This is a genomic window from Sphingomonas sp. SP3, assembly GCF_058514305.1.
On the sequence record NZ_JBZSOE010000001.1, the window covers coordinates 160,806 to 605,293 of the forward strand.

Below are 444,488 nucleotides of genomic sequence, written 5' to 3' on the forward strand. Positions count from 1 at the left end.
CAATGACGAATGCGGATCGACGCATCCGCGTACCCTGCAGGAAACGGTCGTCGCCACTGGTGCCCACATCGGCCTAGCCCTGGATGGCGATGCCGACCGATTGATTGTGACCGACGAGAAGGGCGAGCTGGTCGATGGCGACCAGCTGATGGCGCTGATTGCGCTCGGCCTGAAACGGCGCGGCCAGCTCAAAGGCGGGTCGGTGATTGCGACGGTCATGTCCAACCTGGGCCTCGAGCGGAAGCTCAAGGAGCATGACGTCCAGCTAGTCCGGACGGCGGTCGGTGACCGCTACGTACTCGAGGAAATGCGCAAGAGCGGATGCAACGTCGGCGGCGAGCAGTCAGGGCACATCATCCTGGCCGATCATTCGACGACCGGAGACGGGCTGGTTGCGGGACTGCAAGTACTCGCCGCATTGGTCGAATCCGACGCGCCGGCGAGCGAGCTGCTGCGTCAGTTCGAGCCGCTGCCGCAGCTCCTCAAGAATGTCCGTTTCAACGGCGGCAGCGAGCCGCTGGAGGCGGACAGCGTGCGCAAGCATATCGCCGCGGCCGAGGCTGAGCTCGAAGGCCGCGGGCGGCTGGTCATTCGCAAATCCGGCACTGAGCCACTGATCCGCGTGATGGCCGAGGGCGAGGACATGGCGGTGGTGAAACGCCTCGTGGATAACATCTGCGAGGCCGTGCAGTCGGCCGCGTGAACCATTTCTTGGTAATTGTCGGCCAAACGACGATTCGTGCACATGGAAAACTTCGCCGCGAAAAGCGGGTCGAAGGCGAGTAGCGTGACGTCGACGGCCCGGATTCTGATCATCGCCGGTTCGGACTCGGGCGGCGGCGCCGGGATTCAGGCCGACATCAAGACGATTACGATGCTCGGCGGGCATGCGATGACGGCTGTCACCGCCGTGACCGCCCAAAACACTGTCGGCGTCACCGCGGTACATCCCGTCCCGGCCGAGCTAATTCTTGCCCAAATCGATGCCGTCGTGAGCGATATCGGCATCGATGCGGTGAAGATCGGCATGGTCGGCGGTGCATTTGCAGCCGAGCAGATCGCTGCCCGGCTCGAGCGCCTCAAGGCCGAGCAGCCGGGGCTACCGATCGTGTTCGATCCCGTGATGGTCTCGACCAGCGGATCGGCGCTCGCCGACGACGCGACGATTGCCGCGTTTGGCCGCCTGATGAACATCGCGACCATCGCCACGCCCAACATGCCCGAGCTGAAACGCCTTACGAACGAGGAGGACCCGGTCGCGGCCGCGCTCCACCTGGTCGGCGAGCATGGCTGTGCGGTGCTCATCAAGGGCGGTCACGAAGAGGGCGACGCACTCGCGGACGCACTGATCGAAACTGACAATATGACCAGTTGGCAGGGCCAGCGTATCGACACCACGAGCACGCACGGCACGGGGTGCACCCTGGCGAGCGCCATTGCTTTGTTCCTGGCGGAAGGTTGCTCGCTCACGGATTCGGTGGCGCGGGCGCGCGAATTCGTTCGCATCGCGCTCCACGAAGCCCCGGGCCTTGGTCAGGGCGGCGGTCCGATCGGGCAGGCAAATGTACGGCTCGACGTTGGCGCGGGGCCGCGTCTCAACCAGGTCACCGTGACCGGCACCAATTACGAGCGTTCGGTCGCCTTCTATAAGTCGATCGGCCTCAAGCAGATTGTCGACAATCCGCCCGATTATGCACGGTTCGAAACCGCTGGCGGCGTGACCTTCTCGGTCCAGATTGACCCTGAAGAAAAGATCGAAGCGACGACGGCGGTCTATTTCGAATGCGATGACCTCGACGAGCGCGTCGAGCAATTGGCGCGCAGCGGAATTCCCTTCGAGCATGGTCCTCGCAACCAGCCGTGGATGTGGCGAGAGGCGCGGCTGCGCGATCCCGACGGCAACATCGTCTTCTTCTACAAGGCTGGCGAAAACCGGCGCTTTCCGCCTTGGCGCGTCGACTAATCCACAAAATTTTCAGTTAGCTACTGGCGACTCAGGGTCGCGCTCCATAGGCTTGGAGGCAATGCCGCGGCGCTGCTCCTTCAAGCTCGAGCTCGATTATCCGCAGCCGCTTGCCGGCGTGGATGAGGCCGGATGTGCGCCGCTCGCAGGGCCGGTCGTTGCCGCCGCCTGCATTCTCGACCGCGATAAATTCCCGCGGGGGATCGACGACAGCAAGAATTTGCCGCTGCCGAAGCGGGAAGCGCTCTATTCCAAGCTGACCAAATGCGCGGCATGGGGTGTTGGGATCGCGACCGTCGAGGAAATCGACACCATCAACATCTATTGGGCGCGGATGCTGGCGATGACGCGCGCCGTAGAGGCGCTGGGGCTGGAGCCCGCCTGGGTGCTGGTCGACGGGAATGCCTGCCCGCGGTGGGAGCGGCCGTCCAAGGCCATCGTCGATGGCGATGCGAAGTGCCGCTCGATCGCGGCGGCGTCGATCATCGCCAAGGTCACGCGCGACCGCATGATGGTCGAATATGCGTCCGAATATCCGGGCTACGGATGGGACCATAACCGTGGCTATCCGACCCCCGATCACCGCCGGGCGATCAACGAGCTCGGGCTGACCCCGCATCACCGTCGGAGCTTCGGCCTGGTGCGCGAGATTGAGGCGCGGAAGGCGCAGCCGGAGCTCGTTTTCGAAGAAATTGGGTCGAGCGAGTCCTTTGAGTCACACCACCAGCCGTTGAGTCCGCCACCGGTCGCCTGACTCAATATCTTGTGCCGACGGGCGATAAAGCCCTCCAGACTTTGGGATCTGCCGGCGGACGTTAACCCTTGAGCGCTTGACCGCGAGTCCCTGCTGACTCACCCTTTGTGGCCAAGGCTTAAGGGGGTCTCAGTTTCATGAACTTCAACGCCCGCGTTGCGGAGCAGCCGGTATCGTTTCGCCCGGCGGCGCGATCCAAGCGCGAACTCTCGCTCGACCAGATCCTCATCGGCGATTGCATCGCTGAGATGGCTCGCCTTCCGGACAAGTCGGTCGACATGATCTTCGCCGACCCGCCCTACAATTTGCAGCTGGGCGGCGACCTGTTCCGTCCCGAAGGCGGCCGCGTGGACGCGGTCGACGACGAGTGGGACAAGTTCGAGAGCCTTACGGCATATGACAATTTCACGCGTGAATGGCTCGAGCAGGCGCGGCGCATTCTCAAGGATGACGGCACGATCTGGGTGATCGGCAGCTACCACAACATCTATCGCGTCGGCTCGCTGCTCCAGGACGAGGGCTTTTGGATCCTCAACGACATCGTCTGGCGCAAGACCAATCCGATGCCGAACTTCCGCGGCACGCGCTTCACCAACGCGCATGAGACTTTGCTGTGGTGCGCCAAGGACGAGAAAGCGCGCTACACCTTTAATTACCGTGCAATGAAGGCGTTGAACGACGATCTTCAGATGCGGTCTGACTGGCTGCTGCCAATCTGTGCGGGCGCCGAGCGGGTTAAGGGAGAGGACGGGGCCAAAGCTCATCCGACCCAAAAGCCCGAGTCTTTGCTCTACCGGATCCTGCTCGCCTGCACGAAGCCGGGCGACGTGGTGCTCGACCCATTCTTCGGGACGGGAACGACGGGCGCAGTTGCGCGTCGGCTCGGCCGCAAGTGGATCGGAATCGAGCGCGAGCAGACTTATGTGAAGGTGGCGAGCGCGCGCATCGCGTCCACACTGCCGCTTGACGAAAGCGCGATGCAGACCGTGACAGACAAGCGCGAGCAGCCCCGGGTTGCGTTCGGCCTGTTGGTCGAAAGCGGGATGGTCCCGCCCGGCACCCGCCTCACAGACGCGAAGCGCCGTTGGACGGCCGAAGTCCGCGCGGACGGCTCGATTAGCTGCGACGCGCACTCGGGCTCGATCCACAAAGTCGGAGCCGCGCTCCAGGGTGCGCCAAGCTGCAACGGTTGGACCTTCTGGCACGTCGCCGCCAACGTGCTCGAGCCGCTCGACAGCTTGCGCCAACGGCACCTGGCCGCGCTATAGCGCGGACCCATGCGCACGCTTCTCCGCCCCACGGGCTTCGTCGATTCTCCCTTTGGCTTTGACGGAAAGGTCGCGCGGCTGGCCGGCGGCCTCAACTGGTTTTCCGCAGTCGAGCTGATCCGGACAGATGGCAAGCGCCGTTCATCGACCGAGCTGCTGCCCGTAGAGGCGATCGAAGATCGATTCGACGACGAGATGGCGGCGCAATGGCAGGTGCTGACCGCCCCGCGCTCTCCACTGCAGCTTGGCGCTCGCACGATCCGCCTCGACCAGCCGCAGGTCATGGGCATCGTCAATGTCACGCCCGACAGCTTTTCCGACGGCGGGCAGTTCGCGGATGCGTCGGCCGCGGCTGCCGCGGGCGCGGACATGGCGGGGGAAGGCGCGGCGATCATCGACGTCGGCGGCGAATCCACGCGGCCGGGAGCCAAGGCGGTCTGGGAAGGCGATGAGATCGAGCGCATCGTGCCGGTCATTCGCCAGCTTGCGGCTGGCGGCGCGGCCGTTTCCGTCGACACGCGCAAGTCTGACGTCATGACGGCAGCGGTCGAGGCGGGCGCAAGGCTCATCAACGACGTGTCCGCGCTGACCTTTGACCAGCGCTCGGCCGAGGTCGCGGCATCGCTCAACGTTCCGGTCGTGCTGATGCATCATCAGGGCGATCCGCAAACGATGCAGGACGATCCGCGCTACGATGATGTGCTCGTCGAAGTGTATCTGTGGCTTGAGGAACGGGTGGCCGCCGCGGAGGCGGCGGGGATCAAGCGCGAGCGCATCCTGGTCGATCCGGGCTTCGGCTTCGGCAAGAATGTTGGGCATAATCTGGAGCTGATGAACGGCCTTGCGCTGTTCCACTCCTTGGGCTGCCCGCTCGTCGTCGGCGCAAGCCGCAAGCGAACGATCGGTGCACTCTCTGGCGAAGCACCTGCCGACAAGCGTCTCGGCGGAAGCATCGCCTTTGCGATGAAGGCAGCGGAGCAGGGCGTACAGCTGCTTCGCGTCCACGACGTGTTCGAGACGGTTCAGGCGCTGAAGGTGTGGCGCGGGCTTCGCGACCAGGCGCTCACGCCGCGCGTCTGACTAATCGGCTTCGGCTAATGGCAGCTTTGGGTGGAAAGCTGACGTTAGATGGTCGTGGTCACGGGATTCCGAACAAGCGGTCGAGCGACAGCTTGCCGCCGCCGAGCGCGATCAGCGGAAGCATCAGCCCGGCCCAGCTCAGATGGGTTGGCCACGCATCCGGATAGACGAAGATTTCGATGACCGACGTCATCAACAGCAGCGCGCAGGCCGAGATCCGAGTGAAGAGTCCCAACACGAGCAGGATAGGGAACAGATGTTCGCTGTAGGTCGCGGCGTAAGCTGCGACTTCAGGCTTCACGAACGGCAACGCATAGTCCGAGCGGAAGAGCTCGAATGCACTGTCGTTGATCGTCAGCCAGCCGTCTACCTTGGTTCGGCCGGACATGAAGAACACCGCCGCGATACCGAGCCGCTGGACCAGCAGCAGCAGCGAAGTCGGCAGCACAGTCCGGGCGGTGGACGCCAGCAGTTCGAACGGTGCGCGCCAGTGAAGCGCCTTGGCATCAGTGGTCATTGGACATCCTTTCGGTGGGCGCTGCGAACGCGCCGAGGTTGACGAGTGAGGTGAAGAGCGCTCCGCAATCTTCGGCGGCGTAGAGCTGCGAGGCCGCAGCGATGGCCTCGCCGACGTTTTCGCCGAGACGAATGCCGAACAATATCCGGTGAGCGGCCGGGCCGATCCGCGGCGAATGCATGACGTTCCACGAAGGTCGCGAGAACAAGGCCCCTTCCGCTTTCCAGTCGGGCGTGATTTCGGCAGCGATCGGGCGCTGATGGGCGAGCCAGATGCTCATTGCCGGAGTGGACAACCAGGTGAAGCGGAGCGCCGGGTGAAGCTTGAGCTTCAGCAGGCGAGGGTCCTCCCGCGCAATGTCTGCGGCGCTGGCCGGGACAGCGTCGGCGGCCATCAGGCTTTCGATGCACAGCCGCTCGACCCGCGCGACGTCGGCGAGATAGGCGATGTCGCTTATCCATGGCTGGCGCTCGAGCCAGTCGGCGAAGCGCTCGCCGTAGAGCGCAAGGACCGGCCGGCGCGGCGGACATTCGGTCGCGAAGTCGACCGCGACGGCCTCGAACATCTCCGCACCCACGATCTGCTCGATGACGCGGTAATTGGCACGCAACGCCTCCACTGAGCCGTGGATGACCGTGTTGCGATAGACGGCCATCGCGCCCTGTGCGGGGGCATCGAGGGCAGCAGCGAACTCGCGCTGGAAATCGAGCATGTCAGGCTGCAAGAGCGAGGCTCCCGTGCAGGACGGACTGGGCGCGGCTGCGCTCGGTGAGCAGCTCGGCGAAGGGTGGAACATTGCCGTCGCGCTCGATCAGGGTCGGGCGCGGGCCGATGCGGGACACGAAGCCCTCGTAAAGCTGCCAGACGTGCTCGCTGACCGGCTCGTCATGGCTGTCGATAAGGAGCGTACCCTCGGCGTCAAGCGAATGGCCGGCGAGGTGGATTTCGTGCACGTGATCGCCGGAGATTTCGGCAAGCCATGCGGCGGGATCGTGACCGAGGTTATGCGCGGCCACCGCGACATTGTTGACGTCGATCAGCAGGCCACATCCGGTGCGCCGGGCAAGCTCGGCGAGGAAGCTGGTTTCGCTCCAGGCGTGATCGCGAAGGGCGAGATAATGGGTCGGGTTCTCGATTAGGATCTGGCGGCCGAGCGTATCCTGCACGCGTCCGATATTGGCGGCGAGGCGGCTCAGCACCTGGTTGGTGCGCGGGACCGGAAGAAGGTCCGGGAAGCTGCGCCCGTCGAGCAGCGACCAGGCGAGATGCTCCGACACCAGCTCGGGCTGAAATCGATCGACCAACCGCTTCAGCGCGGCGAGATGATCTGGGTCAGGGTCGCTCGCGCTCGCAAGCGACATGCCGACGCCGTGAAGCGAGAGCGGCCGGTCGCGCCGAAGCGCTTCGAGCATGGCCAGCCGTGGACCACCCGCGACCATGTAATTTTCGGCATGGACTTCGAACCATAAATCCGCCGCCGGCGCCGCGAGAGCGTCCGCGAGATGCTCGGCCTTGAAGCCGACGCCGGCGGCGGGATTCATGGCTTAGCGGCCCTTGATCGGTGCCAGCGAACCGTGACCCTTGGGCGTGTTGATCGCGGTGCAGGTGCCCTTGGCGACATACTTCCACGCATTGCCGGCATAGTCCTTCTTGGACGTACCCGCGCAGGTGGTTCCGGCACCCGCGGCGCAGTCGTTCTTGCCGGCTAGCGACACGCCGAAGCATTTGTCCTTGCCCGGTTGCGGCGCGGCTGGCGCGGCAACGGCAGTGCTCGAGACGAGCGCGGCTGCGGCACCGACGATGGCGATATTGGCGATTTTCATAATCAGGGGTCTCCTCGACTGTCGTGCGGCCCTCTGGCCGACCCTGGTTATTCGTCATTCGAGAGATTCGGTCACAGTCCGAGAGCGCATCGGTTCGATACGCAACGAGTATCGGCGGAGTGCTGGAAGCGATCGTTGCGACGATGTAATTAGGATCAGCCGCAAAAGCTTTGCGGGGGGACCGTTTATGGAAATGCAGCACGTCCGCTATTTCGTTGCGCTCGCGGGGACGCTGAACTTCACGCGCGCCGCGGAGCAATGCAACGTAAGCCAGCCGGCGCTGACCCGCGCGATCCAGCAGCTCGAGCATGAGCTTGGCGGTCCGCTGTTCCACCGCGAGCGCGGCAACACGCATTTGTCCGAGCTCGGGCGGATGATGTTGCCCTATTTGAAAACGGTGGAGGAAAGCTGCCGCGCTGCGCGTGACCAGGCTCGCGCCGTCAAGCGGCTCGAACGGGCGACGCTGACCATTGGCACAATGTGCACGATCGGGCCGCAACTGATCTCCCAGCTCCTTGTGCAGTTCCGCACGGAACATCCCGATGTCGAGGTGCAGGTCGTCGATGCCGGTGGGCCGCAGATGGTCGAGATGCTTGAGAAGGGCGACCTCGAAGTCGCGATCGTCGGCGTACCCGGCGAGCTTCCGGAATCGCTGCACCAGGTGCCGATCTTCGAAGAACGGTTCGTGATCCTCCTTCCGCCCAACCACCGGCTTGCGGCAATGGACGAAATCCCGGCCTCGGAGCTTGATCAAGAGCCCTATGTCAGTCGCTCAAACTGCGAAGTTTTTGAGCCGGTGCGCAAGGAGCTCAACGGCCGCGGAGTGTTCCTGCGCCAGGTGTTCAGCTCGCCGCGCGACGATTGGGTGCAGGGGATGATCAAGGCCGGCCTCGGCCTTGGCTTCTTCCCCGAGTTCAGCGTCACGGATTCAGATCTGGTGGTGAGGCCCTTGGTGAATCCGGGTTTCAACCGCACGATCTACCTGACGACCGTGCGCGGACGACCGCATTCGCCGGCGGTCGGAGCATTCGTGCAGGAGGCTCGGCGTTACACCTGGCCGACGACCCGGCTACCGACAGGTACCAGTGAGACAATCACGGTCGGTCAGCAGGTCATGGCAGCCGCTTAGAGCGTTCAGCGCGGCGGGGAAGCCCGCGTAGAGCGCCGTTTGCATCAGCACTTCGATAATCTCTTCGCGAGTGATGCCGATCTCCATCGCGGTTCCGACGTGGCCGCGCAACTGGACGCGCGCGTCGCCACGCGTAGCGAGTGCGGCGATCGCGATCAGCTCTCGGCTGCGAAGGTCGAGCGCGCTGCGGGAATAGAGGTCTCCGAACGCGAACTCGATGGTCATTCGGGCAAAGTCCGGGGCGACTTCGGCAATTCCGCCGGACAGGAAGTCGTCTAGCTTCTTGGACGCTACTTTGCCGGCGACATCGAGGCCTCGGCGATAACGATCACTCATTGCGACTCCTCTTGGCGCAGTCCGAGCCCCAGAACGGCTGCAATCGATAGTGACACGAACACTCCGCCGACGGCCGCGGCCCAGCCGTAACTGTCGAACAGGATCCCGATGACCGCGGCGCCGGCGAGGCCGCCGCAGTAATAAGATGAGAGATAAAGGCCGCTCGCCGCAGCCTTGTGGCCCTTGGCGATGCGGCCGACGTGACCGGTTGCAACGGCCTGGGCGAAGAAGGTGCCGACGCCGACCAGCGTCATCCCGGCGATGACCGAGAACAGGCTAGGCACCAGCAGCAGGACGAGGCCGAGCAGGGCGATGGCGAGGCTGATCGTGGAGGCCGGCCCAGGCCCTGTGCTTCGCGTGACGGTGCCGGCAAGCGGCGTCGTCACCATCGACGGAAGGAAGACGAGGAAGACGAGGCCGAGCGCAGTCATTGATAGCGCGTGCGGGGGCCGCATCAGCACGAACCCGACGTAAGTGAACACGCCGATGAAGCCGAACAAGATCAGGAAGCCGATCGCGAATGTGCGCCGAAGCGCAGGATCGGCGAGCTGCTCCAGCCATGGGGCCCAGAAGCGGCCCATGCGGTCCATCGGCTCGGGCGCATTGCGGTGGAGCGTCATGGTAACCAGCGCCGCCCCGGCGAGGTTGAGGATGGCGAAGAACAGAAAGCTTTGCTCGGCCCCGACGAGGCTTGCGACATATGCTGCGGTCAGCCGGCCGATGAGGTTGCTCGCAACCACGCCCGTTACGTAGGCGGCAAGCGCGTTTGCGGTTCTAACCTCGCAACGTTCTGCGAGATGCGCGAGCGTGAGAGTGAAGGCCGCGGCCATGAACAGCCCCTGCGTCACGCGAAGGATCGCGAACACCGTCAGGTTTGGAGCGAAGGCGAGGGAGGCCGTCGGAAAGGACAAAAGGAACAGGCTGAGGGCAATGGCTCGCTTGCGTTCCAGGGCGCCGCTGACGACGCCCATCAAAAGGCCCGAGATGGCCATGCCGAGCGTGCTCGCATTGGCGGCGAGGCCGATCTTCGCGGGGGCAACGCCATAGGCCTTTGCGAGGCTCGGCAGGATCGCCTGGGTCGCGAACAGGTCGACGAGCGTGAGGAAGCCGATGACCGCGATCAGCAGCCATTGCGGCAAAGTGAGTCCGGGCGGTCGAGCGATCTCAGCGGGATGTGCGAGTTCAGTCATGGCCGCTCCGTAGAGAGGATGGCGTCCCGCCTGGGCGGGGCGGGACGCCTGGTGTGCCGGCGGAGGGGAGTTGGAGCGCCGGCTCGGGGATCAGTTGGCGTGGAATACGTCCGACGAAAGAAGGACGGCGGGGACCTTGCCGTGGTTGATCCAATAGTGGCTCAAGCCATCGGCCTCGCGGCTGATGTCGCCGGCCTTGTGCTCGATCGGAACCGAGCAGGTTGAGCTATATTCGGTGATCGCGCCGCTGACCGTGTAGATCAGGGCCGGGCGATCCTTGTGGCTGTGCAGCGGGACGATACCGCCGGGCTGAACGACCAGTCGGCGCGTGCGCAGCAGGCGGCCGTCGACGCCGATTTCACCGGCGAGATCGATCGACCCGATCACGGTGTCCGTGACACCCTTGGGCATCGTCGGGGCATTGGCGAGCGCATTGGCGCCCGGTGCCGAACAGTCGGCGAGGGCCGGCGTCGCGGCGCTGAACGCGGCGAAGGCAATGGCCGCCGTCGCGATCTTGGTCTTGAAGTTGAACATTGCCGTCTCCTTGAACGAATAGAATCTGGTCGCCGCGAGACCGGACTGCAGGATGCGAGGGTCATGCCTTGCTCGTCCCGTGCGTCATCGGCTGAGGAGCCGGTCATCGCGACGCCCCATCAAAATGGCCGAGCTGCGTTCCGCGCGGAAATCCCAAGGCGTCATGGAGTCGATGCACGAAACGCATTTCAGCCATTCCGCGTGAACCGGCATCCTAAGCGCTCAATCGAATTCCAGGAGCGTGAGGATGGACATGCAGGTCCAAAAACAAGTCGACGCCGCCCGGCCGCTTGCCGGCAAGGTCGCGGTCGTCACCGGATCCACCAGCGGCATCGGCCTCGGCATTGCGCGGTCGTTCGCCCAGGCGGGTGCGGACGTTGTCATTAACGGCCTCGGCAAACCCGACGATATCGAACGCGTGTTGTCCGAGCTCGAGTGGGACAATCCCGGGTCGCGCATCGTCTACAACGGCGCCAATTTGATGAAGGGCGAGGACGCCGCGATGCTGGTCCAGCAGGCGCTCGAGGGCTTTGGGCGCGTCGACATCCTCGTCAACAATGCCGGGATCCAGCACGTCAGCCCGATCGAGCATTTTCCGCCCGAGAAGTATGAAGCGATTATCGCGCTAAACCTGTCGGCCGCCTGGTACACGACCCGCGCCGCCTTCGAGTCCATGAAGCAGAACGGCTTCGGGCGGATCATCAACGTCGCCTCCGCGCACGGCCTGATCGCCTCGCCGTTCAAGAGTGCCTATGTCGCGGCCAAGCACGGCATCGTCGGCCTGACCAAGACGGTCGCGCTCGAAGGCGCCGAGCACAATATCACCTGCAACGCGATCTGCCCCGGCTATGTGTGGACGCCGCTCGTCGAGAACCAGATCGACGACACCGCCAAGGCGCGCGGCCTGACCCGCGAGGAAGTCGTCCGCGACGTCCTGCTTGCCGCGCAACCCAACAAGCGCTTCGCCGATGTCGAAGAGCTCGGCGCGCTCGCGGTATTCCTGTGCGGTTCGGGCGGACGCTCGATCACCGGAACTGCGCTGCCGGTCGACGGCGGCTGGACTGCGCACTGAGGCATTTCGCGATGCGCAGGGTGAGCAAGCGACCGCACGTCGTCATCGTCGGCGCGGGGTTTGGCGGACTGGCCGCGGCCAAGCGGCTCGCCAACCGCGACGTCGACGTGACCCTGGTCGATCGCCGAAACCACCATGTGTTCCAGCCTCTGCTTTATCAGGTTGCGACGGCTGCCTTGTCGCCAGCCGATATTGCGGGCCCGATCCGCTCAATTTTCTCGAACGCGCGCAACGTGCGCGTCCTTCTCGACGAGGTCACCGGAGTCGATACGCTGCGCAATGGCGTACAACTGAAGGGCGGGAATGAACTCCGCTACGACTGGCTGATCGTCGCGACTGGCGCCCGCCACAGCTATTTCGGTCATGACGAATGGTCGGCGAACGCGCCCGGCCTCAAGTCGATCGACGATGCGCTCGCGATCCGCCGCAAGGTGCTGCTCGCGCTCGAGCGTGCCGAGACGGAAAGTGATCCGCGCCGCCGGCAGGCGCTGCTGACATTTGTTGTCATTGGAGCCGGCCCGACCGGGGTGGAAATGGCGGGCGCCATCGCCGAGCTTGCTCGCCGCTCGGTGTCCCGCGACTTCCGCAGCATTACGCCGGCTTGCTCGCGTGTGATTTTGGTCGAGGCCGGTGAGCGCGTGCTCGCGACCTTTCCTGCCAAGCTATCGGAGGCGGCCGAACGTTCGCTTGAGGAGCTCGGCGTCGAAGTCCGCCTCGATGCGCCAGTGGGCGACATCGGCGACGGCTACGTCCAGTGCGGCAGCGACTTGATCTTCGCGAAGACCGTCATCTGGGCCGCGGGCATCAAGGCGTCGCCGGCGGCCGAATGGCTTGGTGCGGACAAGGACAAAGCGGGCCGCGTCTTCGTCGAGACCAACCTCAAGGTGCTTGGCTCCCCAAACATTTTCGCGATCGGCGACACGGCGTCAGCGCCCGCGCGCGTGGGGCATGCGCTCCCCGCCGTCGCGCCGGTTGCCAAGCAGCAGGGACGCTTCGTCGCTGACCTCATCCTCGGCCGCCGGCTCCGCGATTTCACCTATCGCGACTTCGGCAACCTCGCGACGATCGGCCGGAGCCGCGCCGTCATCGACATGGGCTCGCTCGAACTCAGCGGCTTCATCGCCTGGCTGATCTGGTCGTTCGCGCACATCTGGTTCCTGATCGGCTTCCGCAGCCGCGCGGCCGTCACGATCAACTGGCTGTGGAACTACCTCACTTTTCAGCGCGGTGCGCGCCTCATCACCGGCGAGACCATGTCCCCCGAAACGGCCGCCGCGCGCCCAGCAATCCTCGAAAGGAAATGTGCATGAACTCGCTTGCGAAGGAGGTCGCCGGCCTCGGCCAGACGGTGCTGGTCTTGCAGGGCGGCGGCGCGCTCGGCGCTTACCAGGTCGGAGTCTACGAAGCGCTGCATGAAGCCGGGATCGCGCCGCAATGGGTGATCGGAACCTCGATTGGCGCAATCAACGCGGCGATCATCGCCGGCAGCAAGCCGGCGGACCGGGTCGAGAAGCTGTGCGAATTCTGGTCGCGCGTGCAAAACGATCAGTTCGTCCCTGGCGGGCTTCCGACGTGGCTGGCAACGGCGGCGCGCAACAGTCTCGCCATCACCAACGGCGTGCCCTCTTTCTTCAGTCCCAATCCGCTCGCCTTCACCAGTCCGCACTATCGCCTGGGCTCGGAATCCGCGGGTTATTATTCGGTGTCTCCGTTGCGCCGGACGCTCGATGACCTGGTCGACCTGAAGCAGCTCAACAGCGGGGAGACCCGCATCACGGTCGGCGCATCGAGCGTGCGCACCGCCGAGATGCGTTACTTCGATTCGCGCGACATGCCGTTGTCGCTCGACCACGTGCTGGCGTCGGGCGCATTGCCGCCCGGCTTCCCGCCGGTGCGGATCGACGGCGAGCTCTACTGGGACGGTGGGATCCTCTCGAACACGCCGGTCGAGGTTGTGTTCGACGATAATCCTCGCCGGGACAGCTTGGTCTTCGCAGTGCACATCTGGAACCCGAACGGTCCCGAGCCCGAGACAATTTGGGAGGTCATGAACCGCCAGAAGGACATTCAATATTCGAGCCGCGCCGCATCGCACATCAAGCGCCAGCGCCAGCTCCACCGCATGCGCCACATCATCGCGGAGCTGACCAAGCAGCTTCCCGAGGAAGCGCGCAAGAACAACAAGATCGGTGAGCTTGCATCCTACGGCTGCCTGACCCGGATGCACGTCGTGCGCCTGCTCGCGCCGGCGCTCGACTATGAGGATCACAGCAAGGACATCGACTTTTCCGCGCACGGCATCGCCCGACGCCGCGAGGCTGGTTACGCGGACACGATGAAGACGCTGGAAAAGGCGCCGTGGCGCAATCCGGTGGACGAGATCGAAGGTTTCATCCTGCATGAAGCGAGCGGCGGCCAGATGGTCGAGACCGCAGCCGCGAGCTGACCATGCTGCAGGCGGCAACGACCAAGCGATCGATCGCGGTGCTGCTCGGATCGGTGAGGCGCGACCGCATGGGTAGCCGCGCGGCCAAGCTCGTAGTCGATGAGCTCGAGCGCCGCGGGCACGAAGTCCATGTCGTCGACCCGTGCGAGGTGCGCCTGCCGCTGCTCGACCGCATGTATAAAGAGCATGCGACGGGCGAGGCGCCGGAAGAGATGGAACGGCTCGCCGACCTCTATCGCAAAGTCGATGGGTTCATCGTCATCAGCGGTGAGTATAATCACGGGATTCCGCCCGCGCTGAAGAACTTGCTCGACCATTTCCTGGAAGAGTATTTCTGGCGGCCGTCGGGCATCGTTTGCTACTCGGTCGGCGGCTTCGGCGGCGTTCGCGCGGCGATGCAGCTGCGCATGACCCTGTCCGAGCTCGGCATGCCGAGCGTTCCGAGCATTTTCCCGATCCCGCGCATTGCCGACGCGATCAGCGAAGACGGCGTGGCGAAGGAGCCGATCACCGAGCGGTCGATGAACCGCTTCCTCGACGAGTTCCTGTGGTACGCCGGCGCGCTTACCGAGGCCCGCCGCGAAGGCACTCCTTACTGAGCGATACGCGCGGCGCATGAACATCATGCCCAATCGCGATTTTTCTACGCGGCCTCCAAGCACGACAATGTGCCGGTCATTCAAAAGGAGGCCGGCAATGCGCCGCACATCAAAGCTGGATTCGAAGTTCCTCGCCCTGTTGATGATCGCCGGTCCGGCGACCGTCGTGTCCCCGATCCTGGCGCCCGCGCACGGTGCTGTGCCGGTGTCCGCGGCCCCCGCCGACGGCGTCATCAAGCAGAAGAGCGACTATGCGTTCGACGAGACGATCGCGCGGCTGAAAGGCGACATCGCCACCAAGGGCATCCGCTTTTTCGACGAGATCGACCAGACCAAGCTCGGCGAAGGCGCCAAGCTTCCCATCAACAGGTCGACCCTGATCCTGTTCGGCAATCCGCCGCTCGGGGTCCAGTTCCTGCAGTCGAACCCGGTCGCGGGGCTCGACTGGCCGGTGCGCATGCTGATCACCCAGGACGACGATGGCACCGTGTGGATCAGCTGGACCGACTTCCGGTTCGTCGCGAACCGCTACCAGCTCAAGGACCGCGACGCCCAGATCGCCATGGCGACTGAAGTCGCCGCGTCGATCGCCTCAGCAGCAAGGAAATCGCAATGAAAAACGCTCACGCCGAACCGCTTCCGCGCCGGGACATCGTCGCGATCTGCGCCTTCCTCAATCGTGACCACGGCATCAAGTCCGTCGATGCCTGCGTCAGCAAGCCGGGCACGTTCCTCGACAAGCTGGCAGCAGCCGCACGCATGCAATGACCGCGGTGCCCGCCGCGGCAATGCTTGAGACCCGCCTTGCGCCGCTACGCGCAAGGTGGGTCTCGGCGTATCGAGCGGCATGGGCGGTGCTGGCGATTGCTGCGTTTGCGCTGCTCGCGCAGCCGTTGATTCATCCGACCACGACGCCGGCCGCGATCATCGTGCTGCGGCTGGTCAAGGCCATTGTCCTGATCAGCGTCAGCGCGATCCTGCTTCGCCGCCGCGCCAAGGATCCAGTGGCCGCGCTACTATCGCTCGCTTTCCTGACCTGGACGATCACGAGCAGCTTCGATTTTGCGTCGAGCGATCCACTCCCGTTGCTGCTGGATCGCGCGCGCTTCCTGCTGTTTGTGCTCGCCTTGCTGCTATTCCCGGACGGGCGTTGGCGGCCCGCTTGGACACGTCCCCTCGCCGCATGCAGCGCCGCCGTGTTCCTCCTTGGAATTGCGGAATCGCTTCAGCTGAGCCCGACGCGAGCCTTCCTGCCGCTCGCGATCCTGTGCGTGCTTGGGGCGATTGGCTCGCTTATCTCCCGCTTCCGGGCATCGGCGAATTATGCGCTCAAACAGCAACTCAAATGGGTCGCGCTGGGGCTGGTGGCAGGCGTTGGCCTGATACTTGCTGCGCGAGCGGGGTCGGCGTTGTCCGCGAGCCCGTCGCACATGATGTCGATCCTGTGGGAGGCCTTGTTCCAGCTCGGAATCATCATCGTCGCGCTCGGGTTTCTCGTCTCGCTCCTTCGCTTCCGGCTGTTCGATGCGGAAACGGTCATCAGCCGCTCGGCGGCCTATGCGGCGCTGACTATCGCGCTGGTGGCGACCTTCGGCGGCACCGAAGCACTGATCCAAAACCTGGGCCAGAGCTATCTCGGCATGAACATCGGCGGCATTTCGGGCGGCATGGCCGCAGCGGTCGCGGCCGTTCTGCTCAATCCCTTTCACAGCCGAATAAGCGATTGGGCCGAACACCGCTTCCAGCATGACCTCGTGCTCCTCAAACGGCAGCTTCCGGAAATGCTTGAGGACCTGGCCGCGACCGCGACACCGAGCGAAATCGGCGCCGCCATCCTGCCACGGATCAACGAGGCAGTGCACGCGACGCGCTCGGCATTAATTGGTCCGGGGCCGACGGTGATCTCCGCCCACGGCATATCGCGCAGGGAGGTGTCGTCTATGTTGCCCGAGGTAACGGGCGGCGGCGTGTCTTCGTTTCCGATCTGCCTGGCACTCGTCTGCCCGTATTCAATCGAGTTCGGATGGCTGCTCCTGGGACCCCGGCCTGACGGCAGCCTTTATGGCAAAGAGGACATGCGCGCGCTTGACTCCGTACGGCAGGATATCCGGCGCGCGCTGGTCCGGGCGGCAGCGCGGGGAGCCTCGCGCGCGGCATCGCGGGGACAATTGCGGGCGCTGCGCAAGGACCTGGCCGACCTTCGCGGCCGCTTCGCGGTCATGGAGGCGCGGGTCGCGGCTACCAAGACTGGGTAATGTCTGCTTTGGGTGGAAAGCAGACGTTAGGTTACTCTGGCCTGGGAGGAAGCTTTCGAACCCGCCTCCGCTCATTTTGCGTGGAGTAGTAGGCCAGCCGAAGATGAGAGGGTACCTCGCGGTGTATCACCAGCTTCGCGCCTCTTTCCCGAAGGAAGCGCCGAAAGCGGGCCGCATTCTTATTGCCCCACACTCCCACGTAGTTTGTACGCAGCCACCGCAAGAGCCACGATCTGCGCGCATCCCATCGTCGGTAGGTGGCGCAGCCGCTGAAGGCATGCGCCACTTCCTCCTTGCTCATAAACCGCTCTAGACGCCGTTGCCGTGCGATGCACACCACTGTGTCACCGGAGGGGGCAAAGTGGGGGTCGCGGAAAACATAAACGTCGAGAGCGGCCTTCATGCCACCACTACAGCCCGATCTGCGAACGTCCGCAATGGGTGGAAAGCGGACATCGCGCCGATGAGTTGGCACACGCTTCCTTTTAGGAGAGAATGGGAAGCAAGGGGGCTGCCATGAAACTCGCCTTACTGCCAGTTACGCTGGCCATCTCCGCAACGCTGCAAGGGAGCGCCGCCGGTGCTGAGGCATCAGTTTGCCCTGCTCCGAAACTCGTCACTCAACAGGATGTCGAACGCTACATCGTTGAAAGTGAGGATGCGTGGGCCAAATCCGTCGCAACGAACGATGCATCGGTTGTGAAGCGGATCCTTGCGGACGACTTCATCTGGGTCCTGGATGGAAAAGTTGTCGATAAGAAGACGGCAGTGAAGTGGGCGGCGGCAGGTCCCGGCGAGTTCCTCAGCAACGAGCCCGAGTACGTCCACGTTCGTTTCTTTGGCGATACCGCCGTAGCTCAGGGCAGTGAAACCTGGACGAAGAAGGGTCCAAAGCGCGGCAAGTTCGTCTGGACCGATACGTGGGTGAAGCGTGCGGGCTGCTGGCAGATCGTGAACGCTCAGGACACCGTGGTGCCGCTTCCGATTGAATAAAACGCGCACCGACCGAAAGCGCAGTCAATCTGCGCAACGTCCGTTCGGTGGAAAGCTCCCACTAGCTTCGGCATAGCCGGCAAAGCTGCCGTAAGGCGCTGACGCCCAGGATTTAAGCGGCGGTGTCGATCCCAAGGTCGCCGAGCTTGCGGTAGAGCGTCGAGCGGCCGATCCCGAGGCGCCGGGCGACTTCGGTCATGCGCCCGCGATAATGGCCGATCGCGAGCCGAATGATGTCCGCCTCGATCTCTTCCAGCGGGCGCAGATGCCCGTCGGCGGTATAAACCGAGACGCTCGGGGCGCCGGCGATCGCCTCATCGCTCTTCGACTTGGTCAGGTTCGGCGAGAAATCGGTGCGGCGGCCGGTGTAGCGGGCCTGGATCGCGATGTGCGGGAAATGCTCTGCGGTGAGCGCGGTGCCGTCGCACAGCAAAGCGGCGCGGAACAGCACACCCGTCAACTGGCGGACGTTGCCGGGCCAGCCATAGCGCATCAGCACGGCAAGCGCGTCATTGCCGATCGACAGCGGTTTGAGACCGGTTTGTTCGGCGAGGCGGTTGAGCAGGTGGCGGGTAAGCGCGGGAATGTCGCCGCTACGCTCGCGCAGGGGCGGCAAGGTGACCGTCACGCTGCCCAGCCGCTCTGCGAGGCCGGCGTCAAAATCATCAGGAAGCGCGCGGCTGTTGGTCGCGATGACGCGCACATCGACCGAATGGCTGCCATTGAGGCCGACCGGGCGGACCTCGCCGGTTGCAAGGACGCGGTCGAGCAACTGCTGGGTTGCAACTGGGAGCGCCGAAATCTCGTCGAGGACCAGCGTACCGCCATCTGCCTGAACGAGCTTGCCGGTCTTGGATGCGAAGGCCCCTGGGAAGGCGCCCTTCTCGTGACCGAACAGCTCGCTGTCGATGATGTTGGCGGGCACAGCCTTGCAATCGAGCGTCAGCAACGGCCCCTTCGCGCGCAAGCTGGCGCTGTGGATTCCCCGTGCAACCGTTTCCTTGCCGGTTCCCGCTTCGCCGACGATCAAGACCGGCAGGCGGTTGCGAGCGGATTTGGCAGCGACTGCAAGCGCGGTGCGAAATTCCGGCGCCGCGCCGATCAATTGTTCGAGCGCGAGCGGCGGCGCGAGCTTTTCCGAGACCGGCGCGAGTTCACCCGCCGCGCGGCGGCGATCGGCGTTGGCGGCAAGTGCTTCCAGCAGCCGCTCGGACGCGACCGGGCGTACCAGGAAGTCCGAGGCGCCGGCGCGCATGGCCTCAACCGCGACGGAAACCGTGTCGCCATGCGACAGCACGATTACCGGCAGGTTCGATCGATGAGCGCGCAGCGCCGCGATCAGGCCCGGACCTTGCTCGCCGTCCCAACCACCGAGCAATGCTGCTTGCACCTCGCGGCCGTGAGGCCCCTGAAGCAGTGCAACCGCCATTTCCTCGTCGGCGGCGCCGACCACGCTCCAGCCGGCGCGCGCAGCAATTGCGGACACAAGTCGGCGCTCGTCCGGGTTCGAATCGAGCAGCAACAGCGAACGTTTGGGTTCTTCGCGCATTTTCCGCCTTTCGCGCGACAGCCTACCCCTAAGGGGTAAAGCGGTGCTTAAGGCCGCCAACGCGGGGCTTGGGGTGTTGAGCGCGGCTTGTTATGGACGTGGGCAATCGCCGTTTTTCCGAAGGGGTTATCGATGGCCGATGAAGACTCGTTGCTGGTCAGTCCACCGACGCAGGATGCTGCAGTGCACGTCCGCGACTACTTGCGCTTCACCCAAATGTTCAAATGGGGCGCAATCGTCTGCTTCCTCATCGGCTTCATCGTCCTCCTCATCCTGAAATAAAAGGCCGGCCCAACCCATGAAGATCGCGGTCCTCAAGGAAGCCGCCGGCGAGACGCGCTGCGCCGCGATTCCCGAAACCGTGAAGAAATTCATTGCGCTTGGCGCGGAAGTGGCAGTCGAGAAGGGGGCCGGACAAGGCGCATCGATCTCCGATGCCGACTTCGAGGGCGCGGGCGCCAAGGTCGGATCGCGCAAGGACGTTCTCAAAGGGGCAGGAATTATCCTCGGCGTGGACGGCCCGGAGCCCGACAGCCTCAAGGATGCCGATAAGGGCGCGCTGCTGATCGGAGCGCTCGATCCGCTACGGCGCCGGTCGGCCATCGATGCTTACGTTTCGGCCGGGCTCGACGCGTTTGCGATGGAATGGATGCCGCGCATCACTCGTGCGCAATCGATGGACATCTTGTCGTCGCAGTCGAACCTCGCCGGCTACAAAGCCGTGGTCGAGGCGGCCGACACTTACGGCCGGGCCTTCCCGATGATGATGACGGCGGCGGGGACGGTCAGTCCCGCGAAGGTGTTCGTGATGGGCGTCGGCGTCGCCGGCCTCCAGGCCATCGCGACGGCAAAGCGCTTGGGTGCCCAAGTCAGCGCCACCGACGTTCGTTCGGCAACCAGGGAGCAGATCCTGTCGCTGGGCGCCAAGCCGATCTTCGTCGAGAATGTCGCGGGGATCGAGGGCGAGGGCTCTGGTGGCTATGCAACTGAAATGTCTACGGAATATCAGAAGGCGCAGGCAGAGCTCGTGTCCGGGCATATCGCCAAGCAGGACATCGTCATCACGACCGCGCTGATTCCGGGCAAGCCCGCGCCGCGGCTGATCAGCGATGCGCAGATCGCGACGATGCGGCGCGGCAGCGTGATCGTCGATATGGCGGCCGAGGCCGGCGGGAATGTCGAGGGTACGGATATCGGGAAGAAGGTTGAGAAGCATGGCGTGACCATCATCGGTGCGTCGAACCTCGCGCGAAGCCTGGCGGCGGACTCGTCGGCGCTATTCGCCCGCAATCTCTATAATTTCCTCGCCGCCTTCTGGGACAAGGATCAGGGCAAGCCGGTGCTTCCCGATGACGATGAGATCGTCAAAGGCATTCGCCTGACCCAGGGCGGCAAGATCGTGAACGAGCGGCTAAGCGCCGCCTGAGCGACGTGAGTAACGCGGACATCCTGGTCATTGGCGGCGGCATTGCCGGCCTGTCGGCCGCCGCGGTGCTTTCCAAACATGCTCGCGTCACGGTCCTCGAAGCCGAGGAGCAGATCGGCTTCCACTCGTCCGGCCGAAGCGCGACCATGCTCCATTACGCGCTCGGCGACCGGCTTGTTCGCGCCCTGACTTTGGCGAGCAGGCCGTTTTTCGACGCGCCGCCGGAGGAGTTCGGTTCAGTCGGCCATCGCATGCCGGTGCTTATTCCCGCCCGAGAGGACGAGCGCGCCGACCTCGATGCGCTGGAAGCGGCGATCTCTCCATTTGCGAAGCTCGAGCGGCTTGATGCTGCCGGCGTTCACGAACTCTGCCCGCTCCTGAAGAATGATGCGCTTTATGGCCTCGCCGACCGCGACGGCATTCGCATCGATCCGCACGTGCTGCTCCAGGGCAATTTGCGACAGCTCAAGGCCAATGGCGGGACGCTCAGTACCGGCCAGCGCATCCAGGCGATCGACCGCTCGGGCGGGGTATGGGCGGTGACGAGCGACGCGGGTGCGCATTTTTCCGCACCGATCATGGTCAATGCCGCGGGGTCCTGGGCGGACCAAGTCGCGATCCTGGCCGGGGTCCTGCCGCTCGGGCTTCAGCCCATGCGGCGGACGATCATTACCTTCGACGCGCCGGCGGGCATCGACATCAGCGGCATTCCGTTCACCAAGACGATTGGCGATGAGCTCTATTTTGCGCCCGAAAGCGGCCGCTTGTTCGCTTCGCCGATGGACGAAGTAGCGAGCGATCCGTGCGACGCGCAGCCCGACGAATATGAAGTCGCCTTGGCCGCGTATCGAATGGAAGAGCGGACGATCGTGAAGGTAGAGCGCGTCCACAGCCGGTGGGCTGGCTTGCGCACCTTCACGCCGGATCGGCATCCGGCGTTGGGCTTCGCGCAGGAGGCAGAGGGCTTCTTCTGGCTAGCGGGGCAGGGCGGCTTCGGCTTGCAAACCTCGCCGGCGATGGCGGCCATTACCGCATCGCTGATCGCGAACGAACCCTGGCCAGTTGCCGACGTAACGCCTGAAGACCTAAGCCCCGGCCGCTTCGGGAAGATTGCATAGGTCGACCCAACGCTCGCCGACCAGCTCGAACAGGCGCGCAGTCGGCACCCGCACCGATGTGTTGAGCGAGCCTCCCGCCGGATAGACGGTCTCGAACGCCCGTAACGAGACGTCGAGGTAGACCGGCAGGCCAGCGGGCAAATCGAACGGGCAAACGCCGCCAACCGGATGCCCCGTGATCTCGAGCGTCTCCTCGGCGCCGAGCATGCGTGGCCGCGCGCCCAGCACATCCTTGCACTTGCGATTGTCGAGCCGCGAGTTGCCGCGCGTCACCAGCAGGAAGAGCTGATCGCCCGCCCGAACCGCAAGCGACTTAGCGATTTGGCCCGGCTCGACGCCGAGCGTTCTCGCGGCGTCATTGACCGTCGCGGTCGTGTCGTGCGCATCGATGATTTCCAGGTCGGGCGCGTGCTCCGCCAGCCACGCGCGTACGGATGCGGCACTCATTCGCCCACCAGATGGAGCGCGATCTCCCGCTGCTGCGGGTCGAGGCGATGCTCGAACAGGAAAATGCCCTGCCAGGTGCCGAGCAAAGGTGCGCCATTTTGCACGGGGATGGAAAGGTGCGTCTGCGTAAGTGCGGCTCGGAGGTGGGCCGGCATGTCGTCCGGCCCTTCGTCGTCATGCTCATAATCGGCGCCTTCTGGGGCGATGCGCGCGAAATAGGCTTCAAGGTCGCGGCGAGCAGCGAGCGCCGCATTCTCCTGGATTAGCAGCGACGCTGACGTGTGCCTGCAGAAGATTGTCAGAAGGCCGTCGGAAATGCCGCTTTGAGCGACGAAATCGACAACTTCATCGGTGAATTCGTGAAGGCCAGGCCGCCTGGCGCGAATCGAGAGTAGGTTGCTTGCTTGCTTCTGCATGGGGGCGGGCTAGCTCGCATCAGGCATGGCGGCCAGTGTCGCCGCACCCACCTATCGTGAGCCCCGGAAACAGGAACGCCCGCCTTTCGGCGGGCGCTCGTAACTCTTTGAATCCGCAGTTCTAATCGAACTGAGGACGGTTTTTAGCCGTTGCCGCCAGCTCCGCTCCAACCCGAGCCCATGAGCCAGCTCCAAAAGCCGCGGCCAGCTTTGTTGTTCTTCATTTCTGTCACGCCCCTTGTCTGAACTGCGATTCGGCAGCTGACACAGATGTTAACCTTAATCGATATGGTTAGCAAACGATTCACCATGTTTGCGGCGCGGGCGCGCGGAAACTGTTCCGTTTTGTGACAATGGGTTGGATGACGCGCTTACGGCTGAGCGGCGCTCAGGATCAGCAGTTCAGGAGATCAAGCTGCGCTGCGCTTGCGGTCCGAGCTCAGGCGCTTGGTCAGCGCTTCGAGGCTCATGGGGCGGCCGACCGCATAGCCTTGGGCAATGTCGCAGCCCATGGTGATCAGCACGTCTAGGATGTCGTGATGCTCGACGCCTTCGGCGACAACTTTGCGGTCGAGCGAGTGGGCAAGGCCGATGGTCGACTGGACCATGACGCGGTCGCTGCGGTTGTCGACGATCCCTTTGACGAAGCTCTGGTCGATCTTGATCTCGTTGGCCGGGATCTTCTTCAGATAGTCCAAAGTCGACAGCCCGGTGCCGTAATCGTCGATGGCGATCCGCACGCCAATGTCGCGAAGCCGGGTGATCATCTCCAGCCCGTCGCCGCTTCCCGCGAGGGCCGCCGTTTCCGTCAGCTCGAGGGTCAGATGCTGTGGCGACAGGCCGTGGCGAGCGAGCAGCGCCGAGAGCCGCAGGGTGAAGCCCTTGTCGGTCAGGAGCCGCGCCGAGAGATTGACCGCGACATCGAATTCACCCCCGCGCTTATTGATCTGCGCCGCCGCCTTCACCGCTTTTTCAAGCACATAATCGGTGAGCTTGCCGATGCGGTTGTGCTGCTCGGCCGCTGCAACGAATTCGGTCGCGGCGATCGGGCCCTTCTCCGGGTGCGTCCAACGAGCCAGCGCTTCGGCGCCGATAATGCGCCGGGTCGCGAGGTCGAGCTTGGGCTGGTAGGCGACCCAAACTTCCCCGCGATCGATCGCCTCGTCGAGCTGGCTCAGCATCGATAGCTTCCACGACGCGTCCTCGAGCGTGCCCGGATCGAAATATTTCCACTTGAGCCCGTCGTGGGCTGCTTCCTCGGCGCCGACGAGGGCGCTCGCCAGTCGGCTTGCGAGCGAGCGTCCGCTGCCCACCTCGACGCCGAAGGCGATCGTGAGGTCCAGCGACAGGCCCGCGACGCGCGCCGGCGTGCGGAACAGCGCGTAGAGCGCTTCCAGGTGATTGCCGAAGGCGCGCTTGGGGTCGTCGAACCAGGCGAAGATGCCGCCGTCACCCTGGTAGAGTGTCCGCTCGGGCGATCCGACCTTCAGTCGGGCCACGATCTGATCGACCAGCTGCCGCTCGCTGTTGGGCGGCAGGGTCGCGAGGATTTCCTCGTAATTCATCACGCGCGCCGCAATCAGGGCCTGATTCTTCGCTCCTCGGTGAGCGCGCAGCGCATTGAGGTTGGGCAGGTTTGAAATCGCATTGACCAGGCCGCGCCGGCGGTATCGGCGCCAGAACAGCGCGCTCCCAACAACCGCAAGCACGAACAAGGCCGGGGTGATGTCGAGGTAGACTAGACGAGCCTCAAGCGCGGCGGGGGCCAGAAGCAAGGTGACCGCTCCAGCACCCAGCATCGCTCCCTGTTGGCTTGGGCTTCTGCGCCGCAAGCAGGCCGCGGCGAGTGCCATCGCTGCAACGAACAGGGGCAGCCAGCCCAGGTACAGCGGTTTGCCCGACTTGAGCGTTTCGCCGCCGATGACGTGCACGACCGCGCCGCCCATCTTCCCGGTTCCCGGGATGAAATATTGATCCCCGACCGCCTCGGCCGTGCCGCCGATCACCACGTCCTTCCCGCGAACGGCCCGCGGGTCGAATTGCTTCCCGATGACTTCAGCAGCGGGAATCGTCGGAATTGTCGACGGATCGAGCGAATAGTCGGGCATGAACACCGTCCCCGATTGGCCCTTCCGCTTAGCGAGCTCAGCCGAAAATGAGTCGATCGCGCCGCCAGGCGCCGGCAGTGCGAACGGCAAGTGCCAGGCCGCATTCTGGTAATTGTAGTTGACGCTGATGGTGCCGAGCCGCGCATGCTTGGCCAGAATAGGCAGCGGCGTTCCCTCGAGTTCCGCGCCCTGCTGGGGTCCCGATAGGGTCCTGGTGGCAAGGTAGACACGACCCGAGCGCTCGATCGCCTTGGCGAAAGCGTCATCCTCAACGGCGTCGGTGGGACCGACAAAGGTGAGATCGAAGAAGATCCGGTTCGCGCCGGCTTTGTCCAGCTCGTCCGTCAGGCGGGCATAATTGCTCCGCGGCCAAGGCCAACGGCCGATTTCCCGAAGCGACTGGTCGTCGATTTTGACGAGCACGATGTCGCCGCTGGCCTTGTGCCAGTGAAGGCGATTGCGGGCCACGCGGAGGAAATCTTCGGCGATCTCGCCGAAACCGATCAGGCCGAAAATCAGGCCAGCCACCGCCGTCCACAGAAGCAGCTTCCATGGGGATGCGTCGACGGTCCTGTCCGCGCGCTTGATCACAGCGGCGCTTTTCCTTCTCAGTTGGTGCGTTTCGCCTTGCCACCGAAAGGTTAGGAAATTGGAAACCGGATCAAAGTTTACGGCGTCGTGGGCGCCCCTCTCGACAGGCCGTAAGCGACCCGCCACAACATGACCCAAGCTCAGCCGGAGGGGTCATGGATTTCATCTCCATCCTGTCGATTTTCGTGCTCGCCTGCTTCGTCGGCTATTACGTGGTGTGGTCGGTGACCCCGGCGCTTCACACGCCGCTGATGAGCGTCACCAACGCCATTTCCTCGGTCATCGTCGTCGGCGCTTTGATCGCCTCCGCCGCCGCCGGAAGCCCCTCGTCGAAATGGCTCGGTCTTCTCGCTGTCGCGCTGGCCAGCGTGAACATCTTCGGCGGCTTTGCGGTCACCGCGCGAATGCTGGCGATGTACAAGAAGAAAGAGCGCCCGGCTCCGCAGGAAGACAAGACCCATGCATGAGGCCGCGCCGGTCCCGGCCTGGGTGCTTCTCGCCTATCTTATCTCCGGGGTCTGCTTCATCCTTGCGCTGAGGGGCCTTTCAAGTCCCGAGAGCAGCCGCCGCGGCAACTATACCGGCATGGTCGGCATGGCGATTGCCGTCGCAACCACGCTCGCCGTCCACCAAATCGCGTCGATCGCAGAGATCGCTGGCGCGATGATCGTCGGCGGTGGCATCGGGCTCGTCACCGCTCGCAAGATCCAGATGACGGCGATGCCGCAGCTGGTCGCTGCATTCCACAGCCTGGTCGGCATGGCCGCGGTGCTGGTCGGCGCGGCGGCCTTTCTCAATCCGTCCGCGTTCGGAATTACCGATGCCGCCGGGCACATCCTGCAGGTCAGCCGGATCGAGATGGGCCTCGGTGTCGCCATCGGCGCGATCACTTTCTCCGGGTCGGTGATCGCTTTCCTGAAATTGAACGGCAACATGAGCGGCAAGCCGATCCTGCTGCCGCTGCGCCACGTCATCAACCTTGGCACGTTGGTCGCGATCCTCGGGCTGATCGCTTACTTCACCCAGGACCAGGCGCCGTGGGTGTTCTTCACCGTGATGGGGTTGAGCTTCGCCATCGGTTTCCTGCTGATCATCCCGATCGGCGGCGCCGACATGCCGGTCGTGATCTCGATGCTCAACAGCTATTCGGGGTGGGCCGCGGCGGCGATGGGCTTCACGCTCCACAATAGCGCGATGATCATCACCGGCGCGCTGGTCGGAAGCTCGGGCGCGATCCTCAGCTACATCATGTGCCGGGCGATGAACCGCAGCTTCATTTCGGTCATCGCCGGCGGATTCGGCGGCGATTCCGCCGCGGCCGGGACCTCTGCCGCGATCGACCGGCCGTACAAGCGCGGATCGGCCGAGGATGCCGCTTTCCTGATGAAGCAGGCCGACCAGGTGATCATCGTCCCCGGCTACGGCATGGCGGTCAGCCAGGCGCAGCATGCGCTCAAGGAAATGGCCGACAAGCTGAAAGCGGAAGGGGTGCGCGTCAAATATGCGATCCACCCGGTCGCGGGGCGAATGCCCGGGCACATGAACGTGCTGCTGGCCGAAGCGAACGTGCCTTACGACGAGGTGTTCGAGCTCGAGGACATCAACAGCGAGTTTGCGCAGACCGACGTTGCCTTCGTGATCGGCGCCAATGACGTCACCAATCCCGCCGCCAAGACCGACAAGAGCTCCCCGATCTTCGGGATGCCGGTGCTCGACGTCGAAAAGGCGCGCACCGTGCTGTTCGTGAAAAGATCGATGGGCGGCGTCGGCTATGCCGGCGTCGATAACGAGCTGTTCTACCGCGACAACACCATGATGCTGCTCGCCGACGCCAAGAAAATGGTCGAGGAGATCGTCAAAGCGCTCGGCTAGCGCCGCGCAACATTTCGCCGGCCCACCGGCCCGTATCGCGTTCCAACAAACGGGGGAGTATGCGATGAGCCAGCACCATAAGCTCAAGATATTGCTCAGCGGCGCCGTCCTGCTCGCCGCTTGCGGAAGCAAGGCGCCGACCAACCAGGACAAGGCGGCCAACGAGGGGACGGCGAACGTCGCCGCTCTTGCGGCGCCCGTGGGGAATGAGACCGCCGCAGCGGCGCCGGCCACTGGCGCCCTTGCCGCTGACTTCATGGTAGGGAAGTGGAGCGCCATCGACGAGGATTGTTCGGCCACGCTGGAGTTCCGCAAGGACGGTACGACGGAAACCCCGATCGGCGAGGCGAAATGGACGGTTGCGGGCGATAAATTGTCGATCGACTACCATGATGGATCCCAGCCGACCGTGTCGACGATCAAGGTCCTCGATCCCAACCGCATCGAAATCACCCATGCGTCGGGGACGAAGGAGACCGAAAAGCGCTGCTGACCGGCTAACGCCGGGGCAAATGAATATCGGCGATCATGCAGCGGACGCTTCCGCCGCCCACTGTCTCGATCGTCGGGATGTCCGCATTGACGAGCTCGCCGAAGCTTTCCAGCTGCCGCAGTTGGTCGGGTCTGAAGGATCGAAGCGCGGTAGAGGATAGCGCGATGAGCGGGGCGCCGTCGCGGCCCTTAAGCTCGAGGATGTTGCACGCGAACTGCCGCATCTGGTCGTAATCGACATCGATCAGCTTCCGGTCTGTTCGGTCGATCTCGCCGAGCAGCACCTCGCGATATTCTGGCGTCACAGTCTCGGTGCACACGACCGCGAAGCGGGTTCCGAGACTGAGCAGCACGTTGGTATGGTAGATCGGTTTGCCGGACCGATCGCGAGCGTCGAATATGAAAGTCGAATAGTCGAGCCGGTCGTCGAATTCGGCAATGACAGCCGCATCGGTACGCGGGCTCAGGTTGGCATAGGCACGGCGTCGTGGCCGATCGAGGATCAGGCTCCCGGTGCCTTCGAGATAATGGCCGTGCCGCTCATGGAAGCTGAGGTCGACGACCTGGCGCACCTCGAAGCCTGACGCCGACAGCAGCGCTTTCAGGCCGTCGACATCCCGCTCCAACCGGCGCGCCTCTGTCGCCATCGGGTAAAGCGCCATCGTCCCGTCAGCATGGAACGAGACCCAATTGTTCGGGAAGACGGCATCTGGTTTCGCTGGATCAGGCGAGTCCTGGAGGACGATCACTTCCACGCCTGCGTCTTCGAGCCGTCGCGCGAGACCGTCGAATTCCCCGGCGGCCCTGCCAACCAGATCAGAGTCACCGGACGCATTTGCAAAAGCGTTCGACTGCGCCGCGTCGGCATGGAAGCCGAAGCTTGCGGGCCGCACGAGAAGAACCGCATTGCTCGTTTGAGGATCGCCGCTCACGGCACGTATTTGCGCCGCCAAGCCAAGCAATTGCAACGGTTCGGCGCAATTCGATTCAAAATGCGCTAACCGTGCCGTTACCAGCTTGCTCCGCCCCATGACTTGTCCGAAATTGGCACGATTGGGGTCGTGCGGGCGGCTCAGATCATATTCCAGGACGGGGAAGGGGCCTCAAAGTTGCGCAAGCTGGGGATTGTCGGGGGGATGAGCTGGTCATCGACCGCGCTCTATTACGAACATATCAATCGTGGCGTGTCGCAGCGCCTTGGCGGGCTCCATAGCGCCCAGCTTGCGATCGAAAGCGTCGACTTCGCCAATATCGCAGAAATGGAGTTCGCGGGAAATTGGGACGGCATCGCGGAGATGGTCCGGGACGCCGCGAAGCGGCTTGAAAAGAGCGGCGCCGAAGGCATCGTCATCGCCTGCAACACCGTTCACAAGGGCTATGACACGGTTGCCGCGGGCGTGCGAGTACCGGTTCTTCATATCGGCGACGCCGCCGGCGATCGCCTGGTTGCCGATGGCCGCACGCGCGTCGCCTTGCTCGGGTCTCGATTCACCATGACGGAGCCGTTCATCCGCTCGCGTCTCGAGAGCCGTGGTATCAGCTTGGTCCCGATTGCCCCGGTGTGGATGGACGAAGTCGATCGGATCATCTTCGAAGAGCTCGCCGCTGGCCGCGTGGTGCGTGATAGCCAGCGCAAGCTGAAGACGCTGATCACCGAACTCGCGAAGCAGAAAGTCCAGGCGGTTGTGCTCGGGTGCACCGAGCTGGTCATGGCCGTGGACGTCCGCGCCAACGTGCTGCCGGTCTATGACACGACCGCGATCCACGCGCGCGCCGCCGTCGACTGGATGCTCGCCGACGAAGAGCTGGCGCGGGCCGCCGCCTGAGCACTCGCGCTAGGACGGCCTAGCGCTTATCTCTGCCTGGTGAGCAAGGCCGACCGTCCCGATCAACCTGGCGCTGCCGACCGTTTCAACGAGGACCAGGCGACCTATGCCGTGCGCGGCGAGGGCGTGCCCGATCTTGAAGCGGGCGTGGCAGCGATCCGCGAGGTGTGGAAGACCCTTCCGTCCCGCCCGGGCGTCTACCGGATGCACGACGCGCGGGGCGACGTGCTGTACGTCGGCAAGGCGCGCACGCTCAAAACCCGGGTGAGCAACTACACCCAGGTCGCCCGGCTGCCGAAGCGGCTGCAGCGGATGGTCTCGCAGACGCGCTCGATGACCATCGTCACGACGCGCACGGAGGCCGAGGCGCTGCTGCTCGAAGCCCAGCTGATCAAACGCTTCCGCCCGGCCTACAACGTGCTGCTGAGGGACGACAAAAGCTTTCCCTTCATCATGCTGCGCGAGGATCATGAATTCCCGCGCATCCAGAAGCACCGCGGCGCACGGCGGGTCAAAAAGGCGCATTATTACGGGCCGTTCGCAAGCGCTGGCTCGGTCACTCGAACACTTAACGCGCTTCAGAAGCTATTCCTGCTAAGAAGCTGTTCGGATAGCTTTTTCGCAAACCGTTCACGGCCGTGCCTACTTTACCAGATCAAGCGCTGTTCGGCCCCCTGCGTGGGGCGGATCGGCGAGGAGGAATATGCCGAGCTGGTCGAGGAGGCGAAGGAATTCCTGGCCGGCAAGTCGACCGGCGTCCAGTCGCGTCTGTCGCGGCTGATGGCCGATGCCGCCGCGCGGCAGGATTTCGAGCTTGCCGCGGTTTATCGCGACCGGCTGCGCGCCTTGACCTACATCCAGGGCAGCCAGACGGTCCATGCCGAGGGACTCGGCGATGCCGACGTGTTCGCGCTCGCCTACAAAGGCGGGGCGGTATCGATCCAGGCTTTTTTCATCCGCGGCGGGCAAAATTGGGGGCATCGCGCCTTCTTTCCGGCGCATACCAACGATGTGCCGGAAGCTGAGGTTTTATCGAGCTTTCTTGTCCAGTTCTATGAAGACATGCCGCCACCCAGGCGGATCCTAGTCGACCGTGAGATTGCCGATCGGGAGTTGCTCGAGGAGGCCCTCTCCGAACGCGCCGAGCGCAAGGTGGTGATCGAGCAGCCCCAGCGCGGTGCCAGGCGCAGGCTGCTTGAACAGGCTCAGCGCAACGCCGAAGAGGCGCTCGACCGACGCCTCGCCGAGACCACCACCCAGGGCAAGATCCTTCGCGAGTTGGCCGACATGTTCGAGCTAACGGACGTGCCCAAGCGCATCGAAGTGTACGACAACAGCCACATCATGGGGACCAATGCGACCGGCGCGATGATCGTCGCGGGGCCCGAGGGCTTCCGCAAGAACAACTATCGCAAGTTCAACATCAAGCGTCCGGAGACCCAGCCGGGCGACGACTTCGCGATGATGCGCGAGGTGCTCGAGCGGCGCTTTGCGCGGCTCGAAAAGGAAGACCCGGACCGGCAAAGCGGCGAGTGGCCCGACCTCGTGCTGATCGACGGCGGCAAGGGCCAGCTGTCGGCGGTATGCGAGGTGATGGAGGACATGGGTGTCCATGATGTGCCCGTGGTCGGCGTCGCGAAGGGGCCGCATCACGGGCGAGAGGGCCGCGAGGTGTTTCATCTCCCTGGCGGACGCGAAATCACCCTTCCGCCCAACTCGGCCTTGCTGTTTTACGTCCAGCGGCTGCGCGACGAGGCACACCGGTTCGCGATCGGCACGCATCGGGCAAAGCGGGCAAAGAGTCTGACGACGTCCACGCTGGACGAGGTTCCAGGGATCGGGCCGAGCCGCAAGCGCGCGCTGCTGATGCATTTCGGCACGGCGCGTGCGGTGAAAGGTGCCGCGCTCGAGGACCTAGAGAAAGCGCCGGGGATCAGCAGCGCAATGGCGCGCCAGCTCTACGACTATTTCCACCCGCGCGGATGAGGTCGACCGCCACGGCCATCGTCTGCGCACTGCGAGGCCATGGCGAGCATGGCGCGATTGTACGGCTGATGACGGTCGAGCAGGGGCTAATTGCTGCTTACGTGCGCGGCGCTCGCGGGCGCCGGATGCGGCCGGTCCTGATCGCAGGGAACGTTGTGCAGGTCGAGCTTAGCGCGCGAACCGAATCGCAGCTGCCGCAAGCGACCGTCGAGCTGATCCACAGCCGTGGGCCGCTCCTGTCAGAGCCATTGCCGGCTGCTGGGATCGAGTGGGCGACGGTGCTTACCGCAACGGTCTTGCCCGAGGGGCAGCCCTATCCGCGGCTCTACGAAGCACTCGAGGGCCTTCTCGACGCCATTGAAGCGGCGCCCTCCGCGATCGGCTGGGCAGCGGCGACGGTTCGCTACGAAGTACTGCTCCTCGCGGAGCTGGGCTTTGGCCTCGACCTCGATCAATGCGTCGTCACCGGCTCCAACGACAATCTCGTCGCCGTCAGCCCAAAATCGGGCCGTGCGGTCAGCGCGGCGGAAGCGAAGCCCTATCAGGACAAGCTGCTCCCCCTGCCACGCTTTATTCGCGAAGGCGGCCGGGCTTCTTGGGAGGAAATCGCCGACGGTTTCGATCTTAGCGGCCATTTCCTGATGCGCGATTTGCTCACCGATCGATCAAGGCCGGTGCTGGAAGCACGCAATCGGCTCGTCGACCGGTTGCGCCGCGCGGGTGGTCTCGCCTAGGCTCGCGCCGTGACCGCCGATACGCTTGCCATGCTGTTTCCCAATGTCGCGCTGACCCGCGGGATCGCGGTTCGCGTTGCCGTCAGCTTTCTCGCCGAACAATCCGACCCATCGACCGACCGCTGGTTCTGGTCCTATCACGTAAGGATTGAAAACGGCTCCGACGTCGCGGTGCAGCTGCTCTCGCGCAGCTGGACGATCGTCGACGGGCGCGGAACGGTGCATGAGGTAGTGGGCGAGGGCGTAGTCGGCGAAATGCCACTGATCGCGCCGGGCGCCAGCTTCGATTATGTGTCAGGATGCCCGCTTGACACGCCGAGCGGGTCGATGAGCGGGACCTATCGCATGGTCGACGAGGACGGCAGCGCGTTCGACGTCGAAATTCCCCGCTTTCAGCTGCAGAGCGCCTGACAAAGGCAAGCCGTGGCTCTGAAGAAGGCATCCAGGGCGCCGGCCAAACCGCGGCCGTTGATTGCGCTTGCGGTCAACGACGCCTGGAATATCGTCAATTATCGCTCACGCCTCGTGAGGGCGCTCGACGAGGCCGGTTATCGCGTCGCCGTGCTGGCGCCCGAGGGGCCGAAGGTGGCCGACTTGCAGGCTTTTGGCGCGGATTTCCAAGTCGTTCCGATGTCTCCGCGCGGTACATCGCCGATCGGAGATATGCGGACATTGCTCGCCTACCGGCGGGTCCTGGGCGCGCTTCGGCCCGCTGCCTTTCTCGGCTTCACTTCAAAGCCCAACATTTATGGGTCGCTCGCCGCCCACGGTCTCGGCATACCCGTGATCAACAACATTAGCGGGCTCGGGGCGGTCTTCGCCAAACAGACTTGGCTAACCCGGGTCGTCGCGGGGTTGTACGGGACCGCGCTTAAGCGCTCGGCCGTCGTCTTCTTCCAGAACAGAGACGATCAGCAACTGTTCGAAGATCGCGGAATCGTGCAGCGCGGCCAAGCGGCTCTGCTTCCTGGCTCAGGCATCGATCTGGATCACTTCGCGCCGGTCAAGCGAAGCGGGCGGCGAGCGGTGCCAACCTTCCTATTCGCTGCGCGGCTCCTGTGGGACAAGGGCATGCGCGAATATGTCGAAGCCGCGCGACAGGTTCGTGACCGTTTTCCGCACGCGCGTTTTCAGATTCTGGGGATCGTCGAGCCAAGCGGACCGACCGCAGTCCCCGAAAGCGACCTTCGCGCTTGGGACAGCGAGGGGGTCATCGATTATCTGGGCGCAGCGACCGATGTGCGCCAGGCCTTCGCCGACACGGATTGCGTCGTACTCCCGTCTTACTATCGCGAGGGAGTGCCGAGGGTGCTTCTCGAGGCATCATCGATGGCGATACCCATCGTCACCACGGACGCGCCGGGGTGCCGCGAGGCGGTCGACGATAGTGTCACCGGTTTCCTTTGTGAACCGCGCAGCGTCGCTTCACTGGTTGCGGCGATTGAACGCATGATCACCCTCCCGGCCACCAAGAGAAAGGCAATGGGATCAGCTGCGCGCGCAAAGATGGAGCGGCAGTTTCGCGACGAAATCGTTCATCGTGCGTATCTGACTGCATTGGCAAAGCTTGGAATCTCAGGACGATAGAAGCCGATGCTAGGATTCTCATCCCGCGACCCTCGCTCGCCTAACGGAGCCAGAGGCCATCGCGCCTACGTCGTGGGCGACATCCACGGCCGCCTCGATCTCCTTGATGAGCTGCTCGGTAGCATAGAAGGCGACCTCGCAGCTCGCCCTGCGCGCAAGGCGCTGCTGGTTTTCGTCGGCGACCTGATCGACCGCGGCCCGCAATCCGCCGAGGTGGTCGAAAGGCTGCGGACTTACCGCCGGTCGGGTGTGCGAACGGTCTTCTTGCTCGGTAATCACGAAGAGGTGCTCCTGCGAATCCTGCGGGGCGATGCAGGACTCGTTCGCAAATGGTGCACCTTTGGCGGTGCCGAGTGCCTCAAAAGCTACGGCGTGGATTCGAAGAGTCTGGCGCGCCTTCCCGGCACAGAGGCCGTGGAGGTGATCCGCGAGGCAATTCCCAAGGAGCATGTCGCGTTTCTTGAAAGCTTCGACGATACCTGCCGCTTTGGCGACTATCTCTTCGTTCACGCCGGCATCCGACCCGGAATCGAGCTCGAGCGTCAGAGTCAGACGGATCTGCGCTGGATTCGCGAGCCCTTTCTCCTCGACGATACGGACCACGGCTTCACCGTCGTCCACGGCCACACCATTACGACCGACGTCGAGGAGCGCGGCAACCGGATCGGGATTGATACCGGCGCCTATAGAACGGGGGTGTTGACGGCCCTGGTCATCGATGGGCCGGACCGTCGGCTGCTCGTCACGGGCGCCACCACCGCGGTTGAAGCAGGGAGGCCAGTGCATTGATTCGGGACGGTTTGAAGATTAGGCGTCCACAAAGCCAAAAATTTCCAATAGGGGAACCGCGCTTTTCGCGAGGAACGATCGTGTCTGTTGATCTTGCCCCACGTCATTTCTTTATCGCCGTTCTCGCGCTCGCAGCCGGTCTCATTGCGGGTTGTGCAGAGAGCCAGGGCGGGCCGATTCCGTACAATCGGCCGCTTGCCGCACCCGATGAACCCACGGTTGCCTCGCTGGGCGAGGGCTACAAGATCGCGCCGATGGATGAACTGACCATCAAGGTCTTCAATTCCAAGGATTTAAGCGACGATTATGCCGTCGACCTAGCAGGCCACATCTCTTTGCCGCTGATCGGCGAGGTCGAAGCTGCGAACCTGACCACGGCCCAGCTGGACGACGAGCTCACCAAAAAGCTGGGTGAGAAGTATTTCGAGCACCCCGACGTCGCGGTTGGGGTCAAGAAAGCCGTCGGCCGCCTGGTCACGGTTGACGGGGCGGTGAAGGACGCCGGGTCGTTCCCGGCGCTAAGCAATCTATCGCTAATGCAAGCGATCGCGCTCGCTAAGGGCACGTCGGACGACGCTAACCCGCGCCGTGTCGCGGTATTCCGGACGGTTGGCGGGCAGCGGCAGGCCGCGGCGTTCGACCTGGTCGAGATTCGTCGTGGCCAGGCGCCCGACCCGCAAATCTATCCCGGCGATATCGTTGTGGTCGATGGATCTTCGATCAAGGCACTGCAAAAGCAGATTTTCCAGACCGTGCCGCTGTTAGGAATATTCCGGCCATGGTAATCATCGGACGAGGCAAAATAGCGTGAACAATAGCCTGGCGGTACCCAATCAAGGGCCGTGGCCAGTCGGCCAATATGCCCCGGAGCCGCAGCTCGGGCCGGGCCAGCGGACTTATTCGGCCACTAACATCCTCGACTTTCCGACTCTCATGCGGATCATCCACCATTGGCGGTGGCTGGTTCTCGGCGCGATCGCGCTCGGTCTTGCAGGCTCCGTCCTTGCGACTTTGCTGACCAAGCCGGTTTATCGCGCCTGGGTTACGCTCGAAGCCAATCCTCCGACGGTGTCCGTGAGTGACGAGCAATCGCGCGAGCGCGACGCGACCATGATGAACAGTTACGACTTCGTCGCGACGCAGGTCGGCTTGCTTAAGAGTAAGAGTGTCTCGCAGCGAACCGCCCAGGAGCTCAACCTTGCGAACAACCCGGACATTGTTTCGCAGGACGTCGACGCGTCCAAGCGGCTGCGGGTCGCGACTTCGGTAGTTAAGAACGGCCTCAAGGTCGTCGAGAGTGAGGAAGGTCAGCTGATTAACTTCAGCTATGATTCCACCTCTCCGCAACTCGCGGCGATGGTCGCTAACGGCCTGGCCGACAGTTTCATCAATACTGCTCTGCAGCGGCGGTACGAAGCATCAGCCTACGCGCGCAATTTCCTCGAGCGGCAGATCAACAAGACGCGCGGGGATCTGGAACGGTCGGAACGGGCGCAGGTCGCCTACGCGCAGGCGCAGGGGATCATCAACACTGGGACTGCCGGCCCAGACGGCCGATCCAGCACCAACGATGTGGGGTCGCTCCAAGGCGATTCACTCGTGAAGCTCAATGAAGCGCTGGCGGCGGCGACGGCCCGGCGCGTTGCGGCCGAAGGAGCGTACCGCCAGTCGCTTGCAACCGGCCCGACGCTTGAGGTGACTACGAGCACGTTGCCTCTCCGGCAACAGCGCGCGCAGCTCGAGGCCGACTATCAACAGAAGCGTCAATCCTTGAAGCCTGAGCATCCGGATATGCTAAGTCTTCGCGCGCAGATCACGGAGCTCGATCGCCAGATCTCCAAGGAATCTGGACAGATTTCTTCGGGGCGCAATAATACGCTGCTGGCCGATTATCGTGGTGCGGCTGCGGCCGAACGGGCCTTGCAGGCGCGGGTGTCGGCCTTGAAGGGCGACGTGCTCAACCTTCGCGGGCGCAGCATCCAATACAACATCCTGCAGCGCGAGGTTGATACCAACCGCAGCCTCTACGACGCGCTCCTGCAGCGGTATAAGGAAATCGGCGTCGCGGGCGGCATCGGCGTGGCGCCGGTATCGATCGTCGACCGGGCTGACCCGCCCAGCCTACCGTTTAAGCCGAACCTGTTCCTGAACCTGATCACCGGGCTTGGCCTGGGCCTGCTCGCGGGACTCGCTGGCGCGGTCGGCCTCGAATTCCTCAATGACACGATCAAGAGCCGCGAGGACGTTCGGAAGAAGCTTGGCCTGCCTTGCCTTGGCATCGTCCCGAGGACGCCGGCGAAGGACACGTTCATCGAAGACCTGCGCAATCCTGCATCGATGGTATCGGAAGCTTATTCTGCCATCGTTGCCGCGCTTCGCTTCAGTACCGAGGCGGGCATGCCCAAGGTCTTGCTGGTAACCAGCACCCGCTCAGGCGAAGGCAAGTCGTCGTCCGCTTTGGCGCTGGCGCAGAATTTCGCCCGGCGCGAGCGGAAAGTCCTGCTGATCGACAGCGACCTTCGCAAGCCGGCGTTCAAGGCGGCGTCCGACAAGGTCGGGTTGAGCAAAATGCTCACCACCGACGACAAGCTGACCGATCATCTGGTCGAAACGCAGCATCCGAACCTTTCGCTTCTACCGAGCGGGCCGGTCCCGCCGAACCCGGCCGACCTGTTGTCCACCGGCCGGATTCGGAAAATCATCGCGGAAGCCAGCGACCAGTTCGACTTGGTCGTGATTGACGGTCCGCCGACATTGGGCCTTGCCGACTCTCCGCTGCTCGCTTCGGCGGCCGGCAACGTGTTGTTCGTGATCGAAAGCGGTCGGACTCGCACCCGGGTCGCGATCGAGGCGCTGAACCGGCTTGAAGCGACGGGCACGCACATCCTCGGCGCCACACTGACCAAGTCCGGCGACAACAGCGGTGGCTACGGATACGGCCGCTACGGTTATGGCTACGGCTATGGTTATGGCTACGGCTATGGATACGGCTACGGGAAGGGCAAGGTGAAGCGCACCGAGATCCTGATGATCCCGGGCGCCGCGGATGACTCACCGGAAGACACCGACGCGCCTCAAGGCGCGGATGCCTGACGGCCGGGCTCAATCCTGATCGGTGGGTAGCGGGGGTCGCATTGTCGTTGTCGCCGCCGCAGCTGTGCTGCTGGCGGTTGCGGTAATCCGAAATGCTGCGGTCGATGCGCTTTTTGGGGTGAAGCCGGCCGCGGCTGCTTCGTTCTGGCCCGGTCACCCCGATGCCCAAATCAGTGTTGGGATGACCGATATCGCGCAGGCTGCGCGGACGCGCAGCGCCGTGTCGCCGGGGGCCTTCGCGCTCATGGAGAACGCCGCCCGTAAGGCGCCGCTAGAGCCCGAACCGTTCCTCGTTCGGGGGGTACAGGCACAGCTGGCAGGGAATCTCGGCGCGGCCGAACATGCCTTCGTTGCTGCGGAATGGCGTGATCCGCGCTCGCTTCCGGCGCACTATTTCCTCGCGGAGCATTATTTCCGTCAGCACGATGCGGCACGGGGCCTGCGCGAGGTCGTGAGCCTCGCCAACCTCTCGCCGAACGGCGCCGCGGGGTCGGCGCCCTATCTCGCGGCTTTCGCCCGCGATCCCGCGAATTGGAAGCAGATGCGAGCCATCTTCAAGGCCTATCCGTGGATCGAGCATGCTACGTTGAACGAGCTTTCCCATGATCCGGACAACGCCCGTGTCATCCTGGCGATTGCCCAACCCGATCAGCTGACACCGTCGAGCGAGTGGTTGCCCAGCCTGTTGAACAGCCTGACCAAGGCAGGTGAATATCGGCAGGCCCAAGCGATTTGGGCATCGGTTTCGCGGGTTCCGGCTGGGAATCGCGGATTGATCTTCGACGCGGGCTTCAACAACCCCGTTCCGCCGCCGCCGTTCAACTGGGCCATGACCTCGTCCAGTGTTGGGCTCGCGGAGCGGCAAGCGGGCGGGCGACTCCATGCCATCTTTTATGGCCAGGACGATGGTGCGCTGGCGCGCCAGCTCGTCGTTCTCCCCGCGGGCCGATATCGCTTGTCCATGCGCTTGCTGCCCGGTGCCTCGCAACCGCAGGCCCTGAGCTGGGCGGTCACATGCGTAGGCTCGCAGACGGCACTCGCTCGCGCCGCCCTGAATGTGGCCGCGACGAACGGCCTTGTCTTTGACGTGCCGGCAAATTGCCCTGCGCAATATGTGGACCTTGCGGGAACATCGGCCGATCTACCGCAGCAGTCGGACGTTACGATCACGGCCCTCAGGCTAATGGCGGTGCCGAATGGTTGATCGCACCCGCCAGATCGTTGCGCCGCTCTACCTGTTCCTGTGCCTGATCCTAGGCGGGAGCGCACAGGGCGTCTGGGGCAATATGGTCCTCCAGCTTGTCGGCATAGCGATGATCGGTTGGGCGGCGCTGGCGCCGGCCGAGGAGCCGCTGGTCCAGCCTGCGCGGCAACTGCTCTGGATCACCCTCCTCGGCTTGGTCATCGTCGCGCTGCAACTAGTGCCATTGCCGGCGTCCCTTTGGACCGAGCTTGGCGGCCGCCAGCAGATCGCCGATGGCTATCGCATTCTTGGGATTGCTCTGCCCGCGCTTCCAATTTCGCTGACGCCGTACAAGTCGCTCGATACCTTGCTCGGCATCATTCCCGGTCTGGCCATTTTCTGCGCGATCGTGCGGCTGAAGGCCTATCGCGGTAGCTTTATGGCACTGGCGTTGCTTGCGGGAGCCGTCGCCGGGATCCTGCTCGGCACTTTGCAGGTGACGAGCGCGGTGCCAGCCGAATCACCATGGTATCTCTACACCGAGACCAACGTCGGGGCGGCCGTCGGCTTCTTCGCTAACGCCAACCACATGGCGAGCCTGCTACTCATTACGCTCCCGTTCCTCGCAGCGTTGGCGGCGGCGGCCAGGGGAGCGAACATTCAGCGCTACTCGGCCTTCATCGCGCTGACGGCAGGAACTGGCCTGGTCATTCTCGTGGGCATCGCGCTCAATGGGTCGCTCGCCGCATTTGGCCTGGCCCTGCCTGTCCTGCTTGCAAGCATCTTGATTGTGATCCGAGTTCCCCGAACCCTGAAAGCCGGCACCCTGATCCTTGCGGTTATCCTGCTGGCTGCCGCAATCATTGGCCTGGGAAGAAGTTCGATCGGAAGCACTACTTTGAGCCAGGATGCGCAAAGCTCCGCTCAGTCGCGCCAGGAAATCGTCAAAACCAGCTTCACGTCGATCAGGGATTATTCCCCATGGGGCTCGGGGCTGGGATCGTTCCGGCAGGTCTACGCCATGCACGAGGATCTGTCCGGGATCACGCCGACATACGTCATCCATGCGCACAACGATTATGTTGAGCTCATTCTTGAGCTCGGGCTGGCCGGTATAGTCCTGATTGTGCTGTTCCTGATGTGGTGGGTGGTTACGGTGAGGCGGACATGGCTGACGACGGAGTCTGGCCCGTTCGCGAGAGCCGCGTCGATCGCATCGGCAGCGGTGCTTGCGCATAGCCTGGTCGATTTTCCGCTCCGGACCGCGGCGGTGAGCGCTGCGTTCGGGATGTGCCTGGCGTTGCTTGCGGACCGCCGACCACCTCAGGCCGCGGACGCGACCGACATCCGTCCCACGCGCCATCTGGTCATCCGATAAGCGCCTAGCTGTGCACGATCTCTGGACTGCTTTGATCGACGCGATGGGTGCGTGGCACCAAGGCAAGCTGTTTTTTGAGCATTCGTTCGCGATCGATCATGACGCCCTGCATGTCATTGTCGGTGTGCTCGTTTGGCTCGTGGCCGCCCTGGTGCTTCGACGACCAATTTCATCCTGGCTTCCCTTCCTCTGGTGCTTTGCGGTCATCCTGTGGAACGAGACGGTCGACCTGTGGGTCGAGCAATGGCCGGACCCCGGCATGCAATATGGTGAGGGTGCAAAGGACCTGGTGCTGACCATCCTCGTGCCCGCTTTGCTCATGGTCAGCGCACGGCTCCGGCCGGACCTTTTTCGCGCCGGGGCCAGGCGAAAGCGCCGTCGCTAGGCGAAGGCCGCACGCCCCTGTCGCATGAATTCGGATAGCTTGAACCTAGTCCCGGGCAGCAGCAGGAATTGAGAATAATGGATCGCCGCCGTGCCTAGCGGATGTGCCGTTGGTTCGACTGGCTCCATGCGTCCGCCGACTTGCTGAAGGGCAATACTTGCCAGCCAGCGCGCGCCGCGATCACTTTCGAGCTTCTGCTTGAGGGCGGGGGCTTCGCCAAGCGAACCGTATAGCACGTCGGCAAGCAGCAGCGCCTGGGCAGAGGCCCGGCCGGCTCGCAGCTCCTGCGAACGTCCGTAAAGACGCGTCAGCTCCGATGGATCCTTGCCGCTGATGAAAGCGGCGAAGTCCGTGATCCATTTGAGCCGGAACCAGGCGCTCGAGGCGCCGTGAACCGCGAGGTAAGCGAATAGTTCGTCATCCGCGAGCGTGGTGAGGGAGATCCCGGAGGAGATCGCTACCGTCTGGCGCGGTGAATTAAGACCGATGCCCGGAATGAGCCGCGGATTGTCGGCGAGGCGCGTGTGCAGGTCGACCTGGAAACCTGTTTCCGCGTGAACCCAGGTCGATTCCTTGCGAAGGCGATGCCAGATGGCGAGGCGCTGCGAGTTTGCTGAGGTAGGCGCTGCGATCCGATATCCATTGCCGCGGAGCAGCTGGGCCGCGGCTTCGAGATCGTCCGGGTCGATAAGCAGGTCGATGTCGACCCCGGCCTTGGTGGCGATCGTGCCGTAAGCGATCGCGCCCAGCGTAAGGCCCTTGAAGAACAGCACGGCAATTCCGCCGCGTGCAAATGCCGTCTGCAGGCGCTGGCATTCGGCCGCGAGCCGCAGGTTCGAGGCAACGATTGCTGTTGCGTCGGAGGCCAATTCATCGCGGACCTCCGGCGGGACGAGATCGCCAAGCGTGCCGAGGGCAGTCCAGGCCAAACCCTGCACGCGATGGAAACGTGCAACCCGCAGGAACAGTGGCCAGTCCAGCGACGGAACTGTCGGACGTTCGCCGACGTCAAATGCGCCGCGGCAGCATTCGACGAGAAACTGGAATTCCGGCGATGCTTTCACGCTACACTCGTAGACTTAGTGGTGGCCGGAGTGCAGTCTCAAAAAAGTTAGCAACGGTCGAAACCCAGTCACCAGAGAGACAAAGGGCAAATGTTCGGGTTCAGGAAGCATTTGGCTGGTCTGCTGTTCGATCGACGTCACAACATCGAGACGAATCGTAACGTTGTGCGCGATGACCTGACCGGCATGCCCTCGCGCATCCGCCAGCATGCCGGCGACTATTCGCCGACGAACCCGGCTCTGTTCGCGCGCATCGTGGGCGAATCTGGTGCAGATCCCCGCGATTTCAGCTTCGTCGACCTTGGGAGCGGCAAGGGCCGGGTAGTAATCGCGGCCGCTTCCTATGGTTTTCAAAGGATAGTCGGCATCGAAGCCGACAGCGTGCTTCACGAGATTGCCGAGAACAACATCGCGCGCGCCGGGCTCAAACGGAGTGCCAACGTGTCGTTGGTCCACGGCGACGCCCGTACGGCAGAACTGCCGGCCGGAAATCTCTTCATCTTCATGTACAGCCCCTTTCGAGGGCCGGTATTCAAAGCGGTCGCAAAACGTCTTGCGGTGCTGGCGAGCGAGCCGCAGCGGGCGATGATCATTGCTTATTCGGGGGATTGGGAAGCCGACGCGCTCGAACGGACCGGTAAATTCATCCGGAGACGCATGCGGCGGCGCCAGTTCTGGGCCAGATCCACGGTTTCCTTGTTCTACAACGAAGCTGCAGGGCGAATCGGGCAGGGTTCAGCCTGCTAGCGCTGCTCGGTCGCGACGAGACCCTTTTCGACCAACTCCTCAAGGAGTGTGCCAAGCTCCGCGGAACATTCCTCCGCGCTGATGTCATATTCGGAAACGAGCTGGTCCCTTAATTCCTCGAAGGTCCGGGGCGTGGCCAGCGCCGTCCAAATGGTTGCCGCCACTTCGTTGAACCCGAAACAGTCGCCAGTTTTGACGTCGAGAGTCACTAGTTCGCTGCCGATTGCGGCTTCAAGTATCTCCGAGGAGCGTTTGTAGACTCGATCGGGCATGCTGCCTCAGCCTAGATCTAATGGGGAGGGAGTGTTTCGACCCTCGACATAGTTGATGAACCGCGCGGTCAGCAAAGCGGCTGGCAGCGCTGCTTGCGGGGCGTGGGAGACCTGGTGGTTGGTAACGGTCGTCTCGGGCCAATCCTCAAGCCCGGCACGGAGTCTCGGGAAGTCGAACATTCCAGCAAATCTCTCATCTTTTTCCAGTTGGTTGAGCTCCTCCAGGAACTCCTTGCGTCGCCGACCAATACGAATGTGCCAGTCGGCGTCCCAACAACCCTCGAGCACATTAAGGCGCTGCGCCTCGGGCATGATTCCCTTTGCCAGTTCGCGCGCGAGCCAGCGCACCTGGCCATCACGCATGAACATCCTTGTCGGAAGGCCAAGGCAATATTCGACGAACGGCCGGTACGCAGTCGGATCGCGCATGGGTACGCCGTACATCTGTTCAAAGCCTTGGTAGACGTCAGCGGGCCAATCCTCGTTGTTGAAGGCGACCTTCCGCCCATGGCGGCGCGTCCAAGGCTGGCCGCGCTCCGGACAGTGACCCGCTCGCTTTATGCGCCCGGTCGTGCCGGTTGCAGCGAGAAACTTCGTCGAGAACGGCTGCATCAGCGGTACCAGAAGCGAACGTCCCGTCACCAACGGTCGAAGCCTTGCCCATACCGAATTGGGCAGGAAGGCCGAAAGGGTACGGACGATAAACCGCTGCGCGATCCCGCCTTTGTGGATCGCAGGCCGAGTCAGCGCCAACCAAAGTTGCCGCCAGCGGCCCTTCAGCAGATATTCGACAAAGCCGTTGAGGCCCTTGTCGCTAAAGGTCACGTTTCCGAGTTCCGCCGTGAGCAGCAGGTCGCACTTTTCTGCCGAGGCCGCCGCCAGAATGCCGTGAAACACGTACATTGTGCCAAGATATGGCGGGACGGATCCGATCAGGTGGAACAGCTCGTTGGTCCTAAAGAGCGGGTCCGCGCCTTCGTTGCATGTGAAATGCGGTTCGATGCCTGGATGAAGCGCCGCGAATGCTTCGACCATCGGCCTTTCATCCGGATTCATAAACGGCGGCGCGCTGCCGTCGAATCCCGGCTCCGGGTGAAACGTGAAGGTTGGCAGCTTTTGGCCGGGTGGCAGTTGGGCAAGAGCTCGAACCGCGACTTGAGGCGAATCAAGGCCGCTTGAAAGTGTTGCTCCGGGCTTCTTAAAACCGCGCAGGCAGGCTTTCACACCCTCGTCGAGCAAGGCCGAAACCGTTTCCAGGACCTCCTGATCGCTGGAAACTTTCTGCTTGGGCACGGCCATGACATCGTACGTTTGCCGAACTACCCGCGCCTTCCCTCGCTCCAATTCGACCGCGGAGCTGACGGGTACTCTGAAGACGTCGCGGAAGCAGCTTGCTTCCGGGTCCGCAAAGTAAAACCACGCCATATCCGCGTAATTTGCTTCGCTGAGATCTTGCCGAGCGCCCGCCGCGAAGAGGGTACGAGGGACCGAAGCGGCCCCGGTTAGCCCATCCCCATGAACGTAGTAGAGTGGCGGCGCGCGAATTGGACTTCGCGCCAGCCGCATGGATGACCTTTCTGGGTCGGTAATGACCGTGCAATAGTGGCCGACGATGCGCCGCTCGGCCTCATCGCCCCACCGTTCGATGGCTAGACCGTAAAGCTCCGCGGGGTCTGTGCTGTCGACGTCTAGCTGGGCGGCAATGTCGGCGGGATTATCGAAATAGCCGTTAAAGACGACTGATCGACCGCTCGGCAGCGATGCCGGTTTCCAAGCCCGGGCCTGGGGGAGTGTTGAGTTGATTGCACGGTAAGCGAAGGAGACGCCCTCGCGTTCAGCTTCCCCTGCATGTCCGCCGATACCGGAGCAGAGCGAAGCGCCGAGGCGCCTCGGAAGATCCTGTCGATTGAATCGGTCGCCCGTCACCCAAGGCCAAGCGACCGCCAGCATCTTGAGATCGGGAGGTTAACGAGCTGGTCTGAAGCCCGACTGGTAGTGGGTCAGGACATTGCCGCGTTGGACGTCGTACCGGTGTTGCCTGCGCGCACGTCCTTCAACTCGCCAAGGCGCGTCACCTGGGGCTTAGTCCAGGCCTTGGCTGTCTTGCGATTCTTCGTCATCGTAGGCTCCCATAACTCATAAGGGCACAAGCCGAACCGCCCCTTGTCAAAGACAATAGTCGCCAGCCAGCGCTGTTGCAACTCAACCCAAAGTTAATTCAAGTGCCCAGTCAAGGCTCGCCGAGACGAAGCGTTTGAAGCCACGGTCCAGGCAAGTCGCCAATCAAGATCTTGTTGTCGATTTCTACCCAGGCGTGGAGCGGGTCGTCGGACTTCCGAAGCTCGGCTGGCCGCACCCCAAACACGACCGCGTGCGAAATTCCCTTTGCGCGCAAGAGCCAGCTCAGCGCCATCGCACGAGGTAAGCATTTGACCGGGAATGGTGACCGTTGGGCGGCCCATTCGACCTGACTGGCGAGGCGCTCGGCGTCAGCGAATGCCTTCTTGCCGAAGGCAAGCCCGAGTGAGTGGCTCCAGCGCTTAAACGGGACCAGCGCGACGGTTAGGCGAGCAAGGCCGAGAAGACCGATTGCGCGGGCGGTCCGCGTCCGACCGGCCCAGAGATCAGGCTTCGACAAGGATGCCCGACGCTTTCAGCTGGCCCAGGAACTCATCCAGGTCCTTTTCAAGTTGTCCATCGGCAGATGCGTATTCCACGGAGAGCGCGGCAATGAGATCGGCTCTGGTGCGTTCGCCGTCAATCAGGTGCCAGGCCGCCGCGGCCGTCCCGGCCAAAGAGAAGAATTGCCCGGTGTCGAGGCGCATGATGACTACCTCGCCATCGCTCGGCGTCTCGGTGAATCGTTCGTTTCGCTTCGCCAGCGCCATCGCTATCCTGTTCTGCCCTCAAGATAGCGGGCCACGAGTTCGACATCGTCGCCAAACCGGCCCTCGTCGCGGGGCCGAACGAACGAAGCCATTTCGATGCGTTTGGCCAGGCCAATAAGATGTTCGAACTTTTCCTGGCGATCGAAGTCCCGCGCTCCGGCGTAGAGGTGAGCCGTGTAATGATCGTCCTGCATTCGCTCGAACCGTTCGAAGCCCGAAATCGGTCTCACGGAGGACTCCGGACCCTCTTCGAGGAAAATCAGCTCAATCATCGGCATTGCCGCGCTGGCCTCTCCGGCCGGCGGTGCGCAATAGAACTTGTCCACGTTCCGGGACACTTTTTCTCCCGGCTTCGCGCCCGTAAGCGCAACCGCGTCCGGCGTTAATTTCAAACGCTTGTGGCCCGGAAGGCAGATGATCGCCTCCGGATCCGCGAGATCGAGCACCAAGGTGTCATCGCAAAACATCGGAAAACCGAGCTTACCCAAAGCCGCGACCAGGGTCGATTTTCCGGCGCCCGGCGGCCCGGCGAATGCGACAACACCGCCGCAGGCCACAACGGCGGACGCGTGGATCGGAAGGAGCCCGTTGATGCTCGCGACGGCCGCATAAACGCTGCCATTCAGCCACAGCACCTCGTCAGCGATGTTCGCGTCGGGCCCGCGGTGCACTCGGATGCCTTCGCCGCGCCGGTAGAAGAAGAAATGCTCGCCCGAGCCGCGCAGGAGGAACTCGTCCCCCCTCATGGCCCAGCTCATCTCGCCGAGAGGGTGGTCGAGCAGCCGCTTGGGTACCTCGCCGAACGAGACCCGCGTCTCGCGCTCCATCAAGAGCTCAGCGGAAGTTTTCGCCATCACTCCTCGACACGCCTCGCATTCCCGCCGCTGAGGCTGGTGAGCCCAGCTGGATTCGAACCAGCGACCTACTGATTAAAAGTCAGTTGCTCTACCGACTGAGCTATGGGCCCACCGAAGTCCGCGCGTTAGCGACGCAGGCGGCGCGCGGCAAGGCGACGCTTGTCCCCGCGCGCCTCTTTCGGCAGCACTGGCCGAGTGGACATCAAAGGCGCAATGAAACGCGGGCGAAAGCGGGGCGCATGGTGGGCGAGCGCCTTCGATCTCGTGCGGCCTGCGTTCAGCGCCGAGGGCCGAAGCCAGATTTGGACGCGGGTGCGGCACGGGAGCGAGATCCACCAAACCACCGCACACACCGAACAGGATCGCTATCCGGAGATCATGGCGCTCGCCGCTACGCTGCATCCTAGCCCGTCGCGCATCCTTTCGTTCGGCTGCTCGACAGGAGAAGAGCTGGCGACGCTCAGGCGCTATTTCCCGAAGGCCGAGATTGTCGGTGCCGAGATCAACGCGCGTAGCAGGAGGGTCGCGGCGCAGAGGGTCAAAGGGGATCGCGGCGTATCGGTGGTGTCACCCCACAAAGTGAGCGGCTTATTCGAGATGATATTCGCGCTCGCGGTGTTTCAGCGCGAGCCTCACAAGATTCTTGAACGGGAGGTCGAAAACCTCGCCGGCCACTATCCTTATGAGCGGTTCGACCGCGGCCTCACGAGTCTGGTTGATCGCTTGGAAGAGGGCGGCCTGCTATGCGTGATGCACGCCCATTATCCAGTCGAGCTTGCATCGGCATCCGTAATGCTGGAGCCGATCGCGAACTCGCCACTAATGGAGCCTCCCTTATTCGGCGCCGACGGGCGGAGGTTGACAAACCCCGTCGCGCGCTCGGTGTTTCGGAAGAGCGCCTAGCGCCGGGCGAGCAGCCGACGCGCGTAACTGACCGTCCCGATCGCCAGGACCAGCTTGAGCGCGTCCCCGGCAAGGAACGGGAGGACGCCGACCGCAGCGGCTTTCTGCACCCCCAAACCGAGGGCGAGCCACGCCCAACCAAGGCCGAGGATCGTCAGCTCACCGGCCAAGAGCACTGTCGCCGTTCCGAGCTTGGTGCGGGTCCACCCCCGCTCGACCAGCAGCCCGATCACAACCACTGCCGCGAGATAGCCGGCCAAATAGCCGCCGGTGGCTCCGGTCATGTAGGCAAGGCCGATCCCGGTCGCGGGCGTGCCCGCGAATGCCGGAAAGCCCATGGCGCCCTCCGCCAGATAAGCAATCAAGGTCGCCGCGCCGAGGCGCCAGCCCGCCAACACCGCGAGCGTAAGCACGACGTAGGTCTGCATGGTCATCGGGACTGGCCAGAACGGCACCTGAGCCTTCGCTGACGCCCACAGCAAAAGGTTGCCGAAAAGGATTAGAGCAATCCGCCGAACCCAGATGTTCGTGGGCTTGAGAGTGAGGGCAGCAGCAGTGGCGGGCATGAGGAACCTTCCGTGGTGGATGTCGGGCCTTATGGACGTGTGTACAGGGTGACAATGGTGAGGTTCTTGCGCGGCCCCACGATCGTCCAGTCTGATTGCCAATGATTTTCGTCGAGTGCGGTGAAACGACCCTCGTATCGATCCGGCTCGCACGGATGCCGTACGATTGTTTCACCCGCCGATAGATCCAGTTCGTGGAACGGGCGGCCGTCGCGAAAGCGAACCAGGGCACGGCCGTCGCTAGAGGAAAAATCGTAGGAGTAGGTTTGCTCGGCCAGGCCCTCGTGCGCGCCGAAGCTCAGGGTTCCTCGCTCCTCATTGATCAGGGAATTTCCGTAAGCATTGAATTGCGCTGCGCCATGCATCGTACCAGTGCTTGAGAGAAGATGGTCGACTATGGCGCGGTCGAGCCGCCAGGATCCCGACAAATAGGTTCTCAAGTTCTCAACCGGCCACATCTTGGCGCTCGTTAGCGAGAGCTGGAGAGTCGATAGGCGAGGTGGCGCACGGTAAGTGGGCCCTGCACCCGCCAACTCGGCGCAACCGAGGCCAGTGGCGAGAGGACGAAGCTACGCCTCTCGATCTCTGGGTGGGGGATCCTGAGGCGCGGCGCCTGGTATCGCCCGCTGCTCCACAGTGCGATATCGAGGTCCAGCACCCGCGGCCCCCAGCGCTTGCCGGACCGGCGTCCAAACTCACGCTCGAGCGCTTTGAGTTGCTTGAGCATGGCCTGAGGCTCCAGGTCGCTTTCGACCAGTGCAATCGCGTTGGCGAAGTCTCGGCCAGCACCGCCGCTCGCGGCGTTGAGAATTATTGGCGAGGCATCGAACAAGCCGAAATCCCGGTCGAGCCTTGCGATCGCGGCTTCAACGACCCCTGCAGGCCGGCCATGACGGCCGTGTGGCCGGTTCGACCCGATCGCAATGGCATAGAGGTGGGACACAGGCGGGTCCTGTCATTGAAGCGCCGGGGACGCAATCCGCGTGGCCCATTGCTTCGCGCGAGTTTCTTCGCAATTCGCCGGTCATGATCGACGTTCGAGCCAGCGAGCCCACGGATGCTGCCAAGCTGCTTCGAATCTGGTGCGATTCCGTCGATGCCACGCATCACTTTCTTTCAGCCGAGGACCGGGCCTCGATCGAGCCGCTGGTGGCGGATTACGTCCGAGAAGCGCCGTTGTGGGTTGCTTTGAAGAACGGGGAGCCAGTCGGCTTCATGGGGGTCACGGGCCAAAACATCGATTCACTGTTTCTGGCGCCGGACGCTCACGGACTTGGGATCGGTCGCTTGCTCACCGAGCGTGTGCCGCGCCCTACCACCGTCGAGGTGAACGAGCAGAATGAGGCGGCCGTCGCCTTTTACCAGCGCATGGGTTTCGAAGAGACAGGCCGATCGCCAACGGACGGCGACGGCCGACCCTATCCGTTGCTACATATGCGGCGGGATTAGATGTCCTCGGTCAGCCGGCCGTAAAGTTCAGGTCGGCGATCGCGGAAGAAACCGAACGCCGCGCGATGCTTTTTGGCCTGCGCCAGATCGAGCGTTGCCGTGATCACGCCTGTCTCGTCGGCACCGAACTCCGCGAGAATGTCGCCGCGCTCGTCGCAGATGAAGCTGTGACCGTAGAATCGTTGCCCGTGCTCCGTTCCGATCCGGTTGGCCGCGACGACCGGAACGACGTTGCTGACGGCGTGGCCGATCATAGCTCGCCGCCACAGGCGGGACGTGTCGAGGTCGGGGTCGTGCGGCTCGGTGCCGATCGCGGTCGGATAAAAGAGGATGTCGGCGCCCATCAGCATCATCGCGCGCGCCGCTTCCGGGTACCATTGGTCCCAGCAGACGCCGACGCCCAGGGTCGAGCGGTGCGGGCCGTTCCACACCTTGAAGCCGGTGTTGCCCGGCCGAAAGTAGAACTTCTCCTCATAGCCCGGGCCGTCGGGGATGTGGCTCTTGCGGTAGACGCCGGCGATCTTTCCGTTCGGGCCGATCATCGCGAGGCTGTTGTAATGATGGGGACCGTCGAGCTCGAAGAAGCTCGTCGGGATCCAGATCTTCAGTTCCTCCGCGAGCTTCTGCATCGCAAGGACGGAAGGATGCTCGGCGGTGGGCCGGGCAGTAGCGAACAGGCTCTCGTCCTCGATCCGGCAAAAATAAGGGCCTTCGAACAACTCGGGCGGAAGCACGACTTCGGCGCCCTTGCCGGCAGCTTCGCGAACGAGCTCGCTCACCGCGCGGATGTTCGCGTCGGTGTCGTCCGTAAAAGCGAGCTGCAGCGCAGCGACGTTGAGCTTCGTCATGCGGGAACCTGTTGGCTGATACAGTGGAAGCTGCCGCCTCCTGTCAGGATGTGGTCCGCACGCAGGCCGATTGCAACGCGGTCGGAGAACAACGCCTGGACCACCTCGACCGCCGCGCGATCGTTCGCCGCGCCATATTGAGGGACGACCACCACCGCGTTGCCAATGTAGAAGTTCATGTAGCTGGCCGGGACGATGTCGCCGTCCTCGCCGGTAATTCGGCCAGGCGAGGGCAGGGTGACGACGTCGAGGCGCGCGTCGGCCAGCCGCCGCGCCGCGTCCTTGTAGACCGCTTCGTTCGGATCGTCCTTGGCGACCGTGGGGATTGCGACCCGACCAGGGGCCACAAAGCGCGCCAGATTGTCGACATGGCCGTCGGTATGGTCGTTCATCAGGCCCGAGCCGAGCCAGACCACGCGGTCGAAGCCGAGGTCGTGAAGCAGCTTTTGCTCCGTTTCCTCTCGGCCCAGCGTCTTGCGGTTGGGATTGAGCAGGCACTGTTCGGTCGTGATCACCGTGCCCGACCCGTCGCCATCGATCGCGCCGCCTTCCAGGATCCAGTCGGCCTTAGCGAAGGGAAGGCCAGCGTCGCGCGCGAGGCGCTCGCCGATGTCCTGGTCGCCATCGAGGTCGTACTTGCCGCCCCAGCCGTTGAAGCCGAAGCCGCGCGCCTGTCTTCCGCCGCCACTGCCAAGAACGATCGGACCCGTGTCGCGCAGCCAGATGTCGCCGAACTGCTCGACGATCACCTTGGCGAAGGGCGCGAGCTTCCGCGCGCTTTCCGCTGCACCGTCGTGCGCCGCGACGAGCCAGACCTCCTCGCCTTTTGCGTCTGCGTGGATGGCTCGCGCAAACTCCGCGATCTCCTGCTCGGCCGGTTTCAAATCGCCAAGCCACAGCTCAGGGTCGCTCGGAAAACCGATCCACACCGCCTGATGAGGCGCCCATTCTGGAAGGGGCGGGGAAACCATGGAGCGCGCCTAGCAACGCCTTGCGCATGCGCCAAGGCAGGTACTTGTATTGTAATCCGCTTCTGCCAAGTTCGTGATCGTGCCGGACGTTCGGGCGGGGGAGTGATTTTCGTGAATTCTTGGTTGTTGACCGCGGCTGCCGCAGCCGCGTTGAGCGTTTCTGCGCATGCTGAAACGACGCATAGCCTTGCTGACGACGCTGCTGCGTTCGGCGCACGTCAATCGGTTACGCAGCCGGCACTTTCGCCGGACGGCACCGAAATACTTTACCTGACGCCAGGTCCGGGCCGTTCGACTGTAGCCTTGGTTGCGAACCTCGCCACCGGAGCCACGCGCGGGGTGACCAAATCGGAGGCCCCGGACCAGTTGCAATGGTGCAAGTATGTGTCCGTCACGCGCGCCGTCTGCCGGGTCTCCGCGCTCACCAACGACGGAACGATCATCATGGGCTCGACGCGTTTGGTCGCGGTCGACGTCGACGGCAAGAACTTGAAGCTGTTGGGCCAGAGCACCAGCCCATACGACGCTTATTCGCGTCAGTATGACGGGGAGGTGATCGATTGGATGGACGGGAAGAGCGGCGCGGTCCTCATGACCCGCCAGTACATTCCCGAAGAATATAAGATGAATACCCGCCTAGTCCGCGACAAGATCGGGCTTGGCGTCGACAAGATCGATACGGCAAGCCTTCGCACAACCGCCGTCGAATCTGCCAATGCCAAGGCTTCCGGCTTCATGGGCGATGGGCTTGGAAACGTCAGGTTGATGTGGGCCGCTGCCGTAACCGCGACTGGATATCTGAGCGGCGAGCTCGCTTATTACTACCGCACGCCGACATCGAAGGATTGGCACCAGCTTGCGGTTGCAGCGGATGGCGATTGGGAGCCGCTGGCGATCGACGCCGCCTCCAACCAGCTCTATGTATTGAAAAGCTACAATGGGCGACACGCGCTGTTCGCTATCACGCTGAGCGATTCACCCTCCGAGCAACTGATTGCCCAAAACAGTTATGTCGACATCGATAATGTCGTGCGGGCGGGGAGGGCGCGGAAGGTCATAGGGTACACCTTTGCCGAAGACACGCGCCGCGCGATCTATTTCGATCCGGACTTCAAGACCCTCTCCGCGTCTCTTTCTAAGGCGATTCCGAACCTGCCAATCGTCGACTTCGTCGACGCGAGCACGGATGGGAACAAGCTTCTCATCTTCGCTGGCAGCGACCAGGATCCAGGTCGCTATTTTGTTTTCGATCGGTCAACGAAGTCTCTGAACGAGGCACTTCTTGCGCGGCCGAAGCTCGACGGACGCCCGCTCGCGAAACAGCAGTCGGTGGTCGTTCCAGCCGCCGATGGTGCGGGCATCCCCGCTTACCTAACCCTGCCCCCCAATAGCTCCGGCAAGAACTTGCCTGCGGTCGTCCTTCCCCACGGCGGGCCGAGCGCGCGGGACGAATGGGGCTTCGACTGGCTGCCGCAGTTTCTCGCCGCCCGCGGATACGCCGTGCTGCAGCCAGAGTATCGCGGTTCGGCAGGTTTTGGCGACGCATGGCTCAACAAGAATGGCTTCAAAAACTGGAGAACCTCGATCGGCGATGTGACTGCCTCCGCCAAATGGCTGGCATCGAAAGGCATCGCGGACCCGAAGCAGACGGCTATCGTTGGCTGGTCCTACGGCGGATACGCCGCGCTTCAGTCCGCCGCGACCGAGCCCGGACTTTATAAGGCCGTTGTCGCGATCGCCCCGGTGACGGATCTTGCCATGCTGAAAGAAGATTTTCGCGACTTCACCAACTACAAACTCGTCGCGGAAGAGGTCGGATCGGGGCCGCACGTAGCAGATGGTTCGCCGCTTCGGCATGCTGCCGACATCGACGTGCCTGTCTTGCTGGTCCACGGGACGTTGGATGCCAACGTGAGCTACCGACATTCGCAAAAGATGGAGGAAGCGCTCAAAGGCGCTGGAAAACGCAGTGAGCTCATCACCTTTGATGGGCTCGACCATCAACTGAACGATTCAGCCGCGAGAACTCAAATGCTGACCAGGATCGGCGATTTCTGGATTCAGCCATCGGGCACTAGCCAGAAAAAAGGCGGCTGGGATCTTCCCCGCCGCCTTATTTCTTCCGATCGTTGACGGATTAGCGCGAGTAGAACTCGATCACGAGGTTTGGCTCCATCCGCACTGGGTAGGGCACTTCGTCGAGCTTAGGCACGCGGGTATAGGTCACCTTGTTGGTGCCGTCCGGAACGACGTAGTCAGGGATATCGCGCTCGGCGAGACCCTGGGCTTCGATCACCAGCGCCATCTCCTGCGCCTTGGGGCCGAGCTCGACGACGTCGCCGACGTCGACGCGGCGGCTGGCGATGTTGCACTTCACGCCATTGACGCGAATGTGGCCGTGGCTGACCAGCTGGCGGGCAGCCCAGATCGTCGGTGCAAACTTGGCGCGGTAGACGACCATGTCGAGACGGCGCTCAAGGAGGCCGATGAGGTTCTGCGAGGCGTCGCCCTTCATCTTGCTGGCGTCGAAATAGTTCTTCTTGAACTGCTTTTCGGTGATGTCGCCGTAATAGCCCTTCAGCTTCTGCTTGGCGCGAAGCTGAATGCCGAAATCGCTGAGCTTGCCCTTGCGGCGCTGACCGTGCTGGCCGGGGCCGTATTCACGGCGGTTCACCGGGCTCTTCGGACGACCGAAGACGTTCTCGCCCATGCGGCGGTCGAGCTTGTATTTGGCGCTGGTGCGCTTGGTCATGTTCAATCCTTCAACTGCGTTATCGTCGTTTTCCGGAGCCGCGCTGCTTATCTCCCGAAGGATCGGGGAGGGCAGGGCCACCGCTTCACCGGAAGTGCGGGGCCAATTGCGAAGGGCGCAGCTAGGGAATGACGATCAATGCGTCAAGTTTTTGAGGATAATCCAGTTCTCGCCGCCCACACTTAAAGTGCGGGGGGCGGGCGGAATCCCGGGCGGCGCCATAAGGCATTGGGGGGCTCCTCAGGATCGGGCCTGGCGAACCGAAGGTAGCCGAAATGAGATGCGATCGACCGCTCCTCTTCATCGACGATGGCAGTACGGCCATGCATGAACCGCGTATTGTCGAGCATCAGCAGATCCCCTTCGCGCCATGCGACCTCGGATATCAGTTCGCCACTGACGCGCTGGATTTCCTCGGCCCAAGAGTCCGGAACCGGGGTCCGATCATCAAGCAAGGGGAAGCCGGTCACGCCCCCGTGGCGTGCGAACAGCAGGAAATTGCCGAATGCCACTCCTTCGCTGAACATCGGGTGGTGAAGGAATGGCCGGGAAAACAGCCTGGCGACTTCGCTCCCCACCCGCTCGAAACTGTACGGGCAACCGTCGGGCGGGTTTGCCAATTCGAGGTCGCTCGGATCGGGGTTCCCGAACCAATATTCCAGCACGGCCGGTCTCGCCCGCTGGATGTAGACCAACCTTCGTTCGGCCATCTTCGATCTGAGACCGGCGGGAAGAAGCTCCGCGATCTTTACTCCATCGCAGATCGTCGTCCTTCCGCCGGTCGATGGCGGCTGAACGCAATAAAATAGGCAGACATCCGGCTTCCACGGCTCGCGGGAAAGCTCTGGATGGAGTGGAAAGGCTCCGCGTCCCCGGTCCACCGATTGGATATTCCGGGACGTGTCGAGAATTGCGCGGTTGCGGCTGTCGTTCTGAACCGAGGTTGCGCAGAAGCGATCCGCAAAGGCCGCGAACGCGTCGAGATCGCGCTCGAAGCCGCGGAACAGCAGGGCGCCATGAGCCTTATAGAGCTCGATTATGTCGTCGTCTTTGAGCGACCCAAGCTGCTCACCGGGATCGGCTTCGATCAAAGCGTAAGGAAGGTCCGACGGACGCGTGACGGTGGGCACCGGCCGGCGAATAGCAAGCGGCCCGGGGCCACGCTATACCGAACCATGGACCTCGACGTTGCGGGACTGTTCTCAAGCCCTGAACAGCATTTCCTCACGATGGATGGCCGGGACGCGGTCTTTCTCTCGATGAACCGCCAATCCTATCATCGGTCGATCTTCCTCGATGCGCGTGCGGCTCCCGTGGATCCGAACCCGCACCGGCGCGACCTCCTGCCGCTGCTAGATGCGGCCTCCGGCCTCCCGCCATCGCCGAGATTGGCATGGATTTTCCACATCGCTCACTGCGGCTCGACCCTGCTTTCGCGGGCGCTCGACTTGCCGGGCGCCAATTTGGTTCTTCGGGAGCCTCCGCCGCTTCGCCAGCTTGCGATAGAATCCGCGAGCAGTCGTCGGTCGGCGCGCTGGTCGGAGAAGCTGGCGCTTGCGCACCGGCTGGCGGCGCGCCGATTCGCGGAAGGCGAACCGGCAATCGTCAAAGCCAATGTGCCAGTGAACTTCATCCTGAATGAGTTACTCGAGCTTGACCCCCACGCGCCGGCAATCTTCCTTCACATGGCGCTCGAATCTTACCTGTTGGCAATCTTGCGGGACGGCGCACATCGGAAATGGGTTGATCGGGTCACCGATCAACTGGGGCCCGCTTTGTTCAAACGGATTGGCACCCTTGATGCCCGCACCACTGCGGAACGTGCTGCGGCGCTTTGGCTGGCGCAAACCCTGATCTTTTCAGATGCGCTCGAGGTGCAGTCTTCGGCACGTGGCCTGGACGCGGAAACTCTATTCTCGGAACCGTCGCGGATTGTCGATGCAGCGCTCGCCCATCTCGGCGTTGCCGCCCGGCCCCGCGAAAGCGAACTCGGCGAGATTCTGTCCCATTATTCCAAGAACCCCGGCCAGCAGTTCAGCGAAGCGGATCGGCGTGAGCGCCAGGCGAATGACCGCGTCCGGCTGGCCGATGAGATTCTCGAAGGGCGGCGCTGGATAGAACGAGCGCCCGCGGCAACAAATCTGCCGCAGGCGCTCCATCGGCCTCTCGTCGGAGAGGCCATTCGATTATTTTAGCGACGCCGCTTGGAAGCGGTCCGCTCAGGGCGCTTAGTGGCTGCCGCCACCGCCAGCTGGCTGATTGCTCAGATAGTTCTGACGCTGCTGCGTGCCCTGCGAGCTCATGTCCGACACGCCCGGGCCGAGGTCGAGCCGGCCGCTCGCATCGCGGCAAACGCGCTTCCGCGCACGGCTGCCAGTCACTTCGACCATCTCGCAGATCTGCTGCGGCTTTTTCTTCTGAGCAGCCGGAGCGCCCGTGTCTGCCGGGACGGCTTGTTGGACGGCAAGCAACATCGCCGCGATCAAAATCGACATGGTGACCCTCGCTACAAGATTCTGATTGAGGCGCCGTCTCTGCCAGACCGCGCCAAGGATTACAATCAGTTATGATGGCGCGTGGGACCAATTAATGCGCGAATGATGCCCCGTACCGCCTTGATTTCGCGGGAGGACCAGCCGGTCTTGGTGAAGATGGTGCGGATGGTGTTCTTGGTTGCCTGGGTGCGCGACGGGGGATGATAGTAACCCTTCGCGGTCAGCGCTTCCTCAAGCTGTCCGATCAGGCCCTCGGTTTCCACGAGCGGTGCGACCGGTTCCAACTCCTTGACCGGCGGTTGTGCGAGCGCGCTCCGCTTTGACCATTCGTAGGCAAGGAGGATAACCGCCTGGGCGAGGTTCAGCGATCCGAACTCTGGGTTGATCGGGACAGTCACGATCGCGTTGGCGAGCGCGACGTCTTCGGTCTCGAGGCCGGACCGCTCGGGGCCGAACAGGATGGCGCACCGCCCGGCGGATCGACTGATGGTGTCGGCCATTTGCTCCGGTCCGACGACCGGCATCACCAGATCCCGGCGACGTACTGTAGACGCGAATACCGTCGAGCAGTCGCCGATTGCTTCGGGCACCGTGGCGAAGACCCGGGCCTGCTCGAGCACGGCGTCCGCTCCGCTCGCTGAAGGGCCTGCGTCGGGGTTGGGCCAGCCATCGCGGGGTTCGACTAGCCGCATTTCGGTCAGCCCGAAATTGAGCATGGCGCGCGCGGCCTTGCCAATATTCTGGCCAAGCTGCGGACGAACGAGAACGATGACCGGCTTGTTGAGCTCGCTCACAGCAGCTTTTCGTGCCCCGGAGGGGTGGCTTCCTTCTCGACCCGCTCGGCGATTTCGGCGAAGTCGCCGGGGTCGCTGAAGTCCTTGTAAATGCTGGCGAAGCGAATGTAGGCGACGTGGTCGAGCGCCTTGAGCCCGGCCATCACTGCTTCGCCAATCGCGCTGGTCGACACTTCGTCGCCGCGGGTCTCGAGCTGGCGCTGAACGCCGCTCACCAGTTGCTCGATCTTGGAAACGGGGATGTCCCGTTTGCGCGTTGCATGGCCGATCGCCCGCTCGAGCTTTGAGCGGTCGAACTGCTCGCGCTTGCCATCTTTCTTGACCACGGTCAGGTCGCGCAGATGAACGCGCTCGAATGTCGTGAAGCGCGCGCCGCAGGCTTCGCACTGGCGCCGGCGCCGGATGGCCGCGCCATCCTCGCTCGGCCGGCTATCTTTGACCTGGCTGTCTTCGTGCGCGCAGAATGGGCAGCGCATCTCGTGCTCTGGCCTATCCCTGGTAAATCGGGAAGCGAGCACACAGCTCGCGGACGCGTTCGTTCACCGTTTTCTCGACCGACCCGTTGTTCTCGAGACCCTTGTCCTTGAGACCGTCCAGGACGTCCGCGACCATGTCAGCCACTTGGCGGAACTCGGCGATGCCGAAACCGCGCGTAGTTGCGGCCGGCGACCCGACCCGGATGCCGCTCGTCTTGACCGGAGGCAGCGGGTCGAACGGAACGCCGTTCTTGTTGCAGGTGATCCCGGCGCGTTCGAGGCTCTCGTCTGCATCCTTGCCGGTGAGGCCAAGCGGGCGAAGATCCACCAGCGCAAGATGCGTGTCGGTGCCGCCCGCGACGAGATCGGCTCCACGCTCCTTCAACCGTCCTGCCAACGTCTTGGCGTTGGCAATCACTGCCTTCGCATAATCCTTGAACTCGGGCTGCAACGCCTCGCCGAACGCGACGGCCTTGGCGGCGATGACGTGCATGAGCGGGCCGCCCTGCAGTCCCGGGAAGACCGCGGAGTTCACCTTCTTGGCGATGTCTTCGTCGTCAGTGAGGACCATGCCGCCGCGCGGTCCGCGAAGAGTCTTGTGGGTGGTGGTGGTGACGACATGCGCATGGCCGAACGGGGTCGGATGCTCGCCCGCAGCGACTAGGCCGGCAAAGTGCGCCATGTCGACGAACAGTAGCGCTCCAACCTCATCGCAGATGGCGCGAAAGCGGGCGAAGTCGAGGTGTCGCGGATAAGCGGAGCCGCCTGCGATGATCATCTTTGGCTGATGCTCTTTGGCCAGCCGCTCAACCTCGTCGAAGTCGACCAGATGGTCGTCCTGGCGAACGCCATACTGAATCGCGTTAAACCATTTGCCCGACTGCGCCGGCGGCGCCCCGTGGGTCAGGTGCCCGCCCGCGGCTAGGCTCATCCCCATGATCGTGTCGCCGGGCTTCAGCAGCGCCATCATGACCGCGCCATTGGCCTGGGCGCCCGAGTGAGGCTGGACGTTCGCGAAACCGCAGCCAAACAGCTTCTTGGCCCGCTCGATCGCCAAGGTCTCGACGGCGTCGGACGGCGCGCAACCCTGGTAATAGCGGCGGCCCGGATAACCTTCGGCATATTTGTTGGTGAGGACCGAGCCCTGCGCTTCGAGCACCGCCTTGCTGACGACATTCTCCGAGGCAATCAGCTCGATCTGGGTCTGCTCGCGGCGAAGCTCGTCGTGGATGGCGTCCTCGACGGCCGAGTCCTTGGCGCTCAACCCGCTCGTGAAGAAGCCGGCGGGGACGCGATAGTTCTCAGACAATTTCTCGATATCGGCGGCGGTGGCCATCAGGCATTTTCCCGTTGCGAAGAGGGGTCGGCGAGCTGATCGACGCGCCGTTGATGGCGTCCGCCGAGGAAATCCGACGTCAAAAAGGCGGTTACGCACGCTTTCGCCATCTCGGAACCGATCAAACGGGCACCAAGTGCGATGGCATTGGCGTCGTTGTGCTGCCGCGCAAGCGAGGCGGACAGCGGCTCGGCGACCTGCGCGCACCGACATGCGGGGTTGCGGTTCGCGGCGATGGCGACCCCGATGCCCGAGCCGCAGACGGTGATCCCGCGTTCGGCGCGTCCATCGGCCAAAGCCTCGGCCATCATCGCGCCGAAGCGCGGATAATCGACGCTTTCATGGCCGTGGGTGCCGAGGTCGAGAACCTCATGGCCTTGGTCTGAGAGCCAGCCGGAAAGCTCGTCCTTGAGCTCGACACCGGCATGGTCCGCGGTGAGTACGATGCGCATGGCCCTTGCTAAGCCAGGCGCGCGGGATTCGCCAGCCTCAGGCGGCGATTCTGATCTCGTCGCGGCTAAGAATCTCGATCAGCGCACCGACCAACTCATCCATCATCTCGGCGTTGTGGTGCGGACCGGGTGTGAAGCGCAGCCGCTCGGTGCCGCGCGGCACGGTCGGGAAATTAATGGGCTGAACGTAGAGGCCGTATTCGGCGAGCAGGATGTCGCTGATCCGCTTGGTCTTGACCGGGCAGCCGACGAGCAGCGGCACGATGTGAGTCACGCTCGGCATCAGCGGTAGGCCGGCAGCAGTGAACTTTGCCTTGAGCATCGCGGCAGATTCCTGCTGCGCGATCCGCTCGGCGTTCGAAGCCTTGAGATGGCGGACGCTGGCAAGCGCACCGGCAACCAGGACCGGCGACAGCGACGTGGTGAAAATGAAGCCCGGCGCGTAGCTCCGGATGCAGTCGATGATCGTCTTGTCCGCCGCGATATAGCCGCCCATCACGCCGAAGGCCTTGCCGAGCGTTCCTTCGACGATGGTCAGCCGGTCGGCGACCGAATCGCGGTCGCTGATGCCGCCGCCCTGCTCGCCGTACATGCCGACGGCGTGGACCTCATCGAGGTAGGTCAGCGCATTATATTTATCGGCGAGGTCGCAGATTGCGCCGATGGGGGCGATGTCGCCGTCCATCGAATAGACGCTCTCGAACGCGATCAACTTGGGCGCGTCGGCATCCTCGGTCGCGAGGAGTTCTTCGAGATGCTCGAGATCGTTGTGGCGGAACACGCGCTTTTCGCAGCCGCTGTTCTTGATCCCCGCGATCATCGAGGCGTGATTCAACTCGTCGGAAAAGATGACGCAGCCGGGGAGAAGCTTGCCCAAGGTCGAGAGCGCCGCCTCATTCGAGACATAGCCCGACGTGAAGAGTAGCGCGCCTTCCTTGCCGTGAAGCGAGGCCAGCTCGGCTTCCAGCTCGGTATGGTAATGCGTGTTGCCGCTGATGTTGCGGGTGCCGCCCGAGCCCGCGCCGACTTGGCGGAGTGCGGTCTCCATCGCTTCCACGACGGCCGGATGCTGGCCCATGCAAAGATAGTCGTTCGAGCACCAGACGGTGATCGGCTTGGGCCCGTTGCCGCCGAAGCAATGGGCGTTCGGGAAGCTGCCCTTGGTGCGCAGAATGTCGACGAACACGCGGTAGCGGCCCTCGTCATGAAGGCGCTCGATCGCCGATCTGAAAATGCGGTCGTAGTCCAACAGTAACCCTCGTTTGCGGGCGCCTTTAGCCGCCACCCTTTCGCAACGCCATAGCCAACTAGAGCGTGTGCACCTCGTCCAGGCCGTAAGTGGCAAGCGACCTTAGCAAAGGTTCACGGACCGTGCTCGTGAACAATGCGATTCCGGGAGGCCGCTCGGCCGGCCAGGGTTGCTCGCGGGTCAGATAAGCGATTCGCCGTGCGATCCCGGGACCGCCATCGACATAGTCGACACCGGGGAAGGCCATGCGAAGCTCATCCTCGAGCAGTGGGAAGTGCGTGCAGGCGAGGACCACCGTGTCGATCCGATCCCCACCGGGCTGGCCAAACATCGGCTCGGCCGCGGCGCGGACCGCGTCGACGGTAACCTCTTCCCCGGCAAGTTTCGCCTCGGCCAGCTCAACGAGCTCGGGCGAGCCGTGGCGGAAAATGGTACAGTCGGGCGCAAATTTTGCGGCGAGGTCGTCGACATAGGGCTGGCGCACCGTCGCTTCGGTACCGAGCACGCCGATCACGCGGCTCTTCGACATCTCCGCCGCCGGCTTGATTGCCGGGACGGTGCCGACGATCGGCACATCAAGCGCCGAGCGCGCATGGTCGAGCGCGATGGTCGATGCGGTGTTGCAAGCGATGATCGCGAGGCGCGGGCGGAAACGCTCGACCAGCCGGCCGAGCAAGGCGGGAACGCGGCTGGCAAGCTCCGCATCGCTTTTCTTGCCGTAAGGAAAGCCCGCACTGTCGGCGACGTAGACGATCGGCGCCGTCGGAAGGAGGGCGCGCGTCGGCCCCAGCACCGACAGGCCGCCGACCCCGGAATCGAAGAAGAGGAGGGGAGCGTTCGGATCCACCCGCGCTCTGTGGCGCGGAGACTGGACAGCCGCAAGCCGCGCGCCCTACCACCCCCGCGATGGACCGTTCGATCATCCTGGCCCTGGCGCTTGGCTATTTACTCGGTTCAATCCCATTCGGGCTCGTGCTGACCCGAATGTTCGGCAAGGGCGACCTGCGTCAGATCGGCTCGGGCAATATCGGGGCGACCAACGTCCTGCGGACCGGAAGCAAGTGGCTGGCGGCGCTGACGCTGATCCTCGATTGCCTCAAGGCCACGGCCGCCGTGATCCTCGCTCAAAGGTTCGTCGGCTGGGGGATGGGGCCTATTGCTGGCGCCGGCGCCTTCATCGGCCATCTCTATCCCGTGTGGTTGAAGTTCAGGGGCGGGAAGGGCGTCGCAACCCTTCTCGGTGTGCTCATCCCAATGCTGTGGCCAGCAGCCGTCGTTTACGCCTTTGTCTGGCTAATCCTGCTTCGGACGACCCGAATCTCGTCGGTGGCAGGAATGACCGCGGCGGTTAGCGCCCCGATCACCGCTGCTGTCGTTCATTCATCTCTCTTACCCATGCTGCTCGGTTTCGCTGTGCTGATCCTCTGGAAGCATCGCGAAAATATCCTCCGCCTCTTGAAAGGAACCGAGCCACGCATAGGATCGAAGAAGACCTCGTCGACCGCCTGAGGCTTGTCCGGACCCCGGGTGTCGGGCCGGTTACCTATCGCCAGCTGGTCGCTCGCTTCGGAAGCGCCGGGAAGGCGCTCGAGGCGGTTCCCGACCTGGCCCGGCGTGGCGGGGGCAGGGCGCCGCCGATCGCCACGCGCGACGCGGCAGAGCGGGAAATTGCCCGGGTCGACAAGCTTGGCGCGCGGTTCGTTGCGGTGGGGCAAGGACTTTATCCGAGGTTGCTCGCAGAGCTCGAGGACGCCCCGCCGCTGCTGATTGCGAAGGGGCAGCTTGGCCTGCTCGACAGAACCGCTGTCGGCATGGTCGGCGCGCGCAATGCCTCGGCGGCTGCGTGCCGCTTCGCCCGGGGCCTCGCGCATGAGCTCGGACAACGCGAACTGGTCGTGGTGTCGGGGTTGGCCCGCGGAATCGACAGCGCCGCGCACGACGGCGCGATTGAGAGCGGCACGATTGGCGTCGTCGCCGGTGGCATCGACATCTTCTATCCGCCGGAAAATGAAGCGCGACAGACCGCAATGTTCGAGCGCGGGCTGGTGATCGCCGAAATGCCGCCTGGCACCGAGCCGAGGGCAAGGCACTTCCCCTATCGCAACCGCATCATCGCCGGGCTTGGCGCGGGGACGGTGGTGGTCGAAGCGGCGCCGAGATCGGGGTCGCTGATCACCGCACGACTGGCAGCGGAGGCGGGGCGCGAGGTGATGGCGGTGCCGGGATCGCCGCTCGATCCGCGCGCGCAGGGCTGCAACCAGCTGATCCGCGACGGCGCGACCCTGGTGCAGAACGCCGACGACGTGGTCGAGGCGATCCGGCTGCCAGCGAGCAGCGTGTGCGCGGCTGTTACGCCTTATGAGCCAGCAGAGGAGCTGAACGGCGACGACGCGCTTGGAGTGGTGGGGGAGCTTCTCGGCCCGTCGCCGGTCCCGGTCGACGAAATCATCCGTCTGTCGGGCGCGCCGAGCGGGGCGGTGCAAATGGCGTTGCTGGAACTGGACTTAGCGGGAAGATTAGATCGCCACGCCGGGAATAGAGTAAGTTTGAGGGGGCAATGATGGAAGCGAGATTCGAAGTTGGTTCGTTGCTCAGCGAGACCGTTTCGCTACTTGCGAGAAATTCATGGAGAGCGCTTGTTGCAAGCCTGGTTCTCGCGACCGTTGGCGTACTGCTCGACCTAAGAACTGATCAGCGTTCGGGAAGCCTGCTGTTCTCATTCGTGAGCATCGGTTTTCAGTGGTGGATTACCGCCTCGCTGCTTGCGAAATTTGGCAAGCGTGACTCCGACGCGCGTGGCTCGGGAACCATCATCGGCGTCAACGTTCTGAGCGGACTGGGCATTTTGCTCGGGCTTTTGCTGCTCGTGATTCCGGGCATCATCCTGTGGGTTCGTTGGTCGATGGCCAGTCCTATTGTCCTTGCGGAACGCAATGGGGCCGCGGCGGCACTTCGGAAGAGTTGGGATCGTACCGCGGGCCACTTCTGGCCCATCCTTGGCCTTCTCCTGGTCGTCTATGTTCCTCTGTTCGGGCTCTCTGTGACACTGGGAGCTGTACTCGCGTCAGCGATGCCGATCGCAATGAGTATCGTAGTCAACACGGGTGTGAGCTTCGCGCTCGTCGTGGGTTGGCATGCCGCCATCGCCTTGTTCCTCGTATCCAATCCGCCAATGCAGTCGCTAGGAGAGGTGTTTGCATAAGGGGGCTGAGCGACGCCCGCTTGACGCGGTGATTCTGCCGTCCCCACCTTACGCGTATGCGTGAGGGGTTATTTTGAAGCTCGTAGTCGTCGAATCGCCGGCCAAGGCGAAAACCATCGAAAAGTATCTGGGGAGCGGGCACCGCGTGCTCGCGTCCTTCGGTCACGTGCGCGACCTGCCGCCGAAGGACGGCTCCGTCGATCCGGAGCATGGGTTCGACATGCAGTGGCAGGTCTCGCCCGACCGGTCGAAGCAGATGAAGGCGATCGCCGACGAGGCGAAGAACGCCGATACCTTGATCCTCGCCACCGACCCTGACCGCGAGGGCGAGGCGATCAGCTGGCATGTGCAGGAGGTGCTCCGAGGCAAGAAGGCGCTCCCGGCGAACGTCCAGCGCGTGACGTTCAATGCGATCACCAGCTCGGCGGTGACCGAGGCGATGAAGCGCCCACGCGGGCTCGACGAGGATCTGATCGACGCCTACCGGGCGCGCCGGGCGCTCGACTATCTGGTCGGCTTCACCCTGTCGCCGATCCTGTGGCGCAAGCTTCCGGGCGCGAAGTCGGCGGGACGGGTGCAGTCGGTGGCGCTGCGGCTGATCGTCGACCGCGAGCGCGAGATCGAGGTTTTCAAGCCGCAGGAATATTGGCAGGTCAGCGCGAGCTTCGAGGCCGACGGGCAGCGCTTCGTGGGCCGGCTCGCACAGTTCGACGGCAAGAAGATCGACCGGCTGACGATCGGCAACAAGAGCGAGGCGGATGCCGCGAAGGCAGCGGTCGAGGCGGGGCATTTCACCGTCTCGTCGGTCGAGACCAAGCCCTTTGCCAAGAACCCGCCGCCGCCGTTCACGACGTCGACCTTGCAGCAGGAAGCGGCGCGCAAGCTCGGCTTTTCGGCGAGCCACACGATGCGGGTCGCGCAAAGCCTCTACGAGGATGGGCTCATCACCTACATGCGGACCGATGGCGTCGACATGGCGCCGGAGGCCATCAGCGCGGCGCGTAAGGCGATCGCGAACCGCTATGACGCCGGCTACGTGCCCGACCGCCCGCGGCAATATCAGAGCAAGATCAAGAACGCGCAGGAAGCGCACGAAGCGATCCGGCCGACCGACTTCGAGCGGCGCCAGGCCGCGTCAGGCGATCATGCCCGCCTTTACGAACTGGTCTTCAACCGGGCGCTGGCGAGCCAGATGGCCTCGGCCAGGCTCGAGCGGACGACGGTCGAGCTGACCGACGGCGCGGGGCGGGTCACGCTGCGGGCGAGCGGGCAGGTGGTGCTCTTCCCGGGATTCATGGCGCTCTACGACGAAGGCCGCGACGACGTGGCGGACGAGGAAACGGCGCGGATGCCCGCGCTTCGCGAAGGCGATGCGCCGGCGAAGACCGGGGTGGATGCGACCCAATCCTTCACCCAGCCGCCGCCGCGCTATTCGGAAGCGAGCCTGGTCAAACGGCTCGAGGAACTGGGGATCGGGCGGCCGTCGACCTATGCGTCGATCTTGCAGACCTTGAAGGACCGCGAATATGTCCGCATCGACAAGGGCCGCTTCATTCCCGAGGAGAGCGGGCGGCTGGTGACTGCGTTCCTCGAGCGCTTCTTCGAGAAATACGTCAGCTACGACTATACCGCGGAGCTGGAGGAAGAGCTCGACGACGTGTCGGGCGGGCGGCTTGACTGGCAGAAACTGCTCGATGCCTTTTGGCGCGACTTCAAGCCCAAGGCGGGCGAGGTCATGGACCAGAAGCCGAGCGAGATCACCCAGGCGCTCGACGAATTCCTCAGCCCTTGGCTCTATCCGCCGCGCGCCGACGGCAGCGACCCGCGCATCTGCCCGCAGTGCGGCAACGGTCGGTTGAGCCTGCGTGGCGGCAAGTTCGGCGCGTTCGTGGCCTGCTCCAACTATCCCGACTGCAAATATACGCAGAAGTTCGGGCAGGGCGGCGACCAGGCGCAGAGCGACGGCCCTCAGGACCTCGGCGATGGGATTTCGCTCAAGAGCGGGCGGTTCGGGCCGTATGTCGAGCGCGGCGAGGGCGCCGACGCCAAGCGCGCCTCAATTCCCAAGGACATTCCGCTTTCGGATGTGGACCAGGGGGTAGCCGAGCGGCTGCTGTCGCTGCCCCGCGAAATCGGCGCGCATCCCGAGACCGGCAAGCCGATCACGGCGTCGATCGGTCGTTACGGGCCATACCTCGCGCACGACGGCAAATATGCGAAGCTGAGCTCGACCGCCGAAGTGTTTGAAACGGGCATGAACGCCGCGGTTTCGAAGCTCGCGGATGCGGCGTCGGGGGCAGGCCGCAAGAGCGGCGCCTCCCGGGAGCCGATCGCGGTGCTCGGCAAGCACCCGAACGGCAAGGACGTAAAGGTAATGGAGGGCCGTTATGGGCCTTACGTCAGCGACGGGGTGACGCACGCAACCTTGCCCAAAGGCGCAGACCCCAAGGCCGTGACACTGGACGAAGCCGTGCGCTTGATCGATGAGCGCGCCGCCAAGGGTCCGGCCAAGAAGGGTGGCCGGAAGCCCGCCCGGAAGAAGAGCAAATGATCGAAATTCAACTACAACGGTTGCCGCATGGCAATAGTTTACCTGCGCCAAGTTATGCCACCGACGGCGCGGCCGGCCTCGACGTGGTCGCTGCCGAGGATCTGACCTTGGCCCCTGGCCAGCGGTATGCCGTTGCGACCGGTTTCGCGATCGCCATCCCGCCGGGATATGAAGTGCAGGTCCGCCCGCGGTCCGGTCTCGCGCTTAAGCACGGCATCACCTGCCTCAACACGCCCGGCACGATCGATGAGGACTATCGCGGCGAGGTGAAGGTCATTCTCGCCAACCTTGGCACTGAGCCGTTCGAGGTCCGCCGCGGCGAGCGGATTGCGCAATTGGTGCCGGCCCCTGTGACCAAGGCGCATTTCACCGAGGTGGCGGAGCTAAGCGGTACCAGCAGGGGAGCCGGGGGCTTCGGTTCGACAGGCCAATGACTGGCGGGCAGTGACCCTCCGCGACGACGAGCTTGAGCGTTACGCGCGGCACATCGTGTTGCCGCAGGTTGGCGGTGTGGGCCAACGCAAGCTCAAGGAAACGAAGGTCGCGGTCATTGGCGCGGGCGGCATTGGCAGCGCAGTCATTCCGGCGCTCGCAGGAGCCGGCGTCGGCCAGCTGACGATCATCGACGACGACGTCGTGGAGCTTGCCAACCTGCACCGCCAGCCACTGTTTCGCGAGCGGGATGCCGGCTATTCTAAGGCAGACCTCGCACTCCAGTTCATTCAGCGACTCAACCGCTTCGTCGATGCGAAACCGATCCAGGAGCGGATCGATTCCGCTAACGCGGCCCACCTGTTGTCCGGGCACGGCCTGGTGATCGACGGCAGCGATAATTTCGCCACGCGGCTGGCGGTAAGCGACGCCTGCGTGGCGCTTGGCATTCCGCTCATTTCCGCCGCCGCGGTCCAGTTCCAGGGGCAGGTCGGGCTGTTTCGCTCAAAGCCCTGCTATCGCTGCTTCGTCGGGGACGCCTTCGATGCCGAAGATTGCGACAATTGCGCCGAGCTCGGCGTGCTTGGCGCGCTGACCGCAACCGTCGGAAGTTTCGCCGCCATGCTCGCGATCAACACGGCCGTCGGCGTTGGCGAAGACCAGGCCGGCAAGGTTCATTTATTCGACGGCGAGAAGCTCAGCTGGCGGGCTATCGCCATTCCCGCGGCGCCCCGTTGCAGGGCTTGCGCCTAGTTCATTCGAACCCGAAGGCGAACTCTCCGCGATACCAGCCGTCGTGGGTGCTTTTCCCCGTCGGTCGATAGTCGCCCGCCTCGATCATTGCGAGCAGTGCCCCGCCAATGATTCCTTCGGCTTCGGGGCAATTGAGCTTCGGGATGACAATTCGCCGCACTGATCCGCTGGGATCGAATTGCGCCGCGAACGACATGTCGAAGTGAAGGCCGTCGCGGTCATAGCCAGACAGGCTGCACTGGCCGTTTTTGGCGATCTGATACAGGCGCGCCATCACCTTCGTGTCGAGGTGCTCGTAGCCGTTCTGGTTGAGCAACTGGAGCCTGCTCCAGTCGCCCGTTGCACTTTCAACCGCAACTGGCGGATTCGAAGCCCCGAGCAAGGCCAGACAGAAGGTCAAAGCAAGAAAGCGTTTCATCCCGCCCTCCGTTCTTCGCCCCTGATTTTATTCCTTCCGCCGGGTGGAGTCGACCAGGCCGCCTAGCGCAGCGCCCCGTCGATCCGTGCGACAAGCTTTCGCGCGACTTCTTCTTTCGACCCTTCCGGCCAGTCTTCAACGCCATCGGCGGTGACGAGGTGCACCCGGTTGCGATGCCCACCCATGACGTCGCCCGAGACGTCGTTGGCGACGATCCAGTCGGCGTCCTTCCCTTCGCGCTTAGCAATCGCCCGCTCGACGACCCGCTCGGTTTCGGCAGCAAATCCGACCAGCAATTGGGGGCGCTGAGAGCTTGCGCCGAGTTCCGCCAATATGTCGCGCGTCGCTGTGAACCTCAGCTTTGGCGGGCCGTCGCTCTTCTTGAGCTTCGTGGTTGATTGCTCAACCCGCCAGTCCGCGACCGCGGCAACGAGGATGGCAGCGTCAGCGGGCAAAGCAGCGAAAACCGCTTGAGCCATTTCTTCCGCTGCTTCGACGTCGATCCGCGTGACTCCTGGCGGAGTCTCGAGTGTGACTGGTCCGGCGATCAGGGTGACGCGCGCTCCGGCTTCGGCTGCAGCCGCGGCGACTGCAAAGCCCTGCCGCCCCGATGAGCGATTGGCGATGACTCGCACCGGATCAATGGGCTCGTGCGTCGGGCCGGCGGTGACCAGAATGTGCTTGTTCGCTAGGCTCACTTCAGCAGGTCGGCGAGCTGGTCCATGATGTCCTGCGGCTCGGGAAGGCGCCCCGGCCCGAACTCGCCGCACGCCATCTCTCCCTCGGCGGGCTCGATCACGCGGACGCCGTCGTCCACCAGCTGCTGGATGTTGCGCGCAGTTGCCGGGTGCAGCCACATGCGGACGTTCATCGCCGGAGCGACGACCACCGGCTTGTCAGTCGCAAGCAGCAGTGTGGTCGCAAGGTCGTCGGCGATACCCGCCGCCATCTTCGCGAGGAGATCGGCGGTCGCCGGGCAGACAAGCACGAAATCGGCCGCGCGGCTCAACTGGATGTGACCGATCTCGACCTCGTCCTTCAATTCCCACAGCGAGCTATGGACCTGGCTTTCGGCTAAAGTGCCAAGGCTCATGGCGGTGACGAAGTGCTCGCCGCCCTTGGTCAGGACCGGCGTGACCTGGTGCCCCGCTTTTTTGAGGAGCCGCACAAGCTCGAGCGACTTGTAGGCCGCGATGCCGCCGCCGACGATGAGGAGAACGCGTGCCATGGCCGCGATTTACCGCGCCGCGGGCATTTCCGCTATCTCGTCCTCGATGATCGTCGGCGGGACGATGCCAGAGGCCCAGATCGAGGCGAAGATGGCGCGATTGTCATACGGTCGCTTTTCAAGCTCGGCGCGATGCGATGCGAGCGCGAGCAGATGGTCGAGATCCATCTTACCGACGATGTAGCTCGGCCCATAACCGGGCTGGCGAAGGTAGAGCAGCTGCTCGAACCCTACCAGCTTGCTCGTGGCGTCGGACCAGCCCCGCGGAGTCCAGCCCGCATGAAACTTGCCGGCTTCGTCGAGGCCGATCTCGTTGGCTTGCACCCGGAGCGAGGCGAGGCCGCGGGCGGCGCGATTGGCAAGCATGATCCACACCAGCTCTCGGCCATGTGGAATGTCGTCATACAGCCCAGCCTGCACCACGATCTCTTCCATCGCGGTGGCAAAACCTTCGGACCGGTCCGCGTAGATGTTGAATAGGGGCGGGGTGTCGCGGATGGGGCTTGGGTGCGGTTCATGGCGAAGTCGCGCGAGCTCGATCCAGTGAAACTGGTGGCTCGACAGCGGTAGCGGATCGAGCGCGGTCACGTGGGTGAAGAAGTTGCGTTCTGCGGGCGGAGTATAATCGCCGGTCTGCCCGGCAAGCGCCGCGCGGTAATAGGGCTGGTCGGTGATAATGCCCGTGTCGGCCAGCAGGCGGTAAAGCTTTTCGGTGTGCTGGTCGGCCATGCGGCGATAAGCCGCCGGATCGCTGATCTCCGCAATCGGCGGAGCGGCGCGGTTGCGCACTTCCTCCAGCCGCAGCGACGCAAGCGACCGATCGAGCTCACGCTGCAGGAGCACCTGCTGCTGGTCAAAGTCATAGGGGCTCAACAGGACGTGCTTCAGGTACCAATTGTAATTGGCCTTGCCGACCCCCGAAGGTCCCTTGCGCTTTGGTGCCTGCTCGCGAACCCAAGCGGCGAATTGCTCGGTCGCAACGCGCGCGTTGGCGACCGCGGTCCGGAGGGCCGGTGAGGCGCCTTGCAATGATGCCGGACGCTTTCCACCGAGGTCGTTCATGACGAGCGTGCCCGCCTCGAGCTTAGCCAACACCTCCGCCTGCTCGTTGAAGGCGCGGTCGCCATAGGCCCACAGATCGTGCGCCTGGCTGCCGGCGAGATTGACCTTGGCGTCGGCCAGCATCGCCGGCACGGCGCCGATCATCTCAGTCAGTTTTGCATCATCGGCGGGCGATAGCGGGTAAGTGAAATTGTGGAGGTCGATATTGGGTTCGGCGGACGGTCCTTCGTGCGCCGGCACGTCGCTCATCTCGGCGAAGATCGTCTGGTAGTAGCCCGGATCGCGCGCCCAGGGCTTCAGCACACGCAAGAAGAAGTCGAGCCCGTTCATCTCGGCTTCGACGAGGCGATAGTCGCCTCGGTCAGACGCGCTCCAACCCGTGGTGTTGATCGCGGCCAAGCGACGCTTGAATGCGGGCAAGCGACGAGCCTTTGTCGCCATCGCGGCTGCTGAATAATCGGGCGTCCCGCGGACGATCCGCGGGTGGTTGAAAGCGCGCCAGTCGGCGAACAGGCTGACAAGCTGGCTGTGTTCCGTCGCGGCTGGCGCGGTGGCAGCAGCAGGGCTGGCGACGGCCACGATCAGGGGCGCGGCAAGCGCCAGCGCGATCGAAAATCTCAGCATATGTCCCCCCTTAGAAAATCAGCATTAATGCAGCAGCGGCCGCGGCTCCTAGCAAGCCGGCGAAGGCATAGCCCCACCAGTTCTTTTGTTCGATGACCGCGATTTCCGGAAGCGGCGGAGGTGGTGGTGCGGCGCCGCGCGGCGGATAATATTCGTCGAGCCGATTGATCAGGTCCGGCACCTTTTTCAGGGCGCGGACAAACTCGATGATCCGGTCGGCGTAATAAACTTCGGGGCCGAGTTCGGACCGAATCCATTCGCTGATGAATGGCTCGGCCGTCTCCCACATGTTGATGTCCGGATCGAGCGTCGAGGCGACTCCTTCGTTCATCACCATTGTCTTCTGGAGAAGCAGCAGATGCGGCTGCACCTGCATGTCGAAATCGCGCGTGATCGAGAACAGGCTGTCGAGCATTCGCCCGATGCTGATTTCCTTGACCGGAAGGCCGCGGATCGGCTCACCGGCGGCGCGAAGCGCTGTCGCGAACTCCTGCACATTATGGTGCGCCGGGACATATTGGGCGTCGAAATGGATCTGGGCGACGCGCTCGTAATTGCCGGTGATCAGGCCGTAGAGGATTTCAGCAAGCCACACCCGCGCGCGGCGGTCAATCCGGCCCATGATACCGAAGTCGATCGCGGCAATCCGGCCGTCCTTCAGCGCGAACAGGTTTCCGTGGTGAAGGTCGGCGTGAAAGAAGCCGTCGACGACCGCCTGGCGGAGAAACGCCTTGACCAGCGTGGCCGCGAGCGCGGGGCAGTCTTGGCCATCCGCCGCCAGCGCCTCGCGATCGTTGAGCTTGATTCCGTCAAGCCATTCTAGCGTGAGGACCTTTCGCGCGGTGCGGCGCCAGTCGATCTCGGGGACGTAATAGCCTGGTTCGGCGATCATGTTCTCGCGAAGCTCGGACGCCGACGCTCCCTCGCGCTGGAGGTCGAGCTCCCGCGCTGTCCATTGCCGGAACTGAGCGACGACTAGACGCGGACGCAGTCGCTCGGCTTCGCCGCCGTAGCGCTCGACATGAGCCGCAGCCCATTCATAGGTTTCGAGCGCCTCGGCGAATTCTTCCTCGATGCCGGGGCGAAGAACTTTCACCGCGACCTCGCGGCCCTCGGTGGTCACCGCCCGGTGGACCTGCGCGATCGAGGCGGCGCCGACCGGAACTTCATCGAACTCGGAATAAAGGCTTTCGAGGGGCGCGCCGAAGCTTTGCTCGATGGTCTTCTTGATCAGTGCGAAGGGGGCGGGCGGAAGGTTGTCCTGAAGTTGCGACAGGTTCGCTGCGGCCCTTGCGCCGACCAGGTCAGGCCTGGTTGACAGCGCCTGGCCGAGCTTGATCGCGGCAGGGCCGATGGCGACCAGCGCGGCGGCATATTCGGGCGTCTTCGGCTCGCGCGCGCCGAAGCGAGCGATGCGCGCCAGCCGACGCACTGGAGGCGGGGTATTCGGGTCGGCCTCGATGCCGCGAAGCGCGCCGTGCCTCGCCAGGGTCCGGCCCCATTTTAGCAAACGCCACAGGTGGGTGACCGAAGTGGTCAAATCTTCCAGCCCGAGTGGATGGTCACCAGCCCGCCGAGCATGGGCTCAGCACTGGCGCGAACGAAGCCGGCCTGGGCGACCATGGCCTTGAAGGCATCGGGCCGCGGGAATCGGCGGATGCTCTCCACCAGGTAGCGATAGCTCGCCTCGTCGTTGGCGACGGCCTTGCCGATCTTCGGGATCACGTTCGACGCGAAGGCTTCGTAGATGGTCGAGAAGCCCGGCCAGTCGCTCGACGAAAACTCCATGCAATAGAAACGCCCGCCGCGCTTCAAGACGCGATAGGCTTCGCGCAGCGCCGCTGGAATGTCGGTCACGTTCCGGATGCCGAACACGATCGTGTAGGCGTCGAAGCTGCCGTCGGCGAAGCTCAGCGTCTCCGCATTCTCGACCTGCCAGCTGAGACCCGTCAGCTTCCGCTGCTCGGACCGCCGCTGGCCAACCTGAAGCATGTCCGGATTGATATCCGACACGGTCACCAGCGCGCCGCGCTTCGCCATGCGGAAGGCGACATCGCCGGTACCGCCAGCCATGTCGAGAATATGCTCGCCCGGCCGCGGCTTCACCCGAGCGACGAAGCGATCCTTCCACAGCCGGTGCATCCCGCCTGACATGAGGTCGTTCATCATGTCGTAGCGCCGCGCGACGGAGCTGAAGACCGCGCCGACGCGCCGCGTCTTCTCTTCGGGGCTGACGAGCTCGTCGCCGAAATTGACCTTATCGCTCATAGGGTGGCTGCCTCTAGCGGGCTTGTCGCGGCTCCGCCATATCGCGGGCCATGCCGGAGCTTCCCGAAGTCGAGACAACGGTGCGCGGGCTAGAGCGAGTCCTGCTCGGCCACCGCATCAGCCAGGTCGAGGCCCGCCGCCCCGACCTTCGCCGAGCATTGCCGCAAGATCTGGGGCAGCGGCTCACCGGCGCGCGCGTTACCGGGCTGAGGCGCCGCGCGAAATATGGACTTATCGACACCGACCGGGGCGACACGCTAGTCTTCCACCTCGGCATGTCCGGCCACTGGCGCGTCGACCCGACCGAGACGCTCAAGCACGACCATTTCATCATCACCACGGACGGGGGGAGGCGGGTCGCGCTCAATGACGCGCGGCGCTTCGGCTCGCTCGACCTGGTGCCGACCGCAGAGCTTGGCGACTGGCCGGCGATCAAAGCGCTGGGGCCCGAACCGTTCGACCTTACCGCAAAGGAGCTTCATCGGCGGCTCGCGGGCCGGAGCGCGGCGATCAAGCTGCTGCTGCTCGACCAAAGGATCGTCGCCGGCCTTGGCAATATATATGTGTGCGAGGCGCTGTATCGGGCGGGCATCCACCCGACGCGCGCGGGCGGCTCGATCTCTCTGGAGCGGCTGAAGCGCCTGGTGCCGGCGATCCACGACGTCCTTGCCGAAGCGATCGCTGCCGGTGGCTCGACCCTGCGCGATTTCGCCAGCCCCGACGGCGAGCTCGGTTATTTCTCCAAGAGCTTCTCAGTCTACGATCGCGAAGGCAAAGCATGCTCGTGCGGGGGCACCGTCCGGCGGATCGTGCAAGGAGGGCGGTCGACCTTCTATTGCCCTCGCTGTCAGCGTTGACCTGAAGAGCACATCCCGCTAGGGGAGCCGCCACGCCGGTGCGAGCCTTGGGCCGCGCCGTTTTCATTAGACCCGACCTTTTTAGACCCACGAGGAATTCATGGCGAACACGCCGCAGGCCAAAAAGCGCATCCGTCGCAACGCGACGCGCGAGACGATCAACCACTCGCGAATCAGCCGCATCCGGACCTTCATTAAGGCCGTCGAGTCGGCACTCGATTCGGGCAAGAAGGCCGAAGCCGCCGAAGCGCTGAAGAAGGTCCAGCCGGAAATGGCTCGTGGCGTCGCTCGCGGCGTTATCCACAAGAACACGGCCTCGCGGAAGTTTTCGCGGCTGACCAAGCGGGTCGCCTCGCTGGGCTAAAAAGTCCCGTTTAAAAACGCTTTTGGCGGGTCGTCGGGCAACCGGCGGCCCGTCTCGTTTTTGGACCGTCAAAAAAATGCAGCAATTCCCGCGATTCGCGTGGCCGTTAACATTAAGCTAACCATAAAAATGGCTGTTTTCGGCCAATTTCGCGAACTATCGGCCTGTTTCCTATGTCAAGCCACTTTATTTCACTTTCGTGAAAAATCGCGCTTGAAAGCTGCCCGCGACAATCTCAGAAAGGTCTTTCCGGGTGCGAATCCGCGCCGGGGGCAAGAGAGAAAAGAACCCTTGGGTGCGCGACTCGGATCGCGCGCGACGGGATCCTTTTGTCTTTCTGTTGGGGGTCAAAAGAGGGAGGCGCGAGCCAGTGCAAGGCGGAGGGGCAAATTCGTCTGTCGAGTTAGCGACGGCGCCGCACGCCGCGCCGCTCGACGCAGCCTGGGAATCGATTCGGTCGGGTCTCCGCCGCGACCTTGGTGCCCGCACTTTCGACGGCTGGCTGAAGCCGGCCGAGATCGGCGCGTTCGATCCTGACAATGGGTCGCTCGACATTGTCATGCCGAGCCAGTTCATGGCCGATTGGGTCCGCTCCCATTTCGGCGAGCGACTGGTCCTGGCGTGGAAGACGGTCCTTCCCGTGGTTCGGGATGTCCGGATCATTGCGGCCGCCGATGCACCGCGTCCAGCGCCGCTGCTGATCCTCGAGGAAGCGCCGCTTCCTTCAGAGCGCGATCCCAACGCGCCCAATTTCGACCCGCGCTATCGCTTCGAGACATTCGTCGTCGGCAAGGCCAATGAAGTGGCCGCAACGGCCGCGCGGACGCTAGCGACCTCACAGGTCGTGGGCTTCAACCCGCTATTCATTCATGGCGGCACCGGGCGAGGCAAGACGCACCTTCTGCATGCCCTCGGCCACACTTTCCTGCAGCATCACCGCGGCGCGCGCGTCGTGTCGATGTCGGCCGAGAAGTTCATGGTCGAGTTCATTCGCGCGCTCAAAGAGAACGACACGATCGGTTTCAAGCAGCGGCTGCGCAGCGCCGACCTGCTGCTGATCGACGACGTCCAGTTCATCGCCGGCAAGGATTCGACCCAGGAAGAATTCTTCCACACGATGAACGAAATCATCACTGCCGGGCGGCGGTTGGTGATCACGTCCGACCGGGCGCCGCAGGATTTGGACGGGATCGCACCGCGCATCCTGTCGCGCCTGTCGTGGGGCCTCGTCGCCGACATCAACGCGGCGGATTACGAGCTTCGCTTCAATATCATCGTTGCCAAGCTTGAAGTGCTGCCCGGTGTCGAAATGTCGCGCCCGGTGATTGACTTCCTCGCTCGCCGCGTGACCTCGTCGGTGCGCGAGCTGGAAGGCGCGCTCAACCGCATCGGCGCTTATGCCATGATGACCGGCCGGACCATCGACGTTGCATTCGTCGAGGAAGTGCTGGCCAACGTTCTTCGCGCCAACCAGCGCCGCATTTCGATCGACGAAATCCAGACTCAGGTCGCCGAGCATTACCGTATCCGCAAGGCCGAGATGACCTCTGCGCGCCGGGCGCGCGAGGTTGCTCGACCGCGCCAGGTTGCGATGTACCTGTCGAAGCAGCTGACGCCGAAGTCGCTGCCGGACATCGGCCGGAGGTTTGGCGGGCGCGATCACACGACGGTAATCCACGCCGTTCGCCAGATCGAGAAATTGCGCGCCAGCGATGCGGAGCTCGACGCCGACATCCGGCTGCTTACGCGGCAGCTCGAAGGGTAACCCATAGGGGGAGGGGTTTTCGGCTGTCTCCGCGGCCGAGAAGAAGGGCCCGCCGGATTGCTCCGGCGGGCCCTCTCTTTTGCCCCCGACGAAAGCTGGGCGATCTTACGAGGCGGCAGGCCGCGTCGGGATCGTGATCTTTACCGTTTCGCCGCTGCGACCCGGGAAGCCGGTGAACATGGCATCCACGAGGCTCGGAATGACGACGTCGAGGCGGTTGGTCTGCGACCGCGCCTGGGCGCGACCGTCGAAAAGCGGAGCATTGGTGCCCGCCTGACGGATATGGAGGTCGATCTGGCTGTGATATTCGACATAGCTGTCGACGCCGCCGCCGTACCAGAAGGGATCATCCCAACCCATGGAATAGCCCCAGCCGCGGCCGAAGCGCGGGCTATAGAAGGGACTGTAGAACGGGTCGTAGAAACCACCGTAGCCGTAGCGGCTGCGATAGAAGGGGTCCTGGACGATCCGGGTCTGGCCAGAGTCCACGCCGTAGCCGAGCTGCACCAGCATGGTCGCCTTCGACGGGCTTTCCGCCGGCGCATAGCCACGAGCCTGAAGCTGCTGGGCAACGATCCCGGCATAGCGCTGGAATTCGAGGCCGCCATTGGCTGCCATGCCTTCGCCCGCGACGACGAAGAATGTCTGTCCCTGCGGCGCAGGCATCGCCTGGTAGCGCGAAACGACCGTGTTGAGGGACTCGGCGCATGCCGAAAGTCCGAGAGCTGAAATGCCGAGCGCGAGCGCTGCAGCGACTTGTCTGATACGCATGTTACACCCCTTCGAATCGGGAAAATCGCCTATATCCCGATGGTTATAGCATGTCGCGGGGTGAACCGTCGATGAAGCGTTTGACTAGCGCGTTAAACCGACGGCCCGGTACGCGGCTGCAAGCGTAGGTGCGGCGAGCTCGCTCGCCCGTTCAGCGCCGGCCGCGAGGATCCGGTCGAGCTCCGCCGGATCGGCGCGGAATTGTTCGAGGCGCGTGCGAAGCGGCGCCAGTAATGCGATCAAGGCATCCGCCAGGGCTGGCTTGAACGATCCGAATCCCTGACCGGCGAACTGGGCAAGAACTTGCTCCACGCTCTGGTCGGTGACCGCACCGTATATGCCGACCAAATTCTTCGCTTCGGGCCGGGAATCCAGTCCGGCAGGGTCGGCCGGCAGCGGTTCGGGATCGGTCTTAGCCTTGCGGACCTTCTGCGCGATTTCATCGTCGCTGTCGGTCAGGTTGATCCGGCTCATGTCCGACGGGTCCGTCTTGGACATTTTCGAGCTTCCGTCCCGAAGGCTCATCACCCGCGCCGCCGTGCCGCCGCCGATGAACGGTTCGGGCGGCACGAACAGATCGACGTCATAGTCGGTGTTGAACTTCAGCGCGATGTCGCGGGTCAGCTCAACGTGTTGCTTCTGGTCCTCGCCGACGGGCACGTGCGTCGCGTTGTAGAGCAGGATGTCGGCCGCCTGGAGCACCGGGTAGCTGAACAGGCCGACCGACGCGCCTTCGCGGTTCTTGCCTGCCTTGTCCTTCCACTGAGTCATCCGGTTGAGCCAGCCCATGCGGGCGGTGCAGCCGAGGATCCAGGCGAGTTCAGGATGTGCGGGGACGGCACTGTGCGCGAAGACCGTGGACTTGGCGGGATCGATACCGCTGGCGATCAGCGCCGCTGCCATCTCGCGCACGTTTGAGCGAAGCTCGTCCGGATCGACGTCGACCGTCAGCGCGTGCAAGTCGGCGAGGAAGAACAAGCATTCAGCCTCGTCCTGCATCCGTACCCAGCGCAGGATCGCGCCCAGCAGATTGCCCAAATGGAGCCCGCCGGTCGGCTGAATTCCGGAAACGACGCGCATCGCCTGTTTGTCAGCCGGCATCGGTGTAGGACCTCTTCCGCTTGAGCAGGTTCTTCAGCTCTTCCTTGTCCGTCCCGCCGAGGATCCAGACCAGCGGAAAATAGACGAGCATCCCGCCGCCCACGATCGCCACGACGCCCGCCAGGCGATGAGTAAGCGAGCCCACGAACCAACCCGAAAGCGCGGTGCGGATCGCGAACAATGCGACAGCCATCGCCAAGCCGGCGAGCAACTGCCGAAGGAGGCGTGAGGCAAGCCACTTCTCGATCCGGAAATGGCCGCGGCGATGAAGCAGCACGTAGAGGATCGTGCAGTTGAGCCACGAGCTGATCGCCACGGCAGCGGCAAGGCCACCGATGCCAAACGGCGGGATCAGGGCGAAGTTGAGTATGATGTTCGCGAGGAGCACGACCAGCGCGACCTTGACCGGGGTCGCGGTATCACGGCGGGCGTAGAAGCCCGGGGTCAGCACCTTCACGAGTACGTAAGCAGGGAGGCCAAGCGCGATCAGCGACAAGGTCAGCGCCGTATAATGGGCGTCATTGGCGTTGAACCGGCCCGCCTCGAAAATCGCGGAAACGAGGGGGAGGGCGCTGACCGCCAATGCCAGCGCCGCCGGCAGGCAGAGGAGCATCGCAAGCTCGGCCGCCTGGCCCTGAACCCGCGCGGCCTTGTCGGCCTCGCCGATGTCGACGTGGCGGCTGACCTGCGGGAGGATGGCAGTGCCAATCGCGGCGCCGATCACGCCCAGCGGGAGCTGGTTGAGGCGGTCGGCATAGTTGAACCAGCTGACCGCGCCGGTGCCGATACGCGTGAGGAAGAAGGTGTCGATGAACACGCTCACCTGGTAGACGCCCGCGCCGAGGGTCGCGGGGATGACGACGCGGACGAATTGGCGGACGCCGGGCGTGAGCTGGGGCTTGCGCACCTTGAGGACAATTCCAGCGCGCTTGCACGCGCCGATCAGCAGCGCGAGCTGGAGCACGCCGCCGATCGTCACTGCGGCCGCCACTGCGGTGGCGGTAATGACACCGCCTTGCCGGAAGATCAGCAAGGCCGCCAACATCGCGAGGTTGAGCAGGGCCGGCGCGAACGCCGCCGCAGTGAAGCGCGCAATGCTGTTGAGGATGCCGGAGAAGAGCGAAACCAGGCTGATCAGCAGCAAGTAGGGAAAGGTGATTCGCGTCAGGAACGTGCCGAACGCCAGCTGATCACCATGCCAACCGGTGATTGCCCAGATGAACAGGGGCATGATGATTTCGAACGCGAGGGTGAACAGGATCAGGGTCGGCAGGAATACCGCCAGCACCTCTTCAGAGAATTTGCGCGCCTCGCCGTCGCCGCCCGACTGAAGACGCTGGCTGTAGAGCGGCACGAAGCCCGCCGAGAATGCGCCCTCGCCGAACAGGCGGCGGAAGGTGTTGGGAAGCCGGAAGGCGACGTAGAAAGCATCGGTGTAGACGCCCGCACCAAGGATGCGGGACATCAGCATCTCGCGCGCGAAACCGGCGATGCGGCTGACCATCGTCAGCCCGCCGATCGTCCCGGTCGACTTGATGAGGTTCATTGAGTTCGCCAGCCGCTCGCGGCGTCAGGCGTCGGACGGCGCCGGTTCGCCGCCGCCATTATCGCCGCCTTCTGCGGGGGCAGCCTGGCTCTGCGCCTCGGCCTGGGCAAGATAGGCGGACGCGAAGTCGATCGGGTCGAGCAGCAGCGGCGGGAAGCCGAGGTTGGTCACTGCTTCGGCGACGATCTGCCGCGCGAACGGGAAGAGCAGGCGCGGAGCCTCGATCAGCAAGAAGGGCGGAAGCGCTTCGTCAGGCACGTTGCGGAGCCCGAACAGGCAAGCGTAGCTGAGGTCGACGACGAAATGGACGCCGTTCTCCGAGCGCGCCGCGACTTCGATCTTCAGCGTGACTTCGTGGACGTCGTCCGCGGCCTTTTCGACGTTGATGTTGAACTGGACATCGAGGTTCGGCTGGACCTGCCACTGAAAAACCTGAGGCGCGCTCGGATTCTCGACCGAGAGATCCTTCACATATTGAGCGAGAACCGAGACCTGGGCCTCATTCTCGACATTGCCCGAGCCATTGCCGTTCGCGGCCGGTTCCTGATCCGCCATTTATGCTGTCCTTGCAATCTGTTGAGCTGTCTGGGGGCCGCTCGCGAGGAGCGGCGCGTTGCGGCGTGGCGACTAGCAGGCGCAATATTGGGGCGCAATGGCGCCTTCGTGCGTTGCGAGTGTTGGAATATTTACCGCCGTAGCACTATGTTGGGCGCGAACTGGTTAGGACTCAAAGTTGGCCGTTATCGTAATTCTCGCGCTCGTTGCCTTGTTCATCGGACTGCGCCTCTACAGCGTGCTCGGTGAGCGTACCGGCCATGAGCAGCAACCCATTTTGAAGCCCGCCGATCCGGACGCACGGGTCGAACCGCGGATGAGCCAGCCGTCGGCGCCGCAGCCGATCTCCGCTGACAGCGGCGACATGGCCTTCCTGCCGACCGCGGGCCCCGGTGTTCGCGCGCTTCTTGCCGCTGACTCCACGTTCGACGTTGCCCGCTTCCTCGAAGGCGCGAAGGCCGCATATCGGATGATCCTCGAATCCTTCTGGAAGGGTGAGCTGGACGCGGTGCGCGGCCATGTCGACGACCATGTGTTCGAGACCTTCTCGTCGGCCGTCGAGCAGCGGAAGAAGGACGGGCTGACGCTCGACAACCGGCTGGTCGCGATCGACCAGGCGGTGATCTCCGAGGCTTCCGTCGATCGTGCGGTCGCTATCGTCACGGTGCGCTTCGAAGCGGATATCGCCGCCGTGACCCGCAATGCCGAAGGCCAGGTCGTCGCCGGATCGCTCAGCGATGCAGTCCAGACGCGTGATCTGTGGAGCTTCCGCCGCGACATCAGCTCGCGCGACCCGAACTGGGTTCTGATCGAAACCGACGAGGAAGAGTGAGGCGGCTCGGCCGGGCGGCACTCGCCGTCACCTTCGCGCTTCTCGCCGCCTGCGCCAGCCAGCCGGCTCCCCAACCTGAAATTCCCGCGCCAGCGCCGGCTCCCATCCCTGCGCCGGTGCCGATCCCCGTGCCACGGCCGCCTTCACCGGTCGGGCGCAATGCGGTCGAGACCGGCCTCAAGCTCGAGGCCCCGCGCGTGCTCAAGGCCGACGAGGCGCAGCGCGCGCTCGGGGCATTCCGCACGAGCTGCGGCGCGCTGATGCGGCGTGCCGACGCGTCCGGTCTCACCCGGGCAGGCGACTGGAACGGCCTGTGCACCCAGGCGAGCTCGCTCTCTCCCGATTATGCGCCGGGCTTCTTCTATTATGGCTTCGACTGGGTGAAGGTCGGCGACGGGCGCGCCTTCGCGACCGGCTATTACGAACCGGAGATCGAAGGGTCGAGGGTGCAGCTACCGGGCTACGTGCCCATCTATCGCGTGCCGCCAGACCTCATCCGCTGCACCCAACCCAATGGATCTGCAGGGCGCCGGATCGACCAGAACGGCGCCTGCACGCTGTACTACACCCGCGCGGAAATCGAGGACGGCGCGCTCGCCGGAAGAGGGCTCGAGATCGCTTGGGCCAAGGACAATATCGACCTGTTCTTCGCCGAGATTCAGGGCTCCGCGATGGTCAGGTTCTCCGACGGATCGACGATCCAGATCGGCTATGCCGGGCAGAATGGACGCGAATATACCGCGATCGGCCGCCTCTTGCGCGATCGCGGGATCCTGCCGCCGGGCGGCGCAAGCATGCAGTCGATCAAGGACTGGATCCGCGCCAATCCTGACCAGGGCCGCGAGCTGATGCGTGAGAACATGTCCTATGTGTTCTTCAAGGAGCTTGGCGGATCGGGACCGATCGGCGCGCTCGGCGTTCCGGTCACGCCGCGAGGCACCGTTGCCGCAGACCCCAAATATGTGCCGCTCGGGGCGCCAATCTACCTCCATAAGGCGGACCGGCACGAACTCGACGGCCTTTGGGTCGCGCAGGACGTCGGCGGCGCGATCAAGGGCCCCAACCGGTTCGATACCTTCTGGGGCGCCGGACCCGAAGCGACGGCGACCGCGGGCGGCATGTCGGCTTCCGGCGAAGCGCTGATCCTGGTTCCCAAGGGCGTCGCCGCGCGTGCGCTCGCTCAGCCCTGACGAGGAACGGTTGTGGGGCCGGGTAACGGCCTCGATCCGTCCGTTATCCCGCGCTAAGAACGAAGCACAAGAGACTGAACCGCAACGGAAACCTGTGGCCGTGCGGCCGACACCAAAGCCAATCGAACGACCGCTCGCCGCGCCGCCGGCGAAGATTGCCAACACGCTCGATTCAAGCTGGGACCGGCGCTTGCGCTCGGGCGACGTCCAGCCTGATCGCGTACTCGACCTCCACGGCCTCACCCTCGACAATGCGTGGCAGGCGATCGATCGCGGGCTGGAGCAGGCGATTGCGCGCGGCGATCGCGTGGTGTTGCTGATTACCGGTCATCATCGCCCGGGCGATCCGCCGGTAAAGCGGGGCAAGATCCGTGCGGCGGTTCACGACTGGCTTGCGGCATCGCGCCACGCGGGCTCGATCGCGGCCGTTCGCGGGGCCCACCGGCGCCACGGCGGCGGGGGCAGTCTTTACCTTATTCTGAGGCGGCGATGACGCTTTCTTAACCTCCATTCTTTAACGCGGGTACGTCTGGCGGAACGACCGCCGCGCGAGGCGCACCAAGGGATGAAAGCAGGCACGGCCCAGAAGATCAGCAACGCGATCCTGTCGTGTGCCGCTGGCTTTGCGTCCTTTCTCTTCTCGCTAACCGCGCTCCTCTACCTGACGGAGTTCGACGAGAAGATCCTGGCCGCGCTGATCGCCGGCGCCTTCTGCCTGCTTGTCAGTTACATCGCGTCGGAAAGGCCCAACAGCGAGAGCGCGCGGGCCCTGTCGGCGTTGAGCGATCGCTTGATGGCGGTCGAGGACGGCGATCTGGTGTCGCCTGCACCCGAGGCCGTCAAACGCAACATGCCCAAGCTCGCCGCAGCGGTGGACAGCCTGTTCTCCGAGGTCCGCGCCTCGATCGAGAATGCCCATGCGCTCGGCATGTACGATCCCGTCACATCGCTTCCAAACCGTCTCCATTTCCGGTCCGAAGCCGACAAGCTGCTTAGCGAAGCGCTCGAAGGCAGCATGTCGGCGATGTTGTTCGTTGACCTCGACCGCTTCAAAATGGTCAACGACAGCCTCGGCCACGCTCGCGGCGACCAGTTGCTGATCATGGTCGCCAACCGCCTTCGGGTGGTCGTCAACGCCGAGTTCACCGGCAGCGCCCGGGTTCGCCCGCTGCTCGCCCGCCTGGCCGGCGACGAATTCACCATGTTCTTCCCGGAGATCGAATCCGTCGCCGAGATCGAGCGGATCGCTCGCCGCGTCGTGCTGGCCATTTCCGAGCCGTTCGAGCTCAGCTCGCACAGCATCGATATCGGCGCGTCGATCGGCGTCGCTTTGACCCCCGACCATGGGACCAGCATCGAATCTTTGATGCGCGCCGCGGACATCGCCATGTATCGCGCCAAGTCGAGCGGGGGCGGCCAGCATTGCTTGTTCAGCGCCGACCTTGCCGCCGAGCACCAGCAGAAGATCGATACCGAGAAGGCGCTGACCGAAGCCGTCCAGCGCGGTGATTTCGTGCTCGCCTACCAGCCGCAGATGAGCCTGGTCACCGGCCAGGTGGTCGGCGCCGAGGCGCTACTGCGCTGGAGCCATCCGCGCGACGGTATGCGCCTGCCCGGAACCTTCATCCCCATCGCGGAGCGGACCGGCGTTATCGCCGAGATCGGCGACTGGGTCCTGACCGAGGTCGCCAACGTGCTCGGCACCTGGCACCGCAATGGCTTCGACAGCCGCCTGTCCTTCAACATCAGCCCGCGCCAGGTCGATCGGGTCGATTTCTTCCCGCGCCTTCGCCAGGCCTTCACCGACGCAGGCGTGCCGCTGTCGCTGATCGAGCTCGAGTTCACCGAGAGCGCGGCGATGGAAGTCAGCGAGGCCGTGCTCGACGAGATTGCCGCGCTTCGCGCCGACGGGGCCCGCATCGCGATCGACGATTTCGGCACCGGCTATTCGAATATCGCCCGGTTGCGCGCCATGCCGCTCGACCGCGTGAAGCTCGACCCCTCGCTCATCTCGGACATCGAGGAATGCGAGACCGCGCGCGTCGTCGTCCAGGCGGTGATCCAGCTGATCAAGGGTGTTGGCTGCGAGGTCGTTGCCGAGGCGGTCGAGACCGTCGGCCAGGCCGACATCCTGCGCGCCATGGGCTGCGACATCGTCCAGGGCTTCGTGTTCGCCCAGCCGATGTTCGAGGAAGAGTTCCTGGCGTGGATTGGTAATGCCGACCGCGGCGCCAAGTCGGTGGCTTAGCTCACGTCAGCTTTCGACCCATTTGCGGACATTAGCGTCGGCCCTGATGGCGGCTCAGTGTGGGCGTCCAAAATCCCACCAGGTCAACGTCTCCAAATCGTGCTCGCTCGTCCACACGCCGTTGCCCGCATATCGGATCGCCCCGCTTCCGCTGGCGTTTGCAACACGGGCGGTGATCGCGAGCGTGCGAGGGTCGATGATGGCGTATGTTTGATCATCGGTGGTGCGAAGCCAGACCCGGCCACCGCCTGTGTCAATGTCGCCCCACTTGAGGCTGTTCCCAACTTTGACGCGGCCGGTCACCTTACCCGTCCCAGGATCGATTCGGGCCACCGTCCCATCGATCTGCTCCTGAACCCAAACGGCGCCTTCGCCGGTGGCCAAAAAGCCGGGTCCTCGGCCAAGTGAGATGCGTCGGACGACCGTGTTGGTCTTGGGATTTATTTGCTGCAGCGACTGCTTTGAGCTGCTGACGGCCCATAAGGAATCCATGCCGAAAGCAAGGTAATGCGTACCAGGATCGACCGATACTGAAGCAATCACCCGATGGCTTGATGGATTTATTCGCGCAATCCTCCCGGACGTGTCGCTCGGCACCCAAATGGACCCGCCGCCGGCAACAACGTTGGTCTCGCCATCCGGGCTGGCAAGCCCGGTATGTACAACCGCTACTGTTTCCGCAGTTCTTACATCGATCTTGTAGACAGCTTTTTCTTTGCAATCGGCGACCCAGACAAATTTAGAGTGCACCACCATCGCTCCGCACGGTTCGGCCAGTTGGACGGACGCCAGCCGGCCTTTCGTTGACCAATGCTCGAGCCGGCTTTGGTTTGTGGCCCACACAGTAGCGCCATCCACGGCCAAGAAGTCCAAGTGACCCGGTGCCTTGAGCACGAGCGGCTCCGTTGGAAGGTGCCGCAGCGCCAAAGGCGCGCAGCTTGCTGCCGCCACGGCAGCTAAAGCGATCACCAATCTCATAATAAGTCCCCGTTCGCTGCCCTTGGTAGCATAGGCGACCCGCTGGCCCGAATGTCCGCTTTCCGTGCAAAGCTGCCGTCTGCTTTCGACCATTTCTGCCATTACCCGGAAGTCCGGCCAATCGCCCGGGAGGGATCTATCGCGGTGAACCTTCAGCCATCGGGGCTGTCGAGAACGAGAGATGCAACGTCCGTGATTTCCTCGCCAGTTTCGACATTCTTCAACGTGACCACATCGAAGCCAGCGGCCCTGAGCTCGCAAACCTTGGTGTATGCTTCAAGCCCGCTCAACGGATGATCTATCCCCATTGACGCCGTAGATTCGGGAACGTGGACTGTATACTGGGCCATCTCGCCCTCCAGGCTTTGCGCTAAGCACACATCAGGCTTCCGACAGATACGAGGGCCTAGCGCGGCGCTTCGACTTGTTCTGCTTCGATCTTTCGAGCCTCCTCGGCCAACTCTTCGGCGATCTCCTCCAGCATCGTCCGGTCATCTTGATTGTGAGCGGCCTTGGCTAGGTTCCGACAATCGATCGCGCGGTCGCGGAAGCGTTTGGCGTCATCGGGCATGCGGCTCTAACGGATAGGCAATGAGCCCGTTGCTTTTGTTGCGCGGCCGGAGAAGCAGGGCTCGTACACAGTTCAGGTAGCCAAGCGCCGTTAAAGGAGGAGCCGGCAGGTACCGGCCCCTCGGTTCATCAGCGGGACCAAACCAGTTCTTGAAGCAGCATATCGCCGCGCTGCTTGCGATAGGTGGCGCGATGCCCACTTCCCGCCGCAGATTGTCGCGTAGTCTGCGCCATGAAAGCGTTGAGCTCCTTCTCTCGCTGGATATCTTCGGCAGGAGTCGTCTGGTGGTCAAAAATAGTAACGAGGTACAGGTCGGGTTCCCCGTCCCTCGGGTTCACGTTTGACATGATGTGATAGCCCTTGATCCAGCCCCTGGACTTGGCGAAATCATTCCTTTTGCGAAACTCGCCCGCGAGAAAGTCCACATAATCCGGAAAGTGGCCATCATCGACGGAGATGGCTCCGACGTCCCAAAATTCCCCTGACTTGACGGGAAGCTCTTGCGCGATGGCTGGTACAGACATCGCTATCGCTGCCGCGCAAAGCGCGGCCCGAATGATCGTTCGCATGTGATTGCTCCTCGATGCGTGAGCATAATTGCTCCGCAAAGCGAGGGTCGGCGTCGCCAGATCGGCAGAAGTGCCAGCAAGTGCGGCATCGCCCCCGCCCACGGCTTAGCCGAGGTGAGCAGGTTTACCTAATTCACTTGGGTCGGTTAGCGCCGCGATGTCAGCTTTCGACCCATTGCAGACATTAGAACGGTGCACCAAAACACGGCGATGTTTGTGCGCATGGTCATGCTTGCAGTGGCAGTGGCAATTGCCGTCTTTGCCATCCGTTATGGGGTTCCACACCTGCTCGGCACCGCCAACGACGTGACCATCGTCGATGCGACCGTTCGAGCCTTGTTCGTTCTGACGGCGCTTGTCGGGCTTCGCTGGTGGGCTTCACGACAGCGTTTCGGGTAGTGCCGATGGCAGCTTTCCACCCAAAGCAGACGCTAGCTGACTACCTTCCGCACGATCCGCTCGTAAATCCGCGACAGCGCCTGGATATCCTCCACCGCCGCGCACTCGTTGAGCTTGTGCATGGTCGCGTTGGGCAGGCCGAAATCGACCACGGGGCATAGCTGAATGAGGAAGCGGCCGTCCGACGTGCCGCCGCTGGTCGATAGCTCGGGCTTCTGGCCCGTCTCTTCCTCGATCGCCTCGACGATCACGTCGTAGAGCTGGCCCGGCGGCGTCAGGAATGCTTCGCCCGAAATCCGCGCCGTAACCTTGGACCCCGGCGCCTCGCGCTCGGCAATCTCCTCGACCATTTTCACCAGGTCGGCGCCCTTCTGCAGATTGTTGAAGCGGATGTTGAGCTGCGCCGTCGCCGAGCCGGGGATGACATTGCTCGCGGTCGTCGGAGTCGAGATCGCCGTGAACTCGAGGTTCGACGGCGGGAATTGCTCCGTGCCGTCGTCGAGATGGACGGCCTCGAGCGCTTCAATCACGCGGGCGAGGGGAGGGACCGGGTTGGTCGCGCGGTGCGGGTAGGCGACGTGGCCCTGAACGCCGGGGACCTCGATCCACATGTTGACCGAGCCGCGCCGCCCGATCTTCACCGTGTCGCCAAGCCGGTCGACCGAGGTCGGCTCGCCGATGAGGATCATGTCGGGGCGAATCTGGCGCTCGTTCAGCCAGTCGATGATGCGCGGCGTGCCGTAAACCGCATAGCCTTCCTCATCGCCGGTAATGAGCAACGACAAGGTGCCGCGAGTGTCGCCGAGGCGCGAGAGGGCCGCGACGTAGGCCGCGATTGCGCTCTTCATGTCGTTAGCGCCGCGCCCGACCAGCACGCCGTCTTCAATCGCCGCGCCGAACGGGTCGCCCCTCCAGCCGTCGCCCGGCGGGACGACGTCGAGGTGGCCGGCGAACCCGAAATGCGGCGCTCCTGACCCACGAATCGCCACCATGTTCTCGGTCGGCCCGTCGGGCGCTTCGCCCATCACCCAGCGATGACATTCGAAGCCGAGCGGCGTCAGCGCATTCTCGAGCAGGTCGAAGACTTCGCCGCTCGCCGGCGTGACGCTGGGGCAGGAGATGAGGTCAGCCGCGAGGGCTACGGGGTCGATCGAGGCCATTGATCGCCCGTAGCAATCCTCCTCGACCACGCAACCCAACTGTGTGTTGCTGTGTTACTACACCACCATTTGTCGATTGGTCGAAAAAGGGGTTGCGGATGCGCTACAAATGTAGCACGCTACAAATGTAGCACGAACCGACCGTGCCGCTCGAGACAGGGAGTTCGTGATGTTGGTGCTGCGTGTTTTGTTGCTTTGTGGAACCGCGGTCCTGGCCGCAACCCCGGCCCATGGGAAGCAGGGCCCCGCACCCGCGACGACAGCAGCAAAGCTCGTCTACACCCCCGCCGATTTTGCGCGGTTCGCGCCCAAGACAGCTTATGACATGCTGGTCCAGGTGCCCGGCTTCAGCATCAAGTCACCGTCGGCATCCGAACTCGATCGCGGCCTTGGCCAGGCGAGCGAGAACGTCCTCATCAACGGCCAGCGAATCGCCAACAAATCCGGCGGCGCGGTCGATCAGCTGAAGCGCACCTCGGCGACCACGGTCGACCATATCGAAATTGTCGACGCCGCCAGCCTCGGCATCGCGGGACTCGCCGGGCAGGTCGCGAATGTCGTCCTTAAGGCGCAGGCCGCATCGTCGGGCCAGTTCGAATGGAACCCCAACTTCCGCGCGCATTATGCGAAGCCAGAGCTGCTCGCCGGCTCGATCAGCTACTCGGGGAAGAAGGGGCCGATCGACTATACTTTTTCGGCCCAGAATGGCTCAGGGCGCGGCGGGCTTGGCGGGCCGGTCAAGATCTACGACCGCAACGGGGTCCTGACCGAGAGCCGGCACGAGGTATACCATTCCGAATATGAGGAGGCGAACCTCCAGGCGAAATTCGGCATCGACGGGGCCGGCTCATCGGTCGGCAACCTGACGCTTGGCTACACGCCTTATTGGAACCCGGAGCACGTTCGCGACCGCCGCAACTTCGTCGACGGCGAGGTCCGCAGCCGCTCGACCATCACCAAGCTCGACGGCTACAAGGGTGACATCAACGGCGATTATGAGTTCGCGCTCGGCCCGGGCCGTCTCAAGCTGATCGGGCTTCGCCATTGGGAGCATGAGCCGCTCGTCACGACGCAAATCCTTCATTTCGACACGAGCGGGGCGCCCGATGAGGGCACCCGGTTCAGCCGCGACACCCATATCGGCGAGACCATCGGCCGCGGCGAATATCATTGGAAAACGGGTCAGAACGACTGGCAGCTGTCGCTCGAGCGCGCGTTCAACTCGCTCGACCAGAAGGGCCGGCTGTTCGAGCTCGACCCCGACGGCCACTTCGTCGAGCAGGATTTCCCGCAAGGCTCAGGCAAGGTTGTCGAGACCCGCTACGAAAGCGTCCTGACCTTCAGCCGGCCGCTATCTTCAAACCTCGACCTGCAAGTGGCCGCGGGTGCCGAAATCTCGAAGCTCGACCGGACCGACGACGACCAGTCTGCACGCAAGTTCTTCCGGCCGAAGGGCAGCATCGTCCTCGGCTGGCGCCCGTCCAAAGGCTGGGACGTCAGCCTGAAGCTTCGCCGGCGGGTCGGCCAGATCAGCTTCTATGATTTCCTCGCCCAGCCCAAGCTCAGCCAGGACCGCGAGAATGCCGGCAATCCCAACCTCGTCCCGCCGCAAAGCTGGGAGGTCGAGACCGAATTTTCACGCGATCTCGGCGCATGGGGCAAGACCCGGCTCAACCTCCATTATTATCGCGTGTCGGACATCGTCGATGTCGTCCCCATCGGCGACAACCAGGAAGGCATCGGCAACCTGCCGCGCGCCGACCGCATCGGTGCGGAGAGCGTCAGCACGATCAACTTCGATCCGATCGGCTGGAAGGGCGCCAAGCTGGACCTGACGATCGGCGGCGAGTGGACGTCGGTTAAGGACCCGCTGACCGGCGAAAAGCGGCCGATCACCAATATCCAGGATCACTGGGGCTCCGCCGAGATCCGCCACGATATCCCGGGAACGGACTGGGCGTGGGACGCCTATATCCAGCACCGCCACTACACCAAGAATTACTTCCTGACCGAAGTCTTCCGGGAGCTCGACATCCCGTGGATGGTCGGCTTCTACATTGAACATAAGAATGTGCTCGGGATGACCGTCCGCGCTTCCGTCGACAACATCCTCGATGGCCGTCACACGCTCAACCGTGTCGTCTACGAGGGCTACCGCGACCGCACGCCCGTTGCTTACTTCGACAAGCGCAATGAGCTGGTCGGCCCGATCTTCAGCCTATCCGTAAAAGGCACCTTCTAGGCCGGCTTTCGTCTTGCTACGGGCCTCGCGAAAGCGGGAGCAAAGCCATGCCGAAGGTCAACCTGGACGAGATCGAGAAGGTCAACCGGACGGGCTATCCGCCGCCTCACGACGAGCAGGTTCGCGGCCGTTGGGCCCAGCGCCTCGCGGCGCCGTTCGGCCTCACCGACTTCGGCGCCAACGTCGCGACGCTGGAGCCAGGCGCCTGGTCGAGTCAGCGGCACTGGCATGAGGGCGAGGACGAGCTCGTCGTCATGCTCGAGGGCGAAGCGGTGCTGATCGAGGACGAGGGCGAGAGCGTGATGCGGCCGGGCGACATCGCGGTTTTTCCGAAGGGCGTCGCCAACGGCCACCATTTCGTCAACCGGACCGACAAGCCGTGCCGGCTGATCGCGATCGGCCGAGCGCCCGCGGAGCCCTGCTATTATTCAGACATCGACATGATGGTCGATCCGTCGCGCGACGATAATATGTACACGCACAAGGACGGAACGCCCTTCTAGGCGGCTTCCTCGACCTCGTATTTTTCGATCACCCACGGCTCGTCCTGGGCCTTGTCGATCCATTCGGCGACATGCGGGTGCGACAGCACCGCCTTCATATAGACCCCGGCGAAGTTGGGCATCGGAACGCCATAGGTGATGAAGCGGGTCACCACCGGGGCATACATCATGTCGGCCGCGCACCAGTCGCCGAACAGGAAGTCGCCGGTCCCGCCGAAGCGCGCGCGGGCTTGCGCCCACAGCTGGAGAATGCGGTCGATCTCCTCGCGCACATCGTCGCTGAGCTCGGCCGGCGGGTAACTCTTGCGGACATTCATCGGCAGCTCGCGGCGAAGGTTGGCGAAGCCCGAATGCATTTCCGCGGCCATCGACCGCGCCATGCCGCGCGCGCCGGCGTCTTCCGGCCAATATTTCTCGCGTCCGACCCGGTCGGCGAGGAATTCGACGATGGCGAGGCTATCCCACACGACGCAGTCGCCGTCCCACAGGATGGGCACCTTGCCGAGGGACGGGGCGAACTCGTCGCCTTCGCGGCGCTGGTCCCATTCGTCGTCGAACATCGGGACGACCAGTTCCTCGAACTCTTCGCCCGATTGCTTGGCCGCGAGCCATCCGCGCATCGACCAGCTCGAATAAGCGCGATTGCCGATGATCAGCTTGAACAAGCTATTCTCCTGTTACGTCGTGGCAGCGTCGAGGATTGCAGTTCGTAACTCGGCGATCCCGCTACCGGTTTCGCTCGACGTGGTGAAGATGGTCGGATGCGCGGCGGGATGTTTGGCGGCTTCCACCAGAGTCGCCTCATAGAGCGCGCCGAGCGCCGAAGGCTTCACCTTGTCGCTCTTGGTGAGGACGAGGTGATAGCTGACCGCCGCCTCGTCGAGCATCTTGAGGACATCGCGGTCGACCTCCTTCAGGCCGTGGCGCGAATCAACCAGCACCAGCGCCCGCTTCAGAACCTGACGGCCGCGCAGGTAATCGTTGATCAGGAAGCGCCAGCGCTTGACCATGTCCTTCGGAGCCTCGGCGAAGCCATAACCGGGCATGTCGACCAGCCGCATTTGCAACGGATCGCCGACGTCGAAGAAGTTGAGCTCCTGCGTCCGTCCTGGCGTGTTCGACGTCCGCGCCAGCTTGCTGCGGTTGGTCAGCGCGTTGAGCAGTGAGCTCTTGCCCACGTTCGACCGGCCCGCGAAAGCAATCTCCGGCACCACCGCATCCGGCAGGAACCTGAGCTCGGGCGCTGACTTCAGGAACTCGATCGGGCCCGCGAAGAGCTTGCGCGCCTGTTCGGCAATGTCGTCATCGCGCCCCGAAATCATGTGTGGACCGGGTGCGTGTCGCTGAAGTGGAGGCCGTACTTGCGGTAAAGCCACCATTGTTGGGCCATCGTCAGCACGTTGTTGGTGATCCAGTAGAGCTGCAGGCCCGCGGCGAAGGGCGCCATGATGAAGACCAGGAACCAGGGCATGATCGCGAAGATCTGGGCCTGCGCCGGGTCCATGGGCTGCGGGTTCAGCTTCATCGACATATATTGGGTCGCCCCGACCAGGATCGGCAGGATGCCGATCGCCAGGAACGCGGGCGGCGTGAAGTGCAGCAGCCCGAACAGGTTGACCGGAGTCAGCGGGTCGGCGGCCGACAGGTCCTTAATCCACAGCACGAACGGCTGGTGGCGCATTTCGACGCTCACCAGCAGCACCTTGTAGAGCGCATAGAAGACCGGGATCTGGAGCAGGATGGGGAGGCAGCCGGCGGCGGGGTTGATCTTCTCGGCCTGGTAAAGCTTCAGGATCTCCTGCTGCTGCTTCGCCTTGTCGTCCTTGAACCGCTCCTGGATCGCCTTGAGCTTTGGCTGGACCTTGCGCATCGCGGCCATCGACTGGAACTGCTTCTGGGCGATCGGGAACATGATCCCGCGCACGATCAGGGTGAGGCAGATGATCGCCACGCCGAAATTGCCCACCGTGTGGAACAGGAGCATTAGAAGGTCGAAGATCGGCCGCATGAAGAATTCGAACCAGCCCCAGTCGATCGACTTTGAGAGCTTCGTGATGCCCGCATCCTCGTAGCGGTCGAGCCAGGTTTTCTCCTTGGCGCCGGCGAATAGGCGAACCTGATTCCCAACCGTCTGACCCGGAGCGACTACAACCGGCGCCAGCGCGTAATCCGCCTGGTAGCCACCGCTCGGGGACCGGCGGAAATCGGCGCTCATCGGCGCGTTCCCGGGGACCAGCGCGGTCAGCCAATATTTATCGGTGAAGCCGAGCCAGCCGGTGACGTCGTTGAAAGCTGACGCCGATCCTTCGTCGAGCGTATTGTAATCCACGTCATAGTCGGCCTTGCCGCCAAATACGCTGATCGGACCGACATGGTTGGTCCAGCTATCGGGGTCGTGCGACTTTAGCGCGCGGCTGACGAGGCCGATCGGTCGAACCGTTAGCGGCTGCGCCGATGCGTTGAGGACCCGCTGGTCGACGGTGAAAAGGTAGCCGTCATCGACCGCGACCTTGATCTGGTAGCGCGTTCCGTCCGGCATCTGGGTGCTGAGCGTCACCGGATGTCCGGGGGCCAGCATCTGGCTGTCCGCGGTCCACACTGTGTCGAGCGAGGGCACGCCCTGGCCGGTCCAGCCGAACGCAGCGATGTAGGAACCCGGCGCGCCGAGCGGTGACAGCAGGCGGACCGGCGGCGAATTCTTGGCGATCGTCTCACGTTGGCGAACCAGGGTCAGGTCGTCGATCTGCGCGCCTTTGAGGTTGATCGACCCCTGAAGCGACGGGGTCTGGATTTTCACCCGGGGGCTCGATCCGAGCACCGCCGCGCGGGTTTGAAGCGACTTGGCGGCGGGAACCGCGGTGGGCTGCGCCTGCGGCTGGGGCAGGGGCTCCTGCTTGCCGTTCTCGACCTTGGTCGACGGCGGATTGGCGGTCGGGAAATATTTGTTCGCAGCCCAGGTCCAGCCGAGCAGCACGAGCGCGCTCAGCACCACTGCGAGGATCAGGTTCTTACTGTCGTTCACTTGGCTTTGATCCTCTTTACGGAACCGGGTCGGGGCCCTGGCCGCCCCACGGATGGCAGCGAAGGATTCGCTTCAACGCCAGCCAGCTGCCCCGCGCGGCCCCATAGCGTTGAAGCGCGGTGATCGCATAGGCCGAGCAGCTCGGCTGATAGCGGCAGCTCGGCGGCAGGATTTGGGAAGGTCCCTTCTGCCAGGCCTTGGCGACCAGGATGAGGGCTTTGGCAATCATTGGGCGCGAAGCCGGTCGAGGGCGCTCGCCAGCTCCGAGCGGAGCATGCCGAAGTCGCGCTCAACGCCCTTGGCGCGGCCGATCATCACATGGTCGGCACCGGGGATGCCGTTCGTAGGAACAAGCTCGCGGGCGAGCGCACGGAAGCGCCGCTTCATGCGGTTACGGACGACGGCGCCGCCGATCTTCTTGGTGACGGTAAAGCCCACCCGCATCGCGGGATCCTGGTCCTCGCGGTCCCTGACCAGGAGGATGAAGCCGGGCATGGACGCGCGTTTGCCGCTGTTGGCGGCAAGGAAGTCGGCGCGTTTCCGAATGTTGGTTAGGCGCTGAGCTTCTTGCGGCCGCGCGCGCGGCGGGCGTTCAGCACCTTGCGGCCGCCGACGGTTGCCATGCGGCTGCGGAACCCGTGACGCCGCTTGCGGACCAGGTTGCTCGGCTGAAAGGTGCGCTTCATCGCTCATGCCTCAAAATCTAAAAGAAAAAGGGCCGCCCAAGAGGCAGCCACTGTCGTGCGCGCCGATAGTGGAGAGGGACCGGCAAGTCAATTCCCGGCATCGGATTCCAGTGCCCTTTGCTCTTCCTTGGCCGCCTTGCGGATCGCTTCTCGGCGCTGGGCGCTCGGCCGGCGGAGCGCCCAGTCCATCCAGCGGCCGGCCTTGGGCTGCCAACGCTTGACCCGGACATAGTGCCGCTTGGCCCACATGCTGCTCCTCAGCACCAGCGCCAGGCCGGGGGCGAGGAAGAAGATACCGCCGGGTCCAGGGAGCGGAGCGACGATGAAACCGATGATGATCAGCAGCACGCCGAGGGCAAACATGCCCCACTCGACGGTCGGCTTGTCGAAAAACTCGCGCCATTGCTTGCGTGTCATCATCGGCAAGCATTTGGTCATGCCCGCGGCATCGCGCAAGCCGCTTGCGGAAGTCAGCATGGCCGCGCTAGCGTCTTCGCGCCGAGCTAGGGGGATTTCCTGACCAGTGCAGCGTGTTTGGGGGGCGGGGCCTGATGGCCGCGACCGTCGCCACTGTCGCTTACCTCGGGCTCGAGGCTCGCGCGGTCGAAGTCCAGGTCCAGCTTTCGTCTGGCCTTCCGGCTTTCATTATCGTTGGCCTGCCCGACAACGCCGTTCGCGAGAGCCGCGAGCGGGTGCGCGCCGCCTTGTCATCGATCGGGTTGGCTCTCCCGCCCAAGCGGATCACGATCAACCTCTCCCCCGCCGATTTGCCCAAGGAAGGGTCGCACTTCGACCTTCCCATCGCTTTGTGCCTGCTCGCGGCGATCGGCGCGACCGATGCCGAGACGCTCGCCGACTATGTGGCGGTAGGGGAACTTAGCCTCGACGGGCGAATCGCTGCCTCGCCCGGCGTGCTTCTCGCCGCGCTTCATGCCTCATCGCTCGACAAGGGACTGATCTGTCCAGCCGCGCAGGGCAGCGAAGCCAGCTGGGCCGGGCAGCTCGACGTGGTCGCGGCGCCCGACCTGCTGGCGCTTCTCGCGCATCTCAAGGGCACGGCACTGGTCGGCGCGCCGGCTGCGGCGGAGGTGGAGCCGCCGGATGCCGGCCCCGACCTCGCGCAGGTGAAAGGGCAGGAAGTCGCCAAGCGCGCGCTCGAAATTGCGGCCGCCGGCGGGCACAATCTGTTGATGAGCGGGCCGCCGGGGGCGGGCAAATCGCTGCTCGCCGCCTGTCTTCCGGGCATTCTTCCGCCGTTACAGCCGTCCGAAGCGCTCGAAGTATCCATGGTCGCCTCGGTCGCGGGCGAGCTCAGCGGCGGCAAGATCAAGCGGCGGCGGCCATTCCGCGCGCCGCACCATAGCGCCTCGATGCCCGCGCTGGTGGGCGGCGGCCTTCGCGTCCGCCCGGGCGAGATCAGCCTCGCCCATCTCGGCGTTTTGTTCCTCGACGAGCTGCCCGAGTTCCAGCGCCAGGTGCTCGATTCGCTCCGCCAGCCGCTCGAAACCGGCAATGTCAGCGTCGCTCGCGCCAATACCCACGTAACCTTTCCGGCGCGGGTTCAGCTGATCGCGGCGATGAACCCATGCCGCTGCGGCCATCTCGGTGATCCGGCGCTCGCCTGCAGCCGCGCGCCGCGCTGTGCGGCCGACTACCAGGCGCGGGTCTCGGGACCGCTGCTCGACCGTATCGATCTTCATGTCGAAGTGCCGGGCGTCTCGGCTGCCGACCTCACCTTGCCGCCGCCGGCCGAAGGCAGCGCGGACGTCGCTCGCCGCGTCGCGGCTGCGCGTCAGGTTCAGGCTGATCGCTACAATGGTCATGGTCCGCGCACCAATGCTGAAGCGGACGGCGAATTGCTCGATGATGTTGCGACGCCGGACGAGCCGGGGCGCAAGCTCCTCGCCGATGCGGCTGCGGCGATGCGGTTGTCAGCCCGGGGCTTTCATCGCGTTCTGCGAGTTGCGCGAACAATTGCCGACCTCGCGGGCGCAGAGGAAGTCGGCCGGATCCACGTGGCGGAGGCGCTCAGTTATCGCCGCCACGCGCCGCGCAATTGAGGGATTGAATGAACTCGGTAGGTCAGCTTCAAGGCGTCAAGGGGAGTGGTCAGTGAATAATCTCAATCCGATCCAATGGGCGCTTCGCCCGCTCAAGAATTATGCAAAATTCTCCGGCCGTGCGTCGCGCGCCGAATTCTGGTGGTTCTTCCTGTTCGCGATGGTGATCTATCTTGTGATGGCGTTTGCGTTCGGGTTCGGCGCTACGGGCCTGGCGGCCATGGGCGATCCGACCGGGTTCGGTTCGTTTGGGGTAATGGCAATCCTTATCGTTCTCTATTGGCTGGCGCTCCTGGTACCGACGATTGCAGTCCAAATCCGGCGTCTCCACGACATCAACCGTTCGGGTTGGTGGATCGGTGGTTTTTACCTTTTGTACGTCATCTATATGGTTTCCCTGTTTGGGGTCATGTCTCCTGCCATCCGTGCGGGAGCGGCCGGTGTTGCGCCCCCGCCCAGCCCCGTTTTGGCCGTTGGTGTGGGTATTTTGGCCCTGGTCATGTTCGCCTACGGAATCGCTTTACTCGTGTTCTTCTGCCTGCGCGGCACGCCGGGGCCGAATCGCTATGGCGAGGATCCCTACGGCGCTAACGTCGAAGAGGTGTTCGCATGAACGGCGGCGACCTGAGCCCCATTCAATGGGCAATCACGCCCCTGAAGAAGTTCGCGACTTTCAGCGGTCGGGCACCGCGCGCCGAATATTGGTGGTTCTACCTTGGCACGATCATCGTAAGTATTCCGTTTCGGATTATCGACGCAGCCGCGGGGACCGACCAGGCTTTGAATGGCGTTCTTTCTCTCGTCCTGCTGGTGCCATGGATCGCGGTGACGGTCCGCAGGCTCCACGACACAGATCGCAGCGCATGGTGGCTTCTGGGCTTCGTTGCCGCGCTGGGGGCGATCGGTGTTTTGGCTGTCATGAAGGACTTCAAAGGAGCATCGAACTACCTCTCGTACACTCTAATGATCGTACTGATCCTGGCGATAATTGGCATGTCGATCACCTCGCTGGTGTTTATGGCGCAGGCTGGCACTGATGGCCCTAACCGCTATGGCGCCGATCCTTATGGCGGGGACGAACTCGAGGAAGTTTTCGCCTGACGCGGCGTAACCGAAAATAAAGCAGCATTGGTGATCATCCCCCTGCGCTGCGGCGCGTGTAGTGAGGGGGCACCATGTTTATCTTCCAATCTGCCGTTGAGACGCTGAAGAAATATGCCGACTTCAAAAGCCGCGCGTCGCGCGAGGAATTTTGGTGCTTTCTGGCGTTCGTCATCATCGCGAACGCGGTCTGTGGCTTCCTGGGCCTGCTGTTCGGAATTGGTCCGGCGCTTTCAGGCCTAGTTGCCTTGCTGCTCATCATTCCACAGATCGCGGTCGCCGTCCGCCGCCTCCACGATCTCAATAAGAGCGGCCGCGAGCTGGTCGTACCCTGCGCCATGTTCGCCGCGTTGCCGCTGGCGTTCGCCTTCCGCGGCTTTCTTCCCAAGATAATCGCGCTCGGCTTCCTCGCCATTACGTTGCTGGCATTCGCCAACCTGCTGACCCTCCTTTTGAAGAGGGGCTCATCGGTGCCCAACCGCTATGGTGCCGCGCCCACCGCATTCTCTTACGCGCGGTGAGGTTGCCCCGCCCGGGCTCCTCGCCTAGCTAAGCGGCGCTGCGGGGGCCCCTGTGGCGGAATGGTAGACGCGCTCGACTCAAAATCGAGTTCCTTCACCGGAGTGTCCGTTCGAGTCGGACCAGGGGCACCAAACGCGCTAGCGATGTGCAGTGACGGGCGATAAGGTGCGGCCATGGACGCGCGTACCCGTAAGCACCATCATGTCGATGACGATACTGCCGACGAAGCGGCGGTCCTCGCGGAATCGATCACTGCGAAGCGCGATCGGCTGCTCGCGTCACTGACCCTGATTGCGGGGATTGGGGTGATCATCGTGATCCCCTTCGCGCTCCGTGCCGGGGCTGAATTCTTCATGCCGGTGACTGCCGCGCTGGTTGTCGCGATCGCGCTGGTGCCCTTGCTCGAATGGTTCGAGCGGCGCGGCGTGCCGGCCAAGCTATCGGCGGGCCTGTGCGTGATCATCTTCCTGCTGATGTTCATCTTCGCGATCGGGTCGATCGTCGTTCCGGCCTCCGACTGGGTCGCGCAGGTACCTAGCAAGATCGGCAAGGTCCGGTCGGCGCTCGAACCGATCTTCGACCTCTACAAGAACCTCGACAAGTTTATCGACCGCACGGTCTCGCAGGTCGAGATCAACCAGGCAGCGAGCCAGGCGCGGGCGGTCCGGATAGAAACGCCCAATTCGATGTCGAGCCTGCTCATCAGCTCGGCACCGCACCTGTTGATCCAACTATTTTTCGCATTGCTCGTGATCTTCTTCTTCCTCGCCGGCTGGACCACCATGCGGAAGAAGACGATCGTCAGCCGCGGCAGCTTCGAAGGCGCGCTGACGACTGCGCGGGTCATCCAGGAGGTCGTCGACGCGACGTCGACCTATCTCGGCACGATCACCCTCATTAACATCGGCCTTGGCACGCTGACCGCGCTCGTCTTGTGGTGGCTCGGAATGCCCTCGCCGGTCATGTGGGGCGGCATTGTCGCGGTGGCCAATTACGTTCCCTACCTCGGGCCGATCGTCTGCGCGCTGCTCTTGTTTCTCGGCGGCCTGATGACATACCCAGACGCGTGGACGGCTCTCGCGCCACCGGCCGTTTTCATCGGTTTCCACCTGGTCGAAGCCAATTTCTTCACGCCGATGGTTGTCGGCCACCGTCTCACCATCAGCCCGCTGTCGATCCTCGTCTCGCTGTCCTTCTGGGCGTGGATTTGGGGCACGACCGGCGCGCTGCTCGCAGTTCCGCTGCTGATTATCATGAAGACGATCTTCTCCGCCGCGGGCACGCCAGACATCGCGGGATTCCTGTTCGAGCATGGCACATTGACCCACGCCGGTGAGCACGACGAAGACGAAATCGAGGAAAGGCAGGAAATGGAGCCTGCCATGGTTGACACCCCGAAGGCTGCCACCTAGGTCGCCGCCACGCCAAAAACGCGGGTGTAGCTCAGTTGGTTAGAGCGCCGGCCTGTCACGCCGGAGGTCGCGGGTTCGAGCCCCGTCACTCGCGCCACTGTTCATGCGCCATGAGAGTAGGTTAGACCGTCCACAAGATGGGCGGGGATGCATCTGCTTATGCCGCGCTCGGGCTCGATCCCGGGGCCGACGACGCGTCGGTCGACCGCGCCTATCGAAAGCTCATGAAGGAACACCATCCCGACCGCGAGGGCGGGGATGCCAGCCGCGCATCGGAGATTAACCGCGCCTATCGCGAGATTCGGGGGCCGCGCGCCAAAGACGCGCTCGAATTTCATGACCACCCCGATGAGTATCCGCGCCGCCAGGGCTGGATGATCGCCGTTGGAGCGCTGGCGGTCGGCGTGGTTGCGGGCCTGATGCTCGCTCGGCCGGTAGGTCAGGCGTTGCCGTCTGCGGCGCCGAAACTGCAACTGGTGAATGGGGCGATTGCGGCCAGTGCGCCGAACGTTATGAACCAGCCGTTGAATCTCCCCCTGATCGATGGCGCGGCACGCGAAGCCGTGCGGATGTCCCGATTGTCAGACGAGATGGCGCTCGCCTCGGTCAGCCGGAATTGCCACCACAAGCTGCGGACCGACCCCAGCATCGCCCAACTCGACCGTTGCGCGGCGTTCGATGATGCGGTCGTCCAGCTCCAGGATCGCGATCCGTTGCGCGACCAGGGTCCGTTCGGCGAGCTGGCGGTGACCGGCCGGCTGTGGAGCGGCGCGTCGTCGCTATCCGACGATTATCTGGCGATCGATGGGCGGCTAGACCGGATCCGTCTCCGGGTGGAGCTCCAGCTCGCGCCGAACGAGCCCGCGACCGATTAGGGCTGGGTCGCCGCGTTGCCTGCCGGGGCGGGCGTGGCCTGGCTGGTTTTGCCGAGCGGCTTTTCGTCAGCCGAGGTGGTTTCGCTCGACAGCGTCCACTTGAGGTTGTCCGACGCCTCGAATTTCTTGACGTAATCCTCGTGCGCGACCTCGTCGGAGGCCTTGCGCGCGGTCAGGTTGAAGCGAACCGCGACGCGCTTGTCGCCGCGCATCGACGGCGCAAGCTTGATCTCCTCGGCGCCCGGAAGCTTGTCGATCGCCTCGGCGACGGTCTGGTTCTGGCCGGCAGTGGCGGCTTCGGCGGCCAGCGCTGCATTGCGCAGGCCGAGCGCATTGGGCTCGCGCGAGGCATAACCCTGGCTGAAGCTCGCAGGCTGGCCCCATCCGCCGGCCCAGCGGTAGAAGATGTGCGCCCCGACCACAGCGCTCTTCGCGAGCGTCGAGGCCCAGTAGGGCACCACGTAATTGGCATGATAGTGGGTCGCCCAGCCGACCGGGGCATAGACGTAGCCGCCGAGCGCGGCCTCCGCGATCTTATATGCGCGGCGCCATCCGACCGCGTCCGGCTGGCGGTAAAGCGAACCGTCGCAAGTGAAGGTGAACTGGCAGCCGGTGGCTCGCGTCGAGCCTTCATAGACGACGCCGCAAACGGTCGACGGGAAGGCTGGGTGACGAACGCGGTTGAGAACCACCTGCGCAACCGCCCGCTCGCCGTCGTCATCCTGGCTGCCGGCCTCATAATAGACGGCGCTGGCAAGGCAGTTCAGCGCCTCGCCGCGCGTTGCCGCATTGCCTTTGAAGTTGAAGGCCGAGGCTGCCGGGTTAGGACCCGCAGTCACCGGAATCTCGGCATTGACCTGCACGGCCTGCGTCGGCGCGATGTCGCGCATCAGCAGGGGCGGGGGAGCCGGAGGCGCAGCCTGCGCGCCATTGTTCATCCCGGGCGCAAAGGCCGTCCCAATCGCGACCGCTGCAACGAAACCGAACACGCCAGCGCCGATCGTCTCCCGCGGATAGGCGCGCGACAGCTCAACCGCGCGCAGTTTCAACTGCGTCGCCGTGCGGCCAAGCTCCGCCCAGGGGCGGGAAAGGGACAATGATTGCGCCATGGATAGTGATATAGTCTTCTAATACAGCAACTTCAACGATTCACTCGTGAGGTTCCCTGAGCCGCCCGCTCTCGCTCCATCTAATCAACGGTTTCAAGGGGATAATCCACGCTATTCCCATAATGAGATAGTATGGAGCCTGAACGAGAACAGGCCATTTGCCGACGATCGGAGCAAGGCTTGCGACGAGCGTCGCCCAGACCACGATCATCAGCAGAATCAGTGCGATTCCGACGCCTTTTCGTGCCGACGGTTGGGTGATTCGGTTCACGCGTGGCCGTTTACACCGCGCGAACCTTCGGCGCGACCGAGAACCTGGAACGAATAGGGAAGCACTATGCTTGTGTTGAAATCCGTTGTTCAGGTGCGCCAAGCGAGATTGGTAGGAACGCGAAGGAGAGTCGATATGCGGCAGAAGCTAGTCATCGTATCCCTGATGCTGGGTTCCTGCGCGGCACCGCCGGCACCGGTCGCGCAGCGGCCCCTGACCGAGTTGACCGGCAGGACAGCGGGCGCACCCAAGGATTGCCTGCCGCTTCGGCCGACCGAGGGAATGCATTTCGCCAATGATCGCACGACGCTGATCTATGGCAGCGGCAAGACGATCTGGGTGAACGCGCTTGGCCCAAGTTGCCCGTTCGGACTCAATGACATTCCGGTCTTCGAGCCGACAGTTTCCGCATACTGCCGCGGCGACATCGTCCGCTCGGTCGACCGCGACAGCCACATTCCGGGGCCGTCGTGTGTGCTCGGTGAGTTCATCCCCTACACCCGGCCCTGAGTGATCGTTCACAAGGGCGGTTGCCCATCGGTTGAAAGCCATTACACCGGGCGCTGACAACCAGGGGAGAGCTGATGGTCATCGCAACGCAACCGACTGAAGGTGAAGCCAATACCTCTACGGTAGACCTGCCCGACGGCGGCGTTGACGCCCCGAACCTGCGCTACTTCGTGATGGCGCTTTTCTTCATCTTCGGCGGCATCACCAGCCTCAACGACGTCATCATCCCCAAGCTGAAAGAGCTGTTCACGCTCAACTACACGCAGGCGATGCTGATCCAGTTCTGCTTCTTCACCGCTTACCTGGTGATCGGTATTCCGGGCGCTCAGCTCGTAAAGAAAATCGGTTACATGCGCGGCGCGGTGGCAGGCCTGCTGACGATGATGGTCGGTTGCCTGCTGTTCATTCCTGCCAGCCGCACGGCCACTTATGGCCTGTTCCTCTTCGCGCTCTTCATCCTCGCCAGCGGCGTGGTGATCGTCCAGGTCGTCTCCAACCCGCTAATCAGCCTCCTGGGCGCGCCCAAGACGGTGCATAGCCGCCTCACATTCGCCCAGGCCTTCAACAGTCTCGGCACCACCATCTTTCCGCCGATCGGATCGGCGTTGATCCTCGGCGGCCTTGCCGGCGTTACCGCTTCACAGCTCTCGGGCGCGGCGCTGGACCGGTATCGAACCGACGAAACCCACGCGATCGTGACGACCTACATCGGCCTTGCCGTCGCGCTGGCGGTGATCGCAGCGGTCGTCTGGGCATTCCGCAACAAGCTTCCGGGCGAGAAGCACGACCACAGCTCGCCGCTCGCCGGTTTCTCGCTCCTCCAGCGCCCGCGCTTCGGGTTCGGCGCTCTGTGCATCTTCCTTTACGTTGGTGGCGAGGTTTCAATCGGGTCGCTGATCGTGAATTATCTGACGCAGCCGGACGTGCTTGGGGGCACCGCTTTGACGGCCGGCAAGATGGTCGCCTTCTATTGGGGCGGGGCGATGGTCGGCCGCTTCATCGGATCCTACTTCCTGCGCATCCTCAGCCCGGGCAAGATCCTCGCGACCTTGGCGACGGGCGCGATCCTGCTGATCCTCATCTCGGCCAACACCACGGGAACAACCTCGGCTTACAGCCTGCTCGCCATCGGCCTGATGAACTCGATCATGTTCCCGACGATCTTCAGCCTCGCCTGCGAGAAGCTGGGACCGCGCGCCGCAGACGGATCGGGCATCATCAACATCGCCATCTTCGGCGGCGCGGTGGTTCCGGTCATGACCGGCATGCTGGCGGACAAGTCGGGAAGCCTGCACTTCGCACTTCTGCTGCCCGCACTCTGCTACGCGGTCATTTGCGCCTTCGGCATCTACGCCCGGCGACCAGCGGAAGGGCCGGTGATGAAGGCGCTGACCGCCTAAGTCAGCGCTTGAAGATTTCGACGCCGTCGGGCGAAGCGAAGGCGTCGAGCGGCACGTCCCAATCGTCGGCGGGGATGGTCTCCGTCAGCCGCTGAAGCGTCCAGCCGACGCCGACCAGCCGCGCCTTGCTCTTGCGTAGGCGGGTCAGCGCCCGGTCGTAATGGCCCTTGCCACGCCCGAGGCGGGTGCCGCTGCCGTCAATCGCGATCAGCGGGACGAGGACGAGATCGGGCTCGACCGTAGGGTGCCGCTTTGCGGGCTGCATGATGCCGAACGGACCTGGTTCGAGCGGGTCGCCGGCCAGGAATTTGAACGGCTTGGCGGGGTTGGAGAAGCAGGGGAAGGCGACGATCGCGCCGACTGCGCGGGCTTCCTCCATTGCGGGCAAGGGGCTGATCTCGGAGCCGAGCGGATGATAACCGGCGACGACCGAGACGCCTGCAAACAGGGAGGTCAGGTGCTGGGCGAGCTTCTGCTCGAGCCGCGCGCGGTCCGCATCGCTCAGGGTCCGGACGAAGGCCTTGCGCGCATCCAACGCGGCGCGGCGCAGCGACTCCTTCGAGAGCGGGCCCATCTCAGGCAGGGGACTGTCCAAAAAGGGAGGTGACGGGACCATCATGGCCGTTTGCCGGAAATCCTCTGACGCCACAAACGTCAGGTGGGGGTCATGTGATCCGGACCAAGATCCGGGCAGGGACAACTCCCTAGGATGAAGAATAGCCTCAGGGATTTTGTTGGCTACGTACCTGGCAGTACCCGTCGCCGGACTATCTAGGGGTTGGCGCCCTCGCGCTCAAGGGCTTCTGCGAGCGATTCGAGGCGCGATGCGAGCGCTTCGGCGCGCGCAGCAAGCGCGGGGTCTGGCCCAGCGGGAATTGCTGCCTCGGGGCGCTTGTCGATGAGCTGATCGGCGAGCAGCAGCGAGGCAAACAGGAATTGGCGTGCTTCGGACAGGGTCCCGAGACCCGACAGCGCCTCGCGGCTCTTGCCATCGACCAGGCGGGCGGCCGTGCGCAAATTCTCTTCTTCCCCTTCGCGGCACGCGACCTGGTAGGTGCGCCCGGCGATATTGAGGTCGACCAGCGCGGACATCAGGCGGCCGCGCTCCGAATGAGTTCGTCGAGCTCTTCGACGACCTCCCGCACCTTGGCGCGGAGCTCCTCATCGCGATTCTCTGCGGGCTGGCGATTGGCGAGCGCACGCTCGACCCGCTGCAAGGCGCGCTCCGCGCGATCCAGCGCCGATCCAAGGGCTCCATCGTCCATTTTCAATTCGCTACGCACTTTGGCGATTCCGGGCAAGCGTTGACGCGGAACGGCTCACCGGACAAAGGAACCGCGCCGCCGCCATGAGTCCTTGAGGCGGCATGAACCCCATTGCCGGAGCCTCGATGCAGCCGACCGATCGCCGCCTCGCCAACGCCATTCGCGCACTCGCGATGGATGCCGTCGAGGCCGCCAACAGCGGCCATCCGGGAATGCCTATGGGCATGGCCGACGCGGCGACCTCCTTGTTCACGCGGCATCTGAAGTTCGACGCATCCGACCCGCATTGGCCCGATCGAGACCGGTTCATCCTGTCCGCCGGTCACGGGTCGATGCTGATTTATGCGCTGCTCTATCTCGCCGGTTACGACCGCCCGACGATCGAGGACATCAAGCGCTTTCGCCAGCTCGGATCGCCGACCGCCGGACATCCTGAGAATTTCGAGCTAGCCGGCGTTGAAGTCACTACCGGCCCGCTAGGGCAGGGCGTCGCGATGGCGGTCGGCATGGCCGTGGCCGAGCGCCATTTGAATGCGGTCTATGGCGACGATCTCGTCGATCACCACACCTTCGTCATCGCCGGCGACGGTTGCTTGATGGAAGGCGTCAACCATGAGGCGATCGGCCTTGCCGGCCATCTCAAGCTCGGGCGCCTGATCGTCCTCTGGGACGACAATGACATCACCATCGATGGCGCCGCCGAACTGTCGCGCAACGAGGACGTCGTCGCGCGCCACCAGGCCGCGCAGTGGCACACTTGCGAATGCGATGGGCTCGACACCAACGACGTCGACCGCGCGATCAAGGAAGCACTTGCGGATCCGCGCCCGAGCCTGATCCGCTGCAAGACCATCATCGGCTATGGGGCGCCGAACAAGCAGGGCACCGCCGCGACCCACGGTGCCGCGCTCGGCGCCGAAGAGATTGCCGCGGCCCGCGTCGAGCTTGGCTGGGACCTGCCGCCGTTCGAGGTTCCCGACGACGTGCTGACCGCCTGGCGTACCGTCGGCAAGCGCGGCGCGGTCGATCATGCGGCGTGGAAGGACCGGCTCGACGCCAGCGATTGCAAGGTCGAATTCCTGAGCCGAATCAACGGCAAGGTCAGCGACAACTGGCTGAAGCCATATCTCGACAAGCTGCTCGCCGATTTGAAGCCGGTCGCGACGCGCAAGGCGTCGGAGATGGCTCTGGAGGCGATCAACGTCGCGCTTCCCGCCACGATCGGGGGCTCGGCCGACCTCACCGGATCGAACAATACCAAGACGAAGGCGCTCGAGCCGCTGACGGCCGACAATTACGGCGGCCGCTATATCTATTACGGCATTCGCGAGTTCGGCATGGCTGCGGCGATGAACGGCATGGCGCTGCACGGCGGCGTGATCCCGTATGGCGGCACCTTCCTGGTGTTCACCGACTATGCCCGCCCCGCGATCCGCCTGAGCGCACTCCAGAATGCACGGGTGATCTACGTCATGACCCACGATTCGATCGGGCTTGGCGAAGACGGCCCGACCCACCAGCCGATCGAGCATCTGCAGAGCCTGCGCGCGATGCCGCAGCTCGAAGTTTATCGCCCCGCCGACGCGGTGGAGACCGCCGAATGCTGGGCGCTCGCGCTCCAGAGCGACGGCCCGTCTGTGCTCGCGCTGACCCGGCAAAATGTGAAGCCCGTCCGCACGGCCAAGTCGGACGAAAACCTCTGCGCGCGTGGCGCCTATCGGCTGAAGTCGGCCGAAAATCCTCGCAAGGTGATCATCCTTGCGACGGGGTCGGAGGTGGAGATTGCGCTCGCCGTTGCCGAGCAATTGGACGGGCAGGGGATCGGCACCGACGTCGTCTCCATGCCGTGCACCGAGCGGTTCGATGCGCAGCCGTGGGATTACCGCGAGGAAATCCTGCCCGACGTCAGCAACCGCCAGATCCTGCGCGTCTCGATCGAGGCGGGGACGACGTTCGGGTGGGAGCGCTACACCGGGCTTCATGGCTTGAGGATCGGGATCGACCGGTTCGGCGTCTCCGCGCCGGCGCCGGACGCTTACAAATATTTCGGGCTCACCCCAGATGCGATCGTGGGCCGGGTGCTGGAGCAGATGAAACAAAGGGAAATTGCATGACCAAAGTTGCAATCAACGGCTTCGGCCGCATCGGCCGGCTGGTCGCTCGGGCGATCCTCGAGCGGCCCGATTGCGGGCTGGAGCTGGTGAGCGTCAACGACCTGGCCGATGCCAAGTCGAACGCCTGGCTGTTCAAGCACGACAGCGTGCACGGGAAATTCCCGGGCGAAGTGACGACCGACGGCAATGATATCGTCGTCAACGGCAAGCGCATCCAGGTGACGGCGGAGCGCGACCCCGCCAACCTCCCGCACAAGGCGAACGGCGTCGACATCGCGCTCGAATGCACCGGCTTCTTCACCGACCGCGAGAGCGCGCAAAAGCATATCGACGCGGGTGCGAAGAAGGTCCTCATCTCGGCTCCGGCCAAGGGCGTCGACCTGACCGTCGTCTACGGCGTCAATGACGACAAGCTCACCGCAGAGCACAAGATCGTCTCCAACGCCTCGTGCACGACCAATTGCCTCGCGCCGATTGCCAAGGTGTTGAACGATGCGCTCGGCATCGAGCGGGGGCTGATGACCACGGTCCACGCCTACACCAACGACCAGAAGATCCTCGACCAGATCCACTCCGACCTGCGGCGGGCGCGCGCTGCGGCTATGTCGATGATCCCGACCACCACCGGTGCCGCCCGTGCGGTTGGCGAGGTTCTACCCGAGCTGAAAGGCAAGCTCGATGGCTCGGCGATCCGCGTGCCGACGCCGGACGTCAGCCTGGTCGACCTGACCTTCACGCCGAAGCGCGACACGACACGTGATGAAGTGAACCAGATCCTCAAGGCCGCGTCGGAAACGGAGCGGCTCAAGGGCATTCTCGAGTACACCGACGAACCTTTGGTCTCGATCGACCTCCAGCACACCAGCGCGAGCTCGACCATCGACAGCCTCGAAACCGCGGTGATCGACGGCAAGCTGGTTCGCGTCGTCAGCTGGTACGATAATGAATGGGGCTTCTCGAACCGCATGCTCGACACGGCGGCGGCGATGGGCAAGCTCTAAGGCGACAGTGGCCGGCTTCAAGACACTCGACGACCTGCCAGAGGATCTGGCCGGCAAGCGCGTGCTCGTTCGCGTCGACCTCAACGTGCCGATGGATGGCGCGAAGGTGACCGACGACACGCGCTTGCGGGCAATGCTTCCGACGGTGCTGGAATTGAGCGACCGGGGCGCGATCGTGCTTTTGCTATCGCATTTTGGCCGGCCCAAGGGCGAAGTTCGCCCTGACATGTCGACCGCGCAGCTCGTGCTGCCCATTCACCGGCTTGCCGCCAGGTCAGTGCGGTTCATTGAAGATTGCCAGGGACCCGAGGCGGCGCGCGCGATCGCGACCATGCTTCCGGGCAATATCGGCGTGCTGGAGAATACGCGCTTCCATGCGGGTGAGGAAAAGAACGACCCCGAGTTGGCGAAGGCGATGGCGGCGCTCGGCGACTATTATGTCGACGATTCTTTCTCGACCGCGCACCGAGCGCATGCATCGACGGAAGGGATCACCCATTACCTGCCGAGCTTCGCAGGCCGCGCAATGCAGGCGGAGCTCAACGCGCTCGAACGGGCGCTTGGCAACCCCGAACGACCGGTTGCCGCGGTCGTGGGCGGCGCCAAGGTCTCGACCAAGCTTGCCGTGCTCGGCCACCTGGTGGGGAAGGTCGACCATTTGATCATCGGCGGCGGTATGGCCAACACCTTCCTCGCTGCGCGCGGGGTGAATGTCGGCAAGAGTCTGTGCGAGCATGATTTGACCGGTGAGGCCGAGGCGATCTTCGAGCGAGCCGAGGCCGCCGGCTGCACCATTCACCTGCCCTACGATGTGGTCGTCGCGAAGGAATTCGCCGCCAACCCGCCAAGCATGCGCACCTGCAACGTGCACGAGGTCGAGCCGGACGAGATGATCCTCGACGTAGGCCCGGCCGCGGTTGAGGCGCTTGGCGACGTGTTGAAGAACTGTCGCACGCTGGTGTGGAACGGGCCCTTGGGCGCCTTTGAAACGCCGCCGTTCGATACTGCCACGGTGGCGCTTGCGAAGACCGTCGCCGCGCTCACAAAGGAAGCGTCGCTCGTATCTGTCGCGGGCGGCGGCGACACCGTCGCCGCGCTCAACCACGCGGGTGTGGCCGATGATATCAGCTTCGTTTCCACCGCGGGCGGGGCGTTTCTTGAATGGATGGAAGGGCGTACGCTTCCGGGCGTCGCTGCACTGGAACAGGGATCGAAATGAATCACTCGGACATGATGGCGAAGATCGAACGTGGCGACGGCTTCATTGCCGCGCTCGACCAGTCGGGCGGGTCCACGCCCAAGGCGCTCAAAGGCTATGGCGTCGAAGAAGGCACATGGAGCGGCGACGAGGAAATGTTCGGACTGATCCACGAGATGCGCTCGCGGATCATCAAGTCGCCGTGCTTCGGTAGCGGCAAGGTGATCGGCGCGATCCTGTTCGAGCGGACGATGGATGGCACGGTCGACGGCAAGCCGACGCCGCAGGCGCTGATCGACCTTGGCGTCGTGCCCTTCATCAAAATCGACAAGGGCCTGGAGGACGAGGAAAACGGCGTTCAAATGATGAAGCCGATGCCGGACCTCGATGCCTTGCTCGAACGAGCGAAGTCGCTCGGCGTGTTCGGCACGAAGGAGCGTTCGGTGATCAATTCGGCGAACACTGCTGGTGTTGCCGTGCTCGTGGCGCAGCAATTCCAGGTTGCGCGGCAGGTACTCGCCCACGGCCTGGTCCCGATCATCGAGCCCGAAGTGAACATCAAGAGCCCGGAGCGCGCCGAGTGCGATGACCTGCTGCTCACGGCCATCCTCGAAGAGCTCGACGAGTTGGCCGAAGGCCAGCGCGTCATGCTGAAGCTCTCGATCCCGGCCGAAGCGGGCAAATTTGAGAGCTTGGTTATGCACCCCAAGGTCCTGAAGGTGGTTGCGCTATCCGGCGGCTTTAGCCGTGCGGAGGCGTGCGCCGAGCTTGCCAAGAATCCCGGCATGATCGCCAGCTTCAGCCGAGCACTGCTTTCCGACCTTCGCGTGCAACAGAGCGACGAGGAATTCGATCGCACGCTCGGCGGCGCGATCAATGAAATCTACGACGCGTCGACCACGAAGGTTCCGGCCTGATCTTGGACGAGGTTGCCCGAGATTTCGCGGAGGCATTCGCGCCTACCGAGCGCGGCTCTTGCCAGCTTTACCTGGTCAGCCCGCCTGAAGTGACTGGTGCGTTTCCGGACCGGCTGAAAGCGGCGCTCGAGCCTGGAATCGCCACCGCCTTCCAGTTGCGCGTCAAGGACATGGAGGAGCATAAGCTCGCGCGCTTAGCCGAGCCGCTCCAGCGGATATGCGCCGACGCGAACGTCGCCTTCATCGTCAATGACAGCATGGCGCTAGCCAAGCGGCTCGGAGCCGACGGCGTCCATCTGGGGCAGAGCGATGGTGACGTGCGCGAGGCCCGTGCTTTGCTCGGGCCATCTGCGCAGATCGGCAAGACCTGCCACGACAGTCGTCACTTCGCGATGGAGGCGGGCGAGGCCGGGGCTGACTACGTCGCCTTCGGCGCTTTCTATCCGACCACGACCAAGCCCTCGAACTATCGTCCCGACCCGTCGATCCTGACCTGGTGGTCGACCCTGTTCGAAATCCCCTGCGTCGCGATCGGGGGCATCACACCCGACAACGCCAAGCCGCTGGTCGATGCCGGCGCGGACTTCCTCGCCGTGGTCCAGGCGGTGTGGGGGAAGGACGATCCGGCAGCCGCGGTTCTGGCATTCAAGGACGTTCTCGGCTGATCCGCCTCGGGGCGTAGAGCGCGGGGCGGAAACTCTCGCCCCTTTCATCGTTGCAGCTGGACAACGTTCACCACACGAGAGTTGCCGAGCATGACGAAGATCGTCGCCACCGCATTCCTGACGGCGGTCGCCACAAGCTTTTTCTGGATCTGGTTCTACGGGACTGTTCCGCAGTCCCGGCCAGAGGTTGAGCGCAGCGGCAATGTCGTCGCCGTGAAGCCGGAAAATGCGCCGCCGGTCGTCGTTGCGCAGCAGGTCGAGGTCAGCCCGACCGGGCTCGCGATTCCGGTGGTCGGCATCAAGGCCGGGCAGCTCTCCGATACCTATGACGATGCGCGCGGGCAGGGGCGGCGGCACGACGCGATCGACATTATGGCGGGTGAGGGGACACCGGTCATCGCCGCAGCGGACGGCAGGATCGAGAAGTTGTTCAACAGCGTTCGCGGCGGGATCACCATCTACGAGCGCTCAGCCGACCAGAACTGGATTTACTATTACGCCCACCTGTCAGCCTACGCGCCTGGCCTTGCCGAGGGGCAGGAGGTGAAACGGGGGCAAGTGATCGCCCGCGTCGGCCATACCGGCGACGCCAATGCTGCTGGCCCACACCTTCACTTCGCCATCAACCGCATGGCGGCAGGTGAGCGCTGGTGGAATGGAACGCCGATCAATCCCTATCCGCTGCTTGCCGGAAAATAGGGTTGGCGCTAGGGGCTGCCGCGGCTCTTTCCATTCAGTCTAAGCAGGTAAGCGATCCCATGAAGATCAGCGGCGTGGACATCCGTCCCGGCAACATCATCGAATATGAAGGCGGCATTTGGCGCGCCGTGAAGATCCAGCACACCCAGCCCGGCAAGGGCGGCGCTTACATGCAGGTCGAGATGAAGAACCTCATCGACGGCCGTAAGACCAACGTTCGCTTCCGCTCCGCCGAAACGGTCGAGCGCGTCCGCCTCGACACTAAGGACTTCCAATACCTGTACCATGACGGCGACATGCTCGTGTTCATGGACAAGGATACCTACGAGCAGGTTTCCCTGCCCGAGGATCTGCTCGGCGAGCCGGCCGCCTTCCTTCAGGACGGCATGGACGTGGTGATGGAGCTCTACAACGAGCGGCCGATTAGCGTTCAGCTGCCCGACCAGGTCGAAGCGACGATCGTCGAAGCCGACGCGGTCGTGAAGGGCCAGACAGCGAGCTCTTCCTACAAGCCCGCAGTGCTCGACAACGGGGTAAAAGTGCTCGTCCCGCCACACATCACGAGCGGAACGAAGATCGTCGTCGACGTCTACGAGCGCACCTACGTCCGCCGCGCGGACTAATCCATGGTCTCGCACTCCGGCCTGATCACCGTCATGCAGCGCGCCGCGCGCAAGGCGGCGCCGCGCCTGCGCCGCGATTTTGGTGAGGTCGAGCAGCTCCAGGTCAGCCGCAAGGGGCCGGCCGACTTCGTATCGATGGCCGACAAGAGGGCCGAGCAAACGCTGGTCGAGGAGCTTCGCAACGCGCGTCCCGACTGGGGCATGCTGCTCGAAGAGGGCGGGGCAATCGAGGGTAACCCGGACAAGCCGCGATGGATCGTCGATCCGCTCGATGGCACGACCAACTTCCTGCACGGCGTTCCCCACTTCGCTATCTCGATTGCAGTCGAGGAGAAGAAACCGGGTGGCGGGACGGAAATCACGCAGGCACTCGTATACCAGCCCCTGACCGACGACAGCTATTGGGCGGAGAAGGGCCGTGGCGCGTGGCTTCAGGATGCGCGGCTTCGCGTGTCAGCTCGCCGCGATCTCTTCGAAAGCCTGATCGGTACGGGAATTCCCCACCTTGGCCGTGGCGATGCCGAAAGCTGGTCGAAGATCTACAATGCCGTCGCGCCGCAGGTGTCCGGCGTGCGCCGCTTCGGCGCTGCGTCGCTCGATCTTGCCTGGGTCGCTGCGGGCCGGATGGACGGCTTCTGGGAAGACGACCTCGATGTGTGGGACACGGCCGCGGGCATCCTCCTCGTGAAGGAAGCCGGAGGCTTCGTAACCGATTACCGCGGTGGCGACCGTTCATTCGAGCGGCGCGAATATGTCGCGGGATCGGGCTACATCCACAACAAGCTTCAAAAGCTGGTTGCCGGAGCGCTCAGGTGATCCTCGCCGCCCTGCTCGCAGCTGCCGCGACGGCGCAGCCTGTGACGGTGCTGACGATCGACCCCAAGCATCGTCTCGTGGAAGGCGTTGCAAGCGACGGCACGACCATCTGGGTGTCGAGCATCCTCGATCGGCAAATCCTAGCCTGCAAGAAGAGTTGCAGGACGCTGGCGACTCTTCCGGCGCCTCTCCATCCGTTCGCAGTTGCGTGGGACTCCACGCGCAAGCGCCTGTGGGTCGCGGCCGATTGCCCGCCGGGCGTTCCGGCGATCACGGCGTGCGACCGCGGCGCGCTCATCGCGCTCAACGCAAGCGGAAAGGTGATGACCCGCATCGCGCCGGCCAGCGGCAGCTTCCACCCTGGCGACGTGTCCGCGTCCGACGCGGGGGTTTTCGTCAGCGATAGCCAGAATGGCGCGGTCTATCGCCTGAGCACCGACGGCTACAGCCTTTCGCCGGTGATCGAGCCTGGGGTCGGCAAGAGCGGGCAGGGCACCACAATGGACACTGACGGCAAGCAGTTGATGGTTGCCGACTACAGCCAGGGCATCGGTGTCGTGGACCTCGACAGCGGGACGCGGACCCTGCTTCCGCGCCAGGACCGAAAGCCGCTCCGCGGAATCGATGGCCTAACCCGCTGCGGTGCCACTTATTATGGCATCTACAATGGCGCGGCGCCCGGCCTGCTGGTGTCGATCGCCCGGACCACGACCGGCATCGAGTTCGGCCAGCCGTTGGGCGATTACACGCTGCCCGATCCGACCCAGATCGCCTTCGACGGAAAGCGGTTGCTCATCGTCGCGGATTCGGGCTGGGCGACTCTCGACAAGGCGGATTTCAAGCGCACGACGGGCACACCGATCATTGCGGTGCCGCTGAAAGACGATTGCACCCCCGAATAAGCCGCAAATGGGCCGGTTTTCCTTCGCCACCGGTGTTGCGGCCTGCGGGTCGCTGTCCTAAAGCCCCCGCCAAGTTTCAGACCTTCGGAGTTTCCCCTTGGCTAGCGTCGCCGCAGGCTACCTGCCGATCCTGCTGTTCCTGATCGTGGCCCTCGGCCTGTCGACGGGCTTTGTCGTGCTGCCCATGCTGGTCGCGCGTCTGACGGGAACGCATCGGCCCGACCCGGCCAAGCTCAGCGAATATGAGTGCGGATTTCCCGCCTTTGAGGATGCGCGCGCGGAGTTCGATGTGCGCTTTTACCTCGTCGCCATCCTGTTCATCGTCTTCGACCTCGAAGCGGCTTTCCTGTTTCCGTGGGCGGTCAGCCTCGATTTCACGCGCATTTCGGGTTGGGCAGCGATGATGCTGTTCCTCGCCGAGCTTGCCCTGGGGCTCGCTTATGCGTGGAAGAAAGGGGCGCTCGAATGGGAGTAATGCTGAGCCCCAACGAAGACCGGATGCCGACCGAGGAAGAACTCGCGCGGATCGCCGGCCTCGTCCCCGGAGAAGTCGACCAGAAGAAACTCGAAGAGCTTCGCCAGTCCTTGAACGAGAAGGGGTTCATGGTCACCACGGCCGAGGATCTGTTCACCTGGGCGCGCACCGGATCCCTGTGGTGGATGACGTTCGGTCTGGCGTGCTGCGCGGTCGAGATGATCCACGTGAATATGCCGCGCTACGATCTCGAGCGGTTCGGCGCCGCGCCTCGCGCGAGCCCGCGCCAGTCCGATGTGATGATCGTCGCCGGGACCCTCTGCAACAAGATGGCTCCCGCGCTTCGCCGCGTCTACGACCAGATGAGCGAGCCGCGTTACGTGATCTCGATGGGCAGCTGCGCCAACGGTGGCGGCTATTACCATTACAGCTATTCGGTGGTGCGCGGCTGCGACCGCATCGTGCCGGTCGACATCTACGTGCCCGGCTGTCCGCCGACTGCTGAGGCTTTACTCTACGGCATCATGCAATTGCAGCGGAAGATCCGCCGCGAAGGGACGATCACCCGCTGATGGCATCCGCAGCGCCCCTTTATGCCGACGCCCCCGCGTCGCTCGCCAAGCTCGCCAAGGCAAAGCCGCGCCCCGGGTTGGAGACGGCGTTCGACGTGGCGCGCGACGACCTGATCGGGGTGATGAAGTCGCTTCGTGATAGCCACGAATACCAGCAGCTGATGGAGATCGCCGGCGTCGACTATCCCGACCGCGCGGAGCGGTTCGAGGTCGTTTACTGCCTGCTGTCGCTGACGAAGAATCATCGCGTTCGGGTTCATGTCGCAACCGACGAAGCGACCCCTGTGCCCAGCGTGACCTCGCTGTGGCCGGTCGCCGGATGGCTCGAGCGCGAAGTGTTCGACATGTACGGTGTCACCTTCGCCGGCAATTCGGATCTCCGCCGGATCCTCACCGACTATGGGTTCGAGGGCTATCCGCAGCGGAAGGACTTCCCGCTGACCGGCCATGTCGAGCTGCGCTACTCGGAGGCGGAAAAGCGCGTGGTCTACGAGCCAGTCTCGCTTCCGCAGGACTTCCGGGGTTTCGACTTCCTCATGCCGTGGGAAGGCGCGCAATATGTGCTCCCCGGTGACGAGAAAGCCGTTGGCGAAGCGCCCGGCGCGCCGTCTCCGGCGCCGGCGCCGACCGCGACAACGCCTCAGAACGTGAAAACTCCAGCGGCGACCCCGAAAACGACCGACACGCCGGCGCAGACCGGTGGTGGCGCTCCTGCAAACGCTCAGGCGACAAAGGAAGCGCGCAAGCCGCGAGCGGCCAAGGCCGCGAGCGAGGTCAGCAAGAAGCCGCGGGGTCGTAAGTCATGACCGACACCCGCACTCGCCCAAAGACTCGCAAGGTCGAAGTGAATGTCGGCGGCGCGTCGGAAGGCGAACCGATCGGCCATGCGCGCACGGCCGGCGACGACAAAATTTCCAACTACACGATCAACTTCGGGCCCCAGCACCCGGCAGCGCACGGCGTGCTCCGGCTGATCATGGAGCTGGACGGCGAAATCGTCGAGCGCGTCGATCCGCATATCGGGCTGCTCCACCGCGGCACCGAGAAGCTGATCGAGTACAAGACGTACGCGCAGGCGCTGCCCTACTTCGACCGGCTCGATTACTGCTCGCCGATGTGCATGGAGCATAGCTTCGTGCTTGCGATCGAGAAGCTGATGGGCCTCGAGATCCCGCTTCGCGCCCAATATATCCGGGTGCTGATGGCGGAGCTGACCCGCATCTCCAATCATATGCTCAACCTCGGCAGCCACATCATGGACGTCGGCGCGATGACGCCGAACCTGTGGTTGTTCGAAATCCGCGAAGACACGCTCCAGTTCTACGAGCGGGCGTCGGGCGCGCGGATGCACGCCAATTACTTCCGCGTCGGCGGCGTTCGGTATGACCTGACCGAGAAGATGCTGGTCGATCTGCAGGACTGGCTCGACAACCGCTTCCAGCTTTTCGAGGACGCGATCAGCCTTGTCGCCGACAACCGCATCTTCAAGCAGCGCAACGTCGACATCGGCACCGTCAGCAAGGAAGATTCGATCGCCTGGGGCTTCTCCGGTCCGATGATCCGCGCCGCCGGCATCCCATGGGATATCCGCCGGTCGCAGCCCTACGAAGTCTACGACCGGATGGACTTCGAGATCCCGGTCGGCACGCGCGGCGACTGCTACGACCGCTTCATGGTTCGCGTGGAGGAAGTGCGCCAATCGGCGAAGATCATGCGCCAGTGCCTCAAGGAAATGCCGTCAGGGCCGGTCGCGACCGACGACCGCAAGGTGTTCCCGCCGAGCCGCGCCGAGATGAAGACGTCGATGGAAGCGCTGATCCATCACTTCAAGCTCTACACCGAGGGCTATCACGTGCCCGCGGGCGAGGTTTATGTCGCGACCGAAAGCCCCAAGGGCGAGTTCGGCGTCTACCTCGTCGCCGACGGCACCAATAAGCCCTATCGCTGCAAGATCCGCCCGACTGGGTTCAGCCATCTCCAGGCGATGGATTTCATGATGAAGGGCCACATGCTCGCGGACACGACCGCGGTTCTCTCTGCGATCGACGTCGTGTTTGGGGAGGTGGACCGGTGATTGGGGCACTGCTTGCCATTGCGGTTTCAGTGGCCGTTCCGGATGGACCGTCGAAGCTTGTCTTGGCTCGTCAGTTCGTGGAAGCATTCATAAAGGAGCCTGCAAGCGCCAGGCGTCTCGTAACGAAGGATGCGGTGGTCGTTTCTGGAGACATGGGCTTCCACATGACGGAAGCTCTGGATCCAAAGGAACCGAACCCCTTTGCCGCCTGCACCTTGGATACCCTTGCGTACAGTCCCGAAGCGACTGCAGCCATTCGAAAAGAGACAAATGCTGCTTTAGAGAAGGCTCAGGGAGTTCCGTCTGCCTTTGACGGGACGATGCACTGCATAGCATCTGGTCAAATTCACGATTCGAAATTTCGTGTGATGTTGCTCGACGATAAGGTCGCGCTCTTCCAGCTGCTAGGGGCGCATTAATGGCTGGCCAAGGCTCCTTTATCGACGACGCGGCCGAGCGCGCGCGCTGGGAAGGCTTCGCCTGGACCGACGCCAATGCGAAGGCCGCGAAGGAAATCATCGCGCGCTATCCGGCGGGTCGTCAGCAGTCGGCGGTGCTTCCGCTGCTCGACCTTGCCCAGCGCCAGGTCGGCGCGGAAACCAACACGCAGGGCTGGCTGCCGATTCCGGTGATGGAATATGTCGGGAAAGAACTCGACATGCCCTACGTCCGCGTGCTCGAGGTCGCGACCTTCTACACCATGTTCAACATGCACCCGGTCGGCCGCTTCCACGTCCAGGTGTGCGGAACGACGCCGTGCATGCTGCGGGGGTCGGACGACGTCTTCACCGCGTGCAAGAAGCGTGGGCTGAAGGAGGGCAAGACGACCAACGACGGCCTGTTCACCCTGACCGAGGTCGAGTGCCTGGGCGCCTGCGCCAACGCGCCGATGGTCCAGATCAACGACGACAATTACGAGGACCTGACGGAAGAGAGCATGGGCGCGATCCTCGATGCGCTGATGCGCGGCGAGACGCCCAAGCCCGGACCGCAGATCGACCGCAAGACCAGCTGTCCCGAAGGCGGCCCGACCGTCCTCAAGAAGATGGCCGAGCGCAATTACGATTACCGCCCGCAATGGACGGCGACACCGGGAGAGGGCGCATGATCGGCGTCATCATCGCCGTGATCCTGGTGATCCTGCTCGGCGGCATCCTGCTGCACCTGCTCAAGATCGCGATCATTCTCGCGCTCGCCGTGGGCATCGTGATGTTCGCCCAGAACAAGCTCGGGAATAAGCGGATCAAATGACGATCGTCGCCATCCTCGTCGCGGTCGTGCTCGCGTTCCTCGCCTTCCGGTTCGTTACCGGGATGATCAAGTTCGGCGTCATCGCGATCATCGCGGTCGTCGTGATCTACCTGCTCGCCAAGGGCGGAGGGCTCGGCTGATGGGCTATACCGGACCGCTTAGCGACAAGGACCGCATCTTCACCAACGTCTACGGGTTCCAGAGTCCGGACCTGAAGGCGGCGCAGGCGCGTGGCGACTGGGACAATACCAAAGGGCTGATGAAGATCGGCCAGGACGCGATCATCGACGCGGTGAAGGCGTCCGGACTTCGCGGTCGCGGCGGCGCCGGCTTCCCCACCGGGATGAAGTGGAGCTTCATGCCCAAGGAGCCCAAGCCCGGCAAACCCAATTTCCTGGTCATCAACGCTGACGAATCCGAGCCTGGAAGCTGCAAGGACCGGGAGATCCTTCGCCATGACCCGCACAAGCTGGTCGAAGGCGCGCTCATTGCGGGTTTCGCCATGCGTTGCCGCGCCGCCTACATCTACGTGCGCGGCGAATTCATCCGTGAAACCGAAGCGTTACGGCGTGCTGTTGCTGAAGCCTATGAAGCCGGATTGCTCGGCAAGAATGCGGCCGGATCGGGCTTCGACTTCGACGTTTTCGTCCATCGCGGCGCAGGCGCGTACATCTGCGGCGAAGAGATGGCGATGCTCGAAAGCCTCGAGGGCAAGCAGGGCAAACCGCGGCTGAAGCCGCCGTTCCCGGCCGGCGCCGGCCTCTACGGATGCCCGACCACCGTCAACAATGTCGAATCCATCGCGGTGGTCCCGACCATCCTGCGGCGCAGCCCGGAGTGGTTCGCGAGCTTCGGCAACCCGAAGAACGAAGGCACCAAGCTGTTCCAGATCTCGGGTCATGTGAATTGCCCGTGCGTCGTCGAGGAATCGATGGGGATCAGCTTCCGCGAGCTGATCGACCGGCATGCCGGCGGGATTCGCGGCGGGTGGGACAACCTCCTCGCGGTGATCCCGGGCGGGTCGTCGGTCCCGCTGGTGCCCGCAGCCGAGATCATGGACGCGCCGATGGACTTCGACGGCCTCAAGGCGCTTGGCTCCGGCCTCGGCACCGCGGCCGTTATCGTCATGGACAAGTCGACCGACATCGTCCGCGCGATCAGCCGCATCAGCTATTTCTACAAGCACGAGAGCTGCGGCCAGTGCACGCCGTGCCGCGAGGGTACCGGCTGGATGTGGCGCATGATGGAGCGCCTCCGCGAAGGCGACGCCGAAGTCGCGGACATCGACAAGTTGCTCGACGTCACCAAGCAGGTTGAAGGCCATACCATCTGCGCGCTTGGCGACGCCGCGGCCTGGCCGATCCAGGGCCTCGTCCGCCATTTCCGCCCCGAGCTTGAGCGCCGCATCGCCGAGCGCACCGGCAAGCGCCTCCTGGAGGCGGCGGAATGAGCACGACGACGATCATCGTCATTCTCATCGTCGTCGCGATCGTCGCGCTGTTGGCGGTGCGGTCGAGCCGCCCGAGCATTACGACGATCGAGCGTGTCCGCGTCGAGCGCGAGAAAGAGATTGGGGATCGCGACGATGCCTAAAGTCACCGTCGACGGCGTTGAGCTGGAGGTCCCGCAGGGCGCGACCGTGCTGCAGGCGTGCGAGCTTGCCGGCAAGGAGATCCCGCGCTTCTGCTATCACGAGCGGCTTTCGATCGCCGGCAACTGCCGCATGTGCCTGGTCGAGGTGGCGCCTGGCCCGCCCAAGCCTCAGGCGAGCTGCGCACTACCTGCCGCTGACGGCCAGGCGATCCGTACCGACACGCCGATGGTCAAGAAGGCGCGCGAGGGGGTGATGGAGTTCCTGCTCATCAACCACCCGCTCGACTGCCCGATCTGCGACCAGGGTGGCGAATGCGACCTCCAGGACCAGGCGATGGCCTATGGCCGGAGCTACACCCGCTACGAAGAGAACAAGCGGGCAATCGACGACAAACATATGGGCCCGGTCATCAAGACCGCGATGACCCGCTGCATCCAGTGCACGCGCTGTATCCGCTTCTCGAGCGAAGTCGCCGGCGTCGACGATATCGGCATGCTGTACCGGGGTGAGGACAGCCAGATCACGACGTACCTCGAGCACGCAGTGACGGGCGAACTGTCAGGCAATTTGGCCGACGTATGCCCGGTCGGCGCGCTGCTGCAGAAGCCGCAGATCTTCGAAATGCGGCCGTGGGAGCTGCGCAAGGTGCCCGCCATCGACGTGATGGACGCGGTCGGATCGAACATCCGGCTCGACGTTCGCCAGCGGCAGGTCATGCGTGTGCTTCCGCGCATCAACGAAGACGTCAATGAGGAGTGGATCAGCGACAAGACCCGGCACCATGTCGACGCGCTGGTTCGCAACCGATTAGACCGGCCGTGGGTGCGTGAAGCCGACAAGCTGCGCGAGGCGAGCTGGGCGGAGGCGCTGCAGATCTTTGGCGACCGCTTGAAGAAGGCGAAATCGAAAGTCGCCGCGGTTGCGGGCGACTTGCTCGATGCCGAGACCATGTATGCGGCGAAGAAGCTGCTTGCCGGGCTTGGATCGACCCTGATCGAGGGCCGCCAGACGGGCATGACCTACGATACGTCGAGCCTGAGCGCGGTTGCTTTCAACTCAACCATCGCCGGCATCGAGAATGCCGACGTCATACTCCTCGTCGGCACCAACATCCGCTGGGAAGCGCCGCTCATCGCCAGCCGCGTCCGCAAGGTCGCGCGCAAGGGCGGCAAGGTGTTTGGCGTCGGGCCCGAAATCGACCTTGCGATGAAGGTCGAATGGCTGGGCGACGACCTGAAGCTGCTCGGCAAGCTGCCGAAGGCCGTGAAGGATGCGTTTGCTTCAGCCGAGCGCCCGGCGGTAATCGTCGGCGGTGGCGCACTTGCGGCGGGCGGGCAGGGCGCGAGCCTCGCGCTTGTCGATAGCCTCGGCCTGATCAAGGACGGTTGGAACGGCTACAACGTTCTGCATTTCTCGGCGTCGCGGATGGCCGGGCTGGTGCTCGGTTATGCGCAGCCTGGTGGTCTCGCGGACCTCGAAGCAGCGAAGCCGGAAGTGGTGCTTCTGCTGGGCGCGGACGAAATGCCCGCCGATCGGTTCGAGGGCGCGTTCAAGGTCTATATCGGCCACCACGGCGACAAGGGGGCCAAACAGGCCGATCTTGTGCTTCCGGGCGCGGCCTATGCGGAAAAGCACGGCACCTACGTCAACACCGAAGGTCGAGTTCAGCGCAGCGAGAAGGCCGCTTTCGCGCCGGGCGAGGCCCGCGAAGATTGGGCGATCCTGCGCGCGGTCAGCGAGCTTGCCGGCAAGAAGCTGCCGTTCGACAGTTTCGACCAGCTCCGCGCTGCGATGGTCAAGGAATATCCGCAGCTCGGCCGCGACGTGTTGATCGACTTGCCGTGGTCGGCGCCCAAGCTCGATGCCAAGGCGAGCGGTCCGATTCGCTACCCGATCTCCGATTTCTTCCTGACCAACGCCATCTGCCGCGCGAGCCCGACCATGCACCGCTGCTCCGAAGAGCTGGTGCGGGGCGTTAGCTTCCAGGAGGCCGCTGAGTGACCGACTTCTTCGTCAACAGCTGGCACATGCAATATGGCTGGGCGTGGTTCCTCGCCACGATCATTGGCATCCTGGTGATCGCGCTGCCGCTGATGCTCGCGGTGGCGATGATCATTTATGCCGAACGCAAGATCTGGGCCGCCATCGCGCTTCGCCGCGGTCCGAACGTGGTCGGCCCCTGGGGTCTGCTGCAAAGCTTCGCGGACGGGCTGAAGGTTTTCCTCAAGGAAACGATCATCCCGACGAGCGCGAACAAGGGCCTGTTCCTGATCGCGCCGATCGTGACCTTCACCGTGGCGTTGATCGTGTGGGCAGTGATCCCGTTCCAGGCCGGCGTCGTGCTTGCCGACATCAACGTCGGGCTGCTCTACGTCCTCGCGGCAAGTTCGCTTGGCGTCTACGGCGTGATCGTCGCCGGCTGGGCCTCCAACTCCAAATATCCGTTCTTCTCGGCGCTCCGCGCGGCCGCGCAGATGGTGAGCTACGAAGTCTCGATCGGCTTCGTGCTGATCAGCGTCGTGCTCTACGCCAACAGCTTCAACCTCTCGACGATCGTGCTGGAGCAGAAGGGGTTCGGGCTCGGCATCGTCAATGCCTATGGGTTCAATCTGCTGCTGTTCCCGATGTGGGTGGTGTTCTTTATCAGTTCGATGGCCGAGACCTTCCGCACGCCGTTCGACCTGGTCGAAGCAGAAAGCGAGCTCGTCGCCGGGCACCAGACCGAATATTCGTCGATGAGCTTCGCGCTCTTCTGGCTCGGCGAATATGCCAACGTCATCCTGATGTGCGCGCTGAACGCCATCCTGTTCTGGGGCGGCTGGCTGCCCCCGGTCGACTGGGCGCCGCTGTACCTCATCCCCGGCATCCTGTGGCTCTTCGCCAAGATGTGCTTCTTCTTCTTCTGCTTCGGCTGGGTGAAGGCGACCGTGCCGCGCTATCGCTACGACCAGCTGATGCGTCTTGGCTGGAAGATCTTCCTGCCGCTGTCGCTGCTGTTCGTCGTGCTGGTCTCTGGCTGGCTGATGCTGACGCGTTATGGGGGCGCACTATGATTTCGCGCACCATCAAGGCCTTCACGCTTTGGGAATTCGTCAAGGCGCACGCGCTGACCTTGAAGTATTTCTTCAAGCCCAAGGCCACGATCAATTATCCGTACGAGAAGACGCCGACGTCGCCGCGCTTCCGCGGCGAGCACGCGTTGCGCCGCTATCCCAACGGTGAGGAACGCTGCATCGCGTGCAAGCTGTGCGAGGCGGTCTGCCCGGCGCTGGCGATTACGATCGAGGCTGAGCCGCGCGAGGACGGCAGCCGCCGGACCACCCGCTACGACATCGACATGGTCAAATGCATCTACTGCGGGCTTTGCGCCGAAGCGTGCCCGGTGGATGCCATCGTCGAGGGCCCCAACCTAGAATTCGCGACCGAAACGCGGGAGGAATTGCTCTACGACAAGGCGAAGTTGCTGGCCAACGGCGACAAGTGGGAACAGGCGATCGCGGCTAACCTTGCCGCTGATGCGCCCTACCGATAAGCGCGCCGCACCTTGATCGCTTCCATCGCCTTCTACCTGTTCGCGACGCTAACGATTGCCTCGGCAATTGCGGTGATTTTCGCGCGCAATCCGGTCCACAGCGTGCTGTGGCTGATCGTTGCCTTCTTCAACGCGGCGGGCCTGATGCTGCTGGTCGGCGCGGAGTTCATCGCGATGCTGGTAGTGATCGTCTACGTCGGTGCGGTCGCGGTCCTGTTCCTGTTCGTCGTGATGATGCTCGATGTCGACTTCGCATCGCTGCGATCGGGCTTCACGCGCAACCTGCCGTTCGGCCTGATCATCGCCTTGGTCCTGCTTGCGGAGATCATCGTCGCGGTCAGCGCGTGGAAGGCGGGGCCAACGCTCAGCGGCCACGCAATTCCGACCGCCGCTACGCCGAACATCGTCGCGCTCGGGCAGCTGCTCTACAGCCGCTACCTGTTCCCGTTCGAAATCGCGGGCCTGATCCTGCTGGTGGCGATGATCGGCGCGATCGTGCTGACTCATCGTAGCCGCGGCGACACGCGTTCGCAGAAGGTTTGGAAGCAGGTCGATCGGAAGCCCGGCGAGGCCGTGAAGCTGGCCGATCCGGGCGTAGGCGAGGGGATGTCGCTGTGATCAGCCTCGCCCATTACCTGACTGTCGCCGCGATCCTGTTCACGATCGGCGTACTCGGCATCTTCCTCAACCGCCGCAACGTCATCCTGATGCTGATGGCGATCGAGCTCATCCTGCTTGCGGTGAACATCAACCTCGTCGCTTTCTCGGCCTACCTCGGTGACCTGACCGGGCAGGTGCTGGCGATGTTCGTGCTGACCGTCGCCGCGGCGGAAGCGGCCATCGGCCTTGCCATCCTCGTCATCTTCTTCCGTCGCCGCGGCTCGATCGCCGTCGACGACGTCAACCGGATGAGGGGCTGATGCATCCGGTCATCTTCATCGTCTTCCTGCCGCTGATTGCGGCGATCGTCGCGGGCCTCGGCCACCACTGGATCGGCAAGACCGCGGCGAAGGTCGTGACCACCGGCGCGCTGTTCGCCGGTGCGTTGCTCAGCTGGCCGATCTTCCTTCAGTATATCGCGGGCGAGGCCGGGCCGACCGTCGTCCCGGTGCTGAAGTGGATCGAATCCGGCGGCCTGAATGTGGACTGGGCGCTTCGCGTCGACAGCCTGACCGCGGTGATGCTGGTGGTGGTGACAACGGTCTCCAGCCTCGTCCACCTCTACAGCTGGGGCTATATGGAAGAAGACCCGGCCCAGCCGCGATTCTTCGCTTACCTATCGCTCTTCAGCTTCGCGATGCTGATGCTCGTGACCGCCGACAGCCTGGTGCAGATGTTCTTCGGCTGGGAAGGCGTCGGTCTCGCTTCCTACCTGCTGATCGGCTTCTGGTATCACAAGCCATCGGCCAATGCGGCGGCATTGAAGGCATTCGTCGTCAACCGCGTCGGCGATTTCGGCTTCAGCCTCGGCATCTTCGGCACCTTCCTGGTGTTCGGCACGGTGTCGATCCCGGCGATCCTTCACGCCGCGCCGGGCATGGCGGGGTCGACGATCGGCTTTGCCGGCATGCACGTCGACACGATGACCCTGCTCTGCCTGCTGCTGTTCGTCGGGGCGATGGGCAAGTCGGCGCAACTTCCGCTCCACACCTGGCTTCCGGACGCGATGGAAGGCCCGACTCCGGTCAGCGCCCTCATCCACGCGGCAACGATGGTCACCGCCGGCGTGTTCATGGTCTGCCGCCTGTCGCCAATGTTCGAGACGTCGCAGACGGCGATGCACGTCGTCACTTACATCGGCGCCGCGACCTGCATTTTCGCGGCGACCGTCGGTTGCGCGCAAAACGACATCAAGCGTGTGATCGCTTATTCAACCTGCTCGCAGCTCGGCTACATGTTCTTCGCGGCTGGCGTCGGCGCTTACGGCGCGGCGATGTTCCACCTGTTCACGCACGCCTTCTTCAAGGCCTTGCTGTTCCTTGGCGCGGGCTCGGTCATCCATGCGATGCACCACGAACAGGACATGCGTTACTATGGCGCTCTCCGTAAGGAGATCCCGATCACCTTCTGGGTGATGGTCGTCGGCACGCTGGCGATCACCGGGGTTGGCGTCGAAGGGTTTGGCTTTGCCGGTTTCTGGTCGAAGGACGCGATCCTCGAGAGCGCCTGGGCCAGTGGCTCGGTGTCTGGCACGATCGCCTTCTGGATCGGTGCGCTGGCGGCGCTTCTGACCAGCTTCTACTCGTGGCGCCTGATCTTCATGACCTTCTTCGGGGAGCCGCGCTGGGCAGCCTCAGAGCATATCCAGCACGCGATCCACGGCGATCATCACGATCACCCGGACGAGGAGCATGGCGACAGCGCCCATAGCGCGCATCACGTCTCGACCGGCACCGACGGCTATCATCCGCATGAAAGCCCGCTGACCATTCTCGTCCCGATCGCGCTCCTTGCGGTTGGTGCGGCGCTTGCCGGGCAGCTGTTCCACGGCGTGTTCGTCGATCCCGAGCGCGCGGCGGAATATTGGAACCAGACGATTGCCTTCAGCCACGAGCTCGCCGAGCACGCGCATCACGTCGATGCGTGGGTGAAGCTGACCCCGACGATCGTCATGCTCGTCGGCCTGTGTATCGCCTACAATGGTTACATCCGCGACCGAGGCGCGCCCGCCCGTTTCGTTGCGACCTTCCCCTCGATCTACCGCTTCGTCAGCAACAAATGGTATTTCGACGAGCTCTACGACGTCATCTTCGTGCGCCCCGCGCTGTGGCTCGGGCGATTGTTCTGGAAGCGCGGTGACGAGGGCACGATCGACCGGTTCGGCCCGCATGGCGCGGCTTATGCGGTCGGCATCGGCAACCGGATCACCGCCAGGTTCCAGTCCGGCTATCTTTATTCCTACGCGCTGGTGATGCTGCTCGGCCTGATCGGCGCGGCTAGCTGGGCGATCTGGTGGGCAGCCAAGTGACCGGCGTTCCCTGGCTCAGCCTGCTGATCGTGGTGCCGCTGCTTGCCGGCATCATTTGCCTGTTCGTGAAGGACAATGGAGCGCGCTGGACCGCGCTCATCGCGACGCTGATCGACTTCGCGTTGAGCATCTACCTATGGACGCAGTACGATCCCGATGGCGCACAGTGGCAGTTCGTCGAGAAGATGCCGTTTGGCGGCCTCGTGAACTGGGCGCTCGGGATCGACGGCATCGCCTTGCTGCTGATCGTCCTGACTGCTTTCCTGATGCCGATCTGCATCGGCGCCAGCTGGCGCTCGATCGAGAAGCGTGTGCCCGAATATATGGCCTACTTCCTGCTGATGGAGGCGCTCATCATGGGCTCCTTCGCGGCGCAGGATTTGCTGCTGTTCTACATCTTCTTCGAAGGCGGCCTCATCCCGATGTACCTGATCATCGGCGTGTGGGGCGGGGCCGAGCGCATCAAGGCCAGCTACAAGTTCTTCCTCTACACCTTGCTCGGATCGGTGCTGATGCTGATCGCAATGCTGTACATGGCGTCGACGGCGCACACGACGTCGATCCCGGCGCTGATGGCCTACGACTTTCCGGTCGACGCGCAGCGCCTGTTGTTCCTCGCCTTCCTCGCCAGCTTTGCGGTCAAGCTGCCAATGTGGCCGGTCCACACATGGTTGCCAGACGCGCACGTGCAGGCACCGACCGCCGGCTCTGTGATCCTTGCCGGCGTCCTGCTGAAGCTTGGCGGTTACGGCTTCATCCGCTTCTCGCTGCCGATGTTCCCGGAGGGATCGGCCGAATTCATTCCGCTGATGTTCGTCCTCTCGGGTGTGGCGGCGATCTACACCTCGCTGGTCGCGCTGGTGCAGAAGGACATGAAGAAGCTCATCGCTTATTCGTCCGTCGCCCACATGGCCTTTGTGACCTTCGGCCTGTTCGCAATGAACCGGCAGGGGATCGAGGGCGCGATGCTGGTCATGCTCGGCCACGGCCTCGTCTCGGGCGCGCTCTTCTTGTGCGTTGGCGTCGTCTACGACCGCCTGCACACGCGGGACATCGATCGCTACGGCGGGCTCAGCAACAATATGCCCGGCTATGCCCTGCTATTCATGGTCTTCACCATGGCCAGCATCGGACTTCCTGGGACCAGTAACTTCCCCGGCGAGTTCCTGAGTATGGTCGGCACCTATCGCGCGTCGAGCTGGGCGGCCGTCGCAGCCTGCTTCAGCACGATCCTGGCGGCGGCCTACATGCTCTATCTTTACTGGCGGATCTGCTTCGGCACGTCGCGCAACAAGGACGCGGCGACGATGCAGGATCTGTCCGCTCGTGAATGGTGGCTCCTCGCACCGATCGTGGCCGGGGTGTTCTGGATGGGTATTTATCCGGAAAGCTTTCTGAAGCCGATGCGCAACGACATTGGACGCGTGCTCACCCGGATGGAGCGCGTCGCGCCGGCGGGAGACTCGCATTTGACGGTGCCGACGATGGCCAACGGAATGCACCAAGATCACGGGGCGACACACTGATGGTCCGCTTCGCTCCGCTTCTGCCCGAGATCATCCTGTCGACCGCCGGGATCGTCCTGATGATGGTCGCCGCCTTCACTGGCCGCCGCGGTTCGGCCGCGGTTAGCTGGCTCGCCGTGCTGTCGCTGGTCGGGGCAACCGCGGCGTTGGTCGGCGCGCCCTCGCATGCTGGCCCGATTTTCGACGGCCTGGTCAGCGCGGATTTGTTCGCCAGCTTCGGCAAGGCGATCATCTTCCCGGCGGCCGCGGTGGCGATCATCGCCGCCCATGGCTGGTTCGAGCGCGGTACCGAGCATGCGAGCGAATATGCGGTCCTGATCCTGTTTAGCGCGGTGGGCATGAGCGTCATGGTCTCCGCGACGAGCCTGATCTCGCTTTACGTCGGCCTCGAGCTGCAAAGCCTCGCCGCTTACGTACTCGCATCCTATCGCCGCACCGACGAACGTTCGGCAGAGGCAGGCCTCAAATATTTCGTGCTCGGAGCGCTGGCGAGCGGCATCCTGCTCTACGGCATCTCGCTTCTTTACGGCTTCGCTGGAACGGCGAACTTCAGCGGCCTGGCGGCGACCTTCGCCCGCGGCGCGCCGTCGCTCGGTCTGTTATTCGGCCTGGTGTTCGTGCTCGCCGGTCTTGCCTTCAAGATCAGCGCCGTGCCGTTCCACATGTGGACGCCCGACGTTTACGAAGGGGCGCCGACGCCGGTGACCGCTTTCTTCGCCTCGGCACCGAAGGCTGCAGCGGTGCTGCTTGCAACGCGCGTCTGCATCGAGGCGCTCGGTCCGGCGACCGACGCCTGGCGCCAGATCGTTATTTGCGCGGCGCTCGCGTCGATCTTCCTCGGTGCGGTGGCGGCGTATGGCCAGACCAACATCAAGCGGCTGCTCGCCTATTCGTCGATCAACAATGTCGGCTTCGCGCTCGTCGGCTTGGCGGCAGCCGGACCGCAAGGCACGTCGTCGGTGCTCTTCTACATGGCCGTCTATGTCGTAATGACGCTTGGCGCCTTCCTCTGCGTCCTGTGGATGCACGACGAGAAGGGCCGGCCGGTCGAAAGCATCGCCAGCCTTTCGGGACTTGCGCAGACGCGACCTGCCTTCGCGGCAGCCTTCGCGATGTTCATGTTCAGCCTTGCCGGCATCCCGCCCTTGTTCGGATTCTGGCCCAAGTTGCTGGTGTTCAACGCTGCCGTTGCCAGCGGCTATGTCGCGCTCGCGGTCGCCGCGATCCTCGGCACCGTGATCGGCGCCTATTATTACCTGCGCATCATCAAGGTGATGTACATGGATGAGCCGGCGGCGCCCTATGGCCGTGCGCGCGAGCCGCTCCAGGGCCTGCTCATCCTGCTGGCCGCGATCGTCATTTCCCCGCTTGGCTACTTGCTGATCGGCCCGCTCGGCTCGCTCACCGACCGCGCGGCGGGGTCGCTCTTCTGAGCCGCATCCGGATCGTCGAGCGCACCGGCTCGACCAACGCCGACCTGATTGCCGACCCTTCCGCCGTCGAAGGCGATTGGCTCGTCGCAATGGCCCAAGATGCTGGAAAGGGCCGACAGGGCCGCTCGTGGGCGGCCGAGGACGGCAATTTCTTCGGCAGCACGTTGATCGAACTTAGGCCGGGCGATCCCGCCGCTCAGACCCTATCGCTGGCCGCGGGGTTGGCGCTTGCCGAAGCAGTCGATGCGGCGATCCCGGGCCAGCCGCTGATGCTGAAGTGGCCCAATGACGTCATGCTCTTGGGCAAGAAGCTCGCGGGCATCCTGTTGGAGCGCAGCGGCGAGCGCATTATCGCAGGGTTCGGGGTCAACCTGGCATCGGCGCCGGATATTCCAGGCCGCCGCACGGCATCGCTTGGCGCCGCGATAACCCCACAAGCCTTCGCGCCGCTGCTTGCCGGCTCATTCGCTCGGTTGCTCGGCCTGTGGCGGCAGAATGACGCTCGCGTGGTCGTCCAGGCATGGCTCGCGCGCGCTCACCTGATCGGCACGCGCATCACCGTCCATGCGGGCGCGGAGGATAGCATCTCCGGCCGCTTCGACGGGCTGGAAGCGGACGGCGCGCTCCGCCTTCGCCGCGATGATGGTTCGCTTGAGATCGTCCGCGCCGGAGACGTCGAGTTGTGATGATGCGGCGGCAAGGCTAGGCAAGCGGCCATGCTGCTCGCCATCGACGCCGGCAATACTAACCTCGTGTTCGCGCTCGTCGGCAACGGCGAGATCCGCGCGCGCTGGCGCATCGCCACCGATCCGCGGCGGACGGCGGACGAATATTCGGTCTGGCTTCACCAGCTTCTCGAACTCGAAGGTCTGTCGCGAGGTGATGTAGATGCCGTGATCATCGGCACGGTTGTGCCGCGCGCGCTTCACAACCTTGAAGTTCTCTCGAGCAAATATTTCGGAGTCGAACCGTTTATCGCGGGACAAGGATCGGCCGCGTGGCCGTTGAAGCTTGACGTCGATGAACCCCAAAACGTGGGTGCCGACCGGGCGCTCAACGCCATTGCGGCACACGCCAAGCACAAGGGCGATCTAATCGTCATCGACTTCGGAACGGCGACGACATTCGATGTTGTCGACTCTTCCGGCGCTTATACCGGCGGGATCATCGCGCCGGGCATCAACCTGTCGCTCGATGCACTGGTCAGTGCCGCCGCCAAGCTGCCGCGCATCGCGATCGAGGCGCCAGTGAAGGACAGCGTCATTGGGCGTACGACCCAGGACCAGATGCTGGTCGGAATCTACTGGGGCTACATCGCGATGCTCGAAGGGCTGGTCCAGCGGATGAAGCGCGAGCTCGATCGACCCGTCACGGTGATCGCCACCGGCGGTCTCGCCAACCTGTTCGACAAGCACACCGAGGTATTCGACGTGATCGAGCCCGACCTCACCATCCACGGGTTGAGCCTGCTGCACGACATGGCGGCCAAGAAGTGATTCCCGGTGAAGAGCTGATTTTCGTCGCGCTCGGCGGATCGGGCGAGATCGGCATGAACGTCAATCTATACGGCTGCCGTGGCCAGTGGATCATGGTCGATCTCGGCCTGACCTTTGCCGACTTCGAATTTCCGGGGATCGACCTCATCCTGCCCGACCTCGAATTCATCGAAGAGCAGCAGGAGCGGCTCGCGGGCATCGTGCTGACCCACGGCCACGAAGACCATATCGGCGCGCTGCCCTATCTCGCCGAGGAACTGAAAAGCCCGCTCTACGCGACGCCGTTCACTGCAGGGCTGATTGCCGGCAAGCTGGAGGAAGAAGGGCTCACCGGCGCGGTAAAGCTCAACATCGTCGAGCGCGGTGGCACGGTCGAACTTGGGCCCTTCAAAATCAGCTTCGTGGCCTTGTCCCACTCAATCCCCGAGGGCAACGGCTTGCTCATCGAAACACCGTTCGGCAACATCTTCCACACCGGCGACTGGAAGATCGACGAGACGCCGGTGATCGGGGAGGGCGGCGATTCGCACCTCCTGTCCGAGATCGGCGACCGCGGTGTGCTCGCGCTCGTGTGCGATTCCACCAACGTCTTCCAGGACAAGCCGTCGGGGTCGGAGGAAAGCGTCCACCCAGGCCTTCGCGCTCAGGTCGAAAAGGCCAAGGGGCGGGTGGTCGTTACCACCTTCGCGTCCAATGCCGCGCGGCTGGAGACGATCGGTCGCGTCGCCCGCGAAACCGGCCGCCAATTATGCATCGCGGGCCGTTCGCTGGAGCGCATCCTGCGCGTCGCCCAGGCAACCGGCTACCTGAAGGACTTCCCGCCGCCGATCTCGTTCGACGAGGCAATGCGGCTTCCGAAGAAGGAAGTGTTGATCATCGCGACGGGCGGGCAGGGGGAACCACGCGCCGCGCTCGGGCGGATCGCGAGCGGCACGCATGACCTCAAAGTCAGCCAGGGCGACACGGTCATTTTCTCGTCGCGGATCATTCCGGGGAACGAGATTTCGATCGGGCGGATCATGAACCAACTGTCCGATCTCGGCGTGAACATCGTTACCGAAAAGCAGGCTCACGTGCACGTATCGGGCCATCCGGGCCGACCGGAGCTGATCGAGATGTACCAGTGGGTGCGCCCGGATATCGTGGTGCCGGTCCATGGCGAAGCGCGCCACATGGCCGAGCAGGCGCGGCTGGCCCTTGGGCACGGCGTCCCTCACGCCGTCGTTCAGAAAAACGGTGACGTCATTCGTCTCGCGCCGGGCGATCCGAAGAAGATCGATGAAGTGCGCGTCGGGCGACTCGTCTTGGACGGCGACGTGATCCTTCCGGCCGACGGCTCAACCGTGAGCGAGCGCCGGCGCATCGGTTATAGCGGTTTGATCACAGTCGCGGTGCCGGTCGGCGCCAATGGTCGGCTAGCGGGGACGCCATTCGTCCGCCCGTTCGGCGTACCAGTCGAGGAAGACCGTGATGATTTCATCGCCGATGCGACGGACGCCGCGACGAAGGCCTACAGCCCGGGCGCCGACGTCGACAAGGTCCGCGAGGCGGTGCGCCTGGCCGTCCGCCGTTGTGCGACAGTCTGGACCGGCAAGAAGCCGCTGGTTGAGGTCATGTTGCTCAAGGTCGCGCAATAAGCATGGCGCTATCATCGATTATCGCGATCTATTTCCTGTTCTTTGCCGCGAGCGCGTTCTTCCTGCTCCCGTTCGGCGTGCGCACGGATGAAGAGGCGGGGACCCCAAAGGTCCGCGGCCAGGCCGATAGCGCGCCGCACCGCTTCGATCTCAAGCGACACTTGCTGAAGGCAGCGGTTGTCGGCGCAATCCTGTTCGCCATCTATTATGCGAACTGGTCGTTCGGCTGGATCACGCCCGACGACCTGGATTTCTATACCCCGCACGCAGAGCGGAACGAGCCCTAGCGGCGGTTTCCGATGGCCTGGGCGAGGGCAGCGTAGAGCTTGCCCATGTCCGACGACATCAGGGTCACGGCGATCACGCCGCCATCGCGCTCTGCCAATACGCGCCGGAGCATCGCCTCGAAGTCATGGACGTAGCGATTTACCGACCGCTGGAATTCGAGGTCGCTCTCGTAATGCGCCTTAAGAGCGCGCGTCTCGCTGCCACCTATTAGGCGCACGGCACGGCTCGTGAAGACGCCGCGATTACCCTTGAGGTACGCACCCCACGCCTTGTCGTCGATCTCGTCGGACAGGATCTTGCCGACGTCGATCGCGGCTGAATGCATCGAATCGATCAGCAGGGACACCCGGCGCGCGAACGCCTCGCTGTCCTTCTCGCGCTGCGACTTGCTGGTCTCCTCGATATGCGCCTCGAGCGCCGCCGCACTCTGGCCAAGGGTCAGCATCTGCTGGGTCAGGCGATCCGAGGCCGCTTTGGCCGAATCGACCGCACGAGCCGCGACCGTTTCTACTTCGCGCAGCCGTTCCTCGACGCTCTCGCGAATGACCTTCTCGAGTGCTTCGCGAGTCTTGGCCGAGAGCTTGCCCGCGGTTTCCGGGATGACCTTCTCGATCGCTTCGCGCGCACGCTCGGCGGCATGCGCTGCGGCGTCTTTGACTTGCACGAGCGCGGCAACCAGGGACGGGCCGGTCTCTGCGCTAAGATTGGTGGCCTCGCGCTCGACCTGCGCCAGCATGGACGCCAGCTCGGCGAGCTTCGATTGCGCGCCGCCAACACCATCATCGACGCTTGCCAGCAGCGCCGCGAAGCGGTCCTGCTGCTCAGCGATCTGCGATCCTGCGCTCGACAGCCGCTCACCGGCTTCCGTTGCCGCATCGCGGATCCAGCCGATCTCGGGCTTTAGCGTGCCCGCAATCTCACTGAGACGATCCGCGCCGCCTTGCGCTTCGCCGATTGCGACGCCCACGCCTTCTCGGACTTCGGCCGTTAGCCGGTCGATGCTCTCGCGCAGAGCGGTAGTACGATCGGCCAGGGACCCGATGGCGTCATCCTGCGAGCTAGCTTGCGCGGCCAGCGTGTCCAGCTCGGTTCGCGCCCGCGTAAGCGAGTTGAGGAAGTGATTGGCGCGCTCGTCGCCATTCGAAGCCAGTTCGGTGAAGCGCTGGTCAATCATCGCGAGGCCGCGATCGATCTCCGCAATCATGCGCTGCGACGCACGCTCTTGTTCTGCGACCCGATCGGCCATCCCTTCGAGCGACGAATTGGCGAGGCCGAGGTTGGACGCGAGGGCTTCCGACGTGTCAGCGCCGACCTTGCCGATGCTTGCCGACGCCTGTTCGACGAGTGCCGCGACGGCGCTCGACTGCACGTCGATGCCGGACCGGATCTCGGTCAGGGTCGCCGAGGTGCGCTCGAGCAGTGCATCGAGCGAGCCGGCCAGGCCCGTTTGGGCTTCGTTGACACTGGCGGACGCTGCCGCGCCCGCATTCTCGATCTCGGCAAGCCGCGCGGCAAGCCGGTCAGTCGCATCAGCGATCAACTGGTCGGCTACGCGAGTCTTCTCGGTAAGCTCTCCAACTTGCTGCTGGAACTGGGCGGCCTTGCCCGTCGATTCGCTGCCCGCTGCACGCAATTGATCGGCCAGCTGCCGCGCGGCTTGCTCGGCCCGCGGGAGATCTTCGAGAAGGACGCCAATATCGTTGCGCGCAGCTTCGGCGGCGCGATCGAGGGCTTCACCGTGGCGGCGCAGCTTCTCGCTGCTGCTATCGAATTCGCGCGTGATTCCGCCGAGCTTCCCGGTCGCATCGTCGCCGAGCTGCATCAGGTGTTGGGAAATCATCGTGAGCTCGCCGCGGCTGTCGCTGATTCGCTGCGACAAGACCTCGAGCAACGCTTCGAGCGACTGGCTCTCCGCCCGCATCGCAATGACCGACCGGGTGAAGCGCTCAGCTTCCTTGCGGCGGGTCCGGCCGAACATGAGCCAGACGAGGCCGAGAAGGGCGAGCGGGCCTGCAGCGACGGCGATCCATTGCGCGACCGCGGGCGAGGTTAGGGGTTGGCCCGCAAGCGTCCGCCCCGCGGACCAGGCGGTGTACGCAAGCCACAGCGCGGCAAGCACCGACAGCGACCAGCCGAGAACCTGGCGCCCACCGGCACCCCGTTCCTCGGCCCGGCTTTCCGCCCATTGGCCCTGGTCGAACTCCGGTTCGACGGCAATCTGCTCGGTCGTGAGTTCGAGCGGCTCGGCCGGCTCCCCTGCTTGCTGCAAGGCATCGGCGCGCTGAGGATGCGGTGTCATGACAGATGCAGTTTACCATCTTTGACGAGCCACGAAAGCGATTAGAGAGGGTGCATGGCACGCGGGGGAAAGAGCGGATGGCGCCGGGCGCGCTGATCGGCGCATATCAGCAGGACGATGAGGGCGGACTTCGCGCCTTGCTGCCACTCGCGGGGCGCACTTTGCTTGAATATCAGGTTCGCTGCGTCGCGGCCGCGGGTGCCGCGCCGATCGTCGTCGTCGTCGAGCGCGTTCCTCAGGCACTCCAGGACGTTTTCGAACGATTGAGACTGGATGGCCTCCGCATCCTGCCGGTGAGCGCGATTGATGAAGCCATCAGTCGCTTCGAAGCGGGGTCGATGGTCGTCCTCGTCGGCGATGGCGTCGTCGCATCGGCCGAGCTGGTGGCAACGCTCGCCGAGCAGGAAGAGGCCGCGGTGGCGACAGTCCCCGACGACGAGGTCCACCAAGCCTTCGAGCGGATCGACGCCGAATCCCGCTGGGCCGGCGTCGCCCTGGTCGATTCGCATTTGCTCGGGTCGACAGCGGCGATGCTGGGCGATTGGGACCTTCAATCGACCCTGTTGCGCCGAACCCTTCAGGAGGGAGCGCTTCGGTTACGGGCGGACGAGATCGGCGGAGAACCCCTGCTCGCGGAGCGACCCGAGCAGATCGAGGCATTCCAGCGCAATCTCGTCGCGGGCTCGCGCGGATCGCGCTCTGATTGGGCAAGCCGGTTCATCCTTCCTCCAGTCGAGGAGATGGCGACCGAGCAGCTCATGGAAACATCGGTCAGGCCGGCCTGGCTGATCTGGGCAGCCCTGGCGCTGACGCTTGCGGGTGCAGTGTGCTTCGCGCGCGGCTGGCTCGGGGCAGGGCTAGGGCTGCTCATCGTCTCAACGCCGCTTGATATCGTGGCGGGCCGCCTCGCGAGCATTCGCTTGCGGCCTCTGCCCGCACGGATGCTCAGCCGGGTTGCGCTTTGGCCTGCTGCGGGCCTGGCCCTACTGGCGATTGGGTGGTGGGAAGCGCGCCATGGCACCGGCTGGGGCTCGATGGTTACGGCCGCAGCAGCTGCCGCCTTCGCCGAAGCTGCCCGGATTGAGCGATCGGCACTCCCGGCAGGCGACATTTGGCTGTTTTCGAGGCGAAATGCGATTTTTGCCGCCATTCCCTTTGCTATAGCGGGCAGCTGGACAGCCTATCTTCTCGCCATGCTCGCCTATGCCGCAGCGTCTTTCTTCATCGTCCAGCACGTCCGGCATCACGCGCCGAGTTGACGCGAAGTTAACGGAAATTCGATAAGCCGGCGCTGATGATGCCGGAAGAATGGCCGATCGCTGCTTCGGTAGCCGACCAGAACGCGCCCGCGCGCCCCGCGGGTGGCGACCGGCTGTCCACGGTTCGCATCGACTTTTTCCTCGATCCTGCCCAGCGCCTGACCGAGCAGGAGCGGGCCCTGATGACCGCGATGCTTCATTGCCTCGTCGGCGACATCGCTGATGCGCTTCGAGCGGCGCTGCCGCCAGGTGTCGCAGCGGCCAACGATGATGACAATCGGACTCTGGTGGAAAGGCTGAGCGCGGCGCGCCTCGTGGACGAGCCCGGACTGATGGCGATGCTACTCCGCCGGGCCGACGAAGAACGCATCGCAACAGCCGCTACGGGACGCACTGGACGCCACGAAGCCCGTGTACTTCAAGGGCTTGTAAGTCATTCCAGCGGTCCCGTCTCAGCTGCCGCCATGGCCTTGATCCTGGCGCGCGGACGGCGCCGCGACCGATTCGGCCAGTGTCTTATCGCCTTCGACGATCTTCCGGCCGAGACCGCCGAGCTGTTGACGCAGCGCATCGCCGCGGCCTTGCGTGTCGGGCTCGAGGGGCGATCCGATGCCGATCTTGCTAGCGCGATGCTGGCGGTTCTCGCTCAGCGCGACAGCGCCAGAAGCAGTGACGCCCTGACCGCCGATCTCGTTGCGCTACTCGATCGGGATGGCGCGCTCTCCGATGAGCTCATCCTCGCGGCCGCACATGAAGGTGAGGTGGCGTTCCTCGCCCATATCCTCGCTCGACGCGCCGGGATCCCGGCGGCATCCGCAGTGGGCGAGATGCTCTGTGCAAACCCGCACCGGATCATTGCCCTCTTGCACGCATCGGTGGCCACCCGCTCCTTGAGCGCCGGATTGCTGGCCAGCATCGGCGACCTGCTCGGAATCGACGACCCGGCAGCCGCAATTAGCATTTTTGACACGATGACCGACGAGCAAGTGTCGGCAGCGCGGAGCTGGCTGTCGACGTCGCCCGCCTATCGGGCCGCGCTTGGCGCCCTTGGTGATCGGCATGGCTAGCGCGCCGTCTGAGCCCAGGGCCGTACTCGGCCGCCTCGACAATGTCGGCAGGCTGATTGCCGCCGATCCCGAGCTGGAGGCTCTCCAGAGGGAGGCCGGCGCGGCGATCGGGCAAATACTTGCTCTACCGCAGATTTTGGCCGTGGCTCAGCTTGCCCGGGAGCTTGGAACGCCCGTTTCGCGCCCGGCAATCGCAGCGTCGGCCGATCAGGACATCGATCTTTGGGTTCACGCGACGCCGGATGGCGATGAGGTCGGATTGTCGTTGGAACGCTGGACCGTCCGGCCCCCGGCGGGACCGCGTCTCGGGTCTCCGTTTGCTGGTGAGGCCGATCCTCAGCCAGGAGCCGTCCACCACGAATGGGAAGCCGACGAAGAGTTGCGCCTCATTTCGGTGTCCGGCGACCTTGCCGAACTCCTTGGCTTCGACGTCGCCGAATGCGCCGGGCTGCCGCTGACAAAGGTCTTCCGCCTCGAGGAGAATGACGAGGGCGACATGCCTTTGGTTGCGGCGCTTGCGGCGCGGCACGGCTTTTCCGGCCAGCGGGCGCGCAGCCGCGCTGACGAGAGCCAGTCCATCGCCCTTGCAGGCGAAGTCGTGACGAGCGCCGACGGAGGCTTCGCGGGGTTCCGCGGAACCGCGGAAGTCGAAGGCGGATCGCCGCCCGCTCGCGCGAATCAGATTGCCTATTTCGACGAGGCGCTCGACGAGGTGCTCCGGGCTCCCCTCGACCGGATTATCGACAGCGCCGAACGCATCGTGGAGCGTGCCGACGGGCCGCTCCGCAGCGATTATGCGAGCTACGGCAACGACATCGCGGCCGCCGCCCGGCACCTACTCTCCGTTGTGCGCGGGATGGGGGACGACGCAGTCCAAGACCAGCAGGCGATCGACCTCACCGCACTCAGCGCCGAGGCGGTGGTGATGCTGGAGGCGACCGCCGAAGAGCGGGGCGTCGAGATCGAGATGGAGTCCAGCCAGCCGTTGATGGGCACCGGGCAGGAACGCGCGGTCATCCAGATCATCGTGAACCTGGTCGGGAACGCGATCCGCTATTCCCCGCAGGGAAAGACGGTGCAGCTATCGTTCGGGCGGACGCAGGGGACGGCTTCCGTTACCGTCACCGACGAAGGCCCGGGTATCGCGGTCGCAGACCAGCAGCGGATCTTCGAGCGTTTCGAGCGCGCCGAGCCGCGCGAAGAGGGTGCGGGGCTTGGTCTTGCCATTTCCCGCCGGCTCGCCCGTTCGATGGGCGGCGATGTGACGCTCGACAGCTCCCCTGGCAAAGGCGCGCGTTTTACGCTGACCCTGCCGCGCGCCTAGCGCTTCTCGACCGGAATATAATTTCGCTGTGCGGCGCCGGTGTAGAGCTGGCGCGGGCGGCCGATCTTCTGGTCGGGATCGGCAATCATCTCGTTCCACTGCGCGACCCAGCCGACGGTGCGGGCGAGAGCGAATAGCGCGGTGAACATATCGGTCGGGAAGCCGATCGCGTTGAGGATCACGCCCGAATAGAAATCAACGTTCGGATAGAGCTTCTTCTCGATGAAATAGTCGTCGTTGAGCGCGATATGCTCGAGCTCTTTTGCGACATCGAGCACCGGGTCCTTGATGTTGAGCTCTTTCAACACCTCGTCCGCAGTCGCCTTCATCACCTTCGCGCGCGGGTCGAAGTTTTTGTAGACGCGATGCCCGAAGCCCATCAGCCGGAACGGGTCGTTCTTGTCCTTGGCCCGGGCGATATATTCCGGGATCCGCTTCACGTCGCCGATCTCGCGCAGCATGTTGAGCGCCGCTTCGTTGGCGCCGCCGTGAGCGGGCCCCCAAAGGCAAGCGATGCCCGCCGCGATGCAGGCGAACGGGTTCGCACCCGACGAGCCCGCTAGTCGCACGGTCGAGGTCGACGCATTCTGCTCATGGTCGGCGTGAAGGATGAAGATGCGCCGCATCGCGCGCTCGATCACCGGATTGACCTGGTAGTGTTCGGCCGGAACTCCGAATGTCATGCGCAGGAAGTTGCCGGTGTAGCTAAGGCTGTTGTCGGGGTAGAGGAACGGCTGCCCGATCGAATATTTGTACGCCATGGCCGCGATCGTCGGCATCTTCGCGATCAGCCGGTGGGTCGCGATCATTCGCTGCTCGGGATCGGTGATGTCGGTGCTGTCGTGGTAGAAGGCGCTCAGCGCGCCGACGACGCCGCACATGATCGCCATCGGATGGGCGTCGCGGCGAAACCCGCGGTAGAAGGTCGCCAGCTGCTCGTGGAGCATCGTGTGGCGGCTAATCGTGTAGGAGAAGTCGCTCAGCTCTTCCTTCTTCGGAAGCTCGCCGTGGACCAGCAGGTAGGCCACTTCCATGAAGGTCGAATTTTCGGCCAGCTGGTCGATCGGGTAGCCGCGGTGGAGTAGGATTCCCTTCTCGCCATCGATGTAGGTGATCGCGCTCTGACAGCTCGCGGTCGAGGTGAAGCCCGGGTCATAGGTGAACATGCCCGTTTCGCCGTAGAACTTGCGGATATCGACCACTTCCGGGCCGACCGAGCCGTCGAGCACCGGATAGGTGAAGTTGGACCCGTTGACGCCCAGGGTCGCGGTCTTGTCGCTCATTAGTTCGGCTCCACCATTTGGTCGGCGATGCGGGCGAGGCTTTCTTGCCGCCCCAACAACGCAAGCACATCAAAAATTCCCGGTGACGTCGTGCTCCCCGTGAGGGCAGCGCGTAGCGGCTGGGCGAGTTTGCCGAGCTTCACGCCATTGCCCTCCGCGACCTCGCGGATGGCCGCCTCTACCGATGCAGCATCCCACTCGGCAAGTGCCGCAAGTTTCTCATGCGCCGAGGCAAGGAGGCTGTGCGCATCGTCAGCGAGCAGCGCCTCGGCAGCCGGCTCCATGCTCAACGGGCGCTTGGCGAACAGGAATCGCGCGCCATCGGCAAGCTGATGCACCGTGTGAGCGCGGGCCTTGAGCTCCGGCATCGCCTTGATCAGCAGGTCGCGATCGTCCCCGGAGACGCCGAGGCCGGGTGCGATCAGCTCGGCGAGCCGCGTATCGTCGGCCTCGCGCAGGTAATGCCCGTTCAAATTCTCGAGCTTCTTGAAGTCGAAGCGTGACGGCGATTTGCCCACATGATCGAGGTCGAACCATTCGATTGCCTGCTCGCGGCTGATGATTTCATCGTCGCCATGGCCCCAGCCAAGCCGAAGCAGGTAGTTGGACACCGCCTCTGGGAGCATGCCGAGCTCATCGCGATAGGCGTCGACGCCCAGCGCACCGTGGCGCTTGCTAAGCTTTGCGCCGTCCGGACCATGGATCAGGGGCACGTGCGCATAGACCGGTTCCGGCCAGCCCATCGCGCGGATGATTGCCAGCTGCCGGAAAGCATTGTTCAGATGGTCGTCGCCGCGGATCACATGGGTCACGCCCATGTCATGGTCGTCGACCACCACCGCCAGCATGTAGGTCGGGGTCCCGTCGGAACGGAGCAGGACGAAATCGTCCAGCTCGACATTCTGGACCGTGACCCGGCCCTGAACCTTGTCATCGATGACCGTCTCGCCTTCGCGTGCGGCCTTGAGGCGGATGACGAAAGGCGTGTCGCCCTGCCTTTCGGTGACGTCGCGCCATGGGCTGGCGATGCGGAAGGGCTTGCGTTCCTTGGCTGCGGCCTCGCGCTGCGCGGCGAGCTCCTCTTGCGTCATGTAGCAGCGGTAAGCGTGCCCGCGCTCGAGCATCTTGTGCGCGACCTCGGCGTGCCGGGCCCAGAATTGCGACTGGTAATATTCGTGCCCGTCCCAATCGAGCGCCAGCCAGCGCATCCCGTCGAGGATCGCGTCGATCGCTTCCTTGGTCGACCGGGCCTTGTCGGTGTCCTCAATGCGCAGGAGGAACTTGCCGCCGTGGTGGCGGGCGAACAGCCAGTTGAAGAGAGCGGTACGGGCGCCGCCGATGTGCAGGAATCCAGTCGGGGACGGTGCAAATCGGGTAACGACGGGCTTATCACTTGCGCTCAAGCGCACTTTCCTCTTCTCTTCATGCTGCAATGCAATGGACGAGCGCCCCTAACATAGGGGAAGCGCCTCTTCCACAGCGTGCTCGGAAGCTTTGGAAGGCGCGGTTTTCCGCGGCTCACGAGGAGATCGAGAAGATCCTCGAGGCGGAGCGCGCGCAGCTCCCGCCCTGGTTCGTTGTCGGCCTCGGCAGCGGGATTGCGGCCTGGTTCGTGCTGGGCTCGCGAAGCCAGTGGTCCGCCTTCCTCTGCCTCAGCTCCGCGCTCTCGCTAATCGGGTTCGCCATGGGCGCGGGCAGGGCCGGGCGCGCGCTCGGCTGGTTCGCGCTCGCGGCATTTGTCGGTTGCGCCCTTGTTTGGGGTCGGTCGGCCCGGGTTGCGCAGCCGCGCCTCGATCGACCGGTCGTCACCGATGTGTCCGGACGTGTGGAAAGCGTCGACTATCTCGCGGCCAAGCAGGCCGTGCGCCTTACGCTGGCGCCTCAGGGCGGTCAATTGCCGCCCCGCGTCCGCGTGTCGGTCGACGACGACAAGCTGCCGGCGGGGATTGCCGCGGGCGCGCTCATCAGCGTGAAGGCGAGGCTCGCGCCGCCGCCGCCAATGGCGCTGCCCGGAACTTATGACTTCGCACGGGACGCCTGGCTCAAGGGCATCGGTGGAGTTGGCAAGGCCATGGGACCAGTGACAGTCGTCCGGGCCTCCAATCCGCATGGGCTCGATCGCGCCCGCGATGGCCTTAGGCGGCATATCGCGGCGCAGCTTCCGCCGAGTTCTGCGGGAATTGCCATTGCGCTGGCCACCGGCGACCAGAATGCGGTGAGCGCCGATGATGCCGAGGCGATGCGGCGGAGCGGCCTGACGCACCTCCTCTCGGTCAGCGGTCTTCACATCGCGGCAGTCGTCGCCTTCGTCATGTTCCTGACCTTGAAGCTCTTGGCCCTGAGCGAGCGATTGGCGCTGCGCTTCAACCTCGTGTTGGTCGCTGCCGCTGCCGCTGCCGCGGCTGGCATCGGCTACACCTTGCTGACCGGCGCGCAGGTGCCGACGGTCCGAAGTTGCGTCGCCGCGCTCCTGATCCTCGGCGGTATCGCGCTTGGCCGCGACGCCCTGAGCATAAGGCTGATCGCAGCCGGTGCCCTCGTGGTCCTGCTGTTCCGGCCTGAAGCGCTGGCCGGCCCAAGCTTCCAAATGAGCTTTGCGGCGGTGACAGCGATCGTCGCACTCCATTCGACCGCATTGTCCCGCCGTTGGTTTCAGCGCCGGGAAGAGGGGCTCCCGGCTCGGCTCCTACGCGATCTAGCGGCGATGGTTGCGACCGGCCTTGTGGTCGAATTCGCGCTAATCCCCATGGCGCTGTTCCACTTCCACCGGGCCGGTCTCTACGGCGTGGGCGCCAACATCATCGCTATCCCGTTGACGACCTTCGTCATCATGCCGCTGGAAGCCGGGGCGCTGCTGCTGGACGTGGCGGGGTGGGGACGGCCTTTGTGGTGGCTTTGCGGCGCCTCGATCAATGGCCTGCTCCACCTGGCTCATGCCGTATCGTCTGCAAGTGGCGCCGTCGCGCTCCTGCCGGCAATGCCCGGCTGGTCCTATGGGCTGATGGTCGCGGGCGGCTTGTGGTTGTGCCTGTGGAACAGCCGGCTGAGGCTTTTGGGATTCGCACCTGTGCTTGTGGGTATTGCGGGAGCGGCGGCGTCGCCCTCACCTCAATTGCTCATCACTGGCGATGGCAAGCATGTCGCTGTCGTCGAGGGGAAAACACCGTTCATCCTCCGAGACCGCGCGGGCGACTATGTCCGTTCCCTGCTTGCTGAAGCCTCCGGCTTTGATGGCGATCCCGCGGCGCTCGACGAGCGCCCGTTTAGCGATTGCTCGAACGATGCCTGTGTGGCCGTGCTTCGCAAGGACGGGCGGGAATGGCGGCTCCTTGCAACGCGGTCCGCGACGTGGATCGACTGGGTGCCATTTACCAGGGCGTGTGCCCAAGCGGATATCATCGTCTCGGACCGCCGCCTGCCCAGGGGATGCACCCCGCGCTGGCTGAAACTAGACCGCTCAGGACTGGCTCGGACCGGGGGCGTTGCGGTCTATCTTGGGGCGAAACCCCGCCTCGATACGGTGAACTCCCGCACCGGCCATCACCCTTGGACTCAACTAGCGCCTTAGCGATCACTCCACACGGCGAGCTCGTTGCCCGAAGGATCGATGAACTGGAATCGCCGCCCGCCCGGGAAGCTGAAAATCGGCTTGGCGATGACTCCGCCAGCCTTGGCAACCGCGTCGAACGCAGCTTCGAGGTCGTCCACCCTGACGACCGGCAGGGGCGCTGACAGTGCATCTGCCGGATCGCCCTGGAGGCCGACGTCCGTCGTGCCGTTGGTCGTCGCCGAATAAGTCGGGCCGTAGTCGGTGAAGTCCCAGCCGAACGCTTTGCTGTAAAACGCGCGAGTCAGCTCATGCGCGGTTGCGCTCGGCAACTCAACATAGTCGATACGTGCCACTTCAGTAGCGCCGGATCAGGCCAGCCAGCTTACCCTGGATTTGCACCCGCCGCGGGTCGTAGCGCTGAGGCTCGTACTGCCGGTTTGCGGGATCCAGGCGGACCATGCTGCCCTCGCGACGGAAGGTCTTCAGGGTCGCTTCTTCGTTGTCGATCAGGGCGACCACGATCTCGCCGTCGCGGGCCGTGTCGACCTTGCGGATCAGCGCGAAATCGCCATCGAGAATGCCCTCGTCGACCATCGAATCGCCGGAAACTTCCAGCGCATAATGTTCGCCCGGCCCGAGCAGCGCGGCCGGGACCGAGAAATTCTCCGTACCTTGAAGCGCCTCGATTGGCGTACCCGCGGCAATCCGGCCGTGGAGCGGGATTTCCATCGTGTCATTCGCCGCCGCAGGGGCAGCGGGCCGCAGCTGGGTCACGGACGCGGTCGGCTTGACCTCGGGATGCTTCAGCACTTCGAGCGCGCGGGCCCGATTGGGGAGGCGGCGAATGAAGCCGCGCTCCTCGAGCGCCGAAATGAGGCGGTGCACCCCGGACTTGGATTTGAGGTCGAGCGCTTCGCGCATCTCGTCGAAGCTCGGACTAATCCCGCTGTCTTTCAGGCGGTCGTCGATGAACAGCAGCAATTCACGCTGTTTCGCGGTGAGCATCGGTCATCACTCCCGTCGTAAAGAACGAACGGGGAACGTGTATTGAACAAACGGGCGCGGGTCAAGCCCGCCGCCAATGCTCGATCAGCCACCGCTCGAGGTGAGGCGCGTCTTCACGTCCTGGATCGCTTTTTCGTTGCGCTCGACCTTCAGCGCTTCGCGGAGGGCGGCCACGAATTCGCGCGCATAATCGTCGGCCGCGCTCTGCTGGAGCTCGGTTTGCATCTGGCTGATGAGGCCCGGCTGAAGCAACGCGTTGCCCGGCGTGACCTTATTCACCTTGACGATGAACAGCCCGCGGCCCTGCGGGTCCGGTGCAACCTTGGCCGCGCCCTGGGTGATCGTGAACATCGTTTGCAGCGCGGGCGGCACCGGCTCCTTCGAATTGGCGATCTGGATCCGGCGCGCTGCGATCGGGCGAACCGGCGGAAGGGGAGAGTTGGACTCCTTCACCGCCTGAGCGAGCGGCATGCCACGACCGGCCTTCGCGGCGATCGCGTCGGCTACGGCCTTCACACGTTGCGCCGCGCGGTTGGCGACCCAGTCGCTCACCACGCGGTCGCGAATGCTCGCCAGCGGGGCCGGAGCCGCGGGCTGGATCTGCGCCGGGTGGACCATCGCATAACCCTGGTCGTTCGGCAGCGAGACGATCTCGGGCGGGTCGTTGGCGGCAATGTCGAACCCGGTCTTGATCGCCGGCGCGAGCTCGGCGGAGGGCTTGAACGACGGATCCGCGCGTGACGTGCCGGCCGCGGTGATCAGCGGCGTGCTCGTCACCGGCGCCTTTGCTGCCGCTGCCGCTTCGACGAAGTTGCTGCCGTCGTCGACCGCGTTCTGCAGCTTGTCGGCCATGTCCTCGATCGCCTGCTTGCGCTTGTCGACATTGAGCTTGGCCGCGATCTCGCCCTTGGCCTGCTCGAGCGATTTGCCGCTGACCGACTTCACGGATTCGACCTTGGCGACAACCCAGCCGAAATCGGACTGGACCGGCCCGACCACTGCGCCCTGCGATGCAGCGAAGACGGCTGCGGCCGCCCTGTTTCCGGCAACGCCCGCATAAGCGTCGCGCGTCTGGTCGCTAAGCGAGGTAACGGCTGCTCCGCCGCTTGCGGCCTGGATCGTCGCGCCCGCTTTGGCTTTTGCCGCGATGGCGCTGGCCGCTGCCTGGTTCTGGACCACCGCCTGGCTGATCGTGCGCGTGTCCTTGGCAGCGTAGGTCGCCTTGTTGGCGTTATAGTAAGTCGCGATCTCCTGGTCGGATGCAGTCACGCCGGCGACCTGCTCGGGACCGACCCGGGCGATGCGGAGCACGCGCTGTTCGGGGATCATGTAGCGCGCACGGTTGGTCTGGTAGAAGCTCTGAAGGTCGGCGTCGGTCGGGTTGAGCCCCGCCTTGAACGCGTCGAGCGGTACCATCGCCACTTCGCCCTCACGCGATTCCAGCATCATCGAGGCGTAGGGCGTTGCCATTCCGACCGATACGCGGGCGTTGGTCGCGACCGGGGTCAGCAGCAGGCGCTGGAGGAGGCCGCCGGTCAGAACCTGGCGCACTTGGGTGTCGGTGAGGCGCTGCTGGCCCAGGAATTGTTGATAGGCCTGCTGGCTGAACTGGCCGTTCAGTCCCTTCGTGCCGGGGATTTGCGCGATCTCCGCATCGACGAGCCGCTTCGACAAATGGAAATCGAACTTGTTGGCGAAGGCGATCAAGGTCCGCTGGTCGATGAGCGCATTGAGGATCGTCTCGAAGTCCCCGGCGATGGTCGCATAATCGGCCTCGGGTTTTTCGCGACGCACGTCTTGCAGCCGGCGCTGCATCGCCTCGCTCATTTCGGTTTCGCCGATCTGCTGGTCGCCGACTTCGGCGACCGTCGTGCTGCCCATGCCGAAGCCGATATTGCCGGACCCAAAGTTGGAAATGTCGCTGATCGCGAAACCTGCGAGGATCGCGATCAGGATTGAAGCCATGATCCAGGTGCCGACTTTGGACTTGGAAACGCGACGGAAAAAGGAAGACATGTCAATCCAGCTCTGAAGGGGATGGCGCGTGCTTTAGGGGGCAGGGTAGCGCGCATCAAGCGGCCCAGCTACTCGGGGCGCCGATTGGGGGTCATGAATGGCGTTGAAGAAGCTCGTTGCCGGCAATTGGAAGATGCACGGCCTGGCGTCTGACCTTGCTGAGGTCCGCCTGATCGCCGAGGCCGCGCGCGGCTATTCCGGCGTCGACGTCGCGCTTTGCGTCCCTGCGATCCTGATCGAGCGAGCGGCGCGCGCGGTTCCGGACTTCGCCATTGGTGGCCAGGACGTGCATCACGAACCCAAGGGGGCGCATACCGGCTGCACGTCGGCGCAAATGCTGCTCGACGCGGGCGCGGTCCTGACCATCGTCGGGCACAGTGAACGACGCGAGGCGCAGCGCGAAAGCGATGCCGAGGTCCAGTCCAAGGCTCACGCCGCGCTTGAATGCGGACTCAACGTCATCCTGTGCGTCGGCGAGAGCTTGGAAGTCCGCGAAAGCGGCAGAGCGGTCGATACCGTGCTTGCCCAGCTCGACGGCTCGATCCCGCACGAGCCGACCGAGGAGGCCGAGCTCGCGATCGCCTATGAGCCGATCTGGGCCATCGGCACCGGCAAGATCCCGACGGTCGAGGAGATTGCCGAGATGCATGCCGCGATTCGCGGGCTGCTCCATGAGCGCTACGGCGCGGCCGGCAGTGGTGTTCGCATTCTATACGGAGGCTCGGTCAAAGCCTCGAACGCGGACGAAATATTCGCGATTGCGGACGTCGATGGTGCGCTGGTTGGCGGCGCAAGCCTGAAGGCCAACGATTTCATCCCCATCGTTGCCGCTGCGGCGACGGTTGAAGGCTGAACGTCGATCGCCTAGATCGCCGCCAACCCAATTCCCGGAAAGTCCGTCATGTTCGCATTCCTCCTGATCGTTCAATCGCTTGTCGCCATTTCGCTCGTCGGGGTCATCCTGATGCAGCGCTCGGAAGGCGGCGGCCTTGGCGTCGGCGGAAGCTCCTCGGGGTTCATGACGGCGCGCGGCGCGGCCGACTTCCTCACCCGCTCGACCTCGATCCTCGGCGGAATCTTCATCGTCCTGTCGATCGTCATGGCGGCGATTGCCGGCGCGACCCGCGTGCCGACCAAGATCGACACGTCGCTGGCCAATAGCGCCGCCCCGATCGAACAGTCGAAGCCGGCCCAACCGGTCCCGGCCGCACCCGCGACCCAGCAGCAGCCGGCGGTACCGCTCGCCCAATAACCGGCCGCTGAAAAACTTTTTTCGCGTCCCGGCCTTGCGTCGGGTGCGCTTATCCCCCTAAGCCTCAACTCCCATGGCGCGGTTCATATTTGTCACCGGCGGCGTGGTTTCATCGCTTGGGAAAGGCTTGCTTTCAGCGTCCCTCGGGGCGCTTCTCCAGGCGCGTGGCTACAAGGTCCGAATCCGAAAGTTCGACCCCTATCTGAACGTCGATCCGGGGACGATGTCCCCTTATCAGCATGGCGAAGTCTATGTGACCGACGACGGGGCGGAGACCGACCTCGACCTTGGCCATTACGAACGCTTCACCGGCGTTTCCTCGAAGCAATCGGACAATGTCACGACGGGCCGCATCTACCGCGACATCATCGCGAAGGAACGGCGCGGCGATTATCTCGGCGCGACGGTCCAGGTCATTCCCCACGTCACCAACGCGATCAAGGAATTCGCGCTTACTGATATCGACGGGCTCGACTTCGTCATTTGCGAGATCGGTGGGACGGTCGGCGATATCGAGAGCCTGCCGTTCATCGAATCGATCCGCCAGCTGAGGAACGATCTTGGCCGCGGCAACAGCGTCAGCGTCCACACGACCCTGGTCCCGTGGATCAACGCTGCCGGCGAGCTCAAGACGAAGCCGACGCAACAGTCGGTGCGGGAGCTTTCAAGCCTCGGCGTCCAACCCGAAGTGCTGCTGTGCCGCTGCGACCGGCCGTTGCCCGAGGGGGAACGCGAGAAGATCGCCTTGTTCTGCAACGTGCCCAAGTCGGCGGTCATCGAGGCGCTCGATGCACGCAACATCTACGATGTGCCGCTTCAATATCATGCAGCCGGCCTCGATGATGAGGTCCTCCGTGCTTTCGGTATCGAGGATGCGCCGCAACCGGATGTCGCGCGCTGGCACGAGATCATGGACCGGATCGACCATTACGACAGCGAGGTCACGATCGGCGTTGTCGGCAAATATGTCGGATTGCCGGACGCCTATAAGAGCCTGCGCGAAGCCTTGGTTCACGGCGGCATCGCCAATCGAGCCAAGGTCAACATCGAATGGATCGACGCCGAGCTGTTCGAGCATCCCGATTCTGAAATTGCCGCCGAGCTCGAGCCGTTGCACGGTATCCTCGTGCCTGGGGGGTTCGGCGAGCGCGGCAGTGAAGGGAAGATCGCAAGCGTGAAGTTCGCCCGCGAGCGCGAAATTCCCTTCTTCGGCATCTGCCTCGGCATGCAGATGGCGTGCATCGAGGCAGCGCGGAACCAGGCCGGGATCAGCGAAGCGTCAACGACCGAGTTCGGCGAAACCTCGGAGCCCGTGGTGGGCATGATTACCGAGTGGATGAGCGACGAAGGCCTGCAGCAGCGCGCTGCCGGCGGCGACCTTGGCGGCACCATGCGGCTGGGTGCCTATCCGGCCAAGCTCGACGGCAATAGCGTCGTTCGGGCGCTCTACGGATCGGATGAGATCAGCGAGCGCCACCGTCACCGTTATGAGGTCAACGTCCATTACCGCGACGCGCTGGAAGGGGCGGGGCTCATCTTCTCCGGCATGTCTCCGGACGATCAGCTCCCGGAGATCGTCGAGCGGCCCGACCATCCCTGGTTCATCGGCGTCCAGTTCCACCCCGAACTGAAGAGCCGGCCGTTTGAGCCCCATCCACTGTTCGCGGGCTTCATCGAGGCGGCGGTCAAGCAGAGCCGGCTGGTTTAATCTTCCAACCGGAACGGGCTTGTAACTTGTCCGTTACGGCCCGCGAACCACGGAAGGAATGCACCATGCTTCTGACGCTCGCGATCATCCTGCTCGTCCTTTGGGCGCTGGGCCTCCTGGTCCATATTGGCGGCAGCCTGATTCATATTTTGCTCGTTGTCGGAATCATCGTTCTTATCTGGAACTTCATCGTTGGGCGCCGCGCCGTCTGACCAACGGGACGTTGCGGGGGCGTCAAACCGCCCCTAAATCGACGCCATGACTAACAGTATTTCGACGCGGGTGGCTGTTCTTGGCTCCGGTCCCGCCGGGTGGACCGCGGCCATTTACGCGGCGCGTGCGGGCCTCAGCCCGATCGTCATTCAGGGGATTCAGCCGGGCGGCCAGCTAACGACCACCACCGACGTCGAAAACTACCCGGGTTTCCGCGAGGTGATCCAGGGCCCGTGGCTGATGGAAGAGATGCAGGCCCAGGCTGAGCATGTCGGGACCAAGGTGGTGTGGGATCACATTGCTTCGGTGGACCTGTCGCGGCGTCCGTTTCGCCTGACCGGCGACAGCGGCGCGCAATATTTCGCCGATGCATTGGTGATTGCGACAGGCGCCCAGGCACGCTGGCTCGGCCTTCCGTCCGAAGAGCATATGAAGGGCAGGGGTGCTTCGGCCTGCGCGACTTGCGACGGCTTCTTCTATCGCGGCAAGAAAGTCGCTGTGATCGGCGGTGGCAACACCGCGGTCGAGGAAGCGCTCTACCTCACCAATCACAGCCATGACGTCACCCTGATCCATCGCCGCGACAGCCTTCGCGCCGAAAAGATCCTCCAGGACCGGCTATTCGCGAACGAGAAGATCAACGTCATCTGGGACAGCGAAGTCGTTGAGTTCGTCGGTGGCGGCGATCCCGAGGCGCTCGTCGGGCTCGATATCAAGAATAAGCGCACCGGTGACGTCAGCCGCGTCGAAGTCGAAGGCGCGTTCGTTGCGATCGGCCACCAGCCCGCGACCGAGCTCTTCGTCGGCCAGCTGGAACTCGACGAGGACGGCTATATCAAGGTCGAAACCGGCACCACGCGCACCAGCGTCGAGGGCGTGTTCGCCTGCGGCGACGTGATGGACAAGATCTATCGCCAGGCGGTCACCGCGGCGGGGACGGGTTGCATGGCGGCGCTCGATGCCGAAAAGTATCTCGCAGCACAGGAATATGAGGCGATCGCCGCCGAATAAGGCGGGCTAAACGGGGGGCAGGGATCGAATGAAGCCGTCAGGACCGATCCCGCCATATTTCTCGGCCGATTCGAACGGCCAACTGCTGATTGGCAATATCCCCGCGGAGGAATGCGTCGCCGAAGCGGGCGGGACCCCGCTTTTCGTCTACGACAACAACATCGTCGGCGCGCAAATCGCCCGGTTGCGGGCAGCGATGCCAGACGGGTTGGCGGTATATTATTCCGTCACTGCAAATCCTTATGAGCCGTTGCTCAACTTCATTGGGAGGTATGTTGACGGCTTCCGCATCGTCTCGAAGGGTGAGCTCGACCGGCTGAAACGCGCGGAGCTTGCAGGCATCCCGATGACGTTTGCCGGGCCGGGTAAGCTCGACGAGGAGCTGGAGGCCGGTGTCGCCGCCGGCGCGACGATCAGCGTCGAGAGCGAGGCCGAGGCGCGGCGCGCGATCCTTGCCGGCGAAAAGCTCGGGATTCGTCCGAAATTGGCAGTTCGCGTGAACCCGCCGTTTTCGATCAGCGAGGGCCGCATCACCATGGGCGCCCGGCCAAGCCCGTTCGGGGTCGACGCGGATCGCGCCCCCGGCCTGGTTCAGGGGCTGCTCGAAGCGGAAGTGGACTGGCGCGGCCTGCACATCTTTGCTGGTGTTCAGTGCCTCGACGATGCCGCCGTGATCGAAGCGCACAAGGCCATTGTTTCCTGCGCCGGCGACATCGCCAATGTGCTCGACATGCCGATCCCCGAGTTAAACCTCGGCGGCGGCTTCGACGTACCTTGCTTCGATGGTGAGCAGCACCTCGACGTTTATCGTCTTGCGAGTGCGCTTCACGAAACCCTGTGCGCAGCGCCCGAACTGCTCGCGACCACCCGCCTGTCGCTTGAGCTTGGCCGCTGGCTGGTTGCCGAAGCCGGCGTCTATCTCTCCCGCGTGATCGACCGCACCGAGAGTTGCGGCCAGACCTTCCTGACCACCGACGGCGGCGGTCATCACCTGCTCCGCGCCACCGGCTGCCTGCTCGAACGCGGCCATGGCAATTTCCCGATCGCCGTTGCTAATCGCTTCGATACGCCGCGGGATGAGCAGGTGACCGTGACCGGCTGCCTCGCGACCCCGAACGACGTGTTTGGCGACGAGGTGATGCTTCCGCACGCGGAACCGGGCGACCTGATCGCCATGTTCACCGCCGGCGCCTATGCGCTGAGCGCGAGCCCGCAGGCGTGGGAAAGCCGGCCGATGGCCCGCGAGCTCCTCGTCTAGGGGTAGACCGCCTCGACGAAGTACAAGCCGTCGGGCGGGGCATTGAACCCGAGCGCGGCACGATCCTTAGCCTCCAGCGCCTTCTTCATGTCGTCGGGCTGCCACTGCCCGCGGCCGACCATCGCCAGGCAGCCGACCATGGACCGTACCTGGTGATGAAGGAAGCTCCGCGCCGCGGCCCGCACGTGGATTTCGTCCCCGTTCCGCGCGACATCCAGCGCGTCCAAGGTCTTCACCGGGCTATCCGACTGGCATTGCGCCGAGCGGAAGGTCGTGAAGTCATGACGTCCAATCAGGTGCTGCGCGCCCTCCCGCATGGCATCCACGTCGAGCGGCACCGCAATGTGCCAGACCTTGCCTACGTCCAGGGCAGGGGGCGCGCGCCGGTTGCGGATCCGGTAGAGGTAGCGGCGGCCGACACAGTTGAACCGCGCGTGCCAGTCATCCGTCACTTGCTCGACCTCCAGCACCGAGACGGGGTGGGGGCGCAACAGGGCATTGAGGCCTTCGCGCAGCCGGTGCGGGGTCAGGTCGCGCTTGATGTCGACATGCGCGCTCATCGCCAGCGCGTGGACGCCGGCGTCGGTGCGCCCGGCAGCAATGAACTGGCCGTCCTCGCCCGTCATCTTGTGAAGCGCTTCCTCAAGCGCCTGCTGGACCGAGGGGCCATGGTCCTGGCGCTGCCATCCCATGAAGGGTCCGCCGTCATATTCGATGGTGAGCCGCCAGCGGGTCACTTGAGCATAGTGCCTTCAGCGATCGGAAAGCCCCGCAACAATTCCTCTATTCCCATCGCGCCCTTTCCGGCGCGCTGGACGGTGCGGGCATGGATGGCATCCTCACCGCAGGCGATTACGAGCGGCGCTCCAATCACGCTCCCCGGCGGGCCGTCGCCATCGACATGCTCGGCGTCGAGCAGCTTCACCCGCTCACCATTGGCCTCGAACCAGGCGCCGGGAGAGGGGGCGAAGGAGCGAACCTGGCGTTCGATCTCTTCCGCGGACTTGCTCCAGTCGATCCGCGCCTCGGCCTTGTCGACCTTGGAGGCGTAGGTGGCGCCTTCGGGCTGCACTTCGGGCGGCGTCGGATGGCCAAGCCATTCGATCAGCGCATCCGCACCAAGTTGCGCCAATTCGTCAGTTACTTGTCCGGCATTCTTGCTGCGTATGTTGAGTTCGCGTTTCAGCAACATCGGCCCGGTATCAAGCCCTTCGTCCATCTTCATGATAGTCACGCCGCTGGTCTCATCCCCGGCGAGGATCGCGCGCTGGATCGGGGCCGCGCCGCGCCAGCGCGGCAGGAGCGAGGCGTGGACGTTGATGCAACCGCCCTTGGGTGCCTCCAGGATCGGCTTGGGCAGGATCAGCCCGTAAGCCGCCACCACAGCCAGGTCGGCGTCAAGGGCCCTGAACCGCGCCTGCTCCTCCTCGTCGCGTAAGGTCCGGGGCGTACGGACTTCGATGCCGAGATCTTCGGCCCGCTTTTGCACGGCAGTCTTCCGGTCGCTCTTCCCCCGGCCCGCCGGCCGCGGCGGCTGTGCGTAGGCCGCAACGACCTCGTGCCCGGCATCGACCAGGGCGTTGAGGCTCGGCACCGCGAAGTCCGGCGATCCCATGAAGACGATGCGCATGGGCGTGCCTATGGCGAATGGCGGCGGAATTGCCTACCTCGCCCATGTGGCAAGTCAGGAAATCGAAACATTGTCCCAAGCGCTGGCGCGGCTTCCCGGCCTCGGCCCGCGTTCGGCGCGGCGGGCGGTGCTGCACCTGATGAAGAAGCGCGAGACCGCCCTCCAGCCGCTCCTCGCCGCACTGACCAATGTCTCGGAGAAGCTGTCGACCTGTTCGGTCTGCGGCAATGTCGACACGTCGGACCCGTGCAGCATCTGCAAGGATCCGCGTCGCGACGACAAGAGCCTGTGTGTGGTGGAGGAGGTCGCCGACCTGTGGGCGCTAGATCGCTCGCGGCTGTTCCCGGGCCGCTATCACGTTCTTGGCGGCCGCTTGTCGGCCCTTGAGGGCGTACGGCCCGAGGACCTCAGCATCGACAAGCTGGTGAAGCGCGTCGCGGCGGGCGGAATCGACGAAGTGGTGCTGGCCATGAATGCCACCCTGGAAGGTCAGACCACGGCCCATTATCTCGCCGAGCGTCTCGAAGGATTCCCGATCCGGATCAGCCAGTTGGCACACGGCCTTCCGGTCGGCGGAGAGCTCGACTATCTCGACGAAGGCACGCTCGCTCAAGCACTGCGCGCCCGCCGCCCCATCGCTTGAACCCCCTCATCTGAAAGACTAAATCGCCGCCATGGCCATTCGCCGCATCTATGAAACCCCCGAGCCCGTCCTCCGGCAGATTTCGAAGCCGGTGGAGACGTTCGACAAGGAGCTGAAGACACTCGTCGCCGACATGTTCGAGACGATGTACGACGCGCCCGGCATCGGCCTTGCGGCGGTGCAGGTCGGCGTCCCCATTCGCCTGCTGGTGATCGACCTTCAGGAGCCGGCGGACCCTGAGGATCCCGAGAGCAAGCCAGTCCGCGATCCGAGGACCTTTATCAACCCCGAGATCCTGTGGCACTCCGACAGCGAGGTGCCGTACACCGAAGGCTGCCTGTCGGTGCCCGAGCAATATGCCGAGGTCATGCGGCCCGACAAAATCCGCGCCAAGTGGCAGGACGTCGACGGCAAGACCTACGAGGAAGAGATCGACGGGCTGCTCGCGGTATGCCTGCAGCATGAGATGGACCATTTGAACGGCGTGCTGTTCATCGACCATTTGTCACGCCTGAAGCGCGACATGGTGCTCAAGAAGCTCGCCAAATGGCGCAAGGAGCAGCAGCAAAAAGCTGCCTGAGGGGAGGGATTAAGTGAGCGACGCTCCCTACCACGCCCATATCTATTACGTGGACGAGGATCGCCCGGCCGCCGAACGGCTGCGGGACGCATTCAAGAACAATGATGACATCCTGTTTGTCGGGCAGATGACCGATCGCGGCGTCGGTCCGCATCCGCTTCCCCAGTATGAGATTCACTTTCTCGAGGCGGCGCGCGCCGAAGTTATCGCGCTGATCGAGGAATCAGGGCTTCGCGCGCTGGTCCACCCCCTGACCGACGACGACCTCGCCGACCATACCAGCCTCGGCCATTGGATCGCCGAGCCCCTTGAGCTCGATCTCAGCGTGCTTGATCCGGCGGGAGTGAATCAGGGCGTTCCCCGCTTCGGAAAGTCGGACTTTTAGAGCGATTCGGCGGCGACGCGGCAATCGGCGGCGCATTCCCGGCACATGATCGCGCACAGCTTGCAATGTTCGTGGTCGTGCTTCTCGCACTCCGCCGCGCATTCCTCGCACATCCGGGCGCACAGCTCGAGCATCTCGGTTAGCATCTGATTGTTGGACCCGGTCCGCCGGAGGCCCAGGTTCGCTGTCGCATCGCAGATGTCGGCGCAGTCCAGGCACATGCGGATGCACTGCCGCATGTCCATCTCTTCCGCGGCGCATGCATCGGCGCAGCTCAGGCACATCTTCGCGCAATACATGGCGTGATGGACGGCATCGCCGAGCGGCTGATTAACGTGGCCGGCGGCGCCCGGGTGGAGGCCGATCATCTTGCGAATGGACATATTTTCTCCTCGATCATCTTCAAACCTGTGGACAGCCTCGCCCGTTCCGCTTGAGCGGCGCGCGCTTTGGCCTATACTGTTCCCATTCTGTTCCGCTGGGGAATCGAATGGAAACGGTTGCGTTCATCCTCTTGGGCCTGTTGGTCGGCGGAGTCATCGGTTGGCTCTACGCCGCACGCGAATCTGCGGGCGCAAAACAGACTGTCGAGAACCTCCGGCTTCAGCTCAATGAGGTGATTAAGGAGCGGGAAGCAGGTCGCGACGCCGTAAGGGATCTGGCCGCGCTGAAGGCGGGGCAGGAGGAGCGCGAAAAGAGCTTCCAGCAGCAGATTGCCGCGCTCAAGGACGCGAAGGAGAGCCTGTCGGCGCAGTTCCACGAGATCGCCAACAAGCTCCTTGGCGACGCGCGCAAGTCATTTCTCGATCAGGCTGGGGAGAAGTTCACCCAGGCGGTGAGCCCGGTCGAAACGTTGCTCAAGGCTTATCAGGACAAGCTCCAGACGATCGAGAAGGAGCGCGTCGACCATTATGCGGGCATCCGCGAGGTCGTCGAGCAAGTGAAGATGGGGCAGGGACAGGTCCGCGACGAGACCCGGCATCTGGTGAACGCGCTCCGCGCTTCGCCCAAGGCGCGCGGCCGCTGGGGCGAGCAGAGCCTCAAGAACGTGCTCGAGCAGGCGGGGCTCAGCCCGTTCGCTGATTTCCTGACCGAGGTGTCGGTCGAGACGGGCGACGGGCGGCTGCGGCCCGACGTCATAGTTCGGCTACCTGGCGGCCGAAAGCTGGTGATCGACGCAAAGTGCTCGCTCAATGCCTATCTTGACGCCTGCGACGAGGTCGATGACGAGAAGCGCCAGGCTTGCTTCAAGGCTCACGTGGCGTCGATGCGCAACCACGTCCAGCAGCTGGGGTCCAAGGCCTATTGGGCGCAGTTCGGCGACGCCGCCGATTATGTGATCATGTACATCCCGGGCGAGCAGTTCCTCGCCGCCGCGCTCGAGCAGGACCCGACCCTGTGGGACTGGGCGTTCGAGCGGCGTGTGCTGCTCGCCACGCCAACCAACCTCGTCGCTATCGCCAAGACAGTCGCGAGCATCTGGCGGCAGGAGCGATTGGCCGAAGCGGCGCAGGAAATCGCAAATCTTGGCAAGGAGTTACACTCGCGTCTTGCGACGATGAATGAACATATGACACGGGTCGGCAAGAACCTCTCGACCGCCAACAGCGCCTACAACCAGATGGTCGGCAGTTTCGAAAGCCAGGTGCTGACTCAGGCGAAAAGGTTCGAGAATCTCGGTGCGGGGAGCGCCAAGTCGCTTGATGCCCCGCCCATGGTCGAGATTGCGCCGCGACCCCTGACAAAGCTTGCGGCTCCCCGGCCGGACAATGACGAGCCGCCGCAGGTCGCGGCGGAATAAGGGTTAAAGCCCGCCGCAGCCGTGGAACTGGCGGCCGTCGACCGTCACCTGAACCTTGTCCGGATAGACGCGGTCACTCATCCCATCGCTGCACCGGGCGTGGACGACGTTCACGTTGATCCGCGGCGTCTGGTAGATTTCGCCGGCAAAGCCGATGATCACCTTGGGGGTCGGCTGCAGGATCGGCGCCGCATCCGGTTGGGTGAACGTCAAATTGTGCTCGTCGATCAGCAGGTTCCAGAATGGCTCGGTCCCGACTGCATGATAAGGGGGCGGGGGGGGAGGCGGCGCGGTCAGGCATCCGCTGGTGAGCGCTAGGAGCGGGATCGCGAGATATCTTTTCATGGGCGGAACAACCTAGTTCGTTCGCGCGGGTTCCGTCAGCGCCAGCTGGCCTTGACCGCGAACGCCATTACGGCGGCGGCGATTGCGGCGTTCAGGCTATCGGCTCGACCGGCCATCGGGATTTTGACCAGCAGGTCGCACTCCGCTTCGTAATCGGCCGGCAAGCCCTGCTGCTCGTTGCCGATGAGCAGGAAGCAAGGCTTGCGATATTCCGCTTCGAGATAGTCGTCGCTCTCTTTCAGGCTGGTCCCGACCAATTGCCCTTCACCGGAGCGCAGCCACGCCACGAACTCCGGCCAGCGCGCTTGCGCGACCTGTTGGGTGAAGATCGCACCCATCGACGCCCGCACCGCTTCAACCGAATAAGGGTCGGCACTGTCGTCGACGAGGATCAGGCCGCCGGCGCCGACGGCATCGCCGGTCCTCAGGATCGTGCCGATATTGCCGGGGTCGCGCAGTGCCTGCGCGACGATCCAAAGCGACGCCCGGCTCCTGTCGATCGCCGCCAGCTCAGTCTCCGGCACCTTGTAGGCGCCGAGCAGCATCTGCGGATTATCCTTGCCGCTCATCTTGGAAAGAATGTCGGGCGAAGTCTCGATCGCATCGCCGCCGGCTGCTTCGGTGGCTTCGATGATCTTCGCCGCTAGCGGATGCTTCGCCCCTTCGGCGGAGAAAGCGACGATCTCCGGCAGGCGGCCGCTGTCCCGCGCTTCGGTCAGGATTCGCAGGCCTTCGGCGAGGAACATGCCTTCGGCCCTTCGGCCCTTCTTCTCTCGAAGCGAGCGGAGCCGTTTGACGGTTTCGTTGGAAAATGCGGTGACCTGGCGAGGCATCACTTATTCCTCGCCGAAGCGTTCCTCGACCAGCGTGACCATCTTCTCGAGCGCCGCTTCGGCATGCGGGCCGCTGGCATGAATGACGATCGTGTCGCCCATCGCCGCGCCGAGCATCATCAGGCCCATGATCGACGTGCCGCAGACGCGGTGCCCATCCTTTTCCACCTCGATGGTCGAATCGATTTCGCTGGCGAGATTGACGAACTTGGCGCTGGCGCGGGCGTGGAGCCCCCGGACATTGCCAATGCGGACTTCGCGGCTGACAGCGCCGCTCAAGCCGCGGCTTCCCCGAGGATCTCTGACGCGACGGAAATATACTTGCGGCCCGCCTCTCGCGCGGCCGCGACCGCGGCGTGGACCGGCATGACCTTGCGGGCGCCCTCGAGGCGGATCAGCATCGGTAGGTTGACCCCGGCGATCACCTCGACGTTTTCGCCCTTCATCAGGCTGATGGCGAGATTGGACGGCGTACCGCCGAACAGGTCGGTAAGAATGATGACGCCCTGGCCCTGATCGACCTTGGCAATCGCCTCCGCGATATCCTTGCGACGGCCTTCCATGTCGTCCTCGGGACCAATGCAGATCGCTTCGATCGCGTCCTGCGGTCCGACTACATGCTCCATCGCTGTGACGAACTCCGCCGCGAGGCGGCCGTGAGTCACCAGCACCAATCCGATCATTCGTTCAACTCGCCTGCCTCACTGTGGCGTCCGGAATGCCGCTCGATCGTGTCACTCGGCGGCGAGGTCAGGTCGCGGTGACGCACATTCGGAGCAAATCCGGAGCGCTGTAGCCGTTCCGCCAACTCGGTCGCCGCGGCCACCGAGCGATGGCGCCCTCCTGTGCACCCGAACGCGACGGTCACGTAACTTTTGCCGGCCGCCCAGTAGCGGGGAATCCAGTCCATGAGAAGCGCCTCGATGCGCTCCATCGTCTCGCCCCAGGCCGGGTCCTTCGCAAGATAGTCGCGGACCGGCTGGTCACGGCCGGTCAGGGGGCGAAGCTCGTCCACCCAGTGGGGGTTGGGCAGGAACCTCAGGTCGAAGACCAGGTCGGCGGTACGAGAAATGCCCCGCGCGAAGGCGAAGGACGCGATGGTCAGCACCGGCGCGTCGCTGTCTCCGCCATAGCGGCGGCGAAGCTCGTCCCGAAGCTCGACCGGCTTCAGGTCGGTCGTATCGAGCACGCTGTCGGCTGCGCTGCGCAGCGGCGCGGTAAAATCGCGCTCCCGCGCGATGCCGTCCTCGGCCGGCCGGTCCGGCGCCAGCGGATGCAGCCTGCGCGTTTCGTCGTAGCGGCGGATGAGTTCGGACCCGGCGCTGTCGAGGTAGAGGATCTCGGACTCGACGCCGGGGATCGAGCGGATGAGCTCGGGGAGCGTGTGCGGGTCGAAGCCGCGGCTGCGCGAATCCATGCCGATCGCGACCGAGGCGGTGCGGCATTGACGGCCGCCGTGAACGAAATCGCTGACCAGATCGGCAGGGAGATTGTCGACGACGTCCCAGCCCATGTCCTCAAGGGCATCGAGCACCGTCGACTTGCCGGCGCCGGACATGCCGGTGACCAGCAACAGCCGCGGTGTTCGCGGCCCACCCATCAGAGCTTGCGGCCCATCCGGTCGAGCGCCAGCGCGACCTTTGACGGGGCCGACGCCGTCATCGCGTCGATCGCGACGATTGGCAGCGACACGCCGAGGATCGGACGTTCGCGGCTGTCGTCCGGCATGCGCTGGATCTCGTTCATCGTCAGCTCGACGATCAGGGCAATCGGCACGCCAGTGAGGTTATCCATGTCGACGATGCCAATCCCGCGAACCTCGAGCTTACCGGCGATGTTCGCGGGCGGGGACGCGAGCAGGCGGTCTCCATCGCGCTTGACCGTCGTCTGGTCGTCGCTGACGAGTGTGAATCCGCGGTCAAGCAAACGAAGCGCGAGATCCGATTTGCCCGAGCCCGAGGGTCCGGTGATCAGGACCGCTCGGCCCTCGGTCGCGACCGTGCTGGCATGGAGTGTTTCGGCCGATAGGCGCGGCCCGGGGGTCGGTTGCTGGTTCATTCGCGGTCTGCCGCCGGAAGGCGAATGGTGAAGCGCGCTCCCGAAGGCGCGTCGTCGCGGTCCTGCACGTCGATCTCCCCGTCATGGCCTCTGACGATAGCCTGGGCGATGGCGAGGCCTAGCCCGGAATGGCGCCCGAAATTCTCACCCTCCGGCCTTACTGAATGGAACCGGTTAAAGATCGCTTCGCGGGCTTCGGGAGGGACGCCGGGGCCCTCGTCATCGATACGGATGCGGACTTCGTCGCCAACGCGCGCTGCTGCGATTTCGACCAGCCCGCCGGGCGGGGAGAAGCTCACCGCATTGTCGATGATCGCGTTGATCGCGCGGGCGAGGCGGTCGGGCTTGCCCATGACCACCGCGGTATCCATGCGCGGCCGGGCAAAGGCGATGCGAGCGTCTCCGGTCTCGCGCCGTGCCTCCCAGCTATGCACCAGCTGCTCGATCAGCGGCCCGAGGTCGACCCGTTCGAAGCGCGCGCGCAGCAGCTCGGCATCGGTGCGAGCCGCTTCGCTGATGTCGTTGATCAGCCGGTCGAGCCGCGACACGTCGTCCCGCGCGATGCTCATCAGCTTGTGGCGAAGCTCGGGTTCCTCGACGCGGTCGAGCCCTTCGACCGCCGAGCGCAGCGACGCCAGCGGGTTCTTGAGCTCGTGAGTCACGTCGGCGGCGAACGCCTCGATATTGTCGATCCGCTGGCGCAGCGATTGGCTCATGTCCGACACCGCCCGCGCGAGCAGCCCAATCTCGTCGCTGCGCGATGGCAGGCGGGGCACGTTGACCTCGCGCGAGCGGCCGAGCCGCACGCGATGTGCGGCGACTGCCAGCCGGCGAAGCGGACGTACGATTGTCCGCGCCAGGAACAGTGACAGGAAAACCGAGATCGCGATCAATACCGCCATCACGCTGGCGATGAGCGCGCGCTGGCTGCGCACGGTGCGCGTGAACGTGCGATCATTATCCGTTGCTAGCAGCACGCCATTTCCGGCAGGCACCGCCGCCGAAATCACGGGCGTCAGGTCCGGCGCGTTGCGAACTGCGGTAACGGATTTGCCGGTGGCCTTCGCCTTGAGGGCTTCGGGCCACGCCTGGAGACGGTCGACCGCCGGCTCTGCGAATTCGTCGAGCGAGACGGCCCCAACCAGGAAGTTGAACCCGCGATCGAGGGCACGCGCGGCGTCCTTGTCCCACCCTTGCGTGCTGGGGTCTTTTAGCTGGTAGGTCGGGCCGGTCACGCGCCAGCTGTCCGCGAGCAATTTCCCGTCGGGTCCGAACAGCCGCAGCCGGCTTCCGGTCGATTTGGAGATTGTCGCCATGATCGGCTCGCGATCCTCTGGACCGGCGGCGAGGATCGCCTGGGCTGTCGCCGTGGCCTCGATCCGCGTTTGGCGCGCCCGCTCCTTGCTCAGCCGATTACGGAAAACATCGAGATAGAGCGTGCTGAGCGCAATCAGCAGGATGGTGAGAACGTTGACGGCGAGGATCCGCCAGCCAAGCGTCCACCGCCCTGACCAGCTCAGTCGAAGATCGCTGTCTTCACTGTTCGTCAAATCTATATCCGACGCCATAGAGGGTCTCGACTGCATCAAAATCCGGATCTGCCACGCGAAATTTGCGCCGAATGCGTTTGATGTGGCTGTCGATGGTGCGGTCGTCCACATAGACGTCATCGCTATAGGCCGTATCGAGCAGCTGGTTACGGGTTTTGACGACCCCGGGCCGCTGGGCGAGCGCTTCCAGAATCAGGAATTCGGTTACAGTCAGGCTCACCTCCTTGCCGTCCCACAGCACCTTGTGACGCGCCGAATCCATGACCAGCCTGCCGCGTTCGAGCAGTGGCGGTTCCGGCTCATCGCTGGTCGAGACGGCTTCCCCGCGAGCAAGCTCCTGACGGCGGAGCAGGGCCCGGATGCGCGCGATCAGCAGGCGCTGAGAGAAGGGTTTGGAGATGTAATCGTCCGCGCCCATGGCGAGGCCGAGCGCCTCGTCGAGCTCGTCATCCTTTGAAGTCAGGAAAATGACGGGCATCGAGCTGAATTCGCGCACCCGCCGGAGCAGCTCCATGCCGTCCATGCCCGGCATCTTGATGTCGAACACGCCGAGGTCGGGCGGATTATCGCCGACGGCTTTGAGCGCGGCGGTCGGGTCCGAATAGACGCGGGTGACGAAGCCTTCCTGCTGGAGGGCGATCGACACCGAGGTCAGGATGTTGCGGTCGTCGTCGACCAGCGCGATCACTTGGCTCATCCGCGGCTTTCTAGGGCTGCCCCGGACGGGGCTTAGCCAGCGCCCAGATGCGTTACAAGGCGCGCCGAGCCGTTTTGACCCCGCAACTTTTCCGGTTTATCGGGGCCCGAGAAACGCATGCGGCGGCAGGCCACCCGGCCGCCGCCGCTTTTGACATGTACAGGAAGGGAACGTTCACAAGTGACGGATCGGGTTCCGCGTAGCGGTCTGGACGCACAGGGCATTGTCACTGGTGCGAAGATCTTCTGGAATCTTACGACCGCGCCGCTGGTCGAGCACGCCGTGCGCCGTGGCGAAGGTGAGCTGACCAAGGATGGCGCGCTGCTCGTCGATACCGGCAAGTTCACCGGGCGCAGCGTCAAGGACAAGTTCGTCGTCCGCGATGCCACGACGGAAGAGACGATCAACTGGGGCAAGATCAATCAGCCGATGACGCCCGAGCATTGGGCCAATCTCAAGGCTGACTTCCTGACCGCGCTGAACGGCCAGGACGAACTCTACGTCGCCGACCTCTATGGCGGCAGCCAGCCCGAATATCGTGTGACCGTGCGCGTCGTCACGCAGCTCGCGTGGCACAACCTGTTCGTTCGCACTTTGCTGGTGCGCCCGGCGGCAGAAGAGCTGGCCGGTTTCGAGCCGGAATATACGATTCTCAATCTGCCGAGCTTCAAGGCCGATCCGGAACGCCATGGCTGCCGCAGCGACACTGTGATCGCAGTCAACTTCACCGAGAAGATGATCCTCATCGGCAACACCGAATATTCGGGCGAGATGAAGAAGGGCGTGTTCGGCCTGCTGAACTATTTGCTTCCGGCCGAGGGCGTGATGCCGATGCATTGCTCGGCCAACATCGGCGCGGACGGCAAGAGCGCGATCTTTTTCGGCCTGTCGGGCACCGGCAAGACGACCCTATCCGCCGATGCCAGCCGCACCCTTATCGGTGACGACGAGCATGGTTGGTCGGATACGGCGGTCTTCAATTTCGAGGGTGGCTGCTACGCCAAGATGATCAACCTCTCGGCCGAAGGCGAGCCGGAGATTTACGCAACGACGAAGATGTTCGGCACGATTCTCGAGAACGTGGCGATGGACGAGGTGACTCGCGAGCTCGACTTCACCGATGCGAGCAAGACCGAGAACACGCGCGGCGCCTATCCGATCGACTTCATCCCGAACACGTCGGAGAAGAACCTCGGCCCTCCGCCGTCGACGATCATCTTCCTGACCGCCGACGCCTTCGGCGTGTTGCCGCCGATTTCGCGGCTGACGCCGGACCAGGCGATGTATCACTTCCTCTCGGGCTACACGGCAAAGGTCGCAGGCACCGAGATCGGCGTGACCGAGCCGGAAGCAACCTTCTCGACCTGCTTCGGCGCCGCGTTCATGCCGCGTCGGCCGACCGTCTACGGCAATTTGCTCAAGGAGCGCATTGCCAGGAGCGGTGCCGGTTGCTGGCTGGTCAACACCGGCTGGACCGGCGGCAAGTACGGCGTCGGCAAGCGCATGCCGATCAAGGAAACCCGCGCGCTGCTGAATGCCGCGCTCGACGGCAGCCTGAACAATGTAGAGTTCCGTAAGGACCCGAACTTCGGCTTTGAAGTGCCGGTCTCGGTTCCGCGCGTCGACAGCAAGCTGCTCGACCCGCGCGGCACGTGGAGTGATCCGGCCGAATATGATGCGACAGCGGCAAAGCTGGTCGACTTGTTTGTCGAGAATTTCGCGCAATTTGCGGACCAAGTGGACGAGGGCGTGCGCCAAGCTGCCCCGAAGGCTGAGCGACAACAAGCGCAACAAAGCCAGACCACCGCAACACCCGCTTAATGGCCCGGTCACTGATCGGGCCTTCCACAAGGATCCGATCAATGACCGAATTTCGACCCCGCTTTTTCACGACCGACGCCGAGATCGAGCATCTCGGCGAAGGCCTCCTCGCCTGCACGCTTCGCAAGGAAGAATGGACCCACGAGGCGCACCTCGCTGCGACGACCTATCTGTTGCTGCGCCGCCCCGACATCGACCTCGATAAGGAGCTGCCGGGCGTCATCCGCCGCTTCAACGAGAGCGTCGGCGGCGTGAACAGCGACACTGAAGGCTACCATGAGACGATTACGCGCACCTTCCTTCATGGCGTTCGCCTGTTCCTGATGGAAGCCGACCCGAAGGCCCCGCTTCACGAGCTGATCAACGAGCTTTTGATGTCGCCGATGGGCCGGCGCGACTGGCCGCTCCGCTTTTACTCACGGGAGCGGCTGTTCTCAGTCGAGGCACGGCGAGAGTTCATCAAGCCGGACGTGGCGGCCTTTCCATAATCGCGTAAGGCGACGCTCGTGGCTGCCGCGCAACAGATCGAGGACGGGCTCCCGGTCCCGCAACGCTATTGGTCGGCGACAGCCATTTGGCTGGCGCTGGCCATGGCGGTCCTCGACGGCGCGATCGCCAACGTTGCACTCCCGACCATCGCCAGGGACCTTGGCGCATCGGCCGCAAAGTCGGTGTGGATCGTCAATTCCTATCAGCTGACGATCACGATCCTGTTGTTGCCGCTGGCCGCGCTCGGCGACCGCCTCGGCTACCGCCGGGTCTATATCCCCGGGCTGGCCTTGTTCACTGTGGGATCCGTGGCGTGCGCGCTCGCGCATAGCCTGGTGGGGCTGATCCTGGCGCGCGTATTCCAGGGCGCGGGCGCAGCGTGCATCATGAGCATGAATCCGGCATTGGTCCGCGCGACCTATCCATCGAAAATCCTTGGCCGAGGCATGGGCTACAATGCGCTGGTCCTGTCGATTTCCGCGGCTGCCGGACCGACTCTTGCCGCGATCATCCTCAGCGTCGCGTCCTGGCCCTGGCTATTCCTCATCAACCTGCCCGTCGGCATCGCCGCGGTGATCGTCAGCATCCGCTCGACCCCGCACGCCGGCGGCCACGGCCATCCGGTCGACTGGTTCTCCGCGCTGCTCAGCATGGCGATGATGGGCTGCACGATCTTCGGGATTGAAACAGCAACCGGAAGACACGCTGCGCTCGGCGGAGCCTTGATTGTCATAGGGTTAGCCGCCGGATTCATGCTGGTGCGCCGCGAATGGGGCGATTCCGCGCCGCTATTTCCGGTCGATCTTCTGAAAATCCGCATCTTTCGCATGTCGATCGCGACATCGACGGTGTCGTTCGCCGCGCAAATGCTCGCCTTCGTGACCTTGCCTTTCCTGTTCCAGTACTCGCTCGGCCACTCCGCTTTCGAGACAGGGCTGCTGATGACACCATGGCCGCTCGCGCTCGGCGTCGTCGCACCCTTCGCCGGCCGGCTGGCCGACAAGGTCCGTGCGGGCCTCATCGGCGGGGTTGGGCTGGCGATATTCGCCGCCGGCCTGTTCGCGCTGGCAACACTAGGTCACGCGCCGCAGACCATCGACATCGCCTGGCGCATGGCGCTGTGCGGGATCGGCTTCGGCCTGTTTCAGTCGCCCAACAATCGCACCATCATCAGCTCGGCGCCCCGGCAACGTTCGGGCGCCGCGGGCGGAATGCTGGCGACCGCGCGACTGCTCGGGCAGACGACGGGCGCGGTGGTCGTCGGTGTGGGCTTTCATCTTTTCGGGGTTGAGGCGACACCCGCGTTGCTGACTGCGGCGGGAGTAGCGGCACTGATCGCGGCGGCCCTCAGCCTGTTGCGGCTTCGCTCGCCCAAGACTGTGCCCGTGCCCGAAGCCGGATCGACCATCCTCGATTGAGCGATTGCCTCCCGCGCGCCCGGCGCTAGTTCTTCGCCATGCGCAGATTGCTTCTCTCAGCCGCAGCCTTGCTGTCGATCGTTTTGCCAACAGTTTCCGCTCAGGCGGTGCCTTCCGCCCACCATCGCGCGACAGCCGATTCCAGGCTCAGGGCCCTGTACGACGCCTATGCCGATTGGGACGCCAAGGAGACTGCGCAATATTGGGATGAGAAGGGCGCGCTCCAGCCGGCGGACCATTTAGCGCGCGTGGACGAGGCCTCGCAGCTTCGCCGCAAAAGTCACGTCGAGGGGGTTTTGAGGCAACTTAACGCCGTACCGCTGAGTCAATTATCCGCCGATCAAAAGGTCAACGCAGAGGTCTTTCGCACCGTTCTGGAAAATGCGCTGACCGAGCTCCGCTTCCGGACCTGGGAGATGCCCTTCAACAGCGACAGCTCCTTCTGGACCTATCTCGATTCAGACTCGCTCGGGAGTGAAGCGGAATACCGCCGCTACATCGGCCGGATGCGCGATATTCCGCGCTTCTTCGACGAGGAAATCGCCAACATGCGCGCCGGGCTGGCACGCGGCTTCAGCGTTCCGCGCGCGACCCTCGATGGCCGCGATGCGTCGATCACCCCTTTCACCGAACGCGACGTGACGAAGAACCCGTTCTTCGCCACGTTCCAGAAAATGCCTGCGATCATTCCGGGGGCGGAGCAGATGGCACTCCGCGACGAAGGCGTGGCGGCGATCAAGCAGCAGGTTATTCCCGCATACCAGAAGCTGCTTGCTTTCTATCGCGATGAATATCTCCCGAAGACCCGGACAAACGTTTCGGCCCATGATTTACCCGACGGCGACGCTTTCTACCGCTCGCAGATCCGGGAATTTACGACGACGGAGATGACACCCGAGGAGATCCACAAGCTGGGTCTCAGCGAGGTCACGCGGATCGATGCCGATATGCACAAGACGATGGCGGAGGCGGGGTTCAAGGGTTCGTTCCCCGACTTCCTGAAGTTCCTGAAGACCGACCCGCAATTCTACGCGAAAACGCCGGACGAGCTCATGGGGGTCTCGGCCTACGCCCTGAAACGCGTCGACGGGAAGATCGGCACGATCATCGGAAAGCTCCCGCAGCGCCGCTTCGGGCTTTATCCCGTGGCGGACTCGATCGCGCCCTTTTACACGTCAGGTCGCGGCGCCGTCGGGCCGAACCTCGATTGCACGATGAACACCTACAATCTGCCGACGCGCCCGCTGTACAATATTCCGGCGCTGACGCTTCACGAATGCGCGCCGGGCCACAGCCTCCAACTAGGCATCCAGGCAGAGCAGAAGGCGCTGCCGCGCTTCCGCCGCAACGCCTATTTCTCAAGCACCGGAGAGGGCTGGGGGCTCTACAGCGAATGGCTCGGTTACGAGCTCGGCATTTACCGTACGCCTTATGAGCGGTTCGGCGCTCAAAGCTATGAGATGTGGCGCGCAGCAAGGCTCGTCATCGACACCGGCCTGCACCGCTACGGCTGGTCGCGCCAGCAGGCTATCGACTATCTCGCGGCGCATACGGCGCTGTCGCAGCACGAGGTCGAAACCGAGGTCGATCGCTACATCAGCTGGCCGGGCCAGGCGCTCGCCTACAAGATCGGTGAGCTGACCATCCGCCGGCTCCGCTCGGAAGCGGAAGCCAAGCTCGGGCCCAAGTTCGACGAACGCGGCTTCCACGACACGATACTGGCATTGGGATCGGTGCCGCTGAACGTGCTCGAAGACCGTATCCACGCGTGGATCGCCAGGGAGGCAGCGAAGCCCGCGAAGACGAGCTAGGCTTTCGCCCGCGCGATATAGTCGTCGACGTTCTTGGCGAGCACGTCCATCGGCACGTTGCCGCCAAGGACAACCGCGTCGTCGAATGACTTGAGGTCGTAGCGGGCGCCCAGCGTCACCTTGGCCCGATCGCGCTGACGATTGATCTCCTGATGGCCCATTTCATAGCCGCAGGCCTGGCCCGGCCAGCTGCAATAGCGGTCGACTTCGCTCGCATTGGGATCACCGGCTTGTTCGTCGAAGAACTGCCGCGCCTGTTCGCGCGTCCAGCGCTTGGCGTGAAGGCCGGTGTCGACCACCAGCCGGATTGCGCGGAACGCGATGTCGTCGAGATATCCGAGCCGCCCGACTTCATCGCCCTCGTACGAGCCCAGTTCGTCGGCGAGTTGCTCCGCGTAGAGCGCCCAGCCTTCCGAATAGGCGTTGAAGGAGAGTAGCGTGCGGATGAGCGGCAGCTTGTTCGCGTATTCGCCCTGCCACACGTGGCCCGGGATCGCCTCGTGATGGGCGAGCGTCGGCAGATTGTAGCGGCGATGCTCGAACCCTGGCTTGAGGTTGATCCAGAACTTGCCCGGGACACTACCGTCGATCGACCCCGCCCCTCCGTAGGCCCCGGCCGCACCCGGCTCTTCTTCAAGCGGTAGTCGCTTCACTTCAACATTGCCGCGAACCAGAGTGTTGAATGCTTGCGGCATCTTGGCACGGATCATCTCGATCCGCTGGCGGGCAAAGGCGATGACCTGCGCCCGCCCTTCGTCATTGTCCGGAAATTTGTAGCGGGGGTCCTTCGACAGCGCCTTCATCCGCTCGCCCACGGTTCCCTTGGTGTAGCCAATGCGCTTGAGGATCGCGTCCATCTGCGCGTGCAGCAATTTCAGGGTGTCGAGGCCGATCTGGTGCACCTCGTCCGGCGACTTGCTGGTCGTCGTTTGCGCACGGAGCGCCCATTGGTAATATTCCTCGCCATTGGGCCGCGCCCACATCCCGGCCTCGTTGGTCGCGAGGCCGCGCTGGAGCTTAAGCTCGGCCAGCTGACGGTCGAGCGCCGGCGCAACATCCTTCTCGGCGATGGCGCGGGCGCGCTCCGCCCAGTTGCCGGCGATCTTCTTCTCGCGCGTCCGCCGCTCGATCGATTCGACCAGCCCGCCACCGCGCCGCGCGCCGTCGGCGGATTGCTTCAGCGTGCCGAGCGCGGTGTCGATCAGGAATGCCGGCGGGATCAGCCCCTTGTAGCGATAGGCGATGACCCGCCCGAGCTCATTGTCGAGTTGCTTAGGATAATCTGCAAGGCGGGCGAGATAGGCTTCGGCGTCCGCTGCGGTCTCGATCACATGATCGCTGTCGAGGAACTTCGGTACATCGAGATAGGCGCCGGTATTCTGGAGCACGACGTACGGCGTCTTGCGCCAGCTGTCTCCGGTCACCGGTGCATCGCCATAGGGCAGCATGAAGCCTTCGAGCGCGCTTGTGTACGCCGAACGCACGACTTCGATGCTGGTCTTGGTCGAGTGCGAAAGCGGCGTGACGTCGACCGCATTCACGCGGGCGAGGTCGGCGCGGACGGTTTGCGCAATCCGCTGGATGCCGATGCCCGATCGGTCGGTCAGCTGCGATTTCAAAGCCGTGCGGTCGCCCTTGTCGATGCCGAGCTGCGTCGCCTGCTCGGGGTACAGGCGAAGCAAATTCTCGGCGACCGAATCGAGCAGCGCCTTTGCCTGCGCTTCCGCGGCGGTGTCGGCCGCCTGGGCCAGCGCCGGGCTGGAAAGAAGCGGCAGGGCGCCTGCAGCGGCAATGCCGCCAAGCGCCTGCCGGCGGCTGAGCTCGGGATTGATCACGCGATACCTCGATTAGGGCTGGGGAAGGGTGTGGGGCGGTTCGACCTTCAGGCAATTGCCGTCAATATCGACCACGCGGACGCGGTCGCCGACGGCCGCAGGGCCGCCACGGGCCGACCACTCGCTGTCGCCGACCTTGACCCGTCCGCCATGGGCGTCGACCGGTGCGACGACCACGACGATCTTGCCGAGCAGGCGGCCGGCGCGATCATTGAGTAACGGATCGGACGTGTAGTCGTATCGTGCCGCATAAAAGCGGCGTCCACCGACCCGGACCGCTAAAAGCGCAAGCACCGCGAACAGCGCGAGCTGAAACGGTACCGAAAGACCCAGCGCCACTGCGATCAGGCCCGTGGCGATGCCCGCCGCGCCGATGAACATGAGGCTGAAGCCGGGCGCGATGACCTCGGCGATCAGCAGCAGCACGCCGCCGATCAGCCACAGCCAGGCGGGATCGACATCGATTCCGCTCATGCCTTGCTTTCCGAAACGCTCGGCACGCCTTTGCCCTTGATCTGCGGGACCGGCTTGTCGGCCAGGAATTCTTTCGCGATCTCGCCAATTCCGCCCAGCGTCCCGATCAATTGGGTCGCTTCGATCGGGAACAGGATCGTCTTGGCGTTCGGGGAGCGCGCGAATTGCGCAATCGCCTCGACATATTTCTGCGCGACGAAATAGTTGATCGCCTGGGCGCTGCCCGATTCAATCGCGTCGCTGACCGCCTTGGTGGCGGTCGCTTCGGCCTGGGCGGAGCGCTCGCGCGCTTCGGCTTCACGGAACGCAGCTTCGCGTCCACCTTCCGCCTCGAGGATCGCCGACTGCTTCTCGCCTTCCGCCTTGAGGATTGCGGACTGACGCATGCCCTCCGCCTCCAGGATGACGGCGCGCTTCTCGCGCTCGGCCTTCATCTGCCTCGTCATGGCGTTGACGATGTCCTGCGGCGGGCGAATGTCGCGAAGCTCGACGCGCGTGATCTTCACGCCCCAATTCTCGGTCGCGTTGTCGACCACTGCCAGCAGCCGGGTGTTGATCTCGTCGCGCTTCGACAGGGTCTCATCCAAGTCCATCGACCCCATCACGGTGCGCAGGTTGGTCGTCGAGAGCGCCATGATCGCGGTGTAGAGATCGCTCACTTCATAAGCCGCCTTGGCCGCGTCGAGCACCTGGAAGAAGACGACGCCGTCCACGGCGACCATCGCATTGTCCTTGGTGATGATCTCCTGGCCGGGAATGTCGAGAACCTGCTCCATCATGTTGATGCGGCGGCCGACGCGGTAAAAGAACGGCGTCACATAGTTGAAGCCGGGGCCCGCCACGCGGACAAAGCGGCCGAAATGCTCGATCGTATATTGATAGCCCTGGCGGACGATCTTCACGCCCATCAGCACAATGAACAATACCAGGACCGCGACCGCGGTCATGAAACTCATCAGCATATGTCTTCCCCGATGTGCACTTTCCGGGGCATGATGCGACGGCCATGGCCATAGCGGAAGCGAAAACCGACAAGGACTTCGACCTGTTCGCCGTACGGTCGGTGCTGTTCCTGCCCGCGTCCAATCCGCGGGCCATCGCGAAGGCGCGTGGCTCGGCGGCGGACTTGGTCGTGCTCGACCTCGAAGATGCGGTGAAGCCTGACGACAAAGCCGAAGCGCGGAGTGCAGCTGTCGAGGCGACCGCGGAGGCGTGGCGGATGCCGGTCGCGATCCGCGTGAACTCGGTAGGGTCGGAGTGGCATTCGCTCGACCTCGACGCCGTCGCCCGCTCGAGTGCGAACTTTGTGGTCATCCCGCGGGCCGTGTCAGCACACCTGGTCCGCGGCGTTCGTGAGGCTGCCGGCAAGCCGGTGCTGGCGATGATCGAGACCGCCGCGGGCGTGATTGGCGCGCCGGAAATCGCCAGGGAAGCGGCGGCGCTGATCGCCGGCACCAACGACCTTCGCGCCGACCTTCATCTACCGCTCGACGCGACGCGGGAGCCGATTTCGGCCTCGCTGCAATGGATCGTTCTGTCGGCCCGCGCCGCCGGGGTCGCCGCGTTCGATGGCGTATTCAACAGCCTCGACGAAGCAGACGGGTTCAGCGCCGAAGCCGCGGATGGCCGACGCTTGGGCTTCGATGGCAAAAGCCTCATCCACCCCAATCAGATCGACTCCTGCCACCGGGCGTTCGCCCCAAGCGATGCCGAGATCGAGCGCGCGCAGCGCCTGGTCGAAGCCTTCGATGGCGGGGCCGAGCGCTTCGACAACGAGATGATCGAGCGGATGCACTTCGAAGCGGCGCAGCGGGTGCTTGCGCGGGCGGCGCGCTAGTCGCCCCCTTGGCAAAGCGCGCCTCGGCTGTCATGGGCCGATATGGCCCAACTCAACGCTACCACTGACATTCCGCTTGGACTGACGTTCGACGACGTCCTGCTGCAGCCGCTCGAATCGAGCGTGCTCCCGAGCCAGGCTGAAACCAAGACCTTCCTGACGCGCGAAATCCCGCTGAACATCCCGATCCTGTCATCGGCGATGGACACGGTGACCGAAGCCGACATGGCGATTGCGCTCGCGCAACTCGGCGGCATCGGGGTGCTCCACCGCAATCTTGGCATCGAAGAGCAGGCAACGGCTATTCGCCAGGTCAAGCGCTTCGAGAGCGGCATGGTGGTCAACCCGATCACCATGGCGCCCGACCAGACGCTGGCCGAAGCGCTCGAGTTGATGAAGAGCAATCGCATCAGCGGCATTCCGATCGTCGAGAGGTCGGGCAAGCTCGCCGGCATCCTCACCAATCGTGACGTGCGGTTCGCCGAAAGCCCGAACCAGAAGGTCAGCGAGCTGATGACCCGCGACAATCTCGCCACCGTCCCCATCGGCACCAGCCAGGAAGAGGCACGACGGATCCTTCACCAGCGGCGGATCGAGAAATTGCTGGTCGTCGACGAATCCCACCATTGCGTCGGCCTGATCACCGTCAAGGATATCGAGAAATCCGTCGCCGCGCCGTTCGCTACCAAGGATTCGGAAGGCCGCCTTCGCGTCGCCGCTGCCACCACCGTGGGCGACAAGGGGTTTGAGCGTTCCGAGGCGCTGATCGAGGCGGGCTGCGACTGCATCGTCATCGACACCGCCCACGGCCACAACATCGACGTGGCCAAGGCGGTCGAACGGGTGAAAAGCCTGTCCAACTCGGTCCAGGTTGTCGCCGGAAACGTCGCGACTGCCGACGCCGCCAAGGCGCTGGTCGACGCGGGCGCGGACGCGATCAAGGTCGGCATTGGCCCGGGGTCGATCTGCACCACGCGCATTGTCGCGGGCGTGGGCGTGCCACAGCTCACCGCGGTGATGGACGCCGCGCGCGCGGCCAATGGCGTACCGATCATTGCCGACGGCGGCATTCGCACCAGCGGCGACATCGCCAAGGCACTGGCCGCCGGCGCATCGACGGTGATGGTCGGGTCGCTGCTCGCCGGCACCGAGGAAGCGCCTGGCGAAATCTTCCTCTACCAGGGGCGAAGCTACAAATCGTACCGCGGCATGGGCTCGGTTGGCGCCATGGCGCGCGGCTCGGCTGATCGCTACTTCCAGCAGGACATCAAGGACCATCTGAAGCTCGTTCCCGAAGGTATCGAAGGCCAGGTGCCCTACAAGGGCCCGGTCCGCGACATCATCCACCAGCTGGTTGGCGGGGTGAAGGCGGCGATGGGCTATACGGGCTCGTCGAGCATCGCCGACCTGCAGAAGCGGGCCCGGTTCGTCCGGATCACCAATGCCGGGCTGTCGGAAAGCCATGTGCACGACGTCACCATCACCCGTGAGGCGCCAAATTATCCGACGCGCTAGGCCATGACCCCCGCCGCCCGCCTGCAAGCGGCTCTTGAAGTGCTGGACGAGGTAATTGCGTCGGCCAGGAACGATGGGCCCCCCGCGGACGCAATCGTCACCCGCTACTTTAAGACACGCCGTTACGCCGGATCCAAGGATCGTCGCGCGGTCCGGGAGCTGGTGTTCCGCGCCATTCGTCGATCGGCTGAAATGCCTTCGAGCGGGCGCGCCGCCATGTTGGGCGTGATCGAGGACGAGCCTAGCTCTCGCGACTTGCTTGGACAGCCCCGGGGCCCTGAAGCGATGTCCGAAGGCGAACCAATCGCAACGGCCGGCGCCGTTCCGGATTGGCTAATGCCGGAGCTTTCGCCGCTCGTGGTAGCTGACGAGTGGCCAGCTTTGCTGGAGCGTGCCCCGCTCGACCTCAGGGTCAATGCGGCGCGCACGAGCCGTGACGAGATCATCGAGCAGTTTCCCGAAGCGACACCGACTCCGCACAGTCCGTGGGGGCTTCGGCTTCCGCCCGATAGCAAGGTCGATGACCATCCTGCCTTTCTCGACGGCCGGGTGGAGATCCAGGACGAGGGCAGCCAGCTGATTGCGACCGCCTGCACGCCGACGGATGGTGAAGGCCTCCTCGACCTGTGCGCGGGGGCAGGGGGCAAGGCGCTTGCACTCGCGGCAGCCGCGCCGGGCGCCAGAATCCTTGCGACGGATAGCAATCGGGCTCGCCTTTCCAAGCTTGCGCCGCGTGCCGAGCGCGCCCGAGCCACGATTGAGACACGCCTCCTCAACCCACCCAATGAACTCGCCCAGCTGGAAGATTGGCGTGGGAAGGCGGATCTCGTGCTGGTGGACGCGCCTTGTTCGGGCAGCGGAACATGGCGGCGCAATCCCGAAGGGCGTTGGCGGCTGACGCCCAGGCTTCTCGACCGCCTCATTATGCAGCAACGGCGCCTGCTCTACATTGCAGCCGAGTTGGTTCAGCCCGGTGGGCGCCTCGTTTACGCGGTCTGCTCCCTCCTGTCCCGTGAAGGGGCAGGGCAGATGGCGGACTTTCTCTCATCCCGTTCATCGTGGATTATGGACGAAACGGCCATGCCCGCTGGACGTTTGGATGGTGCCGGCCGGCTACTGACGCCCGGCCACGACGGCACCGATGGCTTTTTCGTCGCGCGACTTCAGCGTCCATGCTAGTCGGCCGACAGGAAGTGGAGAGATTGATGCGTTCCTTGCCCCGTCTCGTGCTAATCGGTTTTGCGAGCTTTGCATTGGCCGCACCGCTCGCGGCCCAACGCGCCGACGACCAGATTGCGCCCAAATCGGTCGACCTCCAGCGCCAGGGCAAAGCGTTGCTCGGTGCCGGCAAGCTCGACCAGGCCGAGGACGCGCTGGAAACCTCGCTGGCGGTCGATCCCCGCAACCGCTGGGCATTCGTCGATTTGGCGCGCGTCGCGGAGAAGCAGCATTTGTTCGGCAAGGCCATCCGCATGACCAACAAGGCGCTGATGCTTGAGCCTAACGACCCTGACGCGATTGCCGTCCAGGGCGAGGCCATGGTCGAGATGGGCGCCACCGCCCGCGCGCAGGCAAACCTCCAGAAGCTACAGTCGATCTGCACCAAGGGTTGCCCGCAGATTGCGCAGCTGTCGGCGGCGATCACGCGCGGCCCGACTGTTGCTACGGCGGCGACCAAGCCGGACGACACCAAGAAAAACTAACTCAGCGCTAGCTCAGCCGTTTGGCGAGCTTAATCCATTCTTCTACGGCGAGCGTCTCAGCACGCCTCTCCGAATCGATGCCCAGCGCCGATGCAGCGTCGAGCGCGCCGGGCACCTGCTTCAGGCTCGAGCGCAGCATCTTGCGGCGTTGACCGAAAGCGGCTTCGGTCAATTTCTCCAGTACCCGCGGACTGACGCCGCCGGGCTGCTCCGCTGGCACAATGTGCACCACCGCCGATGTCACTTTCGGCGGTGGAACGAATGCCGAGCGGTTGACCGTCATCGCAATCTTTGGGTCGGACCGCCACTGGGCGGCGACGGACAGGCGGCCGTAAGCGTCGCTGCCCGGAGAGGCGACGATGCGCTCCGCGACCTCTTTCTGGAACATCAGGGTCAGTGACTTCCACCACGGCGTCCAATCGGTCCCCAACCATCTGAGCAGCAGCACGGTACCAATGTTGTACGGCAGGTTGGCGACGACATGCGCCCCCGCGCCGACCAGCGAAGGCTCGTCGATCTTCAGCGCGTCGGCCTCCATGACTTCCAGCCGGCCTGAATATTCTTGCTGGAGCTCGGCCAGCGCCGGGATGCAGCGGCGGTCCCGCTCGACCGCGGTGACGGTTGCGCCAGCCTCGAGTAGCGCTCGCGTCAGGCCGCCGGGACCCGGCCCGACCTCGTAGACTCGCTCACCATGGAGATCGCCGGGGATTGTAGCGACCCGTGCGAGCAATTGCCGGTCGAGGATGAAGTTCTGGCCAAGCGACTTGCTGGCGCTAAGGCCATGCCGCGCGATAACCTCGCGCAGCGGTTCAGGCGGCGGCGTCGGCACGCATAACTGCATTTTCGGCCGCCATCTTCAACGCGGCAGCCATCGGGCGAGGGTCCGCGCGGTCCTGGCCGGCGATGTCGAACGCGGTGCCATGGTCCGGCGCAGTTCGGACGATCGGCAGGCCGAGCGTCACATTGACCGCATCCTCGAAGTGCAGGGCCTTGATCGGGATGAGTGCCTGGTCGTGATACATGCACAGCGCTGCATCGTAATTGGCGCGCGCGCGGTCGTGGAACATGGTGTCGGCGGGGTGGGGACCCGTGACCCGCCAGCCTTCGGCAGCGAGCGCAGCGATCGCCGGTTCGATGATCTCCAGTTCCTCGCGCCCCATCTCGCCGCTTTCGCCGGCGTGTGGGTTAAGCCCGGACACCGCGAGCCTCGGCTCGGCAATCCCGAACTGGCGCTGAAGGCCGCGCAGCGCCGCCCGTCCGCGCGATTCGATCAGCGCGCTGGTCAACGCTTCCGAAACGCGGCGAAGCGGGAGGTGCGTGGTCACCGGAATGGTCCGCAAACTCGGGCCGGCGAGCATCATCGCGACATTGCCGGGCGATACCCCGCAGCGCTCGGCCACGAATTCAGTCTGGCCAGGATGCTGGAAGCCGATTCCGTAGAGCTGCTCCTTCGACACCGGACCGGTGACGACCGCGGCCGCCGAACCCGACCGCGCAAGGCCCACCGCAAGCTCGAGCGCGTCGAGCGAACAATGCGCGCCGGCGACGCTGGGGTGGCCCGGCAAGTCCGGGCTTGCGGACGGGACCTGGATTAGCGGGAGCGCGTAATCGAAGGCGGCATCGGCCTGGCTAGGGTCGTCGACGACCTCGATCGGTCCATCCCAAATCGCCGCGATCGATTGGCCGTCGCCGATCGCCACGAACGGGGGAAGGCCAAACTCGACGCGATTGTCCCAGCATTTGGCGATCACTTCCGGGCCGATTCCGGCCGGATCGCCAAGCGAAACCGCTAGCGGGGAGGGGGGAGCGCCTGCCACGATCGCCGCCCTTAACCGATAAAGGCGACTAGCGGTATTCGATCACCGCGTCGCGACGAAGGTCGCGAAGGTAGCGCCGGGCGCGGGTGTTGACCCGCTCCTCGTTGAGCGAATTGTAGATGTCGTCGAAGCTCGGCTGGTCGCTGCTCGCCTCATCGCGGCCGCAGATCACCAGCACGCGGACGCCTTCTTCGAGCGAACCGAAGGGCTGGGTCGCCTGACCGACCTGCATCGGCATCATCATTTGCTGGAGGGCCGGCGGCAGGTCGCGCATCTTCACCTGGTCGCTGGTCACGACCTCGCCATGGAACTCCGCCGCAATCTTCTCGGCCCCGCCGCAGCCGCCGATGCTGCGCGCCGCCGTCCCGAACTGCGAAACGATCGGCTCCGCGGCCTGCTTGCTGGTGCCCTTGGGGAAGGCAATCGATACCTGCTTGAGGTTCAGAACGGCATCACGCGGATCGGCCGTCAGGATCTTGCGCGTGTCCTGGACCGCGATGATCGAAACTCCGCCCGGAACCTCGATCGGGGTGCTCACCGTCCCCGGTGCCATGCCGCGAAGCGTGGTTGCGAGTGCGGCCGGCAGTTGCTCGGGACGCACCCAGCCAAGGTCGCCGCCAACTGCCGCCGTCGAGGCCTCGGAATATTGGCGCGCGTAACCCTGGAAGGACGCGCCGTTGCGGAGCGCTTCGAGGATCTTGTTGGCGTTATCGAGGGTCTGGGACTGGGTTGCCGGCGTGGATGAGAGGTAGATTTCGCCGACGCGATATTCCTCCGTGCCCTTGGACGCGCTCATCTTGTCCATCACCGCCTTGACCTCGTCGTCGCCGACGCTGACGCCGCTTTCGATCTTGGCATGCTGGAGACGCTGCCAGGCGATTTCGCCCTCGATCTGCCGACGCATCGTCTTGATCGAGCTGCCGTTGGCGGCGAGGTACGCGGCCATCTGCTCTGGCGTCTGCTTGGCGCTTTGCGCGACACGGGCGACGGTCTTGTCGATATCTGATTGCTTGATCGTGATCTCTTCGGTCTTGGCCGCCTGGATCTCGAGCGTCTCATCGATAAGGTTGCGAAGCACCTGCTGGCGAAGCCGATCGACCTCATCCTTGGGAACATCGTTGCCGTTAGCGATCGCGAGCCAGGCAAGGCGCTGGTCGACATCGGTCTGCGTGATCACATCGCCGTTAACGATGGCCGTTGCTTTCACCACCGACGGAATGGCCTCGCCGAATACCTGCGGATTTTCGGGCAGGCGGAGCGAGTGGGCGGTATCGAGATTGTCGTTAGGCGAATCCGCGTCTTGCGCGAGCGCAGCGCTTCCGGCCGTTGCCGCCAGTGCCGCCGCGATCATCCACACACGCGCTGAATTCAGTCGAAAAGCTGCCACGATCCGATTTTCCCTTGAAACCCCAACTCAATATCGCTGACTGCCGTTTATTCAGGCCCGCTGAACGCAGCCTTAGCGGCCGAGTCCTTTCAGTGCCAAATGAAGGGCAAAGGTGCTTCCCTTGCGGAAGGCGCCGATCTGCTCATAGTCGCGGCGCCACGTCAGGCCAAGCTCTAGGCAATCGTCTTCATATTCGATGCCGATCCGGTGCCGCACGGGCTCGTAGCCGTCGGCCAGGGACAGCGGGTCCTCGCTCTTGTCGGTGAGGTCGATGATCGTGCTCCCGAAGATCGACCAATAGCGATTGAACAGGACTCGACCCGCGACCCGCAATTCTTCCTTGTCGCGCAAATCCTCGATGGTCGGATCGATGTCGCGATTGAACCTCAAATAACCGATTTGGGCATAGGTCTGGTCGGAACCGATTGTCAGGTCGAGCTCGTTGCGGCGAACCGCGAGGTTGCTTTTGTCCAGGCGATAGCGGTGGGTGATATCGATCAGCCGCCCGTAGCGCACCCTCGTTCTTCCCACGATATCTGAGACACGGTCCGCAAGTCCCGTACCTTCAGGAAAAATATCATTAGCTTTGTTGAACCTGTAGCTCTGCCCGATGGTGCTCGTGATCGACAGGTTCGGGCGCTCGAATGACCAATCGAGACCGTAGGTGAGCCGCGACGAATCTTCCCAGCGGTCGTAGCCGGGGAAGCGATTCAGCGCGAACAGATTGCTGTCTTCAAGGTCGATGGCGCGCGCGTCTTCATTCGGAATGTCGAGGTTCGGCGTCGGCGGGGTCAGCACCAGCTGCACCCTTGGGGTGACCCGCTGCACGCCGCCAAACAGGGGCCCGACGAACGGCCATTTAATGTCCGCGGCGAGCGCACCGATCACCCGCGAGTGCCATCCGTCGATCCCGCGGTAGATGGGCACAACGGTGCTTTCGGCATCGTCGGTGTGATAGACATCGGCACGGCCATACGCAGTCAGCAGGACTTCCTGGCCCCAGGGTGTCAGCCGCCTTATGTCCCAACGCGCGCTGGCAAAGGCCCGCTGGGTGTCCTGGCCCTCGATCCGGATGATCGACAGGCTGTTTGCTTCGAGCTCGACCTTGCCGCCCGCGATATCTTCGAGACGGAAGCGGGCATCGATTGCTGGAAGCGCGATCGGAATTTGCTTCTGAACATCGTCGACCCGCAGGCCCTGGAACGCCCAGCCGGCGATGGAGATGTAAGAATCGTCATCGATCCGCTCGACATTGACGACGCTACGCAGCCTGTCGTCGCTGGTGATGTCGTAGCGGCGGGTGACGGTCTTGTCGCTCGCGGCGCGGAGCGAGGCGGTGATGCTCCACACCGGGTCGAGCTGGAACTTGCCGTTGGCCTCGCCGTAGGCACGGAAGCCCTTGCGGGTCGACGTCGCCAGCGGATTGACGTTCTCGATCGTTCCGTAGGTCAGGAATCCGCCGATCTGGAACGCGCCGATGCTGTTCAGTTCGCGATACTTCCCTTCGATCGCCGGCAGCACGCCGGTGTACAGGTGCGGCGTGATTGTGGCGTCGCGATTGGGCCCGAGTTGCCAATGGTAAGGCAGGGCGAGTTCGAAACCCTTCTTCGTCGAAACGCTGATGTCGGGCACCAGCCATCCGGTCGCGCCGCCCCCGCCGCGATTAATGTTGAAGACGGGAAGGAGGGGCAGGTTAATTCCGAACAACTGCAGGCGGCCGCCTTCGAAATGGACGCGGCCGTGCGCCGGGTCGTCAATGACGCGCGCGGCAGTGATCGCCCAGCTCGGCTTCTTGGGGCAGCCTGACGAACTGACGACCGCGCAAGGCGAATAGACGGCATTATCGAGTGTGGTGACGTTGCCGTTGCGAACGCCGCGGCTTGCCGCGATCCGCCCGCCGCTTTCGAGCACGACCAGCAAATTGTCGATCGTGCCGTCGCGAAGCGTGTCGGTCAGCGCGACATCTTGGCCAAGGAGCTTGTCGCCTTCCGGAGTGAGGACGATCACATCCCCCTTGGCGTGGACTTGCCCGCTCTTGCGATCCCACACGACTTCCTGAGCAGCCAGGAAATTGCCGTCGCGGTTCATGCGCACTTCGCCGGTGGCGGTAACGACGTCGCTGTCGCTGTCGTATGTCACCTGGTCGGCGCTGAATCCGATGACCGATTGCGGCTCGGCCTGGGCCAAAAGTGGGGCGGGGATACCGAGCAGGAGCGGCAGCGCAGTCCACCAGACAAATCTCGTCCGCAACGTTCTGGGGTATCCTGCCGCTCGATTGGTCCCTTGTCGGCTCTGCCTATCGTCTGTTGGCGCCACTTTGCCAAGGCGCTGCTTGCATCCTAAAGGGCCAGGCAATCGTTCGCCGTTTCCAAGGAAAGACTAAATGCAAATTCGCTTCGCCGACAGCCGGCCCGCGGGAGACTATGCGCTCGTTCTGCCTGTCGCCGGCAAGGACCGGAGCAGCCTGGCATCGCTGGGTGCCCCGCAGCAGGCGCTGACCAATGCGCTCGATCGGCAACGGTTCGAGGGCGAGGCATCGAGCGCGTCGGAGCATTTCTACGATGATGGCGGCACGACCCGCCGGGTCGTGGTTGTCGGGACTGGCACGGGCGAGCCGGCCGATTCCGCTGAGAAGCTTGGCGGCACGGCCGTCGCGCGGCTCCTTACGTCCGGCGAGAAGAAGGCGGTGATCGACATTAGCGGCCGCGGCTACGACGCCGCTGCCGCGGCACGTGTCGGGCTTGCCGCCGCGCTTCGTTCCTGGCGCTACGACCGCTATCGGACGAAGCTCAAGGACAACCAGAAGCCGACGCTACAGGAAGTGGTAATTGTTGGCGGCGGCGCTGGCGCGGGCGATGCTTACGCCAAGCGCTGGGCTCCCGTTGTCGAGGGCGTGTCGCTGACCCGCGAGCTGGTCACCGAGCCGGCCAACATCATTTACCCAGAAAGCTTCGTTGAGCGCGTGACCAAGTCGCTCGAAGGCTCCGGCGTTCAGATCGAGGTGCTCGACCGAAAGGCGATGGAGAAACTTGGGATGGGAGCGCTCCTTGGCGTGGCCCAGGGTTCGGTTCGCGAGGCAAGGCTTCTGATCCTTAAGTGGAATGGCGGTGCCAAGGATAGCCAGCCGGTTGCCTTCGTTGGCAAGGGCGTGACCTTCGATACCGGCGGCATCTCCATCAAAGGCGCTGCCGGCATGGAGGCCATGAAGTGGGACATGGGCGGTGCCGGCGCTGTCGTCGGCGCGATGAAAGCGATCGGCTTGCGGAAGGCCAAGGCCAATATCGTGGGCATCTGCGGGCTGGTCGAGAACATGCCCGACGGCAATGCCCAGCGTCCGGGCGACGTGGTTACGACCATGTCCGGCCAGACGGTCGAAGTGATCAACACCGACGCCGAAGGGCGCCTAGTGCTGGCTGATGCGGTCACCTACGTGCAGCGCAACTTCAAGCCCTCGACGATTATCGACCTTGCAACGCTCACCGGCGCGATCCTGATCAGCCTTGGTCACGAATGGGCCGGCCTGTTTTCGAACAGCGACGAGCTTGCCGGCAAGCTCCAGCGCGCCGCCGACGAAAGCGGCGACAAATTGTGGCGCATGCCGCTTGCGGAGCCGTTCGACCGGCTGATCGATTCGCCGATCGCCGACATGAAGAACGTCGGACCACGCGAAGGTGGATCAATCACCGCCGCGCAGTTCATCCAGCGCTTCATCGAAAATGGGGTGAAGTGGGCGCACATCGACATGGCCGGCAAGGCGTGGGCGGACAAGCCGGGCGCAACCTACGACAAGGGCGCGACGGGATTTGGCGTGCGCTTGCTCGACGAATATGTCGCGGACGTGCTCGAAGCCTGAGCAGGCCCTGGCGTGCAGGTCGATTTCTATCAGCTCGCAGGATCGCCGCCCGAACAGGTAATTGCCAGCATTGCCGAGAAGGTTCTCGACAGTGACGGGCGTTTGCTGATCGTCGCGGGCGACGAAGCGTACCTGGCGAAGCTTGACCGGATCTTGTGGGATCAGAGGCCCGACAGCTTCATGCCTCATGGCATTGCGGGTGGAACCGACGATTCCCGCCAGCCGATCCTGCTCTCAACCAGCCCCGATGCGCCGAATCTCGCCCGCAATATGCTGATCGCCGACGGCGAGTGGCGCGATGCGGCACTCACCTATGATCGGAGCTTCTACCTGTTCGACGACGCCACGCTCGAAGGCGCCCGTCTCGCCTGGAAGCTGCTGTCCGGCCGCGAAGGGGTCGATCGGCGCTATTGGGCGCAGGTCGACGGGAAGTGGAAACAACAGGCGTGAGGCTTGTCGAGCGCGCCCCGCGCGGCTAGGCGGCGCATCAATTCCAACAGCCAATTTACAGGAGATCGCCCGGTCATGGCCGTGACGCGCACCTTTTCGATCATCAAGCCCGATGCCACCCGCCGCAACCTCACCGGTGCTGTCACCAAGATGCTGGAGGAAGCGGGCCTGCGCGTCGTCGCTTCGAAGCGCATCCACATGACCCGCGACCAGGCCGAGGGCTTCTATGCGGTCCACAAGGAGCGGCCGTTCTACAACGATTTGTGCACCTTCATGACGTCAGGTCCGGTCGTAGTTCAGGTGCTCGAGGGCGAGGACGCCGTGAAGCGCAACCGCGACGTGATGGGCGCGACCAACCCGGCCGACGCCGCGGAGGGAACGATCCGCAAGGCGCTCGCCGAATCGATCGAGGCCAATTCGGTCCATGGTTCGGACAGCGACGAGAATGCGGCGACCGAAATCGCCTTCTTCTTCAAGCCGGTAGAAATCGTCGGCTGATTAATGCTCCGGGGAGCCAGCGGTTCTCCGGTAACTCCAGCGATGGGGCTTGCTGCCGTCGGCAAGCGAGACTTCGGCATCGAGTCCCGTGTCGGTTAGCCGGTACGCGACGCGCTGCGGATAATCGTGGCTGGCGTTGACGAAGGTGATCGACTTGTCGTCGCTCGCGGCGACCTTGAATGGCACCGCCGCGGCGCCCTTTGGCGAGCCCCAGAACTGTACGGTCCCGTCGGCCGCGCGCTCGATCCGCATCCATTCCCAATTGCGGACCTTGTTGCCCTTTCCGTCGCGTCCCGCGCCAAGCATCAGGTCGCCGCGCGTGTCGGTCCAGCACTCCTCGGTCCAAGCCTCGTCCGCGCGCCGTTCTTCCCAGCAGCCGCCGAGAAAGCTGGGCATCGCGGTCGCCTGCGCTGCCGCTATGAGCAAAGCTGCGAGCATGGCCTCTCCCCCCTGATCGGTCCCGCGCGATTTACATCGAACGAAGAACAGTCGCTAGCGGCCGAACCCGGTCAGCTTGAGCGAGCGGCCGCCGAACAGGCCACCACCCTCCCAGCGGTAGCGCAGGATGTAGGTCCCGCCGCCGGTGCGGTCCTTGCCCATTTCGACGTAGCGCGCGCTGAGCCGCACGGGCACGCTGTGAGCGCCCTTGTCCTCGTCTCGCGCCTTGAGCGCGGTCTCGACGTCGCTGGCGCTAAGCTCCCCGTCGCTGCCGACTTGGATCGGCGAGGCGCCCTTGATCGTCACAGTCAGTGATTCGAGCGCATGGCTCGCCTCAACCGGTTCGATCGACAGCGCTCGACCGTCGCTGACCGCCTTGCCGCGCAGCGTGAGCGGGATCGCCTGCTTCTGCTCGACCACCTTGGTGGTCTTGTCCTCGTTGTTGCTCTTCCAAGTGAGCCACAGGCCGGCCGCGGACACGACGAGCGCGAGTAGCGCGATAATTTCGCCCAGGGTCACCCAGCGGCGGCGGTTTTCAGAATCGCTCATCGACCCCCAGCTTCGAGCAAGCGTGCCGGCGCTGCAAGCTCCCAGCTTGCCGCAATGCGATCCGCGACATGGCCCCAGTCTACGTCATCTCCCGCGATGGTGATCGATAGCCACGTCGGCAAATAGGCCGGCTTCGAATAAGTCTCCGGATCGGCATCGAGCAGCATCGCCTGCTCGTCGAGGCTGCTGACCCGCACGCACACCACCGTCTTCGCGTCGCCATGATGGTTGTCGCGGAACTGAGCGAACTGCTTGCCGGCGACGAAGAAGGTCGGCTGCCCGTGCGAAACGCGCTCCTCGGTCTCGGGCAATTCCAGCGCCGCTGCGCGAACCTGGTCGAGGGCGTGGCTCATCGTTTCACGAACTCGCTCAAAATCTTCGGGTACAGATCATGTTCCGCGGCGAGCACGCGTTGCTCGAGGCTGTCGGGCGTGTCATCCGGTTTCAGCGGGACTTCCGCCTGGCCCAGCACGTCGCCGGCATCGAGCTCTTCCGTCACCACGTGGACCGAGCAGCCGCTGACCGTGTCGCCCGCCGCGATCGCCCGCGCATGGGTGTCGAGCCCGCGATATTTGGGTAGCAGCGATGGGTGGATGTTGACGATCCGACCGGCCCAATCGGAAACGAAACGTGGCGAGAGGATGCGCATGAACCCCGCGAGCGCGATCGTGCCGACGCCATGCTCTTGGAGTACGCCGCTCAGCACCCGGTCGAACTCCTCCTTCGCCATCTCCTTGCTGTCCAGAGCCCAGGTAGGGAGGTTGCGGTCGCGCGCCCACTCCAGTCCAGCGGCCTGCGGTTTGTTCGACGCGATGAGGACCACCTCATAGTCGCGGGCCTGATCGACGAGCGCCCGCATGTTGCTGCCGCGCCCGGAAATCAGGATCGCAACGCGGCGCGGGTCCCTTTGGGGGTCACGCATGATGCGTTACGGACCAATCCTCGGAGCTGCCCCAGGTTCCCGTCTGGCCACCGACGGTGCAGCCGTGTTGGCCCGCCTCGATCCGCCCGATCTCGAACACCGTTTCGCCCGCGCCTTCGAGGACGGACGAGACTTCCGGCGCCTCTTCCGGTGCAACGATCACGGCCATGCCGACACCGCAGTTGAACGTCCGCGCTAATTCGTCAGGCGCAAGGCGCCCGCCTTGCTGGAGCAGGCCGAAGATCGCGGGCAGGTCCCAGCGATTCGCTTCGACCTTCGCATGGCAGTTGTCCGGGAGCACGCGCGGGATATTCTCGAGCAGCCCGCCGCCGGTGATATGCGCCAGCCCCTTGATCTTGCCTTGCTGCACGAGTGGCAGCAGCGCGCGGACGTAGATCCGCGTCGGCTCCAGTAATGCGTCGCCGAGCGTCTTGCCGAGGCTCGGGAAGTCTTGCCCAAGGTCCCAGCCTTCCTGCTCGACGATCCGCCGCACGAGGCTGAAGCCGTTACTGTGAACGCCCGAGCTAGCCAGCCCGAGAATGAAGTCGCCCGGCGCGATGTCCTCGCCCGTCAGCACCTTGTCGCGGTCGACCGCGCCGACGCAGAAACCCGCGAGGTCATAGTCGCCGCCCGTATACATGCCGGGCATTTCCGCGGTTTCGCCGCCGATCAGCGCGCAGCCGGCCTGGCGGCATCCCTCGGCGATGGAGGCGACCACCGCCGATGCGACTGCCGGCTCGAGCTTCCCGGTCGCATAATAATCCAGGAAGAACAGCGGCTCCGCGCCCTGCACGACGAGGTCATTGGCGCACATCGCGACGAGGTCGATGCCGACGCCGTCGTGCCGCCCGGTGTCGATCGCCAGCTTGAGCTTGGTCCCGACGCCATCGTTGGCCGCGACAAGCAACGGATCCAAGTAGCCCGCGGCTTTGAGGTCGAAGAAGCCGCCGAACCCGCCGAGCTCCGCATCGGCACCGGGGCGCGCGGTCGAGCGGGCGAGGGGGCCAATGGCTTTCACCAGCGCATTGCCGGCATCGATCGAGACGCCGGCTCCGGCATAGGTCAGCGGTTTTTGGCTCATTGGAAGCGGCCACTAGAGACAAGCCGCTTGGATTTCCACGCCGTTGTCGCCAAAAGGCCGAGCGAATGCTTCGCGCCCGCTTCATCGTCCCCGTCCTGCTTCTGCTCGCCGTGCTCGGTGTATCGGGCGGGCTCTACGCGCAGATGGAAACGGGCGACCGCGGGATCCTCCCGCTGGACAGCTCCGGCACGCTGGATATCGGCGGCATCCATGTCGACGTCGGTGGGGCGGATGCGCAATCGGCACGCTTCGCCGGATGGCGCATCGCCCAGCGCCAGGGCTTCCGCGCTTTGTGGGCGAAGATGCACAATGCGCCGATCGAGCAAGCGCCGAACCTGCCGGACGGAACGCTCGACCAGATCGTCAGCTCGATCAACGTCGAGCGCGAGCAGATCGGACCCAACCGGTACATCGCCGACCTTGGCGTGCTGTTCGACCGCGCCCGCGCCGCGGCGTTCCTTGGCGTCGAAGGCGGGGAGATCAGCCGGTCGCAGCCGATGCTGCTCATCCCAATCACCATCACCGCGGGCACCGAGACGAGCGTCGAGCTCAGGAACCTGTGGCAGCGTGCATGGGCGCAGTTCCGCACCTCGCAAAGCCCGATCGATTATGTGCGGGTGAGCGGCATGGGTGCCGACCCGATGCTGATCAATGCGGCGCAGACGGTTCGCCCCGGTCGTGGGTGGTGGCGCAACCTGATCGACCTGTACGGGGCCGCAGACATCCTCGTCGCGGAGGTCCAGATACAGCGCGCTTATCCTGGTGGCCCCGCCGTCGCGCGATTCATCGGGCGCCATGGCCCGGACAATGAGATTGTCGGCGGATTCACGCTGACTGCAGCCAACAGCGACGCGATCCCGGCGATGATGGCACAAGGCGCGGTACGAATGGATCAATTGTTCGCGCAAGCGCTCGCGGCCGGCCAACTCCAGCGCGACAGCTCGCTGAACCTCCCGCCGCCACCGATTCAGGAGCTTCCGGCCGAAGCGCCGGTCGTCACCAATGCGGCGACCAATGCTTACCAGGTGCAGATAAGCGGCAAGGACGTAACCGTTTATAATTTCGCCATGGCGCACTTGCGCACTTTGCCGGGGATCCAGTCGGCGACACCGCAGCAGATCAATCCGGCAGGCACCAGCTACGTACTCGTGCAGTTCAAGGGCGACATCAGCCAGCTTGCCGCCGCACTGAGCGCGCGGGGCTGGATCGTCGGGACGTCCGGGACGGTGGTCACGATGAAGTCTTCATCGGAGAAGCCGCCGGCGCTCCCGCCGCCGCCGCAACCGGCCGCAACACCGCCGCAACAGCCCCAACCCCAGCCGCAGCCAAGCCAGCCGCCCGGGAAGAAATGAAGCAGGGCTCCGACCAGATCGCGCTGCCGCTCGACTGGCCGCAGACCGAAGGCGATGCGAGGTTCATCGTCACCGACGCCAATCGCGAGGCGTTCGAACATTTCGCGCGCTGGAGCATGTGGCCGGTTAAGGCGACCATCTTGACGGGCCCGAGGCGGTCGGGGCGCACCTTGCTTGGGCGAAGCTTCATCGAGCGCGTTGGCGGCCGCCTATTCGACGAAGCTGAAAGCCGCGACGAGGAGGAGCTGTTCCACGCCTGGAACCAGGCACAGGACAGCGGCCGCCCGCTGGTCATGATCGCGGATGAGGCACCGCCTGCCTGGGCGCCGCGGCTACCCGACCTCAAGACCCGGCTCGCGGTCACCCCCGTGACCAGGATCGGCCATCCGGACGACGCCTTGTTCGCGGCGCTGATCCAGCTGTTCTTCGCCGACCGCGGCCTTCACATTCCTCCTGAGGCGCTTCGCTTCATGGCCGAGCGCCTCCACCGCGATTACTGGACCGTCGAACGGGCGGTCGAGGCGGTTGATCGGTTCGCTATTGCCGAGCGGGCGCGGCTGTCCTTGCCGACGATCCGGCGAGCGCTGATCGAAGCGCGAATGATTGGCGAGGCTGCCTAAACACCTAACCGCAGTTGATCGTGTTGATCTTTCCGTCGGGTCCGATGCGCACGGTGACCCGGCTCGGGCTGAATTCCATGGTCACCATCATTCCCGGCCGTACCCACCGAAGGTTGGCCGAATGAGTCGCGCGCATGATCGCGGCGCCGGTTTCTTGGGTGGCCGCCTGACCGGTATATTGATCCGTGCCGGCAGCATCGCAGGTGTAGCCGGGGACCTCTCCGTGGATCGGCGTTTGCGCGGGCGCAGCGGCGCAGGCCGCGAGCAGGAGAGGGGTAAACAGGCCGAAATTACGCATCGACGGTCTCCTCTGCCGGCTGCATCAACCGGCTCATTTTAAGCTTGCCGTTTTCGATCGCGAAGGCGAGGCGGCCTTCGACCAGGTCGAGGGCATCCTTGCCAAACTGTTCGTAGCGCCAGCCCGAAAGGATATTGAGGTTCTTGCGCACGCCGGCGGCAAGTGCCTCGAGGTCATCCGAACGAGCGATCAACCGCGCTGCCACGCCGGTCTCCTTGGCACGGATCTTCAGCAGCAGCTTCAGCAGGTCGCTGACCAGGGCAGCATCCTTGGTCAGGCCCGGGCGGCGCGGTTCCCGATCGGGCATTTCGCCAGCCTCCAGCGGCTTCGCATTATTGACCGCGGCAATCAGGCGAGCGCCAATGTCGTTGTTCCGCCATCCCGCAGAGAGCCCGCGGACACGGCCCAGATCGTCCTGGTTCTTGGGCGGATGAAGGACGATTTCGTTCAGCGTATCGTCCTTGATGATTCGGCCGCGCGGTAGGTTCTTGGTTCGCGCTTCGGTCTCGCGCCACGCGGCGAGGGCCTTCAGTCGTCCCAGCACGGCCGGGTTGCGGCTCGGCAGTTTTAGGCGCTTCCACGCGTCTTCCGGAGGGAAAGCGAAGCTGGACGAATCGGCCAGCCGTTCCATTTCTTCATCGAGCCAATCGCCGCGGCCGGTCTTTTTCAATTTCTCGACCATGCGTGGGAAGATCGTCGCGAGGTGGGTGACGTCCGCGATCGCATAATCGATCTGGCGCTTGTCGAGGGGACGGCGGCCCCAGTCCGTGAAGCGCGCGCCCTTGTCGAGGCTATGGCCAAGCAGGCTCTCGATTAGGTTCGAATAGCCGATTTGCTCGCCGTGCCCGAGCGCCATCGCCGCGATCTGCGTGTCGAACAAAGGATGGGGGACCGTACCGGTCAGATTGTGAATGATTTCGAGGTCCTGCCCGCCGGCATGGAAGATCTTGAGCACATCCTCATTCTTCACAAACAGCTCGAGCAACGGCTTGAGGTCGATGCCCTCGGCCTTTGGATCGATGGCAGCGGCTTCTTCGCTGCTCGCCACCTGGATCAGGCAGAGATCCGGCCAATAGGTGTTCTCGCGCATGAACTCCGTGTCCACGGCGATGAACGGGTGTTTCTTGAGGCGGTCGACCAGTGCTTTCAGGTCGTCCGACTTGGTAATCAACGGATGGATACGCATGTCTGCAAGGCCCATAGCTCCGCCCTCGCGGGTTGACAAAAGGCTTTGCCGCCTTGAAGCGCGGCGCGCGCTTTTCCACCCATATTCGAAGCAGAAAGCTGACGTTCCACATGCACGCCTATCGTACCCATACCTGTGCCGCGCCGCGCCTGAGCGACGTTGGCAAAACGGTCCGCCTTTCGGGTTGGGTCCACCGCAAGCGTGACCACGGCCACCTGCTGTTCGTCGATCTCCGCGACCATTACGGGATCACGCAGATCGTTACCGACACAGAATCGGCGGCCTTCAAGACGCTCGATCGGATCAGGGTCGAGTCGGTCGTTACGATCGAGGGCGAAGTGGTTGCCCGCTCCGCCGAGACCGTGAACGCGAATTTACCGACCGGCGAGATCGAAGTGCGCGCAGGCGAAGTGACGGTCCAGTCGACTGCGGCCGAACTGCCGATGCCGGTTTTCGGCGAACAGGATTATCCGGAGGAGATTCGGCTTAAGTACCGCTATCTCGACCTCCGCCGGGAGCAGGTCCATGCCAACATCATGCTGCGTTCGGCGGTCATCGCGTCGATTCGCCGCCGGATGATCGACCAGGGCTTCACCGAATTTCAGACTCCGATCCTGACCGCGAGCAGCCCCGAAGGCGCACGCGATTATCTCGTTCCGAGCCGCGTCCATCCGGGCAAATTCTACGCGCTCCCGCAGGCGCCGCAGATGTTCAAGCAGCTGATCATGGTCGCGGGCTTCGACCGCTATTTCCAGATCGCGCCCTGCTTCCGCGACGAAGATGCTCGCGCCGATCGTTCGCCCGGCGAGTTCTATCAGCTCGACTTCGAAATGAGCTTTGTCACGCAGGACGACGTGTTCAACGCGATCGAGCCGGTGCTTTCGGGCGTGTTCGAGGAATTCGCGAACGGCAAGTCTGTCACTCCCGCCGGCGAATATCCGCGCATCCCGTACAAGGAAGCGCTGCTCAAGTACGGGTCAGACAAGCCGGACCTGCGCAACCCGCTGCTGATCGGCGACGTTGGCGACCATTTCAAAGGCTCGGGGTTCGGGCTGTTCGCCGGCTTGGTGGAAAAAGGCGCGGTTGTCCGCGCCGTGCCCGCACCCGGCACCGCCGAGAAGAGCCGCAAGTTCTTCGACGATATGAACGAGTGGGCGCGGAGCGAAGGGTTTGCCGGCCTCGGCTATGCGACTCGCAAGGGCGGCGAATGGGGCGGCCCGATCGCCAAGAACCATGGCGAAGAGGGAATGAACCGGATCGCCGACGAGATGGGCCTGGGCCCGGACGACGGCATCTTCTTCGCCGCAGGCAAGGAAGAGGAAGCCGCCAAACTTGCGGGTGCGGCCCGGACGCGCGTCGCCGAGCAGCTTGACCTCATCGAGCAGGGAACCTTCCGCTTCTGCTGGATCGTCGACTTCCCGATGTTCGAATATAATGACGAGCAGAAGAAGGTCGACTTCAGCCACAACCCGTTTTCGATGCCGCAGGGCGGAATGGAGGCGCTGGAGTCCAAGGACCCGCTCGAGATCCTCGCCTGGCAATATGACATCGTCTGCAACGGCGTTGAGCTAAGCTCGGGAGCGATCCGGAACCACCGCCCCGACATCATGTACAAGGCGTTCGAAATCGCCGGCTATTCGCAGCAGGAAGTGGACACCAACTTCGCGGGCATGATCAACGCCTTCAAGTTCGGCGCGCCGCCGCACGGCGGATCGGCGCCGGGCATCGACCGCATCGTCATGCTGCTCGCCGACGAACCCAACATCCGCGAGGTCATCCTCTTCCCGATGAACCAGAAGGCGGAGGACCTGATGATGAATGCGCCGTCCGAAGTGATGGACAAGCAGTTGAAGGAACTGCACATCCGGATCGTCCAGCCGAGCTAAAACCGGCTCAAAACGGGACGAAATTGCTCCGTTCGACGCTCCAGTTGGATTGTCGCGACCTCGGCCGCCCTCTAGTTTCCGCTCCGTGGGGAACGACGCGTATCAGGAAAAAGGGTCTGCCCTTGCCGCGCTGCGCGATCATCTCGCGGAGTTGCAGCTTGCGCAGATTGCGCACCACCGCCGAGCGATAATTCTGCTGGAGGGTCCCGAAGGGTCCGGCAAGAAATATGCGTTGCGTCAGCTCGCGGCGGCCTTCGACCCGTGTCACGTAGCGGTACATTCGATCGGCTTCGACCGCCGCGAAGCCTCAGATGGCCACTGGCTCGCCCGCTTCTGGCGCTCGCTTCCGAGCGCAAGCAACACCGCCATCTTCTATCGCAGCTGGTATTTGCGCGTGCTCGATGACCGGATTTCGAGCCGCATCGACCAGGACATGGTCGCCCGCTCATTCGACGAGATCAACGAGTTCGAGGCTCAGCAGCGTGACTATGGAACGTTGATCGTGAAGCTGTATTTCGAAGTCAGTGCCGAAGTTCAGCAGCAGCGGATCGAGCAGCGCGCGCTGAGCCCGTGGGCACGTGCGAGCCGCGAAGAACCAATCAGGATCGACAACCCCGCGTATGCTCGGGCCTTTGAGGCCCTTAAGGCCAATTCGGACACCCGCTGGTCGCCTTGGATCATGATCGACGGCAATGACGAACAAGCTGCGGCGATTGCTGCGCTAAGCGCCATCTCGGATGCCTGGTCTGAAGCGATGCCGGCCGAACTACCTCACCTCGTGGCCGCGCCTGTGCGCGCCTAAGCCGGGTATCTGATCTTCATCACCTCATAGGACTTTTCGCCCGCAGGAAGACGAACGATTCGCTCTTCGCCGACCTTCGCGCCGACCAGGGCGCGGGCAAGGGGTGCGCTCCAGCCAATGCGGCCCTGCGTGGCGTCCGCTTCGTCATCGCCGACGACGGTCAGGGTGCGGCGCTGGTCATCTTCATCCGCCAGTTCCACGGTCGCGCCGAAGCGCACTTGGGCCCGGTCCTGCTGCTTGGAAGGATCGACGACCTTTGCAGATTTCATGATGCGCGCGAGATGTGACAGGCGGCGGTCGATCTCCCGCAGCCTTTTCTTCCCGTAGAGACAGTCGGCATTTTCCGAGCGGTCGCCGAGCGAAGCGGCCCAAGACACAATCTCGACGACCTCCGGCCGCTCCACGCCGAACAGCTCCTCATATTCGGCGCGAATGCGGGCGAACCCTTCGGGCGTAATGTAGCGGTCAGCCATTGCGGGCGATTATCAGCCCGGGCGGTTCTTACCCAGATAGCGCGACACGTGCATCGCGGTTTGCGGCGACTGGCCGCCGCGCATGGAATCATAGACCACGCTGTTTTCGATAACCCGCTGCACGTAGGACCGCGTCTCCGTGAAGGGGATCGCCTCGATCCACTTCAGGACGTCCACGCGGCCGCGCGGGTCACCATATTGCCGCACCCACTTGCTGACGTTTCCCGACCCCGCGTTGTAGCTGGCAACGGCGAGCGGGATGTTGCCATCCCAGATGTTCAGCATGCGCTGGAAGTATGCCGACCCAAGCATCACGTTGTAGCTGGGGTCGCTGATCAGCCGGTAGCTGTCGTAGGATACGTTCATCTTGCCGGCCTGCTCGCGCGCCGTGCCGGTCATGAGCTGCATCATCCCCCGAGCGCCCGCATGGCTAACCGCATAGGGGTCGAATGAGCTTTCCTGACGGCTGATCCCGTGGGCAAGCGACCACAGATTCGATGACACCGTCGCCGGAAGAGTGGGATAGGCCTGGCGGACGTAGAACATCGATCCCTTCACCCGAGCCATGCGCGCTGTCCACACCGCAAGGTCCTGCCGGCGAATTTGCTGGCCAAGCTCGACCGCCAGGTTGCGGTCGGCGTCAGTGTCGAGCGATTCCGCGAGCGCCTTCACAAACAGGGCCTGTTCAGTCGAGCTGTTCTGGAGCGCGCGCACCGCCTGGACCAGGCGGCGATTGTAGAAGGCGCTGCGTTGGGCCGCGGTGGTCACATATTGCGTCGTGGCTTGCGGTGGCGCGGTCACCGAGCGCCCCAGTCGCTCAAGCGCAAGCTGGCCGTAAAATAGCTCCGGGTAAGCGGCGGCGCGCTGGAAGTAGGCATTCGCTTCCTGGAAGTGGCCACCCGCAAGCGCAGCCCGCCCGGCCCAGTAGTTGCCCTTTGTTTGGACCTGCAGCGATTTGCCGCCCTGACCATAAGCGTCGAACAAAGCGACCGCGCCTTCGGGTCGGTTCAAGCGGTCGAGCGCTGTCGTGCCGCCGAGCCAAGCAAGGCTGGTGTAAGTGTCGCGGAGATCCAAGGGCAGGGTGTTTATGTCGGTGCCCGCGGGCAGGGCATCGCGCAGGTGACGCGTGATGTTGTAGGTGATGGCCCACTGACGGTCCTGCGCCGCATCACTCGCGAGGATTAGCAGCATCTCATAGAATCGATCGGCGTCGGCGGCAGGATAAGCGAAATGATGCTCCCTGGCCGCGAGGTCGCGCGCAGCTTGGTCATAGCCCTTGGCGCGAAGGTAGCGGGCGCGGTCCATCATCAGCCCGGGGTCGGTCGTCACCTGGCTCATCGCGGCCTGGTAGAGCGCGTCGGCATCGGCAGCCTTGCGCTGCATCGCGATCCTCGCGGCGAACGCAGCGCGACGCGCAATGCCGGTCATCGAATAGAACCGCGCTGCGTCGTCCGGGTCCTTGGCGAACAGCAGCGCGTCGACCCGGCGATCGTGATCGGCGGTGGTGAAGCTGCCGCCGTACCGGCTCCAGATCGCCTGCTCATCCGTGCTGGTGAGGTCACGAGACGCCCAAGCCTCCCGGGCTGCGGCTAGCGCATCGGTCATACGTCCGCTGGCAGCATAGGCATCCGTCAGCCGGGCCCAGCCATTCCCACTTTGCGGCTTTGCGTTGGCGTAGAATGCGAACACAACTCCCGCATTCTCGCCAGGCTGCATGGCTTCTTCGGCCCAGCGCCGCATCTTTGCGTCATCGGGCCACCCAGGGTTGGCATTCAGGAAGCGGGCATAATCGGCGAAGCGATAATTGCTGTTCGCCCGCAAGGTTCGCCAGTCGCTGATCGACGAGGTAATGCTGGGAGCGGCCGTGGCCGGATAAGCGGTCGCGGCCTGATATTGCGCCGAGCTCGACGAAGCAGCGCCCAGCAGCACTGGAAGAATTACAGCAACACGCCACATGCTGGACATCGTGCGTCCCCGCTCCTTATCAGGCCCTGAACACGCGGGCCGTAAAGTACACCCGAAACTCCCATTTACGGAGACAAGTTCATGTTTTTCGGCTCGATTCCGGCGCTTGTGACACCCTTTTCGGGCGGGCGTGTCGCGGAAGACACATTTGCTGACTTCGTCGAATGGCAGATCGCCGAAGGTAGCAATGCGCTGGTCCCGTGCGGAACGACGGGCGAAGGCGCGACCTTGTCAGACGATGAGCATCGCAGAGTGATTGAGATCGCAGTCGAGGTTTCTGCTGGCCGGGTGCCGGTCATCGCCGGCTGCGGGTCGAACAATACGGCCCATGCCATTGCGCTGACCCGCAATGCGAAAGAAGCAGGGGCTGACGCCGCCCTGCATGTGCCGCCCTACTACAACCGTCCGAACCAGGACGGGATTTACGCTCATTTGTTAGCGGTTGCGGATCAGGGAATCCCGGTCGTGCTCTACAACGTGCCGTCGCGCACCATCACCGACATCGCCGTCGAAACGATGGGCCGGCTGGCGAAACTGCCGAATGTCATCGCGGTCAAGGACGCCACGGGCAATCTTGCGCGCGTGTCAGCGCAGCGCTTGGCCTGCGGCGCCGACTTCATCCAGCTGAGCGGTAACGACGACATGGCCCTGGGCTTCAATGCGATGGGTGGAACGGGGTGCATTTCGGTTACCGCCAACGTCGCGCCGAAATTGTGCTCGGACTTCCAGAAAGCGACCAAGGAAGGCCGTTGGGAAGACGCCCTCAAGCTGCAGGACCAGCTTTATCCGCTCCATGCAGCGCTGTTCAGTGACGCGTCCCCGGGGCCGGTGAAATATGCCGTGGCCAAGGTAAGGCCCAATTTCCCGGCCGAGCTGCGGCCGCCGATGACTCCGCCGTCCGAAGCTTCGCGAAAAGCCGTCGATGCTGCGCTCCAGCACGCGGGGCTGATCTAGGTCCAAATGGCGAAGCCGCTCGCAGCCCCTTTCGACAAGCAAAAGGTCGTGGCCGAAAACCGCCGCGCGCGCTTCGACTATTTCGTCGAGGAGCGGTTCGAGGCGGGCATTCAGCTTGCCGGCACCGAAGTTAAGTCGCTGCGTCACGGGGAAGGATCGATCGCCGAGAGCTACGCGACCGTCGAGGGCGACGAGATCTGGCTGATCAACAGCCATATTCCGGAATATAGTCACGGCAATCGCCTCAACCACGAGCCGCGGCGCCCCCGGAAGTTGTTGCTCAAGAACCGGGAAATCGCCAAGCTCCACGGGGCGGTGGCACGGGAGGGCCTGACCCTCGTTCCCCTGTCCATTTATTTTAATGGCAGGGGTCGAGCGAAGGTCGAGCTGGCGCTGGCGAAGGGCAAGAAGGTGCACGACAAGCGCGAGACCATCAAGGAACGCGACTGGAAGCGGGAGCAACAGCGGCTCCTGCGGCATAATGGCTGAGGCCGGTCAGGCAGTGCGCATGAAGTGGCTGACGCGCCATATCCCGACCCGCGATACGGTTCATCATTACCGGCTGCTTCGTCCCTTCGCGCCGCACCTAAAGCACCCATCTTTGTGGCGGATGACTCACCGTTCGGTGCCAAGGGGTGTGGCGCTCGGACTGTTCGTCGCCGTCATCATCCCGGTGATGCACACGGCGATTGCGGCACTGCTAGCGATTCCGGCCCGCGCCAATGTAGCCGTCGCCGCAATATTCACCCTCGTGGTCAATCCGCTGACCATCCCTTTCATGTACGTGGCCGCCTATCGCATCGGGTCATGGGAGCTTCACCATGACAAGATCGTCAATCCCGCGGACGCCGAGCGCTTCTCGAGCGAGCTCAGCAGGCTGCTGTTCTGGATCCACCAAGCGTCTGGATCGATCGCGCTCGGGATTTTGACCATCGCGATCGCGTCAGCCGGGATTGGTTACTTTGCGTCCTCGATCGCCTGGCGTTCATGGCTTACCAGCAGGTGGCGGCAACGGCGGATGGCGCGCAGCTAACCGTTTGCCCGTTCGCAGCGAGGAAAGGAGCGGTCGTCGATTGCGGATGGCCAGCCTCGCCACCCACGCGCAACGCCCCACCAATAGGTTTTGAGGGGAAATTTCATGGGTCGAGTTTTGTCGTTCGCACTGGTCACCACCGCGCTCGCGGGATGCGTTTCGCGACCACTGCCGCCGCCGCCGATCGCGGAAGTGCCGGTTGCTGTCGTCGCGCCGCCCGAGGCAGCGCCGGCTCCGAAGGCCCAGATCGGAACGTACGGCTTCGACACCGGCGGAATGGACACGAGCATTCGGCCGGGTGACGATTTCTACGGGTTTGCCAATGGCACCTGGGCGAAGAACACGCCTATCCCGGCGGACAAGTCGAATTACGGCTCCTTCACCGCGCTGCAGGACACCAGTCAGCAGCGGGTTCGCGACATTCTCGATGCAGCGAAAGCCGATCCAAACAGCCGGATCGGCACCGCATTCTCAAGCTTCCTCGACGAAGCCTCGGTCGAAGCCAAGGGCCTGACCCCAATTCAGCCTTGGCTCGACGAGATCCGCGGCCTCAAGAGCCGGTCTGGATATGCGGTACTTGCGGCGCACGCTGCCCGGAATGGCGTCGGCGGTTTGTTCAGCGGCGGCGTCGGCCAAGATGACCGCCACAGCGATGTCTATATCACCGGGCTGAGCCAGGCGGGCCTCGGCATGCCGGATCGCGACATGTATTTGCTGCCTGATGCGAACTTCGTTTCCATTCGCGCGGCATATGTCGATCACCTGACCAATACGCTCACCCTGGCGGGCGAGAGCAATGCGGCGGCGCGCGCCAAAGCAATCATGGCCTTTGAAACGAGCATCGCGAAGGTTTCCTGGACCCGCGAGGACGTCAGCGACGCGACCAAGACCTACAACCGGATGACTTTGGCTCAGCTCAAGAAGCTCGCGCCGGGTTTTGACTGGGCAGCCTACCTCACCACGCGAGGAGCCAACGTCGATGAGTTGCTCGTCGCAGAGCCGAGCGCGTTCAAGAGCATCGCTGCGCTGTCCGCCAAGGTTCCGCTCCAGGTTCTGAAGGACCAGCTGATCGTAAATTCGCTGGATGCCTATTCGGACGTCTTGCCCAAGGCAGTAACCGAGGAGAGCTTCGCTTTCTACGGCACCAAGCTAAACGGCACGCCCCAGCTGCAGCCGCGCTGGAAGCGCGCGGTCGATTTTACGACCAACATCCTCACCGACGACGTCTCGAAAGTTTACGTGGCCAAGTGGTTTCCGCCCGAATCGAAGGCGGCGATGCAGGAGCTCGTCGGCAACATCATCACGGCGATGGGTCATCGCATCGATAATTTGAGTTGGATGGCGCCTGAGACCAAGGTGAAGGCGAAGGCAAAGCTAGCGGCCTTCACGCCCCGCATTGGCTATCCGGACCAGTGGCACGATTACACGTTCGACGTGCGGGCAGATGATTTGTTCGGTAATGCTATGCGGGCCAATCAATGGGGCCACGACTGGAACATCGGTAAGCTCGGCAAGCCCGTGATGCGGTGGGAATGGGGCCTCGATCCAATGACGGTCAACGCCCAGGCGAATTTCAGCCTGGTCGCAATCACCTTCCCGGCCGCGATCCTTCAGCCGCCATTTTTCGATCCCAATGCGGATCCGGCGGTCAACTACGGTAGTATCGGATCCGTCATTGGCCACGAGATGAGCCACCATTTCGACGACCAGGGCTCCAAGTATGACGCCAGCGGCAATCTGGTTGACTGGTGGACACCCAAAGATGTGGCCAGTTTCAAACGCTTGTCAGAGAATCTTGTGAATCAATATGATGCTTATGAGGTGTTTCCGGGTGCACATGTGAAGGGCGAATTCACGCTCGGTGAGAACATCGGCGACCTAGCCGGCGTACTTAGCGCGTATGATGCCTACCACGCGTCGCTCGGCGGTAAGGAAGCACCGGTCATCGACGGGACGACGGGGGACCAGCGTTTCTACCTCGCCTGGGCGCAAGGTTGGCGCCGCAACTATCGCGAAGCGAATCTGCGCTCGCGGCTCCTCACTGATCCGCACGCGCCCAGCGAATTCCGCTCCGACATCGTTCGCAATTTCGACCCCTGGTACCAAGCGTTCGGCGTGACACCGGGGCAAAAACTGTACCTGACGCCGGAGCAACGCGTCCGCATCTGGTAGGACGCGGCATTGCTGGTAGGATACTGCCAGCATGCTGCACCAAAGGCTGCCCGCATTAGGTTCTTCCCGGCTCGATGGCTGGGGGAGATGGCTCGCGCCCGCGCTAATTGGGGCCGCAGCCCTCAGCTTGGCCGCCCTCTTACTGCTGCTCGATCGCATGCCGCTCGCCGCGATCGCAGCGCTGGCGGGGCTTGCCGGCGCGGTCTGGGCCTATGCAAGGACGCCGCGGCTAAGCATTCCCAGTGAACCACTCATGGTCGGGCCGGACTTTTCGCTTCTTGGATCGGCGCTGTCGCTCAGCCGTGAACCGACTGCGCTGACCAACAGCGAAGCATCGGTGCTGATCGTCAACGCGGCTTACCGCGAGCGTTTTGGCGACAATCGGGCGCCGCTGTCCTTGGCGTCTGACGACGAAGCGCGCGAGGGGCTGGAGCTCGCGCGGACCATGGCCTGGCGAGACGGCGCCGGCTGCGTAGCGCGGATTGCAACGGCTGCCGGGACGAGCCCGGTCGAGGTCGAGCGGGTTGGCGCGCAGGGTGAACTGCTGCTGTGGCGCTTTCCCGAGCCGCCGACGCCGGATCCGCTGACGGCGGCCATCAACCGAGTACAGGGCCTTGCCGGCGAGCGATTTGCGGAAGCCGGGGTCATGGCTGCCGTCATCGATGAAAAAAGCCGCATTCTGGGCGCTAACCGCTTGTTCGTTGAGCGGACGGGAATTCAGGACAATGACGCGCAAGGCGCGCGCCTCAAGGCGCTGATCCAGTCGGGCGAGGGCGGCGAAGCGCGGGTGATCGCGGATGGGGAGGGCGCTATCTCCTTGCGTGCGGTTCACGTCCCCGTGGATCCGGCCGTATCGAGCGGTGCGGGTACGCTGTTGCTCTTCGACAGCAGCTCGGGTCCGTCGGTAGCTAATTCGGCTAACCTGCAGACGCTCCTCGACGTCCTTCCTGTCGGGCTCGCCCTGGTCGACCGAGACGGGCGGTTCCTCACGATGAACCAGACCTTCCGCAAAGCGGCGGGCCTGAAAGGCACAACGATGCCCTCCTATCCCGGCGACCTCGTGGTCAAGGAGGACAAAGCCGCGGTCGCAGATGCGGTACGACGCAATGCGCGGGGTCCAGCCATGTCAGGCGATCTCGCCGTCCGGCTCATTCACCAGCCGGGCGAACCCGTCGCGCTCACGATCGCCGGGTTGCGCGGTATCGGCGATGCGCCGGTGCTGCTGCTGCTCAAGGACAATAGCGAGGAAGCCAAGCTCAAGCGGCAGGTCGCCCAGGCCACCAAGATGCAGGTGGTCGGGCAGCTGGCGGGCGGCGTCGCGCACGACTTCAACAACATCCTGACCGCGATCATCGGCCACTGCGACCTCATGCTGATGCGGCACACGCCAGGCGACAGCGACTATGACGACATCCAGCAGATCAAGTCGAACTCTAATCGAGCGGCCGGCCTGACGCGACAATTGCTTGCTTTCTCCCGCCAGCAAACGCTGCGCCCGCAGGTGCTGCAGCTGCCCGATGTGGTGTCGGAGGTCTCGCATCTCCTCAAGCGCCTGCTCGGTGAGACGGTGGAGCTCGTGGTAAAACACGGCCGCAACCTCGGACCGGTGCGGGCCGACCCCGGCCAGCTCGAACAGGTGATCGTCAACCTGGCCGTCAACGCGCGCGACGCGATGGCCGAGAAGGGGGGCGGCGCGCTCACCATCCAGACCTATTCGGTCAAGGCCAACCAGGTGGCGGAGCTCGGCTCCGACATCCTGCCGATCGCCGATTACAGCGCGCTGTCGGTTACGGACACGGGCGTCGGTATTCCGGCAACCATCCTCGGCAAGGTGTTCGAGCCCTTTTTCACGACCAAGGAGGTGGGCAAAGGCACCGGCCTGGGTCTCTCGACCGTCTACGGCATCGTGAAGCAGTCGGGCGGGTTCATCTTCGCCGATTCAAAGGTCGGGGAGGGCACGCGCTTCGTCATCTACCTCCCCGTCCACCACGAAGAAGCGGCCGCGACCCGATCGCGCAAGGTGGACAGGGGGAAAAAGGACGAGCTATGGGGCAGCGGGACCGTCCTGTTGGTCGAGGACGAACCGATGGTTCGCGCCGTTGCCGAGCGTGCGCTCACCCGCCACGGTTACCAGGTGATCACGGCGGACAATGGCGAAGAAGCGCTCGAGCACCTCGCCAAAGGCGAGAACATCGACCTGCTGATCAGCGACGTGGTGATGCCGGGTATGGACGGGCCGACCGTTGTCCGGGAAGCGCGTAAGAGCCGGCCGGACATCAAGATCCTCTTCATGTCGGGCTATGCCGAAGAGCAGTTGAGGAACTCGATCGATATTGAGAACGTCAATTTCCTGCCCAAGCCCTTCTCCGTAACCGACCTCGCGGAGGCGGCGCGCCGGGCGATGGGCACCAAATAAGCTATTTGCGCTTTTCCCCGCGCCCTCTATGCGAGCGCGACATGGGTGCGCGTTCCATATTGATCGTCGAAGACGAGCCGCTGATCGCGATGATGCTCGAGGATTTTCTCGATTCCCTTGGCCATAAGGTGCGTGGAACCTGCGACACGGTGCAGTGCGCACTCACCGAGGTTGAGAAGGGCGGGTTCGATCTCGCCATCCTCGACGTCAATCTGAAGGGCGAGAATGTGTGGCCGGTCGCCACCAAGCTGCGCGAGAAGAACGTGCCGTTTGTGATCGCTACGGGTGGCCACGTCGATCCGCCGCCGCCCGAGTTCAATGACGCGCCGGTGATCGAGAAGCCGTACACCGTCGATCGGGTCACCCCGGCGATCGAAGCAGCCTTCGCGGCCTAAGGCTTTCGGGCGAATATCGCCCATCGCACCCATGTTCGAATTCCAGTCCCACCTGATCTTCCCGACGCATGCCGTGCCGCGGGCAGGACCAATGCCGAAGGGCGCCGACCAGCTTTTCCTGGACACGCCAGACGGCAAGAAGCTCGTCGGCATTCACATTCCGGCGGACGAACCAAAAGGCGAGCGAACCCTCATCCTCGGCTTCGGGGGTAACGCTTGGAACGGGCAGGACGTCGCCGAATATCTGCATCAGCTCTTTCCAAACGATGAGGTCGTGGCGTTTCACTATCGTGGATATGCGCCGTCGACCGGGTCACCGTCTGCCGAAGGGCTGATCGCCGATGCGCCGCTGGTCCTCGATTTGGCGGACGAGCGGCTGAAGCCGGCGCGGATCATCGCAGTCGGATTCAGCATCGGCAGCGGCATCGCCGCGGAGCTTGCCACGAAGCGCAAGGTCGACGGCTTGATCCTGGTGACGCCGTTCGATTCACTGAAGGCGGTGGCCCAGTCGATGTACCCGTGGCTGCCGATCGGCCCGTTTTTCGATCACGAAATCGACGCGGCAAGCGCAATCGTCGGTATCGACGTGCCGGTTGCGGTCATTGCCGCCGATCGCGACGAGATCGTTCTCGCCGCGCGCACGGACGCCTTGCGCGAGCGAATCAAGCGGCTGAAGTTCGACCGCACCATCGCCCGCGCCGGGCATAACGACATCTACGCCAGGTCTGATTTCCAGGCCGCCATGCGCGAAGCGCTGGACACGCTTAGCCGTTAGGCGACTGATTGCGGGCGCAGGCGGTGTCGTACTGGGACACCGAATGGTCGTTCTTGTCGTTGATACCGGGCTGCTCACCCGCATAGACCGAACCCGATACACCGTCCGGATTGAACGCGGATCCCGGTGCCGTCACGGAGTTGCCCGGCTGAAATGGATCGTCCTCGCAAGACTGGTCGGGCTGACCAGTGTGATCGAAGGGCGAAGAGGTTGGGGCCGTGGGAGCCGATTGTTGCGTGGGTGGCTTCGCCAAAGCCATATCAGGTGCAATTGCAATGACCGTCGCGGCCAAGAATGTGATTAGCTTTTTCATGGAGTTTCTCCTCAATCGAGCCCGCCCCACTGCATAGGAGTCCGGCCTGCGGACGCTGAGGTTCACATTAAATTTCCTGATTACGGCGAAGTGTGAGGCGCTCGCGATCTCTGGCGCGATTGCGAGCGCCTCTTCGCCTGCGTGATGGGGCACTGGGCTGACGCGCAGGCGAATTCTTTCGATCGGTCGGTGTTAAATTGAACGGAAAGGGTTCAACGGGCCTCCCAATGGCTATGGCCGGCCCGCAGTGTCTCAATCTGTGACATCTTCCCCTTGCGAGGGGGAGGCGCTCTATCCATATTCTTGATATCAAAGGAGCAATCGACTGGCGGGGGACGTTAACAATCCAGCAGAGTTGATTGTGGCATAAAGCGGGCTAGCATGCCCATCAGAGGACGGCCGCTCGTGGCCGCAATAACAAGGACGGGAATGACCAAGCTTTCAGGCGGCGACAGCAAGAGCACCCTCTACTGCTCATTCTGCGGCAAGTCGCAGCACGAGGTCAGGAAGCTGATCGCCGGGCCGACGGTGTTCATCTGCGATGAGTGCGTCGAACTGTGCAACGACATCATCCGCGAGGAATCGAAGTCGGCGCTGGTCAAGACCCGCGACGGCGTCCCGACGCCGGCCGAGATCTGCAAGGTCCTAGACGATTATGTGATCGGCCAGGATCGTGCGAAGCGCGTTCTCTCCGTCGCCGTTCACAACCATTACAAGCGCCTGTCGCATGGCTCGAAGGGCAGCAATGAGGTTGAGCTCGCGAAGTCCAACATCCTGCTGATTGGCCCGACGGGCTGCGGCAAGACCCTGCTCGCACAGACCCTGGCACGCATCCTCGATGTACCTTTCACGATGGCCGACGCGACGACGCTGACCGAAGCCGGCTACGTCGGCGAAGACGTCGAGAACATCATCCTCAAGCTGCTTCAGGCGTCCGATTACAACGTCGAGAAGGCGCAACGCGGCATCGTCTACATCGACGAAATCGACAAGATCAGCCGCAAGTCGGACAATCCTTCGATTACCCGCGACGTGTCGGGCGAAGGCGTCCAGCAAGCGCTTCTCAAGCTGATGGAAGGCACGACCGCCAGCGTTCCGCCGCAGGGCGGGCGCAAGCACCCGCAGCAGGAGTTCCTGCAGGTCGACACGACCAACATCCTGTTTATCTGCGGCGGCGCCTTCGCGGGCCTGGAAAAGCTGATTTCCGACCGGATGCAGGGCAAGTCGATGGGCTTCGGCGCGCATGTCGCCGCACCGGACGAACGCAAGACCGGCGAAGTCCTCCAGCATTGCGAACCGGAGGACCTGCTCAAATTCGGCCTGATCCCCGAGTTCGTCGGCCGTTTGCCGGTGATCGCGACGCTCATGGACCTGGACGAGACGGCGTTGGTGAAGATCCTGGTCGAACCGAAGAACGCCTTGATCAAGCAATATGCCAAGCTGTTCGACATGGAAGACGTCCAGCTCGAATTCACCGACGACGCACTTCACTCAATCGCAGTCAAGGCGATCGAGCGGAAGACCGGGGCTCGTGGCCTGCGTTCGATTCTGGAAGGCATCCTGCTCGACACGATGTTCGACCTGCCATCGATGGACGGCGTCGACGAAGTTCATGTCGATGGCGATGTGGTCGAAGGCCGCAAGGACCCGGTGCGGGTCTATGCGACCAAGGATAAGGAAGCCGACGACGCCGCCTGAGCGGGCCGCCCGTTCTAAGCTAGAACTCGCCGCGAACTGCAGCCATCAGCTGCGAACTGAAGCGCTCCATCAAATGCTCGTCCCGGCCATAGTGATCGGTCAGGAACTGCACACCATTCGCCGTGGGCTGCACGGTTAGGTAGGTCATGTAGACCGGCACTGGCTTCGGCAGGTCGACTTCCTCCTCGACCTTTGGATCCTTGCCCTTGGGTACGTAGCCGCCGAACAACCAGTTGGCGAAACGCTTGTAATCCTCGACCCGGACGCAGCCGTTGCTGATCCACAATTCATTCTTCGTGAAGTGATCTTTCTCCGGTGAATCATGGAGATAGATGCCGAAGTAGTTAGGCAGCATGAACTTCATCATGCCCATTGAATTGGCGGGACTGGGGAGGCGGCGAAGCCGGACTTCCTGGCGCCCGTCGACGACCGCCTGCCAATCGACCGTGTGCGGATCGATGGTCTGAGCGTCTTCGCCGTAGCTCGTCAGCACCTGATATTCGCGGTCGGTCAGGTAGCTAACGCCCTGCGTCGCAACGCGGGGGCCGATCAGGCTTTTCACCAGCTCTGGCGGCACGTTCCAATAAGGGTTTACGCTCGCGTACTTGATGTAGGCGGCCATCATCGGCGTCGCCGTTTCGGCCTTGCCAACCACCACCTTCATCTCATCAACCTTGCGTCCGTTTTCCCACAGCGACAGCCGCGCATCGCCGGCGTCGACGATGGCATATTTGGCCTGTTCCTCGGGGGCCGGGAGACGTTTTGCGCGTTCCATGTTGATGATGATCAACTGCTCATAATATTGAGCGCCGCGGTTCAGCGCGTCGATAGTGCCCGCACCGGCGACGCCATCATTTTTGAGCCCGTGAACCGCTTGGAATTCCTTCACCTGGGCAGCAAGCGCAGCGTCGAATTTATCGCCGCCGCCAAGCCCAAGGCGAGTCCGGAGCGCGGAGACTCGGTCTCCGGTGGACCCGAGCTTCAAAGTCGGCCCCGATGGGATCGCAATCTGCGGTAGGTCGCCCCATCGCTGGCGATATTTCACCAATCCGCGGCGGAGGTCGGTGTAGATCGGATTGACGGAGCTGAAGAGGTCGACCGGCGCGCCCGTCCACGCGGCAAAGTTCATGCTGCCCATTGGGCCATTGTCGTGGACTGCGCGGGGCACGAGCTCTTCGTCGATATAGATCATGTCGACGCCCTGCTCGATGGCAGGCGGCAGATCGATCGGCTCTAGGGCAGGAGCCTTGTTCCCTTCGGCGATCGGCGATTGCCATGGTTGACCCGGCGGCGGAGGCTGCGCCATCCACGGCTCCGCGACGGGCGCGCGCGGCACTTGCGTCTGCATCGGCGGTGCCGCCGGCATGGGCGCGGGATACGGTGCCCCGTATTGCGCTGATGCGGCGGCGGGGATGGTTAGGGCGCTGAGCGCCAGCAGGGAAAAGCGAATGTTCACGGCACCATAGATAGTGAACGAAACTGAACGATTACAGAATCCACTGTTCACTTCCGGCGCGATTCATTCACCTTCCAGCGGTAAAGTGTCTCGCTCAGCGGTCGGAGCGTGAAGCTTCCTCGCAACCCTCTCGACTTCTTCGTCTGTCGGCGCATCGAGAAGCTGCTCACCCGGTGCGAGCGCGTCGTCCGCGATTCCGGGGCCCGTGCCGGCGATGGTCTCGTTGATCGCCTCCTTATTCGGGCCATTTCTGAGCTTTTCGCGATCGTCCGCCATGGGTCGTTCCCTCCTTTGCCGCAGGATGGGATCAGCGCGCGGCGGCGGGTGAATGTTCCTCTCCGTTGCACGCAGGGGATGCTCCGCCCATATACCGGCCTATGACTCGTTCTCTCCCGATTTTGCCACTTCGCGACATCGTCGTTTTCCCGCACCGGATCGTCCCGCTGTTTGTCGGACGCGAGAAATCGGTAGCGGCCCTCGAGGCGGCGATGGCGGCGGACAAGGAACTGTTCCTGGTCGCCCAGCTCGACCCGAGCGAGGACGACCCCGATCGCGACGCGCTCTACGATCTCGGCGTGATTGCGACCGCGATGCAGCTGCTGAAGCTGCCCGACGGCACCGTCCGGGTGCTGGTCGAAGGCGTAAAGCGCGCCCGGCTCGTCGACCTGATCCCACGCGACGGTTTTACCGCTGCGGAGGTCGAGGAAGTCAACGAGGACGCGGCCGACGGCCCTGAAGCGCAGGCCCTGATGCGTTCGGTCATCGACCAATTCGAAAATTACGCGAAGCTCAACAAACGGCTCCCCCCAGAAACGGGTATTCAGCTAAGCGAGATCGAGGATCCCTCCACCTTGGCGGATGCGGTCGCCTCCAATCTTTCGATCAAGGTCGCTGACAAGCAGGCTTTGCTCGGTGAGCTTAACGCCGCGCGCCGGCTCGAAATGGTGTTCGCCTTCATGGAGGGTGAGCTTGGCGTGCTTCAGGTCGAGAAGAAGATCCGCAGCCGCGTGAAGCGCCAGATGGAGAAGACGCAGCGCGAATATTATTTGAACGAGCAGCTAAAGGCCATTCAGCGCGAACTCGGCAATGAAGGCGAAGAAGGCGGCGACGAGCTTCAGGAGCTCGCTGAAAAGATTCGCAAGACGAGGCTCAGCAAGGAGGCGCGAACCAGGGCCAATGCCGAACTGAAGAAGCTGCGCGCGATGGCGCCGATGTCGGCCGAGGCCACCGTGGCGCGCAATTATCTTGACGTGTTGCTCGGCTTGCCGTGGGGCAAGAAGTCGCGGCTGAAGAAGGACATTGCCGAAGCGCAAGCTGTGCTCGACGAGGACCATTACGGGCTTGAGAAGGTCAAGGACCGGATCGTCGAATATCTGGCAGTGCAGGCGCGTACCAACAAGCTGAAGGGCCCGATCCTGTGCCTCGTCGGTCCGCCCGGCGTCGGCAAGACCTCGCTCGGGCGCTCGATTGCGCGCGCGACCGGCCGCGAATTCGTCCGCCAGTCATTGGGCGGGGTACGCGACGAGGCCGAGATCCGCGGTCACCGCCGGACCTACATCGGCTCGCTCCCAGGCAAAATCATCTCGAACATCAAGAAGGCGGGAACATCGAACCCGCTGTTCCTGCTCGATGAGATCGACAAGCTCGGCCAGGACTTCCGCGGCGACCCGAGCTCGGCGCTGCTCGAGGTCCTCGACCCCGAGCAGAACAGCAAGTTCCAGGACCATTATCTGGAGCTTGATTACGATCTTTCGGACGTCATGTTCGTCACCACCGCGAACTCGCTCGACATGCCCCAGCCGCTACTCGACCGAATGGAGATCATCCGTCTCGAGGGTTACACCGAGGACGAAAAGGTCGAGATCGCCAAGCGCCACCTCATTCCGAAGCAAATGGACGCGCACGGGTTGAAGGCCACAGAGCTGGTTTTCACCGACGACGCGCTCCGCGGAATGATTCGTCACTATACCCGGGAGGCGGGCGTCCGCACGCTAGAGCGCGAGCTTGCCAAGGTCGCGCGCAAGTCGCTCCGCCAGATCCTCGAGGGCAAGGTCGAGAAAGTCGAGCTGACGCCGGCGAACCTCGGCGAATTTCTTGGCGTTCGAAAATTCCGTTACGGGATGGGCGAGGAAGAGGACCAGATTGGCGCCGTCACTGGCCTGGCCTGGACCGAAGTCGGTGGCGAATTGTTGACCATTGAAGCGGTGACGGTGCCCGGCAAGGGCCAAATCAAGACCACCGGCAAGCTTGGCGAGGTGATGCAGGAGTCGATCCAGGCGGCAATGAGCTTCGTCAAGGCGCGCGCTCCGGCGTACGGGGTCAAGCCGTCGATCTTCGCCCGCAAGGACATCCATGTGCACTTGCCCGAGGGCGCCGTGCCCAAAGACGGGCCGTCTGCGGGCGTCGGCATGGTCACCGCAATAATCTCGACGCTGTCGGGCATCGCGGTCCGGCGCGACGTCGCGATGACCGGCGAGGTCACGCTCCGCGGCCGTGTCCTACCCATCGGTGGCCTCAAGGAGAAGTTACTCGCGGCGCTTCGCGGCGGAATCCGGACCGTGCTGATTCCCGCGGAGAATGAGAAGGACCTCGAGGAGCTTCCGGCGACGTTGAAGGAAGGCCTCGAGATCATTCCCGTCAGCCACGTTGATGAAGTGCTGAGCCGGACCTTGGTTGCGCCGCTTCAGGCCATCGAATGGAGCGAGGATGACGAACATGCGGCGGAACCACCCGCCGCTGCGCCCGGTGCCGAGCCAGGTGCAACGGTTCGTCACTAGACCACTAGACAGCCAAGCGGAGTCTTGCCTTAAGGACCGACGCTCCGCGCGCGCGAGTCTTTGGCGAGCGGTTCAGGGAGAGCTGGGGCAATGAACAAGCAGGAACTGATTGGCCATGTCGCAGATCGCTCGGGGCTCAGTCGCACCGATGCGATGCGTGCCGTCGAGACCATGCTTGAGGTAATCACCTCGACTCTGAAGCGTGGCGATGAAGTTCGGCTGGTCGGTTTCGGCAATTTCTCGGTGACTCGGCGCAAGGCCTCGACCGGGCGCAACCCGCGGACCGGCGAGCCGATGCAGATCAAGGCCAGCTCGCAGCCGAAGTTCAGGCCGGGCAAAGTCCTGAAAGACGCGGTTCAGTAGCCACGCTGGACAGGCCGCTTTCGGCCACTATATCCGCGCATTCCCGACGGCGTGGGCGCGTAGCTCAGCGGTAGAGCACACCCTTCACACGGGTGGGGTCACAGGTTCAATCCCTGTCGCGCCCACCACGCTTCGGGCGCCAGCGTCCTATTCCAGATAGCTTGGTTGGAAGCTCGCGACGCGGCGCATCTCGCCCATGTCGACGAACTCGATCTCGCGACCCTTGCGGCGGATCAAGCCCTGCCGCTCCATGTCGGCAAGGACACGGTTCACGTTGACCGATGTCTGCCCGGTGATGTCGGCAATTTGCTGCTGCGTGAATGGGTTGGTCAGATGGCGGTCGGCGGCATGCATCCGGACCGCTGTCTCACACAGCAGGTGAGCGACCCGGGCAATTGAATCCCGGCGACCGCAATTGACGAGCCATTCGTAGCCGATGGCTTCGTTGCGCTGGATCAGCCGCCAGAAGAATCGCTGCATTTCGGGATGGGCGTCGACAATCGGGTCGAAGTCTCCGGCGCGGCCGACCATGACCTCGCTGCGGACTATGGCCTGAATGCCATATTCCGCGCGGCCTTCGCGCGGCAGGATGCCTTCGCCCGGGAAACGCAATGCGACGATCTGCCGGCGCCCTGAGGAATCGGTTTTGAACTTGGACAGGATTCCAGAGCGAACGAACATCACTTCGTTCCGCATGACGCCTGGCTCACGGAATGGACGCCGTGGTTCGACCTGGACGGTGCGTTGCGGCATTTGGTCGAGTAAATCGGCGAGGTGCGGCTCAAGGCCCGCGGAAACGAGGGTCTCCCGCAGCGATACACCCAGGCTAGGCGACTTGGCTCGCCGACTCGCCATCCGGCTTCTCCCCGATAGGTGAATTGTGCGCCTGGTTATTAATCGGCGCAAGCAGTTATGGAACCGTTACTATATGTCGCTTATCGAAATCTTGACGATATTTCGCTCGCAAGTTCAGCAGTTTGCCCCGCATTTAGAGCGATTGCACTGGCCAGTTGAGGAGGGCCGGGCCAGCCCGCGTCGTTGAACTCGATTCCCCCCCACAGGCGCGCGGACGAATAGCGCGGGACGACGTGAAAATGGACGTTCGGATCGACCATCATCAACATCAAGTAATTGATCCGCTCATAGCCCGCGAAGTCGGACAGAGCTCGTTCGATCAGGCGAACCGCCTCCGCTTGTTCACTGAACGCGTCGGCCGGTAGGAGCGAATAGGCTGTCGCGTCGCTCTTTGCGGCAAGCACGAGCGAGCCGAGCGTGACTTGCGCGGGGCGCAACAGGATTAGCCAGTGCTGAAGTTCGTGGATCAGTGTCGCCGGGTAGCCGAATTTCTCGATCGTTTGGTTCATCCAGGTACGGCCTCGCTTGCGTTCGTGAGGCTCCAACCCTAAGTGGCCGGCGCGGGCAAGGGAACCGCTCCCAAACGCACCCGTGGCGATCGTAGCTCAGCTGGTTAGAGCATCGGTTTGTGGTACCGAGGGTCGCGGGTTCAAGTCCCGTCGATCGCCCCATTTTTTGACCAACGCAACATCGGACATTCGCGCACATGAACACGCCCTGGGGCTTGCCCGACTTTGACGCGCATGAAGAAATTCACTTCATCACCAACGACGAATGCGGCCTTCGCGCGATTATCGCCGTCCATTCCACACATCTTGGCCCGGCCGCCGGTGGATGCCGCGTTTGGCATTACGCCCAAGAGGGCGAGGCGCTGACCGATGCGCTGCGACTGTCGCGGGGCATGAGCTACAAGAATGCGATGGCAGGGCTTCCGCTCGGTGGTGGCAAGGCCGTGATCCTTGCTGGCAAGGACCGCCACAAGACGCCGGAGATGCTTCACGCATTCGGCAAGGCGGTCGAGCATCTGGGCGGTCGCTATATCACCGCCGAAGACGTCGGCATGAGCGTCACCGACATGATCGAGGTTCACCGGACCACAAAGTTCGTCGCGGGACTTCCTAACTCCACCGGCGATGTCGGCGGCGATCCCGGCCCGCACACTTCGCTCGGCGTATTCCTCGGGCTGAAGGCCGCAGTGAAGCGGGGCCTTGGCAAGGAAACGCTCGACGGTCTCCATATCGCCATGCAGGGAGCTGGCAGCGTTGCGACTGGCGTCGCCCTACACGCTTGCACTGAGGGCGCTCGCATTTCGATCGCCGACGTTGACCAGGCGAAGGCGCAGAAGCTCGCCGATTCGGTGGGCGGAACGGTAGTAGCGCCGGAAGAGATACTGACGCTCGAGGCCGACGTGTTGAGCCCCAACGCGCTTGGCGCGATCCTGACCGAGCAATCGATCGCGGACCTTCACGTTCCTGTCGTGGCCGGGGGCGCCAACAACCAGCTCGCGACTCCCGAAGACGGCCAGCGGCTGCACCAGCGCGGGATCCTCTATGCGCCGGATTATGTGATCAACGCCGGCGGCATCATCAACGTCTGCACCGAATACCTTGCGGATGGCGACGCGAACCTTGTCCGCGAGCGCATCGAGGGAATTCCAGTCCGGCTTGAACAAATTTGGTCGGAGAGCGAACAGACGGGTCGCGACCCGGCTTCTGTTGCAGACGCCATGGCGCAGCGGCTCATCGGAAGGGCATAACCACTCGCGCCATGCACGCGCTCGCAAATCCCGCGCGTTTCCTGCGCTTCGCCAGGCCTGCAACCACGTGGTTGCTCGTCGCGGGCCTGCTGTTCGCGATTTGCGGAGCGTTTGCCGGCCTGACCCTCACGCCGCCCGACTACCTTCAGGGCGAAACGGTGCGCATCCTTTACATCCACGTGCCGTCGGCCTGGTTGGGAATGGCGGGCTGGGCAGGGATCGCCGCCGCGTCCGTCAGCCAGCTGGTGTGGCGACACCCTTTGGCCGCCATTGCCGGTCGTGCCACCGCCCCAGCAGGCGCGACCTTCGCCGCAATCTGCCTCATCACCGGATCGATCTGGGGCCGTCCGACCTGGGGAACCTGGTGGGAATGGGATGGCCGTCTAACATCGATGCTGGTCCTGTTCTTTCTCTACCTCGGTTACATTGCGCTGGCTTCGGCAGAGCGCGACCGCGGTGGCGAGGGCAAGATTACCGCGATCTACGGCCTGGTTGGGGCAATCAACCTTCCCATCATCCATTATTCGGTGCTCTGGTGGCGCACGCTCCATCAGGGCCAGAGCATCTCGATTTCCGGCTCGACCATCGACAAGTCGCTGCTGTGGCCATTGCCGCTGACCATGGTTGGCTTCACCTGCCTGTTCGGCGGGGCGGTCCTGATGCGTATCCGGGCGGATCTGGCAGAGACGAAGGTCGAAGCGCGCATGCGGAGGCTCGGCGCATGAACCCGTGGCCCTTCGTCGTAGCGGCTTACTCGGTAGCGATTGCGTTGACCGCCACGCTGCTGATCGCATCGTTCGCGTCGATGCGCCGCGCGGAAGCGGCGGCTGAAAGCCTGAAACGCAAATGAAGCCGAAGAACCAGCGGCTCGTGCTGGTCATTGCCGCGGTCACAGCCCTGCTGGTTGCGGTGATGCTCGCCATGTGGGGCCTTAGGAACCAGGCCTCGTTCTTTTTTACGCCCGCCGACATTGCCTCAGGGAAAGCCAGCGACGGACAAGCGGTCAGGCTGGGCGGCATGGTCGAAAAGGGCTCGATCCAACGCCTGCCGGACGGGGTCACGATCCGCTTCACCGTCATCGACGGGCATGCGCAAACGCCGGTGACCTATCGCGGCATCGTACCGAACCTGTTCCGCGAAGGGTCGGGGATGGTCGCCGAAGGACGGATGGAGCGCGGCACGTTCGTCGCCGACACGATCCTGGCCAAGCACGACGAACGCTACATGCCGCCCGAACTCGGCAACCTTGCGGCGGAGCACAAAGCGGGCAAGACGCTCAAGCAGTGATTGCGGAAACCGGCCTTGCCGCGCTGTGGCTCGCCGCTGGCCTTGCGGCGTACCAGCTGTTCCTGATGACCATGGCGTTGCGCAGCCGGGTCGAAGTTGCGCGAGCGATGCGTGCGGTTGCCGTCGTCCAGGGCGCGCTCACGCTCATCGCTTTTGCTGCTCTGTTGCTCGTCTTTGCACGAACCGACCTGTCCGTCGCGCTGGTGTTTGAGAACAGCCACAGCGCGAAGCCCTTCATCTACAAAGTCGCAGGAGCCTGGGGGAACCACGAAGGCTCCATGCTTATGTGGGTGATGATCCTGTCGGTAGCCGGCGCGTTCCTCGCGCTGTTCTCGCGCCGGACGAGTGAGCGAACGTTGATCGCCGCGCTTGGGAGCCAGGCTGCGCTCGCACTCGGTTTCTACGCCTTCCTACTGATCGCCTCCAACCCGTTCGCAAGGCTCAATCCGGCGCCGCTGGAGGGGAGAGGGCTCAACCCCCTGCTCCAGGATCCGGGCTTGGCCTTCCATCCGCCGACGCTGTACTTCGGTTATGTTGGCCTCTCGATCGCATTCAGCCTCGCGGTCGGGGCGATGTTCACCAACGAGGTCGACGCCAAGCTCGCCCGGGCGATGCGCCCGTGGGTCCTGGGAGCGTGGATTTTCCTGACGCTCGGGATCACCGCCGGCAGCTACTGGGCCTATTACGAGCTGGGCTGGGGCGGTTACTGGTTTTGGGACCCCGTCGAGAATGCATCGCTGATGCCGTGGCTGGCGGCGACAGCCTTGCTGCATTCGATCAATGTGCTGGCGGCGCGCGGCGCGCTCAAAGCGTGGACGATGATGCTCGCTGTCATCGCTTTTTCGATGTCGATGGTCGGGACGTTCCTAGTGCGGTCGGGGATCCTCACGTCGGTGCATGCTTTCGCGATCGACCCGGAACGCGGCACTTTCCTGCTCGCCCTTCTTGGGATTTATGTCAGCGCGGCCTTCACCCTGTTCGCGCTGCGCGGAGCGACGTTGAAGGAAGGCGCGCCGTTCGAACTGGTCAGTCGCGAGACGGGACTCGTCATCAATAACCTGATCCTGAGCGTGGTGCTCGGCACGGTCTTTGTCGGAACGCTTTACCCGTTGTTCGTCGAGGCCGTGAGCGGAGAAAAGCTTTCGGTTGGTGCGCCTTATTTTAATGCCGTCGCGGGACCCCTTGCCCTGATCCTCGCGCTGCTTGTCGGCATCGGGCCTTTGCTTGCCTGGCGCCGGGAGCGGAGGCCCGTCCTCAAGCTGCTGACCGTTCCGGCGCTTCTTGGCGCCAGCGCGCTGGCGATTACCATCATCGTTGTGCCATCCATCGGAATCCTCCCGCGCCTCGGCTTAACTGTCGGCGCCTACCTTGCGGCGGCAAGCATCCTCCCGCTGGTCGGCCGCAATCCGTTTCGAGCACCGCTCGCGACGTGGGGCTTGGTCGTTTCCCATTTCGGCATTGCGGTCGCACTGGTCGGGATGGCGGCCAATACTGCTTTCACGAGCGAGCGCTTGGCCGTCGCCAAGCCAGGCGAGGTGCTGAGCGTCGGACCGTGGCTGGTGCAGCTTGAGGATGTCACGCCGATGGCGGGCAAGAACTGGACCGCGCTCGAGGCGCAGTTGCGGGCGACGCGAGGCTCTGGCCCCATCATCCTCAAACCGCAGACGCGTTATTTCTCCGACCCGCCGACCGAGACCAATGAAGCGGCGATTCAAACGTTCTGGAACGGCCAGCTCTACACCATCGTAGGCAAAGCCGATGACACGGGGGGGTGGCAGCTCCGCCTGTGGTGGAAGCCGTTCGTCACCCTGATCTGGCTCGGCGGCGCATTAATTGCGCTGGGCGGCGCGTTGGCATTGGTCGGGCGCTTGCTGCGCGGTCGCCTTCGTCGCGTTGCACGCGGCGGTTGGCGCAGGGAGCGCTACGCATGAGCCGCGCCGTTCGCTTCGCTCCGCTGGCGGTGTTCCTTGTGATCGTGATTGCGCTGATTTGGCGCCTGGCCACTCCGACCAGTACGTCTGTTCCTTCACGTCTCGAAGGCAAACCCCTGCCGGCGTTCGACCTGGGTCCCGGCGTGGACACCAAGCCGGCGCTCAGCACTCGCGACTTCGCCGATGGGCAGCCCCACATCCTCAACATCTTCGCCAGCTGGTGCGTGCCCTGCGTTAGCGAAGTGAAGGTGCTCCAGGAGCTGAAGGCGCGCGGCGCTGTGATCGAGGGGATTGCCATTCGGGACACGCCGGAAGAAGTGGCGGCGTTTCTCGCACGCAATGGCGATCCCTACGATCGGATCGGCAGCGATCCGCAAAGCGCGCTGCAAATCGCCCTGGGCTCGTCCGGAGTGCCGGAGAGCTTCATCATCGATGGCAGGGGCGTCATCCGATACCAGCATATCGGCCCGATCGAGCGCAGTGACATCGGCATGATCGAGCACAAACTGGAGCAGGCGCGGTGAAACGGCTTCTTCTCCTGATTGCGCTGATGATCGCACATCCCTTGTTTGCCGACAGCAATTTGCCGCCCGCTTATTGGTCCGACCGCCAGTTGCCCGACCCGAAGCAGGAGGCGCAGGCGAGGGGGCTGATGGAGCAAATCCGCTGCCTCGTTTGCCAAGGCCAGTCGATCGCCGATTCCGACGCGGAGATTGCGGGCGATATGCGCGATCTCGTCCGCCGCCGGATCGCGGCGGGCGAAGCGCCAAGCTCGATCCGAGCCTGGCTGATCCAACGCTACGGGACGTGGATCACCTTCAGGCCGACGGCCGAGCCTGCCGCCTGGCCGCTGTGGGCGCTGCCTCTCGTTCTCCTTCTGGTGGCGGGTTATCTGGTGCGCCGGAGGATCAAGCGATGATGGGCTGGGTCACTTTGCTCGCGCTCTTTGTCGTCAGCCTTGGCCTGCTGTGGGTGATCGGTGTCCGGCGCGGCATGCTCACCGCCGCTGCCGCTGCACTGATGCTTGGTGCGACAGGCTATGCATTGCAGGGCAGCCCCGCCGAACCGGCGGCGCCCGCCGTTGGCGAACAGGTGGGCGATATCCAAGTTTTGACCGGAGCACGGCATGCCTTTTTCGGCAACTTCAGCCCGGCGGAATCCTGGATGCTGATTTCGGAAGCGCTGGCCCGCTCGGGCAATACGGAGGATGCAGTTGGGATTCTGCAGAATGCCGCGCGGCGCTACCCCGGCGACGTCCAGATCTGGATCGGCCTTGGCAACGCGCTGGTCGACCACGGCCACGGGCTCACCCCGCCGGCCGAATATGCCTACCGCCGCGCCGCCGAATTAGCGCCGGGCCATCCGGCGCCGCGTTTCTTCTATGATCTCGCCCTTATCCGGTCGGGAAATCCCCAAGCTGCAGTGCGAGACCTGATCGCGCTAATGCGCCAGTATCCCAATGCCAGCTGGCGGCCGATGGTCGGGTCGCTGGTGCTTACGGTCATCAACAACGGCGAGCCCAAGCCCACCCGTTAGGCGGCTACCGGTTCGTATTTGAGGCCGAGCGCTTCGGCCACGGCCTCGTGCCGGATCTTGCCGTCCGAGACGTTGAGGCCTGCGGCGAGGTTCGGATCTTCCTTCATTGCCTTTTCGGCGCCGAGATTGGCGATTTTGATGGCGAAGGGCAGCGTCGCGTTGTTCAGCGCAAAGGCGCTGGTCCGCGCGACCGCGCCGGGCATGTTGGCGACGCAATAATGGATGATGCCGTCGACTTCATAGACTGGGTCCGCGTGGGTCGTGGCATGGCTGGTTTCGAAGCAGCCTCCCTGGTCGATCGCGATGTCGACCAGCACCGAGCCGCGCTTCATCGTTTTCAGCATTTCGCGGGTGACGAGCTTGGGCGCCGCGGCACCCGGCACCAGCACCGCACCGATCACCAGCTCTGATTCGGCAACCGCGTGGGCGATTGCCGCGCGGCTCGCGTAAGCCGTCTTGATCTGGCTGGAAAAGAACATGTCCAGTTCGGCCAGGCGGTCGTTGTTGATGTCATAAATGGTGACATCGGCGCGCATGCCCGTCGCCATCTGAGCCGCGTTCACGCCCGACACACCGCCACCGAGGATCGCGACCTTGGCCGGAGCAACGCCGGGGACACCGCCGAGCAGCACGCCGCGGCCGCCTTGTTCCTTCTCAAGGTAATGGGCACCAACCTGGACCGACATGCGGCCCGCGACTTCGCTCATCGGCTTCAGGAGCGGAAGCGAGCCATTGCGGCCTGTGACGGTCTCGTAAGCGATGCAGGTCGCGCCGGACTTCATCAGCCCCTCGGCTTGCGGCTTATCGGCAGCAAGATGGAGATAAGTGAAAAGGATGTGCCGCGGTTCGAGCAGCGCAATCTCGGGCTGCTGTGGTTCCTTCACCTTCACAATCATGTCGGCCGACTTGAACACCGAAGCAGCGTCGGGAAGGATAGTCGCACCGGCCTTTTCATAGGCTTTGTCCGGACAGTCGATACCGTTCCCGGCCTTGGTTTCGACGAACAGCTCATGGCCGTGGGCGACGAGCTCGGCCACGGAGGCCGGCGTCAGCCCGACGCGATATTCATGAACCTTGATTTCCTTGGGCACCCCGATGCGCATTTATTCGTTCGCTCCGATTGATGATTGCGCGCGCCTATAAACAGGAGATCGGGCGTTGTCCCCCCGATTTGCGTCTCGAATTGCGGCGTCTTTCAGCGAGTGCTAGTTCGGCGCGCCGGCGCATAGGCGGCACGGGGGCAATAGGAATGGTCGTTGGCCGTCTGTCGGGAATGAATTTCATCGCATGAGCATCACCCCGACGGGAGGAGCGGAGGCCGCGCCACCGCATGACGCGGCGCATGGCCATGCCCAAGGGCCTCTCTACAAACTGGCGATTGGCGCGATCGGAATCGTGTTCGGCGACATCGGTACGTCGCCGATTTATTCATTCCGGGAAACATTCGCCGGCCACCACCCGCTGAGCCCCGACCAGTTCCACATCCACGCCGTTCTCTCGATGATTTTCTGGTCGATGATGATCGTCGTGACGCTGAAATATGTGATGATCATCATGCGGGCAGACAACAAAGGCGAGGGCGGAAGCCTCGCCTTGCTGGCCCTCATCAACCGGACGATCGGCGGCAAAAAGAAGTGGGCGAGCGGCATCGTCATGCTCGGCGTGTTCGCCACCGCGCTATTCTATGGCGATTCGATGATCACGCCGGCGATTTCGGTGCTCTCGGCGGTCGAAGGTCTCACCACCGTTAACGCCAGCCTTGGACCGTTCGTCGTTCCAATCGCCATCGGCATCCTCGTCGGATTGTTCGCGATTCAAGCACGCGGCACGGCCAAGGTCGGGCTGTTGTTTGGCCCGGTCATGCTGGTCTACTTCGCGACGCTCGCGGTGCTTGGTTTGATCCACATCATGGATCGCCCAGGCGTGGTGCTGGCCATGATCAATCCGCTCAATGCGGCCTCCTTTTTCGTCGAGGAACCACTCCGCGCGTTTCTTGCAATGGGATCGGTCGTCCTGGCGCTGACCGGGGCAGAGGCACTTTACGCGGACATGGGCCATTTCGGACGGCGCCCGATCAAGATCGCTTGGCTGTCCTTCGCCCTGCCCGCGCTGCTGCTCAACTACATGGGGCAGGGTGCGATGCTTCTTACCCTGCCTGCCGCGCAGGTCGGCGTAGTGGTCAAGGATCCGTTCTTTTACCTCGCTTCCGAAGGGATGCGGCTACCGCTCGTCTTGATGGCTACGGCCGCGACGATCATCGCCAGCCAGGCGGTGATCAGCGGTGCCTTTTCCGTGACTCAACAGGCCATCCAGCTTGGCTTTGTCCCGCGGCTTCGCATCACGCACACCAGTGAAAGCGCCGCGGGCCAGATCTACATTCCGATGGTCAACTGGGCGCTGATGGTAATGGTGCTGATACTGGTGCTCACGTTCCGCACCTCCTCGAACCTTGCCGCGGCCTACGGGATCGCCGTCACGGGCGCGATGCTGATCGATACCGTGCTGATCGCGGTCGTCTTCACCACCATGTGGAAGTGGAACCGGTTCGTCGTCGGCGGACTGCTCGCGCTCTTCTTCCTGGTCGATCTGGGCTACTTCAGCTCCAACCTCACCAAGATCCCCGCCGGGGGCTGGTTCCCGCTGCTGGTAGGCGCGATCGCCTTCACCTTCCTGACGACCTGGGCAAAGGGCCGCCAGCTGATGATCAGCCGGATGAACGAAGCCAGCCTGCCGATGGAGATTTTCATCAAGTCGGCGGCGCCGAGCGCTGCGCGGGTTCCGGGAACGGCAGTGTTCATGACCAGCTCGGCGAGCGGCGTGCCCCACGCGCTGCTCCACAATTTGAAGCACAACAAGGTGCTTCACGAGCGCGTTATCCTGCTCACCGTTCGGATCGAAGACGTGCCCTACGTCCCGCTCGAAAAGAGGCTCGACACCCACGATTATACCGCCGGATTCTTCCGGGTGATCCTGCGCTATGGCTTCATGGAGGAAATCGACGTGCCGTCGGCGCTTGCGCAGCTCAAGGACATCGGTCCGCAGTGCAAGATGATGGACACCAGCTTCTTCCTTGCGCGGCAGACATTGCTTGCCTCGTCGCGGCCGGGAATGGCCATCTGGCGCGAGAAGCTGTTCGCCTGGATGCTTCGCAACGCGGAAAGCGCGATGGAATTCTTCAAGCTGCCGACCAACCGCGTGGTGGAGCTCGGCAGCCAGGTCGAGATCTGAACCTTCGCGCTGTCCCACGCATTCCCGTCGACATGGCTGACAGCATTTCATGGGTCGCGACCATTGCGACTATCATTGCCGCGTCGATGACCGCGGCAAACGTCGGGTCCCGCATCACTGGCTACGGCTTTGCGGTCTTTCTCGTGGGCTCGCTGTGCTGGCTCGCGACCGGTCTCATGACCAATCAGCCAGCCCTGACCTGGACCAACTTCGTCCTGACAATTCTCAACATCTTCGGCATCTGGCGCTGGCTCGGGCGCCAGGCGAAGGTGGAGGAGGGGGCGCGTACGGCTGCAAAGGCAAGCGAAGGGACGCCGGGGGAAGCGTTATTTCCAATATCGCTCCTCACTCACATGGAGGTGAGAGTGGCCGGCAAGCCGGTGGGACGCTGCGTTGATGCAATGGCCGGCTGCCAAAGTGGCCGGCTAAATTATGTCGTCGTATCTGAAGGAGGCGTCGGCGGCGTCGGGGAGACCCTGCGGCGAATGCCGTGGAGCACGGCGCACGCGAAGGATGGCGAGATTATCGGCAATCTACCAGCCCCGGGCCTTGCAGCGCTCGAGGAGCTCGACCGGGATCAATGGCCGGCGCGCTAATAGTCACTGCCGAGATCGCCCAGCGCGATTTCTCCTGGTTAGAAGGCTTGCGCCGAACCCATTATCCCGTGGAGCGCAATCAGGTGCCGGCCCACCTAACTATGTTTCACGCCTTGCCGCCCTCGGCCGAAGCCGAGGCGAAGTCTCGTCTTTCCGCATTCGCCAAGCACGCGCCGCCATATGCCGTCATCGAGGGACTAATGAACCTTGGCGGCGGCGTTGCGTTTCGCGTCGTCTCGCCCGACCTCGATCGCATCCGCGAGGAGCTCGCTGACGGCATGCATGGAATGCTCGGCGCGCAGGACGCGGCCGGTTGGCGACCTCACATCACAATTCAAAACAAGGTTGCGCCGAAGGTTGCGCGGGCGCTGCTGCCGTCGCTCGAGCGGGATTTTACCGGCCGCCCGCTCGCCATCTCTGGGCTTGGGTTGCACCGATACCTCGACGGCCCGTGGGAGAAGGTCGCGATCTATCCCTTTAGAGGTTAGCTGAGGTCGCCGATGCCGTCGCAGCTGAGATCGAAGGCCGCGAGTCCGGATTCGAGGACAGACGCAAGCATCGGCTGGTCCATCAACTCGGCCACCGCGCTGTCGCTGCCTTCGCCGACTAGCGACTGGGCCTCTTCCATTGCTTCGTCCCAATCGGCCGCCTCGTAGGTCCCCTGGCCAACCCAACAGAATGCCAGCACCTCCGCCAACTGGTCCTCGCCAAGATCCTCAAAAGCCGCCTTGAGCTCTTCTTCGACGCTGTCGTTGATGGTGTCGTCGAGGACGGACAGCGTCCCCTCGTCCTCATCATCCACGGTGTCGGCGGTCTCGTTGCCGTCATAATCGGTCGCGGTCTGCGCTTCATATTCGCGCGCCCGAAGGATGATGCGGCAAAGGGTGTCGAGCGGGGTAAGCGGGTCCATGCGTTCCTCTCTGTTGCTCGGCTCAACGAGAGCAAAGGAAAGCGGTTCCTCGCGTTGACCCACTCGAAACGCGCACTTATATCGCCGGCCGTCCAGAGCCCCTTGAACGGGCGTTTCCAGGCCGATGGGGCGGAGTAGCTCAGCTGGTTAGAGCAGCGGAATCATAATCCGCGTGTCGGGGGTTCAAGTCCCTCCTCCGCTACCACCCGTTTACAGCCTCGAAAGCGAGTTCGCGAGGTCGGCGATGAGGTCGTCGGGATCTTCTAGGCCGATGTGGAGGCGGACGAGGTTGGGGGCCGGCGGCTTGGCGAGCGTCCGGTATGGATCGACGGGGCTGGCGAGGCTCTCGTAGCCGCCCCAGCTGAACCCTATTCCGAACAGCTCCAGCCGGTCGACAAACGCGTCGCGCGCGGCATCGTCGATGTCCTTCAGCTCAAATGAGAACAGACCCGAAGCGCCCTTGAAATCGCGCTTCCAAAATTCGTGCCCGGGACAGTCGGGTAGGGCGGGGTGGAGAACTCGGCCGACCTGGGGCTGCTGCTTCAGCCATTCCGCCACCTGAATGCCGCCTTCGTGATGCTGCTTCAGTCGGATCGCCATCGTCCTCAATCCCCGCGACCCGAGCCAGGCGTCGTCCGGCGACACGCTATGGCCGAGGTCCCACCCGGTATGCTCGATGCGCGGATAATATTGTTCGGTCGCGGTTACCGCGCCCAGCATCACGTCGGCGTGACCGCCGACATATTTGGTGGCGGCGATAATCGAAATGTCGACGCCTGCCGCAATTGCGGGGAAAAACAGCGGCGTGGCCCAGGTATTGTCGATCAATGTGACGATGGCTCGTTGGCGCGCCATCGCGCAGATCGCCGGCACGTCCTGGACTTCCATCGTCATGGAGCCCGGGCTCTCCAGCAGGATAGCTTTGGTCTTGTCGCTAACGTCCGGAATTGTCAGGGGGTCGTAATAGCGCCTCGCTACTCCGAATCTTTTCAGGATCGTGTCGCAAAACTTCCGCGTCGGCCCGTAGACATTGTCGGGAAGAAGCAGCTCGTCGCCGGGAGAAAGCACCGCGAACAGGGCCGTCGTAATGGCCGCGAGGCCGGACGAATAAAGCGCAGTTCCAGCCGCGCCGGGTTCGAGTTCGGTCAGCGCCTCAGCGAGCGCCCACTGGGTTGCAGTGCCTTGCAATCCGTAGCGATGGACGCCGTGCGCCGCCTTGCTCGCCTTCATGTCGGCGACGCTGTCGAACAACACGGTCGACACCCGCTCGACCGGCGGATTGACGAGGCGGCCGCGCCACTCCTTGCGGCGGCCACCCTCGACAAGCTGGGTGGCTTTACCTCTGCGTCGCTCGGTCATTCACGTTTAGCCCCACACTCAGGGCAAAAGGGTCAGAGTCCGGACCTATCGTCCGTGCTCGAATAAGGCTGTTCCTGGATGCTCGTGTCGATGTCGGCGAGCTTGTAGACCAGGCAGCGCGCCAAAAGCCCCGTGATCAGGAGATAGGCGGCAAGCACCCACAGGACGATCGTCCCGGCGCCCGGAAGAACATTAAGATAAGCAAGCAACGCGAGCACCAGCCCGACGACAATCCGAATGATGCGATCTTCCCGTCCGACGTTCTTCATGGTCGCTTTCCCCTTTGCGCACAGCGCGAACAGGAGGCGCTGATCCCACCACAGAGGGGCGGCGTCAACTGACATCGTGGAAAAAGCAAACGCCCGGATCGACATGCGATCCGGGCGCCCTGCGTGACGATTGCTCGTCAGCCCCCTTGGATGTGTCGCGTCGATGTCCCCAGTCATCGGCCGCCACCCGAACTCGACCCAAGAGTCATGTGTTCGGACAAAGGGGGACTAGGACCGCCTATTTTTGCTGTCACCGGCAAAACGACTGTTGCGACTGATTATCAGCCGATGCTGTGTCGATCAGGCCACATTGCTGTCGCGGTTGCCAGCGTCACATGCGCCCCGTAGAGCGCGGCGCCATGCGTTGGTCCCGAGCGTTTCTCCCCGTCCTCAAGGAAAGTCCCGCCGACGCGCAGATCGTCAGCCACAAGCTGATGCTTCGTGCAGGCCTCGTGCGGCAGACCGCCGCCGGCATTTACGCGTGGCTGCCGATGGGTTTGCGCGTGCTGCAGAACATTGAGGAGATCGTTCGCCAGGAGCAGGACCGCGCTGGCGCTCAAGAGGTGCTGATGCCGACCTTGCAATCTGCCGACCTGTGGCGGGAGAGCGGGCGGTACGACGCATACGGACCAGAGATGCTGCGCATTCGCGACCGCCATGATCGCGAGATCCTTTACGGCCCGACCAATGAGGAAATGATCACGGTGCTCTTCCGCGACGACGTGAAGAGCTACCGCGACCTTCCGCGCACGCTCTATCATATCCAGTGGAAGTTCCGGGACGAGGTTCGCCCGCGCTTCGGCGTGATGCGCGGCCGCGAGTTCCTGATGAAGGATGCGTATAGCTTCGACATCGACGAGGCCGGCGCACGCCAGAGCTATTACCGCCAGATGCTGGCGTATCTGCGCACCTTCCAGCGGATGGGGATCCAGGCGGTGCCGATGAAAGCGGCGTCAGGGCCGATCGGCGGCGACCTCAGCCACGAATTCATCGTGCTCGCGCCGACCGGTGAAAGCGAAGTCTTCTACGATGCCGCTTACGAGACTTTCGACTGGCACCAGTCAGACCTCCATTACGACGACGAGGCCGGGCTTCAGGGCCTGTTCGACAGGGTCAACTCGACCTACGCGGCGACCGACGAGACCCATGATGAGGCTCGTTGGAGCGAAGTGCCGGAGAACAAGCGGCGCACGGGGCGCGGTATCGAAGTCGGTCACATCTTCTATTTCGGCGACAAATATTCGGCCTCGATGGGGCTGAAAGTGTCCGGCCAGGACGGGACGCCGGTCACGCCCATGATGGGCAGCTATGGCGTCGGCGTGTCGCGTCTAGTCGGAGCTATTATCGAGGCGAGCCATGACGAAGCGGGGATCATCTGGCCCGATGCCGTTGCGCCGTGGCTCATCGGCCTCGTCAATATGCGCCATGACGACCCGACGTGCGTTGCAGTTGCCGATGAACTTTACGCAAAGCTCCAGCAATTCGGCGACATCGCCCTTTACGACGACCGTGACGAGCGGGGCGGCGTCAAGCTCGGCTCGATGGATGTCATGGGCCTGCCCTGGCAATTCATCGTCGGACCCAAATCGGTCGCTGAAGGCATGATCGAAACTAAGAATCGGCGCAGCGGCCAGCGGGAGCTGATCACCATCGATCGTGCGGTGGACGTCATCGCATCGATCCTGCCAAGCCAGGCCAGTGGAGCGACTGCGCTGGATCCGCGCCTATGATGCTCAATCGCGCCGAGCGCATGCTCGCCCGCCGCTACCTGCTGCCCGGTAAGGGCGAGGGGTTCATCTTCCTCGTCGCGAGCATCAGCCTCGTCGCAGTCGCGCTGGGCGTTGCCGCGCTCATCATCGTGATGAGCGTGATGAACGGCTTCCGCGCCGAACTGTTCGATAAGATCGTGGGTCTCAACGGCCACGCCATTGTTCAGGGCTATGACGGCCGCCTGCCGGGCTGGGAGCGTATCGCGGATACGGCCAAGAAGACGCCGGGCGTGACATCCGCGCTTCCACTCATCGAGCAACCACTGATGGCGACGGCCAACGGCCGCTTCGAGGGCGCGCTCGTCCGAGGCATGCGGGTCGAAGACATTCGCGAAAACCGCACGCTCACTTCGAACATCGTTGCGGGCGACATCCGCTCTATCGTTCCCGGCAGCAACCGCGTCGCGGTAGGCTCCCGGCTGGCTGAGACGCTTGGCCTTTATCCAGGCGGTCAGATCACGTTGTGGAATCCCGAAGGGCGCTCGACCGTCGTCGGCACCGTCCCGCGCGAGGTCACCTACACCGTCGGCGCAATCTTCGAGATCGGCGTGTTCGATTATGACAAGGCGTTCGTGGTCATGCCGATGCAGGACGCGCAGAGCCTTCTGCTGATGGGCGATCAGGTCGGGATGATCGAAATCCAGACGAGCGACCCGGACAAGGTTCAGGATATCGTGAAACCGCTCCAGCCGCTCGCGCAGGGACGCGGGGTAATCATCGACTGGAGGCAGATGAACTCCGCCCTGTTCCAGGCGCTCGAGATCGAGCGCGTGGCTATGTTCGTGGTGCTCTCGCTGATCGTGCTCGTCGCGGTGTTCAACATCCTCTCATCATTGATCATGCTGGTGCGGGCCAAGACGCGGGACATTGCGATCCTGCGCACAATGGGGGCGAGCAGGCGCGGGATGATGAAGGTCTTCGTGACCGTCGGCGTGACGATCGGGACGCTCGGAATCCTGCTGGGCATCATCCTTGGCGCGGTGTTCCTGTTTTTCCGCCAGGACGTCGTGAATGCGATCCAGGCGCTGACCGGCGCGAACATGTGGGATCCTTCGGTCCGCGTGCTGACTGACCTTCCGGCAAAGACCGACCCGGTCGAAGTCGCGGCGATCATTATCACCGCGCTGATCCTGTCGTTCCTGGCGACGCTCTATCCTGCCTTTAAGGCCGCGAGCACCGACCCTGTGCAGGTACTCCGCTATGAGTGAGCCGGTTCTCTCGACCAAGGACCTCAGGCGCAGCTTCACGCAGGGTGAGGTGACGATCGACGTTCTTCGCGGCGTGGACCTGCAGGTGCAGCCGGGCGAGATCGTTGCGCTGCTCGGTCCGTCGGGCTCGGGAAAATCAACGCTCCTGCAGGCAGTCGGGCTTCTCGAGGGGGGCTTCGAGGGCTCGATCCGCCTGCAGGGTGAGGAAGCCGCCGAGCTTGACGACGACGGACGCACGCGGCTCAGGCGCGACCTCCTCGGGTTCGTCTATCAGTTCCATCACCTGCTTCCCGAGTTCAACGCGGTCGAGAATGTGGTCCTGCCGCAGCTTGTAAGTGGGGCCGAGCCCCAGGCGGCGAGAGCGCGGGCGGAGCAATTGCTGGGCACGCTCGGCCTTGCGAAGCGCCTCGACCATCGCCCGGCCAAGCTGTCGGGTGGCGAGCAGCAGCGTGTGGCCGTCGCCCGTGCGCTGGCGAACAAGCCACCTTTGGTCCTCGCTGACGAGCCTACGGGCAACCTCGACGAGCATACAGCGGACATTGTCTTCGCGGAGTTTCTCGGCCTCGTGAGAGGTGAGGGGAGCGCCGCGCTCGTCGCGACGCATAACGAACGGATCGCAGGCAAGATGGACCGCGTTGTCCGCCTGCACGAAGGACGCCTCGAATAGTGCCAGACGACGACAGGAGCGAGCGGGCGGCTCGCCAGCCGAACTGGACGACCATCGCGCTGATCGCCGGGTTGGTTTTGGTGCTCCTGATCGTTGCGTACTTCGCTACCAATCGAAACTCAGACCAGGACAAGCTCACGGGCAACGAGATCGCTCAAATTTCGGGCGCGCCCTCGTCGGACAAGTCCTGCTCAAGCAGGGTGACATTCGACCTGATCAAGGCTGAACTGTTTCGCCGTGCGGCCGAAGTCCGGGGCAGCGATCAAGCTGCGTTCGAGCAACTTTCTCATGCTGCCGTGGTCCGGATGGAAAACGCAGTCATGGAGAGCGAAGACGGGTCGACAGGCGGCAGTAATTGCTCCGGATCGCTTTCACTCGATTTACCGCCAGGGATCGCCGCGACTAGCGGTCGTCGCACGCTGATGTCGGATATCGACTACACGGTTGACCCTGCGGGCAGCGTGACCCTGCGCAACGCCGATTCAATTATTTCTGAGCTCGCTACCCTGTCGCGAACGGCCCAACCCGCGCAAACCACGGCGCCGGTAGACGCAAACGAGGCAGTTCCGGAAAGCAGCGAAACCACGGTTGGAGCTGCCGAGTCGGCGGCCAAACCCGCTGGACCGGCAGGCACCTATCCCGGGCGCCCCAGTTTCGACTGCGGAAAGGCGCGGTCCAAAGGCGAAATCACAGTCTGTTCGGACAGCGGCCTCTCGGCGCTCGATACAAATATGGCGGCCCAATATCGCCGCGCGCTCAACTCGGCCTCGCCGCAGCAGCAAGCCATCCTCCAAAGCACGCGCGATCGCTTCCTCGCCTATCGGGACCGCTGTCCCAATCGCCAGTGCATCGGCGATGCTTACGTCGGGCGGATGCGCGAAATCCGTGACATCATGGAAGGCCGCTGGTCGCCAAATCGATAGGTGGGGATAAGTCGTTGGCGACGCTTTGCAGCCCGACGCCGGGGCATCATATTCCGCTCGTGACTCAGCCGTATATCCCGCTTCGGAATTTCTCCTCCTTCACCATGCTCGAAGGGGCGATGGAACCGAAAACCATCGCCGAGCGGGCGGCGAAGCTCGGCTTCCCCGCGGTCGCGATGACTGATCGCAACGGACTCTACGGGGTCATGCCGTTCAGTGATGCGTGCATCGCCAAGGGTGTGCAGCCGATCATCGGTGCGATGGTCGCGCTGGCGCGTCCGCCTGAAATCGGTGGAGAGGCGCGGGTCGACTGGCTGGCGCTGCTTGCCAAGGACGACCAGGGCTATGCAAATCTTTGCAAGCTGGTGTCTCTGGCGCACCTCGATCGCCCGGTTGAAGAGGAGCCGCACATTGCATTCGCGGCGCTGCAGGGGCTGAGCGACGGACTGATCGCAATGACCGCGGGCGGAGAGGGCGCCGTCGCCCGGCTGCTCGCCGACGGCCAGCGGGACAAAGCGGAAGCCTATCTCGACCGGTTGCAGGCGCTGTTCCCGGAGCGCCTCTACGTCGAGATCATCCGCCGGGGCGGCGTGGCCGAAGAAGCGGCGGAAGAGGCGCTTATCGACCTCGCTTATGCCCGCGACCTGCCGCTCGTCGCAACCAACCCTGCATCCTACACAGACCCGGGCTTCCACGCCGCGCACGACGCGATGCTGTGCATAGCCGGCTCGGCCTATGTCGAAAGTGCCGACCGGGCGACCTCTTCGCCCGATGCCTGGCTCAAGGACGGCACGGCAATGGCCGAGCTGTTCGCCGACCTGCCCGAAGCGCTCGCCAATACCGCTGTGATTGCCCAGCGTTGCGCAGTCGCCGCGCCCCAGCGGCGGCCTATCCTGCCGCGGCTCGGCGAGGACGAAGATGAGCAGCTGCGCCGCGATGCACGCGAGGGCCTTGAAGCGCGCCTCAAGGGACGGTCGGCGGAAGAACTGAAGCCCTATCTCGAGCGGCTGGAGTTCGAGCTCGACGTTATCACCGGGATGGGCTTTGCCGGTTACTTCCTGATCGTCGCCGACTTCATCAAATGGGCCAAGGCCAACGACATTCCTGTCGGGCCGGGCCGCGGTTCGGGGGCTGGCTCGGTCGTTGCCTGGTCGCTGACCATCACCGACCTCGACCCGATCGCACTGAACCTGCTGTTCGAGCGCTTTTTGAACCCCGAGCGCGTGTCGATGCCCGACTTCGACATCGATTTCTGCGAAACCCATCGCGACAAGGTCATCACCTACGTCCAGGGCAAATATGGACGCGACAAGGTCGCGCAAATCATCACTTTCGGGCGCCTGAAGGCACGCGCGGTGCTCAAGGATACGGGCCGCGTGTTGCAGATGCCATATGGCCAGGTAGACCGGCTGGCGAAGCTGATCCCCAACCATCCGACGGACCCGTGGACCCTAGAGCGTTCGCTGAACGGCGTGTCCGAGCTCGCGGCGGAATATAGGAGCGACAAGGACGTCAAGCGGCTGTTCGATCTGGCGATGAAGCTAGAGGGGCTTCCGCGCCATGCCTCGACTCACGCTGCTGGCGTGGTGATCGGCGACCGACCGCTCGACGAGCTGGTTCCGCTCTACCGCGACCCGCGTTCGGACATGCCAGTCACCCAGTTCGACATGAAATATGTCGAGGCCGCGGGCCTTGTGAAGTTCGACTTCCTTGGCCTCAAGACCCTGTCGGTCCTGAAGGAAGGCCAGCGCCTGCTCGCCGAGCAGGGCATCGAAGTCGATTTCGCGAGCCTGCCGTGGGACGACGCGGCGGTCTATGACTTGCTCCAGCGCGGCGACACGGTCGGCGTGTTCCAGCTGGAATCGGAAGGCATGCGGCGGACGCTCGCCGGCGTCAGGCCGACCGGCTTCGGCGACATCATCGCGCTCGTCGCGCTCTATCGCCCCGGGCCGATGGATAACATTCCGATGTTCGGCGACCGCAAGAATGGCCGGGCGCCGATCGAATATCCGCACCCGCTGCTCGAAGGTATCCTGGCCGAGACTTACGGTATCTTCGTCTACCAGGAACAGGTGATGCAGGCGGCGCAGATACTCGCTGGCTATTCGCTCGGCGAAGCGGATTTGTTGCGCCGGGCGATGGGCAAGAAGATCCAAGCCGAGATGGACGCGCAGCGCGCCCGCTTCGTCGAAGGCTGCGCAACGCACAACCAGATCTCGGCGGCGAAGGCGAACGAGCTGTTCGACACGATCGACAAGTTCGCCGGTTACGGTTTCAACAAGAGCCACGCCGCGGCTTATGCGCTCGTTGCCTATCACACGGCCTGGCTAAAGGCGCACCACCGGCCCGAATTCTACGCCGCATCGATGAGCTTCGACATGGCGCTTACCGACAAGCTCGCGATCTTTGTCGAGGATATGCGGCGGGGCGAGGTCGAGTGCCTGCCCCCCGGCATCAACGCCAGCGACGCTTTCTTTACGGTCGAGGAGGGCGCGGTCCGCTACGCGCTCGGGGCCCTCAAGGGTGTCGGCGAGAAAGCGATGGAAGCCCTGGTCGAAGAGCGCACGAGCGCCGGGCCCTTCGCGAGCCTCGAGGACTTCGCTGCCCGGATCGACCCACGGCTGCTCAACCGCAGGCAGCTCGAAAGCCTCGCCGGCGCGGGTGCTTTCGACGCGATCAAGCCCGACCGGCCCGCGATCTTCGGTGCGGCGGAGACGATCCTTGCGCACGCCGCCAGCGCCCAAGAGCACCGCACCAGCGGCCAGGCCGGCCTGTTCGGGGTGAATTCCGCCGAAGCGGCGCCGATCCGCCTGCCGCGTGATGCGTCTTGGACGCAGGCGCAGCGGATGGCTGCCGAGCGCGACGCTTTTGGCTTTTACTTCTCGGCTCACCCGGTCGACGCCGCGCGTCACCTGCTTGCGGCACACAAGGTTCGCACCTTCGCGGAGCTCGCCGAGCTCAACATTCCCGAAGGCGAGCGGGCCAGTGCAACCATGGCGGCGCTGGCCGAGGCGGTGCGCTGGCGCGTGTCGGCCAAGGGTCGGCGCTACATGATCGCGAGCCTATCGGACCGATCAGGTCAGTTCGAAGCCACGGTATTCGACGATGAGCCCGCAACGGCGCTTGAAGGTGCGGCTAAGGCGGGCGCCTGTGGGCTGCTCACGGTCGAGCTGGACCGGCGCTCCGGTGACGATGTGCCACGAGTAACGATCAAGCGCTTCCAGCCGCTGGCCGACCTCGCCAAACGGACTCGGCTGCAGTTGGTGGCGCGAGTGCCCGATGGCGCAACCGCGGAGAGACTCCTGCGTGAGCTCAGCAACGCACGCGGCGGCAATGGCGTACTGCGCTTGATCATACCGTTGACCACGGGCGGCGAGGCCGTGGTCGTGGCCGGACGCGATTACGCGCTCGACGGTGAGCTCGCCTCACGCATCGAGCGTATTACGGGAGAAGGCAGTGTTGAGCTCTCGGCGCAGGAGCCGCCGAAGCTCGCCCTGGTCGGCTAAACGCCGTTTGCCGGCTCCGGCACGGGCTCTGAGGAGGCCGGCGGAGAAGCCGCGTTGGACTCCTCGCTTGGCGGTGCTTCGGCAGGAGGCTGTTCCTCGACTGTAGTCTCGGCGGGCGGGGGCGGCGGCGTCGCCGTCTCATATTCCTCGCCCGGCAATGGCCGCGGCTTCTTGCTGACAGCCGGGGGCGCCTTGTTCACCGGCGCGACCACGTCCTTGTAAACGCAGCCGTCGAGCCCGTCGCGGCCGACTACGCCGAGGCGCGCGGCGATGGTGTTGCCATAGCGGCGGGTGAAGCCTTTCGGTGCGATTGCTCCACGCTTCTTGGGCAGGGGAAGAATGGCGGCAATGCGCGCCGCTTCCGTTGCGCTCATTGCGCTTGCGTCATGCCCGAAATAACGCTGCGAACCGGCGTTCACACCGTATGTCCCAATACCGGTCTCGGCATTGTTGAGGTAAACCTCCATGATCCGGCGCTTGCCCCACAGATGCTCGATCAGGAAGGTGAACCAGGCTTCGACGCCCTTGCGGGCATAGCCCCCGCCGTTCCACAGGAAGGTAGTCTTGGCGGTCTGCTGGCTGATGGTCGATCCGCCCCGGATCCGGCCACCCGAAGCGTTGCGCTTCATCGCGTCCTCGATCGCCTCGAAGTCGAACCCATTGTGCGAGCAGAACTTGCTGTCCTCGGCGGCGATCGCGGCGCGTACCATGTCGCGGTCGATCTTGCTGATCGGCATCCAGTCCTTGTGCAATCCCCGCCCGGCGATGACATCGCCGATCATCGTCACCGTGATCGGCGGCGGGACGAAGCGGTAGATGACGACCCACAGGATCGAGATGGCGAAGAAGGCGATGACCAGCTTGACGACCCAGCCCAACAGCCGCCCGATGAAAGAGCGTTCGCGCCGGCGCTTATAGGTCGGAATGGTAGAGCGTCGCTTGGCCATGCAACCGCCTAACGAGCAGCGCTCCGCGTCTCAAGCGCCGACAGCAAGGCAAGCGTGCCCGGATCGCGTGGCCGATACTTGAGCGCGGCCTGAGCTTCGCGCCTGGCGCCCGCCACGTCCCCTTCTTCGAGGAGCGCAGCGGCAAGGTCGCGCCGAACCGGATAATGCCAGGCAGGCGGATCCGATACCGAACTGAAGTCGTCGCTTTCCTGGAGTTCGGCGGCCTGAGCGAAGGCAGCCGCGGCTTCCTGCGGCCGATGCTCCAACATGGCGGCGCGGCCCACGAGCACGTTGCGCGCGATATAGGTCATGGTTTGCGCCTGCAGGGACCCATCATCCTTGCTGAGTTCGCCGGTGATGCCGTGGATCGCCGCGGCTTCTTTTCGGACGTTGGCGAGATCGTTCCTCCGCGCGAAAGCTTCGCCGCGCGCATAATGCCAGGCAGCCTCGAGGAATGGCGATTTGGGCTGGGGAAGCGCCAGCACCTCTGCGGGATCGGCGAACCTCGCCATCGCATAATAGCCATTCGCGGCGATCATCTGCGAATAGGCCGGCGCGCCGGCCTTTACTTGCGACCGTTCGACGAGCGGCCGCCCGAGCTTCAACGCAATGTCCGCGTCGCCCGCTTCAAGCGCGCCGCCGAGACCGAAGGTGACATTGTGCGAGTGGTAGGGCAGGCCCCACACGCCGTCGGGCGGGCCTAAGCCCAGGCGCTTGGCGTTTTCGATGCCGAGCTCGACCGCGCGCATGTTCGCCTTAGCGGCGTCTTCGTAGCGGCCGACCCAGTAGTAAGTGTGGCTCGGCATATGGACGAGGTGGCTCGCCCTCGGCGCGAGCCGGGCAAGCTTGTCGGCATAGGGCTCGGCCTTTTCTGGGACGCCCGCAATTTCCGTCGCATGGATGTAGAAATGGATCGCTGGCGTGTCGTTGGGATCGCGTTTGAGCACGCCTTCAAGCAGCGGCATCGCGAGGTTGGCGTTAAGCTTCCATTCCTCTGCCGTGTCGGCCTTGGTCATCAGCCAGGCGTCGGCCGCCATCACGGCGATTTCCTTGTCGTCGGGATATTGGCTGGCGAGGCCAGCCATCGCCTTGGCGAAGTTCATATCCCCTGGCTTTCCGCCGCCGCCATCATGATAGCGGAGCTGGAGCGCGTGGATCAGCGCCCGTTCGCGGTCGTTACCGTTGGTCTTGGCGAGGTCGGCCGCCTTGTCCGCCATTTCGGAGAGCTTCGCGACCTCGTCCTCGCTCTTTCCGAAGTTGATCGTCGGGCCTGATGTCCAGGCCTGGCCCCAAAGGCACATGGCGCACTGCGGGTCGAGCCGAACCGCTTCCTCCATCGCCTCAATCGCGGCCTTGTGCGCGAACGCGTGGGCGAGCTGCATGCCGTTGTCGAAGAAGGCCTGTGCGCGTGGATTGGCGGTCGTGATCTTGAACCCGCCGCTGCCATAGCCGTCGAGGATCATCGGCGTCTTTGGCGCCGCCGTGTCCGCATGGCTCATATGCTGCATGTCCTGAGCGCCAAGCGGTGAAGCGACGAGTGCCGCTGCCGCGGCAAGCCAGATCCGTTTCATGAAGGCCCCCTGATGCCCGGACCGATGCTAGCATCGCGCGGGTTCACCGCAACCGTTCGCCTTGCCGCAGCGCAGCATGGCATTTACATCGCGGCCATGAGCTCCACGAACGACATCCGCCGCGGCTTCCTCGAATATTTCGAGAAGAACGGGCACGCGCGGGTGCAATCGGCCCCTCTGGTGCCGCACAACGACCCGACCTTGATGTTCGTCAACGCCGGCATGGTGCCGTTCAAGAACGTCTTCACGGGCCTTGAAAGGCGCCCCTACAGCACCGCCAGCAGCTCACAGAAGTGCGTCCGCGCCGGAGGCAAGCACAACGACCTCGACAATGTCGGCTACACCGCACGCCACCACACCTTCTTCGAGATGCTCGGCAACTTCTCTTTCGGCGATTATTTCAAGGATCGGGCGATCGAGCTCGCCTGGAACCTAATCACCAAGGAATGGGGGCTGAGCCCCGAACGGCTAACCGCGACGGTCTACCACACCGACGACGAAGCCTTTGACCTGTGGAAGAAGATCTCGGGCTTGCCGGAGAGCCGGATCATCCGCATCCCGACCAAGGACAATTTCTGGGCAATGGGCGACGATGGCCCGTGCGGACCCTGTTCAGAGATTTTCTATGATCACGGCGACCATATTCCAGGCGGCCCGCCGGGGAGTCCGGATGAGGACGGCGACCGCTTCGTCGAGATCTGGAACCTGGTGTTCATGCAATATGAGCAGGCGGCGGGCGAAATCGTCTCCGAGCTCCCGAAGAAGAGCATCGACACCGGAATGGGACTCGAGCGCGTCTCGGCCGTGCTCCAGGGGGTCCACGACAATTACGACATCGACCTATTTCGCGCGCTGATTGCCGCCAGCGAAGAACTGACCCGGACCAAGGCCGAGGGCGAGAACCAGGCGAGCCACCGCGTCATCGCCGACCACCTTCGCGCCAGCGGCTTCCTCGTTGCCGACGGCGTACTGCCGGCCAACGAGGGCAGGGGCTATGTCCTGCGCCGCATCATGCGCCGTGCGATGCGCCACGCCCACCTGCTCGGTGCTAAGGAACCACTCATGTACCGGCTCGTGCCGGCGCTGGTCGCGGAGATGGGTGCAGCCTTCCCCGAGCTGGTGCGCGCGCAGCCGCTGATCGAGGCGACGTTGCAGCAGGAGGAAATCCGCTTCCGCCAGACCCTAGTGACTGGGCTCAAGCTGCTCGACGAGGCGACCGAAGACCTGGCGCAGGGAGGCACCCTGGCAGGTGAGACCGCGTTTAAGCTCTACGATACCTACGGCTTCCCCTACGACCTGACCGAGGACGCGCTTCGGGCGCGTGGCCTTAAGGTTGACCGTGGCGGCTTCGACAAGGCCATGGGTGAGCAGAAGGCCAAGGCGCGCGCGGCCTGGAAAGGCTCGGGCGCGAAAGCCGGCGAGGATATTTGGTTCGACCTTGCCGAGGAGCATGGAGCGACCGAGTTCACCGGCTATTCCGGCGACGAAGGCGAGGGCGTCGTCCTGGCCCTGGTGCTCGAAGGCAAGCGCGTCGAGCAGGCCGAGATCGGGCAAACGATCGACGTCCTGCTCAATCAGACGCCCTTTTACGGCGAGAGCGGCGGACAAATCGGCGACACCGGAAAACTGACTACGCTCAAAGGCTTCCAGGGCGAGGTTGAGGATACATCGAAACCATTAGGCAAGCTCCACGTGCTTCGTACCAAGGTGGTAGCCGGTGAGCTCAGCGTCGGCGAGACGGTGCAACAGCGGGTGGATTCCGAGCGGCGCGACAGGGTCCGCGCGAACCATAGCGCCACGCACCTGCTTCATGCGGCGCTCCGCCGACACCTGGGCACGCATGTCACCCAGAAGGGCAGCCTGGTCGCTCCGGACTATTTCCGGTTCGACTTCTCGCATCCCAAGGCCATGACCCGCGAGGAAATCGAAGTGGTCGAGGCCGAAGTGAATGCTCAGATCCGTTCAAACGAGCCCGTGACCACGCGGCTGATGACGCCCGACGACGCGATCGAAGCGGGCGCGATGGCGCTGTTCGGCGAAAAATATGGCGATGAGGTCCGCGTGCTGTCGATGGGGCGGCTGACCGAGAATGATTATTCGGTCGAGCTTTGCGGCGGCACGCACGTCCGCGCCCTCGGCGACATCCAGCTGCTGAAGATCATTTCCGAGAGCGCCGTATCGTCCGGCGTGCGACGGATCGAGGCGCTGACTGGGGAAGCGGCCCGGCAGTGGCTCGGCGAGCGCGACCACAAGCTGCGCGAAGCTGCCGCGACGTTGAAGAGCTCGCCCGATGAGGTGCCGGCGCGGATCGCCGCGCTCGTGGAAGACCGACGCCGGCTCGAGCGTGAGCTGGCGGATGCCAAGAAGGCACTGGCAATGGGCGGAGGGACGGCGAAAGCCGATGCCGCTGCGCCCGAGGAGGTGAACGGCCACAGGTTCCTCGGTCAGGTCGTGGAAGGCCTTGATCCCAAGGACTTGAGGTCGACCGTGGACACGATGAAGCAACGCGTCGGCTCCGGCATTGCGGCCCTGGTCGCGGTCAATGACGGCCGCGCCAGCGTCGCCGTCGGCGTGACCGATGATCTCTCCGGCCAGGTGAGCGCGGTCGAGCTGGTCAAGGCCGCGGTGGCGGCCCTTGGCGGCCAGGGTGGTGGCGGCCGCCCGGATATGGCCCAGGGCGGGGGCCCGGATGGCTCTAAGGCCAATGATGCGCTCACCGCGGTTCGCGACGCGCTGGAGAAGGTCGCAGCGTGACCGACGTGATGTCGGCCGACCCCGTCACCCTCAACGGCGCCTGTCATTGCGGCGCGGTGAAGTTCACCGCCGAGTTGCCCAAAGGGCTCGCCTCTGCGCGGCGGTGCACTTGCTCGATCTGCCGCATGCGCGGGGCAATTGCAGTCACGGGGAGCATCGATGGCTTCATCGTTCACGAGGGCGCCGACAAGCTAGCGACGTACCGCTTCAACACGATGAGCGCCGAGCACCATTTCTGCACCCAGTGCGGCATCTACACCCATCACCAGCGCCGCTCGAACCCCAACGAGCTCGGGGTCAACGTCGCTTGCCTTGAGGGCCTTTCGCCGTTCGATTTCAGCGAGGTCGTGGTTTACGACGGCCAGCGCCATCCCGCCGACAATGCAACCCACACGACCTATACCGCCGGGGTGCTCCGGTTCGAGCCGGCCGAGGGCTGAGCGTCCCTTAGCCTGCGCCCGCCAAGGCGCGGCGCGACATCCAGGTCGGCCTCCGCCTTGATCCTGGCCCGAAGCTCGTCGCGCTTTTCATGGATCGAGGCGATGACCGGGCCCATGGCGACGCCAAGATCGACCAGCACCGCCTCGGAGAGTTGGAGAGAGGCCTCCAGCGCCTCGGGCACCGCATCGGTCACGCCGGCCCTGTACAGCTCACTCGCATGTTCGGTATCGCGAGCCCGGGCGACGATCGGCAGGTCCGGGAAAACGGCGCGCAGGTGCCGCGCCAGGCGCTTCACCAGCACCGGATTGTCCATCGTCAGGATCAGCGCGACCGGCTCACGCTCCTTCAAACGCTCGATAAGCTCGGGCCGGGCAACGTCGCCGAACAGCACGTCATAGCCTTCCTTGCGGGCGGCGGAGACGCCGTCGGAATCGCTGTCGATGGCGAGATAGTCCTTGCCGTGCGCCTCCAGCATGTCGGCGACCATCCGCCCGACGCGGCCGAAGCCGAGCACGACCACCTGACCCAGCGCTGCGCTGTCGAGCGAGGCGTCCATCTTGTCCGCGAGTTCGTGCCCGGCGACGCGGCTGCCGGCCAGCCTGCCCAGCCTCGCGAGCAGCGGGGTGACGGTCAGGCCAATGGCCGTGACGATCTGCCAGAAAGCGGCCGTATCGCGGCTGATGAGCTGCGCCGCCGTCGCCGACCCGAGCACGATCAATGTGGTTTCCGATGGCGAGGACATCAGCACGCCCGTTTCAGCCGCGACTGCTGACTGTGCCCCGCTCATGCGAAGCAGAATCCCGGTCACAACGGCCTTTACTGCGAGCACGGATGCAAGGCCGATCAGCAGGCTTTGCCAGTCTGCGAGCACGACTCTGATATCGACGCTCATGCCGACCGTGATCAGGAAGATACCTAGACCTAACCCACGGAACGGGGCGGTCATTACTTCGACCTCGCCGCGATATTCCGTCTCGGCGATGACCATTCCGGCGATCAGCGCGCCAAGGATCGCCGAGAATCCGATCGCGGTCGTGACTAGGCTGGCGACGATCACCACCAGCAGGCAGGCCGAGAGCAGCAGCTCCGGGCTCTTGGTCCGCGCAGCCTGGGCAAAGAGTGGCGGAAGGAGCCGCCGTCCGAGGAACAGCATGGCGACCGCGGTGACGCCGCCGATTAGCATGGTGCCGAGAAGCGAGCCTACTGCGGACCCGCCGGCAGCCGGCGCCATCGCACCGAGCAGGAAGACGATCGGCACCAGCGCGAGGTCCTCGAACAGCAGCATAGCCAGCGCCGAGCGTCCGACGGGCCCGTGCGTCCCGACCAGCGGGAGCACGATCGCGGTGGATGACAAAGCGAGGGCGAGGCCGAGCGCGACTGCGCCAGAGCTGCTCTCGCCGCTGAAATAGAGGCCGGCACCGATCAGCACAGCCGATCCCAGCAATTGGGCTGCCCCCGTGCCGAACACCAGGCTGCGCATGCCCCAAAGCCGTCGAAACGATAGCTCGAGCCCGATCGAGAAGAGCAGCAGGACGATCCCGAGCTCTGCGAACGGTTCGATGCCTTCCGCGTTCGAGATGGTGACGTAGTGGAGCCAGCCGATCTCGCGGGTCAGTGCGCCGAGGCCGAACGGCCCGACGATCATGCCGACGAGAATGAACCCGATGACCGGCGAAATCCTGAGGCGCGCGAACGCGGGAATGACGATCCCGGCGGCGCCAAGGATAACCAGTGCGTCGCTGAACCCCGATGTCGCAAAGTCGCCGTGCATGAACACCCTTTGCCCTTTTCGGGGGAAGGGCGGTAGAGGCGACGCCATGACGCCAGATGCAAGCAGGGATCATGACCTGATCATCGTCGGCGGCGGTCCGGCAGGGATGATGGCCGGGCTGCTGTTTGCCCGAGCAGGCTGCGATGTCCTGGTGCTGGAGAAGCACGCCGACTTCTTCCGCGATTTCCGGGGCGACACCGTCCATCCGTCGACCATGCAGATCCTCGACGAGCTCGGGATGCTGCAGCGCTTCCTGAAACGGCCCCACAACCGCATCGACCATGCCGAGATCAGCTGGAACGGGCGGATGATGGAGATCGGCGATCTCAGGCACCTCAACATGCCAGCGCCCTTCATCGCCATGATGCCGCAATGGGACTTCCTGGATTTCCTTCGCGACGAAGCGGCGGCGGCATTCCCGTCCTTTCACCTGCGGATGGAAGCGCCGGTCGTAGAATATATCCGCAAGGGCGACCGCGTGGTCGGCGTCCGGCTGGCCGACGGAGAGGAGCTGCGCGCCCCGCTCACCATCGCCGCCGATGGCCGGGATTCCAGGGTACGGACGCTGCTACCGCTCGAAAACCTGGGCGCTCCCATCGATGTATTTTGGATCCCGGTGCCAAAAACGACGAGTGGAAGCGCGTTGCGCGGCGCAGTGGAGGGTTACCGCCTGATTGTGATGATCGACCGCGGCGATTACTGGCAGTGCGCCTTCGTGATCGCCAAGGGCGGGGCGGACAAGGTCAAGGCGCGCGGAATCGAGGCGTTCCGCGACGACCTCCGCGCTGCTGCGCCCGATCTCCCGAACCTCGACGCAGCCTTGCCGAACTTCGACCACGTCCGCCTGTTGTCAGTGTCGCTCGACCGGCTCACGCGCTGGTGGATGCCCGGGCTCCTCGCCATCGGCGATTCCGCGCATGCGATGAGCCCCGTCGGCGGGATCGGGATCAACCTCGCGGTTCAGGATGCTGTTTGCGCCGCAAACGTCCTCGCCGGGCCGCTTGCCCGAGGCGAGCACGTGGATGGATTGCTGGCCAAGGTGCAAGAACGCCGGATGTTGCCAACGCGCGCCATCCAGGGTGCGCAGCGCTTCGTGCACGAACGGCTGCTGCGGCCGCTGATCGAAGGGAGGCGCCAGCTCACCGGCAAGCCCCCCTTGCTGATGCGCCTGCTCAACAGCGTTCCAGTGCTACGCCGGATCCCGGGCTATTTCATCGGCCACGGCATACGGCAGGAGCATGTCCGCTCACCCGCGGCTGGAAGCAAATAAGGCGTCGACCAAGCCGCCGTTGCGTTTGAGCTCGGCCGCGACCCGTTTCTGACCCTGCCAATAGACGAGCGCCGGATGCTGCTCATGCCTGGCGATGAGCTTTGCCGCTTCTGCGTCCGTAAGGCTGGTGCCGCCGCCGACATAGTCACAATAGCCCTCACGCACCCAGGTCGGATATTTCCAGTCCGCAGTGAGGCCGAAGTGCTCGCGGATCGCGCCGTGGGTCATTTCGTGGGCGAGGACGCGGGTGAGCGAAGTTTCGCCCGCAATGTCGCGCTTGGTGAAGACGAGGTCGCGCGCAGCATCGGATCGGTTGACAACGATCGCCTCAGTCACTGGGCGGGTGATCGCGAAAGCGCCCCCGACCTGCGCGGTAAGCCACGTCCAGCGCCACCCTCCTTGAGTGAGGAAAATCGGCTGATTTCGCTTCGCCTGCGCGATCGGGGATGCCGCGGCCCGGCGGTCTGCCTCCGCGACGAGCGCGTTGAGCCGGGCCGGGATAGGCGTTGCGGAATAGACCCGATGGCCCTCGATTTCCGCTGAATAAGGGAAAGCAAGAAGCCGAGGAGCGAATGCCGGGCTGACCGCAGCAAGGATCAGGAGGACGTAGAAGCCCTGCCGTTTCCAGTTCAAGCGGCGACGCCTTCCTGGGCCATTGCCGCCTCAAGGTTCTTCACGATCGCTTCGAAGAACTGCTCGGTCGTCATCCAGGCCTGTTCAGGGCCGACCAGGATCGCGAGATCCTTCGTCATCTGTCCCTGCTCGACCGTTTCGACACACACACGCTCCAGCGTTTCGGCGAACTTCACCACCTCGGGCGTATCGTCGAACTTTCCGCGATACTTGAGGCCGCCGGTCCAGGCGAAGATCGACGCGATCGGGTTAGTTGAGGTCGCCTTACCCTGCTGATGCATGCGATAGTGGCGAGTGACGGTGCCGTGCGCGGCCTCCGCCTCAACCGTCTTGCCGTCGGGGGAGGTGAGCACGGAGGTCATCAGCCCGAGCGAGCCGAAGCCCTGCGCGACCTGGTCCGACTGGACGTCGCCGTCGTAATTCTTGCACGCCCAGATGAACTTGCCGCTCCACTTCAGGGCGGAGGCGACCATGTCATCGATCAGGCGATGCTGATATTCGATACCCGCACTTTCGAACTTCGCCTTGTAATCCTTGTCATATATCTCCTGGAACAGATCCTTGAAGCGACCGTCGTAGGCCTTCAGGATCGTATTCTTGGTGGAGAGATAGACCGGCCATTTGCGATTGAGGCCGTAGTTGAAACAGGCGTGGGCGAAATCGCGGATCGACTGATCGAGGTTGTACATGCCCATGGCCACGCCGGCGTCGGGGAAGTCGAACACCTCATGCTCGATTTCCTCGCCGTTCTCCCCGACCCATTTAATGGTAAGCTTGCCCTTGCCGGGAACGCGGAAATCGGTCGCCTTATACTGGTCGCCGAAGGCGTGGCGGCCGACGACGATCGGGTCGGTCCAGCCGGGGATCAGCCGCGGCACGTTCGAAATGACGATCGGTTCGCGGAAAACGACGCCGCCGAGGATGTTGCGGATGGTGCCGTTGGGCGACTTCCACATTTTCTTGAGCTTGAATTCCTCCACGCGGGCTTCGTCGGGCGTGATCGTCGCGCATTTGACGCCGACGCCATGCTGCTTGATCGCGTTGGCGGCATCGATGGTGATTTGATCGTCGGTCGCGTCTCGGCTTTCTACGCCAAGGTCGAAATAAATGAGGTCGATATCGAGGTAGGGCTGGATCAGCCGTTCGCGAATCCACTGCCAGATGATCCGCGTCATCTCGTCGCCGTCGAGCTCGACGACCGGGTTCTTCACCTTGATCTTGGCCATGTTTTACCCTGCGTTTTCTGGATTTGGCCGGGCCTTAGGATGTGGCGTTGTGCGCGGCAAGCCGCGCCAGTAAGACCACCGCCATGCCCGAGCTAGACAAGCGCGACAGCCCGCTTCCCACCACCACCGTGAAGTGGCGCTTCCCATCAATCCACCCGGAAGGCCGCAAATATGTCGTCGTCGCGGCCTTCGTCACTTTGCTGGTCTATCTTGCGGTCAGCCATTTCGTCGGCTGGCTGCTCGTCCTGGTCACAATCTGGGTCGCAACTTTCTTCCGTGATCCGGTGAGGACGACGCCGCGCGCCGACAAGTTGATCGTCGCGCCCGCGGACGGACTGATCACGATGATTGCCAGGGTGCCGCCGCCGCCAGAGCTGCGCGGGCCCGAGGGTCTCGCCGACGGCGATTATACTCGGGTGTCGATTTTCATGAGCGTGTTCGACGTGCACATCAATCGAGCCCCGATCACGGGCCGCGTGAAGCGCATCGCTTACGTGCCAGGCAAGTTCGTCAACGCCGACCTCGACAAGGCGAGCGAGGACAATGAGCGGCAGCATTTCCTGGTCGAGAACTCGGACGGTGTGAGGATCGGCTTCACTCAGATCGCAGGGCTCGTGGCGCGGCGGATCATGGCTTTCGTCCGAGAAGGCGATGTGGTCGAGGCGGGCCAGCGCATCGGTCTCATTCGGTTCGGCAGCCGGGTCGACGTCTATCTGCCCGCCGGGACAGCGCCGAAGGTCCTGCTCGGCCAGCGCTCGATCGCCGGCGAGACGATCATCGGTGAAATCGGCGTCGATGCAGCCCTGACCGGGATTAGCCAGTGACCGACGACGGGCCGCGCGGAATTTCCTTTCGCGCGATGATCCCCAACGCGATCACAGCGCTCGCTCTATGCTTCGGTCTCACCGGAATTCGCTTTGCGATGACCGCGCCGCCAGGCGAGACGGAACATTGGCAGCTCGCGCTGGCCTGCATCGTTCTCGCGGGCGTTCTGGATGGCATGGACGGGCGCATTGCCCGGCTGCTGCGCGCCCAGAGTAAGTTCGGGGCGGAGCTCGATTCGCTGTCCGACAATATCGCGTTCGGCACTGCGCCTGCGTTGATCCTGTTCCTCTGGTCGCTTCAGACCGCGCCGCGCTTCGGCTGGATCGCGGCGCTAGCGCTCGCGGTGTGCTGCGCATTGCGGCTTGCTCGGTTCAACGCCCGGATCGATGCCGCCGAGCAACCGCACAAGTCGGCGGGCTTCAACACGGGTGTACCGGCGCCGGCAGGCGCAGGAGCCGCATTCATTCCGATTTACCTATGGCTGATTACCGGCAACGACCAATTCCGGATGTGGCAGCCCGTCATGGCGTGGACCTTGTTCATCGCTGCGCTGATGATTTCCAGCCTTCCGACCTACAGCTGGTCGAGCATCCGCATCCGTCAGGGGTGGCGGCTATTCGCGCTGGCCGGAATTGCCTTGCTTGGAGCGGCGCTGATCGTCGCGCCTTGGATCACCTTGCTCGCGGTTGCGGGCATTTACCTGGCGATGATCCCGGTTGCGTTGATGAGCTACGCGAAGGTCAAGCGGCGGCGCGGCCAGCCGAGACGTACGTCGCGCTGACGCGCATCGGGCGTTGCACGCGAGGACGGGCGCGGACCCTTACAGCCACCGAAACGACGGACGAACGCTGCGGCCTGCCCTTGAGGGCAGCGGCGATCTTTGCGCCGCTCTCCTCAAGAATTGCCGCACCCACGACGACCAGCAACCACAGCGTGGTCAGAAAGACGAGGGTGCCCAAAGCTGCAATCATCGCGTCCATCCTTGTTGGAGCGCCTAACCAAACCGGACATGATTTGTTCCGGATTGAGCATGCGACGCTCGGTGAGGCTGGATAATGTTCTCTGTTTGTTCCGTCTTGTCAACTGCATTTCTGCCACGGAGCCAAGAGCTTGAAACCATGAACTTCTTCGGCTAGGGGCCGCGGCATTCCACAGATGGATCCGACATACCGGTGCCAGCCGCGAGGCTGGTGACATGGCTCCATCGAGGTAAAACCGGAAGGAGAAAACCTATGGCGACTACTGTCGTCACCATGCAGCAATTGCTCGAGGCCGGAGCGCATTTCGGCCACCAGACCCATCGTTGGAACCCCAAGATGAAGCCGTACATCTTCGGCGATCGCAACGGGGTGCACATCATCGACCTGTCGCAGACTGTTCCGCTGTTCGCGCGCGCGCTGGATTTCGTCCAGCAGACCGCGGCTCGTGGCGGGAAGGTCCTGTTCGTCGGCACCAAGCGCCAGGCCCAGGACGCGATTGCTGAGGCAGCGCAGACGGCCGGCCAGCATTACGTCAACCACCGCTGGCTCGGCGGGATGCTGACTAACTGGAAGACCATCTCCAACTCGATCAAGCGCCTCAAGAGCCTTGAAGAGCAGCTGTCGGGCGACACCGCGGGCCTGACCAAGAAGGAAGTCCTTCAGCTCACCCGCGAACGCGACAAGCTCGAGAAGAGCCTTGGCGGCATTCGCGACATGGGCGGGCTTCCCGATGTCATGTTCGTGGTCGACACCAACAAGGAAGAGCTCGCGATCAAGGAAGCCAACGTCCTTGGCATCCCGGTCATCGCGATCCTCGATTCGAACAGCGACCCGAGCGGTATCGCGTTCCCAGTTCCGGGCAACGACGACGCCAGCCGCGCGATCCGCCTCTACACCGATGCGGTTGCCCAGTCGGTCGGCGAAGGCCGTGTCGGCAATGCCGCGCAGCGGGGCGAGGACATCGGTTCGATGGCCGAACCGCCGGCCGAAGCCGCGCTGGAAGCCTGAACCGACAATACCCATCTTTGAGATGGGCCGGGGAGACCCGGAATTTCATTCAAAAGGAACTGCGATATGGCTGAGATCACGGCCGGATCAGTGAAGGAACTGCGCGAGCGCACCGGCGCCGGCATGATGGACTGCAAGAAGGCGCTGGCCGAAAACAATGGCGAAATGGAAGCGGCAATCGACTGGCTTCGCGCCAAGGGTCTGGCCGCGGCCGCGAAGAAGGCCGGCCGTACCGCTGCGGAAGGCCTCGTCGGCGTTGCCGTCGAAGGTCATCGCGGCGCCGTGGTCGAGGTCAATTCCGAGACCGACTTCGTCGCCAAGAACGAGATCTTCCAGGACTTCGTTCGCAACGTCGCCAAGCTCGCGCTCGAGAACGGTACCGACGTCGAAGCGCTCGGCAACGTCGCTTACCCCGACGGGGGCACCGTGTCGGAAAAGCTGACCGACAACATCGCCAAGATCGGCGAGAACCAGTCGCTCCGCCGCGCCGCGGTTCTCGAGGTGGCGAAGGGCGCCGTTGTGTCCTACGTCCACAATGCAGTGACACCGGGCCTCGGCAAGATCGGCGTTCTCGTGGCGCTCGAGAGCGAAGCGCCGGCCGATGTGCTGAACGCGCTTGGCAAGCAGATCGCGATGCATGTCGCTGCTGCGCACCCGCTCGCGCTGTCCGCTGAAGAGCTGCCGGAAGAGCTGGTCGAGCGTGAGCGTTCGATCGCGATGGAAAAGGCCAAGGAAAGCGGCAAGCCGCAGAACATCATCGAGAAGATGGTTGAAGGCGGCCTCGGCAAGTTCCGGAAGGACAATGCCCTGCTGTCGCAGCTGTTCGTGATGGACGGCAAGACGCCCGTCGCGGACGTCATCGCGTCGGCCGGCAAGGACGCCGGCTCGCCAGTGACCCTGAAGGGTTTCGTGCGCTTCCAGCTCGGCGAAGGCATCGAGAAGAAGGAAAGCGATTTCGCTGCCGAAGTCGCGGCCGCTGCCGGGACGTCGAAGGCGGAACCGGTCGCCTAAGGGCGTTCAGCCAAGAAGAGGATAGGGAAGGTCCCAATCGACCCCGGTCGATTCGGCGACCTTCCTTGTCCACTCCACGACGGGTTCAATCTCTTCGCGATGAACCCTTAGCCTTTCGGCGGTGCGCTCGCTCCGCTGCCGTGCGTTGAACGGCTCACCGGTCTTGGCGTGCCGGTCAAAGATTCCGCTTAGCAAGCGCTGCTCAACGTCAAGCTCCACCCCGAAATGGCCAGCAGCGGCAGCCAATGTTTCGCGCGGCGTTTCGAACAGCTGCCGACTTGTGACCGTGCCGACCCGCGTCGTGCCAAGCTTGGCCGACGCTTCAACCATCATCTTGCGCATCGACAACCAGGATAGGGCCGCGAGTTGGAGGTCGATGAACTCGGGGTATTTCTCCTCGGGGAAGGCGACCGCAAGCATGTGCGAGTTCTTTATCCCGATGTGGAGCTTGCGCGCTGCTCGGCGTCCCTCAGCACCGTAGGCGGCATAGGACGACAACATCTCTTCGAGCGGCGTATCAAGGCACAGGATTTTAGAAGCCGGGTGGACCTGCGCCATCGGAACGCTGAGCCCGTTGCCGATGTGACTTACCTTACACAGCGCGACGTTGTCGCCGGGATAAGGTCGGCTGAGAAGCCTTGTGACGTTACCCAGCAGCTTCCGTGTTTCTTCGGACGACTTGCTCAAGCCATAGGCGATCACGTCGGTCAGGATCGGCGGCTCTTGCAGCGGAGTGACGACGCCGGGTTCACCCAATGCTTTCGTGAGAAGGGTCGATCCGCCCTGACTTGAGTGCAGGAGCAGGTTTAGCGGACGCGCATCGATCACCGCGTTCGCGATGTCAGAACAGGCAATTACCCTCGATCTGAGTTTTTGCAGCTCTATCGAGCGTATGAACGGACTGCTTCGAAGTGTGTCGTCCGGTATAAATACGAAGTAAAAACATTCATGATCGGCATCAAATCTTAGTGGAAACCATCGTGCGTCGGAAATGACCTCATCGATTTCGGCGCCGCCACATCGCTCACTTTCACTTTGCTCGACTCTTCGATCCATACAGACCTCCAGGTCGGCCGCTGACCTTCATTAAGTCGTTCATTGCTTGGGAAGCGATCCGCCTTCGACTAACCGACGAGCGGGTGACCACTTGTTGTTCAATTTCTACGAACAGCCGATGGCCATGCCGGACCAGCCAACTTAGTCACTGAAATGAGCACACTCTTGATTGAGGTTGGCAATGAAGCGGCTGCGCCATAAAGGCGTGGCGCCCTTGATCATTTCGAAGGACGGCAGCAGCGAATGACCCGACCGCGCTTCAACCGGATCCTGCTCAAGCTTTCGGGCGAGGCGCTTATGGGGCAGGGGCAGTTCGGGATCGACCCCGAGGCCGTCGACACTCTGGCCAAAGAGGTGCTCGCCGCGCGGGAATTTTGCCCCCAGCTGTGCCTGGTGGTTGGCGGCGGCAACATCTTTCGCGGCATGGCGGCGGCGGCAAAGGGTTTCGACCGCGCCAGCGCCGATTACATGGGCATGCTGGCGACCGTCATGAATGCGATTGCGCTCCAGGGCGCGCTCGAAAAGCTCGGCGCCGAGACTCGCGTGCAATCGGCGATCCCGATGTCGAGCGTTAGCGAGCCGTACATCCGCCGCCGTGCGCTCCGTCACATCGAGAAGGGGCGCATCGTCCTGTTCGCGGCCGGCACCGGCAATCCCTATTTCACCACCGATACCGCTGCGGCCCTCCGCGCCGCGGAAATGGGATGCGACGCCTTGTTCAAAGGCACCAGCGTTGACGGCATTTACGACGCCGACCCAAAGAAAAAGCAGGGCGCCAAGCGCTATGACGAGCTGACCTTCGGCAAGGTATTGAGCGACGACCTCAAGATCATGGACGCGGCCGCCGTCGCCTTGTGCCGCGACAATAATATTCCGATCGTGGTCTTCAATGTCCGCCAGCCCGGCAACCTCGCTGAGGTGCTCTCGGGGCGGGGCACGGCCACGATCGTCCAGGATGGGGAGTAAGCAATGACGACCAGCGTTCGGACCGACGATCTCAAGCGACGTATGCACGGGGCGGTCGAGGCGTTGAGACATGATCTGACCGGCTTGCGGACGGGCCGCGCGTCCACCGCGCTCGTCGACCCCGTTCAGGTCGAAGTTTACGGCGCGAACATGCCGCTCAACCAATTGGCGACGGTGTCGGTCCCGGAACCGCGGTTGCTGTCGGTGCAGGTCTGGGACCGGTCCAACGTTCAGCCGGTCGAGAAGGCTATCCGCAACGCCGGCCTTGGCATCAACCCAATCGTCGACGGGCAGGTCATCCGCCTGCCGATCCCCGAGCTGACCGAGGAACGCCGCAAGGAGCTGGCCAAGCTTTGCGGCCAATATGCCGAGAAGGCGCGCATCGCCGTGCGCAACGTTCGCCGCGACGGCATGGATCATCTGAAGCAGGACGAGAAGAAGCACGAGATCAGCGAGGACGAGCGCAAGCGCCTCGAACATGAGGTGCAGAAGCTCACCGACGACACGATCAAGGAAATCGACGACGCCGCGGCGAACAAGGAAAAGGAAATCCTCGGCAGGTGAGCCCCGAATCCGCCCCTCAGGGCGCAACGGGACTTGCAGGGGGCGCCGAGGTTCCGCGCGCGATACCTAAGCACGTTGCCATCATCATGGATGGCAATGGCCGTTGGGCCAAGCAACGTGGACTGCCGCGCATCGCCGGGCACAAGGCCGGTGCCGAAGCGGTCCGCCGCGCAATCCAGTCCGCCGCTGACCATGGCGTTGAGGCCCTCACCATTTATGCCTTCTCGTCGGAAAACTGGCGGCGCAGCGCAGAGGAGATTGCCGATCTCACCGGCCTCATGCGTTTCTACCTCGAGCGCGAGCTCGCGACGCTCGCCAAGGAGGGCGTGCGGCTCAAGCTGATCGGCGATTATTCGGCATTCGGCCCGGACCTCATGTCCCGTCTCGAGCGGGCCGTTGTCCGCACGGCGGATAATCGCCGGCTGACCCTCGTGATCGCGCTGAACTATGGATCGCGCGCCGAAATCGCAATCGCCACGCGCGCCCTCGCGGCCCGGGCCGCAAAGGGTGAAATCGACCCGCAGGCCATCGATGAAGAGGCGATCGAGGCCGAACTGCAGACGCATGATCTTCCGCCCCTCGACCTGCTCATCCGCACGTCGGGTGAGGTGCGCCTCTCTAACTTCCTCCTGTGGCAGGCTGCTTACGCCGAGCTGCTCTTCCTCGACACGCTGTGGCCCGACTTCGACGAGCAGGCCTTCGCGGATGCCATCTCGCAATATTCAGCGCGAGAGCGGCGCTTCGGCGGTCGGGAGGAGAGCGCGTGAACGAGCTTCTTGTTCGAAGTGTCACAGGGCTTGTCCTGATCGCGGCGGCGCTGCTTGCAGCGGTTCAGGGCGGAATGCTGTTCGCGGTCGTGGTCGCTGCGATTGCTACTGCGATGTTCTACGAATGGACCAGGATCGTGCGCGGCTGGGGACTGGCCTGGTACGGAGCGGGCTTTTTCTACGCGCTTTTGCCGGCGCTTGCCCTGCTTTGGATCCGCGAACGCGACCTGAACGGGCTTTACCTCCTCATCTGGGTATTCATTGTCACCTGGTCGACCGACATCGGCGCTTATTTCACCGGCAGGGCGATCGGTAAGCGCAAGCTCGCGCCGTCGATCAGCCCCAAAAAGACGGTGGAGGGGCTGTACGGCGGCATTGCCGCGGCAACGCTGCTCGGCGGCGCCTGGGCCTTGGCGATGGGGCTCGGAACGACGTTGCTTGTGCTCGCGCCGCTGTCCGCGATCGCGGCGCAGGCCGGTGACCTATTCGAGAGCTGGATGAAGCGGAGGGCAGGGGTCAAGGATTCAGGCACATGGCTGCCAGGCCATGGCGGAGTGCTCGACAGGGTCGACGGACTTGTGCCGGTGGCTGTGCTGACCGCGCTTGTCCAGCTATTGGGCCTCGCGTGACACGCAAGATCGCCATCCTTGGAGCAACCGGTTCGATCGGAAAGTCGACGCTCGACCTCGTCGAACGCTCGCCGGAGCGCTTCGAGGTAACTGCCGTGACGGCGGCGACCAACGTTGAGACGCTGGCGCAGATCGCCCGGCGTACCGGTGCCGAGCTCGCGGTCATCGCGGATGCGAGCAAGCTTCAACAGCTTCAGGACTTGCTTCAGGGTACCGACTGTAGGGCGGCCGCCGGCAGCGAAGGAATGATCGAGGCGGCCGCCGGCGAGGCCGAGCTGGTCATCGCGGCGATCGTCGGCTGCGCCGGCTTGCGCCCAACCATGGCCGCTGTCGAAGCAGGGCGGACGGTAGCTCTCGCGAACAAGGAGGCCCTAGTCACGGCCGGCGAGCTGATGACCAACGCCGCGAAGGCAAATGGTGCGACTTTGCTGCCCATCGACAGCGAGCATAACGCTATTTTCCAATGCCTTGTGGGCAGTCGCGACGAAGATGTATCAAGGATTATCCTGACCGCCAGCGGCGGGCCTTTCCGAACGGCGACCGCGGAGGCGATGGGTGCAGCGACGCCAGCCCAAGCGGTAGCGCATCCGAACTGGTCGATGGGCGCCAAAATCTCGGTCGATTCCGCGACCTTGATGAACAAGGGGCTCGAGCTGATCGAGGCACACTATCTGTTCGGCCTGCCGTCGAACCGCCTCAACATCCTCATTCACCCGCAATCGGTGATCCATTCGATGGTCGAATATGTCGACGGATCGGTGCTCGCGCAGCTTGGATCGCCCGACATGCGCATCCCAATTGCTTATGCGCTCGCCTGGCCGGAGCGGATGCAAACGCCGGCGCAGCGGCTCGACCTCGCCGCCATCTCCCGTCTCGACTTCGAAGAGCCCGACATGACTCGTTTCCCCGCGCTCAGGCTCGCCCGGCAGGCCCTCGAAGCCGGGGGCTCGGCGCCGATCGTGCTCAACGCTGCGAACGAGGTGGCCGTCGCCCGCTTTCTTTCGGGCGAGATTCGCTTCCCTGACATTGTCAGCGCGGTCGGCGAGGCGCTTAGCAGATCCCGCCATGACCATCCGACATCGATCGACGAGGTCTTGCAGATCGACCGGGCGACGCGGGCGGAGGTTGAGGATTATATGAAAGCGGGGGCCTGCTGATGCTTTCGCAGCCGCCTGTCTGGCTGGTGCTGATCGCGTTCGTCTGCGCCCTAGGTCCGCTCGTCTTCTTCCACGAGCTCGGCCATTACCTGGTCGCGCGACTATTCAAGATTCCAGCCGAGACCTTCTCGATCGGATTCGGCCACGAAGTTGTTGGCTGGACCGACAAGCAGGAAACCCGGTGGAAGGTCGGGTGGATACCCCTTGGCGGCTACGTGAAGTTCATCGGCGACATGTCTCCGGCGAGCACCCCCGTGGATGAAAACGCCATCCCGCCCGAAGATCGGGATCGGGCGTTCCAGCTGCGCCCCGTGTGGCAGCGCTTCCTCGTGGTGCTCGCCGGCCCGGCAGCCAATTTCGTGCTCGCAATCCTGATCTTCGCAGCGCTGTTCGCGATCATCGGCAAACCGCACAGCCCCAACATCGTCGAAACGGTCCGGGCCGGAAGCCCGGCCGAGCGCGCGGGCCTCAAGCCCGGCGACCGGATCGATGCCATCGCAGGCGAAGAAGTTTCGAGTTTCGAAGACCTCCAGCGCATCGTCACCTTGCGCCCAGGCATGCCGGTTACGATCGATGTAGTTCGCGATGGCCGCCATCTAGCAATGTCGACAACGCTCGAGACTCGCATGGGGCGCGACCGCTTCGGCCAGTCCTATCGGATAGGGATGCTCGGCATTCTCCAAACCAACCTGGTCGTGGAACCCGTCCCGCCGCTCCAGTTGCTGCCGACGGCGACGGGCTACACGTTCACCGTCCTTGGTTCGATGCTCGACGGGCTAGGCCAGATAATCACGGGCCGCCGCGGTACCGAGGATGTCGGCGGACCAATCAAGATCGCGCAGATCGCCGGCCAACAAGCGACCCTGGGCGCAATTCCCTTCTTTGGGCTGCTCGCGTTGTTCTCAATTAATCTCGGATTCATCAACCTGTTGCCAGTCCCGATGCTGGATGGAGGGCATCTGTTTTTCTACGCCATCGAGGCCGTTCGGCGCCGCCCGCTCAGCGCCAAGGCGCTCGACTGGGCGTTCCGGGGCGGTCTGGCCCTCATTCTCGCACTGGTTTTATTCACCACCATCAATGATTTGGGCTCAATCGGTCTGTGGGACCGGCTTCAACGCTTGATTGGCTAGGAGGCTTGGGGCAGGGCAATAACCGGGGCTTGGCGGCGAAGCGCGCCGCGGCTTCATTCTCATAAGGCGGGGACGCGTGATTTCAGGTTCGAAGAGTTTTAAGCGCGCCGGTGCGCTGCTGTTGGTTGGAACGGTCCTTGGCGGTTCCGCCGCGCCGCTGTTTGCCCAGACCGCGCCTCCCGCGCCCGAACCCGCCGCGGTAGCCGCAGCACCCGCTGTTGCCCCAGCGCCCACGGAACGGACGATCCGGTCGATCGCGGTTCGCGGCAACCAGCGCCTTGAGCCGGAGACGATCCGCGCTTACGCCAATCTCGCGCCCGGCCAGACCTACACCGCAGTCACGCTCGACCAGGCACTGAAGGATCTCTACGCGACCCAGCTGTTCGCCGACGTCACGATCAACGGCGGCGATACCGGCGACCTGGTGATCAACGTACGCGAGAACCCGGTCATCAACCGCATCATCCTTGAGGGCAACAAGCGCCTGAAAGACGACAAGATCACGCCGGAGATCAAGCTCTCTCCGCGCACGATCTTCACCCGCTCGGCGGTTCGCGCCGACGTCGAGCGGATCCTTGAACTCTATCGCCGCCAGGGCCGCTTCGCCGCGCGAGTCGAACCAAAGATCGTTCAGCTCGACCAGAACCGCGTCGACGTGGTGTTCGAGATTTACGAGGGCGACCTCGCTAAGGTCCGGGCGATCAACATCCTCGGCAACACCAATTTCGCCGACGAGCGCCTGCGCAAGGAAATGTATACGCGCCAGGCCGGCGGGCTGCTCGGCTTCATCAAGTCGAACGACACCTACGATCCCGATCGCCTCGCGGCCGACCAGCAGAAGCTCCGCGCCTTCTACCTGACCGAAGGTTATGCCGACTTCCGCGTCGTGTCGGCGCTTGCAGAGCTCACGCCCGACCGGCGTGACTTCGTGATCACCTACGTCGTCGAGGAAGGCCCGCGCTACCACTTCGGGACCGTTGAAGCGGACAGCGCCCTTCGCGATTTCCCGAACGATAAGGTGATGACTCACGTCAAGACGGTGAAACAGGGCGCCTGGTTTAACGCCAAGAGCGTCGAAGACACGGTGACCGACCTCAACGAAGCAGCCGGAAACCTCGGCTATGCCTTCGCCGACATCAATCCTGCGTACAACCGTGACTCCGAAAAGCACCTCATGAACGTGACGTTCAAGGTGAACGAAACGCCGCGCGTCTATGTCGAGCGGATCGACATCACGGGCAATACGAGCACTCGGGACAAGGTTATCCGGCGGGAGTTCCGCCTGAACGAAGGCGACGCGTTCAACGCCGCCAAGGTCAAGCGTAGCCAAGACCGCATCCAGAGCCTGGGCTATTTCCAGGACAAGTTCGAGATTAAGCAGACCGAGGGTTCGGCCCCTGATCGGGTCGTGCTCGGCGCCAACGTTGAAGAAAAGCCGACTGGCCAGCTCTCCCTCTCGGGTGGTTATTCGAGCCTCGAACGCTTCGTTATCCAGCTCGCGGTCAGCCAGAACAACTTCATGGGCAAGGGCCAGCAGCTCGATGCTTCGGTCAACTGGTCGCGCTATTCGAAGTCGGTCGAGGCAGGGTGGGCGGACCCGTACTTCCTCGACAAGCCGATCCTGCTCGGTTTCCAGGCCTACCGGCGCGACTACAGCAGCTTCAATTATATCGGGAACAGCCGGAACACGACCTACAAACAGGTCAGCACCGGCGGCGGCCTCAGGACCGGCTTCCCGCTCACGGAATATTGGAACTTCGGCGGACGCTACAGCCTGGTCAAGGACCGCGTCGAGCTCGACAAGAGCACGTTCTACACCGACCCTGATGGCACCGGACCGCTTCCGGCAGTCTGCGACCCGCTGCGCGCCGGCCGGTACCTCTGCGACGAAATCGGTTCACGGCTGACGTCATCGGTCGGTTATTCGACCCTCTACGACGATACCGACGGCATCCGCCCCACGCGGGGTCAACGCATAACGTTCAGCCAGGATTTCGCGGGGCTGGGCGGGGACGTCCGGTATCTCCGCACGACCGCATTTGCGACCAAATATCTTGGTTTTGGCAGTGGCTGGGTCTTCTCGGTGCACGGCGAGGGCGGCCTCATCAAGTCGCTGCAGAAATCGCCTGGCATTGGCCGCGACCCGATCCGCCTCACCGATCGCTTCTTCGGCCCCCAGCTTCGCGGTTTTGACATCCGCGGTATCGGCCCGCGCATTCAGCGCGTACCCTACAACGCCGATGGAACGCTCGCGAACGACCAGGCCAGGATTACCGACGCATTGGGCGGCAAGGCCTATTACATGGGCCGCCTTGAGCTCGAGCTTCCGACCAGCGCGGGGCTGAAGAGCGTTGGTCTGAGGCCGTCGGTCTATGTGGACGCCGGGTCATTGTGGAGCATCACCAAGCCCCAGCTGACCGACGTGGTTGCCTCGTGCATCCCCAAGTCGGGAACGACCGGGCTTGGCGCCTTCACCAGCCCCAACCCCAATTGCAGCATCGACTATAACGGCAATGCGCACGACTCGACGAAGTTCGATTCGACCCCGGGCTTTAAGGAATTGTTCCTCGGCAATTCGCCGAAGCCCCGCCTGTCGATCGGTATCGGCGTGAACTGGGTTTCCCCCTTTGGCCCGCTGCGGCTCGACCTCGCCAAGGCCCTGCTCAAGCAAAAAGGCGACGACACCAAACTCTTCCAATTCAACGTAGGAACATCATTCTAATGAAGAACATGCTCGTGATTGCCGCGTCCGCGGCTGCTCTCATTGCGCCGGCAGCGGCCAGCGCTCAGGCCGTTCCGGGGGCCGTGATCGCCGTGGTCGACCTCGACCGCGTCACCGCGACTTGCACGGCCTGCAAGACTGCCCTTGCTGCACTCAACAGCAAGAAGGCCTCGCTGGAGGCGCGTGCCAAGGCGCTGACGACACCGCTCGAGACTGAGCAAAAGTCGATTCAGACCGCGTTCGACGCGCTCAAGGGCGCTGAGCCCGATGCGGCGCTACAGGCCCGTGCCAAGGCGTGGGACACGAAACGCCAGTCAGCGGCGCAGGAAATGTCGCGCGCCCAAGAACAGGCGCAGCGCGATCAGGCCTACATCCAGAAGCAGATCGGCGACAAGCTTGGCCCGGTCTACTCGCAGGTGATGCAGAAGCGTGGCGCGAACGTCATGCTTGAAGTTGGGTCGACCCTGGCGACGGCGCAAAGCGTCGACGTGACCGCCGACGTGCTCGCCGGCCTCAATGCCGCGCTTCCGACCATCGTAACGACCGCGCCGGCAGCTCCGGCGCAGCAGCAACCGCAGGGTCGCTAAGCCTTTGACCGACCAGCCGGTAAGCTCCGCCATCGGCCCGCTTGACGTGACGCGGGTGATGGCGGCGCTGCCGCATCGGTATCCGATGCTGCTGGTCGACAGGGTCGAAAGCCTCGACCCGGAAAAAGGCATCGTCGCGATCAAGGCGGTGTCGATGAACGAGGAATTCTTCCAGGGGCATTTCCCCGGAAGGCCGATCATGCCCGGCGTCCTCCAGGTCGAAGCTTTGGCGCAGGCGGCGGGCGTGCTCGCCGTCGAAGCGCTCGGTCTCGCCGGATCGGGCAAGCTTGTTTACTTCATGTCGATCGACAACGTGAAGTTTCGGAAGCCGGTCGAGCCCGGCGTCCTCCTTCGCCTCGAAGTCGAGTTCCTCCAGAAACGCGCGCGCGTCTGCAAGTTCAGCGGGCGGGCCTTGCTCGACGGAGAAGTCGCAACCGAGTGCGAATTCACCGCGATGATCGCGGACCCGCCCGCCTGAACCCTTAGCGGCCGGCCAGCCTGATGCCGGCAAAAAGCCCGCGCCCCTCGGTTCGATAACCGACCGAATTCTCAAATTTGGCGTCGAACAAGTTGGATCCGCGCGCATAGAGCTCGATCCCTGGGCTCACCGCGTAAGCAACACGAGCGCCGGCCAGCCAGTAAGAGTCGAGCCGAACAACGTCGAATGGGAAGTTGTCGCGCGTGTCGAGCTGCGACCCAACGTAGGCGATCGACCCTCCATAGCTCCACCTGCCGACCGCGCCGTCCGCAGCAATCGCGCCACTATGTTTTGGCCGACGGCGCTCGGTGACCGGTCTCCCGCTCACCGCATCGGGCTCGGTCGCATGCAGATAGGCGTAATTGGCGGAGAGCCGGAGCTTATCGGCAATCCGCCAACTGACTTCGGCCTCGAGCCCGGATCGGCGACTGGAGTCGTCGCGGTTGATCGTCGTCTGAAGGAAGGTGACGGGGTCGCCCACATCGATGATCTCATCGTATAGCCGCTGACGATAGCCGGTGAGCGAGGCGGCAAATGTCCCGCGCCGGTAACGCACTCCGGCTTCGAATCCGCGCGAGCTTTCCGCTTTGAGCGACGGATTGCCGACGAAGTTGCCCGGGAAGAACCCAAAGAGATCGAAGAACGTCGGTTGCGCGATCCCTTCCGCATAAGCGGCGGTCAGCTGGAAACCGCCGCCGACATCGCCAAGCAACGAGGCGCGGAATGACGTCGCATCGCGGAAGCGGTTGAACACGTCACGGCGGACCGCAAGGTCGGCATGGATCGCTTTCGCCGAAGCCCGCCACTCCGCGGTGATCGCCTGGTGGCTCCGGCTGCGGTCCTGGTTGGTGAAGCCGCCGTAGATCGTGTCGCGGGCGTGGAACGTCTCACGCTCGGCCTCTGCGGCGACGATCAGCCGATGATCCACAACCCCCGTCGAAAAGGTCCGCTCGAGCTGCGCGTCCAGCGTTCGCCGTGTCCCGCGTGTCCGATTGATCGGATCATCGGCCAGATAATTGCGGTTGCTCGAGCCAAGGAGCGATGCCGAGACGCGGCCGATCCACGCCGATTGCCCAGTCCCGAATTCGGCCCACAGTCGGCCGGCAGTCAGTCGATTGCGGCTGCTGTCGAGGGTGTCGGTATGGTCGAACGGGAAGGTGAGGCGGTACCCGTCGAACTCACTTCGGCCAGTTAGAGCCAAAGCCGAGGCCCCAAGCCGTACGTCCGACCCCAATGCGTAGGTACCACGTACCCGTCCGGACAGGTTGCGATAGCCATCCTTGTCACCCCCCGGAGCGCCGAAGCTGTCGATCCCGGTCGCGCGCTGCCACCCGACTGCGCCCGACAGGCTGGTCGGGCCCATGACCAGCGACCCTGAAGCACTCGCGCGGCGAAATCCGAACGATCCGGCTTCGGCGCTGGCCGCGTATCCAGGCGCGTCGTCGAGGCCATTGACGGCGATTACACCGCCGATCGCGTCGGATCCCCACAGGGCCGACTGAGGACCACGGACGATTTCGATGCGCGAGGCGAGGTCGGCATTAAGCAACTCGAAGCGCGGCGCATCGCCGGAGGCGGGGTCGTTGATCTTGATCCCGTCGACGAAGAACAAGGTGTGGTTCGCCTCCGACCCGCGGATGCGCACCTCGGTCAGCGAACCCGATGGGCCTATCGTGGTGACCGACGTCGAAGGAGTCAGCCGAAGCAGTCCCAGGACCAGTGGCTCGCCGAGCCGCTCTATGCGATCGCGGTCGAAAATCGTGACGCTGGCGGGAGATTGCGCTTCGGGCTCGGGCGAGCGCGACGCGGTGATGACGATTTGGCTGGCGTCGATTGGTAAAACGGGCATGAGAATCCTCCTGTTGACGAACCTGTCGTCACAGAGGGATGCGCCGCGGAATTGCGGCAGCGGTGCCCACGCCCCCGCGGCTGGACCCGGCCGGGGAAACGGACGACCGATCAAGGCAGGTTCCTGACTTCGCCGAATAATTCGGCTTCACAGTTGCGGGCACAGCGCCGGAATTTCGCCGGCTTCCCTTTGAACCGCCCCCGCCCGGTAAGAACCGGTGGGCGGCACCCTAATCGCGCGGCCAGCTAGAGCGCCAATCGGCGGGCTGTCAAATTGGCTGAGTCCGCATTATTCAGGCGCGCATGACCAGCAATCACGCCCGTTTGATCGCGCTTCTTTCGGCCATTGCCGCGGCTGCCGCGCTGCGCCTGGTGCCTCACCCGCCCAATTTCTCGCCGATTGATGCGATGGCTTTGTTCAGCGGCGCTTACCTCGGCCGGCGCTGGCTGGCGTTCGCGGCACCGCTTGCGGCATTGTTGCTGAGTGACATGGTGCTGGGCTTCTATCAGGGCTTCTGGATCCAGTATGTCGCGGTCGCGCTCGTCGTGCTGCTGGGCTCGGTTACCCTCAACCGCGTTTCGGCGCCTCGCGTCGGGGCTACTGCCATCGCAAGCGCCATTCTGTTCTTCGTCGTGACCAACTTTGGCGTGTGGACGCTTGGGACCATGTATCCGATGACTGCTGCCGGCCTTGCCGACTGCTACGTCGCTGCCATTCCATTCTTCCAGAATACGGTTGCGGGCGACCTGTTCTACGCAACCTTGCTGTTTGGCGGCTTTGCGCTCGTCGAGCGCTTGCTCCCTGCGGTGCGGCTATCAGGACAGCCGCGCACCGCCTGAGGTTGCACTTTTTACCCTCGGCCTGTAGGGCGCGCGCTCTTGTTATCGGCTGCTGGTCGGAAACCAGCGGCTAACCCAAGGAAATTTAAGATGAAGTCCGAAGGCCATCCCGAATATCACATGATCACCGTCGAAATGACCGACGGGACCAAGTTCCAGACGCGTTCGACCTGGGGCAAGGAAGGTGACACGCTTCACCTCGACATCGATCCCAAGGTTCACCCGGCTTGGACCGGCGGCAACCAGAAGCTGCTCGACACGGGCGGCCAGGTGGCGCGCTTCAACAAGCGCTTCGGCGGCCTCAGCCTCGGCAAAAAATAAGCTTGTTCCGCGAAGCACCGCGGATCGAAACCGAACGGCTCGTCCTTCGCCATTGGCGAAAGGACGATTTCGGCCCGTACCATGCAATCCTTTGCCAGCCCGAAGTGCATCGGCACTTCGGTCCTACGCCGGCATCGAAGGAGGATTGCTGGCGTCGTCTGCTAGCGGCCGTCGGCAATTGGCAGTTCAACGGCTTCGGCACCTGGGCTGTCGAGCGGAAATCCGACAGCAAGCTGATCGGCAATGTGGGGCTGTTCACGGCCTGGCGAGACATCGACCCGGAGTTCGGTGAACAGCCCGAAATGGGCTGGATCATGGACACCGAGACGCACGGGCAGGGGATGGCCTCTGAAGCCTGTCTAACGGTGCTCGACTGGGCCAAGGCAAACCTTGAGCCGTCGCCTTTCTGGGCGATCATTGCTCCCGAGAACGGACCTTCGATGAAGCTCGCCGAAAAGCTGGGCTTCGAGTGTGTTTCAGAGGTCGTGTATCACGAGAGCGCGACCGTGGTGCTGAAGCGCCCCGCCTGGGCCTAGCTACCAGCCACCGCCACCCCCGCCGCCGCCGCCGCCCCCGGACGAACCGCCGCCGCCCGAGCCGCTGCTCGAGCCGGGCGCGGTCGAGGCCGAGCTGATGGTGCTCGACAGAGACGAGCCAACCGTGTCGGCGAAGCTCGTCGGATTGCTCCACGGGCTGCTCGAGCCCGAATACCAGCCAAAGCCCTGTTGTCCCTGCGTCGCCGCAGCCGCAAGCACGCCGGCAAAGCGCTCGGCCCAGCGGTTCTCGACCCCAAGCGCGATCGCGTAGGGGAGAAAGCGCTCGAAGATCTCGGGCGTATCCTTGGGCGGGATCATTCGGTCGAGCCGCTCGCCCTCAGTGATCGAGAGATATTGCTTGAAGCCGGCGATATGATCGAGGGCCGTCCGACCCTCTGCGGTTGGCGCGGAAATCCACCAGAAACACGAAATTGCCAGAGGCAGCGCCAGCACCGGGAAGAGCAGCGGCAGGTACCAGCCGCTGGAAAGCGCGATGCCGAGGATCGGCATACCCAAGCTGAAGGCAATGGCCAGCGCGACGAAGCTGATCAGGGTCAGCAGGCATTTGCCCACCGTCGATTCGTGAAACAGCAGCCACAGGACGCCCGAAAGTGCGAGCGAGCCAGCAACGACGCCGATCTGCCAGATTTCCGCACCATCCAGCGCTAGCACAACCGCCGAGGCCGTAAGCCAGATTGCGGCGATGAACAGGAGCAGTCCTGCCGCCGCCCAGCCATAGTTTCGCTTGAACGATTTTCCTTCGTACTTTGTCTTCAGAACACCTTCCAATGCGCTCTTTGCAGAGGAAAAACTCGAATGGTTCTTCTGCTCCATGACGATTTGTTCGCCGGGTTGGCACAGGCAATCGAGCGCGGCTTCCTCTTCCGCTGACAACGGCGTGGACCCGGTGAGCCGCTCGATCCGCGTTTTCTTGCTCGAGAAGATCCAGCCGCCTTCTTCCTCGACCAGCCGAACGTGGCCCTTGACGCCCATGTCGACCAGCGCGGCCGCGAAGGCCCGGTTGTCTGCGCCCATTTTGGTCACGTACCGCATGCCGGCGGGCGAAAGCTCGTCAGGCGGCGCGAAGATCGGAACGACCGTTCCGGCGCGTGGGTCGCGACCAGCGCGTTGCCAAGCGACATAATAAAAGCCGATCAGCCCAAGCAGCGTGAGAAGACCCAGGGCAGGGGGGCCGTAATCGGCTAGCCACCACGCAGCACGTTGGCCGCTATCCACCTCGGCGACGATCCCCTTGGGAAAGGCAACGGCGACTGTCAGCCCCTCATAGGCCCCGAGCGGCTGCGTCGTGCGGAACTCGATCTCGCCGGGCTGCTCGTTGCTGACCTCGGCATTGCTGTCCGTCGAACCCGCTGGACCGGTGTAAGCCGCGTGCTGGCCGAACGGGACCGCCATGGGCAGGCGGATGCGCGCCTCGGCGACGTCGATTGGGAACAGCCAGCCATTGCCGGTCGCGTTCCAGTAGAGCTCGTCATAGTCCTTAAAACGGCCAATCTGCCGCGTTGCGCGATAGCGGAGGACGTAGCTGTGATCCCCGACCGAGACGTAGGTGTCGGGATCGCCGACCTTGATGCGAACGCCATTGCCGTACGGCGAGGTGCTGGCCGGGACAGGCTGTCCGTCCAGCGTCGCCCCTTCAAAGGTGAAGCCGATGCGCACCTGCCCGCCGTTGCGCCCACGGTAATGGGTCGGGAAATCGCGGTAGATGCCGTGGTTGATCTGTTGATCTTCCGCGCGAAGCTCGATCGTCTCCGTGACGTCGAGCGCCCCATCCTGACGGATCTGGACGTCGCTTAGGTAGCGATGAATGCGTTCCTCGGCCTGCGCGGGCGTGGCGCCTGCAAGCAGCAATAAGGCGATAGCGCCTGAAGCGCGCAGCATGTCAGGCCGCCGGCTTGGGGAAGGATACCTTTGGAGCGCTTTGGATGGCCGGATCGTCGTCCTGGTAGAAAGGCTCCTCGGTGAAGCCCATCGGCCGCGCGATCAGCACCGGAGGGAAGCTCTGGATGGTCGAATTCAGGTCGCGGACGGTCGCGTTGTAATAGCGCCGCGCGCTCTGCAGCTCGCCTTCGATATTGGAGAGCTGATCCTGCAACTGAAGGAAGTTGGTATTGGCCTTGAGCTCGGGATAGGCCTCCGCCACCGCGAATAGCCGGCCGAGGAGGCCGCTCATCTGCATATCTGCCTGCGCCGTGGCCTCGACGCTCCCGGCGCTTAGCGCCTTGGAGCGGTTGGCGCTGACCTGCTCGAACACCTCGCGCTCGTGCGTCGCATAGCCCTGCACGGTCTCGACCAGGTTGGGGATAAGGTCGGCGCGGCGCCTCAGTTGGACGGTGATCCCGCTGAAGCCTTCCTTCACCAGCGCGCGCAACCGCACCAGCCGGTTGTAAATGCCCATGACGTAAAGCAGCACCAGGACGACGACGCCCAGGATGATCCAACCCGTAAGACTCATGTGAACGCCCCCGCTCGACCAAGCGGCGAGCATAGGCCGGAAGGCTATCGTCGCAAGCGGCGATTGCGTCGGTGGCGGCCAAGCTCAGCGCGCGCGGGCCTATGGATTGACCAGATAGCCTTGCTCGTGGAGCATCGCATGCGTTGTCATTCCGGAAAGTGCCATTTTGACGCCCGGTAAGAGGTCGCTCTTCGCAACGTCGTATTTTACCGCGGACTGACCGCACACGTAGATTTGGACGCCCTTGGCGATCAGCTGCTCCACGAGCGCAATATTCGGATTGGTCGCGCCGCCATATTCCTGTTCGTACCGAGACTGCTTGGTCACATCCATCATGCCGGCGTTCCACACGACCACAGCCGCGTGAATCCTCGACATCGGCACACCGTCGGCGACCAACATGTTGATGAAGCGAGCAACGCTATCGAGGTCGCCATTGACCTTTTCGGGAGTGCCTTTGCCGATGTCGAAGGCGAGCTTGTAATCGATGCGCTTCGAGAGGGGCAGGTCGGAGTCCACCTTGGCAATCGCACCGAAATTGGTGATTGCGGGACCGTAAGCGAACTGATCCATGCCCGCCCACGCCGGCGTCGACGTTGCCAGAAGCGCCCCGAGAAAACACAGCCGGAATTTCATAATTGCCCTCCACAATCAAACCGAGCGGTCGATCGGTCGGATTGTAGCGGGCGGCGTCGCCAAGGCTATGTGAAACTGACGCGCCGAGAGTGGCGCAAGACCTAAAAGGCCGACAGACCTGTAATCGCGCGGCCCATGATCAGCGCATGGACGTCGTGCGTGCCCTCATAGGTGTTGACCGTCTCGAGGTTCGCAGCGTGGCGCATGACCTGGAATTCGGCGCTGATTCCGTTGCCGCCGTGCATGTCGCGGGAGATCCGCGCGATGTCGAGCGCCTTGCCGCAATTGTTGCGCTTGATCAGGCTGATCGTCTCCGGGATCAGCTCGCCATCCTCAAGCCGGCGGCCGACGCGGAGCGCCGCTTGCAGCCCTAGTGTGATCTCGGTGACCATGTTGGCGAGCTTGAGCTGGACCAGCTGATTGGAGGCAAGGGGGCGCCCAAACTGCTTGCGATCGAGCGTGTACTGGCGCGCCGCCTGGTAGCAGGCCTCGGCGGCGCCCATCGAGCCCCAGGCGATGCCGTAGCGAGCGCGATTGAGGCAGCCGAACGGACCCTTGAGCCCTTCGACGTTGGGGAGGAGCGCATCCTCGCCGACCTCGACCTGATCCATGACGATCTCGCCGGTAATCGAGGCGCGAAGCGACAGCTTTTCCTTGATCTTCGGCGCGGTCAGGCCCTTGGCGCCCTTTTCGAGAACGAAGCCGCGGATCTTGCCGTCGTGCGCGTCCGATTTTGCCCACACGACGAACACGTCGGCGATGGGCGAGTTGGTGATCCACATCTTGGTGCCGGAGAGGACGTAGCCGCCCTGAACCTTCTGCGCGCGGGTCCGCATGCTGCCGGGGTCGGAGCCGGCATCAGGTTCGGTGAGGCCGAAGCAGCCGATCCATTCGCCGGTCGCGAGCTTGGGCAGGAACTTCCGCTTCTGCTCCTCGCTGCCGTAGGCGTTGATCGGGTGCATCACGAGCGAGCTCTGCACCGACATGGCCGAGCGATAGCCGCTGTCCACCCGCTCGACCGCGCGCGCGATCAAGCCGTAGCTGACATAGCCGAGGCCGGCACCGCCATATTCCGGGTCGACGGTTGCGCCCAGCATGCCGAGCTCACCAAGCTCATTCATGATCTCGCGGTCGAAGCGCTCGTCGAGGTAGGCCGACGTCACGCGCGGCAGGAGCTTTTCCTGCGCGTAACCCTCGGCCGTGTCGCGGACCAGCCGCTCCTCGTCCGACAGCTGGTGATTGAGATCGAACGGATCCTGCCAATCGAACGGCAGAATGGCTGGCTCGGCCACTGCTAAAACCCCGCGTTGAATGAAGTTGCGGGGCCTTTAGCCGCGTTCCCGCTACTTCGCCACCCCGCCACCGCCGCCAAAGCTTTGCTTCAGGGTCAGCCCCACCGAGATATGGTTGTTGCGGACGCGCTGCTCCCTCGTGATCGAAGTGGGGTCGACGCGGTTCGGGTCATAAATGAGGCGGTCGAGACTGGCAGTCGTGTTCAGCGCGTTGTCGACGTTGAGCGTGACCGACGTCCGGGGCAGCGGCCGGTATTCGACGAACGCAGTTCCGTAGATCCCGCCGTTAAAGCTCGTGTCCAATCCGTCGGTGCGGAAGGTCGTCCAGCGCTGGCTGTCAGTAAGCTCGAACCCGTACGAGAAGGCGCCGTGATCGCGGCGGACGGCAAGGTCCCACTGCCAGTCGGGCCAGAAATTGCTCCAACGACGCATCTTGTGGTCGACCGGATCCTCGACGTGGGTTTTCTGGTAGGTGCCGGTCAGTTTCGCGCGCAGCCCCGACCACAGCCGGTCGAGCGGCGCGTCCACCGTCAGCGAGGCGAAATAGCGCTTGCCGGTGCCAAGGTTGCCCGGCGCGTCGAAGCAATATTTCGCGTCATTCGGGTGCGTGGGGTCGCAGATCAGTATGCGGTCCTGGAGCATGCTGACCAGGTCATGCCCAAGATCGAGCTTGAACAGGCCGTCGCCGAGCAGGGGGTGTTCCGCGGTCAGCCGGAACTCCCAGCTGCGCTGCGGCTGCAGATTCTCGTTTCCGCCGCTGACCTGGTTGGTCGACAGGTTCGCCGCGCTCATGAAATCATAGAAGTCGAGCTGAGCGACCGTCCGGCGGACTGACGCCTGGGTGTGCCAACCGCCGCCCGGCTTCCAGTCAACCGTCAGGTTCGGCTTCAAGAATTTGAGAGTCCGGTCGGCGAGAGCGTCGCCCCCCACCTTGAGATTCGAGAATTCGTAATTGACGCCGCCATCGATACGCAGCGCGGGCGACAGGTTCTTGCCTACGCTGACATAGACCTCGCCGCGCTTCTCCTTGACCGTCGCATCCTCGATCGGAAGCGGGATCGGGACCTGCTGGCCATCCTCATCGGTCAGAGACAAGGCGAGATGATAATCGAGCGTGTTGTAGGCGGCCTCGGCGCCCGCCTCGAACGACAGACCGAGCAAGTCCGCGCGAGTCCAGCTCAGCCGCCCGATGGTCTCGTTGCGCTGCGCCTTGGTGACTTGCTCGAAGCCGCCGTCGACCGTCGCATTGTCCTCGATCAACCCATTGCGCTGAACGATGGTATCGACGTCGTCGCGCTTCCGGCGGGTCGCGAGCCCGACCAGCTTGATCGCGCCGCCGGCAAGCGGGCGCGTTACGTCACCGCCGAGCTCGATGACCGGACGGCGATAATGCTGGAACAGGTTGTCGTCGTGCGGTGCACCATCGGCCGGCGTCACGCGATTGTTCTGGAACAGGTCGAACTTGCTCGGCTGCCAGCGGACGTTGAAGCGATAGGCATCGTCCGACCCGCGCTCGAGCGCCCAGCTCGCCGACAGGTAAGGATCCTTGTTGAAATAGCTGTTGAACTTCTTTCGACGTTCGATCGGCTGGCCGGTGAGGACATCCGTGACGAGGTCGGGGCCTTCCTGGAGCTGGCGATTGCGGCCTGTTCCACCCGCGACGTTGATGGTCGACGCGCCGTGGCGGAACGATGCCGAGCCGGAAATGTCGGTGTTCACATAGCCGGTGAACCAGCGCACTGCGGACGCGGTCACGTTCGCATCGAACCCACCGTTAGCCGACATGACGATGTTCAGTACCTGGCTCTTGCCGGCATAGTCCGAGCCGTAGAGGTCGCCCGGACCGACCTCGACCCGCAGCACCTGCTGGGCAGGTAGCTTGGCCAGCGTGACATCCAGCGTTTCGGCCTTGGAGCTTGGGCGGGCGCCGTTGATCACGACGTTGCCGGCAGTACCAGCAAAGCCGCGCACGTCGACCTGGCCTTGGTTCGTCTGCGTCGCACCGAGATCGAGCGTGAATCCGGGGACGCGTTTCACGATGTCGAGCGCGGTGCGCGGCGCATATTGGGCGAAGAAGGCGGCCTGGTAGACCGTCAGGCGACCTTCCTGTGCGACCAGCGCAGCGCTGGCGGCCGCTGTTGCGGGCTCCTGCTCTGCGGCAAGCGCGGGTGCAGCAAGGACTGCCGCGACGGACGCCGTCGCGAGATACGCAAAGTTGATCATTCCTGGTTCCCTGGGGTGGAGCCTCGACCCCCGCTACGCGGGGCTCACATTAGGCTCCATTCAAGTTCGACCGTTCGACCAACGGTTCGACGGAAGACGCCTTCGGCCTCGACGAAGTGGCGAAGGGGCGAAACGAATGGTTAGCGAACCCGCCCGAACATCTTCATCTGAACCAGCTCGTCGACCGAGGGCAGAGGGCGTCGCGAAGCGGCCGCGGTGCGAGCAAATTCCGGCGTCACGTTGAGCGCCTTGAGCTGCACCAGCTCGTCAACCGGCAGGCGGCCATAACCGATGCTGTTGAAGCCGCTGATATAGTCCGCGCCGATATTGAGCGCCTTCAGCTGCACGAGATCGTCTGCCGGAATGTTGGCGTAGCCGATGCTGGCCAGCCCGCCGATCCATTGCGGCGTGATCTCCAGCGCCTTGAATTGGACCAGCGAGTCGATCGACTTCGGCCGGTAGCCCGCGCTCGCCAGCTCGCTGATATAGGCTGGAGTGACGCCAATCGCGGTCATCGAGATGAGATCGTCGATCGTCGGGGTCGGGTAACGAGCCGTGGTAACCGCATCGATCAGCGCTCGGTGCACATCCAGCGCGACCAGCCCGAAGATCTGTTCGCGGCTGGGCGTGCCGATGCCCCGATCCGCAAGTAGCTTCAGGAACCCGGCATCGGCCGAGAAATTGCAATTGCCGCCCATGTGCGACGAGCCGCCATTGCCTGCACAATCGAGCCGCCCGGCCTCGCGCACCACGGCAAAGCGAAGCGGCCTCGACCCGGCCAAATAAAATCCGCCGACGTCGAGACCGATCAGCTCGGAGGGCTTGAAACCACCGGACCACTCATTGTCGTCATTGCCGCGCCGTTCATCGCGGAACGTCGCTCGAATCTCGCCCTGGTCGCGCTGACCGCGGAGGTCGAAGCTAACCCAGTCCGATGGCGCAGCCATGCACGCCGAGGACACGCTTACGAAGGCAAAGAGCAACGCACACATCATTGCGAAACACCGGTTCATTGGTCGTCTCCTTTCAATCTGCTCTGGGCAAAGTCCGCCCGTTCGCCCGAGGAGGGCGTTCAAAAATTCGCTGTCGTGAGGTCGTCGGTTAGGCTTGGGCCGAAGGATCAGCCGTCGTCGGGATCGCTATCCCAGCCGCCAGGCGGCGCCGGCGCTCGCGGCGCCTTAGGTGGCCGCGGAGGTGCCGGGCTTCCGCTCAGCGCATGCAGTTGGACCAGCTCGTCAGGATCGGAGATGTTGACGCCTGCCTTCCGGGCTCGTGCAACAAAGCTCGGATCGATACCCATCGCCCGCATCTGGACGAAGTCGTCGAGGTCTCCGCGGACTCCTGCGCCGCGCAGCGCCTGGACGTAAGGACCGGTCAGGCCGATCGCGCGCGCTTCGACCAGCCCATCGGAATCGATTGACGGGAAAGCTGCGATCATGCCGCGGGCATAGTCCGGCGTAACGCCGACAGCCCGCATGCTCGCAAACTCGTCCATGTCGAGGCGTGCAAGACGCGGTGAAATCGCGCGCATTGCGCCGATATATTCGGGGGTCAGTTCACCATCGCCGATAACGATGGACCGTGAACCTGGGCCATGAACCATTCTGACTTCCCGACCCGCGTCGGCAATAGCTATGCGGGCTTGCTTGAGCGCATCGCGACGCGCTTCCGCAGCGCTCTCGAGCGCCTGTTCGATTGCCGCCGAGCGAACGTCCTGCTCGGCTTCGATGCGGGCAGGAACGGCTGCCGCGACCGCGGCGTGGACCGATGTCGACACTCCGTCAGCGATGATGCTGCCAAGGTCGGTCGGAACCTCTGGGTCGCTTGTGGCATCGTAATAGCTCGTCTGGGGCGACGTCTTGGTGCTGACCGCAGCCGCGGCCTTCTGCTTCTCCTTGGTTCCGGCGGGCGCAAGGGTAAGGGCTGCAAGGGGGGCTGCAACCAGGACCGCGCCGACGAACACACCCATCGCGAAGGAGCGCGCCGCGGGTCCGCGCACCGACTGGCCGTCGAGCACTCGGGCAACGCGCCGGGCGAGCGAGCTCTTCGACGGCGCGACACCATGCGCGCCGAGCAGCAGCCCGGGACATTCGTGACGCGCCACGCCGACCAGCAGCTGGGCATAATCGGTGTCGCTGATGTCCGCCGCGAGCACTGCGTCGTCGGCGGTTTCCTCGCGCAGCTGGTGAGCTTCGCGGGCAAGTACCCAGACCAGCGGGTTGAACCAGAACAGCGCGGTAGCGACGCGGGCGAGCAGCAGCTTGACCCAGTCCATGCGGGCGACGTGCGCCAGCTCGTGGGCAATGATCGCCTCGGCTTCACCCGAAGCTTCGACAGCGCGCGAATTGAGTAGGATGACCGGGCGCATCAGGCCCCAGCTGATTGGCGAGGCAAGCTCGTCGCTCGTCAGCAGCGCGGTGCCATGCTTGAAGCCCATCCGGCGCTGGGCGCGGGCGAGGGCGCTTAGCCAATGACCGTCGACGAGCACATCGGCGCGGGCGCGCAGCGCGATCAATCGTGCAAGCGCGACAAAGGTGATGAACAGCAGGATCGCCGCAGGCAAAGCATAAAGGGCCATGGTCGTGGCGGTCGGGCTAAGCGAGAACCGGCTCTGCGCTGGCGTTACCGCAGGCGTTACCGCCGGGGTCGCCGTACCGACCGACGGCGGGACCGTCGCGGGCTTGGCAACCTCGGCCGGCTGGGAATCGAACATGGCCGGCGTCTCAACCGTCCAATTGGGCAGGACAAGCGGCGCGAACGCGAGCAGGACAAGCGCGATAAGGCCGATATGCGCGACCCACGACCGCTCTGCCGCCGAGCGCTTCTTCATGAGCTCGAGCAGCCCGAGCGTCAGCCCGGCAATCAACAGCGACTTGAGCGCGATGCCGAGGAGAACGTGCATTATTTGTCTCCCTTGGTCTTGCGGGCTTTAGCAATCATTTGCTCCAGGGCGTCCAGGTCCTTTTCCTTAAGCTTATCGGACATGCCGAGCAGCGCGCTTGCCGCGCTCGCCGGCGACCCATTGAAGAAGACGCGAACGATTTCGCTCAGCGCCGACTTCTTGGCCGCATTCTCGGACAGGACGGGGCTGTAAAGGAAGCCGCGGTCCGATTCGTTGCGCTGGACGTATCCCTTGTCCTCGAGTCGCTTGAGCATCGCGCGAACCGCCGAACCGCTCAACTGATCTGGTAGGGCGTCACAGATGTCGGCGACGGGAAGCGCGCCGCGCTCGTAGAGGATGTCGACGATTTGCCGTTCGCGGGGCGGAAGCTTGCTCAGCATTTTGAATCCTTTCACGACCGAATCGTCGCGCTACATTTGTAGTGTGCTACATTTGTAGCGTGAATGCAAGATGAATGTTTTCCCCGCGCTTGCTGCAAGTGGCGGAGAGGGTGGGATTCGAACCCACGGTGAGCTTGCACCCACGGCGGTTTTCAAGACCGCTGCCTTAAACCACTCGGCCACCTCTCCGCTGGCCTTTTGCTATCGCCCGACAGGACAAGCTGTGCAAGGCGCGCGCTGAACCAAGCTGGCCTTGAACGGGTTATCCCCTCTAGCCTGTTGTCGCGTGAGGAGGGCGTGTTGAGCATGAACGGCTGGGGGTTTGTGGGGTTATCGGCCGTTTCGCTCGGCTCTGCGGCTGCGCCGGTGGCCGTTCACAATAATGCGGTGCCTGCAAACGTCCAGCTGGCGCAGACCTATGCCACCCCGACCTATGGCTATGCCCAGCCGACGCGCTCGGCCTGGGACACCTACAAGCTTCGGCTGTCCATCCTCGCGCGGCAGCAAGGCGTCCGCCAAGCGACGATCGATGCCAACGTGCCCAACCTGACCCTGAATCAGCGCGTGATCTCGATGGAAGCAAGTGAGCCAGTCGCGAGGAGCAGCGGGGGCGTGGTCGGAACCCTCGCACCTTACCTACGCACCCATGTGACCTCCTCACTCGTGCGGCGCGGACAGGCCAATTATTCCGAGCACTACAATTCGCTGCGCTCGCTCGAGGTGCGTTACGGCGTCGATCCGGCGATCCTGATGGCGATCTGGGGTCACGAGACGAGCTACGGCACGGTGACAGGAAACACCGACTTGCTCCAGGCGCTCGCGAGCCTTGGCTATTACGGTCGCCGGCGCGATTTCTTTGAAGGCGAGTTCGTCGCCGCGCTGAAGTTGATGGACCAGGGCGTCCCGCGCTGGCGTCTCAAGGGCAGCTGGGCGGGCGCGACCGGCTATCCGCAATTCATGCCTTCGGTCGCGCTTCGCCTCCGCGCCGACGGTGACGGTGACGGCTATGCCGATATCTGGTCGAACGAGTTGGATGGCCTCGCATCCATCGCCCAGTACCTGCGCGATGCCGGGTGGAAGCCGAATGTCACCTGGGGGATCGCGGTGCGGACCCCGCCGAACCTCAACCGCCAGGCGATCGTCAGCCTGGTCACCGCGCCTCGCTGCCCACAGGTCTACCGCCGGCACAGCCGCTGGCTCAGCATGCGCCAATGGCGGGCGATGGGCGTGACTCCGATCGGGCGCACGATTCCTGATAATGAAATGGCTGCGCTGATCGAGCCCGATGGTTACGACGCCCGGGCCTTCCTGCTCACCACCAACTATCACGCCATTCTCGATTACAATTGCTCGAATTTTTACGCGCTTTCGGTCGGAGTTCTGGCGGACGCGATTGCGCGGCGATAGGAGGAGCAAACACCCAATTTGAATCGGGGAAATCGTCCTTGTCGCGCACAATCCTTCTCGTCACCGCCGCCTCCCTGCTCTTCGCCAGCGCTGCCCCCGCGGCCGCCCCGACCTTCGATACGCCGGCCAAGGTCGCCTTCCTGATCGACCTGTCATCGGGCGCGGTGCTGTATGAAAAGAACGCCGACGTGCGGATGCCGCCGGCCTCGATGGCCAAGATGATGACCACCGACGTCGCCTTCGAGCTGATCGACAGCGGCAAGCTGCCACTGGGCAAAATGTGCACCGTGCGCCCGGAAACCTGGCAGAAGTGGCATGGGCCTGCCGCCGGCTCCACCATGTTCCTCTCGCCGGGCGAGCAGGTCAGCGTCGAGAATTTGCTGAAAGGAATCGTAACCCTGTCCGGCAATGACGCGTCCGTCGTTCTTGCCGAGTGCATCGCTGGGACCGAGCAGGCCTTCGCCGGCCAGATGAACGAACTCGCGAAGAAGATCGGGCTCACCAACAGCCACTTTGGCACCGCCAACGGCTGGCCGGACAATGGCGTGACCTATGTCAGCGCACGCGACCTTGCGACGCTCGCCCGCTACGAGATCGAAAACCATTACAAGCTCTATAAGCAATTCTATTCGTTGCCGTCGTTCACCTGGGGCAAGACGCTGGGGTCGGGCGCCGACATCACGCAGGCGAACCGCAACCCGATCCTCGGCAAGGTGCCAGGCGCCGACGGCCTCAAGACCGGCCACACCGATGAGGCAGGCTATGGCTTCACTGGCTCCGCCGAGCAGAACGGCCGCCGCCTGATCGAGGTCGTTGCCGGCCTCGACAGCTGGAATGCGCGCGTCCAGGAGTCGACGCGGCTGATTACCTGGGGCTTTGGCGCCTGGACCGCAAAACCGTTGTTCAGCCAAGGCGCGAAGGTCGGTACCGCGCAAGTCCAGATGGGGTCGAGCAGTTCGGTGGATCTCGTGGCGCCTCACAACCTTGCGGTTACCATTCCCGCCGGGCTGGCCACGGGCGCGACCTCGATGAAGGTGCGTTACCAAGGCCCACTGGTGGCTCCGATCACCAAGGGACAGCAAGTTGCCGAACTCATCATCACGACCGGCGACACGCCGCCGCAGGTTGTGCCGCTGGTCGCCGCCAATGACGTCGGCCGCGCCGGCTTCTTCGGCCGCATCTGGCTCGGCCTCAAATCCTTGTTCGGGATGGCGTGACGACACGCGGGCGGTTCATTACCCTCGAAGGCGGGGAGGGGGCCGGTAAGTCGACCCAGGTCGGCGCGCTGGCCGAAGCGCTGAATGAGCGGGGCATCCAAGTGTTAGTGACCCGCGAGCCCGGGGGAAGCGATGGCGCCGAAAAGATCAGAGAAATCTTATTGTCGGGAAGCGATGACCGGTGGGGAGCAAGGGCCGAGGCCCTGCTATTTTCCGCCGCGCGAGCGGACCACCTCGAAAAATCTATTCTACCTGCTCTGGAAAGTGGCCGCTGGGTGATCAGTGACCGCTTCGTCGACAGCTCGCTCGCTTACCAGGGCGGCGCGGGCGGGCTCGGCATCGAAGCGGTGCGCGCGATAAATGCCTTCGCCATGGGCGATTGCTTTCCCGACCGCACCTTGGTGCTGACGCTCGACGACGGCGCCGAGCGTGCCGACGCGCGGGATGGGGGCAAAAGCGACCGGATCGGCGGGCGCGGTGTGGATTATCACCACAAGGTCGACTTGGCCTTTCGCCTGATCGCCGCGGAGGAGCCTGATCGGGTGCGGCTGGTCGATGCCTCCGGATCGCCGGCAGAAGTCACGCAGCGACTGCTGAGTGAGATCGAGGACCTTCTGCCATGATCATCGGTCAGGACCGCGCGGTCGAGCAGTTTGCCAGTGCCTGGGCCTCGCGCAAGCTTCACCACGCCTGGCTGCTCGCCGGGCCCAAGGGCGTGGGTAAGGCAAGTTTCGCCAAAGCCGCAGCCCGCCGGGTGCTGGCCGATGCCGCCGGGCCGCCGGTCAAGCTTCCCAGGATCGAAGCGCCCGACGATCACCCCATCGTTCGATTGGTGGACGCCGGGAGTCACCCTGACATGCGCTGGCTGGAGCGCCTGCCGAGGGAAAAGGGTGACGGGCTCGCGCGCGACATCACGATCAAGCAGGTCCGCGAGCTCGGCGACTTCATGGGCATGACCGCCGCTCTGTCGCCGTGGCGGGTCGCGGTTATCGACAGCATGGACGAACTCAACAAGGAAGCGGCGAACGCGCTACTAAAGATCTTGGAGGAGCCACCCGCCAACACCCTGTTCTTACTCGTCAGCCACGCGCCGGGACGGCTTCTCCCGACCATCCGCTCGCGCTGCCGCCGTCTGGACTTCGGCGGCTTGGACGATGACGCCATGACGTCGATCCTCGAGAGGGAGACGCAGCTGGGTGAAACCGAGCGCAAGCAGGTCGTGTCGATGTCGTTCGGGTCGGCGGGAAGGGCGCTCGCCTTTGCCGAGCTTGACCTTGCCAAACTCGAGAATGCCGCGGTCGCGATCCTTCGCCAGGGCGACCCCACCAACGCGCGCCGCTCAGACTTGGCGTCCGAACTCGGCAAGAAAACGGCGGCCGATCGCTATGCGGCATTCCTCGACCTCGCGCCGTCGATGATTGCGCGTGAGGCGAAGCGCCTCGAAGGCGGCGCGCGCGAGCGGGCATTGGACGCCTACGCCAAGGCGCGGGACCTCGCGGTGATGGCGCCGCGCCTGTCGCTCGATCCCGCGGCGACCGTGTTCCAGATTGGCGGAATCCTAGCCGGGGTCGCCGAACCCGCTTCCTTGAAGCGCTAAACTCCGGCGGCTAGGGCGTTCGCCGAATGTCCGAACCTTATCTCATCACCACCGCAATCAGCTATCCGAACGGCCCGCCGCACATCGGTCACGCCTACGAAGCGATCGCTGGCGACGCCATCGCCCGCTTCCAGCGCGCCCAAGGGCGCGACGTGCGCTTCGTGGGCGGAACCGACGAGCATGGGCTCAAGATGGTCCAGACGGCGCGCGCGCAGGACCGAGAAACGATCGATCTTGCAGACGAAATGTCTGGCTATTTCCGTGAGATGGTCGATCTTTTTAACCTGTCATATGACGAATTTGTCAGGACCACCGAGCCGCGTCACCACAAAGCGAGCATCGCTTTGTGGAACGCGATGGAAGAGGCGGGGGATCTGTACCTCGACCGCTATGAGGGCTGGTATTCGGTCCGCGACGAGGCCTTTTACGACGAGGGCGAGCTGGTTCCGGGCGAGGGCGGCGAGAAGCTGTCGCCCCAGGGCACGCCGGTCGAGTGGACCGCCGAGGAAACCTGGTTCTTCCGCCTGTCCAAATATCAGGAGCCGCTGTTAAAGCTCTATCGGGACAATCCCGACTTCATCCGCCCGGAAAGCCGCCGCAACGAGGTGCTGCGCTTCGTGGAGGCGGGACTCAAGGATTTGAGCGTCTCGCGGACCAGCTTCGACTGGGGCGTGCCGGTGCCCAATTCACCTGGGCATGTGATGTACGTCTGGGTCGACGCGCTGACGACGTACATGACTGGTGTCGGTTATCCCGACGATCGCGCCGAATACGACCGCTTTTGGCCTGCTGACGTGCACCTGATCGGCAAGGACATCGTCCGCTTCCACGCGGTCTACTGGCCGGCGTTCCTGATGTCCGCCAAGCTACCGCTGCCGAAACAGGTGTTCGGCCACGGTTTCCTGCTCAGCCGCGGCGAAAAGATGTCAAAGAGCGTCGGCAACGTCATCGACCCGATGGAACTCGCCGAACGCTTTGGAGTCGATCCGGTGCGTTACTTCTTCCTCCGTGAGGTGCCGTTCGGGCAGGATGGCAGCTACAGCGCCGAAGCTATCGTCAACCGGGCCAATGCCGAGCTTGCGAACAGCTTCGGCAACCTTGCTCAGCGCACTTTGTCGATGATTTTCAAGAATCTGGACGGCGTCATCGCAGCGGAAGGTGACGCGGCCGAAGACCGAGAATTGCTCGATCTGGTCCGCAAGGCGACCAACGAGGAAGTGCCGGACGCCTTCGAGCGGTTGTCATTCTCGGTCGGGATCGAAGCGTGGTTGCGCGCGGTCTTCGCCTGCAACGCTTATGTCGACACTCAGGCGCCCTGGGCGCTGCGCAAGACCGACCCTGAGCGCATGGCGGCCGTGCTCGGTACCTTGGTGGTGGCCGTACGGGAGCTTGCGCAGGCGATTGCGCCGGTAATCCCGGCGTCGGCCGAGAAGCTGCTCGCGGCCATCGCTGCCGGCGATGGCGGTGCGCCGATCCCGCAGCCGACGCCGCTCTTTCCGCGCCTCGAGCTGGAGGAAGAGGAGGCGGCCGAGGGCGCCAAATGAGGCTGATCGATAGCCACTGCCACCTCAATTACGAAGGGCTGGTCGAACGCCAGGGCGAAGTGCTTGAAAACGCACGAGCGCGTGGCGTCTCCGGTTTCCTCAACATCTCGACCCGCCAACGCGAGTGGGATGCGATCATCGGCGTTGCCGAGCGCGAGCCTGATGTGTGGGCCAGCGTCGGCGTCCATCCGCATGAGGCCGATGCCCATCCGGACCTTGGCGCGAAGGCCTTGGTGGACGCCTCATCACATTCCCGTGTGATCGCCATCGGTGAGTGCGGGCTCGATTATTACTACGACAAGTCCGACCGGCAGGCGCAGCGCGAGCGATTCCAGGCGCATATCGACGCTGCCCGCGAGACCGGGCTGCCCTTGGTCGTCCACACTCGCGAGGCGGAAGACGATACCGCCGAGATGCTTGGCGCTGCGGTCAGGGAAGGGGGCGTTACCGGCGTCCTCCATTGCTTCACCGGCTCGGCGGAGCTGGCGCGCAAGGGGCTCGACCTCGGCTTCTACATCTCGCTGTCGGGCATCGTGACCTTCAAAAACGCCGCGGACCTTCAGGAAACGGCGAAGTGGCTGCCCAAGGACCAGATGCTGGTGGAGACGGATTCGCCCTTCCTCGCTCCCGTCCCGCACCGCGGCCACAAGTGCGAACCGGCCTTCGTCGCCGACACCGCCGCTTTTGTGGCCGGCATTCGCGACGAGCATCCAGAAGATCTCGCCGAGCAAACCACGGCCAACTTCTTCAAATTGTTCGCCAAAGCCCAGGAATAATCGGTTGAAGATCAGGATCCTGGGCTGCGGAACCTCGACCGGCGTCCCCAAGATTGGAAACGAGTGGGGCCAGTGCGACCCCAACGAACCGCGCAACCGGCGCCTGAGAACTTCGATCCTCGTCGAAAGCGCGGACCAGCGGATGCTGGTCGATTGCGGGCCGGATCTTCGCCAACAATTGCTTAGCGCTGACGTCAGCCGGCTGGACGGCGTGATCGTAACCCACGCGCACGGCGATCACTGCCACGGCATCGACGAGCTTCGCCCGGTCGCCGCGGCCGTCGGCGGCTCGATCCCGCTCTACAGCCGACGGGACGTTCTGGACGAGCTCGAGCATCGCTTCGGCTACGCCTTCGAGCAGTCCGATTTCTATCGCCCGATCGTAGAGGCGCGAGAGATCGGGGAAAAGGTGAGTTTCGGCGATGTGGTGACCCGCTTCGTCGATCAGCCGCACGGCGGGCCGATTTCGCTCGGAATGCGCTTTGATGAAGGTGGTCGTTCCGCCGCTTATGCTGTCGATTTCAGTGCGTTAACTGACGACATGGCGGCTCTCTATGAAGGAGTTGACGTTTGGATCGCGGATTGCCTGACGCGAACACCGCACCCGACTCACATGCACCTCGATGGCGTCCTTGCGGCTGCGCGCGAGCTCAAGGTCGGCGCGGTTTACCTGGTCCATATGGGTAACGGCTTCGATTACCGAACCCTCGTCAACGAATTGCCCGATTGGGCGGCGCCGGCCCATGACGGGCTTGAGATCGCGCTATGACCAACAACAACATGCTCGGCGGCGTCTACATCCTGTTGGCGATGATGCTCGTCCTCGGCGGGCTGATGGCGCGGCGAGAGCCGGGCCTGAAGCTCGCCAAGATGGCTCTGGCTTGGATCCTGATCTTCGCGGCCGGCTTCGTCCTGTTCGCTTTTCGGGACGATTTCGGCTGGGTTGCTCAACGCCTGAAAGCCGAAGCAGTCGGAACGCCGGTCCAGGATGGCTTCGAAACCCGCATACCCATGGCGATCGACGGGCATTTCTGGGTCGACGCGAGCCTCAACGGCAAGCCTGTGAAGTTCCTGGTGGACAGCGGCGCGACGATGACGACGGTCGGCCGGAACACGGCATTGAGTGCGGGCGTGGAGATTTCGCCGCAGCGGGACCAGTATGTTCGAACTGGAAACGGGATCGTGCGCATGTCGACCGGCCGCGCCGCGGACCTCGAGGTTGGCGGAATTCGCCGGAGCGACGTCGGGCTCCAGATCGCGGACAACGAAGATTTGAACGTCCTCGGCATGAATTATCTGTCCTCCTTGAGCCGGTGGGGCGTTGAGGGGCGATGGTTGGTTTTGGTCTCCTGATCGTAGAGATACTTTACATAATGCATATTATCATACTTACAGAATATGGAGGAAACAGGGCTCGCGATGCCGTCTGAGCCTCGCCAGCGCCCGATCGATCGCCTGGTCGCGATCATGCGCCGGCTGCGTGATCCGATCACCGGCTGCGAATGGGATCGTGAGCAAAGCTTTGCGACCATCGCGCCTTACACGATCGAAGAAGCCTATGAGGTCGCGGACGCGATCGCCCGCGACGATATGGATGGCCTCGCCGACGAGCTCGGCGATCTCCAGCTCCAGGTCGTGTTTCACGCGCAAATGGCCGAGGAATCCGGCCACTTCGCATTGGATGACGTCATTTCCCGCATCTGCGACAAGCTAGAGCGTCGTCATCCGCACATCTTCGGCGACGCGACCCACAGTCCTGGCTGGGAGAATATCAAGGCCGCGGAGCGCCAGAAATCGCCAGATGACAGCGCTTTAGCCGGCGTTGCACTGGCACTTCCGGCATTAGAACGCGCCGCAAAACTGCAACGACGGGCTGCGCGGACGGGTTTCGACTGGCCCGATGCGGCGGGTCCGCGCGCCAAGATCGACGAAGAACTGGCCGAGCTCGACGCCGAACGCGAACATCCGCGCATGTTCGAGGAGCTCGGCGACCTGCTGTTCGCCGTCGTAAACCTCGCACGCCATCTTAACATTGAACCGGAAGCTGCGCTTCGTGAAGCGAATAGCAAATTCGAGAAGCGATTCCGCGAGATCGAGAAAACGCCGGGCTTCGAGGGCCTTTCCCTGGATGAGAAAGAGGCGCTGTGGGTCGCCGTAAAGGCGGCTCAGGCCGACTCAAGCGCTTGAAATCGCGCCCAATTATCTGGCGATAACCTCACTGACAGCCTGATTTCGCTGTCGTCCAGCTGCTGCTCGAGTACTTCGCCCCTGGCATGCAGCCAGGCAATCTTGCCTCCTTCGCTTGCCGCGACGCGGATGTCGTGGATCTGTTCGCCGCTCCTCAACCGCCCCGATAGCCGGTCCCGGAGTCGGTCTAGTCCCTCGCCGGTGATCGCTGAGATGGGCACCACGTCCTCGCGTCGTTTGGCTTCCTCCATCAGACGCTCGCGCTCCTGTCCGCCGAGGAGGTCGACCTTGTTCCACGCCTCGATCCGCGGCGGCGCCCCCTCTTCCGACAGGCCTAGCGAGGTCAGTACGTCGTCCACGTCTTCCCGCTGCGCCTCGCGGTCCGGATGCGCCATGTTGCGGACGTGGACGAGGAGGTCTGCAGACGCCACCTCCTCAAGTGTCGCGCGGAACGCGGCGATCAGCTCGGTCGGAAGGTCGGACACGAAGCCGACCGTGTCAGACAGGATGACCTTGTCAAAACCCGGCAGTTTGATGTCGCGCATGGTCGGATCGAGCGTCGCGAAGAGCAGATTTTCCGCGAATACCGCTTCGCCGGTCAGTCGATTGAAAAGCGTGGATTTCCCCGCGTTGGTATAGCCGACCAGGGCAATTACCGGCCACGGCGCGCGCTGCCTGCGCCCCCGATGCAAGGTCCGCGTCCGTTTCACCTGGTCGAGCTCACGGCGAATCTTCGCCATTCGATCGCGGATCAATCGCCTGTCTGCCTCGATCTGGGTTTCGCCAGGCCCGCCGAGGAAGCCGAAGCCGCCGCGCTGGCGCTCAAGGTGGGTCCAACTGCGGACCAGGCGGCCTGCCTGGTAGTCGAGATGCGCCAGCTCGACCTGGAGCCGGCCCTCCGCGGTTGCGGCGCGCTCACCGAAGATTTCCAGGATCAGCCCAGTCCGGTCGATGACTTTGGTCCCGGCTTCATCCTCGAGGTTTTTCTGCTGGATCGGGGTGAGTGCTGAATCGACGATCAGCAAATGCGCATCTTGCGCCTTCGCCAGCTCCGCGATCTCCTCGACCTGGCCCTTCCCCAGTAACGTCGCGGGGCGAACAGAGCGGACGCGGAACGGCTTCGCCACCACGACGTCAATCCCGATCGCCTCAGCGAGGCCCGATGCCTCTTCGACACGCGCGTCTGAGGACCGCCGCGAGCCTTCGCGCGGCAGCTCAGGCACGGCGATGACCGCGCGTTCGCCCCTGGCGACCTCGATCGCGCCATTGCCGTCGAAATTATTCAGCGTCGCCCCCCTCCTCGCCGCCCGGCTCAAGGTTCAGCGCATGGGCCGGCTGCAAGGTGGAGATTGCATGCTTGTAGACGAGCTGGATCTGGCCTCCGCGTTCGAGGACCAGGCTGAACTGGTCAAAGCCAGTGACCGAGCCCTGGAGCATGACACCATTGATCAGGAACAGGGTCATGCGTTCGGAGTCGCGCGAGGCCGCAGCGAGGAACAGGTCTTGCAGCCCCGCCTTCCCGTCGGTCGAGGGCTGCGTCGCGACGAAGTCCGCCGGAGGCTCGGCCGGCATGATGGTCGAGATCGAATGTTTGTAGACCAGCTGCGAAGCACCCTCCCGGCGCAAGAGCAGGGAAAAGGCGTCGAACCACGTGATCACGCCCTGAAGCTTGACGCCCTTCACCAGAAAGATGGTGACGGGCAGCTTGGCGCGCCTGACGCTGTTCAGGAAATGATCCTGCAGGCTCAGCGATCGCGCGGCCATGACGCCAACTCCTTACCCGCCTCCTCTACTCCTCGTCTTCCCGCTTGTCGCCGATCCCCAGGGCTTTCAGCTTACGGTGAAGGGCCGAGCGCTCCATGCCGATGAACGTCGCGGTGCGCGAGATGTTGCCGGAAAAGCGCCGGATCTGAATGCGCAAATATTCCCGCTCGAACGATTCTCTCGCTTCGCGCAACGGACTGCCCATGATCGCCATCGCGGTGTTGCCGCTGCCCGATGCCGTCTGACCCTCCAGGATTTCCCCCGGCAGCAGATCGACCTCGATACACGACGCGCGGTCGCCTGGCGCCAGGATGAGGGTCCGTTCGATGATGTTCCGCAGCTGGCGGACGTTCCCTGGCCAGTCATGCGCCTGGAGCGCCGCCATCGCTTCCTCAGAGATGCGGGGCGGCGACATGCGCCGCTCGGCCGCAAAACGTGCAAGGAAGGTGCTCACGAGCTCCGGAATATCCTCACGGCGCTCGCGAAGCGCCGGGAGCCGCACCGGCACGACGTTCAGGCGATAAAACAGGTCTTCGCGAAAGCGCCCCGCCGCAATCTCTTCCGACAAGTTCCGGGATGTTGCCGAAAGCACGCGGACGTCCACCTTGACTGGTCGCTGACCGCCGATCCGATGATAGCTCTGGTCGGTCAGGACGCGCAGAATCTTGGCCTGCGTGGTCAGTGGCATGTCAGCGATTTCGTCGAGAAAAAGGGTTCCGCCGTGGGCATGCTCGAGCAGGCCGGGACGCATCGCGCCGTCGACCTCGCTGCCGAACAGCTCTTCCTCGACCCGCTCGGGGCTCATCATCGCGGCTGAAAGGACGATGAAGGGCGCTTTGGCACGCGGGCTCCATTGATGGATCATCCGCGCGGCGATTTCCTTGCCGACACCCGGCGGCCCCGAAATCAAAACCCGGCTTCCGGTTGGCGCGACACGCTTCAGGGTTGCGCGCACAGTATTGATCGCGACCGATGACCCGTGGAGCTGGTCCTCTTGTCCCACCTGCTTGCGCAACGTCTCATTCTCGCGCCGCAAGCGCTCGGTCTCGGTGGCGCGGTCGACGAGATAGATCAGCCGCTCCGCCTCGAACGGCTTCTCGATGAAGTCGATGGCCCCTTCCCTCACCGCCGCCACGGCGGTGTCTAGGTTCCCGTGGCCGGAGATCATCAAGACCGGGATTGTCGGGTCGCGCCGCTTCACTTCCTGAAGCAACTGGAGGCCGTCGAGGCGCGATCCTTGGAGCCAGACGTCGAGCAGGACCATGGACGGGCGCCGTTCCTCGATGGCCTCCAGGGTTGCATTGCTGTCGGCCGCCGTCCGTACGGTATAGCCTTCGTCCTCAAGGACACCGCTCACCAGCTCCCGAATATCGGCCTCGTCGTCCACAACCAGCACTTCAAGCGCCATCAGGCTTCCTCGCCTTCTTGTTCATTGTTTTCATCGTCGTCGGTTTGGGGCTCATCGATCGCGAGATGCGCAAGCTTTGCAGTGTCGAATGCGATCCGGACATGAGTGCCGCCGCCCGGTCGGTCGAGGAAGGCGATCTCGCCCATATGCTCCTCGACGATCTTCTTGACGATCGCGAGGCCGAGGCCGGTGCCGCGCACCCGCGTCGTCATGTAGGGCTCGGTCAGCCGCTCGCGGTCTTCGGGAAGGCCAACGCCAGTGTCGAGCACGTCGAGGACGAGATGCCCCTCTTCGTCGTGCAGGCGCAGCTCGACGCGATCGCCCGCGAGGCTATGCTCGCCCCTCGCCCGCCTGCCTTCAATGGCTTCAACGCTATTCTTCACAACATTTGTGAGTGCCTGAGCAAGCTGGCGACGGTCACAAACCATCGGGAAATTGCCCTGCGCCGGATCCAGCACGAAGGTGATCGCCGGATGCGCGACTTCGTGAAGAAACAGAGCCTGGCGCGCGATCTCGAACACATTCTCGTCGCGAAACACGGGTTTGGGCATGCGGGCGAAGTTGGAGAATTCGTCGACCATCCGACGGAGATCGCCAACCTGGCGAACGATCGTGCCGGTCAGTCGCTCGAATGTATCAGCGTCCGACGTTACTTCTCCGCCAAAGCGGCGCTGGAGCCGCTCGGCGGCTAGCTGGATCGGCGTCAACGGATTCTTGATCTCGTGCGCGATACGGCGCGCAATATCCGACCAGGCGGCGCGTCGCTGGTCCGACAGCTGGTCGGTGATGTCGTCAAAGGTCAGCACCGACCCGTCCTGGTAGCGCACGCGCTTCACCGCCAACGTGCGTTGGCCGGCGTCCGCGGCTAGGAGCACATCGGCTTCGGACTGCTCACCGCGCACGAACTCGTGGAGCTCGGGCGAAAGCTTGCTGAGTTGCTTGCCCTCGGACTCTTCCCCACCCTTCTGCAGCAGAGTAGCCGCCGAGCGATTGAGCAGAAGGATTCGGTTCTTCATATCGACCGCCACGACACCCGCGGTCACGCTCGACAGCACCGCTTCCATGAAGGCACGGCGAGTTTCGAGCTGGGTGTTGGCGGTGCGCAATGCGTTCGTCTGCTCCTCAAGCCGTCCCGTCATCCGGTTGAACGCGGTCGCCAGCGTCTGCACCTCGTCCTCGGTCTTGGTCACGGGCACGCGGGCGGAGAAATCGCCGGCTTCGATCCGGCCAGCAGCCGCGACCAGCTCTCCAACGGGGCGGACGAGCCGGTCGGCAAGCCTGAGCGCGGTGAAGATCGCCAGCCCAACGATGACTAGAGCGCCCAGCAGAAGCGCCGCGTTGAAGCGCAGCTGGTTGATCCGCGACTTGGCCAGCAGCCCCTGGTAATCGCGCATTACCGCGTTCGCACGATTGATCTGGCTCGCGACCTCATGATCGAGCTGGCGCCCGACATAGAGGTAAGTGTCGGTCCCCGGGCTAAGCCGGGTAACAACTGAAATCCGATTGGGTGCACCGGCGTCGACGCTGGCGTTGTCCGGAAGCCTGCGGAGCTTGGCGATCGCCAGCGCGATCCGCTTGTTGTCGATCATCCCGACATAGCCGTTCGCGACCGCGAGCGTCTGGATGTCTCCCTTCGAGCCGACCCGCAGGATAGCCGCCTCGCTCAACGCCCGCTGGTAGGTTTGAAATGCAAGGCCGGTCTCGAACCGCCGATCGTCAATCGTTACCTTTTGGAGATACCCGGTGAGGTCCCCAGCCATGGTCGTCGCTTCGTTCCCGACGCGCCCTAACTCGTAGCGATAGGTGGCGTCGGCCACCGCGACCGTGTTCTCGAGCATGTTCCGAGCCCGGTCGGAGAACCAGAATTCGAGCCCGCTCTGGAACAGCAGCGAGGCGAAGATCGCGACCAGCACCGTCGGAACCGCGGCGATGACCGAGAACAGCGCGACCAAGCGCGTGTGAAGGCGGCCGCTGCCCAGACCCCCCTGCTCCGCCCGGCGCATCGCAACCTTTCGCGAGAACAGCACCATGAGGGCGATGGCCGGAAGCAGGATCGCAATCAGCAGGAGCGCGATTAGCGGAGGAGACAAGAGCGTGCCGGGCTCGGCCCCCCGCCTCAGCACCCATACCGCTACCGTGAGCGCACCGACCAGGAAGGCGCCGATGAGCACGGCAAGACGATCGTAGAACCGGCCGCTCGCACGCTCGCGCTTGAGCCAGCTTTCCTGCCGAGATGTCACCGGTGATTCGGCCGTAAGCGCATCCATTCGCTCAGCGCCCTAGCAGGCACTCACGGCCGTTGCATCAAAAACACACCTGTGTCCGGAACAATTAATTCAAGCGGCGGATCGGGTCAGCCACGGTGCATAAAAATCACGCAGCATTTTGGTCACAACCGCCGGGTCGTCCTGCTGGTTGACCTTGTTGCGGAGCTCTGCCGAGCCCGGCAGGCCCTTGGTGTACCAACCGATATGCTTGCGGGCGAGGTTCACGCCCGTGTGCGTGCCGTAGAGCGCGAGCATGTCGCTATATTGTTCGAGCATGGTTTCGAGCTGCTCGTCGAGGCTCGGATCGGGCCGATGCCCTCCTCCGCCCAGCTCGCTCATCACCTGCGCGATCAGCCACGGACGTCCGTACGCGCCGCGGCCGATCATCACACCGTCCGCGCCGGACTGCGCCAGCGCTGTCCGGGAATCCTCGATCGAGCAGATATCGCCGTTGACGATGACTGGCACCGATACCGCCTCTTTCACGCGGCGCACAAAAGCCCAATCCGCCTCGCCCTTGTAGAGCTGGCAGCGGGTCCGCCCATGGATGGTGATCATCTGGACGCCGAGGTCTTCGGCGATCCGAGCAAGTTCGGGCGCATTGAGGCTCGAATGGTCCCAGCCCATCCGCGTCTTCAAGGTCACCGGCACCTTCACGGCCTTGACCGTTGCGTCGATTAGCTTCGCCGCCAGCGGCAGGTCGCGCATCAAGGCAGAGCCGGCGTCACCGTTGACGACCTTCTTGACCGGGCAGCCCATATTGATGTCGATGATGGCGGCACCGCGCTGCTCGTTGAGCTTCGCCGCCTCGGCCATCAAATGTGGCTCGCAGCCCGCGAGCTGGAGCGAGACCGGTTCTTCCGCCGGATCCCAAAGCGACTTCTGCAGCGACTGCCGGGTTTCGCGGATCATCGCCTGGCTGGCGATCATCTCGCTCACCGTCAGGCCCGCACCATAGCGCTTTACGACCCGCCGGAACGGCAGGTCGGTGACGCCCGTCATCGGCGCCAGGATGACTGGCGATCCGACCTCGATCGGGCCGATCTTGATGGGCTTCAGCGCGCTCATGGAAGCCGCGCAGATAATGGAGAAGCCCTTGGCGGACAAGGCGCGGACGCCTAACGCCCGCGCGCAATGACCGTCACCGCCCTCATCGTCGCCGCTGGGTCCGGCTCCCGCATGGGCGGAGACGTGCCCAAGCAATTCCGCTTGCTCGGCGGCAAGCCCGTGCTTCGCTGGGCAGTCGAGGCGCTGGCGGGACACCCCGCCGTCCAAGCCACCCGGGTGGTGATCGGCGATGGCCAGGAGCCGCTCGCGTCGGCCGCGCTCCAGGGCCTCGACGTCGGCACGCTGATCGAAGGCGGCAGTGAGCGCGCGGACTCGGTCCGTGCCGGCCTCAGCCAGATCGAAGGCGATGCGGTCCTGGTCCATGATGCGGCCCGGCCCTTTTGTCCCCCGACGGTAATCGACCGGTTGGTGGCGAGCCTCGAATTCTTCGACGGCGCAGCGCCGGTGCTGTCGGTCGGCGACACGCTTGCCCGCGCAAGCGACAGCCTAGACGAGACCTTGAACCGCTCCGGGCTGGTCCGCGTTCAGACTCCCCAGGCGTTCCGCTTGGACGCGCTTCGCCAAGCATATGCCCAGTTCAACGGTTCGCCGACCGACGAAACAACCGTCCTCCGCGCTGCGGGCATGAAGGTGGCCGCAGTCGAAGGCGACCCTGCGCTCGATAAGCTCACCACCGCCGCCGATTTCGACTGCGCGACCCAATGGCTGGCTGGGAGTCTCTCGCCGCGGACCGGCATGGGGTTCGACGTCCATGCCTTTGCGGGGGAGGGACCGCTCATGCTCGGCGGTGTCGAAATCCCCCATCCGCGGGGGCTCGCCGGTCATAGCGACGCCGACGTCGTGCTCCATGCGATCACCGACGCAGTGCTCGGCGCAGCGGGTCTTGGCGACATCGGCGAGCATTTCCCGCCGAGCGACCCGCAGTGGAAAGGCGCGAATTCGTCCCTATTTCTGGAACATGCGGTCGGTCTGCTGCGCTCGAAGGGCGCGATGATCGACCATCTGGACTGCACCGTGATTGCCGAAGAACCCAAGGTTGGGCCCTATCGGGCCGCGATGCGCGCCCGGATCGCCGGGATTGCCGGGCTTTCGATCGATCAGGTCAGCATCAAGGCGACCACGACCGAAGGCCTCGGCTTCACCGGCCGGCGTGAAGGCATTGCCGCCCAAGCGGTCGCAAGCATTCGAATGGGATATTTTAAGTGAAAGACTCTCTTCTTCCCGATCTTCTGGTCGACAAGGCACGCGAAGTGGTCGAGGCCAATCGCAAGGCCGGCCGGCGCGTCGCTGTCGCCGAAAGCTGCACCGGCGGCCTCGTCAGCGCCGCGCTCACCGAAATCCCCGGCTCGTCCGAAATGTTCGAGGCCGGCTATGTGACCTACTCGAACGCCGCCAAGATCTGCGAGCTCAAGGTGTCGGAAGACGTGGTCGACACGTTCGGCGCGGTAAGCGTCGCCACCGCCTGGGCGATGGCCCGCGGCGCCCTTGCCGCTTCCGACGCAGATATCGCCGTGGCGATTACCGGTGTCGCCGGCCCGGGCGGGGGTACCCCGGCCAAGCCGGTGGGCACGGTCGTCTTTGCGCGTGCGGAACGCGATGCCGATCCCGCGAAGATCGTCGCCGACCAGAAATTCTTCGACGAAAAGACGCGCTCGGGCGTGCGGCTTCAGGCGGCGCTTTGCGCGCTCGAATTGCTGATGCCGTAAAGCGCCGCCGCGCGCTGCTCGAATGCCGAAGTCATGCGCCGAAGCGCCCGGTCGAACATCGATCCCGCCAAGGTTTCGAAGATGCGCGACTTGAACGCGAAATCGACCGAGAAATGCACGTTGGTGCCGCCATCGCTGGCCGGCTCGAACGTCCATTCGTTGTGCAGATATTTGAGCGGGCCTTCGACATAATCGACGCAGATCCGTCTCGGAGGGTCTTTGACGACGCGGCTGGTGAACCGCTCCTTGAAAGCGTTGAAGCCGACGACAAGGTCGGCGACCGTTTCCTTCTCGCTCGCCGATCGGAGGCGTACCGCGACCACCCAGGGTAGGAATTCGTCGTAACGGGCAACGTCGGCGACCATGTCGAACAGTTGCTCGGGCGTGTAGGGAAGATGCCGCGTTTCGCTATGCCGCGGCATTCGCGCCTTCTCGCTTGAGCTGCTCGGCACGGTTTTGCTGCATCTTCTTGAAGTCGTCGCCGGCATGGTAGCTCGACCGCGTCAGCGGCGAAGCGGCGACCAGCAGGAAGCCCTTGGCCCGGGCGATGGCCGCATAAGCATCGAACGCCTGCGGCGTGACGAACTCTTCGACCTTCGCATGGCGCGGGGTTGGCTGGAGATACTGGCCCATGGTCAGGAAATCGACGCCGGCAGAGCGCATGTCGTCCATCACCTGGTGAACTTCGAGGCGCTGCTCGCCCAGACCGACCATCACGCCTGACTTGGTGAAGATATGCGGCGCCTTGCGCTTCACGCTTTCGAGCAGGCGTAGCGACGCATAATAGCGCGCGCCCGGCCTGATCGTCGGATAGAGCCGCGGCACGGTCTCGAGATTGTGATTGTAGACGTCGGGCCCGGCAGCGACGATCGCATCGATCGCCGCCTCGCTCTTGTTACGGAAATCGGGCGTCAGGATCTCGATCGTCGTGTTGGGCGTGTTGCGGCGCAGCGCCTCGATCACCTTCACGAATTGCGATGCGCCGCCATCGGGCAGGTCGTCGCGATCCACCGAGGTGACGACGATATGCTCAAGGCCGAGTTCGGCCGCAGCGGTCGCAACATGCTCCGGCTCAAGCGGATCGACCGCGCGCGGCATGCCGGTCTTGACGTTGCAGAAGGCGCAGGCGCGCGTGCAGGTGTCTCCAAGGATCATCACCGTCGCGTGCTTCTTGGTCCAGCACTCGCCGATGTTCGGGCACGCCGCTTCTTCGCAAACGGTCGCAAGGTTGAGATCGCGCATTAGCCTGCGCGTCGCATGATAGCCTTCGCTGACCGGGGCTTTGACGCGGATCCAGTCGGGCTTGCGCTGCTTTGGAGGTACGGCTGCCGGAGCGTTCATGGCGGCCAGATAGCGATTGAGAGGCGCCCTTGCCACCCCCGCCCCCGTGCCGCTAGCGCGATAGGCCATGCCCTACCTGACCCAATTGATCGAAGGCTACCGCCGTTTCCGCGAGAACGACTGGCATCATGAGCGCGAGCGGTGGTCGGAACTCGCTGAGGGCCAGAGCCCCAAGGTCATGATACTGTCCTGCGCCGATAGCCGCGTCGACCCGGCGCAAATCTTCGATGCGCGGCCGGGCGAAATGTTCGTGGTTCGAAATATTGCTGGGCTCGCCCCGCCGTACGAAACGAGCCGCGGCTTCCACGGCGTCTCGGCAGCCCTGGAATTCGCCGTCAGCCAGTTGGAGGTCGGCGAGATCCTGGTCATGGGGCATGGCTTATGCGGCGGCTGCGCCGCTGCGCTCACCGGCCAGTTCGACGATACCGATCCCGGCGAAGGCCATTTCATCGCGGACTGGGTGAGAATGCTGCACGACGCCGCGGACCGCATCCGCGCCGATCACCCCAACCTCGATCGCGCAGCCTTCACGGCAATGGAACGCGAGGCGGTTAAAGTCAGCCTCGCCAACTTGCGCACCTTCCCCTGGATTACGGAGCGCGAAACGAGCGGAAAGCTGAAGCTGCACGGTGCCCACTTCTCGGTCGCGGAAGGGCGCTTGTACGTGCTCGACGAGGCGGAAGAAGACTTCCGCCCCGTCTAGCAGCAACTCAATTAGAGTGTCGGCTGACTAGCAGCGCGTGTTGTAGTCGTAGTGCGGCTGGCCGTACTGGTCGACGTAGTAGCAATAGCCGCGGGTATCGCGATAATATTGCCGCCCGTTGATCGTAGCACCAAGAACACCGCCAAGGACCGCGCCGGCAAGCGCGCCCGTGCCAGTGCTGACGCCCGGGATCACCGCACCGGCGATCGCGCCGCCCACGGCGCCGATAGCAGCGCCGGTGGCCGCACGGCCGACCTGCGTGTTTCCGTAGCCAGGCTGATAATAGCCGTTATTCCCATAATACGGATCGTAACCGTACTGGTTGGGAGTAGTAGCGCAGCCCGACACCGCAACAGTGGCGGCCAGGGCTGCGGCAAGACCAAATTTCCTCATCGTAATATCCCTTCTCACACGCGCCCCTTCGCTTCGAAACCCTAAAGCGGTTCAGAAGGCGTTTCGTTCCCGCATCGATCATCCGCCGTTCATCTGGCAAATAGGGTCGCGGCAAGCGGTGGTCATTCCGCGACGCGACGCTAGAGAAGCGATGAAAGACTCGGCCAAAAGGGACAAGGATGCGCGACCGCCAGAACGAGCAGGAAGCAAACATCGCCTTGCTCATCGATGCCGACAACGCCTCGCCCGAACACCTGGACGACGTTCTCCTTGTCCTCGGTGAGTTGGGCACGATCAATATTCGCCGCGCCTACGGCAATTGGGCCAAGGCCAGCCTCAAAGGCTGGGGCCAGTTGACCGGCCTTCACTCGATCATACCAATGCAGCAGTTCGACGTCGTCAAAGGCAAAAGCGCGACGGACATGCGCATGACCATCGACGCGATGGACCTTCTCTACCGCGGCAATGTCGACGGCTTCGGCATTATGTCCTCGGACAGCGACTTCCTGCCGCTCGCCCAGCGAATCCGTGAGGATGGGCTCCCAGTGTATGGCTTCGGAACTGCCAAGACGCCCCTCTCCTTCCAGCAAGCCTGCACGCGCTTCTTCGACGTCGGCGCCTTGGCCCTGGATGACGAGGAGCAACTCGAGCAGCCCGCCGCGGGCAAGGGGCAACGGCCGGTCGATACCGAGCTGCTCCAGGTGCTCGGCTCGGCTTACAAGGCGTCCAAGCGCGATGACGAGGGCTACACGCCTCTCTCGGAACTCGGCCAGCGGGCCAAAGCCGTGTCGAGCTTCGCCGCCCGCAACTACGGATTCACCCGCCTCTCCGACCTCATCAAGGCCGTGCCGAACTTTGAGGTGAAAAACGGCGAGGACGGCCGGTTGTTGGTGAAGCGCCTACGCTAGGTTGTGGATCGTTGATCCACAGATAAATTTCGCCTGCGAATCGAACAGGCTGTTGTCCGATTGCCACAGCGCTTTAGTTTTTGGGGAGAGGCGGAACCGCCCCTCTGATGGCCGGTTCTGCTTGTAACATAAGTTACATCCAGACGGGGCGGGTGCAGGACCGATGGATCCAGAACAGATTGTCGAGCACGCATTAGTTGCGCTTTCGACCGATCAAGATTGGCAAAGCGCGTTGGATCGGCTTCCCGCACCTGTTTACACCACAGATGCAGAAGGTGCTGTAACCTATTGGAATCAAGCATGTGTCGAGTTCGCCGGCCGTGAGCCGCGGCTTGGCCGAGACCGCTGGTGCGTCAGCTGGCAGCTCTACACGACGATCGGCGAGCCGATGAAACACGAAGACTGCCCGATGGCGCAGGCGATCAAGCAGCGGGAGCCGATTCGTAATTCGATCGCCATTGCCGAACGGCCGGACGGCACGAGACGGGCCTTCAAACCATACCCCACCCCGCTCTTTGATTCAGATGGCACCCTGAAGGGCGCGGTCAACGTGCTGATCGATGTCACCGACGAGCAGGCGGATTCGCTGCATGAGCAGGCAGAGCGCTGCCGACGCCTCGCCGACGCACTCTACAGCCGTGAAAGCACGATCGTCCTGCAGCAAATGGCGAGCCGTTTCGACGAAACCGCCGACAATCTCGCCGCCAGGCGGAAAGCCTAGCTCAAAGCAATTCGAGCTCGACGGTCACTTCATCACCCGTGCCGATCTCGGCTTTTTTCCGGATTTCAGCCTTCACCGGCAGCAGGTAGCCGCCGCTGTTGAGCGGAAACACCGACGTCCGCCAGGTTACGTCGCCAATCCGCGCTTCAACCTTGACCGAACCGAACCCGCGCGGACTTCCCAAGGCATGCGCCCGGATCTCATCCGATTCCTCGTCCGGCACGGTGATGAAGTACCAGCGCCCCGCCGCGTCCGATCCTTTCCAGATCCACAGCAGCGAGGTGATGGTGATCATCGGGTCCTACCGCGTCAGCTTGCGGTAGCTCGTCCGGTGCGGGCGCGTGGCTTCCTCGCCGAGGCGACGGACCTTGTCTTCCTCATAGGCCTGGAAATTGCCCTCGAACCATTCGACGTGGCTGTCGCCCTCGAACGCCAGGATATGGGTCGCGAGCCGGTCAAGGAAGAAGCGGTCGTGGCTGATGACCACCGCGCAGCCGGCGAAATTCTCGATCGCTTCCTCGAGCGCGCCCAAGGTCTCGACGTCGAGATCGTTGGTCGGCTCGTCGAGCAGCAGCACGTTGCCGCCGCGCTTCAACATCTTGGCGATGTTGACGCGGTTGCGCTCACCGCCGGACAGCTTGCCGACGTTCTTCTGCTGGTCCTGGCCCTTGAAGTTGAACGCGCCAACGTAGGCGCGCGTCGATTGGTCGTGGCCGTTGACCTTCATGTAATCGAGACCGTCAGAAATCTCTTCCCAAACGTTCTTCGAATTATCGAGGTGGTCGCGGCTCTGGTCGACATAGCCGAGGTGTACCGTCGGGCCGATTTCGATCTCGCCTGAGTCCGGCTTTTCCTGCCCGGTGATGATCTTGAACAAGGTCGACTTGCCGGCGCCGTTCGGGCCGATCACGCCAACGATCCCTCCCGGCGGGAGCGTGAAGGACAGATCGTCGAACAATAGCTTGTCGCCGTAGGCCTTGCTGACGTTGTTCACCTCGATGACCTTGCCGCCCAGGCGCTCGGGCACCTGGATCAGGATCTCGGCCTTTCCGGGCACATATTTTTCCTGAGCGGCGACGAGCTGGTCGAACTTCGCGATGCGCGCCTTCGACTTCGTCTGGCGGGCCTTGGCGCCTTGCCGAATCCACTCGAGCTCGTGACGGATGGCCGTCTGGCGGCCGCTCTCCTCGCGCTCCTCCTGCTCAAGCCGCTTGGCCTTCTTCTCGAGGTAGGTCGAATAATTGCCTTCGTAGGGGAAGTATTTCCCGCGATCGAGCTCGAGGATCCAGCTCACCACATTGTCGAGGAAGTAGCGGTCGTGCGTGATCATCAGCACCGCGCCCTCATATTCCTTGAGGTGGTTTTCCAGCCATTGGACGCTCTCGGCGTCGAGGTGGTTGGTGGGCTCGTCGAGCAGCAGGATCGACGGCTTCTGGATCAGCAGCCGCGTGAGAGCGATGCGGCGCTTTTCACCGCCGGAAAGGTTCTCGACCGACAAGTCCGAGGGCGGACAGCGGAGTGCTTCCATCGCGACCTCGAGCTGGTTGTCGAGCGTCCACCCGTCGACCGCGTCGATCTTGCCCTGGAGGTCGCCCATCTCCTCCATGAGCTTGTCGAAGTCGGTATCCTCCCTGGGATCGCCCATTTCGGCCGAGATCGCGTTGAAGCGGTCGACCATGTCGGCGACATCGCGCGCGCCGTCCTTGACGTTCTCGAGCACATTCTTGCTTGGGTCGAGCTGCGGCTCCTGCGGAAGGTAGCCGACGGTGATATTCTCGCCCGGCCAGGCCTCTCCCTGGAAGTCCTTGTCGATGCCGGCCATGATTTTCATCAGGGTCGACTTGCCGGCACCGTTGGGGCCGACGATGCCGATCTTGGCGCCCTGGTAGAATTGCAGGTTGATGTGGTTGAGCACCGGCTTCTGGGCGCCGGGGAAGGACTTGGTCATGTCCTTCATGACAAAAGCATATTGGGCGGCCATGGGGTCGCGAATTCCTCTGATAAACGGGGGTTTCGCGCCAGTTAGGACACCGGCGCTCCGATTTCTACCCTAGAACGGCAGCTTGAACCCCGGCGGCAGCGGCAAGCCGGACGACATTTTCTGCATTTCGGCATTGGCGACCTGGTCGGCCTTGGTGCGCGCATCGTTGATCGCCGCGATGATCAGGTCCTCGACCATGCTCTTTTCCGACGGCTGGAGGAGGCTGTCGTCGATCTCGACGCCAAGGATGCGCCCCTTAGCGGTCGCCTTGATCTTGACCATGCCGCCGCCAGCCGCGCCTTCGACCTCGATGTGGTCGAGGCTGTCCTGGGCCTTTTGCAGCTCGCTCTGCGCGTTCTGGGCCATTTTCATGATCTCTTCGAAGTCGGGTAGTTCGGGCATGTCAGGCGCCTTTGGTTGAGAAGGATTCGAGCTCAGCCTCCGGAAATGCGTCCATCACCGAGCGGAGGTTGGGATCGGCGAGGACATCTGCGCGAACGCGCTCCTCGGCGATTTTCTCTTGGTCGAGCAGCGAGGGCTCGCCGGCTTCGTCCGACAGCGCCACCTGCCAGTTGGTGCCGGTCAGCGACTTGAGCGCTGCGCCGAGATCGCGAGTCCAGTCGCCGCCAAGCGGGCGCATCGGCTTCAGCACCAGCTCCGGCGGCGCGTAGCGGACCACACCGACCTGGTCGTGGAGTTGGACTGCGAGATTGTGCTTGCCGGCCTTTTCAAACGCGCCAACCAAAGCCGCGAAATCCGCCGGCAGCTGGGCTACGGGGGCTGACGCCTTGGCCGCAGGAGCGGCTGACGGAGCGCTCCCGGCGCCCTCGCCGGTCATCCGCGCGATCAGCGCCGCCGGATCGGGAAGGTCGGCAGCGTGGATTAGCCGCAGCAGCGCCATTTCGGCCGCCTCCCGGGGTTCGGGGGCCGCATCCACGTCCTGAAGGCCCTTCAGCAGCATCTGCCACAGGCGATGGATCGTGCCCCACCCTAGCGCCGCTGCCATGCTTTCGGCACTCTCGCGCTCTTCGGCGGATTGCAGGGCATCGGCGACCGCCCCTGCCTTGGCGCGGGTCGCCGCATGCAAGCTTTCCATCAGGCCGCGCAGCAGCTGTGTGGGGTCGATCCCGAGATCGTGCGCCTGGTCGAGCTCCGCCAGCGCCTCCTTGGCGTCGCCTGACAGGATCAGCTGCAGCAAGCGCCGGATTCGGCCGCGGTCGGCTAGCCCAAGCATCTCGCGGACTTGCTCCGCGGTGACAGCGCCCGCGCCATGGGCGATCGCCTGGTCGAGCATCGACAGACCATCGCGCGCCGATCCCTCTGCGGCGCGCGCGATCATGTTCAGCGCTTCTGCGTCGATTTCGACCTCTTCGGCCTTGGCTACTTCGGCAAAATGATGGGCCAGTTTTTCTGCGGGGATGCGCCTGAGGTCGAACCGCTGGCACCGCGACAGAACCGTCACCGGTACTTTCTGCACTTCCGTTGTTGCAAGGAAGAACTTCACATGCTCAGGCGGTTCCTCAAGAGTCTTCAATAAGCCATTGAAAGCCGGCTTCGAAAGCATGTGAACTTCGTCGATGATGTAGATCTTGTAGCGCGCACTGACCGACGCGTAGCGGACCGCGTCGATGATCTCGCGGACGTCGTCGATGCCGGTGTGGCTCGCCGCGTCCATTTCAATCACGTCGATGTGCCGGCCTTCTGCAATGGCGCGGCATGGCTCGCATACATTGCAAGGGTTGATCGTCGGACCACCCTGCCCGTCCGGGCCGATGCAGTTCAACGCCTTGGCGATGAGCCGCGCAGTCGAGGTCTTGCCGACCCCGCGGACCCCGGTGAGCAGGAAGGCATGCGCAATGCGGCCCCGCTCGATCGCGTTGCCGAGCGTTTTGACCATCGCATCCTGGCCGACCAGCTGATCGAAGGTCTGCGGGCGGTATTTGCGGGCAAGGACTCGATAGGCGCTGCCGCTTGGAGCGCTCGGCGGCTTCGCCAGCGCGGCTTCGGCGGCGGCAACCTGCGCCGTTGGCGCCGGCGGCGGCTGCTTGGGGACATCGCCGAACATGGCCGCTTGCCCTTCCGCCTCGAGTTCGGCCGAAGTCGGTGTCTCTTTGTCGTCGTCGGGTTGTTTGGGAGAATCGGCCATCGCCATTCTTATCTAGGTGTCGGCGACGAACTTGTCGAAGGCGCGGTGCGCAAGCTGATGCCGACTTCGTGCCCCCATCGCGAGCTCTGCCCAAGGTCGAAATCACTGAACAGCATCACGCCGATCAAGACGGTGAAGAGAATGATGTCGGCGCGCCGCGAACGGGTGAACAGCAGGACGGCCAGAGGAATGTAATAGGGAAGCTGGTAAAACCAGAACCAGTAATCGTCCAAGGCCGGCACTGCCCGCGTCAGCTGCCAGGCCATTGTCGCGCCTTCGACCAGCAGCACTCCTCCGATCACGAGCCGTTTGCGCGCCCAATAATGCTCGTCCAGATTCTTCCACTCACCCTCGCTGCGCGGGAAAATCATGGATGCCGCGAAATAATAGATCATCGAGACCGTGAGGCCGATGAAGACAATTCGCCATCGGACCGTCAGCAAATCGCGCAAAGACCAAGTGAACAGCCAGTAGCTGGCCACATCGATCAGGACGAAACAGGCGAGGAGTGGCGTCAGCACGCCCAATGGGCGTCGCCGATGAGCATCGATCGCATCGGCGAATTTGACCGCGATCTCGACGAGGGTCAGGCCGATCAGAAGTCCGAAGACGGAGAAAAGGAACTCGAAATCGGACATTGGTCACCCCCCGGTGCAATCGGCGGTTGTGGCAGTCCCTGGACCGGTTCGAAAGCGAGAAGTGCGTCATTGCGAGCGCAGCGAAGCAATCCAGCCTGGATTGCCGCGTCGCTTACGCTCCTCGCAATGACGAGAGGGTGGAAGCCGACGACCCGGCACGAAATCGTTGTGGCTGCTTCCTTCCGGACCTGACCAGGTTGGCGACAGCGCCGTCCGCCGACTTCCGGACGCGCATATGGGCAAGGCTCGACATGGACGCAAGTTAATGTGTCGGGCGGACGGAATTTCATTAGCCGTTCACGCGCAGAATTCGAATTTCGCCCCCTCCTTGCAAAGGCGCCGACCAATGCCTCTCGCCGCTATCCTGTTATCACTAGCCGCCCAAGCGACCGCTGCTCCCCTCCCGCAAGCGGTCATCCAGCCGACGCATCGCCATCGCCGGCCGTTCGTCAGCCCGATGGGCGAGCCGTTCCGGGGCGACGGGCCCAGCGGCGACGGGCTGGTCGATTGGTTCACCCAGGCCGACACCAATCATGATGGCCTGCTCACCGCGAGCGAACTTCAGGCAGATGCCCAGCGCTTCTTCGCCATCCTCGATACCGATCATGATGGCGAACTCGATCCCGACGAGGTCACGCATTACGAGACCGTGATCGCACCCGAGGTTCATGGCGAACCGCATTCGATGTACGCGCCCAAGCCGGACGGCAACGCAAACGCCGGCGGCATCGTGCCAGACGCGGGCGATGATGGCAGCGATATCCCGCTCACCGCTTCGCACGGTCCCGAGGGGGCCGGCCAGTTTGGCCTGCTCAATATTCCCGAGCCAGTTGCCGGCGCCGACACGGACCTAAGCCGCAGCATCACGCTCGTCGAATTTCGCAAGGCCGCCTACGATCGCTTCGGATTGCTCGACACAGGCCATGCCGGCCGCCTCACGGTGGCACAGTTGCAGGCCATGCGGCCGTCAGCGCCGCTTGGCGGCTTCGGCCGTCACGGCGGCCACCACCGCAACGGTGGCTGGGGCGGCCACCACCAAGGCTAGCTTCATTCGCCGTTCACGCGCAGGGAACGAGGTCTGTCGAGTCCGCTGGAGACTTTCATGCTTCTCTCCATCCCGCTTGCGACCTTGCTCCTCGCGAGCGCCGCCGCGCCCTCTTCCGCCTCTTCTGCCTCTTCCGCGCCGATCACCGTCACCGGTCATGCCTGGGCGCCGTTCATCAGCCCTATGGGCGAGCCGTTTCGCGCGCGCTCGGTGACCGACGACACGCTGGCTCGCTGGTTTGCCGGAGCCGACCGGAACCATGACAATGTACTGACCGTCGATGAGATGAAGGCCGACGCCGAGCGTTTCTTCGCGACGCTCGACCTCGATCACAATGGCGAGCTCGATCCCGAGGAAATCGCCAATTACGAATATGAGATCGCGCCGGACGTTCAGGTGATGTCGCGGACCAGAGCGGCACCGGGCACTTCGCTCCCCACCCACAAGAGCGAGCGCGGGCGGCGGCGAGCCGCCGACGAGATGGGGGATGCGGCGCTCGGGTTTCGCGGCGGATTGCAAGGCGCGGCCCGCTACGGCCTGCTCAACATGCCGGAGCCGGTCGCAGCCGCCGATACGGACTTCGACCGCGGTGTGACCCTTGCCGAATTCAGGCAGGCCGCGATTGCCAGGTTCGTCCTGCTCGACCGAACGCACTCGAACAGGATCAGCCTGGCGCAGCTTGAAGCGATGCGTCCGGTCATCACGGCCGATGGACGCCGCAAGCGTCCGAAAGATGCGCCCGACGAACGCGTTGGCAATCCACTGCCCTATCCGGGCAACTAGCGCCCCATCCAGTTGGTCGCGCCGGCGGGAATGCGAACCGTCAGGCTCTTCATCTGCTCGGTCAGGATGATTTGGCAGGCGAGCCGCGACGTCCGCCCGGCATGAGCCGCGAGGTCCAGCAGATCTTCTTCCTCCTCGCTGGCCGCCGGGAGCGTCTCGAAATCTTCGGGCTCGACGATGACGTGGCAGGTCGAGCAGGCCATGACGCCTTCGCACGCACCTTCCAGCGGTTCGCGCGCCGCCCAGGCAACGTCGAGGAGCCGCTCGCCCGGCGCTCCTTCAACTTCCTTATCGAGGGTCCCGTCAGCCTTAAGAAACCGCACTAGGGTCACGCGTCGAGCTTCTCCTGCGCGTGGGCTGCTGCGGCTATCCGCTTGCAGGCATCAACCAGCTCCTGCTGCTTGGTGTAACGCCCAAACCCGAGCCGGATCGAGCTGCGGCTCTCGCGATAATCGAGGCCAAGCGCGCGAAGCACATGACTCGGTCGCCCAGACCCACTGGCGCATGCTGACCCAAGCGAGAAGGCAATGTCACGCAAATCAGCTAAAAGCCTTGCTGCATCAACACCTTCGCGGCGGATGTTGAGATTGCCTTTGTAACGGTGGGCGGTGCTTCCATTGATCGTCCAGCCCGGGCCAAGCGCGTTAACGGCGGCGACCCACAGCTTCTCGACATGGTCGTAATCGCGGTTCGCGCGCTCTTCGGCCAGCTTGGCGGCGGCGCCGAAGCCAACACAGAGCTCGGGCGATAAGGTTCCGGATCGAAGCCCCCGCTCCTGCCCACCGCCATGGATCAGCGTGGCCGGCTCGGCACCCTTGCGCATCCACAGGGCGCCGATCCCCTTCGGGCCATGGATCTTGTGCGCCGAGATCGCAACGAGGTCCGGGCCACCGCACAGGTCGATCCGTCCAAAAGCCTGGACGGCGTCGCACATCATCAGCGCGCCTGCGCCGTGCGCGATGTGAGCGATCTCGGAGATCGGCTGGGTGACGCCAATCTCGTTGTTCACCTGCATCACCGCGACTAACAGCACGCGGCTGTCGAGCTCGCGGCGAAGAAGGTCGAGGTCGAGCCGCCCATCCGGCTCGACCGGCAATATCGTGAGGTCGACGCCTTTCTCGGCAAGCCACTCGCAGCTGTCGAGCACCGCGGCATGCTCGGTGGCCACCGTTATGATGCGGTTGCGGTCCTTATCCGCTTTCTCGACCGTCCCCTTGAGCGCCCAGTTGATCGCTTCGGTGGCGCTCCCGGTGAAGGCGATGCTACCGCCCTTCAGCCCCGTCGCCTGTTCGATGTTCTTCCGCGCGACTTCGATCGCGGCCTCTGCCTCCCGCCCCCAGCGCGAGGGAGAATGGGGGTTGGCGAACCGATCCTCGATCCAAGGATGCATCGCCTTGGCCACCTCTGGCGCAACCGGAGTGGTCGCCTGATAATCAAGGTAGATCATGCGGCCTTGGCCTTGCCACGGTTCTTGATACGGCGCCACTCGCCCAGGAAGCGGCCGACATCGGCCTCACTGGTCGACGGCCCGAAACTGACCCGGATAACGGTCGCGGCGATTTCGGGTGGTAATCCCATCGCCGCGAGCACTCTGCTCGGCTTCATGCTTCCGGAAGAGCAGGCGCTGCCCGCCGAGACCGAAATGCCGGCGAGGTCGAGCTGGACGACTTGGCTCGTGCTGGCAACGCCCGGCATGGCGTAGGCGCCGATTGTCGCGATGCGCGGGGCATTAGCCGCGATCACGACGCCGCCACTTTCGACGATTTCGGTCTCGAGCCGCTGACGCAGTGACGCCAGCTGCGGCATCGCGCTGGCAAAGGCGCGGCTCTCAAGCGCAGCCGCCATGCCGATGATCCCACTCAGGTTCTCGGTGCCCCGTCGATACCCCCGCTCTTGGCCGCCACTCGCCTGGAGGGTCGAGAGGTCTTTCACGAGAAGCGCCCCCGTTCCTGTGGCACCCCCAAATTTCTGGCTGGTAATCGGGACGAAATCGGCGTCGGGGAGGGTGATCTTGCCGGCGCCTTGGGCGGCATCGGTTACAAGCAGCGAGCCATTACCACCCACCATCGCGCCAATCCGATCGAGCGGTTGAATGACGCCCGTCTCGTTATTGACCAGCTGGATCGCGACCAAAGCCGGACCCGCCGCGAGTGCTTCCTCGAGCGCGCCAAGATCGACGATCCCATTGTTATCCACGGGAACGACGATGGCATCCGCTCCCATCGAGCCTACCACCGCCTCGTGCTCTGTCGGGCCAATGATACGGCGCTCTAGCTTGGTGCGGCTGGCGGCGATTTCGATGGCCTCGCTGCCGCCCGAATTGAAGACGACGTCATGGCGCCACTCGAGCGCCTCGGCGATCGTCCGCCGCGCCTGCTCCAGCGCTGCCCTCGCCGCGCGACCGTCGGCGTGCGGCGAGCTCGGGTTGCCGATCTGCGCGAGCGCGCGGCCAATAGCTTCGCGCGCTTCGGGTAGAACGGGCGTGATCGCCGCATGGTCGAGGTAGAGGCGGTCGGGAGTGCTCAAAAGGCGTGGATTCCTGCCGATTGCCACATTAACGGGCGCCCCTATATAGGACCCGACGCCGCGGTGCACCCGTCGGCAAACCATATTTCCCAAGCGCGAGCATCAAACCGCCCATGCCCGAAGTCATTTTTCCCGGCCCGGAGGGACGCCTCGAAGGGCGTTTCCATCCCGGTACTCGGCCCCGCGCGCCGGTCGCGCTGATCCTCCATTCCCACCCGCAGGCCGGCGGGACGATGAACAACAAGATCGTCCAGCTGCTCTATCAAACCTTCGTCAAGCGCGGCTTTGCGACGCTTCGTTTCAACTTCCGCGGAGTCGGCAAGAGCCAGGGCGTGTTTGACAACGGCATCGGCGAATTGTCGGACGCCGCGTCAGCGCTCGATTGGGTGCAGAGCATCCACCCGGAAGCCGAAACAACCTGGGTTGCGGGGGTCAGCTTCGGCGCCTGGATCGGGATGCAGCTGCTCATGCGCCGCCCAGAGATCCGCGGCTTCATCTCGATCGCCCCGCCGGCGAACATGTACGATTTCAGCTTCCTCGCGCCCTGTCCTTCGTCGGGCATCATCATCCAGGGCGAGGCGGACGAGGTGGTCACGCCGAGCGCGGTCCAGAAGCTCGTCGACAAGCTCCGTACGCAGCGGCACATCACGATCCATCACGATACGATCCCGGGCGCGAACCACTTTTTCGCCAACGAGCTCGAGCTGATGATGAAGTCGGTCGACGATTATCTCGACATGCGGCTCGCCACAGACCCAATCAAGCCGGCTATACCGTCCAGATCATCACGTTCATGACGAGCACGGCCGCGGCGACCATCATCAGGATGCCGCGGCCCCTCGTCTGACGGTCGAATGCCAACTTCGCTCCGCCAATCAGGAGCAGGAGCGCGGTAACCATGGCGATGGCCATCGCCACCGAAGAAAAATTCGTCATTTGCAGCGTCCGGTTTCACCAAGGTTTAACCAACTTCGGTGCAAATAGCGCAACATGCCGCATACCGAGCAGCAAGATCGCCTGAACGAGGCCTTTGAACGGATCGAGGAAACGATCCTGCCGTGCATCGCCATGATGCTCGAAACGCTGATCGATGCGTCGGAATCGGTTGCGGAGAATGAGCGCCGTTTCCTGGCCGCCGAGCTAAAGACGCTTGCCGCAGAGCTCGAGGAGCTCACCAAGGCCGTCGAGCTGTCGAGCCCGATGCACCTCGAGCCGGGCGAATATAAGACCCGCAACGTCGCCTAATCATCCGCGACGATCCGCGCATGAAGCGCCGGATCCACATTCCCACCCGACAGGATAACGACCGTATCATCTAGCGGCGTCACTTTGCCCGAGAGCAAGGCCGCCAACGCTACCGCGCCACCCGGCTCCACAGTCAGTCCGTGACGCTCCCAGGCGAAGCGGATCGCTTCTGCCGCTTCGTCGTCGCTTACGGATAATGATTTGGCACCGCGTTCCTGAAGAATGCCGAAGGTGATCGGCGACACACGCGGCGTTTGCAGCGCATCGCACGTCGTGGCTGGCGCATCGGCCGGGACCGGGACAATCTCGCCTAACTCCAGCGATCGGCCCATGTCGTCCCACCCTTCGGGCTCGACGATCACGATCTCCGTGTTCGGCAGCGCCAGCGCAATGCCCGAAGCCAATCCTCCACCGCCGCAAGGAATGACGATGCGCGGCGGCGAGCGCCCCAGCTGCTCGACGATTTCGAGACCTGCCGTGCCTTGTCCGGCGACGATCATTGGATCATCGAAGCTCGGCACTACCGTCGCGCCGGTCTCATCGGAAATTTTTGCCGCAATGGCTTCGCGGCTCTCTCCCCGCCGGTCGTAAAAGATGATTTCCGCGCCCTCGCTCCGCGTGCCTTCGACCTTCACCTGAGGCGCGTCGGCGGGCATCACGATCACTGCCGGGATTCCAAGGCGCCTGGCGGCTATCCCGACACCCCTCGCGTGGTTCCCCGACGAGAAAGCGACGACGCCGCGCTTCCGCTCCTCGTCCGAGAGCTGCAGCAAACGGTTGGTCGCACCCCTCAATTTGAACGCGCCGCCAGTCTGCAGGCATTCGCACTTCAGCCAGATTCGGACGCCGTGGATCCCGCTTTCGATGAGCGGCGTGTGCTCGACCAGGCCGGTTATCCGCTTGCCCGCGTCGACAACGTCGTCATGAGTGACTTGGGGATAGTTCGCTAAGCGGTTGATATTTCACCCTTTCGATTAGCCGTTGCAGATCAGCGACATAGCGTTTGCGAATTCCAAAACGGGGTCCAAAAAATCTTTACAGGCCGGAACCCCGTACATATATCGCGCTCCGCTGCCCCATGGGACTTCCAACCGCAAGGCAGCTTTGTCTCGAAACTACCCAGTTGGAGGTCCCTTGAGTTGCACAAGCATCATCGCGCGCTGGGGCTAGCCGCCGCCCCAACCGGCATCCGGGGGGGTGCCGCTATCGCCATGAGCCGCCCGGTCCAACCGGTTACGCTTCTGCGTCCGCATGCCGCGCACCGCGCTGCCCGCTTCTTCATCGAGAAGTTTCCGGGCCGCTCGCTGTATGCCGTGAAGGCGAACCCGTCCCCGGATCTGCTCAAGGTCCTCTGGGAGGCCGGCATCACGCATTATGACGTGGCGTCGATCGGTGAAGTCCGCCTCGTTAGCGAAACGCTCCCCGAGGCAGTTCAGTGCTTCATGCACCCCGTAAAGGCCGAGGAGGCCATCGCCGAGGCCTATTTCCAGCACGGTGTGAAGACCTTCAGCCTCGATTCGATCGAGGAGCTGGACAAGATCGTCCGCGCCACTGCCACCGATGGCGTTGCTGCGACCGATCTCAACCTGCTCGTCCGCATCCGCGTCAGCTCAGATCACTCCGAATACAGCCTCGCCTCGAAATTCGGCGCCGAGCCGGGCGAAGTGAAGGCGTTGCTGATGGCGACCCGCCAAGCGGCCGATGCGCTTGGCATCTGCTTCCATGTCGGAAGCCAGGCCATGAGCCCCCTCGCCTATAGCGAGGCGATGGAGCGTGTGCGCTCGGCCATTCTCGAAGCCTCGGTGACGGTCGATATCGTCGATGTCGGCGGCGGCTTCCCGTCGGTTTACCCGGGGATGGAGCCGCCGGCGCTCGAGAATTATTTCTCGGTCATCCACGCCGCCTTCGAAGCGCTGCCGATCAGCTATTCGGCGGAGCTTTGGTGCGAGCCGGGTCGCGCGCTGTGCGCCGAATATGCGTCACTGGTCGTCCGCGTCGAAAAGCGCCGCGGGTCGGAGCTGTACATCAACGACGGTGCTTACGGCGCGCTGTTCGACGCGGCGCACGTCGGCTGGCGCTATCCGGTCAGCCTGCTTCGCGAGAAACCGTCGAACACGCGTTCGGCCGAGTTCAGCTTTTTCGGTCCCACCTGTGACGATATCGACCAGATGGCGGGCCCGTTCGAGCTGCCGGCGGACGTTGCGACCGGCGATTATATCGAGATCGGCATGCTCGGCGCTTACGGCTCGGCCATGCGGACCCAGTTCAACGGGTTCGGCGTGACGGAGTCCGCGATCGTCGACGATGAGCCGATGGCCAGCCTTTACACTAGCGAGGCGGAGCCGAAGCGCTCGAACGTCGTTAAATTGTAGCCATTCCCCACTTCCGTTGATGCGGGAGTGGAGCTAACCGCACCGCGGTTTTCGGGGTGAGGCTGTCCCCCGCTAGGAAACGACATGCCCTTTTCGCCTGCTGGCCGTTCAAGCCGGCACAAACGGAGCATGAGATGGAAACCGATACGCTGAATAAGGTTCAGGACGCCGAGCGGATTAACGACACCCGCAAAGCCGAGCTGCTATCGACCGCGATCGAGCACATCGACATCACCAAGTTCGATGCTCGCCCGATCATCGATTCGATGGGCAAGATGAGCTTCACCAGCCGCGATCTTGCGCGTGCGACCGGCATCTACAACCAGATGCTGGAGGACAAGGACTGTTCGATCATTCTGGTGATCGCGGGCTCGACCTCGGCTGGCGGCTGCATGGACCTCTATGCCGAGCTGGTGAAGTCGAACATGGTCGATGCGATCGTCGCCACCGGTGCCACGATCGTCGATATGGATTTCTTCGAAGCGCTTGGCCACAAACACTACCAAGCCAATGAAATTCCTGATGATGATACGCTGCGCTCGCTCTACATCGACCGCATCTACGACACTTATATCGACGAGGTGGCGCTGCAGGATTGCGACCATACGATCGGCCTGATCGCCGACAGCCTGGAGCCGCGTGCTTATTCGAGCCGCGCCTTCATCCGCGAGATGGGCAAATGGCTTTCCGAGGGCAACGCAAAGAAGCAGGGCAGCCTAGTCCAGCTTGCTTACGAGCATGACGTCCCGATCTTCTGCCCGGCGTTCGTCGACAGCTCGGCCGGCTTCGGCCTCGTCAAGCACCAGGTCGACGCGATGAAGCGCGGCGGCCACTACATGGTGCTCGATGCGATCGCGGACTTCCGCGAGCTGACCGACATCAAGATCAAGGCCGGCACCACCGGCCTCCTGATGATCGGCGGCGGCGTTCCGAAGAACTTCACGCAGGACACGGTCGTCTGCGCCGAAATCCTCGGCCACGACGATGTCGAGGTTCACAAATATGCGGTGCAGATTACCGTCGCCGACGTCCGCGACGGCGCCTGCTCCTCCTCGACGCTCCAGGAAGCGGCGTCGTGGGGCAAAGTGTCGACGGCGATGGAGCAGATGGTGTTCGCGGAAGCGACCAGCGTCCTCCCGCTCCTCGCCAGCGACGCCTACCATCGCGGCGCGTGGAAGAACCGCGAGAAGCGGCGCTTCGCCCAACTCTTCGACTAGGGCACTCCTCGCCTCGTCGATTGCCAATCACAACGAACTGAAGCACCCTCCCCGGGCTCAAAACTCGGGGAAGGTTTTTCATGTCCTACAGCCCAATTCTAGTGCCGGTGGTGGCGTTGGTCGCCTGGACGCTGATCGTCATGTTCTGGATGCTGGTCGCGCGCTTCATGGAATTTCGCCGGTTGGGCATCACGCCCGAGAAGATCCCGGACGGTGCGAGGGGATGCGACCTCGAAGGCAAGGCGCTGCCCGCCGCGCAGTGGAAATCCCACAATTACAACCATTTGATGGAACAGCCGACGATCTTCTATGCGATCGCCCTGGCCCTCGCGTTGATGAATTTCGGCGGTGGGATCAACTACTGGCTGGCTTGGGGCTATGTCGGCCTGCGCATCGTCCACAGCCTGATCCAGTGCACCACTAACGTCGTCCGTTTTCGCCTGGTCGTGTTCGCATTGGCGTCATTCTGCCTGCTTGGCCTGACCGTGCATGCCGGGGCCCGCATCCTCCATGACTGCCTCGGCTGGCATCTAATGATGCACTAACGGGCGAAGGCGGCGGCGAGCTCGACGTGGGTTGACCAGCGGAACTGGCCGACGGGCCGCACCCACGACAGCGTGAACCCGCCGTCCTCGAGCGCTTTGGCATCGCGGGCAAAGGTGGCCGGGTTGCAGCTCACGTAGGCTACGCGCTGGACCGAGGAAGCAGCCAGCCGCGCCACCTGCTCCTCCGCCCCCGCCCGCGGTGGGTCGAGAATGATGGAATCGAACGGCTTCAGCTCGGCCTCGTCGAGCGGGCGGCGGTAGAGGTCGCGATGCTCGACCTGCATATTCGGCGCAGCGCGCTTGAGCGCCGCCGCGGCATCGCGCGAAGCCTCCGCCGCATAAGTTGCGCCGGTCGCCAGCGCGAAAGTGCCGAGCCCCGAGAACAAGTCCGCGACGCGCCCTTGCGCGGCCTCGCGAACGGCCTCGATCAGCGCCGCCTCGCCATCCTCGGTCGCTTGGAGGAATGATCCAACTGGAAAGATCACCGGCACGCCGGAAAGGCTGACGGTCGCGGGCTGCGGCTCGTAGAATGTCTCCGGCCCCAGCCCCTGATCGATGCTGAGCCGGGCAAGGCCGTGAGTTTCGCAAAATGCAGTGACCGCTTCGATTGCCGCCAGGCCTTCCGGCTCGACCCCCTTGAGCAGCGCGTCGGGGCCTTGGTCGACCATGGTCAGCTGCACTTCGCCCATGCGCTTGGGCTGCAGCAACGTGGCGAGCAACTCCCGCAACGGCGCGACCAGCGTAAATAGTTCGGGCCGAAGGATATGGCACTCGCGCATATCGACGATCTGATGCGATCTCGCGGCGTTGAAGCCGATGACCGCGCCCTTCCCCACCTTCAGCGCGCGGAGTGTGGCTCGCCGTCGGCTGTTGGGCGGCGACATATGCGGATCGCGGATCTCGGTTTGCAATCCGTGCTGGGCGAGCGCGCCCTCCACCCTGCTGATGAGGTAGTCACGATACGCTTCGTCGTCCGCATGCTGCAGCTGGCACCCGCCGCATTCGGGATAGTGACGGCATGGCGGCACTTGATGGTGCGGACCGGGCGCCAGCGCGCCATCGTCGAGCAGTGCGTCGCCCGGAACGCCGAAAGCGACGTGGCGCCCACTTGCCGTGACTCCATCGCCCCGCGCGGCGATGCGGACGATCGCTTCGTTCATTCGGCGAAAGCGCGGGGAATGGCGTCGGCGAGATCGTCCGCAATCATCCCCGGCCCGGCAATCTCAGCCGCACGGCCGTGGAGCCATACGCCGGCACAAGCCGCTTCGAAGGCAGCCATGCCCCGCGCTCGAAGGGCGGCGATCATGCCCGCGAGCACGTCGCCGGTACCTGCGCTCGCCAGCCACGCCGGGGCAGGCGGTGCAAAGCCGACACGTCCGTCGGGTGCCGCGACCAAAGTATCCGGGCCTTTATAAACGACCACCGCTCCAGACCTCTTCGCGGCTTCTGCGGCGCGCATCGCCTTCGATCCCTCCAGCTCGCCAAACAGCTTTACGAATTCGCCGTGGTGCGGCGTGATGATGGCATCCTGCCCCTTGAGCCGCGCAGGGTCGCCAAGCTGCGTGATGGCGTCGGCGTCGATTACCTTGGGCGCTTGCGAAGTGAGCGCGAGCGTCAGGATCGGCGGTACGTCTCCCATGCCGGGGCCAACCAGCAGGCAACCGATGCGTTCGTCGTTGATCGCGGCGGTGTCGACCTGGACTACGGCGGAGGGGAGACCACTTAGCGGGATCGACGTGCTGACCCGTACATAGCCCGCTCCCGCATGTGCGGCCGCCTTCGCGGCCAGCGCGATCGCGCCGGGCATCTTGCCCGCAAGGGCGTGCACCAGCCCGCGGTCATATTTGTGCCCGCCGGGTTTCAGCCCAGGAAGGTCGGGGCGTCCAATCTCATGCCAGTCGGTGCGTGCCTCAATACCGATTTCGCCAAGCGCCACCCGGCCGCATTTGTGCATCGCCGGGAACAGGCGATGGGCGGGCTTCAGCGCGCCGAGCGTCACCGTCAGGTCGAACCTCGGCGACTCACTCAGCTCTTCGCCGCTGTCGCTGTCGATGCCGCTGGGAACGTCGCAGGCGATCGCGACCGTTGCGTTTTCGCACAATCGCCCAAGCTGGACGGCGGTCTTCCCCTCGAGCCCGCGCTTGAGACCTGTTCCGAACAAGGCGTCGATGACCAGCGGGGCGGGTTTGGTCCTGGCGGAAAGGGTTTCGACCTTCGCGTCCCACTCCCCGCGCGCCCACTTTGCGAGGGCACTCTTCGGCTCAGCGAGTGCCGCAATACGCACATCGACGCCCAGCGCTTTCAAGTGCCTGGCCGCGACGTAGCCGTCGCCACCGTTATTGCCCGGCCCGCACAGGATGAGCGTCGGCAGCGGTCCCGCGAAGCGATAGGCGGCTTCGCCGAGTGCCTGCCCTGCCCGCTCCATCAGCTCCTGCGCGCCGGCCTCCGCCGCTTCTTCCGCTGCGCGCATGGCTTCGACGGTGAGGATCGGGCGGGTCATCGCCCGCGCCCTTAGCGCAGGCTGGTCGCCAGGCGCCACCATTCACGCGGGACGCTGTCGGCAGCGAGATCGCGCGCTTCGTCGCTGTCGAAGATGGCGAAGCAGGTTGCGCCGGAACCGGACATGCGGATGAAACTGGCTCCCGGTCGAGTGCCGAGCCACGCCAGCACTGTCTCAATCTGCGGAACAAGGCTGGTCGCGGCCTGCTGGAGGCCGTTGAAACCGTCCCGCCATTCGCTCAGCGGGCCTTGGTCCTCGCCGTCCCAGCGTGCGAACACCTCGCCTGTCGACAGCGGGACGCGCGGGTTCACCAACAGGACCGCCGCCCCGGATAGCTCGGGCAGATCGATGGACGTGAGCTGATCACCTGCTCCGGCTCCCCGCGCCGGCACGCTGAGGAGGCAGGCCGGCACATCGCTGCCAAGGGTGGGCGCAAGCTGCTGCGCATAGTTGGGGTCGATTTGCCACAATGACGTCAGGAGTCGCAGCGCCGCCGCAGCATCCGCCGAGCCGCCGCCGATGCCGGATGCCACAGGCAGCTTCTTTTCGAGCGTGATTGCGGCGCCCTTCTCGACGCCAGCTGCCTCGGCGAGCGACCTTGCCGCCGTGAGCACCAGATTATCTCCGCCAATGTCCGCTGCGAACGGGCCGACAACCTCTAGTGTCAATTTGTCGGCTACTTCCGCGGTTAGCCGGTCGCCATCGGTGCAGAAGGCGAAGATTGTCTCGATCGCATGGCGCTCGTCGGGCAGCTCTCCCCGGACATGAAGCGCTAGATTGAGCTTCGCGGGTGCTATCTCGCGGGCGGGAATCAAGGCGCGGCGTTGGCCGGCGTCAGACCGCTCGCAAGCTTAGCCTTTACGCGCTGAGCCGTCTCATCTTCACCCGTGATCAGTGCCGCGCTCCATGCAAAGCGCGCTTCATAGCGCCGGCCCGATTTGTACAGCGCATCTCCAAGATGCTCCTGGATTTCGGCCTGGTCGGGATCCTTGGCCGCCGCGTCCTGGAGGGTCGCAATCGCTTCGTCGATCTTGCCGCGTTTGAACTGCGCCCAGCCGAGTGAATCGGTGATCGACGCATTATCGGGCGAAAGCTCGCTCGCCTTGCGGATCATCGCCTCGGCCGCCTCGACATCCTCGCCGCGCTCAAGTTTCGCGTAGCCGAGGAAATTGAGCAACAGCGGCTGGTCCGGGGCGATCGCTAGCCCCTCCTCGAGCGCCGTCTTCGCCTCCGGCCAGCGATTGGCATCCTCAAGAGCGCTCGCCCGCAATAGGTCGAGCGTCCACAAATCGTCTTTCTGTCCCGCCGCCTTGGCCAGGGTCAGCGCGCGTCCATAAGCGTCTGCTGCTTGGCTGCTCCGCTTCATCGCCTGGTAAAGGTCACCGAGCCGCGAATAGTCGCCGACACTTGCCGTCGAACCGGCGACCGCCGCGCCGGCGATCTGATAGGCTTCGTTGAACCTCTTCTGGTCCGCCAGGATCCGCACCTGGATGTCGCGCACTTGCGACGCAAGCGCATCGTTCGCCGGGATCGCGTTCAGCAACGCTAGCGCTTCGTTGGACCGGTCCTGCCCGTCGAGCAGCACCGCGAGCAGCGCCGTCGCGCTGCTGTTTTCGGGATTGGCGTAGCGTGCGACCTGGACGAGGCCGATCGGAGGCGCCGCCCGCTGGATCCGCGCGAGGTCGGCGGCGAACGCCGTCAGCACCTCGCTCAACGCTTTGGCCGAGCTATCGATCGCCTGGCCGTTCGTCTTGCCCGCCGCGATCCGCTGTTGCGCGATCGCCCCGTCGCCGCCCATTCCGTCGAGCATCATCAGCGCTCGCGCACGGTCGCCCGCGGCGAGGAAACCGTCGGCGAAAGCGAGCCGCAGCCGGTCTTCGCGCGGGCCGGCGGTTCCGATGGCCCGTCGGGCATAAGGCTCTGCGTCCGCGGTGCGCCGGTACTTTAGAAGGATCAGCGCCTGCTCCTCCGCCCGCAGCGGGGCAAGCAGGCTGCCATTTGGCATCTGCGCGAGAGTCGACAGCGCCTGGTCTAAGTTGCCGCGATCGGCGGCATCCCAGGCGGTGACGAGCGGCGCGAGGAAAGACAGGTCGCCATTGCCCGCGGAAGCGACGAGCCACGGCAACGCCTTGTCGGCGCGCCGGCGCTTGATTTCGTCGACCACGAGGAGGAGCCGCGCATCAATCGGCAGGTTGGCCGCTGGAATGGTCCGCGCGAGGTTGAGGGCGAGATCCATGCGCCCCGCGCCCATCGCTTCGCTGAGCGCTTTCTTGGCGATGTCGACGTCCGGCTGGCTGCTGGCCAGGGTTGCGAGCAATTGCGCCGCTTCGGCATGATTGCCGTTCATCGCCGCGGTGCGCGCCTGCACATACGTTCGCGCAAGGTCGTCGGAGCTAAGGCGGGCCGAGGCCTGAACTGGCGCCGTCGCTAGCGCCGCCAGGCCCGCACCGGCCAGCCATTTACATGTTCGGGTAATTGGGGCCTCCGCCGCCTTCTGGAGTGACCCAGTTGATGTTCTGGGTCGGGTCCTTGATGTCGCACGTCTTGCAGTGGACGCAATTCTGGGCGTTGATCTGGAGTCGCTGTTCACCGCTGCCGTCATCCACGAATTCGTAAACGCCCGCCGGGCAATAACGCTGCTCTGGACCAGCGTACACCGGCAGGTTGATGACCGTCGGTATGTCTGCGTCCTTGAGCGTCAGATGAACCGGCTGGTCTTCTTCGTGGTTCGTGTTGGAGATGAACACCGAAGACAGCCGGTCGAAGGTGAGCACACCGTCGGGCTTTGGATAGTCGATCGGCTTGTACTTGGCCTTGGGCTTTAGCGCTTCATGGTCGGGCTTGTGCTTCAGGGTCCAGGGAAGGCCCACGCCTAGCTGGCCGAGCCACATGTCGAACCCCGCGTAGACGGTGCCCATCCTGCCGCCCCAATGGCCGACTGCGGGCTGGGCATTCCTGACGAGCTTCAGCTCCTTGATGATCCAGCTCTTCTGAACTGCATCCTCGTAGCTTTCGAGCACGTCGGCCTGGCGGTCCTTGCTAATTGCTTCGAACGCCGCTTCCGCCGCGAGCATCGCCGACTTCATTGCCGTGTGTGTGCCCTTGATGCGGGGCACGTTGAGGAAGCCCGCCGAACAGCCGATCAACGCTCCGCCCGGGAAGGCCAGCTTCGGAATGGCCTGCAGACCGCCCTCGTTAATGGCCCGCGCACCGTAGGACAGCCGGCGCCCGCCTTCGATCTCCCTGCGGATCGCGGGATGGGTCTTCCACCGCTGCATTTCCTCAAACGGCGAGAGGTACGGGTTCGCGTAATCGAGCGCGACCACGAACCCCAACGCGACCTGACCATTCTCCTGGTGGTAAAGGAACCCGCCGCCCCAGGCGTCCGTCAGGGGCCAGCCTTGGGTGTGGATCACTCGGCCGGGCTTATGCTTCTCGGGAGGAACTTCCCACAGTTCTTTGATTCCAATGCCGAAAATCTGCGGTCCGCTTTCATCGCGAAGGCCAAACACTTCGGTCAGCCGCTTCGTCAGATGGCCTCGGGCGCCCTCTGCGAAGAAGGTGTAGCGGCCGTGAAGCTCCATGCCCGGCTGATAGTCCGCCCGGTGACTTCCATCACGTGCGATGCCCAGGTCTCCGGTGGCCACGCCTTTGACCGCGCCTTCCTCGTCGAACAGGATTTCCGAGGCCGGAAATCCGGGGAAGATCTCGACGCCCAGCTCTTCCGCTTGTCCTGCCAGCCAGCGGCAGAAATTGCCGAGGCTCAGCGTATAGGTCCCCTTGTTGTTCATGAAGGTCGGAAGCAGGCGGTGCGGCATCGCCAGCTTGCGCTTCTTGCCCAGCACCCAGTGATGGTTTTCAGTCACGGGCACGGTGAGCGGCGAATTCTTGTCCTTCCAGTCGGGAATGAGCTCGTTGAGGGCAATCGGATCGAGCACCGCGCCGGACAGGATGTGGGCCCCGACCTCGCTGCCCTTTTCCAATATGCAAACGGAAAGCTCGCGCCCGGCGGCATTGGCGAGCTGCTTGAGGCGGATCGCAGCGCTCAGCCCAGCTGGGCCTGCGCCGACGATGACCACGTCATAATTCATGGATTCGCGCTGCATATTCTCCCCACCCTCACGTCCGGGGTGCCGCAAAACCTCTCGTCGCGTAACTGACTCGTTCTGCCTACGCCAACCCTGCCAATTCCTTGACCGCGCCGTCAATGGCGGTGAGTGAGGACATGTGGGCGGGGAACTTCAATCTATCGGCATTGCCGAGGCGCGCAGCGCGTTGGCCTGGTGGCTCGAGGCCGGCGTCGATGTGGCTGTCCAGGAAGAGGCGCGAGACTGGCTCGCCCCTCCTGCACCCAAGGCCAGGGCCGACGCACCGGCGCCCGCCGCTAACGTGGTCGCGCCGAGCCATGAGACGCTCGCCGAGCTTCAACAATGGCTGGCAAGCAGCGCCCAGCTCCCGCTCGCATCCGCGACCGCCCGCCGAATTCTTCCCCATGGGCCGGAAAACGCCGCGGTGATGCTGCTGTCGGACGCTCCATCACTTGAGGATCTTGGCGCGGCGCAACCGATCGGCGGCCCGGCATGGGAGCTTGCCAAACGCATGCTCGCAGCAATCGGGATCGCGCCCGAGGATGCCTACAGCGCGTCGCTATCCTGCTTCAACTCGCCCGGCGTCCGCATGAGCAAGGCGGATCGCGAGGCGTGCGCAGAGATCGCGCGCAAGCATATCGCGCTCGCCAAACCCAAGCGTCTGCTGCTCTTCGGAGACGGTCCTGCCCAGGCGCTTCTCGGGAAACCGCTCGCCCAGGCCCGTGGTCATGTTCACAAGATCGAGGGTGTTCGGGCAGTCGCAACGTTCCATCCCCGCCAGTTGATTCAGAATAATGCAAACAAATCCTATGCATGGAAGGATTTGCTGCTGTTGATGGAGGACGAAGCTTGAAGGCCGGGTTGCTTGCTTCTGGAACGTTGCTCTTCGCTGCGCCCGCCTTCGCGCAGGGCTCGGACCCGCTCGCCCCGCTACCGACAGCGCCGGCGACGGTCTCGGCCGCCCCGGCGCCGCAGCCCGTCAAAATTTACCAGCTGCCGCCCCCGACCCTTCAGCCGCATGAAAATGCGCCAGTGGCGAGGGCTCAGCCTCGACCGGCAGCTCAGCCGTCGGCCGCCGCCCAGCCGGTCACGCCGCCTGCCGCCCCTCCACCCGCTGTGACCGTGTCCGTCCCGAAAGACTGGCGCGGCGTGTTCGACGCGATCGACGCGGGCAATTGGGCCTCCGCCCAAGCAGGCATCAATGCCCTGCCGCGAAGCGTGCTGACCCCAGTCGCCAAGGCTGAACTCTATACCGCCAGAGGATCGCCCACAGTCGACCTTGCTTCGCTTCAGGCATTGATCGCCGAAGCGCCCGAGCTTCCGCAAGCCAACCAGCTTGCGATGATGGCGATCAGGCGCGGCGCGACCGCGACGCCCGCCATCATTCCGGAACGCGCCACGGTAAACCTTGGCTCTGCGCCCGGCCGCTATAAGGCCAAGCCGGTGCAGGGCGAGCCCGCCGCCGATCAGCTTCGCTCGGCTCTCGATCCGCTGGTGAAGGCCGATGACGCAGCCGGCGCCGAAGCACAATTGCTGACCTACGCACCGCAGCTATCGGTGGAAGCCCGTGCCGAAGCCGCCAACCGCGTTGCATTCATCTACTACGTGCTCGGGCTCGACCTCGACTCGCGGCGGGTTGCCGACACCTGGCGCCAGGGCGCGACCGGGGAATGGGCCTCGCAGGCGGCGTGGGTCTCCGGCCTCGCCTCGTGGCGGCTCGGCGATTACAACGCGGCGTCGACCGCCTTCCAGCAGGTCGCGCAACTGGCCACGCAGCGAGAGCTTCGCGCCGGCGGCTTTTACTGGGCCGCGCGCGCCGAGCAGGCCGCAGGCCGTCCACGGTCGGTTGAAGCCCTGCTGCGCAATGCCGCAACCTCATCGGAGAGCTTCTACGGGCTCGTCGCGCGCGAAAGCCTGGGCCTCAGCACCGCGCTTCCGGCCGAGCCCTATGCCGGTTTCGATCCGTCGGTCGACCAGTTCCCGAACGTCAGGCGCGCGACGGAACTCGCCAAGATCGGCGAAGCGGGCCTCGCAGAGGAAATGCTTCGCCACCAGGCCAAGATCGGCCAGCCGGGCGAGCATCACGCGTTGATTCAGGTCGCGAAGAAGCTCGATCTCGCCGCCGCGCAATTGTGGCTGGCGAACAATGGCCTGCCCGGCGCGCGTTCGGATGCCTCCGATCGCTATCCCAACCCGCGGTGGAGCCCGCTCAACGGCTGGCGTGTCGATCCAGCCCTGGCCTACGGCCACATCGTCCAGGAATCGTCGTTCCGCCGGACCGCCGTTAGCGGTGCGGGCGCGGTCGGCCTGATGCAGGTACTGCCTGACACTGCCGCGCTGGTGTCGCGCAATCGCGGCGTTCCCTACTCGCGTGCCGCACTCACGGACCCGACTTACAATCTCGAATATGGGCAAAGCTTCATCGAGATGATGCGCAAATCGTCCGCGACCTCCGGCCAGTTGCCGCGGGTTATCGCGTCGTACAACGCAGGCCCCCTCCCCGTCGCGCGCTGGGCGGCGATCAATGACAAGGGCGACCCGCTCTTGTGGATCGAATCCATCCCTTATTGGGAGACGCGCTACTACGTGCCCGCGGTGCTTCGTAACATGTGGGTCTATCAGGGCCTGAACGACGAAGGCACGCCGACCTTGAAGGCGATGGCGGAGCATCACTGGCCGAGCTTCCCGACCGGGATGACCCGCCTCAATCACTAAAAAACTCCCGGGCCGCGAGTCTCGGCCCGGGAGTCCGTTTCACGCTCCGGGGGACAAATAGAGCGTGAGGGAATATTAGCGGCCGCGCTCGCCCGTGCTTGCCGGCGGCGGCGGCGGTGGGGGCGGAGGCGGTGGCGCTGGGCACGCCGATGTCGCGAGGATCACCGAGCCATCAGCGCAGGTCTGGGTTGCCGGAGCTGCGGGCGGCGGCGGTGGTGGCGCGGCAGCGGGAACCGGCGCCGCCGCCGGTTCAGACGAGTTGAAGTTGTAGACCAGGCTCGCAAGCACGCTGTTGGAAGCGTAGTTCCCCTTCGCCTCGGTGGTGAAGTTCGTCCCGTTCAAGGTGAAGCCATCGTTGAAACCGAGCTTCCCGGTGCGGAAGTAGCGATACTTCAGGCCGACATCGACGTTCGGGCTCACCGCATAGCGAAGGCCCGCGATACCCTGGTAGGCCCAGGCATTGTCGCTGTCGCCGCCAAGGTCGGCCCACGCACGTCCGGCGCCGCCGCCGATGTACCCGCCGAACCCGCCGCCGAAATCGCCGTCCAGCAAGGCGTTGGCCATCAAGGTCTTGATGCCGATGTGGCTGCCAACGTCGAAGTTGGCGGCCGTCGCGGTCGTTCCCGCTGCCGTTCCAACGTCGGTGATCAGCGGCGTCGAGACGCCCAAGCTCTTCACCTTCGCGCGTTTGTAACCCGCCTCGCCTTCAAGCCGGACCGGACCGAACTTGTATCCGAGGATGGCGTCGACGTCGTAACCGGTATCGTACTTGACGCGATAGCCATTGCTGTAATCGGTCGTCGTGGTGCCGTGGTTCAGGATGATGTCGAGATCCGTCGAATTCGGCATGGTCGCTCCGCCCTCAATGCCGACATAGGGGCCGTCGGCCGCCGCGAAGGCTGGTGTGGCGACAGCCGCCAACACGGTCGCTGCCAGCAATAATTTACGCATAAGAATTTCCCTTTTGGCTTCGTGACGCCCTGTTGCGCGTGATCTGGTCCCCGGAAGTTGGCTGCCCGGTGAATGAAGAATTACATTTCAATGGACGGATTATGTCCGCCGCCCGACACAGGCCATCCGCGAAACTTGTTCATATGTTCTTGTTATGTTCTACCACTCGAATTAGGGTAGCGGCATGCCAGTCGAGTCGAGCGACGGACGCGGGGCAACCCGCAATGCGACCCCTACGCGCTTCAACCTGAAAGAGCGGATTGAGGACGGCGAATGGCTCGACGAGGTCGAGGCGCTCGACGGCCTACCGAAGCGCCGAACCACCGTCACGATTGAACATCCGAAGTCGATCCTGACCCGCAACAGCTCGCCCGACATCGGGTTTGATCGGTCGGTCAACGCCTTCCGTGGCTGCGAGCACGGCTGCATTTACTGCTTCGCCCGGCCGACCCACGCCTATCACGACCTTTCGCCTGGCATCGACTTTGAATCGCGGCTGTTCGTAAAGCCCAAGGCAGCGCAACTTCTCCACGCCGCGTTGTCGCGCCCGGGTTACGAATGCCGGCCGATTGCGATGGGCACAAACACCGATCCCTATCAGCCGATCGAGGAAAAGTGGCGGATCACGCGCTCAATCGTCGAACTGCTGGTGGAGACGCGCCACCCCTTCACGATTACGACAAAATCGGATCGGGTTTTGCGCGATATCGACCTCCTGAAGCAGGCTGCGGATCTCAGGATCGTGTCGGTTGCGTTGTCTGTCACCTCGCTCGATCCCAAGGTTGCTCGAACGCTGGAGCCCCGCGCACCTCAGCCGCGCAAGCGCCTCGCCGCGGTAAAGGCGCTGAATGACGCCGGCATTCCCTGCTACGTTGGCATCGCGCCGGTGATTCCACAGATTACCGATCATGAGCTCGAGCATATCGTCGAGGCTGCGGTGGAAGCCGGCGCGCCTGGCGGTTTCTATCTTCCGGTGCGTCTGCCGCATGAAGTGGCGCCGCTCTTCCGCGCCTGGCTCGAAACCCATTATCCAGACCGCGCGTCAAAGGTTATGGCGACGATCAACTCGCTTCGCGGCGGCCGGGACAACGATCCCAATTTCTTCAGCAGGATGCGTGGACAAGGCCCATGGGCCGAGCTGCTGAAGACCCGTTTCGAGATCGCCGCCAAGAAATACGGCCTGCGTCAGGCGAAATTCGCCCTCCGTACCGACCTGTTCCTCCCTCCTGAGGGCGACCAGATGCGGCTGCTCTGATCGACCGGCGTGCGAATTTTATCGACCGAGGCCCGTGACGAACTCCCCTTCCCTGCTTAGGCAAAGCACATGAAATCATCCCTTCTTGCAGCCCTGCTCATCTCCGCCACTCCGGCCCTCGCCCAGCAATCGGTCGCATCGCTCCCGCCGCCGGTCGTGACCGACCCGCGGATTGCGGCGCTCCGCGATAATGCGCGCGACAATGACCGTTACGCATGGGACGTCGTCGAAGGATTGACGACCGAGGTCGGCCAGCGGCTTGCCGCCACCGAGGCCGAAGCCCGCGCCCGCGACTGGGCGGTGAAGAAGCTGACGGCGATGGGCTTCGCGAATGTTCGTGTCGAGCCGTTCGACATGCCGGTCTGGGTGCGCGGCGCCGAAAGCGCCGAGATCGTCTCGCCTTTCCCGCAAAAGATCGCCGTGGCCGCGCTTGGCTATAGCGGGTCGACCCCGCCTGAAGGAATTACGGGCCAGCTCGTCTATTTCGACAGCGTCGACGCGCTTCGAGCCGCTCCGGACAGCGCTGTCGCCGGCAAGATCGTCTTCATCGATCACCACATGATCCCGACCCAGGACGGGATCGGTTATGGCCAGTTTGGCGCCCCGCGTCGGCAAGGGCCGACGATCGCCTCGCTAAAGGGCGCGATCGGAGTTGTCGTGCGATCGATCGGCACCGACCACCACCGCAATCCGCATACGGGCGTCCAATATTTTACGGACGGTGCGAAGCCGATTCCCGCCGGTGCCCTCCCTGTGCCCGATGCGGAGCAACTAGTCCGCATCCTGAAGCGCGGACAGCCGGTAACGATGCACCTGACCCTGGCCAGCCAGAAGAGCGAGGGCGGCCATTCAGGCAATGTCATCGCCGAAGTGCCCGGCCGCGACCCTAATGCGCCAATCCTGCTCATCGGCGGGCACCTCGATAGCTGGGACCTTGCGACCGGCGCGATCGACGACGGCGCCGGCGTCGCAATCACTACGGCGGCCGCCAAGCACATCATGGATGCCGGGCGCCCGCTCCGGACAATCCGCGTCGTCTGGTTCGGTGCCGAGGAGCCCGGTGGTTTTGGCGGCAATGCCTATGCCAAGGCGCATGGTGCTGAGAAATATGCGATCGCGGGCGAGAGCGATTTCGGCGCCGACAACATCTGGCGCTTCGCGACCAAGCTCTCGACGACCGATCCGACGATCTACGAAGCGCTCGCTGCGGCGCTTGCTCCGCTCGGCATCGCCAAGAACGACAAGGGCGAAGCCGACGGCACCGACGTCGGCCCTACGATCGAGGCGGGCGCTCCGTGGATCTCATTGAATCAGGACGGCACCCGCTACTTCGATGTCCACCACACGCCCGACGATACGCTCGACAAGATCGACCCAATGCAGTTGCGGCAGAATGTCGCGGCGTGGACGACGGTGCTTGCGATTCTTTCGGGCGGGATTGAGTCGGGACCGAAACAGCCCAAGCGGCGTTGAAGCCCGCGCAAAAGGGAGAATAGCATGCGCATTGCACTCGCCATTCCGCTGCTGCTGCTCGGCGCCTGCCAGGTCAGCAAGGACGACAGCAACGGCACCACCAGCGTCACCTACAACAGCGATGTTGCGGAAAATGCTGCTGCTGATGTCGGCAACACCGCCCAGAACATCGCCGCGGACATCGGCAACGACGTCAAGGCGACCGGCGACAAGATCGAGAACAAGGTCGGAAACAAGGACGTCGACGTTAACGCCGACGTAAAGACCGAAAACAAGTCGCAGTAATCTGACTGCGGCGTTGGTCGGGGAGACAGGATTCGAACCTGCGACCCTCTGCTCCCAAAGCAGATGCGCTACCAGACTGCGCTACTCCCCGACACCGCCGCGTCGTCGGCCTCATGATGGTGGGCCCGGCAGGATTCGAACCTACAACCTAGCCGTTATGAGCGGCCGGCTCTACCGTTGAGCTACAGGCCCTCCCCGGTCCTGGCTCCGGATAGACTCCGAAGGCCTTCGCGCCAAGTCAGGCGCGGCGGAAAGCTATGTTGATGGCCGATGTAGATGCTGAGACGTCGGCTTGGGCGACGCGCGCCAACCCGCGCACCAGTCGCAGGCTCGAGCTTCGAAGCCTCTCGCCGCTCGATCTGAAGAGCTCCTGATCGCTGACGCCGTGAAGCGCGGCTGGCCGGGTGATTGACACCCTGACCGTCTCGGCGGCCCGATCGACTGAAAGACGGAGGCGTTCTCCCTCGGCAGCCTGAGTAATCATCGCGTGACAAGTCCGCGTGATCAGGCGCTCTGCGAGCTCGGGGTCGGCAAGCGCATGAAGATCGCGCGTCGTGCGCGAAGCATCGATGATCGACCCGCCCGTCGACGCGAAATCACGCAGGGCCGGCGTTAATCGCTCGACGAGCTCGCCGATGTTCGTTCGGCGCGGTTCGGGTGGCCGCGATGAGTGCACCTTCGCAGCGAAGTCGAGATCGTCGATAGCGGTCAGCAGGATGCGTGCCTGGGCGACAATCTCCGCCGCGCGCTCGCGGTATCGATGATCGGCGGGACCTAGATACTGCCCGTCGATGATCTCGGCGAAGCCGATGATCGCATTGAGCGGCGTCTTGATCTCGTGGACCAGCTCGCGAAGTGAATCCGGGTCTGCCAGGAGTTCGCTGTGCACGACCGGCTCAGCTGGCACCGAAATGTCGCGGAGAGCGACCCCGCGATAGCCTGCGAAGCGGCCATCTCCGGGCTCGAATTCCGGAACCCCGCTAATCCGCCATTCGCCGGCTAGCATGCCTTCCCCAGCAAGCATGAAGGCGGCGTCGCGAAACGGCGCGCGCACCGCGAAGGCACGCGCAACTTCTTCATCGACCCCGTCGGCATTGGTGCGCGCGATGGAGCGGCCGATAAGCGGCCCACGCGGAGCGCCCTCGACCCAGCCGATTTCGCCGCTGGGTCCGCACTCCCAGCGAAACAAGGATGGTGATCCGTCCGGCGCGAGATGATTCCCGTCGCGCGAGGCCAGCCGGCTCCGGCGCCGACGTTCAATGCGCGCAACCACATCGCCAAGCGTCGGGCCGCTGGGTGCGCTCTCGTCCGTAAGTTGCTCAACCAAAGCATCGGTGAGGTCGAGTGGCGGTGCCGCCAACTCGGGATGGAGGGTCTCGACGAACCGTCGCGTCTCGTCGTCGCTGATGGCGAGAAGCGCTCGCCACTGCCCGGGATCGAGGGTCGCGGCGGCAAGGACTGGAGCAGACACGAACAAGCTGTCAGTCACGAAATATTCGAGCAAGCCGAGCGGTAGCGGAAGCGCGGCGACGGCACGCGCAGCGGCCGCGCGAAGCGTCGGCTCGACCGTTCCAGCATCCGCCTTGATGGCGTCCAGCGCCTGGCCGATCATCTCGCTCTCGGTCGCGGCACCGGCGCGTGCGACCAGGTCGACTAACTGCCGCCAGCGGACCGCCGCGTCGTGGCGATCGCCGGAAGGCTGGTTCAACACGGTCAGCAGACGGTCGTCGAAACGCACTAGACTTCAATCCTCCAGGCACACCGTCCACCAGCTCTACGCGATGGTTTACTCAGCGCTAAGGAGGCTCTGTTTAACCATCCCAGAACGGGACAGTTCAAACCCGCCGCAGGCACGAAAAAAGGGCGCCGGCGAACCGCCGACGCCCTCATCGTTGATGCGCGAGCTCTTAAGCCTGCTTCACATAGATCAGCCAATATTTGGCGATGCCGGCAAGATTGCCCGTGACGGCATTGAACGCCGTCGTTGCGCCGGCCTTGTCGCCGCTGCGCGCCAGGGCAATGCCGAGGTGCATGTTGGCAACGTTCGGATCGACGCCGGGCTTGCCGATCGCTTGGCGGTACAGCTCGGCCGCTTTCGCATAGTCATTCATCGCGAGATAGCGATCGCCGATACGCAGAAAGGCCTTGCCGTCCTTGGCGTCCTTGATCGCCTGCTCGAGATCGGCGCGGGTCGCCTTCGGCTTCGCCTTGAGACCGCCGATGATGTCGCGGAACAGCGGGCTGGTGGGATCGATCTTCTTGCTTGCCAGGCCCTCGTCGATGACCGCCTGGGCCTCGTTATAGTTGAACTGGTCGGCAGCAGCAGTCGCGTAAAGGCTAAAGTCCGCCGCGTTATTCAGCGATCCAGTCGCCCGCATCAGGCGAAGCACGTCGAGCGCTCCCTCGACATCCGGCTTGGCCAGGTTTTGATACAGCGCCAGGCCGTTGCGCCAGCTTTCCGGCGACGGATAAGCGGTGATCCACTGTTGAGCGATGTCGATCGCCACCGGCATCTGCTGCCCGTAAGCAATCCCGAGCGCGCGCTTGTACAATGCTTCCTCTGGCTTCTGGCCCGCTGCGGTTCGCAGCTGGATTGCCTTCTGGAACAGCGCCACCGCATCGGGCTGGCGGCCCTGCGAAAAGCGCGATTCCGCCAGGTTGATCAAGGCCTGGGTGTTCGTGGGGCTAATCGTCATTGCATGTTCGAACGCGCTGGCCGCAAGGTCGAACTTCTTGCCGTTGTACAGCTTGCTGCCGAGCGCGACGTACAGGTCCGCCATGGTGGTCGGATTGTCGACAAACCCCGAAGCCGCGACCGCATCGATCGCGCCCGCAAGCGCCACGTCATCGTTGGCGGCGTAGGCGGCCTTCAGCCGAAGCTGGGCGATGATGTACTTGTCGTCCTTCGTAGTCGCGACTGCGTTCGCCGCAGCGACGAGCGCCGGAATGTTCGCAGTATCGTTGGCGTTGACCGCCTTCTGCAGATCCACGATTGCCTTTACGGCCTTGCCGGAGGGATGGACCTTGCCGTCGTCGGGCTGTGCCTGCGCCTTGTCATCGCGGCCCGCCGGAATGTTTTGCGGAATCTGTGGCGGCGGCGGGGGTGGCGGACGGTCGTATTGGGCAAGGACCGGAGCGGCCGAAACCGCCAATGCCAGTCCGAGCGCCGTGGTAGAAAGCTTCATTAGTTCGTCTCCTGCTTCACGAGCGGAAAGTGGGGAATGGATTGCGGCCGCCTTAGTCCGAGGGGCCGGGCGCGCCAAGTGTCATGACATTGGTGCCCTGAACCCGCTTTGAACCGGTGAATTCCTCGCGCGCGTGCGTGCCTGTGCGCGTACGCGCGGGGTGGTGTTCGGGCGGTTCATACCCTAGATAGGGTGCGTAGGGGGGCGCGGCGTCGGCCGCATCCCCAACGCACATTCTCTGATATCTAGCAGGACCATTTCTTGGCCACTCAGCCCCCGATCGACGAAGCCACTCCCCCGCCCCCTGGTGACCGCGACATCGCGCCGATCTCAATCGTCGATGAAATGAAAACGTCGTACCTCGATTACGCAATGAGCGTGATCGTGGCACGCGCGCTGCCCGATGTTCGCGACGGCCTGAAACCGGTCCATCGCCGCATTCTCTATGCTTGCCAGGAAGCCGGCTATGTCGCTGGCCGGCCTTATCGCAAGTCGAGCCGCATCGTCGGCGACGTGATGGGTAAGTATCACCCCCACGGCGATAGCGCGATTTACGATGCCCTGGCCCGCATGACCCAAAGCTGGTCGATGCGCGTGCCGCTGGTCGATGGCCAAGGCAATTTCGGCTCGATGGACCCCGATCCCCCGGCCGCCATGCGGTACACGGAAGCCCGGCTCGCCAAGGTCGCCAATTTCCTCCTCGGCGACATCGATCGCGATACCGTCGATTTCACGCCCAACTATGATGCGTCCGAGAGCGAGCCGCAGGTCCTGCCTGCCCGCTTCCCCAACCTCTTGGTCAACGGCGCCGGCGGCATCGCCGTCGGCATGGCGACCAACATCCCGCCACATAACCTCGGCGAAGTTCTGGCTGCCTGCCGCGCCTACATGGACGATCCTGCGATCACGTCCGAAGGCCTGATGGAGCACGTCAAAGGGCCCGACTTCCCGACGGGAGGCCTGATCCTCGGCTTGTCCGGCATTCGCAGCGCTTACACGTCGGGCCGCGGATCGATCATGATGCGCAGCCGCGCGCACGTCGAGGAGGGCCGCGGTGACCGCCGCTCGATCGTTCTCACTGAAATTCCCTACCAGGTCGGCAAGTCAGGCCTCGTCGAGAAGATCGCCGAGGCGGCCAAGGAAAAGCGCATCGAAGGCGTCTCCGACATTCGCGACGAATCCAACCGCGAAGGCGTGCGGATCGTCATCGACCTGAAGCGCGACGCGACCGCTGACGTCGTGCTGAACCAGCTCTGGCGCCACACCCCGGCCCAGTCGTCATTCCCCGCGAACATGCTCGCCATCCGCAGCGGCCGCCCGGAAACGCTAACGCTGCGCGATTTCATCGAAGCCTTCATCCGCTTCCGTGAGGAAGTGATCACGCGGCGCTCGAAGCACGAACTGCTGAAGGCCCGCGAGCGCGCCCACATCCTGCTCGGGCTAGTCGTCGCAGTGACCAATCTCGATGAGGTTGTGAAGCTGATCCGCGGATCGGCAAGCCCCGCCGTTGCACGCGAAAAGCTGCTGGAGCGCGAATGGCCGGGCGAACAGATCCGCCCGTACATTCAGCTCGTCGAGGCGGTCGAGCCACAAGCGAAGCGTGAGAAGTACAAGCTTAGCGAAGCCCAGGTTAAAGCGATCCTCGAGCTCCGCCTGCATCGCCTGACCGCGCTCGGTCGCGATGAGATTGGCGGCGAGCTTGAAGGTCTGGCCAAGAGCATCGGCGAGTTGCTCGAGATTCTCGCCAATCGCGCTCGCCTGTACGAGGTGATGCGCGAGGAGTTCGACGAGGTCGAAGCAGAGTTCGCGACGCCGCGCATGAGCGAGCTCGCGCCAGCCGCCGACGGCATCGAGGACGAGGACCTGATCGAGCGTGAAGACATGGTCGTGACCGTGACCATGGCCGGCTACATCAAGCGCACGCCACTATCCGTGTTCCGCGAGCAAAAGCGCGGCGGCAAGGGCCGCGCCGGCATGGCGACCAAGGAAGAGGACGCGGTCACCAACGTCTTCGTGACCTCGACCCACAACCCGGTGCTATTCTTCTCCAACCTCGGCCGCGTTTACCGGATGAAAGTGTGGAAACTGCCCGAGGGCGGCCCGAACACCAAGGGTCGGCCGATGGTGAATCTCCTGCCGCTGGCCGAAGGGGAGACCATCTCGACCGTGCTGCCGCTTCCCGAGGACGAGGCCGAGTGGGATGCGCTGCACATCATGTTTGCAACCGCCAATGGCACAGTCCGGCGGAACAGCATGGCGGCCTTCACCAACATCCCGAGCGCGGGCAAGATCGCGATGCGGTTTGGCACTGGTCCCGCGAGCGAAACCGAGAGCGAAAGCGACGATAGCGATGTGCAGGACGACTCGTCCGATCGGCTGATCGGGGTTGAGCTTCTTACCGAGGAGGACGACGTCCTTCTTGCCACGCGCAATGGCAAGGCGATCCGCTTCAAGGCGACCGACGTCCGCGAATTCCGATCGCGTACCTCGACGGGCGTCCGAGGCATTCGGCTTGCGGCAGGCGATCAGGTTATCTCGATGTCAATCCTGCGCCGCGTCGGCACCAGCCAGGAAGAGCGCGAGGCCTACCTTCGCTTTGCTCCGTGGAAGGGTGAGAAGGAAGGTGAATGCTCGCTCTCCGCCGACCGCATTGCAGAGCTGGCGGAGCGAGAGCAGTTTCTCCTGACCGTTACCGAAAATGGCTATGGTAAGCGCTCGTCGGCCTATGAATATCGCCGCACCAACCGTGGCGGCCAGGGCATTACCAATATCGACACATCAGAGCGCAACGGGTGCGTCATCGCCTCCTTCCCGGCGCACCAGGGCGAGGCGCTGATGCTGGTTACCGACCAGGGCAAGATGATCCGCACGACCGTGTTCGACATCCGTGTGATGGGCCGGAACACGCAGGGCGTGACGATCTTCCGAGTCGGCGAGAACGAGCATGTCGTCAGCGTCGCCAAGATCGATGAAAGCGACGAGGAAGAGATTGAAATCGAGGGCAGCCAGGAGATCGAACCGACCGACGACGCGATCGTCGGCGAAAGCGAACTCGACAAGCCCGTCGACCCGGAGCAGGATTAACCCCGTCCAGTCCGGCTCAGGCTGCGACGAACCGCAGCAACCGGGCTGGTGAGGTTCGCGTTCTCCTAGACATTCAACTTAGGAGGAAACGTCCATGCCCCTTCCCCACAATGCGCTGGTCCTGGTCGCCGACGGCCGGAAGATGCTGTTCTTCCGCAATCATGGCGATGAAAATCAAATCGACCTTCGGACCGAGGCGCATGACCAGCGGGAGGATCGCAAGGACCGCGAAATCAAGAGCGACGCTCCGGGCACCGTGAAGCAAAGCGCCGGTTACGGTCGCTCGACCTACGAGGAAACCGACTTCCAGCAGCAGGAAGAGGATCGCTGGATCAAGGAAGCAGCGGACGAGCTGAAGTCGCGAGTCCTGCGCAACGACTTCGATGCACTCGCCATCGTCGCTCCCCCCAAGGCGCTCGGCATGCTCAAGAAGGGCCTGCACAAAGAGGTCGAGCGGCGAATCGTGTGCACCGTCAACAAGGAAATGAGCGGTCGCCCGGTGCCCGACATCGAGGCTCTGCTGAAGAGCGAAACGGCGCCGGAAGAATTGCCGGCGGTCTAACTCCCAACCGCGTTGGCGTAGAGGTCGACGACTTCGACGCCCGGCGCGACTGCGTTCAGCAAAAGGGTTCGGTGGCAGTGCTCCGGCTCGCGTTCGAAGCACAGTAGAGCGCTCGGCTTTTCCTTTGCCAATTCGATCATCTGCTCTGACTGGACGATCGCTTCCGGCAGCTCGAGTTGTCCCGCATAGACTCGCGCCATGTCCGCATGCCTCCCGGCGCGCGCGGCATTCCGCCCTTCGGCCGGCGTTCCGAGCGCCTTCAGGTGAATATATTCGATGCCCACTTCATCGAGCGCCCCCTTGAGCGGTGTCTTCGAGAAACCCGGGCGGCGCGACAGCGGCAACGCTCGCACGTCGATCACCCGTTGCACTCCTGATCGCTGCAAGGCGCCGATGAACTCGGCCATCGTCGCGCCTTCATAACCGATGGTGAAGATACGCATGGGCTGGATTTAGGCGGTCCGGCGGGCCATTGCGAGGTACGGAAACATGACCTTCGACATTCACATCATCGGCGGCGGCCTCGCAGGATCCGAAGCTGCCTGGCAACTGGCCGAAGCGGGCCTTCGCGTGCGCCTCAGTGAAATGCGTGGCGGGGGCGACGCGACGCCGGCGCATGAGACCGACCGGCTTGCCGAGATGGTCTGCTCCAACAGCTTCCGCTCCGACGACGCCGAGAACAATGCGGTCGGCCTGCTGCACCAGGAAATGCGCGCGCTTAGGTCCTTGATCATGCGCGTTGGGGACAAGCACCGCGTTCCTGCAGGCTCGGCACTAGCCGTCGATCGGGACGCATTTGCAGCCGAGGTAACCAAGTCGATCGAGGAACATCCGAACGTCACCGTGATCCGCGAGCGGATCGATGTGCTGCCTGACCACCCGACCATTATTGCGACAGGGCCGCTGACCGGATCCGGATTGGCGGAAGCGATCACCGCCGAAACCGGCCAGGGCGCCCTCGCCTTCTTCGATGCGATCGCTCCGATCGTTCATCGAGACAGCGTCGATATGTCCGTCGCCTGGATGGCGGCCCGCTGGGACAAGGGCGGCAAGGATTACATCAACTGCCCGCTCGACAAGGCGCAGTACGATGATTTCGTCGCCGCCCTCAATTCGGGCGAGAAGACCGAGTTCAAGGATTGGGAAAAGGACACGCCCTACTTCGAAGGCTGCATGCCCGTTGAAGTGATAGCGGAGCGAGGTCCGCAGACGTTGCGCTTCGGTCCGATGAAGGGCGTCGGCCTCGACGATCCGCGCACCGGACGCTGGCCCTATGCGTGCGTCCAGCTCAGGCAAGACAATGCGCTGGGCACGCTCTGGAACATGGTCGGCTTCCAAACCAAGCTGAAGCATGGCGAGCAGGTCCGCATCTTCCGCACCATTCCTGGCTTGGAGAACGCAGAGTTCGCTCGGCTCGGCGGCATTCACCGCAATAGCTTCATCAATTCGCCGCGGCTGCTGGATGGCGAGCTGCGGCTGAAGTCCAGGCCGAACGTCCGCTTCGCCGGCCAAATCACCGGGTGCGAAGGCTACGTCGAAAGCGCCGCCGTCGGCATTCTGGCGGCACGGTTCGCAGCGGCCGAGCTTCGCGGAGAAAGCCTGTCGCCGCCGCCGGTCGAAACCGCGCTTGGCGCGATACTCGGCCACATCACCGGCGGTGCCGATTCCGAGAGCTTCCAGCCGATGAATATCAATTTCGGCTTGATGCCGCCGCTGCCCGAGCGCTTTAAAAAGGCGGACCGCAAAAAGGCTTATACCGATCGCGCTCGCGCCGCGCTCGCCGACTGGTTGCAAAGCACGCGCCAGCGCGAGCCGGCCTAGAGGCTGACCGTCCCGGAGATCGCTTCGGTCATCCTGATAACCCGGTCGCGCACGGGTTCGGCGACGGTGTGAGGCAACTGTCGCGACACTGTCTCCTTCGCGTCGAAATAGCTCGCGCTGACGCGCACCAGCTCCATCGACCAGTCAGGAAAGCTGCGCTCCTCAATCGTCCGTTCGTCGCGGACTTCGAGACCATTGTGGCGCGGATCGCGCCGGAGCTTCTCGACCAACTCATCGATCGCGTTGGGCGCGCCTTCGATGATTTGTAGGAAGTGCGTGCCGTTGAAAATGAGCAGCCCGGTGATGCCTTCCAGCGCATTCACTTCGCGCGCGGTCCGGTGGATCGCCTCGATGTCCGCAGCGTCCAGGTCGAGCCTTGCAAGGCTCGTGTAAGTCAATGATTTCAAATCCATTCCTGCGCCGTAATGGCAAAACCCGTGATCGCAAGTCCTAACAGCTGCATCGCTTCTTTTTCGGGGGCGGCGGCGCTGTCGTCGCGTACTCAGCTGGCGTCAGCCAACCGTTGCGATCCTTGTCGGCGCTCTTGAACTTGTCGATCGTCGTCACCGCCCATTCTTCAAACGACAATGTGCCGTTGCCGCTGGTGTCGAGCTTGGCGAACGCCTTGCGCCGCGGATCCAGCAGTTCATTCGCTTGGATTTTGCCGTCCTTGTTCTTGTCGGCCCGGCTGAACCGCTTCTCCTCACGGCTCTTGGGACTCGCTTCGGGCGCTTCCAGCTCGGCCTGCGCGAACATCGTGGGGCTGGCTGCGCGGGGCGGCGGCGCGGGTGGCAGGCCTGGCGACCGCTCGGCGCGCGATTGCCAGAGCAGGAATGCACCGGTCAGGAGCAGGAAGGTCGCGGCAGCGCCGGCGAAGAAACGAAACATGAAATCTCCTTGAGCAAGGAGATTCGGCACGTCGTCATCGTCATCACCGACATCGCAGCTGTCAACTAAACGCGGCCAGTGAACCGGTGGCGGAGCATCGAAGCGGCGCGCGCCGGAGTGCCTTCGCGCTCGAACGGCTCGCCACGCCGGCAATCGCGCGCGGCGACAGCGGCAAGCGCCGTGAGCGGGCGGAGCGCAGTCCCGAACTTCTCGCCGCGAAGGCCGCCGGCGAAGGTCCGTGCCTGGTCCAGCAGCAGCGCGCGGGAAGCGTCATCGCTGCAATGCCGCGCGGCACCGACTAGCGCCCACAATCCGCCCGCCCCCTGAATCCTCTGGTCCGTTGCACCGAGCACGCGTGCGCCAAGACCGAACAACAGGTTACCGCGAAACCAGATCGCCTCGCTCGTCTCGATTCCCCACGGGAATGGCTCGAACAGCCTGAGCCATCCGCCTTCGAGGTCGGCTAGGTCACGGCCGGTGATCCCGCGCGGCAGCAGGTGCCGCTGGACCGCGAACAAGCGCGGCTCGGCGGGCGCGATCCCGCCACTATCCAATTCCTCGAGCCGCTCGCGCCACCAGGCGAGGCGGATCGGCCCAAGCATCGGCTCCTTGGTGGTGCGCACCACGTCGCCCATCGCCCGGTCGATCGCGAACAAAGCCGCGAGCGCTGCCCGCTCGCGAAGCGGTGCGTAGGTCAGGGCTAGCCCGAGGTCAGCCCCGAGCATGGCTCAGCGGTAGCAAACGGCCTTCACCGCCTCGACCACGTCGGCCGCCTTGATGAGCGCCATCTTCTCGAGGTTGGCAGCGTACGGCAGCGGGACATCGACGTCGGTGACGCGCATCACGGGCGCATCGAGGTCGTCGAAGCCCTCGGTCATGGCGATGGCCATGATTTCCGAACTGATCGAGCAGGTCGGCCAGCCTTCTTCGACCACCACCATCCGGTTGGTGCGCTTCAGGCTCTCGAGCACCGTCACCTTGTCGAGCGGTCGAAGGGTGCGAAGGTCGATCACTTCGGCGTTGATCCCCTGCCCCATCAGCTCCTGGGCGGCTTCGAGGGCGACGCCAACACCGATCGAGTAGCTGACGATCGTCACGTCCTTACCCGGACGGACGATGCGCGCCTTGCCGATCGGCAGCACGTAATCGTCCATCTGCGGCACATCGAAATGCTGGCCGTAGAGCAATTCGTTTTCGAGGAAGACGACCGGATCGTCGGTCCGGATGGCGGCCTTGAGCAGGCCCTTGGCGTCTGCCGCGCTGTACGGGCAGATCACGATCAGTCCCGGCACATGCGCGTACCAGCTGCCGTAATTCTGGCTGTGCTGGGCAGCGACACGGGCGGCCGCGCCATTGGGGCCCCGGAACACGATCGGGCAGCGCATCTGCCCGCCTGACATGTAATTGGTCTTCGCGGCCGAATTGATGATGTGGTCGATCGCCTGCATCGCGAAGTTGAAGGTCATGAACTCGACGATCGGCCGGAGCCCGCCCATCGCGGCGCCAGTTCCGAGCCCGGCAAATCCATATTCGGTGATCGGCGTGTCGACGACGCGCTTGGCGCCGAACTCCTGGAGCAGCTCCTGCGTGACCTTGTAGGCGCCCTGGTACTCGGCGACCTCCTCGCCCATCACGAAAACGCGCTCGTCCTTGCGCATCTCTTCGGCCATCGCGTCGCGAAGCGCTTCGCGGACCGTCTGTGACACGATTGGCGTGCCCTCGGGCATCTCCGGATCCTCGTGGGTCTTGGCGACGTCGGCGACCAGGTCACGCGCTGCCGTTTCGAAGACATGAGGCGTCGGCGTACCTTCCGTCTGCTGCGAAGCAGGGATCTCAACCTCCAGCTCTTCGGCGGGCTTCGCCGGAGCCTCGGCGGCGGGCGCAGCAGGCGTCTCGCTGGTTGCATCGCCGTCGCCGGCCATCAGCGCGATCGGTTGGCCGACCTTCACGCCGTCAGTGCCCTCCGGAACGAGGATCTTGGCGATCTTGCCTTCGTCGACCGCCTCAAACTCCATCGTCGCCTTGTCGGTTTCGATCTCGGCGAGGATGTCGCCGGACTTCACTTCATCGCCTTCCTTGACCAGCCATTTGGCGAGAGTCCCCTCTTCCATGGTCGGGGACAGGGCTGGCATCTTGAGCTCGATACCCATCAGTAGCTTCCCACCAGGACGTCGGTGTAGAGCTCCTTGGGCTCGGGCTCCGGCGCGTCTTCAGCAAACTTCGCAGCAGCGACGACGATCTCTTTGATTTCCTTGTCGATCGCCTTCAACTCCTCTTCCTTGACGCCCATCGCCTCAAGATCCTTCGCGGCGTGGTCGATCGGGTCGTTATGCTCACGCACGTCCTGCACTTCCTCGCGAGAGCGGTACTTTGCTGGGTCGGACATGGAATGCCCGCGGTAGCGATAAGTCATGAACTCGATGATGATCGGCCCCTTGCCGCTGCGGGTCCATTCAAGCGCCACCTGGGCTGCACCGCGCACCGCAAGCACGTCCATGCCGTCGACCTGGATTCCCGGTATGCGGAAACTCTCGCCGCGGCGATAAAGCAAAGGCTCGGACGACGAGCGCGTGATGCTCGTCCCCATCGCGTATTTGTTGTTCTCGACCGCGTAGATGACCGGCAGGTTCCACAGCTTGGCCATGTTGAACGCTTCGTAGACCTGGCCCTGGTTGACCGCGCCGTCGCCGAGATAGGTCAGGCACACCCCGCCATCCTCGGCATATTTGTGTTTGAACGCGAGGCCGGTGCCGAGCGGCACCTGCGCACCGACGATGCCGTGACCGCCGTAGAAGCCATGCTCAACGCTGAACATGTGCATCGAGCCGCCCTTGCCCTTGGAGATGCCCGCCTCGCGGCCAGTGAGCTCGGCCATGATCACCTTCGGGTCGATGCCGTAGGCAAGCATGTGTCCGTGATCGCGATAACCGGTGATGACGCTGTCCTTGCCGACCGTCATCGCGCTTTGCAGTCCCACAGCGACCGCTTCCTGGCCAATGTAGAGGTGGCAGAAGCCGCCAATCAGCCCGAGGCCGTAAAGCTGGCCCGCGCGCTCCTCGAAGCGGCGGATGAGCAGCATCTCGCGATAGAGCTGCATCATCTCGTCCTTCGACGCTTTGTAGCGCTGCGGTTGCGGCGGACGTTCGATCTCGGGTTGCTGCTGGCTCGGGATGGCAGCTTTCTTGGCGGTCTTCGCCACGGCATTCTCTCTTATGACTGAGGCGCGCCAGCCTATAAGAGGCGCTTACCCAAGCGGCAACTGCACCGCGCCCTTCATCAGCCGGTCGAGCGCGCCGAGCGCCGGATTGCCGGCGCGATGATCTTCAACGCCGCGTATCGGCTTGGATGGTTCGAATCGGTGAATAGCAACGAAGCCGGTTCGCGGCAGAAATCGGCGGACACATCAACCAGCACAATGCCGTACAAGGGAACGTGCGACGACGGACAGCGGATCCGAAGGGGGGGCTGGCCGGTCGCCATGCGGATTGCGTTGGCCCAAGGGACGTCGACACCCGGCTCGGGCACGCCGGCGACAAGGATGACCGTCTTTCCTGCCGCATTCAGGCGATCGATCACGCCCTGGACCGAGGTCCACATGGCCACTCCGCCCTCGCGCTCCGCCCACGTCCAATAACCGCCCAATACGACGGTCTTTATGGCGCTATCGGCGAGCGCGAGCCGCAGGACGGCCGCATTGGTCGCGGTGCAGACGGGTTCAGTGAGCCCGGCGACCGGATGAAGCATCGGCTCGCAGCCGCCCGTCGCGACGAGCAGTCCCGGCCGACCGATGGCGACGCCGACCGCTTCGGAGATCGCCGCCGCATGGCTATCGCCCCACAAAAGAACTTGCGGCGGACCGGGTGGGCCGAACCGACAGTCGCGAATGGCTTTCTCGATTCCGACCTCGAGGCAGACGCGTGCGAGCGGCGCATAGGCTGTGCGCTGGGCCGCCACGTCATTCACCTGTTTCGAAAAGCGCGCGGGTAGCCCACCGCCTGCGATGGCCACTCCCGAAGCGGCCAGGATCGCTGCCGCGCCGCCGCCGCACGAAATCAGCACGTTCCGGAACGGTACGGAACGGCGTCGGGCGGGCTGTTCGATCCAGCGATAGCTTGCGGCTGACAGCGCAAGGGCGAGGGACAATCCGCCAATCGCCCATGCGGGTGGCAAGACCTGCTCGGTCCGCCAATGGCGGATGAACACGAGGACCGGCCAGTGCCAGAGGTAGAGAGAATAGCTGAGGCGGCCGATATAGACGCACGGAGCGAAGGACAGGCCGCGCGCGACGACGGATTTCTGCCCGCCTGCAATGACCAGCGCAGCCCCGACCGCGGGAAGCAACGCGCGCCACCCCGGAAACAGGTCGGCGGCGGACAGAAGCACGTATCCGGCGAGGATTAGCCCTGCACCGACAACTGCTCCGGCTTCCCGGAAGCGTTCTGGCACGACGACGCCGACCGCCAGCAATGCCCCGAACATTAACTCCCAACCGCGAGTTGGAAGCAGGTAGAAAGACGCTGCCGGCATGCCGGGTGTCGCGACGATGCAAAGCGTCAACGATGCGACTGCGAACAGCGCGATCGCGGGCCGAACCCGCCACAAGCGTTGGGCCACAATGAGCGCGGCCGGAAACAGCAGGTAGAATTGCTCTTCCACGCCCAGCGACCAACTGTGCAGCATCGGTGCCATCCAGTGCGGAGGCGCGAAATAATTGAGGGTCAGCCAGAAATAGAGGTTCGGAACCATCGCGACCGCCGCGATGGTCGATTTCGAAAGGCGATCGAGCTCGTCGGGCAGCAGAAGCACATAGCCAACGGCCATCGTTACTGCCGTCACGGTCAGTAGCGCTGGCGCAATTCGCCGAAACCGGCGATCGTAGAATGCGGCGAAGCTAAACCGGCCCGCAGCACTATCGCGACGGATGATCGTGGTGATCAGATAGCCCGAGATGACGAAGAACACGTCCACCCCGGTGTAGCCGCCGGGCATTCCCGGCAGCCCGGCATGAAACCACAGGATCGCGAGAACCGCGACCGCGCGCAGCCCATCGATGTCGGGCCTGTACGGAATGGTGGTTGGCTGCGCTGCGGGCGTGTGGGTTGCCCTCATGCGGGGGCGCTAGTCGAGCGGGATGATGACTTCGTCGGGACGAACGAGACCCAGATCCTTGCGCACCAGCTCATCGGCCATGTCGGGATCGGCCTTGTTGGGGTCGAGCAATTGGGAGCGGTGCTTCAGCTGGGCCTGCTGCTGCTCGAGCTGCGCGAGCTCGGCCTGCCGCTCCTTGAGCGCGCGGTGGTAACCGCCCCAGGCGAGGATGCCGTTAGGACCGGCGATCGCATGGCCGGCGAAGGTGCCAACGATGATCACGGCCAGCGCCGGCATGGCGCTACGCCGAATAAGTCCGAAAATTGGCTTCCCACCCCGCATCGTGACCCCAAAGAATCACGAGTGAGTCACACATGCAAGTGAAAAGAATGATTTGGTGGATACTTCGCGGATAAACTTGTGGAATAGGCCGCAAGCTATTGTGGACGATAGGCCTTCAGCGTCGCGCGCCCGGCGTAACGCGCGGCGTCTCCCAGCTCTTCCTCGATCCGCAAAAGCTGGTTGTATTTCGCGGTACGGTCCGAGCGCGCCAGGCTCCCCGTCTTGATCTGCCCGCAAGATAGCGCGACCGCGAGGTCGGCAATGGTTGAATCTTCGGTCTCGCCGGAGCGATGCGACATGACGGCCGTGTAGCCGCTCGTCTGCGCCATCCTCACCGCGTCGATCGTCTCGGTCAGCGTGCCGATCTGGTTGACCTTGATCAGGATGGAGTTGGCGATGCCGTCGGCAATACCCTGGCCCAGGCGCTTGACGTTCGTCACGAACAGGTCGTCGCCGACCAGCTGGACGCGGCTGCCGAGCTTCTCGGTAAGCTCCTTCCAGCCTGCCATGTCGTCTTCAGCCATGCCGTCCTCGATCGATGCGATCGGATAATTGGCGGCAAGATCGGCGAGGAAGTCCGAATTCTGGCTCGAGGAAAGGGTCTTCCCCTCGCCCGTCATGGCATAGGCGCCGTCCCTGAAATATTCGCTCGCCGCGCAGTCGAGCGCGAGGAGCACCTCCTTGCCCAGCGTGTAGCCAGCCGCGCTCACTGCTTTCTCGATATAGTCGAGCGCTTCACGCGATGACTGGACCGCCGGCGCAAAGCCGCCTTCGTCACCGACCGCTGTTGAAAGGCCGGCCTGGTGCAAGGCGCTTTTCAGTGAATGAAAGATCTCTGCGCCGCAGCGCAGCGCCTCGGCGAAGTCGGATGCGCCGACCGGCATCACCATGAATTCCTGGAAGTCGATGCCGTTGTCGGCATGCGCGCCACCGTTGAGGATGTTCATCATCGGCACCGGCAGCAGGTTCGCGTCGACCCCGCCGACGTAGCGGTATAGCGGCAGGCCGAGCGCGTCCGCCGCGGCCTTGGCCGTGGCTAGGCTCACGCCTAGGATCGCGTTGGCGCCGAGCCGGCCCTTGTTGTCAGTTCCGTCGAGCGCAATCAGCGCCGCGTCCAGCTCTGCCTGGTCCTCGGCCTCGCGGCCGACCACTTCTTCCCCAATCGGGCCGTTGACGTTGCGCACGGCCTTCTCGACGCCCTTGCCGCCCCAGCGGCTCTTGTCGCCGTCGCGCAGCTCGACTGCTTCGTGCGCACCCGTGGAGGCGCCCGAAGGAACGGCGGCGCGGCCCATGCTTCCATCCTCTAGCGTCACGTCCACTTCGACCGTCGGATTACCCCTGCTATCGAGGATTTGGCGGGCGTGGACGTCGACGATCGCAGTCATGGCTTTCCTTCTTGCGGAGGCGTAACAATATGGGTGTAGCCAAGGCCTATAGGACGAGGGTCCGGACGTGCAACTTTCGCGTCAGAACCTCCGGAACGAAGGCATGAGGCTTCGGGTTGAATCGGGTGAAGGAGATTGGGCAATGGCTGACCAGAATAATGCTGACTTCCCCGAAGGAACCGACACGATCATCGAAGGCGCCGCTGCGAACAGCGGATCGATCGCGGCGGAGCCGCTCAACACAATTGATGAGGATGATGAAACCTTGACCATCGAAGGGACGGGACGCGGCAGCATTACCGAGCGAATTCGGACCGGTCGTGAGCAGCTTGCCGGTCAGGCGGGCGACAAGGCGCGCGGCCTCGTCACCCAAGGACTTGAGCGCACGGCCGAAACCCTCGCCAACGTCTCGAAGATGGTCGGCGACACCGCCGACGGCATCGATGAGCGGCTCGGCGAAGAATATGGCGAATATGCGCGGCGCGCTGCGGGCGCGATCGAGAATGTCGCCAACAGCATCGCCAGCAAGGACCCCGACGAGCTCATCGAAGACACGCGCAACTTCGTCCGCAACAGTCCCGGCATCGCACTCGCTGGCGCCGCCGTCGTCGGCTTCGTTGTGGCGCGCTTGGTCAAGAGTGGCCTCGCCAAAGACGAGGACGACGAGGACTGATGCTGAAACCGGTCGACCCCGGTCCGCCCGAAGACGAGCGCCCGATCGGTGAACTGGTCCACCAGCTCATCGAAGAGGGGAAGGCTTATGCGCGCGCCGAGATCGACCTCTTAAAGGCGATTGGGACCGCCAAGGCTCGCGCGCTCATCCTGCCGGCGATCCTCTTCGGGGCCGCCTTCATCTGCGCACTGGTGGCGATCACCGCGCTCGCGGTCGGCATCGTCATCGCGCTTGCAAAGTTCATCGGTCCGCTGGCGGCCGGCTTCATCGGCTTGCTCCTGTTCGCAGGGCTGGCTGCGGGGCTAGGATGGTACGGTGCCGAGCGCCTGAAGCGAGAGCTATGACCGACAGCCCCGAAATCATCGCCGCGCGCCTCGACGTCGAGCGGTCGCGTGCCCGCCTGATGGGCACTGCGCAGGAGCTTCAGGACAGGCTTAGCCCCAAAACGCTCGCCAAGGGTGCGTGGCAGGGCGCGAAAGAAAAGGGCGCCGACATGGCGGAAGACGCCGTGGATGCCGTTCGCGCTCGGCCCATCGCGGCGACGGGTGTGGTCGCCGCAATCACGATGTACCTCGCCCGCGAACCCCTGTGGAACCTTGCAACCAAGATCGCCGGCGGGGTTTCGGACAAGAGAAAAACCAGGAAGCGCCGCAAGGCTGCATCCAAAACAGCTAAGACGGAGACAGTTGCATGACCGAGCAGGACAGAGACATTCCCGAAGTTAGTCGTCGCCAGCGCGCCATCGAAGCCTATGCCGGCGCCCGCGACCGCACGGTCGGCACCTTGACCGAAGCGCCGCTCCTTGCGCTTGCCGGAGGAATTGCCGCGGGAGCGATTATCGCTGCCCTGCTTCCGCGCACCGAAGCTGAGACGCGGGCGGTTCGACCAACGGCCCGGCGGGTCAAGGACACGGCGCGCGCGGCTTTCAAGGCTGCGAAGGACACGGGTTCTGAGAAACTGAACGAGGCCGGGATCAACCGCGAAAAGGGCGAAGACACGCTGCGTAGCCTGTTCCAGGGCGTAAGCGACGCGGCACGCGCTTCGGCCAGCGCGGCGCTCGACGCAGCACGCAAAGGCTGACGCCGGCCCGCAAATCCTGCTAGCGAGCCCGTCATGAGCAAGCTTCACCTGGTGTTCGGCGGGCGGGTCAAGGATCCGCGCACGCTCGACTTCGATTTGGGCACCATCGATCTCGTTGGCATTTATGACAATTATGCCGACGCCGAAGACGCGTGGCGCGGCCGCGCCCAGGGCACGGTCGACGATGCCGAGATGAAATATGTTGTCGTTCACTTGCACCGCCTGCTTGAGCCCGACGGCGAAGGAATCTCACGGCCGAAACAGCCGGCTTAGGCCTTCCGGAAGCGCCACAGCAGTAGCGGGCGCTGCAGGATCAGGCCTGCGGCAAAGCCGCCCACATGGGCCGGGGTCGCAAGCAGATAGCCCTGCTGGTCGCCGAGCCAACCCATCATCAGCTGGAGCACGATCCACGCGCCCATCAGCCACACGGCATTGATCCAGCGGTTGACCGCAGCCGACCGGGTAATCATTCGCGCGCGTCCGAAGCTCAACGCGAAGGCGCCCATCACCGCGCTGATCGCACCGCTTGCGCCGACCATCGGGACGGTACCGCTCGGGTCGAGCGCCCATTGTGCGATTGCAGCCGCGTACGCTCCAACGAGGTAAAGAACGACGACCCCGTTGTTCCCGAGCACGCGCTCCACTTGCATCCCGCACCACATGAAAATCAGCAGATTGAAGCCGAGGTGGATCGGCCCCGAGTGAACCAGGGTCGCGCTGAGCGGCGTGAGGATGGCCGGAACCGCGGCCCAAGGCACCGCCCCGCCGCTCAACCTGTCAGGAATGAACCCGAGCGACAGCGCGGCTTGCTGATCCAGGCCGAGCGCGGCGGTGATGATCCACGCCAGCGCGGTCAGCAGCGTGATGACGATGGTCGCGCTTTTGAAGACCCGGTCCAGGATCAGACGAACTCGACCTTCTTGATCTCGTAATAGCGGTCGCCCGACGGCGCCGAAACTTCAACCTCCTCGCCGACCTGGCGCCCGATGAGCGCGCGGCCGAGTGGCGAGTTGTAGCTGATTCGGCCCTGATTGGCGTCGGCCTCGGCAAGGCCGACCAGCTGGTATTTGATCTTCTTGCCGTCCTCGTCCTTCAGGGTCACGGTCGCGCCGAACACGACCTTGTCGCCCGACAGGGTCGTCGGATCGATCACCATGGCCCGGCTGAGCTTGTCCTCGAGGTCGGCGATGCTCGCCTCAATCTGGCCCTGGCGTTCCTTGGCCGCGTGATATTCCGCGTTCTCGGACAGGTCGCCGTGCGCGCGCGCCGCTTCGATCGCCTCGACGATCTCGGGACGCTCGCCCTTCAGCCGCTTGAGCTCGTCGCTGAGCTTGCGGTGGCCCTCTTCCAGCATCGGCACCTTTTCGGCACTCGCCATGATCAAAACCCTTTTTAAAACCCCGCTCCGGCGTGCCGTTCAGGCCCGCGATGCGGCGCGAATTGTATGAGAGAGCTCTAGTTCTCGGAGGCGGAATAATAGGATTGGAGGCTGGCGACTTCAAGCGCGTGCCCACGGACCGCCTCGATCGACCGCGCAGCGGCGAAACTAGCCGCCGCCGTCGTGAAGTACGGCACCCTTTTATGGAGTGTGGTCGCGCGGATCGAATGGCTGTCTTTCAGCGACTGCCAGCCTTCGGTGGTGTTGAACACGAGGTCGACATCGCCATCCAACAGCCGGTCGACGATGTGCGGCCGGCCCTGCGCGACCTTATTGACCGCGCTAACGGGCACACCCTTCTTCTCGAGGTATGCCGCCGTCCCGGTCGTCGCGATGATCGAGAAGCCGAGCTCGACCAACTTCTGGACCGCGGGGAGGATATTGTCCTTGTCGGTATCCTTGACCGACACGAACGCGGTCCCGCCCTGCGGCAGGATCATGCCCGCGCCGAGCATCGCCTTGGCGAACGCGATGTCGAAATCTCGATCGATTCCCATGACTTCGCCGGTACTCTTCATTTCCGGTCCCAAGACAGGATCGGTGCCCGGGAAGCGCGCGAACGGGAACACAGGGCCCTTGACCGCGATGTAGTCGAGACCCTGCTTGATCGCCTTGAAGCCCTTCAGCGGCTCGCCGGCCATGACCCGCGCCGCGATCTTGGCGATCGGCCGCCCGACCGCCTTGGCAACGAACGGCACGGTGCGGCTGGCGCGCGGATTGACCTCGATCAGGTAAACCTCGCGCTCCTTCACCGCGAACTGGACGTTCATCAGCCCTTTGACGCCGAGCGCGAGGGCCAGCTCACGCGTCTGTCGCTCGATCTCCCTGATGACTTGTCTGTCGAGGCTGTGCGGCGGGATCGCGCAGGCGCTGTCGCCCGAGTGCACGCCTGCTTCCTCGATATGCTGGAGCACACCAGCGACGGTCACGTCCGTCCCGTCGGAGATAGCGTCGACGTCGACTTCGATCGCGTCGCGCAAATAGCGGTCGATCAGCACCGGCGACCGGCCCGACACCTGGACCGCGGTCGCGATATAATGATCGAGCTGCTGGGGCCCGTCGACGACCTCCATGCCCCGCCCGCCGAGCACATAGGACGGCCTCAGGAGCACCGGGTAGCCGATCCGCTCGGCGACGCGCAGCGCCTCGTCTCGGCTCCGCGCAATGCCGTTGGCCGGCTGCTTGAGGCCGAGCTTGGCGACCAGCGCCGCGAACCGCTCTCGATCCTCGGCAAGGTCGATGCTGTCGGGCGACGTGCCGAGGATCGGCACGCCTGACGCCTGGAGCTCGGCCGCGAGCTTGAGCGGGGTCTGCCCACCCAGCTGGACGATCACGCCGAGGAGGTCGCCCTTGTCCTGCTCGCGGCGAACGATCTCGAGCACGTCCTCGGCGGTCAGCGGCTCGAAATAGAGGCGGTCGGAGGTGTCCGGGTCGGTCGACACCGTCTCCGGGTTGCAATTGACCATGATCACTTCGAAGCCGGCGCCGTCACGGCCAAGCGCGAAAGCCGCGTGGCAGCAGCAATAATCGAACTCGATCCCCTGCCCGATCCGGTTCGGCCCGCCGCCAAGGATCATCACTTTCCGCCGGTCGGAAACCTCGGCCTCGTCCTCGGGCTCGCCGAACAACGGGCCTTCGTAGGTCGAATAGAGATAGGGCGTCGCCGCATCGAACTCGGCCGCGCAGCTGTCGATGCGCTTGAACACCGGGCGCACGCCGAGCTTCAGCCGGTGCTCGCGAACCTCGGTCTCCGTGACCCCGCCGGTCATCGCGCGGATCGCGCTGTGCACCGTGCCCGAGCCGCCCGCAGCCACCGCTTCGCTCATCCCCCGCTCGACATGGGCCGAGCGGAGCGCGAGCTGCGCCAGGCGCGCATCGGAGAAGCCCAGAGCCTTCAGCCGCCGCATCGCCCGCGCGTCGTTCGGGAGCCCGCTGACGCGCACTTCCTCTTCCGCCTCTACGATTTCCTTGAGGCGGTCGAGGAACCAGGGGTCGAAGCCGGCGATCTGGTTGATCCGCTCGACCGTGAAGCCTTGGCGGAGCGCTTCGGCCGCGATCAGCAGCCGGTCGGGCGTGGCCCGCGACAGCGCACTCTCGATCGCCACCGGATCGGCATGTTCGAGCTCGCGCACCCGGTCGAGGCCCGTCAGGCCCGTTTCCAGCCCGCGCAGCGCCTTCTGCAGACTTTCGGCGAAGCTGCGTCCGATGGCCATCACTTCGCCGACCGATTTCATCGAGGTCGACAGCAAGGCTTCCGCGCCCTTGAATTTCTCGAACGCGAAGCGCGGGATCTTGGTCACGACATAATCGATGGTCGGCTCGAAGCTTGCCGGGGTGGCGCCGCCGGTGATGTCGTTGGCGATCTCGTCGAGCGTGTAGCCAACGGCCAGGCGGGCGGCGACCTTGGCGATGGGGAAGCCGGTCGCCTTCGATGCCAACGCCGACGAGCGCGACACGCGCGGGTTCATCTCGATCACCACCATCCGCCCCGTCTTCGGATCAACTGCGAACTGGACGTTGGAACCACCTGTTTCAACACCGATTTCGCGCAGCACGGCGATGCTCGCAGAGCGCATCCGCTGATATTCCTTGTCGGTCAGCGTGAGCGCCGGGGCGACGGTGATCGAATCCCCCGTGTGCACGCCCATCGGATCGATATTCTCGATCGAGCAGATGATGATGGCGTTATCGGCGCGGTCGCGCACGACCTCCATCTCATATTCCTTCCAACCGAGCACCGATTCCTCGATCAGCACTTCGGTGGTCGGGCTGGCTTCGAGGCCGCCGGTGACGATCTTCACGAACTCGTCGCGGTTGTAGGCGATGCCCCCACCGGTGCCGCCAAGCGTGAAGCTGGGGCGGATGATCGACGGCAGGCCGACGCTCTCCAGCGCTTCCAGCGCCTCGTCGAGGCTGTGCGCAATCGCCGAGCGCGGGCTTTCGAGGCCGATCTTGTCCATCGCCTCGCGGAATTTGAGCCGATCCTCGGCCTTCTCGATCGCTTCGGCATTGGCGCCGATCAGCTCGATCCCGAGCCGGTCGAGCGTTCCGTCCTTGAACAAAGCGAGCGCGGTGTTGAGCGCGGTCTGCCCGCCCATCGTCGGCAAAACGGCATCCGGCCGCTCTTTCTCGAGGATTTTGGCAACGATCGCTGGCGTGATTGGCTCGATATAGGTCGCGTCGGCAAGCTCGGGATCGGTCATCACCGTCGCCGGGTTCGAATTGACCACGATCACCCGATAACCCTCGGCTTTCAGGGCCTTGAGGGCCTGGCTTCCCGAATAGTCGAACTCCGCCGCCTGGCCGATGACGATGGGCCCGGCGCCGATGATCAGGATCGATTTGATGTCGGTACGCTTAGGCATGGTCTTGGGGCATCAGCCTTCCGGGAATTGCATGTTGACGAAGACGGGCTTGAGGCCGTTGCGGCGGGCCCATTGGGTGACGCAGGTGCGCTGTTCGGCGCTTGGGTTGTCGTGGATCAGCAGCAGGAGCTTCTTCTGCTCCTCGTCCTGGACCAGCTCGCCAAGCGCGAGACCGCAGCCGAGCGCGATGCTGTTGAGCGCCGCCTCGTCATGCATCCGCGCCGGCGTTACGCAGGCGGAGAGTGCGAGCAAGCAAGCCAAAATGCCCCACCGAGCGCTCATTGGCGCTGAGCCGGCGGAGGTTCGGCAATAAAGCCGAGCCGGAACGGTGGGTCGGCTTTTTGGAGGCCCTCCACAAAACAGATGAAGGCGCGTGACGGTATCTGGTTGGCATCGCCAACGACGGTGACATCGCGACCGGCGATCAGTTTCCATGACCCTTTCGGCATACCGCACCTGTCGGCTATGCTTCCGATAGCCTGCGCTGCTTGCATGTTCGTGTCCTGTGCTGATCCTGACTGACCGGCGCACGACGATAGGAGCGTGGTGACGAGCATCGCCTGAAGAGCGGAGCACTCCCTCACTTCATCGCCCCGACGAACTTCTCGAACAGATAGAAGCTGTCCATCGGGCCGGGGCTGGCCTCGGGGTGATACTGGACGCTGAACGCCGGCCGGTCGGTCAACTCGATCCCGCAATTGCTGTCGTCGAACAGGGACACGTGCGTCTCGCGGACATTGTCGGGCAGCCCCTTACGCTCGACCGCGAAGCCATGGTTCATCGAAGTGATCTCGACCCTGCCGTCCTCCAGCCTTTTGACCGGGTGGTTGGCCCCGCGGTGGCCTTGGAACATCTTTGACGTCATGCCGCCAACCGCCAGCGCGAGCATCTGGTGGCCGAGGCAGATGCCGAAGAGCGGCTTCCTGGTCTCCAGCATCTGCTTGATCACCGGCACCGCATACTCGCCGGTTGCGGCCGGATCGCCCGGCCCGTTCGAAAGGAAGAAGCCGTCGGGCTTGTGCGCCATGATCTCCTCGAACGTGGCTTGCGCCGGGACGACGGTCACGCGCGCGCCGGCCTCGACCAGCAGGCGGAAGATGTTGCGCTTGTTGCCGTAATCGACCGCGACCACGTGCGGCCGCTTCTTGTCGTCGCCACCAAGCTCATAGCCCTGCCCCCAGGCCCATTTGCCGCCGCTCCATTTCTCGACCTGTAGCCGGCTGACGTCCTTGGCGAGATCCATGCCCTCGAGCCCCGGCCAGTCGGCCGCCATCTTCTGCAGCTTGTCGAGGTCGAACTCGCCCTTGGGATTGTGCGCGACGGCGATGTTCGGCGGCCCGTCCTGGCGCACCAGCTTCGTCAGCGCGCGTGTATCGACGCCGGAAATGCCGATCCGGCCGAACTTCTTCATCCAGTCGGCGAAACCCTGGTTGGCGCGGTAGTTGCTGGGTTCCGTCACCACCTCGCGCACCAGGCAGCCGATGGCGTGAGCATCGGAGGCTTCGACGTCCTCGTCATTGGCGCCGACATTGCCGATATGCGGGAAGGTGAAGGCGATGACCTGGCTGGCGAAGCTCGGGTCGGTCATGATTTCCTGGTAACCGGTCATGGCGGTGTGGAAGCACAGCTCGCCAACTGCTTCGCCCTCGGCCCCGAACCCCTGCCCCCAGACCCTGCGGCCATCGGCGAACACCACGACTCCCGTCGCGCCCTCAGGCTGGGGGGCGCGCGTAGAGTGTGCGTCGGCCATGGGCGGTGGAAGCCTTCCGTCAGGGTCAGAACAGCGATGTCGCTAAGGCATTTCCGCTACGGACATTGCGCCCTCGGGTCAACGCTGGTCAGCCCGAAAATCGCTCGCTAGGGCAGACTCATGATCCGCGACGACATCAAGGCCGCAACCATCATCGCGATGAAGAGCGGCGACAAGGAAAGCACCGGAACGCTGCGGCTGATGTCCGCGGCGATCAAGAACCGCGACATCGAAGCCCGGACCGGCGGCGCGCCCAAGGACGACGACGCTTTGGTCACGGAAGTCCTCCAGAAGATGATCAAGCAGCGCCGGGAATCGGCCGACCTCTACCGCAAGGGCGGGCGCGAGGACCGCGCCGCGACCGAGGAAACCGAGATTGCCGTGATCGAGCGCTTCCTCCCCGCGCAGATGAGCGATGCCGAAGCGGAAGCGAAGATCCGTGAAATCATCACCGAGACGGGCGCATCCTCGATGAAGGACATGGGCAAGGTGATGGGACTGGTGAAGGAGCGCCTGGGCGCCGCAATCGAGCCCGCCCGCGCTTCGGCACTGGTGAAAGCCGCGCTGAGCTAGATTGCACGAAAAAGGCCCCGCCGCATCGCTGCGACGGAGCCTAGATTAGCGAAGAGTCTAGTTCGTTAGGCGGCCGCCCTTTTGCGGGCTGGCGCGTCCGATCCCATCCCCGTCACCGTCTCCATGATCATCTCATAGAGATAGATGGCGAGCGCGGTGGCGGCCGAACCGGCTGCACCGAGCTGCAGATTGCCGCACACAGCATTAAGCTGGGCGCCAACCGCCGGAAGGTTGCCGAGCGCCGCGCCGATTATCGGCAGGGCGATGACGGCGACCATCACCATGGTGAGCTTGTCCCGCCCGATGGCGAGACCCGCGAGAAGGCCGAGGACGACAAGTACAAGCGGCACGTTCATCATCGTCAAGGCGACGAAGCCGGCCACGATTGCGAGGATTACGTAGAGAGCGCGGGCAAGCCCGCCGATCTTCATCAACATAATAAAACCCCTCCCTTTTGATTCCGCCCAGCGATCTTCCGCCACTGTTTCGGAACAACAACAGTTTAATCGCTATTAACCGCGCTGGCCACCTTTTGAGGTCGCTCACCTGTGGATAACTTTTGCGGCGCGACTTGCTGGAATCGCGTGCTTTACTAGGGTCTTTCCCCGTGACCCTGTCCCCCGCCTGGCTGGATGAATTGCGCGCGCGAACGGTGCTGAGCGCCGTCATTGCGCCGACCGTCAAGCTCAACCGCGCCGGGCGCGAGTGGAAGGCGTGCTGCCCGTTCCACAACGAAAAGACGCCAAGCTTCACCATCAACGACGACAAGGGATTCTACCATTGCTTCGGCTGCGGCGCGCACGGCGACGCGATCCGCTTTCTTACCGACAATCGCGGCATGCAATTCATGGATGCGGTGAAGGAGCTCGCGGCCAAGGCCGGGATGGACGTGCCCGCCCCCGACCCCAAGGCGAAGGAACGCGCCGACCGCGCCTCGTCACTCACCGACGTCATGGGTGAAGTCGCCAAATATTATGCCGAGCAGCTCCAGGGCATCGGCGGCGGCGAAGCGCGTGAATATTTGAAGCGCCGAGGGATAGAGCCCGATGTCGTCGCCCGCTTCGGCATCGGGCTCGCGCCCGACAGCCGCACGGCGCTCAAGACTGCATTGAAGCATCTCGGCGAGGACAGGCTGATCGAAACCGGCATGCTGATCCAGCCTGAAGAGGGCGGAAAGGCATCCTACGACCGCTTCCGCGGGCGGCTGATGATCCCCATCCGCGACCCGCGCGGCCGGGTGATCGCGTTCGGCGGGCGGATCCTCGGCGAGGGTGAGCCCAAATATCTGAACTCGCCCGACACGCCGCTCTTCGACAAGGGCCGCACCCTCTACAATATCGATCGCGCCAGCCCCGCGAGCCGCGCCGCCAAGCGGCTGATCGTGGTCGAAGGGTATATGGACGTGATCGCGCTCGACCGCGCCGGCATATCCGAGGTGGTCGCGCCCAACGGCACGGCAGTGACCGAAGCGCAACTCGAGCGGATGTGGCGGCTCGACCCCTCGCCGATCCTGTGCTTCGACGGCGATGCGGCGGGCCGCAAGGCCGCGATCCGCGCCGCGATGCGCGCCCTGCCCCACCTGAGCCCCGAGCGGACCCTGCGCTTCGTCGAGCTGCCGGCGGGCCAGGACCCGGACGATGTGGTGCGCGAAGGCGGTCGCCAGGCGTTTGAGACCCTGCTCGCCAACCCGGAGCCATTAGACGCAAGGCTATGGCGCCACGAGATGATGTCGGTGACGATGACGACGCCAGAGGCCTGGGCGGGGCTGAAGGCGCGGCTGATCGCCCATGCCGCCAGCATCGGCCACGCCGATTTGTCGCGCATGTACCGCGAGGACTGGCTCAACCGCTTCTACGAGCAGCGCAGGCCAGCCGGCGGGCAGCAGCAGCGCAGACCCTTCCAGCTGAAAGGCGGCCGCTGGACCCCGCCCGCGCCGCCGGTCGGCGACCGGGCGCGAGCCATCGCCTCGACCGGCATCGACGGCCCGACGGCCAGGGCGCTGATCCTGGGCTTCATCAATTTCCCCGAAGAATTGCCCGCGCATTGCGGGGAATTGCAGAGCCTTCCGATCGCCGACAAATCGACCGCGCACCTCCGCGACGAGCTGGTCAACGCGGCCTTCTCAGGCGCAGCGCTTGATCGGGAGGGCCTTGCCACCATATTGGGCGGTGATGGAGCGAAGGGCGCGCCCGAGGGCGGCAGGTCCTCAAGCGCCATGGGTTTCTCCTTCACCCGCCGCGACAGCGACCCCGAACGCGCCCGAAGCGATCTGGCGGCAGCGGTCGAGATCATCGCCGCGGCGGAGGAGGTCGAAAAGGCCCTCGAAGATGCAACGGAACGGCTCAAGCGGGATTTCACCGACGAGGCCCTGGAAGAACAACAGCGCCTGATCGCGGCGCAGCAAGGATTGAAGGTGAGGCTGGCGCAGCTGGCCGGCACCGATTAACGGCTGGCCAAAGAGATAAAGGCAAATGGCGAAAAACGAACCCCAGCAAGTCGAAACCGAAGAAGAGGGCGACGCCCCCCTTCTCGACCTCAACGACGCATCTGTCCGGAAGATGATGGCCCGCGCCGAAAAGCGCGGCACGATCACCATCGACGAGATCAATGCGGCGATCCCGGCCGACCAGAACGAAATGATCGAGGACATCATGTCGCGCCTGTCCGAGCGCGGCGTGACGGTCGTCGAGAATTCGGAAGCCTCGGACGATGACGAGGAAGAGGACAAGGACGACGGCCCGCAGGAAGACGAGGTCGACCCGCTCGACGACGGCGGCCCCCGCCCCGCGGCCGCGACCAAGAAGGAACCGACCGATCGCACCGACGACCCGGTGCGCATGTACCTGCGCGAAATGGGCGCGGTGGAATTGCTCTCCCGCGAGGGCGAGATCGCGATCGCCAAGCGCATCGAGGCCGGCCGCGACATCATGATCTGGGGCCTGTGCGAAAGCCCGATGACCTTCAACGCGATCATCGGCTGGTCCAACGCGCTTAACGAAGGCCGCATGCAGCTGCGCGAGATCCTCGACCTCGAGGCGATGCTCAGCAAGGGCCCGACCGCCGAGCAGCTGACCGAAACCGAGGAAGGCGGCGAGAACGCCGAGGGCGAGATCAGCGAGAAGGTCGCCGGCCCATCGATCAAGGAAGAGGAAGAAGTCGCCGACGAGCCTGAGGCCCGGAACGGCGACGAGGAAGAAGAAGACATGGTCGAGCGGCGCACCCAGCCGCAGGCCGAGGACGACGACGAGGACAACACCCTGTCGCTCGCCCAGATGGAAGAGACTTTAAAGCCGCAGGCGCTCGAGAAGTTCGCGACCATCACCGCGTTGTTCAAGAAGTTCAGCAAGGTCCAGTCGGCGCGCATGGACGCGCTCGCGACCATGGCCGACTTCCCCGCCAACGAGGAAAAGAAGTACCAGAAGCTGCGCGAACAGCTGACCGCCGAGGTCGAAAGCGTCCAGTTCCATGGCGCCAAGATCGAGAGCCTGGTCGACGCGCTCTACGGCTACAACCGCCGCCTGACCGGGCTTGGCGGGCAGATGCTGCGCCTCGCCGAGCGCCACAAGGTGCCGCGCCGCGCCTTCCTCGAAAGCTACATGGGGCATGAGCTCGACGAGAATTGGCTGAAGGACGTCGCCGGGACCGACAAGAAATGGGCCGCCTTCGCCACCACCGAGCGCGAGACCGTCGACCGCATCCGCGGCGAGATCGCCGACATCGCCCAGGCGACCGGCACTTCGCTCATGGAATTCCGGCGGATCGTGAACATGGTCCAGAAGGCGGAGCGCGAGGCGCGCATCGCCAAGAAGGAAATGGTCGAGGCCAACCTTCGCCTCGTCATCTCGATCGCCAAGAAATACACCAACCGCGGGCTGCAGTTCCTCGACCTCATCCAGGAAGGGAACATCGGCCTGATGAAGGCGGTCGATAAGTTCGAATATCGCCGCGGCTACAAATTCTCGACCTACGCCACCTGGTGGATCCGCCAGGCGATCACCCGCTCGATCGCCGACCAGGCGCGCACCATCCGCATCCCGGTGCACATGATCGAGACGATCAACAAGCTGGTCCGCACCGGCCGCCAGTTCCTCCATGAGACGGGCCGCGAAGCGACCCCGGAAGAGCTTGCCGAGCGCCTCTCCATGCCGCTCGAAAAAGTGCGCAAGGTCCTCAAGATCGCCAAGGAGCCGATCAGCCTCGAAACCCCGATCGGCGACGAGGAAGACAGCCACCTCGGCGACTTCATCGAGGACAAGAATGCGGTGATCCCGGTCGACGCCGCGATCCAGTCCAACCTCAAGGAAACCGTGACCCGGGTCCTCGCCTCACTCACCCCGCGTGAGGAGCGCGTGCTGCGCATGCGCTTCGGCATCGGCATGAACACCGATCACACGTTGGAGGAAGTTGGGCAGCAGTTCAGCGTGACCCGCGAACGCATCCGGCAGATCGAGGCCAAGGCGCTGCGGAAGCTCAAGCATCCGAGCCGTAGCCGGAAGATGCGGAGCTTCCTGGATCAATAATCGAGCCTGAAGCTAGGCGACCGCGGCAGGAAGCGCGTTTTGGATGATAGTGGCGTCGTAATTTGCATGCTCCAGATGCGCTGCAGTGTCGAACTCGGCCAACACCTCGAGGCCGGGCAACGCCTGCAGGCGTTTAAGTCCCACGAGCATTTCTGAATGGCTGTCCAGCCACTTCCGTAACAAGGCTCCAAAGTTGTGCGGAGTAAGCGGCTTTCCATTCTCGATCAGAATTTTACATGCATCGACAAGCTGATGCATTTTTCGCTGGTACTGTTTCAGCAGTTCAAGGGTGACTCTCTGCGCCCCTTCCTTATTCAACTGCATCATCGCCCCATGATTGTTCACTGTGAGATAATAGCGCCCATCGTAGGACTGCAGCTGTGCGAAAGCCTGCCAAATGAGAAAGTTGGCGGGATGGTCCCACGAATCCTTGATGACGTACGCCGAAATCCGATGTGCTTCGAGCAGGTTCTCAAAAGCCGGCTTGAGACGCTTCGTTGCAAAATTTACTACCTCTGCTTTTAGTTGAACCGCGTCACCCGCATCGGGCGCATTGAAGGCTTTGGCTAATCTGCGATGTTGAAGTTCGGGTCGCACATCTATCCAGAACAGCCACGCGGTAAGCGCCACCGAGTAGATTACAAGCAAGGCTACGGCGTCGATCGATTGCGCGACTGGACCCCAAGCAGCCGCAGCGTCCGTTCGCTGTTTCCAGCTAAGCGGTAAGAATAAGAGAGTTAGAATTGAGCCAAATACCCCCAGCGCAATCCACGCGCGCCTCGTTATGCTCTTGGCTAGCTGTAGCAAGTGTCGGCTCCCCCTACTCACTCGCGAATTCGCGACGCGCCGGGATAGTCGGCCGCTGATTGATCGCGGACTCCGACGCCTTCGTCACTCGCTGGCGTCCTTAGCATCATAGGCATCGTTTCCGACCGTTGCTTCGGCGTCACCTGGGCTTACGTCCGGTGCTACACTGGCGGTCACGCCTTCGTCGCTTGATGTAGTCGTCGAAGAATCATCATCGTCGTCGACTGCCGCCAAGTCAGCGGCACGCGCTAGATCCTGCCGCACGATAGACGATCGATCACTGAATTCGACAAAAACGTCGCAGTGCCGGCCTGCGGCTACGATGTAAGTTGTCATCAAGTCGATGTACGGATGGTCGTCCCACTTAGGAATCGGCTTTTTCAGTACTTCTGTTGAAGGCGTTCCGGCATAAGTGCGGCCAAACAACGTTACCCAACTGCCACCTTTATCAGGAACCCCGCCAAGGTATTGATTACCACCTGCCGTCAGGAACAGTTTAGCCTTTGCATCTGAGCTCGGATAATAGAGCTTGCCGTAGTCGCGCGTTAGCCAGTCGAGCGTTCGATCGTTAATCGAGCGGCAGTCATCGCCATTTATCCCCCGCCCCTCCCCACTATATCGCAGCTCGATGTCCGTGACTTTGTCGAACTTGTTTAGGCGAACGACCAATCGGTACGGGATGCCGTCGCGTATCTGAAACGGAGCCCCGTTGAGCGGCGTGGATAATGAGCACCCATTGATTGGTAAATTTCTGTAGCAGTCTCGGACGTAGTACGGGTCGAATTGCTCGCCGTGCGCGGCCATGACCTCGTTAAAGCTCTGGCCGAACTTAATGTCAGCGTAGCCGTCTATCGGCTTCGAGCGAGGACGGTTATTTGTCCCGCGATCTGAATTTCCAGAATCGGAAGCTGGAACGCACGATGTTAAGAACAGCGCGCACACGAACGCCCAACGACCTTCCCGACCCGACATGCTATTTGAGCGAACATCCATTGAGCGAATAGCCTTCGCCGAGCGTCTCGCTGATGTCGGTACAAAGAAACGAAACCTTCTGACCCTTCTTAAGCGACGCAATTTTGGCTCCGTCCGCGGCTGAGAAGGTCGCCGACACTAGATAGCTGATGTAGTCGTCTGCGCCCCCCTCGAAGCTGATCGTCGGGTTGGCTGTGTCGCCGCCAAAATCCGCAATCTTCTCGTTGCTGAATGCCAGCCTATGTCGACCGTACTTGTTGCCCGCGGCAACCTTGTTGTCCTTGAGCTCCTTCCACAGGCTTTTGATGCCCGCGGCGATCACCGGGGCATTCGAATTATCGACTGTTTCACCAGTTGTGTTGAAAGCATTCTTGTTGAAGCCCTGAATGCCGGCTTTCGTCGCGTTAACCCAAGCGATGCAAACGAACAGCGCAATTGCCCCACAGACGATACCGGCTATCGCGAATGACCTCGGTGGCCGTCGCAGGGCGATAAGGCCGAATAAGATTGCGAGCGGCGCGAGTAGCCAGCTCACAAATCCGACGATTGGGATGAAAGACATCGCCAGACCAATGAGGCCGACGATGAAGGCCGCTTTTCCAAGTGAATTGTGATCAACGCGCATAACATCCGCCGCGTCAGTACTCATGCGACTTCCCCCTACCCAACGATGATTCGGCGCGTAGAGACTGACGCGGATTGAATGCGAATTCAATTTCCGCTGTCCTACAGCGGTGCTGTTGTGGCTTAAGCTGCGCGATGCAGCGTCCCGAACCTTCCCCGTTCACGCGGATCGCCGAGCCCGATCCTGCGCACTCCTTTCGCGCCCGCACGCGCAGACCTGCGAACTTTGGGAAGTTTGGCGCTCGCGGGAAGCGATTCCGACCGTGACGTGGCCTAAGCTTCCTAAACTTCCAGCTCGACCGGCACGGATTAGCATTCCTTCAACCCTCGCCGCCGCATCATCGCCGCATGCGCTGGCTCAGGACCATCCCGCTCGCCTGCCTGCTCACCGGCTGCCTCGCGCCGGGGGAGCGCAATCCGACGCGCTATCCGTGGGACCCGCGCAACAGGCCCGCCCTCGCCCCTGCCCCCACCCCTTCCCCGCATCCGCGGATCGAGGCGCGCGGGCTGGTCTCGCCCAACCCCGCCTGGCAGCAGCAAGCCGTGCCGATCACGTCCGAGAACAGCTATTGCGTGATGGCGATCGAGCAGGAGAGCAGGACCGGCATCACCGCCGGCGGCAACACCCGCGTCATGGCCTGCACCGCCCCAAGCAATTCTGGGCCCGCAAACCCGCCTTCGAAGCCGCACTAGGGCGCTCGATTGTAATCTTGCTGCCATGCTCCGTTCGCGCGGGCGGGCGTAAGGCCGCGCCTCCCCCAGTGCCGAGGGAGGAAAGACATGAAGAAACTGATGCTCGGATTGTGCGCGCTCGGCCTGCTGGCCGGGTCCGCGCCGTCGCTGGCCGCGACGCAATGCCGCAACAAGGCCGGCAAGTTCGTTAAATGCCCAAGTGCAAAAGCCGCCAAGCCGACCGTCTGCCGCAACGCCAAGGGCCACTACGCAAAGTGTAAGTAAGCGGCATCGGGGTCGGCGGGAATACGGGCATCATGGGATGCCCTGCCCCCGCCAACCCTCTGCCGCCGCCGGCCTCGCGTTAAATCGCCCCCGCTGGCCGGCGTCGTCAGACTGTTATTTTGAGGCCGTTACCAAAGGGGCCGCACGGGGCGGTGCCGCTCGCGCGTGACGTCATCCTTCAGCACATAGCTCTTGAGCTTGCGGCGGATCGTCGCCGCGCCCTCGCTGCTGTTGCAGACCAGGCGGGTGCCGCCGCCGGGAAGGCTCTCGATGGTCGAGATGCCGACCTTTTCCGAAAGGCAGCGGATCACCACGACGCCTTCGTCCAGGCTGAGGAAGATCGCGCGGCTCATCTGCGCTGGCTCAACGGGTCGAGTTTCCGCGCCTGCTCATCGAAATGGTCGCCAAGTGCCTCGATCGAGGTGCGCCCCGCCCGGGTGCGGGCGGCGCCGGCAAGCCGGCGGCACGACGCGGCCTGCTCGCGCAGGCCTTCGGCGGCCACGCTCGGTTCGGGCCGGGTGTCGGAAATATCGAATTGGTCCAAGATATGGTGCTCCGGCTGGTAAGCGGGAGCACAAAGGAGTCTCTCAGCCGCGGGGATGCCTAAGGGTCGAAAGGCCGCGCGATGGTTCCCCGTAGCACGCCGCGCCGCGAAAGGCGATCTCAGCCGAGGATTTCGAGCGCCGCCGCATAAGCGACCGGGTCGAACGCGCGGCGGGGGAATTTCGGATTGAATTTCAGCGCACACGGCGGCGCGCTCAACATCTTCTTGTCGGTTTTCTTGTATATGCTTTTCATGTCTCATTTCGGCGGATGTTCCGCCTTTCGTTTGGCCTCCTCGGCGCGCAGCCGCTCCGAGCGGGTCGCGCGGTCGGCGAGCGCGGTCCAGGCCGCTTCCGACCTTCTGTAGCGCTCGCGCTCGTGGGCGAGGGTTGCCGCTTCCGCCTCGGCCCGCGCCTGTGCGACGCGGGCGAGGTAGAAGTTGAGGTTGGAGCTGTTGGCCATGGGATTGGAGCCGCTGTGCTCCGTCACGGCTTAGGCCTGGTCGGCTAAGGGGGCGGGTTGGTCGTTGCTCGTCGACGCTTCGGCCGACTTGAGGTTGACTGCGGCCATCTTGCCGCGACGGTCCTGCTCGAGGTCGTAGCTCACGCGATCGTTTTCATTAAGGCTGCGCATGCCCGAACTCTCGAGCGCGCTGACGTGAACGAAAGCGTCGTTGCCGCCGTCATCCGGCGCGATGAAACCATAACCCTTGCTGTCGTTGAAAAATTTTACGGTGCCGATTGGCATGTGATCATTCCTTCATATTGGACAGCCGACGTCGGCCATCCTTCCGGCTAGGAGAAACAAGAGAAGGAATGAGGGGCCGCAAAGCGCCAAAGACCGTCGTTTGCGACTAGTAGCGACCCTTATATGGGCTTTCTTGCAGCCAATTGTAAGTGCCGGGCCCCGTTCGCCTAATTATCGTTGAGCGCGGGCTTGGCGGCGGCCTTGGCCGGCGACTCGCGCCTCACGCCGCGGCGGCGGCCGTCTTCGATCTGCCGCCAGAGGTTGATGGTTTTGTCGTCCATGGGATGCGGCGAACAAAACGTCGGCTGGGCGACACTGTTCCACTCCTCCCGCCGATCGGGGTGAGCCCGTTCGCTCACGCGGTGCGTTCAGGGGGCGTGGAGGTGGCGATGCGAAGACAGCATGAGCTCGAAACCGATGAAGAGCGGGATCTGCGGCTGGAAAAGGAAGCCCAGACGAAGCGCGAAAATGTCGCCGCGGACGACGCCGCGATCGACCGGATGATCAAGCGCAATATCGAGCAATACGGCGCCTAGCGCGACACGGAAGCCCTAGAGTATCTGGCCGACCGAATCGCCGTCGCGGGTGACGTCGCAGATCGGGCAGTCGGCGCTGTCCGCGGCTTGGCTGATCGCGTCTCGGTCGGACGCGGCGAGGATGTGCTTTTTCTTGATGATGGCCCCGCCGAGCTTGGCGAGCTTGTTGACGCGATACAGCTTCATGATTCCCCACCCGATCTAGGCCCAGCACTAACATAGTGTTTTTGGGCGAGAAATCCCTCGCCTGCATTACAATAGGTACGTGCCGCGCCCCGCGACGTGGCTTACGATCCGGAAACCATGATCCTTGGGGCAGCTTTAAACAGCCGCGCATAATCCGAAGGGCGGTAGCGTCGCCTCTGACTTTAGCGAGCTCGGGCGGCGCTACTACCCCTTCGAATCGATTAGGCCTTGAGGCCCTGCGCGGCCTTCCGCACGGCTTCCGCCTCCCGCAAATTCTCGCTGCGCTGCGCGCGGTCGGCGAGCGCGGTCCACGCTTCTTCCGACCGCCGGCAGCGGTCACGCACGTGATCGAGGGTTGCCGCCTCGCCTTCCTCGCGCGCCTGTGCAGCGCGGGCGAGGAAGAACTGGAGGTTGGAGGTACGGGTAACAGGTTCGGTCAAGGCTTATTCCGAATCCTCGGCTGGAGCTTCGCCGGCGTCGGCCGAGCCCGCTTCGTCGGCCGCGCGAAGGTTCGAAGCGGCCATCTTGCCACGGCGATCCTCTTCGAGGTCGTAGGCGACGCGCTGGTTTTCGCGCAGCGTGCTCATGCCCGCGCGCTCGACGGCGCTGATGTGGACGAATGCGTCCTGACCACCCTCGTCGGGCTGGATGAAGCCATAGCCCTTGCTCTCGTTGAAAAATTTGACGGTGCCGGTGGGCATATCTGTCTTCCTTCTAATGGCTGGGCCCGGATGTCGGGCCCTTGGTGCTAGGAGCGAAAAGGGAAGGAAACAGGAGCCGCAAAGCGCCAGAAACCGTCGATTTGCGACTAGTAGCGCGCGCCCTATGCGCCTTTTGCGGGGAAATTGGTAGGGCGAGCCGCTAAGGCCCTTGCGAATGTGCAACCTCTACACGCAGACGAAATCGGTCGACGAGGTCGCGCGGATCTTCCGCGACATGCAGGTCCCGCTCGTGTTTCCGGAAGGCGCGCCCAACCTTTCGCCTCGTGACATCGCCATCACCGATCTCGCGCCGATCGTACGCGCCGGTGCGGGGGGCGATGGATATGAACTGGTCGTCCGCCGCTGGAGCTGGCCCGGCCCGCACGGCAAGCCGGTCTACAACTTCCGCTCGGACGGCCGCGAATTCTCGTCCGGGCGATGCCTGATCGTGGCTGACGGCTTTTACGAGTTCACCGCGCCCGCCGACCCCAAGGCCAAGCGCAAGGATCGGTGGCTGTTCACCCTGCCCGACGGTGGCCCGCTGGGGATCGCGGGGCTGTTCCGCGCTGTGCCCGACATCGGCGAGGCGTTCACGATGCTGACCTGTCCGCCCGGCCCCGACGTCGCCCCGACCCATGACCGCCAGGTCGCGGTGCTGCCAAGCGTGGACTGGAAGGCGTGGCTCGATTACTCTGCTCCCGCAGGCGAACTCATCCGGACGTTGCCCGGCGGTAGCCTCGAGGTGCGCGCCGCGCCCCGTTGATCGAAAACAGCTTCACACCCCATTCAACTCCAGCGAGCTTAACCCGCTCCGACGCGACGCCCGAGATCCAACGCCCTTCGTGCCAGCATATCGCCTTCCCTCGCCCTATGACCGGCCGCCGCTGCAGCGGCGGGCGTCGGGCCTTGCGCTCGCGATCGGCGTCAATGTCGTGCTCATCCTGGTGCTGCTGGGCATGAGCAAGTTCGCTCCGATGGCACAGAAGGCGTCGCAAACGCTGACCGTGGACTTACTGCCTGAATCGCAAAGCGCGGCCAGCCACGAGCAAAAGAACAAGCCCCTCGATCGCCCTCGGGAGAAGTCGCATCCGGTCATCAAGCCGCCGCCGATCACCTTGCCGGTCAAACCGACGATCGCCCCGCCGCCGACGTCGCAGTCCTGGATTGAGATGACCAAGGAGGAGATGGCCGCCGCTGACGTCCGCAACTTGCCCAAGGCTGGAGCCGGAGCGGGATCAGCTGGCGACAGCGAAGTCGTCGGCAAGGGCCCGCACGGTGAGACGCTGTACGCCGCCGAATGGGCGCGTGAGCCCACCGACGCCGAATTGAGCGGTTACCTTCCGCGCAATGTCCAGGACGGTTGGGGGCTGATCGCCTGCAAGACCGTAGCGGGCAATCGGGTCGAGGATTGCGTCGAGCTTGGCCAGTCGCCCGCGGGCTCGCATCTCGCGAGCGCGGTTCGCCAGGCGGCGTGGCAGTTCAGGGTGAGGCCGCCGCGCAAGGACGGCAAAGCGATGGTCGGGGAATGGGTGCGGATCCGGATCGATTACGAGTTCAACCGAACCGCACAGCAATGATCAGGCGGCGGGCTCGCCTTCGGGAGCGCCGCGGCCGAGCTTGTCGGGAAGCGGTTCGCCCTCGGCTGTGAAAGCCAGCGACACGGAATTGATACAATAGCGCTCGCCCGTTGGCGGCGGACCGTCGGGGAAGACGTGGCCCTGGTGCGATCCGCAGCGGGCGCAGACGATCTCCGTACGAACCATGCCGTAGCTGGTGTCGCGGATGTATTTCAGGTGATCGGGGGCGAAAGGCTGGGTGAAGCTCGGCCAGCCGGTCCCGCTCTCGAACTTGGTACCGCCGTGGAACAGCGGCAGGCCGCACAGCCGGCAGGTGAAAACTCCCGGGCGTTTCTCATTGAGGAATACGCCGCAAAACGGCGCCTCGGTGCCGTGCTCGAGGAGGACGTGCTTTTCCTCATCGCTGAGGTCGGTGACGAGCTCCTGAAGCTGATCTTCCGTCGGCGGGGTCAGGTCGAACGCGGTTTCGATCGTATCGGACATTTGAACCCCTTCCTCAGGCTGCTTCGACGACGTCCCCACGCTTCTGATCGGTCCCAGGGACCGGCTCAGCAGGATCGTTGCCAATCTTCACGACTCGGTTCTGTTCATCGACGTGAACCACATGCGGCTTCAGCGCACGCGCTTTTGCATCGTCCATCAATGCGTAGCTCATGATGATCACCACGTCGCCGGGGTGGACGAGGTGGGCGGCCGCGCCGTTGATACCGATCACGCCGCTGCCGCGGGGACCCGGGATCACGTAGGTTTCGATGCGCGCGCCGTTGGTATTGTCGACGATCGCGACCTGCTCGCCTTCGAGCAGCTGGGCCGCGTCGAGAAGGTCCTCGTCGATCGTGACCGACCCGACATAGTCCAGGTCAGCCTGAGTCACCGTGGCGCGGTGGATCTTCGACTTCATCATGATGCGCATCATGGGACGATCAGCTCCTCAATAGGGGGCGGCCCGTACTAGATTTGCATCCGTTCGTCGATAATCAATGCTGCGGCGCAATATCGCACTTGCAGCATGCGGCGTGAATTCCCAACTGCTGGGACCGGAAGGTGGCGCAATTTCCGAACAGGTCTGGTCGGCTGACGGCCAAACCGCTGTAAGCGCGCCATTTTCCGGATTGGCACAGCTCTTGCTCAGTAAAGAGCAGGAAATTTCGCCAACGGAGCTTGAACATGGACGCGCAGGAAAATCAGGTCGCTTTGCCCCTTCGTTCCCACACGATCTTTGGCGTGTGCGAAGGTATCGGCGAGGACTTCGGGTTCAACCCGGTGCTTTTGCGCGTGCTATTTGCCGCGATGGTGCTGTGGAGCCCGACGATCGCGATCGGTTCGTACCTAGCGCTTGGCCTGGTGGTTCTCGCTTCGCGGCTGCTCTTCCCGCACCGCGAAATGCTGGTCGAGACGGCCGACGCTCCGGTCGCCGCCAACGAAACCCAGGAATACGCTGAAGCGGCTTAGTAGTCGCCGCGGGCTTCGGCCCGAGCTTCTAGAAGATCGAGCAGAGCGCGGTGCTGCAGCAACAGCTGCTCACCGCCGAACGCCAGGGCGCGGCCGCTCGCCGGAGCCTCGGCGGCAAGATCGATGACTTCGATCACCGAAGCTTCGTCCGGTAGAGACGGCGCCGGGGCTTCAATCCCGACGCGGGAAGCGGCACGATCCAGCAGGCGCCGAATGGGCCACCAATCACCGACCAGCGCGGTCGCGGCGCCAAGGGCGCAACCGTTGCGCTCGGACAGCGCGAGGGTCTCAAGCGCGTGCCGGGCAGCGACCAGGCTCGATTCGGTTTCGGCGGCGCCAGGCGTGCTCGGCATTGGGCCGACCGCCGAGGTCAGGCGCACGAGATACAAGCGCTCGCGTTCGAAAGCCTCCGAGGCGCGGGTAAGCCACGACTGCGCCTCACCGCTAACACAACGCTGAAGTGCGATCTCGATCAGGCCGGGATAGCGGCCATGGAGGCTGCACAGCAGGTGCACGGCGTCCGCAAGGTCGCGGCCGCTGTGCGGGCCATTGGCCTCTAGCAGGTTGTTCAGATGAGCATGGCGCGCGCAACCGTCACCCGCGACGCGGGCGAGCTGCGCTTCGGCGACGCTGACCGGCTTCGATCCCGTCAAAGTGGCACTTTGATGGGAAACCTTGCGGTCGACGGACCGGTTGACTGCCATTCTTATCCCCTCGGCTAGCTGCTTTGGCGAAGCCTATTGGGTCGTCCCTAACCCAAGGGCGTAAAGACGAGGTTTATGCCGGGGTAAGTTTTCGGGAACGGAGGTTAAGAACGAAATCGCCGCCCGAACCCTGGGAGTCCGGACGGCGATTTGCCCCTTCCCTGTCTCGCTAAGCGATCAGTCGTCGCGGTAAGCGAGCTCGAAATTGCCCCAGCGGCGCCCCTTGATGATCAGCGGCACGAAAACGTTCTTCACCGGGATGAACTTATCGCCCAGCTCCATACGATAGGTCGCAAGCGTCGCCGGTTTCTCGCTGGCGAGCGCCATGCGCGTCGTGTCGTCAATCAGGATCCGCTTGTTGCGGCAATGCTCGTCATTCCACACGGGATCGTCGCTCTGCGGCTGGCTGCGCTCGCTAAGGTGCGTGGGCAGATAGCCGTTCATGTCGCCTATAGCGGAGCCGATGATGCGCCCGTCGCTACCCTTCGTGCGATCGAGCAACGGCCGGATGTACTTGTCCGCGGTCGCGTTAAAACGAACGTCATATTGGACCGGATTGCTGCCTTCCACGATCTGATAATCGGTATCGAACACATCATCGATCGACACTTCGCCTTCGTCGATCGCCCGCTCGACCGCGATCTTGATCTGGCGGCAGGTTTCCTGGGCCTTCGAGATGAACGGCGTATCGTCGATTTCAGCGCCTGAATTGGCCAGCGTGTCCAGCATGGTGTTGGACAGCAGTTCGAGGTGCGCCAGGCGCTTCTGCGCGGTGAGCAGCTCGGTGCCGTTCTCGCGCGCGTCGCCGGCGAAATCGGTAAGGCCCGCCTTCACGCGGTCGACGCTGGTCTGGATCATGCTGGTCGAGTGGGCGATGCCTTCGGTCTGCCGATCGACCATGCTGACGATTTCGCTGACTTCGCGAACCGTGTCGTTGATCGTGCTAAAGCCGGACTGCGCCGCGCGGCTGCGCTCGACGCCTGTCTTGATCTCCGTGGTGACCGCGCCGGCTTCACGTGTAAGCTCGCCGATCGTCGAGGCGATCTGGCTGGTAGCGGCGCGCGTGTCGTGCGCGAGCTTCTTCACCTCGGCGGCAACGACGGCAAAGCTGCGTCCGGCATCGCCGGCGCGAGCGGCCTCGATCGTCGCGTTGAGCGCGAGCATGTTCGTCTTGCGCGCAATGGTCTCGATGGTCGAGGAAACGGTCTGGACCTGGTTCATCGCCGACGCGAAGCCGGCCATGCGCTCGCCAAGCTGGACAATCAGATCGGTCAGGCCCTTGAAGCCTTCGATAGTGCCGTCGATCGCCTCGCGGCCCGCTTCGAGCTTGGCCTTCGCTTGTTCCGACAGCAGGCGCGCTTCGTCGGTTGAATCGGCGACGCGCGATTGGTCACCCATCAGGCGCGTGGTCACTTCCTCCAGCGCGTCGAGCATCTTCAGATGCTCGCCGATGCGGTCGCCAACACCGCGCACGTAACCGGCGACGTCGCTGCATTCCATCGACAGCGAACCGCAGTCGCGCGCCACGGCGCGAATTGCGTTTTCGGTGACTTCCTCGATCCCCTGCGTGGCCATCGAAGGCGCGCTCCCACTAATGTTGTGGGGCGTGGATAGTCACCAACCTCCTACTTCTTGGTTAACCAACACCATTTGGATCAGCGGTAGTTGTGGACCACCTCCAACATGGTCCTGACGACCGATTTCTCTTCGTCGCTGAGGAATGGGTTCCAAATGTAGAACAACAGGATCAGCCGATCCTCGGTGCTGTCGTTGCGCGCTTCATGTTCGACGGTGTCGTCGAACGCGAGCATTTTGCCTTCTTGCCATTCGACGGTGCGCTCGCCGACGCGAAAGGTGCAGTTCGGCGGGACGATCAGCGGCAGGTGACAGATGTACTGGATGTTGAGCATGCCGTTGTGGGGCGGGATGTGGGCCCCCGGCTTCAGCAGCGAGAAAAGTACCGAAGGGAATTTCCCGCCGATTTCGCATTGCGGAACGATATCGTTCATTGCCTCGAACGTGCGCGGGCAGCGCGCTACGTTCTCTTCAATGGGTTTGCCGGACTGCCATAGGTACAGGCTGCTCCAACTCGAATTCTCGACAAGTCCGTAAACGTCGCCCTGCGGATATTCGCTCGATTTCCTGACGTAGGGCGAGAAGTCGGAGGTGTCGGCGAGCAGCGCCGCGGCTTCGTCGCGCAACTCGCGATACCGGCTCTCCAGCTCCAATCGCCAGCCGAATTGCTCAACGTCGGCAAAATCGACGTACGGCAGGCCCGGGTAGAAGAACAGCCGCGGCATCTGCGGGAAGCGTTCGACGACGAGATCGCGCTCACGTTCGCCGAACATGATTTCAAGCGCCTCGCGAAAGCGGGGCGGCCAATCCTGGCGGGGGAATCCCGCCTGTTCGACCCCGGAGATGATGTGGCGTCGAAAGCGCTCGGCCAGCCAATTTGCCATTTGGGCCGATCGGCGAACCTCAGCTGAATCGTCGAACGACCTCGCGATGAAAGCGTAGAAACCCGACGCCCCGCGGTGGTCGCCGGCAAGAAATCGATGATCTCCCTTGGCGAGAAGGGCTTGCAGATCATAGCGGTCGGTCGCGAGTTTCTGGTCGGCGGTTGCCTCGCTCATCGAAGGCTGAGGAACAGGAGGCTCCTTCGAGAGCGTATCAATCATACAGACGGTAACGGCTTGTTTGGTCAGACCAGCCGATCTCATCGGGCTGGGCCGCGGCATCGAGATCGCCCGGTTCGGACGCCCGGTCATCGACCCATTCGCGCAACAGCGTCGAACCGTTGATCACGTCGATCGCGAGCTTGTCGAATTCATATTCGTACGGAAAATCGCGCCACAGGTCATAATCGGGCTGAAGGTTGCGGATCGCCTTGAACGAGAGCGCCTGGAGCCGCCACGGCTTGAATGCCTCATGGTCGTAGAATGGGCCCTCGGCATGAATGAAGAGCCCGCGGCACAACTCGCCCAGATGCTTGTGGAAGGTCGGCTGGAAATAGATGTCGCGAAGCTTGCAACCGGCGAGCCAGTGCGGCGCAATGCGCTCCATCTCCGCAGCAAGCTCCCGCGGCTCGAGATCCGGCGCGCCGAACAGCTCGAGCGCGCGGGTTGTCCCCCTGCCCTCGCTCAGCGTCGTTCCTTCAAGCATCACCGTTCCTGCGTAGGCGCGTGCCATATTGAGGTTCGCGGCATTCGGGCTCGGGTTGATCCAAACCCGCTCCGCCGGCCAACCGAAGCCCGGCGCTTCGTTGGGACGCCAGCCGAGCATTTCGATCACGCGATAATCGACGTCGAGCTTGAAATGGTCGACGAACCAACGCCCGAGCTCGCCCAGGGTAAGGCCGTGCCGCATCGGCATGGGACCGGCACCGACGAAGCTCTCCCATCCCTCGCGCAAAGTCGTGCCTTCGACGGGGCGCCCAGCGGGGTTGGGCCGGTCGAGGACCCACACGCTCTTCCCGTGCTCCGCGGCGGCTTCGAGCACGTAAAGCAACGTCGTCACGTAGGTATAGATGCGGCAGCCGAGGTCCTGCAGATCGATCAGGATCGTGTCGAACGTGCCCATCGACTGCCCGGTCGGGCGGCGAACTTCGCCGTAGAGGCTGAACACCGTCATCCCGTAGGTCGGATCGGTATAATCCGGCGACTCCATCATATTGTCCTGGAGATCGCCACGGACACCGTGCTGCGGACCGAAAACGGCGCTCATGCTCAGGCCTGAGGCCACCAGCGCATCCAGGCTGTGGGTCAGGTCCTGGGTGACTGACGCGGGGTGCGCGAGCAGCGCGACCCGCTTCCCCTCAAGCGGCTTGCGCAATTCGGGCTCGGCAAGCAGGCGATCAATTCCAAACGAGGTCATGGGCTTTGCTTAAGGGAGCCGCCCAGCGAAGCAACCGGGGTCGTGGAAATCCGGCTTGTCGCCGCCATGAGCCAGCGCCCAATAGGATTTGGTCCCGCCTTTTTCCTCGAGGACTGCCGACAGCCCAAGCTCCCAATTCGCGTCCGCCGGGAGGGCAATGGTCGCCCCCAGCGCCCACCAGGTGAAATTGTCCTCTACACGAACGTAGGGCGCTGCATCGACCTCCGCGGGCGCCATATCCTCACGATAAGCGCTGAAATTGTACGAGGCCCATTCTCCGGACGGGGCGAAATTCCATTCGGTATAGGCCTGCTCGCCAAGCGGCCGCAGGAAAGCTTCGAAGCAGGTGGTCTTCCACAGTTCGTCCACCCGCCCCGGCTCAGCCAATGGTTCTGCGATGACGAATCGATCGGCCGGCGCGCCAATGCCGAACCAGATGTTCGTGGTCGCCACCGCCGCGAGCGAGGCCATGTGCTCGACAGTCACCCATAGTTTGAGCGCCGGGTCGGATGGCGGCGTGGCCGGATGGGGCAGAAGGGTGAATTGCATTGGCGCGACAGTAGCAGCGCGCGAAGCCAGACGCTAAGCGGCCATCATGACCGAATATCGTTCGTCCTTGCTCAAGCTCCTCGATGAGCGTGGGTACATTCACCAGGTCACCGACACGGCGGCGCTCGACGCGCTCGCTCAAAAGGAGGTCATTCCCGGCTACATCGGGTTCGACGCGACCGCGCCGTCGCTCCACGTCGGCAACCTTGTCCAGATCATGCAGCTTCGGCGGCTCCAGCAGGCCGGGCACAAGCCGATCGTCCTGATGGGCGGGGGCACGACCAAGGTCGGCGATCCGAGCGGCAAGGACGAGGGGCGCCAGCTTCTTTCGGCTGAGCAGATCGACGCCAACATCACCAGCATCCGCCGGGTGTTCGAGCATTTCCTGACCTTCGGCGACGGCCCGACCGACGCCGTGATGATGAACAATGCGCAGTGGCTCGACCAGCTTCAGTACATCGACTTCCTGCGCGACGTCGGGCGGCACTTCACCATCAACCGGATGCTGACCTTCGACAGCGTGCGGCTTCGGCTCGACCGCGAGCAGCCGATGACCTTCCTGGAATTCAACTACATGATCCTCCAGGCCTACGACTTTCTCGAGCTGTCGCGGCTGGTCGGATGCCGGTTGCAGCTCGGGGGATCGGACCAGTGGGGAAATATTGTCAACGGGATTGAGTTGTCGCGCCGGATCGATGGCACGGAAGTCTATGGTGTCACCTCGCCGCTGATCACCACGGCCGACGGCGCGAAGATGGGCAAGACGGCCGCAGGCGCGGTGTGGCTCAGCGCCGAGATGCTGAGCCCCTACGATTACTGGCAGTTCTGGCGGAACACGGCGGACGCCGACGTCGGCCGGTTCCTGCGCCTGTTCACCGACCTGCCGCTCGACGTGATCGCGAAGCTGGAAAGTCTCCCCGGCGCGGAGATCAACGACGCCAAGATCGTGCTGGCGACGGAAACCACCGCAATGCTTCACGGGCGTGACGCCGCGACCGCGGCCAAGGAAACGGCAAAGACCACCTTCGAGAGTGGGGGCGCCGGCGCCGATCTGCCAACGCTGTCGACCGGCGGTGGGATGCCGATCCTCGCGGCGCTGACCGGTCTTGGGTTCTGCGCCTCGAATGGCGAAGCGAAGCGCAAGATCGCCGAGGGGGCCGTTCGTCTGAACGATGAGGTCGTCAGCGACCCCGCGTCAGTCGTGACGGAGGGCAAGCTCAGCCTCGGCAAGAAGAGGCACGGGCTGCTTACGCCTTAGCCGCTCCGGATCAGCCCGACCGCCTGGTCGCGCTCGAATAGATAGAGGCAGGTGCGGGCCGCCTGCCCGCGTTCGCTCGCAAGGCCACCGTCGCGGTCGAGCAGCAATTGCGCATCGCTCTGCGCGATCGGCGCGAATTCCTGGACCAGCTCCGGCGTAGCGGCGCGGAACGCCATTTCGCCCGACTGCCGGGTGCCGAGAATCTCACCGGGGCCGCGCAGCCGCAGATCCTCCTCTGCAATCCGGAAGCCGTCATTGGTCTCGCGCATCAGGGACAGGCGCGCACGACCGACCTCCGTAAGGTTCTGACCGCGGATCAGCAGGCAGGTGCTCTTTCCCGACCCACGGCCCACGCGCCCGCGGAGCTGGTGAAGCTGGGCGAGACCGAAGCGCTCGGCGCCCTCGACGATCATCAGGGTGGCATTGGGCACATCCACGCCGACCTCGATCACCGTGGTCGCGACCAGCACAGCAAGCTCGCCGCCGGCGAAGCGCGCCATCACTGCGTCCTTTTCGGGTCCCTTCATTCGTCCGTGAACCAGGCCCACCCGATCCTCGCCAAAGCGTTGCTTGAGGATGCGGGCGCGTTCCTCGGCGGCGGCCGCGTCGGATTTCTCGCTTTCCTCGACTAGCGGGCACACCCAATAGGCCTGGCCGCCGGCGCCGATATGCCGCCCTAACCCGTCGACGACTTCCGCCAATCGTTCTTCGCTGATGACCCGCGTTTCGACCGGCGTCCGGCCGGGGGGCATCTCGTCGATCCGGCTCACGTCCATCTCGCCATATTGGGTGAGGGTCAGCGTGCGCGGGATCGGCGTCGCGGTCATCACCAGCAAATGCGGCGGATGCTCGGCCTTGGATGTGAGCAACAAGCGCTGCGAAACGCCGAAGCGGTGCTGCTCGTCAATCACGGCGAGGCCGAGATTCCTGTAGGCGACCTTTTCCTGGAAAATGGCGTGGGTGCCGACCAGCAGGTCGATCGATCCGTCGGCGAGGCCCATCAGCACGCTATCGCGCGCCTTGCCCTTCTCGCGGCCGGTGAGGATCGCGACGCGAACGCCGATGCTGTCGAGCTGGCCGAGCAGGGTCGCATGATGCTGGCGCGCAAGGATTTCGGTCGGCGCCAGCAACGCGGCCTGCGCGCCGCTTTCGATCGCCGAGAGCATTGCCATCAGCGCGACCAGGGTCTTGCCCGATCCGACGTCGCCTTGAAGCAGCCGCAACATCGGCGTCGACTGCGACAGGTCGCCGCGAATCTCCTCGATCACCCGTCGCTGCGCGCCCGTCAGTTGGTAGGGCAATTTCAACCGACCGATCAGGTCGCCCGTGCCTCCGAGCGGATTCGTGCGCCGCCGACGTTGCGACTGCCGAAGAAGCAGCAGCGCCAGCTGGTTCGCGAAAATCTCATCGTAAGCGAGGCGCTGACGCGCTTCCGATGCAGGTTCGCGATGTGCCTCCGCCAATGACGTGCGCCAATCGCGCCAATTCTCTTTCGACGCGAGACCAGCCTCGATCCATTCGGGAAACTCCGGCGCGCGTTCGAGGGCTTCGCGAACGAGTTCGCCGATCCGGCGATTGGTGAGCCCTTCGGTCAGTGGATAGACCGGCTCGCGGATCATCGGCGCCGGTCCCTTGCCCGGTTCGCTTACATCCGGGTGGATGATCTGCCACTCGTCGCCATAGGCCTCGAGCTTGCCGGAGACGGTTCGTACCTGGCCCATCGGCAGGCTCTTCTTCGCCCAGCCTGGATTGTTGAAATAGATGAGGCTGATGCTGTTGCCGTCGCCGTCCGAAGCCAAGACTCGCATCGGCCCGCGACCCGAACGACTTTGGCGCGTGTCGAACGGCGTCAGGTCGAGAATAACGTTGCGACCCAGCAGAGCCGGGCTGGCGGCCGGCGCCCTCACCCGCTCGATGGAGCCGGTTGGCAGGTGATAAAGCAGGTCGACGGCCCGGGTCAGGTTGAGCTTTTTCAACAGCTTGGCGAGTTGCGGCCCGACGCCCTTCAACGCCTCCACCTCGGCGAAGAGCGGGTTGAGAATTTCCGGGCGCATGCGTGATTGTTAGCGCCTCTCTCGCCGCTCGCAATGAGGCGCGAGAATGACTACATCGCGCCCATGCCATCCGACGCGGACCTCAAACGCCTTCACTGGCGCGCGCACCATCGCGGCACCAAGGAAGCCGATTTGCTGATCGGCGGGTTCTTCGACGCGCATCACGCAGCGTGGAATTCTGACGAACGCGCGCTGTTCGAGACCATGCTCGAGGAACAGGATGTCGACATCATGGCCTGGGCGCACGGAACCGCGGAGCCGCCGGCGCGCTTCGATGGGCCCATGATCGCTGCGCTGAAGAAGCTCGACTACGTTCGGATTTTGCGATGAGCGAGCCACTGCAGCGCGTCCTTCGCGCCGATCAGCCGTTGACCCTCGCCGGCGTTCCAACCGGCTTCCTGCCCTGGCTTTCGGCTGACCTTGCCCGCGCCGCGCATGGGTCGAGCAGGAGTGGCCGCGCCGTAGCGATCGTCGCCGACGAAGCCGCAATGCGCGCGCTTGCCGACACCGTTCCGCTGTTCGCACCCGAAGTCGAAGTTCTCACGCTGCCGGCGTGGGACTGCCTGCCCTACGACCGCGCATCCCCTGCCCTTCGCGTTACCGCGGAGCGATTGGCGACGCTCAACGCGCTCCAGGCGAAGCAGGATAAGCCCCAGGTTTTGATCACCACGGCCGCAGCTGCCACGCAGCGGATGCTGACGCCGTTCCGCGTGCGCCAGCTCACGCGCCGGATCGCCGAGGGCGAGCGGATCGACCGCGAGGCCCTGATCGATCAGCTCAATGCGCTTGGCTACCAGCGTAGCGACACCGTCGCGGAGCATGGCGAATATGCGGTTCGCGGATCGCTCATCGACCTGTTCCCGGCGGGCGAGGAAATGGCGCTGCGCCTCGATTTCTTCGGCGATGAGATCGACAGCCTGCGCCGCTTCGACCCGAGCGACCAAAGATCGACCGACAAGGCCAAGGCCTTCACTCTGATGCCCGCCTCCGAAGCCCTGCTCGACGAGGAGTCGATTAAGCGCTTCCGATCGCGTTATCGCGAAAAGTTCGGCGCGAACGCCACCCAGGACCCCCTTTACCAGGCCATCTCGGACGGCCGGCGAATGAGCGGGATGGAGCATTGGCTTCCGTTCCTAGAGGAGCGGCTCGAGACGCTGTTCGATCATTTAGGCGAGAACGACCTCATCTTGCGCGATTCGGGCGCCGATAAAGCGATCGAGGCTCGGCGCGAGGCCATCGACGATTATTATCAGAACCGCGTCCGCGCGATGCAGTCCGAGCCGGGCAGCTATCGCCCGCTCGAACCCGGCGCGCTCTACCTCGCCAGGGATGAGTGGGACGGGTTCGTCGCCGAGCGGCCGATCCACCTCGCGTCGTCCTTCCCCGAGCCGGACAGCGAGCGGATCATCGACTTCGGGGTCGAGACCGCGCGCGATTTCGCGCCCGAGCGTACCAAGCAGGCCAATGTCTACGAAGCCGTTGCGGCGCATGTCGCCGCGCTGCGCAAGAGCGGTCACAAGGTCGTGCTCGCAAGCTACACCAAGGGCGCGCGGGAACGCCTGAGCGGCCTCCTCGACGACCATGGCGTAAAGGCCCAAAAGCAAGCCGACAGCTGGCAGGAAGCGCTCGGCAGCAAGACCCAGCCGACCCTGCTGGTGCTTCCGCTCGACCACGGCTTCACCACGCCCGAAGTCGCAGTCCTTACCGAGCAGGACATGCTCGGCGATCGGCTCGTACGGCGTCGAAAGAAAGGCAAGGCCGCGGCCGCCTTCTTGCAGGAGCTTGCGACGCTGTCCCCGGGCGACCTGGTGGTCCACGCCGACCACGGCATCGGCCGCTACGAGGGCCTGACCCAGATTCCTGTCAGCAAAGTCCCCCACGACTGCGTCGCGCTCGAATATGCGCGCGGCAACAAGCTCTACGTCCCGGTCGAGAATATCGAGCTCTTGAGCCGCTACGGCAGCGAGAGCGAAGGCGTGACGCTCGACAGCCTCGGTGGCGAGGCCTGGCAGCGGCGCAAATCGAAGATGAAGGAGCGGATCCGCGAGATCGCGGGCGAGCTCATCAAGACTGCAGCGATGCGCGCAACCCGCGCCGGCGTCATCGCCCAGCCGGACAGCGCCTTCCCGCAATTCGTCGACCGCTTCCCCTATGAGGAAACGGACGACCAGGAGCGCGCGATCGAGGATGTGCTGAGCGACCTCGAAGCGGGCAAGCCGATGGATCGGCTGGTGTGCGGCGACGTCGGGTTCGGGAAGACCGAAGTCGCGCTTCGCGCCGCGTTCGTGATGGCAATGTCGGGCAAGCAGGTTGCACTCATTTGCCCGACCACCCTTCTGGCCCGTCAGCATTATTCGAACTTCGTCGAACGGCTTCAGGGCTTCCCGCTGAAGGTCGGGCGGCTCTCGCGCCTCGTTCCCGCTGCCGAAGCCAAGAAGACCAAGGAAGGCGTTGCCGACGGCACGATCGACATCGTCATCGGCACCCACGCGATCCTGGGGAAGAGCATCGAGTTCAAGCGCCTGGGCCTCGTAATCGTCGACGAGGAGCAGCATTTCGGCGTTGCGCACAAGGAGCGGCTGAAGGCGCTCAAGACTGACGTCCACGTCCTGACCCTAACCGCGACCCCGATCCCGCGAACCCTGCAGATGGCCATGTCGGGATTGCGCGACCTCAGCGTGATCCAGACGCCGCCCGTCGACCGTCTCGCCGTGCGCACCTACGTCACCCCGTTCGATGGCGTCGTGCTGCGCGAGGCGCTGCTGCGCGAGCATTTCCGCGGTGGGCAGAGCTTCTTCGTGGTGCCGCGCGTCGCCGACTTGCCGCAGATAGAGGAATGGCTCAGCGAGCAGGTGCCGGAAGTGAAAGTGGTCACCGCCCACGGCCAGATGAGCGCGACCCAGGTCGAGGAGCGGATGAGCGCCTTCTACGACCGCAAATATGATGTCCTGCTTTCGACCACGATCGTCGAAAGCGGGCTCGACATCCCGAGCGCCAACACGCTCATAGTCTATCGCTCGGACCGCTTCGGCCTCGCCCAGCTCTACCAGTTACGAGGCCGTGTCGGCCGGTCGAAGACCCGCGCCTACGCCTATCTGACGATGCCGGCGGACCGCTCGATCACGGAGGCGGCTCAAAAGCGCCTTCAGGTGCTCGCCGACCTCGACAGTCTTGGCGCGGGCTTCCAACTCGCGAGCCATGACCTCGACATTCGCGGCGCGGGCAACCTCCTTGGCGACGAGCAATCGGGCCACATCAAGGAGGTTGGGTTCGAGCTCTACCAGTCGATGCTCGAGGACGCGATCGTCGAGCAGAAGGCGGGCGGCGTGCCGCAGCGCGACGAGTTTACGCCGCAGATCAGCGTCGATGCGCCGATCATGATCCCGGAAACCTATGTGCCCGACCTAGACCTGCGCATGGGCCTCTATCGCCGTCTCGGCGAGCTGGAGGACCGCCAGGCGATCGACGCCTTCGCTGCCGAGCTCATCGACCGCTTCGGCGCGTTGCCGAGCGAAACTTCGAACCTGATGAAAATCGTCGAGGTGAAGCTTAATTGCCGCGCCGCGATGGTCGCCAAGCTCGATACCGGAGCACGCGGTGCGGTCGTCACATTCGCCGACGGCGGCTTCAAGGATTTGCCGGGCCTGCTTGGCTATATCGACCGGCTCAAGGGCGCCGCGAAACTGCGTCCGGACAGCAAGCTCGTCGTTTCGCGCAACTGGCCGACGCCCGAGGCGCGCCTCGATGGCGCATTGCAGCTTTCGCGCGGCCTGTCGCGCGTCGCTGCAGCTGGCGAGAAAGCGAACAGCGAGCTCGAACCAGCCTAGAGCGGCTTTACGAACTTGTAGGCGAACTGGCTGGTGTGGCCGCGGATCGACTTGTCGAACACCGGGATGTCGAGCGGGTCGGCAGGATTGTTCAGCACTTCGCTCTCGCCGGCGAACTTGAATCCGGCTGCCTCGACCTGGCTGCGAACGGTCGCCGGGTCGATCCGGTGGAGTTTTTCGGTGTCGGCCATGCCACGTCCCGCCTTCGCCATATGGTCGATGATCATATACCGGCCGCCCGGCTTCAGCATCTTGAACACCGCCTTGTTTAGCAGGTTCGGGTCGGCGTCCTTGCCCATATATTCGTCCGGATAGTCGTGATAATTTTGCGAGGTCCACACGACATCGAGCGGCTCCGGAGCGCTCAGCACCGCGCTCGGTTGAACCTGCGTCACAATATTCCCGTAATATTTGTCCGCTGACAGCTTCTGCATGTCCTGGACATTGCCCATCGCAAAACGCGCATAAGCTTGCGGCCAAACCGCGTAGACCTTGCCTTCGGGACCGACGATTTTCGAGAATATCCGGGTCCAGTATCCGCTGCCCGGAATCAGGTCCAAGACCTTGTCGCCGGGCGCGACCCCAGCGAGCGCGATCAGGGGGCCAGGTTTGCGCCGGGCGTCAGCGGCGTCGGCCTGCGATTTGCGGGCTGGATCGGCAAGCGCCTTGTCTAGTGCGGCCTGTGAAAAGGCGCTTGCCGAAACTTCCGCCTTTTTGCAGCCGGCCAACGCCAGCGCCGCAAAGGCCAACCATAGTGTCAGTGACCGCATGAGCTACTCCGTTGGCGCAGCGAAGCATGGCGCTGCCGCACCGGCAACGCCCCTTAGGAAAGCTTGAGGGAAACTTTAGGCTGCAAGGATCTCGGCGGTGGCGACAAAGCGCATGAATTCATCCTGGGTAAGCACCCCCGCGCCGAGGAACCCCTGATAGAGGTCGCAGCCCCAATCGGCGAGCAAGGCGAGCTGTCCCGGGCTTTCGACACCCTCTACGACAACCTTCAAGTCGAGCTCACGGGCAAGCCGGATCATTGCCTTGACCACGATGCGGTCGCGGCTTCCCCCGACGAGGTCGGTTATCAGCCCGCGGTCGATCTTGATCATGTCGAGCGGCAAGGTGGTGAGGTAGGCGAGGCTCGAATAGCCGGTGCCGAAGTCGTCGACGGCGATGCTGACGCCCGCGTCGCGAAGCCGTGAGAGGCGTTCGGCGACCGCTTCGCGGCCGACGAGCAACACGCTCTCGGTAATCTCGACCGTGACGCGATCGGGAACAATGCCAACGGCGCCCATCTCGTCGAGCAGCCATTGGTCATAGCCCGGCCTTGAGATTTCCTGCGGAAGCAGGTTCAGCGAGACCCTCAAACCCTTGAGCGGGCCCTCCCAGATCGCGGCGCTGCGCAGCGCCTTCTTCTGCACGAGGCGCGACAGGCGCTCGTCGAGGCCGGCGGCGGATGCGCGGGCGAACAGTTCGTCCGCGGAGTTGGCGATCGTCGAGCGCGCGAGCGCTTCCGCGCCTACGACGCGGCCGGTGCGCGGCTCGATCAGGGGTTGGAACTGGACCTCGATCTGTTCGTGGGAGATTGCGGACTCGAGGATCCAGTCGCACGCGAGAGCAGGGCGCGCCGTTGCCCTCGGCCCACCCCGCCCCCAAGCACTGATGCTGTCCCACTTCAGCATAGAGATGAGGGGTAACGTTCAATCCATTATGGAGGAACCGTCCATCCCAGCCGCGGCCCGAAACGGGACAGTGACCTTAGCCGTTTAAATCCCTATCTTCAGGAGCAATCGAGGCGGCCGGAAGGAACATTTGTTGAGCGCAGACGGGCCTCACCCGCGCACTAGCCGCGTTGCCGATTTGTCGAGCCTTGGCATCGGCGTGCTGTCATCGCACACGGAGGTCGCGCGCGCCGCGGAGAAGCTGCTCCGCAAGCGCTACTCCTTCGCCGACGCGGGAGGGGCCGAGACATTGGTCGCGCTCGGCGGCGACGGCTTCATGCTCCAGACGCTCCACACCATGCTGGAGGAAAACAGCGCGCGGCCGGTGTTCGGGATGAACCGGGGAACCGTCGGCTTCCTCATGAACGAATGGCGGATGGACAATCTCGCGGACCGGATCGCTCGCGCCAAGGCTATCCGCGTCGCTCCATTGGAGATGCGAGCAACCACCGTCGGCGGCGAAACCCACGTCCACGCCGCGATCAACGAAGTTTCCCTGCTTCGCGAGACCCGCCAAACGGCGAAGATCGAGATCAGCGTAAACGGCCGCGTCGCGCTGCCCGAGCTCGCCTGTGACGGCGTACTGGTGGCGACGCCAGCAGGTTCGACCGCCTACAATCTCTCCGCGCACGGCCCGATCCTGCCGCTTGCGGCCAAGATGCTGGCGCTAACCCCGATAAGTCCGTTCCGCCCGCGGCGCTGGTCAGGCGCGATCCTGCCGGACGACACGGCCGTCTGCCTACGCATTCTCGAGGCCGAAAACCGGCCGGTTTCTGCGGTCGCCGACCAGATCGAGGTCCGCGACGTCGCGAAGGTGGAAATCCGCCTGGATCGGGAGCGGTCGCTAACCCTCCTGTTCGACCCGGAGCATGCGCTCGACGAGCGGATCGCGATGGAGCAATTTGCCACCTAACCGCTTGCGTTTGGGGTGAGCTTCGCTATCTAGCCCGCGCTGCCCTTTGGGGCTGCTCCCCGGTAGCTCAGCGGTAGAGCATCCGACTGTTAATCGGACGGCCGCCTGTTCGAATCAGGCCCGGGGAGCCATTTTCTTGATAGACGTCAGTCCTCGTGGCCCGAGCGCCAAAGCGCGCCGGTCAGCGGCTCCATCAGATATTGCAGCGCGGTCCGTTTCCGAACCGTCAGGACAGCCTCGACCGGCAAGCCCGGACGAAGCTCGCCGTTGCCGAGGACGGAGCGGACCTTGTTCATCTCGGCCTCCGGCACCACGATTTCCGCCCGGAAGTAGGAGCGCCCGCTCTTTTCATCGGTGAAGCTGTCCGCCGAAACCGTCCGAACCTTGCCAGTGAATAGTGGCAACGAGCGATTATGGACGCTGACGAACCGAACCTGCGCGGGCTGGTCGACGTAGACATCATCCGCGTCAGTCGGGTTGAGGTTGACCCGGACGACAAGCTCCTTCCCGTCGGGGACCACGTCCATCAAGGTGTCGCCAGGCCGAACGACGCCGCCGACGGTGAAGACCGTGAGACCAACGACTTGCCCAGTCACCGGCGCGCGCACCTGCGACTGCTCGAGCTGCTGCCGCGTCGCGACCAGCTTGGGCAGCGTTTCTGAAAGCTTGGCCTGGGTGTCCTTGAGGTCGGATTCGATCGACTCGAGCCGGCCCCGGGTGACCGAGAGCGACTGCATCCGAGTCTCGCCAATGCCCTCGCCAGCGCGCGCATATTCGGCGGTCATGGCGGCTTCCTGGCCCTGTAGATCGGCTTGTGCGCGCTGAAGCTGGCGAACCCGGTTCATCGACGCATAGCCCTTGGCCGCGACCGACATCAGGCCGTCCAGCTCCTGCTGGATGAGCACCTGTTGGCGCTTCAATGATTCGCGCTGTTTGACGTAGCCGCCCTGCTGCTCGCGGAGCTGGCCCGCACGCTCCCCAAGCACGGATTTCTGGGCCGAATCCGATCCGGCCCGGGCCTGCATCTCCGATCGCTGCAGCGAAAGCGCCTGGTCGGCAAGGTCGCGATCTTCGACCGGGATCGAAGCGAATTCGGGCGGCGCGGCGAAGCTCCGCTGGCCGCTCCGTTCCGCCATCAACCGCGCCCGCTGGGCAAGCAGGGTCAGATAGTCGCTGGTGAGCGCTCGCTCCGAGGCTTTCAGCTCCGGTGCGGACAGCTCGACCAGCACGTCGCCCGCGCGAACATGCTGTCCCTCGTGGACATGGATCGCGGACACGACGCCGCCATCGCGGTGCTGAACGCTTTGGCGGTTGCCCATGACCGCGATTTGTCCGGCGGCGTTGACGCCGGCATCGAGCGGCATCAACGCAGCCCAACCGAGGAAAATCACGAAAAAGGCAATCGCGATCCGGATTCCGGTGCGGATCTCGCGCTGCGGGTCGCCGGCGTCGGTTTCGGGAAGGCCGCTCAAGACCAATGCGTCGCTCATGCCGCATTCTCCGCATTCTTGGGCCCGGTAAGGCGAGCCACGACCTCCGCGGCGGGGCCGATCATCTTGGGACGACCCTCATCGAGCACGAGCAGCCGGTCCGCCGCCTCCAGCACGCCCCGGCGATGAGCGATCACGATCACCGTAGCGCCGCGCTTGCGCGCCTTGGTGAGGGCGGCGATCAGCGACGTCTCGCCTGACTGGTCGAGGAAGGCATTGGGCTCATCGAGAACCACGACCGCGGGATCGCCGTAGAGGGCCCGCGCCAATGCGATGCGCTGCGACTGACCGGCCGACAGTCCAGCCCCCATCAACCCGAGCGCGGTATCGTAGCCTTGGGGCAATTGCAGGATCATTTCATGCACGCCGGCATCCTTCGCCGCAGCGATGACGGCCTTATCGATCGCCTTGGCTTCATCGTCGTTGCGAGCCCGATCGAAGCGGGAGATGTTTTCCTTGATGGTGCCTTCGAACAGCGACGATTCCTGCGGCATGTAGCCGATGTGCTTGCCGAGCTCGTCTTGGTCCCAATCGCTAAGGCGGGCGCCGTCGATGCGAACCGCGCCGACCGTTGGCGCAAGCGCCCCGACCATGATCTTGCCCAAGGTCGTCTTGCCCGATCCGCTGGGGCCGATGATGCCGAGAATCTTGCCCGGCTCCGCCTTGAAGTTGAGGCCGATGAGGATCGGCTTCGCGTCCCGGCCCCGCATGCCGACCTCTTCGACGTCGATCAGGCCCTTGGGCTCGGGCAGCGCGGTGTAAAACCGCTGCTCGCCGACCGCCTCGAAAGCGCGGGTGAGCCGCTGCAGGGCGGCGCGTGTCGACGCGAGCGATGACCAGGCGCCGATGATGCTTTCGATCGGCTGGAGCGCGCGGCTGAGAAGGACCGACGAAGCAATGATCGCGCCCGCCGAGATATAGCCGGCGATTGCGAGCAAGGCGCCGAGTCCCAGCGCGGCGGACTGGACGAACAGACGGAAGAACTTGCTGGTTGCTGTCAGCTGGCTGCCCGCGAACTGGGCATGGATCATGTTGGCGATCGCGATCCGCCGGTGATCGAGCTGACGCGCGACCATCGCTTGCGTCATGCCGAGGCCCTTGATCGTCGTGCCATGCGTCGCCGCGGCCTGTTGCGAATTGTGGGCCGAGGCCATCGCCGAGCTGGCAATCTCCATCCGGGTCTTGGTTGCCCGCTGGTTCAGCCAGGCGATCGTGACCAGGAGGGCCGCCGCGGCCACGGCCAACACGCCGATCCAGAAATGGAGCATGAAGGCGACCAGCAGGAAGACCGGCGTCCATGGCGCGTCGAACATCGCGGCGATCACGGGCGAGGCCATCGTCGTGCGGATCGAATCGAAGTCCCGCATCGCCTGGCCGGCGGCGCCGGAATCCGTAGCCATCATCTGGCGCAGGATCTGCGGCGCAAGCAGCGCATCGAGCCGCTGGCTCGCGCGTACGAGAAGGCGATTGCGAACCATGTCGAGCGCCGACAGCGCGAGGAGCGCGAACGCCAGCGCCAGGGTGATGAACAGCAAGGTGAGCTTACCGCCGGTCGGTACCACCCGATCGTAGACCTGGAGCATGTACAAGGTCGGCGCGAGGTAGAGGATGTTGATCAGCAGGCTGAACCCTGCCGCGGCCATGAAATGCCGGCGGCACTGCTGGAGCGCATCGACGATCATCGGCGGCAGTTGTTCGACTCCCGCCATCTTCGCCAGGAAGGTTGTCTCACGGCTAGGCGAGGAGGTCAAAACCGGCCTCCGCTTCGATGCTCATCCAAATCCCACCCCGAAAGTCAGCTTTGCGCGAAGAGGCGCCTTAAGCCACTATTTCCTGAATAAAATCAAGGCAAAGCAGACGCTGGCGTCCATCCGGACGACCGGTCCGCCGCCCTTTTGTCCAGGCGGCCGCCGGGATGGTTCAACCGTCGAGCGCGGCCATCAGGGAAGCGTTGCCGCCGGCCGCGGTCGTATCGATGCAGGTGACGCGCTCGGTCGCGAAACGCGCAACATAATGCGGGCCGCCGGCTTTCGGGCCCGTGCCTGACAGGCCTTCGCCGCCAAACGGCTGGCTTTCCACGACCGCGCCGATCTGGTTGCGGTTGACGTAGAAATTCCCGACCCGCGCATGCTCCTCGACATAATCGCGCACGGTGTCGATCCGGCTCTGGAGACCGATCGTCAGGCCGTATCCGGTTTTGTTGATCGCCTCGACCACCTCGGGCAGCTTGTCGCCGGCAAATCGAACGACATGCAGGATCGGGCCAAAATTCTCGCGATTCAATTCACTTAGCGACTGAATCTCATAGAAGGACGGAGGTACGAAATATCCTTGCTTGGCCGCCGCGGGCAGTTCGAGGCGGCAGATTCGCTTCGCATTCTTGTCGAGCCAACCGAGATGCTCCTCGAGGACCTGCTTCGCGCCCTCGTCGATCACCGGGCCGACGTCGGTCGAAATCTTGGCCGGGTCGCCGACCTCGAGCGCGTCCATGGCCCCCGCGATCATGCGGATCATGCTGTCGGCGACATCTTCCTGGACGAACAGCACGCGCAGGGCCGAGCAGCGCTGGCCGGCGCTCTGGAACGCGGAAGAGATGACGTCACGCGTAACCTGTTCAGGAAGCGCGGAAGAATCGACGATCATCGCATTCTGTCCGCCAGTCTCGGCAACGAACGGAATGATCGGTCCATCGCGACCCGCAAGCGTGCGGTTGATCGTGCGCGCCGTCTCTGTCGAACCCGTGAACACCACGCCGCTAAGGAGTGGATGCTCGGTCAGCGCGCCGCCGACGACCCGGCCCGAACCGGGGGCAAGCTGGACGAGATCTCTTGGGATCCCAGCTTTGTGCATGAGATCGACGGCCAGCGCGCCGATCAGCGGCGTCTGCCCTGCCGGCTTGGTGATCACGGCATTGCCGGCCGCCAGCGGCGCAGCGGTCAGGCCGGTGAAGATCGCGAGCGGAAAATTCCACGGCGAAATGCTCGCGAATACGCCGCGGCCGTGAAGCCGAAGCTCGTTTTGCTCACCAGTCGGTCCGGGAAGCGGCATCGGCCGCGTGAATTGGCGCCTTGCCTCTGACGCGTAGAAGCGCAAGAAATCGACCGCTTCGCGGACTTCGAGCACCGCATCGACCAGCGTTTTTCCGGCTTCACGAATGCACAGCGAGTAGAATTCCTCGCGATGCTCTTCGTAGAGGTCGCCGGTGCGGTCGAGCAGGCGTGCGCGCGCCTCGCCGCCAAGCGCGTCCCAGTCCTGCTGCGCGGCGTGGCCCGCGCAGACCATCCGCTCGACGTCCTCGGCACCCGCTTCAAAGACCGTCCCGACATTGATACGCCGGTCATGCGGCGAGGTGATCGGCCGTGCCTCGCCCTTCCCTATCGCCGGCTTCGCGGTCCAGCTTCGGCTTTCCAGCGCCTTCAGTCGCTTCAGCAAGGGCTCGCGCACCAGCGGATCCGACAGGTCGCAGCCCGCGCTATTGTGCCGCTCGGCACCGAAGACGTCCCGGGGCAAAATGATCTTGGGATTGCGCTTAGGATTGAGTGCGCCGAGCTCGGCGACTGGATCCTTGATCAGCTCGTCGACCGACACCTGCTCATCGGCGATGCGGTTCACGAAACTGGAATTTGCGCCGTTCTCCAGAAGGCGGCGCACGAGATAGGCCAGCAGCTCCTTGTGGCTTCCGACTGGCGCGTAGATGCGCACGGGGGTCTGCGGGTCGCCAATGCCCTTCTCGAGCTTGGCTAGCTCTTCGTACAGCTCTTCGCCCATGCCGTGCAGGCGCTGGAATTCGAACTCCTTGCCATGCGCGAGCGCCTTGATCTGGCCGATCGTATTGGCGTTGTGGGTCGCAAAGGCGGGATAAATGGCATCGTCGGCGGCCAGAAGCGCTTTCGCGCAGGCCAGGTAGGACACGTCAGTCGCGACTTTGCGGGTGAACACCGGATAGTCGGGAAGGCCGCCGACCTGGGCCGCCTTGACCTCGGTATCCCAGTAGGCGCCCTTCACCAGACGGACCATCAGGCGCCGGCCGTGCTTGCGTGCCGCTTCGATCACCCAGTCGCACAACGGGGCGGCGCGTTTTTGATAAGCCTGGATCGCGACCCCGAAGCCGCCCCAACCGTTTGCGAACAGCTCATCGTCGGCCAGCAGGGCCTCGAACACGTCCATCTGAAGCTCGAGCCGGTCGGCTTCCTCGGCATCGATGGTGAAGTGGACATCGGCCTTGCTGGCTTTCAGCGCCAGCTCGCGGACCACGGGCAGGACCGCAGCAACCGCCTCCTCGGCGTGACTCCATTCGTAGCGGGGATGAAGCGCCGTCAGCTTGACCGAGATGCCCGGGTCCTTTCGGAACCCGTCCTTGGCTTCCTTGGCAATGCGATCGAGCGCGCCGCGATAAGCGTCGGCATAGCGCTCAGCATCATCGAACGTCTTGGCCGCTTCGCCCAGCATGTCGAAGCTGTGGCTCAGGCCCTGGCGCCGTTCGGGCTCCGCGCGCTTCAAAGCCTCGTCGATCGTCCGGCCGAACACGAAGTTGCGGCCGAGGATCTTCATCGCCTCGCGCACCGCGGTCCTGACAACCGGTTCGCCAAGCCGGCCGACCGCGCGGCCCAGCGCCGCCTTCCAGTTGCCGGAACGGTCTTGTGCCCCTTCGAGCACCTTACCGGTCAGCAGCAGCGAAAAGGTCGCCGCGTTGACGAAGGACGAATCCGAACGCCCTAGCTTCTCGGACCAATCCGGCCCCGCGAGCTTGTCGGCAATCAACTCATCGGCGGTGTGAGCATCCGGGATGCGCAGGAGGGCCTCAGCGAGGCACATCATCGCGATGCCTTCATCAGATCCGAGATCGTAGGCCTGCAGGAAAGCGTCGACGCCCGAGGGTTTGTGAGCGCGCACGCCCTGAACCAGCGCGCGGGCGATCACCGCGGCTTCTCCGCTTTGGCTTTTGCTCAGGCGGGCCTGGCCAAGCCGCTCATTGACGACTTGCTCTTCGTCGGGCCGATAGGCGCGGCGCACAGCCGAGCGATCGATCGTGCCCATGCTGAGGGGCGCCCGCCCTACGCGAGCAGCCCGTGGCAATGCTTATACTTCTTGCCCGAACCGCATGGGCACGGCGCGTTACGGCTGACGGGCGCATCGACGACGTCGGCCCCAGCCTCGCCCTGAGGCATCGGCTGTTGCGGAATAGTGGCGAGCGGCGGAAGGCTCGACAGCAGGTTGCCGGTAGACGCATCGATATCGGCCGTGTCGTCATCGCCCGAGAACGGGTCGAGGTGCTGCGTGATGAAATCGGGCAGTACGGGCGGCGGCGCCGGCTCGAGCTGGACCTGAGCGCGCATCAGGACACGAGTGACCTCTTCGCGGATCGCGACGAGCAACCGTTCGAACAGCAGGAACGCCTCCTGCTTATATTCGTCGATCGGCTTCTTCTGCGCATAGCTGCGGAGGTGGATGACGGTTCGCAACGCGTCGAGCGTCGCAAGATGCTCTTTCCAGTGATGGTCGAGCGTCTGGATCAGGATCTGCTTCTCGACGTCATTCCAGCGTTCCGGCTCAACTTCCTTGAGCTTGTCGGCCATCGTCTGGTCAGCCAGCGCCTGGAGCCGCTCGGTGAGCATTTCCGGGTCGACCGCCTCTTCCTGCAGCCAATCGTCGATCGGCGGCTGAAGGCCGAACACCTCTTCGATGCTCTCCTTGAGGTTTTCGACATTCCACTGCTCCGGGTACGTGCCCTCGGGGCAGTTCACTGCAACGATCGCCATGGCAGTTTCAGCACGCATGTCGTTGATCACATCGCTGACGCTCTCGGCGTCCATGATGTCGGCGCGCTGCTCGTAAATGACCTTGCGCTGGTCGTTCATCACGTCGTCGAACTCAACGACCTGCTTGCGGATGTCGTAGTTGCGGGCCTCGACCTTCTTCTGCGCGGTCTCGATTGCCTTGGAGATCCACGGGGAGACGATCGCTTCGCCATCCTCAAGGTTCTTGTTCATGAGGCGCGAGAACATCGTCTGCGGGCCGAAGATGCGCAGGAGATCGTCGTCGAGGCTCAGGTAGAAGCGGGACAGGCCGGGGTCGCCCTGGCGGCCTGAGCGGCCGCGCAGCTGGTTATCGATGCGCCGGCTTTCGTGGCGCTCGGTGCCGAGGACGAACAGGCCGCCGAGTTCGAGCACGCGAGCCTTTTCGGCGACAATCTCGGCACGGATTTGCTCCGCCTTCGCTTCATACTCAGGGGTTCCGGCTTCAAGGTCCGGGACTTCGTCCTGCATTCGGAACTCGAGGTTGCCGCCCAGCTGAATATCGGTGCCGCGGCCCGCCATGTTGGTGGCGATGGTCACCGCGCCGACGCGCCCGGCCTGCGCCACGATATGCGCCTCACTCTCGTGGAAGCGAGCGTTCAGGACCGAGTGCGGAATGCCCTGCTTTTCGAGATACTCCGACAGCATCTCCGACTTCTCGATCGAGACCGTGCCGACGAGCACCGGTTGGCCGAGCTCCTGCTTGGCCTTCAGCTCCTCGGTGATCGCCGCGAACTTTTCCGGCATAGTCTTGTAGAAGACGTCGTCATCGTCCTGCCGCTGGACGGGAACGTTGGTCGGGATGGAGACCACGTTCATTTTGTAGATGTCGAAGAATTCCGGCGCTTCGGTCATCGCTGTGCCGGTCATGCCCGACAGCTTCGGGTACATGCGGAAGTAGTTCTGGAACGTGATTGACGCGAGCGTCTGGTTCTCCGGCTCGATATCGACGCCTTCCTTGGCCTCGACCGCCTGGTGAAGCCCGTCGGACCAGCGCCGGCCGTCCATCATTCGGCCGGTGAATTCGTCGATGATGACGACTTTCCCGTCCTTTACGATGTAATCGATGTCCTTCCTGAACATGACGTTCGCCTTGAGCGCCTGGTTCAGGTGGTGGACGACCTGCGTGTTGTTGATGTCGTAGAGGTTGCGGCCCTCGATCAGCTCCGCTTCCTCGAGCATCCGCTCGGCCTTTTCCGTGCCTTCCTCGGTCAGGACGACGCTCTTCTGCTTCTCGTCGAGGTCGTAATCGGCGGGAACGAGCGTTTTCACGATCTTGTCGACCGAGATGTAGAGGTCGGACTTGTCGTCGGTGGGGCCGGAAATGATCAGTGGCGTGCGCGCCTCGTCGATCAGGATCGAGTCCACCTCGTCGACGATCGCGAAATTGAACGGGCGCTGCACCATCTGCGCGCGTGTAAATTTCATGTTGTCGCGCAGGTAATCGAAGCCGAGCTCGTTGTTCGTTCCGTAGGTGATGTCGGAAGCGTAGGCGTCGCGCCGCTCCTGGTCGCTGAGGTTGGGCACGATGACCCCGACCGTCATGCCGAGGAAGCGGTAGATCTGGCCCATCCAATCGGCGTCGCGGCGGGCGAGGTAGTCGTTGACGGTGACGACATGGACGCCCTTGCCCTCGAGCGCATTCAGATAGACGGCCAGGGTCGCGACCAGCGTCTTGCCCTCGCCGGTCTTCATTTCGGCGATCTCGCCGCGGTGAAGTGCGATGCCGCCGATCAGCTGGACGTCATAATGACGTTGCCCAAGCGTGCGGATCGCTGCCTCCCGCACCGTCGCGAAGGCCTCGGGAAGCAAGCTGTCGAGTTTTTCGCCGTTGGCGAGGCGCTCGCGAAACAGGGCCGTTTGCCCCTGGAGATCGGCGTCAGACAGCGCCTGGATCGAAGGCTCGAGTGCGTTGACCGCGTCGACATATTTGCCAAGTCCGCGGACATAGCGATCGTTGGCCGACCCGAAGATGCTCTTTGCCACTGCGGCGAACATGGAATTCCCTTAAAAACCCGTGCGTTCAAGAAAGGGCGAATTGCTCCCGCCGACGCTGGGCAAAACTGCGCGCGGGCGATGTAAGAACCCCCCGTGCCGTAGTCAATTGAAGGGGACGCTTAGAAAGTCAGCCGGCGGGAACTCGAAGGGAGCGAGTCCCCGCCGCTTGCAGCTTAAGCGGCTGAGGCCGAAGATCCGTCGAGATTGCTCTCCAGCCACTGCTGGATCTGGCTGCGCGGTGCGGCGCCGACCTTCTGCGCGACCGGCTGCCCGCCTTTGAACAGCAGCATCGTCGGGATCCCGCGAACGCCATAACGGCTCGGCGTATCCGGATTCTCGTCGATGTTGAGCTTGGCCACGGTGACCTTGTCAGCGAGCTCGCCGGCGATTTCCTCGAGGGCCGGACCAATCATTTTGCACGGCCCGCACCATTCCGCCCAGAAATCGACGAGGACCGGCGCCTCGGAGCCGAGAACGTCCGAAGCGAAGCTGTCGTCGGTGACCGTCTTGGTGGCCATGCAAAATCTCCTGCGGGAATCAAATGTTGCAAATCATATGGGCATTGGGTGGCAGCGGCTCAAGCTTCCAGTTCAATCGCCGCGGGGCCGGCGGTGTACAGCAAGGTGCCCCGCACCTCCCGCCCCGGGAAAATCACACGAAGCGCGTCGCAATAGGCGCTCATCTGCGCCTTGTGCGATGCCGGAATCGCAGCCGCGTTCGCCGGCACCTTGCCGGTCTTGAAATCGATCACTGAAACGCGCGACTCTTCGACCAGCAGACGATCGACGGTGCCGGCAATCACGCGCCCGTCCGGCAAGGTCGCTGCGAGCGGGGCCTCGCCGAGCGAGCCCGGACCGAACAGGGGCGCGAAACGCTGGTCCGACAAGATCCTGCAGACCTGGTCGACAATCTCATCGCGAAGTTCGGAGTCGGCCACGCCGGCTGATCGTTCGAGCCAGCGCCGCGCGACCTCGGCGCGCGTGCCTTCCTCAACTGGCGCGAGACGCTCCAGCAACTGGTGGATAAGCGTTCCGCGCCGTGCTGCCGCGCGCATTGCCTCACTTGGCGGGGCCGATGCTTCGTCGTCAGCCGCTATCGCCGAAGGTGCCAGGGGCCGCGGCGGGCGGGTCTCGACCGGCGCTGGCCGCCGCGCCCAAGCGGGTATTGCAACAACCGGCAGCTCAACCTTGTCCTTGGTCTTGCGCGCCTTGAGCGATCCCGCGGATCCGAACCGCAGCCCTTCGTCGGTCGGGTCGGCGCCAAGCGCCGCCATCGCCTGCTCGACGATCCGATGCCAGCTATTGGCCGGGCGCGGGTCGCCTCCGTCCTTTCGCGCCTTGGGCTGGACGCCGGCAACGATCAGGCGGTCCGCCGCCCGCGTCAGCGCAACGTAAAGCAGCCGCCAATGCTCCTCGAGGTCGCGCGCATCCTGCCGCGCGATAATGTCTTCGAAGGGCGGGCGACGCTCCTCCTTCCTGGGTCGGACGAGTGGCGCGATCCCTGCGCTCTCCACCTCGATGTCGAGCGTTATGGGCGTTCGGCCCATCCGACCCGGATCGGCTGTTGCATCGGCTAATATGACCACGGGCGCCTCAAGCCCCTTGGCGCCATGCACGGTCATCACCCGCACCTCGTTGGCGGGCTGGCCCGGGTCGCGCTGAACATCGACGGTGCCGCGTGAAAACCATGATAGGAATCCGTCGAGCGAGGCGGTTTGGTTACGCTCGAATTCGATCGCGCTGTTCATCAGCTCGTCGATCGCATCGCGCGATGCCAAGCCAAGCCGGCCGTAAAGCCTGCGCCGCCCCTGCATCGGGCCGCTGAGAACCGCTTCGAGGAAACGCGCCGGGGTCACGAAGTCGGCCATCGCAAGCAGGCCCGCCAACGCCTCGTGCGTATCGGCAAACTCGTCCGCGCGCGCTCGCAGGTTGCGCCACAGCGAGCCCTTACGGTCGTAGGCCAGGGCGAACAGCTGCTCCTGGTCCCAACCGATCAATGGCGAAACAAGCAGGCAGGCAAGGTTGAGATCGTCATTGGGCTGAACCGCGAACCGGCACGCCGCGACCAGGTCCTGCACGGCCAGCGGCTCGTGAAGATGCAGCCGATCGACACCTGCTATTGGCACGCCCGCGCCGAACAAGCGCGCTACGATCAATGACGCGAGTTCGCCGCGGCTCCGGACGAGCACCAATATGTCGCCTGGCGTTAGCGGCCTGCCGGTGGACGCCAGGACCGGCGCTTCGTCGACCAGCTGCTGGATGCGTTCGGCAAGATGATCGGCGTAGAAGCGATCGCGGAGCGTTACCCACCGCTCCTCCCCCTCTTCCGCCTCGTCTCCCGCATCCTCGGCAGCGAACGGCGTCCACAGCTCGACCTGTCCGGGACGGTCGGCGTGATGCGCGACGTGGCGTGGGGGTAGCTCGCCCAGCGCCATCGCCTGATGCCCGACCTCCGCGATTGTAGCGTCGACGACATCGAGCACGGGTTGGGCCGAGCGGAAGCTGGCGGCGATCGACAGGTCGCGGAATTCGCGGGCATTCTGCTGGTAGCTGAACAAATCGTCGCCACCACTGAGCGACGCCGCGCGGCGTTTGAACATCTCGCGCGCCTCGTTGAAGCGCTTCGGATCGGTGCCTTGAAAGCCGTAAATCGCCTGCTTGAAATCCCCGACCATGAAAAGGGTGCGGCGGCGCTGCTCCGCCTCGCTCGAACCGCTGAAAAATTCATCGACCAGGAGCTCGATGATCTCCCATTGCGCGGCATTGGTGTCCTGCGCCTCGTCGACGAGCACATGATCGACCTGGCGGTCGAGCTTGTAGCGAACCCAGTCACCCATCCCCTGCTGCTTGAGCAGCTTGCGGGTCCAGTCGATCAGGTCGTTGAAGTCGGCGACCCCCGCGGCGCGCTTAGCCGCGGTGTAGGCCGTGGCGAAGGCCTGACCGGCGCGAAGGCCAGCTGCCATGTCCGCCGCCAGCCGCGCGCCGTTCTGGATCTGCAACAGCTCGCCGACCAGTACGGCCAGGCGCCCTGCGTTCGCCTCATAATGCGGATCCGCTTTCGACTGGCCGGCACTGACGCGCGGCGTTCCTTTCTCGGTGAGAACGACCTTGCTCAATTCACCGAGGCGAGCCGCGCGCTCGATCGGAGTGAGAGCGAGCCACTCCTCAATCACCTCGGCATGGCCTAGCCCGCTCTTCGCGCCCCATTGGCGGTTCGCATCGGCGACCGCGCGCAACAGGTCGCAATCGAAGCCTGCATCACCGCAATTGGCGGCAATATGATCCTCGACCGACCCTTCAGGGAGGCTCATCAGCCCACGAATCCGGGCTTCGATGCCATCCGCGCAGCCAAGCGCCGTCATCGCTTCCGGCCTGCGCGCGCAAGCCTGTAGATATTCGACCGCGCCGCCCTCGCCCAACCGGCGGCTGAGTATCTGCACGTCGTGGATCAGGCCGTTGTCGCCGTCTGCCTCGGCGCTCGCCATCAAGTCGGCGAGCGTCCGACGGACCAGCTCCTGTTCCGCCCTCCCCTCGATCGGCTGGAAGCCGGACATGATTCCCGCCTCAGCCGGGAAGGCCGCGAGCAATGCCTGGGCGAAGCTGTGAATGGTCTGGATCTTGAGCCCGCCCGGGCAATCGAGCACGCGAGCGAAGAGCTGGCGCGCCCGCTCACGAGTCTTGGGATCGTCGCGCTCGCCGAGCGCGAACAGGTCCTTCTTCAACTGCTTGTCGGGCAGCCGGACCCAGGCGGCAAGACGCGCGCCGATGCGGTTTGCCATCTCGGCGGCAGCAGCCTTGGTGAAGGTCAGGCACAGGATCGATTCCGGTCGCGCGCCCTGCAGCAACAACCGAAGGACGCGCGCTGTCAGCACTTGTGTCTTGCCGGTTCCCGCTGACGCGGACAGCGACGCGTGGACGTCAGGATCGGCCGCCAGCGCCTGCTCGTCCTTAAGGCCGGGCAATGGCTTGAAGCGCGTCGTCATGCGACTTCCCAATCCGGCGACGAGGCCATAGAGGACAGGCCATGAGCCAGAAGGACGACAGAGCCAGCGAAGAACGGCGCGCAAAGCTGGTAAAGGCCGGGGTAGCCGTTGGCATCGGATCGGCGGCCATCGTCGCCGCGCTGCTTTATGCCTCGAAGGTCAAGAAGAAGCCGCGGCGCTAAAGGGATCATTTGCGGCCGTACCATTCTTCGAGCCGCATCAGCTGATCGTAATCGCCGTAGGGCGCATAGGCCGGGTTCAGCTTCGCCGTGAACGGCTCATTTCCGGTCAGCCATTTCTGCACCGCGTCGGCAAAGTTGCGGTAGGCGTGATCCAGGAACTCGCCGGGCTCCATGTCCTTGTCCGGACACATCAACCGTCCGAACTGCCCCCGATGGCGCGCCAGCGACCAATATTCGAACGCGGTCGGCTCGCCTGATGCGTCGTCGAACCCGCCCGCGCGGCCGATCAGGCCGAGCAAGCCCAGTTGGAGCGCGAATCCCTCATTCACTGCCTTCTGCGAGGGCGGCTGGCCTGTTTTGTAGTCGATGATCGCGAGCCCGCCGTCGGAGAGGCGATCGATGCGGTCGGCACGGCCGTAGACGCTGACGCCGGCAACCACGGCTTCGCCGTCGGCTTCGGCCTTCAAAGGGCGGCGGCCCGTCGCTTGGTTCTCGCGCTCGACGTTGGCTGCCCAATCGATCGCCTCCAGCAGTCTTGGCGCCCACAGGGCACGGACCATCGGATGGACTGCCTCACCCTGTAACAGCTGCTCTGCGCGGCTGCGCAGCCGGTCCGGGTCGCATTGATCGTCCTGGAGCCACTCTTCGAACACCTTGTGAACCTCGGTCCCCTTCCAGCGCGCCGAGTAATCGGCATCGACGGGATCGATCGAGCGTAGCCTGAGGATCGCCTGCGCGTAATAAGCGAAGGGATCGGCCTTGAGGCGGTCGACAGACGTAACCGAGATTCGCTCGGGCCGCTGCTCGGCCGGCACTTCCGGCGCCGGTCGATCGACCGGGCGCACGGTGTCGGGATTGTCGAGCGCGCGGGTCAATCGCTCAAGCACAGTGTGACGCGGAAGCCCGCTCGTCATCGCATCAAGCCGAAGCAGGAAACGCGAGGCGACTGTTGGAGACCGGCTGTCCCGGCGTGCGCGGGTGATCAGTACTTCCGGGGCACCGAGCGCACTGGCGAAGTCGTGAGCGGCTAGCCCGATCCGGCTGTCGGTCGTCGGCATGCCGAGCGTCGCCCGGACCTTCGGTGGAAGCCACGGGTCGGGCGCGGGCAATGCAGGCCATACGCCTTCGTTCAGTCCGCCCAGGATGACGAGATCGGCGCGCTGCAGTCTTGCTTCGAGCAGGCCCCAGATGAAAATGCGCGGATGGCCGCCATAGGGCGGGCGTACCGCTTCGCCGTCCAGCAATTGGCGAAGCACAGGGAGTGCCTCATCGGCATTCACGTTGAGCGCGCCGGCGGCTTCGGAGCCCTGGAGCTGGGCGAGCAGGTCAGCAGCCAGCCGACCCGCCGGTCCGCGCCACGCATTGTCGCCCGACAGCGCTTGCGCGGCCGCAGCAAATGCGCCGGCCAATGCGCCGAGGCTCATGGCGGAATCGAGCAACCCGCTAACCGCCGCGAGACGCTTCCGGATCACCTGCCATTCGCGCATCGGGCCAAGCTTCTTGTCGAGCCCTGTCAGGCCCGTCGCCGGTCTCGGGCCCCGCAGCTTTAAGTCGACCGCACGAACCGCCTCAAGCCACTCGAGCCGTCCCTCTCCCTCCCCGCCAACCAACGGATGCTTGGCAAGCGCGAGCATTGCTACCGGCGCCAATTCCTCGGCAGCGGCCGAGACGATGCCGAGCAGCAGGGTACCTGCCGGCGTTTCGGACAGCCTTTTGCCGGCGCTGTCGTCGGCCTCGATCCCCCAGCGTGCAAGCAACGCCGAAACGCGTGCCGCGAGCTGGCGATCAGGCGTGACCAGGGCTGCCGTCTTTCCCGGCGTTTCAATCGCCTCTCGAAGCGCCAGGGCGATTGCCTGCGCCTCGGCGGCCGGGTCGGCCAGTTCCGCGAGTTTGATACCGCTCAGGCGGCGTTGCGCAGCCGGCAGGGTTTCCCATTTATGCGAAAAGTCCGGCGAGGCCATCGCATTGGCGACGGCACGACCACGCAGCGGCGACGATGAGAAACCGCCTGGATATCGCCAACGCTGTACCTCGCCCCGCGCGATTCCCATGCGATCGAGCAGCAATTTGAGGTGAAATTGGGGGTGCGTCGCTTCGCCCCGGCCGTTTTCGTCGGGCCCGAGCGCGTCCCATTCTTCCTCCGGGAACTGATCCGCGAGCCATAGTCCCGGAAGCACCACCATTCCCTCGGGCATGTGTGCCACCTGCCGGACCAGGCCCGCGATCGCCGGCGCTGCGGTGGTGATGCCTGCCGCGACCGTAAACCCTTCCGGCGGCTCTTCCTTCCATCGCTCGGTGAGCCGCCGCAGCACAATGTTGCGGCGCTCGGTCAGGTCAATCGCGTCGCGCTCCTTCAGCAGCGCTGGCCACTGCTCGTAGATAAGCTGCAGTTTTTCGAGGGACTTCTCCCAGTGCCGCGCAAGATCATCAGTCTCGATCACTGCTTCCCGCAGCCGGCGCGGCTCGATCTCTTCGATAAGCAATGCGTCCAGGGTGCGGGCGAGATCGGCGGCGAGGCGAAGCGATTCCGCGCTGCCCTCCCCTCGGACGATCGATGCGAGTGTAAGTAGTCGCTCTTTGGCCTCGATTGCGGGCGGAGCAGGGTCGTCGATCCGATCGAGCGCACCACCCAGTCTTTCGTCAAGTTCCGGATCCCCGACGGGGATAAGTCTCGGTAAAAGCAGGCCATTTCCGCTCGCGCGGACGAACGCATCGGTGATCGCCCGGACTGCGCGGTTATTGGGAAGAAGTATGCGCCCTTGGGCGAGCCCAAGGGTGTCCTTGCCGAAGCGCTGGATCAGTCCCGCCGCAAGCGCGTCGGCGAAGGAACGGTGTGTGGGGATTGTGAAGACCGCGGGATGGCGGTCAGACATGCTCCAGCGCCATTTCCGTTAGCTGGATTGATTGCGGCGTGCCGACGTCGAACCACAGACCCTGATGAACCGCGCCGAAGCAGCGTCCTTCCTCGATCGCGCGATCCCAGAGGATATTCGTTGAAAAAGGTCCGTCCGGCGCATCGCGCAACAGCCGCTTCGAAACGATCTGGATGCCGGTGAACACGAAAGGCGCGACGTGGCTCTTCTCGCGGCGGCGGATTCGCCCGGTCGGATCCATATGGAAATCGCCCATGCCGTTATGATTGAGCGCGCGCGCCTGCGGAACGAGCAGCAAAAGCGCGTCCATCTTGCTGTCGTCCCAGTGCGACGCGAGGAGCTTCAGCGTGTCGGCAGGACCGTCGATCCACAAATTATCGCTGTTGAGCGTCAGGAAAGGATCGCTGTCGATCAGCGGCGCGGCGCGGACGAGGCCGCCGCCGGTTTCCAGCAGCAGGTCACGCTCGTCGGAGATGATGACTTCCAGGCCATGATTGCGGGTTTGGAGATGCGCCTCGAGCGCGTCCGCCAGATAGTGGACGTTGACTACGACCCTTTTCACCCCGGCGAGCCGGAGCTTTTCTAGGACATGGTCGAGCAATGCTTTGCCGTTGACCTCAATTAGGGGTTTCGGACGCGTGGCCGTGAGCGGGCGCATTCGCTTGCCGAGGCCCGCAGCCATGATCATGGCCGTGTGCGGCACCTCCGCCGGCACCTCGGCGCGAAGGCGCAGGGCTCGCCGGGCCTGGCTCATGCCGCGCCCATCCACGGATTGCGTCGATACTCATCCGCAATGTTTGTGGTAAACCAATCTTTTACTGGCTGCAAATGTGGTTGCTCAAGGTCACGTTCGAGCAGGCCCCACATCCGAGGCTGGAATTTGCGATAATGCGGCTTGCCGTCGCGCTTCCACAGGCGTGTGAAGACGCCGAGAATGCGGGTGTTCCGCTGCGCAGCAAGCGCCCAATAGGCACGCTCGAACGCCTCGCCGTTTCCTGTCGCCGATATGTAACGGTCGATCATCGCCTGTTCGATCTCTTTCGGAACATCGCGGCGCGCATCTTCAAGTACCGATGCCAGGTCGTAGGCCGGGTGACCTGCCAGCGCGTCCTGGAAGTCGAGCAGGCCGAACCGCTCCACGCCGACGCGGTGATCGACCAGCATCACATTCTCAGCGTGATAATCGCGAAGAACCGTGACGGGGCCAAGACCGTCATTCGCCAAAGGCTGAAGCACTTCCGTCCACGCCGCGCGGTAGGCAGCTACGTCAACCTCGATCCCCACCGCCGGGCAATACCAGTCCGTGAAAAGCGTCAGCTCTTCGAGCCATTGACCGAGGCCGTGCGGATTCAGTCCCGGCATCGGCGCGTGGTCGTGGAGGTGCACGAGAACATCGGTGGCGAGCTCATACAGCTCCTTCTCGCGCCTCGGATCCTCATCGAGGAATTCGCGCAGGCGCCAGTCACCGAAATCAGCAAGCAGCAGGAGTCCGCGGTCGAGGTCGCGGGCGAGGATTTGCGGCGCGCTCAGGCCGACCGAAGCGAGCCATTCGGCGACAGCGATGAACGGCCGAGGATCCTCATGCGGCGGTGGCGCGTCCATTAGCACCGCGGTCTCATCGCCGTTGACGACGCGGAAGTAGCGGCGGAACGACGCGTCGCCGGCCAGCGGTAGGATTTCAGCACCCTGCCACCCGCAAGAGGCAAGGAATTCAGGGGCATGCGCCGGCGGTTTCATCGTGGTGGCCACCGCCCTTCCCATGACGGGGGCACCCGCGCTGTCAAGATTCTCTCGTCGTCCTGCCCGAACGCGAGCGACAGGCCGAGCGCGTCCGGCCATGCACCCTCGCCCGCTCGTTCCGGCCACTCAACCAACAGCACGGCGCCCGCTGCGGAATCCAGTCCGAGCTCCTCGACGTCCGCTGTCCGCTCGATCCGATAGAGATCGACATGCCAGACCGGCGGCTCAAGCGCCTCATAAGGCTGGACGATCGCAAAGCTTGGGCTCGGTACGTCTCCTGTATGGCCAAGCGCACCGATGAAGCCCCGCGCCAGCGTGGTTTTGCCGACGCCGAGCGGACCCGAGAGCGTGATGACGTCACCAGGCTGGGCTAGCCGTGCCAGCTGCGCGCCGATCGCTGCAGTTGGCTCATCCCCGTCGAGGATCATCTTTTACCACGCGGAATCGTCAGGGTGACGGTTGTGCCCTTGCCCTTCTTCGACTGGAGGTCGACCTTCCCACCATGGGCTTCGATGAATTGGCGAGTCAGTGGAAGACCCAATCCCAGTGCGGCTTCTCCCCGCACGCCCGCTTCCAGAATGCGATCGAACCGATTGAATACTCGCGGTAGGTCCTTGGCCGCGATGCCGGTCCCGTTATCACGGATGCGGATTACGGCATTTTCCTTGTCACCCTCAGCCGTGAGCGTGATTTGCCCTTTGCGGTCGGTGTAGGCGATCGCATTCTGAAGGACGTGGTCAAGCGCCTCGCGAAGCCTCCGCGCGTCGCCAAACACATGGCCGGTAGCCGGCCCCACATTAGCGTCGAGCTTCTGGGCCTTTTCGGCAGCGCGACCTTTTGCCCTGTCGACCGCACTCTTGACCAGCCCGGCCAGGTCGACGCGCTCCTTCTCCAGCGGAACACCGGCTGCATCGCCGGTGGTCAGGTCCAGAACATCGTTGATCAGCTTGGAAAGGCGCTCAACCGACTCGATGATCGCCGAAACATAATCTTGTGCTTTTTCAGATAGTTCTCCAGCATAACCGCCGCCCAGCAACTCCGCGAAGCCGCCGATCGACGTAAGCGGCGTGCGAAGTTCGTAACTGACGTTGGCGACAAAGTCGGTCTTGATCCGGTCGGCGGCCTCCAGCGCTTCGGCCCGCTCCCGAAGCGCAGCCTCGATCCGACTGGAATCGGTGACGTCGACCATCGTGAAAAGCGCATTGCCGTCGGGCAGCGGGACGGCGGCGAACTGAAAACGACGGCCATCGGTCATCGAGATGCGGCCATCGGCTGACTGTCGCTCATTGGTGGTCTGCCGAACCATTTCGCGGATTTGCGCGGCGGCTGTCGGGTTGACGAGCTTGCGCGCCATTGCCGGCACCAGCTCATCGACCCGCGGGTGGGTCGCTAGCCACTCTTCATCCAGTTCCCAGTCCTCGAGAAAACGGCGATTCCACAAGTAAAGCCGGCCGTCGCTGGCAAACACGCTGATCGCCTCGAAAAGATTGTCGAAGGTCGCGGCACGAACGCGAAGCAAGGTATCCCGCGCCGAAGCGAGCCGGAGTTGCTCGGTCCGATCTTCGAGGAACAGACGTAGTCCCCCGTCCGGAAGAGGCTGGGCAACGACCCGAAGGTGATCGCCGTTCGGAAGCATCCATTCTTCTTCGGCGACCTCATCAGCGGTCGTGAACCACGCCCGCCGCTCCTCCTTCCAGGCCGGAAAATCACGAGTCTCGGGCAACCGCTGATTGTCACGCATGCGGTCGATGACGCGATCGAACTCCGGGCGCTCGGCCAGCCAATCGGGATCAAGCTGAGTCATTGCCGCAAAGGGCTGGTTGAAGAAACTCAGCGAGCGATCGGCGTCGAACTGCGCCGTTCCCGCCGTCATTCGATCGGCGAGTTCGCGTTGGGATTCGATGTAGCGAACGAGCTCCGCTCTCGCGTCTTCCAGGTCCTGAATGTCGACAGCGAAACCCGCGACGGCGCGAGTGGACAGCGGCACGTTTACGATGCGCAGCATGCGACGTTCGCCGTGGATGATCGCGGGTTGCATCCGCGAAATGACCCGTCCGGATTCCTGCGCCTGTCGCGCCGTCGCGATTGCGCTGTCTTCGCCCTGCGCATCGATCAGCTCGGAGCAGCGCTCGATTACTTCCGCAGCGTCCCTGCCCTCTACCGCCTGGACGAAGGCGCTGTTCACCAATCCCAATTTGAGGTCTGGTCCTCGATACCACATCGGGAACGGAGCAGCCTCGATCAGGTGCGTTAGGGAGTTCAGCGCGCCTTCCGTCTGGCGTAGGCGGAGCGCGAGCTTCGCCCTCTCCTCTTCGCTTGAACTCGTATCGAAGAACCACAGCAGCAAGGTGCCTGCGGGCTCTGGCGCCGGCGCCGGGCCGCCGCGGACATCGAACATCCTGCCCGATCCCGCTGCGCGGACCCTCCGCGCGATGCGTCCCGCCGACATCTGCGCCGCCTCAACGTCGGCGCGCAGTAGCTCGAGGTCTTCGGCGACGATGCCGAGGCCGTCCGAGGCCAGGTCGGGCATGGATTTCGGATTAGTCTTGAGGCCCAGGTCACGAACCAGCTTGGCGTCTGCCTCAACCTTCTGGTCGCGGCGGATCAAAAGCGGACGCGAAGGGGAATGCTCGAGCAAGGCCGAGTGAGTGCGAGCCGTCTCGAGCACGGATTCGGCCAGTCGGAATCGCCGGGCCGCAGCGACTGCAACCGCAGCTGCGATGCCGACCCACAACAGTGCAAGGACTGTTATTCCGACAATCAAGGCCGATTGGCCGCCCACTCAACCTTTCCCCCGAGGCCCAACCTTATTGTCTTAAGCCGGTAGTCCGCGAAAACTAAAGGGAAACTGGCGTGATCGGTGCGCCATCCCGCATCTGCGTTCAAAAAGAAGGGGCCGGAGCGATGAGCTCCGACCCCTTCGAGGTTCTTCAGGTTGATCCGCTTAGAACTTGGCGGACACACCTGCGTACATGAAGCGACCGATCACGTCGTAGAGGCCGGTGTTACCACCAAGGCCGCTGGCGCCGAACGGCGGCTTCGTATCGGTCAGGTTATCGACGCCCATGTAGAAGTTGTACTTGGGCCCGACGTCGATGCCGAGACGCACGTCGTGGTAGAACTTGGCAGGATTCCACTTCTTTTCGAACAGCGTCGGATTTTGCGGATCGCGACCTTCGAAGCTGTAGAAGTCTTCGTACTCGCCAAGGCCACGAGATTCGTCATAGGCAATCTGCTTGCCGACATAACGCATCTGATAGCCGAAGCTGAACCGGCCATGCTTCAACGTGGAGTTCCAGTTGAAGCGGTCTTGCGGATCGCCCGTCTCCGACAGGATGCGGTCACCGAAGTCCGGGTTGGTCGGATCAATGAAGTTGGTCAGCTCAAGCACGTGAGTCCAGGTCAACCGGGTGTCGAGACGCCCGATATTCCCCAGCTGGTGCCGGTAAGCGACTTCGATGTCGAGGCCGCGCGTCTTCAGCTTGGCGAAGTTGACGCCCGACGAGTGCAGGGTGGCGTCGACAATCGCATACGGGACGCCCGCGTGACCACCCGTGACACCGTCGCCGCGCTGGAAGAGAGCGCAGAACGGATTGCTGAGGCTCGGGAGGTCGTAACAGCTGTCGAGGATCTGCTGCGCGGTAAGCGCCTGGATCGTGTCCTTCACCTTGATGCTGTAATAATCGACCGAGGCCGAGAAGCCCGGCAGGAAGTCAGGCTGGAACACGCCACCAAGCGTAATCGAGTTAGACTTCTCCGCCTTCAAGTCCGGGTTGCCGCCCGACAGGAACGAAATCGAGCTCGCGTACGGAATCGCGGTGCCTGCCGGAACGCCGGCTGCGACGCAGTTCGCCGCACGATACTGGGTACCAGCATTGACCTGGTCCTTGTCGCACGGATCGGTGATCAGCGCGAAGTTCTGGCCGAACGGCGTGAACAGCTCGACCTGGTTCGGAGCGCGAACCGACCGGGCGTAGTTGCCGCGAAGCCTCAGGCCCTTGATCGGCGACCACAGGACGTTGCCGTTATAGGCCCAGACGGTGCCGGTCGTGCCATTATAGTCGGACACACGAGCCGCGGCAGAAGCCTCGAGCTCCTGCAGCATCGGCACGTCCTTGACGATCGGGAAGCGAATTTCGCCGAACGCTTCCTTCACCTTAGTCTTCGGAGCATCGAAGGTCGGGATCGCGTTGTAGAACGTGTACCCGAGCTGGATGTCCTCATCGAGGTGATAATAGAGGTCGTTCGTGCGGTATTCGCCGCCGAGCACGATACCGATCGGCCCGCCAGGAAGCTCAAACCACTTGGACGTGTCGCCAGAAATGAACGCGAGCGCGTCAAACTGGCTGGTCTTCCCGACCGTGGTTGACTGGTGGAGCAGGTAATCGCGCTGCGCCTGGGTGAAATTGTCGCCCAAAACGTTGACCGGGACGCAGGCCGCGACGTCTGCTGCAAGGCGCGCAGCGGCATTCGGGTCACCCGGGGTCGGTCCGCCCGGGAAGGCAGCGCCGTAAACCCACGGATAGTAACCGATCACGTCGGCCGGATCCTGAAGCTGCGAACGGCAAACGATGTTGCCCGACGAATCCCGGACGGCATCCATCGCCAGCAGCATGCGCTGCACGTCGAGGTCGCCGAGGATCTTCGTCTTCTCCTTGAGCTCGCCGTAGTTCAGCGAAACTTCGTAGTTCCACGAGCTGCCGAGGTCACCGCGAACACCACCGACGATGCGGTACGTATTACGGCGCGCATCTTCCGTACGGTTCATCAGGCCGAGCAGGCTTTCCTGGACCACCAGGTTGGTGTTGTCCGTCGTTCCCTGACCGTTAAGCGCACGCTGGTCGATGATCGTCTGGCGCGCTTGCGGCGTCAGATACGGATTGTCGATGTGGAGCGCTTCGCGGTTCCGGCCGCCGAAGATGAACTGCTGCGGATCGAAGAAAGCAGCGCCGCCGGCGATGAAGGCCGGTCCGTTGGCGCCCGTTCCCGAGCTGTCCGTGCGCGAGTACTTCGCTTCAAAGAACGGAACTACCGCCGGCGAAATCTCATAGTGGCCGAGCGCGTTCACGTTATAGCGGTCGAGCTGCGGCGTGATCTGGATCTGATGGCCTTCGTAGAAGCCTTCGCCGTTACCGCCGACGAACTGTCCGTTCGCCGCCGAACCGATGCGTGTTCCGGTTTGCGGAACGAGGTCGCCGTTCGGCAGGAAGATGAACGGGCACGTCAGGTTAGACGCAGAGGTGGTCGATTGGCAGTTCAGCGTGCCGCCGTTGCCACCGAAGCGGATCGTGCCGGTATTGCTGAAGGTAGCCGAGCGGAAATCATAGTTCCTGATTTCGCCAAACGGACCATCGGCGTTGATCGCATAGCTCTCACGGAACCACTTGCGGTCATCGCCCCACGCCTGATCGCGACGTGCATATTCGAGGTTGACCGCGATATTGCCACGGCCTTCGGCGAAGTTCTTACCAACGAGCGCGCTGACGAAATATGCGTCGGCGTCGCCATATTTGCTCTGGCCACCCTGGCCGCGAACCATGATGCCGTCATAGTCTTGCTTGAGGACGAAGTTGACGACGCCCGCGATGGCGTCCGAACCGTAAACGGCCGAGTTACCGCCCGTCACCACGTCGACACGGTCGATGAGGTCGGTCGGGATCGTGTTCACGTCGACCGCGACGCCGGTCAGGAGAACGTCGCCGCCGACGTGGCGACGACCGTTAACCAGCACGAGCGTGCGGAGGATGCCGAGGCCGCGAAGGTCGAGCAGGTTGATGCCGGCGATGCCGAGACCGCGGGTCGAGTTCGCCTGCGTGAAGCTGGTACGGATCGACGGGACTTCTGCGAGCTTGTCGCCGATCGACACGTTGCCGGTCTGGAAGAATTCTTCACCGCCGACCGAGGTCACCGGGAGCGGCGAGTCAAGGTTCGGACGACGGATGCGCGAACCCGTGACGGTGATCGCATCACCAGCTACCGCGGGAGTGCAACCCGGAGGCAGCGGCGTTCCGGCTGGCACCTGGCAGGACGGTGCAGCGGCACCCGATTCGATTTCCTGCTCGCTCTGCAGCGCTGCTGGCGGCGACGTGTCCGCCTGCGTCTGCTGGGCCAAAGCCGGGCTGGCGCTCAGCGCGGCAAACGAAACGGTCGACAAAATGATTGGATTGACTCGGCGCATAGCTCGAAGGTCCCCTCGGAATGTACGAAACTACGGAAATATTCCCGCGGGGTTGGTGCTGGAAAGCAGTCGAAAAGAAAACTGCTAAATCCCGCCGTTAGTCGAATCTGGGTGCATGTGTAACTTTCATGCAACATTCAGATTTAACGCTTTTGTCGGGCAGTCGACCTAATCAGTAGCGATAGTGCTCAGGCTTGAATGGGCCCTCGTTAGAAACACCAATGTAAGCAGCCTGCTTGTCGCTTAGCCTGGTCAACTTAACGCCAAGCTTGTCGAGGTGCAGTCGGGCCACCTTTTCGTCGAGATGCTTGGGCAACACATACACGTCGTTCTTATACTTGTCGGCGCCGGTCCACAGTTCGATCTGCGCGAGGACCTGGTTCGTGAACGATGAAGACATCACGAAGCTTGGATGGCCGGTCGCGTTGCCAAGGTTCACCAGACGGCCCTTGGACAGGACGATGATCTTCTTGCCGTCCGGGAACTCAACCTCGTCCACCTGGGGTTTGATCTCCGTCCACTTCATGTTGGCTAGCGCGCCAATTTGGATTTCGCTGTCGAAGTGCCCGATGTTGCAGACAATCGCCATGTTCTTCATCGCCCGCATGTGGTCGAGCGTAATGACGTCCATGTTGCCGGTGGCGGTGCAGAAGATATCGGCGCGTTGCACGGCCTCTTCCATTGTCACAACCTCATACCCTTCCATCGCCGCCTGCAGCGCGCAGATCGGGTCGATTTCGGTCACGAGCACGCGCGCGCCGCCGTTACGAAGCGACTGGGCCGAGCCTTTGCCGACGTCGCCAAAACCGGCGACGCAGGCCACCTTGCCGGCCAGCATGACGTCGGTCGCCCGGCGAATGGCGTCGACCAGGCTCTCGCGACAGCCGTAGAGGTTGTCGAACTTCGACTTGGTGACGCTGTCATTGACGTTGATCGCCGGAAACGGGAGCTTGCCCTGCTTGGCGAGGTCGTAGAGGCGGTGGACGCCCGTGGTGGTCTCTTCCGACACGCCCTTGGTCGCCTCGACGGTCTTGGTGAGATAACCAGGGCGCTCGGCCAGGAATCGCTTCAGCGTCGCGACGAAGATTTCCTCTTCCTCGTTGGTCGGCGCGAACAGCTCTTCACCCTTTTCGACACGATAGCCCCAGAGCGCGAACATGGTCGCATCGCCGCCGTCGTCCAGGATCATGTTGGCGGTTGTGTCGGCGCCCCAATCAAAAATGCGGACGACATAGTCCCAATAATCTTCCAGCGTTTCACCCTTGATCGCGAACACCGGGATGTTCCGCGCGGCGATTGCCGCCGCGGCGTGATCCTGCGTCGAGTAAATATTGCAGCTTGCCCAGCGGACCTCGGCGCCCAACTCAATCAGGGTTTCGATGAGGACCGCCGTCTGGATCGTCATGTGAAGCGACCCGGTGATGCGCGCACCCTTCAGCGGCTTCGATGCGCCGAATTCCTCGCGTAGCGACATGAGGCCAGGCATTTCCGTCTCGGCAATCTCGATCTCTTTGCGACCGAAATCGGCAAGGGTGATGTCCTTTACGACATAGTCGTTGAAACGGGATTCAGCCTGCGTCGCCACGTCAAAATTCTCCGGGTTCGTTGAAGAGGCGCCATATGCCGCGCCGATTGCCGGCGTCCCTAGCCACCACGGCGGTCAAAGGCAAATATAAAGAATTCTTTATATGTACTCTGCAGCCTTGACGGCTGTTCGCCTTGAGGACCGCGCGGCCGGGCACTAGGACGTGATGCACGTCGAAGCCGCGGGAATTTTGGATGTCCTTTGCGAAGATCCATGTGAAGCCTGACACACTGGATGATGAGAACCGGAAGTTCGCGCAAAGGTCGCTCGATCAGCCTCTTTTCCTCAACAGTATCCCGAAGGGCGGCAGCCACCTTCTCCGGAACATAATCCGCATGTTCGTTCCGGTCGAGAGCCAGTACCAGGCGGAATTCATTCAATACCAGTTCCTGCCGCAGCATCGGTCTGCATTCGAACCCGGGCGCAAGATGCTCAGTTGGGGGCATATGGTCGCGCTCGACGCGTCACGCTCGGCACTCGCCGGCGCCCGGCACATCCTGCTGGTCCGCGATCCCTACGACTGGGTGCTGGCCCGTGCGCGCTTCTTCCTCAGCGACGAGTTTCAGGTCGGCCTCGACCATTTGAAGCGGCCAGACGTTCCCGTCGAAACCATCCTGAACCTGATGATCGACGGGACCAAGCCGCAGCTCGCGCCGCTGGCCGTCACCTATATGTATAACGCCGTCGCGTGGCTCGACGACGGAGTGAAGGTCGTCCGTTACGAGGACTTGGTCGACGCCGTCCGCAAGGTCGACAGCGACGTAGGCGAGGCCTTTTTCGACGACCTGCTGGCGGGGTGCGGTATCGGACGGCCAGGCGACTGGCGCGAGCGGGTTCGGATCGGGGCGGATCCAGCGCAGAGCGGGACGGCGAGGCAGAATCTATCAGGCATGGCGCAGCGGATCCCCGACGAGCTGCCGATGGCTCAGAAACAGTTGGTCGACTTACGAGCACCTGGGCTGCGGCGGATCTTCGGCTACGAACCGAAGTGATCCCCCTAAGCGGCGCCGGTCTCGCTCGCGAGCAGGCGCGGGTCGATGCCCTCGGCTTTGAATGAGGCGGCCCAGCGCTCGTCGGTCGGAGTGTCGAATAGGATCTTGGAATCGCCTCTGGCAGCGAACCATCCATGTTTGGTCATTTCCTCGTCGAGCTGCCCCTCCCCCCAGCCGGCATAGCCAAGAGCAGCGATCCATTGAGATGGCCCGCCACCCTCGGCGATTGCGCGGAGCACGTCGATCGTGCCGGTCATTGCGAACAGCTCGCCGCGGTCTCCGTTGACGTGCAGCGTGTCCTGTCCGCCCCAATCGTTCGAATGGAGGATGAAACCGCGACCGGGCTCGACCGGCCCCCCGTGATGCACAGCGCGGTCGGGCGCTTCGCCTGGCTCGATGTCCAGCTGGCGGAGCAGCCCCCGAAAACTGATGCCTGCGCGCTTTTGTCCGATGCCGATGCCGATGGCACCGTTTTCGTCATGAACGCACATCGCGATGACCGCGCGTTCAAAGCGCGGATCGGCCATTCCCGGCATGGCCAGCAGCAACTTGCCTGAGAGAAAACTCGGCACTTCCACGCGCCAACAATGGGCTGACGAAAACTCATCGGCAAGGCTTGAGACGCCAATCCGGCGAGCCTATCTGCCGCTTCATCCGACCTCCAGGAGATCCCCAGATGACTATCCAAGCAGGCGAAAGACTGCCCGACGTTCCGCTGACCATTGCCAGCGCGGACGGTCCGCAGCCGACCAGCAGCAACGAATATTTCAGCGGCAAGCGAGTTGCCCTGTTCGCGGTCCCGGGGGCGTTCACCCCGACTTGCTCGGCGCGCCATCTTCCGTCTTATGTCGAGAAGGCGCAGGAGCTCAAAAGCGCGGGCGTCGATGAAATCGCCTGTATCTCCGTAAACGACGCATTCGTCATGTCCGCCTGGGGCGACCGCGACGGATCGTCCGACATCACCATGATCGCCGATGGAAATGGCGCGTTCACGGATGCGGTCGGGCTTGCCATGGACGGCAGCAAGTTCGGTATGGGCCAGCGCTCGCAGCGCTATTCGATGATCGTCAATGATGGCGTGGTCGAGCAGCTGAACGTCGAAGCGCCGGGCGAATATCGGGCGTCGAGCGCCGAACATATGCTCGATCAACTGGCGACCGCGTAACGACCTCACCGGCTGGCCGCTGTCAGGCCACCCCTCGCCGCTCCGTCGAAACGCCCTCTTGTTCCGGGCGTTGATCATGGAGTGTTTCAGTAGAGGAGTAGCGTGACATGGCCAGCAGCAATCGAGGCGGAAATCGTGGTGGAAACCGGCGCGGCAATCGCGGCCGCAACAACAACCCCGAAGGACATAATCAATACAGCGGCCTGACCGCTCGGGCGCGGGAAAACCCGATCGCCGCAGCAGCTGCGGTTGGCGGCGCCGTGGCCGCGGGCGTCTTCCTGTGGTCTCGCCGCAACCAGATCAGTGATCAAATCGGAAACCTGTCCGATCAGATCAGCGAATGGCGCGACGGTTGGCAGTCAGGCGACGAATTCGGCAGCGCCGACGACACGACCGAAGAAACCAGCTTCATCGCGAGCCCGCGGCGAAAGGGCAGCCGCAAGAGCCAGTCGGACATCGCAGAAGAAGCGATGACCCTCAAGGAGACTGGCAAGGCCACCGCCTAAGCCGACTTAATCAAGCCAATAAGGGGCGCCTTCGGGCGCCCCCTTTTTTATTGCGCGAGGAACGCGGCGATCACCTCGCCGAACTGTGCCTTGGTGACTGAGCTCATGTGCGTGCCCGGGACCTCTTCGAAGATCGCGTGCGGCATTACGTTGGCGAGCTCTTCGGCCGAGCCGTTGTCGTCATCCTCGCTCCCGCACACCACGAGTGTCGGCATGGTGAAGGCCTGCAACCAGTCCATGAACGCGTCCTCGAAGCTTTCGAGAAGCAGTCCCGACGCGATCAGGTCGACCTTCTGGCTCTTCATGAACTGGATCGAAAGCCAGTGCGGGTCGCCCCGCTGAACCCGGTCGAACAGCGCGATGGCGTCGACGAAAAAATCCTTGCGCCGTTTCCAGTTGCGCAAACCTTCAAGGCCGGCGCCTCCGAGAATCGCGCGCCGGGGTTTTAGCCCCTCGCCCACCCCCTCAACGGTCGTCCGCGCACCGAGCGAAAACCCGCCTAGGTCGAATTCCGTCAAATTGAGATGCGCAACAAGCTCACGCAGGTCTCGAGCAAGGATCCCCTTCGGATAATTGGCGGAGTCATGCGGCCTGCTGCTGAGGCCGTGCGCCCGAAGGTCGGGCATGATGACCCAGAAACCCTCGCTCGCGATACGCTCGGCATGGCCGAACTTGATCCAGTTCATGTTGGCGTCGGAGAATAGGCCATGAAGCAAGATTACGGGCCTGCCCTGACCAACCTCATGGTACGCAAGCTCTACCCCGTCCGAGGCGTGCCAATAGGCAACGGCCGGCTCGCTCACCCGGGAAACTTCCCAGTCGCGTCGATCCACTTCTGGACCAGCTTGTCATAATCTTCGGTCTTGTGTTCGGGCAGCCCGTCGGTGTTGAGCCACGCGCGGTGAATGCTCTCGGCGCCGAAGTGGTGCGTCGGCTTGAAGCGATAGGGGTCGTCAAATGACGCGACCGTCAGGTCCATGTTCTCGCTACCCTCTTTATATTGGTAGCCGAACGACGTGCCGCATTCGCGGCAGTAAGCGCGCTTGCCGATCGGCGAGCTGTCGTACCAGTCGGGCTCATGCGTCCACTCCACGTCGGCGTGCTTCACGTTCTTGAACGCAATCGAGACCGATCCCGTTGCGCGCTGGCACATCCGGCAGTGGCAAAGATAGGCATCGTCGTCATGGACAGTCGCCGTGTAGCGAACGCGGCCGCACGCACACCCGCCGGTCATTTTATCTGACATCGATCACTCCCTTGGTGACTGGCCTCTTGCAAGGCTAAGGGGCGGCATGTCCAGCGCTCCCACCGCTTCGGAAATCGCCCGCGACGCGCGCTGGCTAGCGCAGGCGCTGGATCCTGCGACAGGCGCCCTTCGCCTGGTCGCGATGGATGCCGACAGCTATCGCGCGGTGAGCTTCCTCGACGACCGGATTTTTCAGCAGCCGGTCGATGCCCAGGTCGTTCCCTGGCCCCTGGTGGTGGACGCCGCCGCGGAGATTAGCCGCTGCGACGCGCGCTGGATATTTCACATCGGTCACGTGGGCTCGACCCTCGTTTCGCGGTTGCTCGGCGAGCTGACTGGAGTGCTGGGAGTGCGCGAGCCTCGTCTCTTACGCGACTTGGCGATGGCGCCGGCCGAGATCCGCCAGGGTTATCTGGTGCCAATCCCGGCGCTGTTCTCACGAACCTTCGCGAATGACGAGATCGCCTGCATCAAGTCGACCAGCTGGGTCAGCGAAATCGCGCCAGCGTTGGTCCCGCTGGGCGAGCGCGCGCTGTTCATGTTCGCAACCCCGCGCAACTACATCGCGAGCATCCTAGCCGGCGAAAACAGCGTGAAGGAACTGCGAACGCTGGCGGATAGCCGCGCCCAGCGGCTCGCCCAGCGCGACATTGCTGTGCCGGGTGGCCGCGACGACGCGGAGTTCGCTGCGATTGCCTGGGCGTGCGAAATGACCGCGCTGGAAGCAGCCGCCGAAGTAATGAGCGATCGCCATATCGCCTGGCTCGACTTCGACGAGATGCTTGGCGATATGCCCGCCACGCTCAAGTCGGCCGCTGACCATTTCGGCTTCGAAGCCGATTCCTCGGCAATTGCGGCAATTACCGCTGGTCCGCTGATGAGCAGCTACTCCAAGGCGCTTGAATATGAATATTCGGCCGACCTGCGCCGCGAGCTGATCGCGGAAGCTGAGCAATATCATCGCCGCGAGATTGAGGGCGCCCTTGCCATGCTTCGTTCGGCGGCCGAAAAGTCGCCGCTATTGGGACGAGCGCTGTCACGCGCGGAGGGGTAATGTATCGCATTCTCGACATCCTGACCGACACCGAAGTCGCCGAATGCCGGAAGATCGCGGCCGCTTCCCCATTTGTTGATGGGCGCATCACCAACCCGCACAACAAGGCTAAAATCAACGAGCAGTTGCACGACGCGCAAGGCTATCAGAAGAGCTCGCAACTTTTGCTCCAGGCGCTTGGGCGCAGCGAGGAATTTCGGGAGTTCGCTTTCCCCATTTCCATCGCCCCACCGCTGATCACCCGCTATCATCCCGGCATGCGCTACGGCGCGCACGCCGACGCAGCCTTCATCAACCTGCCTACCGGCCCGCTCCGCAGCGATCTGAGCTGCACCATCTTCCTCAACGAACCCAAGGATTATGAAGGCGGCGAGCTTCATATCCGGCTCGGCGATGCCGATCTTCAATTCAAGCTGAAGCCGGGACAGGCGATCGTCTATCCGTCAGACACGCTCCACGAGGTCGTGCCAGTGACCAAGGGCGAACGACTGGTCGCGATCACCTTCATCCAGAGCCGCGTCCCCGACCCATTCAAGCGTTACATGCTGTTCGAGTTGAACGAGGTCGCCGCGCTCGAAGGTCTCAAGATGAGCCAGGAGAACTTCAACCGGCTGCAGCTGGTCCAGGCTAACCTGCTGCGCGCCTGGGGCGATAAACCCTAGGCCGCCTTCTGCAGGTGCTTGCGGCCCAGTAGCTCCGCGATCTGAACCGCGTTCAGCGCCGCGCCCTTACGCAAATTGTCGCTCACCACCCACAGGCTGAGGCCATTGTCGATCGTCGAATCCTCGCGGATCCGGCTGACGTAGGTGGCGAAGTCACCGACGCATTCGACCGGGGTCACGTAACCGCCGGCCTCACGCTTATCGACGACGATCACGCCCGGCGCCTCGCGCAGGATATTGCGCGCGTCGTCGGCCGAAATCTCATTTTCGAACTCGATGTTCACTGCTTCGGAGTGGCCGACGAACACCGGCACTCGGACGCAGGTTGCGCTGACCTTGATCGCCGGATCGAGGATCTTCTTGGTTTCGACGACGAGCTTCCATTCCTCGGTCGTCGACCCATCCTCCAGGAAATCTCCGGCCTGCGGAATGACGTTGAAAGCGATCTGCTTGGGATAGACTTCCGGCTCGTTGGAATCGCCCACGAAGATGTTGCGCGACTGGTTGAACAGCTCATCCATCGCGGCTTTGCCGGTGCCCGATACCGACTGATAGGTCGCAACCACAACGCGCTTGATCTTGGCTGCGTCATGGAGCGGCTTCAGCGCCACCACGAGCTGGGCGGTCGAGCAATTCGGGTTGGCGATGATATTCTTCTTGGCATAGCCAGCGATCGCCTCGGCATTCACTTCGGGCACGATCAAGGGCACGTCAGGGTCCATGCGGAACAGCGAGCTATTGTCGATCACCGTGCAGCCAGCAGCGGCTGCCTTCGGAGCGTAAATCTTCGACGCTTCCGAGCCTGCCGCGAACAGCGCGATATCCCAGCCCGAAAAATCGAAATGCTCGAGATTCTTGACCTTCAGAGTTTCACCGCTGTCACCGAAATCGATTTCGTCGCCGGTCGATCGCGCCGACGCCACGGCGGCTAGCTCGTCGAGCGGGAATTGGCGCTCAGCGAGGATATTGAGAAGCTCGCGCCCGACATTGCCCGTCGCGCCGACGACCACGACCCGGTAACCCATGTCCGTTCTATTCCCTCTGCTGGAGTGGGCGCGAAGTGGGCTTGGCGCCCGCGATTGTCAACGCGACCAAAGCTGTCACTATCAGCCAAAATTCGGGGGCTTGGGAGATGACGGAACGCAGCTGGTTGCGCGGATTGGTCGTGCTTGCGCTGCTGATGGCCTGCTTTGCTGTCAAAGACGTGCTCATCGCGCCGCCTCAACCGCCAGCGCACCCGACGGCCGGCGAGTTCGACACCGCACGGGCCATCGGCCGCCTGCAGCGTATCCTCGGCGACCAACGCCCGCATCCGGTCGATACAACCGCCGACGATGCGGTTCGTGGTCGGTTGATTGCCGAGCTTCGATCGATTGGCCTCCAGCCCGAGGTTCACGAGGCCATGGATTGCAGTGGTTTCCCAAAGGTCCGCGTAGTCAGCTGCTCCCACGTCCGTAACGTGGTCGCGACTATTCCTGGACGCGCGCCGGGTAGGCACCTCCTGATCAACGCCCACTACGACAGTACGCCGACCGGCCCCGGCGCCGGCGATGACGGGATCGGCGTCGCGACCATGCTCGAAGTCGCGCAGCTGCTGAAGCAATCGCCCCCTGCGCGCCCGGTCACTCTGCTGTTCAACGAGGGCGAGGAATATGGCCTCAACGGCGCGGCGGCCTTCGTGCGCGATCCGGCGGCAAAGCAGGTCGATTCGCTGATCAACATTGACGCGCGGGGGGTGGCAGGCCCGGCGCTGATGTACGAGACGAGCTGGCCCAACGGTGCGGCCATCGCTGCCTATGCTCGGGGCACCAAGCGGCCCTACGCCAATTCGATAAGCACAGACTTCGCCAAGCTGATCCCCAACACCACCGACGTCGTGAAGTTCGCGCCTGCGGGCTGGACCCTGCTCAACTGGGGAATCATCGGAAACGAGACCCGCTACCACTCGCCGGGCGATACGGTGGCGGCGCTCGATCGCGCGAGCCTCTACCATGTTGGGAGCGAGGTTTACGCCGCGACGCGCACCCTGTCGGACATGCCCGATCCATCGCGTGCTGGTTCCGGGCGAATGATCTTCACCAGCATCGCCGGCCGCCTCTTGATCAAGCTCCCGCTGGCCGTCGGCGCCGCCGCCTTGGGGCTGCTGCTGGTCGGAGCGGCATTTCTCGCCTGGCGCCGCAGGGCCCTGGGTAAGCCCTTACTGCTCGTCGCGGGAATGTTCGTCGGAGGACTTGCAGCCGCAGGCATCGCCAGCTTCCTCGCCGGCCTGATCCGCGCCGGCGATTTCTGGCGCGGCCAACCCCTCGCCAGTTACATGGGGGTCTACGCCCTCCTGCTGACGGCGATGACGGCGATGTACGCCAGATGGAGCGATAGATTCGACCGCGAGCGGGTGCGGGCAGCCGCCTGGCTGCTGGTCCTGCTGCTCGGTTCGGCGCTGAGCCTCGCGCTCCCCGGCGCCACCATTTACTTTTTAATCGCACCTGCGATCGCTTTGGCGGGCATCGCGCTTCGGCTTCGACCGCTCGTCGTGGTTGCCATCCTGGCCCAGCTGTTGATGGTCGCCGAGCTTCTCGCCCTGGTCGAGATGTTGCTGATCGACGGCCCGTTGTGGGCGGTCGCCCCGTTCGCCGCGATCGCGGTCCTGCCTGCCTTGGTCGAAATCGAATCCGACGGCCTCCGCCCCGCCGTGTTGCTCGTGGGACTGGCGGCGGCGGTTTTGTGGACCGCGGCGCTCATCGTCCCGCGCCAAACCGCCGAGCGCCCCCTCTCCTTCAGCATCGACTATTTCCGCGACGCTGACCGGAAGACCGCGAACTGGGGCATCGCCAGCAAGCAGGCACCCCTGCCCGCTACTTTCCCGGGCAAGTGGCACAAGGGCGTGCTTCCCCATAACGGCCGCACTCGTTGGATCGCGGAAGCCCCGCTCGCAGCCACGCCCGTTCCTGCCGCTCGCCTCATCTCGAGCGAGCGCGCGGGTGCTGGCCGCCGCATCCAGCTCGTCTTGTTGCCCGCAGGCGGCGACGCGGTCAGCATCCGCTTTCCGGAAAATACAAAGTTGATTGCCATCGGCCTGCCCGGCCATGCGGTTCCGGTCCCTGCCAAGGGCGACCCGGACAAAGCCGCTCTCCGCTGCGCCGGACGGTCGTGCGAGGGCCTGGAGATCGAGGTCGTGCTCGGCGACCGCGCGCCGGTAGTCGCGGAGCTGTTCGCGACCCGCTACACGCTCCCTCCGCAAGGCGCCGCAATTGAGGCTGCCCGGCCGGCCAACGCGATCCCGCAATATTCGCCCGATCAAAGCGTCACGCTGCACCGCATCAGGCTCTGACCGACTCGCTCCAGGTCTGCTATAGGCCGTTTCGAAGGCGCCCGGCGCCGTATGCCGGTACGCGCCTCTATAAGGAGGTGTCATGGCTTCCAAGTCGATCGCCGCCGCCCGTGGCCCGGCCCGCTCCCGCAAGATCACAATCCGCAAGATAACGGATGAAGACCTGCGGGCTTCGCTCCGGCAGGGCCTCGACGATTTCCTCGATCTTCGCGGCGACCTGTTCTTCGCCGGCCTGATCTACACCGTGATCGGCATTTCCGCGGTCGTGATGACCAACAATGGCCCTTTGGTCCCATTCCTGTTCCCGATACTGGCGGGCGTCGGCCTGCTCGGCCCAGTGGCCGCGGTCGGATTCTACGAGCTCGCTAGGCGCCGCGAGAAGGGCGAGGAAGTCCACTGGTTTAACTTCCTCGACGTGCGCAAGCGCCCGTCGGTGGATGACATGGGCATGGTGGCCGGCCTGCTGATCGTGATCTTCGCCTTGTGGCTGACTGCCGCCGGCGCGCTTTACGCAGCGCTGTTCGGCTGGATCGCGCCGAACGATGTCGTCGGCTTTTTCCGGGAGGTGCTGACGACGGTGAACGGCTGGCTGCTAATCGTCGCGGGCGCGGTTGTTGGGGCGATCTTCGGCTGGATCGTGCTCGCGCTTAGCGTGGTGTCCCTGCCAATGCTGGTCGACTGCAACGTCAGCGCGTCGGACGCCGTCTCCGCTTCATGGCGTGCGGCGCATGCCAACAAGGGCGAGATGGTCCGCTGGGGCCTGACCGTAGTCGGGCTCCTCATCCTCGGGTCGATCCCGCTGTTCGTGGGCCTGGCGCTTGTCCTGCCGTGGCTCGGCTACGCGACCTGGCACCTCTACACGCGCCTGGTGGACAGGGATTCAATCCCTGCCCGACGCAGGCGTGTGGACTGAAGCTTAGGCTTCCTGCTTCTCGGCCTTCGCGGCCTTCTCGGCCTTGGCCGGAGCCGGAGTTTCGGCGGTCGCCGTGTCGCGCTGAACCGTGCGGCGCTCGGCGATGCGGGCAGCCTTACCGGTGCGGCCGCGCAGGTAATAGAGCTTGGCGCGGCGGACGTCGCCACGACGCACGACTTCGATCGATTCGATGATCGGGCCATAGAGCGGGAAGACGCGCTCGACACCTTCGCCGAAGCTGATCTTGCGGACGGTGAAGTTGGAGCCGACGCCCTTGTTGGCCCGGGCGATGCAGACGCCTTCGAAATTCTGCACGCGGGTGCGATCGCCTTCGATCACCTTGACGCCGACGCGGAGCGTGTCGCCCGGGCGGAATTCAGGAATCTTCTTGTCGGCGGTCAGCGCGTCAATGGCCTCGCGCTCGAGGGTCTCGATCAGGTTCATTTCTTTTTCTCTTCACTCATCCGCCGCGCGCCAGAGGGCGGTGCCTGCGATGCGCCCCCGTGGCGCTCGATCAGGTCCGGCCGCCTTAGCCGTGTGTCGTTGACCGCTTGCTCGTGTCGCCACGCCGCGATCTTCGCATGATCCCCCGACCGCAGCACTTCGGGGATCGTGCGCCCTTCCCATATAACAGGCCGGGTATAGTGCGGATATTCGAGAAGCCCGGTTTCGAAGCTCTCTTCCTCTCCGCTGGAGGCCGCGCCCATTACCCCGGGGAGCAGCCTTACGCAAGCGTCGAGGATGACCATCGCGCCAACCTCCCCGCCGGAGAGCACATAATCGCCGATCGACACCTGTTCGATCGCCCGCGCGTCGAAGATCCGCTCGTCGAATCCCTCGAAGCGGCCACAGAGCAAAATCACGCCATCGCCGGTGGCGAGTTGACGCACCCGTTCCTGGGTTAGCGGCGCCCCGCGCGGGGTCAGCGCCAGCATCGGCCGGCCGTCGGAGGCGCTGTCGATAGCGGCCGCCAGCACATCAGGCCGAAGCACCATCCCTGCGCCGCCGCCCGCGGGCGTATCGTCGACCGACCTGTGCTTGTCGGTCGCGAAATCGCGGATGTTAGTCGCCTCGAACGACCAAGCACCGTCATCCAGCGCGCGCCCAGCCAGGCTCGCGCCGAGCGGGCCCGGAAACATGTCGGGGTACAAGGTCAAAACGGTGGCGCGGAAGGTCATTGCGGAACCGCCGCTATCACAATCCATTGGGCGCCGCATGGATGAAGACATTATCGACTGCCTGATCATTGGCGGCGGGCCCGCGGGCCTGACCGCAGCCATCTACCTTGCTCGCTTCCACCTCGACATCCTGGTCGTCGACGGCGGCAAGAGCCGCGCCAGCTGGATCCCGTGCACCCGCAACCACGCCGGCTTCCCCGATGGGATCAGCGGAGAAGAGTTGCTCCAGCGCATGCGCGACCAGGCGTGCAAATATGGCGCGAAGATCGAGAACGAAGTCGTTACCAGGCTCGAGCAGGATTCCGACAGCGGCCTATTCGTCGCGGCTTGGGGGTCGGGCAAGGCGACGGCCCGGTCGGTGCTACTGGCGACAGGCGTAACCAATCGGCGCCCGCCGATGGATGAGGAGCTTCACGACGCCGCCCTGGCCCGGGGCCTCATTCGCTACTGTCCCATCTGCGACGGCTACGAAGTCACCGACAAGAAGGTGGGCGTGATTGGTAGCGGCAGCCATGGCGTTGCAGAGGCCATATTCATTCGCAGCTACACCCCGGACGTGACCCTGGTGGCGCCGGACAAGGCGATGCGCCTCAAGCCCGAGGATCAGCAGAAACTGAAGGAAGCCGGGATCGGCTGCCTCGACGGACCAACCCAGGCGGTCGCGACGGCGAATGATTGCATCGTCGTCGACACTGCCGATGGCCATCATGCCTTTGATACCATCTATCCGGCACTGGGATCGGACACCCACACGCAACTGGGCGAGATGGTCGGCGCGAAGCTCGCCGACGATGGCTGCTTCCTGTGTGATGCCCACCAGCGCACCAGCGTGGCCGGCCTCTACGCCGCGGGTGACGTAGTCCACGGGCTCGACCAGATCAGCCATGCGATGGGCGAAGGAGGCGTGGCCGCGACCACCATCCGCAACGATTTATGCTCGAAGCAGCCGATGCTGCGTGAATCCGCCCTCGAGGAAGCGGAGACCGGTAGCTAGGCGAGGAAGTCGGGGTCGAGGACGATCTTCCCGTCTTCGAGCCACGCAATGCCTGGCTTGAGCGGGATGAGCGAGCGCTTGCCCTCGCCAAGCTCGATCTCGAGCAGGTCGCCTGCGCCATAATTCTCCACGGCTACGACCGTGCCGAGGGGCGTTCCCCCACCATCTTCCGCGGTCAGCCCGACCAGGTCGATGTGATAATATTCGCCATCTTCGAGCGGCGGCAGCGCGGAGCGGTCAACCTCGACCAGCGAGCCGCGCAGGGCCTCGGCAGCGCCTCGATCGCCGACGCCTTCGAAGCGCGCGACCGGCATCTTGCCATCGCGCACCGAGAACAGACGCCGCTCGGCGCCACCAACGTAGAGCTTCTTGTGGCGCGTCAAGCTTTCGATGCTGTCACTGAAAAGCTTGAGCCGTAGCTCGCCCTTGATGCCGTGCGCCCCGGCGACCGCAGCCAGCGCGATCCTGCGCTCGCCACGGTCGCTCGAAGCGGTCAATTACTCCGCCTTCTCTTCGGCTTCGGCCTGCGGCGAGTCCTCGGTAGGCGGATTCACATCGTCCGCGCCTTCGGCCGGGGCTTCGTCAGCCGGAGCTTCTTCAACGGCAGCTTCCTCGGCCGGCGCTTCAGCAGCGGCCTCCTCGGCAGGCGCCTCGGCGGCGTCGGGCTCGGCGGCCGGTTCTTCAGCCGGCTCTTCGGCCGGGGTCTGCTCGGCAACCTCGTCGGCAACCGCTTCGGCTTCCGCGGTCGGCTCGGCGGTAGCTTCCTCGACCGCCTCGGCGAACACGGCTTCGGCTTCTTCCTGCTGCGTCTCGACCGCAGGCTCTTCAGCCGGCGCGTTGGCAGCGGCTTCCGCGTCAGCGGCCTTCTTCGCACGCTCCTCGATGCGCTCCTTGGCCTTCTCGCCAGGCTCAGCCTTCTTCGGGTTGTTGCGGGCAGTGCGCTCACAGATGCCGGCGGCATCCAGGAAGCGAAGCACGCGATCCGACGGCTGGGCGCCAACGCTCAGCCAATGCGAAATGCGGTCGGCGTCGAGCTTGACGCGCTCAGGCGAATCCTTCGCCAGCAGCGGATTGTAGATGCCGACCTTCTCAATGAAGCGGCCGTCGCGCGAGTTGCGGCTGTCGGTCACGACGATGCGGTAATAAGGACGCTTTTTCGCACCACCGCGCGCGAGACGAATTGAAACTGCCATTTTCTATATTCCTTTCAGCATATTAGTTTATTTCTTTGAAAACTTGTCGAAACCAGGTGGAAGGTTGAAGCCGGGACCGCCGAGGCCGGGCAATCCGCCACCTGGCCCAAGAGCGCCTGGGGGCAATGCCCCTGGCGGAGCCAGCCCGCCGAGCGCGCCTTCAAGCCCGCCCTTGCCGAACATCGCGGCGAGCTTGCCGAGACCGCCCATCTTTTTCAGCCGCTTCATCGCGGTTTCCATTTCCTGGTGCATCTTCAGGAGCTTGTTGATCTCCTGCACCGTAGTGCCGCTGCCCTTGGCGACGCGGATCTTTCGCTTGGCGTTGATGATGTCCGGACGGCTACGCTCCTTCGCGGTCATCGACGACAGCATCGCTTCCATGTGGGTCAGCGCCTTGTCGCCTGCGCCCCCTTGAGCAGCGTCCATCGCGCCCTTCATGCCCTTGAGGCCCGGCATCATCCCGGCGAGCGCGCCGATGCCGCCCATGCGCTTCATCTGGCGGAGCTGGGCCCACAGGTCGTCGAGATCGAACTTGCCCTTGGCCATCTTGGCCGCGAGCTTCTCGGCTTCCTCGACCTCGATCGTTTCTGCCGCCCGCTCGACCAGGCTGACGACGTCGCCCATCCCGAGGATTCTTCCGGCGACTCTTTCCGGGTGAAAGGCTTCGAGCTTGTCGATTGCCTCGCCGACGCCGGCGAACTTGATCGGCTTACCGGTGACCGCACGCATGCTGAGTGCGGCGCCGCCCCGGGCATCGCCATCGAGACGGGTCAGGATCACGCCCGAAAGATCGACTTCTGCCGCGAACCCCTTGGCGACATTGACCGCGTCCTGGCCGGTCAGCGCGTCAACGACGAGCAAAGTCTCGGCCGGCTGCGAAGCTGCCGCGACGCCCTTCATTTCGGCCATCAGCTGGTCGTCGACGTGGAGGCGGCCTGCAGTGTCGAGCAGCACGACGTCATAGGCCTGCAGCTTGGCCGACTGGAGCGCACGGTTGGCGATCTCAACCGGCTGCTGGCCTGCGACAATCGGCAAGGTGTCGACATTGGCCTGGCGTCCGAGGACGGCGAGCTGCTCCTGCGCCGCGGGCCGCGCGACGTCGAGCGAGGCCATCAGTACCTTCTTGCGTTCTTTCTCGGTCAGCCGCTTGGCGAGCTTGGCCGTCGTCGTCGTTTTGCCCGAACCCTGGAGGCCGACCATCATGATCACGGCCGGCGGCGAGACATTCAGGTTGAGCTCGGCCGTTTCCGAACCCAACGTCTCGACGAGCGCGTCGTGGACGATCTTGACGACCATCTGGCCCGGCGTGACCGAGCGCAGCACCTCCTGGCCAACGGCTTTCTCCGTGACCTGTTCGACGAAGTCGCGCGCAACCGGCAGCGCAACGTCGGCCTCAAGCAAAGCGACGCGCACTTCCCGCATCGCCGCGCGCACGTCCGCTTCCGTAAGCGCGCCGCGCCCACGAAGCCGGTCAAATACGCTGCCGAGCCGATCGCTCAACGTGTCGAACATTCAAATCTCCTCAGCGATGCGAGCGCCATATGGGGCGCGAAACGCAAAATACGCCGGCGGACGAAACCTCGTCGGCCGGCGCGCATCCGTAGACGCTCACATCGATGTATGTCCGTTAAGACGCCGCGGCGCTTAGCGGTTTAGCCTAATATGCGCAACCTAGCTGAGCCGTGGCTTGCCCTTCGTCTTCCGGGGGCGCCCGCCCGGCCCGCCGCCGGGACCGCGCGGCCCGCGGTCGGGACCATCGCCCTTTGGCGGGCGGCCGCCGCGCCGCTGGCCCTGGGGAAGGCCGCGCGGCGGACCGCGCCGGTCGCGCTCGGGCACGCGATCGATCGGTCGTGACTGCTGCATCTGCTGGCGAGGACCGACCGCGTAGCCTTCCTTCAGCAACTGGGTAAACGCCGCGCGCGTGCTCTCGGCGATCTGGTCCTGAAGCTCCTTGGGTAGGTCAGCGAAGGTCACGTTCGGGTGGATGGCCTGCACGTCGCGCAGCAACTGGTTCGGAAGACCGCCCGACGCTCGCTTGAGGGCCTGGAGCGCATCGATCACGGTAGAAAAGATGATCGATTGCATGACGTCACTTGCGGCTCTCGCCATTTCACCCTCGCTAGACTTGGAGCGGGCCGCTCCCTAAGTCGCGGCTCAATGCGGCGGCACTTCCACAAGATGCATGGTCTCGGCAATGATTTCGTGATCGTCGACGCGCGCGAAACGCCGTTCGACATCACCCCGCAGCTTGCACGTGCAATCGCCGATCGCAGGATCGGCGTCGGTTGCGACCAGTTGATCGTACTCGAGCCAAGCACTTCCGCCGACCTGCGCATGCGCATCTGGAATCAGGACGGCGGTGAAGTTCAATCATGCGGCAATGCTACCCGCTGCGTGGTGCAGCTTACGGGAGCGAACACGATCGACACCGATGGCGGCTTGCTAGAGGGTGCGGCGACCGGCGAAGAAATATCCATCCTGCTCCCGCAGCCACGCTTCGGCTGGCAGGACATCCCGCTCGCCTATGCGATGGACACGGCGGCACTGCCGATGGCGTGGGATGGCCTTGAGAACCCGTTCGCCGTGAACGTCGGCAATCCCCACGTGGTGTTCTTTGTCCCCGACGCGCGCGACGTGCCGCTCGACGTCGTCGGGCCGAAAATCGAACACGATCCGGTCTTTCCGGAGCGGGTCAACGTCAACGTGGCGACCTGCCTCGATGGGCGAATCAAGCTCCGCACGTTTGAGCGGGGCGCCGGCGAGACCCTGGCCTGCGGCACCGGCGCCTGCGCGACCGCCATTGCGGCAATCGCCGCCCGCCGCGCGCAATCTCCCGTTCGCGTCGAGATGACCGGCGGGGCGCTGACCATCGACTGGGCGCCGGGGCAGCCGATCACGATGCGCGGAACGGCGACCCACGTGTTCGAGGGCGAGCTCGACCTGGGTGCGCTGCGATGAGCGTCGAGACGATCACCCTCGGCTGCCGGCTCAACTTTGCCGAGGCCGAGACGATCGCCGCGACAGCTCCGGCCGACGAAGACTGGATCGTCGTCAACAGCTGCGCCGTCACCAACGAGGCCGTTCGCCAGACCCGGCAAGCGATCCGGCACAGCCACCGGAAGAGTCCTGGAGCTAAGATCCTGGTCACAGGGTGCGCTGCTGAGCTCGACCCCGCGCGGTTCGAGGCGATGCCCGAAGTAAACCGCGTCGTCGGCAATCAGCGCAAGCTGGCGGCCTTCGCCGGTGACGCCATGACGCCAGTCGCCTCCGGGCTGATGCACAAGGTGAAGAGCTTCGTCGCCATTCAGAACGGCTGCGACCATCGCTGCACCTTCTGCTCGATCTGGCAGGCGCGCGGGCCCAGCATTTCCTTGCCGTTCGAAGCGATCCGCGACGCAATCGCCCGCGAGATTGACCGCGGCGCGCAGGAAATCGTCCTCACCGGCGTCGACATCACCGATTACGAAGGCGGCCTTGGCAGCCTGTGCCAGCGCTTACTCGCTGCGGAGCCGCGGTTGAAGCGCCTGCGGCTGTCATCCCTCGACAGCATCGAGATCGATGACGCCTTGTTCGAGCTGGTCGGCGGCGAGCCAAGGCTGATGCCCCATTTCCATTTGTCGCTCCAGGCGGGCGACGACATGGTACTGAAGCGGATGAAGCGGCGGCACAGCCGCGCCGAGGCTGTCGGCGCCGTTGAACGAATCAAGGCGGCACGCGCAGACGCAACCATCGGCGCAGATCTCATCGCCGGATTTCCTACCGAAACTGAAGAGATGGCACTGAACTCATTGAAATTGATTGATGATTGCGACGTTATTGCTGCCCACATCTTTCCCTTCTCGCCCCGTCCGAACACGCCGGCGGCGCGCATGCCTCAGGTCGAGCGCGAAATCGTAAAGGCCCGCGCAGCCCGTCTTCGCGACGCCGCGGCGAAGCGCCGGTCGCACTGGCTCGACACATTCATCGGCTCCACGCAGCCGGTGCTGATCGAAGGTCCCGAAACCGGCCACACCGACAATTTCGCGCCCATCATCATCGATGGTGCGAAGCGCGGCGACGCTTTCGACGTCCGCGTGAACGGTCGAACGGACGGGCATCTGGTGGGCGTCCGCGCATGAGTTGGCTCGACCGCCTGCGCGGCGGGTTCCAGAAGACGGCCGACAAGATCGCCACCAACCTCAGCGGGGTGGTTAAAGAGCAGGCGCTCGACGCTTCGACGCTGGACGACGTCGAAGAAGCGCTGATTGCGTCCGACCTTGGTCCCGAAGCATCGCATCGAATCCGCGAAGCCATTGCCGCGCGCAAGTTCGAGCAGCTCGACGAGCGCGGCCTTCGAACCATTCTCGCCGAGGAAATCGAGAAGATCCTGGCGCCCGTCGCGAGGCCGCTGGAGATCACCGGCTTCCCCCGCCCCCACGTCATCCTGGTGATCGGGGTCAACGGCTCCGGCAAGACGACGACCATCGGCAAGCTCGGCCATTGGCTGAAGGAGCAAGATTACGGCGTCCTCTTCGCAGCGGGCGATACGTTCCGCGCCGCGGCCATCGAGCAGTTGCAGATCTGGGGCGAACGCATCGGCGCTCCAGTCATCTCGGGCAAGGAAGGCGGCGACGCCGCTGGGATCGTGTTCGACGGCGTCAAGCAGGCCACCGCGACCGGCGAGGACGTCCTGATCGTCGACACGGCCGGGCGCCTTCAGAACAAGTCCCACCTGATGGAGGAGCTATCCAAGATCCGGCGCGTGCTCGGCCGGCTCAATCCGGAAGCGCCGCATGACGTGCTGCTCGTGCTCGACGCCACCACGGGCCAGAACGCCCTTGCCCAGGTGGAAGTGTTCCGCGACAGCGCCGGGGTGACCGGACTCATCATGACGAAGCTGGACGGAACCGCGCGCGGTGGCATCCTCGTCGCGGCGGCGGAGAAATTCGGCTTGCCGATCCACGCGATCGGCGTTGGTGAGAAAGCCGACGACCTTCGCCCGTTCGACCCCCGCGCGGTTGCTCGCGCCATCGCCGGGCTGCCGCCGGAATGAGTGCAAAGCAAGAGCCGCACGGCGCGGGCAAGCTGCTGATCGACCTCGGCCCGCTGCTGGTCTTCTTCCTCGTGAACTTCCTGGCGCCGGTCCCCGCCGTGATGAAGATTTTCGTCGCGACCGGCGCGTTCATGGCGGCGATCGTGGCGGCGATGCTGTTCTCGGCGCTGCGCTACGGGCGCATCTCACCCTTGCTGTGGTTTTCGGGCGTGATGGTGGTGGTGATGGGGGGGCTCACGATCTTCCTCCACAAGGCGTGGATCATCAAGATGAAGCCGACGCTCTACTACACCCTGGTGACGGGCATCCTCGGCTTCGGGCTCGCTACCGGCCGCCCGCTCCTCCAGCAGGTGCTAGGCTCGACCTATCCGGGGCTGGATGCCGAAGGGTGGCGCAAGCTCACCCGCAACTGGGCGCTCTTCTTCGCCTTTCTCGCGGTGCTGAATGAGGTCGTGTGGCGCAACAGCACGACCGACTTCTGGCTCGGCTTCAAACTGTGGTTCGTGGCCCCCGCGACGGTCCTGTTCGCGGGCGCCAATATCCCGATGCTGCTGAAGCACGGACTGATGAAGGAAGACGCGGTGCCCGCCGAGCCAGGACCAATCGAATGAGCGATCCGATCCTCTCGATCCGCGGCCTCACCAAGAGCTACGCCAGCGGCACCGAGGCACTGAAAGCCGTCGACCTCGACATCCAGCGCGGGGAGATCTTCGCGCTTCTCGGCCCAAATGGTGCGGGCAAGACGACGCTGATCTCGATCATCTGCGGGATCGTCACGCCGACCAGCGGCGAGGTGCTCGTCGACGGCAAGAACTGGCAACGCAACTATCGCGAAGTGCGCAAGGCCATCGGGCTGGTTCCGCAGGAACTGACCATGGACCTGTTCGAGCCCCTGCTGAACACGGTCAGCTTCAGCCGCGAGCTGTTCGGCAAGGCCCCCGACCCGGCGAAGATCGAGGAGATCCTGAAGGCGCTCACCTTGTGGGACAAACGCAAAACGATCCTCAAGGAATTGTCGGGCGGAATGAAGCGGCGGGTGATGATCGCCAAGGCGCTCGCCCATGAACCCAAGATCCTCTTCCTCGACGAGCCGACTGCAGGCGTCGATGTCGAGCTGCGCCGCGAGATGTGGGCGATGGTGCGGCGCCTGCGCGAACAGGGCACGACGATCATCCTCACCACCCATTACATCGAGGAAGCCGAGGAAATGGCCGACCGTGTCGGCGTCATCAACAAGGGCGAGCTGATCCTGGTCGAGGAAAAGCACGCCTTGATGAAGAAGCTCGGCCGCAAGGTCCTGCATCTTCAGCTTATCGACCCGATGGACAGCGTTCCCGAAGCGCTTGGCAATTGGGACCTGAATCTCAGCGACGACGGGCGCGTGCTCACCTACGAATTCGACGCGAAGGCCGACCGCACCGGCATTCCCTCCCTGTTGTCGGCGATGCGCGACGCCGGGATCGGCTTCAAGGACCTTGATACCAAGGAATCTAGCCTCGAGGACATTTTCGTCCGCTTGATCGATGGCGACCGCCAGGGAGCAAAGGCATGAACTGGCGCGGGATCTGGGCCATCTACAAGTTCGAGATGCACCGGTTCCGGCGCACCTTGTGGACCGGCCTCGCGGTGCCGGTCATCACGACGTCACTCTATTTCATCGTCTTCGGCAGCGCGATCGGCAGCCGGATGACGGAGATCAATTCGATTCCGTACGGCGCCTTCATCGTGCCCGGGCTGATGATGCTGAGCCTGTTTACCGAAAGCATCTTCAACGCCAGCTTTGGCATCCACATGCCGCGCTTCACCGGCACCATTTATGAGATCCTGTCGGCGCCCATGTCCGCGTTCGAGACAGTGATGGGCTACGTCGGAGCGGCAGCGACCAAGGCGCTCAGCGTCGCGCTCACGATTTTCGTGACCGCCCACCTGTTCGTCGACGTGACCGTGGCCCACCCGCTCCTTGCGTTGCTCTACATCATGCTGGTCGCGGTGACCTTCTGCCTGTTCGGCTTCATGGTGGGCATCTGGGCCAAAGGCTTTGAGCAGTTGCAGGTCATCCCGCTGCTGGTCGTGACGCCGCTGACATTCCTTGGCGGTGCCTTCTACTCGATCGACATGCTCCCGCCCGCCTGGCGGACGATTACCCTGTTCAACCCGGTGGTCTACCTGATCAACGGCTTCCGCTGGACATTCTTCGGTACGGCAGACGTCAGCTTCGGCGCCGCGCTTGGCGCGACCTTTCTGTTTCTGCTCGTCTGCCTGACCGGTGTCTGGTGGATTTTCCGGACCGGCTACCGGCTCAAGCAGTAGCCGCGTGGCAAGTCCAATGTCTGCTTTCGACCCATTCCTGCCATTCGCGAAGGTCGTTAGAGTGGCATGATGGCGAGCGTCACCAGCATATTTGTTGGTCCAATCTCACTGCTGCTGATGGGCGCTAGCTCTGCGTCGAATGCTTGGACGGCTTGGGAGCGCCAACTCTCGCGGAACTGCCCCAGTCGCCACGTCGAACTGATGGGCGGCGGTGGCTATGATGAGTTCCTCGGCGCCTTTTATGACACGCTCACTCCGACCGAGAAACACCGGCTGAATGCAGTAGCGGATATCCCGAAGGCCTGCGCGAACGAGATGATGGGCTTCGGGTGCGAGATGTCCAGAAACCTCTACGCGGCGCAAAAGCTAGGACTGCTGCACAAGCTCGTCATGTTCGGCTGTCGAACGGTGAAATGCGAGGAGGGTGCGCTTTGCAGTCAATTCCCGCGCGGTTCGACGTACTAACCTAACGGCAGCTTTCCACCCAATCCCGCCGTCCGCCTTCGGCCTATTCCTGCCATTAAGATGGGGCTAGGTGCCTCGCACCGTCCGAGGTGGTCTAAGACCTTTGGCCGCTTACCCGGCGCACCCACGTATTCATCGGTTGAGCGTTTGCCGTGGCGGTCCTCCACTGTTACGCTAAACCGTTCAAACTTCGGCTTTCCGGAGAAGCGGGCGTTCAGTCGGTTGAAATCCGAAACCTCTACGCCGTGGCGCCTGCAAAGGTCAGGAAGAGCGTTGGCATAAAGCCCTATGGCTCGCGCAAGCTCGGATGATGGTGATGAGCCAAAAGTCTGACCCGTAAGAAAGTCTACTTCGATGAAGCCCTCTGGCTCGGAAGCTGCTTCGCCAAAGACGTCCATTTCATAGACGCCGATCATCATCCCGATGCCGCTTGCCAGAGAGTCAGCGATGTTGTGGCCGACGGATTTTAGGGTGCCGAACTTCATCGCCCAAGCTTAGCGCACGAATGGCAGCTTTCCACCGAAAGCAGGCATCAGCTCGCCTTTGGGCTCAAGCCAGCTCCGGCGAGCGAGCGCCCTCGCCCTGATCCGCGCGGGCAAACCCCTGACCGTCAAGGTTCTCGGCGACGAAATCCCAGTTGACGATGTTCGACAGCACGGCCGTCGCGAACTTGGGCCGCTCGTTGCGATAGTCGATGTAATAAGCGTGCTCCCACACATCGAGCGTGAAGAGCGGCACCATGCCTTCGTGGATGATCGGCGTGTCGGCGTCGTGCAGCGAGGTGATCCGCAATGAGCCGCGGTCGAGCACGAGCCAGGCCCAGCCGCTGGCGAAATGATTGACTGCTTCTTCCTGGAGCTTCTGAAGCAGGCTCTCGGCGTTGCCGAACCCGTCCTCGATCAACTTGGCGAGCTTGCCTTCGGGCTGCTGTCCTTGCGCCGGCGCAAGGCACTGCCAGAAGAAACTGTGGTTCCACAGCTGCGCGCTGTTGTTGAACAGCTTCGCATTGCCGGCGCGCTTCGCTTCTCGAATGACCTTTGTCAGTGAGGCGCCGCTAAGGCTTGAGTCTCCCTCGATCAGCTCATTGGTCTTGTTGACGTAGGCCCGGTGGTGCTTGCCGTGATGAAATTCCAAGGTTTCGGCCGACATGTGCGGGGCAAGCGCATCCTTGGCGTAGGGCAGGTCTGGCAGCTGGAAGGTCATGTCGGGGCAACTCCTTTAACATTGTGATCGCAAGCCCCCGCCCGCCTTCATCCGAGATGCTTGCGCGCGGCGGATTTTCAACCCAAGAAACGACCACGAAACGATTGTTTGCGACGAAGGGGGAGCAAATGGCCAAATTCTTCGGAAATCTGAACCTGGTGCTGATTGTCGGCCTGGCGGTCGCGGCACTGATCGCGGTGTTCCCGGACTCGGGTTACTCGGTTGCTCCGGGCGCTCACGCCGGCGAACCCAACGGTGCCATCATGTCGATCCTGCAATGGCTTCACGTCTTCTTCGGGGTGATGTGGATCGGCCTTCTTTACTATTTCAACTTCGTCCAGACGCCGGCGATGCCGGGGATCCCCGCCGAGCTGAAGCCCGGGGTCACCAAGCATATCGCTCCACCCGCGCTGTTCTACTTCCGCTGGGGAGCCGCTTTCACGGTCCTGACCGGCCTGCTGCTGGCCTGGTCCTATGGCGAGCTCCGGCAGGCGATGGAGCTGCGCCCTGAGGCCCGGTTGATCGGCATCGGCATGTGGCTGGCGCTGATCATGGCCTTCAACGTGTGGTTCATCATCTGGCCAGCGCAGAAGAAGGTGCTGGGTCTGGTCGCGGCGGACGACGCGGCGAAGGCAAGCGCAGCGAAGGCCGCGCTGATCGCCTCACGCACGAACGTGTTGCTGTCGATCCCGATGCTGCTGGCGATGACCAACGCCCGTTAGGGCGTTGGCATCACGTCAGCGTCCAACCTGGTAGTGGGATAGCCACTCCTTCGGCAAAGCCCATTTCGGCTCCATTTGGCGAGCCTTGGTCAGGTCGCTGTAAGCCGAGCGGAAATCGCCCGCCTGCTCATGGGCGACGCCCCGCGCAAAGTAAGCCAGCGCCTCGCGACGGGCACCGTTGTCGATGCCCTTCTGGACCAGCGGCAACGCTTCCTGACCCTTGCCTTCGCGAATGCGCAAGAAACCCTTGTTGAGCCAGGCATCCGACAGGTTCGCGTTGATCGCCAGGGCCTGGTCGAAATCCGCATCGGCCGAGGTGAGACGGCCAGCCGTCATCTGCACGATCCCGCGGTTTACATAGGTCGCCGCAAGATCGGCATCGAGCAACCCTTCTTCATTGATCGCGCGCGTGCAGCCCTCGATCGCGAACGAACGAACGTCGTGGGACAAAGCAGCTTGGTAGCAATTTTGAGAGAGCGGGCCGCCGAGCGAACGGACAGCGGCATTGGCCGATCCGCTGATCGCCAACGTTGCAACGCCCGCGGCTAAAAACAGGCTCTTCATATGGCCTCCTTCCGTCAAGCGCGTTCGTTGTACGCTTGTTGGGAGGCCGTTTCAGCCCCGTTTCGACGAACGGAAAACCAGCCCTAGGCCGCAGTATCCTGCAGCTTGTGGCGCTTAAGCGCGTGGCGCAGCTGGTCATAGCTGAGGCCGAGCGCCGCCGCGGTCGCACGTTGGTTGAAGCGATTGCGGCGCAGCGCATCTTCCAACAGCGCACATTCGTACGCCGCAACCGCGGATCGGAAATCGTTGGTGGTCGCCGGGGGCGGCGAAGGCGCCGACTCTGCAGGCCGGACATGTTCCCCACCTGCGTCCGCCATCGGCGCGGGCGCTTCACCGGTAGGGGCCCATGGTGAGTGAAACGGATTGAACTGGATATCTTCGACCGGCCGCTCGGGGTCCTCGTGACGATAGACCGCGCGCTCGACCGCGTTGCGCAATTCGCGAACGTTGCCCGGCCACGAATAAGCCTCCAGCTCGGCCAGCGCGCGCGGGCTGAACCCGGGCCAATTCGACCAATCGAGCTCAACTGCCATCCGCCGCCCGAAATGCTCGGCGAGCAGCGGTACGTCGCCCTGCCGCGAGCGCAGCGGCGGCAAGGTGATCACCTCGAACGACAGGCGGTCGAGCAAGTCGGCGCGGAACCTGCCCTTGTCGACCTGCGCGGGGAGATTCTCATTGGTCGCGGCAACGATGCGGACATCGACGGAAATCGGCTTCGAGGCGCCGATCCGCGTGATCTCGCCATATTCGACGGCGCGCAGCAGCCGGTCCTGCGCGGGCATCGACAAGGTGCCGAGCTCGTCGAGGAAAAGGGTGCCCCCGTCAGCCTCCTCGAAACGGCCGTGGCGCGTCTTGGCGGCGCCGGTAAAGCTTCCCGCCTCATGGCCAAACAATTCCGCTTCGATCAAATTCTCCGGCAGCGCCGCGCAATTCATGACGATGAGCGGGCCAGCCCAACGCGACGACAAGTGGTGAAGCCGCTCGGCAATGAGCTCCTTGCCCGTGCCCCGCTCGCCGATCACTAGCACCGGCCGGTTCAGGGGCGCGGCGCGGCTCGCGCGTTCGACCGCGTCGAGGAAGGCCAGGCTCTGGCCGATGAATTGGTCTGCGCGCTCCACGTCCACCCACTCAAAAGTGACCGACTGTTGGTGTTAAATCCCACGATTTGGCAAGGATTTTCGCTCTGATTTCACACGGAAAAATAGGTATTTTGCGGAAACTTGAGCTTTCCTGCAATGTGGCACGACTTTTGTATAGTTAAAAGCAGGTACAGGCCTGATTTTTTGAATACCGGAGTGAATGGATGAGTATCTTTTCCCGAACGCGGGATATTTTCGCGGCGAACATCACCGAGATGCTCGACCGGTCGGAAGACCCGGCGAAGATGATCCGCATGGTGATCCTCGAAATGGAGGAAACGCTGGTCGACGTTCGCGCGTCGGCCGCGCGCTGCATCGCCGACGGCAAGGAAATGCGCCGCGCCCTCTCCCGCCTTGACGAGCTCCAGGCAAGCTGGACCGAGAAGGCCGAACTGGCGCTGTCGAAGGATCGTGAGGACCTCGCCAAGGCGGCGCTGCTTGAACGCCAGAAGGCCGCCGACATGGGCGAAGGCCTGCGCGAGGAAATCAAGGTCATCGAGGACACGCTCAAGGGCTATGAAGGCGACATCGCCAAGCTGCAGGGCAAGCTGCGCGAGGCGCGCGCCCGCCAGAACGCCATCGCCGCGCGCTTCGAAAGCGCTGTAACCCGCGCCCGCGCCCGTGAGCTGCTCAACGGCAACAAGACCGAGGACGCGTTCTCCAAGTTCGAGATCCTCGAGCGGCGTGCCGACTTCGCGGAAGGCCGCGCCGACGCGCTCGGGATGACCGGCCCCAAGAGCCTCGAGGAAGAGATTGCTGAGCTGAAGGCCGCGGAATCGGTCGACAAGGAATTGGAAGCCATGAAGGCCGCGCTGAAGGCCAGGGGGAAGTAAGGAATGGACCACAATATCATACCGCTGATGGCGATCATCACGCTCTTCATCGGCCTGCCGTGGCTGATCTTTCACTACATCACCAAGTGGAAGACCGCGGCGACGCTGACGTCGGGCGACGAAAAATTGCTCGACGAGCTCCACGACGCGGCGCGCCGCCTGGATGACCGGCTGTGCACAATCGAGCGCATCATGACCGCCGAGAACCCCAATTGGCGCCAGCAATGCCTGCCCGACCGCGACCGAGATTCTCGCAATCAGCGCCTGCTCGCGGACGGCAAGTAATGGCCTACGACCGCTATCCGGTGGAGCATCGCTCCAACCAGCCGCAATATCCGCCCGAGCAGACTTATTATTCCGGGCAGCCGGCGAGCCGGACGCGCTTCTATCGCGACAAGCGCCACGGCAAGGTCATGGGCGTCTGCGCGGGAATCGCCGATTACACCGGCTTCGACGTCGCGCTCGTTCGCATCTGCTTCCTCGCGGCCGTCTTCATGAGCGGCGGCTCGGTCCTCCCCTTCTATTTCATTGCTGGCTGGGTCGCTCCGACCAAGCCGCGCGGGCTCGATCGCGAAGATAGCGAGAACCAGCAGTTCTGGCAGGGCGTCCGCGCGTCGCCGGCACGGGCAGCACGCGACATCAGCTCCCGGATGAAGGACATCGATCGCCGGCTTGCCGACATCGAAAGCTACGTGACCACCGAGAACCGGTCGCTCGCGCGCGAAATCGACGCGCTCGGCGCCGACAAAGGAGGGATAGCCTGATGGGACCGGGTGATGTGTTCAGCCTGCTGATCGTCGTCGTCGGCATGGCGTCCCTGATCATGTACCTCGCCAAGCGTTTCTTCGCGCTTCGTGAAAAGCAGCTCGAGGTCGATGCCCGGCTGACGGCGGAGAAGGCCGCGCAATATGCCGCCAGCAACACCGAGCTTGAGCGGCGCGTGCGGGTGCTGGAGCAGATTGTGACCGATGGCGGCGCCCAGACGGCGGCGCAGATCGAGGCGCTTCGCAGACCCATCGGTCAAACCAAGGCCATCAGCCGGGACGAAACGGCGGCTTGAATCACACGTCGATCGCGACGACATCCGCAGCGCTTAGGGGATTAAGAACGTGAACCCGCTTGAATTTGTAATCGCCATCCTGGTCATCGTCTTCACGTTCCGGATCATTTCCCATCGCATGGGGATTCGCACCGGCATGGATCGGCGCTGGGCCAACCAGCAGCTGCAGGCCGGCGACCCGCGCGAGACTGACCGCCTCCGCAGCGACGTTCAGGAGCTCAAGGAGCGGATCAAGGTGCTCGAGCGGATCACCGTCGAGAAAGAGAACAGCCTGGCCAAGGAAATCGAGTCGCTCCGCGACCGATAAAGGATTAGGCGGCACGCCATGGCCGGCCTTCCCCCGCTCCACGAAATCCTGGAGGAATATCAGCTGGTCGATGCCGAGGACCGCTATCGGCTGCTGATCGACCTCGGCCGCCAGCTCGAGCCGATGCCCGAGGCGCTGAAGACCGACGCGACAAAGGTTCGCGGCTGCTCCGCGTCCGTCTGGGTATATCCAACCGCGAAGGATGGCCGGCTCCATTTCCTCGCCGACAGCAACGCCGCGATCACTAAAGGGATCGTCGCGCTGATCCTGTCGGCGGTCCAGGACAAGCCGGCGGCCGAAGTCGCGGAGCTGGACGTCACGCAGTGCCTGGCGCCCTTCGAGCTCGGCAAGCATCTCAGTGCCAACCGGACCCAGGGCGTGCCGAATATGATCGCGCTCGTGAAAGAAACAGCGGAGCGTTACGCCGCCGCGGCCTAACGTGCCCAAAAGCGTGCTGGAAAGCGCGCTTGGCCTATGCCAGCATCAACCCATCGCCAGTGCTTTGCGCGGGGAGAAGCGCGATGGAAAATGATTCGATCCGGTCGAGCGGGACCGACACGCTGATCGACCTCTGGATCAACGGAAAGTTGCGGTCGATTTGCGTCGGCCAGGAAGCGATCGGCGCCTTTGTCGGCTTTGCCGGTGCAACTGGCATGAGCGAGAAGGATCGCTGCGATTTCGTCAGGACCAACCTTCCGCTGATCATTGCGGCCGCCAAGACGAGATTGCGCGACGATCCTGTTGCCGATTCAATCAGTCTCGATGCTGGCCACCTTCCGCGTCCCGACGGCCGCGTCGGCGATCGACGCAAGAGCGACCGGCGTGAGGAAGACCGTCGCAAGAGCGACCGATCGGGGACGGGCACCCAGCCCGACCGCAGGCGAAGCGACCGGCGTACGGGCGAGAGAAGGAAGTCGCCCAAACCTCGCCCCTGAGCGGTTCTTAGGCGGGCTTGCCGTTCTTTCGTTCCTCGGCCTTTTTCAGCACGTCATAGGCCGCCTGGATCTCGCGGAAGCGCTGCTCTGCCTCCTTGTCACCCTGCTTGAGGTCGGGGTGGTGCTCCTTCGCGAGCCGGCGGTAAGCGCCGCGGACGTCCTTGAACTCGACATCGCTTTCGAGCCCGAGGACTGACAGCGCCTTCATCTCGTCGCGGCTGCGGGTGCCGTCGCCGGGACCGCCCCATTTCCACTGCGCCGACTGGCGGAAGCCTGCGTTGCCCTGCTCTTCATCGGCCGCGCGCCGCGCCGCCTCCTCAGGGCTTAAGCCGGCAAAGTAGTTCCAGTTCTTGTTGTACTCGGCCGCGTGCGCTTCACAGAAGTACCAGCGTTCCGGGCTGTTCGGCGCCTTGGGCGCGGGCCGGTCCCCGGCTTCGTTGCAGCCTTCGCGATCGCATAGGCGGACGCGCGCCGCGTTGCGGCCCTTTTCGCCATAGGAACGCCAGCGCGGGAAACCCCAGTCATCCGATCTCTTGAACCGAGCCATTCCGTCCCAACTAGTTAGCGATTGCGGCAGTTTCGAGCCGCGAGAAGAAAAGTGCCAGAGGGCCTATAAGCCGGGTTCTGTCCATCGCGCCTTTTCGGGCGTGACTGTGCGGCCATTCCTCTAGGAGACGGGTCGCCCCGCCTCTCAAGCAACCAACCCGGACGCCGAGCCGGAACCAGGCTCATATGGCATCCCTATTCGGTCTTGCACCCGGTGGGGTTTACCGTGCCGGCGCTGTTGCCAGCTCCGCGGTGCGCTCTTGCCGCACCCTTTCGACCTTACCGGCCCGAAGGCAGGCGGAATTCTTTCTGTGGCACTATCCCTGAGCCCTCGTCGCCGAAGCTAGACAGCCCGCCGGGCGTTACCCGGCACCGTGGTTCCATGGAGCCCGGACTTTCCTCGGCGAAGCAAGCTCCGACGCGGCCGCCCGGCCCTCTGGCGGTGCGCGATATAGGGGAAGTTGCCGGCTGTTGCCAGCCGGGCGCCTAATGTCAGCTTTGGTTGAAAGCTGACATTTCCGCCTAGGTAGCTATGACTGGCGCATGATGAAACGCGGGGGCTAATGATGCGTCAGGGGCTTCTTTTGATAGTCGCGCTTTTGACCCCGGATTTAGCGGCCGCCAGCCGCCCAGATTCACACCGATCGGCTGAAGTCGACGCGGCAGTGCGCGAGCAGATGAAAGAGCAGCGGATTCCAGGAGTCGCCCTTGCGGTTGTGCTCAACGGGAAGATCATCAAAGACAAAGGCTACGGGCTAGCGAACGTCGAACTCGGCACGCCGGTCTCTCCAGAAACCATTTTCGAAGCCGGCTCGATAACGAAGCAGTTCGTCGCCACGGCCACCATGTTGCTGGTTGAAGAGGGTAAGCTCGGACTCGACGACAGCATCACGAAATACTTCCCGGAAGCGCCTGCCATGAAGGCGGTCACGATACGCCACCTCCTGAGCCACACTTCAGGCATTCCCGATGTTTCGGACGGCACGGCCGAGACCAGCGGGGCCGTTGGCGTGATCGACTTCCACCGCGAATATACGGAGCAAGAACTCGCGAGCGCCTATTTGGCGCAGAAGCTCCAGTTTCAGCCCGGTACCAAGTGGAGTTACTGCAACGCATGCTATGATTTGCTCGGGATTCTGATTCATCGCGTGACGGGCAAACCCTATGGGGATTTCTTTCGCGAGCGCATTTTCCAACCGCTGGGCATGACGACAGCAAGGCCTTTCAGTTCTGCAAACATTATTCCAAACCGCTCGAGCGGCTACACCGAAGTCGACGGCGAGCTGAAGAACGAGCCAAATTGGTGGTCACAGTCGATCAAAGCGGGCGCAGCTGGTGGCCTGTGGATGAGTGTACTCGATTTGGCCAAGTGGGACGCGGCACTCTACCCGGACCGGATCCTCAAGCGGCAAAGCCTCGAAACACTGTGGACGCCTGTACCGTTGGATGATGGCTCTGCTTACCCGGGAGGCATGGGTTGGTTCGTCGCGAAAGCAAACGGCCAACGAGTGGTCTTCCACACTGACGGAGGTCCCGGGTTCAGCGGCGTCATCTCTCGATATTTGGGTGACGGACTGACGATCATTGTCCTGACCAATCTGGGCGCACACCACACCGATGTGATGAAGATCAGCGGCAAAATCGCCGAAATTTACCTTCCCGGCACCAAGGGAAAGAATCCGATCAAGGATTGGTAGAATTGCGGAATGTCCGGAATGGGTGGAAAGCTGCCATTAGCAACCCAAAGGTCACTGCGGCCTTGGCAGCAACAGAGCGAGCAACTTGGCGCGGCATTCGCCGTCGATGATCCCGTCGATCAGGTCGGGGCGAAAGCGCCGCTGGAACGCGATGACGGCCTTCTGTTCGTCGGTCACGTCATAGCCGAACCGCTCTAACGCCAGCAGGAAGCCGGCGTCGGTCCAGAACGGGTCGATGAGGTCGCGGCTCGGGCTTGGAAGGGCGAGCCGCCGTTTGGCCAGTTCCCACCATGGAAACAATTCACCCGGGTCGTCCTTGCGCGCGGGCGCGACGTCGGAATGGCCGACCACGTTGCCGCGACCGATGCCGTGCCGCTCTTTGATGTCGGCGACCAGTGGAATGAGCGCCGCGATCTGCTCGTCAGGGAACGGCCGATAGCCGAACTCATGCCCCGGATTGACGATTTCGATCCCGACGCTGGCCGAATTAACGTCGGCCACGCCCCGCCAGCGCGATTTGCCGGCGTGCCAGGCGCGCTTCGACTCGTCGACCATGCGATAGACGGTGCCGTCCTCGTCGACGCAATAATGGGCGGAGACCTTGGCTTCGGGCGAAGTCAGGCGGCACAACGCCCCCTCGCAATCGGGCATTCCGGTATAGTGGAGGACGATCATCGAGACGGGCAGCAAGCGCTCGTCGAAGTTTGGCGATGGCCGTTCGATGAAATCCATCTCCATGCGCCGGTATTGGCGCATGAAGCAGGTGTTGGGGTCAAGCCCCGCCGGCTGCCGCGCGTCGATCTCCGTGACGCTTTTCGATGCGGCTGGCATCGTTCGTCAGCCGATACATGCCGCGGGCGTTGATATCAGCGCCCAGCCGGCTCGTCTGGCCGATCACCGTCTCGCCAGCCCCGAGCATGAGCCAGCCATCTTCGGCCATGGCGCCCGAGAGCCGCTCGAAGGCCAGCGTCTTCTTGTCGGCGCTGAGATAGAGCAGCACGTTGCGGCAGAGCACGATGTCAAAACCACCGGGATGCGGGGCCGGCTCGAGCAGGTTGTGAACCTGGAAGCGAACCGGTTTGCGCATCGCTTCCACGGCGCGCCATCCTTCCGGCGTCTCTTCGAACCATTTGATCATCTGGTTGATGCCAAGGCCGCGCTGAACCTCGAACTGGCTGTAGGCGCCAAGCCGGGCCCGCTCGATGCACGCGGTCGAAACGTCGGTGCCGAGGATGTCGATCGTCCAGCCGCGCCACTGGTCAGGGTCCTCCGCGAACATCATCGCCAGCGAATAGACTTCCTGCCCGGTCGAGCAGCCGGCGGACCAGATGCGGATGCGCTTGCTCTTGGCGCGCCGGGTGGCGAGCTCCGGCAGCGCGTAACGTTGAAGCAGGTCGAACGGCGAGCGGTCGCGGAAGAAGTAAGTTTCGTTGTTGAGCAAGCCTTCGACCACCATTTGCGACAAGCTCGGCTCCTTTCCCATCACCAGGATTGTAATCAGCTCGTCCAGCGTGGCGATTCCGCGTTCGCGCATCAGCGCCGACAGCGCCGTTTCGATGCGCCAGCGGCGGCTCAAGGTGAGCTGCTGGCCGGTTCGCGCTTCCAGGAGCCCGGCAAGGATCCGGCTCGAGCTATCGCTTATTTGCAAGGCGCGGGCTCCTCGGTGCGTGAAGCGACCCGGCGAGCGATATTCTGCGGGGTCAGCACCGCGCTGACGAGGCCGGCTTCAAGCACCGCGCGGGGCATGCCCCACACAGCACAGCTGGCCTCGTCCTGAGCGAGCACCGAACCGCCGCGGGCAACCAGTTGGGCGGCCCCTTCGACCCCGTCCCGGCCCATGCCGGTGAGAACTACGCCAAGCGCTCCGGCACCATAGATCGAGGCGACCGACGCAAGCATCGGATCGACCGAGGGCATGCAGCCGCTGCGGCTGCGTCCGCCGGTAAGGCGCACTATGGCGCCGTTCCGTGCCGGCTCGAGCGTCAAATGGGCATCGCCGGGGGCAAGGATGATGCGATCGGGCCGCAACTCCATGCCGTCTTCGGCAACCAGGCATTCGCGATGCGCGATGGCGCCAAGCTGCCGCGCGAAAACGCTGATGAAGGGGATCGGCAAGTGCTGCGTGACGAGGATCGGCACACCAATTCGCCTGGGCAGCGTCTGGAACAGCAGGCCGAGCGCGTGGATGCCACCCGTCGAAGCGCCGATCGCAAGCACGTCGATCGGATCGGTCGGCGCCGGGCGCAAGGTCGGCCGGCCGCCGGCCGGCTGCTCGACCACGCCGGGGTTGCTGGCAAAGCCGAGGGCCTTCAGCTTGCCCAGCAAGACTTCGGAGAATTTGCCGTTGAAGCGGCCGGTGCCTGGCTTGGGCAATGTGTCCGCAGCGCCCAGCGCAAGCGCCGCGACCGTGGCTTCCGCGCCTTCTTCCGCAAGCGAGGAAACGATCATGACCTTGGCGCCGCCGGCCGCAGCGATAATCCGCGGAATGAGCTTAAGCCCGCCCGCACCCGGCATTTCCAGGTCGAGCAGGACGATATCGACGCGGCATTCACCGAGCGCTTCGACCGCCGCTTCGGCGGTCCCGGCGACGGCTGCAATCTCAAACGCCGGGTCGCTTTCGATCATGCGCGACAAGACTGCCCGGGCAACCGTCGAATCGTCGACGATCATCAGGCGGATCCGGCGTCGGGACCCGCGCGAATTGCTATGGGGATCCGGAAAGCGGTCCCGCGATCTGGCGAGCGCCCGCTCCACGGCAGCGAACCTTACGCGACGCCGACGAGCTGAAGCTTGATGTGAAGCGTCTCGCGGTCGAACGGCTTCATCACATATTCGTCAGCGCCGGCATCCAGCGCGGCACGAATGTGCGCCATGTCGTTCTCGGTGGTGCAGAACACGACCTTGGGCTGGTCCGAATGGCCGCGCTGGCGAAGCAGGCGCAGGAACTCCATGCCGCTCATCACGGGCATGTTCCAGTCGAGCAGGACGACGTCCGGCATCTTCGATTCGCAGCGCGACAGCGCTTCCTGGCCGTCACCGGCTTCCTCGACCTCGAACTCGAGCGTCTCGAGGATGTGCCGCGCAACCTTGCGGATCACCTTGGAGTCATCGACGATCAAACAGCTCTTCATTCTCGGCATCCCGCTAATTCGAGGTTGTTCTTAAACGCGAAGGGTAACCAAGGGCTTAAGCTGCTGCCTTGGTTTCGCTGCCGGCGATCAGCGCGGCGACGTCGACCAGCAGCAAAGGCCCGGCCTCGGTCTCGACCATCCCGACCGACACCCGCTCCCAGCCAGGGCCCATTGCAGCGCGCACCGGGACCGGCTCGGACAGGCTTTCGACCACATCTTCGACCAGGTCGACAATCAGCGCGTAATGGTGGCCGTCCAGCTCGACGACCGCCGCTTCGCGAATGCCGTCGGAGCAATCGGTGTCGCCAAGCTCGAGCGAGCGCATGCAGTCGATCACCGTCAGCACGCGGCTGCGCAGCGCCGACAGGCCCGCGACATGGCCGGCCGCACGCGGGACCGGGATCAACGTGTCCAGTTCCACAACCGATTCGACGGCAGCGGATGGAAGCGCAACGCGCTCCCCGGCGATCGTCACGACCAGCAGAAGCTCGTTCACTTGCCCTTCCCTCCCCCGGCCGACTTCAGGGCCATCAGAAGCCCCGCACGGTCGTACCGGTAGATACTGTCGTCCTTCTTGTTCTTCGGCTCCGGCTCGGTGCGGAGGTAAATGGCGTTGGCAGCGTCGGTCTCTTCGCCCTGCGCCGCGATAACCAGGTCGGCGTCGCCCTCTTCTTCCTCACCGATCACGCGATAGCCCGCGGCTTCGACGATCGGACGCAGCATGTTCTGCATCCACGGATCATCCGAAGGCAGGCGGCAGACCAGTTGCTCGGTCACGCGCGCCGCGGCGCCGACGTGATTGGCGAACAGCCAGTGCGCATCGACCAGCTCGGCCGGCTCACCGTTGATCAGCGAGACACCGCTGACCTCGCCCGGCCGCTCGGCGTGGATGACTTCATTGTCGATCGTCGCGAAGTCGACGACTTCGGCGAAGGCATAGCCCATCTCGTGCTGCCCGTCGTTCAAGCGGAACAGGCGGATATTGCCGTCGCCCAGCGCTTCGGAAGACGCGCCTGCCAGCGGCAGGATCGCCTCACCCACCTGCACGCGAAGCTGGCCGGCGGCGGACTTGACCGCGCTGACCGGCACTTCCTCGATGCGGTCGACGACCGCGAGGCGAAGCGCGCGGCGGCCGCCATCGAGGCCGCGGAACAACAGGACAGCGGTGGCCTTCGACACGACTTCGGTCTGGCCTTGCGCGATCCGCGCGGAACGCTCCTGCGCTTCGAGCTTGACGCCGCCGACCTGGGCCAGCCCGGCCGGGTCGAACAGCAGGATCGGACTGCCGTCGTCCGCGAGCGTGGTGCCGGCATAGAGACCGGTCGCCATCACCGCCGGCGCGGCAGGCTTCACCACCAGTTCTTCGTGATCGTGAATGCGATCGACCGAGAGCGCGTAAACGTCGCCGCCCGACGGCCGTAGCACGATCAGGGTTTGCTCCTGCGCATCGACCTGGCTTTCGAGGCCAAGAATCCCGGCAAGCGAGACCTCAGGGACGCGGCGCCCGCGGATGGTGGCAACGCCGGCGCCGCCGAGGTGCTCGAGCGTGACGCTTTCGCCATTGGCGCGCACGATCTCCTCGATCGCCGAGCGCGGGATCGCAAAATGCTGCCCCGAAATCGACACGGTCAGCGCTGGAATGATGGTCAGGGTAAGCGGCACGCGCAGGGTCATGCGAGTGCCTTCGCCAAGCTTGCTGTCGACCTCGACGATGCCGCCTATCCGCTCGATGTTCGAGCGCACGACGTCCATGCCGACGCCGCGGCCGGAGATCGACGTGACTTCCTTCGCGGTCGACAGGCCGGCCTCGAAGATCAGGGCGAGCTGCTCGCGGGGTGAAAGCTGCGCAGCGTCGCCTTTTTCGACGATTCCGGCGCTGATCGCTTTTTCGACCAGCCTCTTGCCGTCGATGCCGCGCCCGTCGTCGTGAATGTCGATCAGGATTTGGTTGCCGGACTGGCGCGCGGATACCGACAGGATGCCGATCTCGCGCTTGCCGCCCTTCAGGCGGTCCGCAGGGCTTTCGATGCCGTGATCGACCGAGTTGCGGATGATGTGGGTCAGCGGATCGCGGATCATCTCGATCATTTCGCGATCGAGCTCGACGTCGCCGCCCTCGATATCGACCAAGACCTGCTTACCGAGCTCGGCTGAGAGGTCGCGCACCATGCGCGGCAGGCCGACGAACAAATTCTCGATCCGCTGCATGCGCGTGCGGGTGATAGCATCGCGCATTTCGGCGATGATCGAAGACAAGCGCTCGAACGCGCCATCGACCGGCACGTCGCTGGCGGATTCGCGCAGGCGGCGGGCAAGCTCGTTCCTCGCCAGCACCATGTCGGAAACGGTGCTCATCACGCGGTCGAGGAGTTCCACGGAAAGGCGGATCGTGCGCGGCGCGGCTGAGGCCTTCCCGCCACCTTCGGCAACAGTGGTCACGACCGGCGCAGCAGCGCCTTCAGCGCCGGGTGCGAGTGCTTCGATCAGTGCGCTGTCGTCGCCCGCGGGCATGTCTTCGCCAGCTTCGATCGCAGCGACCATCTCACCGATGCGGTCGATGATCGCGAGCACGGCGCTGACCAACGCGCCGTCAGGCACGCGGCGGCCGGCCCGAACGTCTGCCAGCGCATCTTCGGCGGCATGGCTCAGCGCCTCGAGGCGCGGAAATTCGAAGAAGCCGCAATTGCCCTTCACCGTGTGGACAAAGCGGAAAATGCTGTCGAGCCGTGCGCGGTCGTCGGGCTCGGCTTCCCAGGCGACGATTTCCCCGCCCAGGGCTTCGAGCATTTCGCGGCATTCGGCTACGAAATCTGCAATCAGATCGTCCATCGGCTCGTGAGGCCCCTCAGCGCTGCGTTCGGGAGGCCTTATGCCGCTGAGGTGTTAACGCCGCGTTATCCCTGTGAGGCCGCGCTTAGGCCTGCGCGGGAAGGGTAACCCCGATCATCAGCACTTCGCTCGACGGGTCCGAAAGCTGGATCGAGCCGCCGGCTTCGGCGGCAAGGCTGTGGGCGAGCCAAGCGCCCGCTGCGCGGGGCTCGACCGTCCCGCCGCTGGCGCCGTTCGCCAGTGTTTCGCGCAGCACCGGGTCAAGCAGGATGCGCGGACCTTCGCCGCGCACCGCGATTTCAATCTGGCCGTCGCGGGTTTCGGCGCCGACATCGAGGCGCCCGCCCCTAACCAAGGCGTCACCCGCAAGCAGTGCGAGGTTCAGCAGCAGCTTGATCGCACCCTTGGGCAGCTTGCCGTCGCTGACTGCCCAGCCGAGCTCGATTCGCCGCTCGGCTCCGAACACCCCCTCAAGCGCCAGCTCCGCTTCCTTCGTGTCCACGCTTTCGCCAAATCCGCCGGCCGCTCCGAAGGCGAGGCGGAAGAATTTGAGCTTGTTGGCCGATGCGCGCGCGCTGTCAGCGAGCAGCTCCAGGCATTTATCGCGCATGTCGGGGTCTTGCTCGTCCGCGAGCAGCTCAATGCCGTTGTTGAGCGCGCCGACAGGCGACATCAGGTCGTGGCAAAGCCGCGAGCAAAGCAAACTGGCGAGATCGACTGCGTTCATCGCGGGCCACTCATGGGACGGAGTTTAACCTTGCGCAAGTTGCGCCCTTCGGCTGTGTTACGAGTGAACGCTCTCATCCGAGCTGAAGGAAGATGCCTTGACGTCACGCATCCTGCTCGCCGCCACTCTCGTCCTGGCCCTGCCGACGCAGCCGGCGCTGACCAAGCCCGCAGCTTCGCAAGCACACACCCAATTCCACCTCGTCCCATCGCGCATCGACAGGACACTTGCCCAGTTCGTCGCGAGCCAGCGCGTCGCCGGGGCTGCCGTGCTCATCTGGAAGGACGGGCGCGAAGTCTATTTCGGCACCGCAGGTTACGCCGACCGAGAGGCGAAACGGCCCTTCACACGCGACACGCTGACGCAGGTCTGGTCGATGACCAAGCCGGTGACCGGCGTAGCGCTGATGACCTTGTGGGAGCAGGGCGAGTTCTCGCTCGACGAACCGCTATCCAAATACCTACCTGAATATGCCGACGTGAAAGTGTTCGCGGGCACGGACGCTGCGGGGAAGCCGATCGTCCGAGCGCCCGATCGCCCGATCGTTGTCCGAGACATCATGCGGCACACAGCAGGTTTCGTGACCGATGGTGGCGATAGCGGGCCTGAGAAGATCTTCGCCGAGGTCGACCCGCTCAATCTAGCAAACACGCTCGATCAGTTCAGCCGCAAGCTGGTGACGGTACCCCTCGCCTACGACCCCGGCACGCAGTGGCGTTACAGCCCGGCGGTCGACGTGCAGGCGCGGCTGGTGGAGAAGCTCAGCGGCCAGCCGTTCGAGACCTACGTCCGAGAACATGTGCTCGAGCCGCTCGGCATGAAGGACAGCGCGTGGACGCAGCCGGAATCGCAATATTCGCGGCTTGCGGCGGCCTACAGCGCGGCCCCGGGCAACACGCTTGTGCGCAAGAGCGACGAGGACATCCGCCGCTTCAATTTCAGCGACCGCAAGCTGACCCGCGGCGGAGCCGGCATCGCAACGACAATGAACGATTACCTCCGCTTCACGCGGATGCTGCTCAATCACGGCTCGCTCGACGGGGTGCGCATCCTGAAGCCCTCGACGGTCAGGCTGATGTCGACCAACCAGCTCGATCCCAAGATCGCGGAGCGCGCCTGGTTGCCGACCAAGGGCAATGGCGGGTTCGGGATGGATTTCTTTGTCCGCACCGGCCAGCCCCTGGATGCGGCCGAAAACCGCGGGACGGTCGGCGAATATTGGTGGGACGGCGCCTGGTCGACCCTGTTCTGGATCGATCCCGCCAACAACATGATCGTGCTGTTCTTCACCCAGAAGGAACCGTGGGACGGGACGCTTCACCACGACATCCGCGCCGCTGTCTATGGCGCGAACTATCTCGGGCCCAAGGGAGACTGAACCGCCGCTCCCATTGAAGAGCGCCGGGCCGAATCCCATATATCCTAGTGAAGATGGGGGGTTATCAGACGATCGACGTGCGCCTGGACGCCGCCCATGCCGGGTGGCGCCTTGATCGCGCGCTTGCGGCAGCGGTTCCAACGCTGTCGCGGGAGCGGTTGAAGAGCCTCATTCGCACCGGCGCGGTGGAGAGTGGCGGGGCCGCGCTCCGCGATCCGGCAACCAAGGTCAAAGGCGACGAGCATTTCATCGTCGCGGTGCCTGAACCCACGCAGGCCCATAACGAGCCGCAGGATATTCCGCTGACAATCGTGTTCGAAGACGAGCATCTGCTGGTCGTCGACAAGCCCGCGGGCCTGGTTGTCCACCCGGCGGCGGGGAATTTCGACGGCACTCTGGTCAACGCGCTGCTCCACCATTGCGCCGGGCAACTGTCAGGCATCGGCGGGGTCGCGCGGCCCGGCATCGTGCACCGCATCGACAAGGACACGTCGGGGCTGCTGGTGGTCGCGAAGACCGACGTCGCCCACGAAGGCCTCGCCAAGCAGTTCGCCGCGCATTCGATCGACCGGCGCTACCTCGCGATCGTCACTGGCGTTCCGAAGACGAGCGGCGGCGTGGTCGACGCGCCGCTCGCGCGATCAGCGGTAAACCGCAAGAAGATCGCCATCGTAGGAGGAGGTCGCGGCAAGCGCGCTGTAACCCACTGGCGCCGTCTCGACGCATTAAGGGATGCGGCACTGGTCGAATGCCGCCTCGAGACCGGGCGAACGCACCAGGTCCGGGTGCATATGGCCTCAATCGGCCATCCGCTGGTCGGCGACCCGGTCTATGGACGGTCGGGAAAGACGCACGGCAAGCTGTTGAAGGAGCTTGGCTTTCACCGCCAGGCCCTGCACGCGACTGAACTTGGGTTCACCCATCCGGTCACCAAGAGCAGGCTGTCGTTCTCCAGCCCCATGCCAGCCGACATGCAGCAACTGTTCAACGCGCTTGGTGTATGAAGTTTAACAAGGTAGGGCGGCCCTTAGCCTGTATTGAGCCGCCCCTTAAAAGGGAGAAAGACGACTAACATGGCCAATGGTAAAGGGATCGTCTCAATCCCCTCGTCCGGTGGGGAGGCCGGACTCAACCGCTATCTCGCGGAGATCAAGAAATTCCCGATCCTCAGCCCTGAGGAAGAATATATGCTCGCCAAGCGCTGGCGCGAGCATGGCGACACCGAAGCCGCCGCAAAGCTGGTCAATTCGCACCTCCGTCTCGTCGCGAAAATCGCGATGGGCTACCGCGGCTACGGCCTGCCGGTCAGCGAGCTTATCAGCGAAGGCAATATCGGCCTGATGCAGGGCGTGAAGAAGTTCGAGCCCGATCGCGGCTTCCGCGTCGCGACCTATGCGATGTGGTGGATTCGCGCCTCCATCCAGGAATTCATCCTGCGCTCGTGGAGCCTGGTCAAAATGGGCACGACTGCGGCGCAGAAGAAATTGTTCTTCAACCTTCGCCGGATGAAGAACCAGATCGACGCGTTCGAAGAAGGCGACCTGAAGCCCGCGGACGTCGCCAAGATCGCCACCGATCTCGGGGTGACCGAGGAAGAAGTCGTCTCGATGAACCGCCGCATGGGCATGGGCGGCGACACGTCGCTCAACGCGCCATTGAAGGGCGACGAAGGCGGCGAAGGTCAGTGGCAGGACTTCCTCGTAGATAACGGCCCGCTCCAGGACGAGCTGATCGCCGAGGACGAGGAAAGCCAGGTCCGCCACGATCTTCTCGTGACCGCGCTGGAAAGCCTCAACGACCGCGAGAAGCATATCCTGATGGAACGCCGCCTCGCGGACGAGCCGAAGACGCTCGAGGAGCTGAGCCAGGTCTACGGCGTCAGCCGCGAGCGCATCCGGCAGATCGAGGTGCGCGCGTTCGAAAAGCTCCAGGCGGCGCTGCTGCGGCTGGCCGGCGAGCGACGGCTTCTGCCCGCCGCTTAACCGCGTCGCCTCGCGGCAACTGCGCCGCTTCCGAAACGACCCCCCTTGCCTTCCGTCAAAAACAGGCGGACGGTGAGATCTTCACCACTGGCGCCCGAGCGCCGATGCCACGCGACTCGCGCGCCCGTGAACCGGACGAAGGGAGAGTCGTATGGCCGGACAACCATTCACAGGCACCCGAGTAATCGCGCTGGTGGGACCCGCCGGCGCGGGAAAGACCAGCCTTGCCGAGGCTATGCTGTTTGCAGCCGGCGCCACCGATCGATTGGGATCGACGGCCAACGGCTCCAGCATCGGCGATTCGAGTCCTGAAGCGCGACAGCGCGGCGGCTCGACCGAGCTCAACCTCTACAATTTCCAATATCTCGGCGACGAATTCGCAATCCTCGACTGCCCCGGCTCGGTGGGCTTTGCCGCCGACGGCGCCCGCGCGCTGGCAATCGCCGACGTTGCGATCGTGGTTGTGGACCCCGACCCTGCCCGCGCTCCGCTCGCTGCGCCTGCCCTGCGCGCGCTCGACGAGCTTGGCATTCCGCACCTCATCTTCGTCAACCGGATCGACCAGGCGCATGGCCGGGTGCGCGACCTGCTGTCCGCGCTTCAGCCGATCAGCGTGTCGCCGCTCATCGCCCGCCAGGTGCCGATTTGGGATGGCGAGAAGGTCTCCGGCTTCGTCGACCTCGCGCTCGAACGGGCGTTCAAATACCGGCCCGGCAAGGAATCCGAGCGGATCGAGATACCGGCCGAGCTCCAGGATCGCGAGATCGAGGCGCGCACCCATATGCTCGAGCAGCTCGCGGACCATGACGACGAGCTTCTCGAGCAATTGCTGATGGACCAGGCACCGACACCGGAGAAGGTGTTCCAGGACCTGACTCGCGAGACCAGCGAGAACCTGGGCGTCTCGGTGCTGTTCGGTTCGGCCAATAGCTCTTGGGGCGTTCGGCGGTTGCTGAAGGCGCTCCGCCACGAAGCGCCCGGTGCCCAGTCGACCGCCAACCGGCTCGGGGTCGGCGATCCCGCCATGTACATCTTCAAGGTGATCCATGGTTCGATCGGCCGGCTTGCGCTGGCCCGCGTGCTCGGCGGACGGATCGCCGAAGGCTCCGACCTCAAGGCGCAGGATGGCGAGCATGCCCGCGTCGGGTCCCTGTTCAAGGTCCAGGGTGAGAAGACCCAGAAAGTCAGCGAAGGCCGCGACGGCGATGTGGTCGCGGTCGCCAAGATCGATACCGTCAAATCGGGCGAATGGCTGGGCGCGGGCAAGTTGCCGGGACCGGTCGATGCTGACTATCCGGCGCGCAACTGTGCGATCGCAATCGAGCCCGCCGACCGCAAGGATGACGTCAAGCTGTCAGGCGCGCTGCATCGGCTGGAGGAAGAGGATTCGTCGCTCATCGTCGAGCATGACGATGCCAATCACGAAATCCGCCTGCGCGGCGTCAACGACGAGCATTTGAACACCGTCATCGCCAAGCTGAAGCGGCGGTACGGCGTCGAGGTGAAGAGCCAAACGCCAAGCGTCGGCTACCGCGAGTCCATCCGGAAGCCAGTGACGCAAAAGGGCCGCCACAAGAAACAGTCGGGCGGTCACGGCCAGTTCGGCGACGTGATCATCGAAGTGAAACCGCTGCCGCGCGGCTCCGGCTTCCAGTTCGAGGAGCGGATTCACGGCGGCTCGGTACCCAAGCAATGGATTCCAGCCGTCGAGGAAGGCGTCCGGGAAGCCATGGCCAAGGGTCCACTCGGCTTCCAGGTCGTCGACTGCCACGTCGCCCTGATCGACGGAAGCTACCACAGCGTCGACAGCTCCGAGCTTGCGTTCCGCCTGGCCGGACGCATCGCGATGCACGAAGCGCTGACCGCCGCCCAGCCGCACTTGCTCGAGCCGATGCACAAGCTCAGCGTGGTCTGTCCGTCGAGCGCCACCAGCCGCATCACATCGGCCGTTGCCGGCCGGCGCGGCCAGATGCTCGGCATGGCGCCGCGTGACGGCTGGACCGGCTGGGACCGGATCGACGCACTGATACCGGAAGCGGAACTGAGCGGGCTCGAGGCCGAGCTTCGCTCGCAAAGCCAAGGCCTCGCGACCTACGAGGCACAGTTCGACCATCTGGCCGAATTGAACGGGCCGCTTGCGGACAAGGTCATCCAACAGAGGGTGCCCGAGCCGGCCTGAGCACTGGCAATTTGTCAGGCGACAGCCGCAACAGGCTCGTTTAGGCGAGCCATCGCATGAAGCACTGGTTCAAAGACCAGCATTTCCGCTCGCTTCTCAAGAACACGAGCTATCTCGGCGTCTCCAAGGCGGTCGCCGCGCTATGCGGCGTTGCAACGCTGGCCTTCGCCGGGCGCGGACTGGGCGTCATCCTGTTCGGCACGCTCATCCTGATCACCAGCTATGTGAAGGCGGTCAGCGGAATCGCGAAGTTCCAGTCGTGGCAGTTGATCGTCCGCTATGGCGGGCACGGCGTCGCTCACGGCGACCCGGAGCACTTCAGGGTCGCCACCGGGTTCGCCTTCGCGCTCGACGTCGTCAGCGGCATGATCGGCCTAATCGGCGGCGCTTTGCTGCTGCCGTTCATCGGCGGATGGGCGGGCATTCAGCCCGAATATCTGTGGCTCGCGATGCTTTATTGCACGCTGATTCCGGTCATGGCCTCGGCGACGCCGGACGGCGTGCTCCGCGTGCTCGATCGTTTCGACCTCATCAGCTGGTCGGGCACCTTGATGCCGATCACCAGGGCCGTCCTCGCCGGCGTTGCGTTCTTCAGCGGTGCGGGGTTCGCCACCTACGTGATCATCTGGTTCGCAACCGACCTCGCCGGGCAAGTCTATCCGTGGATCCTCGGCTGGCGCGAACTCAGGCGTAAAGGCCTGCTCCAGGGCATTCGCCCGACATTGAAGCCCGCCGCGCTCGACGGCGCATGGCGCTTTGCGATCCAGGTCAACCTAGCGACCAGCGTGCAGGCGATCTGGGGCCCGGTCGGGCGGCTTGTCGTCGGCGGTCTGCTGGGGCCAGCCGGGGCCGCCCTTTTCCGCGTCGCCTCGACGCTTTCCGACAGCGCGCAAAAGCCTGCCGACCTGCTCGGCCGGGCTTTCTATCCCGAGATCGTTCGGATGGACCTCTCGTCCAAGAAACCGTGGAAGCTGATGCTTCGCGGAACGGCGTTGGTAAGCGCCGTCGCCGCCTTCGCGATCGCGCTGCTGCTCATCGGCGGCAAGCCACTCGTAGCGTTGCTGTTCGGCAAGGCCTTCACCGGGGCCTATGCCCCGCTCGTCGTGCTGATGGCGATTCCGCTGTTGGGCATCATCAGCTTCCCGCTCAGCCCGATGCTCTACGCCTTTGGCCGGTCGAGCGGGCCGCTGACCGCGAGGCTCCTTGGTAGCCTAGTGTTCTTCGCATCCATCGCGCCCTTGTGTTGGGCCTTCGATGTCGTCGGCGCCGCAATCGCGCTTGTTCTTGGCAATCTCGTTAACGTCGTGACGATGCTGCTGCTGCTCCGTCCGGAGTATCGCAAAGTGCGATCCAAACAGGGCAAAGGCTAGCTGGTCAGCGATTGCCGCGGGCGAATTCGAGGATCGCCCTCGCCTGCCGCTCCGATGCGGGCTCAGCCGAAGTGTCGATTGAGCGGCTGGTCGCCTCGATCTGGGCTTTTTCAAAGCTCGGCTGCAGGTCGGCGGCGCGATCCAAGGCAGGACCAAGATCTTCGACGCGATCGATCACCTGGCCCAACCGCCAGTGCGCGTAGTTCTCGCTGCTCTGCCAATCGATCCGATCGAGATTGAGGAAGATGCACGGCCGCGGCCTTCGCAGAAACTCGTACACCTGGCTCGAAATGTCGCCGATGTAGACGCTCGCGGCCTCGGTGTAGCTCATGTCGATCGACCTTGAGCTTCCCAAGTCGACCAGCACGTTGGGTGCGGCGGACACGACTTCAGGGCCGCCTTTGACCTTCACATGCGGCGCAACGACGAATTCCCAGCCGGGGATTTGCTCCATCGCTTTGACGACCGCCGGGCCATGCCGGAACCAGGAGCCGAGCTTCTCGTCGAAATGCGGATTGTACAGCGCCATGGGGCGGCCGCTCGTCGGCGCTTCGACGGGCCGAACAAGCTCATATTTCGCGTAACCGACGACCAGGCAATTCTCGTCGTCGGCCAGGCCACGCTCGATGAGCCGCTCCTTGTCCTTTGGTCCGTTGACCAGAGTCAGGTCGAAATGCTTGTGCTTGGGGTTGTAGCCCCCTTCCCTGTCGCCGGCACCGTGCTTCAGGTGGATCATCCGCGATTTGAAGCCGGGCAGCCGGTAAAGCAGGCTGCTGGTCGTCTCGGTCGTCACCAGCACCGGATAACGGCCGATCGTCCTCGAATGCATGAGCAGGCTGAGGCGACGCTTGGGCGGAGAGAAAAGCCCGTCCGGCCGCAGGCTCGGCACCCACAGCTTGCGAATGCGAAGCAATCCGTCCGGATCGTAGGAGCGGATGAAATCGATCCCCGCCGCGCTTGTCGCGAGGACGGTGACCTCCACGTCCGGCTCCTCCGCCAGCCGGAGCGCAGCGGGGAGCCAGTGAAGAAACTGGTGCGCCTGCGAGATCGCGAGGAAGCCGATGCGAAGCATTGCGGCCGGGTCTAGGCGAGGCCATCGACGACCGCCACCGGGCGCCACTCGCCAAGCCCGTTTTGCGCGCCGAAGTCGCTTGGAAAATCCTCGCCGGCATGGATGCCGCCAGTGACGAACACGGCGTCAAGGCCCATGCGCGCGGCACCCAGCATATCGGTCTGCAGCCCGTCGCCGACCGCCAGCACCTGATTCGCTGGCGGGTCTCCGGCCAGCGCGACAGCGTGGCGGTAGATCGGCTCGTACGGCTTGCCGTACCAGATCACCTCGCCGCCTAACGCTTCATAAGCGTCGCCCAGCAGCCCGGCACACGGCAGCCGTCGGGAGCCATAAACGACTACGCGGTCAGGGTTGAGGCAATGCATCCGGACGCCCCGCGCGGCCCATCGCGTCAAGTCTTGCTGGTAATCGGCAAGGTCCATGCGGCCTTCCTCGAACCCGATGCAGGCAAGATCGGCGAATTGATCGGTCTCGGCGATGACCAGTCCGTGCTCCGCCAGGACGTGGCGATCCATTTCCGTACCCAGAAACCCGACAGGTTCGCCAAGCGCGTTCAGTGCCGCGATACCCGCGCCCCCGCTCGAAACAATCGCATCCACCGCATCATGCGGCAGTCCGAGCCTCTCCAGCTGTTGCTGGATCACTTCCGGCGGTCGCGGTGCGTTGGTGAGAATAATGACCAAACGGCCCTCGCTCCGCCACCGCAATAGCCGCCGCGCGGCACCGGATTCGAGTCGAACGCCGTTGTGAATGACGCCCCATGCGTCGCACAGGAGCAGCCGGTATTTCGGGTCGAGCTTGTCCCAGAAACTCCGCGGATCCTGCATCGCTGCCCGCGTAACCGGATGCTGAACCCCTGTGAAGCTTGACGGCACTAGTCTCAGCGGCTTGGGTCGCGGGACAATCAGGGAAGTCGCATGGCCAAAAATCTGACCAAGTTCATCTTGCTCGCACTGGTGTTAGGCCTGATCGCCGGCTGGGCGATCAACGCGGCGATCGACGACGGCACGCCGCATAGCGCGGAGCGGCTGAAAGAGATCGCCGACTATCTGAGTATCGTGACGGCGCTGTTCCTCCGCCTGATCAAGATGATCATTGCGCCCCTCGTCTTCTCGACCCTCGTCGCGGGCATTGCGCACATGGGCGACATCGCCGCGCTTGGCCGCGTCGGCATGCGCTCGATCGTCTGGTTCATCGGGGCGACCTTCGTATCGCTGACATTGGGCCTGTTGCTCGTCAACGCGCTTCACCCGGGCGTCGGGCTAAACCTGCCGCTGCCGCCGGCCACTGCTGCAAGCGGCGTCGAAACCGCCGCTTTCAACCTCAAGGATTTCGTCTCACACCTCGTGCCGGCCTCGATCTTCGAGGCGATGGCCGACAATGAGATCCTCCCGATCGTCATCTTCTCGATCTTCTTCGGTGTCGCGCTGACGTCGATCGGCGAGAAAGGGAAGCCGGTCGTCCGCGGCGTGGAATCGCTCGTCCGCGTCATGCTCCAGGTGACTAACTATGTGATGCGTTTCGCGCCGTTCGCGGTGTTCACCGCGGTCGCCAGCGCGCTTGCCGAGCGCGGCCCGCAGATCATCATGACCTTGGGCAAGTTCGTCGGCAGCTTCTACCTCGGCCTCGCGATCCTGTGGGCGATCCTGATCGGCGCCTGCTTCGTCATCGTCGGCCCGCGCACGCGGCACCTCGTCCGCTACATCCGCGACCCGGTGGTCCTCGCCTTTTCGACCGCGTCGAGCGAAGCCGCTTACCCGCGCACGCTCGAGGAGCTCGAACGCTTCGGCGTTCCGCCGCGCATCGCGAGCTTCGTCCTACCGTTGGGTTA

General features: G+C 63.8%; 455 protein-coding genes, 10 tRNA genes, 2 other RNA genes, 3 pseudogenes and 1 riboswitch (2 of these 471 cut by a window edge). Of the genes and pseudogenes, 249 read left to right on the top strand and 221 right to left on the bottom strand.

The features are described 5' to 3' along the window. From glmM to folP, 5 genes are all read left to right on the top strand, one after another. Positions 1-703: the 3' portion of a phosphoglucosamine mutase gene (gene glmM, locus AC4K8G_RS00930; protein WP_491732312.1), read on the top strand. Its footprint begins 638 nt before the window's first position; the window shows 703 of its 1,341 coding nt (coding positions 639-1,341); its start codon lies beyond the left edge, outside the window; its stop codon occupies positions 701-703. 84 nt (positions 704-787) lie between these two features. Continuing rightward, complete coding sequence (gene thiD, locus AC4K8G_RS00935; RefSeq protein ID WP_491732313.1) at positions 788-1,963, top strand: bifunctional hydroxymethylpyrimidine kinase/phosphomethylpyrimidine kinase; 1,176 nt, start codon at positions 788-790, stop codon at positions 1,961-1,963. 61 nt (positions 1,964-2,024) lie between these two features. Continuing rightward, positions 2,025-2,717, top strand: coding sequence for a ribonuclease HII (gene rnhB / locus AC4K8G_RS00940; protein WP_491732314.1), 693 nt, complete (start codon positions 2,025-2,027; stop codon positions 2,715-2,717). 137 nt (positions 2,718-2,854) lie between these two features. Further along, positions 2,855-3,985 (top strand): site-specific DNA-methyltransferase, encoded by a 1,131-nt coding sequence (locus tag AC4K8G_RS00945; protein ID WP_491732315.1) that lies wholly within the window; start codon positions 2,855-2,857, stop codon positions 3,983-3,985. Positions 3,986-3,994: 9 nt separating this feature from the next. After that, entirely contained in the window at positions 3,995-5,065 is a 1,071-nt protein-coding gene (gene folP, locus AC4K8G_RS00950; protein WP_491732316.1) for a dihydropteroate synthase, read from the top strand. Between the two features lie 58 nt (positions 5,066-5,123). Here the strand turns inward: folP and AC4K8G_RS00955 are convergent, their stop codons facing one another. The 4 genes from AC4K8G_RS00955 to AC4K8G_RS00970 are packed head-to-tail and all read right to left on the bottom strand — an operon-like array spanning position 5,124 to position 7,405. Then, positions 5,124-5,582: a DoxX family protein gene (locus tag AC4K8G_RS00955; protein ID WP_491732317.1), complete on the bottom strand. Its 459-nt coding sequence runs from the start codon at positions 5,580-5,582 to the stop codon at positions 5,124-5,126. After that, positions 5,572-6,294, bottom strand: coding sequence for an HvfC/BufC family peptide modification chaperone (locus tag AC4K8G_RS00960; protein WP_491732318.1), 723 nt, complete (start codon positions 6,292-6,294; stop codon positions 5,572-5,574). The genes AC4K8G_RS00955 and AC4K8G_RS00960 overlap by 11 nt, the downstream gene beginning before the upstream one ends. A gap of 1 nt (position 6,295) precedes the next feature. Further along, on the bottom strand, positions 6,296-7,123 hold the full coding sequence (gene bufB, locus AC4K8G_RS00965) for an MNIO family bufferin maturase (RefSeq protein WP_491732319.1): 828 nt from the start codon (positions 7,121-7,123) through the stop codon (positions 6,296-6,298). A 3-nt stretch (positions 7,124-7,126) separates the two neighbouring features. Further along, complete coding sequence (locus AC4K8G_RS00970) at positions 7,127-7,405, bottom strand: BufA1 family periplasmic bufferin-type metallophore (RefSeq protein WP_491732320.1); 279 nt, start codon at positions 7,403-7,405, stop codon at positions 7,127-7,129. Positions 7,406-7,592: 187 nt separating this feature from the next. Here AC4K8G_RS00970 and AC4K8G_RS00975 point away from each other — a divergent pair, with 187 nt between their 5' ends. Next, positions 7,593-8,534 (top strand): LysR family transcriptional regulator, encoded by a 942-nt coding sequence (locus AC4K8G_RS00975; protein ID WP_491732321.1) that lies wholly within the window; start codon positions 7,593-7,595, stop codon positions 8,532-8,534. Here the strand turns inward: AC4K8G_RS00975 and AC4K8G_RS00980 are convergent. The 3 genes from AC4K8G_RS00980 to AC4K8G_RS00990 all read right to left on the bottom strand — a co-directional run bounded on the left by AC4K8G_RS00980 (position 8,475) and on the right by AC4K8G_RS00990 (position 10,594). Continuing rightward, positions 8,475-8,870 carry a carboxymuconolactone decarboxylase family protein gene (locus AC4K8G_RS00980; protein WP_491732322.1) on the bottom strand — a complete coding sequence of 132 codons (396 nt, stop codon included), beginning with the start codon at positions 8,868-8,870 and terminating at the stop codon, positions 8,475-8,477. The two genes, AC4K8G_RS00975 and AC4K8G_RS00980, sit on opposite strands and share 60 nt — an antisense overlap. Continuing rightward, positions 8,867-10,060, bottom strand: coding sequence for an MFS transporter (locus AC4K8G_RS00985; protein WP_491732323.1), 1,194 nt, complete (start codon positions 10,058-10,060; stop codon positions 8,867-8,869). Before AC4K8G_RS00985 ends, AC4K8G_RS00980 begins: the two co-directional genes overlap by 4 nt. A 90-nt stretch (positions 10,061-10,150) precedes the next feature. Further along, positions 10,151-10,594: a cupin domain-containing protein gene (locus AC4K8G_RS00990; protein WP_491732324.1), complete on the bottom strand. Its 444-nt coding sequence runs from the start codon at positions 10,592-10,594 to the stop codon at positions 10,151-10,153. Between the two features lie 247 nt (positions 10,595-10,841). Here AC4K8G_RS00990 and AC4K8G_RS00995 point away from each other — a divergent pair, with 247 nt between their 5' ends. The 8 genes from AC4K8G_RS00995 to AC4K8G_RS01030 all read left to right on the top strand — a co-directional run bounded on the left by AC4K8G_RS00995 (position 10,842) and on the right by AC4K8G_RS01030 (position 17,959). Then, the gene (locus AC4K8G_RS00995; protein WP_491732325.1) at positions 10,842-11,666 is read left to right on the top strand and encodes a 3-hydroxybutyrate dehydrogenase; all 825 of its coding nucleotides are present in this window, start codon (positions 10,842-10,844) and stop codon (positions 11,664-11,666) included. An 11-nt stretch (positions 11,667-11,677) separates the two neighbouring features. After that, on the top strand, positions 11,678-12,976 hold the full coding sequence (locus AC4K8G_RS01000; protein WP_491732326.1) for an NAD(P)/FAD-dependent oxidoreductase: 1,299 nt from the start codon (positions 11,678-11,680) through the stop codon (positions 12,974-12,976). Beyond that, positions 12,973-14,112, top strand: a complete 1,140-nt coding sequence (locus AC4K8G_RS01005; RefSeq protein WP_491732327.1) for a patatin-like phospholipase family protein — start codon at positions 12,973-12,975, stop codon at positions 14,110-14,112. The genes AC4K8G_RS01000 and AC4K8G_RS01005 overlap by 4 nt, the downstream gene beginning before the upstream one ends. Before the next feature lie 2 nt (positions 14,113-14,114). Further along, positions 14,115-14,711, top strand: a complete 597-nt coding sequence (locus AC4K8G_RS01010; RefSeq protein WP_491732328.1) for an NADPH-dependent FMN reductase — start codon at positions 14,115-14,117, stop codon at positions 14,709-14,711. A gap of 97 nt (positions 14,712-14,808) precedes the next feature. Beyond that, positions 14,809-15,327 carry a DUF302 domain-containing protein gene (locus AC4K8G_RS01015; protein WP_491732329.1) on the top strand — a complete coding sequence of 173 codons (519 nt, stop codon included), beginning with the start codon at positions 14,809-14,811 and terminating at the stop codon, positions 15,325-15,327. Then, positions 15,324-15,479 carry a hypothetical protein gene (locus AC4K8G_RS01020; protein WP_491732330.1) on the top strand — a complete coding sequence of 52 codons (156 nt, stop codon included), beginning with the start codon at positions 15,324-15,326 and terminating at the stop codon, positions 15,477-15,479. Before AC4K8G_RS01015 ends, AC4K8G_RS01020 begins: the two co-directional genes overlap by 4 nt. Continuing rightward, positions 15,476-16,966, top strand: coding sequence for a hypothetical protein (locus AC4K8G_RS01025; protein WP_491732331.1), 1,491 nt, complete (start codon positions 15,476-15,478; stop codon positions 16,964-16,966). The genes AC4K8G_RS01020 and AC4K8G_RS01025 overlap by 4 nt, the downstream gene beginning before the upstream one ends. 516 nt (positions 16,967-17,482) lie before the next feature. After that, positions 17,483-17,959 carry a nuclear transport factor 2 family protein gene (locus AC4K8G_RS01030; RefSeq protein WP_491732332.1) on the top strand — a complete coding sequence of 159 codons (477 nt, stop codon included), beginning with the start codon at positions 17,483-17,485 and terminating at the stop codon, positions 17,957-17,959. A gap of 112 nt (positions 17,960-18,071) precedes the next feature. Here the strand turns inward: AC4K8G_RS01030 and AC4K8G_RS01035 are convergent, their stop codons facing one another. Continuing rightward, entirely contained in the window at positions 18,072-19,508 is a 1,437-nt protein-coding gene (locus tag AC4K8G_RS01035) for a sigma-54-dependent transcriptional regulator (protein ID WP_491732333.1), read from the bottom strand. A 132-nt stretch (positions 19,509-19,640) separates the two neighbouring features. Between AC4K8G_RS01035 and AC4K8G_RS01040 the strand changes: the two genes are divergently transcribed. The 3 genes from AC4K8G_RS01040 to AC4K8G_RS01050 are packed head-to-tail and all read left to right on the top strand — an operon-like array spanning position 19,641 to position 22,052. Further along, complete coding sequence (locus AC4K8G_RS01040) at positions 19,641-19,790, top strand: hypothetical protein (protein ID WP_491732334.1); 150 nt, start codon at positions 19,641-19,643, stop codon at positions 19,788-19,790. Positions 19,791-19,806: 16 nt separating this feature from the next. Further along, the gene (locus AC4K8G_RS01045; protein ID WP_491732335.1) at positions 19,807-20,934 is read left to right on the top strand and encodes an NAD(P) transhydrogenase subunit alpha; all 1,128 of its coding nucleotides are present in this window, start codon (positions 19,807-19,809) and stop codon (positions 20,932-20,934) included. 5 nt (positions 20,935-20,939) lie between these two features. Beyond that, entirely contained in the window at positions 20,940-22,052 is a 1,113-nt protein-coding gene (locus AC4K8G_RS01050; protein WP_491732336.1) for an NAD(P)/FAD-dependent oxidoreductase, read from the top strand. Here the strand turns inward: AC4K8G_RS01050 and AC4K8G_RS01055 are convergent. The 3 genes from AC4K8G_RS01055 to AC4K8G_RS01065 all read right to left on the bottom strand — a co-directional run bounded on the left by AC4K8G_RS01055 (position 22,020) and on the right by AC4K8G_RS01065 (position 25,614). Further along, positions 22,020-22,499 carry a YbaK/EbsC family protein gene (locus AC4K8G_RS01055; RefSeq protein WP_491732337.1) on the bottom strand — a complete coding sequence of 160 codons (480 nt, stop codon included), beginning with the start codon at positions 22,497-22,499 and terminating at the stop codon, positions 22,020-22,022. The two genes, AC4K8G_RS01050 and AC4K8G_RS01055, sit on opposite strands and share 33 nt — an antisense overlap. Then, a complete protein-coding gene (locus AC4K8G_RS01060; protein WP_491732338.1) occupies positions 22,496-22,915 on the bottom strand; it encodes a secondary thiamine-phosphate synthase enzyme YjbQ in 420 nt (139 codons plus the stop codon). The genes AC4K8G_RS01055 and AC4K8G_RS01060 overlap by 4 nt, the downstream gene beginning before the upstream one ends. Before the next feature lie 410 nt (positions 22,916-23,325). After that, positions 23,326-25,614, bottom strand: a complete 2,289-nt coding sequence (locus tag AC4K8G_RS01065; RefSeq protein WP_491732339.1) for an EAL domain-containing protein — start codon at positions 25,612-25,614, stop codon at positions 23,326-23,328. A 155-nt stretch (positions 25,615-25,769) separates the two neighbouring features. Here AC4K8G_RS01065 and AC4K8G_RS01070 point away from each other — a divergent pair, with 155 nt between their 5' ends. From AC4K8G_RS01070 to AC4K8G_RS01080, 3 genes are all read left to right on the top strand, one after another. Next, the gene (locus AC4K8G_RS01070; RefSeq protein WP_491732340.1) at positions 25,770-26,081 is read left to right on the top strand and encodes an NAD(P) transhydrogenase subunit alpha part 2; all 312 of its coding nucleotides are present in this window, start codon (positions 25,770-25,772) and stop codon (positions 26,079-26,081) included. Then, positions 26,074-27,486 (top strand): NAD(P)(+) transhydrogenase (Re/Si-specific) subunit beta, encoded by a 1,413-nt coding sequence (locus AC4K8G_RS01075; RefSeq protein ID WP_491732341.1) that lies wholly within the window; start codon positions 26,074-26,076, stop codon positions 27,484-27,486. The genes AC4K8G_RS01070 and AC4K8G_RS01075 overlap by 8 nt, the downstream gene beginning before the upstream one ends. A gap of 64 nt (positions 27,487-27,550) precedes the next feature. Beyond that, entirely contained in the window at positions 27,551-27,979 is a 429-nt protein-coding gene (locus AC4K8G_RS01080) for a hypothetical protein (protein ID WP_491732342.1), read from the top strand. 4 nt (positions 27,980-27,983) lie between these two features. Here the strand turns inward: AC4K8G_RS01080 and ctlX are convergent, their stop codons facing one another. Beyond that, positions 27,984-28,910 (bottom strand): citrulline utilization hydrolase CtlX, encoded by a 927-nt coding sequence (gene ctlX / locus AC4K8G_RS01085; protein WP_491732343.1) that lies wholly within the window; start codon positions 28,908-28,910, stop codon positions 27,984-27,986. Between the two features lie 177 nt (positions 28,911-29,087). Here ctlX and AC4K8G_RS01090 point away from each other — a divergent pair, with 177 nt between their 5' ends. The 11 genes from AC4K8G_RS01090 to AC4K8G_RS01140 all read left to right on the top strand — a co-directional run bounded on the left by AC4K8G_RS01090 (position 29,088) and on the right by AC4K8G_RS01140 (position 40,939). Then, positions 29,088-29,804 (top strand): aspartate/glutamate racemase family protein, encoded by a 717-nt coding sequence (locus tag AC4K8G_RS01090; protein WP_491732344.1) that lies wholly within the window; start codon positions 29,088-29,090, stop codon positions 29,802-29,804. A gap of 39 nt (positions 29,805-29,843) precedes the next feature. Beyond that, positions 29,844-31,790 (top strand): excinuclease ABC subunit UvrC, encoded by a 1,947-nt coding sequence (gene uvrC / locus AC4K8G_RS01095; protein ID WP_491732345.1) that lies wholly within the window; start codon positions 29,844-29,846, stop codon positions 31,788-31,790. Then, positions 31,787-32,524 carry a DNA repair protein RecO gene (gene recO / locus AC4K8G_RS01100; protein WP_491732346.1) on the top strand — a complete coding sequence of 246 codons (738 nt, stop codon included), beginning with the start codon at positions 31,787-31,789 and terminating at the stop codon, positions 32,522-32,524. Before uvrC ends, recO begins: the two co-directional genes overlap by 4 nt. A 30-nt stretch (positions 32,525-32,554) precedes the next feature. Continuing rightward, positions 32,555-32,935, top strand: a complete 381-nt coding sequence (gene apaG, locus AC4K8G_RS01105; RefSeq protein WP_491734381.1) for a Co2+/Mg2+ efflux protein ApaG — start codon at positions 32,555-32,557, stop codon at positions 32,933-32,935. A 12-nt stretch (positions 32,936-32,947) separates the two neighbouring features. Continuing rightward, positions 32,948-34,111, top strand: coding sequence for a glycosyltransferase family 4 protein (locus AC4K8G_RS01110; RefSeq protein WP_491732347.1), 1,164 nt, complete (start codon positions 32,948-32,950; stop codon positions 34,109-34,111). 72 nt (positions 34,112-34,183) lie between these two features. Next, positions 34,184-34,900 (top strand): metallophosphoesterase family protein, encoded by a 717-nt coding sequence (locus AC4K8G_RS01115; protein WP_491732348.1) that lies wholly within the window; start codon positions 34,184-34,186, stop codon positions 34,898-34,900. A gap of 80 nt (positions 34,901-34,980) precedes the next feature. Then, the gene (locus tag AC4K8G_RS01120; RefSeq protein ID WP_491732349.1) at positions 34,981-35,685 is read left to right on the top strand and encodes a polysaccharide biosynthesis/export family protein; all 705 of its coding nucleotides are present in this window, start codon (positions 34,981-34,983) and stop codon (positions 35,683-35,685) included. Between the two features lie 22 nt (positions 35,686-35,707). Next, positions 35,708-37,993: a GumC family protein gene (locus tag AC4K8G_RS01125; RefSeq protein WP_491732350.1), complete on the top strand. Its 2,286-nt coding sequence runs from the start codon at positions 35,708-35,710 to the stop codon at positions 37,991-37,993. Between the two features lie 22 nt (positions 37,994-38,015). After that, positions 38,016-39,197, top strand: coding sequence for a tetratricopeptide repeat protein (locus AC4K8G_RS01130; protein ID WP_491732351.1), 1,182 nt, complete (start codon positions 38,016-38,018; stop codon positions 39,195-39,197). Beyond that, positions 39,190-40,554 (top strand): O-antigen ligase family protein, encoded by a 1,365-nt coding sequence (locus AC4K8G_RS01135; RefSeq protein ID WP_491732352.1) that lies wholly within the window; start codon positions 39,190-39,192, stop codon positions 40,552-40,554. The genes AC4K8G_RS01130 and AC4K8G_RS01135 overlap by 8 nt, the downstream gene beginning before the upstream one ends. A gap of 10 nt (positions 40,555-40,564) precedes the next feature. Further along, entirely contained in the window at positions 40,565-40,939 is a 375-nt protein-coding gene (locus AC4K8G_RS01140; protein WP_491732353.1) for a hypothetical protein, read from the top strand. Here AC4K8G_RS01140 and AC4K8G_RS01145 read toward each other — a convergent pair. Then, positions 40,936-42,003: a nucleotidyltransferase family protein gene (locus tag AC4K8G_RS01145; protein ID WP_491732354.1), complete on the bottom strand. Its 1,068-nt coding sequence runs from the start codon at positions 42,001-42,003 to the stop codon at positions 40,936-40,938. The two genes, AC4K8G_RS01140 and AC4K8G_RS01145, sit on opposite strands and share 4 nt — an antisense overlap. Before the next feature lie 90 nt (positions 42,004-42,093). Here AC4K8G_RS01145 and AC4K8G_RS01150 point away from each other — a divergent pair, with 90 nt between their 5' ends. Continuing rightward, positions 42,094-42,750, top strand: coding sequence for a methyltransferase domain-containing protein (locus AC4K8G_RS01150; RefSeq protein WP_491732355.1), 657 nt, complete (start codon positions 42,094-42,096; stop codon positions 42,748-42,750). On the opposite strand, the gene AC4K8G_RS01155 is transcribed toward AC4K8G_RS01150, so the two are convergent. The 6 genes from AC4K8G_RS01155 to AC4K8G_RS01180 form a co-directional block, all read right to left on the bottom strand. Further along, positions 42,747-43,022: a PqqD family protein gene (locus tag AC4K8G_RS01155; protein ID WP_491732356.1), complete on the bottom strand. Its 276-nt coding sequence runs from the start codon at positions 43,020-43,022 to the stop codon at positions 42,747-42,749. The two genes, AC4K8G_RS01150 and AC4K8G_RS01155, sit on opposite strands and share 4 nt — an antisense overlap. Before the next feature lie 6 nt (positions 43,023-43,028). Then, positions 43,029-44,972: an asparagine synthase-related protein gene (locus AC4K8G_RS01160; protein ID WP_491732357.1), complete on the bottom strand. Its 1,944-nt coding sequence runs from the start codon at positions 44,970-44,972 to the stop codon at positions 43,029-43,031. Between the two features lie 280 nt (positions 44,973-45,252). Beyond that, entirely contained in the window at positions 45,253-45,660 is a 408-nt protein-coding gene (locus tag AC4K8G_RS01165; RefSeq protein ID WP_491732358.1) for a lasso peptide biosynthesis B2 protein, read from the bottom strand. Continuing rightward, positions 45,647-45,910: a PqqD family protein gene (locus AC4K8G_RS01170; protein WP_491732359.1), complete on the bottom strand. Its 264-nt coding sequence runs from the start codon at positions 45,908-45,910 to the stop codon at positions 45,647-45,649. The genes AC4K8G_RS01165 and AC4K8G_RS01170 overlap by 14 nt, the downstream gene beginning before the upstream one ends. A gap of 2 nt (positions 45,911-45,912) precedes the next feature. After that, a complete protein-coding gene (locus AC4K8G_RS01175) occupies positions 45,913-46,764 on the bottom strand; it encodes a hypothetical protein (protein WP_491732360.1) in 852 nt (283 codons plus the stop codon). Between the two features lie 37 nt (positions 46,765-46,801). Then, positions 46,802-46,877: transfer RNA gene (locus AC4K8G_RS01180), tRNA-Lys, on the bottom strand. 85 nt (positions 46,878-46,962) lie between these two features. Here AC4K8G_RS01180 and AC4K8G_RS01185 point away from each other — a divergent pair. Next, positions 46,963-47,670, top strand: coding sequence for a class I SAM-dependent methyltransferase (locus AC4K8G_RS01185; RefSeq protein ID WP_491732361.1), 708 nt, complete (start codon positions 46,963-46,965; stop codon positions 47,668-47,670). On the opposite strand, the gene AC4K8G_RS01190 is transcribed toward AC4K8G_RS01185, so the two are convergent. The 3 genes from AC4K8G_RS01190 to folK are packed head-to-tail and all read right to left on the bottom strand — an operon-like array spanning position 47,667 to position 49,179. Then, entirely contained in the window at positions 47,667-48,236 is a 570-nt protein-coding gene (locus AC4K8G_RS01190) for a biotin transporter BioY (RefSeq protein WP_491732362.1), read from the bottom strand. The genes AC4K8G_RS01185 and AC4K8G_RS01190 overlap by 4 nt on opposite strands. A 29-nt stretch (positions 48,237-48,265) precedes the next feature. After that, positions 48,266-48,694, bottom strand: coding sequence for a DUF6314 family protein (locus AC4K8G_RS01195; RefSeq protein ID WP_491732363.1), 429 nt, complete (start codon positions 48,692-48,694; stop codon positions 48,266-48,268). 11 nt (positions 48,695-48,705) lie between these two features. After that, complete coding sequence (gene folK, locus AC4K8G_RS01200) at positions 48,706-49,179, bottom strand: 2-amino-4-hydroxy-6-hydroxymethyldihydropteridine diphosphokinase (RefSeq protein ID WP_491732364.1); 474 nt, start codon at positions 49,177-49,179, stop codon at positions 48,706-48,708. An 83-nt stretch (positions 49,180-49,262) separates the two neighbouring features. On the opposite strand from folK, the gene AC4K8G_RS01205 reads away from it, so the two are divergent. After that, positions 49,263-49,685, top strand: a complete 423-nt coding sequence (locus AC4K8G_RS01205) for an acetyltransferase (RefSeq protein ID WP_491732365.1) — start codon at positions 49,263-49,265, stop codon at positions 49,683-49,685. Here AC4K8G_RS01205 and aguB read toward each other — a convergent pair. Then, the gene (aguB, locus tag AC4K8G_RS01210) at positions 49,682-50,533 is read right to left on the bottom strand and encodes an N-carbamoylputrescine amidase (protein ID WP_491732366.1); all 852 of its coding nucleotides are present in this window, start codon (positions 50,531-50,533) and stop codon (positions 49,682-49,684) included. The genes AC4K8G_RS01205 and aguB overlap by 4 nt on opposite strands. Beyond that, on the bottom strand, positions 50,530-51,504 hold the full coding sequence (locus tag AC4K8G_RS01215; protein WP_491732367.1) for an agmatine deiminase family protein: 975 nt from the start codon (positions 51,502-51,504) through the stop codon (positions 50,530-50,532). The genes aguB and AC4K8G_RS01215 overlap by 4 nt, the downstream gene beginning before the upstream one ends. Before the next feature lie 111 nt (positions 51,505-51,615). Between AC4K8G_RS01215 and AC4K8G_RS01220 the strand changes: the two genes are divergently transcribed. After that, complete coding sequence (locus tag AC4K8G_RS01220) at positions 51,616-53,637, top strand: alpha/beta hydrolase family protein (RefSeq protein WP_491732368.1); 2,022 nt, start codon at positions 51,616-51,618, stop codon at positions 53,635-53,637. Positions 53,638-53,641: 4 nt separating this feature from the next. On the opposite strand, the gene rpsD is transcribed toward AC4K8G_RS01220, so the two are convergent. Continuing rightward, positions 53,642-54,256, bottom strand: a complete 615-nt coding sequence (rpsD, locus tag AC4K8G_RS01225) for a 30S ribosomal protein S4 (protein ID WP_491732369.1) — start codon at positions 54,254-54,256, stop codon at positions 53,642-53,644. A gap of 182 nt (positions 54,257-54,438) precedes the next feature. Then, positions 54,439-55,386 carry a TauD/TfdA family dioxygenase gene (locus tag AC4K8G_RS01230; protein ID WP_491732370.1) on the bottom strand — a complete coding sequence of 316 codons (948 nt, stop codon included), beginning with the start codon at positions 55,384-55,386 and terminating at the stop codon, positions 54,439-54,441. A gap of 45 nt (positions 55,387-55,431) precedes the next feature. Between AC4K8G_RS01230 and AC4K8G_RS01235 the strand changes: the two genes are divergently transcribed. Further along, entirely contained in the window at positions 55,432-56,451 is a 1,020-nt protein-coding gene (locus tag AC4K8G_RS01235) for a hypothetical protein (protein WP_491732371.1), read from the top strand. Between the two features lie 33 nt (positions 56,452-56,484). On the opposite strand, the gene AC4K8G_RS01240 is transcribed toward AC4K8G_RS01235, so the two are convergent. The 7 genes from AC4K8G_RS01240 to murI form a co-directional block, all read right to left on the bottom strand. Next, on the bottom strand, positions 56,485-56,751 hold the full coding sequence (locus tag AC4K8G_RS01240; RefSeq protein WP_491732372.1) for a hypothetical protein: 267 nt from the start codon (positions 56,749-56,751) through the stop codon (positions 56,485-56,487). Positions 56,752-56,816: 65 nt separating this feature from the next. Then, positions 56,817-57,545: an RNA methyltransferase gene (locus tag AC4K8G_RS01245; RefSeq protein WP_491732373.1), complete on the bottom strand. Its 729-nt coding sequence runs from the start codon at positions 57,543-57,545 to the stop codon at positions 56,817-56,819. Continuing rightward, positions 57,542-58,021 carry a transcriptional regulator NrdR gene (nrdR, locus tag AC4K8G_RS01250; RefSeq protein ID WP_491732374.1) on the bottom strand — a complete coding sequence of 160 codons (480 nt, stop codon included), beginning with the start codon at positions 58,019-58,021 and terminating at the stop codon, positions 57,542-57,544. The genes AC4K8G_RS01245 and nrdR overlap by 4 nt, the downstream gene beginning before the upstream one ends. 13 nt (positions 58,022-58,034) lie before the next feature. Continuing rightward, the gene (glyA, locus tag AC4K8G_RS01255) at positions 58,035-59,357 is read right to left on the bottom strand and encodes a serine hydroxymethyltransferase (RefSeq protein WP_491732375.1); all 1,323 of its coding nucleotides are present in this window, start codon (positions 59,355-59,357) and stop codon (positions 58,035-58,037) included. Beyond that, the gene (gene rpiB, locus AC4K8G_RS01260; protein ID WP_491732376.1) at positions 59,357-59,809 is read right to left on the bottom strand and encodes a ribose 5-phosphate isomerase B; all 453 of its coding nucleotides are present in this window, start codon (positions 59,807-59,809) and stop codon (positions 59,357-59,359) included. Before rpiB ends, glyA begins: the two co-directional genes overlap by 1 nt. A 37-nt stretch (positions 59,810-59,846) precedes the next feature. Continuing rightward, positions 59,847-61,058 carry a 5-aminolevulinate synthase gene (hemA, locus tag AC4K8G_RS01265; RefSeq protein ID WP_491732377.1) on the bottom strand — a complete coding sequence of 404 codons (1,212 nt, stop codon included), beginning with the start codon at positions 61,056-61,058 and terminating at the stop codon, positions 59,847-59,849. A 58-nt stretch (positions 61,059-61,116) separates the two neighbouring features. After that, on the bottom strand, positions 61,117-61,905 hold the full coding sequence (murI, locus tag AC4K8G_RS01270; RefSeq protein WP_491732378.1) for a glutamate racemase: 789 nt from the start codon (positions 61,903-61,905) through the stop codon (positions 61,117-61,119). A gap of 59 nt (positions 61,906-61,964) precedes the next feature. Between murI and plsY the strand changes: the two genes are divergently transcribed. From plsY to AC4K8G_RS01300, 6 genes are all read left to right on the top strand, one after another. Further along, a complete protein-coding gene (gene plsY, locus AC4K8G_RS01275) occupies positions 61,965-62,567 on the top strand; it encodes a glycerol-3-phosphate 1-O-acyltransferase PlsY (protein WP_491732379.1) in 603 nt (200 codons plus the stop codon). Then, entirely contained in the window at positions 62,540-63,619 is a 1,080-nt protein-coding gene (gene dprA / locus AC4K8G_RS01280; RefSeq protein WP_491734382.1) for a DNA-processing protein DprA, read from the top strand. The genes plsY and dprA overlap by 28 nt, the downstream gene beginning before the upstream one ends. Continuing rightward, positions 63,619-64,260, top strand: a complete 642-nt coding sequence (locus AC4K8G_RS01285; protein ID WP_491732380.1) for a hypothetical protein — start codon at positions 63,619-63,621, stop codon at positions 64,258-64,260. Before dprA ends, AC4K8G_RS01285 begins: the two co-directional genes overlap by 1 nt. A gap of 73 nt (positions 64,261-64,333) precedes the next feature. Next, positions 64,334-66,811 carry a type I DNA topoisomerase gene (topA, locus tag AC4K8G_RS01290; protein WP_491732381.1) on the top strand — a complete coding sequence of 826 codons (2,478 nt, stop codon included), beginning with the start codon at positions 64,334-64,336 and terminating at the stop codon, positions 66,809-66,811. Beyond that, positions 66,808-67,245, top strand: coding sequence for a dUTP diphosphatase (gene dut / locus AC4K8G_RS01295; RefSeq protein ID WP_491732382.1), 438 nt, complete (start codon positions 66,808-66,810; stop codon positions 67,243-67,245). Before topA ends, dut begins: the two co-directional genes overlap by 4 nt. Positions 67,246-67,255: 10 nt before the next feature. Beyond that, complete coding sequence (locus tag AC4K8G_RS01300; protein WP_491732383.1) at positions 67,256-67,996, top strand: HesA/MoeB/ThiF family protein; 741 nt, start codon at positions 67,256-67,258, stop codon at positions 67,994-67,996. A gap of 1 nt (position 67,997) precedes the next feature. Here AC4K8G_RS01300 and AC4K8G_RS01305 read toward each other — a convergent pair whose 3' ends face one another. The 5 genes and pseudogenes from AC4K8G_RS01305 to AC4K8G_RS01325 all read right to left on the bottom strand — a co-directional run bounded on the left by AC4K8G_RS01305 (position 67,998) and on the right by AC4K8G_RS01325 (position 73,596). Continuing rightward, positions 67,998-68,414: a hypothetical protein gene (locus AC4K8G_RS01305; protein ID WP_491732384.1), complete on the bottom strand. Its 417-nt coding sequence runs from the start codon at positions 68,412-68,414 to the stop codon at positions 67,998-68,000. Positions 68,415-68,476: 62 nt separating this feature from the next. Beyond that, positions 68,477-69,642, bottom strand: a pseudogene (gene coaBC / locus AC4K8G_RS01310) (bifunctional phosphopantothenoylcysteine decarboxylase/phosphopantothenate--cysteine ligase CoaBC). A 9-nt stretch (positions 69,643-69,651) separates the two neighbouring features. Next, positions 69,652-71,328 (bottom strand): DUF885 family protein, encoded by a 1,677-nt coding sequence (locus tag AC4K8G_RS01315; RefSeq protein WP_491732385.1) that lies wholly within the window; start codon positions 71,326-71,328, stop codon positions 69,652-69,654. 10 nt (positions 71,329-71,338) lie between these two features. Then, positions 71,339-72,868 (bottom strand): 2-polyprenylphenol 6-hydroxylase, encoded by a 1,530-nt coding sequence (gene ubiB, locus AC4K8G_RS01320; protein WP_491732386.1) that lies wholly within the window; start codon positions 72,866-72,868, stop codon positions 71,339-71,341. Next, on the bottom strand, positions 72,865-73,596 hold the full coding sequence (locus AC4K8G_RS01325; protein WP_491732387.1) for a class I SAM-dependent methyltransferase: 732 nt from the start codon (positions 73,594-73,596) through the stop codon (positions 72,865-72,867). The genes ubiB and AC4K8G_RS01325 overlap by 4 nt, the downstream gene beginning before the upstream one ends. A 50-nt stretch (positions 73,597-73,646) precedes the next feature. Between AC4K8G_RS01325 and mutM the strand changes: the two genes are divergently transcribed. The 3 genes from mutM to dnaA all read left to right on the top strand — a co-directional run bounded on the left by mutM (position 73,647) and on the right by dnaA (position 76,582). Next, positions 73,647-74,453 (top strand): bifunctional DNA-formamidopyrimidine glycosylase/DNA-(apurinic or apyrimidinic site) lyase, encoded by an 807-nt coding sequence (gene mutM, locus AC4K8G_RS01330; protein ID WP_491732388.1) that lies wholly within the window; start codon positions 73,647-73,649, stop codon positions 74,451-74,453. Positions 74,454-74,553: 100 nt separating this feature from the next. Then, complete coding sequence (gene rpsT / locus AC4K8G_RS01335) at positions 74,554-74,817, top strand: 30S ribosomal protein S20 (protein ID WP_491732389.1); 264 nt, start codon at positions 74,554-74,556, stop codon at positions 74,815-74,817. A gap of 370 nt (positions 74,818-75,187) precedes the next feature. After that, positions 75,188-76,582, top strand: coding sequence for a chromosomal replication initiator protein DnaA (gene dnaA / locus AC4K8G_RS01340; RefSeq protein ID WP_491732390.1), 1,395 nt, complete (start codon positions 75,188-75,190; stop codon positions 76,580-76,582). A 105-nt stretch (positions 76,583-76,687) separates the two neighbouring features. Here the strand turns inward: dnaA and AC4K8G_RS01345 are convergent, their stop codons facing one another. From AC4K8G_RS01345 to secB, 4 genes are all read right to left on the bottom strand, one after another. Then, positions 76,688-77,353, bottom strand: a complete 666-nt coding sequence (locus AC4K8G_RS01345) for a DUF4136 domain-containing protein (RefSeq protein WP_491732391.1) — start codon at positions 77,351-77,353, stop codon at positions 76,688-76,690. 84 nt (positions 77,354-77,437) lie between these two features. Further along, a complete protein-coding gene (trpS, locus tag AC4K8G_RS01350) occupies positions 77,438-78,433 on the bottom strand; it encodes a tryptophan--tRNA ligase (RefSeq protein WP_491734383.1) in 996 nt (331 codons plus the stop codon). Positions 78,434-78,443: 10 nt separating this feature from the next. Further along, the gene (gene murJ, locus AC4K8G_RS01355) at positions 78,444-80,000 is read right to left on the bottom strand and encodes a murein biosynthesis integral membrane protein MurJ (RefSeq protein WP_491732392.1); all 1,557 of its coding nucleotides are present in this window, start codon (positions 79,998-80,000) and stop codon (positions 78,444-78,446) included. 24 nt (positions 80,001-80,024) lie between these two features. Then, a complete protein-coding gene (gene secB / locus AC4K8G_RS01360) occupies positions 80,025-80,555 on the bottom strand; it encodes a protein-export chaperone SecB (RefSeq protein WP_491732393.1) in 531 nt (176 codons plus the stop codon). 178 nt (positions 80,556-80,733) lie between these two features. Between secB and AC4K8G_RS01365 the strand changes: the two genes are divergently transcribed. The 4 genes from AC4K8G_RS01365 (at position 80,734) to AC4K8G_RS01380 (ending at position 84,825) form a co-directional block, all read left to right on the top strand. Continuing rightward, positions 80,734-81,387, top strand: a complete 654-nt coding sequence (locus AC4K8G_RS01365) for a Tim44/TimA family putative adaptor protein (protein ID WP_491732394.1) — start codon at positions 80,734-80,736, stop codon at positions 81,385-81,387. After that, on the top strand, positions 81,384-82,577 hold the full coding sequence (mltA, locus tag AC4K8G_RS01370) for a murein transglycosylase A (protein ID WP_491732395.1): 1,194 nt from the start codon (positions 81,384-81,386) through the stop codon (positions 82,575-82,577). Before AC4K8G_RS01365 ends, mltA begins: the two co-directional genes overlap by 4 nt. Before the next feature lie 100 nt (positions 82,578-82,677). After that, positions 82,678-83,070 (top strand): Smr/MutS family protein, encoded by a 393-nt coding sequence (locus tag AC4K8G_RS01375; protein WP_491732396.1) that lies wholly within the window; start codon positions 82,678-82,680, stop codon positions 83,068-83,070. Between the two features lie 72 nt (positions 83,071-83,142). Continuing rightward, the gene (locus AC4K8G_RS01380) at positions 83,143-84,825 is read left to right on the top strand and encodes a putative bifunctional diguanylate cyclase/phosphodiesterase (RefSeq protein ID WP_491732397.1); all 1,683 of its coding nucleotides are present in this window, start codon (positions 83,143-83,145) and stop codon (positions 84,823-84,825) included. 54 nt (positions 84,826-84,879) lie between these two features. Here the strand turns inward: AC4K8G_RS01380 and AC4K8G_RS01385 are convergent, their stop codons facing one another. The 4 genes from AC4K8G_RS01385 to AC4K8G_RS01400 all read right to left on the bottom strand — a co-directional run bounded on the left by AC4K8G_RS01385 (position 84,880) and on the right by AC4K8G_RS01400 (position 86,943). Then, the gene (locus AC4K8G_RS01385) at positions 84,880-85,905 is read right to left on the bottom strand and encodes a Vgb family protein (protein ID WP_491732398.1); all 1,026 of its coding nucleotides are present in this window, start codon (positions 85,903-85,905) and stop codon (positions 84,880-84,882) included. A 50-nt stretch (positions 85,906-85,955) separates the two neighbouring features. Continuing rightward, a complete protein-coding gene (locus tag AC4K8G_RS01390; protein WP_491732399.1) occupies positions 85,956-86,153 on the bottom strand; it encodes a hypothetical protein in 198 nt (65 codons plus the stop codon). Between the two features lie 56 nt (positions 86,154-86,209). Further along, complete coding sequence (locus tag AC4K8G_RS01395) at positions 86,210-86,374, bottom strand: hypothetical protein (RefSeq protein WP_491732400.1); 165 nt, start codon at positions 86,372-86,374, stop codon at positions 86,210-86,212. Positions 86,375-86,502: 128 nt separating this feature from the next. Next, positions 86,503-86,943, bottom strand: a complete 441-nt coding sequence (locus AC4K8G_RS01400) for a hypothetical protein (protein WP_491732401.1) — start codon at positions 86,941-86,943, stop codon at positions 86,503-86,505. A gap of 216 nt (positions 86,944-87,159) precedes the next feature. Between AC4K8G_RS01400 and AC4K8G_RS01405 the strand changes: the two genes are divergently transcribed. Next, positions 87,160-87,342 (top strand): hypothetical protein, encoded by a 183-nt coding sequence (locus AC4K8G_RS01405; RefSeq protein WP_491732402.1) that lies wholly within the window; start codon positions 87,160-87,162, stop codon positions 87,340-87,342. A 32-nt stretch (positions 87,343-87,374) separates the two neighbouring features. On the opposite strand, the gene dapE is transcribed toward AC4K8G_RS01405, so the two are convergent. Continuing rightward, complete coding sequence (dapE, locus tag AC4K8G_RS01410) at positions 87,375-88,502, bottom strand: succinyl-diaminopimelate desuccinylase (protein WP_491732403.1); 1,128 nt, start codon at positions 88,500-88,502, stop codon at positions 87,375-87,377. 169 nt (positions 88,503-88,671) lie between these two features. Between dapE and AC4K8G_RS01415 the strand changes: the two genes are divergently transcribed. Next, on the top strand, positions 88,672-90,744 hold the full coding sequence (locus tag AC4K8G_RS01415) for a TonB-dependent receptor plug domain-containing protein (protein ID WP_491732404.1): 2,073 nt from the start codon (positions 88,672-88,674) through the stop codon (positions 90,742-90,744). Positions 90,745-90,791: 47 nt separating this feature from the next. Then, positions 90,792-91,247: a cupin domain-containing protein gene (locus AC4K8G_RS01420; RefSeq protein WP_491732405.1), complete on the top strand. Its 456-nt coding sequence runs from the start codon at positions 90,792-90,794 to the stop codon at positions 91,245-91,247. Here AC4K8G_RS01420 and AC4K8G_RS01425 read toward each other — a convergent pair. From AC4K8G_RS01425 to AC4K8G_RS01455, 7 genes are all read right to left on the bottom strand, one after another. Further along, positions 91,244-91,912, bottom strand: coding sequence for a glutathione S-transferase family protein (locus AC4K8G_RS01425; RefSeq protein WP_491732406.1), 669 nt, complete (start codon positions 91,910-91,912; stop codon positions 91,244-91,246). The genes AC4K8G_RS01420 and AC4K8G_RS01425 overlap by 4 nt on opposite strands. Before the next feature lie 12 nt (positions 91,913-91,924). Next, on the bottom strand, positions 91,925-92,569 hold the full coding sequence (gene yihA / locus AC4K8G_RS01430; RefSeq protein WP_491732407.1) for a ribosome biogenesis GTP-binding protein YihA/YsxC: 645 nt from the start codon (positions 92,567-92,569) through the stop codon (positions 91,925-91,927). Further along, positions 92,566-94,269 carry a membrane protein insertase YidC gene (gene yidC, locus AC4K8G_RS01435; RefSeq protein ID WP_491732408.1) on the bottom strand — a complete coding sequence of 568 codons (1,704 nt, stop codon included), beginning with the start codon at positions 94,267-94,269 and terminating at the stop codon, positions 92,566-92,568. The genes yihA and yidC overlap by 4 nt, the downstream gene beginning before the upstream one ends. A 16-nt stretch (positions 94,270-94,285) precedes the next feature. Then, positions 94,286-94,498, bottom strand: a complete 213-nt coding sequence (gene yidD / locus AC4K8G_RS01440; RefSeq protein ID WP_491732409.1) for a membrane protein insertion efficiency factor YidD — start codon at positions 94,496-94,498, stop codon at positions 94,286-94,288. After that, complete coding sequence (gene rnpA / locus AC4K8G_RS01445) at positions 94,495-94,764, bottom strand: ribonuclease P protein component (protein WP_491732410.1); 270 nt, start codon at positions 94,762-94,764, stop codon at positions 94,495-94,497. Before rnpA ends, yidD begins: the two co-directional genes overlap by 4 nt. Positions 94,765-94,820: 56 nt before the next feature. After that, on the bottom strand, positions 94,821-94,955 hold the full coding sequence (gene rpmH / locus AC4K8G_RS01450) for a 50S ribosomal protein L34 (protein WP_037504084.1): 135 nt from the start codon (positions 94,953-94,955) through the stop codon (positions 94,821-94,823). An 87-nt stretch (positions 94,956-95,042) separates the two neighbouring features. Next, positions 95,043-95,432, bottom strand: coding sequence for a hypothetical protein (locus AC4K8G_RS01455; protein WP_491732411.1), 390 nt, complete (start codon positions 95,430-95,432; stop codon positions 95,043-95,045). Positions 95,433-95,506: 74 nt separating this feature from the next. Here AC4K8G_RS01455 and AC4K8G_RS01460 point away from each other — a divergent pair, with 74 nt between their 5' ends. The 8 genes from AC4K8G_RS01460 to AC4K8G_RS01495 all read left to right on the top strand — a co-directional run bounded on the left by AC4K8G_RS01460 (position 95,507) and on the right by AC4K8G_RS01495 (position 100,925). Then, positions 95,507-97,015, top strand: a complete 1,509-nt coding sequence (locus AC4K8G_RS01460) for a YifB family Mg chelatase-like AAA ATPase (RefSeq protein WP_491732412.1) — start codon at positions 95,507-95,509, stop codon at positions 97,013-97,015. Positions 97,016-97,067: 52 nt separating this feature from the next. Further along, positions 97,068-97,628: a DUF805 domain-containing protein gene (locus AC4K8G_RS01465; protein ID WP_491732413.1), complete on the top strand. Its 561-nt coding sequence runs from the start codon at positions 97,068-97,070 to the stop codon at positions 97,626-97,628. Then, the gene (locus AC4K8G_RS01470) at positions 97,625-98,116 is read left to right on the top strand and encodes a DUF805 domain-containing protein (RefSeq protein WP_491732414.1); all 492 of its coding nucleotides are present in this window, start codon (positions 97,625-97,627) and stop codon (positions 98,114-98,116) included. Before AC4K8G_RS01465 ends, AC4K8G_RS01470 begins: the two co-directional genes overlap by 4 nt. A 74-nt stretch (positions 98,117-98,190) precedes the next feature. Beyond that, positions 98,191-98,637 carry a DUF805 domain-containing protein gene (locus AC4K8G_RS01475; RefSeq protein ID WP_491732415.1) on the top strand — a complete coding sequence of 149 codons (447 nt, stop codon included), beginning with the start codon at positions 98,191-98,193 and terminating at the stop codon, positions 98,635-98,637. A gap of 46 nt (positions 98,638-98,683) precedes the next feature. Then, positions 98,684-98,769, top strand: a tRNA-Leu gene (locus AC4K8G_RS01480). A 42-nt stretch (positions 98,770-98,811) separates the two neighbouring features. Then, positions 98,812-100,050 carry an AI-2E family transporter gene (locus tag AC4K8G_RS01485; protein ID WP_491732416.1) on the top strand — a complete coding sequence of 413 codons (1,239 nt, stop codon included), beginning with the start codon at positions 98,812-98,814 and terminating at the stop codon, positions 100,048-100,050. Between the two features lie 20 nt (positions 100,051-100,070). After that, positions 100,071-100,147: transfer RNA gene (locus AC4K8G_RS01490), tRNA-Asp, on the top strand. 40 nt (positions 100,148-100,187) lie between these two features. Next, complete coding sequence (locus AC4K8G_RS01495) at positions 100,188-100,925, top strand: J domain-containing protein (RefSeq protein WP_491732417.1); 738 nt, start codon at positions 100,188-100,190, stop codon at positions 100,923-100,925. On the opposite strand, the gene AC4K8G_RS01500 is transcribed toward AC4K8G_RS01495, so the two are convergent. Beyond that, complete coding sequence (locus tag AC4K8G_RS01500) at positions 100,922-102,034, bottom strand: cell wall hydrolase (RefSeq protein WP_491732418.1); 1,113 nt, start codon at positions 102,032-102,034, stop codon at positions 100,922-100,924. The genes AC4K8G_RS01495 and AC4K8G_RS01500 overlap by 4 nt on opposite strands. A gap of 40 nt (positions 102,035-102,074) precedes the next feature. Further along, positions 102,075-102,305, bottom strand: coding sequence for a DUF2842 domain-containing protein (locus tag AC4K8G_RS01505; RefSeq protein ID WP_491732419.1), 231 nt, complete (start codon positions 102,303-102,305; stop codon positions 102,075-102,077). A 135-nt stretch (positions 102,306-102,440) separates the two neighbouring features. Here AC4K8G_RS01505 and AC4K8G_RS01510 point away from each other — a divergent pair, with 135 nt between their 5' ends. Both AC4K8G_RS01510 and AC4K8G_RS01515 read left to right on the top strand, forming a co-directional pair. Further along, positions 102,441-102,815 (top strand): hypothetical protein, encoded by a 375-nt coding sequence (locus tag AC4K8G_RS01510; protein WP_491732420.1) that lies wholly within the window; start codon positions 102,441-102,443, stop codon positions 102,813-102,815. A gap of 74 nt (positions 102,816-102,889) precedes the next feature. Beyond that, positions 102,890-104,215 (top strand): sugar MFS transporter, encoded by a 1,326-nt coding sequence (locus AC4K8G_RS01515; protein WP_491732421.1) that lies wholly within the window; start codon positions 102,890-102,892, stop codon positions 104,213-104,215. 1 nt (position 104,216) lies between these two features. On the opposite strand, the gene AC4K8G_RS01520 is transcribed toward AC4K8G_RS01515, so the two are convergent. The 3 genes from AC4K8G_RS01520 to AC4K8G_RS01530 all read right to left on the bottom strand — a co-directional run bounded on the left by AC4K8G_RS01520 (position 104,217) and on the right by AC4K8G_RS01530 (position 105,480). Then, positions 104,217-104,810 carry a 5-formyltetrahydrofolate cyclo-ligase gene (locus AC4K8G_RS01520; protein WP_491732422.1) on the bottom strand — a complete coding sequence of 198 codons (594 nt, stop codon included), beginning with the start codon at positions 104,808-104,810 and terminating at the stop codon, positions 104,217-104,219. A 176-nt stretch (positions 104,811-104,986) separates the two neighbouring features. Next, positions 104,987-105,307 carry a cell division protein ZapA gene (locus AC4K8G_RS01525; RefSeq protein ID WP_491732423.1) on the bottom strand — a complete coding sequence of 107 codons (321 nt, stop codon included), beginning with the start codon at positions 105,305-105,307 and terminating at the stop codon, positions 104,987-104,989. Then, entirely contained in the window at positions 105,307-105,480 is a 174-nt protein-coding gene (locus AC4K8G_RS01530; protein WP_491732424.1) for a hypothetical protein, read from the bottom strand. The genes AC4K8G_RS01525 and AC4K8G_RS01530 overlap by 1 nt, the downstream gene beginning before the upstream one ends. 125 nt (positions 105,481-105,605) lie before the next feature. On the opposite strand from AC4K8G_RS01530, the gene tkt reads away from it, so the two are divergent. The 31 genes from tkt to AC4K8G_RS01685 all read left to right on the top strand — a co-directional run bounded on the left by tkt (position 105,606) and on the right by AC4K8G_RS01685 (position 133,260). After that, positions 105,606-107,594, top strand: coding sequence for a transketolase (tkt, locus tag AC4K8G_RS01535; protein WP_491734384.1), 1,989 nt, complete (start codon positions 105,606-105,608; stop codon positions 107,592-107,594). Continuing rightward, on the top strand, positions 107,591-108,595 hold the full coding sequence (gap, locus tag AC4K8G_RS01540) for a type I glyceraldehyde-3-phosphate dehydrogenase (protein WP_491732425.1): 1,005 nt from the start codon (positions 107,591-107,593) through the stop codon (positions 108,593-108,595). The genes tkt and gap overlap by 4 nt, the downstream gene beginning before the upstream one ends. Before the next feature lie 7 nt (positions 108,596-108,602). Continuing rightward, on the top strand, positions 108,603-109,814 hold the full coding sequence (locus tag AC4K8G_RS01545) for a phosphoglycerate kinase (protein ID WP_491732426.1): 1,212 nt from the start codon (positions 108,603-108,605) through the stop codon (positions 109,812-109,814). Continuing rightward, positions 109,811-110,710: a fructose bisphosphate aldolase gene (locus AC4K8G_RS01550; RefSeq protein WP_491732427.1), complete on the top strand. Its 900-nt coding sequence runs from the start codon at positions 109,811-109,813 to the stop codon at positions 110,708-110,710. Before AC4K8G_RS01545 ends, AC4K8G_RS01550 begins: the two co-directional genes overlap by 4 nt. A 2-nt stretch (positions 110,711-110,712) precedes the next feature. Then, positions 110,713-111,375 carry a thiamine phosphate synthase gene (thiE, locus tag AC4K8G_RS01555; RefSeq protein ID WP_491732428.1) on the top strand — a complete coding sequence of 221 codons (663 nt, stop codon included), beginning with the start codon at positions 110,713-110,715 and terminating at the stop codon, positions 111,373-111,375. A 90-nt stretch (positions 111,376-111,465) separates the two neighbouring features. After that, the gene (locus AC4K8G_RS01560; RefSeq protein ID WP_491732429.1) at positions 111,466-112,074 is read left to right on the top strand and encodes a M23 family metallopeptidase; all 609 of its coding nucleotides are present in this window, start codon (positions 111,466-111,468) and stop codon (positions 112,072-112,074) included. Positions 112,075-112,133: 59 nt separating this feature from the next. Then, positions 112,134-112,697 (top strand): elongation factor P, encoded by a 564-nt coding sequence (gene efp, locus AC4K8G_RS01565; RefSeq protein ID WP_491732430.1) that lies wholly within the window; start codon positions 112,134-112,136, stop codon positions 112,695-112,697. 3 nt (positions 112,698-112,700) lie between these two features. After that, on the top strand, positions 112,701-113,513 hold the full coding sequence (locus AC4K8G_RS01570) for an inositol monophosphatase family protein (protein ID WP_491732431.1): 813 nt from the start codon (positions 112,701-112,703) through the stop codon (positions 113,511-113,513). Then, complete coding sequence (locus AC4K8G_RS01575) at positions 113,510-114,415, top strand: hypothetical protein (RefSeq protein ID WP_491732432.1); 906 nt, start codon at positions 113,510-113,512, stop codon at positions 114,413-114,415. Before AC4K8G_RS01570 ends, AC4K8G_RS01575 begins: the two co-directional genes overlap by 4 nt. Positions 114,416-114,512: 97 nt before the next feature. Next, entirely contained in the window at positions 114,513-114,890 is a 378-nt protein-coding gene (gene ndhC / locus AC4K8G_RS01580) for an NADH-quinone oxidoreductase subunit A (RefSeq protein WP_491732433.1), read from the top strand. Positions 114,891-114,913: 23 nt separating this feature from the next. Beyond that, positions 114,914-115,462, top strand: coding sequence for a NuoB/complex I 20 kDa subunit family protein (locus AC4K8G_RS01585; RefSeq protein ID WP_491734385.1), 549 nt, complete (start codon positions 114,914-114,916; stop codon positions 115,460-115,462). Further along, positions 115,462-116,268, top strand: coding sequence for an NADH-quinone oxidoreductase subunit C (locus tag AC4K8G_RS01590; RefSeq protein WP_491732434.1), 807 nt, complete (start codon positions 115,462-115,464; stop codon positions 116,266-116,268). The genes AC4K8G_RS01585 and AC4K8G_RS01590 overlap by 1 nt, the downstream gene beginning before the upstream one ends. Then, positions 116,265-117,536, top strand: coding sequence for an NADH-quinone oxidoreductase subunit D (locus tag AC4K8G_RS01595; protein ID WP_491732435.1), 1,272 nt, complete (start codon positions 116,265-116,267; stop codon positions 117,534-117,536). Before AC4K8G_RS01590 ends, AC4K8G_RS01595 begins: the two co-directional genes overlap by 4 nt. Next, positions 117,533-117,955, top strand: coding sequence for a hypothetical protein (locus AC4K8G_RS01600; RefSeq protein ID WP_491732436.1), 423 nt, complete (start codon positions 117,533-117,535; stop codon positions 117,953-117,955). The genes AC4K8G_RS01595 and AC4K8G_RS01600 overlap by 4 nt, the downstream gene beginning before the upstream one ends. Continuing rightward, the gene (locus AC4K8G_RS01605) at positions 117,955-118,644 is read left to right on the top strand and encodes a complex I 24 kDa subunit family protein (protein ID WP_491732437.1); all 690 of its coding nucleotides are present in this window, start codon (positions 117,955-117,957) and stop codon (positions 118,642-118,644) included. The genes AC4K8G_RS01600 and AC4K8G_RS01605 overlap by 1 nt, the downstream gene beginning before the upstream one ends. After that, complete coding sequence (locus tag AC4K8G_RS01610; RefSeq protein ID WP_491732438.1) at positions 118,641-118,787, top strand: hypothetical protein; 147 nt, start codon at positions 118,641-118,643, stop codon at positions 118,785-118,787. The genes AC4K8G_RS01605 and AC4K8G_RS01610 overlap by 4 nt, the downstream gene beginning before the upstream one ends. Continuing rightward, complete coding sequence (locus AC4K8G_RS01615; protein ID WP_491732439.1) at positions 118,784-118,927, top strand: hypothetical protein; 144 nt, start codon at positions 118,784-118,786, stop codon at positions 118,925-118,927. Before AC4K8G_RS01610 ends, AC4K8G_RS01615 begins: the two co-directional genes overlap by 4 nt. After that, entirely contained in the window at positions 118,927-120,237 is a 1,311-nt protein-coding gene (gene nuoF / locus AC4K8G_RS01620) for an NADH-quinone oxidoreductase subunit NuoF (RefSeq protein WP_491732440.1), read from the top strand. The genes AC4K8G_RS01615 and nuoF overlap by 1 nt, the downstream gene beginning before the upstream one ends. Then, on the top strand, positions 120,234-120,380 hold the full coding sequence (locus AC4K8G_RS01625) for a hypothetical protein (RefSeq protein ID WP_491732441.1): 147 nt from the start codon (positions 120,234-120,236) through the stop codon (positions 120,378-120,380). Before nuoF ends, AC4K8G_RS01625 begins: the two co-directional genes overlap by 4 nt. Further along, a complete protein-coding gene (nuoG, locus tag AC4K8G_RS01630; protein WP_491732442.1) occupies positions 120,373-122,382 on the top strand; it encodes an NADH-quinone oxidoreductase subunit NuoG in 2,010 nt (669 codons plus the stop codon). Before AC4K8G_RS01625 ends, nuoG begins: the two co-directional genes overlap by 8 nt. A 26-nt stretch (positions 122,383-122,408) precedes the next feature. After that, positions 122,409-123,434: an NADH-quinone oxidoreductase subunit NuoH gene (gene nuoH / locus AC4K8G_RS01635; protein WP_491734386.1), complete on the top strand. Its 1,026-nt coding sequence runs from the start codon at positions 122,409-122,411 to the stop codon at positions 123,432-123,434. After that, positions 123,431-123,913 carry an NADH-quinone oxidoreductase subunit NuoI gene (gene nuoI, locus AC4K8G_RS01640; RefSeq protein WP_491732443.1) on the top strand — a complete coding sequence of 161 codons (483 nt, stop codon included), beginning with the start codon at positions 123,431-123,433 and terminating at the stop codon, positions 123,911-123,913. Before nuoH ends, nuoI begins: the two co-directional genes overlap by 4 nt. Before the next feature lie 12 nt (positions 123,914-123,925). Further along, positions 123,926-124,531, top strand: coding sequence for an NADH-quinone oxidoreductase subunit J (locus tag AC4K8G_RS01645; protein WP_491732444.1), 606 nt, complete (start codon positions 123,926-123,928; stop codon positions 124,529-124,531). Beyond that, on the top strand, positions 124,528-124,833 hold the full coding sequence (gene nuoK, locus AC4K8G_RS01650) for an NADH-quinone oxidoreductase subunit NuoK (RefSeq protein WP_491732445.1): 306 nt from the start codon (positions 124,528-124,530) through the stop codon (positions 124,831-124,833). Before AC4K8G_RS01645 ends, nuoK begins: the two co-directional genes overlap by 4 nt. Continuing rightward, positions 124,833-126,881 carry an NADH-quinone oxidoreductase subunit L gene (gene nuoL / locus AC4K8G_RS01655; protein ID WP_491732446.1) on the top strand — a complete coding sequence of 683 codons (2,049 nt, stop codon included), beginning with the start codon at positions 124,833-124,835 and terminating at the stop codon, positions 126,879-126,881. Before nuoK ends, nuoL begins: the two co-directional genes overlap by 1 nt. After that, positions 126,878-128,407 (top strand): NADH-quinone oxidoreductase subunit M, encoded by a 1,530-nt coding sequence (locus AC4K8G_RS01660; protein WP_491734387.1) that lies wholly within the window; start codon positions 126,878-126,880, stop codon positions 128,405-128,407. Before nuoL ends, AC4K8G_RS01660 begins: the two co-directional genes overlap by 4 nt. After that, a complete protein-coding gene (gene nuoN, locus AC4K8G_RS01665; RefSeq protein WP_491732447.1) occupies positions 128,407-129,840 on the top strand; it encodes an NADH-quinone oxidoreductase subunit NuoN in 1,434 nt (477 codons plus the stop codon). Before AC4K8G_RS01660 ends, nuoN begins: the two co-directional genes overlap by 1 nt. Before the next feature lie 11 nt (positions 129,841-129,851). Next, positions 129,852-130,526, top strand: a complete 675-nt coding sequence (locus tag AC4K8G_RS01670) for a biotin--[acetyl-CoA-carboxylase] ligase (RefSeq protein ID WP_491734388.1) — start codon at positions 129,852-129,854, stop codon at positions 130,524-130,526. 30 nt (positions 130,527-130,556) lie between these two features. Continuing rightward, positions 130,557-131,336 carry a type III pantothenate kinase gene (locus AC4K8G_RS01675; RefSeq protein WP_491732448.1) on the top strand — a complete coding sequence of 260 codons (780 nt, stop codon included), beginning with the start codon at positions 130,557-130,559 and terminating at the stop codon, positions 131,334-131,336. Further along, positions 131,333-132,973, top strand: a complete 1,641-nt coding sequence (locus tag AC4K8G_RS01680) for a ribonuclease J (protein WP_491732449.1) — start codon at positions 131,333-131,335, stop codon at positions 132,971-132,973. The genes AC4K8G_RS01675 and AC4K8G_RS01680 overlap by 4 nt, the downstream gene beginning before the upstream one ends. A gap of 2 nt (positions 132,974-132,975) precedes the next feature. After that, positions 132,976-133,260, top strand: a complete 285-nt coding sequence (locus AC4K8G_RS01685; RefSeq protein WP_491732450.1) for a DUF1467 family protein — start codon at positions 132,976-132,978, stop codon at positions 133,258-133,260. Here AC4K8G_RS01685 and AC4K8G_RS01690 read toward each other — a convergent pair. Then, positions 133,257-135,560 (bottom strand): coiled-coil domain-containing protein, encoded by a 2,304-nt coding sequence (locus tag AC4K8G_RS01690; RefSeq protein WP_491732451.1) that lies wholly within the window; start codon positions 135,558-135,560, stop codon positions 133,257-133,259. The two genes, AC4K8G_RS01685 and AC4K8G_RS01690, sit on opposite strands and share 4 nt — an antisense overlap. 77 nt (positions 135,561-135,637) lie before the next feature. Between AC4K8G_RS01690 and AC4K8G_RS01695 the strand changes: the two genes are divergently transcribed. From AC4K8G_RS01695 to AC4K8G_RS01705, 3 genes are read left to right on the top strand one after another with little or no spacing between them, the layout of a single operon-like run. After that, the gene (locus AC4K8G_RS01695; protein ID WP_491732452.1) at positions 135,638-136,819 is read left to right on the top strand and encodes an NTP transferase domain-containing protein; all 1,182 of its coding nucleotides are present in this window, start codon (positions 135,638-135,640) and stop codon (positions 136,817-136,819) included. 35 nt (positions 136,820-136,854) lie between these two features. Further along, positions 136,855-137,886, top strand: a complete 1,032-nt coding sequence (locus AC4K8G_RS01700; protein WP_491732453.1) for a DUF2336 domain-containing protein — start codon at positions 136,855-136,857, stop codon at positions 137,884-137,886. Next, positions 137,879-139,210: a sensor histidine kinase gene (locus AC4K8G_RS01705; protein ID WP_491734389.1), complete on the top strand. Its 1,332-nt coding sequence runs from the start codon at positions 137,879-137,881 to the stop codon at positions 139,208-139,210. The genes AC4K8G_RS01700 and AC4K8G_RS01705 overlap by 8 nt, the downstream gene beginning before the upstream one ends. On the opposite strand, the gene AC4K8G_RS01710 is transcribed toward AC4K8G_RS01705, so the two are convergent. Both AC4K8G_RS01710 and gltX read right to left on the bottom strand, forming a co-directional pair. Further along, the gene (locus tag AC4K8G_RS01710) at positions 139,207-140,493 is read right to left on the bottom strand and encodes a citrate synthase (protein ID WP_491732454.1); all 1,287 of its coding nucleotides are present in this window, start codon (positions 140,491-140,493) and stop codon (positions 139,207-139,209) included. The genes AC4K8G_RS01705 and AC4K8G_RS01710 overlap by 4 nt on opposite strands. Next, the gene (gene gltX, locus AC4K8G_RS01715; protein ID WP_491732455.1) at positions 140,493-141,902 is read right to left on the bottom strand and encodes a glutamate--tRNA ligase; all 1,410 of its coding nucleotides are present in this window, start codon (positions 141,900-141,902) and stop codon (positions 140,493-140,495) included. The genes AC4K8G_RS01710 and gltX overlap by 1 nt, the downstream gene beginning before the upstream one ends. Before the next feature lie 23 nt (positions 141,903-141,925). Here gltX and AC4K8G_RS01720 point away from each other — a divergent pair, with 23 nt between their 5' ends. After that, complete coding sequence (locus tag AC4K8G_RS01720; RefSeq protein ID WP_491732456.1) at positions 141,926-144,061, top strand: ComEC/Rec2 family competence protein; 2,136 nt, start codon at positions 141,926-141,928, stop codon at positions 144,059-144,061. Here AC4K8G_RS01720 and AC4K8G_RS01725 read toward each other — a convergent pair. The 3 genes from AC4K8G_RS01725 to AC4K8G_RS01735 form a co-directional block, all read right to left on the bottom strand. Then, positions 144,058-144,396, bottom strand: a complete 339-nt coding sequence (locus AC4K8G_RS01725; protein ID WP_491732457.1) for a VOC family protein — start codon at positions 144,394-144,396, stop codon at positions 144,058-144,060. The genes AC4K8G_RS01720 and AC4K8G_RS01725 overlap by 4 nt on opposite strands. A gap of 1 nt (position 144,397) precedes the next feature. Continuing rightward, a complete protein-coding gene (gene lexA / locus AC4K8G_RS01730) occupies positions 144,398-145,048 on the bottom strand; it encodes a transcriptional repressor LexA (protein WP_491732458.1) in 651 nt (216 codons plus the stop codon). 84 nt (positions 145,049-145,132) lie between these two features. Beyond that, positions 145,133-147,064, bottom strand: coding sequence for a peptidylprolyl isomerase (locus tag AC4K8G_RS01735; protein WP_491732459.1), 1,932 nt, complete (start codon positions 147,062-147,064; stop codon positions 145,133-145,135). 97 nt (positions 147,065-147,161) lie between these two features. Here AC4K8G_RS01735 and tpiA point away from each other — a divergent pair, with 97 nt between their 5' ends. From tpiA to AC4K8G_RS01765, 6 genes are all read left to right on the top strand, one after another. Beyond that, the gene (tpiA, locus tag AC4K8G_RS01740) at positions 147,162-147,917 is read left to right on the top strand and encodes a triose-phosphate isomerase (protein WP_491732460.1); all 756 of its coding nucleotides are present in this window, start codon (positions 147,162-147,164) and stop codon (positions 147,915-147,917) included. Positions 147,918-147,965: 48 nt separating this feature from the next. Next, positions 147,966-148,316 (top strand): preprotein translocase subunit SecG, encoded by a 351-nt coding sequence (gene secG, locus AC4K8G_RS01745; protein WP_491732461.1) that lies wholly within the window; start codon positions 147,966-147,968, stop codon positions 148,314-148,316. Positions 148,317-148,389: 73 nt separating this feature from the next. Next, the gene (gene pyrG, locus AC4K8G_RS01750; protein ID WP_491732462.1) at positions 148,390-150,024 is read left to right on the top strand and encodes a CTP synthase; all 1,635 of its coding nucleotides are present in this window, start codon (positions 148,390-148,392) and stop codon (positions 150,022-150,024) included. 65 nt (positions 150,025-150,089) lie between these two features. Next, positions 150,090-150,236, top strand: coding sequence for a lmo0937 family membrane protein (locus AC4K8G_RS01755; RefSeq protein ID WP_491732463.1), 147 nt, complete (start codon positions 150,090-150,092; stop codon positions 150,234-150,236). A gap of 46 nt (positions 150,237-150,282) precedes the next feature. Next, entirely contained in the window at positions 150,283-151,248 is a 966-nt protein-coding gene (gene trxB / locus AC4K8G_RS01760) for a thioredoxin-disulfide reductase (RefSeq protein ID WP_491732464.1), read from the top strand. A 28-nt stretch (positions 151,249-151,276) separates the two neighbouring features. Next, on the top strand, positions 151,277-152,506 hold the full coding sequence (locus AC4K8G_RS01765) for a type III PLP-dependent enzyme domain-containing protein (protein ID WP_491732465.1): 1,230 nt from the start codon (positions 151,277-151,279) through the stop codon (positions 152,504-152,506). Here the strand turns inward: AC4K8G_RS01765 and truA are convergent. Continuing rightward, positions 152,503-153,243 (bottom strand): tRNA pseudouridine(38-40) synthase TruA, encoded by a 741-nt coding sequence (gene truA, locus AC4K8G_RS01770; protein WP_491732466.1) that lies wholly within the window; start codon positions 153,241-153,243, stop codon positions 152,503-152,505. The two genes, AC4K8G_RS01765 and truA, sit on opposite strands and share 4 nt — an antisense overlap. Next, positions 153,240-154,136, bottom strand: a complete 897-nt coding sequence (fmt, locus tag AC4K8G_RS01775; protein ID WP_491732467.1) for a methionyl-tRNA formyltransferase — start codon at positions 154,134-154,136, stop codon at positions 153,240-153,242. Before fmt ends, truA begins: the two co-directional genes overlap by 4 nt. 46 nt (positions 154,137-154,182) lie before the next feature. On the opposite strand from fmt, the gene recR reads away from it, so the two are divergent. Genes recR through AC4K8G_RS01790 form a run of 3 tightly spaced genes read left to right on the top strand, consistent with a single transcriptional unit; the run spans position 154,183 to position 155,744 of the window. Next, positions 154,183-154,779 (top strand): recombination mediator RecR, encoded by a 597-nt coding sequence (recR, locus tag AC4K8G_RS01780; protein ID WP_491734390.1) that lies wholly within the window; start codon positions 154,183-154,185, stop codon positions 154,777-154,779. Positions 154,780-154,810: 31 nt separating this feature from the next. Then, a complete protein-coding gene (gene def / locus AC4K8G_RS01785) occupies positions 154,811-155,359 on the top strand; it encodes a peptide deformylase (protein ID WP_491732468.1) in 549 nt (182 codons plus the stop codon). A 13-nt stretch (positions 155,360-155,372) separates the two neighbouring features. Further along, complete coding sequence (locus tag AC4K8G_RS01790) at positions 155,373-155,744, top strand: DOPA 4,5-dioxygenase family protein (RefSeq protein WP_491732469.1); 372 nt, start codon at positions 155,373-155,375, stop codon at positions 155,742-155,744. Here the strand turns inward: AC4K8G_RS01790 and AC4K8G_RS01795 are convergent. Further along, positions 155,741-156,127 (bottom strand): four-helix bundle copper-binding protein, encoded by a 387-nt coding sequence (locus AC4K8G_RS01795; protein ID WP_491732470.1) that lies wholly within the window; start codon positions 156,125-156,127, stop codon positions 155,741-155,743. The two genes, AC4K8G_RS01790 and AC4K8G_RS01795, sit on opposite strands and share 4 nt — an antisense overlap. Before the next feature lie 107 nt (positions 156,128-156,234). Here AC4K8G_RS01795 and AC4K8G_RS01800 point away from each other — a divergent pair, with 107 nt between their 5' ends. Beyond that, a complete protein-coding gene (locus AC4K8G_RS01800; RefSeq protein WP_491732471.1) occupies positions 156,235-157,545 on the top strand; it encodes a DNA recombination protein RmuC in 1,311 nt (436 codons plus the stop codon). A 3-nt stretch (positions 157,546-157,548) separates the two neighbouring features. Here AC4K8G_RS01800 and AC4K8G_RS01805 read toward each other — a convergent pair whose 3' ends face one another. Genes AC4K8G_RS01805 through AC4K8G_RS01840 form a run of 8 tightly spaced genes read right to left on the bottom strand, consistent with a single transcriptional unit; the run spans position 157,549 to position 163,028 of the window. Continuing rightward, positions 157,549-157,890: a COG3650 family protein gene (locus tag AC4K8G_RS01805; protein WP_491732472.1), complete on the bottom strand. Its 342-nt coding sequence runs from the start codon at positions 157,888-157,890 to the stop codon at positions 157,549-157,551. 35 nt (positions 157,891-157,925) lie between these two features. Continuing rightward, the gene (locus AC4K8G_RS01810; protein WP_491732473.1) at positions 157,926-158,723 is read right to left on the bottom strand and encodes a TrmH family RNA methyltransferase; all 798 of its coding nucleotides are present in this window, start codon (positions 158,721-158,723) and stop codon (positions 157,926-157,928) included. 3 nt (positions 158,724-158,726) lie between these two features. Beyond that, positions 158,727-159,002, bottom strand: coding sequence for an HPr family phosphocarrier protein (locus AC4K8G_RS01815; protein ID WP_491732474.1), 276 nt, complete (start codon positions 159,000-159,002; stop codon positions 158,727-158,729). Further along, positions 158,999-159,406, bottom strand: a complete 408-nt coding sequence (locus AC4K8G_RS01820; RefSeq protein ID WP_491732475.1) for a PTS sugar transporter subunit IIA — start codon at positions 159,404-159,406, stop codon at positions 158,999-159,001. Before AC4K8G_RS01820 ends, AC4K8G_RS01815 begins: the two co-directional genes overlap by 4 nt. Continuing rightward, the gene (gene rapZ / locus AC4K8G_RS01825; protein ID WP_491732476.1) at positions 159,403-160,323 is read right to left on the bottom strand and encodes an RNase adapter RapZ; all 921 of its coding nucleotides are present in this window, start codon (positions 160,321-160,323) and stop codon (positions 159,403-159,405) included. Before rapZ ends, AC4K8G_RS01820 begins: the two co-directional genes overlap by 4 nt. Next, complete coding sequence (locus AC4K8G_RS01830; RefSeq protein WP_491732477.1) at positions 160,323-160,781, bottom strand: HPr kinase/phosphorylase; 459 nt, start codon at positions 160,779-160,781, stop codon at positions 160,323-160,325. Before AC4K8G_RS01830 ends, rapZ begins: the two co-directional genes overlap by 1 nt. Beyond that, the gene (locus tag AC4K8G_RS01835; protein WP_491732478.1) at positions 160,778-162,349 is read right to left on the bottom strand and encodes a sensor histidine kinase; all 1,572 of its coding nucleotides are present in this window, start codon (positions 162,347-162,349) and stop codon (positions 160,778-160,780) included. Before AC4K8G_RS01835 ends, AC4K8G_RS01830 begins: the two co-directional genes overlap by 4 nt. Continuing rightward, positions 162,318-163,028 carry a response regulator transcription factor gene (locus tag AC4K8G_RS01840; RefSeq protein ID WP_491732479.1) on the bottom strand — a complete coding sequence of 237 codons (711 nt, stop codon included), beginning with the start codon at positions 163,026-163,028 and terminating at the stop codon, positions 162,318-162,320. Before AC4K8G_RS01840 ends, AC4K8G_RS01835 begins: the two co-directional genes overlap by 32 nt. Before the next feature lie 180 nt (positions 163,029-163,208). Between AC4K8G_RS01840 and AC4K8G_RS01845 the strand changes: the two genes are divergently transcribed. Genes AC4K8G_RS01845 through AC4K8G_RS01860 form a run of 4 tightly spaced genes read left to right on the top strand, consistent with a single transcriptional unit; the run spans position 163,209 to position 168,567 of the window. Continuing rightward, positions 163,209-164,849 (top strand): phosphoenolpyruvate carboxykinase, encoded by a 1,641-nt coding sequence (locus AC4K8G_RS01845; protein ID WP_491732480.1) that lies wholly within the window; start codon positions 163,209-163,211, stop codon positions 164,847-164,849. 41 nt (positions 164,850-164,890) lie between these two features. Then, entirely contained in the window at positions 164,891-165,337 is a 447-nt protein-coding gene (locus AC4K8G_RS01850) for a hypothetical protein (protein ID WP_491732481.1), read from the top strand. An 18-nt stretch (positions 165,338-165,355) separates the two neighbouring features. Continuing rightward, a complete protein-coding gene (locus tag AC4K8G_RS01855) occupies positions 165,356-166,756 on the top strand; it encodes an MFS transporter (protein WP_491732482.1) in 1,401 nt (466 codons plus the stop codon). A gap of 38 nt (positions 166,757-166,794) precedes the next feature. Then, positions 166,795-168,567, top strand: a complete 1,773-nt coding sequence (locus AC4K8G_RS01860) for a DUF885 domain-containing protein (RefSeq protein WP_491732483.1) — start codon at positions 166,795-166,797, stop codon at positions 168,565-168,567. Here the strand turns inward: AC4K8G_RS01860 and AC4K8G_RS01865 are convergent. From AC4K8G_RS01865 to AC4K8G_RS01875, 3 genes are read right to left on the bottom strand one after another with little or no spacing between them, the layout of a single operon-like run. Next, complete coding sequence (locus AC4K8G_RS01865; RefSeq protein WP_491732484.1) at positions 168,564-170,402, bottom strand: DUF885 domain-containing protein; 1,839 nt, start codon at positions 170,400-170,402, stop codon at positions 168,564-168,566. The two genes, AC4K8G_RS01860 and AC4K8G_RS01865, sit on opposite strands and share 4 nt — an antisense overlap. 12 nt (positions 170,403-170,414) lie before the next feature. Then, entirely contained in the window at positions 170,415-170,876 is a 462-nt protein-coding gene (locus tag AC4K8G_RS01870) for an NfeD family protein (protein ID WP_491732485.1), read from the bottom strand. Further along, positions 170,873-171,838 (bottom strand): SPFH domain-containing protein, encoded by a 966-nt coding sequence (locus tag AC4K8G_RS01875; RefSeq protein WP_491732486.1) that lies wholly within the window; start codon positions 171,836-171,838, stop codon positions 170,873-170,875. The genes AC4K8G_RS01870 and AC4K8G_RS01875 overlap by 4 nt, the downstream gene beginning before the upstream one ends. A gap of 44 nt (positions 171,839-171,882) precedes the next feature. Between AC4K8G_RS01875 and AC4K8G_RS01880 the strand changes: the two genes are divergently transcribed. The 4 genes from AC4K8G_RS01880 to AC4K8G_RS01895 are packed head-to-tail and all read left to right on the top strand — an operon-like array spanning position 171,883 to position 175,931. Next, entirely contained in the window at positions 171,883-172,713 is an 831-nt protein-coding gene (locus tag AC4K8G_RS01880) for an HpcH/HpaI aldolase/citrate lyase family protein (protein WP_491732487.1), read from the top strand. Between the two features lie 42 nt (positions 172,714-172,755). Continuing rightward, positions 172,756-174,228: an IMP dehydrogenase gene (gene guaB / locus AC4K8G_RS01885; RefSeq protein ID WP_491732488.1), complete on the top strand. Its 1,473-nt coding sequence runs from the start codon at positions 172,756-172,758 to the stop codon at positions 174,226-174,228. Between the two features lie 3 nt (positions 174,229-174,231). Beyond that, the gene (locus AC4K8G_RS01890; protein ID WP_491732489.1) at positions 174,232-175,407 is read left to right on the top strand and encodes an RsmB/NOP family class I SAM-dependent RNA methyltransferase; all 1,176 of its coding nucleotides are present in this window, start codon (positions 174,232-174,234) and stop codon (positions 175,405-175,407) included. A gap of 26 nt (positions 175,408-175,433) precedes the next feature. After that, entirely contained in the window at positions 175,434-175,931 is a 498-nt protein-coding gene (locus tag AC4K8G_RS01895; protein WP_491732490.1) for a tetratricopeptide repeat protein, read from the top strand. Between the two features lie 7 nt (positions 175,932-175,938). Here the strand turns inward: AC4K8G_RS01895 and rsmA are convergent, their stop codons facing one another. The 4 genes from rsmA to AC4K8G_RS01915 form a co-directional block, all read right to left on the bottom strand. Further along, the gene (rsmA, locus tag AC4K8G_RS01900) at positions 175,939-176,772 is read right to left on the bottom strand and encodes a 16S rRNA (adenine(1518)-N(6)/adenine(1519)-N(6))-dimethyltransferase RsmA (RefSeq protein WP_491732491.1); all 834 of its coding nucleotides are present in this window, start codon (positions 176,770-176,772) and stop codon (positions 175,939-175,941) included. After that, positions 176,741-177,748 carry a 4-hydroxythreonine-4-phosphate dehydrogenase PdxA gene (gene pdxA, locus AC4K8G_RS01905; protein ID WP_491732492.1) on the bottom strand — a complete coding sequence of 336 codons (1,008 nt, stop codon included), beginning with the start codon at positions 177,746-177,748 and terminating at the stop codon, positions 176,741-176,743. Before pdxA ends, rsmA begins: the two co-directional genes overlap by 32 nt. A 28-nt stretch (positions 177,749-177,776) precedes the next feature. Continuing rightward, positions 177,777-179,099 (bottom strand): peptidylprolyl isomerase, encoded by a 1,323-nt coding sequence (locus AC4K8G_RS01910; protein WP_491734391.1) that lies wholly within the window; start codon positions 179,097-179,099, stop codon positions 177,777-177,779. Between the two features lie 108 nt (positions 179,100-179,207). Beyond that, positions 179,208-181,385 carry an LPS-assembly protein LptD gene (locus AC4K8G_RS01915; protein ID WP_491732493.1) on the bottom strand — a complete coding sequence of 726 codons (2,178 nt, stop codon included), beginning with the start codon at positions 181,383-181,385 and terminating at the stop codon, positions 179,208-179,210. Positions 181,386-181,518: 133 nt separating this feature from the next. On the opposite strand from AC4K8G_RS01915, the gene AC4K8G_RS01920 reads away from it, so the two are divergent. The 3 genes from AC4K8G_RS01920 to ndk all read left to right on the top strand — a co-directional run bounded on the left by AC4K8G_RS01920 (position 181,519) and on the right by ndk (position 183,936). Then, positions 181,519-182,988 carry a leucyl aminopeptidase gene (locus tag AC4K8G_RS01920; protein WP_491732494.1) on the top strand — a complete coding sequence of 490 codons (1,470 nt, stop codon included), beginning with the start codon at positions 181,519-181,521 and terminating at the stop codon, positions 182,986-182,988. A 12-nt stretch (positions 182,989-183,000) separates the two neighbouring features. Beyond that, positions 183,001-183,438: a DNA polymerase III subunit chi gene (locus tag AC4K8G_RS01925; RefSeq protein ID WP_491732495.1), complete on the top strand. Its 438-nt coding sequence runs from the start codon at positions 183,001-183,003 to the stop codon at positions 183,436-183,438. A 75-nt stretch (positions 183,439-183,513) separates the two neighbouring features. After that, positions 183,514-183,936: a nucleoside-diphosphate kinase gene (gene ndk / locus AC4K8G_RS01930; RefSeq protein WP_491732496.1), complete on the top strand. Its 423-nt coding sequence runs from the start codon at positions 183,514-183,516 to the stop codon at positions 183,934-183,936. Here ndk and AC4K8G_RS01935 read toward each other — a convergent pair whose 3' ends face one another. Genes AC4K8G_RS01935 through purM form a run of 5 tightly spaced genes read right to left on the bottom strand, consistent with a single transcriptional unit; the run spans position 183,937 to position 186,926 of the window. Then, positions 183,937-184,374 (bottom strand): DUF6265 family protein, encoded by a 438-nt coding sequence (locus AC4K8G_RS01935; protein WP_491732497.1) that lies wholly within the window; start codon positions 184,372-184,374, stop codon positions 183,937-183,939. A 54-nt stretch (positions 184,375-184,428) separates the two neighbouring features. Next, the gene (locus AC4K8G_RS01940) at positions 184,429-184,923 is read right to left on the bottom strand and encodes a hypothetical protein (RefSeq protein ID WP_491732498.1); all 495 of its coding nucleotides are present in this window, start codon (positions 184,921-184,923) and stop codon (positions 184,429-184,431) included. Then, a complete protein-coding gene (locus AC4K8G_RS01945; protein ID WP_491732499.1) occupies positions 184,920-185,276 on the bottom strand; it encodes an MmcQ/YjbR family DNA-binding protein in 357 nt (118 codons plus the stop codon). Before AC4K8G_RS01945 ends, AC4K8G_RS01940 begins: the two co-directional genes overlap by 4 nt. Then, a complete protein-coding gene (gene purN / locus AC4K8G_RS01950; protein WP_491732500.1) occupies positions 185,273-185,845 on the bottom strand; it encodes a phosphoribosylglycinamide formyltransferase in 573 nt (190 codons plus the stop codon). The genes AC4K8G_RS01945 and purN overlap by 4 nt, the downstream gene beginning before the upstream one ends. After that, positions 185,838-186,926: a phosphoribosylformylglycinamidine cyclo-ligase gene (gene purM / locus AC4K8G_RS01955; RefSeq protein WP_491732501.1), complete on the bottom strand. Its 1,089-nt coding sequence runs from the start codon at positions 186,924-186,926 to the stop codon at positions 185,838-185,840. The genes purN and purM overlap by 8 nt, the downstream gene beginning before the upstream one ends. A gap of 65 nt (positions 186,927-186,991) precedes the next feature. Between purM and AC4K8G_RS01960 the strand changes: the two genes are divergently transcribed. Both AC4K8G_RS01960 and AC4K8G_RS01965 read left to right on the top strand, forming a co-directional pair. After that, on the top strand, positions 186,992-188,278 hold the full coding sequence (locus AC4K8G_RS01960) for a heavy-metal-associated domain-containing protein (RefSeq protein ID WP_491732502.1): 1,287 nt from the start codon (positions 186,992-186,994) through the stop codon (positions 188,276-188,278). Beyond that, a complete protein-coding gene (locus AC4K8G_RS01965) occupies positions 188,275-188,898 on the top strand; it encodes an HdaA/DnaA family protein (RefSeq protein WP_491732503.1) in 624 nt (207 codons plus the stop codon). The genes AC4K8G_RS01960 and AC4K8G_RS01965 overlap by 4 nt, the downstream gene beginning before the upstream one ends. 4 nt (positions 188,899-188,902) lie before the next feature. Here AC4K8G_RS01965 and AC4K8G_RS01970 read toward each other — a convergent pair whose 3' ends face one another. Together AC4K8G_RS01970 and rnd are read right to left on the bottom strand one after the other, a co-directional pair. Then, positions 188,903-189,196 carry an I78 family peptidase inhibitor gene (locus tag AC4K8G_RS01970; protein WP_491732504.1) on the bottom strand — a complete coding sequence of 98 codons (294 nt, stop codon included), beginning with the start codon at positions 189,194-189,196 and terminating at the stop codon, positions 188,903-188,905. Then, positions 189,189-190,382, bottom strand: a complete 1,194-nt coding sequence (rnd, locus tag AC4K8G_RS01975; protein ID WP_491734392.1) for a ribonuclease D — start codon at positions 190,380-190,382, stop codon at positions 189,189-189,191. Before rnd ends, AC4K8G_RS01970 begins: the two co-directional genes overlap by 8 nt. A 110-nt stretch (positions 190,383-190,492) precedes the next feature. Between rnd and aspS the strand changes: the two genes are divergently transcribed. Next, the gene (gene aspS / locus AC4K8G_RS01980; protein WP_491732505.1) at positions 190,493-192,268 is read left to right on the top strand and encodes an aspartate--tRNA ligase; all 1,776 of its coding nucleotides are present in this window, start codon (positions 190,493-190,495) and stop codon (positions 192,266-192,268) included. Between the two features lie 85 nt (positions 192,269-192,353). Beyond that, positions 192,354-193,070: a polyphosphate kinase 2 family protein gene (locus AC4K8G_RS01985; RefSeq protein WP_491732506.1), complete on the top strand. Its 717-nt coding sequence runs from the start codon at positions 192,354-192,356 to the stop codon at positions 193,068-193,070. Here the strand turns inward: AC4K8G_RS01985 and greB are convergent. Next, a complete protein-coding gene (gene greB / locus AC4K8G_RS01990) occupies positions 193,067-193,543 on the bottom strand; it encodes a transcription elongation factor GreB (RefSeq protein WP_491732507.1) in 477 nt (158 codons plus the stop codon). The two genes, AC4K8G_RS01985 and greB, sit on opposite strands and share 4 nt — an antisense overlap. Before the next feature lie 12 nt (positions 193,544-193,555). Further along, positions 193,556-195,508, bottom strand: a complete 1,953-nt coding sequence (locus AC4K8G_RS01995; protein WP_491732508.1) for a lytic transglycosylase domain-containing protein — start codon at positions 195,506-195,508, stop codon at positions 193,556-193,558. A gap of 81 nt (positions 195,509-195,589) precedes the next feature. On the opposite strand from AC4K8G_RS01995, the gene dapA reads away from it, so the two are divergent. The 7 genes from dapA to AC4K8G_RS02030 all read left to right on the top strand — a co-directional run bounded on the left by dapA (position 195,590) and on the right by AC4K8G_RS02030 (position 203,253). Continuing rightward, positions 195,590-196,462, top strand: coding sequence for a 4-hydroxy-tetrahydrodipicolinate synthase (gene dapA / locus AC4K8G_RS02000; protein WP_491732509.1), 873 nt, complete (start codon positions 195,590-195,592; stop codon positions 196,460-196,462). 6 nt (positions 196,463-196,468) lie between these two features. Then, complete coding sequence (gene smpB / locus AC4K8G_RS02005; RefSeq protein WP_491732510.1) at positions 196,469-196,951, top strand: SsrA-binding protein SmpB; 483 nt, start codon at positions 196,469-196,471, stop codon at positions 196,949-196,951. Beyond that, positions 196,944-197,495 carry a DUF2062 domain-containing protein gene (locus tag AC4K8G_RS02010; RefSeq protein WP_491732511.1) on the top strand — a complete coding sequence of 184 codons (552 nt, stop codon included), beginning with the start codon at positions 196,944-196,946 and terminating at the stop codon, positions 197,493-197,495. The genes smpB and AC4K8G_RS02010 overlap by 8 nt, the downstream gene beginning before the upstream one ends. A gap of 105 nt (positions 197,496-197,600) precedes the next feature. Further along, complete coding sequence (locus tag AC4K8G_RS02015) at positions 197,601-199,667, top strand: M13 family metallopeptidase (RefSeq protein ID WP_491732512.1); 2,067 nt, start codon at positions 197,601-197,603, stop codon at positions 199,665-199,667. Positions 199,668-199,698: 31 nt separating this feature from the next. Then, the gene (locus AC4K8G_RS02020) at positions 199,699-202,083 is read left to right on the top strand and encodes a hybrid sensor histidine kinase/response regulator (protein ID WP_491732513.1); all 2,385 of its coding nucleotides are present in this window, start codon (positions 199,699-199,701) and stop codon (positions 202,081-202,083) included. A 41-nt stretch (positions 202,084-202,124) separates the two neighbouring features. Beyond that, positions 202,125-202,478: a response regulator gene (locus tag AC4K8G_RS02025; protein ID WP_491732514.1), complete on the top strand. Its 354-nt coding sequence runs from the start codon at positions 202,125-202,127 to the stop codon at positions 202,476-202,478. Positions 202,479-202,509: 31 nt separating this feature from the next. Next, on the top strand, positions 202,510-203,253 hold the full coding sequence (locus AC4K8G_RS02030) for an alpha/beta hydrolase (RefSeq protein WP_491732515.1): 744 nt from the start codon (positions 202,510-202,512) through the stop codon (positions 203,251-203,253). Here the strand turns inward: AC4K8G_RS02030 and AC4K8G_RS02035 are convergent. Continuing rightward, a complete protein-coding gene (locus AC4K8G_RS02035; RefSeq protein ID WP_491732516.1) occupies positions 203,243-203,566 on the bottom strand; it encodes a hypothetical protein in 324 nt (107 codons plus the stop codon). The genes AC4K8G_RS02030 and AC4K8G_RS02035 overlap by 11 nt on opposite strands. 429 nt (positions 203,567-203,995) lie before the next feature. Here AC4K8G_RS02035 and clpX point away from each other — a divergent pair, with 429 nt between their 5' ends. Then, positions 203,996-205,264 carry an ATP-dependent Clp protease ATP-binding subunit ClpX gene (gene clpX / locus AC4K8G_RS02040; protein WP_491732517.1) on the top strand — a complete coding sequence of 423 codons (1,269 nt, stop codon included), beginning with the start codon at positions 203,996-203,998 and terminating at the stop codon, positions 205,262-205,264. 19 nt (positions 205,265-205,283) lie between these two features. On the opposite strand, the gene AC4K8G_RS02045 is transcribed toward clpX, so the two are convergent. Both AC4K8G_RS02045 and AC4K8G_RS02050 read right to left on the bottom strand, forming a co-directional pair. Then, positions 205,284-206,630, bottom strand: a complete 1,347-nt coding sequence (locus AC4K8G_RS02045) for a L,D-transpeptidase family protein (RefSeq protein ID WP_491732518.1) — start codon at positions 206,628-206,630, stop codon at positions 205,284-205,286. A gap of 153 nt (positions 206,631-206,783) precedes the next feature. Further along, entirely contained in the window at positions 206,784-206,996 is a 213-nt protein-coding gene (locus AC4K8G_RS02050) for a hypothetical protein (protein WP_491732519.1), read from the bottom strand. Between the two features lie 101 nt (positions 206,997-207,097). Here AC4K8G_RS02050 and lon point away from each other — a divergent pair, with 101 nt between their 5' ends. From lon to AC4K8G_RS02065, 3 genes are all read left to right on the top strand, one after another. Next, positions 207,098-209,497 (top strand): endopeptidase La, encoded by a 2,400-nt coding sequence (gene lon / locus AC4K8G_RS02055; RefSeq protein ID WP_491732520.1) that lies wholly within the window; start codon positions 207,098-207,100, stop codon positions 209,495-209,497. A gap of 90 nt (positions 209,498-209,587) precedes the next feature. Then, complete coding sequence (locus AC4K8G_RS02060) at positions 209,588-209,860, top strand: HU family DNA-binding protein (protein WP_491732521.1); 273 nt, start codon at positions 209,588-209,590, stop codon at positions 209,858-209,860. 53 nt (positions 209,861-209,913) lie between these two features. Next, positions 209,914-209,988 (top strand) — tRNA-Val (locus tag AC4K8G_RS02065). A gap of 19 nt (positions 209,989-210,007) precedes the next feature. Here the strand turns inward: AC4K8G_RS02065 and AC4K8G_RS02070 are convergent. After that, positions 210,008-210,715 carry a Crp/Fnr family transcriptional regulator gene (locus tag AC4K8G_RS02070; RefSeq protein ID WP_491732522.1) on the bottom strand — a complete coding sequence of 236 codons (708 nt, stop codon included), beginning with the start codon at positions 210,713-210,715 and terminating at the stop codon, positions 210,008-210,010. An 80-nt stretch (positions 210,716-210,795) separates the two neighbouring features. Continuing rightward, positions 210,796-211,224, bottom strand: a complete 429-nt coding sequence (locus AC4K8G_RS02075; protein WP_491732523.1) for an HIT family protein — start codon at positions 211,222-211,224, stop codon at positions 210,796-210,798. Between the two features lie 85 nt (positions 211,225-211,309). Between AC4K8G_RS02075 and AC4K8G_RS02080 the strand changes: the two genes are divergently transcribed. The 9 genes from AC4K8G_RS02080 (at position 211,310) to AC4K8G_RS02120 (ending at position 217,225) form a co-directional block, all read left to right on the top strand. Further along, positions 211,310-211,386: transfer RNA gene (locus AC4K8G_RS02080), tRNA-His, on the top strand. 35 nt (positions 211,387-211,421) lie between these two features. Continuing rightward, positions 211,422-212,471, top strand: a complete 1,050-nt coding sequence (locus tag AC4K8G_RS02085) for a Glu/Leu/Phe/Val family dehydrogenase (RefSeq protein ID WP_491732524.1) — start codon at positions 211,422-211,424, stop codon at positions 212,469-212,471. An 11-nt stretch (positions 212,472-212,482) separates the two neighbouring features. Continuing rightward, positions 212,483-213,196 (top strand): heme ABC transporter permease CcmC, encoded by a 714-nt coding sequence (ccmC, locus tag AC4K8G_RS02090; protein WP_491732525.1) that lies wholly within the window; start codon positions 212,483-212,485, stop codon positions 213,194-213,196. Then, positions 213,193-213,321, top strand: coding sequence for a hypothetical protein (locus AC4K8G_RS02095; protein WP_491732526.1), 129 nt, complete (start codon positions 213,193-213,195; stop codon positions 213,319-213,321). Before ccmC ends, AC4K8G_RS02095 begins: the two co-directional genes overlap by 4 nt. Next, on the top strand, positions 213,318-213,758 hold the full coding sequence (gene ccmE, locus AC4K8G_RS02100) for a cytochrome c maturation protein CcmE (RefSeq protein ID WP_491732527.1): 441 nt from the start codon (positions 213,318-213,320) through the stop codon (positions 213,756-213,758). Before AC4K8G_RS02095 ends, ccmE begins: the two co-directional genes overlap by 4 nt. Continuing rightward, entirely contained in the window at positions 213,755-215,689 is a 1,935-nt protein-coding gene (locus tag AC4K8G_RS02105) for a heme lyase CcmF/NrfE family subunit (RefSeq protein WP_491732528.1), read from the top strand. The genes ccmE and AC4K8G_RS02105 overlap by 4 nt, the downstream gene beginning before the upstream one ends. Then, positions 215,686-216,213, top strand: a complete 528-nt coding sequence (locus AC4K8G_RS02110) for a DsbE family thiol:disulfide interchange protein (RefSeq protein ID WP_491732529.1) — start codon at positions 215,686-215,688, stop codon at positions 216,211-216,213. The genes AC4K8G_RS02105 and AC4K8G_RS02110 overlap by 4 nt, the downstream gene beginning before the upstream one ends. Then, a complete protein-coding gene (locus AC4K8G_RS02115; RefSeq protein ID WP_491732530.1) occupies positions 216,210-216,608 on the top strand; it encodes a cytochrome c-type biogenesis protein in 399 nt (132 codons plus the stop codon). Before AC4K8G_RS02110 ends, AC4K8G_RS02115 begins: the two co-directional genes overlap by 4 nt. Beyond that, positions 216,605-217,225, top strand: a complete 621-nt coding sequence (locus tag AC4K8G_RS02120) for a tetratricopeptide repeat protein (RefSeq protein WP_491732531.1) — start codon at positions 216,605-216,607, stop codon at positions 217,223-217,225. The genes AC4K8G_RS02115 and AC4K8G_RS02120 overlap by 4 nt, the downstream gene beginning before the upstream one ends. On the opposite strand, the gene ald is transcribed toward AC4K8G_RS02120, so the two are convergent. Further along, the gene (ald, locus tag AC4K8G_RS02125; protein ID WP_491732532.1) at positions 217,222-218,328 is read right to left on the bottom strand and encodes an alanine dehydrogenase; all 1,107 of its coding nucleotides are present in this window, start codon (positions 218,326-218,328) and stop codon (positions 217,222-217,224) included. The genes AC4K8G_RS02120 and ald overlap by 4 nt on opposite strands. Before the next feature lie 184 nt (positions 218,329-218,512). Between ald and AC4K8G_RS02130 the strand changes: the two genes are divergently transcribed. The 3 genes from AC4K8G_RS02130 to AC4K8G_RS02140 are packed head-to-tail and all read left to right on the top strand — an operon-like array spanning position 218,513 to position 221,537. After that, on the top strand, positions 218,513-220,453 hold the full coding sequence (locus tag AC4K8G_RS02130; RefSeq protein ID WP_491732533.1) for a potassium transporter Kup: 1,941 nt from the start codon (positions 218,513-218,515) through the stop codon (positions 220,451-220,453). 32 nt (positions 220,454-220,485) lie between these two features. After that, on the top strand, positions 220,486-221,049 hold the full coding sequence (locus AC4K8G_RS02135; protein ID WP_491732534.1) for a PRC-barrel domain containing protein: 564 nt from the start codon (positions 220,486-220,488) through the stop codon (positions 221,047-221,049). After that, positions 221,034-221,537, top strand: a complete 504-nt coding sequence (locus tag AC4K8G_RS02140) for a 2'-5' RNA ligase family protein (protein ID WP_491732535.1) — start codon at positions 221,034-221,036, stop codon at positions 221,535-221,537. The genes AC4K8G_RS02135 and AC4K8G_RS02140 overlap by 16 nt, the downstream gene beginning before the upstream one ends. Here the strand turns inward: AC4K8G_RS02140 and AC4K8G_RS02145 are convergent. Further along, the gene (locus AC4K8G_RS02145; protein WP_491732536.1) at positions 221,534-221,959 is read right to left on the bottom strand and encodes a DUF3775 domain-containing protein; all 426 of its coding nucleotides are present in this window, start codon (positions 221,957-221,959) and stop codon (positions 221,534-221,536) included. The two genes, AC4K8G_RS02140 and AC4K8G_RS02145, sit on opposite strands and share 4 nt — an antisense overlap. A 128-nt stretch (positions 221,960-222,087) precedes the next feature. On the opposite strand from AC4K8G_RS02145, the gene AC4K8G_RS02150 reads away from it, so the two are divergent. Next, positions 222,088-222,164: transfer RNA gene (locus tag AC4K8G_RS02150), tRNA-Met, on the top strand. 5 nt (positions 222,165-222,169) lie between these two features. Here the strand turns inward: AC4K8G_RS02150 and metC are convergent. Continuing rightward, entirely contained in the window at positions 222,170-223,318 is a 1,149-nt protein-coding gene (gene metC, locus AC4K8G_RS02155) for a cystathionine beta-lyase (RefSeq protein WP_491732537.1), read from the bottom strand. A 32-nt stretch (positions 223,319-223,350) separates the two neighbouring features. After that, on the bottom strand, positions 223,351-223,662 hold the full coding sequence (locus AC4K8G_RS02160; RefSeq protein WP_491732538.1) for a YgaP family membrane protein: 312 nt from the start codon (positions 223,660-223,662) through the stop codon (positions 223,351-223,353). A 284-nt stretch (positions 223,663-223,946) separates the two neighbouring features. Between AC4K8G_RS02160 and proS the strand changes: the two genes are divergently transcribed. The 5 genes from proS to dnaE all read left to right on the top strand — a co-directional run bounded on the left by proS (position 223,947) and on the right by dnaE (position 231,660). Further along, positions 223,947-225,317 carry a proline--tRNA ligase gene (proS, locus tag AC4K8G_RS02165; protein ID WP_491732539.1) on the top strand — a complete coding sequence of 457 codons (1,371 nt, stop codon included), beginning with the start codon at positions 223,947-223,949 and terminating at the stop codon, positions 225,315-225,317. Next, positions 225,314-226,564: a lipoprotein-releasing ABC transporter permease subunit gene (locus AC4K8G_RS02170; protein ID WP_491732540.1), complete on the top strand. Its 1,251-nt coding sequence runs from the start codon at positions 225,314-225,316 to the stop codon at positions 226,562-226,564. Before proS ends, AC4K8G_RS02170 begins: the two co-directional genes overlap by 4 nt. Then, positions 226,557-227,231 (top strand): ABC transporter ATP-binding protein, encoded by a 675-nt coding sequence (locus AC4K8G_RS02175; RefSeq protein WP_491732541.1) that lies wholly within the window; start codon positions 226,557-226,559, stop codon positions 227,229-227,231. The genes AC4K8G_RS02170 and AC4K8G_RS02175 overlap by 8 nt, the downstream gene beginning before the upstream one ends. An 80-nt stretch (positions 227,232-227,311) precedes the next feature. Continuing rightward, positions 227,312-228,154, top strand: a complete 843-nt coding sequence (locus AC4K8G_RS02180) for a lysozyme inhibitor LprI family protein (RefSeq protein WP_491732542.1) — start codon at positions 227,312-227,314, stop codon at positions 228,152-228,154. Between the two features lie 59 nt (positions 228,155-228,213). Next, on the top strand, positions 228,214-231,660 hold the full coding sequence (gene dnaE, locus AC4K8G_RS02185; protein ID WP_491732543.1) for a DNA polymerase III subunit alpha: 3,447 nt from the start codon (positions 228,214-228,216) through the stop codon (positions 231,658-231,660). Positions 231,661-231,881: 221 nt separating this feature from the next. Here dnaE and mtgA read toward each other — a convergent pair. Continuing rightward, positions 231,882-232,607: pseudogene (mtgA, locus tag AC4K8G_RS02190) on the bottom strand (monofunctional biosynthetic peptidoglycan transglycosylase); the annotation flags it as partial. Positions 232,608-232,615: 8 nt separating this feature from the next. After that, a complete protein-coding gene (locus AC4K8G_RS02195) occupies positions 232,616-234,178 on the bottom strand; it encodes a hypothetical protein (protein ID WP_491732544.1) in 1,563 nt (520 codons plus the stop codon). 96 nt (positions 234,179-234,274) lie between these two features. On the opposite strand from AC4K8G_RS02195, the gene alaS reads away from it, so the two are divergent. Then, the gene (gene alaS / locus AC4K8G_RS02200; RefSeq protein WP_491734393.1) at positions 234,275-236,932 is read left to right on the top strand and encodes an alanine--tRNA ligase; all 2,658 of its coding nucleotides are present in this window, start codon (positions 234,275-234,277) and stop codon (positions 236,930-236,932) included. Beyond that, positions 236,929-237,372, top strand: coding sequence for a GFA family protein (locus tag AC4K8G_RS02205; RefSeq protein ID WP_491732545.1), 444 nt, complete (start codon positions 236,929-236,931; stop codon positions 237,370-237,372). The genes alaS and AC4K8G_RS02205 overlap by 4 nt, the downstream gene beginning before the upstream one ends. Here the strand turns inward: AC4K8G_RS02205 and AC4K8G_RS02210 are convergent. Continuing rightward, positions 237,330-239,144 (bottom strand): cation:proton antiporter domain-containing protein, encoded by a 1,815-nt coding sequence (locus AC4K8G_RS02210; protein WP_491732546.1) that lies wholly within the window; start codon positions 239,142-239,144, stop codon positions 237,330-237,332. The genes AC4K8G_RS02205 and AC4K8G_RS02210 overlap by 43 nt on opposite strands. Positions 239,145-239,190: 46 nt before the next feature. On the opposite strand from AC4K8G_RS02210, the gene AC4K8G_RS02215 reads away from it, so the two are divergent. Then, positions 239,191-240,414, top strand: a complete 1,224-nt coding sequence (locus AC4K8G_RS02215) for an FAD-dependent oxidoreductase (protein ID WP_491732547.1) — start codon at positions 239,191-239,193, stop codon at positions 240,412-240,414. Here AC4K8G_RS02215 and AC4K8G_RS02220 read toward each other — a convergent pair. Together AC4K8G_RS02220 and AC4K8G_RS02225 are read right to left on the bottom strand one after the other, a co-directional pair. Beyond that, a complete protein-coding gene (locus AC4K8G_RS02220; RefSeq protein ID WP_491732548.1) occupies positions 240,391-241,047 on the bottom strand; it encodes a hypothetical protein in 657 nt (218 codons plus the stop codon). The two genes, AC4K8G_RS02215 and AC4K8G_RS02220, sit on opposite strands and share 24 nt — an antisense overlap. Further along, positions 241,044-242,273: an NADP-dependent isocitrate dehydrogenase gene (locus AC4K8G_RS02225; protein WP_491732549.1), complete on the bottom strand. Its 1,230-nt coding sequence runs from the start codon at positions 242,271-242,273 to the stop codon at positions 241,044-241,046. Before AC4K8G_RS02225 ends, AC4K8G_RS02220 begins: the two co-directional genes overlap by 4 nt. Before the next feature lie 83 nt (positions 242,274-242,356). On the opposite strand from AC4K8G_RS02225, the gene AC4K8G_RS02230 reads away from it, so the two are divergent. Together AC4K8G_RS02230 and AC4K8G_RS02235 are read left to right on the top strand one after the other, a co-directional pair. Continuing rightward, on the top strand, positions 242,357-243,097 hold the full coding sequence (locus tag AC4K8G_RS02230) for a phosphatidylserine decarboxylase (protein WP_491732550.1): 741 nt from the start codon (positions 242,357-242,359) through the stop codon (positions 243,095-243,097). Positions 243,098-243,132: 35 nt separating this feature from the next. Next, positions 243,133-243,879, top strand: a complete 747-nt coding sequence (locus AC4K8G_RS02235) for a CDP-alcohol phosphatidyltransferase family protein (protein WP_491734394.1) — start codon at positions 243,133-243,135, stop codon at positions 243,877-243,879. On the opposite strand, the gene AC4K8G_RS02240 is transcribed toward AC4K8G_RS02235, so the two are convergent. Continuing rightward, on the bottom strand, positions 243,839-244,069 hold the full coding sequence (locus AC4K8G_RS02240; protein ID WP_491732551.1) for a hypothetical protein: 231 nt from the start codon (positions 244,067-244,069) through the stop codon (positions 243,839-243,841). The genes AC4K8G_RS02235 and AC4K8G_RS02240 overlap by 41 nt on opposite strands. Positions 244,070-244,330: 261 nt before the next feature. Between AC4K8G_RS02240 and rpsB the strand changes: the two genes are divergently transcribed. Together rpsB and tsf are read left to right on the top strand one after the other, a co-directional pair. Then, positions 244,331-245,086, top strand: coding sequence for a 30S ribosomal protein S2 (rpsB, locus tag AC4K8G_RS02245; RefSeq protein WP_491732552.1), 756 nt, complete (start codon positions 244,331-244,333; stop codon positions 245,084-245,086). Positions 245,087-245,152: 66 nt separating this feature from the next. Next, complete coding sequence (gene tsf / locus AC4K8G_RS02250; RefSeq protein WP_491732553.1) at positions 245,153-246,097, top strand: translation elongation factor Ts; 945 nt, start codon at positions 245,153-245,155, stop codon at positions 246,095-246,097. A 6-nt stretch (positions 246,098-246,103) separates the two neighbouring features. On the opposite strand, the gene AC4K8G_RS02255 is transcribed toward tsf, so the two are convergent. After that, the gene (locus AC4K8G_RS02255) at positions 246,104-246,925 is read right to left on the bottom strand and encodes a hypothetical protein (RefSeq protein ID WP_491732554.1); all 822 of its coding nucleotides are present in this window, start codon (positions 246,923-246,925) and stop codon (positions 246,104-246,106) included. Between the two features lie 471 nt (positions 246,926-247,396). On the opposite strand from AC4K8G_RS02255, the gene pyrH reads away from it, so the two are divergent. The 9 genes from pyrH to fabZ all read left to right on the top strand — a co-directional run bounded on the left by pyrH (position 247,397) and on the right by fabZ (position 256,153). Beyond that, entirely contained in the window at positions 247,397-248,119 is a 723-nt protein-coding gene (gene pyrH / locus AC4K8G_RS02260; RefSeq protein ID WP_491732555.1) for a UMP kinase, read from the top strand. 3 nt (positions 248,120-248,122) lie between these two features. Beyond that, entirely contained in the window at positions 248,123-248,683 is a 561-nt protein-coding gene (gene frr / locus AC4K8G_RS02265; RefSeq protein ID WP_491732556.1) for a ribosome recycling factor, read from the top strand. Then, positions 248,680-249,450, top strand: a complete 771-nt coding sequence (locus AC4K8G_RS02270; protein ID WP_491732557.1) for an isoprenyl transferase — start codon at positions 248,680-248,682, stop codon at positions 249,448-249,450. Before frr ends, AC4K8G_RS02270 begins: the two co-directional genes overlap by 4 nt. Further along, positions 249,447-250,079, top strand: coding sequence for a phosphatidate cytidylyltransferase (locus tag AC4K8G_RS02275; RefSeq protein ID WP_491732558.1), 633 nt, complete (start codon positions 249,447-249,449; stop codon positions 250,077-250,079). The genes AC4K8G_RS02270 and AC4K8G_RS02275 overlap by 4 nt, the downstream gene beginning before the upstream one ends. Beyond that, positions 250,076-251,236, top strand: coding sequence for a 1-deoxy-D-xylulose-5-phosphate reductoisomerase (locus AC4K8G_RS02280; protein WP_491732559.1), 1,161 nt, complete (start codon positions 250,076-250,078; stop codon positions 251,234-251,236). The genes AC4K8G_RS02275 and AC4K8G_RS02280 overlap by 4 nt, the downstream gene beginning before the upstream one ends. Beyond that, positions 251,236-252,366 carry an RIP metalloprotease RseP gene (rseP, locus tag AC4K8G_RS02285; protein WP_491732560.1) on the top strand — a complete coding sequence of 377 codons (1,131 nt, stop codon included), beginning with the start codon at positions 251,236-251,238 and terminating at the stop codon, positions 252,364-252,366. Before AC4K8G_RS02280 ends, rseP begins: the two co-directional genes overlap by 1 nt. Positions 252,367-252,442: 76 nt before the next feature. After that, a complete protein-coding gene (gene bamA / locus AC4K8G_RS02290; protein WP_491732561.1) occupies positions 252,443-255,088 on the top strand; it encodes an outer membrane protein assembly factor BamA in 2,646 nt (881 codons plus the stop codon). Beyond that, positions 255,088-255,675 carry an OmpH/Skp family outer membrane protein gene (locus AC4K8G_RS02295; RefSeq protein WP_491732562.1) on the top strand — a complete coding sequence of 196 codons (588 nt, stop codon included), beginning with the start codon at positions 255,088-255,090 and terminating at the stop codon, positions 255,673-255,675. The genes bamA and AC4K8G_RS02295 overlap by 1 nt, the downstream gene beginning before the upstream one ends. Positions 255,676-255,679: 4 nt before the next feature. Continuing rightward, entirely contained in the window at positions 255,680-256,153 is a 474-nt protein-coding gene (gene fabZ, locus AC4K8G_RS02300; RefSeq protein ID WP_491732563.1) for a 3-hydroxyacyl-ACP dehydratase FabZ, read from the top strand. Positions 256,154-256,157: 4 nt separating this feature from the next. Here the strand turns inward: fabZ and AC4K8G_RS02305 are convergent, their stop codons facing one another. Beyond that, positions 256,158-258,002 (bottom strand): TonB-dependent receptor plug domain-containing protein, encoded by a 1,845-nt coding sequence (locus tag AC4K8G_RS02305; protein ID WP_491732564.1) that lies wholly within the window; start codon positions 258,000-258,002, stop codon positions 256,158-256,160. 97 nt (positions 258,003-258,099) lie between these two features. Continuing rightward, a riboswitch (cobalamin riboswitch) is annotated at positions 258,100-258,243 on the bottom strand. A gap of 61 nt (positions 258,244-258,304) precedes the next feature. Here AC4K8G_RS02305 and AC4K8G_RS02310 point away from each other — a divergent pair. From AC4K8G_RS02310 to AC4K8G_RS02320, 3 genes are all read left to right on the top strand, one after another. Next, the gene (locus AC4K8G_RS02310; protein ID WP_491732565.1) at positions 258,305-258,841 is read left to right on the top strand and encodes a DUF6580 family putative transport protein; all 537 of its coding nucleotides are present in this window, start codon (positions 258,305-258,307) and stop codon (positions 258,839-258,841) included. A gap of 90 nt (positions 258,842-258,931) precedes the next feature. Beyond that, positions 258,932-259,162 (top strand): 50S ribosomal protein L31, encoded by a 231-nt coding sequence (gene rpmE / locus AC4K8G_RS02315; RefSeq protein WP_491732566.1) that lies wholly within the window; start codon positions 258,932-258,934, stop codon positions 259,160-259,162. A 2-nt stretch (positions 259,163-259,164) separates the two neighbouring features. Continuing rightward, positions 259,165-259,698, top strand: a complete 534-nt coding sequence (locus tag AC4K8G_RS02320) for a GNAT family N-acetyltransferase (protein WP_491732567.1) — start codon at positions 259,165-259,167, stop codon at positions 259,696-259,698. Here the strand turns inward: AC4K8G_RS02320 and AC4K8G_RS02325 are convergent, their stop codons facing one another. The 9 genes from AC4K8G_RS02325 to AC4K8G_RS02365 all read right to left on the bottom strand — a co-directional run bounded on the left by AC4K8G_RS02325 (position 259,699) and on the right by AC4K8G_RS02365 (position 269,793). Then, positions 259,699-261,597 carry a DUF2207 domain-containing protein gene (locus tag AC4K8G_RS02325; protein WP_491732568.1) on the bottom strand — a complete coding sequence of 633 codons (1,899 nt, stop codon included), beginning with the start codon at positions 261,595-261,597 and terminating at the stop codon, positions 259,699-259,701. 1 nt (position 261,598) lies between these two features. Then, positions 261,599-262,171, bottom strand: coding sequence for a LemA family protein (locus AC4K8G_RS02330; protein WP_491732569.1), 573 nt, complete (start codon positions 262,169-262,171; stop codon positions 261,599-261,601). 99 nt (positions 262,172-262,270) lie between these two features. Then, on the bottom strand, positions 262,271-262,807 hold the full coding sequence (locus AC4K8G_RS02335) for a DsrE family protein (RefSeq protein WP_491732570.1): 537 nt from the start codon (positions 262,805-262,807) through the stop codon (positions 262,271-262,273). 101 nt (positions 262,808-262,908) lie between these two features. Further along, positions 262,909-264,099 carry an acyl-CoA dehydrogenase gene (locus AC4K8G_RS02340; protein WP_491732571.1) on the bottom strand — a complete coding sequence of 397 codons (1,191 nt, stop codon included), beginning with the start codon at positions 264,097-264,099 and terminating at the stop codon, positions 262,909-262,911. Between the two features lie 51 nt (positions 264,100-264,150). Continuing rightward, a complete protein-coding gene (locus AC4K8G_RS02345) occupies positions 264,151-266,322 on the bottom strand; it encodes a TonB-dependent receptor plug domain-containing protein (protein ID WP_491732572.1) in 2,172 nt (723 codons plus the stop codon). Between the two features lie 140 nt (positions 266,323-266,462). Further along, positions 266,463-267,335 (bottom strand): hypothetical protein, encoded by an 873-nt coding sequence (locus tag AC4K8G_RS02350; protein WP_491732573.1) that lies wholly within the window; start codon positions 267,333-267,335, stop codon positions 266,463-266,465. 107 nt (positions 267,336-267,442) lie between these two features. Beyond that, positions 267,443-269,224: a M56 family metallopeptidase gene (locus tag AC4K8G_RS02355; RefSeq protein ID WP_491732574.1), complete on the bottom strand. Its 1,782-nt coding sequence runs from the start codon at positions 269,222-269,224 to the stop codon at positions 267,443-267,445. Beyond that, the gene (locus tag AC4K8G_RS02360) at positions 269,224-269,604 is read right to left on the bottom strand and encodes a BlaI/MecI/CopY family transcriptional regulator (RefSeq protein WP_491732575.1); all 381 of its coding nucleotides are present in this window, start codon (positions 269,602-269,604) and stop codon (positions 269,224-269,226) included. The genes AC4K8G_RS02355 and AC4K8G_RS02360 overlap by 1 nt, the downstream gene beginning before the upstream one ends. Positions 269,605-269,703: 99 nt before the next feature. Further along, positions 269,704-269,793 (bottom strand) — tRNA-Ser (locus AC4K8G_RS02365). A gap of 117 nt (positions 269,794-269,910) precedes the next feature. On the opposite strand from AC4K8G_RS02365, the gene AC4K8G_RS02370 reads away from it, so the two are divergent. From AC4K8G_RS02370 to mazG, 9 genes are all read left to right on the top strand, one after another. Continuing rightward, positions 269,911-271,011: a lytic murein transglycosylase gene (locus AC4K8G_RS02370; RefSeq protein ID WP_491732576.1), complete on the top strand. Its 1,101-nt coding sequence runs from the start codon at positions 269,911-269,913 to the stop codon at positions 271,009-271,011. Positions 271,012-271,049: 38 nt separating this feature from the next. Continuing rightward, positions 271,050-272,228, top strand: a complete 1,179-nt coding sequence (locus AC4K8G_RS02375) for a D-alanyl-D-alanine carboxypeptidase family protein (protein WP_491732577.1) — start codon at positions 271,050-271,052, stop codon at positions 272,226-272,228. Continuing rightward, on the top strand, positions 272,225-272,851 hold the full coding sequence (gene tmk / locus AC4K8G_RS02380) for a dTMP kinase (RefSeq protein ID WP_491732578.1): 627 nt from the start codon (positions 272,225-272,227) through the stop codon (positions 272,849-272,851). Before AC4K8G_RS02375 ends, tmk begins: the two co-directional genes overlap by 4 nt. Continuing rightward, positions 272,848-273,825, top strand: coding sequence for a DNA polymerase III subunit delta' (locus AC4K8G_RS02385; RefSeq protein ID WP_491732579.1), 978 nt, complete (start codon positions 272,848-272,850; stop codon positions 273,823-273,825). Before tmk ends, AC4K8G_RS02385 begins: the two co-directional genes overlap by 4 nt. A 26-nt stretch (positions 273,826-273,851) precedes the next feature. After that, positions 273,852-275,369 carry a methionine--tRNA ligase gene (gene metG, locus AC4K8G_RS02390; protein WP_491732580.1) on the top strand — a complete coding sequence of 506 codons (1,518 nt, stop codon included), beginning with the start codon at positions 273,852-273,854 and terminating at the stop codon, positions 275,367-275,369. Next, a complete protein-coding gene (locus AC4K8G_RS02395; protein ID WP_491732581.1) occupies positions 275,366-276,145 on the top strand; it encodes a TatD family hydrolase in 780 nt (259 codons plus the stop codon). Before metG ends, AC4K8G_RS02395 begins: the two co-directional genes overlap by 4 nt. Before the next feature lie 4 nt (positions 276,146-276,149). Next, positions 276,150-276,914 (top strand): MBL fold metallo-hydrolase, encoded by a 765-nt coding sequence (locus tag AC4K8G_RS02400; protein ID WP_491732582.1) that lies wholly within the window; start codon positions 276,150-276,152, stop codon positions 276,912-276,914. Then, on the top strand, positions 276,911-277,498 hold the full coding sequence (locus tag AC4K8G_RS02405) for a retropepsin-like aspartic protease family protein (protein ID WP_491732583.1): 588 nt from the start codon (positions 276,911-276,913) through the stop codon (positions 277,496-277,498). The genes AC4K8G_RS02400 and AC4K8G_RS02405 overlap by 4 nt, the downstream gene beginning before the upstream one ends. A gap of 66 nt (positions 277,499-277,564) precedes the next feature. After that, positions 277,565-278,332, top strand: a complete 768-nt coding sequence (gene mazG / locus AC4K8G_RS02410) for a nucleoside triphosphate pyrophosphohydrolase (protein ID WP_491732584.1) — start codon at positions 277,565-277,567, stop codon at positions 278,330-278,332. Here mazG and hflX read toward each other — a convergent pair. The 5 genes from hflX to dusB form a co-directional block, all read right to left on the bottom strand. Further along, positions 278,311-279,648: a GTPase HflX gene (gene hflX / locus AC4K8G_RS02415; protein WP_491732585.1), complete on the bottom strand. Its 1,338-nt coding sequence runs from the start codon at positions 279,646-279,648 to the stop codon at positions 278,311-278,313. The genes mazG and hflX overlap by 22 nt on opposite strands. Beyond that, complete coding sequence (gene hfq / locus AC4K8G_RS02420; protein WP_491732586.1) at positions 279,611-280,096, bottom strand: RNA chaperone Hfq; 486 nt, start codon at positions 280,094-280,096, stop codon at positions 279,611-279,613. Before hfq ends, hflX begins: the two co-directional genes overlap by 38 nt. A gap of 25 nt (positions 280,097-280,121) precedes the next feature. Then, positions 280,122-281,504 carry a nitrogen assimilation response regulator NtrX gene (ntrX, locus tag AC4K8G_RS02425; protein ID WP_491732587.1) on the bottom strand — a complete coding sequence of 461 codons (1,383 nt, stop codon included), beginning with the start codon at positions 281,502-281,504 and terminating at the stop codon, positions 280,122-280,124. Further along, positions 281,504-283,771 carry a sensor histidine kinase NtrY-like gene (locus AC4K8G_RS02430; RefSeq protein ID WP_491732588.1) on the bottom strand — a complete coding sequence of 756 codons (2,268 nt, stop codon included), beginning with the start codon at positions 283,769-283,771 and terminating at the stop codon, positions 281,504-281,506. Before AC4K8G_RS02430 ends, ntrX begins: the two co-directional genes overlap by 1 nt. Before the next feature lie 69 nt (positions 283,772-283,840). Next, entirely contained in the window at positions 283,841-284,839 is a 999-nt protein-coding gene (gene dusB, locus AC4K8G_RS02435; protein WP_491732589.1) for a tRNA dihydrouridine synthase DusB, read from the bottom strand. Between the two features lie 66 nt (positions 284,840-284,905). On the opposite strand from dusB, the gene AC4K8G_RS02440 reads away from it, so the two are divergent. Then, positions 284,906-286,045: a bifunctional 2-C-methyl-D-erythritol 4-phosphate cytidylyltransferase/2-C-methyl-D-erythritol 2,4-cyclodiphosphate synthase gene (locus tag AC4K8G_RS02440; protein WP_491732590.1), complete on the top strand. Its 1,140-nt coding sequence runs from the start codon at positions 284,906-284,908 to the stop codon at positions 286,043-286,045. Next, a complete protein-coding gene (locus AC4K8G_RS02445) occupies positions 286,042-286,545 on the top strand; it encodes a CinA family protein (protein ID WP_491732591.1) in 504 nt (167 codons plus the stop codon). Before AC4K8G_RS02440 ends, AC4K8G_RS02445 begins: the two co-directional genes overlap by 4 nt. On the opposite strand, the gene AC4K8G_RS02450 is transcribed toward AC4K8G_RS02445, so the two are convergent. After that, positions 286,506-286,967 carry a type II toxin-antitoxin system RatA family toxin gene (locus tag AC4K8G_RS02450; protein ID WP_491732592.1) on the bottom strand — a complete coding sequence of 154 codons (462 nt, stop codon included), beginning with the start codon at positions 286,965-286,967 and terminating at the stop codon, positions 286,506-286,508. The genes AC4K8G_RS02445 and AC4K8G_RS02450 overlap by 40 nt on opposite strands. Then, positions 286,954-287,886 (bottom strand): lipoyl synthase, encoded by a 933-nt coding sequence (gene lipA / locus AC4K8G_RS02455; RefSeq protein WP_491732593.1) that lies wholly within the window; start codon positions 287,884-287,886, stop codon positions 286,954-286,956. The genes AC4K8G_RS02450 and lipA overlap by 14 nt, the downstream gene beginning before the upstream one ends. 67 nt (positions 287,887-287,953) lie before the next feature. Here lipA and AC4K8G_RS02460 point away from each other — a divergent pair, with 67 nt between their 5' ends. After that, positions 287,954-288,589, top strand: coding sequence for a carbonic anhydrase (locus AC4K8G_RS02460; protein WP_491732594.1), 636 nt, complete (start codon positions 287,954-287,956; stop codon positions 288,587-288,589). A 27-nt stretch (positions 288,590-288,616) separates the two neighbouring features. On the opposite strand, the gene AC4K8G_RS02465 is transcribed toward AC4K8G_RS02460, so the two are convergent. Next, the gene (locus tag AC4K8G_RS02465) at positions 288,617-288,982 is read right to left on the bottom strand and encodes a YMGG-like glycine zipper-containing protein (RefSeq protein WP_491732595.1); all 366 of its coding nucleotides are present in this window, start codon (positions 288,980-288,982) and stop codon (positions 288,617-288,619) included. A 179-nt stretch (positions 288,983-289,161) separates the two neighbouring features. Here AC4K8G_RS02465 and AC4K8G_RS02470 point away from each other — a divergent pair, with 179 nt between their 5' ends. Both AC4K8G_RS02470 and AC4K8G_RS02475 read left to right on the top strand, forming a co-directional pair. After that, entirely contained in the window at positions 289,162-289,890 is a 729-nt protein-coding gene (locus AC4K8G_RS02470) for an NYN domain-containing protein (RefSeq protein ID WP_491732596.1), read from the top strand. 163 nt (positions 289,891-290,053) lie between these two features. Continuing rightward, on the top strand, positions 290,054-290,611 hold the full coding sequence (locus AC4K8G_RS02475; RefSeq protein WP_491732597.1) for a PAS domain-containing protein: 558 nt from the start codon (positions 290,054-290,056) through the stop codon (positions 290,609-290,611). A gap of 1 nt (position 290,612) precedes the next feature. Here AC4K8G_RS02475 and AC4K8G_RS02480 read toward each other — a convergent pair whose 3' ends face one another. The 6 genes from AC4K8G_RS02480 to ffs all read right to left on the bottom strand — a co-directional run bounded on the left by AC4K8G_RS02480 (position 290,613) and on the right by ffs (position 295,604). Beyond that, a complete protein-coding gene (locus tag AC4K8G_RS02480; RefSeq protein WP_491732598.1) occupies positions 290,613-290,906 on the bottom strand; it encodes a DUF1905 domain-containing protein in 294 nt (97 codons plus the stop codon). A 6-nt stretch (positions 290,907-290,912) separates the two neighbouring features. Continuing rightward, positions 290,913-292,592, bottom strand: coding sequence for an energy-dependent translational throttle protein EttA (ettA, locus tag AC4K8G_RS02485; protein WP_491732599.1), 1,680 nt, complete (start codon positions 292,590-292,592; stop codon positions 290,913-290,915). 69 nt (positions 292,593-292,661) lie between these two features. Then, positions 292,662-292,994 carry a YbaB/EbfC family nucleoid-associated protein gene (locus AC4K8G_RS02490; RefSeq protein WP_491732600.1) on the bottom strand — a complete coding sequence of 111 codons (333 nt, stop codon included), beginning with the start codon at positions 292,992-292,994 and terminating at the stop codon, positions 292,662-292,664. 1 nt (position 292,995) lies between these two features. After that, complete coding sequence (locus AC4K8G_RS02495; protein WP_491732601.1) at positions 292,996-294,738, bottom strand: DNA polymerase III subunit gamma/tau; 1,743 nt, start codon at positions 294,736-294,738, stop codon at positions 292,996-292,998. An 8-nt stretch (positions 294,739-294,746) separates the two neighbouring features. After that, positions 294,747-295,376, bottom strand: coding sequence for a hypothetical protein (locus tag AC4K8G_RS02500; protein ID WP_491732602.1), 630 nt, complete (start codon positions 295,374-295,376; stop codon positions 294,747-294,749). Positions 295,377-295,509: 133 nt separating this feature from the next. Then, an RNA gene (ffs, locus tag AC4K8G_RS02505) (signal recognition particle sRNA small type) lies at positions 295,510-295,604 on the bottom strand. A gap of 118 nt (positions 295,605-295,722) precedes the next feature. On the opposite strand from ffs, the gene AC4K8G_RS02510 reads away from it, so the two are divergent. Both AC4K8G_RS02510 and AC4K8G_RS02515 read left to right on the top strand, forming a co-directional pair. Continuing rightward, the gene (locus AC4K8G_RS02510) at positions 295,723-296,421 is read left to right on the top strand and encodes an EF-hand domain-containing protein (protein WP_491732603.1); all 699 of its coding nucleotides are present in this window, start codon (positions 295,723-295,725) and stop codon (positions 296,419-296,421) included. Positions 296,422-296,478: 57 nt separating this feature from the next. Continuing rightward, positions 296,479-297,204: an EF-hand domain-containing protein gene (locus AC4K8G_RS02515; RefSeq protein WP_491732604.1), complete on the top strand. Its 726-nt coding sequence runs from the start codon at positions 296,479-296,481 to the stop codon at positions 297,202-297,204. Here the strand turns inward: AC4K8G_RS02515 and AC4K8G_RS02520 are convergent. Genes AC4K8G_RS02520 through AC4K8G_RS02530 form a run of 3 tightly spaced genes read right to left on the bottom strand, consistent with a single transcriptional unit; the run spans position 297,201 to position 299,730 of the window. After that, positions 297,201-297,536: a 2Fe-2S iron-sulfur cluster-binding protein gene (locus AC4K8G_RS02520; protein ID WP_491732605.1), complete on the bottom strand. Its 336-nt coding sequence runs from the start codon at positions 297,534-297,536 to the stop codon at positions 297,201-297,203. The two genes, AC4K8G_RS02515 and AC4K8G_RS02520, sit on opposite strands and share 4 nt — an antisense overlap. Further along, positions 297,533-298,651 (bottom strand): cysteine desulfurase family protein, encoded by a 1,119-nt coding sequence (locus AC4K8G_RS02525; protein ID WP_491732606.1) that lies wholly within the window; start codon positions 298,649-298,651, stop codon positions 297,533-297,535. The genes AC4K8G_RS02520 and AC4K8G_RS02525 overlap by 4 nt, the downstream gene beginning before the upstream one ends. Then, positions 298,648-299,730 carry a cysteine desulfurase family protein gene (locus tag AC4K8G_RS02530; RefSeq protein ID WP_491732607.1) on the bottom strand — a complete coding sequence of 361 codons (1,083 nt, stop codon included), beginning with the start codon at positions 299,728-299,730 and terminating at the stop codon, positions 298,648-298,650. The genes AC4K8G_RS02525 and AC4K8G_RS02530 overlap by 4 nt, the downstream gene beginning before the upstream one ends. A 113-nt stretch (positions 299,731-299,843) precedes the next feature. Between AC4K8G_RS02530 and AC4K8G_RS02535 the strand changes: the two genes are divergently transcribed. After that, positions 299,844-300,527: an alpha/beta hydrolase gene (locus AC4K8G_RS02535; protein ID WP_491732608.1), complete on the top strand. Its 684-nt coding sequence runs from the start codon at positions 299,844-299,846 to the stop codon at positions 300,525-300,527. On the opposite strand, the gene AC4K8G_RS02540 is transcribed toward AC4K8G_RS02535, so the two are convergent. After that, entirely contained in the window at positions 300,499-300,666 is a 168-nt protein-coding gene (locus AC4K8G_RS02540; RefSeq protein ID WP_491732609.1) for a hypothetical protein, read from the bottom strand. The two genes, AC4K8G_RS02535 and AC4K8G_RS02540, sit on opposite strands and share 29 nt — an antisense overlap. A 54-nt stretch (positions 300,667-300,720) precedes the next feature. On the opposite strand from AC4K8G_RS02540, the gene AC4K8G_RS02545 reads away from it, so the two are divergent. After that, on the top strand, positions 300,721-300,975 hold the full coding sequence (locus AC4K8G_RS02545) for a hypothetical protein (protein ID WP_491732610.1): 255 nt from the start codon (positions 300,721-300,723) through the stop codon (positions 300,973-300,975). Here AC4K8G_RS02545 and AC4K8G_RS02550 read toward each other — a convergent pair. Next, positions 300,972-301,934, bottom strand: a complete 963-nt coding sequence (locus AC4K8G_RS02550) for a threonine ammonia-lyase (RefSeq protein WP_491734395.1) — start codon at positions 301,932-301,934, stop codon at positions 300,972-300,974. The genes AC4K8G_RS02545 and AC4K8G_RS02550 overlap by 4 nt on opposite strands. Before the next feature lie 180 nt (positions 301,935-302,114). Between AC4K8G_RS02550 and AC4K8G_RS02555 the strand changes: the two genes are divergently transcribed. The 3 genes from AC4K8G_RS02555 (at position 302,115) to AC4K8G_RS02565 (ending at position 305,109) form a co-directional block, all read left to right on the top strand. Next, complete coding sequence (locus tag AC4K8G_RS02555; RefSeq protein WP_491732611.1) at positions 302,115-303,347, top strand: type III PLP-dependent enzyme; 1,233 nt, start codon at positions 302,115-302,117, stop codon at positions 303,345-303,347. Between the two features lie 134 nt (positions 303,348-303,481). After that, complete coding sequence (locus tag AC4K8G_RS02560) at positions 303,482-304,564, top strand: 1,9-bis(guanidino)-5-aza-nonane synthase (protein ID WP_491732612.1); 1,083 nt, start codon at positions 303,482-303,484, stop codon at positions 304,562-304,564. A gap of 80 nt (positions 304,565-304,644) precedes the next feature. Beyond that, entirely contained in the window at positions 304,645-305,109 is a 465-nt protein-coding gene (locus AC4K8G_RS02565; protein WP_491732613.1) for an MAPEG family protein, read from the top strand. Here the strand turns inward: AC4K8G_RS02565 and AC4K8G_RS02570 are convergent. The 5 genes from AC4K8G_RS02570 to AC4K8G_RS02590 form a co-directional block, all read right to left on the bottom strand. After that, entirely contained in the window at positions 305,106-306,269 is a 1,164-nt protein-coding gene (locus AC4K8G_RS02570) for a class I SAM-dependent RNA methyltransferase (protein WP_491732614.1), read from the bottom strand. The genes AC4K8G_RS02565 and AC4K8G_RS02570 overlap by 4 nt on opposite strands. Continuing rightward, complete coding sequence (locus tag AC4K8G_RS02575) at positions 306,266-307,609, bottom strand: NAD(P)H-hydrate dehydratase (protein WP_491732615.1); 1,344 nt, start codon at positions 307,607-307,609, stop codon at positions 306,266-306,268. The genes AC4K8G_RS02570 and AC4K8G_RS02575 overlap by 4 nt, the downstream gene beginning before the upstream one ends. A gap of 11 nt (positions 307,610-307,620) precedes the next feature. Further along, entirely contained in the window at positions 307,621-308,424 is an 804-nt protein-coding gene (locus tag AC4K8G_RS02580) for a 4-(cytidine 5'-diphospho)-2-C-methyl-D-erythritol kinase (RefSeq protein ID WP_491732616.1), read from the bottom strand. Continuing rightward, complete coding sequence (locus AC4K8G_RS02585; protein WP_491732617.1) at positions 308,421-309,977, bottom strand: tetratricopeptide repeat protein; 1,557 nt, start codon at positions 309,975-309,977, stop codon at positions 308,421-308,423. Before AC4K8G_RS02585 ends, AC4K8G_RS02580 begins: the two co-directional genes overlap by 4 nt. 91 nt (positions 309,978-310,068) lie before the next feature. Then, entirely contained in the window at positions 310,069-311,715 is a 1,647-nt protein-coding gene (locus AC4K8G_RS02590) for an electron transfer flavoprotein-ubiquinone oxidoreductase (RefSeq protein ID WP_491732618.1), read from the bottom strand. A 121-nt stretch (positions 311,716-311,836) separates the two neighbouring features. On the opposite strand from AC4K8G_RS02590, the gene AC4K8G_RS02595 reads away from it, so the two are divergent. Both AC4K8G_RS02595 and AC4K8G_RS02600 read left to right on the top strand, forming a co-directional pair. Continuing rightward, a complete protein-coding gene (locus tag AC4K8G_RS02595) occupies positions 311,837-312,550 on the top strand; it encodes a uracil-DNA glycosylase (protein ID WP_491732619.1) in 714 nt (237 codons plus the stop codon). Continuing rightward, a complete protein-coding gene (locus AC4K8G_RS02600; protein ID WP_491732620.1) occupies positions 312,547-314,412 on the top strand; it encodes a lytic transglycosylase domain-containing protein in 1,866 nt (621 codons plus the stop codon). The genes AC4K8G_RS02595 and AC4K8G_RS02600 overlap by 4 nt, the downstream gene beginning before the upstream one ends. A gap of 75 nt (positions 314,413-314,487) precedes the next feature. Here AC4K8G_RS02600 and AC4K8G_RS02605 read toward each other — a convergent pair whose 3' ends face one another. Beyond that, positions 314,488-315,363, bottom strand: coding sequence for an outer membrane protein (locus AC4K8G_RS02605; RefSeq protein WP_491732621.1), 876 nt, complete (start codon positions 315,361-315,363; stop codon positions 314,488-314,490). Positions 315,364-315,547: 184 nt separating this feature from the next. Here AC4K8G_RS02605 and AC4K8G_RS02610 point away from each other — a divergent pair, with 184 nt between their 5' ends. From AC4K8G_RS02610 to AC4K8G_RS02620, 3 genes are all read left to right on the top strand, one after another. Continuing rightward, a complete protein-coding gene (locus AC4K8G_RS02610) occupies positions 315,548-316,618 on the top strand; it encodes a PA0069 family radical SAM protein (RefSeq protein ID WP_491732622.1) in 1,071 nt (356 codons plus the stop codon). A gap of 69 nt (positions 316,619-316,687) precedes the next feature. After that, on the top strand, positions 316,688-318,091 hold the full coding sequence (locus AC4K8G_RS02615) for a M28 family peptidase (protein WP_491732623.1): 1,404 nt from the start codon (positions 316,688-316,690) through the stop codon (positions 318,089-318,091). A 24-nt stretch (positions 318,092-318,115) separates the two neighbouring features. Further along, on the top strand, positions 318,116-318,376 hold the full coding sequence (locus AC4K8G_RS02620) for a hypothetical protein (RefSeq protein WP_491732624.1): 261 nt from the start codon (positions 318,116-318,118) through the stop codon (positions 318,374-318,376). Between the two features lie 14 nt (positions 318,377-318,390). Here the strand turns inward: AC4K8G_RS02620 and AC4K8G_RS02625 are convergent. The 4 genes from AC4K8G_RS02625 to AC4K8G_RS02640 all read right to left on the bottom strand — a co-directional run bounded on the left by AC4K8G_RS02625 (position 318,391) and on the right by AC4K8G_RS02640 (position 321,561). After that, positions 318,391-318,467: transfer RNA gene (locus AC4K8G_RS02625), tRNA-Pro, on the bottom strand. 26 nt (positions 318,468-318,493) lie between these two features. Beyond that, positions 318,494-318,568: transfer RNA gene (locus tag AC4K8G_RS02630), tRNA-Ile, on the bottom strand. A 46-nt stretch (positions 318,569-318,614) separates the two neighbouring features. Next, on the bottom strand, positions 318,615-320,114 hold the full coding sequence (locus tag AC4K8G_RS02635; RefSeq protein ID WP_491732625.1) for a histidine kinase dimerization/phospho-acceptor domain-containing protein: 1,500 nt from the start codon (positions 320,112-320,114) through the stop codon (positions 318,615-318,617). 169 nt (positions 320,115-320,283) lie between these two features. Beyond that, positions 320,284-321,561: a tetratricopeptide repeat protein gene (locus AC4K8G_RS02640; RefSeq protein ID WP_491732626.1), complete on the bottom strand. Its 1,278-nt coding sequence runs from the start codon at positions 321,559-321,561 to the stop codon at positions 320,284-320,286. A gap of 345 nt (positions 321,562-321,906) precedes the next feature. On the opposite strand from AC4K8G_RS02640, the gene gyrA reads away from it, so the two are divergent. Together gyrA and AC4K8G_RS02650 are read left to right on the top strand one after the other, a co-directional pair. Beyond that, a complete protein-coding gene (gyrA, locus tag AC4K8G_RS02645; RefSeq protein WP_491734396.1) occupies positions 321,907-324,645 on the top strand; it encodes a DNA gyrase subunit A in 2,739 nt (912 codons plus the stop codon). A 94-nt stretch (positions 324,646-324,739) separates the two neighbouring features. Continuing rightward, positions 324,740-325,207: a host attachment family protein gene (locus AC4K8G_RS02650; RefSeq protein WP_491732627.1), complete on the top strand. Its 468-nt coding sequence runs from the start codon at positions 324,740-324,742 to the stop codon at positions 325,205-325,207. Here AC4K8G_RS02650 and AC4K8G_RS02655 read toward each other — a convergent pair. After that, complete coding sequence (locus tag AC4K8G_RS02655) at positions 325,204-325,650, bottom strand: DUF488 domain-containing protein (RefSeq protein ID WP_491732628.1); 447 nt, start codon at positions 325,648-325,650, stop codon at positions 325,204-325,206. The two genes, AC4K8G_RS02650 and AC4K8G_RS02655, sit on opposite strands and share 4 nt — an antisense overlap. 46 nt (positions 325,651-325,696) lie before the next feature. Here AC4K8G_RS02655 and trmFO point away from each other — a divergent pair, with 46 nt between their 5' ends. Beyond that, positions 325,697-327,028 (top strand): methylenetetrahydrofolate--tRNA-(uracil(54)-C(5))-methyltransferase (FADH(2)-oxidizing) TrmFO, encoded by a 1,332-nt coding sequence (gene trmFO, locus AC4K8G_RS02660; RefSeq protein ID WP_491732629.1) that lies wholly within the window; start codon positions 325,697-325,699, stop codon positions 327,026-327,028. Here the strand turns inward: trmFO and AC4K8G_RS02665 are convergent. The 8 genes from AC4K8G_RS02665 to eno form a co-directional block, all read right to left on the bottom strand. Continuing rightward, entirely contained in the window at positions 327,025-327,435 is a 411-nt protein-coding gene (locus AC4K8G_RS02665) for a BLUF domain-containing protein (protein WP_491732630.1), read from the bottom strand. The two genes, trmFO and AC4K8G_RS02665, sit on opposite strands and share 4 nt — an antisense overlap. Positions 327,436-327,478: 43 nt before the next feature. Beyond that, complete coding sequence (locus AC4K8G_RS02670; protein WP_491732631.1) at positions 327,479-327,916, bottom strand: EF-hand domain-containing protein; 438 nt, start codon at positions 327,914-327,916, stop codon at positions 327,479-327,481. Positions 327,917-327,981: 65 nt separating this feature from the next. Next, on the bottom strand, positions 327,982-328,641 hold the full coding sequence (locus AC4K8G_RS02675) for a squalene/phytoene synthase family protein (protein WP_491732632.1): 660 nt from the start codon (positions 328,639-328,641) through the stop codon (positions 327,982-327,984). A gap of 3 nt (positions 328,642-328,644) precedes the next feature. Continuing rightward, complete coding sequence (locus tag AC4K8G_RS02680; protein ID WP_491732633.1) at positions 328,645-330,066, bottom strand: pyruvate dehydrogenase complex E1 component subunit beta; 1,422 nt, start codon at positions 330,064-330,066, stop codon at positions 328,645-328,647. After that, a complete protein-coding gene (pdhA, locus tag AC4K8G_RS02685; protein ID WP_491732634.1) occupies positions 330,066-331,115 on the bottom strand; it encodes a pyruvate dehydrogenase (acetyl-transferring) E1 component subunit alpha in 1,050 nt (349 codons plus the stop codon). The genes AC4K8G_RS02680 and pdhA overlap by 1 nt, the downstream gene beginning before the upstream one ends. Positions 331,116-331,192: 77 nt before the next feature. Further along, positions 331,193-333,025: an acyltransferase family protein gene (locus tag AC4K8G_RS02690; RefSeq protein ID WP_491732635.1), complete on the bottom strand. Its 1,833-nt coding sequence runs from the start codon at positions 333,023-333,025 to the stop codon at positions 331,193-331,195. 9 nt (positions 333,026-333,034) lie between these two features. Next, positions 333,035-333,301 carry an FtsB family cell division protein gene (locus AC4K8G_RS02695; protein ID WP_491732636.1) on the bottom strand — a complete coding sequence of 89 codons (267 nt, stop codon included), beginning with the start codon at positions 333,299-333,301 and terminating at the stop codon, positions 333,035-333,037. A 140-nt stretch (positions 333,302-333,441) separates the two neighbouring features. Beyond that, positions 333,442-334,731, bottom strand: a complete 1,290-nt coding sequence (eno, locus tag AC4K8G_RS02700; RefSeq protein WP_491732637.1) for a phosphopyruvate hydratase — start codon at positions 334,729-334,731, stop codon at positions 333,442-333,444. A 142-nt stretch (positions 334,732-334,873) separates the two neighbouring features. Between eno and AC4K8G_RS02705 the strand changes: the two genes are divergently transcribed. From AC4K8G_RS02705 to AC4K8G_RS02725, 5 genes are read left to right on the top strand one after another with little or no spacing between them, the layout of a single operon-like run. After that, the gene (locus AC4K8G_RS02705; RefSeq protein WP_491732638.1) at positions 334,874-335,404 is read left to right on the top strand and encodes a hypothetical protein; all 531 of its coding nucleotides are present in this window, start codon (positions 334,874-334,876) and stop codon (positions 335,402-335,404) included. Then, the gene (locus AC4K8G_RS02710) at positions 335,404-335,748 is read left to right on the top strand and encodes a phage holin family protein (RefSeq protein WP_491732639.1); all 345 of its coding nucleotides are present in this window, start codon (positions 335,404-335,406) and stop codon (positions 335,746-335,748) included. Before AC4K8G_RS02705 ends, AC4K8G_RS02710 begins: the two co-directional genes overlap by 1 nt. Beyond that, a complete protein-coding gene (locus AC4K8G_RS02715; RefSeq protein WP_491732640.1) occupies positions 335,745-336,098 on the top strand; it encodes a DUF3618 domain-containing protein in 354 nt (117 codons plus the stop codon). Before AC4K8G_RS02710 ends, AC4K8G_RS02715 begins: the two co-directional genes overlap by 4 nt. Continuing rightward, complete coding sequence (locus tag AC4K8G_RS02720) at positions 336,095-336,484, top strand: hypothetical protein (protein WP_491732641.1); 390 nt, start codon at positions 336,095-336,097, stop codon at positions 336,482-336,484. Before AC4K8G_RS02715 ends, AC4K8G_RS02720 begins: the two co-directional genes overlap by 4 nt. 33 nt (positions 336,485-336,517) lie before the next feature. Then, a complete protein-coding gene (locus tag AC4K8G_RS02725; protein WP_491732642.1) occupies positions 336,518-336,757 on the top strand; it encodes a DUF4170 domain-containing protein in 240 nt (79 codons plus the stop codon). On the opposite strand, the gene AC4K8G_RS02730 is transcribed toward AC4K8G_RS02725, so the two are convergent. The 5 genes from AC4K8G_RS02730 to carA form a co-directional block, all read right to left on the bottom strand. Beyond that, entirely contained in the window at positions 336,754-337,242 is a 489-nt protein-coding gene (locus tag AC4K8G_RS02730; protein WP_491732643.1) for a rhomboid family intramembrane serine protease, read from the bottom strand. The genes AC4K8G_RS02725 and AC4K8G_RS02730 overlap by 4 nt on opposite strands. Positions 337,243-337,385: 143 nt before the next feature. Beyond that, the gene (gene greA / locus AC4K8G_RS02735; RefSeq protein WP_491732644.1) at positions 337,386-337,862 is read right to left on the bottom strand and encodes a transcription elongation factor GreA; all 477 of its coding nucleotides are present in this window, start codon (positions 337,860-337,862) and stop codon (positions 337,386-337,388) included. Positions 337,863-337,939: 77 nt separating this feature from the next. Then, entirely contained in the window at positions 337,940-341,287 is a 3,348-nt protein-coding gene (gene carB / locus AC4K8G_RS02740; protein ID WP_491732645.1) for a carbamoyl-phosphate synthase large subunit, read from the bottom strand. A gap of 12 nt (positions 341,288-341,299) precedes the next feature. After that, positions 341,300-341,569, bottom strand: coding sequence for a hypothetical protein (locus AC4K8G_RS02745; protein WP_491732646.1), 270 nt, complete (start codon positions 341,567-341,569; stop codon positions 341,300-341,302). A 298-nt stretch (positions 341,570-341,867) separates the two neighbouring features. After that, entirely contained in the window at positions 341,868-343,037 is a 1,170-nt protein-coding gene (carA, locus tag AC4K8G_RS02750; RefSeq protein ID WP_491732647.1) for a glutamine-hydrolyzing carbamoyl-phosphate synthase small subunit, read from the bottom strand. 120 nt (positions 343,038-343,157) lie between these two features. Here carA and AC4K8G_RS02755 point away from each other — a divergent pair, with 120 nt between their 5' ends. After that, positions 343,158-343,610 (top strand): GatB/YqeY domain-containing protein, encoded by a 453-nt coding sequence (locus AC4K8G_RS02755; RefSeq protein WP_491732648.1) that lies wholly within the window; start codon positions 343,158-343,160, stop codon positions 343,608-343,610. A gap of 65 nt (positions 343,611-343,675) precedes the next feature. Here AC4K8G_RS02755 and AC4K8G_RS02760 read toward each other — a convergent pair whose 3' ends face one another. Next, a complete protein-coding gene (locus tag AC4K8G_RS02760; RefSeq protein WP_491732649.1) occupies positions 343,676-344,047 on the bottom strand; it encodes a hypothetical protein in 372 nt (123 codons plus the stop codon). Positions 344,048-344,217: 170 nt separating this feature from the next. Here AC4K8G_RS02760 and dnaG point away from each other — a divergent pair, with 170 nt between their 5' ends. Then, on the top strand, positions 344,218-346,056 hold the full coding sequence (gene dnaG, locus AC4K8G_RS02765; RefSeq protein ID WP_491732650.1) for a DNA primase: 1,839 nt from the start codon (positions 344,218-344,220) through the stop codon (positions 346,054-346,056). A 25-nt stretch (positions 346,057-346,081) separates the two neighbouring features. Then, on the top strand, positions 346,082-348,130 hold the full coding sequence (gene rpoD / locus AC4K8G_RS02770) for an RNA polymerase sigma factor RpoD (RefSeq protein ID WP_491732651.1): 2,049 nt from the start codon (positions 346,082-346,084) through the stop codon (positions 348,128-348,130). Between the two features lie 12 nt (positions 348,131-348,142). Here the strand turns inward: rpoD and AC4K8G_RS02775 are convergent, their stop codons facing one another. The 3 genes from AC4K8G_RS02775 to AC4K8G_RS02785 form a co-directional block, all read right to left on the bottom strand. Continuing rightward, the gene (locus AC4K8G_RS02775) at positions 348,143-348,760 is read right to left on the bottom strand and encodes a hypothetical protein (RefSeq protein ID WP_491732652.1); all 618 of its coding nucleotides are present in this window, start codon (positions 348,758-348,760) and stop codon (positions 348,143-348,145) included. A 261-nt stretch (positions 348,761-349,021) separates the two neighbouring features. Further along, complete coding sequence (locus AC4K8G_RS02780) at positions 349,022-349,741, bottom strand: hypothetical protein (RefSeq protein ID WP_491732653.1); 720 nt, start codon at positions 349,739-349,741, stop codon at positions 349,022-349,024. Positions 349,742-349,910: 169 nt separating this feature from the next. Beyond that, on the bottom strand, positions 349,911-350,558 hold the full coding sequence (locus AC4K8G_RS02785; RefSeq protein ID WP_491732654.1) for a DUF4190 domain-containing protein: 648 nt from the start codon (positions 350,556-350,558) through the stop codon (positions 349,911-349,913). A 323-nt stretch (positions 350,559-350,881) separates the two neighbouring features. Between AC4K8G_RS02785 and AC4K8G_RS02790 the strand changes: the two genes are divergently transcribed. After that, entirely contained in the window at positions 350,882-351,226 is a 345-nt protein-coding gene (locus tag AC4K8G_RS02790) for a hypothetical protein (protein WP_491732655.1), read from the top strand. A gap of 87 nt (positions 351,227-351,313) precedes the next feature. Beyond that, positions 351,314-351,490, top strand: a complete 177-nt coding sequence (locus tag AC4K8G_RS02795; protein ID WP_491732656.1) for a hypothetical protein — start codon at positions 351,314-351,316, stop codon at positions 351,488-351,490. A gap of 128 nt (positions 351,491-351,618) precedes the next feature. On the opposite strand, the gene AC4K8G_RS02800 is transcribed toward AC4K8G_RS02795, so the two are convergent. The 5 genes from AC4K8G_RS02800 to AC4K8G_RS02820 form a co-directional block, all read right to left on the bottom strand. Further along, on the bottom strand, positions 351,619-351,843 hold the full coding sequence (locus tag AC4K8G_RS02800) for a hypothetical protein (RefSeq protein ID WP_491732657.1): 225 nt from the start codon (positions 351,841-351,843) through the stop codon (positions 351,619-351,621). Next, positions 351,840-352,034 (bottom strand): hypothetical protein, encoded by a 195-nt coding sequence (locus AC4K8G_RS02805; RefSeq protein WP_491732658.1) that lies wholly within the window; start codon positions 352,032-352,034, stop codon positions 351,840-351,842. Before AC4K8G_RS02805 ends, AC4K8G_RS02800 begins: the two co-directional genes overlap by 4 nt. Before the next feature lie 119 nt (positions 352,035-352,153). Continuing rightward, positions 352,154-352,288, bottom strand: a complete 135-nt coding sequence (locus AC4K8G_RS02810; RefSeq protein WP_491732659.1) for a hypothetical protein — start codon at positions 352,286-352,288, stop codon at positions 352,154-352,156. 3 nt (positions 352,289-352,291) lie between these two features. Then, a complete protein-coding gene (locus AC4K8G_RS02815) occupies positions 352,292-352,522 on the bottom strand; it encodes a hypothetical protein (RefSeq protein ID WP_491732660.1) in 231 nt (76 codons plus the stop codon). Positions 352,523-352,525: 3 nt separating this feature from the next. Further along, positions 352,526-352,780 (bottom strand): cold-shock protein, encoded by a 255-nt coding sequence (locus AC4K8G_RS02820; RefSeq protein ID WP_491732661.1) that lies wholly within the window; start codon positions 352,778-352,780, stop codon positions 352,526-352,528. 389 nt (positions 352,781-353,169) lie between these two features. Between AC4K8G_RS02820 and AC4K8G_RS02825 the strand changes: the two genes are divergently transcribed. Further along, positions 353,170-353,316, top strand: a complete 147-nt coding sequence (locus AC4K8G_RS02825) for a hypothetical protein (protein ID WP_491732662.1) — start codon at positions 353,170-353,172, stop codon at positions 353,314-353,316. 15 nt (positions 353,317-353,331) lie between these two features. Here the strand turns inward: AC4K8G_RS02825 and AC4K8G_RS02830 are convergent, their stop codons facing one another. The 3 genes from AC4K8G_RS02830 to AC4K8G_RS02840 all read right to left on the bottom strand — a co-directional run bounded on the left by AC4K8G_RS02830 (position 353,332) and on the right by AC4K8G_RS02840 (position 354,203). After that, complete coding sequence (locus tag AC4K8G_RS02830) at positions 353,332-353,502, bottom strand: hypothetical protein (protein WP_491732663.1); 171 nt, start codon at positions 353,500-353,502, stop codon at positions 353,332-353,334. Positions 353,503-353,723: 221 nt separating this feature from the next. Then, positions 353,724-353,942: a hypothetical protein gene (locus AC4K8G_RS02835; RefSeq protein WP_491732664.1), complete on the bottom strand. Its 219-nt coding sequence runs from the start codon at positions 353,940-353,942 to the stop codon at positions 353,724-353,726. A gap of 3 nt (positions 353,943-353,945) precedes the next feature. Then, positions 353,946-354,203: a cold-shock protein gene (locus AC4K8G_RS02840; RefSeq protein WP_491732665.1), complete on the bottom strand. Its 258-nt coding sequence runs from the start codon at positions 354,201-354,203 to the stop codon at positions 353,946-353,948. A 175-nt stretch (positions 354,204-354,378) separates the two neighbouring features. Between AC4K8G_RS02840 and AC4K8G_RS02845 the strand changes: the two genes are divergently transcribed. Together AC4K8G_RS02845 and AC4K8G_RS02850 are read left to right on the top strand one after the other, a co-directional pair. Next, positions 354,379-354,966: an SOS response-associated peptidase gene (locus tag AC4K8G_RS02845; RefSeq protein ID WP_491732666.1), complete on the top strand. Its 588-nt coding sequence runs from the start codon at positions 354,379-354,381 to the stop codon at positions 354,964-354,966. Positions 354,967-355,045: 79 nt separating this feature from the next. Continuing rightward, entirely contained in the window at positions 355,046-355,780 is a 735-nt protein-coding gene (locus AC4K8G_RS02850; protein ID WP_491732667.1) for a hypothetical protein, read from the top strand. Here the strand turns inward: AC4K8G_RS02850 and msrB are convergent, their stop codons facing one another. Together msrB and panD are read right to left on the bottom strand one after the other, a co-directional pair. Continuing rightward, on the bottom strand, positions 355,781-356,263 hold the full coding sequence (gene msrB, locus AC4K8G_RS02855) for a peptide-methionine (R)-S-oxide reductase MsrB (protein WP_491732668.1): 483 nt from the start codon (positions 356,261-356,263) through the stop codon (positions 355,781-355,783). 13 nt (positions 356,264-356,276) lie between these two features. Then, entirely contained in the window at positions 356,277-356,696 is a 420-nt protein-coding gene (gene panD / locus AC4K8G_RS02860) for an aspartate 1-decarboxylase (protein WP_491732669.1), read from the bottom strand. A 251-nt stretch (positions 356,697-356,947) separates the two neighbouring features. Here panD and AC4K8G_RS02865 point away from each other — a divergent pair, with 251 nt between their 5' ends. Beyond that, on the top strand, positions 356,948-357,232 hold the full coding sequence (locus AC4K8G_RS02865) for a PspC domain-containing protein (protein ID WP_491732670.1): 285 nt from the start codon (positions 356,948-356,950) through the stop codon (positions 357,230-357,232). Here the strand turns inward: AC4K8G_RS02865 and AC4K8G_RS02870 are convergent. The 5 genes from AC4K8G_RS02870 to AC4K8G_RS02890 form a co-directional block, all read right to left on the bottom strand. Further along, positions 357,229-357,936: a DUF6975 family protein gene (locus AC4K8G_RS02870; protein ID WP_491732671.1), complete on the bottom strand. Its 708-nt coding sequence runs from the start codon at positions 357,934-357,936 to the stop codon at positions 357,229-357,231. The genes AC4K8G_RS02865 and AC4K8G_RS02870 overlap by 4 nt on opposite strands. Before the next feature lie 177 nt (positions 357,937-358,113). Beyond that, positions 358,114-359,511 (bottom strand): methyl-accepting chemotaxis protein, encoded by a 1,398-nt coding sequence (locus AC4K8G_RS02875; RefSeq protein WP_491732672.1) that lies wholly within the window; start codon positions 359,509-359,511, stop codon positions 358,114-358,116. Between the two features lie 80 nt (positions 359,512-359,591). After that, complete coding sequence (locus AC4K8G_RS02880) at positions 359,592-360,569, bottom strand: aspartyl/asparaginyl beta-hydroxylase domain-containing protein (protein WP_491732673.1); 978 nt, start codon at positions 360,567-360,569, stop codon at positions 359,592-359,594. A gap of 37 nt (positions 360,570-360,606) precedes the next feature. Beyond that, positions 360,607-361,809, bottom strand: coding sequence for an exo-beta-N-acetylmuramidase NamZ family protein (locus tag AC4K8G_RS02885; RefSeq protein ID WP_491732674.1), 1,203 nt, complete (start codon positions 361,807-361,809; stop codon positions 360,607-360,609). 9 nt (positions 361,810-361,818) lie between these two features. Continuing rightward, positions 361,819-362,358, bottom strand: coding sequence for a DOMON-like domain-containing protein (locus AC4K8G_RS02890; protein WP_491732675.1), 540 nt, complete (start codon positions 362,356-362,358; stop codon positions 361,819-361,821). A gap of 46 nt (positions 362,359-362,404) precedes the next feature. Here AC4K8G_RS02890 and tyrS point away from each other — a divergent pair, with 46 nt between their 5' ends. After that, entirely contained in the window at positions 362,405-363,616 is a 1,212-nt protein-coding gene (gene tyrS, locus AC4K8G_RS02895) for a tyrosine--tRNA ligase (protein ID WP_491732676.1), read from the top strand. Here tyrS and recG read toward each other — a convergent pair. After that, on the bottom strand, positions 363,613-365,670 hold the full coding sequence (recG, locus tag AC4K8G_RS02900; protein ID WP_491732677.1) for an ATP-dependent DNA helicase RecG: 2,058 nt from the start codon (positions 365,668-365,670) through the stop codon (positions 363,613-363,615). The two genes, tyrS and recG, sit on opposite strands and share 4 nt — an antisense overlap. Before the next feature lie 63 nt (positions 365,671-365,733). Between recG and AC4K8G_RS02905 the strand changes: the two genes are divergently transcribed. Continuing rightward, positions 365,734-366,000, top strand: a complete 267-nt coding sequence (locus tag AC4K8G_RS02905; protein ID WP_491732678.1) for an FAD assembly factor SdhE — start codon at positions 365,734-365,736, stop codon at positions 365,998-366,000. Continuing rightward, a complete protein-coding gene (gene mfd / locus AC4K8G_RS02910; protein WP_491732679.1) occupies positions 365,997-369,497 on the top strand; it encodes a transcription-repair coupling factor in 3,501 nt (1,166 codons plus the stop codon). Before AC4K8G_RS02905 ends, mfd begins: the two co-directional genes overlap by 4 nt. Here mfd and AC4K8G_RS02915 read toward each other — a convergent pair. Together AC4K8G_RS02915 and AC4K8G_RS02920 are read right to left on the bottom strand one after the other, a co-directional pair. Continuing rightward, positions 369,494-370,267, bottom strand: coding sequence for a class I SAM-dependent methyltransferase (locus AC4K8G_RS02915; RefSeq protein ID WP_491732680.1), 774 nt, complete (start codon positions 370,265-370,267; stop codon positions 369,494-369,496). The genes mfd and AC4K8G_RS02915 overlap by 4 nt on opposite strands. A 75-nt stretch (positions 370,268-370,342) precedes the next feature. Beyond that, a complete protein-coding gene (locus tag AC4K8G_RS02920) occupies positions 370,343-371,170 on the bottom strand; it encodes an EAL domain-containing protein (protein ID WP_491732681.1) in 828 nt (275 codons plus the stop codon). Positions 371,171-371,348: 178 nt separating this feature from the next. Between AC4K8G_RS02920 and AC4K8G_RS02925 the strand changes: the two genes are divergently transcribed. After that, entirely contained in the window at positions 371,349-372,122 is a 774-nt protein-coding gene (locus AC4K8G_RS02925) for an NAD kinase (RefSeq protein ID WP_491734397.1), read from the top strand. A 56-nt stretch (positions 372,123-372,178) separates the two neighbouring features. Next, positions 372,179-372,253 (top strand) — tRNA-Asn (locus tag AC4K8G_RS02930). Between the two features lie 15 nt (positions 372,254-372,268). Here AC4K8G_RS02930 and AC4K8G_RS02935 read toward each other — a convergent pair. The 6 genes from AC4K8G_RS02935 to addA form a co-directional block, all read right to left on the bottom strand. After that, positions 372,269-373,612, bottom strand: a complete 1,344-nt coding sequence (locus tag AC4K8G_RS02935) for an HlyD family type I secretion periplasmic adaptor subunit (protein WP_491732682.1) — start codon at positions 373,610-373,612, stop codon at positions 372,269-372,271. Further along, positions 373,609-375,321 (bottom strand): type I secretion system permease/ATPase, encoded by a 1,713-nt coding sequence (locus tag AC4K8G_RS02940; protein WP_491732683.1) that lies wholly within the window; start codon positions 375,319-375,321, stop codon positions 373,609-373,611. Before AC4K8G_RS02940 ends, AC4K8G_RS02935 begins: the two co-directional genes overlap by 4 nt. Positions 375,322-375,532: 211 nt before the next feature. Beyond that, positions 375,533-378,649 carry a bifunctional proline dehydrogenase/L-glutamate gamma-semialdehyde dehydrogenase PutA gene (gene putA / locus AC4K8G_RS02945; RefSeq protein WP_491732684.1) on the bottom strand — a complete coding sequence of 1,039 codons (3,117 nt, stop codon included), beginning with the start codon at positions 378,647-378,649 and terminating at the stop codon, positions 375,533-375,535. Positions 378,650-378,666: 17 nt separating this feature from the next. After that, positions 378,667-381,405: a preprotein translocase subunit SecA gene (gene secA / locus AC4K8G_RS02950; protein WP_491732685.1), complete on the bottom strand. Its 2,739-nt coding sequence runs from the start codon at positions 381,403-381,405 to the stop codon at positions 378,667-378,669. A 173-nt stretch (positions 381,406-381,578) separates the two neighbouring features. Beyond that, positions 381,579-381,923, bottom strand: a complete 345-nt coding sequence (gene trxA, locus AC4K8G_RS02955) for a thioredoxin TrxA (RefSeq protein ID WP_491732686.1) — start codon at positions 381,921-381,923, stop codon at positions 381,579-381,581. Positions 381,924-381,982: 59 nt separating this feature from the next. Further along, a complete protein-coding gene (addA, locus tag AC4K8G_RS02960) occupies positions 381,983-385,387 on the bottom strand; it encodes a double-strand break repair helicase AddA (RefSeq protein WP_491732687.1) in 3,405 nt (1,134 codons plus the stop codon). Positions 385,388-385,428: 41 nt separating this feature from the next. Between addA and AC4K8G_RS02965 the strand changes: the two genes are divergently transcribed. Beyond that, positions 385,429-385,569 carry a hypothetical protein gene (locus AC4K8G_RS02965; RefSeq protein WP_491732688.1) on the top strand — a complete coding sequence of 47 codons (141 nt, stop codon included), beginning with the start codon at positions 385,429-385,431 and terminating at the stop codon, positions 385,567-385,569. Positions 385,570-385,574: 5 nt separating this feature from the next. Here the strand turns inward: AC4K8G_RS02965 and addB are convergent, their stop codons facing one another. From addB to ahcY, 7 genes are all read right to left on the bottom strand, one after another. Continuing rightward, positions 385,575-388,442: a double-strand break repair protein AddB gene (gene addB / locus AC4K8G_RS02970; RefSeq protein WP_491732689.1), complete on the bottom strand. Its 2,868-nt coding sequence runs from the start codon at positions 388,440-388,442 to the stop codon at positions 385,575-385,577. Further along, complete coding sequence (locus AC4K8G_RS02975) at positions 388,435-389,196, bottom strand: nucleotidyltransferase family protein (RefSeq protein WP_491732690.1); 762 nt, start codon at positions 389,194-389,196, stop codon at positions 388,435-388,437. Before AC4K8G_RS02975 ends, addB begins: the two co-directional genes overlap by 8 nt. Continuing rightward, entirely contained in the window at positions 389,193-390,179 is a 987-nt protein-coding gene (locus AC4K8G_RS02980; RefSeq protein WP_491734398.1) for an aminoglycoside phosphotransferase family protein, read from the bottom strand. The genes AC4K8G_RS02975 and AC4K8G_RS02980 overlap by 4 nt, the downstream gene beginning before the upstream one ends. Beyond that, on the bottom strand, positions 390,176-390,610 hold the full coding sequence (gene tsaE / locus AC4K8G_RS02985; RefSeq protein ID WP_491732691.1) for a tRNA (adenosine(37)-N6)-threonylcarbamoyltransferase complex ATPase subunit type 1 TsaE: 435 nt from the start codon (positions 390,608-390,610) through the stop codon (positions 390,176-390,178). Before tsaE ends, AC4K8G_RS02980 begins: the two co-directional genes overlap by 4 nt. Beyond that, positions 390,607-392,964: a sensor histidine kinase gene (locus AC4K8G_RS02990; protein ID WP_491732692.1), complete on the bottom strand. Its 2,358-nt coding sequence runs from the start codon at positions 392,962-392,964 to the stop codon at positions 390,607-390,609. The genes tsaE and AC4K8G_RS02990 overlap by 4 nt, the downstream gene beginning before the upstream one ends. Before the next feature lie 162 nt (positions 392,965-393,126). Next, complete coding sequence (locus AC4K8G_RS02995; protein ID WP_491732693.1) at positions 393,127-396,360, bottom strand: TonB-dependent receptor domain-containing protein; 3,234 nt, start codon at positions 396,358-396,360, stop codon at positions 393,127-393,129. A gap of 172 nt (positions 396,361-396,532) precedes the next feature. Continuing rightward, on the bottom strand, positions 396,533-397,945 hold the full coding sequence (gene ahcY, locus AC4K8G_RS03000; RefSeq protein ID WP_491732694.1) for an adenosylhomocysteinase: 1,413 nt from the start codon (positions 397,943-397,945) through the stop codon (positions 396,533-396,535). Positions 397,946-398,139: 194 nt separating this feature from the next. Between ahcY and AC4K8G_RS03005 the strand changes: the two genes are divergently transcribed. Continuing rightward, positions 398,140-398,937, top strand: coding sequence for a hypothetical protein (locus tag AC4K8G_RS03005; RefSeq protein ID WP_491732695.1), 798 nt, complete (start codon positions 398,140-398,142; stop codon positions 398,935-398,937). A 5-nt stretch (positions 398,938-398,942) separates the two neighbouring features. Here the strand turns inward: AC4K8G_RS03005 and AC4K8G_RS03010 are convergent, their stop codons facing one another. Continuing rightward, positions 398,943-399,515 carry a YqgE/AlgH family protein gene (locus AC4K8G_RS03010; RefSeq protein WP_491732696.1) on the bottom strand — a complete coding sequence of 191 codons (573 nt, stop codon included), beginning with the start codon at positions 399,513-399,515 and terminating at the stop codon, positions 398,943-398,945. Positions 399,516-399,613: 98 nt separating this feature from the next. On the opposite strand from AC4K8G_RS03010, the gene AC4K8G_RS03015 reads away from it, so the two are divergent. Both AC4K8G_RS03015 and AC4K8G_RS03020 read left to right on the top strand, forming a co-directional pair. Further along, positions 399,614-400,102 carry a peroxiredoxin gene (locus AC4K8G_RS03015; protein ID WP_491732697.1) on the top strand — a complete coding sequence of 163 codons (489 nt, stop codon included), beginning with the start codon at positions 399,614-399,616 and terminating at the stop codon, positions 400,100-400,102. A gap of 107 nt (positions 400,103-400,209) precedes the next feature. Beyond that, positions 400,210-400,608 (top strand): hypothetical protein, encoded by a 399-nt coding sequence (locus tag AC4K8G_RS03020; protein WP_491732698.1) that lies wholly within the window; start codon positions 400,210-400,212, stop codon positions 400,606-400,608. 47 nt (positions 400,609-400,655) lie between these two features. Here AC4K8G_RS03020 and AC4K8G_RS03025 read toward each other — a convergent pair whose 3' ends face one another. After that, on the bottom strand, positions 400,656-401,411 hold the full coding sequence (locus AC4K8G_RS03025; RefSeq protein WP_491732699.1) for an alpha/beta fold hydrolase: 756 nt from the start codon (positions 401,409-401,411) through the stop codon (positions 400,656-400,658). After that, the gene (locus AC4K8G_RS03030; RefSeq protein WP_491732700.1) at positions 401,408-401,854 is read right to left on the bottom strand and encodes a GFA family protein; all 447 of its coding nucleotides are present in this window, start codon (positions 401,852-401,854) and stop codon (positions 401,408-401,410) included. The genes AC4K8G_RS03025 and AC4K8G_RS03030 overlap by 4 nt, the downstream gene beginning before the upstream one ends. A gap of 46 nt (positions 401,855-401,900) precedes the next feature. On the opposite strand from AC4K8G_RS03030, the gene AC4K8G_RS03035 reads away from it, so the two are divergent. Both AC4K8G_RS03035 and AC4K8G_RS03040 read left to right on the top strand, forming a co-directional pair. Continuing rightward, on the top strand, positions 401,901-402,908 hold the full coding sequence (locus tag AC4K8G_RS03035) for a hypothetical protein (protein ID WP_491732701.1): 1,008 nt from the start codon (positions 401,901-401,903) through the stop codon (positions 402,906-402,908). Continuing rightward, a complete protein-coding gene (locus AC4K8G_RS03040) occupies positions 402,908-403,570 on the top strand; it encodes a Fe2+-dependent dioxygenase (RefSeq protein WP_491732702.1) in 663 nt (220 codons plus the stop codon). Before AC4K8G_RS03035 ends, AC4K8G_RS03040 begins: the two co-directional genes overlap by 1 nt. Here AC4K8G_RS03040 and AC4K8G_RS03045 read toward each other — a convergent pair. Next, entirely contained in the window at positions 403,567-404,595 is a 1,029-nt protein-coding gene (locus tag AC4K8G_RS03045) for an aspartate-semialdehyde dehydrogenase (protein WP_491732703.1), read from the bottom strand. The genes AC4K8G_RS03040 and AC4K8G_RS03045 overlap by 4 nt on opposite strands. A gap of 107 nt (positions 404,596-404,702) precedes the next feature. Between AC4K8G_RS03045 and AC4K8G_RS03050 the strand changes: the two genes are divergently transcribed. Together AC4K8G_RS03050 and AC4K8G_RS03055 are read left to right on the top strand one after the other, a co-directional pair. After that, entirely contained in the window at positions 404,703-406,898 is a 2,196-nt protein-coding gene (locus AC4K8G_RS03050) for a M20/M25/M40 family metallo-hydrolase (protein WP_491732704.1), read from the top strand. A gap of 82 nt (positions 406,899-406,980) precedes the next feature. After that, complete coding sequence (locus AC4K8G_RS03055; RefSeq protein ID WP_491732705.1) at positions 406,981-407,811, top strand: DUF2189 domain-containing protein; 831 nt, start codon at positions 406,981-406,983, stop codon at positions 407,809-407,811. A 3-nt stretch (positions 407,812-407,814) separates the two neighbouring features. Here AC4K8G_RS03055 and rplS read toward each other — a convergent pair whose 3' ends face one another. Together rplS and trmD are read right to left on the bottom strand one after the other, a co-directional pair. After that, on the bottom strand, positions 407,815-408,255 hold the full coding sequence (rplS, locus tag AC4K8G_RS03060; protein WP_491732706.1) for a 50S ribosomal protein L19: 441 nt from the start codon (positions 408,253-408,255) through the stop codon (positions 407,815-407,817). After that, the gene (gene trmD / locus AC4K8G_RS03065; RefSeq protein WP_491732707.1) at positions 408,252-408,989 is read right to left on the bottom strand and encodes a tRNA (guanosine(37)-N1)-methyltransferase TrmD; all 738 of its coding nucleotides are present in this window, start codon (positions 408,987-408,989) and stop codon (positions 408,252-408,254) included. Before trmD ends, rplS begins: the two co-directional genes overlap by 4 nt. 37 nt (positions 408,990-409,026) lie before the next feature. Here trmD and AC4K8G_RS03070 point away from each other — a divergent pair, with 37 nt between their 5' ends. Further along, entirely contained in the window at positions 409,027-409,983 is a 957-nt protein-coding gene (locus AC4K8G_RS03070) for an NAD(P)/FAD-dependent oxidoreductase (protein WP_491732708.1), read from the top strand. Here AC4K8G_RS03070 and rimM read toward each other — a convergent pair. The 4 genes and pseudogenes from rimM to AC4K8G_RS03090 all read right to left on the bottom strand — a co-directional run bounded on the left by rimM (position 409,980) and on the right by AC4K8G_RS03090 (position 413,285). Then, the gene (rimM, locus tag AC4K8G_RS03075) at positions 409,980-410,480 is read right to left on the bottom strand and encodes a ribosome maturation factor RimM (protein WP_491732709.1); all 501 of its coding nucleotides are present in this window, start codon (positions 410,478-410,480) and stop codon (positions 409,980-409,982) included. The genes AC4K8G_RS03070 and rimM overlap by 4 nt on opposite strands. 237 nt (positions 410,481-410,717) lie before the next feature. Continuing rightward, positions 410,718-411,176: pseudogene (gene rpsP / locus AC4K8G_RS03080) on the bottom strand (30S ribosomal protein S16); the annotation flags it as partial. Between the two features lie 27 nt (positions 411,177-411,203). Beyond that, positions 411,204-412,688 carry a signal recognition particle protein gene (gene ffh, locus AC4K8G_RS03085; protein WP_491732710.1) on the bottom strand — a complete coding sequence of 495 codons (1,485 nt, stop codon included), beginning with the start codon at positions 412,686-412,688 and terminating at the stop codon, positions 411,204-411,206. Between the two features lie 159 nt (positions 412,689-412,847). Then, a complete protein-coding gene (locus AC4K8G_RS03090) occupies positions 412,848-413,285 on the bottom strand; it encodes a hypothetical protein (protein ID WP_491732711.1) in 438 nt (145 codons plus the stop codon). A gap of 48 nt (positions 413,286-413,333) precedes the next feature. On the opposite strand from AC4K8G_RS03090, the gene dapF reads away from it, so the two are divergent. From dapF to AC4K8G_RS03125, 7 genes are all read left to right on the top strand, one after another. Then, positions 413,334-414,134 carry a diaminopimelate epimerase gene (gene dapF / locus AC4K8G_RS03095; RefSeq protein WP_491732712.1) on the top strand — a complete coding sequence of 267 codons (801 nt, stop codon included), beginning with the start codon at positions 413,334-413,336 and terminating at the stop codon, positions 414,132-414,134. Further along, positions 414,131-415,294 carry a MiaB/RimO family radical SAM methylthiotransferase gene (locus AC4K8G_RS03100; protein ID WP_491732713.1) on the top strand — a complete coding sequence of 388 codons (1,164 nt, stop codon included), beginning with the start codon at positions 414,131-414,133 and terminating at the stop codon, positions 415,292-415,294. Before dapF ends, AC4K8G_RS03100 begins: the two co-directional genes overlap by 4 nt. Beyond that, positions 415,291-416,208, top strand: a complete 918-nt coding sequence (gene ftsY / locus AC4K8G_RS03105; RefSeq protein WP_491732714.1) for a signal recognition particle-docking protein FtsY — start codon at positions 415,291-415,293, stop codon at positions 416,206-416,208. The genes AC4K8G_RS03100 and ftsY overlap by 4 nt, the downstream gene beginning before the upstream one ends. Then, positions 416,205-416,819 carry an inner membrane-spanning protein YciB gene (locus tag AC4K8G_RS03110; RefSeq protein WP_491732715.1) on the top strand — a complete coding sequence of 205 codons (615 nt, stop codon included), beginning with the start codon at positions 416,205-416,207 and terminating at the stop codon, positions 416,817-416,819. The genes ftsY and AC4K8G_RS03110 overlap by 4 nt, the downstream gene beginning before the upstream one ends. Beyond that, positions 416,816-417,760: an ABC transporter ATP-binding protein gene (locus AC4K8G_RS03115; RefSeq protein WP_491732716.1), complete on the top strand. Its 945-nt coding sequence runs from the start codon at positions 416,816-416,818 to the stop codon at positions 417,758-417,760. The genes AC4K8G_RS03110 and AC4K8G_RS03115 overlap by 4 nt, the downstream gene beginning before the upstream one ends. Further along, positions 417,757-418,518 (top strand): ABC transporter permease, encoded by a 762-nt coding sequence (locus AC4K8G_RS03120; RefSeq protein WP_491732717.1) that lies wholly within the window; start codon positions 417,757-417,759, stop codon positions 418,516-418,518. The genes AC4K8G_RS03115 and AC4K8G_RS03120 overlap by 4 nt, the downstream gene beginning before the upstream one ends. A 66-nt stretch (positions 418,519-418,584) precedes the next feature. After that, entirely contained in the window at positions 418,585-418,983 is a 399-nt protein-coding gene (locus AC4K8G_RS03125; protein WP_491732718.1) for a hypothetical protein, read from the top strand. Here AC4K8G_RS03125 and AC4K8G_RS03130 read toward each other — a convergent pair. Beyond that, positions 418,980-419,468: a hypothetical protein gene (locus AC4K8G_RS03130; protein WP_491732719.1), complete on the bottom strand. Its 489-nt coding sequence runs from the start codon at positions 419,466-419,468 to the stop codon at positions 418,980-418,982. The two genes, AC4K8G_RS03125 and AC4K8G_RS03130, sit on opposite strands and share 4 nt — an antisense overlap. 64 nt (positions 419,469-419,532) lie before the next feature. Beyond that, positions 419,533-420,186 carry a superoxide dismutase gene (locus AC4K8G_RS03135; protein WP_491732720.1) on the bottom strand — a complete coding sequence of 218 codons (654 nt, stop codon included), beginning with the start codon at positions 420,184-420,186 and terminating at the stop codon, positions 419,533-419,535. A gap of 128 nt (positions 420,187-420,314) precedes the next feature. Here AC4K8G_RS03135 and AC4K8G_RS03140 point away from each other — a divergent pair, with 128 nt between their 5' ends. Beyond that, complete coding sequence (locus tag AC4K8G_RS03140) at positions 420,315-420,908, top strand: urate hydroxylase PuuD (protein WP_491732721.1); 594 nt, start codon at positions 420,315-420,317, stop codon at positions 420,906-420,908. Positions 420,909-420,923: 15 nt separating this feature from the next. On the opposite strand, the gene AC4K8G_RS03145 is transcribed toward AC4K8G_RS03140, so the two are convergent. Beyond that, entirely contained in the window at positions 420,924-421,472 is a 549-nt protein-coding gene (locus AC4K8G_RS03145; protein WP_491732722.1) for a tetratricopeptide repeat protein, read from the bottom strand. 83 nt (positions 421,473-421,555) lie between these two features. Beyond that, entirely contained in the window at positions 421,556-422,590 is a 1,035-nt protein-coding gene (gene pspF / locus AC4K8G_RS03150; protein WP_491732723.1) for a phage shock protein operon transcriptional activator, read from the bottom strand. Positions 422,591-422,775: 185 nt separating this feature from the next. Between pspF and pspA the strand changes: the two genes are divergently transcribed. From pspA to AC4K8G_RS03185, 7 genes are all read left to right on the top strand, one after another. Continuing rightward, complete coding sequence (pspA, locus tag AC4K8G_RS03155; protein ID WP_491732724.1) at positions 422,776-423,444, top strand: phage shock protein PspA; 669 nt, start codon at positions 422,776-422,778, stop codon at positions 423,442-423,444. A 3-nt stretch (positions 423,445-423,447) separates the two neighbouring features. Continuing rightward, a complete protein-coding gene (gene pspB, locus AC4K8G_RS03160) occupies positions 423,448-423,729 on the top strand; it encodes an envelope stress response membrane protein PspB (RefSeq protein WP_491732725.1) in 282 nt (93 codons plus the stop codon). Beyond that, complete coding sequence (pspC, locus tag AC4K8G_RS03165) at positions 423,729-424,208, top strand: envelope stress response membrane protein PspC (RefSeq protein WP_491732726.1); 480 nt, start codon at positions 423,729-423,731, stop codon at positions 424,206-424,208. Before pspB ends, pspC begins: the two co-directional genes overlap by 1 nt. Positions 424,209-424,267: 59 nt before the next feature. Next, positions 424,268-424,504, top strand: a complete 237-nt coding sequence (locus tag AC4K8G_RS03170) for a hypothetical protein (RefSeq protein ID WP_491734399.1) — start codon at positions 424,268-424,270, stop codon at positions 424,502-424,504. A gap of 49 nt (positions 424,505-424,553) precedes the next feature. Then, positions 424,554-424,811, top strand: a complete 258-nt coding sequence (locus AC4K8G_RS03175; protein WP_491732727.1) for a hypothetical protein — start codon at positions 424,554-424,556, stop codon at positions 424,809-424,811. 18 nt (positions 424,812-424,829) lie between these two features. Continuing rightward, positions 424,830-425,249, top strand: coding sequence for a SufE family protein (locus AC4K8G_RS03180; protein ID WP_491732728.1), 420 nt, complete (start codon positions 424,830-424,832; stop codon positions 425,247-425,249). Positions 425,250-425,332: 83 nt separating this feature from the next. After that, positions 425,333-425,746 (top strand): hypothetical protein, encoded by a 414-nt coding sequence (locus tag AC4K8G_RS03185; RefSeq protein WP_491732729.1) that lies wholly within the window; start codon positions 425,333-425,335, stop codon positions 425,744-425,746. A 7-nt stretch (positions 425,747-425,753) separates the two neighbouring features. Here AC4K8G_RS03185 and AC4K8G_RS03190 read toward each other — a convergent pair whose 3' ends face one another. Further along, a complete protein-coding gene (locus tag AC4K8G_RS03190; protein ID WP_491732730.1) occupies positions 425,754-426,293 on the bottom strand; it encodes a J domain-containing protein in 540 nt (179 codons plus the stop codon). Between the two features lie 50 nt (positions 426,294-426,343). Continuing rightward, positions 426,344-426,732: RNase P RNA component class A (rnpB, locus tag AC4K8G_RS03195), an RNA gene on the bottom strand. 123 nt (positions 426,733-426,855) lie between these two features. On the opposite strand from rnpB, the gene AC4K8G_RS03200 reads away from it, so the two are divergent. Next, a complete protein-coding gene (locus AC4K8G_RS03200; protein ID WP_491732731.1) occupies positions 426,856-427,989 on the top strand; it encodes a serine hydrolase domain-containing protein in 1,134 nt (377 codons plus the stop codon). Positions 427,990-428,040: 51 nt separating this feature from the next. Here AC4K8G_RS03200 and AC4K8G_RS03205 read toward each other — a convergent pair whose 3' ends face one another. The 7 genes from AC4K8G_RS03205 to AC4K8G_RS03235 form a co-directional block, all read right to left on the bottom strand. Beyond that, positions 428,041-428,721, bottom strand: coding sequence for an N-acetylmuramoyl-L-alanine amidase (locus AC4K8G_RS03205; protein ID WP_491734400.1), 681 nt, complete (start codon positions 428,719-428,721; stop codon positions 428,041-428,043). 40 nt (positions 428,722-428,761) lie between these two features. Beyond that, a complete protein-coding gene (locus AC4K8G_RS03210) occupies positions 428,762-429,637 on the bottom strand; it encodes a CheR family methyltransferase (RefSeq protein WP_491732732.1) in 876 nt (291 codons plus the stop codon). Then, positions 429,628-430,659, bottom strand: coding sequence for a chemotaxis-specific protein-glutamate methyltransferase CheB (cheB, locus tag AC4K8G_RS03215; RefSeq protein ID WP_491732733.1), 1,032 nt, complete (start codon positions 430,657-430,659; stop codon positions 429,628-429,630). The genes AC4K8G_RS03210 and cheB overlap by 10 nt, the downstream gene beginning before the upstream one ends. 95 nt (positions 430,660-430,754) lie before the next feature. After that, a complete protein-coding gene (locus tag AC4K8G_RS03220) occupies positions 430,755-431,120 on the bottom strand; it encodes a response regulator (RefSeq protein ID WP_491732734.1) in 366 nt (121 codons plus the stop codon). Between the two features lie 55 nt (positions 431,121-431,175). Next, positions 431,176-431,616, bottom strand: coding sequence for a chemotaxis protein CheW (locus AC4K8G_RS03225; protein WP_491732735.1), 441 nt, complete (start codon positions 431,614-431,616; stop codon positions 431,176-431,178). Next, positions 431,613-433,949, bottom strand: a complete 2,337-nt coding sequence (locus tag AC4K8G_RS03230) for a chemotaxis protein CheA (RefSeq protein WP_491732736.1) — start codon at positions 433,947-433,949, stop codon at positions 431,613-431,615. The genes AC4K8G_RS03225 and AC4K8G_RS03230 overlap by 4 nt, the downstream gene beginning before the upstream one ends. An 85-nt stretch (positions 433,950-434,034) precedes the next feature. Next, on the bottom strand, positions 434,035-434,676 hold the full coding sequence (locus AC4K8G_RS03235) for a histidine phosphotransferase family protein (protein ID WP_491732737.1): 642 nt from the start codon (positions 434,674-434,676) through the stop codon (positions 434,035-434,037). A 97-nt stretch (positions 434,677-434,773) separates the two neighbouring features. On the opposite strand from AC4K8G_RS03235, the gene AC4K8G_RS03240 reads away from it, so the two are divergent. The 5 genes from AC4K8G_RS03240 (at position 434,774) to AC4K8G_RS03260 (ending at position 441,585) form a co-directional block, all read left to right on the top strand. Beyond that, complete coding sequence (locus AC4K8G_RS03240) at positions 434,774-436,054, top strand: serine hydrolase domain-containing protein (protein WP_491732738.1); 1,281 nt, start codon at positions 434,774-434,776, stop codon at positions 436,052-436,054. A gap of 53 nt (positions 436,055-436,107) precedes the next feature. Then, positions 436,108-437,058 carry an RluA family pseudouridine synthase gene (locus AC4K8G_RS03245; RefSeq protein ID WP_491732739.1) on the top strand — a complete coding sequence of 317 codons (951 nt, stop codon included), beginning with the start codon at positions 436,108-436,110 and terminating at the stop codon, positions 437,056-437,058. 69 nt (positions 437,059-437,127) lie between these two features. After that, the gene (gene rpoH / locus AC4K8G_RS03250) at positions 437,128-438,036 is read left to right on the top strand and encodes an RNA polymerase sigma factor RpoH (protein ID WP_491732740.1); all 909 of its coding nucleotides are present in this window, start codon (positions 437,128-437,130) and stop codon (positions 438,034-438,036) included. Between the two features lie 151 nt (positions 438,037-438,187). After that, on the top strand, positions 438,188-440,215 hold the full coding sequence (locus AC4K8G_RS03255) for an elongation factor G (protein ID WP_491732741.1): 2,028 nt from the start codon (positions 438,188-438,190) through the stop codon (positions 440,213-440,215). A gap of 56 nt (positions 440,216-440,271) precedes the next feature. Continuing rightward, entirely contained in the window at positions 440,272-441,585 is a 1,314-nt protein-coding gene (locus AC4K8G_RS03260; protein ID WP_491732742.1) for a lipopolysaccharide biosynthesis protein, read from the top strand. A 4-nt stretch (positions 441,586-441,589) separates the two neighbouring features. Here AC4K8G_RS03260 and AC4K8G_RS03265 read toward each other — a convergent pair whose 3' ends face one another. Then, positions 441,590-442,657: a glycosyl transferase gene (locus AC4K8G_RS03265; protein ID WP_491732743.1), complete on the bottom strand. Its 1,068-nt coding sequence runs from the start codon at positions 442,655-442,657 to the stop codon at positions 441,590-441,592. Between the two features lie 11 nt (positions 442,658-442,668). Then, on the bottom strand, positions 442,669-443,484 hold the full coding sequence (locus tag AC4K8G_RS03270) for a TIGR01459 family HAD-type hydrolase (RefSeq protein WP_491732744.1): 816 nt from the start codon (positions 443,482-443,484) through the stop codon (positions 442,669-442,671). Positions 443,485-443,574: 90 nt separating this feature from the next. Between AC4K8G_RS03270 and AC4K8G_RS03275 the strand changes: the two genes are divergently transcribed. After that, positions 443,575-444,488, top strand: the 5' portion of a protein-coding gene (locus AC4K8G_RS03275) for a dicarboxylate/amino acid:cation symporter (RefSeq protein WP_491732745.1). It continues 391 nt past the right edge of the window; the window shows 914 of its 1,305 coding nt (coding positions 1-914); the start codon lies at positions 443,575-443,577; its stop codon lies beyond the right edge, outside the window.

What these genes read in the sequence shown, in the direction of transcription:
- AC4K8G_RS00980 (WP_491732322.1), bottom strand. Translation starts at nt 8,870, where the DNA reads ATGAGTGATCGTTATCGCCGAGGCCTCGATGTCGCCGGCAAAGTAGCG.
- AC4K8G_RS02500 (WP_491732602.1), bottom strand. Translation starts at nt 295,376, where the DNA reads ATGTCCGATTTCGAGTTCCTTTTCTCCGTCTTCGGACTTCTGATCGGC.
- AC4K8G_RS02615 (WP_491732623.1), top strand. Translation starts at nt 316,688, where the DNA reads ATGAAATCATCCCTTCTTGCAGCCCTGCTCATCTCCGCCACTCCGGCC.
- AC4K8G_RS01840 (WP_491732479.1), bottom strand. Translation starts at nt 163,028, where the DNA reads ATGAGCCAAGTGATCGCGCTGGTCGACGACGACCGCAACATCCTGACC.
- ettA (WP_491732599.1), bottom strand. Translation starts at nt 292,592, where the DNA reads ATGGCCGCCCAATATGCTTTTGTCATGAAGGACATGACCAAGTCCTTC.
- AC4K8G_RS01945 (WP_491732499.1), bottom strand. Translation starts at nt 185,276, where the DNA reads ATGAGCCACGCCCTCGACCAGGTTCGCGCAGCGGCGCTGGAATTGCCC.
- dusB (WP_491732589.1), bottom strand. Translation starts at nt 284,839, where the DNA reads ATGAGCGCGCTGAAGCCCATCAAGATCGGCCCGATCGAGGTCGGATCG.
- AC4K8G_RS01530 (WP_491732424.1), bottom strand. Translation starts at nt 105,480, where the DNA reads ATGGACGATGGAGCCCTTGGATCGGCGCTGGATCGCGCGGAGCGCGCC.
- alaS (WP_491734393.1), top strand. Translation starts at nt 234,275, where the DNA reads ATGAGCTCCACGAACGACATCCGCCGCGGCTTCCTCGAATATTTCGAG.
- AC4K8G_RS01710 (WP_491732454.1), bottom strand. Translation starts at nt 140,493, where the DNA reads ATGAGCGACAAGACCGCGACCCTGGGCGTCAACGGGTCCAACTTCACC.
- AC4K8G_RS02820 (WP_491732661.1), bottom strand. Translation starts at nt 352,780, where the DNA reads ATGCCAATCGGCACCGTAAAATTTTTCAACGACAGCAAGGGTTATGGT.
- rpsB (WP_491732552.1), top strand. Translation starts at nt 244,331, where the DNA reads ATGGCGACTACTGTCGTCACCATGCAGCAATTGCTCGAGGCCGGAGCG.
- AC4K8G_RS02880 (WP_491732673.1), bottom strand. Translation starts at nt 360,569, where the DNA reads ATGAGCGAGGCAACCGCCGACCAGAAACTCGCGACCGACCGCTATGAT.
- AC4K8G_RS02025 (WP_491732514.1), top strand. Translation starts at nt 202,125, where the DNA reads ATGGGTGCGCGTTCCATATTGATCGTCGAAGACGAGCCGCTGATCGCG.
- AC4K8G_RS02075 (WP_491732523.1), bottom strand. Translation starts at nt 211,224, where the DNA reads ATGAACCAAACGATCGAGAAATTCGGCTACCCGGCGACACTGATCCAC.
- AC4K8G_RS02350 (WP_491732573.1), bottom strand. Translation starts at nt 267,335, where the DNA reads ATGAACCGGTGTTTCGCAATGATGTGTGCGTTGCTCTTTGCCTTCGTA.
- pspB (WP_491732725.1), top strand. Translation starts at nt 423,448, where the DNA reads ATGGACCACAATATCATACCGCTGATGGCGATCATCACGCTCTTCATC.
- AC4K8G_RS03035 (WP_491732701.1), top strand. Translation starts at nt 401,901, where the DNA reads ATGTCCAGCGCTCCCACCGCTTCGGAAATCGCCCGCGACGCGCGCTGG.
- AC4K8G_RS02215 (WP_491732547.1), top strand. Translation starts at nt 239,191, where the DNA reads ATGACGCCAGATGCAAGCAGGGATCATGACCTGATCATCGTCGGCGGC.
- AC4K8G_RS01675 (WP_491732448.1), top strand. Translation starts at nt 130,557, where the DNA reads ATGCTGCTCGCCATCGACGCCGGCAATACTAACCTCGTGTTCGCGCTC.
- AC4K8G_RS01800 (WP_491732471.1), top strand. Translation starts at nt 156,235, where the DNA reads ATGGAAACGGTTGCGTTCATCCTCTTGGGCCTGTTGGTCGGCGGAGTC.
- AC4K8G_RS01810 (WP_491732473.1), bottom strand. Translation starts at nt 158,723, where the DNA reads ATGCCTCGCCAGGTCACCGCATTTTCCAACGAAACCGTCAAACGGCTC.
- AC4K8G_RS02175 (WP_491732541.1), top strand. Translation starts at nt 226,557, where the DNA reads ATGAGTGAGCCGGTTCTCTCGACCAAGGACCTCAGGCGCAGCTTCACG.
- AC4K8G_RS03170 (WP_491734399.1), top strand. Translation starts at nt 424,268, where the DNA reads ATGTACCTCGCCAAGCGTTTCTTCGCGCTTCGTGAAAAGCAGCTCGAG.
- AC4K8G_RS01075 (WP_491732341.1), top strand. Translation starts at nt 26,074, where the DNA reads ATGCATGAGGCCGCGCCGGTCCCGGCCTGGGTGCTTCTCGCCTATCTT.
- AC4K8G_RS01970 (WP_491732504.1), bottom strand. Translation starts at nt 189,196, where the DNA reads ATGCGTAATTTCGGCCTGTTTACCCCTCTCCTGCTCGCGGCCTGCGCC.
- AC4K8G_RS03245 (WP_491732739.1), top strand. Translation starts at nt 436,108, where the DNA reads ATGGGGGGTTATCAGACGATCGACGTGCGCCTGGACGCCGCCCATGCC.
- secG (WP_491732461.1), top strand. Translation starts at nt 147,966, where the DNA reads ATGTTCGCATTCCTCCTGATCGTTCAATCGCTTGTCGCCATTTCGCTC.
- folP (WP_491732316.1), top strand. Translation starts at nt 3,995, where the DNA reads ATGCGCACGCTTCTCCGCCCCACGGGCTTCGTCGATTCTCCCTTTGGC.
- AC4K8G_RS02045 (WP_491732518.1), bottom strand. Translation starts at nt 206,630, where the DNA reads ATGCCGGCGGCACCGCCGATGCAGACGCAAGTGCCGCGCGCGCCCGTC.
- AC4K8G_RS02755 (WP_491732648.1), top strand. Translation starts at nt 343,158, where the DNA reads ATGATCCGCGACGACATCAAGGCCGCAACCATCATCGCGATGAAGAGC.
- AC4K8G_RS01030 (WP_491732332.1), top strand. Translation starts at nt 17,483, where the DNA reads ATGAAACTCGCCTTACTGCCAGTTACGCTGGCCATCTCCGCAACGCTG.
- rnd (WP_491734392.1), bottom strand. Translation starts at nt 190,382, where the DNA reads ATGCGTATCCATCCGTTGATTACCAAGTCGGACGACCTGAAAGCACTG.
- AC4K8G_RS02035 (WP_491732516.1), bottom strand. Translation starts at nt 203,566, where the DNA reads ATGAAAAAGCTAATCACATTCTTGGCCGCGACGGTCATTGCAATTGCA.
- AC4K8G_RS02545 (WP_491732610.1), top strand. Translation starts at nt 300,721, where the DNA reads ATGCCGCATACCGAGCAGCAAGATCGCCTGAACGAGGCCTTTGAACGG.
- AC4K8G_RS02870 (WP_491732671.1), bottom strand. Translation starts at nt 357,936, where the DNA reads ATGGCAGTCAACCGGTCCGTCGACCGCAAGGTTTCCCATCAAAGTGCC.
- AC4K8G_RS03220 (WP_491732734.1), bottom strand. Translation starts at nt 431,120, where the DNA reads ATGAAGAGCTGTTTGATCGTCGATGACTCCAAGGTGATCCGCAAGGTT.
- AC4K8G_RS02210 (WP_491732546.1), bottom strand. Translation starts at nt 239,144, where the DNA reads ATGCACGGCGACTTTGCGACATCGGGGTTCAGCGACGCACTGGTTATC.
- AC4K8G_RS02140 (WP_491732535.1), top strand. Translation starts at nt 221,034, where the DNA reads ATGGCCGGCGCGCTAATAGTCACTGCCGAGATCGCCCAGCGCGATTTC.
- AC4K8G_RS02690 (WP_491732635.1), bottom strand. Translation starts at nt 333,025, where the DNA reads ATGAGGGCAACCCACACGCCCGCAGCGCAGCCAACCACCATTCCGTAC.
- AC4K8G_RS01235 (WP_491732371.1), top strand. Translation starts at nt 55,432, where the DNA reads ATGGACCTCGACGTTGCGGGACTGTTCTCAAGCCCTGAACAGCATTTC.
- AC4K8G_RS01495 (WP_491732417.1), top strand. Translation starts at nt 100,188, where the DNA reads ATGGGCGGGGATGCATCTGCTTATGCCGCGCTCGGGCTCGATCCCGGG.
- lon (WP_491732520.1), top strand. Translation starts at nt 207,098, where the DNA reads ATGACTCGTTCTCTCCCGATTTTGCCACTTCGCGACATCGTCGTTTTC.
- AC4K8G_RS02565 (WP_491732613.1), top strand. Translation starts at nt 304,645, where the DNA reads ATGTCCTACAGCCCAATTCTAGTGCCGGTGGTGGCGTTGGTCGCCTGG.
- AC4K8G_RS01060 (WP_491732338.1), bottom strand. Translation starts at nt 22,915, where the DNA reads ATGCAGAAGCAAGCAAGCAACCTACTCTCGATTCGCGCCAGGCGGCCT.
- pspA (WP_491732724.1), top strand. Translation starts at nt 422,776, where the DNA reads ATGAGTATCTTTTCCCGAACGCGGGATATTTTCGCGGCGAACATCACC.
- AC4K8G_RS02395 (WP_491732581.1), top strand. Translation starts at nt 275,366, where the DNA reads ATGAGGCTGATCGATAGCCACTGCCACCTCAATTACGAAGGGCTGGTC.
- lipA (WP_491732593.1), bottom strand. Translation starts at nt 287,886, where the DNA reads ATGAACGCTCCGGCAGCCGTACCTCCAAAGCAGCGCAAGCCCGACTGG.
- AC4K8G_RS03270 (WP_491732744.1), bottom strand. Translation starts at nt 443,484, where the DNA reads ATGCAGGATCCGCGGAGTTTCTGGGACAAGCTCGACCCGAAATACCGG.
- AC4K8G_RS01390 (WP_491732399.1), bottom strand. Translation starts at nt 86,153, where the DNA reads ATGGCCCAGTATACAGTCCACGTTCCCGAATCTACGGCGTCAATGGGG.
- AC4K8G_RS03260 (WP_491732742.1), top strand. Translation starts at nt 440,272, where the DNA reads ATGAAGCACTGGTTCAAAGACCAGCATTTCCGCTCGCTTCTCAAGAAC.
- AC4K8G_RS01415 (WP_491732404.1), top strand. Translation starts at nt 88,672, where the DNA reads ATGTTGGTGCTGCGTGTTTTGTTGCTTTGTGGAACCGCGGTCCTGGCC.
- AC4K8G_RS01135 (WP_491732352.1), top strand. Translation starts at nt 39,190, where the DNA reads ATGGTTGATCGCACCCGCCAGATCGTTGCGCCGCTCTACCTGTTCCTG.
- AC4K8G_RS02030 (WP_491732515.1), top strand. Translation starts at nt 202,510, where the DNA reads ATGTTCGAATTCCAGTCCCACCTGATCTTCCCGACGCATGCCGTGCCG.
- AC4K8G_RS02355 (WP_491732574.1), bottom strand. Translation starts at nt 269,224, where the DNA reads ATGCACGTTCTCCTCGGCATCGCGCTCAAGTCGCTGTTGATTGCCGGG.
- AC4K8G_RS03070 (WP_491732708.1), top strand. Translation starts at nt 409,027, where the DNA reads ATGGATGAAGACATTATCGACTGCCTGATCATTGGCGGCGGGCCCGCG.
- AC4K8G_RS01070 (WP_491732340.1), top strand. Translation starts at nt 25,770, where the DNA reads ATGGATTTCATCTCCATCCTGTCGATTTTCGTGCTCGCCTGCTTCGTC.
- AC4K8G_RS02015 (WP_491732512.1), top strand. Translation starts at nt 197,601, where the DNA reads ATGGGTCGAGTTTTGTCGTTCGCACTGGTCACCACCGCGCTCGCGGGA.
- AC4K8G_RS01625 (WP_491732441.1), top strand. Translation starts at nt 120,234, where the DNA reads ATGAGCACGACGACGATCATCGTCATTCTCATCGTCGTCGCGATCGTC.
- AC4K8G_RS03235 (WP_491732737.1), bottom strand. Translation starts at nt 434,676, where the DNA reads ATGAACGCAGTCGATCTCGCCAGTTTGCTTTGCTCGCGGCTTTGCCAC.
- AC4K8G_RS01420 (WP_491732405.1), top strand. Translation starts at nt 90,792, where the DNA reads ATGCCGAAGGTCAACCTGGACGAGATCGAGAAGGTCAACCGGACGGGC.
- AC4K8G_RS01010 (WP_491732328.1), top strand. Translation starts at nt 14,115, where the DNA reads ATGCTGCAGGCGGCAACGACCAAGCGATCGATCGCGGTGCTGCTCGGA.
- secB (WP_491732393.1), bottom strand. Translation starts at nt 80,555, where the DNA reads ATGGCGGATCAGGAACCGGCCGCGAACGGCAATGGCTCGGGCAATGTC.
- nuoI (WP_491732443.1), top strand. Translation starts at nt 123,431, where the DNA reads ATGATTTCGCGCACCATCAAGGCCTTCACGCTTTGGGAATTCGTCAAG.
- rsmA (WP_491732491.1), bottom strand. Translation starts at nt 176,772, where the DNA reads ATGCAGTTATGCGTGCCGACGCCGCCGCCTGAACCGCTGCGCGAGGTT.
- rpsT (WP_491732389.1), top strand. Translation starts at nt 74,554, where the DNA reads ATGGCGAACACGCCGCAGGCCAAAAAGCGCATCCGTCGCAACGCGACG.
- rpoH (WP_491732740.1), top strand. Translation starts at nt 437,128, where the DNA reads ATGGCCAATGGTAAAGGGATCGTCTCAATCCCCTCGTCCGGTGGGGAG.
- AC4K8G_RS02145 (WP_491732536.1), bottom strand. Translation starts at nt 221,959, where the DNA reads ATGGACCCGCTTACCCCGCTCGACACCCTTTGCCGCATCATCCTTCGG.
- AC4K8G_RS03145 (WP_491732722.1), bottom strand. Translation starts at nt 421,472, where the DNA reads ATGAAGAGCCTGTTTTTAGCCGCGGGCGTTGCAACGTTGGCGATCAGC.
- carB (WP_491732645.1), bottom strand. Translation starts at nt 341,287, where the DNA reads ATGCCTAAGCGTACCGACATCAAATCGATCCTGATCATCGGCGCCGGG.
- ffh (WP_491732710.1), bottom strand. Translation starts at nt 412,688, where the DNA reads ATGTTCGACACGTTGAGCGATCGGCTCGGCAGCGTATTTGACCGGCTT.
- putA (WP_491732684.1), bottom strand. Translation starts at nt 378,649, where the DNA reads ATGGGCACGATCGATCGCTCGGCTGTGCGCCGCGCCTATCGGCCCGAC.
- AC4K8G_RS01150 (WP_491732355.1), top strand. Translation starts at nt 42,094, where the DNA reads ATGTTCGGGTTCAGGAAGCATTTGGCTGGTCTGCTGTTCGATCGACGT.
- apaG (WP_491734381.1), top strand. Translation starts at nt 32,555, where the DNA reads ATGCTGTTTCCCAATGTCGCGCTGACCCGCGGGATCGCGGTTCGCGTT.
- rapZ (WP_491732476.1), bottom strand. Translation starts at nt 160,323, where the DNA reads ATGGGTGGGCCGCGAACACCGCGGCTGTTGCTGGTCACCGGCATGTCC.
- AC4K8G_RS02050 (WP_491732519.1), bottom strand. Translation starts at nt 206,996, where the DNA reads ATGGCGGACGATCGCGAAAAGCTCAGAAATGGCCCGAATAAGGAGGCG.
- AC4K8G_RS02715 (WP_491732640.1), top strand. Translation starts at nt 335,745, where the DNA reads ATGACCGACAGCCCCGAAATCATCGCCGCGCGCCTCGACGTCGAGCGG.
- AC4K8G_RS02535 (WP_491732608.1), top strand. Translation starts at nt 299,844, where the DNA reads ATGCCCGAAGTCATTTTTCCCGGCCCGGAGGGACGCCTCGAAGGGCGT.
- AC4K8G_RS01735 (WP_491732459.1), bottom strand. Translation starts at nt 147,064, where the DNA reads ATGTCTTCCTTTTTCCGTCGCGTTTCCAAGTCCAAAGTCGGCACCTGG.
- dapE (WP_491732403.1), bottom strand. Translation starts at nt 88,502, where the DNA reads ATGGCCTCGATCGACCCCGTAGCCCTCGCGGCTGACCTCATCTCCTGC.
- pspC (WP_491732726.1), top strand. Translation starts at nt 423,729, where the DNA reads ATGGCCTACGACCGCTATCCGGTGGAGCATCGCTCCAACCAGCCGCAA.
- AC4K8G_RS02010 (WP_491732511.1), top strand. Translation starts at nt 196,944, where the DNA reads ATGGCTGAGGCCGGTCAGGCAGTGCGCATGAAGTGGCTGACGCGCCAT.
- AC4K8G_RS01880 (WP_491732487.1), top strand. Translation starts at nt 171,883, where the DNA reads ATGGCCATAGCGGAAGCGAAAACCGACAAGGACTTCGACCTGTTCGCC.
- dapF (WP_491732712.1), top strand. Translation starts at nt 413,334, where the DNA reads ATGCGGCGGCACTTCCACAAGATGCATGGTCTCGGCAATGATTTCGTG.
- carA (WP_491732647.1), bottom strand. Translation starts at nt 343,037, where the DNA reads ATGGCCGACGCACACTCTACGCGCGCCCCCCAGCCTGAGGGCGCGACG.
- AC4K8G_RS01205 (WP_491732365.1), top strand. Translation starts at nt 49,263, where the DNA reads ATGATCGACGTTCGAGCCAGCGAGCCCACGGATGCTGCCAAGCTGCTT.
- AC4K8G_RS01685 (WP_491732450.1), top strand. Translation starts at nt 132,976, where the DNA reads ATGGCGCTATCATCGATTATCGCGATCTATTTCCTGTTCTTTGCCGCG.
- AC4K8G_RS01385 (WP_491732398.1), bottom strand. Translation starts at nt 85,905, where the DNA reads ATGGCAGAAATGGTCGAAAGCAGACGGCAGCTTTGCACGGAAAGCGGA.
- AC4K8G_RS01035 (WP_491732333.1), bottom strand. Translation starts at nt 19,508, where the DNA reads ATGCGCGAAGAACCCAAACGTTCGCTGTTGCTGCTCGATTCGAACCCG.
- AC4K8G_RS01605 (WP_491732437.1), top strand. Translation starts at nt 117,955, where the DNA reads ATGGCTGGCCAAGGCTCCTTTATCGACGACGCGGCCGAGCGCGCGCGC.
- lexA (WP_491732458.1), bottom strand. Translation starts at nt 145,048, where the DNA reads ATGCTCACCGCGAAACAGCGTGAATTGCTGCTGTTCATCGACGACCGC.
- tkt (WP_491734384.1), top strand. Translation starts at nt 105,606, where the DNA reads ATGCAGCCGACCGATCGCCGCCTCGCCAACGCCATTCGCGCACTCGCG.
- AC4K8G_RS00955 (WP_491732317.1), bottom strand. Translation starts at nt 5,582, where the DNA reads ATGACCACTGATGCCAAGGCGCTTCACTGGCGCGCACCGTTCGAACTG.
- AC4K8G_RS02330 (WP_491732569.1), bottom strand. Translation starts at nt 262,171, where the DNA reads ATGAGTCTTACGGGTTGGATCATCCTGGGCGTCGTCGTCCTGGTGCTG.
- trmFO (WP_491732629.1), top strand. Translation starts at nt 325,697, where the DNA reads ATGACCTTCGACATTCACATCATCGGCGGCGGCCTCGCAGGATCCGAA.
- AC4K8G_RS01055 (WP_491732337.1), bottom strand. Translation starts at nt 22,499, where the DNA reads ATGAGTGCCGCATCCGTACGCGCGTGGCTGGCGGAGCACGCGCCCGAC.
- AC4K8G_RS02540 (WP_491732609.1), bottom strand. Translation starts at nt 300,666, where the DNA reads ATGACGAATTTTTCTTCGGTGGCGATGGCCATCGCCATGGTTACCGCG.
- aguB (WP_491732366.1), bottom strand. Translation starts at nt 50,533, where the DNA reads ATGACGAAGCTCAACGTCGCTGCGCTGCAGCTCGCTTTTACGGACGAC.
- AC4K8G_RS01305 (WP_491732384.1), bottom strand. Translation starts at nt 68,414, where the DNA reads ATGAAACGCTTTCTTGCTTTGACCTTCTGTCTGGCCTTGCTCGGGGCT.
- AC4K8G_RS03265 (WP_491732743.1), bottom strand. Translation starts at nt 442,657, where the DNA reads ATGCTTCGCATCGGCTTCCTCGCGATCTCGCAGGCGCACCAGTTTCTT.
- AC4K8G_RS01040 (WP_491732334.1), top strand. Translation starts at nt 19,641, where the DNA reads ATGGCCGATGAAGACTCGTTGCTGGTCAGTCCACCGACGCAGGATGCT.
- AC4K8G_RS01395 (WP_491732400.1), bottom strand. Translation starts at nt 86,374, where the DNA reads ATGCCCGATGACGCCAAACGCTTCCGCGACCGCGCGATCGATTGTCGG.
- AC4K8G_RS02680 (WP_491732633.1), bottom strand. Translation starts at nt 330,066, where the DNA reads ATGGGTATCGAGCTCAAGATGCCAGCCCTGTCCCCGACCATGGAAGAG.
- AC4K8G_RS02795 (WP_491732656.1), top strand. Translation starts at nt 351,314, where the DNA reads ATGAAGAAACTGATGCTCGGATTGTGCGCGCTCGGCCTGCTGGCCGGG.
- ntrX (WP_491732587.1), bottom strand. Translation starts at nt 281,504, where the DNA reads ATGGCGCTTGAAGTGCTGGTTGTGGACGACGAGGCCGATATTCGGGAG.
- AC4K8G_RS01570 (WP_491732431.1), top strand. Translation starts at nt 112,701, where the DNA reads ATGGTCTCGCACTCCGGCCTGATCACCGTCATGCAGCGCGCCGCGCGC.
- AC4K8G_RS01005 (WP_491732327.1), top strand. Translation starts at nt 12,973, where the DNA reads ATGAACTCGCTTGCGAAGGAGGTCGCCGGCCTCGGCCAGACGGTGCTG.
- mazG (WP_491732584.1), top strand. Translation starts at nt 277,565, where the DNA reads ATGCCGTCTGAGCCTCGCCAGCGCCCGATCGATCGCCTGGTCGCGATC.
- AC4K8G_RS01345 (WP_491732391.1), bottom strand. Translation starts at nt 77,353, where the DNA reads ATGCGTATCAGACAAGTCGCTGCAGCGCTCGCGCTCGGCATTTCAGCT.
- AC4K8G_RS02225 (WP_491732549.1), bottom strand. Translation starts at nt 242,273, where the DNA reads ATGGCCAAGATCAAGGTGAAGAACCCGGTCGTCGAGCTCGACGGCGAC.
- AC4K8G_RS03090 (WP_491732711.1), bottom strand. Translation starts at nt 413,285, where the DNA reads ATGGCGAGAGCCGCAAGTGACGTCATGCAATCGATCATCTTTTCTACC.
- rseP (WP_491732560.1), top strand. Translation starts at nt 251,236, where the DNA reads ATGCTTTCGCAGCCGCCTGTCTGGCTGGTGCTGATCGCGTTCGTCTGC.
- mutM (WP_491732388.1), top strand. Translation starts at nt 73,647, where the DNA reads ATGCCGGAGCTTCCCGAAGTCGAGACAACGGTGCGCGGGCTAGAGCGA.
- AC4K8G_RS02085 (WP_491732524.1), top strand. Translation starts at nt 211,422, where the DNA reads ATGAACACGCCCTGGGGCTTGCCCGACTTTGACGCGCATGAAGAAATT.
- AC4K8G_RS02605 (WP_491732621.1), bottom strand. Translation starts at nt 315,363, where the DNA reads ATGCGTAAATTATTGCTGGCAGCGACCGTGTTGGCGGCTGTCGCCACA.
- murJ (WP_491732392.1), bottom strand. Translation starts at nt 80,000, where the DNA reads ATGAACCTCATCAAGTCGACCGGGACGATCGGCGGGCTGACGATGGTC.
- cheB (WP_491732733.1), bottom strand. Translation starts at nt 430,659, where the DNA reads ATGATCGTCGACGATTCGACGGTTGCCCGGGCAGTCTTGTCGCGCATG.
- AC4K8G_RS01550 (WP_491732427.1), top strand. Translation starts at nt 109,811, where the DNA reads ATGAATCACTCGGACATGATGGCGAAGATCGAACGTGGCGACGGCTTC.
- AC4K8G_RS01025 (WP_491732331.1), top strand. Translation starts at nt 15,476, where the DNA reads ATGACCGCGGTGCCCGCCGCGGCAATGCTTGAGACCCGCCTTGCGCCG.
- AC4K8G_RS01910 (WP_491734391.1), bottom strand. Translation starts at nt 179,099, where the DNA reads ATGATCGCGGCGGCACTGGCGGCAACGGCCGGAAGCGCTGCGCTCGCG.
- AC4K8G_RS02510 (WP_491732603.1), top strand. Translation starts at nt 295,723, where the DNA reads ATGCCTCTCGCCGCTATCCTGTTATCACTAGCCGCCCAAGCGACCGCT.
- AC4K8G_RS01525 (WP_491732423.1), bottom strand. Translation starts at nt 105,307, where the DNA reads ATGTCCGCGCTGGTCGACCTCAATATCGCCGGGCGCACCTACCAGGTC.
- AC4K8G_RS02310 (WP_491732565.1), top strand. Translation starts at nt 258,305, where the DNA reads ATGACCAGCAATCACGCCCGTTTGATCGCGCTTCTTTCGGCCATTGCC.
- proS (WP_491732539.1), top strand. Translation starts at nt 223,947, where the DNA reads ATGCGTTGGTCCCGAGCGTTTCTCCCCGTCCTCAAGGAAAGTCCCGCC.
- AC4K8G_RS01700 (WP_491732453.1), top strand. Translation starts at nt 136,855, where the DNA reads ATGATGCCGGAAGAATGGCCGATCGCTGCTTCGGTAGCCGACCAGAAC.
- trpS (WP_491734383.1), bottom strand. Translation starts at nt 78,433, where the DNA reads ATGCGCGTCGTTTCCGGAATTCAGCCGACCGGCGGGCTCCATTTGGGC.
- AC4K8G_RS02470 (WP_491732596.1), top strand. Translation starts at nt 289,162, where the DNA reads ATGCGCGACCGCCAGAACGAGCAGGAAGCAAACATCGCCTTGCTCATC.
- nuoN (WP_491732447.1), top strand. Translation starts at nt 128,407, where the DNA reads ATGGTCCGCTTCGCTCCGCTTCTGCCCGAGATCATCCTGTCGACCGCC.
- ccmE (WP_491732527.1), top strand. Translation starts at nt 213,318, where the DNA reads ATGAAGCCGAAGAACCAGCGGCTCGTGCTGGTCATTGCCGCGGTCACA.
- AC4K8G_RS01020 (WP_491732330.1), top strand. Translation starts at nt 15,324, where the DNA reads ATGAAAAACGCTCACGCCGAACCGCTTCCGCGCCGGGACATCGTCGCG.
- AC4K8G_RS01585 (WP_491734385.1), top strand. Translation starts at nt 114,914, where the DNA reads ATGCCGACCGAGGAAGAACTCGCGCGGATCGCCGGCCTCGTCCCCGGA.
- AC4K8G_RS03130 (WP_491732719.1), bottom strand. Translation starts at nt 419,468, where the DNA reads ATGAAGTTCGGCACCCTAAAATCCGTCGGCCACAACATCGCTGACTCT.
- plsY (WP_491732379.1), top strand. Translation starts at nt 61,965, where the DNA reads ATGGACCGTTCGATCATCCTGGCCCTGGCGCTTGGCTATTTACTCGGT.
- AC4K8G_RS03020 (WP_491732698.1), top strand. Translation starts at nt 400,210, where the DNA reads ATGGCCAGCAGCAATCGAGGCGGAAATCGTGGTGGAAACCGGCGCGGC.
- AC4K8G_RS01890 (WP_491732489.1), top strand. Translation starts at nt 174,232, where the DNA reads ATGACCCCCGCCGCCCGCCTGCAAGCGGCTCTTGAAGTGCTGGACGAG.
- rpmE (WP_491732566.1), top strand. Translation starts at nt 258,932, where the DNA reads ATGAAGTCCGAAGGCCATCCCGAATATCACATGATCACCGTCGAAATG.
- AC4K8G_RS02620 (WP_491732624.1), top strand. Translation starts at nt 318,116, where the DNA reads ATGCGCATTGCACTCGCCATTCCGCTGCTGCTGCTCGGCGCCTGCCAG.
- AC4K8G_RS02405 (WP_491732583.1), top strand. Translation starts at nt 276,911, where the DNA reads ATGACCAACAACAACATGCTCGGCGGCGTCTACATCCTGTTGGCGATG.
- AC4K8G_RS01560 (WP_491732429.1), top strand. Translation starts at nt 111,466, where the DNA reads ATGACGAAGATCGTCGCCACCGCATTCCTGACGGCGGTCGCCACAAGC.
- AC4K8G_RS01695 (WP_491732452.1), top strand. Translation starts at nt 135,638, where the DNA reads ATGGCGCCGGGCGCGCTGATCGGCGCATATCAGCAGGACGATGAGGGC.
- addA (WP_491732687.1), bottom strand. Translation starts at nt 385,387, where the DNA reads ATGACGACGCGCTTCAAGCCATTGCCCGGCCTTAAGGACGAGCAGGCG.
- AC4K8G_RS02460 (WP_491732594.1), top strand. Translation starts at nt 287,954, where the DNA reads ATGCCCTACCTGACCCAATTGATCGAAGGCTACCGCCGTTTCCGCGAG.
- AC4K8G_RS01215 (WP_491732367.1), bottom strand. Translation starts at nt 51,504, where the DNA reads ATGGTTTCCCCGCCCCTTCCAGAATGGGCGCCTCATCAGGCGGTGTGG.
- AC4K8G_RS02840 (WP_491732665.1), bottom strand. Translation starts at nt 354,203, where the DNA reads ATGCCCACCGGCACCGTCAAATTTTTCAACGAGAGCAAGGGCTATGGC.
- AC4K8G_RS03200 (WP_491732731.1), top strand. Translation starts at nt 426,856, where the DNA reads ATGATGCGTCAGGGGCTTCTTTTGATAGTCGCGCTTTTGACCCCGGAT.
- AC4K8G_RS03115 (WP_491732716.1), top strand. Translation starts at nt 416,816, where the DNA reads ATGAGCGATCCGATCCTCTCGATCCGCGGCCTCACCAAGAGCTACGCC.
- AC4K8G_RS02575 (WP_491732615.1), bottom strand. Translation starts at nt 307,609, where the DNA reads ATGACCCGCCCGATCCTCACCGTCGAAGCCATGCGCGCAGCGGAAGAA.
- AC4K8G_RS02335 (WP_491732570.1), bottom strand. Translation starts at nt 262,807, where the DNA reads ATGAAATTCCGGCTGTGTTTTCTCGGGGCGCTTCTGGCAACGTCGACG.
- AC4K8G_RS01765 (WP_491732465.1), top strand. Translation starts at nt 151,277, where the DNA reads ATGAAGCCGTCAGGACCGATCCCGCCATATTTCTCGGCCGATTCGAAC.
- AC4K8G_RS02135 (WP_491732534.1), top strand. Translation starts at nt 220,486, where the DNA reads ATGGCTGACAGCATTTCATGGGTCGCGACCATTGCGACTATCATTGCC.
- AC4K8G_RS03050 (WP_491732704.1), top strand. Translation starts at nt 404,703, where the DNA reads ATGACGGAACGCAGCTGGTTGCGCGGATTGGTCGTGCTTGCGCTGCTG.
- AC4K8G_RS02890 (WP_491732675.1), bottom strand. Translation starts at nt 362,358, where the DNA reads ATGCAATTCACCCTTCTGCCCCATCCGGCCACGCCGCCATCCGACCCG.
- AC4K8G_RS01940 (WP_491732498.1), bottom strand. Translation starts at nt 184,923, where the DNA reads ATGAGCGATTCTGAAAACCGCCGCCGCTGGGTGACCCTGGGCGAAATT.
- AC4K8G_RS02430 (WP_491732588.1), bottom strand. Translation starts at nt 283,771, where the DNA reads ATGGATGCGCTTACGGCCGAATCACCGGTGACATCTCGGCAGGAAAGC.
- AC4K8G_RS01170 (WP_491732359.1), bottom strand. Translation starts at nt 45,910, where the DNA reads ATGGCGCTGGCGAAGCGAAACGAACGATTCACCGAGACGCCGAGCGAT.
- AC4K8G_RS02935 (WP_491732682.1), bottom strand. Translation starts at nt 373,612, where the DNA reads ATGAGCGACGCATTGGTCTTGAGCGGCCTTCCCGAAACCGACGCCGGC.
- recO (WP_491732346.1), top strand. Translation starts at nt 31,787, where the DNA reads ATGAGGTCGACCGCCACGGCCATCGTCTGCGCACTGCGAGGCCATGGC.
- rpsD (WP_491732369.1), bottom strand. Translation starts at nt 54,256, where the DNA reads ATGACCAAGCGCACCAGCGCCAAATACAAGCTCGACCGCCGCATGGGC.
- gyrA (WP_491734396.1), top strand. Translation starts at nt 321,907, where the DNA reads ATGAAAACGTCGTACCTCGATTACGCAATGAGCGTGATCGTGGCACGC.
- metG (WP_491732580.1), top strand. Translation starts at nt 273,852, where the DNA reads ATGTCCGAACCTTATCTCATCACCACCGCAATCAGCTATCCGAACGGC.
- AC4K8G_RS01960 (WP_491732502.1), top strand. Translation starts at nt 186,992, where the DNA reads ATGCTTCGCGCCCGCTTCATCGTCCCCGTCCTGCTTCTGCTCGCCGTG.
- nuoF (WP_491732440.1), top strand. Translation starts at nt 118,927, where the DNA reads ATGGGCTATACCGGACCGCTTAGCGACAAGGACCGCATCTTCACCAAC.
- AC4K8G_RS02760 (WP_491732649.1), bottom strand. Translation starts at nt 344,047, where the DNA reads ATGTTGATGAAGATCGGCGGGCTTGCCCGCGCTCTCTACGTAATCCTC.
- AC4K8G_RS02920 (WP_491732681.1), bottom strand. Translation starts at nt 371,170, where the DNA reads ATGCTGAAGTGGGACAGCATCAGTGCTTGGGGGCGGGGTGGGCCGAGG.
- yidD (WP_491732409.1), bottom strand. Translation starts at nt 94,498, where the DNA reads ATGATTGCCAAAGCCCTCATCCTGGTCGCCAAGGCCTGGCAGAAGGGA.
- AC4K8G_RS02235 (WP_491734394.1), top strand. Translation starts at nt 243,133, where the DNA reads ATGATCCCCAACGCGATCACAGCGCTCGCTCTATGCTTCGGTCTCACC.
- nrdR (WP_491732374.1), bottom strand. Translation starts at nt 58,021, where the DNA reads ATGCGCTGCCCATTCTGCGCGCACGAAGACAGCCAGGTCAAAGATAGC.
- AC4K8G_RS03015 (WP_491732697.1), top strand. Translation starts at nt 399,614, where the DNA reads ATGACTATCCAAGCAGGCGAAAGACTGCCCGACGTTCCGCTGACCATT.
- AC4K8G_RS02965 (WP_491732688.1), top strand. Translation starts at nt 385,429, where the DNA reads ATGAGCCAGAAGGACGACAGAGCCAGCGAAGAACGGCGCGCAAAGCTG.
- AC4K8G_RS01995 (WP_491732508.1), bottom strand. Translation starts at nt 195,508, where the DNA reads ATGTCCAGCATGTGGCGTGTTGCTGTAATTCTTCCAGTGCTGCTGGGC.
- AC4K8G_RS01485 (WP_491732416.1), top strand. Translation starts at nt 98,812, where the DNA reads ATGGACGCGCGTACCCGTAAGCACCATCATGTCGATGACGATACTGCC.
- AC4K8G_RS01500 (WP_491732418.1), bottom strand. Translation starts at nt 102,034, where the DNA reads ATGGCGCAATCATTGTCCCTTTCCCGCCCCTGGGCGGAGCTTGGCCGC.
- AC4K8G_RS01805 (WP_491732472.1), bottom strand. Translation starts at nt 157,890, where the DNA reads ATGAAAAGATATCTCGCGATCCCGCTCCTAGCGCTCACCAGCGGATGC.
- AC4K8G_RS02170 (WP_491732540.1), top strand. Translation starts at nt 225,314, where the DNA reads ATGATGCTCAATCGCGCCGAGCGCATGCTCGCCCGCCGCTACCTGCTG.
- AC4K8G_RS02885 (WP_491732674.1), bottom strand. Translation starts at nt 361,809, where the DNA reads ATGACCTCGTTTGGAATTGATCGCCTGCTTGCCGAGCCCGAATTGCGC.
- AC4K8G_RS02440 (WP_491732590.1), top strand. Translation starts at nt 284,906, where the DNA reads ATGACCGTCACCGCCCTCATCGTCGCCGCTGGGTCCGGCTCCCGCATG.
- AC4K8G_RS01595 (WP_491732435.1), top strand. Translation starts at nt 116,265, where the DNA reads ATGACCGACACCCGCACTCGCCCAAAGACTCGCAAGGTCGAAGTGAAT.
- AC4K8G_RS02940 (WP_491732683.1), bottom strand. Translation starts at nt 375,321, where the DNA reads ATGGCGGGAGTCGAACAACTGCCGCCGATGATCGTCGATGCGCTCCAG.
- AC4K8G_RS02515 (WP_491732604.1), top strand. Translation starts at nt 296,479, where the DNA reads ATGCTTCTCTCCATCCCGCTTGCGACCTTGCTCCTCGCGAGCGCCGCC.
- AC4K8G_RS02240 (WP_491732551.1), bottom strand. Translation starts at nt 244,069, where the DNA reads ATGATTGCAGCTTTGGGCACCCTCGTCTTTCTGACCACGCTGTGGTTG.
- AC4K8G_RS00970 (WP_491732320.1), bottom strand. Translation starts at nt 7,405, where the DNA reads ATGAAAATCGCCAATATCGCCATCGTCGGTGCCGCAGCCGCGCTCGTC.
- AC4K8G_RS02305 (WP_491732564.1), bottom strand. Translation starts at nt 258,002, where the DNA reads ATGCCCGTTTTACCAATCGACGCCAGCCAAATCGTCATCACCGCGTCG.
- rpoD (WP_491732651.1), top strand. Translation starts at nt 346,082, where the DNA reads ATGGCGAAAAACGAACCCCAGCAAGTCGAAACCGAAGAAGAGGGCGAC.
- AC4K8G_RS01795 (WP_491732470.1), bottom strand. Translation starts at nt 156,127, where the DNA reads ATGTCCATTCGCAAGATGATCGGCCTCCACCCGGGCGCCGCCGGCCAC.
- AC4K8G_RS02675 (WP_491732632.1), bottom strand. Translation starts at nt 328,641, where the DNA reads ATGCTCGGGGCTGACCTCGGGCTAGCCCTGACCTACGCACCGCTTCGC.
- bufB (WP_491732319.1), bottom strand. Translation starts at nt 7,123, where the DNA reads ATGAATCCCGCCGCCGGCGTCGGCTTCAAGGCCGAGCATCTCGCGGAC.
- AC4K8G_RS03100 (WP_491732713.1), top strand. Translation starts at nt 414,131, where the DNA reads ATGAGCGTCGAGACGATCACCCTCGGCTGCCGGCTCAACTTTGCCGAG.
- panD (WP_491732669.1), bottom strand. Translation starts at nt 356,696, where the DNA reads ATGATGCGCATCATGATGAAGTCGAAGATCCACCGCGCCACGGTGACT.
- AC4K8G_RS02385 (WP_491732579.1), top strand. Translation starts at nt 272,848, where the DNA reads ATGATCATCGGTCAGGACCGCGCGGTCGAGCAGTTTGCCAGTGCCTGG.
- AC4K8G_RS01615 (WP_491732439.1), top strand. Translation starts at nt 118,784, where the DNA reads ATGACGATCGTCGCCATCCTCGTCGCGGTCGTGCTCGCGTTCCTCGCC.
- AC4K8G_RS02865 (WP_491732670.1), top strand. Translation starts at nt 356,948, where the DNA reads ATGGACGCGCAGGAAAATCAGGTCGCTTTGCCCCTTCGTTCCCACACG.
- trxB (WP_491732464.1), top strand. Translation starts at nt 150,283, where the DNA reads ATGACTAACAGTATTTCGACGCGGGTGGCTGTTCTTGGCTCCGGTCCC.
- AC4K8G_RS02230 (WP_491732550.1), top strand. Translation starts at nt 242,357, where the DNA reads ATGCCCGAGCTAGACAAGCGCGACAGCCCGCTTCCCACCACCACCGTG.
- AC4K8G_RS01475 (WP_491732415.1), top strand. Translation starts at nt 98,191, where the DNA reads ATGTTTATCTTCCAATCTGCCGTTGAGACGCTGAAGAAATATGCCGAC.
- guaB (WP_491732488.1), top strand. Translation starts at nt 172,756, where the DNA reads ATGGCCCAACTCAACGCTACCACTGACATTCCGCTTGGACTGACGTTC.
- AC4K8G_RS01720 (WP_491732456.1), top strand. Translation starts at nt 141,926, where the DNA reads ATGCAATGGACGAGCGCCCCTAACATAGGGGAAGCGCCTCTTCCACAG.
- pyrH (WP_491732555.1), top strand. Translation starts at nt 247,397, where the DNA reads ATGACCCGACCGCGCTTCAACCGGATCCTGCTCAAGCTTTCGGGCGAG.
- AC4K8G_RS03120 (WP_491732717.1), top strand. Translation starts at nt 417,757, where the DNA reads ATGAACTGGCGCGGGATCTGGGCCATCTACAAGTTCGAGATGCACCGG.
- tyrS (WP_491732676.1), top strand. Translation starts at nt 362,405, where the DNA reads ATGACCGAATATCGTTCGTCCTTGCTCAAGCTCCTCGATGAGCGTGGG.
- dapA (WP_491732509.1), top strand. Translation starts at nt 195,590, where the DNA reads ATGTTTTTCGGCTCGATTCCGGCGCTTGTGACACCCTTTTCGGGCGGG.
- clpX (WP_491732517.1), top strand. Translation starts at nt 203,996, where the DNA reads ATGACCAAGCTTTCAGGCGGCGACAGCAAGAGCACCCTCTACTGCTCA.
- AC4K8G_RS02670 (WP_491732631.1), bottom strand. Translation starts at nt 327,916, where the DNA reads ATGTTTCGTTTCTTCGCCGGCGCTGCCGCGACCTTCCTGCTCCTGACC.
- addB (WP_491732689.1), bottom strand. Translation starts at nt 388,442, where the DNA reads ATGTCTGACCGCCATCCCGCGGTCTTCACAATCCCCACACACCGTTCC.
- AC4K8G_RS02110 (WP_491732529.1), top strand. Translation starts at nt 215,686, where the DNA reads ATGAGCCGCGCCGTTCGCTTCGCTCCGCTGGCGGTGTTCCTTGTGATC.
- AC4K8G_RS02295 (WP_491732562.1), top strand. Translation starts at nt 255,088, where the DNA reads ATGAAGAACATGCTCGTGATTGCCGCGTCCGCGGCTGCTCTCATTGCG.
- AC4K8G_RS03055 (WP_491732705.1), top strand. Translation starts at nt 406,981, where the DNA reads ATGGCTTCCAAGTCGATCGCCGCCGCCCGTGGCCCGGCCCGCTCCCGC.
- AC4K8G_RS02780 (WP_491732653.1), bottom strand. Translation starts at nt 349,741, where the DNA reads ATGGCCGCGCACGGCGAGCAATTCGACCCGTACTACGTCCGAGACTGC.
- AC4K8G_RS02720 (WP_491732641.1), top strand. Translation starts at nt 336,095, where the DNA reads ATGACCGAGCAGGACAGAGACATTCCCGAAGTTAGTCGTCGCCAGCGC.
- AC4K8G_RS01830 (WP_491732477.1), bottom strand. Translation starts at nt 160,781, where the DNA reads ATGAACCAGCAACCGACCCCCGGGCCGCGCCTATCGGCCGAAACACTC.
- AC4K8G_RS02845 (WP_491732666.1), top strand. Translation starts at nt 354,379, where the DNA reads ATGTGCAACCTCTACACGCAGACGAAATCGGTCGACGAGGTCGCGCGG.
- AC4K8G_RS03045 (WP_491732703.1), bottom strand. Translation starts at nt 404,595, where the DNA reads ATGGGTTACCGGGTCGTGGTCGTCGGCGCGACGGGCAATGTCGGGCGC.
- AC4K8G_RS03125 (WP_491732718.1), top strand. Translation starts at nt 418,585, where the DNA reads ATGATGGCGAGCGTCACCAGCATATTTGTTGGTCCAATCTCACTGCTG.
- def (WP_491732468.1), top strand. Translation starts at nt 154,811, where the DNA reads ATGGCCATTCGCCGCATCTATGAAACCCCCGAGCCCGTCCTCCGGCAG.
- AC4K8G_RS01510 (WP_491732420.1), top strand. Translation starts at nt 102,441, where the DNA reads ATGCGGCAGAAGCTAGTCATCGTATCCCTGATGCTGGGTTCCTGCGCG.
- AC4K8G_RS02370 (WP_491732576.1), top strand. Translation starts at nt 269,911, where the DNA reads ATGAACGGCTGGGGGTTTGTGGGGTTATCGGCCGTTTCGCTCGGCTCT.
- AC4K8G_RS03040 (WP_491732702.1), top strand. Translation starts at nt 402,908, where the DNA reads ATGTATCGCATTCTCGACATCCTGACCGACACCGAAGTCGCCGAATGC.
- AC4K8G_RS00990 (WP_491732324.1), bottom strand. Translation starts at nt 10,594, where the DNA reads ATGTTCAACTTCAAGACCAAGATCGCGACGGCGGCCATTGCCTTCGCC.
- AC4K8G_RS00960 (WP_491732318.1), bottom strand. Translation starts at nt 6,294, where the DNA reads ATGCTCGATTTCCAGCGCGAGTTCGCTGCTGCCCTCGATGCCCCCGCA.
- msrB (WP_491732668.1), bottom strand. Translation starts at nt 356,263, where the DNA reads ATGTCCGATACGATCGAAACCGCGTTCGACCTGACCCCGCCGACGGAA.
- AC4K8G_RS02020 (WP_491732513.1), top strand. Translation starts at nt 199,699, where the DNA reads ATGCTGCACCAAAGGCTGCCCGCATTAGGTTCTTCCCGGCTCGATGGC.
- ald (WP_491732532.1), bottom strand. Translation starts at nt 218,328, where the DNA reads ATGCGCATCGGGGTGCCCAAGGAAATCAAGGTTCATGAATATCGCGTC.
- AC4K8G_RS00945 (WP_491732315.1), top strand. Translation starts at nt 2,855, where the DNA reads ATGAACTTCAACGCCCGCGTTGCGGAGCAGCCGGTATCGTTTCGCCCG.
- AC4K8G_RS03255 (WP_491732741.1), top strand. Translation starts at nt 438,188, where the DNA reads ATGGCCGGACAACCATTCACAGGCACCCGAGTAATCGCGCTGGTGGGA.
- AC4K8G_RS03230 (WP_491732736.1), bottom strand. Translation starts at nt 433,949, where the DNA reads ATGGACGATCTGATTGCAGATTTCGTAGCCGAATGCCGCGAAATGCTC.
- AC4K8G_RS01155 (WP_491732356.1), bottom strand. Translation starts at nt 43,022, where the DNA reads ATGCCCGATCGAGTCTACAAACGCTCCTCGGAGATACTTGAAGCCGCA.
- AC4K8G_RS00975 (WP_491732321.1), top strand. Translation starts at nt 7,593, where the DNA reads ATGGAAATGCAGCACGTCCGCTATTTCGTTGCGCTCGCGGGGACGCTG.
- AC4K8G_RS02525 (WP_491732606.1), bottom strand. Translation starts at nt 298,651, where the DNA reads ATGATCTACCTTGATTATCAGGCGACCACTCCGGTTGCGCCAGAGGTG.
- rpmH (WP_037504084.1), bottom strand. Translation starts at nt 94,955, where the DNA reads ATGAAGCGCACCTTTCAGCCGAGCAACCTGGTCCGCAAGCGGCGTCAC.
- AC4K8G_RS02725 (WP_491732642.1), top strand. Translation starts at nt 336,518, where the DNA reads ATGAGCAAGCTTCACCTGGTGTTCGGCGGGCGGGTCAAGGATCCGCGC.
- AC4K8G_RS01015 (WP_491732329.1), top strand. Translation starts at nt 14,809, where the DNA reads ATGCGCCGCACATCAAAGCTGGATTCGAAGTTCCTCGCCCTGTTGATG.
- AC4K8G_RS02905 (WP_491732678.1), top strand. Translation starts at nt 365,734, where the DNA reads ATGCCATCCGACGCGGACCTCAAACGCCTTCACTGGCGCGCGCACCAT.
- AC4K8G_RS02130 (WP_491732533.1), top strand. Translation starts at nt 218,513, where the DNA reads ATGAGCATCACCCCGACGGGAGGAGCGGAGGCCGCGCCACCGCATGAC.
- greB (WP_491732507.1), bottom strand. Translation starts at nt 193,543, where the DNA reads ATGGCTGACCGCTACATTACGCCCGAAGGGTTCGCCCGCATTCGCGCC.
- AC4K8G_RS01935 (WP_491732497.1), bottom strand. Translation starts at nt 184,374, where the DNA reads ATGCTCGCAGCTTTGCTCATAGCGGCAGCGCAGGCGACCGCGATGCCC.
- AC4K8G_RS01315 (WP_491732385.1), bottom strand. Translation starts at nt 71,328, where the DNA reads ATGCTGAGATTTTCGATCGCGCTGGCGCTTGCCGCGCCCCTGATCGTG.
- trmD (WP_491732707.1), bottom strand. Translation starts at nt 408,989, where the DNA reads ATGACCTTCCGCGCCACCGTTTTGACCTTGTACCCCGACATGTTTCCG.
- AC4K8G_RS03140 (WP_491732721.1), top strand. Translation starts at nt 420,315, where the DNA reads ATGGCCAAATTCTTCGGAAATCTGAACCTGGTGCTGATTGTCGGCCTG.
- AC4K8G_RS02810 (WP_491732659.1), bottom strand. Translation starts at nt 352,288, where the DNA reads ATGAAAAGCATATACAAGAAAACCGACAAGAAGATGTTGAGCGCGCCG.
- purN (WP_491732500.1), bottom strand. Translation starts at nt 185,845, where the DNA reads ATGCGTGACCCCCAAAGGGACCCGCGCCGCGTTGCGATCCTGATTTCC.
- tpiA (WP_491732460.1), top strand. Translation starts at nt 147,162, where the DNA reads ATGGCGTTGAAGAAGCTCGTTGCCGGCAATTGGAAGATGCACGGCCTG.
- AC4K8G_RS02710 (WP_491732639.1), top strand. Translation starts at nt 335,404, where the DNA reads ATGCTGAAACCGGTCGACCCCGGTCCGCCCGAAGACGAGCGCCCGATC.
- ndk (WP_491732496.1), top strand. Translation starts at nt 183,514, where the DNA reads ATGGCCGTGACGCGCACCTTTTCGATCATCAAGCCCGATGCCACCCGC.
- AC4K8G_RS02360 (WP_491732575.1), bottom strand. Translation starts at nt 269,604, where the DNA reads ATGCTGAGCAAGCTTCCGCCCCGCGAACGGCAAATCGTCGACATCCTC.
- AC4K8G_RS02655 (WP_491732628.1), bottom strand. Translation starts at nt 325,650, where the DNA reads ATGCGTATCTTCACCATCGGTTATGAAGGCGCGACGATGGCCGAGTTC.
- smpB (WP_491732510.1), top strand. Translation starts at nt 196,469, where the DNA reads ATGGCGAAGCCGCTCGCAGCCCCTTTCGACAAGCAAAAGGTCGTGGCC.
- AC4K8G_RS02590 (WP_491732618.1), bottom strand. Translation starts at nt 311,715, where the DNA reads ATGCAGCGCGAATCCATGAATTATGACGTGGTCATCGTCGGCGCAGGC.
- AC4K8G_RS01460 (WP_491732412.1), top strand. Translation starts at nt 95,507, where the DNA reads ATGGCCGCGACCGTCGCCACTGTCGCTTACCTCGGGCTCGAGGCTCGC.
- AC4K8G_RS03135 (WP_491732720.1), bottom strand. Translation starts at nt 420,186, where the DNA reads ATGACCTTCCAGCTGCCAGACCTGCCCTACGCCAAGGATGCGCTTGCC.
- AC4K8G_RS01875 (WP_491732486.1), bottom strand. Translation starts at nt 171,838, where the DNA reads ATGCTGATGAGTTTCATGACCGCGGTCGCGGTCCTGGTATTGTTCATT.
- AC4K8G_RS01590 (WP_491732434.1), top strand. Translation starts at nt 115,462, where the DNA reads ATGGCATCCGCAGCGCCCCTTTATGCCGACGCCCCCGCGTCGCTCGCC.
- AC4K8G_RS01325 (WP_491732387.1), bottom strand. Translation starts at nt 73,596, where the DNA reads ATGAGCGATAAGGTCAATTTCGGCGACGAGCTCGTCAGCCCCGAAGAG.
- AC4K8G_RS01820 (WP_491732475.1), bottom strand. Translation starts at nt 159,406, where the DNA reads ATGATCGGATTGGTGCTGGTGACTCACGGCCGCCTCGCGGCGGAGTTC.
- AC4K8G_RS02345 (WP_491732572.1), bottom strand. Translation starts at nt 266,322, where the DNA reads ATGATCAACTTTGCGTATCTCGCGACGGCGTCCGTCGCGGCAGTCCTT.
- AC4K8G_RS02695 (WP_491732636.1), bottom strand. Translation starts at nt 333,301, where the DNA reads ATGCCGGCGCTGGCCGTGATCATCGTTGGCACCTTCGCCGGCCATGCG.
- AC4K8G_RS03205 (WP_491734400.1), bottom strand. Translation starts at nt 428,721, where the DNA reads ATGGATTTCATCGAACGGCCATCGCCAAACTTCGACGAGCGCTTGCTG.
- AC4K8G_RS01515 (WP_491732421.1), top strand. Translation starts at nt 102,890, where the DNA reads ATGGTCATCGCAACGCAACCGACTGAAGGTGAAGCCAATACCTCTACG.
- AC4K8G_RS01835 (WP_491732478.1), bottom strand. Translation starts at nt 162,349, where the DNA reads ATGGCGTCGGATATAGATTTGACGAACAGTGAAGACAGCGATCTTCGA.
- tsaE (WP_491732691.1), bottom strand. Translation starts at nt 390,610, where the DNA reads ATGATCCTCGACGGGGATGAGCCAACTGCAGCGATCGGCGCGCAGCTG.
- AC4K8G_RS02480 (WP_491732598.1), bottom strand. Translation starts at nt 290,906, where the DNA reads ATGATCACCATCACCTCGCTGCTGTGGATCTGGAAAGGATCGGACGCG.
- mfd (WP_491732679.1), top strand. Translation starts at nt 365,997, where the DNA reads ATGAGCGAGCCACTGCAGCGCGTCCTTCGCGCCGATCAGCCGTTGACC.
- AC4K8G_RS03185 (WP_491732729.1), top strand. Translation starts at nt 425,333, where the DNA reads ATGGAAAATGATTCGATCCGGTCGAGCGGGACCGACACGCTGATCGAC.
- AC4K8G_RS02785 (WP_491732654.1), bottom strand. Translation starts at nt 350,558, where the DNA reads ATGAGTACTGACGCGGCGGATGTTATGCGCGTTGATCACAATTCACTT.
- AC4K8G_RS01195 (WP_491732363.1), bottom strand. Translation starts at nt 48,694, where the DNA reads ATGTGGCCGGTTGAGAACTTGAGAACCTATTTGTCGGGATCCTGGCGG.
- AC4K8G_RS01860 (WP_491732483.1), top strand. Translation starts at nt 166,795, where the DNA reads ATGCGCAGATTGCTTCTCTCAGCCGCAGCCTTGCTGTCGATCGTTTTG.
- pyrG (WP_491732462.1), top strand. Translation starts at nt 148,390, where the DNA reads ATGGCGCGGTTCATATTTGTCACCGGCGGCGTGGTTTCATCGCTTGGG.
- AC4K8G_RS01190 (WP_491732362.1), bottom strand. Translation starts at nt 48,236, where the DNA reads ATGCCCGCCACTGCTGCTGCCCTCACTCTCAAGCCCACGAACATCTGG.
- AC4K8G_RS01285 (WP_491732380.1), top strand. Translation starts at nt 63,619, where the DNA reads ATGGAAGCGAGATTCGAAGTTGGTTCGTTGCTCAGCGAGACCGTTTCG.
- AC4K8G_RS02465 (WP_491732595.1), bottom strand. Translation starts at nt 288,982, where the DNA reads ATGAGGAAATTTGGTCTTGCCGCAGCCCTGGCCGCCACTGTTGCGGTG.
- AC4K8G_RS03190 (WP_491732730.1), bottom strand. Translation starts at nt 426,293, where the DNA reads ATGGCTCGGTTCAAGAGATCGGATGACTGGGGTTTCCCGCGCTGGCGT.
- ccmC (WP_491732525.1), top strand. Translation starts at nt 212,483, where the DNA reads ATGCACGCGCTCGCAAATCCCGCGCGTTTCCTGCGCTTCGCCAGGCCT.
- AC4K8G_RS02830 (WP_491732663.1), bottom strand. Translation starts at nt 353,502, where the DNA reads ATGAAGCTGTATCGCGTCAACAAGCTCGCCAAGCTCGGCGGGGCCATC.
- AC4K8G_RS02915 (WP_491732680.1), bottom strand. Translation starts at nt 370,267, where the DNA reads ATGCGGTCACTGACACTATGGTTGGCCTTTGCGGCGCTGGCGTTGGCC.
- AC4K8G_RS01690 (WP_491732451.1), bottom strand. Translation starts at nt 135,560, where the DNA reads ATGACACCGCATCCTCAGCGCGCCGATGCCTTGCAGCAAGCAGGGGAG.
- AC4K8G_RS02800 (WP_491732657.1), bottom strand. Translation starts at nt 351,843, where the DNA reads ATGAGCCGCGCGATCTTCCTCAGCCTGGACGAAGGCGTCGTGGTGATC.
- AC4K8G_RS02610 (WP_491732622.1), top strand. Translation starts at nt 315,548, where the DNA reads ATGCCAGTCGAGTCGAGCGACGGACGCGGGGCAACCCGCAATGCGACC.
- frr (WP_491732556.1), top strand. Translation starts at nt 248,123, where the DNA reads ATGACGACCAGCGTTCGGACCGACGATCTCAAGCGACGTATGCACGGG.
- AC4K8G_RS01160 (WP_491732357.1), bottom strand. Translation starts at nt 44,972, where the DNA reads ATGCTGGCGGTCGCTTGGCCTTGGGTGACGGGCGACCGATTCAATCGA.
- secA (WP_491732685.1), bottom strand. Translation starts at nt 381,405, where the DNA reads ATGTTCGCCGCAGTGGCAAAGAGCATCTTCGGGTCGGCCAACGATCGC.
- AC4K8G_RS02325 (WP_491732568.1), bottom strand. Translation starts at nt 261,597, where the DNA reads ATGCTGCGCGCTTCAGGCGCTATCGCCTTATTGCTGCTTGCAGGCGCC.
- AC4K8G_RS00995 (WP_491732325.1), top strand. Translation starts at nt 10,842, where the DNA reads ATGGACATGCAGGTCCAAAAACAAGTCGACGCCGCCCGGCCGCTTGCC.
- AC4K8G_RS02475 (WP_491732597.1), top strand. Translation starts at nt 290,054, where the DNA reads ATGGATCCAGAACAGATTGTCGAGCACGCATTAGTTGCGCTTTCGACC.
- AC4K8G_RS00985 (WP_491732323.1), bottom strand. Translation starts at nt 10,060, where the DNA reads ATGACTGAACTCGCACATCCCGCTGAGATCGCTCGACCGCCCGGACTC.
- metC (WP_491732537.1), bottom strand. Translation starts at nt 223,318, where the DNA reads ATGACCGAGCGACGCAGAGGTAAAGCCACCCAGCTTGTCGAGGGTGGC.
- trxA (WP_491732686.1), bottom strand. Translation starts at nt 381,923, where the DNA reads ATGGCCACCAAGACGGTCACCGACGACAGCTTCGCTTCGGACGTTCTC.
- AC4K8G_RS01470 (WP_491732414.1), top strand. Translation starts at nt 97,625, where the DNA reads ATGAACGGCGGCGACCTGAGCCCCATTCAATGGGCAATCACGCCCCTG.
- AC4K8G_RS01400 (WP_491732401.1), bottom strand. Translation starts at nt 86,943, where the DNA reads ATGCGAACGATCATTCGGGCCGCGCTTTGCGCGGCAGCGATAGCGATG.
- rpiB (WP_491732376.1), bottom strand. Translation starts at nt 59,809, where the DNA reads ATGCGCATCGTACTCACCGCGGACCATGCCGGTGTCGAGCTCAAGGAC.
- AC4K8G_RS03030 (WP_491732700.1), bottom strand. Translation starts at nt 401,854, where the DNA reads ATGTCAGATAAAATGACCGGCGGGTGTGCGTGCGGCCGCGTTCGCTAC.
- AC4K8G_RS01755 (WP_491732463.1), top strand. Translation starts at nt 150,090, where the DNA reads ATGCTTCTGACGCTCGCGATCATCCTGCTCGTCCTTTGGGCGCTGGGC.
- AC4K8G_RS02120 (WP_491732531.1), top strand. Translation starts at nt 216,605, where the DNA reads ATGATGGGCTGGGTCACTTTGCTCGCGCTCTTTGTCGTCAGCCTTGGC.
- AC4K8G_RS02975 (WP_491732690.1), bottom strand. Translation starts at nt 389,196, where the DNA reads ATGAGCCAGGCCCGGCGAGCCCTGCGCCTTCGCGCCGAGGTGCCGGCG.
- AC4K8G_RS01000 (WP_491732326.1), top strand. Translation starts at nt 11,678, where the DNA reads ATGCGCAGGGTGAGCAAGCGACCGCACGTCGTCATCGTCGGCGCGGGG.
- ftsY (WP_491732714.1), top strand. Translation starts at nt 415,291, where the DNA reads ATGAGTTGGCTCGACCGCCTGCGCGGCGGGTTCCAGAAGACGGCCGAC.
- glyA (WP_491732375.1), bottom strand. Translation starts at nt 59,357, where the DNA reads ATGGCCACCGCCGCCGATATCGAGAAATTGTCTGAGAACTATCGCGTC.
- AC4K8G_RS01610 (WP_491732438.1), top strand. Translation starts at nt 118,641, where the DNA reads ATGATCGGCGTCATCATCGCCGTGATCCTGGTGATCCTGCTCGGCGGC.
- nuoG (WP_491732442.1), top strand. Translation starts at nt 120,373, where the DNA reads ATGCCTAAAGTCACCGTCGACGGCGTTGAGCTGGAGGTCCCGCAGGGC.
- AC4K8G_RS03180 (WP_491732728.1), top strand. Translation starts at nt 424,830, where the DNA reads ATGGCCGGCCTTCCCCCGCTCCACGAAATCCTGGAGGAATATCAGCTG.
- AC4K8G_RS01455 (WP_491732411.1), bottom strand. Translation starts at nt 95,432, where the DNA reads ATGCTGACTTCCGCAAGCGGCTTGCGCGATGCCGCGGGCATGACCAAA.
- recG (WP_491732677.1), bottom strand. Translation starts at nt 365,670, where the DNA reads ATGCGCCCGGAAATTCTCAACCCGCTCTTCGCCGAGGTGGAGGCGTTG.
- nuoH (WP_491734386.1), top strand. Translation starts at nt 122,409, where the DNA reads ATGCAATATGGCTGGGCGTGGTTCCTCGCCACGATCATTGGCATCCTG.
- fmt (WP_491732467.1), bottom strand. Translation starts at nt 154,136, where the DNA reads ATGCGCATCGTCTTCATGGGATCGCCGGACTTCGCGGTGCCGAGCCTC.
- efp (WP_491732430.1), top strand. Translation starts at nt 112,134, where the DNA reads ATGAAGATCAGCGGCGTGGACATCCGTCCCGGCAACATCATCGAATAT.
- AC4K8G_RS02495 (WP_491732601.1), bottom strand. Translation starts at nt 294,738, where the DNA reads ATGGCCGATTCTCCCAAACAACCCGACGACGACAAAGAGACACCGACT.
- eno (WP_491732637.1), bottom strand. Translation starts at nt 334,731, where the DNA reads ATGACTGCGATCGTCGACGTCCACGCCCGCCAAATCCTCGATAGCAGG.
- AC4K8G_RS02560 (WP_491732612.1), top strand. Translation starts at nt 303,482, where the DNA reads ATGGAAACCGATACGCTGAATAAGGTTCAGGACGCCGAGCGGATTAAC.
- AC4K8G_RS02705 (WP_491732638.1), top strand. Translation starts at nt 334,874, where the DNA reads ATGGCTGACCAGAATAATGCTGACTTCCCCGAAGGAACCGACACGATC.
- AC4K8G_RS02060 (WP_491732521.1), top strand. Translation starts at nt 209,588, where the DNA reads ATGAACAAGCAGGAACTGATTGGCCATGTCGCAGATCGCTCGGGGCTC.
- gap (WP_491732425.1), top strand. Translation starts at nt 107,591, where the DNA reads ATGACCAAAGTTGCAATCAACGGCTTCGGCCGCATCGGCCGGCTGGTC.
- hfq (WP_491732586.1), bottom strand. Translation starts at nt 280,096, where the DNA reads ATGGCCGCGCGATCGCTGAGCCTGCAGGATCATTTCCTGAACAGCGTC.
- AC4K8G_RS02640 (WP_491732626.1), bottom strand. Translation starts at nt 321,561, where the DNA reads ATGAAGCTTTCTACCACGGCGCTCGGACTGGCATTGGCGGTTTCGGCC.
- tsf (WP_491732553.1), top strand. Translation starts at nt 245,153, where the DNA reads ATGGCTGAGATCACGGCCGGATCAGTGAAGGAACTGCGCGAGCGCACC.
- AC4K8G_RS02995 (WP_491732693.1), bottom strand. Translation starts at nt 396,360, where the DNA reads ATGCGCCGAGTCAATCCAATCATTTTGTCGACCGTTTCGTTTGCCGCG.
- rnhB (WP_491732314.1), top strand. Translation starts at nt 2,025, where the DNA reads ATGCCGCGGCGCTGCTCCTTCAAGCTCGAGCTCGATTATCCGCAGCCG.
- AC4K8G_RS01240 (WP_491732372.1), bottom strand. Translation starts at nt 56,751, where the DNA reads ATGTCGATTTTGATCGCGGCGATGTTGCTTGCCGTCCAACAAGCCGTC.
- AC4K8G_RS02745 (WP_491732646.1), bottom strand. Translation starts at nt 341,569, where the DNA reads ATGAGCGCTCGGTGGGGCATTTTGGCTTGCTTGCTCGCACTCTCCGCC.
- AC4K8G_RS02825 (WP_491732662.1), top strand. Translation starts at nt 353,170, where the DNA reads ATGCGAAGACAGCATGAGCTCGAAACCGATGAAGAGCGGGATCTGCGG.
- AC4K8G_RS03005 (WP_491732695.1), top strand. Translation starts at nt 398,140, where the DNA reads ATGTCCTTTGCGAAGATCCATGTGAAGCCTGACACACTGGATGATGAG.
- AC4K8G_RS01870 (WP_491732485.1), bottom strand. Translation starts at nt 170,876, where the DNA reads ATGAGCGGAATCGATGTCGATCCCGCCTGGCTGTGGCTGATCGGCGGC.
- AC4K8G_RS01045 (WP_491732335.1), top strand. Translation starts at nt 19,807, where the DNA reads ATGAAGATCGCGGTCCTCAAGGAAGCCGCCGGCGAGACGCGCTGCGCC.
- AC4K8G_RS03110 (WP_491732715.1), top strand. Translation starts at nt 416,205, where the DNA reads ATGAGTGCAAAGCAAGAGCCGCACGGCGCGGGCAAGCTGCTGATCGAC.
- nuoL (WP_491732446.1), top strand. Translation starts at nt 124,833, where the DNA reads ATGCATCCGGTCATCTTCATCGTCTTCCTGCCGCTGATTGCGGCGATC.
- AC4K8G_RS02195 (WP_491732544.1), bottom strand. Translation starts at nt 234,178, where the DNA reads ATGAAACGGATCTGGCTTGCCGCGGCAGCGGCACTCGTCGCTTCACCG.
- AC4K8G_RS01175 (WP_491732360.1), bottom strand. Translation starts at nt 46,764, where the DNA reads ATGGCGAAAACTTCCGCTGAGCTCTTGATGGAGCGCGAGACGCGGGTC.
- AC4K8G_RS01920 (WP_491732494.1), top strand. Translation starts at nt 181,519, where the DNA reads ATGCAAATTCGCTTCGCCGACAGCCGGCCCGCGGGAGACTATGCGCTC.
- dut (WP_491732382.1), top strand. Translation starts at nt 66,808, where the DNA reads ATGATCGAAATTCAACTACAACGGTTGCCGCATGGCAATAGTTTACCT.
- AC4K8G_RS02790 (WP_491732655.1), top strand. Translation starts at nt 350,882, where the DNA reads ATGCGCTGGCTCAGGACCATCCCGCTCGCCTGCCTGCTCACCGGCTGC.
- AC4K8G_RS01380 (WP_491732397.1), top strand. Translation starts at nt 83,143, where the DNA reads ATGAAAGCAGGCACGGCCCAGAAGATCAGCAACGCGATCCTGTCGTGT.
- AC4K8G_RS02570 (WP_491732614.1), bottom strand. Translation starts at nt 306,269, where the DNA reads ATGAACGAAGCGATCGTCCGCATCGCCGCGCGGGGCGATGGAGTCACG.
- yihA (WP_491732407.1), bottom strand. Translation starts at nt 92,569, where the DNA reads ATGATTTCGGGGCGCGATGACGACATTGCCGAACAGGCGCGCAAGCTC.
- aspS (WP_491732505.1), top strand. Translation starts at nt 190,493, where the DNA reads ATGCACGCCTATCGTACCCATACCTGTGCCGCGCCGCGCCTGAGCGAC.
- AC4K8G_RS01895 (WP_491732490.1), top strand. Translation starts at nt 175,434, where the DNA reads ATGCGTTCCTTGCCCCGTCTCGTGCTAATCGGTTTTGCGAGCTTTGCA.
- AC4K8G_RS01850 (WP_491732481.1), top strand. Translation starts at nt 164,891, where the DNA reads ATGACCGAATTTCGACCCCGCTTTTTCACGACCGACGCCGAGATCGAG.
- AC4K8G_RS02070 (WP_491732522.1), bottom strand. Translation starts at nt 210,715, where the DNA reads ATGGCGAGTCGGCGAGCCAAGTCGCCTAGCCTGGGTGTATCGCTGCGG.
- AC4K8G_RS02980 (WP_491734398.1), bottom strand. Translation starts at nt 390,179, where the DNA reads ATGAAACCGCCGGCGCATGCCCCTGAATTCCTTGCCTCTTGCGGGTGG.
- AC4K8G_RS01080 (WP_491732342.1), top strand. Translation starts at nt 27,551, where the DNA reads ATGAGCCAGCACCATAAGCTCAAGATATTGCTCAGCGGCGCCGTCCTG.
- greA (WP_491732644.1), bottom strand. Translation starts at nt 337,862, where the DNA reads ATGGCGAGTGCCGAAAAGGTGCCGATGCTGGAAGAGGGCCACCGCAAG.
- rnpA (WP_491732410.1), bottom strand. Translation starts at nt 94,764, where the DNA reads ATGCCCGGCTTCATCCTCCTGGTCAGGGACCGCGAGGACCAGGATCCC.
- AC4K8G_RS02095 (WP_491732526.1), top strand. Translation starts at nt 213,193, where the DNA reads ATGAACCCGTGGCCCTTCGTCGTAGCGGCTTACTCGGTAGCGATTGCG.
- AC4K8G_RS02875 (WP_491732672.1), bottom strand. Translation starts at nt 359,511, where the DNA reads ATGGCCACGCAGGGGATCGAGGAAGTCACCGAAAACGCAATTCGCGCC.
- AC4K8G_RS02490 (WP_491732600.1), bottom strand. Translation starts at nt 292,994, where the DNA reads ATGCCCGAACTACCCGACTTCGAAGAGATCATGAAAATGGCCCAGAAC.
- AC4K8G_RS02160 (WP_491732538.1), bottom strand. Translation starts at nt 223,662, where the DNA reads ATGTCAGTTGACGCCGCCCCTCTGTGGTGGGATCAGCGCCTCCTGTTC.
- purM (WP_491732501.1), bottom strand. Translation starts at nt 186,926, where the DNA reads ATGAGCCAAAAACCGCTGACCTATGCCGGAGCCGGCGTCTCGATCGAT.
- AC4K8G_RS01705 (WP_491734389.1), top strand. Translation starts at nt 137,879, where the DNA reads ATGGCTAGCGCGCCGTCTGAGCCCAGGGCCGTACTCGGCCGCCTCGAC.
- rplS (WP_491732706.1), bottom strand. Translation starts at nt 408,255, where the DNA reads ATGAACCTGATCGAGACCCTCGAGCGCGAGGCCATTGACGCGCTGACC.
- AC4K8G_RS02450 (WP_491732592.1), bottom strand. Translation starts at nt 286,967, where the DNA reads ATGCCGCGGCATAGCGAAACGCGGCATCTTCCCTACACGCCCGAGCAA.
- AC4K8G_RS02650 (WP_491732627.1), top strand. Translation starts at nt 324,740, where the DNA reads ATGCCCCTTCCCCACAATGCGCTGGTCCTGGTCGCCGACGGCCGGAAG.
- AC4K8G_RS01965 (WP_491732503.1), top strand. Translation starts at nt 188,275, where the DNA reads ATGAAGCAGGGCTCCGACCAGATCGCGCTGCCGCTCGACTGGCCGCAG.